Source organism: Massilia sp. BHUDP2, from assembly GCF_046236355.1.
In the GTDB taxonomy this organism is placed as follows: domain Bacteria; phylum Pseudomonadota; class Gammaproteobacteria; order Burkholderiales; family Burkholderiaceae_D; genus Telluria; species Telluria varians.
In genome coordinates this window covers 854011-1306218 of record NZ_JBJUVW010000002.1, presented here as the reverse complement: position 1 = coordinate 1306218, position 452208 = coordinate 854011, and the positions used below count along the sequence as shown (strand labels likewise).

406 protein-coding genes, 3 tRNA genes, 2 other RNA genes, 3 pseudogenes and 2 riboswitches (2 of these 416 cut by a window edge) are annotated in these 452208 nt (G+C 66.5%); of the genes and pseudogenes, 250 read left to right on the top strand and 164 right to left on the bottom strand.

Translation table 11 applies throughout. The features are described from left to right. The 7 genes from alaS to ACK6C6_RS16450 all read left to right on the top strand — a co-directional run. On the top strand, positions 1-2337 hold the 3' portion of the coding sequence (gene alaS, locus ACK6C6_RS16480) for an alanine--tRNA ligase (protein ID WP_409268217.1). It extends 273 nt beyond the left edge of the window; only the last 2337 of its 2610 coding nucleotides appear in the window; its start codon lies beyond the left edge, outside the window; its stop codon occupies positions 2335-2337. A gap of 325 nt (positions 2338-2662) precedes the next feature. After that, a complete protein-coding gene (locus ACK6C6_RS16475; RefSeq protein WP_036216507.1) occupies positions 2663-2890 on the top strand; it encodes a sulfurtransferase TusA family protein in 228 nt (75 codons plus the stop codon). A 203-nt stretch (positions 2891-3093) separates the two neighbouring features. Further along, the gene (locus ACK6C6_RS16470; RefSeq protein ID WP_209588142.1) at positions 3094-3843 is read left to right on the top strand and encodes an electron transfer flavoprotein subunit beta/FixA family protein; all 750 of its coding nucleotides are present in this window, start codon (positions 3094-3096) and stop codon (positions 3841-3843) included. A gap of 19 nt (positions 3844-3862) precedes the next feature. Then, entirely contained in the window at positions 3863-4792 is a 930-nt protein-coding gene (locus tag ACK6C6_RS16465) for an electron transfer flavoprotein subunit alpha/FixB family protein (protein WP_409268215.1), read from the top strand. Positions 4793-4872: 80 nt separating this feature from the next. Next, positions 4873-6663, top strand: coding sequence for an acyl-CoA dehydrogenase (locus ACK6C6_RS16460; RefSeq protein ID WP_409268213.1), 1791 nt, complete (start codon positions 4873-4875; stop codon positions 6661-6663). A gap of 298 nt (positions 6664-6961) precedes the next feature. After that, positions 6962-7624, top strand: coding sequence for a hypothetical protein (locus tag ACK6C6_RS16455; protein ID WP_409268212.1), 663 nt, complete (start codon positions 6962-6964; stop codon positions 7622-7624). A 279-nt stretch (positions 7625-7903) separates the two neighbouring features. Then, on the top strand, positions 7904-8320 hold the full coding sequence (locus ACK6C6_RS16450) for a hypothetical protein (RefSeq protein ID WP_409268211.1): 417 nt from the start codon (positions 7904-7906) through the stop codon (positions 8318-8320). 98 nt (positions 8321-8418) lie between these two features. On the opposite strand, the gene ACK6C6_RS16445 is transcribed toward ACK6C6_RS16450, so the two are convergent. Beyond that, the gene (locus ACK6C6_RS16445; protein ID WP_036216001.1) at positions 8419-8832 is read right to left on the bottom strand and encodes an NINE protein; all 414 of its coding nucleotides are present in this window, start codon (positions 8830-8832) and stop codon (positions 8419-8421) included. Between the two features lie 89 nt (positions 8833-8921). On the opposite strand from ACK6C6_RS16445, the gene ACK6C6_RS16440 reads away from it, so the two are divergent. The 11 genes from ACK6C6_RS16440 (at position 8922) to ACK6C6_RS16390 (ending at position 18510) form a co-directional block, all read left to right on the top strand. Continuing rightward, positions 8922-9674: an AAA family ATPase gene (locus ACK6C6_RS16440; protein WP_409268303.1), complete on the top strand. Its 753-nt coding sequence runs from the start codon at positions 8922-8924 to the stop codon at positions 9672-9674. A 166-nt stretch (positions 9675-9840) separates the two neighbouring features. Further along, the gene (rpsP, locus tag ACK6C6_RS16435; RefSeq protein ID WP_036216003.1) at positions 9841-10089 is read left to right on the top strand and encodes a 30S ribosomal protein S16; all 249 of its coding nucleotides are present in this window, start codon (positions 9841-9843) and stop codon (positions 10087-10089) included. A gap of 41 nt (positions 10090-10130) precedes the next feature. Beyond that, the gene (rimM, locus tag ACK6C6_RS16430) at positions 10131-10661 is read left to right on the top strand and encodes a ribosome maturation factor RimM (RefSeq protein ID WP_409268302.1); all 531 of its coding nucleotides are present in this window, start codon (positions 10131-10133) and stop codon (positions 10659-10661) included. A gap of 26 nt (positions 10662-10687) precedes the next feature. Next, positions 10688-11449, top strand: a complete 762-nt coding sequence (gene trmD / locus ACK6C6_RS16425) for a tRNA (guanosine(37)-N1)-methyltransferase TrmD (RefSeq protein ID WP_409268208.1) — start codon at positions 10688-10690, stop codon at positions 11447-11449. A gap of 109 nt (positions 11450-11558) precedes the next feature. Next, positions 11559-11945: a 50S ribosomal protein L19 gene (rplS, locus tag ACK6C6_RS16420; protein WP_027864878.1), complete on the top strand. Its 387-nt coding sequence runs from the start codon at positions 11559-11561 to the stop codon at positions 11943-11945. A 68-nt stretch (positions 11946-12013) separates the two neighbouring features. Next, the gene (locus ACK6C6_RS16415) at positions 12014-12682 is read left to right on the top strand and encodes a CoA pyrophosphatase (protein WP_209588148.1); all 669 of its coding nucleotides are present in this window, start codon (positions 12014-12016) and stop codon (positions 12680-12682) included. Between the two features lie 110 nt (positions 12683-12792). Continuing rightward, positions 12793-13752, top strand: a complete 960-nt coding sequence (locus ACK6C6_RS16410) for a CobD/CbiB family protein (protein ID WP_036216010.1) — start codon at positions 12793-12795, stop codon at positions 13750-13752. 114 nt (positions 13753-13866) lie between these two features. Beyond that, on the top strand, positions 13867-14217 hold the full coding sequence (locus ACK6C6_RS16405) for a DUF3579 domain-containing protein (protein ID WP_209588149.1): 351 nt from the start codon (positions 13867-13869) through the stop codon (positions 14215-14217). 83 nt (positions 14218-14300) lie between these two features. Next, positions 14301-14750, top strand: a complete 450-nt coding sequence (locus tag ACK6C6_RS16400) for a CBS domain-containing protein (protein ID WP_209588150.1) — start codon at positions 14301-14303, stop codon at positions 14748-14750. A 76-nt stretch (positions 14751-14826) separates the two neighbouring features. After that, complete coding sequence (locus ACK6C6_RS16395) at positions 14827-17622, top strand: M16 family metallopeptidase (protein WP_409268206.1); 2796 nt, start codon at positions 14827-14829, stop codon at positions 17620-17622. 96 nt (positions 17623-17718) lie between these two features. After that, a complete protein-coding gene (locus ACK6C6_RS16390; RefSeq protein WP_409268205.1) occupies positions 17719-18510 on the top strand; it encodes an SDR family oxidoreductase in 792 nt (263 codons plus the stop codon). 126 nt (positions 18511-18636) lie between these two features. On the opposite strand, the gene ACK6C6_RS16385 is transcribed toward ACK6C6_RS16390, so the two are convergent. The 8 genes from ACK6C6_RS16385 to ACK6C6_RS16350 form a co-directional block, all read right to left on the bottom strand. After that, complete coding sequence (locus ACK6C6_RS16385) at positions 18637-19377, bottom strand: GntR family transcriptional regulator (protein WP_209588153.1); 741 nt, start codon at positions 19375-19377, stop codon at positions 18637-18639. A 16-nt stretch (positions 19378-19393) separates the two neighbouring features. Then, positions 19394-20464 (bottom strand): flavodoxin family protein, encoded by a 1071-nt coding sequence (locus ACK6C6_RS16380; RefSeq protein WP_409268203.1) that lies wholly within the window; start codon positions 20462-20464, stop codon positions 19394-19396. Between the two features lie 157 nt (positions 20465-20621). Next, complete coding sequence (locus ACK6C6_RS16375; protein WP_409268202.1) at positions 20622-21914, bottom strand: tetratricopeptide repeat protein; 1293 nt, start codon at positions 21912-21914, stop codon at positions 20622-20624. 191 nt (positions 21915-22105) lie between these two features. Continuing rightward, positions 22106-23614 (bottom strand): beta-N-acetylhexosaminidase, encoded by a 1509-nt coding sequence (nagZ, locus tag ACK6C6_RS16370; RefSeq protein WP_409268200.1) that lies wholly within the window; start codon positions 23612-23614, stop codon positions 22106-22108. 10 nt (positions 23615-23624) lie between these two features. Next, positions 23625-24635, bottom strand: a complete 1011-nt coding sequence (locus tag ACK6C6_RS16365) for an SIS domain-containing protein (RefSeq protein ID WP_209588310.1) — start codon at positions 24633-24635, stop codon at positions 23625-23627. Positions 24636-24658: 23 nt separating this feature from the next. After that, positions 24659-25744: an N-acetylglucosamine-6-phosphate deacetylase gene (gene nagA / locus ACK6C6_RS16360; RefSeq protein WP_409268198.1), complete on the bottom strand. Its 1086-nt coding sequence runs from the start codon at positions 25742-25744 to the stop codon at positions 24659-24661. Next, complete coding sequence (locus tag ACK6C6_RS16355; RefSeq protein WP_409268196.1) at positions 25741-26634, bottom strand: BadF/BadG/BcrA/BcrD ATPase family protein; 894 nt, start codon at positions 26632-26634, stop codon at positions 25741-25743. The genes nagA and ACK6C6_RS16355 overlap by 4 nt, the downstream gene beginning before the upstream one ends. Before the next feature lie 254 nt (positions 26635-26888). Beyond that, entirely contained in the window at positions 26889-28241 is a 1353-nt protein-coding gene (locus tag ACK6C6_RS16350) for a GIN domain-containing protein (protein WP_409268195.1), read from the bottom strand. Between the two features lie 222 nt (positions 28242-28463). Here ACK6C6_RS16350 and ACK6C6_RS16345 point away from each other — a divergent pair. The 10 genes and pseudogenes from ACK6C6_RS16345 to ACK6C6_RS16300 form a co-directional block, all read left to right on the top strand. Then, positions 28464-29228 (top strand): annotated as a pseudogene (locus ACK6C6_RS16345) (PAS domain S-box protein); the annotation flags it as partial. 7 nt (positions 29229-29235) lie between these two features. Next, positions 29236-29571: pseudogene (locus tag ACK6C6_RS16340) on the top strand (response regulator); the annotation flags it as partial. Between the two features lie 148 nt (positions 29572-29719). After that, on the top strand, positions 29720-29905 hold the full coding sequence (locus ACK6C6_RS16335) for a hypothetical protein (RefSeq protein WP_027864862.1): 186 nt from the start codon (positions 29720-29722) through the stop codon (positions 29903-29905). A 6-nt stretch (positions 29906-29911) separates the two neighbouring features. Then, positions 29912-30388, top strand: coding sequence for a hypothetical protein (locus tag ACK6C6_RS16330; RefSeq protein ID WP_409268193.1), 477 nt, complete (start codon positions 29912-29914; stop codon positions 30386-30388). A gap of 28 nt (positions 30389-30416) precedes the next feature. Then, on the top strand, positions 30417-32006 hold the full coding sequence (locus ACK6C6_RS16325; protein WP_409268191.1) for an AAA family ATPase: 1590 nt from the start codon (positions 30417-30419) through the stop codon (positions 32004-32006). Positions 32007-32009: 3 nt separating this feature from the next. Next, entirely contained in the window at positions 32010-32717 is a 708-nt protein-coding gene (locus tag ACK6C6_RS16320; RefSeq protein ID WP_409268189.1) for a general secretion pathway protein GspB, read from the top strand. Beyond that, positions 32704-33219 (top strand): molybdopterin-guanine dinucleotide biosynthesis protein B, encoded by a 516-nt coding sequence (mobB, locus tag ACK6C6_RS16315; RefSeq protein ID WP_409268187.1) that lies wholly within the window; start codon positions 32704-32706, stop codon positions 33217-33219. Before ACK6C6_RS16320 ends, mobB begins: the two co-directional genes overlap by 14 nt. A gap of 61 nt (positions 33220-33280) precedes the next feature. Beyond that, entirely contained in the window at positions 33281-33478 is a 198-nt protein-coding gene (locus ACK6C6_RS16310; protein ID WP_027864857.1) for a YjfB family protein, read from the top strand. Between the two features lie 33 nt (positions 33479-33511). Next, positions 33512-33814 (top strand): DUF2282 domain-containing protein, encoded by a 303-nt coding sequence (locus ACK6C6_RS16305; protein ID WP_209588164.1) that lies wholly within the window; start codon positions 33512-33514, stop codon positions 33812-33814. A gap of 2 nt (positions 33815-33816) precedes the next feature. Next, positions 33817-35499 carry a DUF692 family multinuclear iron-containing protein gene (locus ACK6C6_RS16300; protein WP_409268185.1) on the top strand — a complete coding sequence of 561 codons (1683 nt, stop codon included), beginning with the start codon at positions 33817-33819 and terminating at the stop codon, positions 35497-35499. 3 nt (positions 35500-35502) lie between these two features. On the opposite strand, the gene ACK6C6_RS16295 is transcribed toward ACK6C6_RS16300, so the two are convergent. The 3 genes from ACK6C6_RS16295 to fumC form a co-directional block, all read right to left on the bottom strand. Further along, entirely contained in the window at positions 35503-35784 is a 282-nt protein-coding gene (locus ACK6C6_RS16295) for a DUF883 family protein (RefSeq protein WP_409268184.1), read from the bottom strand. 135 nt (positions 35785-35919) lie between these two features. After that, on the bottom strand, positions 35920-36132 hold the full coding sequence (locus ACK6C6_RS16290) for an RNA-binding S4 domain-containing protein (protein ID WP_409268183.1): 213 nt from the start codon (positions 36130-36132) through the stop codon (positions 35920-35922). Between the two features lie 48 nt (positions 36133-36180). After that, complete coding sequence (fumC, locus tag ACK6C6_RS16285; protein ID WP_409268182.1) at positions 36181-37578, bottom strand: class II fumarate hydratase; 1398 nt, start codon at positions 37576-37578, stop codon at positions 36181-36183. 108 nt (positions 37579-37686) lie between these two features. On the opposite strand from fumC, the gene ACK6C6_RS16280 reads away from it, so the two are divergent. Both ACK6C6_RS16280 and ACK6C6_RS16275 read left to right on the top strand, forming a co-directional pair. After that, positions 37687-38679: a hypothetical protein gene (locus tag ACK6C6_RS16280; RefSeq protein ID WP_409268180.1), complete on the top strand. Its 993-nt coding sequence runs from the start codon at positions 37687-37689 to the stop codon at positions 38677-38679. 356 nt (positions 38680-39035) lie between these two features. Beyond that, a complete protein-coding gene (locus ACK6C6_RS16275; protein ID WP_409268178.1) occupies positions 39036-39986 on the top strand; it encodes an HDOD domain-containing protein in 951 nt (316 codons plus the stop codon). A 51-nt stretch (positions 39987-40037) separates the two neighbouring features. Here ACK6C6_RS16275 and ACK6C6_RS16270 read toward each other — a convergent pair whose 3' ends face one another. Then, the gene (locus ACK6C6_RS16270; protein ID WP_036216062.1) at positions 40038-40319 is read right to left on the bottom strand and encodes a flagellar protein FliT; all 282 of its coding nucleotides are present in this window, start codon (positions 40317-40319) and stop codon (positions 40038-40040) included. A 272-nt stretch (positions 40320-40591) separates the two neighbouring features. Here ACK6C6_RS16270 and ACK6C6_RS16265 point away from each other — a divergent pair, with 272 nt between their 5' ends. The 4 genes from ACK6C6_RS16265 (at position 40592) to ACK6C6_RS16250 (ending at position 46247) form a co-directional block, all read left to right on the top strand. After that, positions 40592-43225 carry a M1 family metallopeptidase gene (locus ACK6C6_RS16265; RefSeq protein WP_409268176.1) on the top strand — a complete coding sequence of 878 codons (2634 nt, stop codon included), beginning with the start codon at positions 40592-40594 and terminating at the stop codon, positions 43223-43225. Positions 43226-43259: 34 nt separating this feature from the next. Then, complete coding sequence (locus tag ACK6C6_RS16260; protein WP_409268175.1) at positions 43260-45314, top strand: M13 family metallopeptidase; 2055 nt, start codon at positions 43260-43262, stop codon at positions 45312-45314. Positions 45315-45380: 66 nt separating this feature from the next. After that, positions 45381-45998 (top strand): class I SAM-dependent methyltransferase, encoded by a 618-nt coding sequence (locus tag ACK6C6_RS16255; protein WP_209588171.1) that lies wholly within the window; start codon positions 45381-45383, stop codon positions 45996-45998. Between the two features lie 72 nt (positions 45999-46070). Then, a complete protein-coding gene (locus ACK6C6_RS16250) occupies positions 46071-46247 on the top strand; it encodes a CsbD family protein (RefSeq protein ID WP_027864847.1) in 177 nt (58 codons plus the stop codon). 161 nt (positions 46248-46408) lie between these two features. Here the strand turns inward: ACK6C6_RS16250 and ACK6C6_RS16245 are convergent, their stop codons facing one another. Continuing rightward, a complete protein-coding gene (locus ACK6C6_RS16245) occupies positions 46409-47491 on the bottom strand; it encodes an AI-2E family transporter (RefSeq protein WP_409268174.1) in 1083 nt (360 codons plus the stop codon). Between the two features lie 179 nt (positions 47492-47670). On the opposite strand from ACK6C6_RS16245, the gene ACK6C6_RS16240 reads away from it, so the two are divergent. Continuing rightward, entirely contained in the window at positions 47671-47871 is a 201-nt protein-coding gene (locus tag ACK6C6_RS16240; RefSeq protein WP_307189251.1) for a CsbD family protein, read from the top strand. A 108-nt stretch (positions 47872-47979) separates the two neighbouring features. Here the strand turns inward: ACK6C6_RS16240 and ACK6C6_RS16235 are convergent, their stop codons facing one another. Together ACK6C6_RS16235 and ACK6C6_RS16230 are read right to left on the bottom strand one after the other, a co-directional pair. After that, positions 47980-50199 (bottom strand): alpha/beta fold hydrolase, encoded by a 2220-nt coding sequence (locus ACK6C6_RS16235; RefSeq protein WP_409268172.1) that lies wholly within the window; start codon positions 50197-50199, stop codon positions 47980-47982. Positions 50200-50272: 73 nt separating this feature from the next. Further along, a complete protein-coding gene (locus ACK6C6_RS16230; protein WP_409268171.1) occupies positions 50273-51694 on the bottom strand; it encodes an MATE family efflux transporter in 1422 nt (473 codons plus the stop codon). A 179-nt stretch (positions 51695-51873) separates the two neighbouring features. Here ACK6C6_RS16230 and tssF point away from each other — a divergent pair, with 179 nt between their 5' ends. From tssF to ACK6C6_RS16215, 3 genes are all read left to right on the top strand, one after another. After that, the gene (gene tssF, locus ACK6C6_RS16225; RefSeq protein ID WP_409268169.1) at positions 51874-53709 is read left to right on the top strand and encodes a type VI secretion system baseplate subunit TssF; all 1836 of its coding nucleotides are present in this window, start codon (positions 51874-51876) and stop codon (positions 53707-53709) included. A 7-nt stretch (positions 53710-53716) separates the two neighbouring features. After that, positions 53717-54697, top strand: a complete 981-nt coding sequence (tssG, locus tag ACK6C6_RS16220; RefSeq protein WP_409268168.1) for a type VI secretion system baseplate subunit TssG — start codon at positions 53717-53719, stop codon at positions 54695-54697. An 89-nt stretch (positions 54698-54786) separates the two neighbouring features. After that, positions 54787-55410 carry a type 1 glutamine amidotransferase domain-containing protein gene (locus ACK6C6_RS16215; RefSeq protein WP_409268167.1) on the top strand — a complete coding sequence of 208 codons (624 nt, stop codon included), beginning with the start codon at positions 54787-54789 and terminating at the stop codon, positions 55408-55410. A 74-nt stretch (positions 55411-55484) separates the two neighbouring features. On the opposite strand, the gene ACK6C6_RS16210 is transcribed toward ACK6C6_RS16215, so the two are convergent. Together ACK6C6_RS16210 and ssrA are read right to left on the bottom strand one after the other, a co-directional pair. Next, on the bottom strand, positions 55485-56438 hold the full coding sequence (locus ACK6C6_RS16210; protein ID WP_409268166.1) for a PolC-type DNA polymerase III: 954 nt from the start codon (positions 56436-56438) through the stop codon (positions 55485-55487). Between the two features lie 261 nt (positions 56439-56699). Continuing rightward, positions 56700-57058, bottom strand: a transfer-messenger RNA (tmRNA) gene (ssrA, locus tag ACK6C6_RS16205). Positions 57059-57255: 197 nt separating this feature from the next. Between ssrA and ACK6C6_RS16200 the strand changes: the two genes are divergently transcribed. Further along, entirely contained in the window at positions 57256-58083 is an 828-nt protein-coding gene (locus tag ACK6C6_RS16200; protein ID WP_409268164.1) for a class I SAM-dependent methyltransferase, read from the top strand. Between the two features lie 29 nt (positions 58084-58112). Here the strand turns inward: ACK6C6_RS16200 and ACK6C6_RS16195 are convergent, their stop codons facing one another. The 4 genes from ACK6C6_RS16195 to ompA form a co-directional block, all read right to left on the bottom strand. Then, positions 58113-58799, bottom strand: a complete 687-nt coding sequence (locus tag ACK6C6_RS16195) for a glycine zipper 2TM domain-containing protein (RefSeq protein WP_209588180.1) — start codon at positions 58797-58799, stop codon at positions 58113-58115. A 128-nt stretch (positions 58800-58927) separates the two neighbouring features. Continuing rightward, positions 58928-59635 carry an HAD family hydrolase gene (locus tag ACK6C6_RS16190; protein ID WP_292041558.1) on the bottom strand — a complete coding sequence of 236 codons (708 nt, stop codon included), beginning with the start codon at positions 59633-59635 and terminating at the stop codon, positions 58928-58930. 19 nt (positions 59636-59654) lie between these two features. Further along, positions 59655-60356: a bifunctional 2-polyprenyl-6-hydroxyphenol methylase/3-demethylubiquinol 3-O-methyltransferase UbiG gene (gene ubiG, locus ACK6C6_RS16185; RefSeq protein ID WP_281913467.1), complete on the bottom strand. Its 702-nt coding sequence runs from the start codon at positions 60354-60356 to the stop codon at positions 59655-59657. A 146-nt stretch (positions 60357-60502) separates the two neighbouring features. After that, on the bottom strand, positions 60503-61219 hold the full coding sequence (gene ompA, locus ACK6C6_RS16180) for an outer membrane protein OmpA (protein ID WP_036216086.1): 717 nt from the start codon (positions 61217-61219) through the stop codon (positions 60503-60505). A 350-nt stretch (positions 61220-61569) separates the two neighbouring features. Between ompA and gyrA the strand changes: the two genes are divergently transcribed. The 14 genes from gyrA to ACK6C6_RS16110 all read left to right on the top strand — a co-directional run bounded on the left by gyrA (position 61570) and on the right by ACK6C6_RS16110 (position 76643). Then, positions 61570-64185, top strand: coding sequence for a DNA gyrase subunit A (gyrA, locus tag ACK6C6_RS16175; RefSeq protein WP_209588184.1), 2616 nt, complete (start codon positions 61570-61572; stop codon positions 64183-64185). Between the two features lie 76 nt (positions 64186-64261). After that, a complete protein-coding gene (locus ACK6C6_RS16170; RefSeq protein WP_409268163.1) occupies positions 64262-64810 on the top strand; it encodes a DUF2059 domain-containing protein in 549 nt (182 codons plus the stop codon). Positions 64811-64831: 21 nt separating this feature from the next. Then, positions 64832-65929, top strand: a complete 1098-nt coding sequence (serC, locus tag ACK6C6_RS16165; RefSeq protein ID WP_409268161.1) for a 3-phosphoserine/phosphohydroxythreonine transaminase — start codon at positions 64832-64834, stop codon at positions 65927-65929. Between the two features lie 95 nt (positions 65930-66024). Then, positions 66025-67095, top strand: a complete 1071-nt coding sequence (pheA, locus tag ACK6C6_RS16160; protein ID WP_209588187.1) for a prephenate dehydratase — start codon at positions 66025-66027, stop codon at positions 67093-67095. A 24-nt stretch (positions 67096-67119) separates the two neighbouring features. Then, complete coding sequence (gene hisC, locus ACK6C6_RS16155) at positions 67120-68223, top strand: histidinol-phosphate transaminase (RefSeq protein ID WP_409268160.1); 1104 nt, start codon at positions 67120-67122, stop codon at positions 68221-68223. Next, positions 68223-69128: a prephenate dehydrogenase gene (locus tag ACK6C6_RS16150; protein WP_409268159.1), complete on the top strand. Its 906-nt coding sequence runs from the start codon at positions 68223-68225 to the stop codon at positions 69126-69128. Before hisC ends, ACK6C6_RS16150 begins: the two co-directional genes overlap by 1 nt. Beyond that, on the top strand, positions 69125-70456 hold the full coding sequence (gene aroA, locus ACK6C6_RS16145; protein WP_409268157.1) for a 3-phosphoshikimate 1-carboxyvinyltransferase: 1332 nt from the start codon (positions 69125-69127) through the stop codon (positions 70454-70456). Before ACK6C6_RS16150 ends, aroA begins: the two co-directional genes overlap by 4 nt. Positions 70457-70520: 64 nt before the next feature. Next, a complete protein-coding gene (cmk, locus tag ACK6C6_RS16140) occupies positions 70521-71183 on the top strand; it encodes a (d)CMP kinase (protein WP_409268156.1) in 663 nt (220 codons plus the stop codon). Positions 71184-71470: 287 nt separating this feature from the next. After that, positions 71471-73177, top strand: coding sequence for a 30S ribosomal protein S1 (rpsA, locus tag ACK6C6_RS16135; protein WP_209588191.1), 1707 nt, complete (start codon positions 71471-71473; stop codon positions 73175-73177). Continuing rightward, on the top strand, positions 73177-73503 hold the full coding sequence (locus ACK6C6_RS16130) for an integration host factor subunit beta (protein WP_285380181.1): 327 nt from the start codon (positions 73177-73179) through the stop codon (positions 73501-73503). Before rpsA ends, ACK6C6_RS16130 begins: the two co-directional genes overlap by 1 nt. Before the next feature lie 160 nt (positions 73504-73663). Beyond that, positions 73664-73981: a lipopolysaccharide assembly LapA domain-containing protein gene (locus ACK6C6_RS16125; RefSeq protein ID WP_409268155.1), complete on the top strand. Its 318-nt coding sequence runs from the start codon at positions 73664-73666 to the stop codon at positions 73979-73981. Between the two features lie 33 nt (positions 73982-74014). Beyond that, complete coding sequence (gene lapB, locus ACK6C6_RS16120; RefSeq protein WP_409268153.1) at positions 74015-75190, top strand: lipopolysaccharide assembly protein LapB; 1176 nt, start codon at positions 74015-74017, stop codon at positions 75188-75190. Between the two features lie 13 nt (positions 75191-75203). Next, on the top strand, positions 75204-76181 hold the full coding sequence (rfaE1, locus tag ACK6C6_RS16115) for a D-glycero-beta-D-manno-heptose-7-phosphate kinase (RefSeq protein ID WP_409268151.1): 978 nt from the start codon (positions 75204-75206) through the stop codon (positions 76179-76181). Positions 76182-76283: 102 nt separating this feature from the next. Further along, positions 76284-76643: a helix-hairpin-helix domain-containing protein gene (locus tag ACK6C6_RS16110; protein WP_292041591.1), complete on the top strand. Its 360-nt coding sequence runs from the start codon at positions 76284-76286 to the stop codon at positions 76641-76643. A 52-nt stretch (positions 76644-76695) separates the two neighbouring features. Here the strand turns inward: ACK6C6_RS16110 and ACK6C6_RS16105 are convergent, their stop codons facing one another. Further along, positions 76696-77055, bottom strand: coding sequence for a hypothetical protein (locus tag ACK6C6_RS16105; RefSeq protein WP_409268148.1), 360 nt, complete (start codon positions 77053-77055; stop codon positions 76696-76698). Between the two features lie 98 nt (positions 77056-77153). Further along, the gene (locus ACK6C6_RS16100; protein WP_409268146.1) at positions 77154-77513 is read right to left on the bottom strand and encodes a DUF2200 domain-containing protein; all 360 of its coding nucleotides are present in this window, start codon (positions 77511-77513) and stop codon (positions 77154-77156) included. A gap of 153 nt (positions 77514-77666) precedes the next feature. Here ACK6C6_RS16100 and ACK6C6_RS16095 point away from each other — a divergent pair, with 153 nt between their 5' ends. From ACK6C6_RS16095 to cysM, 3 genes are all read left to right on the top strand, one after another. Next, complete coding sequence (locus ACK6C6_RS16095) at positions 77667-79289, top strand: methyl-accepting chemotaxis protein (protein WP_409268144.1); 1623 nt, start codon at positions 77667-77669, stop codon at positions 79287-79289. Positions 79290-79404: 115 nt separating this feature from the next. Next, positions 79405-80787 (top strand): M28 family peptidase, encoded by a 1383-nt coding sequence (locus ACK6C6_RS16090; protein ID WP_409268143.1) that lies wholly within the window; start codon positions 79405-79407, stop codon positions 80785-80787. Between the two features lie 106 nt (positions 80788-80893). Next, complete coding sequence (gene cysM, locus ACK6C6_RS16085) at positions 80894-81796, top strand: cysteine synthase CysM (protein WP_036216122.1); 903 nt, start codon at positions 80894-80896, stop codon at positions 81794-81796. A gap of 171 nt (positions 81797-81967) precedes the next feature. Here cysM and ACK6C6_RS16080 read toward each other — a convergent pair whose 3' ends face one another. From ACK6C6_RS16080 to ACK6C6_RS16060, 5 genes are all read right to left on the bottom strand, one after another. Continuing rightward, on the bottom strand, positions 81968-82303 hold the full coding sequence (locus tag ACK6C6_RS16080) for a hypothetical protein (RefSeq protein ID WP_036216124.1): 336 nt from the start codon (positions 82301-82303) through the stop codon (positions 81968-81970). A 449-nt stretch (positions 82304-82752) separates the two neighbouring features. Beyond that, positions 82753-83961, bottom strand: coding sequence for a lytic murein transglycosylase B (mltB, locus tag ACK6C6_RS16075; protein ID WP_409268142.1), 1209 nt, complete (start codon positions 83959-83961; stop codon positions 82753-82755). Next, on the bottom strand, positions 83958-85967 hold the full coding sequence (locus tag ACK6C6_RS16070) for a DUF3488 and DUF4129 domain-containing transglutaminase family protein (protein ID WP_409268141.1): 2010 nt from the start codon (positions 85965-85967) through the stop codon (positions 83958-83960). The genes mltB and ACK6C6_RS16070 overlap by 4 nt, the downstream gene beginning before the upstream one ends. Next, positions 85964-86986 carry a DUF58 domain-containing protein gene (locus ACK6C6_RS16065; protein ID WP_409268140.1) on the bottom strand — a complete coding sequence of 341 codons (1023 nt, stop codon included), beginning with the start codon at positions 86984-86986 and terminating at the stop codon, positions 85964-85966. The genes ACK6C6_RS16070 and ACK6C6_RS16065 overlap by 4 nt, the downstream gene beginning before the upstream one ends. Next, positions 86987-87907, bottom strand: a complete 921-nt coding sequence (locus ACK6C6_RS16060) for an AAA family ATPase (RefSeq protein ID WP_409268139.1) — start codon at positions 87905-87907, stop codon at positions 86987-86989. It abuts the gene before it with no gap. Between the two features lie 158 nt (positions 87908-88065). On the opposite strand from ACK6C6_RS16060, the gene ACK6C6_RS16055 reads away from it, so the two are divergent. The 4 genes from ACK6C6_RS16055 to ACK6C6_RS16040 all read left to right on the top strand — a co-directional run bounded on the left by ACK6C6_RS16055 (position 88066) and on the right by ACK6C6_RS16040 (position 92280). Continuing rightward, on the top strand, positions 88066-88995 hold the full coding sequence (locus ACK6C6_RS16055; protein ID WP_409268138.1) for a histone deacetylase family protein: 930 nt from the start codon (positions 88066-88068) through the stop codon (positions 88993-88995). A gap of 95 nt (positions 88996-89090) precedes the next feature. After that, on the top strand, positions 89091-89972 hold the full coding sequence (locus tag ACK6C6_RS16050; RefSeq protein WP_409268137.1) for a hypothetical protein: 882 nt from the start codon (positions 89091-89093) through the stop codon (positions 89970-89972). Positions 89973-90179: 207 nt separating this feature from the next. Continuing rightward, positions 90180-91055, top strand: coding sequence for a hypothetical protein (locus ACK6C6_RS16045; protein ID WP_409268135.1), 876 nt, complete (start codon positions 90180-90182; stop codon positions 91053-91055). Further along, positions 91045-92280 (top strand): hypothetical protein, encoded by a 1236-nt coding sequence (locus tag ACK6C6_RS16040; protein ID WP_409268134.1) that lies wholly within the window; start codon positions 91045-91047, stop codon positions 92278-92280. Before ACK6C6_RS16045 ends, ACK6C6_RS16040 begins: the two co-directional genes overlap by 11 nt. A 13-nt stretch (positions 92281-92293) precedes the next feature. On the opposite strand, the gene ACK6C6_RS16035 is transcribed toward ACK6C6_RS16040, so the two are convergent. After that, positions 92294-92446 carry a hypothetical protein gene (locus tag ACK6C6_RS16035; protein ID WP_156923556.1) on the bottom strand — a complete coding sequence of 51 codons (153 nt, stop codon included), beginning with the start codon at positions 92444-92446 and terminating at the stop codon, positions 92294-92296. 166 nt (positions 92447-92612) lie between these two features. Here ACK6C6_RS16035 and ylqF point away from each other — a divergent pair, with 166 nt between their 5' ends. Beyond that, positions 92613-93560, top strand: coding sequence for a ribosome biogenesis GTPase YlqF (gene ylqF / locus ACK6C6_RS16030; RefSeq protein WP_409268132.1), 948 nt, complete (start codon positions 92613-92615; stop codon positions 93558-93560). A gap of 7 nt (positions 93561-93567) precedes the next feature. Here ylqF and ACK6C6_RS16025 read toward each other — a convergent pair whose 3' ends face one another. Both ACK6C6_RS16025 and ACK6C6_RS16020 read right to left on the bottom strand, forming a co-directional pair. Further along, positions 93568-94491, bottom strand: a complete 924-nt coding sequence (locus ACK6C6_RS16025; protein WP_409268131.1) for a hypothetical protein — start codon at positions 94489-94491, stop codon at positions 93568-93570. Beyond that, complete coding sequence (locus ACK6C6_RS16020; RefSeq protein WP_409268130.1) at positions 94488-96701, bottom strand: M1 family metallopeptidase; 2214 nt, start codon at positions 96699-96701, stop codon at positions 94488-94490. The genes ACK6C6_RS16025 and ACK6C6_RS16020 overlap by 4 nt, the downstream gene beginning before the upstream one ends. Before the next feature lie 126 nt (positions 96702-96827). Beyond that, a riboswitch (cobalamin riboswitch) is annotated at positions 96828-97067 on the top strand. Between the two features lie 85 nt (positions 97068-97152). Here ACK6C6_RS16020 and ACK6C6_RS16015 point away from each other — a divergent pair. The 4 genes from ACK6C6_RS16015 (at position 97153) to ACK6C6_RS16000 (ending at position 101176) form a co-directional block, all read left to right on the top strand. Further along, complete coding sequence (locus tag ACK6C6_RS16015; protein WP_409268128.1) at positions 97153-99141, top strand: TonB-dependent receptor; 1989 nt, start codon at positions 97153-97155, stop codon at positions 99139-99141. Next, on the top strand, positions 99141-100031 hold the full coding sequence (locus ACK6C6_RS16010; protein ID WP_409268127.1) for a cobalamin-binding protein: 891 nt from the start codon (positions 99141-99143) through the stop codon (positions 100029-100031). The genes ACK6C6_RS16015 and ACK6C6_RS16010 overlap by 1 nt, the downstream gene beginning before the upstream one ends. 126 nt (positions 100032-100157) lie before the next feature. Next, positions 100158-100820: a thiol:disulfide interchange protein DsbA/DsbL gene (locus ACK6C6_RS16005; protein ID WP_209588210.1), complete on the top strand. Its 663-nt coding sequence runs from the start codon at positions 100158-100160 to the stop codon at positions 100818-100820. Further along, positions 100817-101176, top strand: coding sequence for a hypothetical protein (locus ACK6C6_RS16000; RefSeq protein WP_409268126.1), 360 nt, complete (start codon positions 100817-100819; stop codon positions 101174-101176). Before ACK6C6_RS16005 ends, ACK6C6_RS16000 begins: the two co-directional genes overlap by 4 nt. Before the next feature lie 3 nt (positions 101177-101179). Here ACK6C6_RS16000 and ACK6C6_RS15995 read toward each other — a convergent pair whose 3' ends face one another. The 3 genes from ACK6C6_RS15995 to ACK6C6_RS15985 are packed head-to-tail and all read right to left on the bottom strand — an operon-like array spanning position 101180 to position 103716. Then, on the bottom strand, positions 101180-101764 hold the full coding sequence (locus ACK6C6_RS15995; RefSeq protein WP_409268125.1) for a DUF6151 family protein: 585 nt from the start codon (positions 101762-101764) through the stop codon (positions 101180-101182). Positions 101765-101807: 43 nt separating this feature from the next. Then, entirely contained in the window at positions 101808-102380 is a 573-nt protein-coding gene (locus tag ACK6C6_RS15990) for an LptA/OstA family protein (RefSeq protein WP_209588213.1), read from the bottom strand. 34 nt (positions 102381-102414) lie between these two features. Further along, positions 102415-103716 carry an ATP-binding protein gene (locus ACK6C6_RS15985; protein WP_409268124.1) on the bottom strand — a complete coding sequence of 434 codons (1302 nt, stop codon included), beginning with the start codon at positions 103714-103716 and terminating at the stop codon, positions 102415-102417. A gap of 386 nt (positions 103717-104102) precedes the next feature. Between ACK6C6_RS15985 and ACK6C6_RS15980 the strand changes: the two genes are divergently transcribed. The 3 genes from ACK6C6_RS15980 (at position 104103) to ACK6C6_RS15970 (ending at position 106846) form a co-directional block, all read left to right on the top strand. After that, on the top strand, positions 104103-105233 hold the full coding sequence (locus ACK6C6_RS15980) for a hypothetical protein (protein ID WP_409268123.1): 1131 nt from the start codon (positions 104103-104105) through the stop codon (positions 105231-105233). A 69-nt stretch (positions 105234-105302) separates the two neighbouring features. Beyond that, positions 105303-106148: a MipA/OmpV family protein gene (locus tag ACK6C6_RS15975; protein ID WP_409268122.1), complete on the top strand. Its 846-nt coding sequence runs from the start codon at positions 105303-105305 to the stop codon at positions 106146-106148. Then, positions 106148-106846 (top strand): hypothetical protein, encoded by a 699-nt coding sequence (locus ACK6C6_RS15970; RefSeq protein WP_409268121.1) that lies wholly within the window; start codon positions 106148-106150, stop codon positions 106844-106846. The genes ACK6C6_RS15975 and ACK6C6_RS15970 overlap by 1 nt, the downstream gene beginning before the upstream one ends. A 120-nt stretch (positions 106847-106966) precedes the next feature. On the opposite strand, the gene ACK6C6_RS15965 is transcribed toward ACK6C6_RS15970, so the two are convergent. Then, positions 106967-107656: a response regulator gene (locus tag ACK6C6_RS15965; protein WP_409268120.1), complete on the bottom strand. Its 690-nt coding sequence runs from the start codon at positions 107654-107656 to the stop codon at positions 106967-106969. Positions 107657-107824: 168 nt separating this feature from the next. Between ACK6C6_RS15965 and ACK6C6_RS15960 the strand changes: the two genes are divergently transcribed. Further along, positions 107825-109798 (top strand): alpha/beta fold hydrolase, encoded by a 1974-nt coding sequence (locus tag ACK6C6_RS15960; protein WP_409268117.1) that lies wholly within the window; start codon positions 107825-107827, stop codon positions 109796-109798. A 123-nt stretch (positions 109799-109921) separates the two neighbouring features. Here the strand turns inward: ACK6C6_RS15960 and ACK6C6_RS15955 are convergent, their stop codons facing one another. Further along, a complete protein-coding gene (locus ACK6C6_RS15955) occupies positions 109922-110992 on the bottom strand; it encodes a tartrate dehydrogenase (RefSeq protein ID WP_409268116.1) in 1071 nt (356 codons plus the stop codon). Positions 110993-111088: 96 nt separating this feature from the next. Here ACK6C6_RS15955 and ACK6C6_RS15950 point away from each other — a divergent pair, with 96 nt between their 5' ends. From ACK6C6_RS15950 to ACK6C6_RS15930, 5 genes are all read left to right on the top strand, one after another. Then, positions 111089-112018, top strand: coding sequence for a LysR substrate-binding domain-containing protein (locus tag ACK6C6_RS15950; RefSeq protein ID WP_409268115.1), 930 nt, complete (start codon positions 111089-111091; stop codon positions 112016-112018). A 40-nt stretch (positions 112019-112058) separates the two neighbouring features. After that, complete coding sequence (locus tag ACK6C6_RS15945; RefSeq protein ID WP_409268114.1) at positions 112059-113174, top strand: 2OG-Fe(II) oxygenase; 1116 nt, start codon at positions 112059-112061, stop codon at positions 113172-113174. Positions 113175-113296: 122 nt separating this feature from the next. Continuing rightward, a complete protein-coding gene (locus tag ACK6C6_RS15940; RefSeq protein ID WP_409268112.1) occupies positions 113297-114676 on the top strand; it encodes an alpha/beta hydrolase family protein in 1380 nt (459 codons plus the stop codon). Between the two features lie 25 nt (positions 114677-114701). Next, positions 114702-115931 carry a sensor histidine kinase gene (locus ACK6C6_RS15935; protein WP_409268110.1) on the top strand — a complete coding sequence of 410 codons (1230 nt, stop codon included), beginning with the start codon at positions 114702-114704 and terminating at the stop codon, positions 115929-115931. A 2-nt stretch (positions 115932-115933) separates the two neighbouring features. Then, positions 115934-116704 (top strand): LytR/AlgR family response regulator transcription factor, encoded by a 771-nt coding sequence (locus tag ACK6C6_RS15930; RefSeq protein ID WP_409268108.1) that lies wholly within the window; start codon positions 115934-115936, stop codon positions 116702-116704. A 4-nt stretch (positions 116705-116708) separates the two neighbouring features. Here ACK6C6_RS15930 and ACK6C6_RS15925 read toward each other — a convergent pair whose 3' ends face one another. Next, a complete protein-coding gene (locus ACK6C6_RS15925) occupies positions 116709-117308 on the bottom strand; it encodes a response regulator transcription factor (protein ID WP_209588226.1) in 600 nt (199 codons plus the stop codon). A gap of 18 nt (positions 117309-117326) precedes the next feature. Beyond that, positions 117327-119456 carry an ATP-binding protein gene (locus ACK6C6_RS15920; protein WP_409268107.1) on the bottom strand — a complete coding sequence of 710 codons (2130 nt, stop codon included), beginning with the start codon at positions 119454-119456 and terminating at the stop codon, positions 117327-117329. 182 nt (positions 119457-119638) lie between these two features. Here ACK6C6_RS15920 and ACK6C6_RS15915 point away from each other — a divergent pair, with 182 nt between their 5' ends. After that, entirely contained in the window at positions 119639-120976 is a 1338-nt protein-coding gene (locus tag ACK6C6_RS15915) for an MFS transporter (RefSeq protein ID WP_036216191.1), read from the top strand. A gap of 75 nt (positions 120977-121051) precedes the next feature. On the opposite strand, the gene ACK6C6_RS15910 is transcribed toward ACK6C6_RS15915, so the two are convergent. Next, positions 121052-121630, bottom strand: coding sequence for a superoxide dismutase (locus ACK6C6_RS15910; protein ID WP_027864788.1), 579 nt, complete (start codon positions 121628-121630; stop codon positions 121052-121054). Positions 121631-121715: 85 nt separating this feature from the next. Continuing rightward, on the bottom strand, positions 121716-123089 hold the full coding sequence (xseA, locus tag ACK6C6_RS15905) for an exodeoxyribonuclease VII large subunit (protein WP_409268105.1): 1374 nt from the start codon (positions 123087-123089) through the stop codon (positions 121716-121718). 1260 nt (positions 123090-124349) lie between these two features. Here xseA and ACK6C6_RS15900 point away from each other — a divergent pair. The 6 genes from ACK6C6_RS15900 (at position 124350) to adk (ending at position 128200) form a co-directional block, all read left to right on the top strand. Continuing rightward, positions 124350-124955: a MotA/TolQ/ExbB proton channel family protein gene (locus ACK6C6_RS15900; RefSeq protein ID WP_409268103.1), complete on the top strand. Its 606-nt coding sequence runs from the start codon at positions 124350-124352 to the stop codon at positions 124953-124955. Next, entirely contained in the window at positions 124955-125395 is a 441-nt protein-coding gene (locus ACK6C6_RS15895; RefSeq protein ID WP_027864785.1) for a biopolymer transporter ExbD, read from the top strand. The genes ACK6C6_RS15900 and ACK6C6_RS15895 overlap by 1 nt, the downstream gene beginning before the upstream one ends. 30 nt (positions 125396-125425) lie before the next feature. Further along, the gene (lpxK, locus tag ACK6C6_RS15890; protein WP_409268102.1) at positions 125426-126454 is read left to right on the top strand and encodes a tetraacyldisaccharide 4'-kinase; all 1029 of its coding nucleotides are present in this window, start codon (positions 125426-125428) and stop codon (positions 126452-126454) included. Then, positions 126435-126605 (top strand): Trm112 family protein, encoded by a 171-nt coding sequence (locus tag ACK6C6_RS15885; protein WP_081926130.1) that lies wholly within the window; start codon positions 126435-126437, stop codon positions 126603-126605. The genes lpxK and ACK6C6_RS15885 overlap by 20 nt, the downstream gene beginning before the upstream one ends. Before the next feature lie 4 nt (positions 126606-126609). Continuing rightward, a complete protein-coding gene (gene kdsB / locus ACK6C6_RS15880) occupies positions 126610-127362 on the top strand; it encodes a 3-deoxy-manno-octulosonate cytidylyltransferase (protein ID WP_409268100.1) in 753 nt (250 codons plus the stop codon). Positions 127363-127543: 181 nt separating this feature from the next. Then, the gene (gene adk / locus ACK6C6_RS15875) at positions 127544-128200 is read left to right on the top strand and encodes an adenylate kinase (protein ID WP_036216206.1); all 657 of its coding nucleotides are present in this window, start codon (positions 127544-127546) and stop codon (positions 128198-128200) included. 46 nt (positions 128201-128246) lie between these two features. Here the strand turns inward: adk and ACK6C6_RS15870 are convergent, their stop codons facing one another. Then, a complete protein-coding gene (locus ACK6C6_RS15870) occupies positions 128247-128759 on the bottom strand; it encodes a DsbA family protein (protein ID WP_409268098.1) in 513 nt (170 codons plus the stop codon). 163 nt (positions 128760-128922) lie between these two features. On the opposite strand from ACK6C6_RS15870, the gene ACK6C6_RS15865 reads away from it, so the two are divergent. The 4 genes from ACK6C6_RS15865 (at position 128923) to ACK6C6_RS15850 (ending at position 133004) form a co-directional block, all read left to right on the top strand. Then, on the top strand, positions 128923-129603 hold the full coding sequence (locus tag ACK6C6_RS15865; RefSeq protein ID WP_409268097.1) for a hypothetical protein: 681 nt from the start codon (positions 128923-128925) through the stop codon (positions 129601-129603). Between the two features lie 139 nt (positions 129604-129742). After that, complete coding sequence (locus ACK6C6_RS15860) at positions 129743-130501, top strand: 3-hydroxyacyl-CoA dehydrogenase (protein WP_209588235.1); 759 nt, start codon at positions 129743-129745, stop codon at positions 130499-130501. A 63-nt stretch (positions 130502-130564) separates the two neighbouring features. Beyond that, positions 130565-132379, top strand: coding sequence for a gamma-glutamyltransferase (ggt, locus tag ACK6C6_RS15855; RefSeq protein WP_409268095.1), 1815 nt, complete (start codon positions 130565-130567; stop codon positions 132377-132379). Further along, a complete protein-coding gene (locus ACK6C6_RS15850; protein ID WP_409268094.1) occupies positions 132315-133004 on the top strand; it encodes a class I SAM-dependent DNA methyltransferase in 690 nt (229 codons plus the stop codon). Before ggt ends, ACK6C6_RS15850 begins: the two co-directional genes overlap by 65 nt. 45 nt (positions 133005-133049) lie before the next feature. Here ACK6C6_RS15850 and ACK6C6_RS15845 read toward each other — a convergent pair whose 3' ends face one another. Then, on the bottom strand, positions 133050-133898 hold the full coding sequence (locus tag ACK6C6_RS15845) for a PEP-CTERM sorting domain-containing protein (protein WP_209588238.1): 849 nt from the start codon (positions 133896-133898) through the stop codon (positions 133050-133052). A 359-nt stretch (positions 133899-134257) separates the two neighbouring features. Here ACK6C6_RS15845 and ACK6C6_RS15840 point away from each other — a divergent pair, with 359 nt between their 5' ends. From ACK6C6_RS15840 to ACK6C6_RS15820, 5 genes are all read left to right on the top strand, one after another. Beyond that, the gene (locus ACK6C6_RS15840) at positions 134258-135415 is read left to right on the top strand and encodes a patatin-like phospholipase family protein (RefSeq protein WP_409268298.1); all 1158 of its coding nucleotides are present in this window, start codon (positions 134258-134260) and stop codon (positions 135413-135415) included. Then, on the top strand, positions 135412-139686 hold the full coding sequence (locus ACK6C6_RS15835) for a two-component regulator propeller domain-containing protein (RefSeq protein ID WP_409268093.1): 4275 nt from the start codon (positions 135412-135414) through the stop codon (positions 139684-139686). Before ACK6C6_RS15840 ends, ACK6C6_RS15835 begins: the two co-directional genes overlap by 4 nt. Before the next feature lie 49 nt (positions 139687-139735). Then, positions 139736-140413, top strand: a complete 678-nt coding sequence (locus tag ACK6C6_RS15830) for a response regulator transcription factor (RefSeq protein ID WP_409268092.1) — start codon at positions 139736-139738, stop codon at positions 140411-140413. Positions 140414-140496: 83 nt separating this feature from the next. Then, positions 140497-142125, top strand: a complete 1629-nt coding sequence (locus ACK6C6_RS15825) for an AMP-binding protein (RefSeq protein ID WP_409268091.1) — start codon at positions 140497-140499, stop codon at positions 142123-142125. Positions 142126-142132: 7 nt separating this feature from the next. Next, a complete protein-coding gene (locus tag ACK6C6_RS15820; protein ID WP_409268090.1) occupies positions 142133-142642 on the top strand; it encodes a MarR family winged helix-turn-helix transcriptional regulator in 510 nt (169 codons plus the stop codon). Between the two features lie 21 nt (positions 142643-142663). On the opposite strand, the gene ACK6C6_RS15815 is transcribed toward ACK6C6_RS15820, so the two are convergent. Further along, entirely contained in the window at positions 142664-143239 is a 576-nt protein-coding gene (locus ACK6C6_RS15815; protein ID WP_409268089.1) for a PEP-CTERM sorting domain-containing protein, read from the bottom strand. A gap of 313 nt (positions 143240-143552) precedes the next feature. Between ACK6C6_RS15815 and ACK6C6_RS15810 the strand changes: the two genes are divergently transcribed. The 33 genes from ACK6C6_RS15810 (at position 143553) to ACK6C6_RS15650 (ending at position 186592) form a co-directional block, all read left to right on the top strand. After that, positions 143553-143627, top strand: a tRNA-Arg gene (locus ACK6C6_RS15810). A 134-nt stretch (positions 143628-143761) separates the two neighbouring features. After that, on the top strand, positions 143762-146515 hold the full coding sequence (locus tag ACK6C6_RS15805) for a PAS domain-containing protein (RefSeq protein WP_409268088.1): 2754 nt from the start codon (positions 143762-143764) through the stop codon (positions 146513-146515). Between the two features lie 108 nt (positions 146516-146623). Further along, positions 146624-148582 carry an ATP-binding cassette domain-containing protein gene (locus tag ACK6C6_RS15800; RefSeq protein WP_409268087.1) on the top strand — a complete coding sequence of 653 codons (1959 nt, stop codon included), beginning with the start codon at positions 146624-146626 and terminating at the stop codon, positions 148580-148582. Positions 148583-148636: 54 nt separating this feature from the next. Further along, positions 148637-149365 carry a CAAX prenyl protease-related protein gene (locus ACK6C6_RS15795; protein ID WP_209588246.1) on the top strand — a complete coding sequence of 243 codons (729 nt, stop codon included), beginning with the start codon at positions 148637-148639 and terminating at the stop codon, positions 149363-149365. A gap of 55 nt (positions 149366-149420) precedes the next feature. Next, the gene (gene epsL / locus ACK6C6_RS15790; RefSeq protein ID WP_409268086.1) at positions 149421-150650 is read left to right on the top strand and encodes an XrtB/PEP-CTERM-associated polysaccharide biosynthesis outer membrane protein EpsL; all 1230 of its coding nucleotides are present in this window, start codon (positions 149421-149423) and stop codon (positions 150648-150650) included. Between the two features lie 26 nt (positions 150651-150676). Next, positions 150677-152059, top strand: a complete 1383-nt coding sequence (locus ACK6C6_RS15785; protein ID WP_292037829.1) for an undecaprenyl-phosphate glucose phosphotransferase — start codon at positions 150677-150679, stop codon at positions 152057-152059. A gap of 285 nt (positions 152060-152344) precedes the next feature. Beyond that, positions 152345-153460 carry a GDP-mannose 4,6-dehydratase gene (gene gmd, locus ACK6C6_RS15780; protein WP_209588248.1) on the top strand — a complete coding sequence of 372 codons (1116 nt, stop codon included), beginning with the start codon at positions 152345-152347 and terminating at the stop codon, positions 153458-153460. Between the two features lie 2 nt (positions 153461-153462). Next, complete coding sequence (locus ACK6C6_RS15775; protein WP_292037833.1) at positions 153463-154500, top strand: GDP-L-fucose synthase; 1038 nt, start codon at positions 153463-153465, stop codon at positions 154498-154500. A 169-nt stretch (positions 154501-154669) separates the two neighbouring features. Next, complete coding sequence (locus ACK6C6_RS15770) at positions 154670-155719, top strand: EpsD family peptidyl-prolyl cis-trans isomerase (RefSeq protein ID WP_209588249.1); 1050 nt, start codon at positions 154670-154672, stop codon at positions 155717-155719. Positions 155720-155758: 39 nt separating this feature from the next. Then, positions 155759-156547, top strand: coding sequence for a polysaccharide export protein EpsE (gene epsE, locus ACK6C6_RS15765; RefSeq protein WP_027864765.1), 789 nt, complete (start codon positions 155759-155761; stop codon positions 156545-156547). A 202-nt stretch (positions 156548-156749) separates the two neighbouring features. Continuing rightward, complete coding sequence (epsF, locus tag ACK6C6_RS15760; protein ID WP_036216231.1) at positions 156750-158156, top strand: chain length determinant protein EpsF; 1407 nt, start codon at positions 156750-156752, stop codon at positions 158154-158156. 48 nt (positions 158157-158204) lie between these two features. Then, positions 158205-159104 carry a chain length determinant protein tyrosine kinase EpsG gene (epsG, locus tag ACK6C6_RS15755; RefSeq protein WP_229413036.1) on the top strand — a complete coding sequence of 300 codons (900 nt, stop codon included), beginning with the start codon at positions 158205-158207 and terminating at the stop codon, positions 159102-159104. Between the two features lies 1 nt (position 159105). Continuing rightward, positions 159106-160101 (top strand): exosortase B, encoded by a 996-nt coding sequence (gene xrtB, locus ACK6C6_RS15750; RefSeq protein WP_409268084.1) that lies wholly within the window; start codon positions 159106-159108, stop codon positions 160099-160101. Continuing rightward, on the top strand, positions 160098-160850 hold the full coding sequence (epsI, locus tag ACK6C6_RS15745; RefSeq protein WP_027864761.1) for an exosortase-associated protein EpsI, B-type: 753 nt from the start codon (positions 160098-160100) through the stop codon (positions 160848-160850). Before xrtB ends, epsI begins: the two co-directional genes overlap by 4 nt. Before the next feature lie 25 nt (positions 160851-160875). Further along, on the top strand, positions 160876-162339 hold the full coding sequence (locus ACK6C6_RS15740; protein WP_409268083.1) for an O-antigen ligase family protein: 1464 nt from the start codon (positions 160876-160878) through the stop codon (positions 162337-162339). Further along, complete coding sequence (locus ACK6C6_RS15735) at positions 162339-163862, top strand: oligosaccharide flippase family protein (RefSeq protein ID WP_409268082.1); 1524 nt, start codon at positions 162339-162341, stop codon at positions 163860-163862. Before ACK6C6_RS15740 ends, ACK6C6_RS15735 begins: the two co-directional genes overlap by 1 nt. A gap of 14 nt (positions 163863-163876) precedes the next feature. Then, positions 163877-165085 (top strand): glycosyltransferase family 4 protein, encoded by a 1209-nt coding sequence (locus tag ACK6C6_RS15730; RefSeq protein ID WP_409268081.1) that lies wholly within the window; start codon positions 163877-163879, stop codon positions 165083-165085. Then, a complete protein-coding gene (locus tag ACK6C6_RS15725; protein WP_409268080.1) occupies positions 165075-165884 on the top strand; it encodes a glycosyltransferase family 2 protein in 810 nt (269 codons plus the stop codon). The genes ACK6C6_RS15730 and ACK6C6_RS15725 overlap by 11 nt, the downstream gene beginning before the upstream one ends. 286 nt (positions 165885-166170) lie before the next feature. Beyond that, a complete protein-coding gene (locus ACK6C6_RS15720; RefSeq protein ID WP_409268079.1) occupies positions 166171-168405 on the top strand; it encodes a DUF4962 domain-containing protein in 2235 nt (744 codons plus the stop codon). Positions 168406-168491: 86 nt separating this feature from the next. Beyond that, entirely contained in the window at positions 168492-169352 is an 861-nt protein-coding gene (locus ACK6C6_RS15715; RefSeq protein WP_409268077.1) for a beta-1,6-N-acetylglucosaminyltransferase, read from the top strand. Further along, positions 169339-170298, top strand: a complete 960-nt coding sequence (locus ACK6C6_RS15710) for a cation diffusion facilitator family transporter (RefSeq protein ID WP_409268075.1) — start codon at positions 169339-169341, stop codon at positions 170296-170298. Before ACK6C6_RS15715 ends, ACK6C6_RS15710 begins: the two co-directional genes overlap by 14 nt. Before the next feature lie 121 nt (positions 170299-170419). Next, positions 170420-171631, top strand: a complete 1212-nt coding sequence (locus ACK6C6_RS15705; protein ID WP_409268074.1) for a glycosyltransferase — start codon at positions 170420-170422, stop codon at positions 171629-171631. Between the two features lie 132 nt (positions 171632-171763). Continuing rightward, positions 171764-172867, top strand: a complete 1104-nt coding sequence (locus ACK6C6_RS15700; protein WP_409268073.1) for a glycosyltransferase — start codon at positions 171764-171766, stop codon at positions 172865-172867. Between the two features lie 39 nt (positions 172868-172906). Continuing rightward, positions 172907-174871 carry an alginate lyase family protein gene (locus ACK6C6_RS15695; RefSeq protein WP_409268072.1) on the top strand — a complete coding sequence of 655 codons (1965 nt, stop codon included), beginning with the start codon at positions 172907-172909 and terminating at the stop codon, positions 174869-174871. Positions 174872-174898: 27 nt separating this feature from the next. After that, on the top strand, positions 174899-176038 hold the full coding sequence (gene wecB, locus ACK6C6_RS15690) for a non-hydrolyzing UDP-N-acetylglucosamine 2-epimerase (RefSeq protein ID WP_209588261.1): 1140 nt from the start codon (positions 174899-174901) through the stop codon (positions 176036-176038). Then, entirely contained in the window at positions 176035-176817 is a 783-nt protein-coding gene (locus ACK6C6_RS15685) for a WecB/TagA/CpsF family glycosyltransferase (protein WP_409268071.1), read from the top strand. The genes wecB and ACK6C6_RS15685 overlap by 4 nt, the downstream gene beginning before the upstream one ends. A gap of 194 nt (positions 176818-177011) precedes the next feature. Next, a complete protein-coding gene (galE, locus tag ACK6C6_RS15680) occupies positions 177012-178010 on the top strand; it encodes a UDP-glucose 4-epimerase GalE (RefSeq protein WP_292038015.1) in 999 nt (332 codons plus the stop codon). A 35-nt stretch (positions 178011-178045) separates the two neighbouring features. Then, a complete protein-coding gene (locus ACK6C6_RS15675; protein WP_209588263.1) occupies positions 178046-179224 on the top strand; it encodes an NDP-sugar synthase in 1179 nt (392 codons plus the stop codon). Beyond that, entirely contained in the window at positions 179221-180639 is a 1419-nt protein-coding gene (locus tag ACK6C6_RS15670) for a mannose-1-phosphate guanylyltransferase/mannose-6-phosphate isomerase (protein WP_409268069.1), read from the top strand. The genes ACK6C6_RS15675 and ACK6C6_RS15670 overlap by 4 nt, the downstream gene beginning before the upstream one ends. Positions 180640-180851: 212 nt before the next feature. Next, entirely contained in the window at positions 180852-181592 is a 741-nt protein-coding gene (locus ACK6C6_RS15665) for a PEP_CTERM-anchored TLD domain-containing protein (protein ID WP_036216259.1), read from the top strand. A gap of 130 nt (positions 181593-181722) precedes the next feature. Beyond that, positions 181723-182763 (top strand): TIGR03790 family protein, encoded by a 1041-nt coding sequence (locus tag ACK6C6_RS15660; RefSeq protein WP_409268068.1) that lies wholly within the window; start codon positions 181723-181725, stop codon positions 182761-182763. 180 nt (positions 182764-182943) lie between these two features. After that, positions 182944-185949: an ExeM/NucH family extracellular endonuclease gene (locus ACK6C6_RS15655; RefSeq protein ID WP_409268066.1), complete on the top strand. Its 3006-nt coding sequence runs from the start codon at positions 182944-182946 to the stop codon at positions 185947-185949. 22 nt (positions 185950-185971) lie between these two features. Next, on the top strand, positions 185972-186592 hold the full coding sequence (locus ACK6C6_RS15650; protein ID WP_409268064.1) for an NF038129 family PEP-CTERM protein: 621 nt from the start codon (positions 185972-185974) through the stop codon (positions 186590-186592). Between the two features lie 100 nt (positions 186593-186692). Here the strand turns inward: ACK6C6_RS15650 and ACK6C6_RS15645 are convergent, their stop codons facing one another. Beyond that, positions 186693-187028 (bottom strand): hypothetical protein, encoded by a 336-nt coding sequence (locus ACK6C6_RS15645; RefSeq protein WP_409268063.1) that lies wholly within the window; start codon positions 187026-187028, stop codon positions 186693-186695. A gap of 320 nt (positions 187029-187348) precedes the next feature. Between ACK6C6_RS15645 and ACK6C6_RS15640 the strand changes: the two genes are divergently transcribed. Further along, complete coding sequence (locus ACK6C6_RS15640; RefSeq protein WP_409268061.1) at positions 187349-187765, top strand: hypothetical protein; 417 nt, start codon at positions 187349-187351, stop codon at positions 187763-187765. Between the two features lie 100 nt (positions 187766-187865). On the opposite strand, the gene ACK6C6_RS15635 is transcribed toward ACK6C6_RS15640, so the two are convergent. Further along, a complete protein-coding gene (locus ACK6C6_RS15635; protein ID WP_409268060.1) occupies positions 187866-191069 on the bottom strand; it encodes a S8 family serine peptidase in 3204 nt (1067 codons plus the stop codon). A 32-nt stretch (positions 191070-191101) separates the two neighbouring features. Further along, complete coding sequence (locus ACK6C6_RS15630) at positions 191102-191896, bottom strand: NF038120 family PEP-CTERM protein (RefSeq protein ID WP_409268058.1); 795 nt, start codon at positions 191894-191896, stop codon at positions 191102-191104. A 515-nt stretch (positions 191897-192411) separates the two neighbouring features. Between ACK6C6_RS15630 and gspG the strand changes: the two genes are divergently transcribed. Genes gspG through ACK6C6_RS15575 form a run of 11 tightly spaced genes read left to right on the top strand, consistent with a single transcriptional unit; the run spans position 192412 to position 201892 of the window. Further along, positions 192412-192843, top strand: a complete 432-nt coding sequence (gene gspG / locus ACK6C6_RS15625) for a type II secretion system major pseudopilin GspG (RefSeq protein ID WP_229446034.1) — start codon at positions 192412-192414, stop codon at positions 192841-192843. A 45-nt stretch (positions 192844-192888) separates the two neighbouring features. Next, positions 192889-194085, top strand: a complete 1197-nt coding sequence (locus ACK6C6_RS15620; protein ID WP_409268056.1) for a type II secretion system F family protein — start codon at positions 192889-192891, stop codon at positions 194083-194085. Continuing rightward, positions 194082-195782, top strand: a complete 1701-nt coding sequence (locus ACK6C6_RS15615; protein WP_409268055.1) for a GspE/PulE family protein — start codon at positions 194082-194084, stop codon at positions 195780-195782. Before ACK6C6_RS15620 ends, ACK6C6_RS15615 begins: the two co-directional genes overlap by 4 nt. Then, positions 195775-196581 (top strand): hypothetical protein, encoded by an 807-nt coding sequence (locus tag ACK6C6_RS15610; RefSeq protein ID WP_409268054.1) that lies wholly within the window; start codon positions 195775-195777, stop codon positions 196579-196581. The genes ACK6C6_RS15615 and ACK6C6_RS15610 overlap by 8 nt, the downstream gene beginning before the upstream one ends. Continuing rightward, positions 196578-197138, top strand: coding sequence for a PilN domain-containing protein (locus ACK6C6_RS15605; RefSeq protein ID WP_409268053.1), 561 nt, complete (start codon positions 196578-196580; stop codon positions 197136-197138). Before ACK6C6_RS15610 ends, ACK6C6_RS15605 begins: the two co-directional genes overlap by 4 nt. Continuing rightward, complete coding sequence (locus ACK6C6_RS15600; RefSeq protein WP_409268052.1) at positions 197135-197710, top strand: hypothetical protein; 576 nt, start codon at positions 197135-197137, stop codon at positions 197708-197710. The genes ACK6C6_RS15605 and ACK6C6_RS15600 overlap by 4 nt, the downstream gene beginning before the upstream one ends. Further along, on the top strand, positions 197707-198240 hold the full coding sequence (locus ACK6C6_RS15595; RefSeq protein WP_409268051.1) for a hypothetical protein: 534 nt from the start codon (positions 197707-197709) through the stop codon (positions 198238-198240). The genes ACK6C6_RS15600 and ACK6C6_RS15595 overlap by 4 nt, the downstream gene beginning before the upstream one ends. A 41-nt stretch (positions 198241-198281) precedes the next feature. Continuing rightward, positions 198282-200282, top strand: coding sequence for a secretin N-terminal domain-containing protein (locus ACK6C6_RS15590; protein WP_409268296.1), 2001 nt, complete (start codon positions 198282-198284; stop codon positions 200280-200282). Further along, a complete protein-coding gene (locus ACK6C6_RS15585; protein WP_409268050.1) occupies positions 200282-200752 on the top strand; it encodes a type II secretion system protein in 471 nt (156 codons plus the stop codon). The genes ACK6C6_RS15590 and ACK6C6_RS15585 overlap by 1 nt, the downstream gene beginning before the upstream one ends. A 5-nt stretch (positions 200753-200757) precedes the next feature. Beyond that, positions 200758-201141 (top strand): type II secretion system protein, encoded by a 384-nt coding sequence (locus ACK6C6_RS15580; RefSeq protein WP_209588278.1) that lies wholly within the window; start codon positions 200758-200760, stop codon positions 201139-201141. 1 nt (position 201142) lies between these two features. Then, complete coding sequence (locus tag ACK6C6_RS15575) at positions 201143-201892, top strand: type II secretion system protein (protein ID WP_409268049.1); 750 nt, start codon at positions 201143-201145, stop codon at positions 201890-201892. Between the two features lie 23 nt (positions 201893-201915). Here ACK6C6_RS15575 and murJ read toward each other — a convergent pair whose 3' ends face one another. Continuing rightward, the gene (gene murJ, locus ACK6C6_RS15570) at positions 201916-203466 is read right to left on the bottom strand and encodes a murein biosynthesis integral membrane protein MurJ (RefSeq protein WP_409268047.1); all 1551 of its coding nucleotides are present in this window, start codon (positions 203464-203466) and stop codon (positions 201916-201918) included. A 234-nt stretch (positions 203467-203700) separates the two neighbouring features. Between murJ and rpsT the strand changes: the two genes are divergently transcribed. Then, positions 203701-203967 carry a 30S ribosomal protein S20 gene (rpsT, locus tag ACK6C6_RS15565; protein ID WP_036216299.1) on the top strand — a complete coding sequence of 89 codons (267 nt, stop codon included), beginning with the start codon at positions 203701-203703 and terminating at the stop codon, positions 203965-203967. Positions 203968-204269: 302 nt separating this feature from the next. Further along, complete coding sequence (locus ACK6C6_RS15560; RefSeq protein ID WP_409268045.1) at positions 204270-206504, top strand: NADP-dependent isocitrate dehydrogenase; 2235 nt, start codon at positions 204270-204272, stop codon at positions 206502-206504. Positions 206505-206710: 206 nt separating this feature from the next. Here ACK6C6_RS15560 and ACK6C6_RS15555 read toward each other — a convergent pair whose 3' ends face one another. Then, positions 206711-207268 (bottom strand): pseudouridine synthase, encoded by a 558-nt coding sequence (locus ACK6C6_RS15555; RefSeq protein WP_409268043.1) that lies wholly within the window; start codon positions 207266-207268, stop codon positions 206711-206713. A gap of 181 nt (positions 207269-207449) precedes the next feature. Here ACK6C6_RS15555 and icd point away from each other — a divergent pair, with 181 nt between their 5' ends. Further along, the gene (gene icd / locus ACK6C6_RS15550) at positions 207450-208703 is read left to right on the top strand and encodes an NADP-dependent isocitrate dehydrogenase (protein WP_209588799.1); all 1254 of its coding nucleotides are present in this window, start codon (positions 207450-207452) and stop codon (positions 208701-208703) included. A 78-nt stretch (positions 208704-208781) separates the two neighbouring features. Beyond that, complete coding sequence (locus ACK6C6_RS15545) at positions 208782-209063, top strand: hypothetical protein (protein WP_409268041.1); 282 nt, start codon at positions 208782-208784, stop codon at positions 209061-209063. 88 nt (positions 209064-209151) lie between these two features. Here ACK6C6_RS15545 and ACK6C6_RS15540 read toward each other — a convergent pair whose 3' ends face one another. Then, on the bottom strand, positions 209152-209355 hold the full coding sequence (locus tag ACK6C6_RS15540; protein ID WP_020653506.1) for a cold-shock protein: 204 nt from the start codon (positions 209353-209355) through the stop codon (positions 209152-209154). 319 nt (positions 209356-209674) lie between these two features. On the opposite strand from ACK6C6_RS15540, the gene clpS reads away from it, so the two are divergent. From clpS to ACK6C6_RS15520, 4 genes are all read left to right on the top strand, one after another. Continuing rightward, positions 209675-209977 (top strand): ATP-dependent Clp protease adapter ClpS, encoded by a 303-nt coding sequence (gene clpS, locus ACK6C6_RS15535; RefSeq protein ID WP_027864722.1) that lies wholly within the window; start codon positions 209675-209677, stop codon positions 209975-209977. Continuing rightward, complete coding sequence (gene clpA / locus ACK6C6_RS15530) at positions 209974-212274, top strand: ATP-dependent Clp protease ATP-binding subunit ClpA (protein ID WP_209588756.1); 2301 nt, start codon at positions 209974-209976, stop codon at positions 212272-212274. Before clpS ends, clpA begins: the two co-directional genes overlap by 4 nt. 120 nt (positions 212275-212394) lie before the next feature. Beyond that, a complete protein-coding gene (locus tag ACK6C6_RS15525) occupies positions 212395-215811 on the top strand; it encodes a S41 family peptidase (RefSeq protein WP_409268040.1) in 3417 nt (1138 codons plus the stop codon). Positions 215812-215915: 104 nt separating this feature from the next. Continuing rightward, positions 215916-217526 (top strand): methyl-accepting chemotaxis protein, encoded by a 1611-nt coding sequence (locus ACK6C6_RS15520; protein ID WP_409268038.1) that lies wholly within the window; start codon positions 215916-215918, stop codon positions 217524-217526. Here the strand turns inward: ACK6C6_RS15520 and ACK6C6_RS15515 are convergent, their stop codons facing one another. The 3 genes from ACK6C6_RS15515 to ACK6C6_RS15505 form a co-directional block, all read right to left on the bottom strand. Next, positions 217527-218963 carry a PA domain-containing protein gene (locus ACK6C6_RS15515; protein WP_409268037.1) on the bottom strand — a complete coding sequence of 479 codons (1437 nt, stop codon included), beginning with the start codon at positions 218961-218963 and terminating at the stop codon, positions 217527-217529. It abuts the gene before it with no gap. Continuing rightward, the gene (locus ACK6C6_RS15510; protein ID WP_209588752.1) at positions 218950-219372 is read right to left on the bottom strand and encodes a post-PEP-CTERM-1 domain-containing protein; all 423 of its coding nucleotides are present in this window, start codon (positions 219370-219372) and stop codon (positions 218950-218952) included. Before ACK6C6_RS15510 ends, ACK6C6_RS15515 begins: the two co-directional genes overlap by 14 nt. Before the next feature lie 407 nt (positions 219373-219779). After that, entirely contained in the window at positions 219780-220220 is a 441-nt protein-coding gene (locus tag ACK6C6_RS15505; protein WP_409268036.1) for an FKBP-type peptidyl-prolyl cis-trans isomerase, read from the bottom strand. A 72-nt stretch (positions 220221-220292) separates the two neighbouring features. Here ACK6C6_RS15505 and ACK6C6_RS15500 point away from each other — a divergent pair, with 72 nt between their 5' ends. From ACK6C6_RS15500 to ACK6C6_RS15490, 3 genes are read left to right on the top strand one after another with little or no spacing between them, the layout of a single operon-like run. Beyond that, positions 220293-220757, top strand: a complete 465-nt coding sequence (locus tag ACK6C6_RS15500; protein ID WP_409268034.1) for a DUF2127 domain-containing protein — start codon at positions 220293-220295, stop codon at positions 220755-220757. Between the two features lie 28 nt (positions 220758-220785). After that, the gene (locus ACK6C6_RS15495; RefSeq protein ID WP_409268033.1) at positions 220786-222090 is read left to right on the top strand and encodes a family 1 glycosylhydrolase; all 1305 of its coding nucleotides are present in this window, start codon (positions 220786-220788) and stop codon (positions 222088-222090) included. Between the two features lie 8 nt (positions 222091-222098). After that, complete coding sequence (locus ACK6C6_RS15490) at positions 222099-222836, top strand: SDR family NAD(P)-dependent oxidoreductase (protein WP_409268031.1); 738 nt, start codon at positions 222099-222101, stop codon at positions 222834-222836. A gap of 15 nt (positions 222837-222851) precedes the next feature. Here the strand turns inward: ACK6C6_RS15490 and ACK6C6_RS15485 are convergent, their stop codons facing one another. From ACK6C6_RS15485 to prpR, 3 genes are all read right to left on the bottom strand, one after another. Next, positions 222852-224024, bottom strand: coding sequence for a PLP-dependent aspartate aminotransferase family protein (locus ACK6C6_RS15485; protein WP_209588748.1), 1173 nt, complete (start codon positions 224022-224024; stop codon positions 222852-222854). Continuing rightward, positions 224021-225400, bottom strand: coding sequence for a cystathionine beta-synthase (locus tag ACK6C6_RS15480; protein WP_209588747.1), 1380 nt, complete (start codon positions 225398-225400; stop codon positions 224021-224023). The genes ACK6C6_RS15485 and ACK6C6_RS15480 overlap by 4 nt, the downstream gene beginning before the upstream one ends. A 270-nt stretch (positions 225401-225670) precedes the next feature. Further along, positions 225671-227275, bottom strand: a complete 1605-nt coding sequence (gene prpR, locus ACK6C6_RS15475; RefSeq protein WP_409268030.1) for a propionate catabolism operon regulatory protein PrpR — start codon at positions 227273-227275, stop codon at positions 225671-225673. A 161-nt stretch (positions 227276-227436) separates the two neighbouring features. Between prpR and ACK6C6_RS15470 the strand changes: the two genes are divergently transcribed. The 7 genes from ACK6C6_RS15470 (at position 227437) to ACK6C6_RS15440 (ending at position 238423) form a co-directional block, all read left to right on the top strand. Continuing rightward, positions 227437-227781 (top strand): DUF485 domain-containing protein, encoded by a 345-nt coding sequence (locus tag ACK6C6_RS15470; protein WP_409268029.1) that lies wholly within the window; start codon positions 227437-227439, stop codon positions 227779-227781. Further along, a complete protein-coding gene (locus ACK6C6_RS15465; RefSeq protein ID WP_209588744.1) occupies positions 227778-229439 on the top strand; it encodes a cation acetate symporter in 1662 nt (553 codons plus the stop codon). The genes ACK6C6_RS15470 and ACK6C6_RS15465 overlap by 4 nt, the downstream gene beginning before the upstream one ends. Positions 229440-229646: 207 nt before the next feature. Next, complete coding sequence (prpB, locus tag ACK6C6_RS15460; protein WP_036216332.1) at positions 229647-230537, top strand: methylisocitrate lyase; 891 nt, start codon at positions 229647-229649, stop codon at positions 230535-230537. Between the two features lie 23 nt (positions 230538-230560). Beyond that, on the top strand, positions 230561-231721 hold the full coding sequence (gene prpC / locus ACK6C6_RS15455; protein WP_409268028.1) for a 2-methylcitrate synthase: 1161 nt from the start codon (positions 230561-230563) through the stop codon (positions 231719-231721). An 8-nt stretch (positions 231722-231729) separates the two neighbouring features. Further along, the gene (acnD, locus tag ACK6C6_RS15450; RefSeq protein WP_409268027.1) at positions 231730-234336 is read left to right on the top strand and encodes a Fe/S-dependent 2-methylisocitrate dehydratase AcnD; all 2607 of its coding nucleotides are present in this window, start codon (positions 231730-231732) and stop codon (positions 234334-234336) included. Positions 234337-234461: 125 nt separating this feature from the next. After that, positions 234462-235661 carry a 2-methylaconitate cis-trans isomerase PrpF gene (gene prpF / locus ACK6C6_RS15445; RefSeq protein ID WP_209588739.1) on the top strand — a complete coding sequence of 400 codons (1200 nt, stop codon included), beginning with the start codon at positions 234462-234464 and terminating at the stop codon, positions 235659-235661. 131 nt (positions 235662-235792) lie between these two features. Further along, positions 235793-238423, top strand: a complete 2631-nt coding sequence (locus ACK6C6_RS15440) for an EAL domain-containing protein (RefSeq protein WP_409268026.1) — start codon at positions 235793-235795, stop codon at positions 238421-238423. On the opposite strand, the gene xth is transcribed toward ACK6C6_RS15440, so the two are convergent. Continuing rightward, complete coding sequence (xth, locus tag ACK6C6_RS15435) at positions 238412-239179, bottom strand: exodeoxyribonuclease III (protein ID WP_209588737.1); 768 nt, start codon at positions 239177-239179, stop codon at positions 238412-238414. The two genes, ACK6C6_RS15440 and xth, sit on opposite strands and share 12 nt — an antisense overlap. Positions 239180-239443: 264 nt before the next feature. On the opposite strand from xth, the gene ACK6C6_RS15430 reads away from it, so the two are divergent. The 4 genes from ACK6C6_RS15430 (at position 239444) to ACK6C6_RS15415 (ending at position 241613) form a co-directional block, all read left to right on the top strand. After that, positions 239444-240076 (top strand): tetratricopeptide repeat protein, encoded by a 633-nt coding sequence (locus tag ACK6C6_RS15430; RefSeq protein ID WP_409268024.1) that lies wholly within the window; start codon positions 239444-239446, stop codon positions 240074-240076. 450 nt (positions 240077-240526) lie between these two features. Further along, positions 240527-240877 (top strand): hypothetical protein, encoded by a 351-nt coding sequence (locus ACK6C6_RS15425; protein WP_027866250.1) that lies wholly within the window; start codon positions 240527-240529, stop codon positions 240875-240877. A 1-nt stretch (position 240878) separates the two neighbouring features. Beyond that, a complete protein-coding gene (locus ACK6C6_RS15420; protein WP_409268023.1) occupies positions 240879-241085 on the top strand; it encodes a DUF1653 domain-containing protein in 207 nt (68 codons plus the stop codon). 69 nt (positions 241086-241154) lie between these two features. After that, the gene (locus ACK6C6_RS15415) at positions 241155-241613 is read left to right on the top strand and encodes a hypothetical protein (RefSeq protein ID WP_409268021.1); all 459 of its coding nucleotides are present in this window, start codon (positions 241155-241157) and stop codon (positions 241611-241613) included. 105 nt (positions 241614-241718) lie between these two features. Here the strand turns inward: ACK6C6_RS15415 and ACK6C6_RS15410 are convergent, their stop codons facing one another. After that, the gene (locus ACK6C6_RS15410; protein WP_409268019.1) at positions 241719-243221 is read right to left on the bottom strand and encodes a leucyl aminopeptidase; all 1503 of its coding nucleotides are present in this window, start codon (positions 243219-243221) and stop codon (positions 241719-241721) included. A 75-nt stretch (positions 243222-243296) separates the two neighbouring features. Here ACK6C6_RS15410 and lptF point away from each other — a divergent pair, with 75 nt between their 5' ends. The 4 genes from lptF (at position 243297) to ACK6C6_RS15390 (ending at position 248505) form a co-directional block, all read left to right on the top strand. Next, positions 243297-244463, top strand: coding sequence for an LPS export ABC transporter permease LptF (gene lptF / locus ACK6C6_RS15405; RefSeq protein WP_036216344.1), 1167 nt, complete (start codon positions 243297-243299; stop codon positions 244461-244463). Next, positions 244460-245644: an LPS export ABC transporter permease LptG gene (gene lptG, locus ACK6C6_RS15400; RefSeq protein ID WP_036216346.1), complete on the top strand. Its 1185-nt coding sequence runs from the start codon at positions 244460-244462 to the stop codon at positions 245642-245644. Before lptF ends, lptG begins: the two co-directional genes overlap by 4 nt. Continuing rightward, on the top strand, positions 245644-246012 hold the full coding sequence (locus ACK6C6_RS15395) for a sirohydrochlorin chelatase (RefSeq protein WP_409268016.1): 369 nt from the start codon (positions 245644-245646) through the stop codon (positions 246010-246012). The genes lptG and ACK6C6_RS15395 overlap by 1 nt, the downstream gene beginning before the upstream one ends. 201 nt (positions 246013-246213) lie before the next feature. Next, a complete protein-coding gene (locus ACK6C6_RS15390) occupies positions 246214-248505 on the top strand; it encodes a DUF4214 domain-containing protein (protein WP_409268015.1) in 2292 nt (763 codons plus the stop codon). Here the strand turns inward: ACK6C6_RS15390 and cobA are convergent. The 6 genes from cobA to ACK6C6_RS15360 are packed head-to-tail and all read right to left on the bottom strand — an operon-like array spanning position 248496 to position 254480. Further along, on the bottom strand, positions 248496-249212 hold the full coding sequence (cobA, locus tag ACK6C6_RS15385) for a uroporphyrinogen-III C-methyltransferase (RefSeq protein WP_209588729.1): 717 nt from the start codon (positions 249210-249212) through the stop codon (positions 248496-248498). The two genes, ACK6C6_RS15390 and cobA, sit on opposite strands and share 10 nt — an antisense overlap. A gap of 13 nt (positions 249213-249225) precedes the next feature. Beyond that, complete coding sequence (locus ACK6C6_RS15380) at positions 249226-250533, bottom strand: sulfate adenylyltransferase subunit 1 (protein ID WP_409268013.1); 1308 nt, start codon at positions 250531-250533, stop codon at positions 249226-249228. Next, entirely contained in the window at positions 250533-251471 is a 939-nt protein-coding gene (gene cysD, locus ACK6C6_RS15375; RefSeq protein WP_209588727.1) for a sulfate adenylyltransferase subunit CysD, read from the bottom strand. Before cysD ends, ACK6C6_RS15380 begins: the two co-directional genes overlap by 1 nt. Positions 251472-251497: 26 nt before the next feature. After that, on the bottom strand, positions 251498-252214 hold the full coding sequence (locus ACK6C6_RS15370) for a phosphoadenylyl-sulfate reductase (protein ID WP_409268012.1): 717 nt from the start codon (positions 252212-252214) through the stop codon (positions 251498-251500). Between the two features lie 21 nt (positions 252215-252235). Continuing rightward, entirely contained in the window at positions 252236-252799 is a 564-nt protein-coding gene (locus tag ACK6C6_RS15365) for a DUF934 domain-containing protein (RefSeq protein ID WP_409268011.1), read from the bottom strand. Next, a complete protein-coding gene (locus ACK6C6_RS15360) occupies positions 252792-254480 on the bottom strand; it encodes a nitrite/sulfite reductase (RefSeq protein WP_409268294.1) in 1689 nt (562 codons plus the stop codon). Before ACK6C6_RS15360 ends, ACK6C6_RS15365 begins: the two co-directional genes overlap by 8 nt. 188 nt (positions 254481-254668) lie before the next feature. Between ACK6C6_RS15360 and ACK6C6_RS15355 the strand changes: the two genes are divergently transcribed. Continuing rightward, positions 254669-255607: a CysB family HTH-type transcriptional regulator gene (locus ACK6C6_RS15355; RefSeq protein WP_036216366.1), complete on the top strand. Its 939-nt coding sequence runs from the start codon at positions 254669-254671 to the stop codon at positions 255605-255607. Between the two features lie 15 nt (positions 255608-255622). Further along, positions 255623-256282 (top strand): class I SAM-dependent methyltransferase, encoded by a 660-nt coding sequence (locus ACK6C6_RS15350; RefSeq protein ID WP_209588724.1) that lies wholly within the window; start codon positions 255623-255625, stop codon positions 256280-256282. Between the two features lie 11 nt (positions 256283-256293). Here the strand turns inward: ACK6C6_RS15350 and ACK6C6_RS15345 are convergent, their stop codons facing one another. Continuing rightward, positions 256294-256863 carry a hypothetical protein gene (locus tag ACK6C6_RS15345; RefSeq protein WP_409268010.1) on the bottom strand — a complete coding sequence of 190 codons (570 nt, stop codon included), beginning with the start codon at positions 256861-256863 and terminating at the stop codon, positions 256294-256296. A gap of 125 nt (positions 256864-256988) precedes the next feature. Beyond that, positions 256989-257855, bottom strand: coding sequence for a 4,5-DOPA dioxygenase extradiol (gene ygiD / locus ACK6C6_RS15340; protein WP_409268008.1), 867 nt, complete (start codon positions 257853-257855; stop codon positions 256989-256991). Positions 257856-258010: 155 nt separating this feature from the next. On the opposite strand from ygiD, the gene ACK6C6_RS15335 reads away from it, so the two are divergent. Further along, entirely contained in the window at positions 258011-258520 is a 510-nt protein-coding gene (locus ACK6C6_RS15335) for a hypothetical protein (protein ID WP_036216371.1), read from the top strand. A 12-nt stretch (positions 258521-258532) separates the two neighbouring features. Here ACK6C6_RS15335 and nhaA read toward each other — a convergent pair whose 3' ends face one another. The 3 genes from nhaA to ACK6C6_RS15320 all read right to left on the bottom strand — a co-directional run bounded on the left by nhaA (position 258533) and on the right by ACK6C6_RS15320 (position 262037). Next, positions 258533-259750 (bottom strand): Na+/H+ antiporter NhaA, encoded by a 1218-nt coding sequence (gene nhaA / locus ACK6C6_RS15330; protein ID WP_409268005.1) that lies wholly within the window; start codon positions 259748-259750, stop codon positions 258533-258535. Between the two features lie 186 nt (positions 259751-259936). Continuing rightward, positions 259937-261409 (bottom strand): sodium:alanine symporter family protein, encoded by a 1473-nt coding sequence (locus ACK6C6_RS15325; protein WP_209588719.1) that lies wholly within the window; start codon positions 261407-261409, stop codon positions 259937-259939. A 223-nt stretch (positions 261410-261632) separates the two neighbouring features. Then, positions 261633-262037 carry a DUF2141 domain-containing protein gene (locus ACK6C6_RS15320; protein ID WP_209588718.1) on the bottom strand — a complete coding sequence of 135 codons (405 nt, stop codon included), beginning with the start codon at positions 262035-262037 and terminating at the stop codon, positions 261633-261635. A 125-nt stretch (positions 262038-262162) separates the two neighbouring features. On the opposite strand from ACK6C6_RS15320, the gene ACK6C6_RS15315 reads away from it, so the two are divergent. Further along, the gene (locus tag ACK6C6_RS15315) at positions 262163-262690 is read left to right on the top strand and encodes a sterol desaturase family protein (RefSeq protein ID WP_209588717.1); all 528 of its coding nucleotides are present in this window, start codon (positions 262163-262165) and stop codon (positions 262688-262690) included. On the opposite strand, the gene crtB is transcribed toward ACK6C6_RS15315, so the two are convergent. The 10 genes from crtB to ACK6C6_RS15265 form a co-directional block, all read right to left on the bottom strand. After that, positions 262593-263567 (bottom strand): 15-cis-phytoene synthase CrtB, encoded by a 975-nt coding sequence (gene crtB, locus ACK6C6_RS15310; RefSeq protein WP_292043801.1) that lies wholly within the window; start codon positions 263565-263567, stop codon positions 262593-262595. The genes ACK6C6_RS15315 and crtB overlap by 98 nt on opposite strands. Beyond that, positions 263564-265117 carry a phytoene desaturase gene (locus tag ACK6C6_RS15305; RefSeq protein WP_409268003.1) on the bottom strand — a complete coding sequence of 518 codons (1554 nt, stop codon included), beginning with the start codon at positions 265115-265117 and terminating at the stop codon, positions 263564-263566. The genes crtB and ACK6C6_RS15305 overlap by 4 nt, the downstream gene beginning before the upstream one ends. Further along, positions 265114-266283, bottom strand: a complete 1170-nt coding sequence (gene crtY / locus ACK6C6_RS15300; protein WP_409268001.1) for a lycopene beta-cyclase CrtY — start codon at positions 266281-266283, stop codon at positions 265114-265116. Before crtY ends, ACK6C6_RS15305 begins: the two co-directional genes overlap by 4 nt. Positions 266284-266287: 4 nt before the next feature. Further along, positions 266288-267595, bottom strand: a complete 1308-nt coding sequence (locus ACK6C6_RS15295; RefSeq protein WP_409268000.1) for a glycosyltransferase — start codon at positions 267593-267595, stop codon at positions 266288-266290. A gap of 16 nt (positions 267596-267611) precedes the next feature. Further along, entirely contained in the window at positions 267612-268613 is a 1002-nt protein-coding gene (locus ACK6C6_RS15290) for a polyprenyl synthetase family protein (protein ID WP_409267999.1), read from the bottom strand. A gap of 361 nt (positions 268614-268974) precedes the next feature. After that, a complete protein-coding gene (locus tag ACK6C6_RS15285; protein ID WP_036216390.1) occupies positions 268975-269988 on the bottom strand; it encodes a porin in 1014 nt (337 codons plus the stop codon). A 140-nt stretch (positions 269989-270128) separates the two neighbouring features. Continuing rightward, positions 270129-271337, bottom strand: coding sequence for an ATP-binding protein (locus ACK6C6_RS15280; RefSeq protein ID WP_409267997.1), 1209 nt, complete (start codon positions 271335-271337; stop codon positions 270129-270131). Positions 271338-271425: 88 nt separating this feature from the next. Further along, on the bottom strand, positions 271426-272853 hold the full coding sequence (locus tag ACK6C6_RS15275) for a cytochrome P450 (RefSeq protein ID WP_409267996.1): 1428 nt from the start codon (positions 272851-272853) through the stop codon (positions 271426-271428). Positions 272854-272928: 75 nt separating this feature from the next. Continuing rightward, positions 272929-273705 carry a LytTR family DNA-binding domain-containing protein gene (locus tag ACK6C6_RS15270; protein WP_209588709.1) on the bottom strand — a complete coding sequence of 259 codons (777 nt, stop codon included), beginning with the start codon at positions 273703-273705 and terminating at the stop codon, positions 272929-272931. Between the two features lie 101 nt (positions 273706-273806). Then, positions 273807-275081: a sensor histidine kinase gene (locus ACK6C6_RS15265; protein WP_409267994.1), complete on the bottom strand. Its 1275-nt coding sequence runs from the start codon at positions 275079-275081 to the stop codon at positions 273807-273809. A 280-nt stretch (positions 275082-275361) separates the two neighbouring features. On the opposite strand from ACK6C6_RS15265, the gene ACK6C6_RS15260 reads away from it, so the two are divergent. Beyond that, positions 275362-276300, top strand: a complete 939-nt coding sequence (locus ACK6C6_RS15260; RefSeq protein WP_409267992.1) for an exopolyphosphatase — start codon at positions 275362-275364, stop codon at positions 276298-276300. Between the two features lie 19 nt (positions 276301-276319). Here ACK6C6_RS15260 and ACK6C6_RS15255 read toward each other — a convergent pair whose 3' ends face one another. The 5 genes from ACK6C6_RS15255 to ACK6C6_RS15235 form a co-directional block, all read right to left on the bottom strand. Continuing rightward, positions 276320-276724: a hypothetical protein gene (locus tag ACK6C6_RS15255; RefSeq protein WP_409267990.1), complete on the bottom strand. Its 405-nt coding sequence runs from the start codon at positions 276722-276724 to the stop codon at positions 276320-276322. 2 nt (positions 276725-276726) lie between these two features. Next, positions 276727-277029, bottom strand: a complete 303-nt coding sequence (locus ACK6C6_RS15250) for a metalloregulator ArsR/SmtB family transcription factor (protein WP_409267989.1) — start codon at positions 277027-277029, stop codon at positions 276727-276729. An 80-nt stretch (positions 277030-277109) separates the two neighbouring features. Beyond that, positions 277110-279494, bottom strand: coding sequence for an EAL domain-containing protein (locus ACK6C6_RS15245; protein WP_409267987.1), 2385 nt, complete (start codon positions 279492-279494; stop codon positions 277110-277112). 125 nt (positions 279495-279619) lie between these two features. Then, positions 279620-280888: a nitronate monooxygenase gene (locus tag ACK6C6_RS15240; protein WP_209588705.1), complete on the bottom strand. Its 1269-nt coding sequence runs from the start codon at positions 280886-280888 to the stop codon at positions 279620-279622. Positions 280889-281019: 131 nt separating this feature from the next. Further along, positions 281020-281505: a YajQ family cyclic di-GMP-binding protein gene (locus tag ACK6C6_RS15235; RefSeq protein WP_036216406.1), complete on the bottom strand. Its 486-nt coding sequence runs from the start codon at positions 281503-281505 to the stop codon at positions 281020-281022. A 147-nt stretch (positions 281506-281652) separates the two neighbouring features. Between ACK6C6_RS15235 and murB the strand changes: the two genes are divergently transcribed. Together murB and ACK6C6_RS15225 are read left to right on the top strand one after the other, a co-directional pair. Beyond that, positions 281653-282681 carry a UDP-N-acetylmuramate dehydrogenase gene (gene murB / locus ACK6C6_RS15230; RefSeq protein ID WP_409267986.1) on the top strand — a complete coding sequence of 343 codons (1029 nt, stop codon included), beginning with the start codon at positions 281653-281655 and terminating at the stop codon, positions 282679-282681. 22 nt (positions 282682-282703) lie between these two features. After that, the gene (locus ACK6C6_RS15225) at positions 282704-283420 is read left to right on the top strand and encodes an SDR family oxidoreductase (RefSeq protein WP_409267985.1); all 717 of its coding nucleotides are present in this window, start codon (positions 282704-282706) and stop codon (positions 283418-283420) included. Here ACK6C6_RS15225 and ACK6C6_RS15220 read toward each other — a convergent pair whose 3' ends face one another. From ACK6C6_RS15220 to ACK6C6_RS15190, 7 genes are all read right to left on the bottom strand, one after another. Beyond that, positions 283421-286048, bottom strand: coding sequence for an EAL domain-containing protein (locus ACK6C6_RS15220; protein WP_409267984.1), 2628 nt, complete (start codon positions 286046-286048; stop codon positions 283421-283423). Between the two features lie 66 nt (positions 286049-286114). Further along, positions 286115-286408, bottom strand: a complete 294-nt coding sequence (locus ACK6C6_RS15215; protein ID WP_409267983.1) for a GIY-YIG nuclease family protein — start codon at positions 286406-286408, stop codon at positions 286115-286117. Between the two features lie 241 nt (positions 286409-286649). Then, the gene (locus ACK6C6_RS15210) at positions 286650-287882 is read right to left on the bottom strand and encodes an argininosuccinate synthase (protein ID WP_027866212.1); all 1233 of its coding nucleotides are present in this window, start codon (positions 287880-287882) and stop codon (positions 286650-286652) included. A 92-nt stretch (positions 287883-287974) separates the two neighbouring features. Next, on the bottom strand, positions 287975-288901 hold the full coding sequence (argF, locus tag ACK6C6_RS15205; protein ID WP_027866211.1) for an ornithine carbamoyltransferase: 927 nt from the start codon (positions 288899-288901) through the stop codon (positions 287975-287977). An 82-nt stretch (positions 288902-288983) separates the two neighbouring features. Beyond that, the gene (gene rsgA / locus ACK6C6_RS15200) at positions 288984-289874 is read right to left on the bottom strand and encodes a ribosome small subunit-dependent GTPase A (RefSeq protein ID WP_209588700.1); all 891 of its coding nucleotides are present in this window, start codon (positions 289872-289874) and stop codon (positions 288984-288986) included. Next, a complete protein-coding gene (locus ACK6C6_RS15195) occupies positions 289871-290203 on the bottom strand; it encodes a 4a-hydroxytetrahydrobiopterin dehydratase (protein ID WP_209588699.1) in 333 nt (110 codons plus the stop codon). Before ACK6C6_RS15195 ends, rsgA begins: the two co-directional genes overlap by 4 nt. Beyond that, positions 290200-291462: a M48 family metallopeptidase gene (locus ACK6C6_RS15190; RefSeq protein ID WP_409267982.1), complete on the bottom strand. Its 1263-nt coding sequence runs from the start codon at positions 291460-291462 to the stop codon at positions 290200-290202. The genes ACK6C6_RS15195 and ACK6C6_RS15190 overlap by 4 nt, the downstream gene beginning before the upstream one ends. Before the next feature lie 69 nt (positions 291463-291531). Here ACK6C6_RS15190 and orn point away from each other — a divergent pair, with 69 nt between their 5' ends. Continuing rightward, complete coding sequence (orn, locus tag ACK6C6_RS15185) at positions 291532-292116, top strand: oligoribonuclease (RefSeq protein ID WP_027866207.1); 585 nt, start codon at positions 291532-291534, stop codon at positions 292114-292116. A 77-nt stretch (positions 292117-292193) separates the two neighbouring features. Further along, the gene (locus ACK6C6_RS15180) at positions 292194-294665 is read left to right on the top strand and encodes an ATP-binding protein (RefSeq protein WP_409267980.1); all 2472 of its coding nucleotides are present in this window, start codon (positions 292194-292196) and stop codon (positions 294663-294665) included. A 4-nt stretch (positions 294666-294669) separates the two neighbouring features. Here ACK6C6_RS15180 and ACK6C6_RS15175 read toward each other — a convergent pair whose 3' ends face one another. Next, entirely contained in the window at positions 294670-295062 is a 393-nt protein-coding gene (locus ACK6C6_RS15175; RefSeq protein WP_409267978.1) for a VOC family protein, read from the bottom strand. Positions 295063-295076: 14 nt separating this feature from the next. Continuing rightward, complete coding sequence (locus ACK6C6_RS15170) at positions 295077-296033, bottom strand: MBL fold metallo-hydrolase (RefSeq protein ID WP_409267976.1); 957 nt, start codon at positions 296031-296033, stop codon at positions 295077-295079. Positions 296034-296191: 158 nt separating this feature from the next. Here ACK6C6_RS15170 and ACK6C6_RS15165 point away from each other — a divergent pair, with 158 nt between their 5' ends. Continuing rightward, the gene (locus tag ACK6C6_RS15165; protein ID WP_409267975.1) at positions 296192-297331 is read left to right on the top strand and encodes an HPP family protein; all 1140 of its coding nucleotides are present in this window, start codon (positions 296192-296194) and stop codon (positions 297329-297331) included. A gap of 107 nt (positions 297332-297438) precedes the next feature. Here ACK6C6_RS15165 and ACK6C6_RS15160 read toward each other — a convergent pair whose 3' ends face one another. Together ACK6C6_RS15160 and ACK6C6_RS15155 are read right to left on the bottom strand one after the other, a co-directional pair. Then, a complete protein-coding gene (locus ACK6C6_RS15160) occupies positions 297439-298125 on the bottom strand; it encodes a UPF0149 family protein (RefSeq protein ID WP_409267974.1) in 687 nt (228 codons plus the stop codon). Positions 298126-298229: 104 nt separating this feature from the next. Beyond that, complete coding sequence (locus ACK6C6_RS15155) at positions 298230-299270, bottom strand: alpha/beta hydrolase (protein ID WP_409267973.1); 1041 nt, start codon at positions 299268-299270, stop codon at positions 298230-298232. Positions 299271-299436: 166 nt separating this feature from the next. On the opposite strand from ACK6C6_RS15155, the gene ACK6C6_RS15150 reads away from it, so the two are divergent. Next, positions 299437-300444 carry a serine/threonine protein kinase gene (locus tag ACK6C6_RS15150; protein WP_409267971.1) on the top strand — a complete coding sequence of 336 codons (1008 nt, stop codon included), beginning with the start codon at positions 299437-299439 and terminating at the stop codon, positions 300442-300444. Positions 300445-300543: 99 nt separating this feature from the next. Then, positions 300544-302904: a hypothetical protein gene (locus ACK6C6_RS15145; RefSeq protein WP_409267970.1), complete on the top strand. Its 2361-nt coding sequence runs from the start codon at positions 300544-300546 to the stop codon at positions 302902-302904. Between the two features lie 58 nt (positions 302905-302962). Here the strand turns inward: ACK6C6_RS15145 and ACK6C6_RS15140 are convergent, their stop codons facing one another. Together ACK6C6_RS15140 and ACK6C6_RS15135 are read right to left on the bottom strand one after the other, a co-directional pair. After that, positions 302963-303364: a hypothetical protein gene (locus ACK6C6_RS15140; protein WP_409267969.1), complete on the bottom strand. Its 402-nt coding sequence runs from the start codon at positions 303362-303364 to the stop codon at positions 302963-302965. 103 nt (positions 303365-303467) lie between these two features. Beyond that, entirely contained in the window at positions 303468-304517 is a 1050-nt protein-coding gene (locus ACK6C6_RS15135; RefSeq protein WP_209588688.1) for a DUF475 domain-containing protein, read from the bottom strand. Positions 304518-304696: 179 nt separating this feature from the next. On the opposite strand from ACK6C6_RS15135, the gene ACK6C6_RS15130 reads away from it, so the two are divergent. From ACK6C6_RS15130 to ACK6C6_RS15115, 4 genes are all read left to right on the top strand, one after another. After that, positions 304697-305116: a divergent PAP2 family protein gene (locus ACK6C6_RS15130; protein WP_209588687.1), complete on the top strand. Its 420-nt coding sequence runs from the start codon at positions 304697-304699 to the stop codon at positions 305114-305116. A gap of 257 nt (positions 305117-305373) precedes the next feature. Continuing rightward, the gene (locus ACK6C6_RS15125) at positions 305374-306558 is read left to right on the top strand and encodes an efflux RND transporter periplasmic adaptor subunit (RefSeq protein WP_036216430.1); all 1185 of its coding nucleotides are present in this window, start codon (positions 305374-305376) and stop codon (positions 306556-306558) included. Positions 306559-306588: 30 nt separating this feature from the next. Beyond that, positions 306589-309795: an efflux RND transporter permease subunit gene (locus ACK6C6_RS15120; protein ID WP_409267967.1), complete on the top strand. Its 3207-nt coding sequence runs from the start codon at positions 306589-306591 to the stop codon at positions 309793-309795. Between the two features lie 179 nt (positions 309796-309974). Then, entirely contained in the window at positions 309975-314216 is a 4242-nt protein-coding gene (locus tag ACK6C6_RS15115) for an ATP-binding protein (protein ID WP_409267965.1), read from the top strand. Positions 314217-314536: 320 nt separating this feature from the next. Here ACK6C6_RS15115 and ACK6C6_RS15110 read toward each other — a convergent pair whose 3' ends face one another. The 4 genes from ACK6C6_RS15110 to ACK6C6_RS15095 form a co-directional block, all read right to left on the bottom strand. Then, positions 314537-314950: a hypothetical protein gene (locus ACK6C6_RS15110; RefSeq protein ID WP_409267964.1), complete on the bottom strand. Its 414-nt coding sequence runs from the start codon at positions 314948-314950 to the stop codon at positions 314537-314539. 230 nt (positions 314951-315180) lie between these two features. Beyond that, positions 315181-316179 carry an NAD(P)H-hydrate dehydratase gene (locus ACK6C6_RS15105; protein ID WP_209588684.1) on the bottom strand — a complete coding sequence of 333 codons (999 nt, stop codon included), beginning with the start codon at positions 316177-316179 and terminating at the stop codon, positions 315181-315183. Between the two features lie 9 nt (positions 316180-316188). Next, on the bottom strand, positions 316189-316950 hold the full coding sequence (locus tag ACK6C6_RS15100) for a histidine phosphatase family protein (protein ID WP_409267963.1): 762 nt from the start codon (positions 316948-316950) through the stop codon (positions 316189-316191). Positions 316951-317060: 110 nt separating this feature from the next. Then, complete coding sequence (locus ACK6C6_RS15095) at positions 317061-318461, bottom strand: L-cystine transporter (RefSeq protein WP_209588682.1); 1401 nt, start codon at positions 318459-318461, stop codon at positions 317061-317063. Between the two features lie 284 nt (positions 318462-318745). On the opposite strand from ACK6C6_RS15095, the gene ACK6C6_RS15090 reads away from it, so the two are divergent. Beyond that, a complete protein-coding gene (locus ACK6C6_RS15090; RefSeq protein ID WP_409267961.1) occupies positions 318746-320464 on the top strand; it encodes a methyl-accepting chemotaxis protein in 1719 nt (572 codons plus the stop codon). A 114-nt stretch (positions 320465-320578) separates the two neighbouring features. Here ACK6C6_RS15090 and ACK6C6_RS15085 read toward each other — a convergent pair whose 3' ends face one another. Then, complete coding sequence (locus ACK6C6_RS15085; protein ID WP_027866191.1) at positions 320579-320761, bottom strand: hypothetical protein; 183 nt, start codon at positions 320759-320761, stop codon at positions 320579-320581. 634 nt (positions 320762-321395) lie between these two features. On the opposite strand from ACK6C6_RS15085, the gene ACK6C6_RS15080 reads away from it, so the two are divergent. Further along, the gene (locus ACK6C6_RS15080; protein ID WP_209588680.1) at positions 321396-321824 is read left to right on the top strand and encodes a hypothetical protein; all 429 of its coding nucleotides are present in this window, start codon (positions 321396-321398) and stop codon (positions 321822-321824) included. 127 nt (positions 321825-321951) lie between these two features. On the opposite strand, the gene ACK6C6_RS15075 is transcribed toward ACK6C6_RS15080, so the two are convergent. The 9 genes from ACK6C6_RS15075 to ACK6C6_RS15035 form a co-directional block, all read right to left on the bottom strand. Continuing rightward, positions 321952-322027 (bottom strand) — tRNA-Lys (locus tag ACK6C6_RS15075). A gap of 71 nt (positions 322028-322098) precedes the next feature. Beyond that, a complete protein-coding gene (ybgF, locus tag ACK6C6_RS15070; RefSeq protein ID WP_285378121.1) occupies positions 322099-322854 on the bottom strand; it encodes a tol-pal system protein YbgF in 756 nt (251 codons plus the stop codon). A gap of 114 nt (positions 322855-322968) precedes the next feature. Next, positions 322969-323493 carry a peptidoglycan-associated lipoprotein Pal gene (pal, locus tag ACK6C6_RS15065; RefSeq protein WP_209588678.1) on the bottom strand — a complete coding sequence of 175 codons (525 nt, stop codon included), beginning with the start codon at positions 323491-323493 and terminating at the stop codon, positions 322969-322971. Positions 323494-323530: 37 nt separating this feature from the next. Beyond that, positions 323531-324790: a Tol-Pal system beta propeller repeat protein TolB gene (gene tolB / locus ACK6C6_RS15060; protein ID WP_209588677.1), complete on the bottom strand. Its 1260-nt coding sequence runs from the start codon at positions 324788-324790 to the stop codon at positions 323531-323533. A 20-nt stretch (positions 324791-324810) separates the two neighbouring features. Continuing rightward, complete coding sequence (gene tolA / locus ACK6C6_RS15055; RefSeq protein ID WP_409267958.1) at positions 324811-325785, bottom strand: cell envelope integrity protein TolA; 975 nt, start codon at positions 325783-325785, stop codon at positions 324811-324813. Position 325786: 1 nt separating this feature from the next. Further along, positions 325787-326218, bottom strand: a complete 432-nt coding sequence (locus ACK6C6_RS15050; RefSeq protein WP_036216450.1) for a biopolymer transporter ExbD — start codon at positions 326216-326218, stop codon at positions 325787-325789. Between the two features lie 16 nt (positions 326219-326234). Then, the gene (tolQ, locus tag ACK6C6_RS15045; protein WP_036216452.1) at positions 326235-326918 is read right to left on the bottom strand and encodes a protein TolQ; all 684 of its coding nucleotides are present in this window, start codon (positions 326916-326918) and stop codon (positions 326235-326237) included. A gap of 45 nt (positions 326919-326963) precedes the next feature. After that, positions 326964-327368, bottom strand: coding sequence for a tol-pal system-associated acyl-CoA thioesterase (ybgC, locus tag ACK6C6_RS15040; protein WP_209588675.1), 405 nt, complete (start codon positions 327366-327368; stop codon positions 326964-326966). A 347-nt stretch (positions 327369-327715) separates the two neighbouring features. Then, positions 327716-328462: an SDR family oxidoreductase gene (locus ACK6C6_RS15035; RefSeq protein ID WP_409267956.1), complete on the bottom strand. Its 747-nt coding sequence runs from the start codon at positions 328460-328462 to the stop codon at positions 327716-327718. A gap of 134 nt (positions 328463-328596) precedes the next feature. Beyond that, positions 328597-328713: riboswitch (ZMP/ZTP riboswitch) on the top strand. 95 nt (positions 328714-328808) lie between these two features. On the opposite strand from ACK6C6_RS15035, the gene glyA reads away from it, so the two are divergent. From glyA to ACK6C6_RS14990, 9 genes are all read left to right on the top strand, one after another. After that, positions 328809-330056: a serine hydroxymethyltransferase gene (gene glyA, locus ACK6C6_RS15030; protein ID WP_409267955.1), complete on the top strand. Its 1248-nt coding sequence runs from the start codon at positions 328809-328811 to the stop codon at positions 330054-330056. 47 nt (positions 330057-330103) lie between these two features. Then, positions 330104-330562, top strand: a complete 459-nt coding sequence (nrdR, locus tag ACK6C6_RS15025; protein ID WP_027866181.1) for a transcriptional regulator NrdR — start codon at positions 330104-330106, stop codon at positions 330560-330562. A gap of 141 nt (positions 330563-330703) precedes the next feature. Next, positions 330704-331219 carry a type IV pilus modification protein PilV gene (pilV, locus tag ACK6C6_RS15020; protein WP_409267953.1) on the top strand — a complete coding sequence of 172 codons (516 nt, stop codon included), beginning with the start codon at positions 330704-330706 and terminating at the stop codon, positions 331217-331219. 26 nt (positions 331220-331245) lie between these two features. Continuing rightward, positions 331246-332148, top strand: a complete 903-nt coding sequence (locus ACK6C6_RS15015) for a PilW family protein (RefSeq protein ID WP_409267952.1) — start codon at positions 331246-331248, stop codon at positions 332146-332148. 5 nt (positions 332149-332153) lie between these two features. Further along, positions 332154-332870 (top strand): pilus assembly protein, encoded by a 717-nt coding sequence (locus tag ACK6C6_RS15010; protein ID WP_409267951.1) that lies wholly within the window; start codon positions 332154-332156, stop codon positions 332868-332870. Beyond that, the gene (locus tag ACK6C6_RS15005; RefSeq protein ID WP_409267950.1) at positions 332870-333319 is read left to right on the top strand and encodes a type IV pilin protein; all 450 of its coding nucleotides are present in this window, start codon (positions 332870-332872) and stop codon (positions 333317-333319) included. Before ACK6C6_RS15010 ends, ACK6C6_RS15005 begins: the two co-directional genes overlap by 1 nt. Then, a complete protein-coding gene (locus ACK6C6_RS15000; RefSeq protein ID WP_409267949.1) occupies positions 333316-333885 on the top strand; it encodes a GspH/FimT family protein in 570 nt (189 codons plus the stop codon). Before ACK6C6_RS15005 ends, ACK6C6_RS15000 begins: the two co-directional genes overlap by 4 nt. A 78-nt stretch (positions 333886-333963) precedes the next feature. Then, on the top strand, positions 333964-335052 hold the full coding sequence (gene ribD / locus ACK6C6_RS14995; RefSeq protein ID WP_409268293.1) for a bifunctional diaminohydroxyphosphoribosylaminopyrimidine deaminase/5-amino-6-(5-phosphoribosylamino)uracil reductase RibD: 1089 nt from the start codon (positions 333964-333966) through the stop codon (positions 335050-335052). Between the two features lie 5 nt (positions 335053-335057). Then, positions 335058-335684: a riboflavin synthase gene (locus ACK6C6_RS14990; protein ID WP_409267948.1), complete on the top strand. Its 627-nt coding sequence runs from the start codon at positions 335058-335060 to the stop codon at positions 335682-335684. Between the two features lies 1 nt (position 335685). Here the strand turns inward: ACK6C6_RS14990 and ACK6C6_RS14985 are convergent, their stop codons facing one another. Both ACK6C6_RS14985 and ACK6C6_RS14980 read right to left on the bottom strand, forming a co-directional pair. Further along, positions 335686-338601 carry a M16 family metallopeptidase gene (locus tag ACK6C6_RS14985; protein WP_409267947.1) on the bottom strand — a complete coding sequence of 972 codons (2916 nt, stop codon included), beginning with the start codon at positions 338599-338601 and terminating at the stop codon, positions 335686-335688. Between the two features lie 92 nt (positions 338602-338693). Next, positions 338694-341369: an EAL domain-containing protein gene (locus tag ACK6C6_RS14980; protein WP_409267946.1), complete on the bottom strand. Its 2676-nt coding sequence runs from the start codon at positions 341367-341369 to the stop codon at positions 338694-338696. Positions 341370-341723: 354 nt separating this feature from the next. On the opposite strand from ACK6C6_RS14980, the gene ribBA reads away from it, so the two are divergent. The 3 genes from ribBA (at position 341724) to nusB (ending at position 343864) form a co-directional block, all read left to right on the top strand. Next, complete coding sequence (gene ribBA / locus ACK6C6_RS14975; RefSeq protein ID WP_409267945.1) at positions 341724-342830, top strand: bifunctional 3,4-dihydroxy-2-butanone-4-phosphate synthase/GTP cyclohydrolase II; 1107 nt, start codon at positions 341724-341726, stop codon at positions 342828-342830. 65 nt (positions 342831-342895) lie between these two features. Next, positions 342896-343375: a 6,7-dimethyl-8-ribityllumazine synthase gene (gene ribH / locus ACK6C6_RS14970; RefSeq protein WP_036245112.1), complete on the top strand. Its 480-nt coding sequence runs from the start codon at positions 342896-342898 to the stop codon at positions 343373-343375. A gap of 18 nt (positions 343376-343393) precedes the next feature. Beyond that, positions 343394-343864 (top strand): transcription antitermination factor NusB, encoded by a 471-nt coding sequence (nusB, locus tag ACK6C6_RS14965; protein ID WP_036216485.1) that lies wholly within the window; start codon positions 343394-343396, stop codon positions 343862-343864. A 183-nt stretch (positions 343865-344047) separates the two neighbouring features. On the opposite strand, the gene ACK6C6_RS14960 is transcribed toward nusB, so the two are convergent. Next, positions 344048-344800: a transglycosylase SLT domain-containing protein gene (locus ACK6C6_RS14960; protein ID WP_307188130.1), complete on the bottom strand. Its 753-nt coding sequence runs from the start codon at positions 344798-344800 to the stop codon at positions 344048-344050. A gap of 632 nt (positions 344801-345432) precedes the next feature. Between ACK6C6_RS14960 and ubiD the strand changes: the two genes are divergently transcribed. The 8 genes from ubiD to ACK6C6_RS14920 all read left to right on the top strand — a co-directional run bounded on the left by ubiD (position 345433) and on the right by ACK6C6_RS14920 (position 353254). Continuing rightward, positions 345433-346917 (top strand): 4-hydroxy-3-polyprenylbenzoate decarboxylase, encoded by a 1485-nt coding sequence (ubiD, locus tag ACK6C6_RS14955; RefSeq protein ID WP_409267944.1) that lies wholly within the window; start codon positions 345433-345435, stop codon positions 346915-346917. Between the two features lie 78 nt (positions 346918-346995). After that, positions 346996-347682, top strand: a complete 687-nt coding sequence (locus tag ACK6C6_RS14950) for a type 1 glutamine amidotransferase domain-containing protein (RefSeq protein WP_409267942.1) — start codon at positions 346996-346998, stop codon at positions 347680-347682. A gap of 51 nt (positions 347683-347733) precedes the next feature. Beyond that, positions 347734-347832, top strand: an RNA gene (gene ffs / locus ACK6C6_RS14945) — signal recognition particle sRNA small type. A 148-nt stretch (positions 347833-347980) separates the two neighbouring features. After that, positions 347981-350134: a DNA polymerase III subunit gamma/tau gene (locus ACK6C6_RS14940; RefSeq protein WP_409267941.1), complete on the top strand. Its 2154-nt coding sequence runs from the start codon at positions 347981-347983 to the stop codon at positions 350132-350134. Positions 350135-350176: 42 nt separating this feature from the next. Next, positions 350177-350503: a YbaB/EbfC family nucleoid-associated protein gene (locus tag ACK6C6_RS14935; RefSeq protein WP_027866165.1), complete on the top strand. Its 327-nt coding sequence runs from the start codon at positions 350177-350179 to the stop codon at positions 350501-350503. Positions 350504-350521: 18 nt separating this feature from the next. Further along, complete coding sequence (recR, locus tag ACK6C6_RS14930) at positions 350522-351112, top strand: recombination mediator RecR (protein ID WP_285380713.1); 591 nt, start codon at positions 350522-350524, stop codon at positions 351110-351112. Between the two features lie 110 nt (positions 351113-351222). Continuing rightward, positions 351223-352356: a glycosyltransferase gene (locus tag ACK6C6_RS14925; protein ID WP_409267940.1), complete on the top strand. Its 1134-nt coding sequence runs from the start codon at positions 351223-351225 to the stop codon at positions 352354-352356. Beyond that, positions 352343-353254, top strand: coding sequence for a DUF2334 domain-containing protein (locus ACK6C6_RS14920; protein WP_409267938.1), 912 nt, complete (start codon positions 352343-352345; stop codon positions 353252-353254). Before ACK6C6_RS14925 ends, ACK6C6_RS14920 begins: the two co-directional genes overlap by 14 nt. Here ACK6C6_RS14920 and ACK6C6_RS14915 read toward each other — a convergent pair. Next, the gene (locus ACK6C6_RS14915) at positions 353157-353438 is read right to left on the bottom strand and encodes a hypothetical protein (RefSeq protein ID WP_229446049.1); all 282 of its coding nucleotides are present in this window, start codon (positions 353436-353438) and stop codon (positions 353157-353159) included. The genes ACK6C6_RS14920 and ACK6C6_RS14915 overlap by 98 nt on opposite strands. A gap of 167 nt (positions 353439-353605) precedes the next feature. Between ACK6C6_RS14915 and ACK6C6_RS14910 the strand changes: the two genes are divergently transcribed. After that, positions 353606-356005, top strand: a complete 2400-nt coding sequence (locus tag ACK6C6_RS14910; RefSeq protein WP_409267935.1) for a penicillin acylase family protein — start codon at positions 353606-353608, stop codon at positions 356003-356005. Positions 356006-356152: 147 nt separating this feature from the next. Here ACK6C6_RS14910 and ACK6C6_RS14905 read toward each other — a convergent pair whose 3' ends face one another. Both ACK6C6_RS14905 and ACK6C6_RS14900 read right to left on the bottom strand, forming a co-directional pair. Beyond that, positions 356153-358312, bottom strand: a complete 2160-nt coding sequence (locus tag ACK6C6_RS14905; protein ID WP_409267933.1) for a putative bifunctional diguanylate cyclase/phosphodiesterase — start codon at positions 358310-358312, stop codon at positions 356153-356155. A gap of 1 nt (position 358313) precedes the next feature. Next, positions 358314-361196: a response regulator gene (locus ACK6C6_RS14900; protein WP_409267932.1), complete on the bottom strand. Its 2883-nt coding sequence runs from the start codon at positions 361194-361196 to the stop codon at positions 358314-358316. 283 nt (positions 361197-361479) lie between these two features. Here ACK6C6_RS14900 and ACK6C6_RS14895 point away from each other — a divergent pair, with 283 nt between their 5' ends. Further along, a complete protein-coding gene (locus ACK6C6_RS14895) occupies positions 361480-362517 on the top strand; it encodes an FkbM family methyltransferase (protein WP_409267931.1) in 1038 nt (345 codons plus the stop codon). A gap of 44 nt (positions 362518-362561) precedes the next feature. Here ACK6C6_RS14895 and ACK6C6_RS14890 read toward each other — a convergent pair whose 3' ends face one another. Together ACK6C6_RS14890 and ACK6C6_RS14885 are read right to left on the bottom strand one after the other, a co-directional pair. Next, complete coding sequence (locus tag ACK6C6_RS14890; protein WP_152571087.1) at positions 362562-362768, bottom strand: YbdD/YjiX family protein; 207 nt, start codon at positions 362766-362768, stop codon at positions 362562-362564. Beyond that, entirely contained in the window at positions 362768-364834 is a 2067-nt protein-coding gene (locus tag ACK6C6_RS14885; protein ID WP_409267930.1) for a carbon starvation CstA family protein, read from the bottom strand. The genes ACK6C6_RS14890 and ACK6C6_RS14885 overlap by 1 nt, the downstream gene beginning before the upstream one ends. 329 nt (positions 364835-365163) lie before the next feature. Between ACK6C6_RS14885 and ACK6C6_RS14880 the strand changes: the two genes are divergently transcribed. The 5 genes from ACK6C6_RS14880 (at position 365164) to ACK6C6_RS14860 (ending at position 370641) form a co-directional block, all read left to right on the top strand. Beyond that, positions 365164-366528 carry a cache domain-containing protein gene (locus tag ACK6C6_RS14880; RefSeq protein ID WP_409267929.1) on the top strand — a complete coding sequence of 455 codons (1365 nt, stop codon included), beginning with the start codon at positions 365164-365166 and terminating at the stop codon, positions 366526-366528. Continuing rightward, entirely contained in the window at positions 366525-367163 is a 639-nt protein-coding gene (locus tag ACK6C6_RS14875; protein WP_209588653.1) for a response regulator transcription factor, read from the top strand. Before ACK6C6_RS14880 ends, ACK6C6_RS14875 begins: the two co-directional genes overlap by 4 nt. Positions 367164-367271: 108 nt before the next feature. Then, the gene (locus ACK6C6_RS14870; RefSeq protein ID WP_409267928.1) at positions 367272-368444 is read left to right on the top strand and encodes an EAL and HDOD domain-containing protein; all 1173 of its coding nucleotides are present in this window, start codon (positions 367272-367274) and stop codon (positions 368442-368444) included. Position 368445: 1 nt separating this feature from the next. Continuing rightward, complete coding sequence (locus ACK6C6_RS14865; protein WP_409267927.1) at positions 368446-370491, top strand: putative bifunctional diguanylate cyclase/phosphodiesterase; 2046 nt, start codon at positions 368446-368448, stop codon at positions 370489-370491. Positions 370492-370551: 60 nt separating this feature from the next. After that, positions 370552-370641: transfer RNA gene (locus ACK6C6_RS14860), tRNA-Ser, on the top strand. 57 nt (positions 370642-370698) lie between these two features. Here ACK6C6_RS14860 and ACK6C6_RS14855 read toward each other — a convergent pair. Genes ACK6C6_RS14855 through ACK6C6_RS14835 form a run of 5 tightly spaced genes read right to left on the bottom strand, consistent with a single transcriptional unit; the run spans position 370699 to position 373482 of the window. Further along, a complete protein-coding gene (locus tag ACK6C6_RS14855; RefSeq protein ID WP_409267926.1) occupies positions 370699-371400 on the bottom strand; it encodes an MBL fold metallo-hydrolase in 702 nt (233 codons plus the stop codon). A 24-nt stretch (positions 371401-371424) separates the two neighbouring features. Next, the gene (locus ACK6C6_RS14850; protein WP_409267925.1) at positions 371425-372219 is read right to left on the bottom strand and encodes a sulfite exporter TauE/SafE family protein; all 795 of its coding nucleotides are present in this window, start codon (positions 372217-372219) and stop codon (positions 371425-371427) included. Positions 372220-372272: 53 nt separating this feature from the next. Continuing rightward, positions 372273-372710 (bottom strand): YeeE/YedE family protein, encoded by a 438-nt coding sequence (locus tag ACK6C6_RS14845; RefSeq protein ID WP_209588649.1) that lies wholly within the window; start codon positions 372708-372710, stop codon positions 372273-372275. 11 nt (positions 372711-372721) lie between these two features. Next, positions 372722-373153, bottom strand: coding sequence for a YeeE/YedE family protein (locus ACK6C6_RS14840; RefSeq protein WP_409267924.1), 432 nt, complete (start codon positions 373151-373153; stop codon positions 372722-372724). Beyond that, positions 373150-373482: a metalloregulator ArsR/SmtB family transcription factor gene (locus ACK6C6_RS14835; RefSeq protein WP_209588647.1), complete on the bottom strand. Its 333-nt coding sequence runs from the start codon at positions 373480-373482 to the stop codon at positions 373150-373152. The genes ACK6C6_RS14840 and ACK6C6_RS14835 overlap by 4 nt, the downstream gene beginning before the upstream one ends. 99 nt (positions 373483-373581) lie before the next feature. Here ACK6C6_RS14835 and ACK6C6_RS14830 point away from each other — a divergent pair, with 99 nt between their 5' ends. Both ACK6C6_RS14830 and ACK6C6_RS14825 read left to right on the top strand, forming a co-directional pair. Then, positions 373582-373932, top strand: a complete 351-nt coding sequence (locus ACK6C6_RS14830) for a TIGR01244 family sulfur transferase (protein ID WP_409267923.1) — start codon at positions 373582-373584, stop codon at positions 373930-373932. A 69-nt stretch (positions 373933-374001) separates the two neighbouring features. Next, complete coding sequence (locus tag ACK6C6_RS14825; protein WP_409267922.1) at positions 374002-374751, top strand: MBL fold metallo-hydrolase; 750 nt, start codon at positions 374002-374004, stop codon at positions 374749-374751. Between the two features lie 24 nt (positions 374752-374775). On the opposite strand, the gene ACK6C6_RS14820 is transcribed toward ACK6C6_RS14825, so the two are convergent. Next, positions 374776-375957, bottom strand: a complete 1182-nt coding sequence (locus ACK6C6_RS14820) for an acyltransferase family protein (RefSeq protein ID WP_409267921.1) — start codon at positions 375955-375957, stop codon at positions 374776-374778. A 338-nt stretch (positions 375958-376295) separates the two neighbouring features. Here ACK6C6_RS14820 and ACK6C6_RS14815 point away from each other — a divergent pair, with 338 nt between their 5' ends. The 4 genes from ACK6C6_RS14815 (at position 376296) to ACK6C6_RS14800 (ending at position 381017) form a co-directional block, all read left to right on the top strand. Further along, positions 376296-377447 carry a TRAP transporter substrate-binding protein gene (locus ACK6C6_RS14815; protein ID WP_036216690.1) on the top strand — a complete coding sequence of 384 codons (1152 nt, stop codon included), beginning with the start codon at positions 376296-376298 and terminating at the stop codon, positions 377445-377447. Positions 377448-377522: 75 nt separating this feature from the next. Further along, complete coding sequence (locus ACK6C6_RS14810) at positions 377523-378107, top strand: TRAP transporter small permease subunit (RefSeq protein WP_409267919.1); 585 nt, start codon at positions 377523-377525, stop codon at positions 378105-378107. Then, positions 378104-380029: a TRAP transporter large permease subunit gene (locus tag ACK6C6_RS14805; RefSeq protein WP_409267918.1), complete on the top strand. Its 1926-nt coding sequence runs from the start codon at positions 378104-378106 to the stop codon at positions 380027-380029. Before ACK6C6_RS14810 ends, ACK6C6_RS14805 begins: the two co-directional genes overlap by 4 nt. A gap of 340 nt (positions 380030-380369) precedes the next feature. After that, positions 380370-381017, top strand: coding sequence for a YitT family protein (locus ACK6C6_RS14800; protein WP_209588641.1), 648 nt, complete (start codon positions 380370-380372; stop codon positions 381015-381017). Positions 381018-381035: 18 nt separating this feature from the next. On the opposite strand, the gene ACK6C6_RS14795 is transcribed toward ACK6C6_RS14800, so the two are convergent. Then, positions 381036-382151, bottom strand: coding sequence for a serine hydrolase domain-containing protein (locus tag ACK6C6_RS14795; protein WP_409267917.1), 1116 nt, complete (start codon positions 382149-382151; stop codon positions 381036-381038). A 213-nt stretch (positions 382152-382364) separates the two neighbouring features. Between ACK6C6_RS14795 and ACK6C6_RS14790 the strand changes: the two genes are divergently transcribed. Continuing rightward, positions 382365-384059 carry a diguanylate cyclase domain-containing protein gene (locus ACK6C6_RS14790; protein ID WP_409267916.1) on the top strand — a complete coding sequence of 565 codons (1695 nt, stop codon included), beginning with the start codon at positions 382365-382367 and terminating at the stop codon, positions 384057-384059. A 19-nt stretch (positions 384060-384078) separates the two neighbouring features. Continuing rightward, positions 384079-384810 carry a helix-turn-helix domain-containing protein gene (locus ACK6C6_RS14785; RefSeq protein WP_409267915.1) on the top strand — a complete coding sequence of 244 codons (732 nt, stop codon included), beginning with the start codon at positions 384079-384081 and terminating at the stop codon, positions 384808-384810. A 22-nt stretch (positions 384811-384832) separates the two neighbouring features. Here the strand turns inward: ACK6C6_RS14785 and ACK6C6_RS14780 are convergent, their stop codons facing one another. Then, on the bottom strand, positions 384833-386164 hold the full coding sequence (locus ACK6C6_RS14780) for an alpha-amylase family glycosyl hydrolase (protein WP_409267914.1): 1332 nt from the start codon (positions 386162-386164) through the stop codon (positions 384833-384835). Positions 386165-386343: 179 nt separating this feature from the next. Here ACK6C6_RS14780 and ACK6C6_RS14775 point away from each other — a divergent pair, with 179 nt between their 5' ends. Continuing rightward, positions 386344-387363 (top strand): porin, encoded by a 1020-nt coding sequence (locus ACK6C6_RS14775; RefSeq protein WP_409267913.1) that lies wholly within the window; start codon positions 386344-386346, stop codon positions 387361-387363. A gap of 73 nt (positions 387364-387436) precedes the next feature. Beyond that, on the top strand, positions 387437-387871 hold the full coding sequence (locus ACK6C6_RS14770) for a hypothetical protein (RefSeq protein ID WP_409267912.1): 435 nt from the start codon (positions 387437-387439) through the stop codon (positions 387869-387871). On the opposite strand, the gene ACK6C6_RS14765 is transcribed toward ACK6C6_RS14770, so the two are convergent. Continuing rightward, positions 387833-388855, bottom strand: coding sequence for an SDR family oxidoreductase (locus ACK6C6_RS14765; protein ID WP_409267910.1), 1023 nt, complete (start codon positions 388853-388855; stop codon positions 387833-387835). The genes ACK6C6_RS14770 and ACK6C6_RS14765 overlap by 39 nt on opposite strands. A 171-nt stretch (positions 388856-389026) precedes the next feature. On the opposite strand from ACK6C6_RS14765, the gene ACK6C6_RS14760 reads away from it, so the two are divergent. Beyond that, positions 389027-389572 carry a hypothetical protein gene (locus tag ACK6C6_RS14760; RefSeq protein ID WP_409267909.1) on the top strand — a complete coding sequence of 182 codons (546 nt, stop codon included), beginning with the start codon at positions 389027-389029 and terminating at the stop codon, positions 389570-389572. Positions 389573-389586: 14 nt separating this feature from the next. Here the strand turns inward: ACK6C6_RS14760 and ACK6C6_RS14755 are convergent, their stop codons facing one another. The 3 genes from ACK6C6_RS14755 to ACK6C6_RS14745 all read right to left on the bottom strand — a co-directional run bounded on the left by ACK6C6_RS14755 (position 389587) and on the right by ACK6C6_RS14745 (position 392007). Beyond that, positions 389587-390546, bottom strand: coding sequence for an IS1595 family transposase (locus ACK6C6_RS14755; protein WP_409267907.1), 960 nt, complete (start codon positions 390544-390546; stop codon positions 389587-389589). 138 nt (positions 390547-390684) lie between these two features. Beyond that, positions 390685-391701: a sulfate ABC transporter substrate-binding protein gene (locus tag ACK6C6_RS14750; RefSeq protein WP_409267906.1), complete on the bottom strand. Its 1017-nt coding sequence runs from the start codon at positions 391699-391701 to the stop codon at positions 390685-390687. A 93-nt stretch (positions 391702-391794) separates the two neighbouring features. Continuing rightward, a complete protein-coding gene (locus ACK6C6_RS14745) occupies positions 391795-392007 on the bottom strand; it encodes a hypothetical protein (RefSeq protein WP_409267905.1) in 213 nt (70 codons plus the stop codon). Between the two features lie 162 nt (positions 392008-392169). On the opposite strand from ACK6C6_RS14745, the gene ACK6C6_RS14740 reads away from it, so the two are divergent. Both ACK6C6_RS14740 and ACK6C6_RS14735 read left to right on the top strand, forming a co-directional pair. After that, positions 392170-392886: a phosphatase PAP2 family protein gene (locus tag ACK6C6_RS14740; protein ID WP_409267904.1), complete on the top strand. Its 717-nt coding sequence runs from the start codon at positions 392170-392172 to the stop codon at positions 392884-392886. A gap of 21 nt (positions 392887-392907) precedes the next feature. Beyond that, complete coding sequence (locus tag ACK6C6_RS14735) at positions 392908-393744, top strand: metallophosphoesterase family protein (RefSeq protein WP_409267903.1); 837 nt, start codon at positions 392908-392910, stop codon at positions 393742-393744. Positions 393745-393750: 6 nt separating this feature from the next. Here ACK6C6_RS14735 and cls read toward each other — a convergent pair whose 3' ends face one another. Together cls and ACK6C6_RS14725 are read right to left on the bottom strand one after the other, a co-directional pair. Beyond that, entirely contained in the window at positions 393751-395139 is a 1389-nt protein-coding gene (cls, locus tag ACK6C6_RS14730; RefSeq protein WP_209588630.1) for a cardiolipin synthase, read from the bottom strand. Continuing rightward, entirely contained in the window at positions 395136-397250 is a 2115-nt protein-coding gene (locus ACK6C6_RS14725) for a site-specific recombinase (protein WP_409267902.1), read from the bottom strand. Before ACK6C6_RS14725 ends, cls begins: the two co-directional genes overlap by 4 nt. Before the next feature lie 126 nt (positions 397251-397376). On the opposite strand from ACK6C6_RS14725, the gene ACK6C6_RS14720 reads away from it, so the two are divergent. Next, positions 397377-398213 (top strand): branched-chain amino acid aminotransferase, encoded by an 837-nt coding sequence (locus ACK6C6_RS14720; protein ID WP_036216665.1) that lies wholly within the window; start codon positions 397377-397379, stop codon positions 398211-398213. A gap of 120 nt (positions 398214-398333) precedes the next feature. Here the strand turns inward: ACK6C6_RS14720 and ACK6C6_RS14715 are convergent, their stop codons facing one another. The 6 genes from ACK6C6_RS14715 to ACK6C6_RS14690 form a co-directional block, all read right to left on the bottom strand. Further along, positions 398334-398933: an NUDIX domain-containing protein gene (locus tag ACK6C6_RS14715; RefSeq protein WP_409267901.1), complete on the bottom strand. Its 600-nt coding sequence runs from the start codon at positions 398931-398933 to the stop codon at positions 398334-398336. A 98-nt stretch (positions 398934-399031) separates the two neighbouring features. Then, on the bottom strand, positions 399032-401893 hold the full coding sequence (locus ACK6C6_RS14710; protein ID WP_209588627.1) for a TonB-dependent receptor domain-containing protein: 2862 nt from the start codon (positions 401891-401893) through the stop codon (positions 399032-399034). A 307-nt stretch (positions 401894-402200) separates the two neighbouring features. Beyond that, positions 402201-402869, bottom strand: coding sequence for an OmpA family protein (locus ACK6C6_RS14705; RefSeq protein ID WP_209588626.1), 669 nt, complete (start codon positions 402867-402869; stop codon positions 402201-402203). A gap of 113 nt (positions 402870-402982) precedes the next feature. Further along, the gene (locus ACK6C6_RS14700; protein WP_020652694.1) at positions 402983-403129 is read right to left on the bottom strand and encodes a lmo0937 family membrane protein; all 147 of its coding nucleotides are present in this window, start codon (positions 403127-403129) and stop codon (positions 402983-402985) included. A 116-nt stretch (positions 403130-403245) separates the two neighbouring features. Further along, complete coding sequence (locus tag ACK6C6_RS14695) at positions 403246-403473, bottom strand: hypothetical protein (RefSeq protein ID WP_036216660.1); 228 nt, start codon at positions 403471-403473, stop codon at positions 403246-403248. A gap of 181 nt (positions 403474-403654) precedes the next feature. Further along, positions 403655-404455 (bottom strand): glycine zipper 2TM domain-containing protein, encoded by an 801-nt coding sequence (locus ACK6C6_RS14690; RefSeq protein WP_409267899.1) that lies wholly within the window; start codon positions 404453-404455, stop codon positions 403655-403657. A 219-nt stretch (positions 404456-404674) separates the two neighbouring features. Between ACK6C6_RS14690 and ACK6C6_RS14685 the strand changes: the two genes are divergently transcribed. Further along, a complete protein-coding gene (locus ACK6C6_RS14685) occupies positions 404675-405403 on the top strand; it encodes a Crp/Fnr family transcriptional regulator (protein ID WP_409267898.1) in 729 nt (242 codons plus the stop codon). 68 nt (positions 405404-405471) lie between these two features. Here the strand turns inward: ACK6C6_RS14685 and ACK6C6_RS14680 are convergent, their stop codons facing one another. The 3 genes from ACK6C6_RS14680 to ACK6C6_RS14670 form a co-directional block, all read right to left on the bottom strand. Beyond that, entirely contained in the window at positions 405472-405693 is a 222-nt protein-coding gene (locus tag ACK6C6_RS14680) for a glycine zipper 2TM domain-containing protein (RefSeq protein ID WP_209588624.1), read from the bottom strand. Positions 405694-405714: 21 nt separating this feature from the next. After that, on the bottom strand, positions 405715-406026 hold the full coding sequence (locus tag ACK6C6_RS14675; protein WP_313032785.1) for a BON domain-containing protein: 312 nt from the start codon (positions 406024-406026) through the stop codon (positions 405715-405717). A gap of 92 nt (positions 406027-406118) precedes the next feature. Further along, complete coding sequence (locus ACK6C6_RS14670; RefSeq protein ID WP_409267896.1) at positions 406119-408206, bottom strand: AsmA family protein; 2088 nt, start codon at positions 408204-408206, stop codon at positions 406119-406121. 191 nt (positions 408207-408397) lie between these two features. Between ACK6C6_RS14670 and ACK6C6_RS14665 the strand changes: the two genes are divergently transcribed. The 6 genes from ACK6C6_RS14665 to ACK6C6_RS14640 all read left to right on the top strand — a co-directional run bounded on the left by ACK6C6_RS14665 (position 408398) and on the right by ACK6C6_RS14640 (position 411587). Next, complete coding sequence (locus ACK6C6_RS14665; RefSeq protein ID WP_409267895.1) at positions 408398-408808, top strand: DUF4398 domain-containing protein; 411 nt, start codon at positions 408398-408400, stop codon at positions 408806-408808. 74 nt (positions 408809-408882) lie between these two features. Continuing rightward, entirely contained in the window at positions 408883-409803 is a 921-nt protein-coding gene (locus tag ACK6C6_RS14660) for an OmpA family protein (protein ID WP_036216652.1), read from the top strand. A gap of 35 nt (positions 409804-409838) precedes the next feature. Beyond that, the gene (locus ACK6C6_RS14655; protein WP_409267894.1) at positions 409839-410372 is read left to right on the top strand and encodes a bacterioferritin; all 534 of its coding nucleotides are present in this window, start codon (positions 409839-409841) and stop codon (positions 410370-410372) included. A gap of 45 nt (positions 410373-410417) precedes the next feature. Next, positions 410418-410771: a YqjD family protein gene (locus ACK6C6_RS14650; RefSeq protein WP_036216648.1), complete on the top strand. Its 354-nt coding sequence runs from the start codon at positions 410418-410420 to the stop codon at positions 410769-410771. Positions 410772-410789: 18 nt separating this feature from the next. Then, positions 410790-411176, top strand: coding sequence for a phage holin family protein (locus ACK6C6_RS14645; RefSeq protein WP_036214457.1), 387 nt, complete (start codon positions 410790-410792; stop codon positions 411174-411176). A gap of 24 nt (positions 411177-411200) precedes the next feature. Next, entirely contained in the window at positions 411201-411587 is a 387-nt protein-coding gene (locus ACK6C6_RS14640) for a hypothetical protein (RefSeq protein WP_209588619.1), read from the top strand. 180 nt (positions 411588-411767) lie between these two features. Here the strand turns inward: ACK6C6_RS14640 and ACK6C6_RS14635 are convergent, their stop codons facing one another. Then, positions 411768-412148, bottom strand: coding sequence for a hypothetical protein (locus ACK6C6_RS14635; protein ID WP_409267893.1), 381 nt, complete (start codon positions 412146-412148; stop codon positions 411768-411770). 219 nt (positions 412149-412367) lie between these two features. Further along, complete coding sequence (locus tag ACK6C6_RS14630) at positions 412368-412832, bottom strand: glycine zipper 2TM domain-containing protein (protein WP_027866110.1); 465 nt, start codon at positions 412830-412832, stop codon at positions 412368-412370. A 238-nt stretch (positions 412833-413070) separates the two neighbouring features. Here ACK6C6_RS14630 and ACK6C6_RS14625 point away from each other — a divergent pair, with 238 nt between their 5' ends. From ACK6C6_RS14625 to ACK6C6_RS14615, 3 genes are all read left to right on the top strand, one after another. Beyond that, positions 413071-413619 (top strand): hypothetical protein, encoded by a 549-nt coding sequence (locus ACK6C6_RS14625; RefSeq protein ID WP_027866109.1) that lies wholly within the window; start codon positions 413071-413073, stop codon positions 413617-413619. Positions 413620-413683: 64 nt separating this feature from the next. Further along, the gene (locus ACK6C6_RS14620; RefSeq protein WP_027866108.1) at positions 413684-413998 is read left to right on the top strand and encodes a BON domain-containing protein; all 315 of its coding nucleotides are present in this window, start codon (positions 413684-413686) and stop codon (positions 413996-413998) included. Positions 413999-414043: 45 nt separating this feature from the next. Then, a complete protein-coding gene (locus ACK6C6_RS14615) occupies positions 414044-415309 on the top strand; it encodes an AI-2E family transporter (RefSeq protein ID WP_409267892.1) in 1266 nt (421 codons plus the stop codon). A gap of 155 nt (positions 415310-415464) precedes the next feature. Here ACK6C6_RS14615 and ACK6C6_RS14610 read toward each other — a convergent pair whose 3' ends face one another. Further along, positions 415465-416418 carry a YihY/virulence factor BrkB family protein gene (locus ACK6C6_RS14610; RefSeq protein ID WP_209588616.1) on the bottom strand — a complete coding sequence of 318 codons (954 nt, stop codon included), beginning with the start codon at positions 416416-416418 and terminating at the stop codon, positions 415465-415467. Between the two features lie 108 nt (positions 416419-416526). Further along, positions 416527-417555 carry an OmpA family protein gene (locus ACK6C6_RS14605; protein ID WP_409267891.1) on the bottom strand — a complete coding sequence of 343 codons (1029 nt, stop codon included), beginning with the start codon at positions 417553-417555 and terminating at the stop codon, positions 416527-416529. A 409-nt stretch (positions 417556-417964) separates the two neighbouring features. On the opposite strand from ACK6C6_RS14605, the gene ACK6C6_RS14600 reads away from it, so the two are divergent. The 5 genes and pseudogenes from ACK6C6_RS14600 to ACK6C6_RS14580 all read left to right on the top strand — a co-directional run bounded on the left by ACK6C6_RS14600 (position 417965) and on the right by ACK6C6_RS14580 (position 421954). Next, on the top strand, positions 417965-418579 hold the full coding sequence (locus ACK6C6_RS14600; protein ID WP_027866105.1) for a winged helix-turn-helix domain-containing protein: 615 nt from the start codon (positions 417965-417967) through the stop codon (positions 418577-418579). Positions 418580-418779: 200 nt separating this feature from the next. Then, a complete protein-coding gene (locus ACK6C6_RS14595) occupies positions 418780-419541 on the top strand; it encodes a glutathione peroxidase (RefSeq protein WP_036216641.1) in 762 nt (253 codons plus the stop codon). A gap of 1 nt (position 419542) precedes the next feature. After that, positions 419543-420430 carry a M90 family metallopeptidase gene (locus ACK6C6_RS14590; protein ID WP_209588613.1) on the top strand — a complete coding sequence of 296 codons (888 nt, stop codon included), beginning with the start codon at positions 419543-419545 and terminating at the stop codon, positions 420428-420430. Positions 420431-420520: 90 nt separating this feature from the next. Further along, positions 420521-421078, top strand: a complete 558-nt coding sequence (locus ACK6C6_RS14585; RefSeq protein ID WP_209588612.1) for a hypothetical protein — start codon at positions 420521-420523, stop codon at positions 421076-421078. Between the two features lie 103 nt (positions 421079-421181). Further along, a pseudogene (locus ACK6C6_RS14580) lies at positions 421182-421954 on the top strand (SDR family oxidoreductase). Between the two features lie 35 nt (positions 421955-421989). On the opposite strand, the gene ACK6C6_RS14575 reads toward ACK6C6_RS14580, so the two are convergent. The 7 genes from ACK6C6_RS14575 to ACK6C6_RS14545 form a co-directional block, all read right to left on the bottom strand. After that, positions 421990-422595: a hypothetical protein gene (locus tag ACK6C6_RS14575; protein ID WP_409267888.1), complete on the bottom strand. Its 606-nt coding sequence runs from the start codon at positions 422593-422595 to the stop codon at positions 421990-421992. Positions 422596-422623: 28 nt separating this feature from the next. Further along, the gene (locus ACK6C6_RS14570) at positions 422624-423493 is read right to left on the bottom strand and encodes a hypothetical protein (protein WP_409267887.1); all 870 of its coding nucleotides are present in this window, start codon (positions 423491-423493) and stop codon (positions 422624-422626) included. Between the two features lie 116 nt (positions 423494-423609). Next, complete coding sequence (locus ACK6C6_RS14565) at positions 423610-423975, bottom strand: VOC family protein (protein ID WP_209588610.1); 366 nt, start codon at positions 423973-423975, stop codon at positions 423610-423612. Between the two features lie 44 nt (positions 423976-424019). Continuing rightward, positions 424020-424826 carry a hydroxypyruvate isomerase gene (gene hyi, locus ACK6C6_RS14560; RefSeq protein ID WP_409267886.1) on the bottom strand — a complete coding sequence of 269 codons (807 nt, stop codon included), beginning with the start codon at positions 424824-424826 and terminating at the stop codon, positions 424020-424022. A 61-nt stretch (positions 424827-424887) separates the two neighbouring features. Continuing rightward, positions 424888-425355 (bottom strand): MarR family winged helix-turn-helix transcriptional regulator, encoded by a 468-nt coding sequence (locus ACK6C6_RS14555; RefSeq protein WP_409267885.1) that lies wholly within the window; start codon positions 425353-425355, stop codon positions 424888-424890. A gap of 176 nt (positions 425356-425531) precedes the next feature. Continuing rightward, a complete protein-coding gene (locus ACK6C6_RS14550) occupies positions 425532-426932 on the bottom strand; it encodes a DEAD/DEAH box helicase (RefSeq protein WP_209588607.1) in 1401 nt (466 codons plus the stop codon). A gap of 293 nt (positions 426933-427225) precedes the next feature. Beyond that, positions 427226-428005, bottom strand: coding sequence for an inositol monophosphatase family protein (locus tag ACK6C6_RS14545; RefSeq protein WP_027866095.1), 780 nt, complete (start codon positions 428003-428005; stop codon positions 427226-427228). 175 nt (positions 428006-428180) lie between these two features. Here ACK6C6_RS14545 and ACK6C6_RS14540 point away from each other — a divergent pair, with 175 nt between their 5' ends. From ACK6C6_RS14540 to ACK6C6_RS14490, 11 genes are all read left to right on the top strand, one after another. Then, the gene (locus ACK6C6_RS14540) at positions 428181-428942 is read left to right on the top strand and encodes an RNA methyltransferase (protein ID WP_409267884.1); all 762 of its coding nucleotides are present in this window, start codon (positions 428181-428183) and stop codon (positions 428940-428942) included. A gap of 177 nt (positions 428943-429119) precedes the next feature. Next, positions 429120-429830: a class I SAM-dependent methyltransferase gene (locus ACK6C6_RS14535; RefSeq protein WP_409267883.1), complete on the top strand. Its 711-nt coding sequence runs from the start codon at positions 429120-429122 to the stop codon at positions 429828-429830. Positions 429831-429943: 113 nt separating this feature from the next. Continuing rightward, complete coding sequence (locus ACK6C6_RS14530) at positions 429944-430462, top strand: hypothetical protein (protein ID WP_409267882.1); 519 nt, start codon at positions 429944-429946, stop codon at positions 430460-430462. Between the two features lie 8 nt (positions 430463-430470). Next, complete coding sequence (locus ACK6C6_RS14525; RefSeq protein WP_409268291.1) at positions 430471-432081, top strand: GMC family oxidoreductase N-terminal domain-containing protein; 1611 nt, start codon at positions 430471-430473, stop codon at positions 432079-432081. 10 nt (positions 432082-432091) lie between these two features. Beyond that, positions 432092-433045 (top strand): esterase/lipase family protein, encoded by a 954-nt coding sequence (locus ACK6C6_RS14520; protein WP_409267881.1) that lies wholly within the window; start codon positions 432092-432094, stop codon positions 433043-433045. Positions 433046-433117: 72 nt separating this feature from the next. Then, positions 433118-433945 (top strand): response regulator, encoded by an 828-nt coding sequence (locus ACK6C6_RS14515; RefSeq protein ID WP_409267879.1) that lies wholly within the window; start codon positions 433118-433120, stop codon positions 433943-433945. 57 nt (positions 433946-434002) lie between these two features. Next, positions 434003-434476, top strand: a complete 474-nt coding sequence (locus ACK6C6_RS14510) for a phasin family protein (protein ID WP_409267878.1) — start codon at positions 434003-434005, stop codon at positions 434474-434476. Positions 434477-434551: 75 nt separating this feature from the next. Next, positions 434552-435247: a TetR/AcrR family transcriptional regulator gene (locus ACK6C6_RS14505; protein WP_027866088.1), complete on the top strand. Its 696-nt coding sequence runs from the start codon at positions 434552-434554 to the stop codon at positions 435245-435247. A 19-nt stretch (positions 435248-435266) separates the two neighbouring features. Beyond that, the gene (locus tag ACK6C6_RS14500) at positions 435267-435821 is read left to right on the top strand and encodes a TIGR00730 family Rossman fold protein (protein WP_409268288.1); all 555 of its coding nucleotides are present in this window, start codon (positions 435267-435269) and stop codon (positions 435819-435821) included. A 90-nt stretch (positions 435822-435911) separates the two neighbouring features. Next, positions 435912-437282, top strand: a complete 1371-nt coding sequence (locus ACK6C6_RS14495) for a DUF1800 family protein (protein ID WP_409267877.1) — start codon at positions 435912-435914, stop codon at positions 437280-437282. A gap of 1 nt (position 437283) precedes the next feature. Continuing rightward, a complete protein-coding gene (locus ACK6C6_RS14490) occupies positions 437284-438435 on the top strand; it encodes a DUF1501 domain-containing protein (RefSeq protein ID WP_409267876.1) in 1152 nt (383 codons plus the stop codon). On the opposite strand, the gene ACK6C6_RS14485 is transcribed toward ACK6C6_RS14490, so the two are convergent. Then, positions 438412-439341, bottom strand: coding sequence for a carbohydrate kinase family protein (locus tag ACK6C6_RS14485; RefSeq protein ID WP_409267875.1), 930 nt, complete (start codon positions 439339-439341; stop codon positions 438412-438414). The genes ACK6C6_RS14490 and ACK6C6_RS14485 overlap by 24 nt on opposite strands. Beyond that, positions 439335-441182 (bottom strand): glycoside hydrolase family 13 protein, encoded by a 1848-nt coding sequence (locus tag ACK6C6_RS14480; protein ID WP_409267874.1) that lies wholly within the window; start codon positions 441180-441182, stop codon positions 439335-439337. The genes ACK6C6_RS14485 and ACK6C6_RS14480 overlap by 7 nt, the downstream gene beginning before the upstream one ends. 215 nt (positions 441183-441397) lie before the next feature. Between ACK6C6_RS14480 and ACK6C6_RS14475 the strand changes: the two genes are divergently transcribed. The 3 genes from ACK6C6_RS14475 to ACK6C6_RS14465 are packed head-to-tail and all read left to right on the top strand — an operon-like array spanning position 441398 to position 442950. Continuing rightward, the gene (locus tag ACK6C6_RS14475) at positions 441398-441931 is read left to right on the top strand and encodes a DUF4142 domain-containing protein (protein ID WP_409267873.1); all 534 of its coding nucleotides are present in this window, start codon (positions 441398-441400) and stop codon (positions 441929-441931) included. 9 nt (positions 441932-441940) lie between these two features. Further along, positions 441941-442276, top strand: coding sequence for a cupredoxin family copper-binding protein (locus tag ACK6C6_RS14470; protein WP_409267871.1), 336 nt, complete (start codon positions 441941-441943; stop codon positions 442274-442276). A gap of 11 nt (positions 442277-442287) precedes the next feature. Next, a complete protein-coding gene (locus ACK6C6_RS14465; protein WP_409267870.1) occupies positions 442288-442950 on the top strand; it encodes an RNA polymerase sigma factor in 663 nt (220 codons plus the stop codon). An 8-nt stretch (positions 442951-442958) separates the two neighbouring features. Here ACK6C6_RS14465 and ACK6C6_RS14460 read toward each other — a convergent pair whose 3' ends face one another. From ACK6C6_RS14460 to ACK6C6_RS14420, 9 genes are all read right to left on the bottom strand, one after another. After that, positions 442959-443342, bottom strand: coding sequence for a response regulator (locus ACK6C6_RS14460; RefSeq protein WP_409267869.1), 384 nt, complete (start codon positions 443340-443342; stop codon positions 442959-442961). A 64-nt stretch (positions 443343-443406) separates the two neighbouring features. Beyond that, on the bottom strand, positions 443407-444504 hold the full coding sequence (locus ACK6C6_RS14455; protein WP_409267867.1) for a diguanylate cyclase: 1098 nt from the start codon (positions 444502-444504) through the stop codon (positions 443407-443409). Beyond that, a complete protein-coding gene (locus ACK6C6_RS14450) occupies positions 444501-447221 on the bottom strand; it encodes an EAL domain-containing protein (protein ID WP_409267866.1) in 2721 nt (906 codons plus the stop codon). The genes ACK6C6_RS14455 and ACK6C6_RS14450 overlap by 4 nt, the downstream gene beginning before the upstream one ends. A 4-nt stretch (positions 447222-447225) precedes the next feature. After that, positions 447226-447657, bottom strand: a complete 432-nt coding sequence (locus tag ACK6C6_RS14445) for a phosphate ABC transporter substrate-binding protein (protein ID WP_409267865.1) — start codon at positions 447655-447657, stop codon at positions 447226-447228. 8 nt (positions 447658-447665) lie between these two features. Beyond that, the gene (locus ACK6C6_RS14440) at positions 447666-448958 is read right to left on the bottom strand and encodes a hypothetical protein (protein WP_409267864.1); all 1293 of its coding nucleotides are present in this window, start codon (positions 448956-448958) and stop codon (positions 447666-447668) included. Positions 448959-449072: 114 nt separating this feature from the next. Continuing rightward, positions 449073-449627, bottom strand: coding sequence for a M48 family metallopeptidase (locus ACK6C6_RS14435; RefSeq protein WP_209588590.1), 555 nt, complete (start codon positions 449625-449627; stop codon positions 449073-449075). A 133-nt stretch (positions 449628-449760) separates the two neighbouring features. Beyond that, a complete protein-coding gene (locus tag ACK6C6_RS14430; protein WP_051996526.1) occupies positions 449761-450099 on the bottom strand; it encodes a KGG domain-containing protein in 339 nt (112 codons plus the stop codon). A 146-nt stretch (positions 450100-450245) separates the two neighbouring features. Further along, complete coding sequence (locus ACK6C6_RS14425; protein ID WP_409267863.1) at positions 450246-450812, bottom strand: hemerythrin domain-containing protein; 567 nt, start codon at positions 450810-450812, stop codon at positions 450246-450248. A gap of 113 nt (positions 450813-450925) precedes the next feature. Further along, complete coding sequence (locus ACK6C6_RS14420; RefSeq protein WP_209588588.1) at positions 450926-451957, bottom strand: NADP-dependent oxidoreductase; 1032 nt, start codon at positions 451955-451957, stop codon at positions 450926-450928. Between the two features lie 137 nt (positions 451958-452094). Here ACK6C6_RS14420 and ACK6C6_RS14415 point away from each other — a divergent pair, with 137 nt between their 5' ends. Next, positions 452095-452208, top strand: partial view of a YaeQ family protein gene (locus ACK6C6_RS14415; RefSeq protein WP_036211422.1) — the 5' end (the start) only. Its footprint extends 429 nt past the window's final position; the window shows 114 of its 543 coding nt (coding positions 1-114); the start codon lies at positions 452095-452097; its stop codon lies beyond the right edge, outside the window.

Sequence of the window (452208 nt, the reverse complement as noted above, 5' to 3'; positions counted from 1 at the left end):
CTGGGTAACTTCAGCTTCGGCGACTACTTCAAGCGCGACGCGATCAACTACTGCTGGGAGCTGCTGACCAAGGTTTACATGCTGCCGGCCGAGAAGCTGACCGTCACCGTCTACTTCGAGGACGACGAGGCCTACGACATCTGGGCCAACGAGATCGGCGTGCCGAAAGAGCGCATCATCCGCATCGGCGACAACAAGGGCGCGCGCTACGCATCCGACAACTTCTGGCAGATGGCCGACACCGGCCCCTGCGGTCCATGCACCGAAGTGTTCTACGACCACGGCGCCGACATCTGGGGCGGTCCTCCGGGCTCGCCGGAAGAAGACGGCGACCGCTTCATCGAGATCTGGAACCTGGTGTTCATGCAGTTCAACCGCGACGAATCGGGCACCCTGACCCCGCTGCCGAAGCCGTCGATCGACACCGGCATGGGCATGGAGCGCCTGGCCGCCGTGCTGCAGCACGTGCACAGCAACTACGAGATCGACCTGTTCCAGGCGCTGATCAAGGCGGCTGCCCGCGAAACCGGCGCCACCGACCTCGAGAACAATTCGCTCAAGGTCATCGCCGACCACATCCGCGCCGCGTCCTTCCTGATCGTCGACGGCATCATCCCGAGCAGCGAAGGCCACGGCTACGTCCTGCGCCGCATCATCCGCCGCGCGCTGCGCCACGGCCACAAGCTGGGCCAGACCAAGCCCTTCTTCCACAAGCTGGTGGCGGACCTCGACATCGAGATGGGCGAAGCCTATCCGGAACTGCGCGAAGCAAAAGAGCGCGTGGCCCAGGTGCTCAAGACCGAGGAAGAGCGTTTCGGCGAAACCCTGGAAAACGGCATGAAGATCCTGGAAGCGCAGCTGGCGAAAGATGCGAAGAACCTGGACGGCGCCACCGCCTTCACCCTGTACGACACCTACGGCTTCCCGCTCGACCTCACCGCCGACATCTGCCGCGAGCGCGGCGTGACGCTGGACGAGGAGGGCTTCGCCGCCGCCATGGAGCAGCAGAAGAAGACCGCGCGCGCCGCCGGCAAGTTCAAGATGGCCGCCAAGGTCGAGTATGCGGGCGAGAAGACCAAGTTCGTCGGCTACGACTCGCTGGCCCACAACACCCACGTGCTGGCCCTGTACGCCGACGGCGTCTCGGTGCAGGAGCTGCAGGCCGGCCAGGAAGGCATCGTGGTGCTCGACACCACGCCGTTCTACGCGGAGTCGGGCGGCCAGGTGGGCGACCAGGGCGTGATCCGCGCGGACGGCAAGCTGTTCGAGGTCGAGGACACCCTGAAGATCCAGGCCGAAGTCTTCGGCCACCACGGCGTGCTGCGCGAAGGTTCGCTCAAAGTCGGCGACACGGTCGACGCGCAGGTCGACACCGTCAAGCGCGCGCGCACCATCCGCAACCACTCGGCGACCCACCTGATGCACAAGGCCCTGCGCGAAGTGCTGGGCAGCCACGTGCAGCAGAAAGGCTCGCTGGTCGATCCGGAGAAGACCCGTTTCGACTTCAGCCACGGCGCACCGCTGACCGCTGAGGAAATCGCCAAGGTCGAGATGATCGTCAACCGCGAGATCCTCGAGAACCACGCCACCCAGGCCCAGCACATGACGTTCGACGACGCCGTCAAGCACGGCGCGATGGCGCTGTTCGGCGAGAAGTACGGCGACACCGTGCGCGTGCTGGACATCGGCTCGTCGAAGGAACTGTGCGGCGGCGTGCACGTCACCCGTACCGGCGACATTGGCCTGTTCAAGATCGTGTCGGAAGGCGGCGTGGCCGCCGGCATCCGCCGCGTCGAGGCCGTGACCGGCGAAGGCGCGCTGGCGCTGGTGCAGTCGATCAACCGCAAGCTGCAGGAAGCCGCCGGCGCCCTGAAGACCAGCCCGGACGAGCTGCCCTCGCGCATCGCCCAGGTGCAGGACCAGGTCAAGTCGCTGGAGAAGGAAGTGGCCGCGCTCAAGTCGAAGCTGGCCGCGGGGCAGGGCGACGAGCTGGTGACCAAGGCCATCGACGTGAACGGCATCAAGGTGCTGGCCGCGACCATGGAAGGCGCCGACGTCACCGCGCTGCGCGAGACCATGGACAAGCTGAAGGACAAGCTGAAGACCGCCGCCATCGTGCTGGCCAGCGTGGCCGACGGCAAGGTCAGCCTGATCGCGGGCGTGACCAAGGATGCCACCGGCAAAGTGAAAGCCGGCGAGCTGGTGAACTTCGTCGCCCAGCAGGTGGGCGGCAAGGGCGGCGGCCGTCCGGACATGGCGCAGGCTGGCGGTACCGATCCGGCAGGCCTGCCGCAGGCACTGGCCGGCGTGGCCGGCTGGGTGGGCGAGCGCGCATAAGCATTTCCTGACCATCTGGTAAAAATAGCGCCGCCTTAGGGCGGCGTTTTTCATGTGCGGGTCGCAGCCAGTTCAATGCGCTTGCAATCCATCGGCGCAACCGCATTTACCATGTAGCGCACCATGGCGGTGCCGATCGGTTTCTTTGGTGACTTGCCATGGTGCGCAAGCATAGGTAATTTCACAATTGGTTGCAGTCCTGCAACAATGTGTGACTATTTTGGTGCGCTGCGTCATACTGCTGAAAAGGGAGTAGTATTCGACTTCCGAGCACCATCTACTTTGCAGGCATGCGATGAGCGACACCACTATCGACATTGATACCATGGAATTCCAGAGAGACCTGGATGCGCGCGGACTGAACTGTCCGCTGCCGATCCTTAAAGCCAAGAAGGCACTCGCCGAGATGGAAAGCGGACAGGTGCTGCGCATCGTGGCAACCGATACCGGTTCCGTGCGCGACTTCCAGGCGTTCGCCAAGCAGACCGGCAACGCCCTGCTGGCCCATACCGTCGAGAACGGCGAATTCACCTTCCTGATGCGCCGCAAGTAATCCTAGCCGGCGGCGCTACAATGACGGGGCAGGCCTGCGCCAGCCCCGCATCCCTCTACCCGACAGCCGTAAGATCGTACTTTAGTCGAAATCCTCTAACTAAAAATCGCACGATCGTGCTTTAATTTCGACCTGAAGCCGAATTTCTCTTATAATCTAGGCCATTTCCGTCTGTCACCCATTCCATTTTCTAAAGGCACCCTATGAAAGTCCTGGTACCCGTCAAACGCGTGGTCGACTACAACGTCAAGGTCCGCGTCAAATCCGACGGCAGCGGCGTGGATATCGCCAACGTCAAAATGTCGATGAACCCGTTCGACGAGATCGCGCTGGAAGAAGCCACGCGCCTGAAGGAAGCCGGCAAGGTCACCGAAGTGGTGGCGGTGTCGGTGGGGGTGGCCCAGTGCCAGGAAACCCTGCGTACCGGCATGGCGATCGGCGCCGACCGCGGCATCCTGGTCGAGACCAGCGTCGAGACCGAGCCGCTGGCCGTGGCCAAGATCATGAAGGCGCTGGCCGACAAGGAGCAGCCGCAGCTGATCATCCTTGGCAAGCAGGCGATCGACGACGATTCGAACCAGACCGGCCAGATGCTGGCTGCGCTGCTGGGCTGGCCGCAAGCCACCTTCGCATCGAAAGTGGTGCTGGAAGACGGCAAGGTTACCGTGACCCGTGAAGTCGACGGCGGCCTGGAAACTGTTGCTTTGACTCTTCCTGCCATCGTCACCACCGACCTGCGCCTGAACGAGCCGCGCTACGTGACGCTGCCGAACATCATGAAGGCCAAGAAGAAGCCGCTGGAAACCGTCAAGCCGGAAGACCTGGGCGTCGACGTGAGCCCGCGCCTGAAGACCCTGAAAGTCACCGAGCCGGCCAAGCGCTCGGCCGGCGTCAAGGTGCCGGACGTGGCGACCCTGGTGCAGAAGCTGCGCACCGAAGCCAAGGTTATCTAAACATACTTAGGAAAAGAACATGGTCGCACTCGTCATTGCAGAACACGACAACGGCTCCCTCAAGGGCGCTACCCACCACACCGTGACCGCGGCAGCCCAGTGCGGCGGCGAAGTCCACGTCCTGGTCGCCGGATCTAGCTGCGGCGCCGCCGCCGAAGCCGCCGCGCAAATCGCGGGCGTGAGCAAAGTGCTGGTCGCCGATGCGCCGCACTTCGCCGACGGCCTGGCCGAGAACGTCGCCGAGCAGATCCTGGCGATCGCCGGCGGCTACTCGCACATCCTGGCCCCGGCGACCGCCTACGGCAAGAACATCCTGCCGCGCGTCGCTGCCAAGCTGGACGTGGCCCAGATCTCGGAAATCACCAAGGTCGAGTCCCCGGACACCTTCGAGCGCCCGATCTACGCCGGTAACGCCATCGCCACCGTCCAGTCGGGCGACCCGGTGAAGGTCATCACGGTGCGCGGCACCGCGTTCGACGCCGCTGCAAGCGGTGGTTCGGCTGCCGTGGAGCAGATCGCCGCCGTCGGCGACGTGGGCAAGTCGGCTTTCGTCGGCCGTGAGCTGGCCAAGTCGGACCGTCCGGAACTGACCGCCGCCAAGATCATCGTGTCGGGCGGCCGCGGCATCGGCTCGGCCGAGAACTTCAAGCTGCTGGAGCCCCTGGCCGACAAGCTGGGCGCCGCCATGGGTGCCTCGCGCGCCGCGGTCGACGCCGGCTTCGTGCCGAACGACTGGCAGGTCGGCCAGACCGGCAAGATCGTCGCCCCGACCCTGTACATCGCGGTCGGCATCTCGGGCGCGATCCAGCACCTGGCCGGCATGAAGGACTCGAAGACCATCGTCGCCATCAACAAGGATCCGGAAGCGCCGATCTTCTCGGTGGCCGACTACGGCCTGGTGGGCGACCTGTTCGAGGTCGTGCCGCAGCTGGTCAAGGAACTGGGCTAATTACCCCCTAGCCGATTTACCGTCGTTCCCGTGCAGTCACAAGCTGCGCCGGAACGACGTTTTCACATCAGGAGACAAAGGTGAGCTATCAAGCCCCGCTGAAAGACATGCAGTTCGTGGTGAACGAACTGGCGAATCTGGCCGAGATCAACCAGCTGCCTGGCTGCGAGGACGCGACCCCGGACACCGTGGATGCCGTGCTCGAAGAAAGCGCGAAGTTCTGCGGCGAAGTCATCGCGCCGCTGAACCACGCCGGGGACAAGGAGCCGAGCTTCTGGAAGGATGGGTCGGTCACCACCTCGAAGGGCTTCCGCGACGCCTTCCGCGCCTTCGCCGAAGGCGGCTGGCAGGGCATCCAGCATCCGAGCGAATTCGGCGGCCAGGGCCTGCCGAAGCTGGTCGCGACGCCGTGCATGGAAATGCTGCACGCCGCCAACCTGTCCTTCGCGCTGGCGCCGCTGCTGACCGACGGCGCCATCGAGGCGCTGCTCACCGCAGGCTCCGACGAGCAGAAGAAGCTGTTCCTGGAGCCGCTCATCAGCGGCAAGTGGACCGGCACCATGAACCTCACCGAGCCGCAGGCCGGTTCGGACCTGGCCGCCGTGCGCACCCGCGCCGAGCCGCAGGGCGACGGTACCTTCAAGATCTTCGGCACCAAGATCTTCATCACCTACGGCGAGCACGACATGGCGGAGAACATCATCCACCTCGTGCTGGCGCGCACTCCGGACGCGCCGGCGGGCGTGAAGGGCATCTCGCTGTTCATCGTGCCGAAGTTCCTGGTGAATGCCGACGGCTCGCTGGGCGAGCGCAATGACGCGCACTGCGTCTCGATCGAACACAAGCTGGGCATCAAGGCCTCGCCGACCGCGGTGCTGCAGTTCGGCGACCACGGCGGCGCCATCGGCACCCTGGTGGGCGAAGAGAACCGCGGCCTCGAGTACATGTTCATCATGATGAACGCGGCCCGCTTCGGCGTCGGCATGCAGGGCGTCGGCCTGGCCGAACGCGCCTACCAGCAAGCCGTCGCGTTCGCCAAGGACCGCGTCCAGTCGCGCGAAGTGGCCGGTTCGCCAGGCCCGGTGGCCATCATCAACCACCCGGACGTGCGCCGCATGCTGATGTCGATGCGTTCCCAGACCGAGGCCGCGCGTGCGCTGGCCTACGTCGGCGCCGCCTTGTCCGATATCGCGCACAACCACCCTGACGAAGCGACCCGCAAGGCGAACCTGTCGGTCTACGAATACCTGGTCCCGATCATCAAGGGCTGGTCGACCGAGATGAGCGAGAACGTGGCGCGCGACGGCGTGCAGGTGCATGGCGGCATGGGCTTCATCGAAGAGACCGGCGCGGCCCAGCACTACCGCGACGCCAAGATCCTCACCATCTACGAAGGCACCACCGCGATCCAGGCCAACGACCTGGTGGGCCGCAAGACCGTGCGCGACGGCGGCGCCGTGGCCAAGTCGCTGATCGAACAGGTGCGCGCGGTCGAGGCGGAGCTGGGTGAAGTCCAGGGCGAGGAATTCGCCGCGATCCGCCGCCAGCTGGCGGAAGGTATCGCCGCGCTGGAGCAGGTGGTTGACTTCGTCGTGGCCAACGCCAAGTCGGACGTGCGCGCGGTGTTCGCCGGCAGCGTGCTGTACCTGAAGCTGGCCGGCATTGTGCTGGGCGGCTGGCAGATGGCGCGCGCCGCACTGGTCGCCCAGAAGAAGCTGGTGGCGGGCGAGGGCGATGCGTCCTTCCTGCGCGCCAAGATCGCCACCGCGCGCTTCTTCGCCGACCACGTGCTCTCGAGCGCCCCGGGCCTGCGCACCGCCATCGTCGAAGGCGCGCCGGGCGTGCTGGCACTGGAGGTCGATCAGTTCTGATCGTCTGGAGCATCGACACGGAGCGGCCTGCGGGCCGCTTTTTTTATTGTTTCTGCGGGGGTCAGGTCTGACATTCGGACACGGGCTGAGCAGTACGATAAACACATGCTTGAGTTCGTGTCTGAATGTCAGACCTGACCCCGCTGTTCTTTGTTGCCCGCCCGCTGAGTTTGATATTGGACAAACGAAGCGTGACGGCCGCGTCCGTAAGCTGGCTCTACCTATCATCACTACGGGAGCCGATATGCTGTCAACGCTAAGAAGCAAATGCCCTTACACAGCCCTGGCGGTTTCATCAATGTTGCTGCTGGCCGCCTGTGGCGGCGGCAACGATTCCGACGGCGGTGGCGCCACGGCGGCCGATCCGCCGCCGGTCGTGCCCAGTCCGCCGCAGGGACCGACGCCGCCGGCGCCGCCCGAGCCGCCGCCACCGCAGCCGAACCCGCCGGCGCCCGAGATCGTACTGGCCGACACCTACACCGAGCTCGTCGCCGGCACCATCAACAGCCCGCGCGGCTGGCCGGCCTGGACCGCACCGCCTACGCGCGACCCGGTGGGCGGCGTCGGCTGCCTGGGCACGATCCGCTACCACGTGCATTCGCTGCTCTCGGTCTACAAGGATGGCGTGCGCCAGGGCCTGCCCGACAATGTCGGCCGCAGCAATGGCTGTACCTACGAGCTGCACACCCATGATGTGACCGGCGTGCTGCACATCGAGACCGATGTCGCGAAACGCTTCACGCTGGGGCAGTTCTTCGCGCTGTGGCGCCAGCCCCTGGCGGCCGCGGGCATGGCCGGGCTGGCGGGGCCGGTCCGCTTCTACCTGATCGAGAACGAAAGACTCACGCCGTACACGGGCGATCCGGCCCAGATCGAGCTGGTAGGGGGAAGGGAGATCGTCGTCATCAGCGGTACCGCGCCGCGTGTGCTGCCGAAGTATCGCTGGCCAGCAGGCTTGTGAGCGCAGTGGAAGTGCTGGCGGTGTGCCAACACCGTCTTTGAAGCGGCCTGCGGGCCGCTTTTTTTATTGCCCTGCTGACGCTTACATCGTTTCAATTTATTGCGTCAAATAATATTTGTATTTAAGACATTATGTTCAAATGAAATTTGCATAAAAACATTTGTGGCGATATTTACTTTGGCTCAAAGCGGACTCATCCTTACGGAACTAACTTGTACCTAAGCCGCGCATGAGCCGCGCGGCCCATCCCACACTCAGCGGCTCGACGAGGAGAACATCATGGGTATCGAGAAATACGGCGACAACCACGATCACGACCACGACAAGGATTGCGGCCACGACCGCGACCGGGACAGGGATGACGGCAAGGATGACGACAAGGACCGCGACTACTGCAAGTGCAAGAAGGAGCGGGCCGAGTACAAGAAGGAGCGCGACGAGTACCGCAATGAACGCGACGAGTACAAGAAAGAGCGCGAGGAGTGGAAGAAGAAGGCTTACAAGTACAAGAAGGAGCTCTACGAGTACAAGGCCTTCGTGAAGGACGCGCTGGAGCGCCTCGGCATCTATGCCCGCAAGCTCGACCACCTGCAGCACGACCTGGTCGACGAAGCAAAGAAGCTCGGCAAGCATCATGATCACGACAAGGATCATGACAAGGACGACGACAAGGACCACGACAAGGATCACGACTAGTCGGTCGCCGCCGGCCCCTACGAGGGCCTCTAGTCCGCCTGTGAGCCCGGGGGAGCGATGCTGCCGGCATTGTTCCCCCGGGTTCCAGCAAGCCGCGATCAGCCGTAGGAGCCGCCGGTGTACAGCAGGTCGAACACCCGCGCGATCGTCCCGATCAGCACGATCGCTCCCACTCCCAGGATCAGCACCAGCACCAGCGCCAGCACCCAGTTCGAGCGCGAACGCTTGCCGCTGCCCTGGTTGTGCTGCGCATCCCAGGCCTCGTCCGGCGTCAGCCCGATGATGAGTCCCTCGACGAAGCCCACGATGTACGACAGCAATAGCGGCAGCAGCACGTAGAATGGGTGCGGCTTCACCGCGCCCCACAGGATGCCGGTCAGCGGCAGGCTGCACAGGTGCAGCAGCCCGAGACGGTCGGCGCCGCCTTTCAGGTAGAAGCGGTGCACGCCGAAGCCGCCCAGCAGCAGGGCGAGCAGGGCGGCGATGGTCTTGTTCTTGTGCTGGACAGCCATGAGCATTGCCAAAAGTTCAGGAAAACCGAAGTATGGTGCAAAATGGCAAGGAAGGCACGCATTGCGTGCACCCAGCCCATCATCCGACCATGCTCAAGACGCGCTCCTACTTGGCAGAAATCCAGCTCAAGCCCGCCGCGCCGCTCGAGCCCGCCGCGTTTCCCTTCACCCTGCCGGCGATCCGCTCCCTCGCGCGCCTGATCCTGCACCCGAACGTCACCTTCCTGGTGGGCGAGAACGGTTCCGGCAAGTCGACCCTGCTGGAGGCGATCGCAGTGGGCATGGGTTTCAATGCCGAAGGCGGCAGCCGCAACTTCCGCTTCGCGACCTGGGAGTCGCATTCGAGCCTGCACGAACACCTGCGTTTCGTGCGCGGCTTTGAAAAGCCGCGCGACGGCTTCTTCCTGCGCGCCGAGACCTTCTACAACCTCGGCAGCGAGATCGAGCGCCTCGACGAAGGGCCTGGCGGCCCACCGATCATCAACTCGTTCGGCGGCAAGTCCCTGCATGCGCAATCGCACGGCGAGTCATTCCTGAGCCTGTTCATGGAGCGTTTCCGCGGACAGAGCTTCTACATGCTCGACGAGCCCGAAGCCGCCCTGTCGCCCCAGCGCCAGCTGGTGCTGCTGAGCCGCCTGCACGACCTGGTCGGCCAGCGCTGCCAGTTCGTCATCGCCACCCATTCGCCCATCCTGATGGCCTATCCGAACGCCACCATCTACGCGTTCGGCGAACAAGGCATCCATGAGATCGCCTACGAGGATACGGAACACTACCGCGTCACCCGCGACTTCCTGGCCAATCCGGCCCGTATGTTGCGGGTTTTGATGGGCGAGGAGTAGGGAGGACCGCCAGCAGTGGCCTTGTCGCCAAAAATCGGCGATAATGCTCAATTCGCCGAACCTCACGTTGCGTGTCCGCCGTGTTGCTATAACCGCTTGCCCCTATCTAGGCTTACGCGCTATAATCGTCGGCTTTCTCCGTCCAATACAACTTTTTGGAAATATTATGGTCGTTATCCGTTTGGCTCGTGGCGGCGCAAAAAAGCGCCCGTTCTACAACATCGTTGCAACCGATTCGCGCAACCGTCGCGATGGCCGTTTCATCGAGCGCATCGGTTTCTACAACCCGATGGCTTCGGGCGCTGAAGTCGGCCTGCGTATCGCTGCTGACCGTCTGGCTCACTGGCAAGGCGTTGGCGCACAACTGTCGCCGACCGTTGCTCGCCTGGTTGCCAACCAGCAGCCTGCAGCCTAAGTAAAGCAGGTCAAGGCTTGACCGATTCGGCAGCATCCGGGGTGCAAGTCCCCGACGACCTGGTTCAGGTTGGATATGTATCCGGCGCATTCGGGATCGTGGGTGGACTTCGCGTCACCCCGTTCTCGGTCGACGCCGATGCGCTGCTGAAGGTCAAGACCTGGTGGCTCGACAAGCCGGCCCAGCGTTCCGTCTCCGTGCGGACCGCGAAGATGCATGGCGGCGACGTGGTCGCCACCCTGGTCGGCATGCGCGACCGCAACGAAGCCGAAGCGCTCAAGGGTGCGGGCGTGTTCGTGGCGCGCAGTGAGTTCCCGAAGCTCGAGGAAGACGAATTCTACTGGTCCGACCTGATCGGACTGGACGCGGTCAACCTGGAGGGCGAAGCCCTCGGCAAGGTGACCGACATGATGCACAACGGCGCGCAGTCGATCCTCAGGATCACGCCCGTCGAGGCCGGCGCCCCCGATGCGAAAGTATCGGAGCGCCTGGTGCCGTTTGTGGACCAATTCGTCCGGACCGTCGATCTCGAGGCAAAGAAGATTACCCTTGACTGGGGTCTGGATTATTGACCCTGGAAACGTGAAGCGAGGTCCCGATGCAGTTTGATGTCGTGAGCTTGTTTCCGGAAATGTTTACCGCGTTGACGCAGTCGGGCGTGACCCGCCGCGCCTTCGAACAGGGACGCTGGGGCCTGCAGATCTGGAATCCGCGCGATTTCACGCAGGACCGCCACCGCACCGTGGATGACCGCCCTTACGGCGGCGGCCCCGGGATGGTGATGCTGGCCAAGCCCCTCGAAGCCGCGATCGGCGCCGCCAAACAGCGCCAGGTCGAGCTCGGCCTGCCCGCGCCGCGCGTGGTGTTCATGTCGCCGCAGGGCAAGCCGCTGACGCACGAACGTGCGATGGCCTTGAAGAACGAGCCGGGACTGGTCGTGCTGTGCGGCCGCTACGAAGCGGTGGACCAGCGCTTGCTGGACCGCTGCGTCGACGAGGAAATCTCGATCGGCGACTTCGTGCTGTCGGGCGGCGAGTTGCCGGCGATGGCGCTGATGGATGCGGTGGTGCGGCTGCTGCCCGGCGTGCTGGGCGACGAAGCCTCGGCGGTCGAAGACAGTTTCGTCAACGGCCTGCTCGATTCGCCGCACTACACGCGCCCGGAAGTCTACGAAGGCGAGCCGGTGCCGCCGGTCCTGATGGGCGGTAACCACGCCGAGATCATGAAGTGGCGCCGCCAGCGCATGCTGGAGGCGACCTTCAGGAAGCGGCCGGACCAGCTGGAGCGTGCGCGTGCCAGCGGCCAGCTGAGCAAGGCCGACGAAAAGTTTCTGGCAGAGCTGGACAAGCCTGCCGAGTAAGAATGTACCTCGTGTGCATGTAACGGCGGGCATGTTGCCCGCATGTTCAACCCCATCCTCTACTGGGCAATCGTACAGCGCCAGCAAGATGGTTTATGGAGTAATAAAAATGGATCTGATCCAACAACTCGAGCAAGAAGAAATTGCGCGCCTCGGCCGCAAGATCCCTGATTTCGCACCGGGCGACACCGTGGTCGTCAGCGTCAACGTCGTCGAAGGCAACCGCAAGCGCGCCCAGGCATACGAAGGCGTCGTCATCTCGCGTCGTAACCGCGGCCTGAACTCGAACTTCATCGTTCGCAAGATCTCGTCGGGCGAAGGCGTCGAGCGTACCTTCCAGCTGTACTCGCCGCTGATCGCTTCGATCGAAGTGAAGCGCCGCGGTGACGTCCGTCGCGCCAAGCTGTACTACCTGCGTGAGCGTTCGGGCAAATCGGCACGTATCAAGGAAAAGCTGCCGCAGCGCAAAGCAGCTACCGTTGCTGCTGCTGAGTAATAGCGTCTGTGCACTGAAAAAGGCATCCGCAAGGATGCCTTTTTCTTTTCCGCCGAAGGAAATGTGATTTGCATAAGCCCGTGTTCGATCCCACCCTGATGCCGGTCGAGGGCCTGGCCGGCGAAGCGCCGCTCGCCCCGGAACTGCTGGATCCGGCGGCCGTGCGCGCGCGCTTCGCCCGCACCTTGCCATGGGAGCCCGAAACCTCCGACGAGTCGCTGGCCGCGCCTGCCCTGCGCCTGCGCCGCGCCGCCGTGCTGGTGCCGCTGGTGGAGCGGCCGGAAGGCCTCACCGTGCTCTTGACCCGCCGTACCGATCACCTGTCCAGCCACGCCGGGCAGATCAGCTTTCCGGGCGGCCGTGCCGAAGAGCTGGATTCCTCGCCGATCGAGACCGCCCTGCGCGAGGCCGAGGAGGAGATCGGCCTGCACCGCCGCCATGTCGAGATCATCGGCGTGCTGCCCGAACACGTCACCATCAGCGCCTACCGCGTGACGCCGGTCGTCGCCATGGTGCAGCCGCCGTTCGCGCTGCGCGCCGACCCGGGCGAAGTGGCCGAGATCTTCGAGGTACCGCTCGCCTTCCTGATGTCCGGCGCCCACCATGAACGCCGTTCGGTGGCCCTGCCGGACGGCAGCGGCAAGCGGCGCTTCTATGCCATGCCCTACAAGGATTACTTCATCTGGGGCGCGACGGCGGCCATGCTGCGCAACCTGTATCACTTCCTGCGCGCTTGACTGGTCCGACTTACCTGAAAGAATCCTCCACTCGCTGATTTGATTCCGGACGGCTTCTCCGCTATCGTAGCGGGCAGCATGGTATTGCCAGAACAAAAAAGGATTCCTGAATGACATTTTTCTCCATCCTCGTCGCGCTGATCATCGAACAGCTGAAGCCGCTGCGGGCCGATAACCAGGTCTACGGTGGCATCAAGGCGTTCGCGATGCGCATCGAGGGCTGGTTCAATGCGGGCGAGCAGAAGAATGGCCGCATGGGCTGGATCCTGATGATGCTGGCGCTGATGCTGCCGACCTGGCTCATCTACTGGGTCTTCATGCACTACAACCTGGTGCTGCTGGCCTTTGCCTGGAACGTCCTGATCGTCTACCTGACCCTGGGTTTCCGTCACTACAGCCATTATTTCACCTCGATCCAGCTGGCCCTGAACCAGGGCGACGAAGCGGGGGCGCGCCAGTTGCTGGCCGAGTGGACCCGCCTGGATACCGTCGGCATGGACGCCACCGAGATCGCCCGGGTCGCCGTCGAAAAATCCCTGATCACCACCCACCGCAACGTATTCGGCGTATTCTTCTGGTTCCTGATGCCGCTCGGACCGGCCGGGGCGGTGATGTACCGCGTGTCCGAATACCTGGCGCGCGCCTGGAACGAACCCGACCACATGCGCAACGAGGCCTTCGGCCTGTTCGCCGCCAAGGCGTTTTACTGGATCGACTGGATCCCGGTGCGCCTGACGGCGGTGGCCTTTGCCGTGGTCGGCAACTTCGAGGATGCGATCTATGCCTGGCGTAATTTTGCGCGCCGCTGGGCCGACGAATCGAAGGGCATCATCCTCGCCGCGGGCGGCGGCGCGATGGGCGTACGGCTGGGGACGCCGAACGAAAATGCCCCGCAGCTGTTGCCGGCGGATGCCGCCACGGTCGACCTGAGCGACAGCGATACCGAGGTGCTGCCGGGCGAGGAACCGAACCTGCGCGCGCTGCAGAGCACGGTCGGGCTGGTGTGGCGGGCGCTGATCCTGTGGATGATCCTGCTGCTCCTGCTGTCGAGCGTGGTGTGGCTCGGCTGAGCCTTATCGTGTATCAGCGTGTATCGGGTCTCGTCCGTGAGTCTTCTATAAGATATAATACTGAGCTGAGGTTGTTCTCATCCACGCAGTATTCTTGTATCAGCAAGCAGCACTATGGCCGAGTTACCGCACACCACGGATGAAAAACTGAAGGACGAGTTTTTCATCCTGGGCATTACGAGCAAAGGCAGGCAGTTCCGCCCCAGCGACTGGGCCGAGCGCCTGTGCGGCGTCATGTCCTGCTTCGCTCCCGGCGCCGCCGGCCGCGATTCCCACCTCCAGTTCTCGCCCTGGGTCCACCCGACCGTCGTCAACGGCGTGAAGGCCGTGGTGGTCAGCCGCGAGCTGCAGAAGATCGAGCCCCTGGCCTATCACTTCCTGCTGAATTTTGCCAAGGACAACGACCTGCAGGTGGCGGATGCATGTTTCGTACCGGCCCCGGACGAGAAGAAGCCGGCCGCCTGACACTTGCCGGTTTCACCTTCCAGATTCGAGAACTGGCGCTATGATAAAAGTCATAGCGCCATTTTTCATTGGGGGACACCGCCATGCACATCCGCGACATCTGCACCAGCGAAGCCGCCCACTGCACCCGTGACGAAACCGTGCAGGGCGCGGCCATCACGATGCGCCGCCTGCACGTGGGCGACGTGATCGTCGTCGACCAGTTCGACGGCGCCCGCGTCCCGGTCGGGATCGTGACCGACCGCGACATCGTCATTTCCGTGATCGCTCCCGGGCTCGACCCGGCCAGCCTGCAGGTGGGCGACATCATGACCGACGACCTGCTCACCGCGCGCGACACCGACGACGTCTACGAGACCATCGAACGCATGCGCCTGCGCGGCATCCGCCGCGTGCCGGTGATCGACGCCGGCGGCAGCCTGGCCGGCATCGTCAGCGCCGACGACCTGCTCGAATTCCTGGCCGAAGAGATGGGCGAATTGAGTCGTATTAGCCCATATCAACAAGCGCACGAGCGCAGGGCCCGCCAGTAGGGATTCCGTCTGTTACCATCCTGCATTGTTCAAGAACATGCAGGACAGCAGTGTCCTGCCAACATGACAGGACACCATGGACGGATTGACTTGCAAGCGCGGCCTCGCCGCGCAGGTGCTCAGCGGCAGCCTGTGCTTTTTCATGGCCGGCGGCGCCTGGAGCGCGCCGGCGCAGGATACTGCGCAGCAGCGCACAGCGCCGCAGCAGAAGAGTGCGCCCCTGCCCAAGGGCGTCACCCTCGGCCCTTCCGCCGAGGGCATCACCGAATACCGCCTGGCCAACGGCCTGAAGGTGCTGTTGTTTCCCGATAATTCGCGCCCGACCGTGACCGTCAACGTCACCTACCTGGTCGGCTCGCGCCACGAGAACTACGGCGAAACCGGCATGGCCCACCTGCTCGAGCACCTGCTGTTCAAGGGCACGAAGAAGAACCCCGACATCACCGGCCAGTTCGCGCGGCGCGGCATGGACTTCAACGGCACCACCTCGCTCGACCGTACCAACTACTATGAAGTCTTCCAGGCCTCGCCCGACAACCTGAACTGGGCGCTGCAGATGGAGGCCGACCGCATGGTCAACTCGCCGGTGGCGCAGAAAGACCTGGCCTCCGAGATGACGGTCGTGCGCAACGAGTTCGAAAGCGGCGAGAATTCGCCGGCCCAGGTGCTGTTCAAGCGCATGCAGAGCGTGGCCTACGACTGGCACAGCTACGGCCGCTCGACCATCGGCAACCGCAGCGACATCGAGAACGTCAAGATCGCCAACCTGCAGGCCTTCTACCGCACCTATTACCAGCCCGACAATGCGGTGCTGCTGGTGGCCGGCAAGTTCGAGCCGAACGCGACCCTGGCCCAGATCAACCGCCTGTTCGGCGCGATCCCGAAGCCGAAGCGCGCATTGCCGCAGTTCTGGACCGTCGAGCCGACCCAGGACGGCGAACGCAGCTTCGCCGTGCGGCGCCAGGGCGACATGCAGATCGTCGCGGTCGGCTACAAGATCCCGTCCGACCTGCAGCAGGAGTCGGAAGCCCTCGGCTTCGCCTCCGAGATCCTGGGCGACGCGCCGAACGGCCGCCTGCACAAGCTTTTGGTGGAAACCGGCAAGGCCAGCCAGGTGTTCAGCTTCGGCCAGACCGGCTACGCGCCCGGCCTGCAGTTCTACGGTGCGGTGGTGAAGAAGGGCGAGCCGATCGAGCCGGTGCGCGAGGCGCTGCTTGACGCCGTCGAAGGCTTCGCCAAGCGTCCGCCGAGCGAGGAAGAGATGGAGCGCGTGCGACGCTCCTGGCTCAACACGATCGAACGCAGCGTCAACGACGCCCAGGCCTTCGGCGTGGCGCTGTCCGAGGCCATCGCGCTGGGCGACTGGCGCCTGTATTTCCTGGGCCGCGAACGCATCAAGGAAGTCAAGGCGGAGCAGGTGGCGGCCAGCGCCGGCCGCTACTTCGTGCGCAGCAACCGCGTGACCGGCACCTTCATACCCGAGGACACGCCGGTGCGGGCGGTCATTCCGGCGGCGCCGAGCGTGGAAACGGTCATGAAGGACTACAAGCCGTCCGACTCCAGCCTGGTGTCCGAAGACTTCGACCCGAGCCAGGCCAACATCATGAAGCGCACCACGCTCACTACGCTGGGCGGCGTGAAGCTGGCGCTGCTGCCGAAGAAGAACCGCGGCGAGACCGTCACCGTGCACCTGTACCAGCACATGGGCGACGAGAAGAACCTGTTCGGCAAGGGCATGGTGTCGGCGCTGTCGTCCGCGATGCTGATGCGCGGCACCAGCCAATACACCCGCGCCCAGCTGGCCGACGCCTTCGACAAGCTCAAGATGAGCGGCGGCCCGACCAGCTTCCAGACCACGCGCGAACACCTGCCGGAGGCCTTGAAACTGGCCGCCCACGTGCTGCGCGAACCGGCCTTCCCGGCAGCCGAATTCGAGCAGCTGCGCAAGCAGATCCTGGTCGGCCTGGAAGCCAGCCGCGCCGAACCGCAGAGCGTGGCTTCGCGCGCGCTGTCCACCCACTTCGACCAGTACCCGCGCGGCGACATCCGCCACGCCAACACGCTCGAGGAAGACCTGGAGGATGTCAAGGCGGCGCGCCTGGAGGACATCCAGGCCTTCCACCGCGACTACTACAACACCAATCCGGCCCAGATGGCGATCGTCGGCGACTTCGACCAGAAGGAGATCGTGCCGCTGGTCGACAAGCTGTTCGGCAATTGGAAAGCGCCGGCCAACGTGGCGCCGGTGCTGCGCAAGCATGCCGAGGTGGCGCCGATCAGCAAGACGCTGGATACGCCGGACAAGGAAAACGGCTTCTACCTGGCGCGCATGAACCTCGACCTGAACCTCGAGGATGCGGACTACCCGGCCCTGATGCTGGCCAACTACGTGTTCGGGGAGGGCGGACTGAAGTCGCGCCTGATGGACCGCATCCGCCAGAAGGAAGGGCTGTCCTATGGCGGCGGTTCGGACCTGTCGCCGGGGGATCTCGACCGTGCGGGCAGCTTCTCGATCAGCGCCATCGCCGCCCCGCAGAACCTGCGCAAGCTCGATAGCGCGGTGCGCGACGAACTGGCGCGTGCCGTAAAAGGCGGCTTCACGGCCGAAGAACTGGCCGACGCCAAGTCGGGCCTGATGCAGCAGCGCATCCAGAACCGGACCAACGACGCCGCGCTGGCATCGGGCTGGACTTCCTACCTGTACCGCGGCCGCACCTACGACTGGTCGGCCCAGTTCGAGGCCAAGCTGATGGCGGTCACGCTGCCGCAGCTGAACGCGGCCTTCCGCAAGGCGATCGATCCTGCCAGGCTGTCGGTGGTGATGGCGGGCGACCAGAGCAAGGCGGGCGACAAGGGAAACAAGGCACTCTAGAAAGCAACAAGCGCACGCCCAATTATGACAAGGACCCTATTGCTGCGTTAAAATGTTGCCCTTGGGAAGCATTATTTGCACAGCATCAGGAGCATCATGAAAGGGATATCAAAAGCGCAAGTGCCGCCGGAACTGCCGTTCGCCGGCAAGGTGGCGCTGGTCACGGGCGCGGCCAGCGGCATCGGCCGCGCGATCGCGCTGGCCTTCGGCCGCGCCGGCGCGCAGGTCGTCGTCGCCGACACTGCCGTCGACGGCGGCCATGCGACCGCCGCGATGATCGTGGAAAACGGCGGCAAGGCGCTGTTCGTGCGCAGCGACGTGACCAGGGCGAGCGAGGTCGAGGCGCTGGTCGAGAAGGCCATCAACTACTACGGCCGCCTGGACATCGCCATCAACAACGCCGCCGTCGACGAAGAGTGCGCGACGCTGGCCGAGGGCAACGAGGAGCAGTTCGACCGCATCATGGGCGCCAACGTCAAGGGCGTGTGGCTGTGCATGAAGTACCAGCTGCGCCAGATGCTCAGCCAGGGCAGCGGGGCGATCGTCAACGTGTCCTGCGTGTCGGGCATGGTGGGCGCGCCGAATCGTGCGATCTACGCCGCCAGCAAGCACGCCGTGGTCGGCCTGACCAAGAGCGCGTCGGCCGAGTACGCGCGCGAGGGCATCCGCATCAACGCGCTGTGCCCGGGCGCGGTCAAGACGCCGATGCTGGTGCGCGCGGTCGAACGCGATCCGTCCAGCGAGAAGAAGCTCAAGTCGGCGCATCCGATGAAGCGCTTCGCCGAGACCGTCGAGATCGCGAATGCGGCCATGTGGCTGGCCTCGGAGCAGGCCTCCTACGTCAACGGCCACGAGCTGGTGGTGGACGGCGGCTTCACCGCGATCTGAAGTTAACTGTCGGGGTGGTAGGGTGGGCGGCTTGTCCGCCCACGCGGTGATCGTTACCGGCTCCGATATCGCGCCAAATGATCTTGCAGCAAACTATCACCGCGTGGGCGGGAAGACCCGCCCACCCTACGTTGCATTCAACTCCGCCACGAAGTCGTACATATCGCCCCTGAAGTAGGACCTGCAGAACTCCACCGCCCGCCCATCGCGGGCAAACCCCAGCCGCTCCACGCACAGCCCGGCGTCGCCTTCGCGCGTCCCGAGCTGGCGCGCCTGTTCGGCATTGAGCAGCAGCGCCGACAGGCGCTGCAGGGCGCGCACCGGCCGGTGGCCGGCGGCCTGCAGGGCCTCGTACATCGAATCGCCCACCGCGTCGAGCGAGGGCAGGGCAAAAGCGGCGATGGTCGCGTACTCGAGGCACATCGGCACTTCGTCGGCATAGCGGATGCGGTGGAAGCGGTAGACCGGCGCGCCCGGCGAGAGCCGCAGGCGCAGCGCCTCCTCGGGCGTCACCAGGCCTTCCGAACGCTTGATCCACTCGTTGCGCGGCACCCGCCCGCGCGCCCGCATGTCCTCGGAAAAGGAACTGAGCTTGGCGAAGTTCTTCTCGATGCGCGTGTTGATGAAGTTGCCCGCGCCGGCCCGGCGCACCAGCAGGCCTTCCTCGACCAGGGCGTCGATCGCCTTGCGCACCGTGATGCGCGAGATGCCGAGTTCCTGGGCCAGCTGGCGCTCGGCCGGGATGGCCGAGGCCGAACCCCAGGCGCCTTCGTCGATGGCGCGGCGCAGCGCCTGCTGCAGCTGCTGATACAGGGGAAGCTTGCCGCCGCCGGCGGCCGAATGCATGAATTCTGCGAGTACGTTCATCCCCGCATTCTAGCCGCTACTTGGGGCGCGGGTCCTTGAGTCGATGCTGGGAGACCGCGACCCGGCCCGCGCGGATCTCGCGCACCGCCTCCATCACCGCACGCGCCACGTTGCGCACCTCTTCCTGCACCGCCCAATCGCGGTCGAGCGTCGCGTGGCTTTCGGCATAGGATTCGTAGTAGCCGATGTAGCGGTCGAGCTGGGCGAAGCTGCCGGCGTCGACGAAGTCCATCCAGGCGAACCAGTCGGCCAGCGAACGGCGCGTGCCTTCGATGCCGGCGACGTCGCCGTGCACCACCAGCCCATAGGCGCGCCCGGCCAGGTGCTTGGGATAGTCCCAGCCCTTCAGCTCGAGTTCCTTGGCCTGCTCGGCCTTCTTGCCGTGGGTGGAGGAGGGATCGGGATTGCCGCCGTCGGCGCACACCAGGCGGTCGATCATCAGCTTGAGCACGGCGGGCGCCTGGTACCAGTAGACCGGGGTGACGATGATGACGCCGTGCGCCAGCACCCAGCGCTCGTAGATCTCGTTCATCCAGTCGCCCACCTGGCGCTCGGCGTGGTTCGGGTAGCAGCTGCAGGGCCAGTGGCACAGCGGCATGGCGGTCGAGACGCAGCCCTTGCAGGGATGGATGTGGCGGTCGTAGTCGGAATTGAGCAGGCTCAGGTCCAGCACGTCGGCCTCGAAACCCTCGGCCAGCAGGACTTCGCGCGCCAGCATGGTCAGGCGCCAGCTCTTGGAGACCTCGCCGGGGCAGGTGCCGTCGTTGCGGGCCGAGCCGTTGATCAGGAGGATGCGGTTGCGCGAGGACGGGTCCTTCTGATGCCGCTCGGCCGCCTGCAGGCGATCGTGGGTCTCTTTCCACTCCACCGAGAGGTCATAGCCGGGGTCGGCGAAGCCGGGCCCGGCTTTCACGGTGCGCGGCGCCTTGCGGCCTTCGTCATAGGCTTCCCAGGCCACCTGTTCGATGGCGTCCAGTTCCTGCGCCAGCTTGTCGTAGGCGGGATCGAAGAAGGCCTGGCGGAAGCGCAGATGGAATTCGTTGCGCCCCAGCTTGGCCGGTGCCTGTCCTTTGCGTACCTCTGTCATGCCGCCTCCGCCTGCGTTTGAATGGCAGAAATTATCGGCCCGGCGCGGCGGCGCTGATGTTCGCGCGCGCACATAGCATGGAGAAATCCCGGACAAAGCAGGGACGAAAAAAAACCGGGCAGAGCCCGGTTTCTCAGGTCGAGCGCTCGCTCGCGCTTCAAGCCTGCTGTTGCAGCAGGAGCACCCAGTACTTGGCCAGGTCGGCGGCGCCGCCCTTGCCGGTGATGCCCTGGAAGGTCTGGATCGCTTCGGCCTTCTTGCCGGCGCGGACCTGTGCCATGCCCAGGCGCAACTTGGCTTCGTCCGGGGACTTCAGGCCACCCTTGGCGATACCCTGCTGGATGAAGCCGATACCCTTGTCGGCCTGGTCCATCGTGGCGTAGGCCCAGCCCAGGTTGACGAGGCCGGCGCCGGTCTTGGCCTTGGCCGCGCTCGCTTCACCAGCGGCGATGGTCTTGGCGTCGTCGGCAGCCTGCTTGGTCGCCTTGGTGCGCATGGCGGTCTGGTTCTTGGCATCGCTGCCCTTGCCCAGCACGCCGGCGGCAAAGCCCGCATCCAGCACGCTCTTGGCTTCGGCCGGGAAGCCGTCGCGCAGGGCGACTTCAGCCAGGTACATGTAGTGCTCCGGCGGCATCTGCTTCACGGCAGCCATTTCCAGGCGCAGCATGGCAGGGCCATAGGTGGCTTCGTCGAAGCCGGCCTTGCGCGCCACGCCGCGGTTCAGCAGGTCGACCCAGAAGTCGTCGGTCGGATAGTACTGGACCAGGTTCTCGAGGGCGAACATGTAGGCTTCGGTGTCCTTGGCCTTGTTGGCTTCCTGGCCCAGCAGGCGCAGGTCGTTCTCGGCCGGCTTCTGGCCCGCCTTCTTGGCTGCCTCGATGTTGGCCATCAGGGTGCCCTTGGCGCCGCCGAAGTTGCCGCTGTTGACCTGGGCCAGCGTCAGCGCGCGCTGCACCTTGGCCGGGTCGCCGCCTTCCTTGGTGTAGCGGTTGTACCACTCGATCGCCTTGGCGTAGTTCTTGGTGTTGAAGTTGGCGTCGCCCAGTGCCTGGTAGTAGGTCAGGGATTCGGCCGGGGTCAGGCGGCCGGATGCCAGGATCGCTTCCATCACCGGCATTGCGCTAGCGTTGTCTTCCGAACCCAGGGCCAGGGACAGCTTCATGCGGTTGATGACGTAGTCTTCGTACGGGGTACGGTTCGGCATGGCTTCCGCCTGGGCGATGCGGTTCTTCACTTCGCCATAGTTCTTGGCGTCGATCAGCGGCTTGATGCCGGCGGGGTCGAGCAACTTGAACATTTCGGGACGGACGGTGTCCTTGGCCGCAGCCTGCGCGGCGGCAGCCGGCGCGTCGCTCTTCTCCTGCGCGTAGGCGCTGGATACCAGTGCCGGGGCGGAGACGCCGATCGCGGCGAGCATCAGGCAGAGGCGGGCAAGACGGAATTGGGCCATGAATAATCCTTCAATCAAGTCGATAATGGTGAGACATGCATACTCGGCAATATAGCGAGAATGCTATCCCGGCAAAATGTGCATTGTCCCATAAAACTGCCTTTTTCAGGCCCGGCAATTGTGCCCTAGCGTGCGCGAGCATGGGGGCGTCGTTACATCACGTTACCTCATTCATTTGGGCAATTGCCGCCCTACATGGCGATGGGCGCGCCGTCGAATCCCGGTACCGGACAGCGGCCCGGCGCCTCGATCTCGCCGGCCAGCCAGGCGACGACGGCATCCACGGCGGGCGCCGCGAAGCCATAGGTCATCAGGGCCGGGGCGGCGAAGTCGAGCGCCTGGTAGGGGTTCCACAGCGCCACGTGCAGGTCGGGCAGCCAGGTGGCGCGCGCATGCGGGCCGTAGCGGCGGCGCGAGGTCGAGGCCAGGATCGTGAAGCGGCTGTCCTGCGGCAGGGCGCTCCAGTCGAAGGATTCGGCGTCAAGAAAGGTGACCAGATCGACCTCGTACAGGCGGCCGAGCGCGGCGGCGATGGCGGCGGCCGGCACGCCCGATTCCGAGACGCCGTCGCTGACCACGTCGGCGCGCGCCACCAGGCGCACCCTGGCGCCGCGTTCCGGACGCCGGGGCTGGCCGAGGGTCGTCAAGCCGGCGCGCCAGGCGCGCGCCATCAGGCCGCGGTCATCCATGTCGGTCATGTAATTCACCGGGCCGGCCGGATGCGCAGCGGCCAGCTTCGACAGGCGCGCCAGGCGTGCTTCGACGTCCGCCAGCGGCAGCACGCCGCTGCGGATCGCTTCCGCGATCGCATGCACGGTTTCCACCTGCGACTCGCGCGAGCCGATCGCCATCACCATGTCGGCGCCGGCCACCAGCGCGTTCACGGCGGCTTCGCCGGCCCCGTAGCGGTGCGCGATCGCGTGCATGTCCATGCCATCGGTGATGATCACGCCATCGAAGCCGAAGCGCTCGCGCAGGATGCCGGTGAGGATGGGGCGCGACATCGTGGCCGGGTTGTGCGGATCGAGCGCCGGGTAGACGATGTGGGCGGTCATCACGGCCGAGGCCGCATTTGCACCGCGCGCGGCGATGCGGAAGGGCGCGAACTCGAAGCGCTCCAGTTCGGCCAGCGGCTTGTCGACCGTCGGCAGGTCGCGGTGCGAGTCGACGTGGGTGTCGCCGTGGCCGGGGAAGTGCTTGACGCAGCAGGCCACGCCTTCGCTTTCGCTGCCTTCCATCCAGGCCATCGCGATGCGGGTCGCGGTGTCGGGATCGGCGCCGAAGGAGCGCTCGGCGATCACCGGGTTGTGCGGGTTGTTGTTCAGGTCCAGCACCGGCGCGAAGTTCCAGTTGAAGCCGAGTGCGCGCACCGCGCGCGCCACCGCGGCGCCGACCTCGCGCGCCAGCTGCGGGTCGTTCGCCGCGCCCAGCGCCATCGCGCTCGGCGGCGCCGGTACCCAGGTCGAGCGCACCACGGCGCCGCCTTCCTGGTCGAGGGCGATCAAGGCTTCCGGGCCCATGGCGTCGCGCAAGGCGCCGGTGAAGCGCGTCAGTTGCGACGCATCCACCATGTTCTGGCGGAACAGGCAGGCGCCGCGCACCTTGTACTGGCGCAGGAAGGCGTCGGTGTCGGCATCGAGTTCGGTGCCGAACAGCCGCACCATGATCAGCTGGCCGGCGAGGTCGAGGTAGTCGTTCATGGGATGTCGCTCAGTTCGTCTTGGTGACCTTGCTCAGGTGGCGCGGCTTGTCCGGATCGAGCCCACGCGCTTCCGACAGGCGGGCCGCCATCATGTAGAAGGCCTGGATCGCCGCGATCGGGTCGAGGTCGGGCGTGGCGGCGGTCGGCAGCAGCAGGTCGCGGCTGGCGACATCCTCGGGGGCGGCGAGCAGCACGCGCGCACCGCGGCCGCGCATCTCCTCGGCCAGGGCCACCAGGCCGGCCTGGGTCGGGCCGCGGGTGGCGAAGATCAGGAGCGGGTAGCCTTCCTCGATCAGCGCCATCGGGCCGTGCTTGATCTCGGCGCCGCTGAAGGCTTCGGCCTGCAGCGCCGAGGTTTCCTTGAATTTCAGGCTCGATTCCAGCGCCACCGGGAAGCTGATGCCGCGGCCAACCACCATGATGTTGCGGGCCGGGGCCAGCACCTCGATTGCCGCCGACCAGTCGGCCTGGGACGCAAGCCGCAGGGCGTCGGGCAGGGCGGCGATGCCGTCCTTCAGTTCCGGGTCGTTCTGCCATTCGGCCACCAGGCGCGCGCCGGCCACCATGCTGGCGATGAAGCTCTTGGTGGCGGCCACGCTCTGTTCCTTGCCGGCGTGCAGGGGCATGGTCCATTCGGCGGCCCTGGCCAGCGGGGAGTCCGCGTCGTTGACCAGCGCCACGGTGGTGGCGCCGCCGTCGCGGAAGTACTGGATGGGCTCGACCACGTCCGGGCTCTGGCCCGACTGCGAGATCGACACCGCCAGGGTGTCGCGCGTCACCAGGGGCGATTTGTAGAGCGTGATCAGGGACATCGGCAGCGAGGTCACCAGGCGGCCCATGCGCGCCATGATCAGGTAGGCCAGGTAGTTCGAGGCGTGGTCGGAGCTGCCGCGTGCCACCGTCACCGCGCTGTGAAAGTTGGTCGAGCGCAGCGCGCGGCCCAGCTCGGCATAGCGGTCGGCGTCCTGCGCCAGCTGCCGGGCCACGCAGTCCCCTGCGGACAAGGCTTCCTGGTACATCAGCGAGGTGGGAACTGGGACGGTCACTGGGCTTCTCCTTCGATATAAACGGCTTTGATGTTGAGGTCGCGGTCGAGCACCACGAAGTCGGCATGGCAACCCGGCGCCAGGCGGCCGCGCTGGGTTTCGCCGAGGTAGTCGGCGGCGTTGGTCGAGACGCGGCGGCTGGCTTCGGCGAGCGGCAGGCCGATGCTCACCAGGTTGCGTAGCGCCTGGTCCATGGTGAGCGTGCTGCCGGCCAGGGTGCCATCAAGCAGGCGCACGCCGCCCATGCACTTGTGGACCACCTGGCGGCCCAGCATGTATTCGCCGTCCGGCATGCCGGCGGCGGCGGTCGAATCCGTCACGCAGAACAGCTTGGGGATGCAGCGCAGCGCGGTCTTGATCGCGCCCGGGTGCACGTGCAGCAGGTCGGGGATGATCTCGGCGTATTCGGCGTGCGCCAGCGCGGCGCCGACCATGCCGGGATCGCGGTGGTGCAGGCCGGGCATGGCGTTGAACAGGTGGGTGAAGCCGGCCGCGCCGTGCTCGAGGGCCTGCACGCCCACTTCATACGAACCGCTGGTGTGGCCGACCTGGACCCGGATGCCGGCATCGGCGATCGCGCGCACCAGTTCCATGTGGCCGTCGATCTCGGGCGCTACCGTGATCAGGCGCATCGGGGCCATGGCGTGGAAGCGCATTACTTCATCGAGGGTGGCTTCGCGCGCATACGGCGGCTGGGCGCCCAGCTTGCCGGAGTTGATGTAGGGACCTTCCAGGTGCACGCCGAGGATGCGCGCCTCGCCCTTGCCGCGCGACTTGCACGCGGCGCCGATGGCGCTCAAGGCGCGGTCGATGTCCTCGACCGGCGCGGTCATGGTGGTGGCCAGCAGGGCGGTGGTGCCGTGCTTCGCATGCAGGGCGGCGATCAGGTGCGGGGCGTCGCCGCCTTCCATCATGTCGCGGCCGGCGCCGCCGTGCACGTGCACGTCGATGAAGCCGGGGAGGATGTAGTCGTCGCCGTTCGCGGACGGGTCGACTTCATGGCCGTCGATGGTGTCGATGCGGACGCCGTGGCGCAGTTCGCCGTGGATCCAGCCGCTCGGTGTGAGGATGTTGCCTCTCATTGTGCTGCTCCTTGTTGTTCCAGGTGGCGTTCGATCATGCGCAGAGCGCCGGCGGCCGAGTCGCCTTGCGCCGGCACGCAGCGCGCCAGGGTATCAGGCGGCAGCCAGGGGCGCAGGGCTTCGCCCAGGCCGCCGCACAGGGCCAGCGGCAGGGTGTGCGAACGGTCGAGCGCATCGGCGATGCTGGCGACTTCGCGGCCCGCGTGTTCCAGGATGGCGCACGCCACCGGATCGCTCTCGCCGTGCGCGACCACGAAGCGCGCCAGGCCGGCATAGGCGGTCTGGTTGGCGCGACCGAGCCAGACCTGCACCGCGTCGCGCGAACCGCCGCAGAAATCGATGAGCTCGCGCGCAAAGGCGCGGCCTTCGACGCGGCCGTCGAGCACCTGTTCGATGTGGTTCAGTGCGCGCAGGCCCATCCAGGCGCCGCTTGCCTCGTCCCCGGCCGGGAAGCCCCAGCCGCCGACTTCGACCTTGCTGCCGTCGGCCAGCATGGCTTCGCCGACGCTGCCGGTGCCGATCGCGACGATCGCGCCGGGGCGGCCGCCGTGGGCGCCCATCAGGGTGGTGAAGCCGTCGGTGTCGAGGGCCAGCAGGGCGTAGCCCGGATTGGCGGCGATGAACTGGGCCGCCCATTCCTTGTTGTGCACCCCGGCCAGGCCGAGGCCGATGGCGCAGGAGGGCATGGGGATGTGCTGGACGTCGATGGCGGCGAAGGCCTGGGCGACGACGCCCTGGATGGTGGTCCAGGCATTGTCGATGCCGCGCGACAGGGCCGAGGGGCCGCCGGTCGCCTGCGCGATTTCCGTGAGGCCGGCGCTGGTGCGACGGGCCAGGCGCACGCGGGTGCCGGTGCCGCCGCCGTCGACGCCGATGAGATAGTCGATCATGGTATGGAAGGTTCTGCCGGAGAGTCAGCGCACTATAGGCAGGCGCTACAGCGATGTCAACAGGTATTTAACTGGTATGCAAATTTGCTCTGCAGATATGACTCCATCACCGTAGGTTATTTGCATAAGTCATTGATTCTGAAAATATTTTTATTGGTACGGGAACTGGTATTGTCGAGCGCGAGAAATCGGCTGGTATGCTTGACGGAAGAGGAGCTGGCGCCGCCAGGGCGGCGGGCGCCGAAAAGGAATGTTTATTCGGCGCGGCGGCTGCCGCTGCGGTCGACCAGCAGCTGGCCGCGGCCCGCGTTCCCGCGTTCGGCGCGGCGCTCGTCCTGGCCGGTGAGGTTCACCCTCGCATGGGCAGGGCCGGTGACGGCGATGTCGGCGCGCGCTGCAGTTAGCTCGCGGCCGTCGAGGCTGCCCGAACCGCTGAGCCGGGCCTTGACCAGCTCGACCTTGCCCTTGAGGTGGGCGGCGCCCGGGCCGGTCATCTTCAGCAGCAGGCGCTTGCCGTCCAGGTTCGCGTCCAGGCCGCCCGAACCGTGCAGCTCGGCGTCCAGGGTATCGGACACGCGGGCCAGTTCGATGCCGCCGGGACCGCGCGCCTTCACGGTCGCGCGTTTCACATCGAGTTCGCCGGCTTCCAGGTCGCCCGAGCCGCTCACTTCGGCGCTGAGTTCGCCGATGCTGCCGCTCAGCGTGGCGCTGCCGGGTCCGCCGAGGCGGATGACCGCGCTGGCCGCCTGCAGGCCGCTGGCCCGCAGGTCGCCCGAGCCGCTCACTTCGGCGTCGAAGCGGCGGATGTCGCCGGCCACGCAGGCGCTGCCCGGGCCGCGCTGGACGGTGGAGGCCGCGCCGGTCGCCAGCGAGCAGGCCTCGAAGTCGCCCGAGCCGCTGACCTCCGCACGCAGCTCGCGCGCGCTGCCCGACAGTTTCATGCCGCCCGGGCCGCGCATGCGCGCATCCAGGCGCGCCAGGCGCAGCTCGTCCGCCTCCAGGTCGCCGGACCCGCTCACGCTTGCCGTCAGCAGGTTGTCGACGCCGGACAGGCGCACGTCGCCCGGCCCCGACATGTCGAGGTCGACGTTGGCTGCCTTGAGCCGGTGCAGGTCGAGGTCGCCGCTGCCGCTGGCGCGCACCGTCAGCTCGCGCACCGCGCCCGCCGCCTGCAGGTCGCCGGGGCCGTCTACCTTGAGGCTGAAGCGCTCGCCCGCCAGCTGGGCCAGCTCGACGTCGCCGCTGCCGGACATCGCCAGGCTCTTGAGCTGGCTGGCCGTGATGTGGATGACGACCGGCGCGCGCCGCTTGCCCCAGCTGAAGTGGAAACCGTTGCGCTCGACCGGCCGCACCACCAGGGTGTCGCCACGCACGAAGGTCTCGATCCCCTCGAGCTGCTTGGGCTCGCCCGACAGCGTGAGCGCCTGGCGGCCCTGGGCGCGCACCACGACTTCGTAGGGTCCCGCGAGTTCGATCGCGCTGAAGGGCGCCACGGTGCGCTGCAGCGTCACCGGCGCCGCCGGCGCTTCGGCCCGGCTGGCCTGGGTGGCGAGGAAGCCGGCGGCGATAGCGGCGGCGAGGAGGGCGGGCTTGAGGACGGTGGTCATGTTCTTGTCGTCGGTGGCGGCATTCGGGAGCCTGAACGATAAGGCAAGGCGTCCCGGCTTGCCCCGGCAAAACGACGAAGCTGCGAAAACGGGGAACAGAGTGCAATTCCTGCGGATGAGCGGCATGGTGGCCTCTGGATTCCGAGCGGAACCCTGTTGGCATGGGGCGGGATTTTGGCATAGCCTGTCCGTCCCGCTTTTGACACGTAGTGATGTTAGCTGATGAGTTACCTCGCCCATGCGCAGGCAATGGCCGATCCCGACGCGCTGGCCTCGCGGCCCGCCTGCGCGCCGGATCATGCCGCCGAGAACCGGGCCCTGGCTGAGCTCGCGCAGGAACTGGCGCGCCATCCGGAAGCGGTGCCGGGCAGGGTGGAAGACCTGCTGCGTGCGCTGTGCCGCTGCGGCGCCGCCGGCACCGGCCTCCCGGACCAGCACCACGGCGGCGTCGACTGGCGCACGGCGGGCAGCGAGCCGGTGCTGCTGCGCGATCCGGCGCGCCTGTTCCCTTCGCTGCGCACGGCCGGACCGGCGCCGGCCGAGATGCTGCTGCTGCCATGGGCCGTCGACGGCGGACCGGCCGGCATGCTCTGGGTGGCCGATCCGGAACGCCGTTTCGACCTGGAGGATGCACGCCTGTTGCGCAGCCTGTCCGGCTTCGCCGCGGCGGCCCTGCGCCTTGCCGGCGAGACGGCAAGGCGCACCGCAGCCGAGCGCGAGCTGCATGCAAGCCATGCGATCCTGGACGCGGCCATACACACCGAAGCGGTAGGCCTGGCGTTCTACACACTCGACGGCAGCATCATCGACTGCAACGAGGCGCTCGAACGGATGAGCGGCTACAGCCGCGACGAGCTGCGCGGCACGGTCCCCTGGACCGAGCTGGGCACGCCGGAGTTTGCCGAGGCGACGCAGCGCGCGCTGGCCGAGCTGCGCGAGGGCGGACGCACCGCGCCCTACATGAAGCAGATGGTGCGCAAGGACGGCCGCCGAGTCGCTGGCCCTGCTGCTGCAGTCGGCCGGCGCCGAGGTGCACACCGCGAACGATGGCCCGGCCGGGCTGGCGGGGGCGCGCCGCTTCCTGCCGCATGCGGTCCTGCTCGACCTGGGCATGCCGGGCATGGACGGCTTCGAGGTGGCGCGGCACCTGCGCGCCGAGCCGGGACTGGCCGGGCTGGTGCTGGTCGCGCTGACCGGCTGGGGGCAGGAAGAGGACCGGAAACGGACCCGCGGCAGCGGCTTCGACCATCACCTGACCAAGCCGGTGGACGTGGACCGGCTGATGGACATCCTCGGAAAGATCAGCCCGGTCGCAGTCAAAGCGCCATAGGGTTGCGGGCGCGTCCCGATGTGGCTCGACCGCAACAGCGTGGCTGTCTGCGCGGGCGCAAGAGCGCACCTTGACGCCTGTCGTGCCTGCCGCGTGGCCGGGCCGGGGCCTGCGGTGTCATAATGCAGGCCATGGAAGGAGAACTCCCGTGATTCGCTATATGGGCACCCGCAAGAACGCCGAAGGGGCCGCCGTGTATGTGTTCCTCGTCAACGGCATGCAGAAGGAAGTGCGCGAGCACGCCCTCAAGCAGCATCCCGGCTGCTATGACGCGTTGCCGGCTGCGGTCAAGGCCCAGATCGCGGCCAACCGCGCCTGGCTGTCCAAGCTCTGAGTGGCCGTGCGACTTTTCCCATCGGCACTCGCTGCCGCGCTGCTGGGCGCGCTTTTGGCTGGACCCGTGGCCGCGCAGGCCATGCCCTCGACCTTCAGCCAGGTCGTCGGCAATGCGCTGCTGTGCCGCAGCCACCTCGACAACCGTTATTTCTACGACTACCTGAGCACGTCCTTCGGCCCGGCCTACAAGCGCGAGGGCGGGGCGTACTGGTTCAGGGTCGAGGCCACGCTGTGGGGCGCCGAGGTCAAGGAAGTCATGGTCAGCGACGACAGCAGCGACCTGGTCTTCATCGCCGCCCTGACCGAGAGCACGCCGGAGGAGCTGGAAGGGGCGATCCGCGCCGGCGCCGGCATCGCCTACCGGCCGCTCGACGCCTCGCCCTATCCTTTGCGCGTGTCCAACCCGGGCAGCACGATCGCTTACATGAATGACAAAAGCAAGATATATTGCAAGAAGTTCAAATCGCTGCCGGTCCGCTAGGACACCAACCGGACCCGCATGATCGCCGATGTATAACCACTACTTCCACCTGAAGGGCGCACCGTTCTCGATCGCCCCCGATCCGCGCTACCTGTTCATGAGCGAGCGCCACCGCGAAGCGCTCGCGCACCTGCTGTATGGCATCGGCAGCGGCGGCGGCTTCGTCCTGCTGACCGGCGAGATCGGCGCCGGCAAGACCACGGTGTGCCGCTGCTTCATCGAGCAGATTCCCGAGAACTGCCGGCTGGCCTACATCTTCAATCCGCGCCTGAGCGTCGAGGAATTGCTGCTGAGCGTATGCGACGAATTCCGCATCGAACTGCCGCCGGCCGGTACGCCGATCGGACTGAAAGGCTATGTCGATGCGATCAACCGCTACCTGCTGGAATCCCACGCCCAAGGGCTGAACAATGTGCTCGTCATCGACGAAGCCCAGAACCTGTCGGCCGAGGTGCTGGAGCAGCTGCGCCTGCTGACCAACCTCGAGACCAGCGAACGCAAGCTGCTGCAGATCATCCTGATCGGCCAGCCCGAGCTGCGCAGCATGCTGGCCCGTCCCGAGCTGGAGCAGCTGGCGCAGCGCGTGATCGCGCGCTACCACCTGGGACCGCTGTCCGAGGCGGAAACCGGCGCCTATGTCGCGCACCGGCTGGCGGTGGCCGGCGCCGGCGGATCGCCGTTCCCGCCCGCGCTCACGCCCCAGATCCACGCACTGACGCATGGGGTGCCGCGCCGCATCAACCTGCTGTGCGACCGCGCGCTGCTCGGCGCCTACGTCGAGAACAGTCCGCAGGTGACGCGCCAGATCCTGAAAAAAGCGGCTGCCGAGGTCTTTGCCGGCGAGCCGGCCGCAGCGCGCCGCCTGCGCATGCCCTTGATTGCCGGCGGCGTGCTGGCAGCGGCCGCCGTCAGTGCGGCGGCCTGGCAGGCCATGCCCGCGCGCAAGGCCGCGTCCGCGCCGCCTGCGCAGGCCGCGGCGCCCGCCAAGGCGGTGCCGGTGGCGCCGTCGAGCGTGCCGCCGGTGCAGGCAGATGAAAGCAATGCGCTGCGCGAGCTGGCGGCGCTGTGGGGGCAGCCGCTGGCAGGCGACAAGCCTTGCGAGGCGGCGCTCAAGGCCGACCTGCGCTGCCACCAGGGGCGCGGCGGCCTGTACGAACTGCGTATGCTCGACCGCCCGGCCGTCGTCACCCTGCATGACGGCCCGCGCACCGGCTACGCCGTGCTGTCCGCGCTGGACGGCAACAGCGTGACCCTGAGCGCCGGCGCGCGCCGCGAGAAGATCGACCTGGCCACCTTCGTGGCCCGCTTCGGCGGCGAGTTCACGACCTTCTGGCGCATGCCGCGCGCCTTCCGCGAGGAACTGGCCGAGGGCGCGCGCGGGCCGGACGTCGACTGGCTGGCCGGGCGCCTGGCAGGGTTGAACGGGGCCCAGGCGCCGCAGCCGGGCAGTGTGCTGGACGCCGGCATGCGCAAGCGGCTGCAGCATTTCCAGGCCGCGCAGCACCTGAAGGCGGACGGCCTGGCCGGTCCGCGCACCTACATGCGCCTGAACCAGCTCTCCGGCGTGCCCGAGCCGCGCCTGCTGGCCCAAGGCAGGCCGTCCAAGACCGCAAAATAAGCCATGTCCTACATCCTCGAAGCCCTCAAGAAGGCACAGGCGGAGCGCCAGCTCGGCAACGCGCCGACCATCCACGCGCCGCCGCCCAGCTACGCGAGCGCGGACACACGCAGCAGCCGCAAGCCGGTCATCATCGGCATCGCCGCCGGCGCCCTCGTCGTGGCGCTCGGCGCGCTGTTCCTGCTGCGCCAGCCGGCGCCCGCGCCGGCGGTGCAGGTGGCGAGCGCTCCGGTATCGGCGCCGGTCGCCGCTCCCGTTGCCGTGCCTGCGGCGCCGGTAGTCGCCGCATTGCCGGCGGCGCCCGAGCCGGCGGCCCCGGCCAAGCCGGAAGCACCCGTCAAGCCGAAGGCGCCGCCGGTGTCTGCGAAGCCTCCGGCGCCCGCGCCGAAGCCGGCGCCGCGCGCCGAGCCGGTCGAGGCCCTGCCGGAACCGGCGCGCCCGGTCCTGGTGGCCGCCGCGCCGGCCGCACCCTCCGCCGAGGACCATATCGGCCCGCTGCAGTCGCTGCCGGAATCGGTGCAGCGCGAAATCCCGAAAGTCAGCTTCGGCGGCTATATCTACTCGCCGAACCCGGCCGAGCGCCTGCTGCTGGTCGACAAGATGCTGCGCCGCGAGGGCGAGGAAGTCGCGCCCGGACTGGTGCTGGAACGCCTGCTGCCGAAGGCGGCGATCATGAATTACCGGGGCTCCCGCTATCGTGTCGCCTATTGACGTGGGACCGGTGCTGGGCGTGGTCGGCTGGTCCGGCAGCGGCAAGACATCGCTGCTGGAGGCGCTGATCGGCCGCCTGGCGGGGCGGGGACTGCGGGTCAACGTGGTCAAGCACAGCCACCACGACGTCGAGCTGGAGCCGCCGCGCAAGGACAGCGCGCGCCTGCGCATGGCGGGAGCGGCCGAGGTGATGCTGGCGTCTCCCTACCGCGTCGCCATCCTGCGCGAACTGCGCGGGGCCGACGAGCCGCCGCTGGCGGAACACCTGGCGCGGCTGGCGCCGGCCGACCTGACCCTGGTGGAAGGCTACAAGTGGGAGCGCATGCCCAAGCTGGAAGTGTTCCGCCCGAGCCTGGGCCGGCCGGCCCTGTATCCGGAGGATCCCGACATCCTGGCCGTGGCCTCGGACGCGCCGCCGCCGGGCGGAGAGGGTGGGCCGGCCTGGCTGGACCTGAATGATCCGGATGGAGTGCTGGCCTGGCTGCAGAAATGGATGCGCTGAAGGCCTAAAGTTCTTCCACGGGCTGCCGTAAATGGTGGATACGCCTTAATGGGAGAATGACATGGATGTGTCCAGCATCGCCAAGCTGTCCACCAGCATCGCCGAAACCGGCCAGCGCCAGGAAGTGAGCCTCGCCGTCTTCAAGAAGGCCCAGCAGATCCAGGAAGCGACCGCGACCCAGCTGCTCGCAGCGCTGCCGGCGGTGCAGTCGGCGAACCTGCCGCCGCATCTGGGGAACAAGATCAATACGACGGCGTAACTTGCTTCTTTACCCGCTATCCAGGAGTACCGCATGACCAACCGCCACGCCCTGATCGCCGCCGCCCTTGCCGGCGTCTGCGCCCACGCCGCCGCCCAGGACCAGATGGGCGTGCCGAAGGCCGACCAGGAAGCCTGCTACGGCGTCGCCAAGGCCGGCCAGAACGACTGCGGCACCGCCACCCACGGCTGCGCCGGTGTCGCCAAGGTCGACAATGACGCGAACGAGTGGAAGTTCGTCGCCAAGGGCACCTGCACGCAGCTCGGCGGCTCGCTCGAAGCCGGCAAGGCCAAGCAGGACAAGACCGAGCCGGCCAAGGCCGACGTCCAGAAGTAATCATGTCCGCCCCCGCTGCGGCCCCGGGCGGAGGCACTGCGGCCGGCGTGGGCCTGCGCACGCCGCATTACCGCGCCTTCCTCGACAGGCGCCCGCCGGTCGGCTTCCTCGAAGTCCATAGCGAGAACTACCTTGCCCGTGCTGGCTGGGACTGGCACGTGCTGAGCGAGCTGCGGCGCGACTATCCCGTCAGCCTGCACGGCGTCGGGCTCGGGCTCGGCTCGGCGCGCGGATTTTCCGATGCCCACCTGGAGCGCCTGCGTGGGCTGGTCGAGGCGGTCGATCCCTTCCTCGTCTCCGAACACCTGAGCTGGGGTGCGCTGGCCGACCGCCAGCTCAACGACCTGCTGCCATTGACCCTCGATAGCGCCGCCCTGGCGCTGCTGTGCCAGCGGGTCGATCGGGTGCAGGAACGCCTGGGCCGCCGCCTGCTGGTCGAGAACGTCTCGACCTATGTGCGCTTTCGCGCCGACACCATGAGCGAAGCCGAGTTCCTGGCCGCACTGGCGCGCCGCACCGGCTGCGGCATCCTGCTCGACGTGAACAACCTGTATGTCAACCAGCGCAACCACGGCGAAGACGCGCGCGCCGCCATCGCCGCGCTCCCCGTGGGTAGCGTCGGCGAAATCCACCTGGCCGGCCACCTGGAGACGCCGCTGGCCCTGGTCGACCACCACGGCGCCGCCGTGGCCGAACCGGTCTGGGACCTGTACCGCGCCGCGCTGGCGCGTTTCGGCCGGGTGCCGACCCTGGTGGAATGGGATGCCGAGCTGCCGCCGATCGGCATCCTGCTGGCGGAGGCGGCCAGGGCCGATGCGATCGCCCAGGACTACCCCGAGCCGGCCGCCCTTGCCCCGGTAATCCGGCCACCGGCGCCGCCGGCACCAAGGGGCGAGGCGCTCGCCACGCTCCAGCAGCGCTTTGGGGCGGCGCTGTTCGACCGCAGCCACGAAGCCGCCTTGCGGCCCTTCCTCAGCGAGGGCGGGGTGGAGCGGCTGGCGCTCTACCGCGGCAACCTGAGCGCCGGCTGGGAGCGCGCCCTGGGCGAGGCCTACCCGGTCCTGCGCCAGCTGGTGGGCGAGGAATTCTTCGCCGGCCTGGCGCGTGCCTACGGCAAGGCCGCGCCGTCGCAAGCCCCGGACCTGGCGAACTTCGGCGCGCGTTTCGCGGACTTCCTTGCCGGATTCGCGCCGACCGCGCCTTATCCCTACCTGCCCGACGTGGCGCGGCTCGAGTGGGCCGTCCACCGCGCCTATCTGGCGCCGGACGTGGCGCCGCTCGGCCTGGCCGCCCTGACTGCGATGTCGCCGCAGGCCCTGGACGGCGCCCGTTTCACCCTGCATCCATCGGTGAGCCTGCTGCGCAGCCAATGGGCCATCGCCGCGCTCTGGCAGGCGCACCAGCCGGGCGGTCCGCCATTGCCGGCGCACGCCGACGCGCCTTGCACGGTATTGGTGCTGCGGCGCGGCTGGCGGGTGGAGGTGGTGGAGGAAAGCGCAGCGGGAGTCGCGGCCCTGGTTCGGCTGGCGGCGGGCGCCAGCCTGGGTGCGGCGCTCGACGCCGCGCTGGCCGCCGTCGCGGCCGGTGAGGAGGCGCCGGACATCGGCGCCATGCTGCAGGGCTGGTTCAGTCTCGGCGTGGTGGCCGCGATTGCGGCAAACGACGCCGGCCAGAGCCGTCCGTAGGGTTCAGTGGAAGGCGCGCAGGATGCGCTGCTCGCCGGTACGGTCGCTGTAACGCTCATTGGCGGCGCGGGTGGCGGCCATCATGCGCTCGAGCTGGGCATCTTCGAAACGCGCCAGTTCCTCGTTGGCCGCTTCCAGCGCCAGCGCCAGCTTGGCGCGTGCGTTCTGGTACAGCGTACTGGTGTAGTGGTCGGTATTTTTCAGCAGCTCTTCCGCATTCTCGATGACGAGACGCAGGTCTCCGATGAGCTGCTCCTGGGACTGGGCGCGGTTCGGGGTTTCCATGGCTTCACCTGTGGCCGGTTATATAAGGCAATCCTGATGACTTAAAATATAAACAAGGAAGCCCCGCTCTGTTTGTTAGGGCGCAAACATAAGCCCGCTGTTTTCCGCCACCTTTCCGAAGCGTTTTTAGGTGATTTATTGCACCTGGATCTGCACGTCGCCCACGGTCACGGTCTGGCCGGCGCGGATCTTCGCGGTCTTGCGCAGTTCCTGCTTGCCGTCGACCGACACCGCGCCGCTGGCGACCATGTTCTTGCCGGCGCCGCCGCTGTCGACCAGGCCGACCAGCTTCATCAGCTGATTCAGCTCGACGAACTCGGCTGTCAAATCGAAATCTATTTTTTGCATGCTGTCCTCGGGAATTGAAAAGGGCACCTGCAGGTGCCCCGAAAAAGTTTACTCGACCGTATCCGGCCGGGTCATGTCGATCGGCACGATCCACTCGTCGAACTGCTGCTCGGTGACGAAGCCGGACTGCAGCGCGGCCTGGCGCAGGGTCAGGCCGTCGTGCGACGCGGTCTTGGCGATCTGTGCGGCGCGATCATACCCGATGTGCGGGGCCAGTGCGGTCACCAGCATCAGCGATTTTTCCATCAGCTCGGCGATGCGGGCGTGGTTGGGCTCGATGCCCTGGGCGCAGTGCTCGTCGAAGGAGCGCATGCCGTCGGCCAGCAGACGGGCGCTTTGCAGGAAGTTATGGGCGATCATGGGCTTGAACACGTTCAGCTCGAAGTTGCCCTGCGAGCCGCCGACCGTGATCGCGACGTCGTTGCCGAACACCTGGCAGCACAGCATGGTAAGCGCCTCGCACTGGGTCGGATTCACCTTGCCCGGCATGATCGAGCTGCCCGGTTCATTCTCGGGAATCGTGATCTCGCCCAGGCCCGAGCGCGGGCCCGAGGCCATCCAGCGCACGTCGTTGGCGATCTTCATCAGGGCCGCGGCCAGGGTCTTGAAGGCGCCGTGGCTCGAGACCATGGCTTCGTGGCCGGCCAGCGCCATGAACTTGTTGGGCGCGCTCTTGAAGGACAGGCCCGTGCGCGAGCTGAGCTCGGCCGCGATGCGCGGGGCGAAATCCGGATGCGCGTTCAGGCCGGTGCCGACCGCCGTGCCGCCGGCCGCTAGCGCCAAGAGGCCGGGCAGGGTGGCGCGGATCGCGCTTTCCGCGAATTCCAGCTGGGCGACGTAGCCCGAGAATTCCTGGCCGAGGGTGAGCGGGGTGGCGTCCTGCAGGTGAGTGCGGCCGATCTTGACGATGCTCTCGAAGTCGCGCGACTTGCGCAGCAGCGTGCCGCGCAGCTGGCCCAGTGCCGGCAGCAGGTTCTGGGCGACGGCAATGGCCGCCGCCACGTGCATGGCGGTGGGGAAGATGTCGTTCGAGGACTGGCCCATGTTGACGTGGTCGTTCGGGTGCAGCAGGCGCTTCTCGCCGCGCTCGCCGCCCATCAGCTCGGAACCGCGGTTGGCCAGCACCTCGTTCATGTTCATGTTGCTCTGGGTGCCGGAGCCGGTCTGCCAGACCGCCAGCGGGAATTCCTGCGGGTGGCGTCCTTCGAGGACCTCGTCGGCGGCGCGGATGATGGCCTCGGCCTTGTCGGCCGGGAGCTTGCCGAGCGAGCGGTTCACCGCGGCGGCGGCGCGCTTGACCTGGGCCAGGGCGGCGACCAGTTCCGGTGCTAATCTCTCGGTCGAGATGTGGAAATGGTGGAGCGAACGCTGGGTCTGGGCGCCCCAGAGGCGGTCCGCGGGGACCTCGATCGGGCCGAAACTGTCCTTCTCAATCCTGTTTTCCATGGCTGTCCTGTGGGTGAAGGGTTGTGATTAAAGAGTTTAGCCGATTGTCCGTTAACTACGCTCAGGCTCTACTACTTCCATCCTATGGCTTGCCGCCTTCCACTGATATTGACTTGCGCGCTGCTGGCCGGCGCTGCCCAGGCGGCCGAGCTCGGCGAACCGCGGGTGAGCTCCTTCCTCGGCCAGCCGCTGGTGGCCGACATCGAGCTCACCATGCTGGAAGACGCCGCCAACCCGGTCCAGGTGCGCCTGGCGCATCCGGACGTCTACCGCGGCGCCAATATCGGCCTGCCGGCGGTGCTGTCCACGCTCCGGATCTCGGTGATGCGGCGCGACGGGCGCCAGTTCCTGCATCTCACCTCGCTCGGCAAGGTGGAATCGGAACACCTGCACCTGTACCTGGAGCTGGCCGACGGCGCACAGCGCAGCGTGCGGCTGGCAACCCTGTGGCTCTCGCCGGATCCGAATCCGGCGCCGCCTCCGGTTCCGGTGGTGGCGCCTCCCATCCCTGCCAAAGCGGCGCAGCCCGCGCCGCCGCTGGAGGCGGTGCCGAAGCCCGCTCCGGCCAGGCCAAAGCCCGCGCCCATCAAGCCGAAGCCGGTCGTCGTGCCGCCGGAGCCGGCCAGGCCGGCGCGCTTGACGCCTGAACCGGCCCCGGCGGGCGGCGCCTGCGCCCCGCAGCCCAGGGCACAGGTGGACGCCTGCGTCGTGCTGGGGGCGAAGAATGCGATGTTGCGCGATCAGCTGGGCCAGCTCGAGGACAAGGTGAAGCTGCTGCAGGTGGCGGCGGGCGCCGCGCCGGCTTCAAGCCTGCAAACGCCGGTGGCGCCGCAGCAGCAGGTGCACCGGCTGAAGAAGAAAAAGCCGGAGCCGCCGGCGGAAGAGGGCTCGCCCTGGCTGCTGGCGGGCGCCGGCGTGCTGGCGCTGCTGGCGGGGCTGGTGTTTGTCCTGCGCGCCAGACGGGCGGCAGGGCGCGCGGAAGGGCCGCGCGTCGGCCTGGGCGCGCGCATCAAGGCGCGGCTGGGACGCAAGCCCCTGCCTGCCTCGACGCGCGAACCGATCCTGGACGAAGCCGCGCACAACTCGTCTACACAAGCTTAAAATTTTTGCTATACTCATTCCGTGGTCGAGAGATCACGAACGGCACAGCGGCCTGGCGCAGCCACCACCGATAGCGTGGCGCGGAAAGCAGGCAGACGTTGAAGAAACGCCTGTGTCCGGAAGCGGTTCGCGTGTCAACTGAGGCAGCGAACGCCGGATGCAACCGGCAAGAGGCGACGCCAGGAGATACCTGGTGATCGCTCTCCCCGATTCCGTGGCCGAGCCTTCTGTTCGGGCACATCTCAAAGCGCCTGCGGGCGCTTTTGTCTCTTCAGGACGTCCATTCGAGGTTCATGCGTTTTGCATGGTGGGCCCTTGGGCTACAATCCCACCTGCGGCACAGACCCTGGCGGACTATGAAGAACTGGATCAATCGTTTACTGAGCGGCGCGGAACCCCAGGCGGCCACGCCCGAGGAACCGGGCGGCGGCACGGACCATGTCGCGACCGACGCCCTGTATTACCTCTGGCTGGCTGGCCCGGCAAGGTTCGACGCGCCGCCCGAGACCGAGCGCCTGATCCTGGAGCAGGTGCGCACGCTGGCGCAGAACCCGGCCATCGCGGCCGAGCTGGTGCCGCGGGTCCCGGAACTGATCCCCAAGCTGCTGCGCAGCCTGCGCGACGAGAGCGTCAGCACGGGCGAGCTGGCCGCCCAGGTGGCCGAAGACGTGGTGCTGGTGGCCGAAGTGCTGCGCGAGGCCAACAGCGCCTACTACCGTCCCGTCACCCCGATCAAGACCCTGGACGCCGCCATCATGCTGCTCGGGCAGAACGGCTTGCGCATGCTGCTGGCGCGGGTCGCCTTCCGGCCCCTCATCAGGCTGCACGAGGCGGGCTTTGCCCGCCGTGCGGCGCCGCTGGTATGGAACCATTCCGAAAAATGCGCGGTGGCGGCGAGCCTGATGGCTTCGGCGGTGGCGGCCGACATCTTCGAATCCTGCCTGGCGGGGCTGATGCAGGACGTCGGGCTGATCGTCGCGTTCCGCCTTAGCGACCGCATCTGCCAGAACGGCAAGGTGCCGGCATCAAGCGCGTTCGGGGTGGAACTGCTGGCGCGCAGCCGGCAGCTGTCGGCGGTCATCGCCAGGCATTGGGATTTCCCGGATACGGTGGCCGAGGCAATCGCCCGGGCCGGCGAAGCGGATGGCCCGAACCTGGCGCAGGCGCTGGCGCAGGGGGATCACATCGCCAAGCTGCGGCTCTTGATCGATGCCGGGAAGCTGGCCGAGGACGATGCGCTCGTCACGGAGGGGCTCAACAGTTACCAGCGCCGCTGCCTGGGCAAGCTGAGCAAGCTGGAATCGTAGCCAAAAAACAAAAGGCACCCGCAGGTGCCTTCGATCGTCAATTCGTGCTGTTCAGTGCGCGCACATCGCGCGGTCCAGCTGCCCCATCCAGGGTTCGGTCACGTCGCGAATCGCGCGGTCGTTGGCCATCAGCTGCTTGAGCAGGTCGATCTTGCGCTGGCGCTTGGCGCCTTCCAGTGCCGGCACGCCGCCGATCGCGGCCCCAGCGGCCACCGCCGCCTGCACGTTCAGCTTGTCGAAACCGGTCCAGTCGCCAGCCTCGGCGGCGCCCTTCATCTGGCTGCTGAGGCCAGCGAGGTTTTCATACATCGAGAGGACGTCGTTCGAGGTCATGTTGGCACCAAGGCAATGAACGCCGGCCGGATTGCCGGGTATCTAAGGCATTTACGGATCGGCTTTCGGGAACTTTAGGGTAATTCGAAAGAAATTTCGGATTTTTTTCGAATGCCTCCGCCATTCCCCGGTTTTAGCAGTCTGGCCCCGTTTTTTGCAGTCTGTCGCAATCCGGGCGCAGGCGGCGCCCGGCTTTCCTACAGTGCGTGCTGGGTTCTTGCGCCAGCGCGCGCAGGAACCGTCAAATAAAAACAGATTCGAGAGAGAGACTTATGAGAGACATGCCAGTCGCCCGGGCTCGCAAAGCCACGGCCGCGCTTGCGTTGGCCCTGGGTGCCGCCACGGCGCAGGCCGAGGCGCCGTTTTCTTTCGCGGCAACGCCGGGCAAGCTGCCGAAGGACGTGGTGCCGCTGCAGTACGACGCCCACATCGTGCCGGACGTCGCCGCCAACAGCTTCCGCGGCACCCAGACGGTCGAGATCGACGTCCTGAAGCCGACCTCGACCATCATGCTGAACGCCGACAACATGCAGATCGATTCGGCCAGCCTGACGGGCAAGCACATCGGCACATTGAAACTCGACCCCATCCTCGACAAGAAGCAGCAGACCCTGCGCTTCGAGCTGTCCCAGCCGCTGGTGCCGGGCAAGTACGCGCTGGCGCTGGCCTTCCGCGGCCAGATCAACCGCGAAGGGCGCGGCCTGTTCTACGTGAACTACAAGGCGGGCGGCCAGGACAAGAAGCTGATCGCCACCACCATGGCGCCGACCGACGCCCGGCGCATGCTCCCGACCTGGGACGAGCCGGCCTTCCGCGCCCGCTTCAAGCTCACCGTCGACGTGCCGGGCAACTTCAAGGCCTACTCCACCACCCCGATCGACAAGCGCGAAGACCTCGGCGGCGGGATGCAGCGCATCAGCTTCGGCAACACCCCGAAGATGCCGAGCTACCTGGTGGTGCTGGTGGCCGGCGAGCTCGAGCGCTTATCAAGCAAGCAGGATGGCGTCGACATCGGCATCGTGACGACCGAAGGCAAGCTCGGCTCGGCCACCTTCGCCCTGGGGGCCACGCGCGACCTGCTGCGCTACTTCAACAACTACTTCGGCATCCCGTACCCGCTGCCCAAGCTGGACCAGATCGCGATCCCGGGCGGTTTCAACGGCGCCATGGAAAACTGGGGTGCGGTCGTCTACAACGAGCCGACCCTGCTGTACGACCCGAAGAGAAGCCCCGAGAAGGTCAAGAAGTTCACCTTCAACATCAATGCCCACGAGCTGGCGCACCAGTGGTTCGGCAACCTGGTGACGATGGCCTGGTGGGACAATCTGTGGCTCAACGAAGGCTTCGCCTCGTGGATGGCGACCAAGGCCACCCACCACTTCCATCCCGAATGGCGCCCCTACCTGGAAGGCATGGCCGAGCGCGAATACGTGATGAACCTGGACGCGCGCAAGACCACGCACCCGATCCAGACCCCGATCGAGACCGAGGAGCAGGCCGCGGCGGCTTTTGATGCCATCACCTACCTGAAGGGCGAGGCTTTCCTGCGCATGCTGGAAGCCTACCTGGGCGAATCGGCCTTCCGCAAGGGCATGCGCGCCTACATGGCGAAGCACCAGTATTCGAATACGACATCGAGCGACTTGTGGGCCGCGCTGGAAAAGGCCTCCGGCAAGCCGGTCGGGAAGCTGGCCTCGGACTGGACCCTGCAGCCGGGCTTCCCCTTGATCCGGGTCGAGCAGGCCTGCGAGGAGGGCAGGCGCAAGGTGACGCTGTCGCAGGAACAGTACCGCCTCGACGAGCCGCCCCGTGAAAAACGCCTGTGGAACGTGCCCTTGCAGGTCGGCACCGTCAACGGCAAGGCCTGGACCACGCTGCTGTCCGGCCCCAGCACGACCATCAACCAGGGCAGCTGCGACGGCACCCTGGTGGTCGACCCGCACAGCGTCGGCTACTTCCGCGTGCAGTACGACCCGGCCAGCTTCCACGCCCTGGCCGAGCAGGCGCCGCGCCTGCCGGACAGCACGCGCCTGAAGCTGCTGTCGGATACCTGGAGCTTTGCCTCGAACGGCCGCATGGGCCTGGAGGCCTACCTGGACCTGGTGCGCAAGTACGGGGACGAGCCGCGCGTGGCGGTCTGGGATGCGATCCTGTCGAACCTGCGCACGCTCGACTCGCTGGCGCGCGGCGAGCCGGAACAGGCCCTGATCCGCCGCTTCCTGGTCGATTTCGCGCGCCCGAAGTTCGACAAGCTGGGCTGGGAAGAAAAGCCGGGGGAGACCGCCGAGGACGCCCAGCTGCGCGGCATGCTGGCCACCGCGCTGGCGCGGGCCGGCGACCGCCAGGCCATCGACGAGGGCAAGGCCAGGTTTGCACGCTATGTGCAGGCCCCGTCCTCGGTGCCGCCCTCGATGATCGACTTCGTCACCGGCACCGCCGGCCGCTATGCGGACAAGGCCACCTACGAGCTTCTTGCCGCGCGCGCCGCGAACGCCCCCACCAGCGAAGAGCGCAACCGTTTTGGCCGCGCCCTCACCAGCGCCCAGGACCCGCAGCTGGCCGCGCGTACCCTGCAGTCGCTCCTGTCGCCGCACACCCCGCCGGACCTGGTGCCCTATATGATCGGCGGGGTCGCCGGCGAGCACCTCGACCAGACCTGGAAGTTCGCCATCGCCAACCGCGACGCGCTGCTGGCCAACATGGAAGCGCTGGGCCGCAACAGCCTGTTCGCCAGCATCGTCGCTTCCTCCAGCAATCCGGCGCATGCGGAGATGATGGAAGCGTACATGCGCAAGAACTTCGGTCCGGACGGCGTTGTCGAAGCCGAACGCGTCGGCAACGGCGTGCGCATCCGCGCCGACCAGAAAGCGCGCCTGTTACCGCAGGTCCGCGCCGCCCTGCAATAAAGAGCAAACACCACTTTCACAAGAAGGGAAGCGAATGAAAACCAGCTGGACCTTGAACAAGACTGCCATCACCCTGGCGCTGTGCGGCGCATTTGCCATGGCTCCATCCTATGCCGCAGAGCAAAACGCCGCCGCCGTGGCGCCTGCCAAGCCGGCCGGCGCCGTCATGCTGCCGGGCGACGATTTCTATGCCTACGCCAACGGCGAGTGGATGGCCAGGACCGAGATCCCGGCCGACCGTGGTTCCTGGGGCTCGATGGCCGTGCTGGCCGAAGACACCAATGCCCGCATCGTCAAGCTGATCGAGGACGCGGCGGCCAGCAAGTCCGCCAGTCCCGAGGCGCGCAAGGTGGCCGACTTCTACACCGCGTACATGAACGAGGCGGCGATCGAGTCGGCCGGCCTGGCCGCGCTCAAGCCGCGCCTGGATAGAATCGACGCGATGGAGGACCGCGCCGCGCTCTCGCGCGTGCTGGGCGAATTCCTGCGTGCCGACGTCGACCCGCTGAACGCGACCAACTTCAACACCCCGAACCTGTTCGGCGTGTGGTTCAACCAGGGGCTGACCGACCCGTCGCGCAACGTGCCTTACCTGCTGCAGGGCGGCATCGGCCTGCCGGACCGCGCCTACTACCTCGACAACAGCCCGAAGATGGCCGAGCTGCGCACCAAGTACCAGCAGTACATCGCTGCCATGCTGAAACTGGCCGGCTACGACCGGGCCGACGAGCGTGCGGCGAACATCTTCGCGCTGGAGTCAAGACTGGCCGAAAGCCACGCTTCGCGCGAAGAGTCGGCCGACATCCAGAAGGCCAACAATACCTGGACCATGAAGGACTTCGCCGCCAAGGCGCCGGGCATGGACTGGAACGCCTTCATGAAGGGCGCGCGCCTGGCTGGCCAGGACCGCTTCATCGCCTACCACCCGGGCGCGCTCAAGGGCGCCGCCGAGCAGGTGGCCGCCACCGACCTGGGCACCTGGAAGGACTACCTGGCCTTCCACAGCCTGAACCAGTTCGCCAGCACGCTGCCGAAAGCCTATTCCGACCTGCGCTTCGAGTTCTACGGCAAGGGCCTGACCGGCTCGCCGCAGCAGTCGCCGCGCTGGAAGCGCGCCCTGGCCGCCACCAATGGCGCGATGGACGAAGCCGTCGGCAAGATGTACGTCGCCAGGTACTTCCCGGCCGAGGACAAGGCGCGCATCCTGAAGATGGTCGCCGACATCAAGACCGCCTTCGAGCGCCGCATCGACAAGCTCGACTGGATGGCGCCCTCGACCCGCACCCAGGCCAAGGAAAAGGTGCGCACCATGTATGTGGGCGTCGGGTATCCGGATGCGTGGAAGTCCTACGACGGCCTGAAGGTCTCGCCGAACGACGCGCTCGGCAACGTGATGCGCGCGCAGGAATTCCACTACACCCAGCAGCTCGCCAAGCTCAAGCAGAAGCCCAGGAAGACCGAATGGGCGATGCCGCCGCAGCTGGTCAATGCCGTGAACCTGCCGCTGCAGAACGCGCTGAACTTCCCGGCCGCGATCCTGCAGCCGCCGTTCTATGATTCGAAGGCATCGGACGCGCACAACTACGGCGCGATCGGCTCGGTGATCGGCCACGAGATCAGCCACAGCTTCGACGACATGGGCGCCCAGTTCGACGCCCAGGGCCGCCTGCGCGACTGGTGGACCAAGGAAGACCTGGCCCACTTCAAGAAGGCCTCGCAGAAGCTGGTGGAGCAGTACAACGCCTACAAGCCCTTCGACGACCTGGCCATCAACGGCCAGCTGACGCTGAGCGAGAACCTGTCCGACCTGGCCGGCCTGGCCGCGGCCTACGACGCGTTCAAGGTCTCGCCGAGCGGCAAGGCGGCCGGGACGGAGGCGGACCGCGAGTTCTTCACCGGTTTTGCCCAGAGCTGGCGCACCAAGATGCGCGAAGCCTCGTTGCGCCGCAACGTGCTGACCGACGGCCACTCGCCGGGCCAGTACCGCACCTATACCGTGCGCAACCTGGATGCCTGGTACAAGGCCTTCGACGTGCAGCCGGGACAGAAGCTGTACCTGGCGCCGGAGCAGCGCGTGCGCGTCTGGTAAGGGCGTGAGCGGCGAGAACGGACGGATTCTGTTCGCTCGCGCCGCGCTCTGGCGGATAATGCTGTCATGAACGCAGACGACATCTCCCGCCGCACCCTGGCCCACTACGACCAGACCGCCGACGCCTTCTTCGCCGGCACCATCGACCACGACGTCAGCCAGAACATCGATGCCTTGCTGGGCGCGATCGAGGCCCCGGCGCCCTGGACGATCCTCGACCTCGGCTGCGGCCCGGGCCGCGACCTCAAGACCTTCACCAGCCTGGGCCACAAGGCCATCGGCCTGGACGGCAGCGCCCGTTTCGCCGAGATGGCGCGCAGCTTCAGCGGCTGCGAAGTCTGGCACCAGGATTTCCTGCACCTCGACCTGCCGCCGGCCATGTTCGACGGCATCTTTGCCAATGCCTCGCTGTTCCACGTCCCCAGCGCCGAACTGCCCGGTGTGCTGGCGCAGCTCTACGGCGCCTTGAAACCGGGCGGCGTCCTGTTCAGCTCGAACCCGCGCGGCGACAACCGGGAAGGCTGGAACGGCCCGCGCTACGGCAGCTACCACGACTACGACACCTGGGAGCGCTACCTGACTGTGGCAGGTTTCACGCCACTGCATCATTACTACCGCCCAGCCGGCTTGCCGCGCGAACAGCAGCCCTGGTTGGCCAGCGTGTGGCGCAAGCCGGTGTGTTAACTGGCGAACAGAACGCCCCGCGCATCGCGCCTATGGTGGGACCTCGCTTCACAACCGAAGAGGGTGACTGACATGAACGACGATCAAATCAAAGGCAAGGCCAAGGATATCGGCGGCAAGATCCAGGAGAAGGTCGGCGAAGCCGTCGGCAACCGCCAGGCCCAGCGCGAAGGCGTGTCCAACCAGGCCGAAGGCAAGGTGCAGGAAAAGGTGGGCGATGTGAAAGATATCGTCAAGGGCAACCGCTAAACCTTGCCGCCACCATGAAAAAGCCGCGCACCGCGCGGCTTTTTCTTTTCCGTCCCACAGACGGGGTCAGGTCTGACATTTAGACACGGGCTGAGCAATACAACAGCCTAATGCTTGAGTTCGTGTCCGAATGTCAGACCTGACCCCCGTGGGGTTTTGCGCTAACTTCGCTTCTGGGCCGGCCGGTCGCCCAGCACGTCCTCGATGTAGAGCATCTTGACCAGTACCGCCAGCCCGGCCGCCAGCGGGGTTGCCAGCGCCACCCCGGCAAAGCCGAACAGGGTGCCGAAGACCAATTGCATGACGACGACCAGGGCCGGCGGCAGGTCCACCGCCCGGGCTTCGATAAGCGGCTGCAGCACATAGCCTTCGACCAGCTGGATGCCGGTAAACAGTAGCACCGTGTACAGCGCCAGCTCCGGGCTGATCGACAGCGCCAGTAGCACCGCTGGTATGCCGGCCATGATCGGGCCCAGGTAGGGGATGAAGTCGAGCAGGCCGGCAATGATGCCGAGGATCAGCGCCAGCGGCACGCCCAGCATGGACAGGCCGATCGAGGTGGCGATGCCGACGATCAGCATCGAGGCGGCCTTGCCCAGCAGCCAGCTCGCCAGCGTCTGCCCGAGTTCCTGCTGCACTTCCCGGGCGCGCGGCCGTTTGCTTTGCGGCACCAGCCGGATGGCCCCGTTGGTATACAGTTGCGGCGACGCGGCGAAATAGATGCCGACGAAGATGATGATGATCACGTTGCCGATGGCGCCCAGGACGCCGCCGAAGAACAGCCCGGCGTTCGGCACCATGTTGCCCATCTGCTTGACGATCTGTTCCGGCGGCGGCAGTTCGCTGGCGACACGCTTGAGCAGCGGATGCTGCTGCACCGCGGTTTGCAGCCGCTCGACGGCCGCCGGGATTTCCTTGGCCAGCTTGCTCGACTGCTCGGAGATCTGCGGCGCCATGGCCCAGCTGCCGAGGCCGATAATGGCTGCCAGCGCCAGTACCACGATGGTCAGCGCCCACTTGCGTTTCATGTGCAAGCGGCGCGCCATGATTTCGCTTAGCTTGTAGAGCAGGATGGCGCACAGGATGCAGGCGAAGACCAGCAGCAGGGCATCGGCGGCCAGCACGATGGCGGCCGCGAGCGCGATGAACAGGATGGCCAGGCCATTGATGATCGTCACCCGCTTGGCGAGGCGGCGCTGGGTTTGCGGCGGGTCGGAAGCATGTTCTTGATGTTGTTCGGTCATGGCATCAGCCTTTCAAGCGGAAGGTCGTGTTGACAAAAGATTAGCATTGCCAGTGTCATGACGTCGCGCAACTGCTGACATTTGTGCAATGTGCGGACGCGAACAGAAGCGCTGCCGACGCTGCCGTATTCTGTACCCATGCATGGCCATCCGGACATGTTTTCTTAAAGGAGAAGACCATGATTAACGAAAACCAAGTCAAGGGCAAACTGAAAGAAATCGGTGGCAAGATCCAGGAAGAATTCGGTGATGCGATCGACAGCCCGACCCAGGAAGCCAAGGGCAAGGCGACCAAAGTTGAAGGCAAGGTCCAGAAGGCTGCTGGCGATACCCAGGAGCATGTGGAAGAGAAGCTGGACGACGCGGCACGCCGCCACTAATCTGTTTCACGCTTCTCAAACAGCCGCCCGAGGGCGGCTGTTGTTGTTCTGGAGCGCTGAAATGAAACAGCCGCCCTCGGGCGGCTGATTTACTTGGCGAAAGCCGGCTTACTTCGCCGCCGTCCCACCCAGGTTCTTCTTGAAGAAGGCCTCGATCATCCCATACACGTGGCGCTGGTTGACCTTGCCAGAAATGCCGTGCTTGGCGCCCGGATAGGTCATCAGATCGAACTGCACGTTACGCTTCACCAGCTCGTCGATCAGGCGCGTGGTGTTGGTGAACAGCACGTTATCGTCGGCCATGCCGTGGATCAGGAGCAGGGGCGACTTCATGCCGTCCAGGTGGGCGAACACGCCGCTGCGCTCGTAGGCCTTCGGATCCGATTTCGGGGTGCCGCCCACATAGCGCTCGGTGTAGTGGGTGTCGTACAGCGCCCAGTCGGTCACCGGGGCAACCGACACGCCCATCGCGATCTTGTCCGATGCCGCCGACAGCAGGCGCAGGGTCATGAAGCCGCCGTAGCTCCAGCCGAACACGCCGATGCGCTTCGGATCGACGAAGCTCTGCTGGGCCAGCCAATCGATTCCGGTCACCTGGTCTTCCACTTCGACCGAGCCGAGATTGCCATAGAGGGCGTCGGTGAAGACGCGCTCGCGGCGGCCCGAGCCGCGGTTATCCAGGCGGAACACCACGAATCCCTGCTGCGCCATGTACTGGTCAAAATAATTGCCCCAGGCGCGGGTCACGCGCTGCGAGTGCGGGCCGCCATAGGTGAACAGGAACACCGGGTAGCGCTTGCTCGCATCGAAATTGGCCGGCTTGATGATCGAATAGTGCAGGGTCTGGCCATCCTTGGCCTTCATCGTGCCGTATTCGGTCGGCAGGTGGTCCGGCATGTACTTGGCGTACGGGTGGTTCGCGTTCAGCTCGTTCTTTTCCAGCCATTCCACCATCGTGCCGTCGGCGCGGCGGATCGACACCTGCGGCGGCGTGGTCGGGTTCGAGTAGGTATCGACAAAGATCTTGCCGTTGCCTGCGAACGCCGCCTCATGCCAGCCGTCGCCGGCCGTGATGCGCACCGGGTTGGCGGCATTGCTGCCGTCCAGCTTGAGCGCGTAGGTCTGCTTGTCGATCATCGCGTCCTTGCTCGACGAGATGTAGACGCGGCCGCCGGCCTCGTCGACCGCCAGGACGCTGTCCACGCCCCATTCGCCTTTCGACAGCGGGACCTGCAGCTTGCCGTCCAGGCCGTACAGGTAGAGGTGCTTGCGGCCGCTGCGTTCCGAGGCCCAGATGAAGGCCTTCTTGTTCTTCAGGAAGCGCAGGTCGTTGTGGATCTCGACCCAGGTCTTCGAGGTTTCGGTGAGCAGCGGGCGCTGGGCCAGGGTGTCGACGTCGACGGCGACCAGGTCGAGGCGCTTCTGGTCGCGCGTCTGGCGCTGGTAGACCAGGGTCTTGGCGTCGGCGCTGAAGTCGGCGCGCACCAGGTAAATGTCTTTCTCGGCTCCCAAGTCCACCTTGCGCTGCTGGCCGGTGGCCGGGTTCACGATCATCAGCTCGATCAGCACGTTCGGGTCGCCCGCAGCAGGATAGTGCTGGTCGATCACTTCGGTGCGGTCGGCGAAGATCTCGAAGCGGCGCGCCACCGGCACCGGCGCTTCGTCGTAGCGGCGGTAGGCGATCGCGGAATCGTCCGGCGCCCAGTAGTAGCCGGTGTGCTGGTCCATCTCTTCCTGCGCGACGAATTCGGCTTCGCCGTTATGGATCGTGCCCTTGCCGTCGATCGTCAGCTGGCGCTCGGCGCCGGTCTGCAGGTCGATCACGACCAGGTTCTGGTTGCGCACGAAAGAAACGTAGCGGCCCTTCGGCGAGATCTTCGGATCGGTGACGTTGCCCGATGCGACCTTGCGCGGCGCGTCAGGCTTGGCGGCGTCGATCAGGAACAGGTCGCCGCCGATCGGCACCAAGAGCTGCTTGCCGTCCGGCGACCAGTAATAATTGATGATGCCCGACAGGCCCGCGGTACGGGCGCGCTCGCGGCGTGCCTTTTCCTCGAGCGAGAGCTCCTCGTTCGGCACCAGACGCTTGGAATCGACCAGGCGCTGGGTGCTCTTGGTCTTCATGTTGTATTCCCAGAGGTCCTGCTGGTACTGGTTGTCGGCACGGCCGCGCAGGAAGGTCACGCGTTCGCCGTCCGGCGAGACGCGCAGGGTCTTCACGCTGGCGCCGGCCAGGGCCGGATCGCCGTAGATGCGGTCCAGCGTCAGGCGTTCAGCCGAAGCGGGAGCGGCCGCGAGAGCGGCCATAAGGAGCAGGAGAGGGCGCATGTAAATGTCTCTGGTATAAGTTAATTTGCGACAACTGCGGAACGATACCAGAGTCGGCCTTCAAAAGCTGTAATTACATAGCGGCCAAAGGCTGTTTTGCCCCTTCCCGGATGCGCTGGCGCGCCAGCTTCTCGAAGGACCATGTCAGCAGCACGGCAGCCACCGTCAGCGCGACCACCAAGCCGATCCAGAAACCGGTGGTCGACATCGGTGCGGCCGGCGCCCACGGGAACCACCCCGGCGCCAGCCCCAAGATGCAGCCGAGCGGCAGCGACACGCCCCAGAAGGCCAGCAGCTGGATGATCATCGGCGGGCGCGTGACCTGGTAGCCGCGAATCGCCGAGGCGGTGGCGACCTGGGTCGCATCGGACAGCTGGAACAGGGCCGCAAACAGCAGCAGATGGGCGCAGGCGGCCTGCACCGCCGGATCGGAGGTATACGCGGCCGCGATCTCCCAGCGGAAGATGGCGATGCCCAGCGCCGACAGGGCGCCGAAGCTCACCGACATACCGACGCCGACCCAGCCGACGAAACGGGCGCGCTGCGGATTGCCTTCGCCCATGGCCTGGCCGACGCGGGTCATCATGCCGATCGCGAAGCTGAGCGGCACCATGAACACCAGCGAGGAGAAATTCAGCGCCACCTGGTGCGCGGACACCGCCACCACGCCGAAGCGCGCCACGAGCAGGCTAATCAGGCCGAAGGCGCTGACCTCGGCGAAATAGGTGACACCGATCGGCAGGCCGAGGCGTAGCATGGAACCGATGGCTTTCAAGTCCGGGCCTTCCCAGCCGGTAAATGGATACGTCATGCGATACGCCGGGGCATGCTTGATCCAGAGGATCATGGCGCCCAGCATCAACCAAATGCCTGCGGCGGTCGCAACCGCGCAGCCGACTGCTCCAAGCTGAGGGAAGCCCAGCTTGCCATACACCAGTACCCAGTTACCGAAGACGTTGAAGGTGAAACCAATGATGGCGATCCACATAATCGGCTTGGTCTGGTTGATGCTGGTGCTGTAGCCGTACAGGGCACGGAAACAGGCGAAGGCGGGCATGCCGATACTGACGACGTGCAAATACATGGCAGCGCGGTCTGCAACGTGCTGTTCGAGCCCGACATGATCGAACAGCAAGGTACACAGGTTGGCAAACAGCATGGCGACCAGGCCGACCAGCAAGCCCTTCCATAGCGCCTGGCGCACCGAATGCGGCACCTGGTCATAGCGCGCCGCACCGATCTCGTGGGCGACAACGGTATTGATCGCCATCATGGTGCCCATCACGGTAACCAGCACGATCGACCACACCGAGGTGCCGAGCGACACGGCGGCCAGTTCCTCGGCGCTGACGTGACCGGTCATCGCCACGTCGGCCACGCCCATGCCGACGGTGGCCAGCTGGCCGACCAGCATCGGCCAGGACAGGCGCCACAGGGTGGAAATCTCGGTGCGTACGGGCGAAGCGGTGCTGGATGGGGAGGTGGTGCTGGTCATGTCGGTCTGGCGATACTGGAAAGCCCTCCATTTTACTGATTAAGCTGCCTACTGAGCCACACTCGCCCCGCGCTCGCCATCCAATGCGTGCCGAATAGCTACTGCTCATCCGTTCTTGACCCGTCGCAAGGTCTCGTGCGCAAAACTGCACGACCTTTAACGCTTGAGAGGAGAGGGCCATGGAAGAACTGTTGCCGTACTACGAGCGTGAACTGGTCTACCTGAACACGGTCGGTCGCGAGCTGGCGCACCAGTATCCGCGGCTGGCGAGCGAACTGGGACTTGGCGCCGAAGACCTCGAAGACCCGCACATTCGCCGTCTGATCCAGGCCTGCGCCCTGCTCAATGCTCGCACCGCCCGCAAGCTCGACGACGACTATCCCGAGTTCACCGAAGCCCTGCTGGGCAGCCTCTATCCCTATTTCCTGCAGGGGATTCCCTCCTGTTCGATCGCGCGCATTGGCAGCGGCGCCGGGCCGCAGGTTCCCGGCAAGGTCGAGCAGGTGCAATCGGTGCCGCGCGGGACCGAGATGAGTGCGCTGCACGCCAAGGGCACGGTCTGCCGCTTCCGCACCGCCAGTTCCCTGATGCTGGCGCCGGTCGGCGTGGCGCGGGCGCGCTACGAGCCGGTGGTGCATGCGCCGGCCCATGTGCGGCTGCCGGCGCGCGCCACCGGGCAGGTGGCGGTGACGATCGAGAGCGCCGCGCCGGCGCGCCTGCTGCGCCAGCTCGGACTGCCGCGCCTGCGCCTCTACGTCGACGCCGATCCGCTGCTCGCAGCAAGCCTGATCGACACCCTGTTCATGCACGTCGGCGCCAGCTACCTGGAGATCGGCGATGGCGGACCGTGGCGCCAGCTCGAGCGCATGCCGCTGGCGCTGGGCGGCTTCGGTGACGACGATGCGCTGGTGCCGCTGCGTCCCAGCGAGCACGCCGCCTACCGGCTGCTGAGCGAGTACTTCGCCTTCCCCGACAAGTTCCACTTCATCGACATCGACCTGGGCAAGCTGGCGCCGATGCTGCCGGCGGCCGCGCACCGTTTCACCCTGCACCTGATCGTGGGCGGCCTGCACGGCGACAGCGGCGCCGCGCGCCTGCTCGGGACGCTGGAGGCGGCCCACCTGGTGCCAGGCTGCACGCCGGTGGTCAACCTGTTCCACCAGGCCGCGATGCCGGTGCGGATCACGCACCGCACGGCCATGTACGACGTGGTGCCGGGGCGCCATGAAGAGGACGTGGAGGTCTACAGCATCGACACCGTCAACGTGCTGCGCACGGCGGAGGGCAGGGTGCAGTCGACCGCCTACCGCCCCTACTACGGGCTGCGCCATGGCGAAGGAGGCGAGCTGCGCGAGCGCTACTGGTTCGCCCGCCGCGACGACCGCGGCATGCACCGCCAGCGCATGAAGATCGGCTTCACCGATGCCGGCTTCACCCTGGCGGCCGACGAGCAGTGCGTGGCCTCGATCGACCTGACCTGCACCAACGGCGCGCACGCCGCCAGCACAGGCTTCGGGGCCCCGGACGGCGACCTGACCAGCGAAACCGCCACGGGCGGCGTGCCGATCCACCTAATGCGCCGTCCGACGCTGCCGCACCGCTTTCCCTCCTCGGGCGGCGCGCACTGGCGTCTGGTGGCCCAGCTCGCGCTCAACCACCGCTCGCTCGGCGACCTCGATGCCTTCCGCGAGGTGCTGACCCTGTACGACGTGTCGCGCTCTGCGGCGACCCAGCGCCAGATCGCCGGCATCACGGCGATGGAGACCTTGCCGTCCACGGCCTGGATGCGCAACAAGAGCGGCGCCACGCTGGTCCACGGGCTGGAAGTGCGCATGACGGTGGACGAAGAGGCCTTCGCCGGCAGCAGCCTGTATGTGTTCGCGGAAGTGGTGAACCGCTTCTTCGGCCTGTACGTGCACATCAACAGCTTCACGCGGCTGGTGCTGCGCTCGGCGCAGACCGACAGGGAGCTCCTGCGATGCGAACCACGCAACGGCAACCTGACGCTGGTGTGATCGCGCTGTGATCACTGAGCTGCTGGCCGAACCCTGGCGCTACGAGTTCTTCCAGGCCATTCGCCTGCTGTCGCGCTGGCTGCGCCGCTACGGTGTCGCGCCGGAGACCGCGATCCGCTTCGAGAACAGCCTGTCGCTCGCCTTCCCGGCGAGCGACATCGATGCGCTGCAGCTCGAGCAGGGCCAGGGCGGCGCGAACGCGATGCGCCTCCGGGTGCGCACGGCGGTGATGGGCCTGCTCGGCCTGAACGGCGCGCTGCCGCTGCACTACACCGAGCGCATCGCCGCCTGGGAGCATGCCACGCGCGACGAAGGGCCGCGCGCTTTCTACGATGCCTTCTCCAGCCGCCAGGTGGCGCTGTTCTACCGCGCCTGGCGCAAGTACCGGGTGCGCGGCGGCGCGGACGAGCACAACCGCGACCGCTTCCTGGCCCAGCTCGTGGCGCTGGCCGGCGCGGGCTGGCAGGCGCCGGGGCAGGGCCAGCCCGGGGGCGGCCTGGCATTCGAGAACCTGGCCTACTTCGCCGCCCAGCTGCGCAGCCGGGCGGTGCCGGCGCACCTGATCGCGGGCGTGCTGTCCGAATACCTGCAGGTACCGGTGACGGTCGAGCAGTTCGCCGGCAAGTGGGATCCGCTCGGCACGAGCGACCGCAGCCGGCTGGGCGACAACAACTGCGACGTCGGCCTCGGCGCGACCCTCGGCGAGCGCCTGCTGCGTCCAGAGCTCGGCATCCGCATCAAGGTGGGGCCGGTGTCGTCGCGGATGTTCGAACGTTTCCTGCCGGGCGCGAGCGGGGCCCGTGCGCTGGCCGCACTGCTCGACCGTTTCGCGATCGAGCTGCCCTACCGCGAGCTGCAGGTCATCCTGCGCGGCGAGGAGGTCGACGGCGCCGGCCTGGACGGCACGGTCCGGCTCGGGCTGGACGGCTTCCTGTGCACGCGGCCGGATCGGCGCGACCGCGACGACGTCTGCTACCTGCTGCCCTGAGCCGTCTGCCGCCTGTCATCCGCGCGACGCCTGCCATGTGGGCGACCTACAATCGACCCGACTAGCGAAGCAACCAGACAGGAGGGCATATGGAAAATATTGTGAATGCGGGCGATCACCTGGACCTGGTGAGCGAGAAGGACCTGGTCGGCCGGCGCGTGGCGGTCCTGATGACCGACGGCGTCGAACAGGTCGAATATACCGAGCCGCGCAGTTTCCTGGAGGGGAAGGGCGTGCGCGTGACCCTCGTTTCGCCCAAGGGCGCGGGCGAGGACGTGCAGGGCATGAACCACGACCAGCCGGGCGACAAGTTCAAGGTGGAACTGAGCCTGGCGCAGGCCAAGGAAGCGGACTTCGATGCGCTGCTGCTGCCGGGCGGGGAAGAGAATCCGAAGAAGCTGCGCCAGTTGCCGGAGGCGATTGCCTTCATCAAGGCGTTTGACGACGCCGACAAGCCGATCGCAGCGATTTGCCATGGTCCGTGGCCGCTGATCGAGGCGGGGATTGCGGAATCGAAGCACCTGACCAGCTATCCGGCGATCCAGGAAGACCTGAAGGCTGCGGGGGCGGAGTGGACGGATGACGAGGTGGTGGTGGACGGCAAGCTGATCACGAGCCGCAAGCCGGATGATATTCCGGCGTTTAATGAGGCGCTGATGAAGGAGTTGATGGTGATTCAGCAGGCGGGGATGGATCCGGGGCCGACGTCGTAAGCAAAGCAAGTAAGCGATCGAAAAAGGGGACATGCCTGTCCCCTTTGCATTCGCTTTAACCTCTAGTGCAGCGCTTAGTCATCATCTTGAGGTATATCCAGCCACATCACATAGTTACCCTCGGCCGCATCATTCGTGATCCGACCGCCACGAATCTTGGCCGAGCACTCAAAGTGCGTGAATTCAGCCAAGTCGCCTGCAACCAACGCGCGTCGGAAGTCGATCGCAAGCCGCGGCGCCAAATTGCCGACCACATCTTCGTGCAACAGTACGCGCACGGCATTTGAACCCTTTTCGACACGCAGTTGCACCTGAATATCGAGAACTGCGCCTTTCACAGTCCGAGGACCACACACGGACTCGAATACCTCTTGATAGCGCCTTGTCCCTAGAACCTCAATCCTGAACTGACGAGGCCCAGTAATAGTCGGGATGATCGTGGGTGCGCCTGCTTCGATCGTCTTGGCTGTGCGTTTCGGTACTTCAGGCTTGTTACCGGTATGAAAAGACCGGAAGTAGACTTCCAGGGCCAATAGCGTATCGTCCAATGCCCGATGCGCCGTTCCGACCTTGAGATCGAGATGTTTTGCCATGTGCGCAAGCTTATGAGTCGGGAGCTCCGGCCACCCGATCCGTGCCCGCTCAAGTGCACAATGAGCCGCGTTTCGAACCGGTCTCCGTCCGTGACGCTCTACCGCAGCATGCAGGAAGCGCGCGTCAAAATTGATGTTGAATGAAACAACCGGATGATCGCCAATAAAGTCGATGAACTCGTCCAGTACGTCACCCATAGGCCGGCCATGGGTCTGCAGCATATCGTCACTGATCCCTGTTAGCTTCGTAATAAATTTCGGCACAGGGCGGTCAAGGGCGATCAGGTGCTGGATGTGCGGGTGCGAGTCCGAGCCAGGTATGTACTTGACTGCGGCGACTTCGATGATCGAGTCCTTCTTCGGACAAAGGCCTGTAGTTTCGAAGTCGAAGAAGACGATCGGGTCACCCGACTGTGGATAGTGTAGGTCGCGCATCTGGGCTCTCAGCGGTGATTCGGCATCTAGTGCGTGTCGTTGCACTTAAGAATAATACGCTGCCGTGATCAAAGAATTCTCTCTAACGATCACGGTTTTGCAACAACAGGCTTCGCCAATTTTTTGCGTAGCCTTACTAGCGCGAATGCAGCGGAGTAACAGTAGGGCGAAGGATGTTAAAACGGTGCTGGGCGCCTCAGCCAGAAACAGACCGCGGTAATAAAAAAGCCGCTGACGAATCAGCGGCTTTTTGGAAGAGGTTGGTGGAGGCGGCGGGAATCGAACCCGCGTCCGCAAGCACTCTACAGACAGTTCTACATACTTAGCACTATCAATTAATTTAACCTGGACAACGGGGATGTGCACCCTTTGGACAAGCGAGTCACCTATTATTTAACAGTCGACCAAGTGACCCGGCCTACTGCGAGCCCCTGTAAATGAGTCCACGAGTCTTGCGACACACCCCAGGGGCGAGGTGTTGTGGACCTAGCAGCAATTAAGCTGCGAGTGCGTACGAGTTATCGTTTGCAGTTATTGATTTCTGGATGTATTTACGAGGTAACCAGTCCTCGGTATGCCCTGCGCTGCTTTGCAACCCACGTCGAAACCAGGTCGCCCCCAACGAGAGAAGCTTCATTGTACTCCAATTCGTCACTACGTGCAGTCGGGTAGCTTAGACCTCGCTTAAGGTCAAGTAGGCCAAAAAATATCTGCATTCCATGACGAAAGTGCAATAACATCGCTTGTTACGTCGTCTGCTGCTTCGCGTTTCTACAAGGAAATGGAAATGGTCTGTATCGTCTGTGGCAACACCCAAATGGCTGGCCTCCTGTCATGGCATGCGACCTGCCCGGTATGCCACTACGAGAGTGCTGCCCTGTCCGTCGCCATCAACAAGCCTACCGACGTCCAGATCAACGAAGCCGAGCGTGAAGCAGCGCTCAAGGCCATCCGGCTTGAGAACTTCCGTGCGATTGTCCAGTACGCCAGGCGGCATGTCCGGCAGGGCAGATGCAGCCTGCTCGACGTGGGCAGTGCCCACGGCTGGTTCCTGGAGGCGGCGCGCGAGCATTTCGACGTGCTCGGCGTCGAGCCCGATGCGGCGGTCGGTGCGCGTGCCGCCGCTCGTGGCCTGCCGGTGCGTGCCGGTTTCTTCCCGGACGTGTTGAAGGATAGCGAGCGCTTCGACGCCATCGTGTTCAACGACGTCATCGAGCATATTCCGGATATCCGCAGCGCCCTGGACGCCTGCCGGCAGCACCTGAACAACGAAGGCATCCTGATCCTCAACCTGCCCAGCAGCCGCGGCTTCTTCTACCGTTTCTCGAAACTTGCCGTCCGCCTGGGATGGCGCATGCCATTCGAGCGGCTGTGGCAGAAAGACATGCCGTCGCCCCACGTGCATTACTTCAGCCCCGCCAACCTCGGCAGGCTAGTGGCGGGACAGGGCTTCGAGCTGGTCGATTGCGCCGAACTGCCGGCCCTGCGCGCCAAGGGTCTACGCGAGCGCCTGAGCTATGCCGGCAAGGTGTCCCCGCTGTCGCTCTGGCTGCAGTACATCGCGGTCATGTGCGCGATTCCGGTGCTGCGCGTGTTTCCGAGCGACATCATCGTCTGCATCTTCCGAAAAAAAGCCGCAGGCTGAACACTGCGGCTTTTCGAGGGGAGGGCTGCTTAGCGGTTGCGGTTGGCGATCTCGTTACCGAGCATGCCGCCGCCGATGATGCCGGCCACGGTAGCCAGCTTCTTGCCGTTGCCGCCGCCGATCTGGTTGCCGATCAGGCCGCCGATCACGGCGCCGGTGCCGATGCCGACGTAGTTCGGCTGGGCTGGGGCCGGGGCCTGCTGCGGGTAGTAGCGCGGCTCGCTCGGCTTGGCGTGGACCACACGGGTCTTCTCGACCACCTTCACCACCGGCTTTTCACGAATCACTTCCTTGACCACCACGCGCTCCGGCGCCGGGGCAGGCTGGGCGACCGGCTGTGCGTAAGCGATCGGCTGGGCTGCGGCGACCGGCATGGCCATCTGCGGCGCCGGGCCGGCTGCCAGCTGGGTTGCCAGCTGCGGCGTCACCGGGGTGGCCGACAGCGGCGCGGCGACCTGGCCCTGGACCGCGGCGGCCGGCACCATCACGACCTGGCCTTGGGCGGTAGTCACCGGGACCATGCCCGGCTGCTGCAGCGGCGCCTGGACGCCGTAGGGCGAGGCGGCTGCCAGCTGGTTTGCGGGCACGTCGGGTGCGCTGTTCGAATTCGGCAGCAGGCCGGTGATCGCGGCGGCGCCGGTCAGGCTGACAATCACGACCGACACGGCGGCAGCGGCCATCAGGGGATGAATGCGGTTGAGGCGGGTGGTTTCCATGTTCTGCTCCGTTAAACGTTGTGTTGTCGTATGGGAGTAGATTACCGGTGAGCCCGGCACAGAACTAGACAGAAGCCTGTATCAATCGTAAAGACTTGTAAGCGAGCCGGAGGGCTCGCTCTGGGAGATCAGGCCGCCGACGTGGCCGCACGTGCGGTTTCCACCACGGTGCGCAGGGTCTGCAGCAGGTCGGTCGGGGTGTCGAGCAGGTAGTCGGCGCCCCAGGTAGAGGGTTCGATGGCGCCGCAATAGCCCCAGTTGCAGGCCACCGTGACCATGCCGGCGGCGTGGCCGGCCTCGACGTCGCGCTTGTCGTCGCCGACGTACCAGCAGTGCTCCGGATCCACGCCGAGGCGGCGGGCGCCTTCGAGCAGCGGGGCAGGGTGGGGCTTCGGGAAGCCGGTGGTGTCGCCCGACACCACGCAGCCGGCGTGCGACAGGCCGATCTGCGGAAGCAGGGGATCGGTGAAGCGTGCCGGCTTGTTGGTGACGATGCCCCAGGCCATGCCGGCCTGCTCGATCCCGACCAGCAGTTCGGTCACGCCGCCGAACAGCGAGCTGTGCACGGCCATGGTTTCCTGGTAGCGGTCGAACCACTGCATGCGCAGTTCCTCGTAACCCTCGTCGCCCGGCGCCAGGCCGAAGGCGGCGCCGATCATGCCGCGCGCGCCGGCGGACGCGGTGGGACGCAGCACCGAATACGGGGTCGGCGGCAGGCCGCGTTCGGTGCGCAGCCAGTTGACGGCGGCCGCGAGGTCGGGCGCGGTGTCGGCGAGCGTGCCATCGAGGTCGAACAGAATGGCACGCGGTGCCGGCAGGACGGTCGGGAGAGTCATGTAAAAATCAGGGCGAGGTTCAGAGCGGCTTGCTGCACGCCACCATGTAGTTCACATCGGTGTCGTTGTTGAGCGAGTAGATCTTGGTGAGCGGATTGTAGGTCAGGCCTTTCAGGCCGTCGACCTGCAGGCCGGCCAGCCGGGCGAACTGCGACAGTTCTGCCGGCGTGATGAACTTGGCGTAGTCGTGGGTGCCGCGCGGCAGCATGCGCAGGATGTATTCCGCGCCGATGACGGCGAACAGGTAGGACTTCGGGTTGCGGTTGAGCGTCGAGAAGAACACGTGGCCGCCCGGTTTCACCAGGGTCGCCGCGGCCTGCACGATCGAGGCCGGGTCCGGCACGTGCTCGAGCATTTCCATGCAGGTGACCACGTCGAACTGGCCGGCTTCTTCAGCTGCCATTTCTTCTGCGGAGATGTGCTTGTAGCGCACTTCCACGCCCGATTCCAGGCTGTGCAGGTCGGCGACCTTCAGGGCCTTTTTCGACAGGTCGATGCCGGTCACCTTGGCGCCCTTGCGCGCCATGGCTTCGGACAGCACGCCGCCGCCGCAGCCGATGTCGATCACCTTCTTGCCCAGCAGCGGGGCGCGGGCATTGATCCACTCGAGGCGCAGCGGATTGATTTCGTGCAGCGGACGGAATTCGGACGTCGGGTCCCACCAGCGGTGGGCCAGTTCGCTGAATTTCTGGATTTCTAAGGGGTCTGCGTTCGTGTTCATACTCGGGATAATACTGGAAATGGTGAAGCTCACGGGGTGCCGCACGGAAAATATGTACGGGCGGTTTTCACGCCGCTGCCACGTGTTTGCCAAAAACGAAAAAAAACCCCGCCAGGGCGGGGTCTTCCTGAAGCAATCGACAGGGATTACTTGTTGACGGTACGGGTGCCGACGACTTCGATTTCCACGCGGCGGTTCTTGGCGCGTCCAGCCGAGGTCTTGTTGTCGGCTTCAGGCTGGCTCTCGCCCTTGCCTTCGGTGTAGATGCGGTTCTCTTCCACGCCCTTGCCCTTCAGGTAGGCCTTGACGGCTTCGGCGCGGCGGATCGACAGTTTCTGGTTGTAGGCATCGGTGCCGATCGAGTCGGTGTGGCCGACGGCAATGATGACTTCCAGGTTCATGTCGCCCAGCTTCGAGACCAGCTCGTCGAGCGATGCCTTGCCGGCCGGCTTGAGGACGGCCTTGTCGAAGTCGAAGAAGGCGTCAGCCGAGTAAGACACTTTTTCCGAGGTCGGGACCGGAACCGGCGCCGGCGTCGGTGCCGGGGCAGGTGCTTCGACCACTGGCGGCGGTGGCGGCGGCGGCGGAGCGACGCACTTGCCGTTTTCCAGCTTCTCCGGCGGCACGCACAGCGGCGCGTCGCAGCCCGGGACCGCGTCTGCCGGGGTCCAGTAACCGGTGCGCCAGCACAGGCCGAAAGGATTGCGGGCGATCACGCCGCGGCTGTCCTGCACATAGGCGCTATACGGGGTGCGCGCCTGGATGTCCGTGGTCAGCGGCGCATACGGCGCATCGCTTTGGGCGTAAACATTGCCCGCGATCGCAGCCGAAGCAGCGAGCATGAGGGTTGCCAGTTTATTCATGTTCTTTTTCCTTTCGGGGATAAATGCCTTGCGAAACTCAGCGGGGCGTTATGGTCAAGATACTAACACGTCCGGGGAAGGGGCCAGTTTCGCATTATGAAACAATCAATTAATTTCCTGTCCATTTTGCCACATGCACCAAAAACGCACGACTGCACCTAAATCAAACTTGATGCATATTTTTATCAACGTTGTTTAAGCGCAACATTTGGTCAAGCGTGCCGGGCCGGCCTCGACAATCGTTGAATTGTCATGGCGGGAAACCGGAATTGTGCTGACGCCAACCCTCGCATGGTAGAATCATCCGTTGCAGTCAATAACCATTAGCCTGAAAGCAGTCGACCCGCCCAATGGATCAATTCGCAAAAGAAACAGTTCCCATTTCCCTAGAAGAAGAAATGCGCAAGAGCTACCTCGATTACGCGATGAGCGTGATCGTGGGCCGTGCTCTGCCGGACGTGCGCGACGGCCTCAAGCCGGTGCACCGCCGCGTGCTGTACTCCATGCACGAGAGTAATTACGCGCACAACCGTCCGTACGTGAAATGCGCGCGCGTGGTCGGCGACACCATGGGTAAGTACCACCCGCACGGCGACGCGTCGATCTATGACACGCTGGTGCGCATGGCGCAGGACTTCTCGCTGCGCTACACCCTGGTCGACGGCCAGGGCAACTTCGGCTCGATCGACGGCGACTCCGCCGCGGCAATGCGTTACACCGAGTGCCGCCTCGACAAGATCGCCAGCGAACTGCTGGCCGACATCGACAAGGACACCGTCGACTATCAGCCGAACTACGACGGCAAGGAAAAAGAGCCGACCGTCCTGCCGACCAAGATCCCGAACCTGCTCATCAACGGTTCCTCGGGCATCGCGGTGGGCATGGCTACCAACATCCCGCCGCACAACCTGTCCGAAGTCATCAACGGCGCCCAGCACCTGCTGAAGAACCCGGACTGCAGCATCGACGAGCTGATCGAGCTGATCCCGGCGCCGGACTTCCCGACCGCCGGCATCATCTACGGCGTCTCGGGCGTGCGCGACGGTTATCGCACCGGCCGCGGCCGCGTGGTGATGCGCGCCAAGACCCACTTCGAGGAATACGGCAAGGACGGCGGCCGCGTCGCGATCATCATCGACGAGCTGCCCTACCAGGTAAATAAGAAGTCGCTGCTCGAGCGTATCGCCGAGAACGTGCGCGACAAGAAGCTGGAAGGCATCAGCGACATCCGCGACGAGTCCGACAAGTCGGGCATGCGCGTGGTCATCGAGCTGAAGCGCGGCGAAGTGCCGGAAGTGGTGCTGAACAACCTGTACAAGCAGACCCAGCTGCAGGACACCTTCGGCATGAACATGGTGGCGCTGGTCAACGGCCAGCCGAAGCTGCTGAACCTCAAGCAGATGCTCGAGTGCTTCCTGTCGCACCGCCGCGAAGTGGTCACCCGCCGCACCGTGTTCGAACTGCGCAAGGCGCGCGAGCGCGGCCACATGCTGGAAGGCCTGGCGGTCGCACTGGCGAACATCGACGACTTCATCGCGATCATCAAGGCCGCGCCGACGCCGCCGATCGCGAAAGTCGAGCTGATGGGCAAGGCCTGGGATTCGTCCCTGGTGCGCGAAATGCTGACCCGCACCGACCTCGGCGCGTCCGGCGGCATCGAGGCCTTCCGTCCGGAGCACCTGCCGAAGCACTACGGCATGCAGCAGGACGGCCTGTACAAGCTGTCCGACGAGCAGGCCCAGGAAATCCTGCAGATGCGCCTGCAGCGCCTGACCGGCCTGGAGCAGGACAAGATCGTCAACGAGTACAAGGAAGTGATGGCCCACATCGCCGACCTGCTCGACATCCTGGCCAAGCCGGAGCGCGTCACCACCATCATCAGCGACGAGATGGTGCAGATCAAGAGCGACTACGCCGACAACGGCAAGGACACCCGCCGCTCGGTCATCGAACACAATGCCAGCGACCTGGAAACCGAAGACCTGATCACCCCGCAGGACATGGTGGTCACGCTCTCGCACACCGGCTACATGAAGTCGCAGCCGATCGGCGAATACCGCGCCCAGAAGCGCGGCGGCCGCGGCAAGCAGGCGATGGCGACCAAGGACGAGGACTGGATCGACCAGCTGTTCATCGCCAACACCCACGACTACATGCTGTGCTTCTCGAACCGCGGCCGGATGTACTGGCTGAAGGTGTGGGAAGTGCCGCAGGGCTCGCGCAACTCGCGCGGTAAACCAATCGTCAACATGTTCCCGCTGCAGGACGGCGAGAAGATCACCGTGATCCTGCCGCTGTCGGGCGAGAACCGGACCTTCCCGGAAGACCACTACGTGTTCATGGCGACCTCGCTGGGCACCGTCAAGAAGACCCCGCTGAAGGACTTCAGCAACCCGCGCAAGGCCGGCATCATCGCGGTCGACCTCGACGACGGCGACGTGCTGGTGGGCGCGGCGCTTACCGACGGCCAGCACGACGTGATGCTGTTCTCGGACGGCGGCAAGGCGGTGCGCTTCGACGAGAACGACGTGCGTCCGATGGGCCGTACCGCGCGCGGCGTGCGCGGCATGAACCTGGAAGAGGGCCAGAACGTGATCGCCCTGCTGGTGGCCGAGAACGAGCAGCAGTCGGTGCTCACGGCCACCGAGAACGGCTATGGCAAGCGTACCCCGATCACCGAGTACACCCGCCATGGCCGCGGCACCAAGGGCATGATCGCGATCCAGCAGTCCGAGCGTAACGGCAAGGTGGTGGCGGCGACCCTGGTCGACGCCAACGACGAGATCATGCTGATCACGACCGGCGGCGTCCTGATCCGCACCCGCGTGGCCGAGATCCGCGAGATGGGCCGTGCTACCCAGGGCGTGACCCTGATCGCGGTCGAAGACGGCACCAAGCTGTCCGGCCTGCAGCGCGTCGTCGAAACCGACCTCGAAGAGGTCGAGCTCGAACAGGCGCCGCAATAAGCCGAAGGGCCGCGTCGACGCGGCCCTTTTTTTCGCGCCGGGCTGGCCGGCGCAGCAACTCGAGACACCTACAACAATGAAAAAACTCGTCCTTGCCCTGTCTGCTGCCGCCACGTTTGCGGCCTTTCCCTCGTTCGCGCTGGCTGCGCCAGGCGTCGATCCGCAGGCGGCCACCGCCGTCAAGGCCATGTTCAATGCCATGGAGATGCGCAAGAACATGAACGCCATGTACGCGCAGATGCAGCAGGCCATGCCGGCCATGATGCGCCAGCAGCTGGGCGGCATGATCCAGGCCGACCCCAAGCTCGACGCGCAGCAGAAGCAGGAAGCCATGGCCAAGGTCGAACAGTCGCTTCCGCACATGACCCAGTCGCTGGCGAAGATCTTCAACGATCCGGCCCTGGTCGACGCGATGATCGACGAAATGGTGCCGCTGTACGCCAACAACTACACGGTCGCCGAGATCAAGCAACTGACCGCGTTCTATCAGAGCCCGGTGGGCCGCAAGATGATGACGCTCACGCCGAAGCTGGCGACCGAGGGCATGGCAGCCGCGCAGCGCGTGATGATGCCGCGCGTCGCCAAGCTGATGCAGGACATGGCCCAGGACGTACAGAAACCGTAAGCGCATAGAAAGGACCGCCGGATGGAGCAACACACGCAGGTATTCAATTTTTCGGCCGGCCCGGCCGTCCTCCCGAAGGAAGTGCTGCAGCAGGCCGCGAGCGAGATGCTCGACTGGCACGGCAGCGGCATGTCGGTGATGGAGATGAGCCACCGCGGTCCGGAATTCATCTCCATCTACCAGCAGGCGGAAAGCGACCTGCGCGAGCTGCTGGCGGTGCCGGCCAACTACAAGATCCTGTTCATGCAGGGCGGGGGGCTGGCCCAGAACGCCATCATCCCGCTCAACATGGTCGGTTGCTGCCCGCAGCCGGCGACGATCGATTTCATCCATACCGGCTCCTGGTCGGGCAAGTCGATCAAGGAAGCCAAGCGCTACGCCCACGTCAACATCGCCGCATCGAGCGAGGCGAGCGGCTTCACCGGCGTGCCGCCGCAGGATACCTGGAACCTCACCTCGCACGCGGCCTACCTGCACATCTGCACCAACGAGACCATCGACGGCGTCGAATACAACTTCGTGCCCGACTCCATGCCGAAGGTGCCGATCGTGGCCGACATGTCCTCGCACATCCTGTCGCGGCAAATCGACGTGTCGAAGTACGGCGTAATCTTCGCCGGCGCCCAGAAGAACATCGGCCCGGCCGGCCTGACCCTGGTGATCGTGCGCGACGACCTGCTGGACGACGCCCTGCCGATCTGCCCCTCGGCCTTCCACTGGCGCACCGTGGCCGAGCACGACTCCATGTTCAACACGCCGCCTACCTACGCGATCTACATCGCAGGCCTGGTGTTCGCCCACCTGAAGCAGCAGGGTGGCGTCGCGGCGATGGAACAGCGTAATATCGAGAAAGCGCGCCTGCTGTACGAGGCGCTGGACGCCGACGACTTCTACCAGAACCGCGTCGCGCCCGAATACCGCTCGCGCATGAACGTACCCTTCTACCTGCGCGACGAATCCCTGAACGACAAATTCCTGGCCGGCGCGAAGGCGCGCGGGCTGCTGCAACTGAAGGGCCACAAGTCCGTCGGCGGCATGCGGGCATCGATCTACAACGCGATGCCGCTCGAGGGTGTGCAGGCCCTCGTCGATTATTTGAACGAATTCGCGGGGCGGTAACCTAAAGGCACCCGATGTTCGTAGGGTGGACGGCTTTGCCGTCCGCGCGTTCAACACGCCTGTGCCTATACGCGAATGAATAATACGAGCTTACGATGAATGACAAACTCCTCCCCCTGCGCGAGCAGATCGACGCGATCGACGCGCAAATCCTTGAACTCCTGAGCCGGCGCGGCAAGATCGCCCAGGAAGTCGGCCATGTGAAGGCCGAAACCAACGCCCCGGTGTTCCGTCCCGAACGCGAAGCCCAGGTGCTGCGCGGCGTGGCCGAGCGTAATCCCGGCCCGCTGAAGGACCGTGACGTCCAGACCATCTTCCGCGAGATCATGTCGTCCTGCCGCGCGCTGGAAAAGCGCGTGACGGTGGCCTACCTCGGGCCGTCGGGCACCTTCAGCGAGCAGGCCGTGTACCAGCAGTTCGGCAGCGCCATCGAGACGCTGCCCTGCGTGTCGATCGACGAGGTGTTCCGCGCCACCGAGGCCGGCACCGCCGACTTCGGCGTGGTGCCGGTGGAGAACTCGTCCGAGGGTGCGATCAACCGCACCCTCGACCTGATGCTGGCCACCACCACCGTCATCAGCGGCGAGATCTCGATCCCGGTCCACCACAGCCTGATGACCAGGACCGGTTCCATGGACGGCGTCACCGTCGTGTGCGCCCATTCGCAGGCGCTGGCCCAGTGCCAGGTGTGGCTCAACCTGCACCATCCCGGCATCGAGCGCCGCGCCGTGGCCTCCAACGCGGAAGCGGCGGTCCTGGCCAGCCAGGACCCGACCGTGGCGGCGATCGCCAGCGAGATGGCGGGCGAGCAGTACCAGCTCGGCGTGGTGCAGGCCCACATCCAGGACGATCCGCACAACCGCACCCGCTTCGCCGTCATCGGCAGCCTGGAGACCGGCCCGTCCGGCCGCGACCATACGGCCATCGTGCTGGCCGTGCCGAACAAGGCGGGCGCCGTCTACAACCTGCTGGCCCCGCTCGCCAAGCATGGCGTGTCGATGACGCGCTTTGAATCGCGCCCGGCGCGCATCGGCACCTGGGAGTACTACTTCTATGTCGACATCGAGGGCCACGTGCGCGACGCCGCCGTCGCCCGCGCCCTCGACGAGCTGAAGGACAACGCCGCCTTTTTCAAGGTGCTCGGCTCCTATCCGCAGAGTCTTTAATTTCCATTTTTATTCGAGAATCCCATGTCGCAATTCGGTCCAGATTACGTCCGCGCCATCGCCCCTTACCAGGCCGGCAAACCCATCGCTGAAGTCGCCCGCGAGTTCGGCCTTGACGAAGCCAAGATCGTCAAGCTCGCCTCCAACGAGAACCCCTTCGGCATCCCCGAATCGAGCCGCGCCGCGATGGCGCAGGCTGCCGCCGACCTCGGCCGTTATCCGGACGCCAACGGCTTCGAACTGAAGGCTGCCTTGTCCGCACGCTACGACGTCCCGGCCGACTGGATCACCCTGGGCAATGGCAGCAACGACATCCTGGAGATCGCCGCGCACGCCTTCGTGCAGAAGGGCGAGTCCGTGGTGTATGCGCAGTACTCGTTCGCCGTGTACGCGCTGGCCACGCAAGGCGTGGGCGGCCGCGCCATCGTGGTCGCGGCCAAGGACTACGGTCACGACCTGGATGCGATGGCGGCCGCCATCGAGCCCGATACCCGCCTGGTCTTTGTGGCCAACCCGAACAACCCGACCGGCACCTTCATCCCGGCAGCCGAGATCGAAGCCTTCCTGCAGAAAGTGCCGAGTAATGTGGTCGTGGTGCTGGACGAGGCTTACAACGAATACCTGGCGCCGGAGCACCAGTTCGAATCGAGCCAGTGGGTGCGCAAGTACCCGAACCTGATCGTCTCGCGCACCTTCTCCAAGGCCTACGGCCTGGCCGGCCTGCGCGTCGGCTTCGCCATCGCCCAGCCGGCGGTGACCGACCTGATGAACCGCATCCGCCAGCCTTTCAACGTCAATTCGCTGGCGCAGGCCGCCGCGATCGCCGCGCTGAACGACAAGGAATTCCTGGAGCAGGGGGCGAAGAACAATGCGGAAGGCTACAAGCAGTTGACCGCCGCTTTCGATGAACTCGGCCTGCAATATGTGCCCTCGTTCGGCAACTTCGTGCTGGTGAAGGTGGGCATTGATGACCAGGCCGGCGCCCGCGTCAACCTGGCGCTGCTCAAGCAGGGCGTGATCGTGCGCCCGGTCGGCAACTACGGCCTGCCCCAGTGGCTGCGCATCTCGATCGGCCTGCCGGAAGAGAATGCCGCCTTCGTCGCAGCGCTCAGGAAGGTTCTCGGCTAATGATCGACCGGCTCGTCGTCGTCGGCGTCGGCCTGATCGGCGGTTCCTTCGCGCTGGCGCTCAAGCAGGCTGGCGTGGTACGCAGCGTGGCCGGACTGGGCCGTGAGCCGGTCGCGATGGCGCGTGCGCTCGAACTGGGCATCGTCGACGAGGTCTGCGAGACCCCGCAACAGGCGATGCGCGGCGCCGACCTGGTGCTGCTGGCCGCGCCGGTCGGGCAGACCGGGGCGATCCTCGCTGCGCTGCTGCCGTATCTGGAGCCGCACACCGTCGTCACCGATGCCGGCAGCACCAAGTGCGACGTGGTGGCCAGCGCGCGCGCGGCGCTGGGCGAGCGCATCAGGCAGTTCGTGCCGGGCCACCCGATCGCGGGCAGCGAGTCCAACGGTCCGGATGCGGCGCGCGCGGAGCTCTACCGCGGCAAGAAGACCGTGCTCACGCCGCTGCCGGAAAACTCGGCAGGCGATGTCGAGCGCGTGGCCGGCGCCTGGCGCCACTGCGGTGCGCTCATCCATTCCCTGAGCCCGCAGGACCACGACCGCGTGTTCGCCGCCGTTAGCCACCTGCCGCACCTGCTGGCCTATGCGCTGGTGGACGACATCGCCGCCAAGCCGCACGCCAGCCTGCTGTTCCAATACGCCGCCAGTGGCTTTCGTGACTTCACGCGGATCGCCGGCTCCTCGCCCGAGATGTGGCGCGACATCAGCCTGGCCAACCGCGAGGCCTTGCTCACCGAGCTCGATGCATATCTGGCACAATTGACTTCATTGCGGGCGACGCTCGCCGCCGCCGACGGACGCGGCCTCGAAACCGTCTTCGCCAACGCGCAGCGCGCGCGGCGCGAATGGATCGAGGCGATCGAGGCCGGCTCGCCGCCGCCCCCGCAGAACCAGGACATAGAATGACGCAGTCTAAACACTACCCGCAGCACATCGACCTCGAACCCGTGATCCACGTGGCTGGAAGCGTACGCCTGCCGGGTTCCAAGAGCATCTCGAACCGCACCCTGCTGCTGGCGGCGCTGTCCGAGGGCACCACCCTAATTCACGACCTGCTGGCCTCGGACGACACCATGGTGATGCTGGGCGCGCTGCGCTCGCTGGGCATCCAGTGGGACGAAGTCGACGAGCGCACCGTGGTCGTGCACGGCCAGGCCGGCGTGCTGCCGGTCCACGAGGCCGACCTCTTCATGGGCAATGCCGGTACCGCGATCCGTCCGCTGACGGCCGCGCTGGCCGTAATCGGCGGCGACTACACCCTGCACGGCGTCTCGCGCATGCACGAGCGCCCGATCGGCGACCTGGTCGATGCGCTCAACGAGGTCGGCGCCCAGATCGAGTACACGGGCGAGCCGGGCTTTCCGCCGCTGCGCGTCAAGCGCGGCCGCATCGCGGCCAACCGCATGGCGGTGCGCGGCAACGTGTCGAGCCAGTTCCTGACCGCGCTCCTGATGGCCGCGCCCCTGATGGCGACCACCCATGCGGTGTCGATCGACGTGATCGGCGAGTTGATCTCCAAGCCCTACATCGAGATCACCCTGAACCTGATGCGCCGCTTCGGCGTGACGGTCGAGCAGAACGGCTGGGCCTCATTCACCGTGCACCCCGGCCAGCGCTACCAGTCGCCCGGCAGCATCCACGTCGAGGGCGATGCCTCCTCGGCCTCCTACTTCCTGGCGGCCGGCGCCATCGCCGGCGGCCCGGTGCGGGTCGAAGGCGTGGGCGAGAACAGCATCCAGGGCGACGTGCGCTTCGCCGACGCGCTCGAGCGCATGGGCGCCATCATCACGCGCGGCGAGAACTGGATCGAAGCCCGTTCGAACGGCGTGTTGAAAGCGATCGACGCCGACTTCAACCACATCCCGGATGCCGCCATGACCATCGCCGTGGCCGCGCTGTACGCCGACGGCCCGAGCACGCTGCGCAACATCGCCAGCTGGCGCGTGAAGGAGACCGACCGCCTGGCCGCGATGGCGACCGAGCTGCGCAAGGTGGGCGCCGAGGTGGAGGAGGGACCGGATTACATCCGCATCACCCCGCCGGAACAGCTCAAGCCGGCCACCATCGACACCTACGACGACCACCGGATGGCGATGTGCTTCTCGCTGGCCTCGCTCGACGGCAAGGCGCGGCGCGGCAACGCGATGCGCATCAACGACCCGAAATGCGTGGCCAAGACCTTCCCGGAATACTTCGAGGCCTTCGCCGGCATTGCGAAGAACGAGCTGTTTTGAACACGGTCGCGCGGGGGAGCCAGTAGAATAGCCAACTGGACCGTTTTACCCCCGCGATCATCACATGCCAAATAATCCCATTCCCGTCATCGCCATCGACGGCCCGACCGCTTCCGGCAAGGGCACCGTTGCCGCCAAGGTCGCCGAGCGCCTGGGCTTCCACCTGCTCGACTCGGGCGCCCTGTACCGCCTGACGGCGCTGCAGGCGATCCGCCGCGGCCTCGAGCTGCGCGACGAGCACGGCATCGCCAAGCTGGCCGAACACCTGCCGGCGCGCTTCGTCGGCGGCGACATCTTCCTGAACAACGAGAACGTCACCGGCGCGATCCGGGCGGAAGAGGTTGGCAACATGGCATCGAAGATCGCCGCGCTGCCGACCGTGCGCCAGGCCCTGTATGGCCTGCAATTGGGCTTTCGCGAGACGCCCGGCCTGGTGGCCGACGGGCGTGACATGGGTACGGTGATCTTTCCCGGCGCGAAATTAAAAGTGTTCTTGACCGCAAGCGTCGAGGCGCGTGCGCAACGCCGGTATAAGCAATTGATTGACAAAGGATTTTCTGCTAATATGGACGATCTGCTGAAGGATTTGAAGGAACGAGACGAGCGCGACACCAAGCGCGCCATCGCTCCCCTGGTCCCGGCAGAGGATGCCTACCAGCTCGATACCTCGAACATGTCGGCTGCGGAAGCGGTCGAACAGGTGTTGGCGTGGTATGCGCATGCATGAGTTTTGAAGGGTACTAATACCTTCGCAAATTGTCTTCACTGCCACTGGCAGTGAAGACTTCCCGCGCAGGCGGGAATCCAAGTTCGCTGCGTCTAGTTGGCTCGAGTCATCGCCGCGACAACGCAAACAAAATTGGGTCCCCGCCTTCGCGGGGACGACGTGCGAAAGCACGTTGTCCTTGTTGGTGCCTGCAACGGCAATCCTGTCGCTGCAGGTGTGTTTCAACCTAACCCCAGTTCAGTCCGCACCATCGCCGGCCTGCTGGGCTAACTCGAGTAATAACCTTTATGTCTACTGCAACCAATCAAGATACCGGCATGGAAAGCTTCGCCGCCCTTTTCGAAGAATCGCTGTCGCGTCAAGACATGCGTTCGGGCGAAGTCATCTCGGCTGAAGTCGTGCGCCTGGATCACAACTTCGTGATCGTCAACGCCGGCCTGAAGTCGGAAGCCTTCATTCCGGTCGAAGAATTCAAGAATGACCAGGGCGAACTGGAAGTCCAGATCGGCGACTTCGTTTCCGTGGCCATCGAATCGCTGGAGAACGGTTTCGGCGATACCATCCTGTCGCGCGACAAGGCCAAGCGCCTGGCATCGTGGCTGGCTCTGGAAAAAGCAATGGAGTCGGGCGAGATCGTCACCGGCACCGTCAACGGTAAAGTCAAGGGCGGCCTGACCGTCCTGACCAACGGCATCCGCGCATTCCTGCCGGGTTCGCTGGTCGACACCCGTCCGGTCAAGGACACCACCCCGTTCGAAGGCAAGACCCTGGAATTCAAGGTCATCAAGCTGGACCGCAAGCGTAACAACGTGGTCCTGTCGCGTCGCGCCGTCATCGAAGCATCGATGGGCGAAGAGCGCGCCAAGCTGATGGAAACCCTGAAAGAAGGCACCGTGGTCACCGGCGTCGTCAAGAACATCACCGACTACGGTGCGTTCGTCGACCTGGGCGGCATCGACGGCCTGCTGCACATCACCGACCTGGCATGGCGTCGCGTGCGTCACCCGTCGGAAGTGCTGTCGGTTGGCCAGGAAATCACCGCCAAGGTCCTCAAGTACGACCAGGAAAAGAACCGCGTCTCGCTGGGCGTCAAGCAGCTGGGCGACGATCCGTGGACCGGTCTGTCGCGTCGCTACCCGCAGGGCACCCGTCTGTTCGGCAAGGTCACCAACCTGACCGACTACGGCGCGTTCGTGGAAGTCGAGCAGGGCATCGAAGGCCTGGTGCACGTCTCGGAAATGGACTGGACCAACAAGAACGTGGCTCCGAACAAGGTTGTCCAGCTGGGCGACGAAGTCGAAGTCATGGTCCTGGAAATCGACGAAGAGCGTCGTCGTATCTCGCTGGGCATGAAGCAGTGCAAGGCGAATCCGTGGGACGACTTCGGCATGACCCACAAGAAGGGCGACAAGGTCAAGGGTTCGATCAAGTCGATCACCGACTTCGGCGTGTTCATCGGCCTGCCGGGCAACATCGACGGCCTGGTGCACCTGTCGGACCTGTCCTGGACCGAAGCCGGCGAAGAAGCCGTGCGCAAGTTCAAGAAGGGCGACGAGCTGGAAGCAGTCGTGCTGGCAATCGACGTCGAGCGCGAGCGTGTCTCGCTGGGCGTCAAGCAGCTGGAAGGCGACCCGTTCAACAACTTCGCTTCGCTGAACGACAAGGGCACCCTGGTCACCGGCACCGTGAAGTCGGTTGAGCCGAAAGGCGCCGTGATCGCGCTGAACGACGAAGTCGAAGGCTACCTGCGCGCTTCGGAAATCTCGCGTGACCGCGTGGAAGACGCCGGCACCCACCTGAAAGTGGGCGACAAGGTCGAAGCCCTGGTCATCAACATCGATCGCAAGGCTCGCAGCATCCAGCTGTCGATCAAGGCGAAAGATAGCGCTGACACCCAGGAAGCAATGAGCAAGCTGGCAGCCGACAACAGCGCCGCTTCGGGCACCACCAGCCTGGGCGCACTGCTGAAGGCCAAGTTCGACAACAAAGGTTAATTCCTTTCCGAGGCGACCAGATGACCAAGTCCGAGCTGATCAACCGCCTGGCTGAGCGCTATTCTCAGCTGGTGGCGAAAGATGCGGAGTTTGCCGTCAAGACCATCCTCGATGCGATGACCAACGCCCTGGCGACCGGGCAGCGCATCGAGATCCGTGGTTTCGGCAGCTTTGCGCTGAACAGCCGACCCCCGCGCATCGGCCGCAACCCGAAGTCCGGCGACAAGGTGATGGTGCCCGAAAAACGGGTACCCCACTTCAAGCCGGGCAAGCAGTTGCGCGAGCGGGTGGACGCGATGGTCGGGCAACCGATCATCGAGGATTGAGTCTCCCTGAAGTCGTCTGCTGGCTGGCAGACAAGAACGGCGTCCTTCGGGATGCCGTTTTTTTTCGTGCCTTGCCGGGGCAGCGCCAGCTCGGCTTTTGAAATATCATGTCGGATATGCGACACTTCGCCTTTGTGCACTCACCCAGCGGGCACTGCTGATGAAATTTGTCTCCTCCATTGTTGGCGTCATCCTGTTCGTCCTGTTCTTCGGCTTCGCCCTGAAGAACACGCAGGAAGTCGACCTGCATTTCTTCCTCAACTATGAACTGCGTGGCCCCCTCGTGTTGATGCTGCTGGCTTTCTTCGTCGCCGGCGCCGCCCTCGGCATCCTGGCGCTGACCCCGACCGTGTTCCGCCAGCGCCGCCAGACCTCGCAGCACAAGAACACCATCCAGGCCCTGCAGAGCGCCGCCGGCACCGGCACCGCCCAGCCGACCCCGGATGCCGTGAACCCGGCGCAGAAGCTGGCCCAATAAGCCGGCTCAAACGCCAACACAGAACAAGAACACATGGAATTCGAACTCTGGATGCTGCTCGGCATCCCATTCTTCTTCGGCCTCGGCTGGATCGCCGCCCGCGTCGACATCAGTTCGCTGGTCTTCGAATCGCGCACCCTGCCGCGCGGCTACTTCAAGGGCCTGAACCACCTGCTCAACGACCAGCCGGACAAGGCCATCGATTCCTTCATCGAGATCGTCAAGCTCGATCCCGAATCGGCCGACATGCACTTTGCCCTCGGCAACCTGTTCCGCCGCCGCGGCGAGACCGAGCGCGCCATCCGCGTCCACCAGAACCTGCTGGCGCGTCCCGACCTGCCGGGCGAGCAGAAGGCCCACGCCCAGTACGAACTCGGCATGGACTACCTGAAGGCCGGCCTGCTCGACCGCGCCGAGGAAACCTTCAACCTGCTGGTGGGCACCCCCTTCGAAGTGCAGGCGCGGCGCGCGCTTCTGGAAATCTACCAGCGCGAAAAGGAATGGCGCCGCGCGATCGACGTCGCCAACGGCCTGCAGGAGTCCGGCGCCGGCGCGCGCCAGAAGGAAATCGCGCAGTTCTACTGCGAGCTGGCCCAGGATGCCCTGGTGCACCTGCAGCCGAGCGACGCCATGCAGCTGCTCGACAAGGCCTTGCTGGCCGACCGCTCCAGCGTGCGCGCCACCATCCTGATCGGCGACGCCCAGCTGGCCCAGGGCGATACCGAGGCGGCCCTGCTCACCTGGCGCCGCGTCGAGCAGCAGAGCGTGCCGCACGTGGCCCTGGTGGCCCAACGCCTGATGGATGGCTACCGCAAAGTAGGTAGACCACAGGAAGGCGTCAACCTGCTGCGTTCCTACCTGGCCGAAGCATCGTCAATTGACCTGATCGAGGTGGTGTTCAAGGCCGTGATCGAACTCGACGGCGTGGAAGCGGCCAAACAGCTGGTGGTCGAGGAGCTGCGCCGCAACCCGACCCTGCTGGGCCTGGATAAACTGCTCGAGGCACACCTGATGGATGCCCGCACCGAAGTGTGGGAAGAGCTGTCGATGGTCAAGAACCTGGTGCAGCGCTACACCCAGAAGCTGGCGCGCTACCAGTGCAGCCACTGCGGCTTCAAGGCGCGCCAGTTCTACTGGCAGTGCCCGGGCTGCAGTCGCTGGGAAACCTATCCGCCGCGCCGCACCGAAGAACTCAATGTGATGAACTGACGCAGCCTTATCTATGACGCATCCGATCCCAAGCCGCCTGCTGGCGGCAGACAGCTTCCGCCGCGAGGCGGCCCCCGAACTTTCCAGCGTGCGCCTGCTCGTGGTGGGCGACGTCATGCTCGACCGCTACTGGTTCGGCGACGTCTCGCGCATCTCGCCGGAAGCGCCGGTGCCGGTGGTGCGCATCGAGCGCCGCGAGGAGCGCCTGGGCGGCGCCGCCAACGTGGCGCGCAATGCCGCCGCGCTGGGCGCGCATACGGGCCTGCTGGGCATTACCGGCAAGGACGAAGCAGGAGAAGAAGTCGAGAAGCTGCTGCGTGAAGCATCGATCCATAGCTACATGAAGCGCGACGACGCCATCTCGACCATCATCAAGCTGCGCGTCATCGGCCGCCAGCAGCAGATGGTGCGCATCGACTTCGAGGACGCGCCGACCGAGACCGTGCTGCGTGACAAGCTCGACCAGTTCCGCGCGCTGCTGCCCGACTACGACGTGGTGATCCTGTCCGACTACAACAAGGGCGCGCTGGTGAACGTGGCCGACATGGTGCGCGAGGCGCGCACGGCCGGCAAGATCGTGCTGGTCGACCCGAAGGGCGACGATTTCACCCCTTACCGCGGCGCGACCATCCTGACCCCGAACCGTTCGGAACTGCAGCGCGTGGTGGGCGCCTGGACGACCGAAGAACAATTGACCGAGAAGGCGCAGCGCCTGCGCGCCGAACTGGGCCTGACGGCATTGCTGGTGACCCGTTCCGAAGAGGGCATGAGCCTGTACAGCGAGAACGAGGTGCTGCACGTGCACGCCGACGCACGCGAGGTGTTCGACGTCTCGGGCGCGGGCGACACCGTCATCGCGACACTCGCCGCAATGCTGGGCGCTGGCGCGCAGCTGGACGAAGCCCTGGCCACCGCCAACCGCGCCGGCGGCATCGTAGTCGGCAAGCTGGGTACGGCGACCGTCACCCGCGAGGAACTCTTCCCGGGTTGAGTTCGCTCAAGGCCGGGCCGTCAACGGGAGCCCGGCAGCTCCGTTAGTGCGTGAATGGATGGCGCCGCCGTCCATCGTACGAGAACCTACGGAGAACATTCAATGATCAAGAAACTGGTATTCGCTGTTGCCGCGCTGGTCGCTTCGACCGGTATCGCCTTCGCCCAGGTCGACGTCAACAAGGCCGATGCGGCCGCGCTGGACGGCATCAAGGGCGTGGGTCCGAGCATGTCGAAGATGATCCTCGACGAACGCGCCAAGGGCGAGTTCAAGGACTGGGCGGACTTCCAGCAGCGCGTCAAGGGCGTGGGCGACAAGAAGGCCATGAAGCTGTCCGAGGCCGGGCTGACCGTGAACGGCAAGCAGATGGAAGCCGGCGCCGCCAAGCCGGCCAAGGCCGAGAAGACCTCGGCCAAGGCGGCCGGCAAGGACAAGCCGGCCGAGCAGAAGGCAGCAATGTAAGAAAGAAACCCGCGGCGACGCGGGTTTTTTTATCGCAGCCGGGGACGCCCGCTTACTGGCGGATGCGAATGTCGATGTTCACCTGCGGGTCGCGGCGCTCATGGCGGCCGTAGTCCGGGTAATAATGCGAGCTGGCCGGATAGTAGTGTTGCCGCACGACCGGTCGGCCATAGTAGCGGTCGTCGTAGCGGCGGTCGGCATAGTGGCGCTCCGGGCGCTTGCACTTGCGCTTTTCCTTATATTCACCCTTCTTCCACTTTTGCTCGACCTTGCAGTGTCCGTCCCAATACACCTGCTTGAATTCGCGGCCATGACGGCCTTTGCCGTTTTCATGTTTCCACGAGTCTGCCATGGCGGCGGACGATACCGATGCAAGTGCAAGCAACAACAGTGACATGGCCGGTTTCTTCATGATGGAACTCCTTATCTGGATGTTTCCATACTAGACGAGCCCGGCCGGTGTTCCGCTACGACTGTGTTATCGGATGTTACAAGGCCTGATGGCCAGGCTCAGGAGGGCGGATGGCGCAGGATCTTTTCCATCGGCTTTCCTTTAGCCAGCTCGTCGACCAGTTTGTCGAGGTAGCGGATCTTGCGCATCAGCGGGTCCTCGACCGTTTCGACGCGCACGCCGCAGACCAGTCCCGTGATCAGGGAACTGTGCGGATTGAGGGCAGGTGCTTCGGCAAAGAAAGCTTCGACGCTCTTCTGCTGTTCGATTTGGCGCTGCAGGCCGGCCGCATCGTAGCCGGTCAGCCAGCAAATCAGCTGGTCCACTTCTCCCCTGGTCCGGTTCTTCCTTTCCGCCTTCTGGACGTACATCGGATACAGCTTGGCGAAGGGCGTCGCGAAAATACGATGTTCAGGCATGGTGCTGTGTCCCACACGGGATTGACCCGCATCTTTACAACAAAATAAATGACGAATTTGAGCATGAAAAGCACGCTCATGCTATAGTTGTTGCGCTTAGGAAATTACTGTTGTTTTATTGTTAGTTTTTCGATCGTGACACCGAGATTCACCATGAAAAAGAAGTCTTTCACCATTGGTACCCGCCTGGCTGTCGGCTACGGCGCCGTGTTCTTCCTGATGATCGTCCTGACCGCGCTGGCCATCAGCCGCGTCGGCAACATCGACAGCATCCTCAACCACATCAACGACGTCAACAACGTCAAGCAGCGCTACGCGATCAATTTCCGCGGCAGCGTCCATGACCGCGCGATCGCCCTGCGCGACGTGGTGCTGGCAGCCGACCCGGCCGCCGCCGCCGCGCCCGTCAAGCTCATCCAGGTGCTGGACGAGAACTATACGCGCTCGGCCGAACCGATGGACAGGCTGTTCCGGGAGCTGAAAGATATCCTGCCGGCCGAGAAGGCGGCCTTGGCATCGATCAAGGAGCAGGAGCGCCGCACCAGGCCGCTGATCGAGCGCGTGATCGCGCTGCACGCGGCCGGCCAGGCGCAGGAAGCCGCCGCGCTGCTGTCGCAGGGGGCGGCGCCCGCCTTCGTGGATTGGCTGGCCAGCATCAACGCCTTCATCGACATGCAGGAGCAGCAGAACAACGTGGAAGCGGCTGGCGCCCGCAAGATGGCATCGGGCTTCTTCGGCTGGATGACCCTGCTGTGCCTGGGCGCGATCGCCGTCGGCGCGACGGGCGCCTGGATCATCACGCGCGGCCTGCTGCGCCAGCTCGGCGGCCAGCCGGACTACGCGGCATCGATCGTCAGGGCCATCGCCGCCGGTGACCTGGGCGTGAAGATCGAGACCGCCTCGGGCGACAGCAGAAGCCTGCTGTTCGCCATGAAGGGCATGCGCGACAGCCTGGTCGCCATCGTCGGACAGGTGCGGCACGGCACCCTGAACATGGCCAGCGTCTCGACCGAGATCGCGGACGGCAACCGCGACCTGTCGCACCGCACCGAACGCCAGGCCGGCACGCTGGAAGCGACCACCGCCTCGGTCGAGCAGCTCACCGCCACCGTGCGCCAGAACGCCGACAATGCACGCCAGGCCAATGCGCTGGCGGAATCGGCGTCCGAAGTCGCCCTGCGCGGCGGCATGGTGGTGTCCCAGGTGGTCGAGACCATGGCCTCGATCAACGATTCGTCGAAGCGGATCGTCGACATCATCGGCGTCATCGACGGCATCGCCTTCCAGACCAATATCCTGGCGCTGAACGCCGCCGTGGAAGCGGCGCGTGCCGGGGAGCAGGGCCGCGGCTTTGCCGTGGTGGCGACCGAAGTGCGTAACCTGGCGCAGCGCTCGGCGAGCGCTGCCAGGGAGATCAAGCTTCTCATCGGCAGCTCGGTCGAGCGGGTCGACGCGGGTGCGCGCCTGGTGGACGAAGCGGGCAGCACGATGAACGACATCGTGGCCTCGGTGCGCCGCGTGACCGACATCATGGCCGAGATCAGCCGCGCCAGCGCCGAGCAGAGCGCCGGCATCGGCCAGGTCAACGACGCCATTGGCCAGATGGACGAGGCCACCCGCCAGAATGCGGCGCTGGTGCAGCAGGCGACGGCGGCCGCGGCGGCGCTGGAAGAAGAGGCGGAGCGGCTGGCGCAGGTGGTGAGCGTGTTCCGCCTGGAGGCGGCCAACGACGGCGCGCTCGCGGCGCCTGCGCGGCTGGCGATCGCCGGGCGTTGATCGGAATGTGGATGGCATCTGACTAGCGCGCGTGTCAGATGTATTGACTGACACCGCTCGATCCGCATGAGAAGATGTGCACGTGATTTGCACTTCATAAACCAGAAAGGTACTCATGCCTCACGCCCGCATCTCTTCCTCCCTGCTGGCCGCACTGCTCGCCCTTGGCGCCGGTGCAGCAAGCGCCGCACCGGCCAGCCCGGCAGCGCCTGACTTCAAGCGCCAGCAGCCCCAGATCAACAAGATCCTCGCCGAGATCTCGCCCAAGCGCATGGAAGGCTATGTCGCCAAGCTGGTGAGCTTCGGCACCCGCCATACGATGTCGGAAACGGAATCCGACACCCGCGGCATCGGCGCCGCCCGCCGCTGGATCAAGGCGGAACTCGAGCGCTGCGGCGCCGGCACGCCGCTGCAGGTGTCGTTCGACAGCCACATCGCCCCGGTATCGGCACGCATCTCGCGTCCGACCGAGATCGTCAACGTGGTCGCCACGCTGCCGGGCACCCAGGAAGCCTCGAAGGACCGCATCTACGTGGTCAGCGGCCACTACGATTCGCGCGTCAGCGACGTGATGAACTACACCGCCGACGCCCCGGGCGCCAACGACGACGCTTCCGGCACTGCGGCCACCATGGAACTGGCCTGCGTGATGGCCAAGCACAAGTTCGACGCCACCATCGTCTTCATGGCGGTGGCCGCCGAGGAGCAGGGCCTGCTGGGCGCGCGCCACTGGGCCACCCAGGCGCGCCTGAAAAACCTGAACATCGCCGGCATGTACACCAACGACATCATCGGCAGCTCGCGCGCCGACAATGGCAAGGTGGACAACAAGCAGGTGCGCCTGTTCTCGCAGAGCATCCCGGCCACCAAGGAAATGAGCGAGACCGTGCGCCAGCTGGTCGCCACCGGCGGCGACAGCGATTCGCTCTCGCGCCAGCTGGGCCGCCACACCAAGGAGATGGGCGAGCGCTACGTGAAGGGCTTCAAGGTGTCGCTGATCCACCGCGCCGACCGCTACCTGCGCGGCGGCGACCACATGCCTTTCCTGGAGCAGGGCTACGCGGCGCTGCGCTTCACCGAACCGGCCGAGGACTTCGCGCACCAGCACCAGGACCTGCGTACCGAAAACGGCAAGGTCTACGGCGACCTGATCGAGTTTAATGATTACGACTACATCGCCAAGGTGACCAAGGTGAACGCCGCGGCACTGGCCTCGCTGGCGCTGGCCCCGGCCGCGCCGCAGAACGTCAAGCTGCGCACCGACAAGCTGACCAACGATTCGACCCTGGTGTGGCAGGCGAATGCCGAACCGGACCTGGCGGGCTACCGCATCGTCTGGCGCGACACCACCGCCAGCGAGTGGCAGGGTTCGAAGTGGGTCGGCAACGTGCTTGAAGCGACCATCGACCTGTCGAAGGACAACGTGTTCTTCGGCGTGCAGGCGGTCGACAAGGACGGCAACGTGAGCGTCGCCACCTATCCGCTGCCGCAGCGCTGATCCGGCGCGGATCGCAGCAAGGGGCCGGCCCGCCAAGGCCGGTCCAATACGCCACCTTGCCGTCCGGATTAAAATAGCGGTTTAGGAAATCGCGAGAGAGCAAGGAATGGCTTACAAGACCATCGAAGACACGATCGGCAACACCCCGCTGGTGCAGCTGGTGCGCCTGCCCGGCGCGGACGCGGCTGCCCGCAACAACATCATCCTCGGCAAGCTCGAAGGCAACAACCCGGCCGGCTCCGTGAAGGACCGCGCCGCCATGTCGATGCTGCGCGGCGCCGAGGAGCGCGGCCAGATCAAGCCGGGCGACACCCTGATCGAAGCGACCAGCGGCAACACCGGCATCGCGCTGGCCATGGCGGCCGCCATCCGCGGCTACAAGATGGTGCTCCTGATGCCGGACAACCTGTCGATCGAGCGCCGCCAGAGCATGGCGGCCTATGGCGCCAGGATCATCCTCACGCCGAAGTCGGGCGGCATGGAATACGCGCGCGACATGGCCGAGCAGATGCAGAAGAACGGCGAGGGCATCATCCTCGACCAGTTCGGCAACCAGGACAATCCGCGCGCCCATTACGACACCACCGGCCCGGAAATCTGGCGCGACACCGAAGGCCGCGTCACCCATTTCGTCAGCGCCATGGGCACCACCGGCACCATCATGGGCGTGTCGCGCTACCTGAAGGAACAGAACCAGGCGGTGCGCATCATCGGCGCCCAGCCGGAAGAAGGCTCCTCGATCCCGGGCATCCGTAAGTGGCCGGAAGCCTACCTGCCGAAGATCTACGACAAGGCGCGCATCGACCAGGTCGAGTCGGTGAGCCAGGCCGCGGCCGAGCAGATGGCGCGCCGGCTGGCGGCGGAAGAGGGCATCTTCTGCGGCATTTCGGCGGCGGGCGCCTGCGAAGTGGCGCTGCGCATCTCCCAGACGGTGGAAAACGCGACCATCGTGTTCGTCGTCTGCGACCGGGGCGACCGCTACCTGTCGACGGGCGTGTTCCCGGCCTGAACCGGCTGCCCATCCATGCGAAAAAGCCATCCTGACGGATGGCTTTTTATTTTCAGCAACTTCTTGCACGTCCGGATGACTCGCCCGCAGCGTTCCTGCGTTCGCTTCGTCCGGCAAGGCCTGCGCCGGCGTCGAGCGGCAGGCAGGGCCTGCCGCGACGCCGCAGCGCGCTTACGCCTCTTTCGGAGCGGCGCCTTCTTTCGGCTTGAACTGCTTGTCGCTGATGCGGAACTTGGCGCGGCGGTCGCCCATGAGGTAGCGCAGGTCGCGGATCGACAGGTCGCTCACTTCATGCATGCGGATCAGCAGCGAAGCGCCGACCGGCAGGCGGTGGTGGCGGATCTTCGAGATCACCGGCGGTGCAACTTCCAGCGCACGCGACAGCGCCGCGTCGTTCTTCAGGCGCAGGTTTTCGATCAGGGTGTCGAGCAGGCGGTTCGGGTTGTACTGCAGGAGCTCATCGGACTCCGAATCGCTATTCATATCAATGCCGACTTGGTTTGTCATGATTCAATATCCTATTTTGGGTTGGACGGAGCCCCATGCGGCGCTCGGCTCCAGGCTACGGTATTTCGTAATTTTCTATTCAATTGTACAACTAATTTCTAATCTGATACTCAGTAGCAATAACGATCAGATCGATTTATTCAGTATTGTTGTCTCACCGCAACAATAGCCGCAATGCAATTCTCTCACAAACTCACGGAAATAATAATTGTTTTTTGATTAATCCCCAGTGTATCGCCAACGGGTGTTTGATGCCGCACGGTATGAAAAGTACTGACAAAGTGCTAAGAAAAGCGGGAGTATGACAAGTAGAGGGGTGTTTCTGCAGAGAATCTGCAGAAAAGGAACGCATACCCCCGGGGAGTATAGGGGCGGAAGGGCGGTTCAGGAAGGAAGAAAAGGCGGGAAGCCCGTTACAAATCGATACAAAGTTTCCCGCCGGGCAATGCTCAGCCGCCGCGCGAGGCGCGGACGGCCCGGCCAAGTTCGATCACCGACATGGCATAGAAATAACTGCGGTTGTACTTGGTAATGGCAAAGAAGTTATCGTCGGCCACCCAGTATTCGGTTGCCTCGGCGCCGTTCTGCAGGTCGACCAGGCCGTACAGGCGCTCGGCCGGCAGCGCCGCCGCGGTGGTGACGCCGGCGGCGCGCAATTCTTCGGGCCGCAGGGTGGCCTTCAGGCCGCGCTCCAGCAGCGGCTCCCAGGCATGGTTCGGCGAGACGTCGGCCGGGGTCACCGGGCTGTTGCGATGTTCCGGGTTCCAGCCATGCTGGATCAGGAAATTGGCCACACTGCCGATCGCATCGTCCGACGACTGGCGCAGGTCGATCTGGCCGTCCTTGTTGAAGTCCACGCCATACTTCAGGATATTGCCCGGCATGAACTGCGGCATGCCGACCGCGCCGGCAAACGAGCCCAGCAGCGAGAAGGCTTCCACCTTGTGCTCGCGCGCAAACAACAGGGTATTCGCCAGCTCGCTACGGAAGAAGGCCATGCGCGCGGCGCGGTTCGGCGTTTCCGGATAGGCGAAAGCGAGCGTCGCCAGGGTGTCGAGCACGCGGAACTTGCCGGTGTCGCGGCCATAGATGGTCTCGACGCCGATGATGCCGACGATGATCTCGGCCGGCACGCCGTAGGCCGCTTCGGCGCGCGCCAGGGTCTCGGCATTCTCGTTCCAGAAGCGCACTCCGGCGGCAATGCGGATCGGCTCGATGAAGCGGTCGCGGTAGGCCTGCCAGTTCTTCGGCTTGCCCGGCGGGGCGGGCTTGACCAGCTGTACCGCCGAATCGATGAAGCGCGCCTGGCCGAACAGCGATTCGAGGTAGGCGCGCTCGAAGCCGTGCTGGGTTGCCATCTCGTCCATGAACTCGCGCACCGCCTGCCATTCCAGGAAGTTGTGGTGCTCGCCGTCGTAGTCGATCATGGCCGCGGCCGGAGCGGCCTTCAGCACCTTGCTCGAACGGGCGGAGACGCGCTTGCCTGCAGCCTTGTCTTTCTTGCTCTTGGCCTTGGCGGCTTTTGCTTTGGCGGCTTTTGCTTTGGCAGCCTTGGCGGCCTTGGTCTGGACTTGCGGATCCTTCGCGCCGGCTTGCGCCTGCCCGGTCGGGGCAAAGGCGATTGCCAGCGCGGCAAACAGGGGAACGATCGATTTCATCTGACTTGCGACAGTAATCTCTTCAAGGTAGCGGCCAGCTGGCGGTCAGGCGCGGGCTGGGGCGGCGCATAGCGCCAGGCGCTATAGCGGCGCAAGAATTCGGCGGCGGCGTGCAGTGATGGCGGCGCCAGCTGCTGCGAGGCCGCGATCCGGGCCGCGTAGGCGGTGGGCCCTTCGTCCGCTGCACGTGCCAGGCCCAGGTGGGCGAGACGCTTGCATAGGGAGGAGTATACCGCCTCGATCGGATTGTGTTCCCTGCGGAGGTACAAAATTCTTCCCAAGAGCAACACTCCGGCCCCCAGCATGATCAAGCCGGCAACACGCCAGCCCGCCAGGCTTTCGCCCACGCTTTGCAGCAGGCCGCGCTGGCGTTCCGGGGTGTAGTTCAGCACCCACTGGTTCCAGCTGTTGTTGACGGCGCCCAGCGCGTTGCGCAGGCGACCCAGCAGCGAATCGCCGTTGGCGCCGAACATCGACAGCCCGCGCAGCGCGTCGATGCCGAAGGGCGGCGGCGGGGTGACCGCGGCCGCCAGGTTGCGCCGCACCCGTTCCGGCGCCACGGCGGCGGTCGGGTCCACCCGCACCCAGCCGCGCCCGCGCAGCCAGACCTCGGCCCAGGCGTGGGCATCGGACTGGCGCACCGTCACGTAGCCGTCGATCGGATTGAGTTCGCCGCCCTGGTAGCCGGTGACCACGCGCGCCGGGATGCCGGCCGCGCGCATCAGGAACACGAAGGCGCCGGAATAATGTTCGCAAAAGCCGGCGCGGGTCCCGTACAGGAACTCGTCGACCGAATGGCGGCCCAGCAGCGGCGGCTCCAGCGTGTAGCTGTAGGGCTGCTCGCGGAAGCGCTGCAGCACCTGCTCGATGCGGCGCGCCGGCTCCGCTTCCTTGCGCAATGCGATGCCCGCGGCCAGCGCCTTCGGGTTGTAGCCGTAGGGGAGCAGCAGCCACTGGTTGGGGTCGTCGAGCGTATCGCGTCCATCCAGCGCATAGTCCGGGTAGGAGATCATCGGATAGCGCACCCGCCCGGCCAGCGGACGGTCGGTGCTCAGTTCGAGCTGGTGCGAGACCTGGGTCTGGTAGCCCGGCACTTCCGGCATGTGGCCGGCCATCTCGAGCGAGAACAGCCAGCGCGTGTCGGACGGCTCCAGCGTCACTTCGTAGCGCTGCGCCTGGCCGCGCACGCGCAGCGAGGTGCCGGAGCGGGTGGCGATCGAGCCGCCGCGGGTCCAGGCGGTGCCGTCGAATGCGTCCAGCACCAGGCCGCGCCAGTACAGCTGGGCCTTGGGCGGCACCGCGCCTTCGAAGCGCACCCGGAAGGCAGGTTCGTCCGACATCGCCAGGTTCGACATCTGCCCCGGCGCCATGCGTTCGGACAGGCCGGACTTGGCGCTGCCGTTGCCGCTGCCGCCCGGCATGCTCCACAGCGGGCCGCCCAGGCGCGGGAACACGAAGAACAGCAGCACCGCGATCGGCGCCGCGAATAGCAGCATCCTGGCCCCCATCGCCAGCCGCGTTCCCAGCTTCGGCACGCTGCCGGTGAACTGGAACGAGAGCTGGGTGGTGAGCAGGGCCAGCACCGCCGCCACCATCAAGACTGCGGTGCCGATGCCCTGGGCGTAGAAGAAGTTGGTCAGCACCAGGAAGAAGCACAGGAAGATCACGACGTACAGGTCGCGGCGCGCGTGCATCTCGAGCATCTTGAAGGCGACCAGCAGCACCAGCATGGCCACGCCGGCGTCGCGCCCGAGCAGGGTCTTGTAGCTGAACTGGATGCCGGCCATTGCGCCGACGGCGATGGGCAGGAGCACCATGGCCGAGGGCATGCGCTTGCCGCGCAGCGTGATCGCGCCGCGCCAGGCCAGCGTGGCGGCGCACAGCAACGACACCCACAGCGGCAGGTGCGCCGCATGCGGCGCCAGCACCAGGAGCGCGCTGCCGAGCAGCAGCAGGGTGTCGGCTTTATCCCTCGGCAGGCGCGGCAGGGATGCCAGGGCCTTCATGGCGCCTCCTGGCTGCCGTACAGCGCCAGCGCACGCAGGCAGGCCGCCTGGTGGGCGGCGCCGTTGCCGGCGTCGTAATGGATGGCGCCGAGCCGGAAGGCGTAGGGCAGGGCACGCTGTTCGGCGTCCAGCACCCAGCGCGTCATGCGCGACAGGCGCAGTTCGAGGTCGAGCTGGGGCGGCAGCTGCGCGAAGTCGAGCAGCAGCTCGTCGCCCACGCCGCCTTCGAAGTGCTTGGTGACGAGCTGGCCGCCGAGCGCCGGATCGAGCCGGGCGATCTGGCGCCAGGCCAGCTGGCGCGGGGAGTCGCCGGCCTGGTAGCTGCGCACGCCGGCGAAGTCGTCGCGCATTGTCAACGATATGCCGGCGCGGCCGCTGCCGACCGCGTTGCCGCTCACCGGCAGCGGCGGCGCGCCTTCTTCCGGGCGCGGGTAGACCAGGGCGCGGGCGGCGGGACGCCAGTAGCTCCAGGCGCGGAACAGGCCGAGCGGGAAGCGCGTGGACAGCACCACGCGCGCCGGCTGCAGCCAGCCGCGCGCGCCCGTCGGCACGCCCAGCAGCACGCTGGCGCTGCCGTGGGCGGCGATGTCGGTGACGTGGCGCGCTTCGCCCTTTCTGGAGGCATCGGAAAAATCGATCCAGACGCCGTAGCGCGCCAGCCCCGTGCGGTTGGCGACGTGCAGTTCGAACCGGGCCTCCTGGCCGGCGAAGACGGCGGGCACGCGGCCCTGCTGCAGGGCCAGGTGGGCCAGGTTACGGTAGGTGAAAACCATGTCCACGAGGGCGCAGGACAAGGCCAGGAAGGTCAGCGCGAAGCCCAGGCCGAGGGTGTAGTTGATCGAGCCGATCAGGAGCACCAGCAGCAGGACGGCGAAGCCGATGCCGGCGCGGGTCGGCAGGATGAACACGCGTCGCTGGCTCAGCACCACCTCGCCGGCATCCAGCGTGCCGCGGCGCGGCAGCCATTTGCCGGTGGTGCGCCGCATCCAGCCGCGCAGGCCTCCGGTTGCGACTTCCATCTACACCGGAACCGATTTCTGCAGCTGCAGCACGAGGTCGCGGCTGGCCAGCGCCTGGCCGTGCGCCGACCTCAAAGGGCGCAGGCGGTGCGCGCAGACCGGCACCAGCACGGCCTGGATGTCTTCGGGGATCACGTGGTCGCGTCCTTCGAGCGCTGCCCAGGCGCGGCCGGCCTGCAGCAGGGCGATGGCGGCGCGCGGCGACAGGCCCTCGGCGAACAGGCCGTTCTGGCGCGACGCCTGGGCCAGCGCCTGCACGTAGGTGACCAGCGCCGGCGAGGCATGGATCTCCTTCAGGGCGCGCTGGGCCTGGGCCAGCTGCTCGGGCTGCATCGCCGGCTGCAAGGCGCGCAGCATGGCGCGCCGTTCTTCGCCCATGAGCAGGGCGCGCTCGGCGGCCGCGTCCGGATAGCCCAGCGAAAGGCACATCAGGAAGCGGTCGAGCTGGGATTCGGGCAGCGGGAAGGTGCCGACCTGGTTGGCCGGGTTCTGGGTGGCGATCACGAAGAAGGGTTCGGGCAGGGCGCGGGTGACGCCGTCGGCGCTGACCTGGCGCTCTTCCATGGCTTCGAGCAGGCCGGACTGGGTCTTGGGGGTGGCGCGGTTGATCTCGTCGGCCAGCAGCACCTGGGTGAAGATCGGACCGGGGTGGAACACGAAGTCGTTCTTCTCGCGCTCGTACACCGAGATGCCGGCCACGTCGGCGGGCAGCAGGTCGCTGGTGAACTGGACCCGGTTAAATTTCAGGCCGAGCGAGATCGCCAGCGCATGCGCCAGCGTGGTCTTGCCGACGCCGGGCAGGTCTTCGAGCAGCAGGTGGCCGCCGGCCAGCAGGCAGGTCAGGGCCAGGCGTACCTGCTGGTCCTTGCCGACCACGACCTGGCCGACCTGGCGCGCCGCCGAGTGTAATTGATTGAACATGCTTGGGTTCCGGTGATCTGCTTGGAAGTGCGGAGCAGGACGCTTGCATGGTAGATTAGCGCCATTGGCAACCTTCATACTCCGTCGGCAACAAGCCTTTGGGTCGATTCTATGCGAAACCGGCCGCAAAGGTGCGCTATGGATGAGCATTCCCCACGATGAGCACAGCAATCTACAGCCACCCCGACTGCCTGCGGCATGACATGGGCGACTGGCACCCCGAAGCGCCGGCGCGGCTGCAGGCGATCGACGACCAGCTGATCCTGGCGCGCCTGGACGGACTGATCGAGCAGCGCAGCGCGCCGCTGGCCGACATCAAGGACGTCCTGCGCAACCACACGCCGGGCGCGCTGGCGCTGGTGCGCGACAACGTGCCGGCTGAGGGCGACCACTATCCGCTCGACGGCGACACCATCCTGTGCCACCACAGCTACCAGGCGGCGCTGCGCGCGGCCGGCGCCGCGGTGGCCGCGACCGATGCCGTGATCGCGGGCGAAGTGGACAATGCCTTCTGCTCGGTGCGCCCGCCGGGGCACCATGCGACGCCGAGCGAGCCGATGGGGTTTTGCTTCTTCAATAACGTCGCCATCGCGGCGCGCCATGCGATGGAGGTGCACGGGCTGGAGCGCGTGGCCATCGTCGACTTCGACGTCCACCACGGCAACGGCACCGTCGAGGCCTTCCGCAAGGACCCGCGGGTGCTGATGGTGAGCCTGTTCCAGCACCCGTTCTATCCCTACTGCGACCCGGAACCGATCACGGCCACCAGCGTCAATATCCCGGTGCCGGCGCTCAGCGACGGCGACACGGTGCGCAAGCTGGTGCAGGACTACTGGCTGCCGGCGCTGCACGCGCACAAGCCGCAAATGATCTTCGTGTCGGCCGGCTTCGACGGCCACCGCGAGGACGACATGGGCGGCATCGGGCTGGTCGAGGCCGACTATGCCTGGATCACGCGCCAGGTGATGGCCATCGCCAAGCAGTATGCGCAGGGGCGCATCGTCAGCTGCCTCGAGGGCGGCTATGCGCTCTCGGCGCTGGGACGGAGTGTGGTGGCCCACCTGAAGGTGCTCGCCGAGCTCGATTGACGGCGAGCTCTGCGCGGAACGTCCTTCCCGGTCCGCACATCTAAATCTCCACGACTTCGCCACCCATGCGCGAAGCGAACGACAAGGAGAAGAAGATGAGACCGATCCGTACCTTCTGCGCGCTGTTGCTGTTCCTTGCTTCAAGCATGGCCGCCGCGACCAACTACACGCTGTGGATCAACGGCCGCGCCGGCGGCGCCGTAGGCGCCATCGGCAACTACAACGACTTCAGCTACTGGGGCCCGGCCACCACGCCGGCCGGCGTCAACAAGAAGGCCGTCAACTGGGACGGCCGCAGCAGTATCGCTTCGCAGAGCGGCACGGTACGCAACGCGCTCGACTGCTTCTGCACCGGCAGCAACTGGTGCTACATCGTCACCTACAGCGCCGGCGACCTGATGATGGGCTACACGTTGGCCAACTACGGCGGCACGCCGCGCTACAAGAAGAACGCCAGCCCGAACGCAAGCGGAGTATGCGGCAACAGCGACGGCGGCATGCAGACCGGCTGGAACATCCGCTGGGTGCGCGCCGCGGCCGGTGCGGCCGGAGGATCCGAGCTGTCCGACGCCGGTTCCTGGACCACCTCGGAGCCGCTGGTGCAGGACCTCAAGACCGCCACCGCGCGCGCCATGTACAACCACAACGACACGCGCAACATCTGGTTCTACATGTACGCGGGCGCCAGGGGCACGCTCTATTCGGGCCTGCTGCCGGGCCAGGACGACGAGGTCATCGCCTACCACAGCAGCGGCGGCGTGGCCGGCAGCTCGGGCCGCTCCCTGTGCAATCCGGGCGACTGGTTCTGCAACGACCTCACGCTCGGCACCGCCAACAACCAGGGCGGCAGCGCCAAGTGGAGCCATCACTCGATGCTGTTCCGCGACGACGGCGAGAACTACAACCACTACATGGACGGCAATTGGGGCGGCGTGGTGAGCGTCGTGCGCAACGCCGTGGTGAACACGGCGCAGTAGCGTGTTGCGGTAGCGCGGGCCTGGGTCGATGCGATCGGCATTGACCCTGCGCGCGCGCATATTTCCTGCGAAAAATTCGCTTCCCGACCTGCCCGCAACACTCGCAATCGTGCAAATTGACACGTCTGTATGTCAAGCGTACTGTCGAACTCAGCCGTAGCCCTCGTGGTACAAGCTGCGGCCATCACTACCATAAAGGAGAAGACAGTGAGACAAATACGCATGTTGTGCGCGCTGTGCCTGATGTTGGTAACAAGCTGGGCGTCCGCCGCGAACTACACCCTCTGGATCAACGGCCGTACCGGCGGCGGGGCGATCGGCAACTACAACGATTTCACCTACTGGGGCCCGTCCTCTACCTCCGCCGGCGTCAACAAGAAGGCCGTCAACTGGGACGGCCGCAGCAGCATCGCTTCCCAGAGCGGCACGGTGCGCAATGCGCTCGACTGCTTCTGCACCGGCACCAACTGGTGCTACGTCGTCACCCATAGCGCCGGCGACCTGATGATGGGCTACACGCTGGCCAACTACGGCGGCTCGGCGCGCCTCAAGAAGAACGCCAGCCCTGCCAGCAACGGCGTGTGCGGCAACAGCGACGGCAGCACGCAGACCGGCTGGAACATCAAGTGGGTGCGCGCCGCCTCCGGCGCGGCCGGCGGCTCGGAGCTGTCGGACGCCGGCTCCTGGACCACCTCGGAACCGCTGGTGCAGGACCTCAAGACCACCACCGCGCGCGCCATGTACAACCACAACACCACCCGCAACGTCTGGTTCTACATGTACGCGGCCGCCAAGGGCACCGCCTACTCGGGCATCCTGCCGGGCCAGGACGACGAAGCCGTCGCCTACCACAGCACCGGCGGCGTGGCCGGCAGTTCCGGCGGTTCCTACTGCAATCCGAGCGACTGGTTCTGCAACGACCTGACGCTCGGCACCGCGGCCAACGAGGGCGGCAGCGCCAAGTGGAGCTACCATTCGGTGGTCTTCCGTGACGACAGCGAAGCCTACAACCACTACGCCAACGGCAACTGGGGCGGCATCGTGGGCGTGGTGCGCAGCGCCGTGGTGAACAGTGCCCTCTAGACCGACAAAACGGCTGATCGGGCTGGGCGTGGCGGTTGCGCTGTTGCTCACCATCGCGCTCGCCCTCTGGTTCGGGCGCGGGGAGCGGGAGGCGGCGCCGCAGGCCGCCGCCAGCCCGCCGCCGCCCGGCCGCCAGTTCTTCAGCCAGGTGCCGGAAGGTGGCCTGGCGGTCCCCAGCGAGCGCGCCGAGCGGCGCCGCCAGCTGGTCGAGCACGTCCAGCTGACCGACCACACCTATTGCAGCTACCTGGAGGGCAGCCAGTACCCGACGGACTCGCGCCCGGCCGCGCAGAACCCGGACCAGCTGCACCCGAACCAGCCCGTCACCGAGATGCACCCGATGCGCCACGAGGGCGGCGGCAACAGCGCCGGCGTGTTCCTGCAGACCTCGCAGTCGCGCGTCTACCTGGCCGCCGGCGAAGCGGCCGCCTTTTCGCTGCGCGCCGTGGATGCGCAGGGCGCCACCGTGCCGATCGTGATCACGCGCGCGCTGGCCCAGGGCATGACCTATGGTGGCAGCCGTCCGACGCCCCAGGTGGCGCTGTCCTTCGTCGACGATGGCAGCGGCGCCGACCCGGTGGCCGGCGACAACGCCTACGCGGGCGTCCTGGCCCCCGGCCAGACCGGCCTGGCGGGCTTCCACGGCACCATCCGCACCGAGGTGCGCTACACCGCTGGCGGGCGCAATGGCTTTGCCCTGTTCGACGTGATCTACACGCCGGTGCTGCCGGCCACCTGGACCGGCCAGGTGCGCGAAGCGGTCGAGAACGGTTCACTCAGCTTCTACCTCGGCCTGGACGTGCGCCAGCCGGGCCGCTACATCGTGTCCGGCCGCGTCGACGATGCGCGCGGCAATCCCTTCGCCCTGGCAAGCTTCAACGAGGTGCTCGGCGTGGGCGCGCGCGAAGTCAAGCTGACCGTGTTCGGCAAGCTGATGACGGACGAGCGGCCGGCGCTGCCCCTGCGCTTGCGCGACGTCGACGGCTACCTGCTGCGCGAAAACGTCGACCCCGACCGCCTCTTGCTGCCGCGCCTGGAAGGGCAGGTGTTCGCCAGCCGCACCCAGACCATGAAGGGCGTGTCGGACGCCGAGTGGCAAAGCGAGGAGCGCTCGCGCTACCTGGCCGAATACGCAAAGGACCGCAACGCGGCGCGGGAACAGCTGGCAGCCTTCGATCCGACAGCGCCGCTGCCGCCGAGTGCCTGTGTACCGGCCGTCAAGTGAGAGCGGGCCGGGATCAGCCCATCAGCAGCGGGAAGCGGTCGATGAAGCAGGCGACGCCGACCATGCCGCACAGGATGCCGAAAGCGAACCAGCGTCCCAGCGATTTTTTCGGTGGAAGCTCGATCGCGGCCCAGCGCGGTGGCGAAGACTTTGGCATATGACGCATGATGGTCTCAAGAATGCGGCCCAGCGGGCGGAAACTGGAGTGTGCGCCGGACCCCGGCAATTGCATTGCTAGGGATCAATGGATTGTTCAGTCAGGTGTGCTGTTTTTTCACAGACCGGCCGCCAGCGTAAAATAGCGTCCTGACTGAAGATTTGGAAAGTAGAGCATGTCGATACAATGGTTCCCGGGGCACATGAATGCGGCCAAGAAGGAAGCCGCCGAGCAGATGGAGAACACCGACCTGGTGATCGAAGTCCTCGACGCCCGCCTGCCCGAGGCGAGCTGCAACCCGCTGGTGGAGGAACTGCGCAAGTTCCGCCAGCGTCCTTGCCTCAAGATCTTGAACAAGATCGACCTGGCCGACCCGGCGGCCACGGCGGCCTGGAAGGCCTATTACGATGCCCAGGAGGGCGTGACCGCCTATCCGATGACGACCAAGCGCCCGGCCGACGTCGCCCGCATCCCGGAGATCTGCCAGTCGCTGGCGCCGCACCGCGGCGTACCGACCAAGCCGCTGCGCATCATGATCATGGGGATCCCGAACGTCGGCAAGTCGACCCTGATGAACGCGCTGCTCAAGAAGCGGGTGGCCAAGGTGGGCGACGAGCCGGCCGTCACCAAGACCCAGCAGAAGCTCTACCTCGGCAAGCACATCGTGCTGGTCGATACCCCGGGCATGCTGTGGCCGAAGATCGCGCTGGCGAGCGACGGCCTGATGCTGGCCGCGAGCCATGCGGTCGGCTCGAACGCGCTGATCGAGGAGGAGGTCGCGGAGTTCCTGGCCAACCTGCTGCTCGAGCGCTACCCGCAGCTGCTCACGGCCCGGTACGGCTTTAAGACCGAGGGGCTGGACGGCATCGCCGTGATCGAGGGCGTGGCCCAGCGCCGCGGTTTCCGCGTGCGCGGCGGCGAGTTCGACTACGAAAAGGCGGCGCACGTGCTGCTGCACGACTACCGCACCGGGGCGCTGGGACGCATCAGCCTCGAGACGCCGGAAACCCGCGCCGCGGCGCTGGCGCGCCATGCCGAGGAGATGGCGGAGAAGGCCCGCATCGCCGAGGAAAAGGCGGCGCTGAAGGCGGAAGAGGCGATGCGCGGCAAGCGCGGGACCTGATCGCTTCTCAGCGTGCGCCGGCGCCCCTGGCCAGTTCCATCAGCCCGAACAGGCGCGCGCAGCGCATCCAGGCCAGCGCCAGTACCGCCAGCTGGGCCAGCAGCAGCCCGCCGAGGAAGCTGCCCGCGCCCAGCGCCGGGACATTCAGGCGCGCCACCGCCAGCGCGCCGGCCAGGAGCAGCCCAAGCGCCGTGATCGCGGCATACACACCGACGACGGCAAACGGACGGCGCATGATCAGGCCCAGCCCGTCGCACCAGGCCAGCACCGCCGAGCTGCGGCGGCGGTCCAGCGCCAGCACCGCGCGGCCGGCGTCGAGCGTCGCATGGGCCAGCAGCACCAGCAGGGCGGCGATCAGCGAGCCCGCCAGGGCCGCATTGCTTGCGCTGGACTCGAGCACGGCGCCGGGCTGCTCGGCGACCGAGGCCGCCATGCCACCCAGGAAAACCGCCGCGCCGAGCGGCACGATGGCCCACAGCAGCATGCGCAGCAGGCGCCCGTACTCGCGCACGCCGCCGGCGGCCAGCGCCGCGAAGGCGAGCGGCGCCGGCGCGCGCGCGGCGCTGATGGCCGCGCCGGTCAGGAAGGGCGACAGCAGCAGCGTCATCGCGAGGGCCACGATGCCGCCCGCGCTCACGGCCGAGGCGTGCTGGCTGTGCAGGCCGACCAGGTCCGCAATGGCCACCCCGTCGAGGCGCTGGGCCAGGGCCGTGGCGTGCACCGAGCGGTCGAAGGCGGCGCCCAGCATGGTCCATAGCGGCAGGGCGGCAACCAGCGTGGGCAGCAGCAGGGCCAGCAGCCAGAGCAGCAGCAGGCGCCATTGCAGGGCAGGGCGCAGGGCGGCGCCCAGTGCCCGCAAGCCGGCATGGCCGCGTGACGCGGAAGTGTGCGGCGCCTGCGCGGGCGCCAGGGAAGCGGTCGTGGTCGTCATACGGTGGCGATGAAGGACAGGATGAGTTGGAAGAAGGCCGCCGCGTCGCTGGTCCAGCGGGTCGATGCGCTGCGCTTGGGGTCGATCGTGCGGCTGTCGTCGAGCTTGTTCACGTCGAGGTAGTGGCTGCGGCGCGGGTCGAGCTCGGCCGACACGGCGCGCGCCGGCCTGACCCAGGTGAATGTGCGCCATTTCTCGTCCGGCGAGGTGGCGTTCCAGGCCACGGTCTCGCTGCTGCCGTCGGCGAAGCGCACCACCAGGGTCTGCGGCACGCTGGCGCTGTCGCGGCGCACGGTCACCCGGGTACGCCAGGGGAAGGGGCCGCCCTGCCTGGCGTTCGGATTGGCCTTGCTCCAGTTCGCGCGCAGCCTGGCGATGCGCTCGTCCACCGCCGCCTGGCTCTCTTCGACGCGCTTGCCGTCCACCACGCGGGTGCCGGCCAACGGCAGCTCTTCTTCGCTCGACAGCCTGGCCACCTTGTCGTCGACGCGTGCGGTCGCATAGACCTGCTGCGCGAAGACCTCTTCGACAGCGGTGCGCTCGCCGCTGCCGTCCGCCAGCGCTTCGCGCAGGTCGGCAATGCTGGGGTGGCGGAACTTCCAGCGCCGGTAGTATTCCTTGAAGCCGCGCTCCATGGCCTCGCTGCCGATGCGCTGCTCCAGGTCGCGCATCACGGTGGCGCTGCGGGTGTAGACCGGATCGATGCCCTGCAGGCGCTGCCAGGCGTTCTGGCCGGGCGCATCCAGCGGCCGCTCACGCGGGGCGAACAGGCGCATGGCGTCGAAGCCCTCGAATCCCGGATCGAAGCCGATCCGCTTCAGGAAACCGGGGGCGGGATAGACCTGCTGTCCGCGGTCGCGCATCGCGCGGTTTTCCCAGTAGGCGGTCAGGCCTTCGTCGAGCATCGGCTCCTCGAACTCGTTGCTGGCCAGGATGCCCTGGAAGAAGTTGTGGCCGAGTTCGTGGATCGTCACGGCGTCCAGTTCATATTCTTGCAGCGATTTGGGCGGAACCTCGGCATGGCCGGACGCGGTGATGAAGGTCGGGTACTCCATGCCGCCGGCTTCCTGCGCGTTGTAGGGCGGGATCACGACGGTCAGCGTGCGGTAGGGGTAGGGGCCGAGCTTGCGCGAGAAATAGGCCAGCGAATCCTTGGCCGCCTTCATGACCGGCCTGGCGCTGGCCTCGTATTCCTGCGGGTACAGCACCTGCACGGTCACGATCGGGCTGCCGGGACCGGTCCAGGTCTCCACCAGCGGCGGGGCGCTGCGCTTGTCCGCGGTCCAGGCGAAGTCGTGCACGTCGTGCTGCACGTAGCGGTGCGTCAGCAAGCCGTTCTTCTCGACGGGCGCACCCTGCAGCGCGCCGGTCGCGCCCACCGTATAGCCCTTCGGCACGGTCAGGCTCACGTCATAGCTGCCGAAATCGGCGTAGAACTCGGACTCCATGTGGAATTCGTGCGCATTCCAGCGTGGCGCGGTGGCGCCGCGCTCGCCCGGCAGTTCGAGCACTGCGATCTTCGGGAACCACTGGGCCACCAGGTGGAAGCTGCCGTAGTAGCCGGTGCGCGCGATCACGCGCGGCAGCTGGGTGGTGAAGGCCATGTCGAGCGTGGTCGAGGCGCCGGGGGCGACCGCCTCGGGCAGGTCGAGGCGCGCCACCGTGTGGTCGGTGGCCGGGCCGCCGTCCGGCTGGACGAAGCGCCATGGCACGGCTGCGCCGCCTTGAGTCACGCTGCGCAGCGCGATGTGGCCCCATTCGCCGTCGCCGATCTCGGCGCCGCTGCGGAAACGTTCGCCGCGCTGGCGCTGCTCGGTGAAAAAGCTGCTGCCTTCGCCTTCGAAGGCGTTCATGTAGAGGTGAATGTAGACGCTGCGCGCCGGTACCGCGCTGCGGTTGCGCCAGGTGAGCTGCTGCTGGCCGGCGATCACGTGCTTGTCCGGGTCGAGCGTGGCGCTGATGCGGTAGCTGGCCACGCGCTCGGACAGGGTCGCGTGGTCGCCGCTGCGGATGCCGCCCCAGGCATCCGGGCTGCTCGGCGCCGTGACGGCGGCGGCGTTCGGCGCGGCCAGCGCGATGCCGTCGAGCGAAGGCGTGGCCGCGGGCGGGGGCGCGTCAGCCTGGGCCAGCCAGGCGCCGGCGCCGCCGAAGGCCAGCAGTGCGGCGCATGCCAGCGCGCGCAGGCCTTGTCGCTGTCTATAAATCTGCATGCAGGACTCCCAGTTGTCGATGTTGTATTTATATGAGCGCGACTATATCCAGAACATCGGCGAATTGCCATGCGCAGGGAATGGAAGCACAAAATACGACAACGAAATGCAGGAAAGCTTGTCAGGTTATAATCTCGCCGTTCTGGTGCCCGCGCATGCGCTCCGCATGTGCAGTTAAACGGGAAACACGAGGCAAAGGCGCTGCGCGCCCGAACCAAGATGTGCTGCCCCCGCAACGGTCAACAAGCACTGCTTCGCATACGCGAAGCGGTAGGCTGCTCCAAACACCACTGTGCCGACAGGCATAGGAAGGTGGCGCGGTCCGTCTTGCAAGCCCGGATACCGGCCAGACAGGTGGAAGCGACCGCATGCGAGCAGCGTGGCGGCGCCTTCCGTTGAACGCCGGGCTTGCGGGGACGCAGGCCGGTGCCATTACCGAGAACATCCGAACATGAACTTTGCTGTCGTACCACGCAGCGCGCCGGCGGTGAAGCCGCTCGCGCTGGCTTGCGCCCTGTCCCTGTCCATCCTTGCCGCCAAGGCCGCCGCCCAGGACAGCCTGCCTTCGATCGTCATCACCGGCGCGCGCTTCCCGGCGCAGCCTGCCAGCGCGCCGATCGGCGCCACCGTGATCACGGCTGATGACATCCGCCGTTCCGGCGCCGCCGACGTCAACGCGGCGATCCGCAAGGTCGGCGGGGTCTATGGACGCCAGAGCCTGGACGCCTCGCCGGACTTCGCGCTCGACCTGCGCGGCTTCGGCTCGAACAGCGCCCAGAACCTGGTGATCCTGGTGGACGGCGTGCGCCTGAACGAGAACGAACTGACCAACGCGGTGCTGTCGAGCATCCCGGTCGATACCGTCGAGCGCATCGAGATCCAGCGCGGCGGCAGCAGCGTGCTGTACGGCGAAGGCGCGACCGGCGGCGTGATCAACATCATCACGCGCCGCGCCGGCGCGAACGGCACCCACGGTTCGGTCTTCGCCGAAGCAGGGCGCTTCGACGCCCACGACCTGCGCGCCTCGATCACCCATGGCGCCGGCCCGCTTTCTTTTGATGTGGCGCTGGCCGACCGCGGCACCGACAACTACCGCGCCAACAGCGAGTTCAAGCAGAAGACCGCCAGTGGCGGCGTCCAGTACGCCTACGGCGCGGGCCGCGCCGGCCTGCGCTTCGAACATTCCGAGCAGGACGCGCGCTTCCCGGGTTCGCTCACGGAGGCCCAGTACCTGGCCAATCCGCGCCAGACCCTCACGCCGGACGATTTCGGCACCCTGGACACCGACCGCGTCAGCGCTTTCGTCGAGCACCGCGTCGGCAGCCTCGAGCTGGCCGCGGAACTCTCGCACCGCGAGCGCGAGGTCGCAGCCAGTTACTTCTACCCCGGCGGCGTCACCCGCGTCGCCTATGACGCCAGCCAGACCCAGTTCTCGCCGCGCCTGCGCCACACGGCCAGCCTGGGCGACAAGCGCAACGAGCTGGTGGCCGGCATCGACCTGGTGCGCTGGGAGCGCCGGACCGAGTCCGATTTCTCGCGCGGCGACGCCGAGCAGGATTCGAAGGCCATCTACCTGCGCAACGAAGTCCTGTGGAACGCTCCCCACAATGCCCGCCTGGCGATCGGCGGTCGCCACGAACGCTTCACCAAGGATTACTCCGACCCGCTGGCCTTCCCGCCGGTGCTGGGTGAGCACCGCAGGCAGTCGATCAATGCCTGGTCGCTGGAAGGCAGCGTCGACCCGATGCCGCAGCTGACCGTGTTCGCCAAGCTCGGCCGCAGCTACCGCATCGCCAACGTGGACGAGAACAGCCTGCGTTCGGGGCTTGAGGTGCTGGCGCCGCAGACCTCGCGCGACCTGGAGCTGGGCGTGACCGCCGGCGGCCCGGCGCGCCAACTGACTGCGCGCCTGTTCCGCCACCGCCTGAAGGACGAGATCTTCTACGACCCGACCATCGGCTGGGGCGCCAACACCAACCTGGATCCGACCCGTCGCCAGGGCTTCGAGCTCGAAGCGCAGCAGGCCCTGACCCAGGACCTGCGACTCTCCGCCAAGTGGCAGCGCGTGGACGCCGAGTTCACCGGCGGCCAAGGTGCTGAGTACCCCAATGCCGGCCGCGAGATGGTGCTGGTGCCGAAGAACGTCGTCACCGTGCGCGCCGCCTGGACCCCGGCCAGCGGCCACAGCGCCGACATCGGCGCCCAGTGGGTCGACAGCCAGCGCTACGGCAGCGACTTCACCAACAGCTGCGGCGCCCGCATCCCGTCGTACACCACCGTCGACGCGCGCTACGCCTACCGCATCAAGGGCTGGGAAGCGGCCGTCAGCGCGCTCAACCTGGCCGACCGCCAGTACTACAGCAATGCCTTCGGCTGCCGCTCGGGCATCTATCCGAGCGACGGCCGCCAGCTGAAGCTGTCGCTGCGCTACGACTTCTGATGCGCGCGCCCGGACGCTTGAGCGCTGCGCTGCTGCTGTTCGCGGCGGCAGCCGGCGCGCAGGCCGCGCTGAGCGTGGTCGACGATGCCGGCCGCCGCATCACCGTGCAGCAGCCGGCCCGGCGCGTCATCTCGATGGCGCCGCATGCCACCGAGCTGCTGTTCGCGGCCGGCGGCGGCGCGCGCGTGGTCGGGGCGATGAACTACAGCGATTACCCGGAAGCCGCGAAGAAGATCCCGCTGGTCGGCAGCAACAGCGTGATCGACATGGAGCGGGTGCTGGCCCTCAAACCCGAGCTGATCGTGGTCTGGCACACCGGGAACACGGCGCGCCAGATCGCCCAGCTCGAATCGCTGGGCGTGCCGGTCTTCCACAGCGAGCCGCGCACACTGGGGCAGGTGGCCGACAACATCGAGCGCCTGGGCCGGCTGCTGGGCACCGACGCGGCTGCCACGAGCGCGGCCGGGTCCTTGCGCGCCCGCCTGGCGGGGCTGGAAGCGCGCTACGCCCGGCGCCCGCCCGTGACGGTGTTCTACCAGATCTGGGACCAGCCGCTGTACACCCTCAACGACGCCCAGATCGCCAGCGACGCGATCAGGGTCTGCGGCGGACGCAACGTGTTCGGCGCGCTCAAGGCCGTGGCGCCGGAGGTCGGCATCGAAGCGGTGCTGCAGGCCGACCCGGAGGCGATCATGGCCGGCAGGCGTCATGATCCTGCCAATCCCGGCCTCAAGCTGTGGGGGCCGTACAAGAGCATGACGGCGGTAAAGCGGGGCAACCTGTTGACCGTGGATGGCGAATTGCTGACGCGGCCGGGGCCGCGGGTGATCGACGGCGCGGCCCGGCTGTGCGAAGCGCTGGAGGCGGTGCGGCAGCGCCGGTCGAAGTAAATCATTCCTCCGTTTCGCCTACGTTAATTCCGTAAGCAAATGCAAAATTCAGCCCTTCCTCAGAATGGCGGGCCGAAAAAGTGGTAATCTCCCGGCGTTTGCTCAATCTATTGTGGAAGGAAACCTATGCGTTCTCTGCGTTTTGCTCTCATCGCCGCCACCATGGTCGCCAGCACCGCGATCGCGTCGCCAGCCGACCCGAAGAACGGTGTCGACTACCAGACCCTGGCCGCGCCGCAACCGGTGCAGGCGACGGGCAAGAAGGTCGAGGTCATCGAATTCTTCGCGTACCATTGCCCGGCCTGCAACATGCTGGAACCGACGTTCAACCAGTGGATCAAGAAGCAGGGCGACAACATCGTCGCGCGCCGTATCCCGCTGCCTTTCCAGGGCCCGACCGATCCGGAAGCACGCCTGTTCCTGACCCTCGAAGCGATGGGCAAGCTCGACCAGTACCACCACCGCGTATTCCAGGCCGTGCACGTGCAGCGCCAGCGCCTGACGAAGGATGACCAGATCATCGAGTGGGCGGTCAAGAACGGCCTCGACAAGGCCAAGTTCATGGAAACCTGGAACTCCTTCGGCGTGACCACCAAGCTGCGCCGCCTGAGCCAGATCTCGAGCGCCTACAAGGTGACCGGCACCCCGACCATCATCATCGACGGCAAGTACGTGGTGTCGCCGGGCCAGATCCAGGAGGCGAACAAGATCCAGGACGTCAACCAGCTGATGCAGGCGACCGCCCAGGTCATGGACGCACTCGTCGCAAGGGCAGCCAAATCCAAATGAGCAATGACGTCGAACGCGAAGTCCTCAAGATGTACGATGGGTCCCGGCCCAACGAGGACGACCTGTTTGAGACCAGCTATGTGAACCACATCGCGTGGTCGGTGGCGGTGCTCTGCACGGGCATCGCCATCTGGCTCGGCATTGCCCTCGTCAATGCCGAGAACCAGCGCTACGCCCTGATGACCAACAAATGCCCCGATCCGCTCTTCAAGGGCGGCATCGACAAGGCATGTCTCGTGACCGTGCGTTCGCGCGACCACTGGTGGGAGCACCTGTGGTACGGCGTCACGCACGTGAGCGGACAGTACGACGAGCACGTCTCGCGTTATCCTTCCCGGCGCACGACCGAACGCTGAGCCCTAAGTGCTCAGCGCCTTTCTTTCTTCCAGCGACAGCACCTGCGGCGGCTTCAGCGGCTCGCTCGTGCCCGCGCGGAAGAAGGGATTCTCCCGGTAGCCGCCGCCCAGGCGCGCCTTCATCAGCATTGTCCCGATCTTGCACACGGCCCAGGCCGTGCCCAGGGCGCTCGACTGCACGGGCCCCTTGGCCGATCTCGTTTCGACCCGGCAGCGCAGGCCCCCGAGCTGCCGATCGAGTTCCGCATCCGGCGCATCCAGGCAGGCCCGCACCAGGCCCAGGTAGGAAGTACGCGGGTCGCGCGGCGTGTTGCCGATCGGCGTGCGGCAGCAGCTGGCGTACCAGCGGTACAGCCCCTTGGGGCTCAGCGACATGCAGGCCAGGTGCTCGAGGCCTTCGTCGAAGCGCACGGCGGCGGGCAGGGTGGCGGCCACCTCGGTGCCGCCGAGCGGATCGAGCACGGGGGTAGCCAGGAAGCGGCCATAGGCCTGGCAGTCCTTGCAGTAGCAGACGGCGCGCGCGGCCACGCGCCGGGCGTCGACCTGGCCGCGCAGCTTGCCGCAGCGGCAGCGTAATGCGAGCCTCATAAGGGGCCTCCCTGGACAATCATCGTGTCATGCCGAACAGTTATCATGGTTTGTCCATGGTGGCAAGCGCCGGCGCAGGCGGCGCCTTGCGTTTCGACTGCAGGACGATGGTGTTGCGCCCGCCGCCTGGACGGTCCTCGCCCGTGCTGGTATTGCGCAGGGTGAACTCCTCGGTGCGGCTGTCGTAGGAGATGAATTCGCCCTCGGCCTCTTCGGTCTGGACACCGTCCAGCGTGCGCCGCACCTTTGCCTTCGACATCAGTTTCACCATGGCCGAGCGATCGTCGTACTCGACGCGCTCGGCTTCGCCTTCCATCCAGCGTTCGCCGGGGCCGTCCGCCTTTTGCCGGAAGCGCACCTTGTTGCCGGGCTGCGCCTGCAGCAGGATGCGCTGGTAGCCGCCCGGCGACTCCTCGAAGCGCCCGCCGTCGGCACTGATCGTCAAGCTGCCGCGATTGACTTCGACCCCACCCGCCAGCGTGAACGTGCCGGTCAGGCTGTTGGCATCGCAGGAGCGGCAGGTGATCTGCGTCGGTTTGTAGGCATCGGCCTTTTCGGCCGCCGCCTGGCCTGTTGCAAGCAGCAGTAGCAGGGCGGGAAGAATGCATCGTTTCATGGCGTGTCCCGTGTGTTGTTGTCCTGTTCCCGCATCAAGCGGGCAGCTTGATCACGAAGCGCGCCCCGCCCAGCGGCGCGCTGTCCGCATGCAGGCTGCCGCCGTGCAGCGCCACCGCCTTGCGCGCGATCGACAGGCCGAGGCCGAAGCCGCCGGTCGCGCGGTCGCGGCTGCGGTCGAGACGGTAGAAGGGGTCGAACACCTTGTCGCGTTCCTCGACCGGGATGCCGGGCCCGTCGTCGTCGACCGTGATCTCGACGCCGCCCTCGGTGCGCGCCGCCGACAGCAGGATGCGGCCGGCCGCATATTTCTGGGCGTTGCGCAGCAGGTTGCAGACGGCGCGCGCCAGCAGGCGGCGGTCGAGCGCGAGCTCGCCCAGGTTCTCGGGAAGCAGGCAGTCGAGCGTATGCGGCGAAGGCGGCAGCATCTCGAGGCATTCGCGCAGCAGCGCGTCCAGCCGGACCGGCTCGATCTGCAGCTTGCGCGTGCTGTCGAGCTTGCTCATGTCGAGCAGTTCGTTCACCAGGGAATTCAGTTCGCGCAAGTCGCCTTCCATCGCCCTGACGCGCTTGCTCAGGTCGGGGTCCCTGGCGCGCGCGTCCAGCAGTTCGAGCGCGAATTCGAGCCGCGCGATCGGCGTGCGCAGTTCGTGCGACACGGAGTGCAGCAGGCTTTTCTGCGCTTCCAGCAGGTCTTCGATGCGGTCGGCCATGTGGTTGATGCGTTCGGCCAGCGGATAGATCGAGGCCGAGGGCTTCATCTGCGAACGCGCCGTCAGCTTGCCGCTGCCGAATTCGTCCGCCATGCGCGACAGCGACTGCAAGCCCTGCCAGTGCGAGCGCGACCACAGCGCGATCGGCACCAGCAGCGCGATCGCCACGATCACGTAGCGCAGCGCTTCCATCTTGAGCGCCTGCCCGATGTCCACCGGCAGGTCCTGCGCATGCAGCACTTCCTCGTGGCTGCCGATGTAGCGTTCGCCGTCGAGGTCGACGCGGCGGTAGAAGCTGCGATTGGCCGGATCGAGCACCAGTTCGCCGCGGTCGAGCAGCGCGCGCCGGCCGGCGGGCAGGGCGCTGCGTGCCTGCGCCAGCGGAATCAGGTCGTAGCGCACGTCCGACACGATGCGCACGTTGTTCAGGCGCGCCAGCCATTCGTCGCTTGGGGCCTGGTCGATATATTGTTCGAGCAGGAAGATCTGGGCAGCCGCCTGGCGGCGTGCGATGTCCTCGAGCGGATCCCCGAACAGCCGGCTGAAGGCGAAGTAAATCACGAAGGTGGCTGCCGTGATCGACAGCATGACCAGCACGAAGAAACGGAAGAATATCCGGTTCACGTGCCCATCCTGCATGACTCGCAGTTACGAATTGCTGCCAAACACATAGTATCTCCTTGGCAGCATTGTATAGGAGCAAACGTCTCTTAGGAATCTCCCTGCTGGCGCTTCCAAGCTTACAAATTGCAGACAATTCCTCGACAGTTCGAGGGGGAATGCGAGGCCGGGGATGCCTATGATGCTCAACATCAGGTCAAGGATTATCTGGTTTTCCGTTTGCCCGCCTGATATGCGAGTGTCGGCGGGTTTTTTTATTCTTAAGGTAACGATCGGTGGAGAAGAAGAAAATGAGGGAGTTGGGACGCACTCTGATCAACGCCGCCGCCGTTCTCGGCATGGGCGTGGCTTTGGCAGCCTGTGGCGGTGGCGGTGAAGGCACTGCCGTCATGAGGAACCAGACGGCAGGGCAGGGCATTGCCGTCGGCGAGCCGAATGGCGGCGTTCCGGTCGTTTCCGAGTACATCAAGATGGCCCAGGAAGCATCCTGCGCATCGACCCGCAACCAGCTGTACGTCGTCGACAGCAAGTACGTGCTGTGGGACCGTGCCGGCAACTGCGCCGACAATTCTCATAGCCAGACCCTGATGGGCGCCAATCCGCAGGCCGTGCTGTGCACTTCCGGCGACACGATTGCCGGTCCGCGTACCAGCTGCAGCGACGAGAGCGTGCGCGCCCTGTTCGACACCATGCTGAAGAACCTCGACAAGGCCGACCTGGGCCTGGGCTCCGGCCACAAGGTCGAGCCGGTCAGCTTCCTGCCCAAGTCGGGCACCCCGGTCGCCTTCAAGACCGTCGTCAGCGAGAGCTTCTCGAACATCGAGACGGCGCGCGAAGTCGTGATCAAGGACGCGGCCGCCTGGTCGGCATTGTGGGCCGAACACAGCAAGACCCGCATCGCGGCGCCGCAAGTCGATTTCTCGCGCAACATGCTGGTCGCTATATTCCATGGCAACAACCCACCTTGCGGGCGCTTCGACGTGGTGTACGCCGGCTCGAAGGACGGCAAGCTGCTGGTCGAATACGAAGTGCGCGACATGTCGCCGGTCGCGCTGTGCCTGGCGGTTGTCACCCAGCCGATGCGGGTGGTCGCGGTGCCGAAGGTCGATGCGCCGGTCGAGATCCGCAAGATCGTCAACGACTATGTCAACTTCACCACGGTCGAGCCGCATGTGCGCACCGCCATCCTCGAGCAGCGCAATGTCGTGGTGCGCGACGAGGCGGCCTGGGCCAGCCTGTGGGCCGAACATGCCGGTAGCGAGCACGCCTTGCCGAAGGTCGATTTCAAGGAGCAGATGGTGATCGGCGTGTTCCGCGGTCCCAAGCCGAGCACCTGCCACGGCGGCGGCGTCGGAAGCGTCTCCTTCCAGGACGGCAAGCTGCAGGTGGGCGTGGTCGACAGCGTCCCCGGCCCCGGCGTCTTCTGCGGCATGATGATCGTCCACCCGGCGCACCTGGTCATCGTCAAACGCAGCGAGGCCCCCGTGGAATTCGTGACAGAAACTCGTACCAACCAGTAACAATGCGTGAGAGTTCGGCTTGCCCGACGTAAAATGTTGGATTGCCGAACTCTCCCGATTGTGAAAGACATGAACAAGCTTTTCGCCCTGGTTCTGGCTGTCTCGGGCGGCGCCGCAAGCGCACAGACGCCGACCACCAACCCGATGCCCGACGGCAGCCGCGATATGTATGCGGGGCTGGGCGTCGTGTCGGCGCCGCGGTACGAGGGAGCGGACAGCAGGAAGCTCAGGGCATTGCCGGTGCTTCAGGTCCAATGGAGCAACGGCATCTTCATTTCCGGCATGAGCGCAGGGATGCACCTGTCCGCCAGCCCGGTCGTCGAATACGGCCCGCTGCTGGCCATCCATCCGCGCCGCACCGAATCGGGCACCGGCAGCAGCGTCGGCGGCGTCGATGCCTTTGCCACGATGCTGCCGTCGACGGAGCGCGCGATGAAAAGCGCCAATCCGCTCGCCGGCATGGACGAGGTCAAGGCGCGTCCCGAAGCGGGCGCTTTCTTCAATTATTACCTGTCGCCGCAATGGCGCCTGACCAGCAGCGTGCTGGCCGGCGCCGGCAACGACCGCAATGGCGTGCGCGGCGAGTTCGGCATCCAGCGCCTGGCAATGCAGCTGGCCCCGCACCACACGCTGTCGCTGTCGGCCGGCCTTGGCGTCGCCAACCGCGCCTACCAGCAGAGCTACTTCGGCGTCAGCGCTGCGCAGGCCATGCGCAGCGGCAATCCCTATTACCGCCCCGACGGCGGCCTGAAGGATGTGCGCATCGGCGCGCGCTGGAACTGGGCGCTGTCGCCTTCCTGGATGCTGACGTCAAGCGTGCAGGGAACGCGCCTGATGGGCGACGCCCGCCGCAGCCCGCTCGTCGAGCGGCCCAACAACGTGACGGTTTCGACCGCCTTCGCCTACCGGTTCTGATGATGCGATTCGCACACGCCACCGCATGCGCACTGCTCCTGAGCTCGGCCAGCCTGGCCGTGGCGCAGGCGCTCGCGCCCGCGTCGGAGTGGGCGAGCTATCGCGACGCCTACCGCAGTCTGGTCGTGTTCGAAAAATACGGCGGCCCCAAGAGCCTGCTGCAGAACCACCTGCAGCTGCTGCCGCGCGAGAAGGGCGTATTGGCGGAGGGCCTGCAGCTGGTCCTGGCGGGCAAGACCGTGCAGACCAGCCTGGCGCTCGACGCCCTCGGCCGCGGCGTCCTGCCGCTGGTAAAAGCCGCTTACGACGAAAACGCCGTGCTGGCGCCGAACCGCAAGATCGGCCCCTTCAGCCTGCGCGCGCGGGTGACGATCACGCCGCGGGCGGACAACGTCTACGACACCGACGAGCTGCGCGCCGCCTGCGCCCAGGCGCTGGGCTATGCCCGCCACGTCGATGCCTCGGCCCGCTCGCGCCAGTGCGTGGGCGTGCGCATGGTGTTCCCGAAGAAGGGCGTGGAGGCCTCGGTCAAGCTGCGCCGTCCGGAAGGGGAGCAGGCGCTGCCGCTCACGCCCGGCGCGGCCTTCAGCGGCGACCTCGATGCCGACTTCCCGGCGGTGAACTACCGCTTCGGCGCCGAGCGGGCGCAGCTGATTACCTATAGCGCGCCACTGGCGATCGTGCCTTTATTCGAATAACAGGTTTTCGTAGGGTGGGCGGGTTCCCCGCCCACGCGTTCAGCTAGAGCCGGCACTGTCGCGGCGTTTGCGCTGACAACTATCACCGCGTGGGCGGCAAAGCCGCCCACCCTACGAACATCAGTTCCAGGCAGACGGCGAGAACAGATAGCCTTCGCCCCACACCGTCTTGATCTTTTCCGAATCGGTATCCTCGAACTTGCGGCGCAGCTTGGAGATGCAGTTGTCGATGCTGCGATCCAGCCCGTCGAATTCGATCCCGCGCATTTTCTTGAGCAGGGCGTCGCGCGAGAGCACGCGGCCGGCGGCTTCGGCCAGCACCAGCAGCAGCTTGTATTCCGTATTCGACAGCACGCAGGGTTCGCCGCGCCAGACCACGCTGCGGTCGCTCGTGACGATGCGCAGCGCGCCGAACTGCAGCACACGCGAGTCCGCGCCGCCCTTGGCCTGGGCCGTGCGCCGCATCAGGGCGCGCAGGCGCGCCAGCAGCACGCGCGGCTGCACCGGCTTGTTGACGAAATCGTCGGCGCCCTGTTCCAGGCCCGAGACTTCGTCGTAGGAGTCCTCGCGCGCGGTCAGGATCAGGATCGGCACTTCGGACAGTTCGCGGATCTGGCGGCACACCACCATGCCGTCCAGGCCCGGCAGCATCAGGTCGAGCACGACGACGTCGGGCGAGAGTGCCTTGAAACGCTCCAGCGCCTGGTCGCCGCGCGTGACCAGGTCGACCGCGAACTCATAGCCGGACAGGTATTCGGTGACGAGCTCGGCCAGGCGTGCATCGTCTTCCACTAACATCACTCGGTACATGCTTGTTTCTCCTTGGTCCGAGATTGTATAGAACTAGTTGCCCGACAGCACAGCCCCTACAAAGGGGGGACATTTGCTTACAGTTCGGTGACAATGATGCGCCCGGTCCACCATCGTGTAAAGTTGAGGAGCAACAACACCAACAACCCATGCATCGGAGACCACCGGATGAGACTTGACCGCCGCCCGCTCGGGCTGACCCTGATCGCTACCTTGCTTCTGGCCGCCGGCGCAGCCGCGGCCCAGGAGACCGCCGTCGCCCCCCCGGCCGCGATGGTGCTGGAAAACGTCCCTCCCGTACGCGCCAGCCTGGCCAGCCAGGTGGCGAAGTACAACGACTTCAAGCCGACCTCCTACGCATCCTGGCACCCGACCAGGCTCGAGATGATCGTCTCGCGCCGCCACAACAACACGCCGCAGCTGTTCCGTGTGGCCAAGCCCGGCGCGCCGCTCGAATTGATGACCGATTACGCCGAGCCGGTGCGTACGGCCCAGTACGAGCCGCGCCACGGCAAGTTCTACGTGTTCGGCCGCGATGCCGGCGGCAACGAGGTGTTCCGCGCCTACCGCCGCGAGGTAGGGAAAACGGACGCGATTCCCGTCACGCCGGACAACCGCCGGGTGCAGGACACCGCCTGGGCCAGGAAAAGCGGCCGGCTGCTGTACGTGACGGTGCCGGTGGGCCGCCAGGGCTCGAACGACCAGGTCAACTCCACCGTCAGCATCGTCGACCCGACCCAGCCGGAACAGGCGCGCGTGCTGGCCGAGCTGCCGGGCGGCGGCTGGGGCTCCTTCGAGTTCTCGCACGACGACAAGCAGCTGGTGTACAGCGAGTACGTGTCGGCCAACGAGTCCTACCTGTGGCTGATGGACGTCGCCAGCGGCAAGAGCCGCCGCCTGACCGAAAAGGGTGAGGAGAAAGTCGCCTACGGCAATGCCACATTCTCGCGCGACGGCAAGGGCATCTACACGACCAGCGACCGCGGCTCGGAATTCCAGCGCCTGGTCTACATCGACATTGCCAGCGGCAAGGAGACCGTGCTGACGCCCGACATCAACTGGGACATCGACAGCTTCGACCTGACCGACGACGGCAAGCTGCTGGCCTTCGTGGCGAATGAAGACGGCAGCAGCGTGCTGCGCATGATGTCTACCCGTGACCGCAAGCTGGTGGCGCAGCCGAAGCTGCCGATGGGCGTCATCGGCCGCATCGAGTGGCACAACAACAGCCGCAACCTGGCGCTGTCGCTGTCCTCGGCGCGCAGCCCGTCGGAGGTCTACAGCATCGACGCCAAGACCGCGGCCGTGACGCGCTGGACCCGGCACGAGAAGATGGACGTCGACATGAACAAGTTCGTCGAACCCTCGCTGGTGCGCTGGAAGTCCTTCGACGGCCGCGAGATCTCGGGCTTCGTCTACCGTCCGGACGCCGCCAGATTCCCCGGCAAGCGCCCGGTGGTGATCAATATCCACGGCGGTCCGGAAGGGCAGTCGACGCCGGGCTTTTTGGGACGCAACAACTACTACACCGACGAGATGGGCCTGACGGTGATCTACCCGAACGTGCGCGGCTCGACCGGCTACGGCAAGAGCTTCCTGAAGCTGGACAACGGCAAGCTGCGTGAAGATTCGGTGAAGGACATCGGCGCGCTGCTCGACTGGATCGCGACCCAGCCCGACATGGATGCTTCGCGCGTGGCGGTGGTGGGCGGCTCCTACGGCGGCTACATGACCCTGGCGGTGTCGACCATGTACCCGGAGCGCATTGCCGCGGCGATCGACATCGTCGGTATCTCGAACTTCGTCACCTTCCTCGAGCGCACCGAAAGCTACCGCCGCGACCTGCGCCGCGTGGAGTACGGCGACGAGCGCGATCCCGAGATGCGCAAGTGGATGGAAGCGACGGCGCCGGCCAACAATGCGTCGAAAATCAAGAAGCCGCTGTTCGTGGTGCAGGGCAAGAACGACCCGCGCGTGCCATGGCAGGAGGCCGACCAGATCGTGGCCACGGTGAAGAAGAACGGCACGCCGGTGTGGTACATGACGGCGAACGACGAGGGGCATGGCTTCGGCAAGAAGGCGAACGCCGATTACCTGTTCTATTCGACGATCGACTTCTTTAACACCTACTTACTGAAATAAACCCGTGTTTTTCGTAGGGTGGGCGGGTCTCCCGCCCACGCGGTCAAGTGGTGCAAGATCTGCCGCTCCGGCTGTTTTAATCCTAACTATCACCGCGTGGGCGGCATAGCCGCCCACCCTACGTCAAACCGATGTCAGGTACTCGGCAATTGCTGTTCCGACCTCGGTCGTATTCGCCGTCCCGCCCATGTCCGGCGTGCGCGGCCCGTTCACCAGGCAATGCTCCATCGCCCGCACCAGCGCATCGTGCGCCTCGGTATAACCCAGGAAGTCCAGCATCATCGCGCCCGACCAGATCATGGCGATCGGGTTCGCGATGTTCTTGCCGTAGATGTCCGGCGCCGAACCGTGCACCGGCTCGAACAGCGAGGGGAAGCTCCGCTCTGGATTCAGGTTGGCCGAAGGGGCGATGCCGATCGTGCCGGTGCAGGCCGGCCCCAGGTCCGACAGGATGTCGCCGAACAGGTTCGAGGCCACCACCACGTCGAAGCGCTCGGGCGACAGCACGAAGCGCGCCGCCAGGATGTCGACGTGGTACTTGTCCCAGCGGACGTCCGGATAGGCCGCTCCAACGGCCGTCACGCGCTCGTCCCAGTAGGGCATCGAGATCGCGATGCCGTTCGACTTGGTGGCGGCGGTCAGGTGCTTCTTCGGACGGCGCTGCGCCAGGTCGAAGGCGTACTTGAGGATGCGGTCGGTGCCCTTGCGGGTGAAGATGGCTTCCTGTAGCACCAGCTCGCGCTCGGTGCCTTCGAACATGCGCCCGCCCACCGCCGAGTATTCGCCTTCGGTGTTTTCCCTCACCACGTAGAAGTCGATGTCGCCCGGTTGTTTATTGGCGAGCGGGCAGGGCACGCCCGGCATCAGGCGCACCGGGCGCAGGTTGACGTACTGGTCGAACTCGCGCCGGAACTTCAGCAGCGAACCCCACAGCGAGATGTGGTCGGGCACCGTGTCCGGCCAGCCGACCGCGCCGAAGAAGATGGCGTCCACGCCGTCGAGCTGCTGCTTCCAGTCGTCGGGCATCATCTTGCCGTGCTGGAGGTAGTAGTCGCAGCTGGCCCATTCGAAGCTGACGAACTCCAGCGGGATGTTGAACCGCTGCGCCGCCGCCTCGACGGCGCGCAGGCCCTCGGGCATGACTTCCTTGCCGATGCCGTCGCCGGCGATCACGGCGATCCTGTGCTTCTTCATTGCGCGCTCCTGTGCTGTTTGCATGTCGGTCGTCAGCTTAGCAAGAAAACGCTGCGTTTATAATCCCCGTTAGTGTGGCCTTATAGAGCACGAATCGTGAATAATCAAATCGAGAATGGCGACCTGCGGGTGTTCGTCGAGGTGGTACGCAGGGGCAGCTTCAGCGGCGCGGCGGAAAGCCTGGGCATGTTCGCGGCCTTTGTCAGCAAGCGCATCGGCGTGCTGGAGGCGCAGCTCGGGGTGCGGCTGTTCGAGCGCTCCACGCGGCGCGTGCTCATCACGGAAGAGGGCGAGCAGGTGTATAGCCGTGCCCAGCTGATCCTGGAACAGCTCGACGACATGCTCGACGACGTCTCGGAGCGGCGCCAGAAGCCGGCCGGGCGGCTGCGCATCTGCAGCAGCTTCGGTTTCGGGCGCAAGGTGGTGGCGCCGGTGATCGCCAGGCTGGCAGCAAGCCACCCGAAGCTGCAGATCCGCCTCGAGGTGTTCGACCGCCTGGTCGACACGGTGGCGGAAGGCTTCGACCTGGACGTGCGCATCGGCGATGACCTGCCGCCGCAGCTGGTGGCGCGCAAGCTGATGGACAACCACCGCATCCTGTGCGCCTCGCCAGGCTATATCGCGCGGCACGGCACGCCCAAGTCGCTGAAGGAACTCGCCAGCCACCAGTGCCTGGCGATCAAGGAACGCGACCACCCGTTCGGCACCTGGCGCCTGCGCGGCAAAGGCGGCGAGGAGACGGTGCGGGTGTCCGGCGCACTGTCGACCAACCACGGCGAGATCGCGATGCGCTGGGCGGTGGAAGGCGCCGGCATCGTGCTGCGCTCGCTGTGGGATGCGCGGGGCTACCTGGAGAGCGGCGCGCTGGTGCAGGTGCTGCCCGACTACACCCAGCCGGCCAGCGTGTGGGCCGTCTATCCGCAGCGCCTGAGCGGATCGGGCAGGGTGCGTGTCTGCGTGGAGTTCCTGCGCCGGCACCTGGCCCAGCCGGGCGCCGGGCTTGGCGCGGGCGACGCGCTTCGCTAAGATGCCTGTCTCAACCTTGTCAACTCATCCAGGACATATTGTGTGGCTACCCGGTGACCCGATACCTGAATTCGTGGCCAGCACGGCGCAGAATCCACGCTATACCTTCTATACGACCGGGGGCCGCTACGTCGTCCTGAGTTTCCTCGGCAGTGCCGGCATTGCTGCGGTGCGCGAGGTGGTCCGTTATGTCGAGCGGCGCCGCGCCCTGTTCGACGACGAGCAGCTGTGCTTCTTCGGAGTCTCGGTCGATCCGGACGACGAGGCCTGCGAGCGGGTGCGCACGATCCTGCCCGGCATTCGTTATTTCAGGGACTTCGACCGAAAGCTCAGCAGCCGGTTCGGCGCGATCGGGGACGGGTACCGGCCCTTCACGCTGGTGCTCGATCCGATGCTGCGCGTGCTCGCCCATATTCCGCTCCTGTCCGCCGAGCAGCACAATGCCGCGCTCGAGGAGACGATCGGCCGCCTGCCGCCGGTCGCCCAACATGCCGGAACCGAACTGCATGCGCCCGTGCTGATCCTGCCGCGGGTGTTCGAGGAAGACCTGTGCCGGGAGCTCATCGCGCTGTACGAGCGCCATGGCGGGATCGAATCCGGTTTCATGCGCGAGGTGAACGGCAAGACCGTGGAGGTCAAGGAGCGCAGCTTCAAGCAGCGCAAGGATGTCGAGTTCGATTCGCGCCCGGAATTCGCGGCCCTGAGGCAGGCAATCCATGCCCGCCTGCAGCGCCGCCTGCTGCCGGAGGTCCGGCGCGCCTTTCAGTTCAACATCACCCGGATCGAACGCCACCTGGTGGCGCGCTACGATGCCAGCGAGGGCGGATTCTTCCGTCCCCACAAGGACAACACCACGCTCGGCACCGCGCACCGCCGCTTCGCCTGCACGATCAACCTGAACGCCGGCGAGTACCAGGGCGGCGACCTGCGCTTTCCGGAATTCGGCCCGCGCTGCTACCGGGCGCCGACCGGCGGCGCCATCGTCTTTTCCTGTTCCCTGCTGCACGAGGCGACGCCGGTGGTGGCAGGGACGCGCTATGCATTCCTGCCCTTCTTCTACGACGAGCAGGCCGCCCAGCAGCGCGAGCGCAACCGCCATTCCCTGACCGGGCAGGTGTTCGACCGGGCCAAGGGGCAGGACGAGAACAGCGTGTAGCCGTGTTCATGTCAAGGCAGGCAGCGTCCATGTCATCAAAACCGGGGTTCGCCGCATTCCGCTGAGCCGGCACGCCCGCCCGGCTACAGTGGACTTCCCGAACCTGAAGAAAGAGACAGCGCATGAAATCGATCCTGCTCGGCCTCCTGGCCAGCCTCGCCCTGGCAGCCGGCCCCGCCCACGCCATCGACGCCACCGGCCACTGGAAAGGCCGCATCGCGGATTCCCTGAACCTGCACCTGGAGTTTGCCAAGACCGCCGACGGCAAGTGGGAAGGCAGGCTGGCGGTGCCCCAGCAGGGCTTCAAGACCAAGGTGGAGCAGCTGAGCGTCGAAGAGGAACAGCTCGGATTCAGGCTGTCGGCCCTGAACGCCGGGTTCACGGCGCGCTGGAGCGAGCAGGACCAGGCCTGGGTCGGCACCTGGAGCCAGAACGGCCAGGCCGTGCCGCTGCGCCTGGAGCGCACCGATGCCGCGGCGCTCAAGCCGAAACGTCCGCAGCTGGAAGCGATCGCCGCGCGCCAGCCGAGCTATGCCAGCGTCGAGGTCGGCTTCGCCAATCCGGCGGGCGGCCACGTTCTCGCCGGCACCTTGAGCGTCCCCCAGGGCAAGGGGCCGTTCCCGGCGGTCGTGCTGGTGCATGGTTCCGGTGCGGTCGATCGCGACGAGACCATCCGCGAGCACAAGCCCTTCCTGGTGCTGGCCGACCACCTGAGCCGCCAGGGTATCGCGGTCCTGCGCTACGACAAGCGCGGCGTTGGCAAGTCGGGCGGCGTGTACAAGGACGCGACCACCCGGGACTTCGCCACCGATGCCGAGGCCGCGGTCGCCTTCCTGCGCGGCCGACCCGAGGTCGATGCAAAACGGATTGGCGTCGTCGGCCACTCGGAAGGCGGCATGATCGCACCGATGGTGGCGGCGCGCGACCCGGGCCTGGCCTTCGTCGTGATGCTGGCGGGTCCCGGGGTGCGCGGCGAACTGCTGATGGTCGAACAGATCGCGCTTGGCACGAAAGCCGCGGGGATGCCGGAGGAAGCGGTGGCCAGGGAGCGTGAGCTGAACCGCGCGGTATTCGCGGCCATCGTGGCCGAGCCGCGCCCCGAGCTGGCCGGCGACAAGGCGCGCCAAATGATGGAAGAGGCCGAACGCAAGGGGATCCTGCCGGCCGGGACGGCCGCGGCGCGCGCCAGGGAATTCACCTCGCCCTGGTTCCATGCCTTCCTGCGGCACGAACCCGGCCCGGTCCTGCAGTCCGTGCGCCAGCCCATCCTGGTGCTGAACGGCGAGCGCGACCTGCAGGTGCCGGCCGCGATGAACCTGACGGCGATCCGCGGCGCGCTCAAGAGCAATTCGCGCGCCGTGGTGAAGGAACTGCCGGCGCTGAACCACCTGTTCCAGACCGCGCGCACCGGGGCCGGAACCGAATACGCCGAGATCGAGGAAAGCGTCGCGCCGCTCGCGCTCGATACCGTCAGCGACTGGATCCTGGCAACGGTTAAATAGCCGCGCAACAGCTTAAAATAGCCATATGGAAAAAATCGCGCCAGCCGACCACGAGTCGCCGCTCCCGTCCAGCCTCGCCACCCGGCTGGGAGGATGGTCGCATCGCGCCCAGCAGTATCCGGTGTTCGGCAAGACCTGGTACGGCTACCGCATGCGCTCCTTCCGCGCGCCGATGATCCTGTTCGCGCTGGTCCTGGCCGTGCTGGCCGCGCTGGTTCCCAAGCCGCCGCCGGAGGTGGACCCGCTGTCCTTCTGGTTCACCTTCCCGGCCATCTGGCTGGTGGTGGCCACCGCCCTGGCGCTGGGACGCGGCCTGGCGGTGCTGGTGCGCGCGCGCGGCTGGCGTCCGCGGCGCGAAGCGGCCGGCATCGTATGCGCATTGCTGCTGGGCGTGCTGCTGGCCTGGTCGCTGACCCCTTTCGTGAGGACCGGCGGCCAGCCGACGCAAGGGCAGGCGTCGGCCGAACTGCAGGCCGAACAGGCGCGCGACAACCGCCTGGTCAACCTGGTGATCTGGTTCCCGGTGCTGGTCTGGCTGGCCGGCCCCTTCGACCTGGCCGCCTACTTCCGCCAGCGCAGGCTGCTGCGCGAGGCCGCCCTGCAGGCGGAGGCGGAGCGTTACAAGCACCAGCGCAACGAAGTCGAGGTGAAGCTGGCGGTGCTGGCCAGCCAGGTCGAGCCGCACTTCCTGTTCAATACGCTGTCGGGCGTGCGCGCCGCCATGCTCTCCGATCCGGACCGCGGCATCGTCATGATCGACCACCTGATCGACTACCTGCGCTCGACCATCCCGCAACTGCGCGCCGACCGCGCCAGCACCTTCGTCACCCTCGGCTCGCAATGCGATTCGGTGCGGGCCTACCTGGGCGTGATCGCGGCGCGCATGCCGCGCCTGCGCACCGAGGTCAGCTGCGCGCCGGAGCTGCGCGCCGCCCTGATTCCACCCCTGATGCTGATCTCGCTGGTGGAGAACGCGGTCAAGCATGGCATCGAGCCCAGGAAAGGGCCGGCGCGGATCCAGGTGACGGCCGCCTCTCGCGAAGTGGATGGCGTCAGGATGCTGGAGCTGAGCGTGATCGACGACGGCATCGGCTTTTCCGCATCGAGCGGCAGCGGCATTGGCCTGGCGAATATCCGCGAGCGCCTGAAGCACCTGTACGGCGGCGCCGCCGCGCTCGAACTGCGCACCGGCGAGGAATGCGGCGTGGTGGCCAGCATCGTGCTGCCGCTGGTCGAGACCATGGAGGAAGATTGAGAATGCCGACCGCGATCATTGCCGACGACGAGGACCTGCAGCGCGCCGAGCTGCAACGCCTGCTCCTGCTTGCCTGGCCGGAGCTCGAGATCATCGCCTCGGTGGAAGACGGCAGCGAAGCGCTGGCCGCGATCGCCGAGCTGGAGCCAAGCGTGGCCTTCCTCGACATCCGCATGCCCGGCATCAGCGGGCTCGAGGTCGCGCGCGCCAGCGCGGGCAAAGCCTGCGTCGTCTTCACGACCGCCTACGACAGCCATGCGATCGACGCCTTCGACCTCGGCGCCGTCGACTACCTGCTCAAGCCGGTCAACGGGGCCAGGCTGGAACAGGCCTTGCAACGCGTGCGGACCCAGCTCGCGGCGGGCAAGGGCGACGTCGAGCGCGCCAAAAGCTGGATGGAACTCGACCAGCGCCTGCGGCCGAACGCCGCCCAGGAGCGGATCCGCTGGATCAGCTGCACGGCGGGCAACGTCATCAAGCTGTTCCCGATCGACGAGATCCTGTTCTTCGAATCGGACACGCGCTACACGCGGGTGGTCACCGCCCTGGATGAAGGCTTGATCCGGATGCCGATCAAGGACCTGGCGGCTGGCCTGGACCCCGACCAGTTCTGGCAGATCCGGCGCGGCACCCTGGTGTGCGCCCGCGCCATCGCGCGCATCCGCCGGGACGAGCTGGGCAGCTTCATCGTCGAGCTGCGCGAGCATCCGGCGCAGCTGAAGGTCGGCCAGACCTATGCCTGGCGCTTCCGCAACGAAGTGCTGCTCCGCTGAGCTTTCAGTCCAGCCAGGGATGGGCCGCCAGCCAGCGCCCAAGCTCGTTGTCATTGGCGCATTGGAGCTTGTTGAAGATGTTGGCGCGGTGTGTCTCCACCGAGCGGTGGCTGCAGGGCGGCACCAGCATGCGTGCGATCTCCTTGTTGGGCTGGCCCAGCCCGACCAGCCGCGCCACCTCGCGCTCGCGCGGCGTCAGCTCGGCCCACATGCGCAGCGCCTGGGCGCGGGCGCGGGCCAGGGCGGTGGCGGCGGGCAGCTTGTCGAGCAGCCGCTGGGTGTCCGGCTTTTCCACCCAGTCGTAGGCGCCGCGCCGCACCGCTTCCAGGGCGGTCGGGATGTCGCCGTGTGCCGACAGGAACAGGGTCACCAGCGGGCTGTGCGCGCCTAGCAGGCGCTCGAAGACTTCCAGGCCGCTCATGCCGCCCATGCGCAGGTCGAGGATCACGCAGCCCGGCTGGCGCAGGTCGACGGTGTCGAGAAAGGCCTCGCCGGAGTCAAAGGCCTGCACCGCCATTCCCTGCGAGAACAGCAGCAGGAGCAGGGAGCGGCGCAGGGCTTCGTCGTCGTCGACGACGTACAGGGTCAGTGGCGCTTCTTTCATGACTCTTTCATGGCTCTTTCATGGAACGATGGGCAGCGTGAACGAGAAGGCGGCGCCGCCGCCCGGCCGGTTCTCGACGCCGATGGCGCCGCCGTGGGCCTCGACGATGCTGCGGCAGATGTTCAGGCCCAGCCCGAGGCCATCGGGCTTGGTGGTGAAGAAGGGCGAGAACACCTGGTCGAGCTGCCCGGCCGGAATCCCCGGTCCCTGGTCGGCCACGCCGATGCGCAGGCCTCCCTCGCTGCGGCGGCAGGCCAGTTCGATCGTGCGGCGCTGACGCGGCTGGTCCTGCATGGCCTGCAGCGCATTATGGACCAGGTTGACGAGGACCTGCTCGAGCAGGACCCGATCGCCGCGCACCCGGGCGCCGGCGCCCTCGAGCAGCAGGCGCAGGGTGGCGCCCTGGGCTTTCAGCTCGGGCTCGAGCAGGGCTTGCGCATGGGTGAGCACGTCCACCATCGCCAGGATTTCGTACTGGCCCCGTTGCGGGTTGATGAAGGCGCGCACCCGCTTGACGATTTCGCTGGCGCGCTGCGACTGGCCGACGATCTCGTCGAGCGCACCCGGCAGCAGCTCGGACGGCCCCTGCGCGGCCAACGCGCGCGCCGCCACGGCGAAATTGGACAGGGCCATCAGCGGCTGGTTGAGTTCGTGCGCCAGCGTCGAGGCCATCTCGCCCACGCTGGCCAGGCGCGCGCTGCGCTGCAGGCGCAGTTCCTGGTCGCGCTGGCGGGCTTCGGCCTGCTTCTGCGCGGTGATGTCCACCACGGAGCTCATCCAGCCCCGGTGCACGCCCTGGGCGTCGACCAGCGGGGCGGCGTAGACCATCGTGATGACGTCGTGCCCGTCCTTGTGGCGGATGCGCGATTCGAAGCCGTGCGGCGCGGCGCGGCCCTGCAGGGCATCGTCGCTTTCGCGCGCCTGCTTTTCCAGGTCGTCCGGATGCCAGTAGGGGTAGGGCGGCCGGCAGCCGAGCAGTTCCTCGGCGCTGTAGCCGACCATGGCGCACAGCGCCGGGTTAACGTAGATGATCTTCCCGTCCGGGTCGCGGGCGCGCATGCCCACCAGCAGGGAATCTTCCATGGCCTTGCGGAAGGCGTGCGCTTCTTCCAGGTCGCGGGTGCGCTCGTCGACCCGGCGCTCCAGTTCCAGGCGCGCGGTGCGCTGTTCGACGAAGCGCCGCTCGCGCAGCCGCCAATACAGGGTGCCAAGCAGCAGCAGCGCCACGGCCAGCGCCGTGAGCGCGAGCGCGGAGCGGCGTGCCTGCGCCACTTCCTTCATATCCGAGGTGACGGTAAGGGTCCAGCCCAGTTCCGGCAGCGGAGTGTCGAGCGCGAGCAGGGTTCTTCGTTGTCCCTGCACCCCGGTGCGCAGGACGAAGCCGGCGCCGTCGGGTCGCGCCTCGATCTTCCACGGCAGGACGTCGAAGCGCGTGCGCTTGCCGTACTGGCCGTGTTCGGCGATCCAGCGGGCGTCTTGCGCGGACACCGGCCGGATAGCCTGGTACAGCCATTCGGGCACGCCGCTCAGGAAGACGATGCCGCGGCTGTCCCTGAGCACGACCGGTTCGAGCCCACCCATCCAGGTGGCCTGCAGCGCCTCCAGGCTGATCTTGACCACGGCCACGCCGAGGATGGCGCCGTCCACGCGCACGGGTTCCGCGATGAACAGGCCGGACTGGCCGGTGGTGAGCCCGAGGCCATAGAACAATCCGCGGCGGCCCCGCACGGCGTCCTCGAAGTAGGCCCGCTGCCGGTAGTTCTGACCGACGAAGCTCGAGGGCGTGTTCCAGTTGCTGGCCGCCAGCGTCAAGCCATCGCGGTCGACCAGGTAGAGCGCGGCGGCGCCGGTGGTCGCCTGCAGGTCGGCAAAGTAATCGTTGGCGCGCGCCCGCAGGGCGGCATCCTGCGGGGCGCGCAGCAAGTCCTGCACGCCCGGGTGGCGCGCCACGGCATGCGGCAGGAAGTCGTGCTTCTCGACCAGGCCGCGCAGGCCCAGCGCCTGCGCGGCGGCGGCCTGCTGCAGGGCCTGGGTCTTGGCCTGCAGTTCGCGCTGCTCGGCCCAGTGTCCCGCGGCCGCGATCAGGACCAGCGCGCCCACGGCGGCAAGGAGCCCGCGCCAGTAACGGGCGATGAACGGGCGGGCCATTCGGTTTCCTCAGGATCAGATCACGAGACGATAGCAGTTGCGCCGGCGCTTTGGAATGCTTCTGCGTAGTTTTACGGAGGCGCTCGCGCCGACATCCCGGATGCGCGCCGTACGGCCGCGCGGGATAGTAAGGGCCTGGAAACGGGAGGCGCGTCGATCTCCCGTGGATCACAGGAGACAACATGACTGCAGTCACAACGCGGCCGGCCGTCGAGGGCCGCGCCCAGGCCGGAGAACGGATTTCCGGCAAACGCTTGCGCGCCATCTTCGTCGGATCGTCCGGCAACCTGGTCGAGTGGTTCGATTTCTACTGCTATTCGGCGTTCGCGCTGTACTTCGCGAGTTCCTTCTTTCCGGCCCAGGACCCGACCGCGCAGATGATGTCCACGGCCGGCATCTTCGCCCTCGGCTTCTTCGTGCGCCCGATCGGCGGCATCCTGTTCGGCCGCCTGGCCGACCGGCGCGGCCGCAGGACGGCCCTGATGGCCTCGGTCCTCTTGATGTGCTTCGGCTCGCTCCTGATCGCATGCGCGCCGACCTACGCCACCGCCGGCATCCTGTCGCCCTGCATCCTGCTGCTGGCGCGCCTGCTGCAGGGCCTGAGCCTGGGCGGCGAATACGGCGCCAGCGCCACCTATCTGTCGGAAATGGCGGATTCCAAGCACCGCGGCTTCTACGCCAGCTTCCAGTACGTGACCCTGATCGGCGGCCAGCTGCTGGCGCTGCTGCTCCTGCTGGTGCTGCAGCGCTACCTGCTCTCGGACGAGCAACTGCGCGCCTGGGGCTGGCGGATTCCCTTCTTCATCGGCGCGACCCTGGCCGTGCTGGCCCTGACCATGCGCCACAACATGCCCGAGACCGACTCCTTCGAGGCGGCGCGCAAGAAGGCCAAGAAGATGGGCGGCCTGCAGCAGCTGATGCAGCACCCGCGCGAGGTCCTCCTGGTGATCGGCCTGACCATGGGCGGCACGCTGGCCTTCTACGTCTACACCACCTACATGCAGAAATTCCTGCGCCTGTCGGTGGGCCTCACCGACGCCCAGACCACGGCGGTCTCGGCGGCCTCGCTGCTGTTCGCCATGTGCCTGCAGCCCCTGTACGGCGCGCTGTCCGACCGCATCGGCCGCCGTCCGCTCCTGGTGGGCTTCGCGCTGCTCGGCACCCTGTTCACGGTGCCGCTGCTCACGGCCATCCGCAATGCGTCAGGACCGTGGGAAGCCTTCGCCCTGATCGCCTGCGCCTGGATCATCGTGTCCGGCTACACCTCGATCAACGCGCTGGTGAAGGCCGAGCTGTTCCCGGCCACCATCCGCGCCACCGGCGTCGGCGTGCCGTATGCCTTCGCGGTGTCGGTGTTCGGCGGGACGGCCGAGTACCTGGCCTTGTGGTTCAAGTCGATCAACCTGGAGAGCGGTTTTTACTGGTATGCCACGGGCGTGATCGCCTGTACCCTGGTGGTGTGCTGGTTCATGCGCGATACCGCGGCGAATTCGCGGATCGATGCGGAGGCGCGCGGCTAAGCTATCGCTTCTTCCCATCCTGGAAAGCAAACGGCCCGCGAAAGCGGGCCGTTTGCGTTCATGAACAAGAAGGGCTTAGGCCGCGTTCTGGTTCACGAAATCCCAGTTCACGACATTCCAGAACGCGTCCAGGAACTTGGCGCGCGCATTGCGGTAGTCGATGTAGTAGGCGTGCTCCCAGACGTCGGCGGTCAAGAGCGGCTTGTCCGAGGTGGTCAGCGGGGTGCCGGCGTTCGAGGTGTTGACGATGTCGACGCTGCCGTCGGCCTTCTGCACCAGCCAGGTCCAGCCCGAGCCGAAGTTGCCCAGTGCCGACTTGTTGAACTCTTCCTTGAACTTGTCGAACGAGCCCCACTTGGCGTTGATCGCGTCAGCAACCTTGCCGGTCGGTGCGCCGCCGCCGTTCGGGGTCATGCAGTTCCAGAAGAAGGTGTGGTTCCACACCTGGGCCGAGTTGTTGAACACACCACCGGTCGACTTCTGGATGATCTCTTCCAGGGACATGTTTTCGTACTCGGTCCCCTTGATCATGTTGTTCAGGTTGGTGACATAGGTCTGGTGGTGCTTGCCGTGGTGGTATTCCAGGGTCTCGGCCGAGATATGCGGCTGCAGGGCATCCTTAGCGTACGGCAGTGGCGGCAGGGTATGTTCCATGTTCAATTCCTTGTGCGTTGGTTGGACGGGTTTTGTTCCAAAACCGCGCTATTCTAAACCGGATAGCGCGATGTTGCATGCTTGGCTAGTCATTCGGATCACCCAGCGCGGCCTGCACGCTGGACACGACGATGTCGGCCGTGCCGCCGGCCAGCCGCAGGCTCAGCTTGTTGCGTGCCTTGACCTGCGCCGGGTCGCGCAGCACCTCGCCCTTGACGTTGCGGACGATGGCATAGCCGCGCTCGAGCGTGCGTTGCGGGTTCAGCAATTCTAGCTGCGCCGCCAGGGCCTCGAGGGCGTCGCGCCGACGTTTGACGGCGTTGCACAGGCTGGTGTTCAGGTGGCGCCCGTCGGCCAGCAATTGCGCGCGCATCGCCCGCATGTCGGGGCGGTGGCGCATCCAGCGCTGCTGCAGCTGGGCCAGCACCAGGTTCTGGCGGTTCACCGGGGTACGCACCGCATGGGTCAGGGCGGCCGCCATCGACAGCAGTTTGACGCGCTGGTGGCGGATCTGGGCCGAGGGGCTGAGCAGGCGCCGGCTATAGCCGTCCAGGCCCTGGCTGGCTTCCGACAGCGTGCGGCGCATGGCGCGGCGCAGGTCCTGGGCGTCGCCCGACAGCGAGGCCAGCCAGTCGGCGCGCGGCGTGACCGCCAGCTCGGCGGCGGCGGTCGGGGTGGCGGCGCGCACGTCGGCGGCGAAATCGGCGATGGTGACGTCGGTCTCGTGGCCCACGCCGGAGATCACCGGGACCTGGCAGGCGTCGATGGCGCGCGCCACGCATTCCTCGTTGAAGCTCCACAGGTCTTCGATCGAGCCGCCGCCGCGGCACACCAGCAGCACGTCGGCTTCCTGCCTGCGCGACGCCGTCATAATGGCTTCGGCGATCTTGTCGGCGGCGAACTGGCCCTGCACCGGGGCCGGGTAGAGGATCACGCGCACGTGCGGCGCGCGGCGGCGCAGGGCGGTGAGCACGTCGCGCAGGGCCGCGGCCTGGGGGCTGGTGACGATGCCGACGGTGCGCGGGAACAGCGGCAGCGCTCGCTTGCGGTCTTGATCGAACAGGCCCTGGGCCTGGAGCTTTTCCTTGAGCCGCAGGAAGGCTTCGTAGAGCTGGCCCACGCCGGCGCGGCGGATGGTCTCGACATTGATCTGGTAGTCGCCGCGCGCGCCGTACAGGGTGACCAGGGCGCGCACCTCGACCTTGTCGCCTTCGCGCGGATTGAACCCGGCGTATTGCGCGCGGCTGCGGAACATCACGGCGCGTACCTGGGCGGCATCGTCCTTCAGCGTGAAATACCAGTGGCCGGAACTGGCGCGCGTGAAGTTCGAAATCTCGCCGCCGATCCAGACCAGTGGAAAACTCCGTTCGAGCAGGCGGGCGACCTGCTGGTTCAGGGTCGTCACGGTCAATACGGGTGGCGCGGTGTAGGCGGGATCGGCGTCGCTTTGATAGTCCATGGAGGCTGCTTGGCTACTTTGGTAAAGCTGATGCTTATGTCATATCTTGAAGAAAACGACAAGGCTTGGCGGCAGTCGTGCGCGCCGTGTCCGGCATGAAGCGTTGTTGCCAGTTTTCAATGCATTCTATTGAAAGTCTTTGAAATCAAGAGCTTGCAAAGGGCTCTTCAGGTTTTAACGCGACTTTATCCACAAAATCTGTGGGCAACTCATCCATAAGACAGGCGCCTGCTCAAGAATGGAGCGTGGCGCACGCTTTCCTTATGCGTCAAGCACTTAGCGGCCCTATGCCTGGCTTGGACACATTGTTGTCCACAAAATATGTGCATATCATAAGGTCGACGACCCGGGCCCGTGGGCTGGCAACAAGGCCGACACGGCTGCCTAAAAATGACGCTAGGAAAGTTTATTGTTTTAGATCAACGACTTAGGGTATCGAAGAGCGCCTTGCGCACAATTTTGTCCACAAAAAGTGTGCACAAGGCGCTCAGCGCAGCCAGCCGAGGCCGGATTCCTTGCGCTGAACGCACTGGACAGGCCCACTCGTCAGCTTCGAACACGGCTTTTCAGCCATTCGCCAGCATTTGCATCTTTCGCAGGCAGTCCCATCCGATCCTTTACCAATCAATGACTTAGCTCGCTACATACAGCATTCATCACATCCTTATCCACAAAAAATGTGCAGATGTGAATTTTCTTAGCCGCAAGGTCTACAGCACAGAATAAGTCATGCATGAAAGGGCAGAGTTGCACACAATACCTCGCATTACTGCTGAGTGATGAAATTTTATGCAGTGATGTTTTCTTGTGTTAGATCAAGCACTTAGCTGTGGAAATCGGCCCTTGCTCACACTTTTGTCCACAAAAAATGTGAGGAACCGCACGGAGCCGGACATGTGAGGACAAGCCGCAACACTGCCTCTTTTTTGCGCTCCGGAAATTTTTCTAAATGAAACAATGACTTAGCTGCCGTCGGACGCCATTGCGCACAATTTTGTCCACAGAATTTGTTCGTAAGTGCAAACGGTTGAGATAGATCAACATCATCTCCAACAAGACACCTGAGCTGGAAGCATGCTCATCTGACACCTGCCGTTTTCTTGCGCAGGCGCAGAATGTCCTTTGAAATCAAGGCTCTTTGATCCAGAAGAGGGCCTTGCGCACATTTTTATCCACAGAAGCTGTGCAGAACCACACTTGCCGCACTGCTGGCAACTTGTTACATTGCTGAACTGATTTTCTTTCCCACAGGAGTTTCTTTTGCTCGCCATTTTTCAAGCTGCAGGCTGGCCCATCTGGTTCTTGCTGATTGCCTCGATCATTGCCGTCGCCCTGATCGTGGAACGCCTGATCTACCTGCGCCGCGAGAAGATCCTCCCGAAGGCATTGCTGGATGAAGTGATCCGCGTCTATCGCGCCGGCAAGGTCACGCCCGACGTGGTCAACAAGCTCGAACACAATTCGCCGCTCGGCACCGTGCTGGCCGCCGCGCTGCGCAACGTCGACGCTCCGCGCGACGTCATGAAGGAATCCATCGAGGAAGCCGGCCGCGGCGTCGCCCACGGCCTCGAGCGCTTCCTCACCACCCTCGGCACCATCGCCTCGCTGGCTCCGCTGCTGGGCCTGTTCGGCACGGTGGTCGGCATGATCGAGATCTTCGGCGCGCAAAGCCCGACCGGCAACAACCCGGCCCAGCTGGCGCACGGCATCTCGGTGGCGCTGTACAACACCGGCTTCGGCCTGGCCATCGCCATGCCGGCCCTGGTGTTCTACCGCCACTTCCGCTCCTCGGTCGACAGCTTCATCGTCGAGATGGAACTGCAGGCCGTGAAATTCGTCGACGTCGTGCACGGGACCCGCAAATGATGAACTTCCGCCGTGGCCGCCAGCGCGAGGAACCGGAGATCAACCTGATTCCGTTCATCGACGTGCTGCTGGTCGTCCTCATCTTCCTAATGGTCTCGACCACCTACAGCAAGTTCACCGAGCTGCAGATCACGCTGCCCACGGCCGACGCCGAGAAGGTGCAGGAGCGTCCCTTCGAGATCAACGTCACCATCGACGCCAAGGGCAACTACACGGTGAACAACGTGCCGGTGTCCTTCCACAGCGTGGCCGGCCTGGCAGAAGACTTGAAAACTGCTGCCCGCAATGCCCCGAGCGGTCAACCAGCGGTCGATCCGGTGGTCATCGTCAATGCCGACCAGTTCGCGATGCACCAGATGGTCATCAACGTGCTGGAAGCGGCGCGCGTGGCCGGCTATGACAAGCTGACCTTCGCCGCCCAGACCGGCACCAGGAAATAAGAACGCGGACGCCCCGGCGTCCGCTCCTCCATGGCTTCCAACCTAGAATCGACACTCACCCGTGCCTGGCTGCGCCGCGGCCCGCTGGCGCTGGCCTTGCTGCCGCTCGCACTGCTGTTCCGCGTCCTCGCCGGCGTGCGCACGTTGCTGTATCGGCTCGGCCTGAAGAAGAGCGAGCGCCTGCCGGTGCCGGTCATCGTGGTCGGCAACATCTTCATCGGCGGGACCGGCAAGACGCCGCTGACGATCTGGCTGGCGGACAACCTGCGCGGCGCCGGCCTGCGTCCGGGCGTGATTTCGCGCGGCCACGGCGGTGCGGCCGAGGTGCCGCGCGAGGTCACGCCGCAATCCGATCCCCGTGAAGTGGGCGACGAGCCGCTCCTGATCGCGGCGCGCGCCGGCTGCCCGGTCGTGGTGGGACGCCAGCGCGCCCAGGCGGGCAGGGCGCTGCTGGCAAGCCATCCGGAAGTGGACGTCCTGATCACCGACGACGGCCTGCAGCACTACGCACTGGCGCGCGACGTCGAGATCGTCCTGTTCGACGGCCGCGGCGTCGGCAATGGCTGGCTGCTGCCGGCCGGCCCGCTGCGCGAGCCGCCTTCGCGGCGCCGCGATTTCACGGTGGTGAACGCGCCCGAGATTACCCCGCAGCTGGCGCGCGCCGTCGGCGGCCAGCCGTTCCGGATGCAGCTGGCAGGCGACTTCGCCGAGCCCCTGATGCGCCCGGAAGATTGCCTGCCGCTCGCGCGCCTGAAGGGCAGGCGCATCGTGGCGGCCGCCGGCATCGGCAATCCGGGCCGTTTCTTCGCCATGCTGCGCGGCGCCGGCCTGGACTTCCGGGAACTGCCGCTGCCCGACCACCACGACTTCCTCGACCGTCCTTTCGACGGGCTCGACGCCGATGTCATCCTGATCACGGAGAAGGATGCAGTAAAATGTCGGCAACTTGATAACCTGAAGGACGACCCGCGCTTGTGGGTCGTGCCCGTGACGGCGCGGATCGATCCCGCGCTGGCCGAACAAATCGTGGAGAAATGTCGTGGACGCTCGACTGCTTGATATCCTGGTCTGCCCGCTGTGCAAGGGCCCGCTTGAATACGATAAGAAAGCGCAGGAACTGACCTGTCGCCCGGACCGCCTGGCATACCCGATCCGCGATGGTATCCCGATCATGTGGGCTGACCAGGCGCGCAAGATCGAACCGGTGTAAGTCGATGGGCTTTACCGTCATCATCCCGGCCCGCCTGGCCTCGACCCGCCTGCCGAACAAGCCGCTGGCCGACCTCGGCGGCAAGCCGATGGTGGTGCGCGTGGCCGAACGCGCGCGCGAATCGGGAGCGAGCCGCATCATTGTGGCCACCGATCACCCGGACATCCTGGCGGCCTGCGAGGCGCACGGCATCGAAGCCTGCATGACCCGCGCCGACCATCCGTCCGGCACCGACCGCATCGCCGAAGTCGCGCACAAGCTGGGCCTGGCTCCAGGCGAGGTGGTGGTCAACCTGCAGGGCGACGAACCGCTGATCGACCCGAGCCTGCTGGCCGCCTGCGCCGCGCGCATCGTCGAGGGCGTGCCGATGGCCACCGTGGCCCATCCGATCGTCGACGTGGCCGAGGTGTTCAACCCGAACGTGGTCAAGGTCGTGCTCGACAAGGCGGGCAGGGCGCTGTACTTCTCGCGCGCCACCATTCCCTGGCACCGCGACGCCTTCGCGGCCAGCAAGGAGTCGCTGCCGGCCGGCTACGCGCCGCTGCGCCACGTCGGCCTCTATGCCTACAGCAACGCCTTCCTCCAGGCCTATCCGGCGCTGGAGAGTTCCCCGCTCGAAACCATCGAGGCGCTGGAACAGCTGCGCGTGCTGTGGCACGGCTACCCGATCGCCGTGCACATCACGGACAGCGCGCCGCCCGCCGGCGTCGATACCCCGGACGACCTGGAGCGGGTGCGCCGCCACTACGCTGCCTGAACTTTCTTACGCCAATTTTACGTTGTCTGCGCTATGTCAAAACGAACTGGCGACAGGCCCGGGGATTGGCGTTAAAGCTGACTTTTGTGGTAACTTTCGTGTCAAGTAGCCAGATATGCATCAAACACAATCGTCTGCCAACATAAAAATTATCAACATCCTCTAAGAATCTAGGAAACTCATGCGTCTCATTCTGTTAGGAGCACCCGGCGCCGGCAAAGGCACCCAGGCCAACTTCATCAAGGAAAAGTTCAACATTCCGCAGATTTCCACCGGCGACATGCTGCGTGCCGCGATCAAGGCCGGAACCGAACTGGGCATGGCTGCCAAGAAGGTGATGGATGCTGGCCAGCTGGTGTCGGACGACATCATCATCGGCCTGGTGAAAGAGCGCCTGAAGGAGACCGATTGCGCCAACGGCTACCTGTTCGACGGCTTCCCGCGCACCATTGCGCAGGCCGACGCCATGAAGGACAGCGGCGTGCAGATCGACTACGTGCTGGAAATCGACGTGCCTGACGAACTGATCGTCGAGCGCATGTCGGGCCGCCGCACCCACCAGGCCTCGGGCCGCGTGTACCACACCAAGTTCAACCCGCCGAAGGTCGACGGCGTCGACGACGTCACCGGCGAGCCGCTGGTGCAGCGCGACGACGACAAGGAAGAAACCGTGCAGAAGCGCCTGGCCGTGTACCACAACCAGACCGAAGTGCTGCTCGGCTACTACAACAAGTGGGCCCAGTCGGGCCTGCCTGGTGCGCCGAAGTACCGCAAGATTTCGGGCGTCGGCCCGGTCGAGCAGGTGCGCGACGCAGCCTTCGCAGCGCTGTCGGAATAAACACTCAGCAAGTTGATCGAACGGCCCTGCGGGGCCGTTTTTTCATTTATAGGTAGCGCTCGACGGCCGCCGTCAGCGACTCCCGGTCTGAATCCCCCTGGTAGCGCTCGCCGTTGATGAAGAAGCTCGGCGTCCCGCTCGCTCCCAGCGACTTCGCTTCTTGCGCCTGCGACTGGATCCGCTCGCGGTGCCGGCGCTCGGCCATGTCGGCCTCGAAACGCGCCGCGTCCAGCCCCAGGCCCTGGGCCAGCAGCGGCAGCTGGGCCGGGGCCATCTGCGCCTGGTGCTCGAACAGGGTGTCGTGCATCTCCCAGAACTTGCCCTGGGCACCCGCCGCTTCCGCCGCCTCGGCCGCGCTTTCCGCATACGGGTGCATGCCGAGCGGCAGGTGGCGATAGACCAGCGCGATGCGCTCGCCGTACTGCTTCTGCAGCCCGCTCAGGGTCGGGTGGGCCCGCGCGCAGTAGGGGCACTGGAAATCCCCATATTCGATGATGACGATGTCGGCATCGGGATTGCCCCGTACGTGGTCGCCTTCCACGATCTCTACCTGCCTCATGCTCGCTCCTGTGAATGTGATGGAGCCGATCTTCGCATGCTCCTCCACAGCTGCGCCGCCCGTTACCGTTCAACAATCATGTGAGGAAGTGTTTCGCGTGCGCCGATCGCCCCGATGCGGGCAGATAATGGCCTGTCCAATATCCATTCGCTCGAGGTGCACCATGCGTCCCATCCAGTCCATGATTGCCGTGCTGTTCGCCCTGGGTTCGGCGGCAGCGCTGGCCCAGAACCAGGCGCCGGCCCAGCCGCCGACTGGCAAGCCGGTCGACGACAGCGCCACGTATGGCCCGGTGCTGAATCCGCAGCAGCCGACCCCGGCCACCACGCAACAGCCGACCCCGGCCAGCACGCAGGCGGCAGGCGAGGCCCGGCCGCAGGCGCAGGAAGAGCGCGCCGGCCAGCCGCCAGTCACCAGCAAGCAGAACGAAGTCGATCCTTCGGCCCGTCCGGCCCCCGGGACCGGGCAGCCGGCACCTCCAACATCGCCGCAGGCCCCGGCCCAGCCGCAAACGCAGCAGCCCAAGACCCAGCAGGAACTCCAGGGCAAGCCCGAGCGCCAGCAGCAAACGAAGAAACAGGCCCAGCGCCGTCCGGGTGCGGTCCAGCGCATCGAGCCCACGCCGCGTATCGCCGCGCCAAGCCCGGCGCCGGTCCCGCGCGCCGGGGTAGCGGCCGCGCCCAGCCCGGTCGGTCCGCAGTCGAGCCAGGTGGTGAGTTGCGTGGGCGGCACCTGCACCGACGTCAACGGCACGACCTATAACGCGAGCGGCCCGGGCAATGTCGCGGTCAGCAGCAGCGGCCGCGCCTGCACGACCAACGGCACCACGGTCCAGTGCCTTTGATCTGAAGAGGTAAGCGCTTCGCTGGATGGTTTTTTCAAGCAAAAGTTCGCTACAATGCCGGCTGTTTGACGTTTACGTTAACGTCATGTTCGCGTAAGCCGTCATCACAGCGGCACTAGAACTTTTAAAAGGGAAAACCATGCAAATTCAGAACAATGTGTTCATCGTGACCGGTGGCGCGTCGGGCCTGGGAGCAGCCACGGCGCGCATGATCACGGAAGCGGGCGGCAAGGTCGTCATCGCCGACGTGCAGGCGGAAGCAGGCGCCGCGCTGGCGGCTGAGCTGGGCGGCCAGTTCGTCAAGTGCGACGTCACGCAGGAAGCGGACGGCCTCGCGGTCGTGGACGCGGCCACCAAGCTGGGCAGCTTGCGCGGCCTGGTCAACTGCGCCGGCGTGGCACCGGCCGTCAAGACCGTCGGCAAGGACGGTCCGCACCCGCTGGACGCCTTCCAGCGCGCGGTGAACATCAACCTGGTCGGTACCTTCAACATGTGCCGCCTGGCGGCCGACGCCATGGGCAAGACCGAAGCAGGCGAGTACGGCGAGCGCGGCATCATCATCAACACCGCCTCGGTCGCGGCCTTCGACGGCCAGATCGGCCAGGCCGCCTACGGCTCCTCAAAGGCGGCCGTCGCCGGCATGACCCTGCCGATGGCGCGCGACCTGGCGCGCAGCGGCATCCGCGTGATGACCATCGCCCCGGGCATCTTCGAGACCCCGATGCTGATGGGCATGCCGCAGGAAGTGCGCGACTCGCTGGGCAAGATGGTCCCGTTCCCGCCCCGCCTCGGCATGCCGAAGGAGTACGCGCACCTGGCCAAGGCCATCATCGAAAACGTGATGCTCAACGGCGAAACGATCCGCCTCGACGGCGCGATCCGCATGCAGCCGAAGTAAGCTTCCTGAAGGCTCTTGCCAATTGTTGTAGGATTGGCAGATGTCGGGCGCATGGCGCAAGCCATGCGTCCGTTTTGCTTTTGGAGAAACGATTTGAACAATACGAAGTTGCGCGCTACCTCCCTGGCGCTGGCTCTGGCTTTCACTGTCCAGCCGCTGCTGGCGCAGGACACTCGCCAGGCGGCCCCGGAAGCCGCCACGGGCTACACCGCGAAGCCCGGCTGGCCCGCGAAAAAATACATGGTGGCCGCGGCCAATCCGCTGGCGGTGCAGGCCGGCTACCAGATCCTGCAGCAAGGCGGCAGCGCGATCGACGCGGCGATTGCCACCCAGCTGGTGCTGACCCTGGTCGAGCCGCAGTCGTCCGGCATCGGCGGCGGCGCCTTCCTGGTCCACTACGACGGCCGCAAGACCCAGGCCTTCGATGGCCGCGAGACCGCGCCCTCGAAAGCCGACGAGCGCCTGTTCCAGCGCCCCGACGGCACGCCGCTGTCGCGCACCGAAGGTATCGTCGGCGGCCGCTCGGTCGGCGCGCCGGGCGTGCTGCGCATGCTCGAGCTGGCGCACAAGGAGCACGGTCGACTGCCCTGGAAGGCCTTGTTCGCACCTGCCATCCGCTTGTCGGAAGAGGGCTTCGCGGTCAGCCCGCGCCTGCACGCGCTGTTGTCCGGCGACCGCTACCTGCGCAAGGACCCGGAAGCGGCGCGCTATTTCTACGGCAATGGCGGCCAGCCTTGGGCCGTCGGCCACATCCTGAAGAACCCGGCCCTGGCGAAGACGCTGCGCGAGATCGCCGAGGGCGGCGCCGACGCCTTCTACACGGGCCGCATCGCGCGCGACATCGGCGCCAAGGTGCAGGGCCACCCGACCAACCCGGGCCTGCTCAGCGCCGCCGACATTGCCGCCTACCAGCCGAAAGTGCGCACGCCGGTGTGCAGCGATTATCGTGCCTACACCGTGTGCGGCATGCCGCCGCCGTCCTCGGGCGGCATCGCCGTCGCCCAGATGCTGGGCATGTTCGAGACCTTCGACATGAAGGCGCTCGCGCCAAGCAATGGCGTGCCCGGGCCGGACGCGCTGCACGTGTTCAGCGAAGTGGGGCGCCTGGCCTATGCGGACCGCAACCGCTACGCCGCCGACGCCGACTTCGTGCCGCTGCCGGGACGCGGCGTGCCGAGCCTGATCGACAAGCACTACCTGGCCACGCGCGCCAGGCTGGTGGGGCCGCGCTCGATGGGCGAGGCCCCGGCCGGCAAGCCGCCCGGCATGGAGATGGCCTGGCACTGGGGCAAGGACAATGCGATCGAAACGCCGTCGACCTCGCACGTGTCGGTGGTCGACGCTTATGGCGCGGGCCTGGCGATGACCACGACCATCGAAGATGCGTTTGGATCGCGCCAGATGGTGGACGGCTTCATCCTCAACAACCAGCTGACCGATTTCTCCTTCGCCTCGCGTGACGCCGACGGCCCGATCGCCAACCGGGTGGAAGCCGGCAAGCGCCCGCGCAGCGCGATGTCGCCCACCGTCGTGTTCGACCGCAAGACCGGCAAGCTGGTGCTGACGGTCGGTTCGCCGGGCGGCCCGGCCATCATCAACTACGTCGCCAAGGTGCTGGTCGGGACGCTCGACTGGGGCCTCAACGTGCAGCAGGCAATCGCGATGCCGAACTTCGGCAGCCGCAACGGCCCGACCGAACTCGAAGTGGGACGCTTCCCGTCCACCACCATCGAGGCCTTGAACGCGCGCGGCCACAAGGTGCGCCTGGGCGAGCAGACCTCGGGCCTGCACGGCATCCAGCGCATCGAAGTGCATGGGGTGCCGCTGTGGTACGGCGGGGCCGATCCGCGCCGCGAAGGCGTGGCGCAAGGGGACTGAGGGGACCATCCGGATGCCGCGCCTGTCGACCGCCGCCGCTTACGACCAGCTGGCCGAACGCTGGCTGGACGGGGTATTCGACAGCAGCAACGGCCTGCGCCAGCACGAGCGGGCGCTCGCCTTTCTCGCGCCGGCAGCCGATGGCTGGGCGCTCAACGTCGGCTGCGGCTGCAACACCCGTTTCAATCCGCTGTTGCGCCAGCGTGGGCTGCGGATCGAGGCTGTCGACCTGTCGGCGCGCATGCTGGCACTGGCGCAGGTGGCCGACCCGGAGGTCGTCCTGCACCAGGCCGATATCCGTGATTGGCCGCTTCCGCGCGGCTACCGCTTCGTGGCGGCCTGGGACAGCATCTGGCACGTCTGCCTGCAAGACCAGCGCGCACTCATGCTCAAGCTGATGCGCGCGCTCGAGCCGGGTGGGGTCTTCCTCTTCACCGCGGGCGGGCTGGACCAGGCCCATGAACACGTCGATGCGGCGATGGGGCCCGAGGTCTACTACGGCACGCTCGGGATACCCGGCCTGCTCGCGGTGATCGAGGAGGCGGGCTGCCTGCTACGCCACCTCGAATTCGACCAGCATCCGGAACAGCACCTGGTCCTCATCGCGCAGCGCCCAAAAAAATAATGCCGCCCGCTGCAGATCGGGCGGCATGCCAGGTCGGGAACTCCCTTATGCCTTGCGGCGCCTGCGCTGCGAGACCAGCGCCGCCAGGCCCAGGCCGATCAGGACCGCGGACGCCGGTTCCGGAACTTCGCCAGTGGCGCCGCCTTCGCCCGAGCCGCCACCGATGGAACCACTATCAATCGAGCCGCCACCAGTGGAACCGCCGCCGGTGGAACCGCCACCATTCGAACCGCCTTCGGTCGAGCCACCCTCCGTAGAACCGCCGCCGCTCGAGCCGCCCTGGTTTCCATCGTTCTGCACTGGAGGCGGCGTATAAATACTGGCGGGAATGAGGCCTTGCACGCCGATGCCGCCGGTCTTGCCTCCTGCGTCGCCGATGTGGGCGGCGAAGCCGTAGCCGCCGGGTTGCCCCTTGTTCTTTGCAGTGCTCGGAGTGAATGCATCCAGGGAAAGGCCGGCCATGCTAAGGCTGAATTCGAGCGGACTGCCGACCTTGCTGGAAATGCCGCCGCTGTTCAGCTTGAAGCCATGCGTGAACATGCCGTCCGGGGTCAGGTTGAACGGTCCTCCGCTCAGCACTCTGAAGGCGCTCCCGGTGTAGTCGATGACCGCATTCTGGTAGGCGCTGGCCAGGCTGAAGCCGAAGCTTGGGCTGTCGCTGGGGCCCGTCCCGGCAAAATAATAATTGTCAGCCAGGCTTACCTTGACGTCGACACGGTCGGCCGATGCCTGGGTCAACTGGACCGTCACGGGGCTGCCAGTAAAGGTGGCGGACGTGGACAGGTTGTATGTATACGACGTGCCGACGGCAATGGGCGTGGCGTGGGCTGCAAGCGACACGCTGGCAAACAGTGTCACTGCAGCAATTTTCTTCAGGACTTGGATCTGGTTCATATAATAGTTATAACAAATATTAATTCTCTACATTTAAGCAAGTTGCGTGCCAATTATGTCAAGTGATTGAATTTACAGGTTTTATATTTATCTTCACGGTCAATGAAAACAAAGCTGTAAAATTTTCCGACAGTAAATTACTGTTGTTAAAATAGAATTTTTCCAGTTTTGGCTGTGCTCACTTCACTATCTTGCACAAAAGGCTCTTTCTATACGTAAATTCCCTCGCTGCTAGTAGGGCGCCTTTCCCGCTTCCTGTGGCTAAAAAGCCTGGACAGGCCAGGCTCGATCCATATATTTCCCAAGAGATACCCGACTTTTGCTAAGCTTCGCGGGTGGACAGTGGAGCAAAAACAGGCCTGGTCCTCACAGGCGGTGGAGCACGCGCCGCCTATCAGGCCGGCGTGATGCATGCGATCGCCCGCATCCTTGCCGACGCTGGCCGTCCGGCCCTGCGCTCTCCCTTCGACATCATCTGCGGCACCTCGGCCGGCGCGCTGAACGCCACCGCGCTCGCCTGCCGCGCCGACGACTTCAACAGCGCCGTACGCGGCCTGCTGAACGTCTGGGAGGGCGTCAGCGCCCACCAGGTCTACCGCGCCGATTCGCTGGCCGTGCTGCGCTCGGGTGCGCGCTGGCTGTCGCTGCTGTCCTTCGGCTGGCTGCTGCGCAAGTGGCACGCTTCGCCGCCCCAGTCCCTGCTCGACAACACCCCGCTGGCCGGCCTGCTGCACCGCGCCCTCGACCTGCCGCGCCTCGATGCCGCGCTGGCCGACGGCGTCCTGCATGCGCTCGCGATCACCGCTTCCTCGTATAGCAGCGGGCATCACATCACCTTCTACCAGGCCGCGCGCGAGATCGCGCCCTGGCTGCGCCACCAGCGCCTGGCGCTGTCGACCCAGATCAGCGTCGAGCACCTGCTGGCGTCGAGCGCCATTCCCTTCATCTTCCCGGCGGTGCCGCTGTACCTGGGCGGCCGGCGCGAATACTGCGGCGACGGTTCGATGCGCCAGCTGGCGCCGATCGCGCCGGCCATCCACCTGGGCGCGACGCGGGTGCTGGTGGTGGGAGCGGGGCGCATGTCGGAAACGGCGGCCGCCGCCCCGCCAGGTTCGGCGACCGGCGGCGGCTATCCGAGCCTGGCGCAGATCGCCGGCCATGCGCTGTCCTCGATCTTCCTCGACAGCCTGGCCGCCGACATCGAGCGCCTGCAGCGCGTCAATCAGACGCTTGAGCGCGTGCCGCCCGAGGCCCGCGCGGCGCTGCCGCTGCGCCGCGTGGAACTCCTGGTGATCGCGCCGTCCGAACGCCTCGACGACATCGCCCTGCGCCACGTGCACAGCCTGCCGTCGCCGGTGCGCACGCTGCTGGGCGGGATCGGCGCGCTTGAAACGCGCGGCGCGGCGCTGGCTTCCTACCTGCTGTTCGAAGGCAGCTATACGCGCGAGCTGATCCGCCTTGGCGAACACGATACCCTGGCCCGGCGCGACGACGTGCTGGCCTTCTTTCCCGAATGAACGCGCTGCTCCGATGGTGTGCGGCGGCGCTGCTGCTGTTGCTGAGCGTGGGTGCGCTGGCCGCGCCGCCGCGCCCGACCCTGCGCTTCGAGCACCTGTCGGTGTCCGAGGGCCTGGCGCAGGAGACCGTGCTGGCGGTGGTGCAGGACCGCGACGGCTTCATGTGGTTCGGCACCCAGAACGGCCTGTCGCGCTTCGACGGCTACCGCGTCATCAACTACCGCACCGTACCCGGCAAGCCGCGCTCGCTGTCGAACAGCTGGGTGCGCGTGCTGCACCTGGACCGCCACGGCCGCCTGTGGCTGGGCACCGACGGGGGCCTGAACCTGTACGACCCGGTCACCCAGTCCTTCACCCTGTTCGTGCCGGAAGAGACCGCGCGGCGCGGCAACGGCAACCGCCATATCAATGCCATCGTCGGCGACGGCCGCGACGGCCTGTGGATCGGCACCAACGACGGCCTGCAGCACTTCGACACCACGCTGCGCCGCTTCACCACCTGGCACCACGAGCGCGGCAACGAAGCGAGCCTGAGCGACGACAACGTCAACGCGCTGGCGCTGGACGCCGGCGGGAGGCTATGGATCGGCACCGGCGGGGGACTCGACAGCCTGGTCACCGGCAAGGACGCCGGGCGCGCGCGCATCGAGCACCACCCTGGCGGCCTGGGGCCGCGCGGCAACCCGGTGCATGCGCTGATGGTGGACGGCCAGCAACGCCTGTGGGTCGGGCGCCTGGGCGGGCTGGAACGGCGCGTGCTCGACGGGCCGGATGCGGGCAAGGTACGCCGCTTCGGTCCTGAAGACGGCATCGGCCCGTGGTGGATCACGACCCTGTACCGCGACGCCGGCAACGAAATCTGGGTCGGCACCCATGACGACGGCCTGCTGCGCTGGCGCGGGCCCGAGGACAAGTTCGAGAGCCACCGCCATGTGGTCAGCGACCGCCACAGCCTGGGCGACAACCAGGTGGCCTCGCTGTACCGCGACCGCCTCGGCACCTTCTGGGTCGGCACCTGGTATGCCGGCGTGTCGCGCGTGGACCTGGGCAGCGGCGGCTTCGCCCGCATGGTTCGCCGCAATAGTGAGCCTGGCCTGCCCGACACCCTGGCCGACAACAAGGCGCGCGCGCTGCTGGGCGACGGCAACAAGCTCTGGGTCGGCACCGCCACCGCGCTCAACCACGTCGACCCGGCCACCGGCGCGACCAGCGTCTACCGCCCCGATCCGCGCAATCCGAACAGCCTGGCCGACCTGCCGGCCAGCGCACTGGCGCGCGAGCGCAACGGCCGCCTGTGGATCGGCAGCCGCACCGGCCTGACCTCGTTCGACCCCGTCAGCGGCCGCTTCGAGCGCCTGGCGCTGTCCGGCGACGCCGACGCCAACAATGTGCGCGGCCTGTATGCCACGCCGGACGGCGGCATCTGGGTCGCCACCCGCGGCGGCCTGCACCGGCTCGACCCGGCCACGCGGAAAATCGAGCACTGGCGCCACGACCCGGGCAAGTCCACCAGCCTGGCCGACGACATCGTGCGGCCGATGCTGCTGGACCGGCGCGGCCGCATGTGGATAGGCACCTTCGACGGCCTGGACCTGATGGACCGCGCCAGCGGGCGCTTCCGCCACTTCCGCCACGATCCCTACGACGCGGCGAGCCTGAGCCACGACGAGGTGCACGCGCTGTTCGAGGACAGCCGCGGCGACGTCTGGGTCGGCACCGCGGTGGGCCTGAACCGCATGCTGACGGCCGCCGACGGCTCGGTGAGCTTCGTGCGCTACACCACCCGCGAAGGCCTGCTGGACGACGCGGTCGCGGCGATCCTGGAGGACGAGGACGGCCGCCTGTGGGTCAGCACCACCAGCGGCATTTCCCGTTTCGATCCGGAGAGCGGGCGCTGGCGCAACTACACGGCCGCCGACGGCCTCACCGAGGGCGCCTTCTTCGACTCGTCGGCGGTGCGCGGCCCCGACGGCATCCTGTACTTCGGCGGCTTCAACGGCATCACGGCCTTCGATCCGCGCGCGATCCGCGACAACCGGGTGGCGCCGCGCCCCGTCATCACCGGCCTGACGATCTTCAACAAACCGGTCGAGGAGGCGCTGCCGGGCGTGCTCAAGGGGCCGGTGGAGCACGCCGAGACGGTGACGCTGCCGGCCGGTGCCTCGGTGTTCTCGCTCGAGTTCTCGGCCCTGCACTTCGCCGCGCCCGGGCGCAACCGCTTCGCCTACCGCCTCGACGGCTTCGACCAGGACTGGGTCTACGAAGACGCTTCCAGGCGCTTTGCCACCTATACCAACCTGGATCCCGGCACCTACGTGTTCCGGCTGCGCGCGGCCAACAAGGACGGCGTCTGGAGCGAGCAGGCGGCGGCGCTGGCGATCACGATCGAACCGCCGCCCTGGGGCACGCCATGGTTCCGCGCCGTCGCCGTGCTGCTGCTGGCGGCCCTCGGCTACATGGGGGTGCGGATGCGCATGTCCGGCCTGCAGCGCCAGAAGGAACAGCTGGCGCGCCAGGTGGGCGCGCGCACCGAGCAGGTCGAGCAGCAGAACCGCATGCTCGAGCGCCAGACCGAGGAACTGCGCGACCAGGAGCAGCGCGTGCGCCAGCAGTCCAACGAGCTGGCGCGCGCCTACCGCGCGCTGCAGGAGAACGAGGAGTTCCTGCGCCAGGCCAAGCAGCGCGCCGAGGACGCGACGCGCCAGAAATCCGAGTTCCTGGCCAACATGAGCCACGAGATGCGCACCCCGCTGGCGGGCGTGATCGGCATGCTCGGCTTCGCGCTGCGCGATGCCTCGCTGCGCGAGACCACGCGCGAGCAGATCCAGCGCGGCCAGGGCAATGCCGAGGCACTGCTGGCGATCATCAACGACCTGCTCGACTTCTCCAAGATCGAGGCGGGCAAGCTGAGCATCGAGAACATCGACTTCGACCTGCACGCCGTCATTCGCAACGTGGCCAGTTTGTTCGAGGAGCAGGCCGCGGGAAAGAGCATCGGCTTCAAGGTGGCCTTCGACGACGCGCTGCCGCGCTTCGTGGTCGGCGACCCGACCCGCTTGCGCCAGGTGCTGGTCAACCTGGTCGGGAACGCCTTCAAGTTCACCCGGTCGGGTGCGGTCGACCTGCAGGTCGAGCTGCGCGCGGACGACCAGGTGCGCGGGGAGGGCTGGAACATGGTGCGCTTCACCGTGCGCGACACCGGCATCGGCATCCCGGCCGATGCGCTGCCGCGCCTGTTCCAGAAGTTCGAACAGGCCGACACCACCACCACGCGCCGCTACGGCGGCACCGGCCTGGGCCTGGCGATCTGCCGCCAGCTGGTGGCCCTGATGGGCGGATCGATCGCGGTCAACAGCATCGAGGGCAAGGGCAGCACCTTCAGCGTGCAGGTGCCGCTGGCCGACGGCGTCGAGCCGCCGCACGTGGAACAGGCGCCGCGCGCGCCGCACACCCACCGCCTGCGCATCCTGTGCGCCGAGGATTTCGCGACCAACCAGATCATCGCCCGCACCATGGTCGAGGACATGGGCCACCAGATCGACATCGCCGACAACGGCCTGCACGCGGTGGCCGCCTGCGCCCGCAACCGCTACGACCTGGTGCTGATGGACGGGCGCATGCCCGAGATGGACGGCGCCACCGCGACCCGCCTCATCCGCGCCGGCGGTACGCCGGATGCCCGGGTGCTGGATCCGCACCTGATGATCGTGGCCCTGACCGCCAACGCCAGCGGCGAAGACCGGGCGCGCTACCTTGCCTGCGGCATGGACGCCTTCCTGACCAAGCCGATCGACGAGGACGCGCTGCACCAGCAGATCTCGCGCGCCATCGAGCGCCAGCTGGGGCGCGGCATCGCGCTGCCGCCGATGCCTGCCGCCGGCGAGCCGCAGCAGGCGTCGCCGCTGGCCGCGCTGGACGCGATGTTCGGCGTCGCCCCGGCGCCGCAGGCGCCATCCCCGGATACGGCGGCAGCAGCCCCGCCCAACGCCGGCCGCCGCGCCGACGACCTGGCCGCGCGTCTGCGCGCCGCCTTCGCCGCCGACCTGCCGCGCCGCCGCGCCGAGCTGGCGCAAGCGGTCGATGCGGACGACCTGGAAGCGGCGGGCAGGGTGCTGCACGGCCTGCGCGGCAGCGCCGCCTACCTGGGCGAGACCGCGCTCGGCCAGCTGTGCGCCGAGCTGGAAGCGGCCGCCGATGCGGGCGACCGCACGCGCCTGCTGGCCGGGCTGGCGCGCCTGGGCGTGCAGCTGGCCGTCTTCCAGCCCACCTGAATCAGCTTTCACTATAATGGCGCACGACGGGGCAGGAGGACAGCAGAACATGATAGTGCTGGCGGTGGATGACGACGTGGTGTCGCGCATGATGCTGATGCATCTGGTCGACAGCTGCGGACAATACGAGATCGTGGAGGCGGAGGACGGCGAGGACGCCTGGCGGCGCCTGGAGGCCGGCCTGCGCCCCGGCATCGTGTTCTGCGACCTGCGCATGCCGAAGCTCGATGGCATGGCGCTGCTGGCGCGGGTGCGCGCCGCACGCGAGGATGCTGCCCTGCAGGCCGTGCCCTTCGTGCTGGTATCGGCGGCATCGGACGCCGACACGCTGGCCGAGGCAGGGCGCCTCGGCGCCGACGGCTACATCGTCAAGCCTTTCGCCGCGGGGCAGGTGCGGGCCCAGCTCGCGCGCCTGGCGCCGCAGGACGAAGAACCGGCCTGCGTGCAGCAGCGCCTCGGCATCACGTCCGAACGCCTGCTCGCCTATCTCGGCGGCCTGCAGCGCCAGCTCGAGGAAGCAGGCCTCGGCCTGGCGGCGCTGCCTCTGGACGGGGGCGAGCGCCTGCAGCGCCTGGCCGACGGCTGCGCCACGCTCGGACTGGCGGACAGCGCGGCGCGCCTGCGCGCCGCGCTCACGAGCGGCGATGCGCAGGCGCTCCAGGCAGCGCTGGCGCATGCACGCGGGGCGGTCGGCCGCCAGCAGCAGCGCGCGCAAGCCAGCTCATAAATACGCTTGCTGGCAGATTACTTTAGATTTAAAGTAAGTCGGGATCGCTGCATTATTGCCGGAATATCTACCAAAGGCCCGACATGACCGATGCTTCCGCAGCACTTGCGCCGTCCGGCTACGCCGACGGTTTCGCCCGCGCCCAGCTGCCGCCCCCGAGCGAGTGGCCTGAATTCCGCTTCGACCTGCCCGAGCTGCAGTATCCGCCGCGCCTGAACAGCGCGGCCGAGCTGCTCGATGGCGCCGGCGCGCGCGGCTGGGATGCGCGCACGGCCCTCATCGGCAGCCGCGAACGCCTCAGCTACGCCCAGCTGCGCGCGCGGGTCGACCGCATCGCCCACGTGCTGCGTCGAGACCTCCAGCTCGCGACCGGCAGCCGCGTGCTGCTGCGCGGCGCCAATTGCCCCATGATGGCGGCCTGCATCCTGGCCGTGATCAAGGCCGGCTGCATCGCGGTGCCGACCATGCCGCTGCTGCGCGCCCGCGAACTGGGCATCATTGCCGGCCGCGCCCGCGTCGATGCGGTGCTGTGCGCGGCCTCCCTGCGTGCGGAAGTCGATGCGATGGAGCCGGGCAGCCTGCCCCTGGTGCTGTTCGACGGGGATGCGCCCAATTCGCTGGAAGCGCGCATGGCGGCCCACGACGAGCCCTTCCATGCGCCCGATACCGCCGCCGACGACATCTGCCTGATCAGCTTTACCTCGGGCACCACCGGCGTGCCGAAGGGGACCATGCACTTCCACCGCGACCTGCTGGCGATCTGCGATTGCTTCCCGCGCCACACCCTGGGCGCGCGCATGGACGACGTGTTCATCGGCACGCCGCCGCTGGCCTTCACCTTCGGCCTGGGCGGGCTGCTGCTGTTTCCGCTGCGCGTGGGCGCCAGCGCCGTGCTGGTCGAGCGCTTGAGCCCGGAAAGCCTGCTGGCGTCGATCCAGGAACACCGCGCCACGGTGTGCTTCACCGCGCCCACCTTCTACCGCCAGATGGCGCAGCTGGCGCCGCGCTTCGATTTGCGCAGCCTGAGCCGCAGCGTGTCGGCCGGCGAGGCGCTGCCGGTCGCCACCCGCGAAGCCTGGAAGGCGGCAACAGGCCTGGACATGATCGACGGGATCGGCGCCACCGAGATGCTGCACATCTTCATCTCGGCCGCGGGCAGCGAGGCCAGAGCCGGCGCGACCGGCAAGCCGGTGCCGGGCTACCAGGCCTGCATCCTCGACGAGCACGGGCGGCCGGTGGGGCCGGGCGTGGTGGGCAGGCTGGCGGTGAAAGGCCCGACCGGCTGCCGTTACCTGGACGACCCGCGCCAGCGCAACTACGTGCAGGATGGCTGGAACATCACCGGCGACGCCTACGAGATGGACGCCGACGGCTATTTCTACTACCGCTCGCGGCTGGACGACATGATCATCTCGGCCGGCTACAACATCGCCGGCGCCGAGGTCGAGGAAGCGCTGCTGCACCATCCGGCGGTGGCCGAGTGCGGCGTGGTGGGGCGCCCCGACGAGGAGCGCGGGCAGGTGGTCGAGGCCCATGTCGTGCTCAAGCCGGGCGTGGCGCCAAGCGGCGAGCTGGCCGCGGCGCTGCAGGAATTCGTCAAGGCCCAGATTGCACCGTACAAGTATCCGCGCGTGCTGCGTTTTCGCGAACAGCTGCCGCGCACCGAAACCGGTAAACTGCAACGGTTTAAATTACGCATGGACGCGGTCTGAGGAAAACATGTCCGATCTCGAGGACTCGGGCCAGGCGGAGCGGGAGCTCGACCTGGCAAGTCGGCTGACGCAGGATCACCATCAGTCGCTCAAGCTGTGGCTGCGCATGCTGTCGTGCACCGTGCGCATCGAGAACGAGATCCGCTCGCGGCTGCGCGCCGGTTTCGGCATCACGCTGCCGCGCTTCGACCTGATGGCCCAGCTCGAGCGCCATCCCGACGGCCTGCGCATGGGCGAGCTGTCCCGGCGCATGATGGTCACCGGCGGCAACGTCACCGGCATCACCGACCAGCTCGAGCGCGAAGGACTGGTGCTGCGCGTTCCCGATCCGCACGACCGCCGTGCCTGGGCGGTGCGCCTGACCCCGGCCGGGCGCAGCGCTTTCGCCGAGATGGCGGCGGTGCACGAACGCTGGATCGACGAGATGCTGGCCGATATCCCGGCCGAGGACAAGGCCAGCCTGATCGCGCTGCTGGCGTCCATGAAGCAGCGCCTCAACACCGGCGACGAACGCTAGCCGGGCAGAGGCGCCCTGGGCCTAGGTTTTGCTGGTGCGGCGGCGGCTGCCGCAGACCGCCAGTGCCCCCACGGCCAGCAGCGCCAGGCTGGCCGGCTCCGGCACGTCGTGGTGTTCCTGGTTGCCGGCTTGCAGTCCGCCGCCGGTCAGGCCGCCATCGGCCTGTCCGCCCCCGGTCTGGGCGGCGCCGCCTTCGCCGGTCTCGTTCTGGCCCGTATCCTTGACCGGGATCTGGATCGACGGCGAGGTAATGTAATGGCTGAGGCGGCCGATATTGCACTTGTTCTGGTTGGCGGCGCAGGGCCCGCCGCTCAGGAACTGGACCTGGTCGTTGGTCCAGACGAGCTGGCTCAAATCGCCGATGTTCTGGAAGAAGAAGGTATCGGCAGTGACGTCGAGGTTACCGTGACCAAATTTCAGTGCGAAATAGCCAGGCTGGGCCGGATCGTTCAAGATCCATGCCGAGCCCAGGCTGATGGCCTGGGTGGCGCTATCGTTCTTGTTGACGTCGATTTTGCTGCCAAGTACCAGGCTGCCGATGCCCGTGATGGCCCGCAGTGCCGCCAGTTCGGTCTCGTCACCGGAATTGGACAGCATGGCTTCGCCGATCTTCAGGTCTACCGTGATGGGTGTCGCCAGCGCGGCAGGTGCGGCCAGGACGGAAAGGACAAACAGGAAGCTGCGGGAAAGGCGAGGAAGGCAAGCAGTCGACATGGAGCGGCGTGGTGGTGACGGCAATAAAAATTGCAAATTTTTAATTTATGTTGTCAGAATAGAATGCCGGCCTCCGCTTGTAAAGCTTTTCGTATTTATCGCAGGGAAGCGCGTAGCTGTTTTGCCACTGTTCTGATTTGGCAAGGGGACTGGTACAATACGGGACTGCACCTGCGCGCATGCGCGGCAGCGATGTGTCGCCATAGTACAATGGATAGTACAAGGTCCTCCTAAGACTTAGATGCAGGTTCGATTCCTGCTGGCGACACCATCTTCTCCTGCCCACCCGGGCGTAAATTCCATCGGCTCGGCTATACTTTCCGGCGCGCTGCCATTGCCGGCAGCGCCTCCCGCTTCCGTGGCCCGGCCCTGGCAGCGCCCTTGTCTCCCAACCGGATCCACACGATGTTCCTCACCGCTTCCTCCCCCGGCCAGCCTGGCGCCGTCGAAAACCTGATGGCCGAACACGACTGGAACGCCGCCGCTTGCGGCGATCCTGGCGGCTGGGAGCCGGCGCTCCAGCACGCAGTGCGCCAGATGCTCGACTCGGCCGTCGCGACTTTCATCGTCTGGGGAAACGAGGAAACCTTCCTGTACAACGATGCCTACGTGCCGGTGCTGGGCCGGCGCCATCCGGAGGCGCTGGGCCGGCCGTTTGCCGCTGTCTGGCCCGAATCCTATCCCGAGGTGGCGGAAGCGGTGGCGCAGGCGAGGGCGGGGCGTACGGCCAGCTTCAGCCATGCGCCCTTCATCGTCACCCGCAACGGGCACGAGGAGCAGGCCTGGTTCTCGTTCAGCTATTCGCCGCTGCGGCGCCTGGACGGCACGGTGCGCGGCTTCGTGTGCGCGGTCACCGAGACCACCGACCTCGACGCCATCAAGCGCAGCGAGGCGGCCCTGCGCGACGCCCAGATGCGGCTCGAAGGCGCGCTCGGCGCAGCCCAGGTCGCGACCTGGAACTGGAACGTGCGCGAGAACCGGCTGTATGCCGACGCCAACCTCGCGCGCCTGTACGGCGTGCCGCTCGGGGACATCGACGGCGGGCCGGTCGAGGCCTACCTGGCGGCGATCCATCCGGACGACGTGGCCCGGGTCCAGGCGCGCATTGCGCGCGCGCTCGAGACCGGCGAGACCTTTGGCGACAGCTACCGCGTGCGCGGCGCGGACGGCCTCTGGCGCCATGTGGAGGCGCGCGGCAAGGTGACCGCGAACGCCGACGGCCAGCCCGAGTGGCTGCCGGGCGTGGCGCTCGACGTCACGGCCCAGAAGGAGGCCGAAGCCGGCTTGCGGCGCAGCGAGGCGCGCTTCCGGCGCCTGGCCGAATCGAACGTGCTCGGCATCGTGCAGTACCGCTTCGACGGCAGCCTGATCGAGTCGAACGATGCCTTCCTCGACATCCTGCGGATGACGCGCGCCGACTTTGAACGCGGCCTGTCCTGGCGCGCGCTGACCCCGCCCGAATGGCGCGAGGCCGACGAACGCGGCTGGGAGCAGCTGCGCACCGTCGGCGTGATGGAGCCGTACGAAAAGGAGTACCTGCGCAGCGACGGCAGCCGCGCCGCGGTCTACCTCGGCGCCGCCAACGTCGACGGCAGCGCCGACGAGGGCATTGCCTACGTGCTCGACATTTCCGGCATCCGCAGCGCCGAGCGTGCCCTCAAGGAAAGCGAAGCGCGCTTCCGGGTGATCGCCAACGCCATGCCGCAGTCGGTGTGGTCGACCCGTGCGGACGGCTTCCACGACTACTACAACGACCAGTGGTATGCCTTCACCGGCATGCCCTACGGTTCGACCGACGGGGCCGGCTGGAATGCCCTGTTCCATCCGGACGACCAGCCGCTGGCCTGGGAACGATGGCGCCATTCGCTGCGCACCGGCGAACCCTACGAGATCGAATACCGGCTGCGCCACCACACCGGCAACTACCGCTGGGTACTGGGGCGCGCGCTGCCGGTGCGCGGCGAGGACGGCGCCATCGTGCGCTGGATGGGCACCTGCACCGACATCCACGAGCAGAAGCTGACCCAGGAAGCCCTGCAGGACGCCGACCGCCGCAAGGACGAGTTCCTGGCCATGCTGGCGCACGAGCTGCGCAATCCGCTGGCGCCGATCGCCACCGCCGCATCGCTGCTGGCGATGGCGGCGCAGGATCCGGCGCGGGTGCGCCAGGTGGGCGCGGTGATCTCGCGCCAGACCACCCACATGACCGGCCTGATCGACGACCTGATGGATGTCTCGCGCGTCACGCGCGGCCTGGTCAGCCTGGAGCGCGAAGACCTGCCGCTGTCGCAGGTCGTCGACGACGCCGTCGAACAGGTGCGTTCGCTGCTCGAGGGCAGGACGCACCGGCTCGAGGTGCGCCACGCCTGCGCCGGCGTGATCGTGAACGGCGACCGCAAGCGCCTGGTGCAGGTGCTGGCCAACATCCTCGGCAATGCCGCCCGGTATACGCCGGCGGGCGGCCACATCGTGCTCTCCAGCGGCATCGAGGATGGCTGCGCCGTGCTGGCGGTGCGCGACAACGGCATCGGCATGGCGCCGGAGCTGGTGGCCAGCGCCTTCGAGCTGTTCTACCAGGGCAAGCGCAGCCCCGACCGCTCGCAGGGCGGCCTCGGGATCGGGCTGGCGCTGGTGCGCAGCCTGGCCGAGCTGCACGGCGGCAGCGTGGAAGCGGCCAGCGAGGGCGAAGGGCGCGGCAGCACCTTCACGCTCAGGCTGCCGCTGCCGGAGCAGGGCGCCCGCAGCGCGGGCTTGGCGAGCAAGCACGCGCTGCAGCAGGCTCCTGCGGCGCTGCGCGTGCTGGTGGTGGACGACAATACCGATGCGGCGGAACTGGTGGCGATGTTCCTGGGCCTGCTCGGCTACGAGGTCAGCGTCGAATTCGGCGCGGCGGCGGCGCTCGAGCGCGCGCGCAGCCTGATGCCGCACGTCTGCCTGCTCGACATCGGGCTGCCCGGCATGGACGGCAAGGAACTGGCGCGCCGCCTGCGCCGGCTGCCCGGCCTGGAACGGGTCAGGCTGGCGGCCATGACCGGCTATGGCCAGCCGCACGACCGGCGCGACACCGAAGCGGCGGGCTTCGACGTCCATTTCGTCAAGCCGGTCGAGACCGCTGCGCTGGCGGCCTGGCTGGCCGAGGTGGAAACGCCCCTCGTCTGAGATCGCGGCGGCGGTACGCCGCCGAAACCCCGGCGCCAGTCGGTACAATGGCGTCTTCTTTCAACATTTTGCGCCCGCCGCCTTGCGCGTCGGGCAGGTTCACGGATCATGGCTGTCATTTCCCTCACTCAAGCGCAACTGGCCTTCGGCCACGTCGCACTGCTCGACCACGCTGACTTTTCCCTGGAGACCGGCGAGCGCGTCGGCCTGATCGGCCGCAACGGCACCGGCAAATCCTCGCTGCTGAAGATCATCTCCGGCCGCTCCAGGCTCGACGACGGCCTGCTGGTCATGCAGCAGGGCGTCAAGATCGCCTACGTCGAGCAGGAACCCGTGTTCGATCCGGAAGCGAGCGTATTCGATGCGGTGGCCGCCGGCATGGGCGACCAGCAGGCCATGCTGGCCGAGTACGAGTCGCTCACCGGGCAGTTCGGCGGCGACAACGACGATGCCTTGATGGAGCGCATGCACGAGATCCAGCTCAAGCTCGACGCCGTCGACGGCTGGAACCTGGCGCACAAGGTCGACACCACCCTCGATCGCCTGGGCCTGAACCGTGAAGCGAAGATGGGCACGCTGTCGGGCGGCATGCAGAAGCGCGTGGCCCTGGCTGTGGCGCTGGTCTCCGCACCCGACGTGCTGCTGCTGGACGAGCCGACCAACCACCTCGACTTCACCTCGATCAAGTGGCTGGAGGGCCTGCTGCGTGAGTTCCGCGGTTCGGTGCTGTTCATTACCCACGACCGCAGCTTCCTCGACAACGTCGCCACCCGCATCATCGAGCTCGACCGTGGCCGCCTGCTCTCGTTCCCGGGCAACTTCTCCACCTACCAGGAGCGCAAGCGCGAGCTGCTTGCCAACGAGGAAGTCGAGAACGCCAAATTCGACAAGTTCCTGGCCCAGGAAGAAGTCTGGATCCGCAAGGGCGTGCAGGCCCGCCGTACCCGCGACGAAGGCCGGGTGCGCCGCCTGGAAGCGCTGCGCCTGCAGCGCGCCGCGCGCCGCGAGCAGCAGGGCACGGTGCGCCTCGACGTCGGCGCCGGCGAGCGCTCGGGCAAGATCGTTGCCGAGCTGGAAAACATCTCCAAGTCGTACGGCGAGAAAGTCATCGTCAGCAACTTCACCGGCACGATCCTGCGCGGCGACAAGGTGGGGCTGATCGGGCCCAACGGCGCCGGCAAGACCACGCTGCTGAAGATCATCCTGGGCGACGAGACCCCCGACAGCGGCTCGGCCAAGCTGGGGACCAAGCTGAACGTCGCCTATTTCGACCAGATGCGCGCCCAGCTCAACGACGAGGCAAGCCTGGCCGACACCATCTCGCCGGGTAGCGATTGGGTCGAGATCAACGGCCAGAAGAAGCACGTGATGACCTATCTCAGCGACTTCCTGTTCGCACCGGAACGCGCCCGCTCGCCGGTGAAGTCGCTCTCGGGCGGCGAGCGCAACCGCCTGCTGCTGGCGCGCCTGTTCGCCAAGCCGGCCAACTGCCTGGTGCTGGACGAACCGACCAACGACCTCGACATCGAAACCCTCGAGCTGCTCGAGGAATTGCTCGAGGAATACACGGGCACCGTGTTCCTGGTCAGCCACGACCGTACCTTCCTCGACAACGTCGTGACCCAGGTGATCGTTGCTGAAGGGAATGGACTGTGGCGCGAATACGTCGGTGGCTACACCGATTGGGAACGCGCGCGCGCCAACGAACCCGCAGCTGCAACGAAGCCCGCCGCCACTCCTGCAAAGAGCGCTGCGGCCGCTCCGGCAACCCCGGTAGACTCGGCAGCCAAAGCTGGTGAAATGTCATCTACCGCACAGAGCGGGTCTGGTAAAAAGGTAAAGTTGAGCTACAAGGAGCAGCGCGAACTGGAAGAACTTCCCCAGCTGATCGCGACTCTTGAAGATGAGCAGTCGGCGATCACGGCCCAGCTGAATTCGCCCGACTTCTACAAGCAGAATCCCGGCGACGCGCGCCGCCTGAGCGAGCGCCACGCCGAGATCGACGAGCTGCTGCTCGACGCCCTCGAACGCTGGGAGCGCATCGAAGCCCGCGCAAGGGGCGAGTAGCGTAACAAACGGGGCAGGCCAGGCGCCTGCACAGACCAGGAGTAACATCCGGACATGACCGAGCACAACGAATCCCGTACCGCTCCATCCGCAGCCTCCGCGTTATCGGTCGACGCACCCCTCTTCAGCCGCGCCGCCTGGGCGCGGATCCTGCCTTTCGGCGCCTACATCTTCTTCATCATCCTCGGCGACATGCTCGAGCGCACCGGCCTGTCGCGCGCCGAGCTGCGCTGGCTCTACCCGGTGCAGATCGGCGTCGTGGCCGTCCTGCTGGCGGTGTTCTGGCGCCGCTACCACGAACTGCGCGCGCCGCTGCCCGGCGCGGCCCAGCTGCTGGTCTCGGTGCTCGCCGGTATCGTGGTGCTGGTGCTCTGGATCAACCTCGACGCCCCGTGGATGACGGTGGGGTCGAGCCCCGGCTACGACCCGCGCAGCAACGGCGAGCTCGACTGGCTCCTGATCGTCATCCGCATCGCCGGCGCCGCCCTGGTCGTGCCCGTCATGGAAGAATTGTTCTGGCGCTCCTTCGTCATGCGCTGGGTCGACGCCGCCGACTTCGAAGCCCTGGAGCCCGCACGGGTCGGCATCAAGGGTTTCCTGGTATCGGTCGTCCTGTTCGGTTTCGAACACAACCTGTGGCTGGCCGGCATCGTCGCCGGTGTGGCCTATAGCCTCCTTTACATGCGTCATCGCAACCTGTGGTCCGCGGTGATCGCCCACGCTGTCACCAACGGCCTGCTCGGCGCCTGGGTGGTCGCGACCGGCAGCTGGGCCTTCTGGTAATCCGCAGGCGAAGCTTCACCACCCCAAGCGCAATGAATCAGAAAAGACAAACAACATGATGCCTTTACGCCACCCATCCCTCCGCCCGATCGCCTTGTTCATCGGTGCGATGTTCATGTTCCCGGCCCACCAGGCGGCCGCCCAGCAGCAGCAAGAGCCGGAAGAGGGCTTGAAGCTCTACGGCGGCATCGGCTGGGGCTACGACGACAACCTGCTGCGCGTGCCCGACAACCGGCCCGCCTTCCAGGGCAAGCGCAGCGACCGCTGGCGCCAGGCCGAGGCCGGCGTCATCTACAACAAGCGCATCAGCCGCCAGCGGGTGGCGGTGGTAGCCAAGGCCTCGAAGGTCGACTTCGACTTCTTCAAGCAGCTCGACTACGACGGCCGCGACCTGCAGGCAACCTGGTTCTGGGAACTGGGCAACAAGTTCGAAGGGCAGGCCGGCACCCTGTACGACCGCTCGTTGTCCTCGTATACCGACTTCTTCAGCGACGAGCGCAACGTGCGCGAGCGCCGCCGCAAGTGGGTCGACGCCGGCTGGAAGATGCACCCGAGCTGGAAGCTGCGCACCGGCTTCACCCATGAGCGCTATGAATACGAGCTGGTGCGCCAGCGCTGGAACAACCGCACCGAGAAAGCCTCCGAGGTCGAGCTGCTGTACCGTCCGAAGAGCGGCAGCTCGGTGGGCCTGGTGGCGCGCCGCCTCAAGGGCGAGTACCCGTTCCGGCGCCCGACCACGACCGGCGTGCTGAACGACGACTTCACCCAGGACGAACTGAAAGTGCGCGTCAACTGGTACGCCACCGGTTCGACCACGCTGCAGGCGCTGGCCGGCTACGTGCGGCGCGAGCAGCCTTCGTTCGGCGAGGGCACGACGAAGGGCTTCAACGGCCGCGTGAACGCCTATTACCAGCCGCGCGGCAAGGTGACCTACAACGCCTCGCTGTGGCGCGAATTCGCCCCGATCGAGAGCACCATCGTCAGCTACACCCTGAACCGCGGCGCCAGCATCGGCGCCACCTGGCAGGCCACCGGCAAGATCAAGGTCGACGCCAACGCCGCCTACGAACAGCGCGCCTACAACCCGCGCTCGGTGGCGGCCGCAGGCCTCTCCGACCTGGACGACTCGCTAAAGACGGCCAGCCTGCGCGCCACCTGGCAGGTCAAGCGCAAGATCGCGGTCTCGGCCGGCTGGCAGCACCAGTCGCGCAGCGGTTCGCAGACGCTCAACCTGGGCAAATTCGACGCCAACACCGTGATGGTGAACGCGAACGTGCTGTTCTGAAGCACTGCGGTATCTCGAAGCAGCTTATGACGGTAAACGACATCCCGATCATCTCGTTTTTCCAGCGCGTGCTCGATCCCCTGATCATCATGGGGACCCTGTACCTGGCCACGCTGTATTACCAGGAGCCGTTTTCCGGGTATTCGCTGGTGCTGATGATCCTGGCGTTCTTCATCTCGTCCTCGGTCTACCAGCACGTCGATCCCTACCGTACCTGGCGCAGCGGCCGCATGCTGGCCTATGCGCGCGACACCGTGTTCGGCTGGTGCCTGACCATCGCGGTGCTGTACTTCCTGGGTTCGGCCAGCGGCCTGAAGTACTTCTACGACGAGCGCGTGCTGCTGGCCTGGTTCATCGCCACGCCGGTGACGATCCTGGCCAGCCACCTGGCGGTGCGCAAGGCTACCGGCAGCCGCGACCGCAAGCGCGAAGTGCGTTCGATCGTGGTGGTCGGCATCAACGACGTCGGCATCAAGTTCGCCAAGGTGTGCGAGCGCCACCCCAACCTGTTCATGGAAGTCTGCGGCTTCTTCGAAGACCGCAACGATGAGCGCCGTCCGAGCGAAATCGGGCATCCGGTGCTCGGCGGCATGGCCGACGTCTGCGCCTACGTGCGCCAGCACAACATCAAGATGATTTTCATCAGCCAGCCGATCTCGGCCCAGCCGCGCATCCGCAAGCTGATCGACGAGCTGAAGGACACCACCGCCTCGGTCTACTTCCTGCCGGACGTCTACGTGTTCGACCTGATGCAGGCCAGGTTCGACACCGTCGGCGGCATGCCCGTCATCGCGATCAGCGAGACCCCCTTCATGGGCTGGAACAGCGTGATCAAGCGCGGCAGCGACATCGTGATCGGCAGCATCATCCTGGTGCTGCTGGCGCCCCTGATGCTGGTGACCGCCATTGCCGTCAAGCTCAGTTCGCCCGGCCCCATCATCTTCCGCCAGCGCCGCTACGGCCTGTATGGCGAGGAGATCTTCGTCTACAAGTTCCGCTCGATGACCGTCACCGAGGATGGCCCGAACGTGGTGCAGGCCTCGAGGAACGACCAGCGCGTCACGAAGGTCGGCGGCTTCCTGCGCCGCACCTCGCTCGACGAGCTGCCGCAGTTCATCAATGTGCTGCAGGGGCGCATGAGCCTGGTCGGGCCGCGCCCGCACGCGGTCGCCCACAACGAGCAGTACCGCAAGCTGATCAAGGGCTACATGCTGCGCCACAAGGTGCGCCCGGGGATCACCGGCTGGGCCCAGGTGAACGGCCTGCGTGGCGAGACCGCCACGCTCGACAAGATGGAAGCACGCATCCAGTACGACCTCGATTACCTGCGCAACTGGTCGCTGTGGCTGGACCTCTGGATCATCGTCAAGACGGTGAAAGTCGTGCTGACCCGCGAGAACGCCCACTGAATACGCACACTGAGCGCGTATTGAACCCGGCGTTGCGGCGGGTATCGAATAGGATGATGGGTAAAACGAGGTCGGCGCGAAATGTAATTAAATGCTCGCAATATGTAGTTATTTACCAGTGAAAACACTTTAAATTCAAGTTGGCAATAATTCGCTTAAGGTCAACTTAAAAGCCGCGCGCACGATTGGTATCTTGCTTGCACGACCACACGAGCTGCGTAAAATCGTTGATGAGTTTGCAACTGTCGGGGCTGGTGTTTGCCTAGTTCCGCAAGGGAAAACGATATGAAGAAAGCACTGATTACCGGCGTCACCGGTCAGGATGGTTCCTACCTGGCGGAGCTGCTGCTCGAGAAGGGCTACGAGGTCCACGGCATCAAGCGCCGCGCCTCCCTGTTCAACACCGGGCGCATCGACCACATCTACCAGGACCCGCACGCCGACAATCCGCGCTTCTTCCTCCACTACGGCGACCTCACCGATACCTCCAACCTGACCCGCATCCTGCAGCAGGTACAGCCCGACGAGGTCTACAACCTGGGCGCGATGAGCCACGTGGCGGTGTCCTTCGAGTCGCCCGAGTACACCGCCGACGTCGACGGCATCGGCACCCTGCGCCTGCTGGAGGCGATCCGCTTCCTCGGGCTGGAAAAGAAAACCCGCTTCTACCAGGCCTCGACTTCCGAGCTGTACGGTCTGGTGCAGGAGACCCCGCAGCGCGAGAGCACGCCTTTCTATCCGCGCAGCCCGTATGCCGTGGCCAAGCTGTATGCCTACTGGATCACCGTGAACTACCGCGAGGCCTACGGCATGTACGCCTGCAACGGCATCCTGTTCAACCACGAATCGCCGCGCCGCGGCGAGACCTTCGTCACCCGCAAGATCACCCGCGCCCTGGCCAACATCGCCCAGGGCCTCGAGCCCCAGCTCTTCCTCGGCAACCTCGACGCGCTGCGCGACTGGGGCCATGCCCGCGACTACGTCCACATGCAGTGGCTGATGCTGCAGCAGGACAAGCCCGAAGACTTCGTGATCGCCACCGGGCGCCAGTATGCGGTGCGCGATTTCGTCGAGATCGCCGCACGCGAGCTGGGCATCGAGATCGCATGGCAGGGGCAGGGCGTCGAGGAGCGCGGCCTGGTGGCGTCCGTCCGCGGCGAGAAGGCGCCCGGCGTGGCGGTGGGCCAGCCGATCGTGGCGGTGGACCCGCAATATTTCCGGCCGACCGAGGTCGAGACCCTGCTGGGCGACCCGAGCCGTGCGCGCGAGCGCCTCGGCTGGGAACCGACAACCAGTTTCGAAGCGATGGTGCAGGAGATGGTGGCGCACGACCTAGACACGGCGCGCCGTCACAAGCTGCTCGCATCGCATGGCTACAACGTTGCACTTTCACTGGAGTAAGCGTGTCGAATAATCAGCCTCGTATCTATGTCGCCGGCCATCGTGGCCTGGTCGGCTCCGCCATCGTGCGCGCCCTGCGCGCGCAGGGACACACCGACATCGTCACCCGTACCCATGCCGAACTGGAACTCACCGACCAGGCACAGGTACGCGAATTCTTCCGTACCGAACACATCGACCAGGTCTACCTGGCCGCGGCCAAGGTGGGCGGCATCCATGCCAACAATACCTATCCGGCGGAATTTATCTACGACAACATGATGGTGCAGGCCAATGTCGTGCATGAAGCATGGCGCGCCGGCGTCCAGAAGCTGCTGTTCCTCGGTTCCTCCTGCATCTATCCGCGCCTGGCGGCCCAGCCGATCCGCGAGGAATACCTGATGAACGGCATCCTCGAGCCGACCAACGAACCCTATGCCATGGCCAAGATCGCCGGCATCAAGCTGTGCGAGAGCTACAACCGCCAGTACGGCACCGACTACCGCAGCGTGATGCCGACCAACCTGTACGGTCCCGGCGACAACTATCACCCGGAGAACAGCCACGTGATCCCGGCCCTGCTGCGCCGCTTCCACGAAGCGCGCGAAAGCAATGCGCCGGAAGTGGTGATCTGGGGCAGCGGCAAGCCGATGCGCGAGTTCCTGTACGTGGACGACATGGCCGCTGCCAGCGTCTACGTGATGAACCTGCCGATTGACGTGTATGCGGCCAACACCGACCCCATGCATTCGCACATCAACGTCGGCACCGGTCAGGACGTCACGATCGCCGAGCTGGCGCGGCTGGTGGGCGAGACCGTCGGCTACCGCGGCCGCATCGTGTTCGATGCCGGCAAGCCGGACGGTACGCCGCGCAAGCTGCTCGACGTGTCCAAGCTGGCCGCGCTCGGCTGGCGCGCCAGCACGCCGCTACACGAAGGCCTGCGCCGTGCCTACGAGGCTTTTGTGGCCGAGCAGGAAGCGGAAGAGGCCGGCCCGCAGGACGTGCCCGCGCAATTGCTGGGACGCCCGGCCGGCAGCGCGGCGCGGGCGCTGGCATGAAGCGCGGGACATGTCGCGGTAGCAGTTTGTTAATTGACGAACAGAGGGCGAATCGTGTGGAACCCAGAATGGATGAGTCCTGAATCTGCTCCGTGATGCGGGGCAGGTCACGAATAACAAAAGGAACACGCGGCGGGCTCGCCCGCTAACCAACGTCGAGGAAACTATCTTGAAAACCTTCCATTTGGCAGCCAAACCAACTTCCTTCCCAAGCCCCAGGCGCCTGCTGTCCGCGGCGGCGCTGGTGTTGTGCGCGACGACCCTGGCCGCTTGCAGCAAGGATGAAGCACCCAAGGAGTCGAAGCCGGGCCAGGCCCTGGCCAGCGTCAACGGCGAAGAGATCACCGTCTTGCAGCTGAACGAGGAACTGCAGCGCCTGGGCGTCGGCGCACAGCAGCAGCAGGTGGCCGGCAAGCAGGTCCTGCAGGCCCTGATCGACCGCGAACTGCTGGAAAGCGAGGCTGCCAAGGAAAAGCTCGACCGTGATCCGAAGGTGATGCAGGCCATCGAACGGGCGCGTTCGCTGATCATCGCCCAGGCCTACATGCAGAAGCGCCTGGGCGAACCGCAGCGTCCGTCGCAGGCCGAAGTGGAGGACTACTTCAACAAGAACCCGCAGTTCTTCAGCAACCGCAAGCAGTTCGCCATGAACGAGCTGATCCTCGCGGCCAGCGACCTGACCCCGGAAGTGCGCGCCGCGGCCGACAGCGCCAAGTCGCTGGAAGAAGTGGCCGTGTTCCTCGACGCGCGCAACATCAAGTACGGCCGCGCCCAGGTCACGCGCAGCACCGCCGACCTGAACGCGCAGCTGTCCGCCAAGCTGCTGTCGATGCAGAAGGGCCAGCTGTTCGCGGTCAAGGAAGGCGACCGCGCCATGCTGATCTCGATCGCCGAAGTGCGCGACGCGCCCGTCACGCTGGCCGTCGCCGCCCCGCAGATCACCCAGTACCTGACGAACAAGAAGAACAAGGAGCTGGCCGCCGCCGAGATCCAGCGCCTGCGCGGCACCGCCAAGATCGCTTACCTGAACAAGGAATACGAGCCGAGCCCGAACGCCCCGGCGGGCGGCGCACCGGCCGCGGCGCCGGCTGCGGGCGACCCGGCCGCGACCGCGGTGGCGACGGCGCCGGCCGGCCAGTCCTCGGTGGCGCCGCCGCCGGAAAGCGGCCCCACCACCGACAAGTCCGCGCTCGAACGCGGCGTCGCCGGACTGAAGTAATCGAACTCATCGACCCAAAAACAAATAGAAGGAGCAATCATGAAACGATTCGTCAAGTGGATGATGGCCACCGCGCTCGTCCTGAGCATGGGTGTCGCCGCTGCCGCCGAAGTCCTGCTGGGACCGGGCGACGTGGTCAAGCTGTCGGTCTACGGCAGCCCCGACCTCTCGCTCGAAACCCGCGTCAGCGAAAGCGGCAACATTACCTTCCCGCTGCTGGGCCAGGTTGCGGTGGGCGGCCTGTCGGTGGCCGCGGCCGAGAAGAAGATCGGCGACATGCTGGAGAAGGGCGGCTACCTCAAGAAGGCCCAGGTCAACATGCTGGTGACCACCCTGGCCAGCCAGCAGGTGTCGGTGCTGGGCTATGTGAACCGCCCGGGCCGCTACGCGGTGGAGGGGCGCCGCAAGGTGCTCGACCTGCTGGCCATGGCCGGCGGCATCCACGGCGACGGCGGCGACATCATCAACCTGGTGCGCACCCGCGACGGCAACACCACGCGCGAGACCATCGACGTGGTCGACATGGTCCGCAAGGGCGAGCTGAACAAGGACTACGAAGTGGCCGGCGGCGACATCATCTATGTCGAGCGCGCCCCGCGTGCCTACGTCACCGGCGAAGTCCAGCGCCCGGGACCGTTCCGCCTCGAGCGCGGCATGACGGTGCAGCAGGCCGTCTCGGCCGGCGGTGGCCTGAGCATGCGTGGCAGCAATAACGGCATGAAAGTCACCCGCAAGGATGCCAGCGGCAACCCGGTGACGATTGATGTCAAGGCACATGATCCAGTCCAGGTTGACGATGTCATCGTTGTCCGCGAGTCCTGGTTCTGAGACTTTGCTTGAACGTAGGGTGGGCGGGTCCTCCCGCCCACGCGGTGATAGTCGGATGATAAACAGCCGCGCAGGCTGCAAGAGCGTAATTTGAACGCGTGGGCGGGGAACCCGCCCACCCTACAGATCACGGTCCGTGTCATCGAATGAATGAAGTGTTTGTCCACCCCGCTGTCAAGGCATCTGATGCAAAGGTAAGGCCATGAACGTTCATCAATTCCTGCTGATCCTGCTTGCCAGGAAGAAGATCATCCTGGGAACCCTGCTGGTCACCGTCCTGCTCGCGCTGGGCTGGAGCCTGATCCAGCAGAAGACCTACAAGGCAACCGCATCCGTGCTCTTGAACTACAAGGGCGTGGACCCGGTGAGCGGGCTCACCATGCCCGGCAACCTGATGCCGGGCTATATGGCGACCCAGATGGACATCATCACCAGCAAGAACGTGGCCCTGCGCGTGGTCGATTCGCTGCGCCTCGCATCGAGCCCGGCCGTGCAGGCGCAGTGGCGCGAAGCCAGCGAAGGCAAGGGCTCGGTGCGCGACTGGCTGGCCGACCTGCTGCTGAAGAAACTCGAGATCATGCCCTCGCGCGAATCGAGCGTGGTCGAGATCAGCTTCAAGGGCGCCGACCCGGCCTTCGCCGCCGCCGTCGCGAATGCCTTCGCCGACGAATACCAGAAGATCAGCGTCCAGCTCAAGACCGAGCCGGCCAAGAAAGCCTCGTCCTACTTCAACGAACAGACCAAGCAGCTGCGCGACAACCTGGAAGCCGCGCAGGCGCGCCTGTCGAAATACCAGCAGGAGAAGGGCATCGTCAGCCTCGACAACAACCGGGTGGACGTCGAGCTGTCGCGCCTGAGCGACCTGTCGGCCCAGCTGGTCGCGGCCCAGACCCAGGCCATGGAAGCCAGCTCGCGCGAACGCATGGCCACCGGTGTCGGCTCGCCCGACGTCGCCAACAACGCCCTGGTGCAGAGCCTGCGCGTGAGCCTGGCGAGCGGCGAAGCCAAGCTGGCCGAAGCCGCATCGCGCTACGGCCGCAACCACCCGGCCTACCAGTCGGCCCAGGCCGAGGTGAGCAAGATGCGCGCCGAACTGAACGCCGCCCTGGGCAGCGTGTCGAAGAGCGTGGGCGCCAATGCCCAGGTCTACCGCCAGCGCGAGGCCGAGCTGCGCGCCGAACTGGCCGCCCAGAAGACCCGCGTGCTCGAGCTGAACCGCACCCGCGACGAACTCGGCGTGCTGCTGAAAGACCTCGACAGCGCCCAGCGCGCCTTCGACGCCGCCAGCAACCGCTTCTCGCAGACCCGCATCGAGGCCCAGGCCGAGCAGTCCGACATCTCGATCCTGAACCCGGCGGTGCCGCCGACCGAACCCGCCGGTCCGCGCGTGCTGCTCAACACCCTGGTATCGATCCTGCTGGGCACCATCCTCGGCGTCGGCCTGGCCCTGCTGCTGGAACTGATCAACCGTCCGGTCCGGTCGACCGGCGACGTCAAGGACATGCTGGGCATCCCGGTGCTCGGCACCATCGAATGGCGCATGAAGCGCCCGCGCAGCGGCGGTATCCGTGCGCTGATGACCCCGCGCCGCCTGCTGCGCTTGAACTGAGGCGCGCGGCGCTCGCGCATCCGAACCAGAAAAGAATAGGACACGACCATGAATTCATCCGTGCTATCCGCATTGCCGACCGGTGCACCCCACGAGGGCGCACTGCACAACGGGGCTCAGGCCGATTCGAGCATGGGCGCATTGCTGCTCGATTCCGGCAAGCTCACCCCCGAGAGTGCCGAGCGTGTCCTGCGCATGCAGAAAGACCTCGGGATCCGCTTCGGCGAAGCCGCGGTGCGCCTGGGCCTGGTGAGCGAGGAAGACATCCAGCAGGTGCTGGCGCGCCAGTTCTCCTATCCCTACCTGCAGAAGGGGCAGGCCAACCTGTCGCCCAAGCTGGTTGCCGCCTACGACCCGTTCTCGCCCCAGGTCGAGGCCCTGCGCGCGATTCGCAGCCAGCTGATGCTGCGCTGGTTCGCCCGCGGCCGGCGCGCCCTGGCGATCGCTGGCGTGACGCCGGAAGACGGTTCCAGCCTGTTCGCGGCCAACCTGGCGGTGGTGTTCTCCCAGCTGGGCGAGCAGACCCTGCTGGTGGACGCCAACCTGCGCAGCCCGCGCCAGCAGGAGATGTTCGGCGTCAAGCCGCGCCAGGGCCTGTCCGACCTGCTGGCCGGCCGCGCCGACCTCGACGTGATCCAGCGCGTTCCCGCTTTCGTCGACCTATCCCTGATGCCGGCCGGCACGCTGCCGCCGAACCCGCAGGAATTGCTGGCGCGCGAAGGCTTCCGCAACCTCAACACCCAGCTCGAGTCGCGCTACGACGTGGTGCTGTACGACCTGCCGCCGTTTGCCAGCGGGGCCGATGCGCTGGCGGTGGCCGGCCGCGCCGGCGGCGTGCTGCTGGTGGCCTGCAAGCACCGCACCCGTATCGCCAATATCAGCCGCATGGCCGAGCAGATGGCCGAATCCGGCGCGGAAGTGGTCGGCTCGGTGGTGGTGGAGTTCTGAGATGGCGACGGCGGTACCAGATCACGCAAGGGCGCAGGCGGAACTGCCGCCTCCGACCCTGGCCGGGACCCTCGATGGCCTGAAGGGCTCCGTCTCCGAATGGTGGCCGGTGTATGCCGGCCTGGCGATCCTGTTCGGCCCCACTTTCTACAGCCTGTTCACCGGCGCCTGGATCAGCGAAGAGCAGGGCCACGGGCCGATCATCTTCTTCCTGGCGCTCTGGCTCATCTGGCGCAAATGGCCCGAAGTCATGGCCGCGGTCGGTCCCAAGGTGGGGAACACTGCGGAGGGCAGCTGGACCGGCTGGCCGGTGCTGGCGATCGGCCTGATGTTCCACCTGCTGGGCCGCTCGCAGAAGATCCTGATGTTCGAGGTGGCCTCGATCGTGGTGGTGATGGCGGCCCTGGTGCTGCTCAAGTTCGGCAGCCGGGCGCTGCGCACCCTGTGGTTCCCGTTCTTCTTCATGCTGTTCCTGATCCCGCTGCCGAGCGAGCTGGTGGCGGCGGTAACGATGCCGATGAAGATGGCGGTGTCCTGGGTGACCGAGCACATCCTGTTCGCGCTGGGCTACCCGATCTCGCGCTCGGGCGTGGTGCTGCAGATGGGCCAGTACCAGTTGCTGGTGGCCGATGCCTGCGCCGGCCTGCAGACCCTCTTGACGCTGGAAGCGCTCGGCCTGTTCTACCTGAACCTGATGCGCCACCCCTCGGCCTTCCGCAACATCACGCTGGCGATCCTGATCGTCCCGATCTCGTTCACGGCCAACGTGATCCGCGTGATCGCGCTGACCCTGATCACCTATTACTTCGGCGACGCCGCCGGCCAGGGCTTCCTGCACGGCTTCGCCGGCATGGTGCTGTTCGTGACCGCGCTGCTGCTGATCCTGGCGGTCGACAACGGCCTGCAATGGTGGATCAAGCGCCGCGGCAATCGCGGCGGCGGCCCGGGCGCGGGCGGCGGCCGCCGCATGCCCGGCACTCTGAAGGAGGCAACATGAACCGCCGTTTCGCCATCAGCCTGGTGCTGGGCCTGGCCATGGCCGGCACTTCGGCCCTGACCGGGGCGCTCACCCCGAAGCCGCGGGTGCTGCAGCCGCATGAGCAGTTCAGCTTGGAACAGATGATCCCGCAGCGCTTTGCCGACTGGCGCATCGACCCTTCGGTGGTGCCGCTCGCGCCCGATCCGGAGCAGCAGAGCATGCTGGAAAAGATCTACGACCAGACCCTGTCGCGCACCTACATCAACAGCCAGGGACAGCGCGTGATGCTGTCGATCGCCTACGGCGGCGACCAGAGCAAGGCGCTGCAACTGCACCTGCCCGAGGTCTGCTACGTGGCACAGGGCTTCCAGATGCAGAAGGACGCCGAGGACAGCCTGACGACCCGCTTCGGCGAGCTGCCGGTCAAGCGCCTGGTGGCGCGCCTGCACGAGCGCAACGAGCCGATCACCTACTGGATCACGATCGGCGAGCACGCCTCGCGCGCCGGCATCCAGCAGAAGCTGCACCGCCTGGCCTACGGCCTGTCGGGCGAGATTCCGGACGGCATGCTGGTGCGCGTCTCGACCATCCAGTCCAACGAGACCCAGGCCTACGGGGTGCAGGACCGCTTCGTCGCCGAGATGCTGGGCGTCATGGCGCCGCGCGACCGTACGCGCCTGCTGGGCTCCGGCTTGGCAGGTGCACCGGAAGCGGCGCCGGAGGCGGCCGCCGCGGCGCCTGCGGCGCATGGCCCGGCGCATGGCTGAGACAGGGAGAAGGTAACAAGCGCCGATGAACACGATCCTCCCATACATTTATTACTCGCTGCCGTGGGCCTTCATCATCGGCCTGTCGATCGCAGCCGTCGCGGGGATCGGCATCGGCATCGCATGGCCGCGCTTCCTGGTCTACCCCTACCTGGCGGTCTACTTCTGCATGAACTCCACCAGCTACGGGAACATGGCGATCTTCGCCACCCGCAGCATCTACAGCCGCGGCTCCGGCCTGCTGCTGTTCGGCCTGGTGCTGTGGTACGTGCTGGGCGCCTGGGCCTGCGCGCGGGTGGCCGCCACCTTCCAGCGCTACCCGACCCCGGCCTGCAACCTGCGGCCCTGGTTCTGGGCCTGGTTCGTGCTGCTGCTCGGCCACCTCGCCGTGGGCCTGATGAACGGCGTCACGGTGGCCGAGGCGCTGACCCCGCAGGGCTTCTCGAACATCGTCTGGATGGCGCCGCTGATCTCGCTGATGCTGCTGTCCTTCCGCACCCGCGAGCACCTGATCGAGCTGACCCATTTCATCCTGATCGTGGGCCTGTGCCGCTCACTGTTCGGCCTGGTGCGCTGGGCCGCCTTCGGGGGCGACCCGAACAACGTGTACGCCAACCTGAACGCGATCAAGATCCGCCTGACCTTCTTCGACATCAACGACAGCCTGGTGTGCACCATCGCGTTCGCGATCGCCGCCGTCCACCTGTTCCAGACCGTCAAGACGGACCGCCCGAAGTTCTGGCGCAGCATCGAGTGGATGACATTGATTTCCACCGCGCTGTGCATCCTGCTGTCCTACCGCCGCAGCGCCTGGATCGGCTTCATGCTGGCCTTCCTGGTGATCATGATGCGCTTCCCGCTCAAGCGCCGCATGCAGCTGATGACGGCCGGACTGCCGGTGGTCGGGGCCGCGCTCACCTACGTCGCGGTGCAGCGCCTGTCGCAGACCAAGGGGGCGGGCACCGGCCTGTCCAGCCTGGTCTACGACATGCAGTCCAAGCGCTTCGGTCCCGAGAGCGAGCGGGTGCTGGAACTGAAGTTCGCGCTGGGCGACTTCCTGGCCAACCCGATCACCGGCATCGGCACCTGGGGCAGGTACACCGGCTACCAGTACATCTCGTGGCAGCAGAACCCGGACGGCGGCCTGTTCCTGCATAGCGGGGTGCTGCACATCGCGCTCAAGAGCGGCCTGATCGGCACCGTGCTGCTGTTCGGCACCCTGATCACCTTCGTGCTGTTCGCGCGCCGCGCACTCAAGCAACTGCCGCCGGAACTGCTCGGCCTGGCCACCGCCGGGGTGGCGGGGCTCGCCTTCATGATTCCCGATTTCCTGATCGGCACGCCGTTCCCGCAGGTGCGCACCAGCCAGATGCTGGCCGTCTGCATTGCCCTGCCTTACCTGGCGATGGCGGTGGCCAAGGCGGCGCCGGTGGCCAGGCCCGCAATGAAACCCTTCACGCCGCCGCGTCCCCACCTGGTGCCCGCCTGATGAACCTGCGCCTCGCCCGTAACGCCTGGTCGAACCTGCTCGGCGCGGCCATCCCCGCGCTGGTCATGCTCGGCACCGTACCGCTGGTCGTCAAGGGACTGGGCGACGCCGGCTACGGCCTGTATTCGCTGGTCACGGCCATCGTCGGCTATTTCGCGGTCATCGACATCAACGTCACCGCCGGTTCGGTCAAGTACATCGCCGAGCACAATGCGCGCAAGGACGACGAGCGCATCTTCGAGACCGTCTCCTTCGGCCTGGCCACCTACACCGGCATCGGCCTGCTGGGCGCGCTCGGCCTGTTCTTCAGCGCCGGCTGGCTGGTGGAAAGCGTGTTCGCGGTGCCGCAGCGCCTCGTTCCCGAAGCAGTCGCCACGCTGCAGTTGGCGGCGCTGGGCTTCCTGGCCGGGCAGCTGCAGAGCTACCTGAACAGCGTGCCGCAATCGCTGATGCGCTACGACATCTCGGCGCGCCTGGAAATGGTATTCGGCACCCTGGTGCCCCTGGCCACCGTCGGCGTGCTGCTGCTCGGCTACGGCCTGTTCGAGGTCATCCTGCTGCGCGTCGCCGCCAGTACCCTGCATTGCGCGATCCTGTGGGGCGCGATCCGGCGCCTGCTGCCCGGCCTGCGCTGGCGCTGGCCGGGAGCGCAATTCCGCAATGCGCTGCTGGGCTTCTCGGCCTATTCCTTCCTGTCTCGCTTCGCCACGCTGTCGTATGCGCATGCCGACAAGCTGATCATCGGCGCCCTGGTGGGCGTCACCGGGCTGGCCTATTTCACGGTGGCGGCCACGCTCGCCAATCGCGTGCTGAGCCTGACCTTCCGCCTGTCCGGCGTGTTCTTCCCGGCGGCCAGCGCGCTGGCGGCCAGCGGCGAATATGCGCGCTTGGACCGCGTCTACCTGAAGGCGACCCGCTACGTGGTCTTCCTGAACGCCGCGATCCTGGTGCTGGTGGCCGTGTTCGCGCACCAGATCCTCGGCTACTGGATGAACGAGGACTTTGCCCGTGCCGGTGCGCTGGTGCTGGCCGTGATGGCGCTGTCGCAGTTCGTCGATTCGCTCACCAGCCTGCCGTCGTTGGTCAACGACGGCATGGGCCACCCGCGCGTGTCCGGCCTGTTCGCGGTCACCCGCGCGCTGGCCGGCCTGGCCATCGTCTACACCGGCGTGGCAGGGTGGGGCATCGACGGCGCCGCCTGGGGCCACCTGGTGGCGTCGGTAGTGTTCACCAGCATCTTCCTGGTCTATGTCCATGGCCGCACGGTGCCGACCACCCTCGGGCGCCTGCTGGGCCAGGGCTATGCGCCGGGCCTGTTCGGCGTCGCCCTGGTGGCGGTCGCCGCTACCGCGGCCGAGCAGTTGTTCGACCGCGGGGCCTGGGATTTCGTGTTCATTCTCGGCGTGACCGTGCTGCTGCTGGGCGTACACGGTGCGCTGTTCGTCGTCGAGCGCGACGACCGGATGATGGCGTGGTCGCGCCTGAAGTCGGGCTGGTCGCGCTGGCAGGCGAAAGGAGCCTAGATTTGCGGATACTGATGGTCTCGGAAGATTTGCCGGGTGCCCAGCTCGGCGGCCTGGCCAAGCATGTCGTCACGCTGTCGAATGCCCTGCTCGAAGAAGGCCACCACGTGGACATCATGGGCCGCTCCGACCGGGCCCACCCCAGGAGCGCCGAGGAGATCGGCTTCCAGGGCCGGTTCATTCCCGGTTTCGACTTCCGCCGGGTCGGCTGGAAGGAAGCCCAGCTCGGCTTCTTCAATCCCGCCAAGCGGCCCTGGTTCGCCGCCAGGGTGGCGCGCGCGCTGTCCGAGCATGCCCGCAGGATCGGCAACTACGACGTGGTGCACTACCACGGCCACCTGCCGATGACCGGGTTGTACGTCGATTCCGGCCTGAATTTCGTCCAGACCCGCCACGACCAGGGCAGCGAATGCGTGACCCACCTGCGCTTCAGGAACGACGCGGTGTGCCTTGAAACCTCGCCGCGGGCCTGCGCCGGCTGCGCCCATGCGGCGCCGGGGCCGCTGCGCAGCATGCTCTCGGGCCACGCGGTGGCGCGCTACCGCGGCGAGACCGAACGCACGTTCGCGCAGCATAAAACCATCTTCGTGTCGGATTTCCTGCGCCGCCAGTTCCTGCGCACGCTGCCGCATGCCGACCTGTCGCGCTCGCGCGTGATCCACAACTTCATCAACTACCGCAAGCTGGCGCGCCTGGCCGCCAGCAGCGGCGCGCCAAGGCCGGGGCAGGTGCTGATGGCCGGGCGCATCGATACCGGCAAGGGCTTCGCCGAATTCCTGGCCGCGGCGCGCGGACGGCTGCCCGCCGGGGCGCAGCTGCTGGTGGTCGGCGACGGCCCGCTGCGCGCGCGCCTGGAAGCCGAGTATGCGAGCGAACAGATACGCTTCCTCGGCTGGCAGCCGAACCAGGACGTGGTGGCCCTGACTGCCACCAGCCATGCCTGCGTGGTGCCCTCGGTGTGGGAAGAACCCTGCGGCACCACCATACTCGAAGCGCTGGCTCTGGGCCGACCCTGCCTGGCGCTGGCGCGCGGCGGCAATCCCGAGCTTGCCGTCTACGAATCCTATTCCGGCCAGTTGCGCCTGGCCACGTCGATGGAGGAGCTGGTGGGGCTCCTGGTCGACGAACTGGCGCAGCCGGCCCAGGCGCGTCCATTGCCGGCAATCGCCGGGATGGACGTTTTCCAGGCCCTTCCCAAGATCGTGGACTTCTATGCACAATAATGCTTCGACCCCTGTCGCCGCCAAGCCGACTTTTTCCATTGTTACCTGCACCTGGAACAGTGCTGCAACCCTGGCCGACACCCTGGCCTCGGTCCAGGCCCAGACCTGCCAGAACTACGAGCACATTTTCGTGGACGGCGGCTCCACCGACGGCACCCTCGACATGATCGCGGCCTATCCGGGCAACAAGCGGGTGCTGCGCGACGTCGGCGGCGGCATCAGCCGCGCCATGAACCAGGGCATCGAAGCGGCGCAGGGCGAGTACATCGCCCATTTGCATTCGGACGATTATTACAACGGCCCCGACGTGCTGGCCACCGTCAAGCGCGCCTTCGACGAGGCCCAGGCGGCAGGCCGGCCGGTGGATTGGGTGTACGGGAACATCCAGGTGCTCAAGGATGGCAAGATGGTGCCGCCCTATGCGATGCCGGCCTTTTCCTACCGTTCCTTCGTGGCCGGGCGCAGCTCGATCCCGCACCCGGCCGTGTTCATCCGCAAGTCGGCCTTCGAGCGCGTCGGCGCCTTCGACGAGAAGCTCAAGTACGCGATGGACATCGACCTGTGGCTGCGCCTGGGCGCCGAGTCGCGGCCGGCCATGATCGACCAGCCCCTGACCGTGTTCCGCGACCATGCGGGCAGCGTGTCCTCGGCCAACCGCCTGAAGGCGCGCCAGGAGGAATTCAACGTGCGCCGGCGCCACATGGACAAGGCGCCGCTGGCCTTCGGTATTTACTGCCTGCGCTACCTGAAACGGGTGCGCGAACTGCAAGCCGAGGCGCGCGCGGTGCCGGCGCAATGAAAGCGTAGCTTTCTGACAGCTTTGCCGTTTTGTCTTTTCAGGCGGTTTACGACCATTAAAAGCCTGCAAATATTGTTCGGTAAAAGTTGAAATTCTGTCGTGGGATTTCTGCAAAGCAATCAAAAAATCTGTGATTTCTTTGGGGAATTTGCCTGTGCTCAACTTACTTTGGGGTAGCATAACTGCTGCCAAGTAAGTCGTTTCTTCAGAGCATCAAGCGTTCTCAAGCCCTGCCGGCAAGCCCGGCCTGGCGCACGGATTTCAAGATTTTTTTCGGAGTACCCACATGCAATTTCAACGGAAGAGCCTGGTCCTGATGGCCGCCGTCGCCTCGCTGTTCGCGAGCGTTTCCGCGCGTGCCGACTGGGTCCAGTCGACCGATCCCCTGGTCGTGCAGGCCAAGCCAGAAATGAACTCGGTGCAGGCGCAGAATCCTCCTGGCTTCACCTGGGCCCGCCACGCGACCGGTCCGGCCAGCTACGAGGTCGAGGTCACGCCGGTGGGCGGCACTCCGACCCGCGCCGTGGTCGACCGCAACTGGTACCTGCCGACCAAGGCGCTCGCCCTCGGCAACTACACCTGGCGCGTGCGCCCCGTGGGCAGCAACGAATGGTCGACCCCGCGCAACTTCTCGATCACCAGCAAGTCGACCAAGTTCGAAGTGCCGGACAACGCCACCCTGCGCAGCCGCATCCTGTCGAAAGCGCGTCCGCGTTCGCTGCCGAACTCGGTGACCCCGTTCTCGACCTGGAACTATGCCAAGCGCACCACGCTCGAACCCTACCTGAGCCGCCTGGGTAACGAAGTCAAGGCGCAAGTCAGCGCCGTGCCCAGCCTGACCGACTCGCGCTGGAACATCGTCATCAGCTCGCCGCTGACCGCCGCCATGGCCTCGCAGCAGACCGACGTGCGCCAGCGCATCAACGAAGCGACCCGCCAGATGGAAGCGGCGGCGCTGATGTACAAGCTGAAAGGCGAGACCGTCTACCTGACCGAAGCCCTGCGCCGCGGCGATGAACTGGCCGCGCTCAATCCGTCGGGTCCGACCAGCTACGCCAACCAGGACCAGGCCACCCGCCAGATCGCCTGGGGCCTGGCCAAGACCATCGACCTGCTGGGCGGCGCGCTGGACGGCACCCGCAAGGCGCGCTGGCTCGGTTCGATCAAGATCCGCACCACCGAGATCTACAACAACCTGGCGGGCGACAACGGCCGCCTCGACCAGTACCCGTTCGACTCGCACGGCAACACCAGCCTGGTGTTCCTGGTCCTGATCTCGACCCTGACCCTGGGCGACATCCCGGACGCCGAGAAGTGGTTCGACTTCTCCTTCCGCGCCTATGCCCTGAGCCCGAACCCGTGGAGCGGCCCGGAAGGCGGCTACGCCAACGGCACCGCCTATGCCGAGTACGCGGCCGGCTACCTGCTGGCCCTGTGGGATCCGCTCACCCACGCCAGCGGCGTGAACTTCTTCGGCAAGCCCTGGACCCTCGGCTTCCTCGACTTCGCGATGGAATTCACCCCGCCGGGCGCGCGCACCCACGCCTTCGGCGACGCCTCCGAGACCAAGCCGGACCCGCGCGTGTTCCGCGCCTTCGCCACCCGCATGTGGTCGCCGCGCGCCGCCTGGTACGTGAAGAACACCACCGGCATGGAAGACGCGATGTCGCTGCTGCAGGCCGAATACCCGCTGCCGGTGAGCTACACCACCTACCTGGAAGCGCCGCAGAATTCGGCCTATTACCCGAGCATCGGCTGGGTCGCCATGCACAGCGACCTCGGTTCGAACTCGCGCATCTCGACCTTCTTCAAGTCCAGCCCCTACGGCTCGTTCAACCACAGCCACGGCGACCAGAACGGCCTGCTGCTGTCGATCGCCGGCCAGCCGATGCTGGTCAAGGCCGGCTGGTACGACTGGTACGGCTCGCCGTACTGGACCGACTGGTACCACCAGACCCGCTCGCAGAACGCGATCACCTTCGACGGCGGCAAGGGCCAGATGGTGACCGGCTACCGCGAGCAGCTGCAGCGCAACGGCCGGATCACCGCCTTCACCGCCCAGCCGAGCTACGACTATGCCGAAGGCGACGCCACCCCGTCGTATGGCGGCCAGCTGACCATGGCCAAGCGCCAGGTCTGGCACCTGCGCAACGCCGGCAACGCCATCCTGGTGCGCGACCGCCTGTCCAGCACCGTGGCGCGCACCTACGAGTGGAACATCCACACGCCGGTGATCATGACGGTCGAGAACGGCCAGAACGTCAAGGTGGTGGCCGGCAACCAGTCGCTGTGCCTGCGTTCGCTGAACGGCAACGCCAATTTCGCCAAGTGGATCGGCCCGGGCGCCAAGACCAATGTGGTGGAAGACCACGGCGCCTTCTACCTGAAGGCCGATGCCAACGCCACCGCCGAGTACCTGGTGCTGCTCGACGTCGGCTGCAAGAAGCCGGCCGTGAACATCTCGACCTCGGGTTCGGTGCGTACCGTCACCGTGGGCGGGCAGTCGGTGACCATCAACTAACGAGCGCTGTCCGCTTCACGCAGCTGCTAGACTCGGGCTCCTCGCGGCATGCGCCGCGAGGAGCTTTTTTAATTGCGGAGTCGGCAATGAAGCAGGTGTTCCTGATCTGTGCGCACAAGGACATCGACCAGCTCAATGCGCTGGTCGAGGCCTTGTCCGACCCCGACTTCACGGTCTACGTCCACCTCGACCGAAAGAGCGCGCTCGACCCGGGCGCGCTGCATCGCGCGGCCCGCTTGGTATCGCCGCGCATCGACGTGCGCTGGGGCGGCTTCTCGCAGGTGCAGGCGACCCTGGTGTCGCTGCGCCAGATCCTGCGCGAGCAGCCCGACTTCGACAAGGTCGTCTTCCTTTCGGCCCAGGACTTCCCGCTGCTGCCCAATGCCCTGCTCAAGCGCGAGCTCCTTCGCTTGCGCGACCATGAGCTGCTGGAGACGGCGCCGATCCGCCCGGGCGGCTGGAACGTGGCGTTCCGCTACCAGTTCTACTACCGCGAAGGAGGGGGGCGGCTGGAGCGCCTGGCCTGCGGCCTGGCCAACCGCGTCCTGCGCGCCACCGGGCGCCGGCGCAGCATGCCGGACGGCTTCGCGCCGCACGGGGGATCGTCCTGGTGGGCCTTGTCGCGCGGCTGCGTGGCCGAGGTGCTGCGCCTGGCCGACGCCCATCCGCGCCTGATGCGCTTCCTGCGCACCGTGCAATGCCCCGACGAGATGCTGTTCCAGACCCTGGTGATGGGCTCGCGCTTTGCGGACCGGGTGCTGTCGGATAACTACCGCTACGTGCAGTGGCCGGAGCAGGGCGCGCGCAATCCCAAGGTGCTGGACGCCGGCGACTTCGAGCGCATCCGCGCCTCGAACGCGCATTTCTGCCGCAAGCTGGACAGCCAGACCAGCGCCGCCCTGCTGCCGCAACTGCTGCAGTGGAAGGAAAGCCGTGCCGCCGCCTGAGGAGTCCGGCCGCGCAGGCGAGACGCCGCGGCGCGGATCCCAGAAGGTCATCTATGCCGCGATCGTCGCCAACCTCGGGATCGCGACCGCCAAGTTCATCGTCGCCGGCGTCACCGGCAGCGCCGCCATGGTGGCCGAAGGCATCCACTCGGCCGTGGACACCGGCAACGAATTCCTGCTGCTGCTGGGCGAGCGGCGCAGCAGCCGCCCGGCCGACCGCAAGCATCCCTTCGGCTATGGCAAGTCGCTGTATTTCTGGGCGCTGATCGTGGCCCTGTCGGTGTTTTCGCTGGGCGGCGGGTTGTCGATCTACCACGGGCTCGATGCGCTGGAAAACCCGCCGCCGCTGGAAGACCCGCTGTGGAACTATGTCGTGCTGGGCGTCGCCGCGCTGTTCGAAGGCTATAGCTGGAACGTGTCGCGCAAGGCCCTGAATGCCGTGCGCAAGCCCGGCACCACGCTATGGCAGGCGGTCCGCGCGAGCAAGGATGCCTCGGTCTTCACGGTCTTCATCGAGGATTCGGCCGCGCTGCTGGGGCTGGCGATTGCCGCGCTCGGCATCGCGCTGGGGCATTATTTCGACAATCCGTACGCCGACCCGGTCGCCTCGATCCTGATCGGCGTCCTCCTGATCGGCGCGGCCATCATGCTGGCGCGCGAAACCGGCGCCCTGCTGGTCGGCGAAAGCATCGACCGCGACCAGCTGGCGGCGCTGTATGCGCTGTTCCGCCGCGAGCCGGCGCTGGACAGCGTGAGCAGCCTGCGCACCATGCAGATGGGCCCCGAGGAAGTGCTGCTGGCGGCGTCGGTGCAATTCCGGCGCGGCATGCGCATCGACGAAGTGGAGCAGGCGATCGCCCGGATCGAGACCGCGGTCGCCGGCGCGCATCCGGTGATCCGCCAGATCTATTTCGAGGCGTCGGCGCTGCGCACATCGATGCGCTAGGGGCGCGAAGCCGCCTTTTTGCGCGCCTGTGTGCTGTAGCGCACATATGCGTGCGGCACCCGACCCGTGCTCGCAAGAGCTTGCGCTAGAATCGGCTGGCCTCGCTCATCCTGAGAAACGTATGCGCAAGCCCCTGTCCATCGCCTTCATCGTCCGTGATCCCCTGCCGCCGCTGCGTGCCGACCTGGCCACCCTGTTCGGCGCCGAGATGCCGCGCTATGGGGTGACTACCCAACTGGTCGGGCAGGCCGGCAGCGAGGAAGGTAGCACGTGGCCGGCGGGCGGCATGCACACGGTGGGCAGCGTGAAGTCGCGCTTTGCCGCCGTCCTGTCACCCCTGTGGGACCTGCGCGGCCTGTTGCACGCCTGGCGGCGCGGGCGGCCCGACTGTATACAGGTGCGCGACAAGATCGCCTCCGGCCTGCTCGGGCGGATCGCCGCCGCCGTGCTGCGCGTGCCCTTTGTTTACTGGATGTCCTTCCCGATCGTCGAAGGCTTCGAGGTGCGGCGCGACGAGATCGGCCGCCGCGGCAAGGGGCTGCTGTGGTGCGGCCATGCCCTGCGCGCCTGGGCCTCGCGCTTCGTCATCTACCGCCTGGTGCTGCCGGGGGCGCGCCACATCTTCGTGCAGAGCGAGGCCATGGCCGACTGGATGGCGAGTCAGGGCTTCGAGCGCACCCGCATGACCGCCGTGCCGATGGGCGTCGACGCAAGCCTGTTCGACCGCGACCGGGTCGAGCCGGTCGTCGATCCGCGCCTGGATGGCCGCCGCGTCATCCTGTATCTCGGCCGCATCGCCCAGGCCCGCCGCTCGGACTTCCTGCTGGACGTGGCCGAGCGGCTCAAGGACGAGTTTCCCGACCTGCTCCTGGTGATGGCCGGCGACGCCGCCTCGAACGACGAAATGGCCTGGATGCGCGCCGAGATCGCGCGCCGCGGCATCGACGAGCACGTGCTGCTGACCGGCTGGTTGCCCCAGCGCACCGCGCTCGGCTATGCGGTGCGGGCCGAGGTCGGGCTGTCGCCGATTCCGCGCAGCACCCTGTTCGACGTCTCTTCGCCGACCAAGCTGGTCGAGTACCTGGCGCTGGGCATCCCCAGCGTTGCCAACGACATCCCGGACCAGCAACTGGTCATCGACGAGAGCGGGGCGGGCTTGTGCGCGCCGATGGAAGCCGGCCCCTTCGCAGCGGCGGTCAAGCGTCTGTTGCAGGACAAGGCGCTCGCCGCCGAGTTAGCGAAACGTGGTCCAGCGTACGTAAGAAGCCACCGGACCTATGCTATTCTGGGTCGGATTGTTGCAGAAACGTACACAAAAATCCTGCCCGGCTAGAAGTGAAAAAGCAACACTTCAGTCCGGCAGGCATCGTATCGTGCGCTTCCCGGAGTAAATACCGTTGTACTATCCAAAACAATTTCTAATTTGCAAATATCTTTGCAGGGACCTGAAGGAAGGGCGAATGGCATGAACCGGGCATCGGCACCAGCAGCGCCAGCGGCGACGCACGCATCGCCGAAAGTGCTCATGCTGGGTACCGAGCCTGGCGGCCGTGGCGGTGTCGCCACCGTGGTCTCGCTGCTGCGCCAGAACGGCTTGTTCGAACGCGAAGGCGTCTGCTATGTGCCGACCCACGCCGAAGGCAGCCGCGCCGCCAAGGTCGGCGCCGCCTTCAAGGGCCTGCTGCGCACCCTGGTGTGCCTGGCGCGCCGTCCCGAAGTCGTGCATGCGCACGCGGCCTCGAACGGCAGCTTCGTGCGCAAGTCGGTGCTGCTGGCCCTGTCGCGCGCGAGCGGCGCCAGCACCGTTTTTCACCTGCACGGCGCCTGCTTCGACCGTTTCATCGAAACTTCCGGCCCGCTCATGCAGCGCTGGATCCGCCACACGCTCGAGAAAAGCTCGGTCGTCATCGCGCTTTCCAGCCGCTGGGCCGGCTACCTGGAGGGCTTCGCGCCGCGCGCGCATGTCGTCGTGATCCCGAACTCCGTGCCGCTGCCGCCGCCGGCGCAAGAAGCACCCGAGCCGGGCCGCATCCTGTTCCTTGGCCAGGTCGAGCCGCGCAAGGGCATCCATGAATTGCTCGAGGCGCTGGCGCTGCTGCGCGAGCGTTTTCCGCATGCGCACCTGGCGATCGGCGGCCAGGGCGAACTGGACAAGGTGAAGCGCCGCGCCCGCGAGCTGGGCGTGGCAGACCGTATTACCGAGCTGGGCTGGGTCACGGCCCAGCGCAAGCAGGAGGAGCTGGCGCGTGCTTCCATCTTCTGCCTGCCGTCACATGCCGAGGGCTTGCCGATGGCCTTGCTGGAGGCGATGGCGGCCGGCAAGGCGGTAGTCAGCACCGGCGTCGGCGGCATTCCGGATGCGCTGCGCGACGGCGACAACGGCTTGATGGTCGAGCCCGGCAACGTGGCCGCGCTGGCGGCCGCCCTCGGACGGCTGCTCGGCGACGAGGAGGAGCGCAGGCGCCTGGGTGCGCGCGCCCGCGCCACCATCGAACAGGAATTCGAGTCCGGCGTCGTGATCGGACAACTATCAGCGGTGTACAAACAGCTGCGGCAAGGCCGCAGCTGAGTGCAGCATCGCGACAAATCGCAAGGCGAGGGGAGAGCTATGAACGCAACAGTTAGGTTGGGATGGCTGGTGAACCGGCTGCGCTGCATGTCGGTCGCCGAAGTCGGCTACCGTGTCCGCCAGGCGGCCGCCACCAAAATGGGCCGGCGCATGGCCGGCCGCACGGCGCCCGCACCGCTGCCGCGCGCGCGCACGCTGGCCGTGAGCGGCGCCCCCACCCTGGAGCGTGCCGAGATCGATGCGCTGCTGCTCGATGCCGACCGCATCTGCGCCGGCCACGTGGTGCTGTTCGCCGAGCGCCGCTTCGACGTCGGCGTGCCCACCGCCTGGAACCGCGATCCCGACACCGGCGTCGTGGGCCCCTCGGTCTATGCCGGTGACATCCCGATCACCAACCGCGAGCTGGTCGGCGACATCAAGCACGTGTGGGAGCTGAACCGCCACCTGCACCTGGTGCGCTTGGCTCAGGCCTGGGCAATCACGCGCGACCTGCGCTGGCTGCATGCGCTCGAGCAGCAGCTGCGCAGCTGGCTGGAGCAGTGCCCGCCGCTCACCGGTCCGAACTGGACCAGTTCGCTGGAACTGGGCATCCGCCTGATCAACTGGAGCCTGGTCTGGCAGCTCGTGGGCGGCGAGAACAGTCCGCTGTTCGAAGGCGAATCCGGGCAGAAGCTGCGCGAAGACTGGCAGGGCAGCATCCACGCCCACTGCCGCAGCATCGCGCGCCACCTGTCGCGTCATTCCTCGGCCAACAACCACCTGATCGGCGAGCTGGCCGGCCTGTATGTCGGCGCCAGCACCTGGCCGTGCTGGAAGGAGTCCGCCAACTGGCTGGAGCAGGCCCGCCGCGAGCTCGAGATTGAAGCCGTGCTGCAATTCTCGCGCGACGGCGTCAACCGCGAGCAGGCCTTCGCCTACCACATCTTCTCGAGCGAATTCCTGTTCGTCGCCGGCCTGATGGGCCAGGCCTGCGGCCAGCCCTTCCCGCGCCCGTACTGGGCGTCGCTGCAGCGCGCGCTGCGCTTCCTGCGCTCGGTGCGCGATGTCGGCGGCAACCTGCCGGCGGTGGGCGATGCCGACGACGGCTGCGTGTTCCGCCTCGACGCTTCCGGCATGGACCGCGCCGCCCAGCTGCTGGCGCTGGGCGACACCGTGTTCGGCGCCCATCCGGACAACCACCCGGGCGTACGCTGGCTGCTGCACGCGCTGCCCGGCCCGCGCCCGGACTGCGACCCGCACGAGGTCGACAGCGGTTGGGCCTTCCCTGACGGCGGTTACCTGCTGTTCGGCAACCATTTCGGCGAGCACCAGGAAGTCAAGGGCATGCTCGACTGCGGTCCGCTCGGCTACCTCGGCATCGCCGCCCACGGCCATGCCGACGCGCTGGCGATGACGCTCTCGGTGGCCGGCGAGGAATGCCTGATCGACCCCGGCACCTATTCCTACTGGCAGGAGCAGAAGTGGCGCGATTATTTCCGCGGCACGTCAAGCCACAACACGGTGCGCATCGACGGCCAGGACCAGTCCGTCAGCGGCGGGCGCTTCATGTGGCTGCGCAAGGCTCAGGCCCGGATCGAGCGCATGCCCAGCAGCCCGAACGACTTCGATTTCCGCGGCTCGCACGACGGCTACACCCGCCTGTCGGACCCGGTGCGCCACATGCGCAGCGTGCGCTTCGACGGCGCCAGCAATACCCTGACCGTGCGCGACGAAGTCTCGGCGCGCAAGCAGCACAAGGTCGAGCTGTTCTGGCATTTCGCGCCCGAGCTCGACGTGCGCCTGACCAGCCATGGCCTGTCGGTGCGCGGCAAGCGTTTCGTGCTGCAGATGCAGGCCAGCGGCGCCGATCTGCAGCTGGAACTGGTGCGCGGCGCCGAGAACCCGCCGCTCGGCTGGTGCTCGCGCACCTATGAGTCGAAGCGCCCCTGCGAAGTGCTTCGTATCACGACGGTATCGTCCGCCGTCCCCGTCGAATGCAGGTTTACAATAACGTTCCTGCATTAACAAAAATTTATCATTAGGAAATATCCGATGCTGATATATCTCGTTGCTGGTGCCCGTCCCAACTTCATGAAGATCGCACCGATCGTGCGTGCGCTGCAGGCGTCCCAGTCCGGGAGCGGCCTGTCCTTCAAGATCATCCACACCGGACAGCACTACGACCGCGAGATGAACGACGTCTTCTTCGAGGAACTCGGCATTCCGCAGCCGGACGTGTTCATGGCCGCCGGCGGCGGCAGCCACGCCCAGCAGACCGCCAAGATCATGGTGGCCTTCGAGGAGCTGTGCGAGAAGGAATTCCCGGCCGCGGTGCTGGTGGTGGGCGACGTCAACTCGACCCTGGCCTGCTCGATCGTGGCCAAGAAGCTGCAGATCCCGGTGGCCCACGTCGAGGCCGGCCTGCGCAGCGGCGACATGTCCATGCCCGAAGAAATCAACCGCCTCGTCACCGACAGCATCTCGGACTGGTTCTTCGCCACCGAGCCGGCCGCTTGCGAGCACCTGCGCCGCGAGGGCAAGGCCGAATCGAGCGTGCACTACGTTGGTCACGTGATGGTCGACAACGTGCTGTACCAGGCCGACAAGCTCACCCAGGCCGACACCTCCGGATTCGAGACCAGCGCCTTCAAGGCGCAGCACGGGCGCTACGGCGTTGTGACCCTGCACCGCCCCAGCAACGTCGACGAGCCGGACACCTTCGCCCGCATCGCCGGCGCGCTCAAGGAGATCGCGCGGGACCTGCCCCTGATCTTCCCGGTCCACCCGCGCACCCGCGCCAACATCGAGAAATTCGGCATCGACCTCGGCCCCAACATCACCCTGGCCGGTCCGCAGGCCTACATGGCCTTCCTCAACCTGTGGAAGGACGCGGCCGTGGTGCTCACCGACTCCGGCGGCCTGCAGGAAGAGACCACGGCGCTGGGCGTGCCCTGCATCACGATTCGCGAGAACACCGAACGTCCGGTGACGGTCGACGAAGGCACCAACGTGCTGGCCGGCACCGATCCCGAAGCCATCGTGCGCGAAGCCAGGAAGGTCTTGCGCGGCGAGGGCAAGCAGGGCCGCCGGCCGCACCTGTGGGATGGCCGGGCGGCCGAGCGCATCGTCGCGGTCCTGGCAAGGGAACTCGCGGCACGCGATGCCACCCCCATTGCAAAGGAAGCCGCATGAACGCACACACCACGCCACCCACCCACGACCGCATCACCCTGATGGGCTGCCAGGTCGACAACCTGACGATGGAAGAAACGCTGGGCAAGGTCGAGGGCTTCATTCAGTCCGGGCTGCCCCACCAGCACGTGGTGGTCAACGTGGACAAGCTGGTCAAGGCCAGCCGCGACCCGGAACTGCGGCAGATCATCAACGACTGCGCGCTGGTGAACGTGGACGGCATGCCGGTGGTGTGGGCCTCGCGCCTGCTCGGCAAGCCGCTCAAGGAGCGGGTTGCCGGCGTCGACCTGTTCGAGGCGCTGATGCGGCGCGCCGGCGAGAAGGGCTGGCGCGTGTTCCTGCTGGGCGCGCGCGAGGAAGTCGTCAGCAAGGTGGCCGAGACCTATACCCGCAAGTACCCGCGCCTGGTATTGGCGGGCTACCGCAACGGCTACTGGAAGGGCGAGGAGGAAGAGCGTGCGGTGGCGGAACAGGTCCGTCTAAGCAATGCCGACCTGCTGTTCGTGGCGATCAGCTCGCCCAAGAAAGAACAGTTCCTCGGTAAATACCAGGCCCATATGCGGATTCCCTTCGCGATGGGCGTCGGCGGCACCTTCGACGTCGCGATCGGCAAGGTGAAGCGGGCCCCGCTGTGGATGCAGAAATCCGGGCTCGAATGGTTCTACCGTTTCCTGCAGGAGCCGCGCCGCATGTTCCGGCGCTACTTCATCGAAGACATGGCCTTTATCGGATTGTTCTGCAAGGAAGCACTCAAGGGCAGGCAGGCCGGTCAGGGATAGGGCGGCCGCAGAAGCCGCCTACACAAGAATACAAAAAGCCCCAAGACAAGAATACGCGGAGACCGCATCATCGTGCCGGATCGCTTCAGGCGGCCGGCGCCGTTTTGTGCGTGGGTTTTCGCGGCAGGGGTGATATGCTACGCCATTGATTGCCACATTATTAATACATTTCATATATCACAGAGAGAAACACAATGAAGATCCTGGTTACTGGCGGTATGGGCTACATCGGCTCGCATACCGTCGTCGAGCTGCAGAACGCGGGCCACGAGGTGGTCGTGGTGGACAACCTGTCCAACGCGGTCTCGTCGGTGCAGGAGCGTGTGCAGCGCATCACCGGCAAGAACTTCGTCTTCGAGGAAGCCGACATCCGTGACCGCGCGGCGATGGAGCGCATCTTCGGCGCCCACAAGGTCGACGCCGTGATCCATTTCGCCGGCCTGAAGGCGGTGGGCGAATCGGTGGCGCAGCCGCTGCGCTACTACGACAACAACGTCAACGGCAGCGTGATCCTGTTCGAGACGATGGCCAAGTTCGGCGTGAAGACCATCGTGTTCTCGTCCTCGGCCACCGTGTACGGCGACCCGGCCTCGGTGCCGATCCGCGAAGACTTCCCGCTCTCGGCCACCAACCCCTACGGCCGCAGCAAGCTGATGATCGAAGACATCCTGCGCGACCTGGCCAAGGCCGAGCCCGACTGGCGCATCGCGCTGCTGCGCTATTTCAACCCGGTCGGCGCCCACGAGAGCGGCCTGATCGGCGAAGAGCCGAACGGCATCCCGAACAACCTCGTTCCCTACATCGCCCAGGTCGCCAACGGCCAGCGCGACAAGCTGTCCGTGTTCGGCGGCGACTACCCGACCCCGGACGGCACCGGCCTGCGCGACTATATCCACGTGGTGGACCTCGCGATCGGCCACGTGAAAACCCTCGACCGCCTGGCCAGGGAGCCGGGCATCGTCACCTACAACCTCGGCACCGGCCGCGGCAACAGCGTGCTGGAAATGGTGCGCGCTTTCGAGCAGGCCAGCGGCCGCAAGATCGCCTACCAGATCGTCGACCGCCGCCCCGGCGACGTGGCCCAGTGCTACGCCGACCCGGCCAAGGCGCGCGAAGAGCTGGGCTGGACTGCCGAGCGCGATGTCGCCCAGATGTGCGCCGACGTGTGGCGCTACCAAACCACTGCCAAGTAAGCACAGCCAAACAACCCAATGTAAAGGACGGTCTGATGAAAGCCATGATTCTCGCTGCAGGCAAGGGCACGCGTGTGCGCCCGCTTACCTATGACCTGCCAAAACCCATGATCCCCTTACTGGGCAAACCGGTAATGGCCTACCTCGTCGAACACCTGAAGAAGCATGGCGTGACCGAAATCATGGTCAACGTCAGCTGGCTGCACGAAAAGATCGAGGAATACTTCGGTGAAGGCCACCAGTTCGGCGTCCAGATCGGCTACTCCTTCGAAGGCTATATCAAGGACGACGGCGAAATCGTGCCGGAGCCGATCGGCTCGGCCGGCGGCATGAAGAAGATCCAGGAATTCGGCGGCTTCTTCGACGACACCACCATCGTGCTGTGCGGCGACGCCCTGATCGACCTCGACCTCAAGGCCGCGCTGCTCGAGCACCGCCGCAAGGGCGCGATGGCCACCGTCATCACCAAGGAAGTCCCGTGGGACAAGGTCTCGTCCTATGGCGTGGTGGTCACCGACGCCAACGGCCGCATCACCGAGTTCCAGGAGAAGCCGTCGGAAGCCGAGGCCAAGTCCAACTTCATCTCCACCGGCATCTACATCTTCGAGCCGGAAGTCATCGACATGATCCCGTCGGGCGTGCCCTTCGACATCGGTTCCGAACTGTTCCCGCTGCTGGCCGAGCGCGGCCTGCCGTTCTATGCCCAGGGCCGCCCCTTCAACTGGCTCGACATCGGCACCATGAGCGACTACTGGGAAGTGCTGCAGACCGTGCTGACCGGCGAGGTCAACCACATGGACGTGCCGGGCATCCAGATCGAGCCGGGCGTCTGGACCGGCCTGAACACCAGCATCGACTGGGAAGGCACCACCATCGAAGGCCCGGTCTACATCGGTTCCAACGTCAAGATCGAGGCCGGTACCCGCATCGTCGGCCCGACCTGGATCGGCCACGGCAGCCACATCTGCGAAGGCGCCGAGATCGTGCGCAGTGTGTTGTTCGAATACACACGGGTGTTGCATGATGTAACATTGCACGAAATGATCGTTTTCAAGGACTACAGTGTCGACCGCAAGGGCGAGATGAAGCATGCCTCCGAGTATTCTTCGCAGGAATGGCTGAATGCGCGCGACCGCCGCCGTTCGGTCCGCAAGGAAATCGATGGCGTAGCCCAGAACGCAATTCAAAAGATCAAAGAGAAAGTAAGCGCATGAAAATTTATCCAGTCATCCTCTCCGGCGGCGCCGGTACCCGTCTGTGGCCGTTGTCGCGCGCCGTGCTGCCCAAGCAGCTGCTGCCGCTGGTAGCGGACCGGACCATGCTGCAGGAAACTGCGCTGCGGGTGGCCGAATGGCCGGGAGTGATGGCGCCGCTGGTCGTGTGCGGCAACGACCACCGCTTCATGGTGGCTGAACAACTGCGCGAGACCGGCATCACCCCGCTCGGCATCCTGCTCGAGCCGGTCGGCCGCAACACCGCCCCGGCGGTGGCCGCGGCCGCCCACTACCTGAAGGCGATCGACCCGGAAGCCATCATGCTGGTGCTGCCGGCCGACCACGTCATCGAGGACGGCGCCGCCTTCCGCGATGCGGTCGAGCGCGCCGTCACGCTGGTGTCGCAGGGCGCCCTGGCCACCTTCGGCATCGTGCCGAAGACCCCGGAGACCGGCTACGGCTACATCCGCCGCGGCGAGCAGGTCCCCGGTTGCGGCGACTGCTACAAGGTGGCGCGCTTCGTCGAGAAGCCGGATGCCGCCACCGCGCAAGGCTTCCTGGACGAGGGCGGCTACTACTGGAACAGCGGCATGTTCATGTTCCATGCCGAGCGTTTCCTCAAGGAGCTGCAGGAGCACGCGCCGGCCATCGCCGACGCTGCCGAGAAAGCCGTCAGCACGGGCTACCGCGACCTCGACTTCTGCCGCCTGGAAGAAAAGGCCTTCTCGGACAGCCCGTCCGATTCGATCGACTATGCGGTGATGGAAAAGACCGTCGATGCCGCCGTGGTGCCGGCCGACATCGGCTGGAACGACGTCGGTTCCTGGTCGGCGCTGTGGGAAGTCCAGCCGAAGGATGCCAACGGCAATGCCCAGCGCGGCGACGTCTACCTGGACAACGTGAAGAACTCGCTGGTGCGCGCCGAATCGCGCATCGTGGCCGTGGTCGGCGTGGAAGACCTGGTCGTGGTCGAGACCCAGGACGCGGTGCTGGTCACCCACAAGGACCAGGTGCAGCGCGTCAAGCAGGTGGTCGACCACCTCAAGTCCAAGGCCCGTACCGAGCACCTGCACCACACGCGCGTCTACCGTCCGTGGGGCCACTACGAGGGCATCGATGCGGGCGACCGCTTCCAGGTCAAGCGCATCACCGTCAAGCCGGGCGAGAAGCTCTCGCTGCAGATGCACCACCATCGCGCCGAGCACTGGGTCGTGGTGTCGGGCACCGCGCGCGTGACCTGCGGCGAGAAGGTTTGCCTGCTGTCGGAAAACGAGTCGACCTACATCCCGATCGGCATCACCCACCGCCTGGAAAACCCGGGCAAGATGCCGCTGCACCTGATCGAAGTGCAATCGGGCAGCTACCTCGGCGAGGACGACATCGTCCGCTTCGAGGATATCTACCAGCGCGCCTGATCGTAGGGTGGGCGGGTTTCCCGCCCACGCGGTGATAAGTAAAGGCTCCGACTTCGTGCCGGATGATATTGCTGCCAACTATCACCGCGTGGGCGGCAGAGCCGCCCACCCTACGTTATAGCGCCGCGCCCGCTTGCATAGCGGAACCGTGTGAACCCCTTCCGGAACGCGGGCATACAATGCCCGCAACTGAACCGAGCGAGGGGGCATCCATGAAAACAATGCTTGCGGCATCGAGCCTGGCCATCAGCATGAGCCTGGGCCTGGCTGCGCCTGCGGCGCACGCCCAGAACGGCACGCCGCTGCTGGACCTGGCCCTGTACGGCCAGCTCGAGCGCTGGCTCGGCGCCGGTCCGCTGGACCTGCGCAACATCTACACGCGCGAGCAGGGCCACAATTCGCGCGACTTCCATGCGGCCGCCGATGGCGCCGGCATGAACTTCACGCTGCTGCAGGTGACCAACGATTTCGGCCAGAGCTGGATCGTCGGCGGCTACAACCCGCAGAGCTGGTCGTCGACCGACGGCTGGCACGAAACCCCGCGCGACTGGCAGCGCACCGCCTTCATCTTCAACTTCACCGACGCCAAGCTGTGGCGCCAGGTCCAGTCCGAAGACATCCTGCCGAACCGCGGCCTGCGCCAGACCTTCAACGAACCCAACCACGGACCGACCTTCGGCGCCGGGCCCGACCTGTTCGTCAACGACCGCCTGAACGCGGCGCTGTCCTGGCAGGTGAGCTATGGCGACGGGCTCTCCGAGGGCACCAGCATCATCGACGGCAGCACCGGTGGCCAGCTGTTCCGGGTCGACGCGCTCGAGGTGTATTCGATCTCGCTGGTGCCGGAACCCGGCAGCACGGCGATGTTCGTCGGCGGCCTGGGCGTGCTGGGCTGGGCGGCATGGCGGCGGCGCGCCGCTGCGGTCCCTGCCGGCAAGGCACGCAAGCACTGAAAAGCACCGAAGGGCAGGGTGCGGATCGTCGCTTGAGGGTTTGGCAAGCTGTGGCATGATGGCGGCGGAGCCCGGCTCCGCCATTCGTCCACCTTGCGACCGATCCATGCGACTGAACCTGCAAACTCGTTTGCGTGCGCCTTTGCGTGCCATCTTCTTCTGCTGCCTGGCGGCCTTGTGCCTTGCCGGCGTCCTCCATGCGCCGGACGCCCATGCCGCCAGTGCCTCCGCGCTCAAGCCCGAACAACTGGCCATCGTCATCAATGACGAAGACCCGCACAGCGTCGCGGTCGGCGCCTATTACCGCAAGCGCCGCGATATCCCGGCCGCGAACGTGGTGCACGTGCGCATTCCAGGCAAGCCGAAGTCGCTCAGCCCGGCCCAGTTCCGCCTGCTGAAGGAGGAGATCGACAGCCAGCTCGGTGCCGGGGTCCAGGCCGTGCTGATGGTCTGGACCGCGCCCTATGCGGTGGACTGCAATTCGATCACCGGCGCCTACACCCTCGGCTTCGACGGCGGCCAGTGCGCCAAAACCTGCGCGCCCGGACAGCCGAGTGCCTATTTCAACAGCAAATCGGCGAAACCCTTCAGCGAGCACGGGATGCGGATCTCGATGCTGCTGCCCACCGAGTCCGTGCAGGAGGCAAAAGCGCTGATCGACCGCGGCGTCGCGGCGGGTTTTCGCACCGTACCCGCCACCGCCTACTATCTTGCCACCTCGGAAAAGGCGCGTAACACCCGTGTCGGTTTCTTCCCGCGTCCCGGCCGTATCCCGGGCCGCCGCCTGGCTACCCGCGTCATGCAGGCCGACGTGCTGGAAGGGGTGAAGGACGTGCTGGTCTACCAGACCGGTATGGCGCAAGTTGCCAAGCTCGAGACCCTTGGCTTCGTGCCCGGCGCCCTGGCCGACCACCTGACCTCGCTGGGCGGCGACCTGCTCGGCAACAGCCAGATGAGCAGCCTGCGCTGGCTCGAGGCCGGCGCCACCGCCAGCTACGGCACCGTCAGCGAACCCTGCAACCACTGGCAGAAGTTCCCCAATCCCTCCGTCCTGCTGCGCCACTACCTGAGCGGCAACAGCGCCATTGAAGCCTACTGGAAGAGTGTTGCGTGGCCAACACAGGGCCTATTTATTGGCGAACCGCTTGCCGCACCGTATCGCGGACGTTAGCAGCAAGAAGCCATACATACACGGCAGTAACAGCTTCTCTTTCCGCCTGTAAATAAAAGGGCAGGTTTGCTCGCGCCTGTCTGTCATGAATTTGTCACTGTGTCGATTTACTATCAATTTTGCTAATGGTAAATTTCATTTTGCTAACGTTATCCACGTTCAACCTGACCAGGACTCTTCATGAACATGCATGTTGCACCGATTTGCCGACCCGGGCGACTCACCGTGCTGGCCGCGCTACTCGCCGGCCTCGCTATTCCTGCCTTCGCCGTGCCCAGCCCTGTCGTGATCAGCCAGGTGTACGGCGCAGGCGGCAATGCCAACGCCGCCTGGAACCGCGATTTCATTGAACTGTTCAACCGGAGCGACAAGGCGGTCAGCCTCGGTGGCTTGAGCCTGCAATACCAGGCTGCCGGTGCCAGCAGCAACTGGGCGTCGTTTACCGCATTGCCGAACGTAATGCTGGAACCCGGCCAGTACTTCCTGGTGGGCGCCGCATCCGGCGGCTCGGTGGGCGCTTCGATCGGTGACGTGGACCACAGCACTAACTCGATCAACATGTCCGGAACCACCGGCAAGATCGCGCTGGCCGAGTCCATCACCCTGCTCACTGTCGCCGACGGCGGCGGCAAGCTGGTCGACCTGGTCGGATTTGGCACTGCCAGCCGATACGAAGGCACCGCGGCCGCACCGGCGCCATCGAACACCACTTCCATCCAGCGCCTGGCGCTCGGCTGTACCGATACCGACCAGAACGCTGCCGACTTCGAGGCCAAGGCGGTCACCGGCCCGCGCCGGACCACGTCGGATCGCAATGTCTGCCTCGGGGGCGGGGATCCCACACCGCAGCCGAAGCCGATCGTGACCAGCTGCCCTGCCAGCGTCACCGGCCAGCAGGGGACTGCCTTCAGTGCAGCCCTGAGCGCCAGCGACGCCGACAGCATCGTCAACGCCGCCAGCATCAGTTCGGGCGCCGTTGCCGGTATCTCGCTGGCCAACTTCAGCGCGGCGGGCGCGAACGGCGCCAGCGCCAGCGTCAGCCTGGTGGCCGATGCCTCGGTCGCCAGCGGCGTCCACCAGGTCGCCGTCAAGTTCACCAATAACGACGCGCAGGAAGCCAGCTGCACCGTGAGCGTGAGCGTGAGCGGCACGCTGACGATCCCGCAGATCCAGGGCAGCGGCGCCACCAGCCAGTACCGGAACACGGTCCAGACCACGAGCGGTGTGATCACCCACAAACTCCCGGGCGGCGGCTTCTTCATCCAGGACGCCGGCGGCGACGGCAATCCGGAAACGTCCGACGGCCTGTTCGTGTTCGGCGCCACCACCGCTGCCGCCGTCGGCGACCTGGTGCGCGTGACCGGCACCGTCATCGAATACACGCCAAACGGCGCGACCCGCTCCTACACCGAACTGAGCAACGTTACGTCCGTGACCCGCGTCGGTGCCGGCGGCACCGTGGCCCCCACCAACATCGAGCTCCCCAACAGCGACCTGGCACGTTACGAAGGCATGCTGGTGCGCTTCGTGGGTGGCCTCACCGTCAACCAGACCGCCTACCTGGGCGAGCGCGGCGAACTGACGCTATCCAATGGCCGCCGCGAATTGCCGACCAACCGCTACGTGCCGGGCTCGAGCGATGCGATCGCGCTGGAAGCGGCGAATGCACGCAACATGGTCGTGCTCGACGACGGCATCTTCACCACCCCGGCCCAGGTTCCCTACCTGTTCGCCGACGGCACCGTGCGCGCCGGCGACACCGTCAGCGACCTGACCGGCGTGCTCGATTTCGGCGCCATCGGCGGCGGCGGCGCGGCGTTCAAGGTGCAGCCGACCGAAGCACCGGTGTTCTCGCGTACCAATCCGCGCACCGAAGCTCCGGTGCTCGCAGCCGGCAACGTCAAGGTGACGAACGCCAACGTGCTGAACTTCTTCACCACCTTCACCAACGGCGGCGATGCCTGGGGCGGCACAGGGAAGGGCTGCACGGTCGGGACGACTACCCGCGCCAGCAACTGCCGCGGCGCCGACAACATGGCCGAGTTCGAGCGCCAGCGCGACAAGATCGTCGCCTCGCTGAAGGCGATCGACGCCGATGTCGTGGGCCTCAACGAGATCCAGAACAACGGCGACGTCGCAGTCGGCTACCTGGTCGACCAGCTCAACGCGGCCTACGGCAAGCCGACCTATGCGGTGGTGCCCAAGCCGGCCGCCCTCGGGACCGACGCCATCCGCGTGGCGATGATCTACAAGCCGGCGGCGGTGTCGCTGGTCGGCGGCGCGCTGTCGGACGGCCACGAGGTCAACAACCGCCCGCCGATGGCCCAGACCTTCAAGGCCGCCAATGGCGCAAAGTTCTCGATGATCGTCAACCACCTGAAGTCGAAGGGTGGCTGCGGCGGCGCCCAGCCGGGCGACACCGATAGCGGCGATGGCCAGGGTTGCTGGAACAAGACCCGCATCGAGCAGGCGCAGCGCCTGGTCAGCTACTTCATCCCGCAAGTGCTTGCCGCTTCCGGCGACCCCGACGTGCTGGTGATGGGCGACCTGAACTCGTACGGTTTCGAAAACCCGATCACCTACCTGACCTCGAACGGCCTGGTCAACCAGATCGAACGCTTCGTGCGCCCGAAAGGCATCGCCTATTCGTACATCTTCGGTGGCCTCAGCGGCTACCTCGACCACGCATTGGCCAGCACCTCGCTCGACCCGCAGGTGGCCGATGTGGCCGAGTGGCACAACAATGCCGACGAGCCTGAAGCGATCGACTACAACCTGGGGGACAACGCCGTGGATCCGTACGTCAAGAACGCCTACCGCGCGTCGGACCATGACCCGGTGGTGGTCAGCCTGAACCTGACCCCCAGCTTCACCGACGTGAGCGCCTCGGTCAAGGTGGCGCAGAGCGGCCTGACGATGAACCGCGCCACCCTGAAGTACACCGGCAAGATCACTTTCACCAATACCGGGTCCACCCCGCTGGCCGGGCCCCTGCAGTTCGTGCTGCAGGGCCTGACCGATGGCGTGAGCCTCGACGGTGCGGATGGCTCGTTCAATGGCGCGCCCTATGTGACGCTGCCGGATGCGCTTGCGCCGGGCGCCAGCGTGACGCTGACCACGACATTCAGCAATCCCGCCAAGAAAGCGATCGGCTACACGCCGAAGCTGTTCTCGGGCACGTTCTAATCACTCCATCGGGAAATCAACCATGAACTTCAAGAATTTCTTCCTGCGCGCCGTGCTGGCGCTCTCCATCCTGGCAGCGGCCCCGGCCGCATTGGCGGGTCCGATCTACCGCGTCACGCTCAATACCGGGTGGGCCGGGCAGAGCGGATTCCTCGACCTGAGTTTCGGCGGCCTGATCGGCGCCGGGAGTTCGGTCGCGCGCGTTACCGGGTTCCAGGGCGACTTCGACACCACGGTCGACCCGTACTTCGAGCCGGACGACGGCAGCGGCCAGGGTAGCGAGCGCGCCAACGGCAGTCGCGCCGGGGGCTTTACCCTGGTGGCCGGCGATACGCTGGCGCTGGTCAGCCAGGCCGTGCGCTTCGGCGACAGCTTCAGCTTCGACCTGCAGTTCGACATCGCCGCCGCGGGACTGGCCTCGGACTTCGGCATCGGGCTGCTGGACGAAAACCTGAACCCGCTGACCTGGGGCGATACCGCGTTGAGGTTCACCGTCACGCCGGGCGGCGGCGTGGAATTCGTCGGTGCCGAACTGGCGTCGGTACAGATCATCAACGACGTGCCGGAACCCTCGGACTGGGCGCTGGTCCTGACCGGCCTGGTCCTGATCGGCAGCATGCGCCGCCTGCAATCGCGCAGCTGATCTGTTCTTGCGTGTCAAAGCACCTGCCTGAGGGCAGGTGTTTTTATTTGTAGAAGGGGAAGGGCAGCGGTGCAGGAGCACCGCGATGGAGCAGGAAAGATCAGGACTGGGCAGGACCGTTGCCTTCGGCAGCGGCGCGGCGCATCGCATCGATGCGGTAGGCTTCGGCATTGCCGTCGATGATGCGCAGGCTGCGGCAGCCTTCGGCGGCGCAGTCCGGAGTCGGGTTGTTCGGGCCGGCGGCGGCGGCGACGGCCGGGCCGGTCGACACGGCAGCGGACGAGGCTGCCGCGGTGGCGGTTGCGGCGACACCCAGGTCGCTCTGGACTGCCGAGCCGAGCGTCATCGGAGCCTGGGTCTCCTGCTGGCCTGCGCCGCAAGCGGTCAGGAGGGTGGTCAGGGCAATGGCGGCGAAAGTACGGAAGGAGATGTTCATGATCGTGCGGTTGAGCGAACTCGTCTGTAACGTAGTCTATTGTAGTGAGTAAATTTTTCCAGTGCTCAATTATTTTCGTTAGCGAACAGAAAATATTAACATTTAGAAATAAAAATGCGCGACGTTGGTGGCCGTTAAGCGCAGTTCGCGCGTCTGTTTTTAATGAAATAAAAAATTCTTCAAAGAAATTGATGTCCTAAGGCAACAGTTAAGTGTGACTGTACAACGGCGTTACCTCGGTTTTGCTGTCGTCCTGGCAAGCCCAGCCATGCATACGGGATTCGCTTGACCACATGTTGGCAAGAAGGGAAGATGGAGCCATGCGAAAACTCATCCTTGTCTTCCTGCTCGGCTGCGCCGCCTGCACCACCCAGGCCCAGGACCCGCTGCGTCAACGGGCGCCTTCCCCGAATGCACCATCGGCCACGGCCCCGTCGGATACCCTCGGCAGCCTGCGCGCACTGGCCGGCGACGCCGCCTGCAGCGACAGCGCCCAGTGCCGTACGCTCCCGCTCGGCGCGCGTGCCTGTGGCGGGCCGGAGGCCTACCTGGCGTATTCGACCGCAAAGGGATCCGAAGCCCAGTTGCGTAGCCTGGCCGAGCGTTACCAGGCCGAGCGCAGGGCAGCCAACAAGGCATCCGGAATGATGTCCACTTGCCAGTTCATGCCCGATCCGGGCGCGGTCTGCCAGGCCGGGCGCTGCCAGCTGGGCACCGGAGAGGCGCTGGCGCGCTAGGCGCGGACACGGCGACCCAACATGAAAAAACACCCTGCAAGCCGAAACTTGCAGGGTGTTTTCATTTGCGCGGGCCGGCCACGAGCCGGCCCTTGCCGACTCAGTCGGCTGCGGCGACCAGTGCCGAGCCTTCCTCCCTGACCTGCTTTCCGGCCGGGGCCGGGGTCGGGACCGGGTTGGTTGCGTCCACTTCCAGCAGCGAGGTGCCGAGCGTGGTGCTGCCGTCCAGGTAGCGGATCGCGCCGAGGTAGCGGGTGCCCGGGGTCAGGTCGGACCAGCTTGCCACTGCCGACGAGGTGCCGCCCACGAACACGCTGCTTGGCAGGGTGACCTTCAGGTTGCCGCCGGTGTCGGCGCTGCCGACCACCCACGATGCCAGGGTGTAGGTGGCGCTGCCGCCGCGTGGTGCGTAGCCTGCCACGCAGACACGGTAGGTGCCGGCTGCCGGCGCCATCAGCGTCACCATCTCGTTCGAGGTGGCGGTGCCGCTGTAGCCGACCTGGGTGTCCGCCGAGTTGAAAACGATCAGGTCGAGGTCATCCGCGCCGCCGGCCCTGAAGCCGCTGGTGTCGATGTCGCGCAGCGAGAAGCGGGCCACCATGGTGCCGGCCGGGATCGTGACGCTGGTTGCCGTCACGCCTGCCGAGCCGCCGGCCTTGCACTCGGCCACGCCGCCGTCTGCCGCCAGGGTGCGGCCGACCGACTGCTCCGCCAGGGTCGCCGGCTTCAAACCGCCCTTGAGCGAGGTCAGCTTGCCGGTGAAGCCGCTGCCGATGGTGAAGACCTGGTTGCCGGTCACCTGTTCGCTGTGCAGCAGTGCAGGGTTGGTGAAGGCCTGCGGACGGGCGGTCAGCGGGCTGCGCACCACGTGGACGCCATCACGCCATTCCAGCGCGCCGAAGCTGTACGCGTTCATCGGCGCGGTGGTGCGGGTCAGATTGACGCTGAAGGTGCCCTTGGCGCCCGGCGCCAGCGTCAGCGATGCCGGCACCACCGACACGGTGAAGCCCGGCAGCGATGCGGTGGCGTTGTAGGTCGAGGACTTGTCCGACACGTTGGTGACGGTACGGGTCAGCGTGATCTTGCCCAGCACGCTGCCCGCGGTCAGCGACGGCAGGTTCAGGTTGTAGGCCGGGATGCTGCCGAACGCGCTGCAGGTGGCAGCGGTGAACATGCCGCCGATGCCGCAGCCGAAACGCACATGGTCGGTCACGCCCGAGTCGTACACCAGGCCCGGATCGGTGGCCAGGTTCGGCACCACGTGGCCGGCGCCCTGGCCCCATGGCAGCTGGCCGGCGGATGCACCGGTGCGGCCGTCGGGGAAGGTCGCGGCGGCCGTGGTCATCAGCGCCGACTTGATGGCCGCCGGCGACCAGTCCGGGTGCAGCTGCTTGAGCAGCGCCGCGAGGCCGGCCACGTGCGGGCTCGACATCGAGGTGCCCTGGTAGGACGCCCAGGCGACGTTCGGCACTTCGCTGCCGTTGGCGATCGCGTCGCGTTCGGACTGGGTCTTGACCGGCGTGACGCCGGCGATCACGTCGACGCCCGGCGCGGTCAGGTCCGGCTTGAGGATGCTGGTGTAACCCTGGTTCGGGCCGCGCGACGAGAAGCTGGCGATGACCGGGGCCGGGGTGCTGCCGACCTGCGGGCTCCAGGCCGAGATCGCGACGGTGGCGCCGCTGTTGGCCTGCACGTAGCTGCGCAGTGCGGTGCCGTCGGCCAGGCTGATGTGGACCGCCGGCACCGCGTGCACTTCGGACACGAGGGCGTTGGCGGTATCGATCAGCACCATGCCGGCGCCGCCGAGTTGACCCACCACTTTGCTCTTGTCGATACGCGCGCTGTTGCCGCGTTCGCACAGGACGACCTTGCCCGCGACCAGGCTGGCGTCGAGCGCCGCGGCGGCGCCGCCGCCGTAGGTGCTGCGGTCGCTTGCGGAGTAGCACAGGCGGCGCGCTTCCTTGTCGGCGGCGTTCAGGCTGGCATACGGCACGAGGCCGGCATCGCGCGCCGAGATCGCCGGGGTGGCCGGCAGCGCAGTCGTGTTGAGCGACGCGCCCACGTACTTGATGTTGGCGCCGGTGGTGGCGGTGGCGCCGTTCAGGCGGTTGTGGGTCGAGGCGGCGACCGTGGTCACCCACGGGCTCAGGTGGGCCACGGCGTTGTTTGGACCGCTGTTGCCGGCCGACGCGGCGACGAACACGTTGGCGTTGGAGGCGCCGAAGAAGGCCAGTTCGACCGGGTCGGTGACGCTGGTCTGCGAGCCGCTGATCGAGAAGTTGATGACGTTGACGCCATCCTTGACGGCCTGGTCGATCGCCGCGACGCTGTCCGAGTTGTAGCAGGAGTTGCGGGTGCCGCTGCCGTCCGGGTTGGTGGGGTCGATGAAGGTCCAGCAGACCTTGTAGGCTGCGATGCGGGCGTGCGGGGCCATGCCGCTGGCGCGGCCCATCGCCACGCCGTTCAGCGTAACCGGGGCGCCGTGGTTGCCGCCCGCGGTGGTGGCGGTGTGGGTGCCGTGGCCGCCGTGGCCGGATGGGCCGTCCACCGAGTCGCGCGGCGAGGTGAAGTCGGACCAGTGCTGGACCCGGCCGCTCTGCTTGAAGGTGGTGTTGAAGTAGCGTGCGCCGATCAGCTTGTTGTTGCAGTTCGATGCACTGAAGCCTTCGCCGGTCTGGCAGATGCCTTTCCAGCTGCTCGGGGGCGCGCCAAAGGCCAGTTCCCCGGAAGCGTCGAAGGTCGGGTTGCCGTTGGCGTCGACGCGGTCGGCGAACGAAGGATGCTCCGGCCAGATGCCGCCGTCGACGATGCCGATGACGACGCCGTCGCCGGCCTTGCCTACGCCGCCCTGCTGCTGGTTCCACAGGCCTTGCGCCTTGTCCAGGCCCAGGAAGGTCGGGGTGAAGTTGGTGTCGAGGGTGCGCTCTTCGTCGGCGGTGATGGCGGCGACGGCCGGGTCGCGCTTCAGGGCCCGGACTTCGTCGTCGGTCATCAGGGCCGCAAAGCCGTTGAAGACCACGTTGTACTTGTGGGTGACGTTGGCCTGGTTGACGTTCGCCAGCACGGTGTTCTGCTTCTGGTCGAGGTAGCTGATGTAGGCCTGGACATCGCCGGCGTTGACATTGAGCTGCTGGCCGGCGGCCGGCTTGGTGGCCGGCAGGCCGGCGATGTCGCCGGTGTAGGTGGCGACCGGCTTGTCGGCCAGCTGGACGATATAGGAGCGGCGCACCTCATCGGCGGACGCCTGCATTGCCACGCTCGACAGCAGTGCGAGGACGGCGAGGGATACTGGACGCAGTTTCATTCTTGTTCCTTGTTCTATGTCGGGGGCGCGGTTTATTTGGCGCGGCGGCGCGAGGTGGCGGTCAGGCCGGCCATGCCGAGCAGCAGCAGGGCGATCGAACCCGGTTCGGGAACGTCGGCCAGGCGCAGGTTGTCGATGCCGAACTGGGCCTGGTTCTGGGTGAAGGCGCGCTCGCTGATGCAGTCGCCGTTACCGTCGAACAGGCAGGCACTGATGGTCAGGCTGCTCAGCACCGCCGAGCGGAAGGCGGCATCGACGTCGAAGCGGTCGAACACGAAACGGCCGGCGCTGTTCTGGCCGGAAAAATCGGCGCCGGTGACGATCGAACCGCCTGCGGCGATGGTGCCGCTCAGGATCAGCCGGCCATAGCTGAAGTTGGGCAGGCCGCCGATCGGGCCGACAAAGCCGAAGTCCAGGCCCTCGAACCGGAAGGTCTGCGTACCGGTGGTGTTGAAGATGCTCAGCCGCCCATCGTTGAGGCCGGCGTAATAATTGCCGTCTGCGCCGACTGGGCAGGACGTGATCAGGCAGGCGAAAACGTTTTCCGAATCGATCAGCGCGCCAACGCCACCCCATTCGTCAGGCTCCGCAGTGGCGCTGTTGCTGACCTCCAGGCGGTAGTTGTCGCTCATGAAGGCGTCGCCCGTGTTGTAGGCGGTATCGCCCGCGTTCAGCTGGTCTGACACGATGTTCTGCACGTCCTCGAACGTGATCACGCCGGCGTGCGCGGGAGCGAATGCGCCGAGCGCGCCGATGGCGGATGCGCACAGCAGTTTTTTCAGGGCGACGGGGAGGGAGGGCGCGGTGGATCGGATATCGCGTTTCATCAGTCGAGTTACCTTTATCGTTAGGGTTATGTGGTAATGCCGAAATGCTGTGCCGTTGTTGCTGGCTTGTTGTTAATTGAACATACATTGCCCACGTTTTCCGTTGCGGGTTGTCATGAAATATATCAACGGAAACAACAAAAAAGTAAAAAATTTTAACGTGGAAAATTTTTTACTTGAGCAACTTTGCAAAAGTAAATTCTGTTTCTCCTAATAAAGTTAGATGTGAAATAGATTGCGAACATGTAAGAAAATCGCGACAGCCCATGCGTGCATCACTGGCGCGCTTTTTTGTTTTATGGCAGAGCTTTTCGCACGTGACTGCCCTGTTTGACGTCGGGCTTGACGGGCATGAAAGAAAAGTTGTCTCAACTGATGGGCCCGTGGTAGCCTGCTCGGCGCAGCGCGTCGTGATACGCAGGCAGCAAGTACGCAGCACCGGCCGCGCACGGTGCGATCGGCGCGCAAGGTCTTATTGATGGGGCAATCGAGGAGTCAGTCAGATGTATGCAGCAATGAAAGATTTCCAGATCAAGGGCCGGCGCGCCCATGGTTTCACGCTGCTCGAACTCCTGGTGGTGATCGTCATCATCGGCCTGCTTGCCGCCTATGTCGGCCCCAAGTATTTCTCGCAGCTCGGCAAGTCCGAAGTCACGGTGGCCAAGGCCCAGATCGACGCCTTCGACAAGTCGCTCGACACCTATCGCCTTGACGTCGGCCGCTATCCCAGCACCGAAGAGGGCCTGAACGCGCTGATGGTGGCGCCGCCGAGCGCGGGCGCGAAGTGGAACGGTCCCTACCTGAAGAAGGGCGTGCCGCAGGACCCGTGGGGCCGTGCCTACCAGTACCGTTCGCCGGGCAGCAAGGCCGACTACGAGATCCTTTCGCTCGGCAAGGACGGCCAGCCGGGCGGCACCGGCGATAACGCCGACATCTCCTCGCAATAAACCATTCTTCGGTCTCTCGTCCCAGTACCAAGCAGGGCAGCCTCCATGCAGTTTGCCGTTCGTACCCTTGCGCCCGACATGTCGATCTCCAGCGTCGTCGTGGATGCCGCCGACGCGCTCGATGCCCGCCGCCAGGTCGAGGCGCGCGGCTTGTTCGTCAGCGCGGTCGAGCCGGCGCGTAGTTCGCTGTTCTCCGGCAGGGGGCGCAGGCCGGGCGGCAAGCTGTCCATCGTCCTGTTCAGCCAGGAACTGCTGGCCCTGCTCAACGCGGGCCTGGGCATCGTCGAAGGCCTGGAAGCACTGCTCGAGAAGGAGGCCAGTCCGGGCGCGCGCAGCGTGCTCGAACGCCTGCTGGGAGGACTGCGCGAAGGCAAGCGCTTCTCCAGCGTGCTGGCTGCCCAGCCCGATCTGTTCCCGCCGCTGTATGTCGGCATCGTGCGCGCCGCCGAGGGCACCAGCGACCTGCCGCGCGCACTGTCGCGCTACATCGACTACCAGCAGCGCATCGATACCGTGCGCAGCAAGATCGTCAGCGCCTCGATCTATCCGGTGATCCTGCTGCTGGTGGGCGGCGGCGTGAGCGCCTTCCTGATCGGCTACGTGGTGCCGAAGTTCGCCGAAGTCTACCAGGGGGCGGGGCGCTCGCTGCCATGGATGTCGCAGCTGCTGCTCGACTGGGGCCAGTTCGCATCGAAGCACGGCGGCGCCATCGGGGTGGCCGCACTGCTGGCCATCGTCGGCGCGGTGGCCGGGGTGCGCCATTTGCTGCGCAGCGGCGGCATCAACCGCCTGCTGGTGCGCCTGCCGGGCATCGGCGAGCGTGCCCGCATCTATGAACTGTCGCGCCTGTACCTGACGCTCGGCATGCTTACCGAAGGCGGCATCACCATCGTCGGCGCCATCGAGACCGTGCAGCCGATGGTGTCCGGCACCGTGCGCAAGGGCCTGCTGCATGCGCGCGCCGCGGTCGAATCGGGGCAGCCGCTGTCGACTGCCTTCGAAGCCAACGGGCTGACCACGCCGATTTCCTTGCGCATGCTGCGCGTGGGCGAGCGCACCGGCGACATGGGGCCGATGCTGACCCAGTCGGCCGCCTTCTATGACGGCGAGATCACGCGCTGGATCGACCGCTTCACCCGCACGTTCGAGCCGCTGCTGATGGCGGCCATCGGCCTGGTAGTTGGCGCCATCGTGGTGCTGCTCTACATGCCGATCTTCGACCTGGCCGGAGACATGGGATGAAAGACGATGCCGTGACCCAGGCCCCCCTCGATCCGGCGCTGCTGGCGCGCGCCCGGGCACTGGCACTGCAGTCGCGCCGCGGCCTGGTGGCCGAACTCGAAGGCCTGAGCGGCCTGGAGCCGCGCCGGATCATCCGCGAGCTGGCGGCCCCCTTCGGCTTGCCGGTGATGGAAACCGCCGCCATGCTCGCGCAGGCACCCGCATTCGACCTGCTGCCGCTGGCCGGCGCCATGTCGCGCCATTGCGTGCTGCTGCGCGATGCCTCCGGCCGGCTGACCGGCGTATTGTCCGATCCCTTCGACCTCGACCTGCAGACCTGGCTGGGCGCGCAGGCGCGCGCCACCGCCAGGCACCCGCTCGACCTGTGCCTGGCGCTGCAGTCCGACATCCAGGCCTACCTGTCCAAGCAGGAGGAATCGGCGCGCGCGGTGGACAGCCTGGTGGGCGCCGACGGGGAAGGGCGGCGCGACGGCAAGGCCAACCAGGTGCTCTCGTTTGCCTCGGTATCGGAAAGCGGCAGCCCGGCCGTCAAGCTGGTCAATTCGACCCTGTACGACGCCCTGAAAGCCGGCGCCTCCGACATCCACCTCGAGAGCACGGCCGGGGGGCTGGCGGTGAAGTACCGGGTGGACGGGGTGCTCGACCATGCGGCCACGGTGGGCGGCATCGAGCTGGCCGAGCACATCATCTCGCGCCTGAAGGTGCTGGCCGAACTCGACATCGCCGAACGCCGCATCCCGCAGGACGGCAGCTTCCGGGTCGAATCCGGCGGACGCGACATCGACCTGCGTGTGTCGATCATGCCCAGCATCCACGGGGAGGACGCGGTGATCCGTATCCTCGACAAGCGCGCCATGGTCGAGTCCTATGGCGCGCTCACGCTCGAAGCCCTGGGCTTCGACGCGCCCTCGCTGGCGACCCTGCGCACGCTTGCCAGGGAAGCCTACGGCATGCTCCTGGTGACCGGGCCGACCGGCTCGGGCAAGACCACGACCCTGTACGCGGCGCTCACCGAAATCCACAACGGCCGCGAAAAGATCATCACCATCGAGGACCCGGTCGAGTACCAGTTGCCGGGCATCCTGCAGATCCCGGTCAACGAAAAGAAGGGCCTGAGCTTTGCCAAGGGCCTGCGCTCGATCCTGCGCCACGACCCGGACAAGATCATGGTCGGCGAGATCCGCGACCGCGAGACCGCCGAGATCGCGGTGCAGTCGGCGCTGACCGGCCACCTGGTGCTCACGACCGTCCACGCCAACAATGTGTTCGACGTGTTCGGCCGTTTTACCCACATGGGCATCGATCCTTACGCCTTCGTGTCGGCGCTGAACGGCATCTGGGCCCAGCGCCTGATCCGCATGAACTGCCCGCACTGCGCGGCGCGCTACGAACCCGACGCGGCGGAACTGGCCTCGGTGCACCTGGCGCGCGAGGACGCCCAGGATTATGTCTTCATGCGCGGCAAGGGCTGCGGCGACTGCCGCGGCACCGGCTACCGCGGGCGCCGTTCGATCGCCGAGATCCTGACCCTGAACGACGAGATCCGCGAGCTGATCGTCGACAAGCAGCCGATCCGCCGGATCAAGGCCGCGGCCCACGCCAACGGCACCCGCAGCCTGCGCCTGGCCGCACTCGACCTGGTCAAGCGCGGCGCCACCACCATCGACGAGATCAAGCGGGTGACCCTCCATGCGTAGGAAGTTCGGACAGTCCCTGCGCCTGGGGGTGGCCGCCGACGGCCTGGCGCTGCTGCGCGTGGGCGGCTGGCCGCGCGCGGGCGCCGAGGTGCTGGCCTTGCAGGCGGTCGAAGCCGGCGCCCCGGATGCGCTGGGCAAGGGCCTGCGTGCGCTGCTGGATGCATGCGATCCGCGCGGCTGGCCGCTGACCGTGGTGCTGGCCGACGACCTGGTGCGCCTGTGGCAGGTGCCGCCGCCGCCGGGCGCGACGCGCCTGGCCGACCTGCAGGCCGCTTGCGCCCTGCGCCACCAGCACCTGTTCGGCGCGCCGCCGCTCGAGTGGCGCATCAGCGCCGACTGGGACGCGGCCCGTCCCTTCCTGGCGGCTGCCGCGCCTGAAGCGCTGCTGGCGCTGCTGGAGCTGCTCGCGCGCGAACACCGCTTCCACCTGGTCGAGGTGGCGCCGCAGTTCGTGGCCGCCATGAACGCCTGGCGCCGCCAGCGCCGCCCTGGCGCCTGGTTCGGGCTGGTGCATGGCGGCGTGCTGTCCATCGCCGCCTACGAAGGCGGTTCCCTGGCGGCGGTGCGTACCGCCGTGATCCCGCAAGGCGCCGACCGCGACTGGCTGGAAGCCCACGTCGCGCGCGAAGCGCTGCGGGTCGGGGTGGGGCGGCCGGAACGCCTGCAGCTGTGCGGGGCGGCGCCAGGCAGCTGGGCCAGCTCGGCCGGCCGCCTGAAATTCGCCTGCACCCTGCTGGAAGACGACAGCGCCGACTGGCCGCTGCATGTGCGCCTGGCGCGCACCGGGATCGCATCATGAAGCGCACCCATATCGATTTCGCACCGCGCGGCCTGCGGCGCGCCCTGTTCCGCATACCGCCGCGTTTTGCCGCTTTCCTGCTCCCCACCGCCATACTGTGCTTCGTGCTGGTATCGCAGCTGCGCCAGTACCAGGAAGAGCGCGAAGCGCTGGAAGCATTGCAGGCTGCCATTGCGGCGCGTTCGCAGGCCGTGCGTCCGCTGCCGGTGGCCGCGCAGCCGACGTTCACGGTGTCCGATGCGCAGGCCCAGGCCGTCAACGACGCCGTCATGCAGCTCAACCTGCCGTGGCGCGACCTGGTCGAGGCGGTGCGCGCGGCCACGCCGGGCAACGTCGCCTTGCTGGCGCTGGAGCCGGACGCCAAGCGCCGCACCCTGCGCATCACGGCCGAGGCGAAGAACAGCAACGACATGCTGGCCTACGTGACCAGGATGGAAGAGCAGGGCTGGTTCGCCTCCAGCGCCCTGGTGCGCCACGAGATCGCGGAGCAGGAGCCGAACCGGCCGCTGCGCTTCCAGATCAGCGCTCAATGGGGTGGAAGCGGGGGCGGCCAATGAAGGACATGAGCCTGTCCTCCTTGTGGCTGCGCCTGGTGCTGGTCCTGCGCCGCATGAATCCGGTGGTGGCCGGCGCCGTCGCGCTGTCGCTGGCGCTCGTGGTGGCTTTCTTCCTGGTGCTGCGGGCCCAGGTCGACCTCGACCAGCAATATGCCGAGGCGCGGCGCCAGGCCGCCTTGCCGCCGCCGGCGCCCGGCGCGATCGCGCCGCCCCCGCCGAGCGCGGACCAGAACCTGGCGCATTTCTATGCCTCGCTGGGTGAGCGCGGCAAGGTCGAGCGCCAGCTCAAGACCCTGTTCGGGCTGGCCGAGAAGAACGGCCTGGCCCTGCGCCAGGGCGAGTACCGCAGCAGCCAGGACCGGGCAGGGCGCTTCCTCACCTACCAGATCACGCTGCCGGTGACGGGCCGCTACGGCGCGATCTGGCAGTTCGCCTTCGACGCGCTGCGCGCACTGCCGCACGCCTCGCTCGACGACGTGGCGTTCCGGCGCGACACGATCGGCAGCGAGTCCGTCGAAGCACGCCTGCGCCTGACGCTCTACCTGTCCGCCGCCCCGGGAGTGCCGCGATGAAGCCGCGCCATGTCGCGATGGCCGTGGCCCTGGTGGCGGCCGCTTGTCTGGCGGTCTTCGGCGACAACACGCCCGAGGACGTGGTGGCCGAGCCGGTCGAGCGGGCGCAGGCGCCGGCGGCCGCGCCGGCCACGGAAACCCGGGCCGCCTCGGACAAGGACAAGAACGTGGCCATCCTGCGCCTGGTCCCGCGCGAAGTGCTGATCGGCGACAGCGACGATCGCTTCAACGGGGGCGAGAATGGCGTGTTCGCGCGCCAGGACTGGACCCCGCCGCCACCGCCGCCGGCGCCCGCGCCGCCGCCTCCGCCGCCGAGCGCGCCGCCACTGCCCTTCACCTTCATCGGCAAGTCGCTGCAGGACGGCGTCTGGGAGATCTACCTTGCCCGGGGCGAGCGCACCCATCTCGTGCGCGAGAACACGGTCATCGACGGCATGTACCGGGTCGACGCGATCAAGCCGCCGGTGCTGACCCTGACTTACCTGCCGCTGAACCAGGTTCAGCAGCTCAATATTGGAGTGTTCGACTGATGCTTCGCTTAGTTTCGCCCACGAAGACACGTGTGCTGGGTATGGCGCTGGCGGCCGTGCTGATCGGCGGCTGCGCCGGCCAGCGCGCCTTCCAGGAAGGCAATGCGCTGGTGGCGCAGGACCAGGTGGCGGCCGGGCTGGCGAAATACCAGGAGGCGGTCGCCGCCGATCCGGGCAATCCCCACTACCGCAGCGCCTACCTGCGCGCGCGCGACACGGCGGCCGACCGCCTGGTCAAGCAGGCGGAAAGCGCGCTTGCCAGCAACCAGACGGAAGCGGCGCTGCAGGATTACCGCCGGGTGCTGGCCTTCGACCCGGCCAACGAGCGCGCCAGAGCCGGCCTGCGCCAGGTCGAGGCCGACCGCCGCCACGCCGCCATGCTGCAGGAGGCGCGCGCCGCTTTTGAGAAGGGGGAACTCGATGGCGCGCGCCAGAAGCTGGCCGCGATCCTGACGGAGCGCCCGGCGCACGAGCCGGCGCGCCTCCTGATGCTGGACGTGGACGAGAAGGCGGCGGCAAGCCCTGCCGCCGAGGCGGCGCTGGCGGCGTCCTTCCGCAAGCCGATCAGCCTGGAATTCCGCGACGCGCCGCTGAAGCAGATTTTTGAAGTCATCTCGCGCCACGCGGGCCTGAACTTCGTGTTCGACAAGGACGTCAAGGCCGACCAGCGCAGCTCGATCTTCCTGAAGAACAGCACGGTCGAGGCGGCGGTCTACTACCTCCTGATGACCAACCAGCTCGAGCGCCAGGTCATGGACGGCAACACCATCCTGATCTACCCGAACGTGGCGGCCAAGCTGAAGGAATACCAGGAGATGACGGTCAAGACCTTCTTCCTGGCCAATGCCGAAGCCAAGAACATCGCCAACACCTTCAAGACCATCCTCAAGTCGCGCGACGTGGTGGTGGACGAGAAGCTCAACCTGGTGATCCTGCGCGACAGCCCGGAAGCGGTGCGCGTGGCGACCCAGCTGGTGGCGCTGCAGGACGTGCCCGAGCCGGAAGTCATGCTGGAAGTCGAGGTGCTGGAGATCAAGCGCAGCCGCCTGGTCGACCTCGGGATCTCCTGGCCGGGCTCGGTGTCCTTCGCGCCCCTGGCCTCGCTCGACGGCCCGGTCAGCATCGACCAGCTGCGCGGCCTGAACCGCGGCAACGTCGGCGTCATCAGCGACCTCTCCGCCACCGTCAACGCCAACAAGACCGACGGCGACTCCAACATCCTCGCCAACCCGCGCATCCGCGTGCGCAACAAGGAAAAGGCCAAGGTCGTCATCGGCGACAAGATCCCGAACATCTCGACCACGATCTCGTCGGGCGTGGGCGGCTTCGCTTCCGAATCGGTGAACTACATCGATGTCGGCCTGACCCTGAACGTGGAGCCGACCATCTACCTGAACAACGAGGTCGGCATCCGCATCTCGCTCGAGGTCAGCACCCTGGGCGACTCGGTCACGACCCGTTCCGGCACCGTGGCCTACCGCATCGGCACCCGCTCGGCGACGACCTTCCTGCAGCTCAAGGACGGCGAGAACCAGGTGCTGGCCGGCCTGATCAGCAATGAAGACCGCTCCAGCGGCAGCAAGCTGCCCGGCATCGGCGACCTGCCGATCGTCGGCCGCCTGTTCGGCAGCACGCGCGACACCAGCGACCGCACCGAGATCGTGCTGTCGATCACCCCGCGCCTGGTGCGCACGGTGCAGCGTCCGGCGGCAGCCAGCTCCGAGTTCGGCGCCGGCACCGAGGCCAGCTTCCGCCGCCGTCCGGACAGCACGGCGCGCGCGCCGGTGCAACTGCCGGTCAGTGCCGGCGCCGCCGCGGCCGCTGCCGCGCGTGCGGCAGGCACGGTGCAGGGCACGGCGCCGGTCGGCACCCCGGCCGCCGGATCGCCGGAGCGTCCGATATCCGTACCGCCGTCGCAGCTGCCGGTGACGCCGCAGACCGGCTCGCCGCAATCCGGCCAGCCGCCATCGAGCCCCGCTACCAACCTGCAGGTGGTCCCGGTCGCGCCGCCGCCACCCGCGGACCCGGCCACGCAACGCTGATGTCCACACGCGGCTTCACGCTCATCGAGCTCCTGGTCACGCTGGCGATCCTGGCCCTGCTGGGAACGCTCGCAGTGCCGGTGGCCCAGGTGACGGCGCAGCGCCGCGATGAAGCCGAGCTGCGCCGCGCCTTGCGCGAGATCCGCGCCGGTATCGATGCCTACAAGAAGGCGAGCGACGAAGGCCGCGTGGCCAAGGCCGCGGGCGCCACTGGGTATCCGCCGCGCCTGGAGATGCTGGTCGAGGGCGTGCGCGACCAGAAGAGTCCGAAGGGGGCGCAGGTCTATTTCATGCGCCGGCTGCCGCGCGATCCCTTCCATGCCAATCCCGATTCCTCGGATGCCGAGACCTGGGGCAAGCGCAGCTATGCCAGCGAACCGGACGAGCCCAGGGAGGGCGACGACGTCTACGACGTGTATTCCATGTCCGAGAAGCCGGGACTGAACGGCATCCCCTACAACAAGTGGTGAACCCGATGTCCAAGCTCACGCGCCTGCGCGCCTTCACCCTGATCGAACTGCTGGTGGTGCTGGGCATCGTGGCCCTGCTGTTGACGCTGGCAGTGCCGCGCTTCTTCCCGAGCATCGACGCTACCCGCGAAACCATCCTCGAGGAGAACCTGCGCAATACGCGCGCGATCATCGACCAGTACAAGGCCGACACCGGGCGCTATCCGGATTCGCTCGAGCAGCTGGTGGAGAAGAAGTACCTGCGCGAGCTGCCGATGGACCCGATCACCGAAAGCCGCGAGACCTGGATCGTGGAGCCGCCGCAGGAAGAAGAACAGGGCGAGGTCGGCAACATCAAGAGCGGCGCGCCGGGCAAGGGCCGCAAGGGCAAGCCCTACGCGGAGTGGTAGCATGCGTGCCCGACGCCAGGCCGGCTTCACCTACCTGGGCCTGATCATCCTCGTTTTCATTGTCGGCCTGGTCGGCGCCGCCACGCTGAAGGTCGGCGCGCTGCTGCAGCGCGCCCAGCTGGAAACCGAACTGCTGGAGACCGGCGCCCAGTTCAGCGCCGCGCTCAAGAGCTATGCCGACGCCACCCCGCGCGGCCAGCCGACCCAGCCCCTGACGCTGCAGGAGCTGCTGCGCGATACCCGCTTCCCGACCCCGCGCCGGCACCTGCGCAAGATGTTCGTCGACCCCATCACCGGACGGCCGGAGTGGGGGATCGTGTCGGCGACCCAGGGCGGCCGCATCCTGGGGGTGTACAGCCTGTCGCAGGCGAAGCCGCTCAAGCTCGCCGGCTTCGACGAACGCTTCCCCAATTTCGAGAACCGCGAGCACCACGCGGACTGGAAATTCATGGCGCTCGGGCAGGGCGCCGCCCCGCCGCCGCGCCGCGTGCCGGGCGCCTCCATGGAGCCGCCGATCACGATGGCGCCGCCGCCGGAGCAGCCGGCCGGGCCGGCCGCCGCACCGGTGGAGGCGCAGGCGCCGATGCGCGAGGTGGCCCCGCCCCCGCGCAACGAGCCGGAGCCCGAGGCGCCGCGCGAGGAAGCGCCGGAGCCGGCTGCCGACGACGACCAGGAACAAGACAAGGACGAGGGCAAGGACAAGGACGGCCCCCGGGAGCCGCCGCCCCCGGCCACGAATTCCGGGCGCTAGGGGGCGCTAGGGGGCGCTTGTCTCTACTTGGCGCGGCGCTTGAAGTCGCGCGGGCGGAAGCCCAGCGCCAGCAGCACCGCGAAGTAGGCACAAGCCGCCACCGCGATGATCGCCGCCAGCGCGCCGGCACGCAGCAGCGGCGTGGCGCGCAGCGCGATCCAGTCGAACTGCGCCTGGCCGAACCAGGACACGGCGCCCATCACGCTCACGGCGACCAGGAGCTTGAGGAAGAACTTGCCCCAGCCCGGCTGCGGCACGTAGATGTGGCGCCGGCGCAGGCCGGTGTACAGGAAGGCCGCGTTGATGCAGGCGCCCACGCCGATCGACAGGGCCAAACCGGCCACGCCGAACAGCGGCACGAACACGAGGTTGAGGAGCTGGGTCGCCACCATCACGCCGACCGCGATCTTGACCGGGGTGCGCACCTCCTGGCGCGCATAGAAGGCCGGCGCCAGGGTCTTGACCAGGATGAAGCCGAGCAGGCCGGCGCTGTAGGCCATCAGCGGCAGCGAGGAGTGGGCCACGTCCTGGGCGGTGAACACGCCGTAGTGGAACAGGGTGGCGATCATCGGCACCGCCAGCGTCGCCATGCCGACCGAGGAGGGGACCGCCAGCAGGAAGGTCAGGCGCAGGCCCCAGTCCAGCAGCGAGGAGTATTCCTGGGTGTCGCCTTCGGTGTTCGCCTTGGCCAGGCTGGGCAGCAGGATGGTGCCCAGCGCCACGCCCAGCAGGGCGGTGGGGAACTCCATCAGGCGGTCGGCGTACTGCAGGGCCGTCACCGCGCCCGCGGCCAGGCTGGCGGCGATGGTAGTGTTGATCAGGAGGCTGATCTGGGCCGCCGACACCGCGAACACGGCCGGCCCCATCTTGCCGAGCATGCGGCGCACGCCGCTGTCGCGCAGTCCGGTCATGGGATTGAGCGAGAGGCGCGGCAGCATGCCCAGCTTTACCAGCGAAGGAATCTGGATCGCCACCTGGGCCACGCCGCCCAGGCACACGCCCACCGCCATCGCATAGATCGGCTGCTCGAAATAATCGGCCAGCACCAGCGCCGAGACGATGAAGGAGATGTTCAGCAGCACCGGCGTGATGGCCGGGATCTTGAAGTGGCGCCAGGTATTGAGCACGCCGCTGGCCAGGGCTACGAAGGCCATGCAGGCGATGTAGGGGAACATCATGCGCGTCATGAGCACGGCGGCGTCGAAGGCTTCCGGTTCGCGCTGCAGGCCGCCGCCGATCAGGTAGATCAGCACCGGCGCGGCGAGGATGCCGACGATGCTGGTCAAGACCGTGGCCCAGACCAGCACGGTGGCCACGTGGTCGACCAGGGATTTCGTGGCTTCCTGCCCGTGCTTGGTCTTGTACTCGGTCAGGATCGGCACGAAGGCCTGCGAGAACGCGCCTTCCGCGAACAGCCGGCGCAGCAGATTGGGCAGGCGGAAGGCGATGTTGAAGGCGTCGGTGAAATTCGAGGCGCCGAAGGTGGCGGCAAACAGGCTGTCGCGCAGCAGACCGGTGACGCGGGACACCATGGTCATGCTGGAAATAGCGGCGAGGGTACGGAGCAGGTTCATGGCCCGGGATTATACTTGGGCAATAGTCCCGTAAGTGGCGGCGCACGTGCTCTCAGGCGACAATTATTGAATTATGAATTGCCCTAAGTGCTTTCGTTCGCTATAATCGTGGGCTGTACTGAATTCTGTTAGCAGACACGAATCGTTGGGCAGGCACTCGTCGGACATAAATGAGGCGCCAGTTTCACTCGCGAATGTTTGCAAACGCAACTTGACCCCGATTTAGGAAATTTCATGGCAAATACCGCACAAGCGCGCAAACGCGCTCGTCAAGCAGTTAAGCAAAACGCACACAACTCGGCACAGCGTTCGACCCTGCGTACCGCAATCAAGGCAGTTCGCAAGGCCATCCAGGCTGGCGACAAGGCCGCTGCAACCACCATCTTCCAGCAGTCCGTGTCGACCATCGACAGCATCGCTGACAAGAAGATCATCCACAAGAACAAGGCAGCCCGCCACAAGAGCCGCCTGGCTGCTGCCCTGAAGGCACTGTCCGCTTAATTAGCGAGGTGCGTGCGGCCTAGGCCGCGCAGGCAGTTCTGTGCAGAGCAAGACCCGCCCGACTTCGGTCCTGGCGGGTTTTGTCGTTTGCTGCTTATGCCTGGGCTCGCTACGAAATCCAGGTGGGCCGGCGGAGGGTCTTAAGTTTAAAACCCATGGCGCACAGTAAAATACTGGTGCATAATGTGAAACGCCGTCTTATGTCTTATAGAAGACTTCACGAAGTCCCGCCTTCAAGACCTGAGCGTTACCACCTGTTTTTTGACATCGTGCGACCCGCATGATCATCGAGGAAAAAGCGTATGAGCAGTGATCCGACCATCATCTACACCCTGACCGACGAGGCCCCGCTGCTGGCGACCCACGCCTTCCTGCCAGTCGTCAGCACCTTCACCAAGCCGGCCGGCATCAAGGTCGAGCAGGCCGACATCTCGGTTGCCGCCCGTATCCTGGCGCAGTTCCCGGAAAACCTGACTCCGGAACAGCGCGTCCCGGACGTGCTGACCGAACTGGGCAAGAAGACCCTGGAACCGGACGCGAACATCATCAAGCTGCCGAACATCTCGGCCTCGGTGGGCCAGCTGACCGCCGCCATCAAGGAACTGCAGGCCAAGGGCTACAATCTCCCCGACTACCCAGCTGATCCGAAGACCGACGAAGAGAAGGCCATCAAGGCCAAGTACGGCAAGTGCATCGGCTCGTCGGTGAACCCGGTCCTGCGCGAAGGTAACTCCGACCGCCGCGCACCGAAGGCCGTCAAGGAATACGCCCGCAAGAACCCGCACTCGATGGCTCCGTGGTCGCAGGCATCGCGCACCCACGTGTCGCACATGACCCATGGCGACTTCTACCACGGCGAAAAATCGATGACCCTGGACGCCGCCCGCGACGTCAAGATGGAACTGGTCACCAAGTCGGGCCAGACCATCGTGCTCAAGCCGAAGGTCGCGCTGCAGGCCGGCGAGATCATCGATTCGATGTTCATGAGCCGCAAGGCCCTGCTGGCCTTCTACGAGCAGCAGATCAACGACGCCAAGGACACCGGCGTGCTGTTCTCGCTGCACGTCAAGGCGACCATGATGAAGGTCTCGCACCCGATTGTGTTCGGCCACTGCGTACGCATGTTCTACAAGGAAGCCTTCGAGAAGCATGGCGCCCTGTTCGACAGCCTCGGCATCAACGTCAACAACGGCATGGCCGACCTGTACAACAAGATCGCCGCGCTGCCGGCCTCGCAACGCGAAGAGGTCGAGCGCGACCTGCATGCCTGCCAGGAAAACCGCCCGGCGCTGGCCATGGTCGACTCGACCAAGGGCATCACCAACTTCCACTCGCCGAACGACGTGATCGTCGATGCGTCGATGCCGGCCATGATCCGCGCCGGCGGCAAGATGTATGACGCCACCGGCTCCCTGAAGGAAGTCAAGGCGGTGATCCCGGAATCGACCTTTGCCCGCATCTACCAGGAGATCATCAACTTCTGCAAATGGCACGGCGCCTTCGATCCGAAGACCATGGGCACCGTCCCGAACGTGGGCCTGATGGCGCAGCAGGCCGAGGAATACGGCTCGCACGACAAGACCTTCGAGATCCCGGAAGACGGCGTGGCCAACATCACCGACCTGGCTACCGGCGAAGTCCTGATGAGCCAGAACGTGGAAACCGGCGACATCTGGCGCATGTGCCAGACCAAGGACGCCCCGATCCGCGACTGGGTCAAGCTGGCGGTCACCCGCGCGCGCAACTCGGGCATGCCGGCCGTGTTCTGGCTGGACCCGTACCGTCCGCACGAGAATGAACTGATCAAGAAGGTCAAGACCTACCTGAAGGATCACGACACCACCGGCCTGGACATCCAGATCATGTCGCAGGTCCGTGCGATGCGCTACACCCTGGAGCGCGTCTCGCGCGGCCTGGACACCATCTCGGTGACCGGCAACATCCTGCGTGACTACCTGACCGACCTGTTCCCGATCCTGGAACTGGGCACCTCGGCCAAGATGCTGTCGATCGTCCCGCTGATGGCCGGCGGCGGCATGTACGAAACCGGCGCGGGCGGCTCGGCGCCGAAACACGTGCAGCAGCTGACCGAAGAGAATCACCTGCGCTGGGATTCGCTGGGCGAGTTCCTGGCCCTGGCCGTGTCGCTGGAAGACCTGGGTATCAAGACCGGCAACGACAAGGCGAAGGTGCTGGCCAAGACCCTCGACGCCGCCACCGGCAAGCTGCTGGACAACCGCAAATCGCCGTCGCCGAAGACCGGTGAACTCGACAACCGCGGCAGCCAGTTCTACCTGTCGATGTACTGGGCCCAGGAACTGGCCGCGCAGACCGAGGATGCCGAACTGGCTGCTAAGTTCGCGCCGCTGGCCAAGCAGCTGGCAGAAAATGAACAGAAGATTGTTCAGGAACTGCTGGAAGTGCAGGGCAAGCCGGCGGACATCGGCGGCTACTACAAGGCCGACGACGCCAAGGTGAAAGCCGTGATGCGTCCAAGCGCAACCTTCAACGCTGCGCTGGAGTCGTTCGCGGCTTGAGCGTAGTTTGCTTTAAATGAAAACGCCGGCTTTCACGCCGGCGTTTTTTATTCACCTACCTTTAAAACCGTCGTTCCGGCGTAGGCCGGAACCCAATTTCGTCGCATCATGTTGGCAGGTGCACGCAAGCGTTTGTAGGACGCATAGGAATTGGATCCCGGCCTACGCCGGGATGACGACTCATAAGCTAGTAGGCCATATCCCTTTTATCGAAGCGCCGACGCTGGCACCTCAATAAACTCCCCCGGCATCAAGGGATGCGTCGCCAGCGAAAACGGCCCGATACTCGAGCGCACCAGCCGCAGGGTCGGCAATCCCACCGCCGCGGTCATCCTGCGCACCTGCCGGTTCTTCCCTTCTTCCAGCGTGATCGCGATCCAGCTGGTCGGCTTGTCCTGGCGCGCGCGGATCGGCGGATTGCGCGGCCACAGCCAGGCCGGCTCCGCGATGCGCACCGCCTTGCACGGCTTGGTGACGAAGTCGCCCAGGTCCAGCGGCGCCTGCAGCCGCGCCAGGGCGGCACTGTCCGCCACCCCGTCCACCTGCACCAGGTAGGTCTTGGCTTCCTTGTGGTCCGGATGGGCGATCTTGTGCTGCAGCTTGCCGTCGTCGGTCAGCAGCATCAGGCCTTCGCTGTCGGCGTCCAGGCGGCCGGCAGGGTAGATGTTCGGGATGTCCAGGTAGTTGGCCAGGGTCTCGCGGCCGTCCTGGCTGGAGAACTGGCACAGGACCTGGAATGGTTTATTGAAGAGGATCAGAGGCATGGAGTGCGAATCGGTACATAAAAGGTGCTGCGTAGCGCCTCGGAAAATACTGGTGCATAATGCAAGATGCTGGGAAGGTGTCTTATACAAGACTTGCAGCCGTATTCCACATTGTAGATGAAATGCGGGCCGGGCCCGACGCCGCGACGCGGCCTGCCACGCGACCACATGGGAGAGCATGATGTACCAACATATCAAGGTCCCGGCCGACGGCCAGAAAATCACCGTCAACGCCGACTTCTCGCTGAACGTGCCGGACAATCCGGTCATTCCATACATCGAGGGTGACGGCACCGGCGTCGACATCACCCCGGTCATGCTCAAGGTGGTCGACGCGGCCGTGGCCAAGGCCTATGGCGGCGCGCGCAAGATCAGCTGGATGGAAATCTACGCCGGCGAAAAGTCGACCCAGGTCTATGGTCCCGACGTGTGGCTGCCCACCGAAACCCTGGACGTGGTGAAGGACTACGTGGTCTCGATCAAGGGCCCGCTGACCACCCCGGTCGGCGGCGGCATCCGTTCGCTCAACGTCGCGCTGCGCCAGGAACTCGACCTCTACGTCTGCCTGCGCCCGGTGCGCTATTTTGCCGGCGTGCCTTCGCCGCTGAAGCAGCCGGAAAAGACCGACATGGTGATCTTCCGCGAGAACTCGGAGGATATCTACGCGGGCATCGAATGGGCCGAAGGCTCCGAAGGCGTCAAGAAAGTCATCAAGTTCCTGACCGAAGAGATGGGCGTCAAGAAGATCCGCTTCCCCGACACCTCGGGCCTGGGCATCAAGCCGGTCTCGCGCGAAGGCACCGAGCGCCTGGTGCGCAAGGCGATCCAGTACGCCATCGACAACGACAAGCCCTCGGTGACCCTGGTCCACAAGGGCAACATCATGAAGTACACCGAAGGCGGTTTCCGCGACTGGGGCTATGCGCTGGCCCAGAAGGAGTTCGGCGCCGAGCTGATCGACGGCGGCCCATGGTGCAAGTTCAAGAACCCGAAGAGCGGCCGCGAGATCACCATCAAGGATTCGATTGCCGACGCCTTCCTGCAGCAGATCCTGCTGCGCCCGGCCGAGTACAGCGTGATCGCAACCCTGAACCTGAACGGCGACTACATCTCCGACGCGCTGGCGGCCCAGGTTGGCGGCATCGGCATCGCACCGGGCGCCAACATGTCGGATTCGGTGGCCATGTTCGAGGCCACCCACGGCACCGCGCCGAAGTACGCCGGCAAGGACTACGTGAATCCGGGTTCGCTCATCCTTTCGGCGGAGATGATGCTCCGCCATATGGGATGGACGGAAGCGGCCGATCTCATCATCAGCGCGATGGAACGCGCGATCACCTCGAAAAAGGTCACGTATGACTTCGCGCGCCTGATGGAAGGCGCCACCCAGGTGTCCTGCTCGGGCTTCGGCGAGGTCATGATCGAGCAGATGTAATCGCATCGGCGCCGGCTCGGATGGGATAAAAGCCCCGTGCGTGTGCGCGCCGGGGCTTTTTTAATGTCGGAGACAGTAATGGCAGACTACGAGCGCATCGGCCGTTTCATTTATGGTTTCCACCGCATCGCCAATCCGGAAACGCTGCGCGACTTGCTCGCGTCGGGCCCGCTGCCGTCCGGGCTGGCCGACCGCGGCGCCGCGCTGGCGGAGCGCTTCGATGCCGTGCTGGCCGACTGGCAGGAGGACGCCCGGCTCGAACGCGGCGACTCCGTCAGCGACGAGCGCATCGCCGCACTGTTGAAAGACACCCGCGACTTCTCGGCGGAACTGGCTTATGCTCGTACCCAGGGTGCATGAAATGCGGGACGGCAGGCGAGGGGGGGAATGCCAGGGGTGAAAAAAAACCCCGCCGTGGCGGGGTTCTTCGCTTCCGGGAGGGGAATGATTACATGCCCTGGATGTTGGAAGCTTGCTTGCCTTTCGGGCCTTGCGTGACTTCGAATTGGACTTTTTGACCTTCTTTGAGGGTCTTAAAACCGTTCATATTGATCGCGGAGAAGTGTGCGAACAGATCCTCGCCGCCGTCATCAGGAGTGATGAAGCCAAAGCCTTTGGAATCATTGAACCACTTAACAGTACCAGTTGCCATAAAAGAACTTTCAAATTTTAACTAATCACACGAGCCATAAAAGCAAGAAGCTTCTTGCCCCCTCCTCAGCCTGCTCACTTCTTATCAACAAGTACATAAGTACAATGTCAATGACTGCATTGTTGGTGGAATAATCACTGAAGTCAAGCGGTTTTGGGGGGCTGTTGCCAAATTTTTCACGGCAGAGGTAACACGACTCTTGATTTCGTCAATTGGATCGCCATCTGCGCATTCATCGGAAAACCAGTAACATGGAAGCACATGAGAACGAGCTGATGTTTACGCTTGGCACAGACATTGAAAGCATTAAAATACGCCCATGGCTACGAAGCATGACACCGAACAGCTGCTGGAGCGGCAAACTGTAAAACCGCCACCCTTATATCAGGTGGCGTTGCTGAACGACGACTACACGCCGATGGAATTCGTGGTTGCGATCATCCAGGAGTATTTCAACAAGGATCGCGAAACGGCGACCCAGATCATGCTTTCCGTGCATCGGCACGGCAAGGGCGTCTGTGGGGTGTTTTCCAAAGATATAGCGTGTACCAAAGTGGAGTTTGTCTTAACGCATGCGCGTAAGGCAGGGCACCCCCTGCAGTGCGTGATGGAGGAAGTATGATTGCGCAGGAACTTGAAGTATCACTACACATGGCCTTTGTCGAAGCCCGTCAGGCCCGCCACGAGTTCATTACCGTGGAACACCTGCTGCTGGCCCTGCTCGACAACCCATCAGCCGCCGAAGTCCTGCGTGCGTGCGCGGTCAATATCGAAGACCTGCGCAAGACCTTGACTAATTTTATCGGTGATAACACCCCGACCGTGCCGGGCACGGGCGAGGTCGACACCCAGCCGACGCTCGGATTCCAGCGCGTGATCCAGCGCGCGATCATGCACGTCCAGTCGGCCTCGAACGGCAAGAAGGAAGTCACCGGCGCGAATGTGCTGGTGGCGATCTTCGGCGAGAAGGACTCGCACGCCGTCTACTACCTGCACCAGCAGGGCGTGACCCGTCTCGACGTGGTCAACTTCATCTCGCACGGCGTGCGCAAGGACCAGCAGCTCGACACCAGCAAGGCGTCGGAAGGCGTGGAAGAAGCGCAGGTCGAAGGCCAGGCCAAGGAAAGCCCGCTCGACCAGTTCACCCAGAACCTGAACAAGTCGGCCGCCGACGGCAAGATCGATCCGCTGATCGGCCGCGAGGAAGAAGTCGACCGCGTGATCCAGATTCTGTGCCGCCGCCGCAAGAACAATCCGCTGCTGGTGGGCGAGGCCGGTGTCGGCAAGACCGCCATCGCGGAAGGCCTGGCATGGCGCATCGTCCAGGAAGACGTGCCCGAGATCCTGCAGAACGCCGTCGTGTATTCGCTCGACATGGGCGCGCTGCTGGCCGGCACCAAGTACCGCGGCGACTTCGAGCAGCGCCTCAAGGCCGTGCTCAAGCAGCTCAAGGACACCCCGAACGGCATCCTGTTCATCGACGAGATCCACACCATCATCGGCGCCGGTTCCGCTTCGGGCGGCACGCTCGACGCATCCAACCTGCTCAAGCCGGCCCTGGCCAACGGCCAGCTCAAGTGCATCGGCGCGACCACGTTCACGGAGTTCCGCGGCGTGTTCGAGAAGGACCATGCCCTGAGCCGCCGCTTCCAGAAGGTCGACGTCAACGAACCGTCGGTCGAGCAGACCGTGGCGATCCTGCGCGGCCTGAAGTCGCGCTTCGAAGAGCACCATGGCGTGAAGTATTCGGCCTCGGCGCTGTCGACCGCGGCCGAGCTGGCGGCGCGCTTCATCAACGACCGCCACCTGCCGGACAAGGCCATCGACGTGATCGACGAAGCGGGCGCGGCACAGCGCATCCTGCCGAAGTCGAAGCAGAAGAAGACCATCGGCAAGACCGAGATCGAGGACATCATCGCGAAGATCGCGCGGATCCCTCCGCAGACCGTCAACCAGGACGACCGCAGCAAGCTGCAGACCATCGACCGCGACCTGCGCAACGTGGTGTTCGGCCAGGACCCGGCGATCGAAGCCCTGTCGGCCGCGATCAAGATGGCGCGTGCCGGCCTGGGCAAGACCGACAAGCCGATCGGCTCCTTCCTGTTCTCGGGCCCGACCGGCGTCGGCAAGACCGAGGTCGCCAAGCAGCTGGCCTTCATCCTGGGCATCGACCTGGTGCGCTTCGACATGTCCGAGTACATGGAGCGTCACGCGGTGTCGCGCCTGATCGGCGCGCCGCCAGGCTACGTCGGCTTCGACCAGGGTGGTCTCCTCACCGAGGCCATCACCAAGAAGCCGCACACCGTGCTGCTGCTGGACGAGATCGAGAAGGCCCATCCGGACATCTTCAACATCCTGCTGCAGGTGATGGACCACGGCACGCTGACCGACAACAACGGACGCAAGGCCGACTTCCGCAACGTGATCATCATCATGACCACCAACGCGGGCGCCGAGAGCCTGACCAAGCGCTCGGTGGGCTTCGTGGATTCGAAGGCGGCAGGCGACGAGATGGCCGACATCAAGCGCATGTTCACGCCGGAGTTCCGCAACCGCCTGGACGCCATCATCAGCTTCCGCGCGCTGGACGAGGACATCATCCTGCGCGTCGTGGACAAGTTCCTGATGCAGCTGGAAGAGCAGCTGCACGAGAAGAAGGTGGAAGCCGTCTTCACCGAGAAGCTGCGCAAGTTCCTCGGCAAGAAGGGCTTCGATCCGCTGATGGGCGCCCGTCCGATGTCGCGCCTGATCCAGGACATGATCCGCAAGGCGCTGGCCGACGAGCTGCTGTTCGGCCGCCTGGTCAACGGTGGCCGCGTGACGGTGGACCTGAACGAGAAGGACGACGTCGTCCTCGAGTTCCCGGAAGGCGACGCACTGCCGCCGCCGGCTCCGGCCGAGACGGTCGAGATCGAGTAATCCCCGGTCTCGCAATGAAAACCGCGCATCGAGCGCGGTTTTTTTTTGCACGTATGCACATCGCGCGCCCATCGGCATGTGGCAAACTCTTCCGCTTGAGTAACCCTTGCCATTGTGAACATGCAACTGTCCCGCACCATCCTCGCCCTTTCGCTGGCCCTGATCGGCAGCCAGGCCGCCGCCGCCGATCCCTACTTCCGTTTTCCCGCGATCCGCGGCGACAGCATCGTCTTCACCGCCGAGGGTGACCTGTGGCGCACGACGACCCAGGGCGGCAAGGCCACCCGCCTGACCACGCATCCTTCCAGCGAAACCCAGGCCGCGATCTCGCACGACGGCAAGCTGGTTGCCTTCGCCGCCTCGTATGAAGGCGCCCAGGAAGCCTACGTGATGCCGATCGAGGGCGGCCTGCCCAAGCGCATCACGTTCGAAAACGGCGGCGTGAACGTGCTGGGCTGGACCGCGCAGGGCGAAGTCCTGGTCAGTACCGAAAATTCGGTGGGACCGTCGAAACACCGTATCGTCGCCGCCCTCGACCCCGTCAAGATGACGCGCCGCGTGCTGCCGCTGGCCGACGCCAACGACGCCGTGCTGAGCGACGACGGCCGCACCGTGTTCTTCACGCGCATGGGCCTGTCGATGACCAACGATAACGTCAAGGCCTACCGCGGCGGCGCCCATGCCCAGCTGTGGCGCTACGAACTCGGCGCCAAGGGCGAAGCGACGCGCCTGTTCAAGGACGACGACGCCAACAACCGCCGCGCCATGTGGTGGCAGGGCCGCATCTACTTCATCAGCGACACGGGCGGCGCCGACAACATCTGGTCCGCGCTGCCCGACGGCAGCGACCGCAAGCAGCACACGGGGCACACCGAATGGGACGTGCGCACCGCCTCGCTGGGCGACGGCCGCATCGCCTACCAGCTGGGCGCCGACCTGCGCGTGTTCGACATCGCCGCCGGCACCGACACGCGGGTAGAGGCCAGCCTGGTCTCGGACTTCGACCAGCAGCGCACCCGCCGCGTGCGCTCGCCGCTCGACGCACTGACCAGTATCGACGTCGCCAACAAGGCCCAGCGCATCGTGCTGACGGCGCGCGGCAAGGTGACCATCGCCGGCACCGGCAGCTACCGCCGCGTCGAGATCGCGGTGCCGGACGGGGCGCGCGCCCGCGGCGCCGTGTTCAGCCACGACGACAAGTGGGTCTATGCATTCGTCGACACCACAGGCGAGAACGAGATCTGGCGCTACGCCGCCGACGGCTCCGGCAAGGGCGAGCGCCTGACCATCGACGGCGCCAGCCACCGTTCCGGCATCTATCCGTCGCCGGACGGCCGGTACCTGGCCCACACCGACAAGAAGGGCCGCACCTGGCTGCTCGACCTGCAGTCCAGGACCAACGTCATCATCGATGATGCGCAGCAGGTCGGCGCCGAGCGTCCGGACCAGGTCGTGTGGTCGCCGGACAGCCGCAACCTGGCCTTTGTCCGGGTCGGCAGCAGCGAGCAGCGCAACCAGATCGGCATGTACAACCTCGCCGGCAAGAGCATGGCCTTCGTCACTACCGACCGCTACACGGCCAACTCGCCGGTGTTCTCGCCGGACGGGAAGTGGCTGTACTTCCTGTCCGCGCGCCACTTCAATGTGGGTAACGCCGGTCCCTGGGGCGACCGCAACATGGGCCCGGTGTTCGACCGCCGCGTCGGCATCTATGCGCTGGCATTGCAGCCGGGCGTACGCTTCCCCTTCAAGCCCGAGGACGAGCTGACCACGCCGGAAGTGGCATCGCCCGAGGCCGCCGCGCGCGCCGCGGTCCAGACCCCGGGCAAGGAAGAGGCAGACAAGACCGCCGCCGTCGCTGCGGCCGCGGCCGCCACCGCGGCGGCGAATGCCGCGGATGCTGCCACAGGCGCGAAGGCCAAGGCGGCGCCGACCCCGGCGATCGACTACGCCGGCCTGCGCGAGCGCCTGTACGAAGTGCCGGTCGCGCCAGGCAACTACCGCGCCCTGGCCATCGACGAGAAGCGCCTGTACATCCTCGAGTCGGACAACGGCCGCAGCGGCGCGCTCAAGACCCTCGAGATCTCGCGCAGCAGCCCGCAGCTGGAAACCTTCGTGAACAACGTGCGCGAGTTCGGCCTGAGCACCGACCGCAAGCACGTGTTCTACCGCACCTTCCATGCCAGCGGACCGGGCGAGATGCTGATCGTCGCGGCCGGCGCCAAGGCCCCGGCCGACGTGTCGAAGGCGCGCATCAAGATCGACGACTGGGCGGTGAGCACCAACCCGCGCCTGGAGTGGAAGCAGATGTTCAACGACGCCTGGCGCATGCACCGTGACTTCCTGTACGACGCCAACATGCGCGGCATCGACTGGGCGGCCGTGCGCAAGCGCTACGCGCCGCTGGTCGAGCGCGTGACCGACCGCGCCGAGCTCAATGACGTGCTGGGCATGATGGTGGGCGAGCTCGGTGCGCTGCACTCGCAGATCATCCCGGGCGACGTGCGCCGCGCCGCCGGCGAGGGCGTTCCCTCGAGCCTGGGCGCCGTGCTGTCGCGCACGCCCGAGGGCTTCCGCGTCGACCGCGTCTACCGCAGCGAGCCCGAGCTGCCGCTTGAAGCCGGGCCGCTGGCGGCGCCGGACGTCGGCGTCAAGGAAGGCGACATCATCACTGCCGTCAACGGCAAGTCGCTGGCGGAAAGCCGGGACATCGCCGACCTGCTGCTCGACCAGGCCGACAAGCAGGTGCTGCTGCACGTGAAGAGCGGGGCAGCCAAGCCGCGTCCCGTGATCGTGACGCCGGTGTCGATGGCGCAGCACGCCAGCCTGCGCTACGCCGACTGGGAACAGGGCAGGGCGCAGCAGGTCGACCAGGCCTCGAAAGGCAGGATCGGCTACCTGCACCTGCGCGCCATGGTGGCGCGCGACATCAACGCCTTCGCCCGCGACTTCTACGCCAACATCAACAAGGAAGGCCTGATCATCGACGTGCGCCGCAATAACGGCGGCAACATCGACAGCTGGATCATCGAGAAGCTGCTGCGCCGCTCGTGGGCATTCTGGACCTCGAACGGCACCCTGCCGCAGTCGAACATGCAGAACACCTTCCGCGGCCACCTGGTGGTGCTGATGGACGAGCTGACCTACTCGGATGGCGAGACCTTCGCCGCCGGCGTCAAGGCCCTGAAACTGGGCCCGCTGGTGGGCAAGCGCACCGCCGGCGCCGGCGTCTGGCTCAGCGACGGCAACAGCCTGGCCGACAACGGCAGGGCGCGCGTGGCCGAGTTCGGCCAGTTCGCAGCCGACGGCGAATGGCTGATCGAAGGCGTGGGCGTGACGCCCGACGTCGAGGTCGACAACTTGCCGCACGAGACCTTCGAAGGCCGCGACCGCCAGCTGGAAGTGGCGATCGGACTGCTCGAGAAGAAGATGAAGGAGCAGCCGGTCATGCCGTGGAAGCCGGCCGCGATCCCGGCGCTCAAGCGCCAGTGGGAAGCCGGCGAGGCCGCCGGCAAGGCGCCGCCGACCAACAAGTAAGCGCCTCATCCCGTGACATTCGCAGGCGCGGATGTCACGGATTTTCATCGCCCTGTCACATTGCATTTTTAGACTGCAGGTATCCGATCAACTCGATACCTGCCATGCACCTCGCGAAGCTTCACACCGGCACCAAGATCCTCGGCGCCTTCGGCATCGTCTCCTTCCTCCTCCTGATCATCTCGGCCGTGGCGCTGTGGCGCATGCAGTCCAACGATGCCCTCACCACCGACCTGGTCTACGACAAGCTGGCCAGGCAGCAGCTGGCCTCCGACCTGCTCGGCGTCGAACGCCTGAACGGCTCGCGCACGGTCGCCATCGCGCGCAGCGACAGCCTGGAGCTGGCGGACTACTTCGGCGCCCAGCTGGCCCAGGGCAGGAAGGCGGCCGCCGAGCTCGAAGCGAAACTCGGCAAGCTGCCGCGTACGCAGGCTGAAGCCGCGCTGATGGCGCAAGCCGGCGGCCACAAGGCGGCGCTGGACAAGGTGCAGGCCGCGCTGTTCCAGGCCAAGGAGCTCGGCCAGACCGGCGTCGTCGAGCAGCTCGTCGGCGGCGACTGGGAAAAGGGCTACCAGGCCTACACGGGTGCGCTGGAAGCCCTGCTGGCCCACGAAACCGACGCGGCGCACCGCCTCGCCAGCGAATCGGCCTCGGCCTCGCTGTTCGGGAAATCGCTGGTGCTGGCGCTCGGCCTCGGCGCGCTCGGCATCGGCGCGCTGCTGGCCTGGATGCTGACCCGGAACATCGTCGGTCCGCTGCAGCAGGCCGTCAGCCTGGCCGAGCAGGTGGCGAAGGGCGACCTGCGTCCGGTCATCCGCCACGCGCGTGCGGACGAAATCGGCCGCCTGTTCGACGCCCTCAACGGCATGACCGGCGGCGTCGCGGCCACCGTATCCCAGGTGCTGGCCGGCGCCCGGGCGATCGATTCGGCGTCCGGCGAGATCGCGGACGGCAACCAGGACCTGTCGCGCCGCACCGAGCGCCAGGCAGCGAGCCTGCGCCAGACCGTCGGCGCGATGGAAGAACTGCGCGAAGCCATCGACCGCAACAATGCCAGCGCCCGCTCGGCGAATGCGTTGGCCCAGTCGGCCTCGAACGTCGCCACCCGCAGCGCCCAGGCGGTCGAGGAGGTGGTGGCGCGCATGGGCGCGATCAAGGCCTCGGCCGACAGGATCACCGACATCACCGGCATGATCGACAGCATCGCCTTCCAGACCAATATCCTGGCGCTGAACGCGGCGGTGGAGGCGGCGCGCGCCGGCGCCGAGGGACGCGGCTTCGCCGTGGTGGCGGCCGAGGTACGCAGCCTGGCCCAGCATTCGGCCTCGGCGGCGAAGGAGATCAAGAAGCTCATCAAGGATTCGAGCGCGGAGATCGCCGCCGGCACCGGCATCGCCGGCGCCGCGGGCGAGACCATGCGCGCTGTGCTGGCCCACGTGCACGACGTGGCCGGCCTGCTCGATACCATCTCCACCGCCAGCGGCGAGCAGGCCAGCGGCGTGGCCCAGGCCAGCCAGGCGATCGCCGAGATGGACGAGTCGACCCGGCAGAATGCCGCGATGGTCGAGCAGGCAGCCAGCGCGGCCGGGGCGATGCGCCGGCAGGCGGCCGAGCTGTCGGAACTGGTGGCGACCTTCAAGCTGCGCCATGGCACGCATATAGACGAAAAAAAGCCGCCTGCAGGCAGGCGGCTTTCGCTGGAAACGGCGGGGTGATTACCAGCCGATGTCCTTGAACAGTTCCATCGTCAGGTCGGTCGGCGCCGTCACCGAGTGGGTGAGGTCGGCATTGATCGACGGTTCCATCAGCTGGTTGCGGGTGGTCGCGGTGTTGTAGTGCGACACCGACGAGCCCTGCTGGAACGGGTTCGGCGTGAACATCGTGACGCGGCCCTGTGCATCGGCGCCCGAGAGCTGGGTCTTGGAACGTTCGAGCTTGCCCACGGTGCCGTTCGCGTTGCCGTTCGGCTTGGTCAGGCTGGCCAGGATCGTCGCGCCGTCGGCCTGCGACACGCGCACGGCCGGGATGGTGATCGACGGATCGGCGCCGCCCAGGCCGGTGACTACGCCCGGTGCGTTGTCGGCCACGATCACGCCGATCGCGCCGGCGTCCTGGGCGTTCTTGACCTTGACCGTGAAGCCGCAGGTGCCGCGGCTGACCAGGGCGATCTTGCGGCGCACCGCTTCGGCATTGGCCGCGTTGAATGGCGTGCAGGCCGAACCCGGGCTGTCAGGCTGCAGGGCCACCGCGGCGATCTGGCCGGTCAGCGGCGACTTGTCGATCTTCGGACCGAAATCGGCTTCGCCGACTGCGTACAGGTCGCCGGACGGCGAGTTGGCGCCGACGCCGATCACGCGCAGCTGGGCGGTCGGAGTCAACACCGATGGTGCGGCCGCGGTGACGCGGGCGCCGGTCCAGGACAGGCCGCCCGGCTTGAGCGCCGATGCGGCACGCTCGGCGTTGCTCATGTCGATCCACAGCTTGCCGGTCGTGTTATCGAGCAGGAAGGTATCCCAGACCGACGCGCGTCCGGCAAACGGAGCACCGGTCGCGCCGCTGGTGAAGGTCTGGAAGCCCAGACCGTGGCCCATTTCGTGCAGCAGGGTGGCGACGAAGTCGATGTCATTGCCTTCGTTCGCATCCAGGCCCAGGTAGAACGCGCTGCCTGCCAGGCAGTTCGACTTGCCGAGATTGGAATTGAAGCGAGCCGTGATCTGGCCGCCCGGCGAGGTCGAGATCTCGCTGCCGTACAGCTTGTTGGCCAGGGCATACGAATACCAGACGTCGGTCTTCGGCGCGCCCGGGAAGTTGGCGAACACCTGGGTGGCGCCGGCGCTGCCCAGCACCGCGCTGGTCGCGGTGCACGACAGCGGCTCGAAGGTCGCATTGATGACGATCGGGACGTCGCTGGTCAGGGTCTTGCCCCAGATATTGGCCGCGTGCGTGAACGCGATCAGGCGCTGCTGGCCGATGGTGGTGCCGGTATTGCCGCCGACGGGCGTCGCCGGGGTGGTCTCGTTGAAGCCGACGCCGGGGGCGTTCAGGTTGTTGATGACGATCTTTGCTGCTGCCTGGGCAGTGCCCATGCTGCCGCAGGCCAGGGCCAGGGCCGCGGCTACCAGAGTGAGGCTTGGACGCTTATTCGACTTCATTCTGGTGCTCCTTGGCGTGCGTGGACACTGGGGTGGACAGGGCGGAGTGGGCTGCATGCGAGCCGTGGGCGCACTCGGCTTCGAGCTTGCCGTCCGCGGTGCGGCGGACCACCGTGTGCATCATCGACTCCTCGTCGACGTGGGCGGCGAGGACGCCGTTCTGCTGCAGGCTGGCGACGCCGGCGACCGGGGCGCCGGAGGCTGCGCGGGCGGCCTTCTGGGCTTCGCGCTCCGCTTTGCGCAGCTCGTTCAGTTTCTGTACCTCAGCGGCAGTCGCATTACGCAGCTTGCCGGTGCGCGGGTCCTTGGCAACGGTCTGGCCTTCCTGTCCGGCAGCGAGCGCCGATCCGGCGAACGCCAGCGCCGCAATGGCGACAGCGCTACGCAGCATGGATACACGGATTTGCATGTTGTGTTTTCTCTCAGAAAAATATACGTCAATCGGTACAACTTTTCTTTCCCCGCCTCTAGAGCCGGTTGTCAACAACTATAGCTTTGGAAATAATGGAATTGCACGAAACTATTAAAAATTTTATATCTTTATTGTAGCCGATGTGCATATAAAATTCGGTTTTCTCTCTCAAAAGGCTGATGTAAATACAATCTTATCGCGCGTTGTTTTTTGTGCGCAAGGCACACTAGGCCGAAATAAGGTATTGACGGGCGCGCGGTCCTGCACTAGGACGCGGCAATATGGGAGAGGGCGTTGCCTGCAGGCAGGACTTCAGAGGGGGAGGGCGTGCTACGCGGGGACAGCCGGGAAGGCTGGAGAGGAACAGGCGCCGGGGGAGTTGCCGGCGCCATGAGGACCAGCGCTCAGCGCACGTCGAGCAGTTCGACGTCGAAGATCAGGTTGGCATTCGGCGGGATCGGACCTGCGCCCGAGCTTCCGTAACCCATGCTGGCGGGGATGATGAGGGTGCGCTTGCCGCCGACCTTCATGCCGGCCACGCCGGCATCCCAGCCGGGAATGACCTGGCCGCCGCCGAGGTGGAAGCTGAACGGCTCGCGTCCGCTCGAGGAGTCGAACTGGGTGCCGCGCTTCGATTCGGTATTCGGCTCGTACAGCCAGCCGGTGTAGTGGACGACCACGGTCGTACCGTCGGTCGCTTCCTTGCCGGTACCGGCCACGGTGTCGATCTTTTGCAGCGCCACGCTGTCGGCGGCTGCCGCGGGAGGGTTTTCGGCGCGCTTGCAGCCGGTGACGGCCAGCGTCATGCTCAAGCCAAGGATGCAGTAGGAGATCAGCTGTTTCAAGGTATTCTTTCGTAAAAGGGACAAGGGCGAAGGCAGCGGCAGTATACATGCGATCGCCCCACGGGAGAACGCATGCGCCTGTCGCAGGGACTTCGCGCCGTGGCCGCGCTCGAGGCGGCCAAGGGCATGGTGGTGCTGTTGACCGGCTTCGGCCTGTTCGCACTGCTGCACCGTGACGTCCAGCGCCTTGCCGAGCTGCTGGTGGCGCACGCGCACCTGAACCCCGCATCCCACACGCCCCGGGTGTTCGTCGAGCTGGCAGGGCGGCTCGACGATGCGCGCCTGCTGCAGCTTGCGGCGGCGGCCCTGGCGTATTCAGGCATGCGCATGGTCGAGGCCTACGGCCTGTGGCATGGCCGTGCATGGGCGGAAGGCCTGGCGGCGGCCAGCGGCGCCATCTACCTGCCGTTCGAGCTGGACGAACTGGCGCGCCGTCCCGGCCTGCTGAGCGCCGGCCTGCTGGCCGTTAACCTGGCCATTGTCGCTTTCATGGTCTACAGTTTGAAGAGGCGCCGCGCAGCGCGCCGATCCGATTGACACGGCGTGGCCCACGTACGGACCGCATATGGTATCGAACCAACCCGGATTCCTCTTTGCCACCGGCATCGAGAACAGCATTCCGACCATCGATGGCGGCCGGGTCCGCATGGACGAGATGGACAAATGCGGGCACTACCGCCATTGGCGGCGCGACTTCGACCTGGTGCAGGAAATCGGCATCCGCTTCCTGCGCTATGGCCCTCCCTTGCATACGACGCTGCTCGGTGCGCGCCGTTATGACTGGTCGTTCGCCGACGAGGTGTTTCCCGACCTGCGGCGCCGCGGCCTGGTGCCGATCGTCGACCTGTGCCATTTCGGCCTGCCCGATTTCCTGGGCGACTTCCAGAACCCGGATTTCTCCGCGGTCTTCGCCGACTATGCGCGCGCCTTTGCCCAGCGCTATCCCTGGGTCCAGCTGTACACGCCGGTCAACGAGATGTCGATCTGCGCGCTGTTCTCCGCCCTGTACGGCTGGTGGAACGAGCAGATGCGCGACGACCGGGCCTTCGTCACCGCGCTCAAGCACATCGTGAAGGCCAACCTGCTGGCCATGCGCGCCATCCTCGAGGTGCGCCCGGATGCGCTGTTCGTCCAGAGCGAATCGACCGAGTACTTCCATGCGCGCTCGCCCGCCGCGATCGGCCCGGCCGAGACCAGGAACGCGCGCCGCTTCCTGTCGCTGGACCTGAACTACGGCCGCCGCGTCGACTCCACCATGTACGAGTACCTGCTCGACAACGGCATGACGCGCGACGAGTACCACTTCTTCCTGAACAACAACCTCAAGCATCATTGCATCATGGGGAATGATTATTACCAGACCAACGAGCACCATGTGTCGGCGGACGGCTCGACCATGGCGTCGGGGGAGATCTTCGGCTACGCCGTGATCACGCACCAGTACTACAACCGCTACCGCCTGCCGGTGATGCATACCGAGACCAATCTGTGCCAGGGAGCGTGCGGGGACGAGGCCGTGAAGTGGCTGCGCAAGGAATGGGCCAACGTGCTGCGGGTACGTAACAACGGCGTGCCCCTGGTCGGCTTCACCTGGTACTCCCTGACCGACCAGGTCGACTGGGACACCGGCCTGCGCGAGAACAACGGCCACGTGAATGCCCTCGGCCTCGCCGACCTCGACCGCCAGCTGCGCCCGGTCGGGCTGGCCTACCGCGACCTGATCCGGGACTGGACCGAAGTGCTGCCCACCCAGAGCGTGTGCCTGCAGGTGCCGCTGGCGCTGGACAGCGACTACCCCGGCTTCGACTTTGCGGCGCCGCACACGGCGCCGGCCGAGGCGGCGACCGGCGCACCCAGGAACACGGAATAGGAGGGCGTATGCGCTTCGACGGCAAGCTCGTTCTCGTCACCGGCGCCGCCGGCGGCATCGGCCTCGCGGCGGCCAAGCGCTTTGCCGCCGAGGGCGCCAGCCTGGCCCTGGTCGACCGCGACGCGCACGCCCTGCCGGCGGCCGCCGCCGCGGTGGGCGGGTGCGGCCCCGGCGAGTTCATGGAGGTGGTGTGCGACGTGGGCGCGGAGCAGGAAGTCGGCGCCGCCGTCGGGCAGGTGATGCAGCGCTTCGGGCGGCTCGACGTGGTGGTCAACAACGCCGGCCTGATGGTCTTCAAGCCCATCGTGGAACTCGGCGCGGCCGACTGGACGAAGGTGCTGCAGGTCGACCTGCTCGGGGCCTTCTTCTTCATCAAGCAGGCCTTCCTGCACATGGGGCAGGGCGGCGCGGTCGTCAACGTCGCGAGCGTGCATGCCCTGGAGACCGAAGTCAAGGTGGCGCCCTATGCGGCCGCCAAGGCCGCCCTGCTGTCGCTGACGCGCTCGGCGGCGCTGGAAGGCGGCCCCAGGGGCATACGGGTCAATGCCGTGCTCCCCGGGGCGGTCGACACGCCGATGCTGTGGAATAACCCGGAGGTTCAGTCCGGGGTCGAACACATCGATGCGGCCGAGGTGGGCAAGCCCGCCGACATTGCCGCGGCGATCGCCTTCCTGGCGTCCGGCGACGCCGCCTTCATCCAGGGCGCCTCGCTGCTGGTGGACGGCGGGCGCCTGTGCCGCCTGTAGCCAGTCCGCACCGCGTCAGATCGCGGCCAGTGCCCGGCGCAGGTCCTCGCGCTGGTCTTCCAGGTGCTCGATGCCGACCGACAGGCGGATCAAGCCGTCGCCGATGCCAAGCTCGGCGCGCTGCTCGGCCGGGATGCTGGCGTGGGTCATCAGGGCAGGGTGCTCGATCAGGCTCTCGACGCCGCCCAGGCTCTCGGCCAGGGTGAACACCTCGCAGGCTTCCAGGAAGCGCCGGCTGCCGGCCAGGTCGGTGGCCAGGTCGATCGACACGATGCCCCCGAAGCCGTTCATCTGGCGCCGCGCCAGCGCGTGCTGCGGGTGCGATTCCAGGCCCGGATAGAACACCTTGCGGACCTTCGGCTCGTGCTCGAGCCACTGGGCCAGCGCCAGCGCGTTGGCGCTGCTGCGCTCCACCCGCAGGGCCAGGGTCTTGATCCCGCGCAGTACCAGGAAGCTGTCGAACGGACCCTGGATGGCGCCCACGGCGTTCTGGATGAAGCCGAGCCCCTCGGCCAGGGCCGCATGGCGCTCCTCCCTGCCGACCACCGCCACGCCGCCGATCACGTCGGAATGGCCGTTCATGTACTTGGTGGTCGAGTGCACCACGATGTCGAAGCCGAGTTCCAGCGGCCGCTGGACAATCGGGCTGGCGAAGGTGTTGTCGCACACGGTGATGATGCCGCGCGCGCGGCACAGGGCCGCGATGGCCGCCAGGTCGGCCAGCTTGAGCATCGGGTTGGTCGGCGTCTCCACCCACACCAGCCTGGTTTCGGGCGTGAGCGCCTTGCCGAGCGCGTCCGGATCGGTCAGGTCGGCGTAGGCGAAGCTGTGGCCGGCGCTCTTCCTGCGCACGCGCTCGAACAGGCGGAAGGTGCCGCCGTACATGTCGTCGCCGGCCACGATGTGCGAGTTCGCCGGCAGCAGTTCCAGCACCGCCGCGATCGCGGCCAGGCCGGAGGCGAAGGCGAAGGCCGCGCTGCCGCTTTCGATGTCGGCCACGCAGCGCTCCAGGGCCCAGCGCGTCGGGTTGTGCGAGCGGCCGTAGTCCAGGCCCTTGTGCACGCCCGGGCTCTCCTGGCGGAAGGTCGAGGTGGCGAAGATCGGCGGCATCACGGCGCCGGTAGCAGGCTCCGGCGCCTGGCCGCCGTGGATCACGCGGGTGGCAATGTGTTTTTTCTGGTCCGTCATGAAAGAGTCCTACGAAGGTGGTTGAGCAGGTCGTAGCGCGTGACCAGGCCGTAGAAGCGTTCGCCGTCGTGGATCACGGCGGTCAGCCCGCGGTCGAGGATCTCGCGCAGGTGGCCCATGCTGGCTGTCGGCAGCAGGGTCTGGAGCGAGGAGGTCATCGTGCTCGACACCGGTGCGCTGAAATGCTTGGGTTCGGCGCTGACGTGCAGCAGCAGGTCGGATTCGTCGATCAGGCCGGCCAGCCGGCCCTTGTCGTCGATCACGGGCAGCTGCTGCAGGTCGGCGTTGCGCATGCGGTTGAAGGCGGTAAGCAAGGTGTCGGAGGGCGATACCGTGACCACTTCGCCCTCGTCGTAGCGGCGGCCGATCAGGTCGCGCAGGTCGCCCGTCTTGGGGCGCGTGATCAAGCCCTGGTCGACCATCCAGCCGTCGCTGTACACCTTGCTCAGGTAGCGGGTGCCGGTGTCGCACACGAATGTAACGACGCGTTTCGGGCGGGTCTGCTCGCGGCAGTAGCGCAGGGCGGTGGCCAGCAGGGTGCCGGTGGACGAGCCGGCCAGGATGCCTTCCTGCTGCAGCAACAGGCGCGCGGTGCCGAAGCTTTCCTCGTCGGGGATGGTGTAGGCCTTCTTCACCCGCGACAGGTCGGCGATGCCGGGGATGAAGTCTTCGCCGATCCCCTCGACCGCCCAGGAACCGGCATCAGTGCGCAGCACGCCCGTGTTGACGTAGTCGGCCAGGATCGAGCCCTGCGGGTCGGCCAGCACGAATTCGAGGTTCGGCTGGGTCTTCTTGAAATAGCGCGACAGGCCGGTGAGGGTGCCGGAGGAGCCGACCCCGACCACGATGGCATCGAGCTTGTGGTTGACCTGGTCCCAGATCTCGGGACCGGTCGTGGTTTCGTGGGCGCGCGGGTTGGCCGGGTTGTTGAACTGGTCGGCGAACCAGGCGCCGGGGATCTCCCTGGCCAGGCGCGCCGCAACATCCTGGTAGTACTCGGGATGGCCCTTGCCGACGTCGGAGCGGGTCAGGTGGATCTCGGCGCCGAGCGCCTTCAGGTGCAGGATCTTCTCGGCCGCCATCTTGTCGGGGACGACCAGCACCACGCGGTAGCCCTTAATGCGCGCCACCAGGGCCAGCCCCAGGCCGGTATTGCCGGCGGTGGCCTCGACCACGGTGCCGCCTGGCTCCAGCAGCCCGTCGTGCTCGGCCTGCTCGATCATGGCGCGGCCGATGCGGTCCTTGATGGAGCCGCCGGGATTCTGGGATTCGAGTTTCAGGAACAGCTGGCAGGGACCGGTGTCGATCCGGGTCACTTCGATCAGGGGGGTATCGCCGATCAGGGAAAACAAAGCCGCTTGCGACGCATGTTGCATAGTGCCTCCGTCAGGCCGGGCAGGGCCCGGGCGGTGCGCCGCTTCATGGGCGGACGCTAGTCGAAGAGCTGGCGCTTGCTCGTATCAATGGGCGCCAGGCCATGTAAAAAAGTCATGATACGGCGATAATTTAACACGGTGTTGATCCAGCGCGGGGTGGGTCTTGTAGGGTGGACGGGTTTCCCGTCCGCGCGTTCAACTCCCCCTGGTATAGCTGCTTCGTCACTGTTCATGAGAAATTTGAACGCGCGGACGGCGAAGCCGTCCACCCTACGGGTTCTCACTTCTCAAGCGCCGCCACAGGGTCGTACGGCTGATGCCCAGATGCTTCGCTGCCGCATCGCGCTGGCCGTTGAAGCGCGCCAGCACCGCCGCAATGCTCTCGGTATCGGCCTCCGGCGTGGGCGCAGGCACCGTCGCCGCTTTGTTTAGTTCAGGGGCAATCGATACCAGGAAACTCGGCGTCAGCGCCTGCAGCGGCTCGGCCGCCAGGAACAGCGCCAGCCGCTCCATCAGGTTGCGCAGTTCGCGCACGTTGCCGGGCCAGCCGTAGGCTTCCAGCACGGAGGCGCAGGCCCGCATCTCGGCGTGCAGGTTCGGGTGCGGTCTGGCGCCCAGCGCCGCCAGTGCGTTCTTGAGCGACCATTCCCCCAGAGGCACGATATCCGCGACCCGTTCGCGCAGCGGCGGCAGGCTAAGTCGCAGCACCGCCAGCCGGTAGAACAGGTCGGCGCGGAAGCGTCCCTCGCGCACGCGCGCTTCCAGGTCGCAGTGGGTGGCGCTGATCACGCGCACCTCGATCGGCACCGGCCGCGTACCGCCCACGCGCATCACTTCGCGCTCTTCCAGCACGCGCAGCAGGCGCGTCTGCAGGCCAAGCGGCATCTCGCCGATCTCGTCGAGGAAGAGGGTGCCGCCGTTGGCCGCCTCGAACAGGCCGGCGTGGCCGCCGCGGCGCGCGCCGGTAAAAGCGCCTTCCTCGTGGCCGAACAGTTCGGATTCCAGCAGCGATTCGGCGATCGCGCCGCAGTTCACCGCCACGAAAGGACGGTTGGCGGCGCGCGCCGGGCCCTCGCGGTGGATGGCCTGCGCCACCAGTTCCTTGCCGCTGCCGGTCTCGCCCTGGATCAGCACCGTGGCCGGCGAGCGCGCGTACAGCACCACGGTCTGGCGCAGGCGTTCCATCGCGTTCGACTCTCCGCGCAGGTCGTGCAGGCCGCGCCGTGCACGGCGCGCATCGGCGCCCGCGATGCGGCGTCCGCGGCTCGCTTCCAGGTGGGTCAGGCGCGCCATCTCGAGTGCGTCGTCGAAGGCCTGGCGGATCGAGGCGGCCGAGTACAGGAACACCCCGGTCAGGCCCGCTTCCTCGGCCAGGTCGGTGATCAGGCCGGCGCCGACGATCACCTCGACCCCAAGCGCCTTCAGTTCGTTGAGGGAGGCGCGCGCATCCTCTTCGGTCACGTAGGTGCGCTGCGCGATCGCGATGCCGAAGGTGTCGGCGAACTCGGCCAGTTCGCGCAGCGGCGCCTGGTAGGTGATCACGCCGATGCGCCGGGACACGCGGCGGGCGCGCGCCAGGGCCTGCATCACGTCGAAGCCGCTGGCCTTGGCCACCACCACCGGCACCGAGATCCGGCCCTTGAGGTAGGCGGCGTTCGAACCGGCGGCGATCACCACGTCGCAACGCTCGGTCGCGAGGCGCTCGCGCAGCGTGCGCGCGGCTTCGTCGAAGCCGAGGTGGACCGGTTCGATCGTCGCCAGGTGGTCGTACTCGAGGGTAATGTCGCGGAACAGGTCGGACAGGCGCGATACCGATACGGTCCAGATGACCGGCTTGTCGCCGCCGTCGCTGTGGCTGCGTGTGGATGGACTCATGCGGCAAGTGTAGCCGATTCCATGCGCCTGTCTTGAACTTGCAGGGGCAGCCGCTGTCAGTTACGCGTAAGCCAGCGTAAGAATGAGGTAAGGGCGCACCCGTAGGATTGGATCCAGCCCTGAATACCAGGCATCACCAGAATAGATAACAGGAGACACAAGTGGATCAAGACATCGTTCGGCGGGTCAAAGCCGACCCCAACTATCGCAAGCTGGTCACGAAGCGTTCGCGCTTCGGCTGGATCCTCACCTGGAGCATGATGGTCGTGTACTACGGCTTCACCCTGCTCTGCGCCTTCGACAAGGAATTCATGGGTAGCCGCATCGGCGACGGCGTCATGACCTGGGGCATTCCCCTGGGCCTGTTCGTGATCCTGTTCACCATCGTGGTCACCGCCATCTACGTGCGCCGCGCCAACAGCGAGTACGACCAGCTGACCGACGCCATCAAGGCTAACGTGGCCGGCGGCAACGGCAGCGGCAGCGGAAAGAAGGTGGCGGCATGAAGGCCCTGAACCGTTCTTCCGTCGCAGCTGCGCTGCTGCTCGCCAGCGGCGCCGCCCTGGCCGCGCCCGACCTCGGCCAGGCCACCAAGCAGGCCACCAACTGGACCGCGATCAGCATGTTCGCGCTGTTCGTGGTGGCGACCCTGTTCATCACCAAGTGGGCCGCCGCCAAGACCCGCTCGGCCTCCGACTTCTACACCGCCGGCGGCGGCATTTCCGGCTTCCAGAACGGCCTGGCGATCGCCGGCGACTTCATGTCGGCGGCAAGCTTCCTCGGCATTTCTGCCGCCGTGTTCCTGGACGGCTTCGACGGCCTGATCTACGCGATCGGCTTCCTGGTCGGCTGGCCGGTCATCACCTTCCTGATGGCCGAGCGCCTGCGCAACCTGGGCCGCTACACCTTCGCCGACGTGGCCGCCTACCGCTTCCATCAGAAGCCGATCCGCGTGTTCGCGGCTTCCGGCACCCTGGTGGTGGTAGCTTTCTACCTGATCGCGCAGATGGTCGGCGCCGGCCAGCTGATCAAGCTGCTGTTCGGCCTGGAATACTGGATCGCCGTCGTCATCGTCGGCGTCCTGATGATGGTCTACGTGCTGTTCGGCGGCATGACCGCGACCACCTGGGTGCAGATCATCAAGGCGGTGCTGCTGCTGTCGGGCGCTTCCTACATGGCCTTCGCGGTGCTGGCGCAGTACAACTTCAGCCCGGAACAGCTGTTCTCGGCCGCCACCGAGGTGCACGCCAAGGGCGATTCCATCATGGGCCCGGGCACCTTCCTGAAAGACCCGATCTCGGCGATCTCCTTCGGCATGGCGCTGATGTTCGGCACCGCCGGCCTGCCGCACATCCTGATGCGCTTCTTTACCGTCCCGAGCGCGAAAGAGGCGCGCAAGTCGGTGCTGTGGGCCACCACCTGGATCGGCTACTTCTACATCCTCACCTTCATCATCGGTTTCGGCGCGATTGTGCTGGTCGGCACCAACCCGGCCTTCAAGGATGCGGCCGGCAAGCTCCTGGGCGGCAACAACATGGCGGCGGTGCACCTGGCCAATGCCGTGGGCGGCGACATCTTCCTGGGCTTCATCTCGGCGGTGGCCTTCGCGACCATCCTGGCGGTGGTGGCCGGCCTGACCCTGTCGGGCGCCTCGGCGGTGTCGCACGATCTGTACGCCACCGTGTTCAAGAAGGGCAAGGCCAACAGCGCCGACGAACTGAAGGTCTCGAAGATCACCACCATTGCGCTCGGCGTGATCGCGGTGCTGCTCGGGATCGCGTTCGAAAAGCAGAACGTCGCCTTCATGGTGTCGCTGGCCTTCGCCATCGCGGCCTCGGCCAACTTCCCGGTGCTGTTCATGTCGGTGCTATGGAAGGATTGCACCACCCGCGGCGCCACCGTGGGCGGCTTCCTGGGCCTGGCCACCGCGGTCGTGCTGACCCTGGTGTCGAAGTCGGTGTGGGTCGACGTGCTCGGCAACGCCACCGCGATCTTCCCCTACACCTCACCGGCGATCTTCTCGATGGCGGTCGGCTTCTTCGGCATCTGGTTCTTCTCGGTGACCGACAAGAGCCCGCGCGCCGCGATCGACAAGGCCGGCTTCGAAGCGCAGGAAGTGCGTTCGGAAACCGGGATTGGTGCGGCGGCGGCAAGCGCACACTAAGCGCCTGCGCCTGGACCAAACCCCGCTGCGGCGGGGTTTTTTTGTTGCTACAATGTTTCATTTTGCGTTTCATGTTTCGTTTCGTTGAAACAAATGAGCTGTGGAAGCTGCGCCAAGTCCTTGATCCATAAGGAATGTCGGACTGGCACGCCACTTGCATTGGCAAGTGGGTATTCGATCAACGCATCATTCGAAAGGTTTAAAGGCATGAGCCACCACTCCGCCGGCGCCGCGTTCCGCAAGGCCGTCCAGGAAGAATCCCCGCTGCAGGTCATCGGCGCCATCAACGCCAACCACGCGCTGCTGGCCAAGCGCGCCGGCTACCGCGCCATCTACCTGTCGGGCGGCGGCGTCGCCGCCGGCTCCCTGGGCCTGCCGGACCTCGGTATCTCGGGCCTGGAAGACGTCCTGATCGACGTGCGCCGCATCACCGACGTATGCGACCTGCCGCTGCTGGTCGACATCGACACCGGTTTCGGCGCCTCGGCCTTCAACGTCGCGCGCACCGTGCGCTCGCTCATCAAGGCCGGCGCCGCCGCCTGCCACATCGAGGACCAGGTCGGCGCCAAGCGCTGCGGCCACCGTCCGGGCAAGGAAATCGTCAGCAAGGACGAGATGGTCGACCGCGTCAAGGCCGCCGCCGACGCGCGTACCGATGAGGACTTCGTGATCATGGCGCGTACCGATGCGCTGGCCGTGGAAGGCCTGGACGCCGCCATCGAGCGCGCTATTGCCTGCGTGGAAGCCGGCGCCGACATGATCTTCCCCGAAGCCATGACCAGCCTGGAGATGTATAAACAGTTCGCCGATGCCGTGAAGGTGCCGGTGCTGGCCAACATCACCGAGTTCGGCGCGACCCCGCTGTTCACGCTGGACGAACTGCGCAGCGCGAATGTCAGCATCGCCCTGTACCCGCTGTCGGCTTTCCGCGCCATGAACAAGGCGGCCGAGAATGTCTACAACGCGATCCGCCGCGACGGCACCCAGCAGAACGTGCTGGACACGATGCAGACCCGCGCCGAACTGTACGACCGCATCGACTACCACAGCTACGAACAGAAACTGGACGCGCTGTTCGCCCAGAAGAAGACCAAATAATTCAGCCTCAGGAGATTCCACGCATGAGCACCCAGAACAACGAGACCCCAACGTTCAAGCCGAAGAAATCGGTGGCCCTGTCCGGCGTTGCCGCCGGCAATACCGCGCTGTGCTCGGTCGGCAAGACCGGCAACGACCTCCACTACCGCGGCTACGACATCCTGGACGTCGCCACCACCTGCGAATTCGAAGAGATTGCCTACCTGCTGGTGCACGGCAAGCTGCCGACCCAGGCGGAACTGAAGGGCTACAAGGCCAAGCTGAAGTCGTTGCGCGGCCTGCCGCAGGCGGTCAAGAGCGCGCTGGAAGCGCTGCCGGCCGGCGCCCATCCGATGGACGTGATGCGTACCGGCGTGTCGGTGCTGGGCTGCACGCTGCCGGAAAAGGACGACCACAACGTCCCGGGCGCGCGCGACATCGCCGACCGCCTGATGGCCTCCTTCGGCTCGATGCTGCTGTACTGGTACCACTTCAGCCATAGCGGCAAGCGCATCGACGTGGAAACCGACGACGATTCGATCGGCGGCCACTTCCTGCACCTGCTGCACGGCGAAAAGCCGCGTGACTCCTGGGTGCGCGCGATGCACACCTCGCTGATCCTGTACGCCGAGCACGAGTTCAACGCCTCGACCTTCACCTCGCGCGTGATCGCCGGCACCGGTTCCGACATCCACTCGGCCATCACCGGTGCGATCGGCGCCCTGCGCGGCCCGAAGCACGGCGGCGCCAACGAAGTCGCGCTGGAGATCCAGAAGCGCTACGAGAACGCCGACGAAGCCGAGGCCGACATCCGCAACCGCGTGGCCAACAAGGAAGTCGTGATCGGCTTCGGCCACCCGGTCTACACCATCAGCGACCCGCGCAACGTGGTGATCAAGGAAGTGGCGCGTACGCTGTCGCAGGAAGCCGGCTCGATGAAGATGTTCGATATCGCCGAGCGCCTGGAATCGGTGATGTGGGAAGTCAAGAAGATGTTCCCGAACCTGGACTGGTTCTCGGCTGTCTCGTACCACATGATGGGCGTGCCGACCGCCATGTTCACGCCGCTGTTCGTCATCTCGCGCACCTCCGGCTGGGCCGCGCACATCATCGAGCAGCGCATCGACAACAAGATCATCCGCCCGAGCGCGAATTACGTGGGTCCGGAAGACCTGCAGTTCGTGCCGATCGCGGATCGAAAGTAAGCTGGATCATGAACACCAATCACCGCAAACCCCTCCCGGGCACCTCGCTGGACTACTTCGACACGCGCGCCGCGGTCGAGGCCATCCAGCCCGGCGCCTATGACACGCTGCCCTACACCTCGCGCGTGCTGGCCGAAAACCTGGTCCGCCGCTGCGACCCGGCCAGCATGCTAGATGCCCTCAAGCAGATCATCGAACGCAAGCGCGACCTCGACTTCCCCTGGTTCCCGGCGCGCGTGGTCTGCCACGACATCCTGGGCCAGACTGCGCTGGTCGACCTGGCCGGCCTGCGCGACGCCATCGCGGAGCAGGGCGGCGACCCCGCCATGGTCAATCCGGTGGTCCCGACCCAGCTGGTCGTGGACCATTCGCTGGCCGTCGAGTGCGGCGGCTTCGACCCGGACGCCTTCGCCAAGAACCGCGCCATCGAGGACCGCCGCAACGAAGACCGCTTCCACTTCATCGAGTGGACCAAGAAGGCCTTCCAGAACGTCGACGTGATCCCGCCGGGTAACGGCATCCTGCACCAGATCAACCTCGAGCGCATGTCGCCGGTGATCCAGAGCGAAGCCGGCGTGGCCTATCCGGACACCCTGGTCGGCACCGACTCGCACACCCCGATGGTCGACGCCCTGGGCGTGATCGCCATCGGCGTGGGCGGCCTGGAAGCCGAGAGCGTCATGCTGGGCCGCGCCTCGTACATGCGCCTGCCCGACATCGTCGGCGTCGAGCTGACCGGCAAGCCGCAGCCCGGCATCACCGCCACCGACATCGTGCTGGCGCTGACCGAGTTCCTGCGCAAGTCGAAAGTGGTCTCGGCCTACCTCGAGTTCTATGGCGAAGGCGCGTCCAGCCTGACCCTGGGCGACCGCGCCACCATCTCGAACATGGCGCCGGAATTCGGCGCCACCGCCGCGATGTTCTACATCGACGAGCAGACCATCAAGTACCTGCGCCTGACCGGCCGCGAGGAAGAGACCGTGCAGCTGGTCGAGGCCTATGCGAAGGAAGCCGGCCTGTGGGCCGACAGCCTCAAGACCGCCCAGTACGAGCGCGTGCTGTCCTTCGATTTGTCGTCCGTGGTGCGCAACATCGCCGGTCCGTCGAACCCGCACAAGCGCGTGCCGACCTCGGAACTGGCCGAGCGCGGCATCGCCGCCAAGGTCGAGAACGAGCCGGGCCTGATGCCGGACGGCGCCGTGATCATCGCGGCGATCACCAGCTGCACCAACACCAACAACCCGCGCAACATGATCGCGGCCGGCCTGATCGCCCGCAACGCCAACCGCGCGGGATTGATGCGCAAGCCTTGGGTCAAGAGCTCGCTGGCGCCGGGTTCCAAGGCCGTGGCCCTGTACCTGGAAGAGGCCGGCCTGATGCCGGAGCTGGAAAAGCTGGGCTTCGGCGTGGTCGCCTTTGCCTGCACCACCTGCAACGGCATGAGCGGCGCGCTGGATCCGCTAATTCAGCAGGAGATCATCGAACGCGACCTGTATGCGACCGCCGTCCTGTCGGGTAACCGCAACTTCGACGGCCGTATCCACCCCTACGCCAAGCAGGCCTTCCTGGCTTCGCCGGCGCTGGTGGTGGCTTATGCGATCGCCGGCAGCATCCGCTTCGACATCGAGAAGGACGTGCTGGGCGTGGACGCTTCCGGCAAGGAAATCCGCCTGGCCGATTTGTGGCCGTCGGACGACGAGATCGACGCCGTGGTGGCGCAGGCCGTCAAGCCGGAGCAGTTCCGCAAGGTCTACACGCCGATGTTCGCGCGCGTCGTGGACGACGGCGAAAAGGTGAGCCCGCTGTACGACTGGCGCCCGCAGAGCACCTACATCCGCCGTCCGCCGTACTGGGAAGGCGCATTGGCCGGCGAGCGCAGCTTGGCCGGCATGCGTCCGCTGGCGGTCCTGGGCGACAACATCACCACCGACCACCTGTCGCCGTCGAACGCGATCCTGCTGGATTCGGCCGCCGGCGAATACCTGGCGAAGATGGGCCTGCCGGAAGAAGACTTCAATTCCTACGCCACCCACCGCGGCGACCACCTGACCGCGCAGCGCGCCACCTTCGCCAACCCGACGCTGAAGAACGAGATGGTCCGTGACGCAATGGGCAACGTGAAGGCCGGTTCGCTGGCGCGCATCGAGCCGGAAGGCACCGTGACGCGTATGTGGGAAGCGATCGAGACCTACATGGAGCGCAAGCAGCCCCTGATCGTGATCGCCGGCGCCGACTACGGCCAGGGCTCGTCGCGCGACTGGGCGGCCAAGGGCGTGCGCCTGGCGGGCGTGGAAGCGATCGTGGCCGAAGGCTTCGAGCGCATCCACCGCACCAACCTGGTCGGCATGGGCGTGCTGCCGCTCGAGTTCAAGCCGGGCGTGAACCGCCTGACGCTCGGCATCGACGGCACCGAGACCTTCGACGTGCTAGGTGCGCGTACCCCGCGCACCGACCTGACCTTGGTGATCCACCGCAAGAACGGCGAGCGCGTCGAGGTCCCGGTGACCTGCCGCCTCGACACCGCCGAGGAAGTGGCGATCTACGAGGCGGGCGGGGTGCTGCAGCGCTTCGCGCAGGATTTCCTGGAATCGTCTGCTCCAAAAGCAGCCGCATAACCGCAAACATGATTTGACCGCGTGGGCAGGGAACCTGCCCACCCTACGGGTATCGATTCTCGTAGGGTGGGCGGGTTTCCCGCCCACGCGGTCGACGATCATTTGAGCATCCGTTAAGGGTACCTATGCCACACACCCCCCAAATCAAAATCCCCGCCACTTATATGCGTGGCGGCACCAGCAAAGGCGTGTTCTTCCGCCTGCAAGACCTTCCCGAAGCCGCGCGCGTGCCCGGTCCGGCGCGCGACGCGCTGCTGTTGCGCGTGATCGGCAGCCCCGACCCCTACGGCAAGCAGATCGACGGCATGGGCGGCGCCACCTCCAGCACCAGCAAGGCCGTGATCGTCGCCAAGAGCGACAAGGCCGACCATGACGTCGACTACCTGTTCGGCCAGGTCTCGATCGACAAGCCTTTTGTGGACTGGAGTGGCAACTGCGGCAACTTGTCCTCGGCGGTCGGCTCGTTCGCCATCGCCAGCGGCCTGGTCGACCCGGAACGCGTGCCGCAGGACGGCATGGCGACTGTGCGCATCTGGCAGGCCAACATCGGCAAGACCATCATCGCCCACGTCCCGGTCACCAAGGGCGAGGTGCAGGAAACCGGCGACTTCGAACTCGACGGCGTGACCTTCCCGGCGGCCGAGGTGCAACTGGAGTTCCTCGACCCGGCGGCCGAGGAGGAGGGCGCCGGCGGGTCGATGTTCCCGACCGGGAACCTGGTCGACGAGCTGGACGTCCCGGGTGTCGGACGGCTGCAGGCGACCATGATCAACGCCGGCATCCCGACCATCTTCGTCAATGCCGAAGCGATCGGCTACACCGGTACCGAGCTGCAGGACGCCATCAACGGCGACCCGCGCGCGCTGGCCATGTTCGAGACCATCCGTGCCCATGGCGCCCTGCGCATGGGGCTGATCGACAGCATCGAGGAAGCGGCCAAGCGCCAGCACACGCCCAAGGTGGCCTTCGTGGCGAAACCGGCGAACTACGTCTCCTCGAGCGGCAAACAAGTGAACGCGGGCGACGTCGATCTCCTGGTGCGCGCGCTCTCGATGGGCAAGCTGCACCACGCGATGATGGGCACGGCCGCGGTGGCGATCGGCACCGCGGCCGCGATCCCCGGCACCCTGGTCAACCTGGCAGCCGGCGGCGGCGAGCGCAGCGCGGTGCGCTTCGGTCATCCGTCCGGAACCCTGCGGGTGGGGGCGGAGGCGGTGCAATCGAAGGGCGAATGGAGCGTCGCCAAAGCGATCATGAGCCGCAGCGCACGCGTGCTGATGGAAGGCTGGGTGCGCGTCCCGGGCGATTATTTCGAAGAAGCTTGAAGTAAATCGCCTACATGATTGATGGGCCGTAACAACACGGCCCATCTTTTGTGTCTCTTAGTTTTGGAACAAGAAGGCTTTGTGGTTTATGATTTCTAACTGGCAAGTTAGCCGAGAGACAATCACGAACCATGGACCGACACTCCGGCGAGCTCCAGCTCGGAGCAGGCGACGCCCCTGCTGACCAGGCCCTGCCGCCTGACGCCCGCGATCTTGAACACGAGATGCTGCGCATCGCCCTGCGCGACCAGCACGCCATCCTGGAAAACGCGCCGGTCGGCATCGTCTTCACGCTGCCCGGCCAGTTCAAGTCCTGCAATCCGCGCATCTGCGAGATGCTCGACTATTCCTACTCCGACATGTGCGGCCTGCGTCCGGCCGACATCTTCCTCACCCCCGACGATTACCAGGCGCTGGTGGCGGAAGCCTATCCGGTGCTGGCCGCCGGCGGCCTGTACGAAAAGGGCGAGCAAGCCTTCCGCCGGCGCGACGGCTCGATCATGTGGGCGCGCCTGCGCGGCCGCGCGGTCGACCCCGGCGCGCGCGAGGCCGGTACCATCTGGATCGCCGAGGATGTGACCGAGGTGCGCCAGACGCTGTTCGAGGTGCAGGCGATCATGCAGAACGCCACGATCGGCATCATGTACACGCGCAACCGCATCATCCAGCGCTACAACCCGGCTTTCGCCAGGATGTTCGGCTACCGCGACGGCGAGGCGCTGGGCCGCTCGACCCGCATCGTCTACCCGGACGACCAGTCCTGGCACGACTTCGGCGCGACCGCCTACCCGCAGCTGGCGCGCGGCATTCCCTACCGCGCCGAGACCGAGTTGGTGCGCAAGGACGGCTCGCGTATCTGGGGCCAGCTCAACGGCTACCTGTTCAATCCGGAAGACCCGGGACTGGGCACGATCTGGCTGTTCGAGGACCGCACCCGCGAGCGTCACGACGAGATCCAGCTGCGCAATGCACTGATGGAGAACCGCGCCATCCTCGACAACGCGGTGCTGGGCATCGCGGTGGTCGAGGACGGCGTCACCCTGCATTGCAACAGCAAGATGGAAGAGCTGTTCGGCAGCCCCGCCGGCGGCATGGACGGCGCCCCGGTGCGCGCCCTGTACCCGGACGAGGCCAGCTGGAAGCTGGCGCGCCTCGACACCGCGCGCAGCTTCGGCGCAGGGCAGGTGCACACGGCGGAATACCTGATGGCCCGGCGCGACGGCACGCGGTTCTGGGCGCGCCTGTCGGGCCGCCTGTTCGATGCCGAACAGAAGAGCGGGCGCAGCGTCTGGCTGATCGACGACGTCACCGCGCGGCGCGAGGCGGCCGACGCGATCCGGCGCGCGCGCGACGAGCTCGAGATCAGGGTAGCCGAGCGCACCGCCGAACTGGCCGGGGCCAACGCCTTGCTGCAGGAAGAAATCGCCGAACGGCGCCAGGCCGAGGCGCGGGTGCACCACATGGCCTACCACGACAGCCTGACCGGCCTGCCGAACCGCGCGCTGCTGTCCGACCGGCTCGAGTGCGCGCTGCGCGCGGCCCAGCGCAACGCCAAGGATGGCAAAGGGCGGCTGGCCGTGATGTTCCTCGACCTCGACCGCTTCAAGACCATCAACGACTCGCTCGGCCACGCCACTGGCGACCAGTTGCTGCGCGAGGTCGCGCGGCGCCTGGGCACGGCGGTGCGCGACAGCGACACCGTGGCGCGCCTGGGCGGCGACGAGTTCGTGGTGCTGCTGCCGGAGGTCGGCGGCGCGCGCGACTGCGCCCAGGTGGCAGACAAGATCATCGACCTGCTGGCAGCGCCGTTCCCGCTCGAAGGTCGCAGCCTGCACATCACGCCCTCGATCGGCATCTGCCTGTGCCCCGACGACGGCAAGGACGTCGACACCCTGATGCGCCATGCCGACGCGGCGATGTACCACGCCAAGGCGGCCGGCCGCAACAATTACCAGTTCTTCGACCAGCGCATGAACCAGGCGGCGGCGCGCCGCTTCGAGCTGGAATCGCAGCTGCGCGGGGCGCTCGCGCGCGAGGAATTCGAGCTGCACTACCAACCGATCGTCGACACCGGCACGCGCCGCCTGCACGCGCTGGAAGTGCTGCTGCGCTGGCGCCGCAACGGAGAGAATGTGGTGGGGCCTGACGAATTCATCCCGATCCTGGAAGAGAACGGAATGATCGTGCCGGTGGGGGAGTGGGTGGTCCAGAGCGCCTGCGAGCAGTGCATCGCCTGGCAGCGCCAGGGCTTGCTTGCGGTGCCGCTGGCGATCAACCTGTCGGCGCGCCAGTTCATGCACGACGCTCTGGTGTCCTCGATCCGCCGCATCGTCGGCGAGACCGGCATCGACCCCGCGCTGGTCGAATTCGAACTGACGGAGACCGCGCTGATGCAGCATGGCGGACAGACGCTCGACATCCTCCGCCAGATCAACGGCATGGGCATGCGCCTGTCGATCGACGATTTCGGCACCGGCTATTCGAGCCTGGCCTACCTGAAGCGCTTCCCGGTCCGCAAGATCAAGATCGACCGCGCCTTCGTGCGCGAGCTCGAAGCCAGTGCGGAAGACCGCGCCATCGTGGCAGCGGTGATGGCGCTGGCCAACAGCCTGGGGCTGTCGGTGGTGGCCGAAGGCGTCGAGACCGAAGGGCAGCTCGCGCTGCTGGCTGGCTACGGCTGCCAGTTCGCGCAGGGCTACCTGTTCGCGCGGCCGCTGCCGGCCCTGGAGGCGGCGCGGCTGCTGGACGGTTCAGTCGCCTAGGGTCGCCACGACGGGGGCATGGTCCGACGGCTGCTCCCACTTGCGCGTCTCGCGGTCGATGTGGCAGGCGGTGCAGCGTTTCGCCAGTGCCTCGGTGAGGAGGATATGGTCGATGCGCAGCCCGCGGTTGCGGCGGAAGGCCAGGTTGCGGTAGTCCCACCAGCTGTACTGCTTCTCCGGCTGTTCGAACAGGCGGAAGGCATCCGTCAGGCCGAGCGCCATGAGTTCCTGCAGCGCCGCGCGTTCCGGCGGGGTGAAGTGGATGTGATTTTCCCATTCGCTCGGATCGTGCACGTCGCGCGCTTCCGGGGCGATGTTGTAGTCGCCCAGCACGGCCAACTGCGAATGGCTGCGCATTTCCTCGGCCACCCAGGTGCGCAGGCCTTCCAGCCAGGCCATCTTGTAGGCGAATTTGTCGCTGCCAATTTCCTGTCCGTTCACCACATAGGCGCAGATGATGCGCATGCCGGCGATGGTCGCGGCGATCAGGCGCTGTTGCTCGTCCTCGAAATGGGGATTGCCCTTCTGGACGTCCTCGATCGGATGCTTCGACAGGATCGCCACGCCGTTATAGGTTTTCTGCCCGGCAAAAACGACCTGGTAGCCGGCGGCATTGATCTCGGCCAGCGGGAATTTGTCGTCGGTGAGCTTGGTCTCCTGGATGCACAGGACGTCGACCGGATTGGCTTCCAGCCAGGTGAGCAGGTGCTGGAGGCGGACTTTCAGCGAATTGACATTCCAGGTGGCTATTTTCATTTTGATTACAAGTCAGTATGCAGGCGGGTTTCGGAAGGTCGCAGGTAGCTGGGATTGCTCTACCCATAGTCATGGCGACAAGCTGCTGTTGAGCCAGGAAGCGACGAACATCGGGCCGCATCATACCTGATCAGCTCACCCTGCGGCCGCCGTCGACCGCCCGCAGCGAGAAGGCTCGCACGACGCAAGCCAAGGAAGTTGAATATATTGCGCCAAAGAAATTTAATTGGTAAATTGCTTATCTTTCTCAGCCTTTGACCCGATATGAAATTCTTGCTCTCTGCTACGCTCCTCTTGCCACTTTCTATGGCTTCCTTCAATGTGGCTGCCGACCCCGGTTCCTTCCCGAGACACGCTGGCAAAGTTGCCGCTGGTCCCATGAAAGAGTCGAATGAACTGCGCGACCTGAAGCGGCGCGCCTTGAGTGGAGACGTCAGCGCTAACCGGGCCCTGGGTCAGCGCTACCGTGACGGCGATGGCGTAGGCCAGGATCGGAAAGAGGCTGCCAAGTGGTTCACGGCTGCTGCCGAAAGCGATGATGCGTACTCTCAAAATGAACTGGGCTTCGCTCTGTTGAATGGGTTTGGTGTTGAGGCAAACCTGGGCCAGGCGTATAGGTGGTTCAGGACGTCGGCCCTTGCTGGAAATGCTGACGCCATGGAGAATCTTGCTTACATATATGGCAGCAGGAATCAGAGTGGTGTCATTCCCGCCAATGCACTGGCGTGCTATATGGCCGCCGCGCAGCTGGGTAGCGCAACCGCGAAGGATCAGATTGCGAAGTTGAGTGCCAGTGCTCTAAACCGGGTGAAGGCTGCTTACGCATCACATTTTCTCGAGCGCAAAGACCCGTTGAAAACATGCGTTGGAACTTACGACGACAAGCTCTTCGGCTAGCCGCAAGCAGCTAAAGGTGAATTTCCGGCGGAGCGGTGCCGTCGCCCTCGCAAGGGTCAAGACAAGCCGATGATATGACAGTTGTATTTATGCTGGTCACGCAGCAATTATTATAAAAGAGCCACTAATATTGTGTGTCGTGCAAGGCGCTATGCTAGAATAACTTAATATAATAATAAAGAAGTTGGCAAATACATGCCGTGCGGGCTGTAAAAATGTTCGCAAAAGAATTAAACTAGCGCCAAAGCATTTAACACTGTTTCTGTGTGGAATATAATAATTGCGTTACAGCAACTAACGCTGTACTATTTGCACACCTGGAAAACAAGTTCGGTTGCTACATGCACGCTCAATCGTGCGGGCATGTTGGCAAGGTGCAAAATGGTACTATTCGAAACCTTGTTTTTTCGATAGCAAATGAACCCGAACGCCGATTTACAAAGGACTGAAATGCGCAATGCATTCGAAGCGTGGGCCCAACGCGAAGGCCACATCACGCGCCGCCGCGAAGACAAGCCCGAGGAATACCTCGTCTATGAAACCCAGCGCCGCTGGGTGATCTGGCAGGCTGCCCTGACGCACGGCGCCAAGGCGGCGGCCGAGGCGCCGTCGAAGTTCGCCAAGGAAGGCGAGCAAAAGCCTGCGGTCACGCAGGACGAAGCCGCGGTGCGCAACCGCGTGCTCAACGAAGTGCTCGACGCCTTCAGCGAGCTGGATGAAGCCGCCGGCATGGAAGGCGTGCTGAAGGTCATCCAGGGCCTCAAGAAGAAGCAGAAGACGCTGGAAGAGACCAAGGCCTGAATTGGCGGCGGCACGGCGCTACCGCCATTACAAGGGCGGCATCTACGAGCTGGTCTGCGAAGCCGTCATGGAAGCGGACCACACGCCCGTGATGGTCTACCGCGGCAAGGACGGCGCCGTCTGGGTGCGTCCGCGCGCCGCCTTCTTCGAGACCGTCAGCGTCGAGGGCGTAGCCGTGCCGCGCTTTTCCGTCATCGGGGACGAATAGCGTCCTGCCCTTCAGGATACGCTCTTGCCTGCCGTTAATGGGGCATACAGTATTTCTGGCAGGCCCCCCATGTCGCGTTTTTCCCGCTTTTCCCTCCCATTCCTGTTCGCACCGCTCGTCCTGGGAGGCTGTGCCACCGTGTCCGATGCGCCCCTGCAGCAACAGGTCGAACTGCACGCCGTGCTCGATTACCAGGAAGTCGGCGGGGTGGGCTGCCTCCTAAGCAATAATCTCGGGCGCTGGTTCGTAGTGGCGCCCGGCCGCGTCACCATCTCACGCAGCGCCGAACCCCTGGTCGTCAGCTGCAAGAAGGCGGGCCTGGGGATGGGGCAGGAAGCGTTCGGATCGCGCCCCGATGCGATGAGCCTGATGGGCAATGTGGTGATCACTGCCGGCATGGGATTCGTGGTGGACAAGTATTCGGGCGCCAGCTGGTCGTATCCCGCCAACCTCACCGTGTTGATGACACCGGCGCAGCCGCCCGAGGAACTGGCGGCGGCCGAGCGGGTCCAGAGCGCCGTTTTTTAAGGTATAAAATGCAACAGCCCCGCATGCGGGGCTGTTTTTCTTGGTGAAATAATATTTCACCCTGGCGCCCTGATGAAAGAATATTTCATCGGAGCGCCCTGCGTTTTACACGCGGTTCATCAGGAAGGTGGTCAGCAGCGGCACCGGACGGCCGGTCGCGCCCTTGTTCGCACCCGACTTCCAGGCGGTGCCGGCGATGTCCAGGTGGGCCCAGGTGTACTTGCGGGTGAAGTTCTCCAGGAAGCAGGCCGCGGTGATCGAGGCCGCGCCCGGGGTGCCGATGTTGGCCAGGTCGGCGAAGTTCGACTTCAGCTGCTCGTTGTAGTTCTCGCCCAGCGGGAAGCGCCATGCCACGTCGCCGGCCTGCTTGCCGGCGTCCAGCAGTTCCTGGGCCAGCGCGTCGTGCGCGTCGTCGTGGCGGGTGAACAGGCCGCTGGTGTGGTGGCCCAGGGCCACGATGCAGGCGCCGGTCAGCGTCGCGACGTCGACCACGGCGGCCGGCTTGAAGCGCTCGGCGTAGGTGAGGGCGTCGCACAGGATCAGGCGGCCTTCGGCGTCGGTGTTCAGGATCTCGATGGTGAGGCCGTTCATCGAGGTCACGATGTCGCCCGGCTTGCTTGCGCGGCCCGACGGCATGTTTTCGCAGGCCGCCACGATGCCGATCACGTTCAGCTTGAGATTCATCTCGCCGATCGCGCGGAAGGTGCCCAGCACCGAGCCGGCGCCGCACATGTCGTACTTCATCTCGTCCATGCCCGGACCCGGCTTGAGCGAGATGCCGCCGGTGTCGAAGGTGATGCCCTTGCCGACCAGCACGGTCGGGGCATCCTTCTTGTTGCCGCCCATGTGCTTGAGCACGATGAACTTCGGCGCTTCGTCGCTGCCCTTGGCCACCGACAGGAAGCTGCCCATCTTCAGCGCCTCGAGCTGCTTGCGCTCCAGGACTTCGATCTCGAAGCCATACTCGTCCGCCAGCTGGCGCGCAGTGTTGGCCAGGTAGGTTGGGGTGCAGACGTTCGGCGACAGGTTGCCCAGTTCCTTGGTCAGGGCCATGCCGTTCGAGATGGCGACGGCCTGGGCCAGGGTGCCCTTGAGCTGGGTGGCGGCGTTGGCGGCGTCGGCGGCGATGACGATCTTGCGCACGCCTGCCAGGGCCGGATCCTTCTTGCTCTTCTGGGTATCAGTTCTGTGTTCGGTCTCATTGGCGGCGATCACCAGTGCACGCACCGCCCAGTTGACGTCGCGGTCTTTCACATCCGCCAGCGGGAATGCGATAATGGCATCCTGGCTGCCCAGGGTGGCGAATACCTTCAGGGCCGCGCCGATCGCGGTGCTGTAGTTCTTTTCGCTCAAGGCATCGGCCGTGCCCATGCCCACCAGCAGCACGCGTGCCGCGCCGACGCCTTTCACGCCGCGCAGCAGCAGGGTCGAACCGGCCTTGCCGCTGATGTCGCCGGACTTGAGCGCCGCGGTGATGTCGCCGCCGGCATCCAGGGCCTTGGCAGCCTGCGACAGGGTCTTGTTTTCGAACACGGCAACCGCCACCACGCCGGCTTTCGCGGCGGCCAGGGTGGTCTTGGTGTCGAATGCTTTTATGCTAAAGTCCATTTTTGGTTCTCCGGTTTGATTTCGCGGCGCATTTGCATACTCATGTGCCTAACCTGCAATTATAGCTATTATTGAATGATCTTTCGACGCGCCCTGCAACGTGAATTGGCCAGTTCGGCCGGCGCCACCTTTACGGTGCTGTTCACGATCCTTGTCACCTGGACGCTCATCAAAGTCCTCGGCACGGCCGCCGGCGGCAAGGTCGATCCAAGCGATGTCCTGGCCCTCATCGGTTTCGCCATCCTCAATTACCTTCCCACCATCCTGACCCTCACCGTCTTCATTTCGGTGCTGGCGGCGGTCACGCGCAGCTACCGCGATTCCGAGATGGTCGTCTGGTTCGCTTCCGGCACCTCGCTGATGCGCTGGATCCGCCCCGTGCTCACCTTCGGCCTGCCGATCGTGGCCGTGGTGGCCGCGCTGTCGCTGGTGGCGGCGCCATGGGCCGCGCTGAAGCGCGCCGAGTTCGTGGAGCGCTTCCAGAAGCGCGAAGACCTCAAGCGCGTGGCGCCCGGCCAGTTCCGCGAATCCTCGTCCGCCGACCGCGTGTTCTTCGTCGAACGCTCCACCACCGGCGCCACCGTGGTGCAGAATGTGTTCGTCAATTCGCAGGACAAGAACGGCAATACCTCGGTCGTCGTCGCCAAGGAAGGCGTGATCGAGTCGGATTCCAAGGGCGGCCAGTACCTGGTGCTGAGCAATGGCCGGCGCTATTCCGGCACCCCGGGGCAGGCCGACTTCCAGTCGATGGAGTTCGACCGCTACAAGATGCGCGTCGCCACCCGGGTGCCGGTGCTCGGCACCGACACGCCCACCAACGCCTTGCCCACCGCGGTGCTGCTGCAGGTCGAGAACCAGTACACCCGCGCCGAACTGCTGGCGCGCATCTCGGCGCCGGTCATCTGCCTGGTGCTGATGCTGCTGGCGATTCCGCTCGGCTTCGTCAACCCGCGCGCCGGCAGTTCGGCCAACATGATCCTGGCGCTGCTGATTTTCTTCACTTACCTGAACCTGAACAAGATGATGGAAAAGAGCGTCCAGCGCGGCAGGCTCGAATTCGACATGGCCTGGTGGCCGCTGCACCTGGCCGCCGCGCTCACCGTGGCGGTGCTGTTCGCCTGGCGCCTGAACGTCAACCACCGCTGGCATCCGCTGGCGCTGCTGGGCGCCTGGAAGCGCCGCCGACGCGGGCAGGGCAAGGCCCCGGCTCCCCAGCCGCTGGCGAAGGCGGAGGCCGAATGAGCATCCTGCAACGCTATTTCGCGGTCAACATCCTGCAGGCGGTCGCCTTCGTGGCGGTCGCCTTCCTCGCCCTGATCTCCTTCATGGACCTGACCGCCGAGCTGCCTTCGGTGGGCAAGGGCGGCTACGAATTCGAGCATGCGGTGATGTACGTGCTGCTGCTGGTGCCGGGCAACGTCTACCAGGTGATGCCGGTGGCGGCCCTGATCGGCACCATCTACACGATGGCGCAGTTCGCCTCGAGCTCCGAGTTCACCATCATGCGCGCCTCCTCGATGTCGACGCGCATGGCGGGCTGGATGCTGTTCAAGGTCGGCCTCGTGCTGGTCTTGATCACCTTCATCTTCGGCGAGCTGATCACGCCGCGCACGGCGCCGATGGCCGAGCGCGTGCGCCTGGCGGCGAAGGGCTCGACCATGTCGGCCGAGTTCCGCTCGGGCATGTGGACCAAGGACAGCATCCATGCCGAGGGCGTCAAGGGCCCGGTGATCGGCACGCGCTTCTTCAACGTGCGCCAGGTCCGTTCCGACGGCCAGCTGGTCGACGTGCGCCTGTACGAATTCGACGCCAACATGCGCATGCGCGCCCTGATCACCGCCAGCAGCGGCAGCTACCGCGGCAACAATACCTGGCGCCTGCTTGGTGTCACCGAGACCATGTTCTCCAACAGCCGCGTGCTGCCCGCGCCGGGTACGCCGGTGCCGCAGGGGCAGTCGATTGCCGCCACCTTCGGCCAGGACACCTCCGCCGTCGCCACCCGCAAGCTCGACAGCCTCGACCTGGCCTCGGAAATCACCCCCAAGATCCTGTCGGTGTCGCGTTCCGACCCCGAGCGCATGTCGGCCAACGAACTGGCCGTCTACACGCGCCACCTGGCGGAAAACCGCCAGGAGACCGGTCGCTTCAAGGTGGCGTTCTGGAAGAAGCTCATCGATCCGCTGTCGATCCTGGTGCTGATGGCGCTGGCGCTGCCCTTCGCCTACCTGCACACGCGCAGCGGCGGCGTGAGCCTCAAGATCTTTGTCGGCATCATGATCGGCGTCGGCTTCCTGCTGCTGAACGCCTTGTTCTCGAACCTGGGCGTCCTGACCGCGCTGCCGGCCTTCTTCACGGCGGCCGCACCGAGCCTGCTGTTCCTGTTGCTGGCGATCGGCGCCCTGATGTGGGTGGAAAGACATTGATGAAACGCGCACTCGTCCTGTTTGCACATGGCGCGCGTGCCCAATCCTGGGCCGCGCCCTTCGAGCGCCTGCGCGAGCAGTCGCAGGCCCGGCTGCCTGGCGTACCCGTGCGCCTGGCCTTCCTCGAACTGATGGAACCGCGCCTGCCCGCCGCCATCGACGCGCTGGTGGGCGAGGGCGTCGACGAGATCACGGTGGTGCCGGTGTTCCTGGGCCAGGGCGGCCACCTGCTGCGCGACCTGCCGCAGCTGGCGGACGGCATTCGCGCCGCGCATCCGGGCCTGCGCCTGGAGGTGGCCGGCGCGATCGGCGAAGATCCGCAGGTGCAGGCGGCCATGACCGACTATTGCATCCGCGCGCTTGGCTAAAGCATTTTTGTCGTCCTGTCCAGTTCGGTGCTGGCAAAGCACTAAGAGACTTGGCAAAACCGGCAATATTACGTTGGTTTTTAGTCGCATTGCCGCATGGAATTTAATTTCCGTCTTTAAATACTGGTTGCCGTAGGGCATCATCGTTTCTGTTCAGTGCCGCGCACGCCCGCGCGGCCAGCTTTCAGAAACCTGCCGCCCATGAGCACCGATACCACCGATTACGCCCCAGTCGGCATCCTCGACGACCGCGATGTCCTGTTCACCACCCTGCGCAGCGGCGAGCTCGCCGCCACGCTGACCCCGATCGACTGGGGCCTGCCGACCGGCGGGCGCTGGGTCATCGATGGCCAGTCGGTGCCTGGCTTGTTCTCGATTTCCTACAACCCGGCGACCGACACCACGGCGCGCCTGATCCTCAATGACGCGGCGCTGCTGCCGGCCGCCGGCAGCGGCGTGGCGGTCACCGTGCATTACTACGACCGCTACCAGATCGATGGCTACGGCAATCCGCTGCCGGGCAAGGGCATCGCCGAGACCCTGGTGTACAGCGTCGAAGCCGGCAGCTCGCGCGACCTGGCCGGGTTCGGCAGCGAGTTCGCCCTCGGTGCGGCGGCGCCTTCCGCCAATCCCGAACTGGCGACGCTGTCGACCGGCGCGTTCATCGCGGTCTGGCAGGCGCCGAACGGCAGCGTGGTCGGGCAGCTGCGCAGCGCCAGCGGCGCCGCACAAGGGCAGGTCATCGCCATCAGTTCGACCGGCGACGGCGCCGTGGAAGGCGCGCCCGCGGTGGCCGCGCTGGCGGACGGCCGTTCGGTGGTGGCCTACACCAGCACCGACGGCCTGGGCACCCGCATCGCCTACCGCGTCCTCGACGCCGGAGGCAATCCGGGCGCCGAAGTCGTCGTCGGCGCCGCCGGCCTTGACACGGCCATGCCCGACGTGACCGCATTGCGCGACGGCTCCTTTGCGATCGCCTGGCGCAGCGGCGGCCAGGTGCACGTGCGCAGCGCCGATGCCAACGGCAACCCGATTGGCGCGGAGCAGGTCTACGGCACGCTGGGGACGGCCTTCAGCCCGAGCATCGCCGCCGGCGCCGGCGGCTACGTCGTCGCCTGGGGCGAGCTGGGCGACGGCAACGTCTACGCCGCGCAGGCCGGCGGCGCGACGATCCTGGTGAGCGGCGACGGGCTGGCCGCCAGCATCGCCACGGCGGCGCCGCAGCCGAGCGTCACCGTGCTGGCCGGGGGCGGCTTCGTGGTGACCTGGGACAGCTATGCAAACTCTCCGTGGGGGTTCGCGAGCAGCGACATCTTCTTCCAGCGCTTCGACGCCGCCGGCAATCGCCTGGGCGACATGACGCAGGCCAACCTGGACGCCGGCGGCGGCCGCTTCGAGGCCAGCACGGTCGCGCTGGCCGACGGCGGCTTCCTGGTCGCATGGCAGAGCGGGAGCGGCGACTTCGACGGCAACGGCGTCTTCGGCCGGCGCTTCGCCGCCGACGGCAGCGCACTCGATGCGCGCGAATTCGGGATCAACGAAATGCGCCAGGGAGACCAGGCCAACCCGGTCCTGAGCGCACTCGCGGGTGGCGGATTCGCCGCCGCCTGGATCGATACCCAGGCCGATGGGACGGTGCAGGTCGAGGCCCGCGTGCTGGCCGGGATCGAGTCGCCGCCGATGGTCTCCGCGCCAGCGACGGGCACGGCGCCGGAGCCAGTCCCGGCTCCAGCGCCGGCCCCAGTTCCAGCGCCGGCCCCGGCCCCGGCCCCGGCCCCGGCCCCGGCTCCAGCTCCGGCTCCGGCTCCGGCCCCCACGCCATCCACGGGTTCGGGCAGCACCGGCACCACCACCGGCAGCGGCTCCTCCATCGTTCCCACGGTGAGCGGCAGCGATGGCGCCAACCTGATCAAGGCAATGGCGGGCAACCAGAGAATCGACGGCCTGGGCGGCATCGACACGATCGAGTATGGCAGCTACAAGAGCCTGTTCGACATCACGCGCACCGCGACCGGCACGACCGTCGTCGATCGCTTCGGCGCCGGCGGCACCGACACGCTGGTGAACGTCGAGCGCCTGAAGTTCGCCGACGTCTCGGTGGCGCTGGACATCGAGGGCACCGCCGGCCAGGCCTACCGCCTGTACCGGGCAGCCTTCGACCGCGCGCCGGACAAGGAGGGCGTGGGCTACTGGATCAAGATGATGGATGCGGGCGTGACGCTGGAGCAGGTGGCGGCAGGCTTCGCCGGCAGCGACGAATTCAAGAGCCTGTACGGCGCCAACGCGAGCGACGCGCAGTTCGTGGGACTCCTGTACAACAACGTGCTGCACCGGAGCGCCGAAGGCGCGGGCTACGATTACTGGATGAAGGCGCTGACCGAGCTGCACACCCCGCGCGAGCAGGTGCTGGCCTTCTTCAGCGAGAGCGCCGAGAACCAGGCGCAGGTGATCGGGGCGATCCAGAACGGGATCGAGTTCACGCCCTACGTCTGATGTTCGCGTTTGGCGAGCGCCTCGCCGAGCATCACCAGCACCGGCCCATGCCCCGGCTCCAGGCCGCGGGCCAGGTCAGATAAAGTCAGGCGCAAAATCCGTTCGTCCGAACGGCTGCAATTCTCCACCACCACCACCGGCAGGTCCGGCCGCCGCCCTTCCGCCAGCAGGCGCTCGGCGGTGGCCGCGGCTTCGCGCCCGCCCATGTACTGCACCAGGGTGTCGGTCTCGGGCAGGGCCGGGTGATCGGGCTGGTCCGGCGCGGTGCTGGACGTGAAGAAGGCGACGCTGCGCGCCACGCCGCGCTTGGTGAGCGGCTGCTTCGTCGCAGCCGCGGCGGCAACCGCGGTGGTGATGCCGGGGACGACTTCGACCTCGATGCCGGCCGCTTCCAGCGCGCGCAGTTCTTCGTCGGCGCGCCCGAACAGCATCGGATCGCCGCCTTTCAAGCGCACCACCTGCCGGAACTTGCCGGCGCATTCGACCAGCTGCTGGTTGATGATGGTTTGCGCGGTGGAGCGCTGGCCCGAGCGCTTGCCGACGGAAATCAGCTCCGCCTGGCGGCACAAAGCCAGCATCTCGGGCGTGACGAGGGCGTCGTAGAGCACGACGTCGGCCTGCTCCAGCAGGCGCGCGCCGCGTACGGTGATGAGGTCGGCGGCACCGGGTCCGGCTCCTACCAGATAGACTTTCCCCAGTGCCGCCATACGCTTCCTTCGCTTATTGATCCAGACGGATCATACCCGCTGCGACGGTCTGGTGGGTGACTTCGTCGATCAGGATGAAGGCGCCCGTTGCGCGGTTGTCGCAATAGGCGTCGGCCGCCAGCGGCTGCTGGACCGAGAGCTGCACGGTGGCGATGTCGTTCAGCTTCAGGCCTTCTGCCGCATGACGTTGCTGGGTGTTGACGTCCAGGATGCTGTCCAACTGCTTGACCTTGGCGGCGGTCTGGCGCGTGCCGTGCTTGATCCAGTACTTGCGGCGCGCATCGAGCGGCTCGTCCGACATCCAGCACACGTCCGCCACTACCTGCTTGAGCTGGGTTGCCGGCTGCTCGGCGCTGGCGAGCAGGTCGCCGCGCGAGATGTCCAGGTATTCGTTCAGCAGCAGGGTGACCGACTGGCCGGCCACGGCCGATTGCAGGGAAGCGTCGAAGGTGACGATCTCCTTGACGGTCGCCTGCTGGCCCGAAGGCTGCACCACCAGCTTGTCGCCGACCGAGACCTTGCCCGATTCGATGCGGCCCATGTAGCCGCGGAAGTCGTTGGCTTCGTGGCCGTTGTGGCGCGCCACCAGCTGTACCGGGAAGCGGAACGGGGCGGCGTGCGATTCGTCGTAGACCGACAGGCCTTCGAGCAGCTCGATCAGGGTCGGGCCCTGGTACCAGGGCATGCGCTCGGAGGCGAGCACCACGTTGTCGCCGCTGAGTGCCGACAGCGGGATCGCGGTCACGTCCTTCAGGCCCAGCGACCGGGCGAACTCGCCGTAGGCGGCGACGATGCGCTCGTACACGGTCTGGTCGTAGTTCACCAGGTCCATCTTGTTGACGGCCACGATCACGTGCTCGATCTGCAGCAGCTTGGCGATGGTCGAGTGGCGCTTGGTTTGCGTGAGCAGGGTCACGCTGCCGTCGTCGCCCAGCTTCACTTTCGAGACGTCCACCAGGATGATCACGGCGTCGGCGGTCGAGGCGCCGGTGACCATGTTACGGGTGTACTGCTCGTGGCCCGGGGTGTCGGCAATGATGAACTTGCGCTTCGGCGTGGCGAAGTAGCGGTAGGCCACGTCGATGGTGATGCCCTGTTCGCGCTCGGCTTCCAGGCCGTCGGTCAGCAGCGACAGGTCGATGGTGTCGCCCACGGTGCGCTTGTGCTTCGAGCGCGAGACGGCGGCCAGCTGGTCGGCGAAGATGCCCTTGCTGTCGTACAGCAGGCGCCCGATCAGGGTGCTTTTGCCGTCGTCGACGGAGCCGGCGGTGATGAAGCGGAGCATGCCGCTTTGATTGAGGTTATCGGTCATGGCGTTCATCAGAAATATCCTTGCTTCTTGCGCTTTTCCATCGAGGCTTCGGAGGTCTGGTCGTCCATCCGGGTCGCGCCGCGTTCGGTCACCTCGGTGACGGCGGTTTCGGCGATGATGTTCTCCACCGTGCTGGCGGTGGACGCCACCGGGCAGGTGCAGGAGATGTCGCCCACGGTGCGGAAGCGCACGGTGCGGGTCTCGACCTGCTCGCCTTCGCGGGCCGGGGTCAGCGGGGTGAGCGGCACCAGCAGGCCGTTGCGCGGGATGACCTGGCGCTCGTGCGCGAAGTAGATCGGGGGCAGGGCCAGCTTTTCGCGGGCGATGTACTGCCACACATCCAGCTCGGTCCAGTTCGAGATCGGGAATACGCGCATGTTCTCGCCCGGGTGGACGCGGGTGTTATACAGGTCCCACAGTTCCGGGCGCTGGGCCTTCGGGTCCCATTGGCCGAATTCGTCGCGGAAGGAGAAGATGCGCTCCTTGGCGCGCGCCTTTTCCTCGTCGCGGCGGGCGCCGCCGATGCAGGCGTCGAAACCGTGTTCGGCGATGGTCTCCAGCAGGGTCACGGCCTGGGCCGCGTTGCGCGAATCGGTCTGCGGATTACGCAGGCGCACGGTGCCGCGCCGGATCGACTCCTCGACCGAGCCGACGATCAGGCGCTCGCCCAGTTCCGCGACTCTAGCGTCGCGGAATTCGATCACTTCGTCGAAGTTGTGGCCGGTGTCGATGTGCACCAGCGGGAAGGGGAATTTACCCGGGCGGAAGGCCTTTTCGGCCAGGCGCAGCAGGACAACCGAATCCTTGCCGCCCGAGAACAGCAGGGCAGGGTTGCTGCATTCGGCGGCCACCTCGCGCAGGATGTGGATGGCCTCGGATTCGAGGGCGTCGAGGTGGCGCGCATTCACGTCGGTGAGCACGCCCGGGTTGTCGAATACTGTCGTCATGTTGTTTTGCCTTTGGGTGAGCTGCTTTACGCGGCCACGGATTTGATGCGAATGAGTTTGCCGTCGACCACGTGCAGGCCGCATTCCTTCGATTCGGGGTTTTCCCACCACCAGCGGCCGGCGCGCACGTCCTCGCCCGGCTGGATCGCGCGGGTGCAGGGCTCGCAGCCGATCGACGGATAGCCGCGGTCGTGCAGGGCGTTGTAGGGCACGTCGTTGGAACGCAGGTAGTCCCACACGTTTTCCTCGGACCAGTCGGCCAGCGGGTTGAACTTCTGCATGCCGTGGGCGGCATCGTCTTCCTGTACGGCCAGTTCGGCGCGGGTGGTCGACTGGGCGCGGCGCTGGCCGGTGATCCAGGCCTGCTTGCCGGCCAGGGCACGGCCCAAAGGCTCGACCTTGCGCACGCGGCAGCATTCCTTGCGCATCTCGACGCTGTCGTAGAAGGCGTTCAGGCCGTTCTGCGCCACGTAGGCTTCGACCGCTTCCGGCTGCGGCTTGAACAGGGCGATATCAATGCCGTAGGTCTCGCGTACGCGATTGAGCATGTCGAGGGTCTCGGCATGCAGGCGGCCGGTCTCGAGCGAGAAGATCCCGATCGGCAGCTTCGCTTTGAGGATCAGGTCGGTCAGGACCATGTCCTCGGCCGCCAGGCTCGATGCGAACACGGCGGGCGAGTAATCGCGGGCGATGCGCGCCAGGATGGCGTTCGTTTCTTCGACGCGGCGATGGAGGTCGCTCATGGTGGTTCCTTGAATGCTTCCTTAGATACCGGCGCCGACGTCGGTCAGTTCCGGCGGCGTGCCGCGCGGCGCGCGGCGGAACAGCGGCAGCGGCTGGTCGACCGAGGCCTGGTAGGTTTCCGAGAACACGCTCAGGCCCTTGAGCGCGTCATGGATGCTACGGTCCTGGCGGGTGGCGAAGGCATCGAAGCCGACGCGCGACAGGGGCCACAACTGGTCGCGCAGCACGTCGCCGATCGCGCGCAGCTCGCCGGTATAGGCCAGGCGCTTGCGCAGGTTGAAGGCGGTCGAGTAGCCGCGGCCGTCCGAGAACTTCGGGAAGTCGACGGCGATGACGCCAAAGCGGTCCAGGTCGTCCTTGATGGCGGCCGCCTGCTCGTCCGGCGCCAGCCAGACGCCGATCTCGCTGCGGCCGGAAAGCAGAGCGCGCTGCGCCTGCCACACGCCCAGCGGCACGATGAACTTGCCTTCCGGGACCTCGACGGTTTCCGGCGTTTCGCCCTCCAGTAGGCGCAGCACGCTCCAGTCGTCCTCGACCACTTCGCGATGTTTGATGATCTGCTTGTGCAGGACGAAATTAGGCATAGTGGTCTTCCCCAACCAGTTCGCCCGCCGCGATCGGCGTGGCATAGACATGTTCCTTGAACGGCGCGATGCCGAGGCGCTGCACGGTGTCGACGAAACGTTCGCCTTCATAGCGCTCGCGCACATAGACTTCCAGCAGGCGGCCGACCACTTCCGGCATCTGCAGCGCCGAGAAGGACGGGCCGATGATCTTGCCGATCGCCGAGTTGTTACCCTGCGAGCCGCCGATCGACACCTGGTACCATTCGCTGCCGTCCTTGTCGACGCCGAGGATGCCGATGGCGCCCACGTGGTGGTGGCCGCAGGCGTTGATGCAACCCGAGATGTTCAGTTCGATGTCGCCGATGTCGTGCTGGAAGTCGAGGTTGTCGAAACGCTCGGCAATCGCCGCCGCGATCGGGATCGACTTGGCATTCGCCAGCGAGCAGAAGTCGCCGCCCGGGCAGGCGATGATGTCGGTCAGCAGGCCGATGTTCGGCGTCGCCAGGCCCTTGGCCTTGGCCAGCTGCCACAGTTCGAACAGCTTCGATTGCTCGACGTCGGCCAGCACCAGGTTCTGCTCGTGGGTCACGCGCAGTTCGCCGAAGCTGTACTTGTCGGCCAGGTCGGCCACGAAGTCCATCTGCTCGGCGGTCGCGTCGCCCGGCGGCACGCCGGTTTTCTTGAGCGACAGCACCACGGCGGCATAGCCCGGCACCTTGTGCGGCTTGACGTTGCGGTTGAGCCAGTTGGCAAAGGCGCGGTTGTCCGGATGCTGGGCGGTCGGATCGGTGTCTTCGAGCGTGGCGTAGCCGTGCGGCTGGAACCACTGGGCGACGCGGTCGAATTCTTCCTGGGTCAGGGTTTCCGGACCGTCCTTCAGGTCGACCCATTCGGCCTCGACCTGGCGGGTGAATTCCTCGACGCCGAGGGCCTTCAGCAGGATCTTGATGCGGGCCTTGTACTTGTTGTCGCGGCGGCCGTGCTGGTTGTACACGCGCATCACGGCTTCGGTATAGGTCAGCAGGTGCTGCCAGGGCAGGAATTCGCGGATGACCGAGCCCAGGATCGGGGTACGGCCCATGCCGCCGCCGGCCATGAACTTGAAGCCGACTTCGCCAGCATCGTTCCTCACCAGGGTCAGGCCGATGTCGTGGATGGCGATCGCGGCGCGGTCTTCGACGGCGCCGTTGATCGCCACCTTGAACTTGCGCGGCAGGGCGATGAACTCGGGGTGGAAGGTGCTCCACTGGCGCAGGATCTCGGCGAACGGACGCGGATCGATGATCTCGTCGGCGGCGACGCCGGCAAATTCGTCGGTGGTGATGTTGCGGATGCAATTGCCCGAGGTCTGGATGGCGTGCATCTCGACCGAGGCCAGGTCTTCCAGGATCTGCGGAGTCTGCTCCAGCTCGATCCAGTTGTACTGGATGTTCTGGCGGGTGGTGAAGTGGCCGTAACCGCGGTCATACTTACGGGCAATATGAGCGAACATGCGCATCTGCTTCGACGCCAGCAGGCCATAGGGCACGGCCACGCGAAGCATGTAGGCGTGGCGTTGCATATACAGGCCGTTCTGGAGGCGCAGGGGGATGAATTCTTCTTCGGTCAGCTCATCGTTCAGGCGGCGTTCCACCTGGCTGCGGTACTGCGCGATGCGTTCGCGCACGATGAGATGGTCGTAGTGGTCGTAGCGGTACATGGTCTCGTCCAGTGAGGGCAGACCTTGCAAACATTGTCCACCCGTTAAATGTATGGCCAAGTGTACGGATGGGTGCTTATATTCCAAACTACGGAGAATTCATTTGCTTATATGCGTAACTTGAATAAGCATCTTAAAATGTCATCTGCTGACGCTTTAACAAGACCAATAGAACAACCGACCACCACATGAACCTTCACCAGCTGCGCTTCGTGCGCGAAGCCGTGCGCCAGAACTACAACCTGACCGATGCCGCCAAGGCGCTGTTCACCTCCCAGCCGGGAGTGTCGAAAGCGATCATCGAGCTCGAGGAAGAGCTCGGCGTCGACATCTTTACCCGCCACGGCAAGCGCATCCGCGGGCTGACCGAGCCGGGCCGGCTGGTCCTGCAGTCGGTCGAGCTGATCATGCAGGAGATCGACAGCCTCAAGCGCATCGGCAAGGAATACGCGGCCCACGACAGCGGCAGCTTCACCATCGCCACCACCCATACCCAGGCGCGTTACATGCTGCCCAAGGTGGTGCAGGGCTTCATGCAGAAGTACCCCAAGGTGCGCTTGTCATTATTGCAAGGGAACCCGAAGCAGATCGCCGACATGGTCAAGAACGACCAGGCCGACCTGGCCATCGCCACCGAGTCGATCGCCGCCATCGACGGCCTGATCACGCTGCCGTGCTACCAGTGGGAGCACGTGCTGGTGGTGCCGCAAGAACATCCGCTGCTGCGCTCGAAAGCGGTGTCGCTGGAGGAAATCGCCGGCTACCCGGTCATCACCTATGACGCCGCCTTTGCCGGCCGCAGCAAGATCGACCACGCCTTCGGCCTGCGCCACCTGAAGCCGGACGTGCTGCTGGAAGCGATCGACGCCGACGTCATCAAGACCTACGTCGAGCTGGGCATGGGCGTGGGCATCATCGCCGGCATGGCCTTCGACCCGGAACGCGACCGCAACCTGCGCGCCATCCCCGTCGGCCACCTGTTCGGCATGAACACCTCGCGCGTGGCGATCAAGCAGGGCGCCTACCTGCGCAGCTATATCTATACCTTCATCGAACTGCTCGCCCCGACCCTCAACCGCAAGATGGTCGAGTCCGCGATGCGCGGCGGCGAGAACTACGAACTGTAATTACAAGGAAACACCATGAGCACCAACCCAGTCGCCGACTTCTATACCGCGATCGCGGACCACTACGACGCCCAGTTCCACGACGAGAGCGACGAAGACCGCCAGGACGACCTCGACGACGTCGCCGAGCAGGTCGGCGAGCTGTTGCGCGGCCACACCGTGCTGGAACTCGGTTGCGGCACCGGCTACTTCACCGACGTGATCGCCGAAACGGCGCAATCGGTGCTGGCCACCGACATCAGCGAAGCGATGCTGAACGTGGCGCGCGAGCACGGCGAAGGGCTGGAGAACGTGCAGTACCGCGTGGTCGACGCACTGAATTTGCCCACCGACCTCGGCAAGTTCACGGCGGTATTCGCCGGCTTCCTGTGGTCGCATTTCAAGAAGGAAGAGCAGGACGCCTTCATCGCCGGACTGCGCGCCCGCATCGGCTCGAATGCGCTGCTGGTGCTGATCGACGACGAGTACGTCGAAGGCGCCAGCCCGACGGTCGCGCGCACCGACGCCCAGGGCAATACCTGGGCCCAGTTCGTCGATGCCGACGGCAAGCGCCACGAGCTGCCCAAGAACTACCCGACCGACAGCGCGCTGCGCAAGCGCCTCGGCACGGCGGTGCGCGAGATCAAGATCGGCCGCTGGGACAGCTGCTGGGCGCTGACCTGCCGCCTGAAATAAGTCCTGCCGGCTTAAAAACCGCGGCCCATCCCGATACTCATGTTGCCGCCGCCCGGTGCGCCGCCGCCAGGCATGCCGCCCGGCCCGCGGCCGCCGCGGCCGCCGCCCTCCGGCTTGCCGCCACCTTCCCTGCGGCCTTCGCCAGCGCCCGGTCCCGGCGGCTGGCGTTCCAGGATGCTCCTGACGCGCGCCAGCACCAGGCCTCGTTGACGGTCGTCGAGCGCATCGTTCATCGTGAACCAGATTTCGCGCAGCTCCTTGTCCTCGTCGTGAATCATGGCTGCATCGTCGGCGAGCGCGCCGGCCAGGCCGCGCAGTTCGGCGGACGGCTCGTTGGCGAGCTTCTTGGCGGCGGCATCGAGTTCGTCGCGCCGCTCCTTGCGCAGCCGCAGGATGGCGCGCGTCTTGCGCATGCTCTGTTCCCACAGCAGGTTCTGGTTGTCGGTCAGGCCGAGTTCCTTCTTGATGTCCGGCGCCTGCATGAGCAGGTCGTCGGCGCGCCAGTCGGTGACGGGGACCGCGTAGGCCAGCGTCTGGGTGCACAGGAAGGCGGCGGCGAGGGCGAAGGTAGCGAGCTTCATGGATGCATGGGGAAGGGAAGGGAAAGCCATTCTCTGTTGCCTGAGCGTTAAGCGCGGTTGCTCATCTGTAAGCAAATGTTGCGGGGGCCGCACTGGCCGTGGGTTCGCACTGAAGCCGATCCGGATCAAATATTCGTCTGCTCCGGCGGCACCCGCTCCGGCAACGTCTGCGAGTCGGCTGCGTCCCCGAGCTGGGACGGCGTCTGCATGCCGACCACATAGCTCGTCATGCTGAGCGAACCGAGCGCCCTTGCCTCGGCAAACGGGACGGCTGGCTCGCCGCTGGCCCGGCACAGGCCGGCAAGGTAGGCGAGGGGCAGGAAATGCTCTGGCGTCGGCACGGCGAGCGCGTAATCCGGCGAGGACTCGACCTCGGCCAGATCGCCCGGCGCGGTCGTCATCAGCGCGCGCACGCGCGCGTCGAAGCGGTCTGCCCAGTCGAAGCCCTGGCTTGCGCGCGCCCAGTCGACCAGCCGCAGATTGTGGACGACGTTGCCGCTTCCCAGGATCAGGACGCCGCGATCGCGCAGCGGCGCCAGGCGCGCACCGAGGTCCATGTGATAGGCGAGCGGGGCGGCGGCATGGATCGACAGTTGCACTACCGGGATGTCCGCCCCGGGGAAGACATGCGCAAGGACCGACCAGGTGCCGTGGTCGAGGCCCCAGCTGTCCATGTCCATGCCGATATAGGTGGGTTTCAGCAGTTCGGCGACTTCATGCGCGACATCGGGACTGCCTGGCGCGGGATAGTCGAAGGCAAACAGCTCCTTCGGAAACCCGTAGAAGTCGTGGATCACCTTGGGGCGCGGCATCGCGGTGACTGCGGTCCCCTGGATGAACCAGTGCGCCGAGATGGCCAGCACGGCGCGCGGGCGCGGCAGCAGGCGACCGAGCGAGCGCCAGGTCTCCGTAAACTCGTTGATTTCGAGCGTGTTCATGGGCGAACCGTGGCCGATGAACACGGCGGGCATGCGAGAGCCGCTGGTCGACATGTTGCTTGCTCCTTGGCCGCGCTGCGGCGAATCGGGTGTGGTCGATAGTACTACGGGACAGCCATGCGAGACGGCGCGCCAGGCCGGCGACATCATCTTGCAATATTGACTACATTTGAGTGACCGTTAAACGACTTGCACAGGAGCCCGTCCCAATGAACTTTCGCAGCCTGCTTTCCTCCGTACTGATCGGCGCCGTCGCCAGCGCACGCTCGATGACCCCGATGGCCACCATCGCCACCGCCCGCATGGCCAAGCGCGACACCCCCGGCGAGCTGTTCCTGCTCGACCGCCCGCTGTTCAAGTACGGCGCACTGGCGATGGGCGCGGGTGAGCTGATCGGCGACAAGATGAAAACCGCGCCCGACCGCACCGTGTTCCTGGGCCTGCTGGCGCGGGTCATGAGCGCCGGCATCGCCGGCGCCGCGCTGGCGCCCAAGGGCCGGGAAAAGGCCGGCGCGGCGGCCGCGGTTGCCACCGCCGTGCCGCTTGCCTACCTGACGCTGGCCGGCCGCAAGCAGGCCATGGCGCGCATCGGCCAGACCCGCAGCGGCCTGATCGAAGACGCGCTCATCGTTGCCGCCGGCAGCGCCATCGTGGCCTTGTCGACTCGCGGGCAGCACGAGCATGGGCGTACGCCGCTGCAGCGCGCCTACGCCCGCTGAGCGGCGCTGCTCTTAGCGGGGCGCCTCGTCCGCCTCGAAATCCAGCGTATCGGTATCGCGGTCCGTGGCCAGCGGACCGCCCAGCAGCTTGAGCCAGGTGAAGCCGGCAATGCCGGCCACCAGCGAGGCGACCAGGATCGCCATCTTGGATGCATTGATGGTGTCGCCCGCGCCGACGAATGCCAGGTTGGTGATGAAGATCGACATCGTGAAACCGATCCCGCCCAGCAGGCCGGCGCCCAGGATGTGGCGCCAGGCCAGGTCCAGCGGCAGCCGGCACAACCCGAGCGCGACCGCCGCAAAGCTGAACAGGAAGATGCCGACCGGCTTGCCGACCACCAGGCCGGCGATGATGCCCAGGCTGTTGCTGCTGAGGAGTTCGGTTTCCCAGCCGGCCCCGATGATGATGCCGGTATTGGCCAGCGCGAAGATCGGCAGGATCAGGAAGGTCACCGGCTTGTGCAGGACGTGTTCCAGCCGGTGCGAGGGCGACTCGGCATCGTCTTCCCTGCTTGAATACGGAATCGTGAAGGCCAGCAGGACACCCGCGATGGTCGCGTGCACGCCGGACTTGAGCATCAGGAACCACATCAGCGCGCCACCTGCCAGGTAGGGCAGCAGCGCCATCACGCGCAGCACGCGGTTCAGCGCCAGCAGGCCGGCGAACACGGCCAGTGCACCCAGCAGGTAGAGGAAGGACAGCTCGGCGGTATAGAACAGGGCGATGACGATGATCGCCCCCAGGTCGTCCATCACGGCCAGGGCGGTGAGGAAGATCTTGAGCGAAGCCGGCACCCGGCTGCCCAGCAGGGCCAGCACGCCGAGCGCAAAAGCGATGTCGGTTGCCATCGGGATGCCGACGCCGGCCTGGGTGGGCGTGCCGGCGTTCAGGCCGAAGTGGATCAGGGCCGGCACCGCGATGCCGCCCGCGGCGGCCAGCATCGGCAGCATGGCGTTCTTCAGGTCGGACAATTCGCCGTTGACCAGTTCGCGCTTGAGCTCGAGGCCGATCAGCAGGAAGAAGATCGCCATCAAGGCGTCGTTGACCCAGTGCTCGATGCTCAGGCCGGCGACGACCTGGTGCCAGAAGCCGAGCCAGGCGGGACCGAGCGTGGAGTTGGCGATCGCCAGCGAGAGGATCGTGCAGAGGATCAGGACGATGCCGCCGGCCTTGCTCGACTCGAAGAATTCCTTGAAGCTCAGCGAGAGGGGACGTTCGATGCGGATCATGCGGCCTCCATGGCGGCATGACGGGAAACGGACGTGGAGATGGAAACGGGATGGATGCTGTGCATGGGATGGTCGCGAATAAGCCGCGTGGCGGCCCGACCATCGCGCATCCTGTCGTGCCTTGCCCGGCACGATCACCCGCGACCATGATACCACGCCCGGGCTGCCGGGCGTGACTTGCCGCGCTTAGCGGACGGTTTCGGCGGCCTTGTCCTGCGCTGCCGCCTGGCTGTTACGCTGCACCCAGTAGTCGGCGTTCTTGATGCCCAGCGCCACCGGATCGAAGACCGGGTCCTTGCCCTGCGCCTTCTGCGCCTCGTAGTCGCGCAGGCACTTGAAGGCCACGTTGCGCATCAGGAGGATGGCGATGATGTTCAGCCAGGCCATCAGGCCCACGCCCAGGTCGCCCAGCGCCCATGCCGCATCGGCGGTCTTGATCGCGCCGTAGAAGGTCGCTGCGATCATGCACAGCTTCAGCACGAAGGCCATCCAGGGACGGCTGGTGGCGCGGTTGATGTAGGCGATGTTGGTTTCGGCGATGTAGTAGTAGGCCACGATCGTCGTGAAGGCGAAGAACAGCAGGGCGATGGCGACGAACAGCGCACCGAAGCCCGGCATGATGTTCTCCAGCGCGGTCTGGACATAGCCCGGTCCGGCCGCCACGCCCTGCACGCCGGTGAACATCGGGGTGCCGTCCGGCGCCTGCACGTTGTACTGGCCGGTAATCAGGAGCATGAAGGCGGTGGCCGAGCACACGAACAGGGTGTCGACGTAGACCGAGAAGCCCTGCACCAGGCCCTGCTTGGCCGGGTGGCTCACTTCCGCCGCCGACGAGGCGTGCGGGCCGGTGCCCTGGCCGGCTTCGTTCGAGTACACGCCGCGCTTGACGCCCCACTGGATCGCCATGCCGATGATGGCGCCGAAGCCGGCGTCCAGGCCGAAGGCCGAACTGAAGATCAGGCTCAGCACTCCAGGCAGCTGTTCGATGTGCAGGGCCACGATGATGCAGGCCACCACGATGTAGCCGAGCGCCATGAAGGGCACCACGTATTCGGCGAAGGTCGCGATGCGCTTGACGCCGCCGAAGATGATGAAGGCCAGCGCGATCGCCAGCAGCACGCCGGTGACGGTGGTATCGACGCCGGCAGCGGTCTTCAGGCTTTCGGCGATCGAGTTGGCCTGCACGCCCGGCAGCAGCACGCCGGTGGCGAGGATGGTCACGAACGCGAACAGCAGGGCGTACCACTTCACGCCCAGGCCCTTCTCGATGTAGAAGGCGGGGCCGCCGCGGTACTGCTTGTTGATCGATTCCTTGTACACCTGGCCGAGGGTGGACTCGACGAAGGCCGAGCTGGCGCCCAGGAAGGCCATCATCCACATCCAGAACACGGCGCCGGGACCACCGAAGGTGATGGCGGTGGCGACGCCGGCGATGTTGCCGGTGCCGACGCGGCCTGCCAGGGTCATTGTCAGCGCCTGGAAGGAGGAAACACCCTGGTCGGAGCTTTTCCCGTCCATCATCAGGCGGGTCATTTCCCGCAAATGACGCAATTGCAGGAAGCGCGATCGGACGGAGAAATACAGCCCGGTGCCCAGGCACAGCGCGATCAGCGCCGTGCTCCAGACATATTCGTTCAGGGTGTTGACCAACTCATTCATTTACTTTGTTTCCCGGTGGCAAGGAAATACGGGCTTTGTGGGCCCGTCTTCGTGTGATGGACACGGCCGGAAACGCTGCCCGGCCTCTCGTGGATAGCAAAGATACCTGAAGAGTTAATCGATTCCTATCGTTATTTTTGAGCTCGCCGGACATGCCTCAGAATCGTGCGCGGCAGGCAGCCGCGGGCGACGCCGCGGGGCACGCGGGCACGCTTTCGGTGCGTCAGTGCAGCTTGATCGGCGCCACCGTCGTCCCTTCGCGCACCTCGATGGCGGCGTCGCCGAAATCCGGCGGGCCGAAGCGGCCGACCGCGTCGCGGCTGAAGCCGTAGTTTTCCGTGGGGATGCCGAGGAAGTTGCGATCGAGCTGATTGTTTCCGTTCTCGTCCTGGTAGGCCAGCACTGCCCAGGTGCCGGGCGGGATGTCGCGGAAGGCGACCACGGTCTCACCGGCCTGGGCCGGCACCGAGGCGTGGTGGGCGCACTGCTTGAGGAAGCGCTCGCGGTCGCACACGGCGACATTGACCTTGCCCTTGCCGCCGGCGACCTTGGTCACCCGCACTTCGACCGTGGCGGCGGATGCGGGCAGCGCCAGCAGCAGGGCGCAGGAAAGCAGTAGGTGACGCATGGATGTCCTTTCATTGATGAAGAATGCTTGTACCGTCGCTGAACCGCAGCGGGGTGTGTGCGGCGCTTGTGCGGCGCGGCGCCTGTGGTAGGCTCGATGTATTCCGGTTAACTCATTTTTTCGCCATGCTGCTCAATGCCCTCATCGTCGTGCTCACCGTCGTGCTGATGGAAGTGTTTTCCATCGTCGCACACAAGTATGTGATGCATGGCTTCGGCTGGGGCTGGCACCGCTCGCACCACGAGCCGCGCAGCGGGTGGTTCGAGAAGAACGACCTGTATGCCGTGGTGTTCGCGGGCGTGGCGATCGCCCTGATCTGGTTCGGCACCGAAGGCGCCTGGCCGCTGCAGTGGATCGGGGCCGGCATGACCGCCTACGGCGCCCTGTACTTCGTCGCCCACGACGGCCTGGTGCACCAGCGCTGGCCGTTCCGCTACACGCCTAGACGCGGCTACCTCAAGCGCCTGTACCAGGCCCACCGCATGCACCATGCGGTCGAGGGCAAGGACGGCGCCGTCTCCTTCGGCTTCCTGTACGCGCCCCCGGTCCACAAGCTCAAGCAGGCCTTGCATGCGCGGCACGGGGGGCGTCCACCGCGGCGCCAGGACGCTGCCACAGCGCCGGATCGCGCGGCAGCGCCGCAGGACCACTGAAGCGCGAACCAAGGGCGCTCCCCGCGCCCTTGGCCAGCAGCCACAGCTTGGTCGCCTTGCCCGTGCCGGCGCGCTCGTCCCAGGCATGCGCGCCGCGCCGCTTGACCTCGATGCCGATCTGCCGGTAGACATTGCGCGCGCTGGCGATGGCCCAGGCCGAGCGCAGGGGCAGGGCGGCGATGCCCGCGCCGGCCGAGTGGTAGTAGGGTTCGGCGTGGTCCACCAGGCGCGCCGCCACCTTGGCCAGCTGCGCGCGGTAACGTGGATCGGCCAGCTCGCGGGGCGGAATGCCGGCTTCGCGCAGCCACTGCGCCGGCAGGTAGCAGCGCCCCATGCGGGCATCCTCGACGATGTCGCGCGCAATATTTGTCAGCTGGAAGGCGAGGCCCAGGTCGCAGGCGCGGTCCAGCACGCGCGGCTCCTGCGCGCCCATGATCGAGGCCATCATCAGGCCGACCACGCCGGCCACGTGGTAGCAATAGCGCAGCGTGTCCTCGATGGTTTCGTAGTGCGTCTCCTGGACGTCCATCGCGAAGCCGGCCAGGTGGTCGAGCGCGAAGCGCGGGTCGATGCGGTGGCGCAGCGCCACTTCCTGGAAGGCGGCAAAGGCCGGGTCGCGCATCGGTTCGCCAAGGTAGGCACGCCGGGTCTGGTCTTCCAGCACGGCCAGCTTGGCGGCGGCATCGCGCGGCGCGCCGCCCGGCAGGTTGAAACCGAGTTCCTGGCCGTCGACGACGTCGTCGCAGTGGCGGCACCAGGCATACAGCATCAGCACGCTGCGCCGCGTCGCCGGGTCGAACAGGCGCGCAGCCGCCGCAAAACTCTTGGACCCGACTTCGATGCTGCGGGTGGCGTGGTCCATCAGCGCTTCGCTCATGCCCGCAGCTCCTGCACGCGCGGCGCGGCGACCGGGGACTGCGCGGCTTCGCCGAGCATCAGGCCGGCCGTCGCCTTGGCCGAGCCGATCACGCCCGGCACGCCGGCGCCCGGATGGGTGCCGGCGCCCACCAGGTAGAGATTGGAGAGTTCACTGTCGCGGTTGTGCGGGCGGAACCAGGCGCTCTGGGTCAGGATCGGCTCGAGCGAGAAGGCCGAGCCCAGATGGGCATTGAGCTGGTCGCGGAAGTCGAGCGGGGTGAAGAAGCGGCTGGTGACGAGCTGGCTGCGCAGGCCCGGCATGTAGCGCTGTTCGAGGTAGTCGAAGATGCGGTCGCGGTAGCGCGGGCCTTCCACTGACCAGTCGATCGGCGCATTGCCCAGGTGCGGCACCGGCGCCAGCACGTAGTGGCTGCCGCAGCCGGGCGGCGCCAAGGAAGGGTCGGTGACGCAGGGCGCGTGCAGGTAGAGCGAGAAGTCCTCGGCCAGTTCCTGTCCCTGGAAGATGTCCTTGATCAGCTCGCGGTAGCGCGGGCCGAAGCAGACCGTATGGTGCTGCAGCTGCTCGTGGTGCTTGTCCAGGCCGAAGTAGAGCACGAACAGCGAATTGCTGAAGCGCTTCTTCTGCAGCGCCGCGCCTTCGGCCTTGCCGCGTGGGTGCTGGCCGAGCAGCCCGGCATAGGTGTGCACCACGTCGGCGTTCGAGGCCACCGCGTCGGCGCCAAACAGGCGGCCGTCCTCCACCCGCACCCCGGTGACCCGGTTGCCGGAGGCTTCGATCTGCGCCACCGGCGCATTCAGCTCGATGCGCCCGCCGATATCCTGGAACAGCTTGACCATGCCGCGCACCAGGGCGCCGGTGCCGCCGCGCGGGAACCACACGCCCCATTGCCGCTCCAGGGCGTGGATGAGCGTGTAGATCGAACTCGTGGCGAACGGGTTGCCGCCCACCAGCAGCGAGTGGAAGGAGAAGGCCTGGCGCAGCTGCTCGTCCTGGATGAACTTCGCCACCAGGCTGTACACGCTGCGCCAGGCCTGCAGACGCGCCAGCTGCGGGCCGGCCGCGATCATGTCGCGGAAGGAGAGGAAGGGCACGGCGCCGAGCTTCAGGTAGCCCTCGTCGAACACGGCCTTCGAATAGGCCAGGAAGCGGCGGTAGCCTTCCACGTCTTGCGGGTTGCGCGCGTGGATCTGGCGGTCGAGCGCCTCCTGGTCGTTGGCGTAGTCGAAGTGGCTGCCGTCTTCCCAGCACAGGCGGTAGAAGGGCGTTACCGGCAACAGTTCGACGTAGTCGGACAGGCGCTTGCCGGCCAGCGTGAACAGCTCCTCGATGCAGGAGGGATCGGTGATCACGGTCGGCCCGGCGTCGAACACGAAGCCTTCGTCCTCGTAGACATAGGCGCGGCCGCCCGGCTTGTCGCGCTTTTCCAGCAGCGTGACCTGCACGCCGCTGGCCTGCAGGCGGATGGCGAGCGCGAGGCCGCCGAAGCCGGCGCCGATCACCACGGCCTGTTTTCCTTGTTCGATGCGATCGCTTGTGAACTGAGTCATGCGGGTTTCCTGATCTGGTCGGGGTGAATCTTGCATGCCGCTACCAGGGCTTGCGCCACCGGCACCGGCGGTTTGCCGCTGAGGACCCGCGCCTTGTCGGCCAGGCGCGGCCGGCCGGCATAGAAGCGCGCGATCAGCGGCGCCGGCAGGCGGTAGAAGCGCTGCATCACACGCCAGCGCTGCTCCGGGCGGCCGGCGAGGAAGAGCATGCGGTTGAGCAGGCGGAAGAAGCGCTGGCCCTGCCATTCGCGCCGCGCTTCCATGCGGATCGCCGCGAACAGTTGCGGCGCTTCGAGCACGGGCAGGGCGGCGATGTGCTCCGCCAGGCGCACCGCGTGCGGCAGCGAGTAGCCGGTGGTCGGATGGAACAGGCCGGCGCGCAGGCCGCTGCTGGGCTGCCCGGCCAGCTCGTCCCAGAAGGCGTCGAAGTCGCCGGCCAGCACGATCGGCAGCGAGCCCTGTTCCTCGCGCAGCACGTCAAGCACCTGCCAGCCGCGCGCGGCCACGTAGGCCGCGATGTTGGCGCGCAGCCGCTCGGGCTGCCAGGCGGCGCTGTCGACGTAGTGGGTGTCCTCGACCAGCAGCCGGTCCGGGCCGAAGGGCAGCAGGTAGACGAAGCGGTAGCCGCCTTGCTGCTCGACCGCCGCGTCCATGATGACCGGATGGGCCAGGCCATGCGGCGCGGCCAGGCGCAGCTCCTGGCCCAGGAAGGTCTGGTAGCCGAGCGACAGATGGCCGCTGGGACGCATGCCGCGCCCGTCGATGACGGCGCGCGCCTGGATGGTCTGGCCGTCCGCCAGGCGCACGCTGGTCGGCGTGAGCGACGCGATGCGCACGCGGGTGAGCAGGGCGGCGCCCAGCGCCGGCTCGATGACGCGCGCGAAATCGCTGGAGGCGATGCTGGCGTAGCCGCCTTCGAGCGTGCGCGCCAGCTCGGGGAAGGCGACGTCGTAGCGCGGCCAGCGCTGCGTGACGAGCGGGGCGATCCAGGCGCGCTGGGCGGGCTGAAGGTCACTGTCGTGGAAGGACCAAGTGTGGTTGCCGCCGATGTGCTCGCCGCTTTCCAGCAGCAGGATGCGCAGCTCCGGGCGCAGGCTGCGCAGGCGCCAGGCCAGCAGGCCGTTGGCGAGTCCGCCGCCGGCCAGCACCAGGTCGTAGTCGGGCATGGGCTTATCCAAGGCTTGCCGCATCCATGGCAAGCGGCCGGCGCGCACCCTGCAGCGCGGCCTCGATGATGTCGGCCGCGCGCACCGTACCGCCGGCACTGGCCACGCTCTCGGCCATGGCGTCCAGGCGGGTGCGGAAGCCGTCTTCGTCGAGCAGGCGGCGCAGCAGGCGCGCCAGTTGCGCACTGCCGGTCAGGCGCGCCGAGGCTTTCAGGCCGATGCCGGTGTGGACCACGCGCGCCGCGGTGCCGGGCTGGTCGAAGGCGATCGGCAGGGCCAGGATCGGGGTGCGTGCGGCGATCGCGTCCATGATGGTGTTCGAACCCGCGTGCGAGACCACGGCGTCGGCGCGTTCGAGGACCGCCTGCTGGTTGGCGAAGCCGCAGACCCAGGTCGCGCCGGCCGCCTCCAGGGCGCGCTCCTGGTGCGCATCGAGGCCGCCGCAGTGGGCGACCAGCAGCTGCGCGTCGAGCGCGCGGCAGGCCCGCGCAATACGCTTGAACAGCGCCAGGCGTCCGCCCTGCATGGTGCCGAGCGAAGCGAATACGAAGGGCTTGCCGGCCGCGATCGCGGGCATGAAGTGCCGGTTCGCGCTGCCGGCGTGCGTGCCGGTGGGCCGCAGCGGCCCGACATGGTGGAAATGCGGCGGCAAGGCACGGCGCGGGAAGTCGAAGGCGGCCACCGTCTGGCTGACCTGGGCCAGGGGCGACAGGCAGTCGTGCAGCGCATCGCGGGCCGGCAGGCCGAGGCGGCGCGCATTGGCTTCGATGCTGCGGCGGTGCGGCGTCATCATCCAGTCGTAGACGCGGGTGCTGCCCTCGTAGATGGCGCGTGCGCGCTCGTCCTCGGCATAGTCGAAGGGCATGACGGGCAGCGGGATGCCGGGCTCGCGGTTGACCGGCAGCGCGCAGGCCACCGAGACGAAGGGCAGGCCGAGTCCCTCGGCCACCAGTGCGCCGGCCGCTTCCATCTGGTCGGCGATGAGGGCGTCGATCCCGAGCGCGTCGATGGCGCGCGGCAGTTCGCGGCACAGCATGTCGGTGCTGCCCGCCATGTCGAGGATGACGCGGCGCAGGCCCAGGGGACTGCCGGGGTTGGCGGCGCGGCGCAGCACGGCGTCCAGCGAGCCGGGCGGATGGGTGGCGGCGCCCACCGCATGGAAGCCGATGCGCGGATCGGCGACATAGGCGCGTGCATCCGGGCGGTGCACGAAGGTGACGCGGTGGCCACGTTGCACCAGCTCGCCGGCAAGCGCGCCCAGGGCGTTGAAATGGCTGTAGAACGCGGGTGCGACGACCCCGAAGTGCGCCATGTGATGTCTTTCGTCTTCAGTTCACCACGGCTTCGCGGCTGCGTGCGGCATCGACGCCGGCCGCGGGAGCTTCGGCGCCAAAATGCATGCGAGAACGGCCCGGTGCGAACAGGCTGTCGACGAACAGGCAGGTCGCCGCCTTGGGACCGAGGGCGGCCACCAGGTGCTGTTGCGCCTCGTGCAGGTGCCTGGCCAGGCGGCGCTGCGTTTCCTCGACGCCGAGCGAGGCCAGCACGGTGGCCTTGCCGAGGTCCTTGCCGGTGTCCTTGCCGCTCTCCATGCCGGTGAGGGCCAGGTCCTTGCCCGGCAGGTCGATCAGGTCGTCGCGGATCTGGAAGGCATGGCCCGCCGCCAGCGCGAAGGCGCGCAGCGAGGCCGCCACGCGCTCGTCGGCCTGGCAGATGATGGCCGCCATGTCGACGGCCACGCCAAGCAGCACCCCGGTCTTGAGTTCATTGGTGGTGGCGATCGCGTCGAGGGTGCGCGCGCCGCCGTGCAGGTCCTGGAACTGGCCGCGCACCAGTCCCTGGGTGCCGACGGTCTCGGCCAGCTTGGCGACCAGGCGGGCCCGCGTGACCGGCGGGATGTCGGCGGCGCCCGCCAGCACGCCGAAGGCGCGGCTCAGCAAGGCGACCGATGCCAGGATGGCGACGTCTTCACCGTACTGGACATGGACGGCCGGCTTGCCGCGCCGTAGCTGGGCATTGTCCATGCAGGGCAGGTCGTCGAGCACCAGCGATGCCGCATGCACCATTTCGACGGCGCAGGCGACGTCGGCCAGTGCCGGCGAATTGCAGCCGAGGTCGCGCGCCACCAGCATCACCAGCAGCGGACGCATGCGCTTGCCCGCGCCCAGGGCGCCCGCGCGCATGGCCGCGCCCAGCAGGTCGGCCTGGTCGCCGGACTCGGCCAGCAGGAAGGCCAGCCGCTCTTCGACGCGCTCGCGCAGCGCGAGCACGCCGTGTGGATCGGCTTGCGCGCCTGGGGCCAGGGCGAAGCCATTGATGGAAGCGTTCATGGCTCCGTTGAACCGCTGTGACTTTCGTGTCATTTGCTACCCCCTTATCGTCGAGAGCCAGAACAAGATTTGCGAAATTTGCCGACGATCATACCGGAAGCAATGTTGGGAATTCGATAATTTTTCAATTGTGTGCAGGGGTCTTGAGGTGCATGCGTGCTGCAGCCTGCGAACCACCGCATCGATGTAGCAAACGTATTAAACTTGAAAATTAGGCCAGATTCGCTTGCGCCACGCATGGTCAGCGGGTCAAGCACGGGACGAGGAGCGGTGCGCTCGGGCTCAGCGCCGGGACAAACATGAGAAAAGGCCGGCAAGGCCGGCCTTCCCGAGGCATGCGGCGCTGCGCCGCAAGCCTGGCTTAGAACGAGTGGCGGATACCCACGTTGAACACGCGCGGGTCGGCGCCCAGCGCGGTCGCCGGCGGCGCCACGGTCACCGACGACGAGGTGATGCCGAAGGCGGCGCGGCCGTTGTTGCGCAGCTGGGCATAGGTCGTGTAGATGTTGGTGCGCTTCGACAGCGCGTAGGTGTAACCCACCGACACGGTATTGCCCTTGGCGCCGTTTTCAAGCTTTTGCTGCTGGAAATTGACGAGGAACTTGCCCGGGCCGGCGGTGTAGGTGCCGCCCAGGTTGGCGTTCTTGTACTCGTTGTTGGCGCCGGTCGGGTTCGCGACCAGGTAGTTGCCCTTCACTTCGAAGGCGCCGAAGCTGTAGCCCGCGCCGAAGGCGTATTCCTTGTCGTCGCCGGTCGCCAGGCGCTCGAGCTGGTGGTAGCCGGCGCCCAGGTACAGGCCGCCGTTCTTGTATTCCAGCGACACGCCCATCAGGTCGCCCGACGGATCGACGCTCTTTTCGCCGGTCGAGTAGGCGGCGTTGACGGTGAAGCCGCCCGCTGCGTTGCTCTTGTAGTTGACCGAGTTGGCCAGGCGGCGGGTCAGGCGGCCGCTGGTGAAGGCCGACAGGTTGCTGCCGTACAGGCCCTGGCCCAGGGCGTCGGTGGCGGCGGCCACGGCGGCGATCGGGCTGTATTCGCGGCCCACGGTCAGGGTGCCGAAGCTGCCCTGCAGGCCGACCACGGCGCGGCGGCCGAACATGGTCGAATCGGCGGCGCCGGTATCGAGGGCAACGCCCGCTTCGATGTTGAACAGTGCTTTCAGGCCATTGCCCAGATCTTCGGTGCCACGGAAGCCGATCCGGCTGCTCGACTGGTTGCCCGAGTTGATCACGGTGCGGCTGTCTTCACCCGGTGCGTCGGTGTCTTCCACGCCGATTGCCGCATCCATCACGCCGTAGATCTGGACGTTGGTCTGGGCGTTGGCGAACAGCGGCAGGGAAGACAGCAGCGCAGCTGCCAGGTACTTGAACTTCATGAAGAGCTCCTTTGGTTTGGACAGGATGTCGAGTTCTCAATAAACTCAGATCGACGCGGATCTTACCTAGCGAATATGTCGACTTAATGACATGTTGCTATGTGACATCTTGTTATGCCAAAGGGGCAAGGCGGCTGGCGCTAGCTGGCGGCGTTCTCCCCGATGATGCGGCCGGCCAGCGGCAGCGCGATCTCGATGGTGGTGCCGGACATGCCTTCGCTGCTGATGGTGATCTCGCCGTGCATGGCCCAGACCCGTTCGCGCATGCCCACCAGGCCCAGCGATTCCTTCTTTTCCATGTCTTCGGAGCGGATGCCGCGGCCGTCGTCGCGGATGGTCAGGAGCAGTTCGCCATCAAGGCGGTCGAGCTTGAGCACGACCTGGGTCGCTCCCGCGTGGCGCGCGATGTTGGTGAGCGCCTCTTGCACGATGCGGAACACGGCGGTGCTGGCGGTATCGTCCAGGCGCAGTTCGGCTTCATCGGCCAGCAGGGCGCAGGCGATCCCGTGGCGTTCGACGAAGTCGTCGCGCAAGCCCTGCAGCGCGAAATACAGGCCGCCTTCGTCGAGTGCGCGCGGGCGCAGGTTGGTGGCGATGCGGCGCAGCGAGGCGATCGCCATCATCAGGTTGGTTTCCATGCCCTCGATCAGGCGCTGGCTCGGCTCGGGCAGCCTGGCGTTTCCCTGCAGCAGGGTCAGGTCCATGCGCAGCGAGGCCAGCAGTTGTCCGAGGTCGTCGTGCAGTTCGCGCGCGATGTGGGTGCGTTCTTCTTCGCGGATGGTCTGCAGCGCGGAGGAAAGCTGGCGCAGCTGGTCGTGCGAGCGCGCCAGCTTCTGTTGCACCAGGTGGCGCTCGGAGACGTCGCGCAGGATCACGGTGCAGACTTCGTGCCCGTCGTGCAGGGTGGTGGAGATCGAGCCCTCGATCGGGAACAGCTGGCCGTTGGCGCGGATGCCGGTGACGGCGTAGTCGGTGGCGCGCCGCCCCGCGCGCCCGCCGCCGGCCGGAAAGTAGTCGCAGGGGGCTTTGGCATTGCGCACCGGCGCCTGGATGAAGCGTGCCAGCGAGCTGCCCTGCATGGCGCCGACGCTGCTGGCGAACATCTGGGCCGCGGCCGGGTTGGCGAACAGGATCATGGCCTCTTCGTCGATCGAGAGGATGGCGTCGCTGGCGCTGTGCACGATGCGGCGGCCGTCGAAGGCGCGCACGGGCCGATGCACCTCGCGCGCACGGCGCAGCGCCGCGACGGCCCGGCCGGCGCAATACCCGCCCAGGAACGAGAACACGAGAACCGCCGTGCCCGGACCGCGCCGGCGCAGGCGCCGCTGTGGTGGCAGCTGAATGCTCATGCAGAAGCTGAAAGGAAAGGCCTGGAGGCCGGGAGCTCTACATTACGGTGCGGCGGCGCACAGCGAATTGAGGCCACACAAGGCCGTTCTAGCCTAGCCGGAAGCGCAGCGCAAAATTGTCCAGCGTTCCCGGCAGCCGCCGCGGATCGGGCGCCAGCCCCCCGGTCTGCGCCAGCGGGCGAGCGCCGAGCAGGGTGGCCAGCATGGCGCTGCTCAGCATCAGCACCAGGTGGCGCCCCGGGCACATCACCGGGCCGTCGCTGAAGGGGATCAGCGGCCAGTCCTGACCGGCGGTCCGGCCGTCCAGCCACAGCTCCGGCGTGAAGCGGTCGGCATGCTCCAGGCGGGTATCGTCGCGGTGGAAGAAGGGCGCGTGGATCAGGACGCCGGTGTCGGCCGGCATGCTGCCGTGCTCCCAGCGCGTCTCGGACGTGCTCTGGCGCAGCACCATGGGCGTGGTCGGCCACAGGCGCAGCGCTTCCAGCATGCAGGCGCGCAGGAAGGGCAGGGGCTGTCCGGCCTGGCGCGCCGCGATCTCCTCGCGGGCGCGCGCCAGCTGTCCGGGATGGCTGGCCAGCAGGGCCAGGGCGCGGAAACTCGCCATCACGGCGGCGTCGAAGGCAAACAGCCATTGCGGCACCTGCTGGCGCGGCGCGGTCGTGGCGCTGCGCGCGATCCCGGCCATGTAGCCGGCCAGGCTGCCCGGCTCGGCGCGTTCGAGGTAGATCTGGATGCGCGCCAGGAAACGCTCGCGCTTGGCAGGCATTTTCGGGTGGAAGCCGGCCCAGTTGGCGGCCCCGCGCAGGCGCACGATCAGGGCCTGCAGTTCCTGGTCATCGGCGGCGCTGTTGCCCAGTACCACGCGCCGGATCAGGCGGTACCAGCCTTCGGACCAGGTTGTCCAGTCGAGCGTGCCGCCGGCCTGCGCCAGCATGCGCGCCGCTTCTTCCTCGACGATGGGCAGGAAGCTGGCGGCCATCCGGTGCATCGGATGCGCGGTGTCGAGCGCGGCCTCGTTGAAGCGGCGCCGGTCGGCGCGCTCGCGACCGGTCGACAGCAGCACGCCCTTCGGTTCGAAGTGCGAGAGCGCGGCGCGCTTTTCGGTGCTGGCGGCGGAGAACGGAACCGGCGACTCGTCCAGCACGCGCTGGGCGTGGGCCGGATCCAGCACCACCGCCTGCTTGCGGATCGGCAGCGGCAGCATCAGGGGACCGGGGCCGTACTTGTCGCGCAGCTTCTGCATGCGCCGGATGGCGCGGCGGTGGGTGTCGAAGCGCTCGGCCAGGGCCATCATCGGCGGACGGCGGATGATCACGCCCTGCGCCACCACCGGGGCGAACACCTCGAGCCCGAGGGCGAGCGTGTCGAGCAGGCTGGCGCGCGGCAAGCCCTCATCGCGATTGGCGTGGGTAGCGGGAGCGGTCCGTGCGATGCGCCGGCCTGCGGCCAGTCCGGCGCCGAAGGCGCCGAGCACGCCGGCGGCCAGCAGCAGGGTGTCCTTGCGCGAATTCCTCATGGTTCATCCTGTCGAGTTCGTAAAACTTGACTGTACGACATTCGACAGGACGGGCGCGCACGGGCGCCGCCTGAATTACATCTGCTTGAACAGGTGCAGGAAGCTGCGGCTCACTTCCAGCTTCTCCGGACGCCCCTTGACCAGCACCAGGTGCCGTCCGCGGATGTCGCGCGTCACGCCTTCGATCGCATTGACGTTGACCAGGGTGGCGCGGTGGATCTGCCAGAACAGCGAGGGGTCGAGCTCTTCGGCCAGGTCGCGCACCGGCTTGCGGATCAGGGCCTCGAAGCCGGCGGTCTGCACGCAGGTGTATTTTTCGTCCGAGCGGAAGAACAGGATATCCTCCACCGGAATCATGCGCAGGTCCTGGCCGATGCTGGCCTGGATCCACTGCAAGTGCTTGGGCTTCGGGGCGGCGATCTTCTCGGCCAGCTGCGACAGCATGGCCTGCACGCTGTCGTTGACGCTGGCTTTTTCGTTCGGACGCTCCAGGCGCTGCTTCAGGCGGTCGACGGTGACCTTCAGGCGCTCCGGCTCGGTGGGCTTGAGCACGTAGTCGATGGCGCCGCGCTCGAAGGCTTCCACCGCATACTGGTCGTAGGCGGTGACGAACACGATCTGGCTGCGGTCGCCGATGTCGCGCGCCGCTTCCATGCCGGTCTTGCCCGGCATGCGGATGTCGAGGAAGGTCAGGTCCGGCTTGAGCTGCTCGACCAGTTCCACCGCTTCCTCGCCGTTCTTGGCTTCGCCAATGATGTCGAGCTCCGGCCAGGCCTCGGACAGGCGCAGGCGCAGCTGGTCGCGCATGAGTCGTTCGTCATCGGCGATGATCGCGGTAGGTGCGGTAGGCATGCTTGTCCCTGTAGCTATGTGATTATTTATTGATTATTCAATGAAACAGCGCGGCAGGCAAGCTCCTGGGCAGGCGCCGGCCCGCAGCCATGCACGGCGGGTCAGCCCGCCCTGGCGAGCTGGTAAGGCACCTCGATCATGGCGATCACGCCGCTCGGGCTGTTGGCCGCGATGTGCAGCTGGCCGGCGTCGCCGTGCAGCAGCTTGAGGCGGTCGCGGATGGTCTGCAGCCCGAGGCCGGTGCCGTCGCTCGGCACCACCCCGAAGCCGACACCGTCGTCGGTCACGGTGACGAGCAGCTTGCTGTCGACCACTTCGGCCTGGATCTTGAGGGTGCCGCCTTCCGGCTTGCATTCGAGGCCGTGCTTGATCGCGTTCTCGACCATCGACTGCAGCATCATCGGCGGGAAGGCCGCGCTGCGCAGGCCCTCCGGCACCTGCATCACCACCGTCAGGCGTTCTTCCATGCGCATCTTGAGCAGGGCCAGGTAGGCCGTGACCATGTCCACCTCGCGCCCGAGGCCGGTGACGACGGCGTTGTCGCGCATTTGCGGCAGCACCGCGCGCAGGTACTGGATCAGGCTGCGCTGCATGGCCGAGGCGCGCGGCGGGTCGACCTGGATCAGGTGCTCGACCGAGGCCAGGGTATTGAACAGGAAGTGCGGCTCGACCTGGGCCTGCATCATCTGCATCTTGGTTTCCGACAGCTGGCGCTGCATGGCTTCGCGCTCGGCCGCCGCGTTGGCCAGCTGGGATTGCGCTTCGGCGCGCTTCTTGCCGCCGACCAGGGCTTTGGTGCCGAACAGGGCCAGCACGAACAGCAGCACGAAGTTCATGAACCAGGTCGACGCCTGCTTGTGGTAGCGCGACACCTTCTGCTCGGCCGCGTCTTCCACGGCGGCGTCGATCGCGTTCGACAGTTCTTCGCTGATCTGCGGCGGCAGTTCGATGTGGACCGATTCGCCACTGCTGCCCGCGGCCGCGGCGGGCGGCGCGCTCGGCGCCGGCGGTGCCGACGGGGCCGGTGGCGCATCGGGCGCGTCGGGTGCGCCTTCGGGCTCCGGCGGCGCGGGCGGCTCCGGCGGCGTCGCGTTGCGCGGCCGGTTACGCGGATGGAAGCGGATGCCGCTCTCGTCGATCAGGATGGCGGCGTCGCCGCCGCGCCGCTCGCGTTCGGCGCGCGACACGTATTCTTCGGCCGGCCCGGAGAACAGTTCTTCCTGCAGGATGGCCCCGGCGGTCAGGGTCAGGATCGCAAACAGGAAAAACTTCCACCACGATAGCTGGGTAACCCAGGTCGCCACGGCGTCGAAGCCGCGGTAGAGCCACGACAGGACGCTCGAGAAATAATGCGGATTGGTGTTCCTGGCTTGCATATCGATCTTCGCTATTGGTGCAAGCGGCGAGTGTACCTCGCCGCCACCTGCGCGTGCCGGAAATACAACATCTTCGGCATCTACGACTGTTGGGATGATGCAACTTTACCCCTTGTCGTCCCTGACGGCCAGCGCCGTGCGACAGCCTGCACGATCCGGGGAATGGATTGCTTCCAGCCGAGCCAGAATGCGCCATCGCAAATGCTGACAGGCGGAAACGTTGCAAGGTATGATCTTTCGGACCGCAGTTTCGCTTTCCGACTCCAGAAAGGAAGTGCCGATGTCAGCCGACCAGAAAAAATTCCGACTCGTAACCCGCAGCGACTTCGATGGCCTGGTGTGCGCGGTGCTGCTCAAGCACCTCGACCTGATCGACGACATCCTGTTCGTGCATCCGAAAGACATGCAGGACGGCAAGATCGCGATCAGCGGACGCGACATCACGACCAACCTGCCGTATGTGCCGGCGGCCCACCTGGTATTCGACCACCACCTGTCCGAGACCATCCGCAACACGGGCAGGCGCGAGAACCACGTCATCCATCCCGAGGCGCCCTCGGCGGCGCGGGTGGTCTACGACCACTACGGCGGCGCCCGGACCTTCCCGGCCGCCTGGAACGAGATGATGGCGGCGGTCGACAAGGGCGACTCGGCCCGCTTCTCGCGCGAGGAGGTGCTGTTCCCGCAGGGCTGGAACCTGCTGAACTTCCTGATGGACGCGCGCACCGGCCTGGGACGCTTCCACGACTTCCGCATCTCCAATTACCAGCTGATGATGGCCCTGATCGATTACTGCGCGGAGCATCCGATCGAGAAAATCATGGAGCTGCCCGACGTACGCGAGCGCACCACGCTGTACTTCGAGCACAGCGAACGCTGCAAGGAGCAGATCCGGCGCTGCGCCCGCGTCCACCGGAACCTGGTGGTGCTCGACCTGCGCAGCGAAGAGGTGATCTATGCCGGGAACCGCTTCATCATCTACGCCCTGTACCCCGAGACGAATATCTCGATCCACGTGCTGTGGGGCGTCAGGCAGCAGAACACCGTATTCGCCACCGGGAAGTCGATCCTGAACCGGACCTCGAACACCAACATCGGCGCCCTGATGCTGGAATACGGCGGGGGCGGGCACGAGAACGCCGGCACCTGCCAGGTGGACAACGAGATGGCCGAGGACGTGCTCGGCGCCCTCGTCAACCGCATCAACAAGGACGGTTGAGCGGAACGCCCGGGCGCCCTTAATGGCCGGCGCGGCGTGCGCCGATCCGGATGCAACCGAGGGCGGCGCAGGTCACCGCGGCGCCGAGCGCCAGGCCGCCGACCATCCCGGCCACGCCGATCGGGGCGGCGAGCCAGGCCAGCATGTAGCCGAGTCCGCCCAGCACCAGCGCCCAGCCGGCGAAGCGGCGCGCGGCCTGGTCGGCGCTAGGGGAGGCGCAGCGCATGCGCGCCGCCAGCGCCTTCGGAATGGCGTTCGCATACACCACCACGGTTGCGCCCAGCAGGACGCCGGCAAGGCGCCGTGCCCATTCCGGATCGAGGTAGGCCGGCGCGGCCCAGGCCAGCAGGGCGGATGCACCAAGGATGCAGGCAGCCGCCAGCACGGCGCGGCACAGGTGGGAAAGGCGGGACGAGGGCTTCATGCTTACTCCTTTTCTGGTGGAACAGCGGGAGGCTCCGGCCGGGTGAGGTTCAGCCCGAAGGCTTGCGCGAATCCCAGCAGGGCGTCTTCCAGCACCGACAGCCTGAGGCGGTAGGTGATGGTGCGGCCGTGTTTTTCCGGCGCGATCAGCCCGGCCGCGACCAGCACGGCAAAGTGGGCCGACATCGTCGGTTTCGACACGTCGAACAGGTCGGCCAGTTCGCCGGCGCCCATCGGCCCCTTCTGGAGGTGCTCGAGGACAGCGCGGCGGGTCGGATCGGACAGGGCTTTGAAAACGGAAGTCATGATAGATTGTTAGCTAAATATCGAACTATTGCAAGAAGTTTTGATGCGGCCGTGCGCCGACTATGCGGAAAGGGTAGGCCTCAGGCCTGGTGGCGCTGGCCGAGCATCTCGCGCACCGCCTCGGGCAGCAATGGCTCGCTGAACCATTGCCCTTGCAACTGGTCGCAGCCGTGCGAGCGCAGGAATTCCACCTGGGCCTCGGTCTCGACCGCTTCGCCCACTACCGCCAGGTCGAGGTTGTGGCCGATGTCGATCAGGGTCTTGGCCAGCCGGCTGCCGCCGCTGTCGCCCTCACGGGCGATCTCGTGCACCGCCGCCTTCGACAGCTTGACCTGGCGCACCGCCAGCTGGCGCAGGAAGGACAGGTCGGAAATCCCCTTGCCGAACTCGTCGAGCGAGAGCGCCACGCCGACCTCGCGCAGCTGGGCCGACAGGTCGCGCCCCAGGCCCGGATTGCGGATCAGGTCGGCCTCGGGGATCTCGATTTCCAGGCTGCCGGGCGGCAGCGCGTAGCGCTCCATGCGCTGCGCCAGGCCGGCGATGAAGCCGTGCTGGCTGTACTCGCGGTGCGAGACGTTCACCGACACCGGCAGGCCCGTATAGCCGAGCTGGCGCAGTTCCTGCAGGAAGGCGCAGGCCTGGTCCAGCACCCAGCTGCCGATCTCGATCATCTTGCCCGATTCCTCGGCCTCCGCCAGGAAGGCGGCCGGCAGCATGATGCCGTTCTTCGGGTGGCGCCAGCGCAGCAGCGCCTCGAAGCCGCGCACCTTGCCGCTCCTGGCGTCCATGCGGGGCTGGAACAGCAGGAACAGCTCGTCGTGCTCGAGGGCGCTGCGGATGCTGTCGGCCAGCGCGGCGCGCTTCTGGCTTGCCACACGCATCTCGGGCGAGTAGAAGTGCACGCCGCCGCCATTGCCCTTGACGTGGTACATCGCCATGTCGGCCGCGCGCACCAGTTCGGCGGGCGTGGCGCCGTCCTGCGGGAACAGCGCCACGCCCAGGCTGGCGCCGACCGGGATTTCGTTGCCGCCGAAGGCCACCGGCATCGTCATCGCGCGCCGCAGACGCTCGGCCATGCGCAGCGTGAAGCGCACCGAGGGCTGGTCGACCAGCACCAGCACGAACTCGTCGCCCGACATGCGCGCCACCGTGTCGCTGTCGCGCACCGCCGACAGCAAGCGGCGCCCGACCACCTTGAGCACCACGTCGCCGGCCTCGTGGCCGAAAGTGTCGTTGATGGTCTTGAAGTTGTCCAGGTCGACCAGGATGGTCGCCACCATGGTCTTGTGGCGCTGGGCCAGGTGCACCGCGTGGTCGAGGCGGTCCCACAGCAGGTTGCGGTTGGCGAGGCCAGTGAGGTGGTCGTGGTTGATCTCGTGCTCGAGGAGTTCGGTGCGCTGCTTGGTGGCGGTGACGTCCTGCAGGATGCCGATGAAGTGGGTGACCTCGCCGTGCTCGTCGCGCACTGGGGTGATGCTCAGGTCGTTCCAGAAAATATCGCCGTTCTTGCGCATGTTGCGGAAGACCACGTTGACCGGGCGCCGCTCGGCCAGCGCCAGGCGCACCTGGCTGCGCTCGTGGGTGTCGAAGTTGGGCGCCTGCATGAAGCGGGCATCGCGCCCGATCGCTTCAATGGCGGAATAGCCGGCGATGCGCTCGAAGGCCGGGTTGACGTATTCGATGATGTTGTCGCGCCCGACGCAGCGGGTGATGACGATGCCGTTGCTGGCCGCGTGCAGCGCGCGCTCGCGCAGCAGCAGCTGGCGCTCCTTCTCGCGCCGCTTGGCGATGCTGAGGCCCATCCCGAACAGGTAGCTGTCGCCGTTGCAGCCCACGCGCGCGCCGCCGACGATGACCGGCGTCTCGCGCCCGCTGCGCGACACGTAGTTCATCTCCATCGACACCTCGGCGCCTTCGTCGAACACGCGGTGGAAGTTTTCCATGGCCTGCCTGCGTTCGCGCGGCTCGAACATCTCGAACACATGGGCGGCGGCGAGCTCGTCCGGCGTCATTTCGGTCATGCGCTCCAGGTTGTGGTTCCAGAGGATGAAGCGGCCCGCGCGATTGATCGCGTAGAAGGTGCCGGGCAGCAGGTCGACCACCTCGGACAGGGGAGTATTGCCGACCCGCTCGGATTCGGAGAGCGCGTCGGAAGGGGCGATGAGGACGGTGGCGCTCCAGCCTTGCGGCTGGTCGTGCGCGTCGTACTGGCGCAGCAGGCCCAGGGTGGCCAGGCCCTCGCGTCCGGCTGCGAAGCGCATCCGCAGCTTGGCCCCGCCGGCGGCCGCCAGGGCCGGCCAGCCGGGTTTGCCGTCGCCGCCGGCAAGGAGCTCGAGGAGCTCGCGCCCCCGCGCCTGCGCCGAGGTCCAGCCGAACAGCGCCGCGCAGGCGGGGTTCCAGGTCACGACCTTGCCCTCGTCATCGGTCAGGAAACAGACCTGCGCGGATGCTTCGATGGTGGACATGCCGGGCCCTTCGCGAAAAGCGCTGATGGGAGGTCCAGCTTACACGCCTTCGCAAGGGGAGGGCGCATAACAAACAAGCCACGGCGGGCCGTGGCTTGTGGGATACGGAACGGCGCTCGGCGCCGTCAGGCCGCGACGGTTTCCTGCTTCGGCGGCAGCGCGATCTGGTTGTCGACGCTGAACTGGTAATCCTCGAAGACGTGCTGGGCCGACAGGATCTGGTAGCTGCCGTCCGCCAGGCGGTGGGTGGTGTCCTTCAGGCGGTAGGTGGTGTGGCCGCAGGTCCAGCAGTTGAAGTTGCGCATGTGGGTGCACAGGCAGGTCTTGTCGAACACCGTGATGTTCTTGCCGTCCGGGCTGGCCTGCACTTCGCGGTTGTACGAGTTGATGTAGGCGCAGTTGCCGGTGGCGTCCAGCAGGTAGCCGTAGGACTCGCAGCCCGGGCGGATGCCGGAGCCGATCGCCGGCGTGCTCTTGAGCATACGCATCGGGTAGCCGGTCGGCGACACGCCGTTGACGATGATGTCTTCCTCGCTGGCGCGGAAGTATTCCTGCTTGACCGCATCCGGCATGCCGCACTCGTGGGTGACGGTGAAGCGGGTTGCCACCTGCACGCCGCCGGCGCCTTTTTCCAGGAAGCCGACCGCGTCCGAACCGGTGAAGATGCCGCCCGCGGCGATCACCGGGATGTCCAGCTGCTCGGCGCGCATGTAGGCATGGACTTCGTCCATGATGGTGTGCAGGTCGTACTGCTTCCAGTCGTCGATGCCGAAGCCCAGGTGGCCGCCGGCCAGCGGGCCTTCGACGATGACGTAGTCGGGCAGGCGGTTCAGGCGCGAGACCTTTTTCAGGAACAGCTGCAGCGCGCGCACCGAGGACACGATGATGCCCAGGTAGGTAGAGCGGAAGCGCGGGTGGTCCTTGATCAGCTCGAAGGAACCCAGGTGCAGGCCGGCCGACATGGTGATGCCGTCGATGCCGGCGTCCATCGCCGCCGACAGGCGGGTGCGCAGGGTTTCCTTGGGCGCGTTCATGGTCAGCTTTTCCATGCAGTTCACGAAGATCAGGCCATCGCCTCGCTTCGCTTCCATGGTCGAGCCCACGTGCAGGCGGGTCGCTTCGGCCAGGCGGTCGAGGTCGAACTGGACCACCGCCTTGTTCATGTTGTTGATGTTGAACTTGTAGAGCTTGGTCTTGTCCTTGACGAAGGTAGTGTCGAACTTGCGGTCCGACACGTCCTGCACCATCGCATCCGAGATGTGACCGATACCGCCGAGGCGGGCGGCCTCGAGGGCCAGTTCGGAGGTCGAGATGTCCACGCCCATCCCGCCGATCATGATGGGCACATATTCCTTGTTGCCCAGCTTCAGGCGGAAATCATCAACACGTTTCATTGCAATCCTTAAACCGCCGTAGTTCCCTACGCGTACATATGCATCGACAAGCCGCGCCCGTGCGCGGCCGTCATTCTACCCCAAGGCGGGGCGGGGTTTGCGCAGCCAATATGGCTGCGAAGAAGCTCGCGTCAATCGCGGAAGTTGTTGAACGCGAGCGGCAAGTCCTGCACGTCCTTGCGCAGCAGCGCCATGGCGGCCTGCAGGTCGTCGCGCTTGGCGCCGGTGACGCGCACCGATTCGCCCTGGATGCTGGCCTGCACCTTCATCTTGCTTTCCTTGATGAGCTTGGTAATCTTCTTCGCGTCTTCGGTCTCGATGCCGTTGCGCACCTTGATGACCTGCTTGACCTTGTCGCCGCCGATCTTCTCGACCTTGCCTTCGTCGAGGAAGCGCACGTCGACCTTGCGCTTGGCCATCTTGTTGATCAGGACGTCCTTCACCTGGCCGAGCTGGAAATCGGAATCGGCGAACAGGGTCAGTTCCTTTTCCTTTTGCTCGACATTGGCCGAGCTGCCCTTGAAGTCGAAGCGGGTGGTGATTTCCTTGTTCGATTGTTCGACGGCATTCTTCACTTCGACCATGTCTGCTTCGCAGACAACATCAAACGATGGCATGGCGGTTTCCTTTTTTCTTGGTACTGCTAAATAGATGAATCCCTCTATTTTAACGGACAACGCCTCCCGCAGGCCACCAGATTTGCCCGCACGGCAAGGGTTCCGGGCGGGCTTGCCCCTATAATGTCCAAAAAACACCCTGATGCCATGCAAGCCGACCTGCCCATCCTCGACGATTTTTCCCTCGCTTCCCTGAACACCTTCCGCATCCCGGCGCGCGCCCGTCATTACCTGCGGGTGAACGGCGCGGCGCAGCTCGAGGCCGTGCGGCGCGATCCGCTGCTTGCCGGCTTGCCGCGCCTGGTGCTGGGCGGCGGCAGCAACCTGCTGTTCACCCGCGACTTCGACGGGATCGTCCTGCACATGGCGGGCCAGGGCAAGGAGCTGCTGGGCGAGCAGGACGGCCGCATCCTGGTGCGGGCCCAGGCGGGCGAGAATTGGCACGCTTTCGTCCAGTGGACCCTGGCCCAGGGCCTGGGCGGACTGGAAAACCTGTCCCTGATCCCCGGCACGGTCGGGGCGGCGCCGATCCAGAACGTGGGGGCGTACGGGACGGAAACCAAGGACGTCTTCCATTCCCTGAGCGCCTACGACATGGCCAGCGGCGAACTGCGCACGCTGGACGCGGCCGCCTGCCGCTTCGCCTACCGCGACAGCATTTTCAAGCATCCGGAAGGGCGTGAACTGGTGGTGCTGGACGTCACCTTCGCCCTGCCGGCGGCCTGGACGCCGAACCTGCGCTATGCCGAGCTGGCCAGGGCGGTGGAAGAGGCCGGATTGACCGAGCCGACGCCGCAGGACATCGGACGCACGGTCGAGGCGATCCGGCGGCGCAAGCTGCCTGACCCTGCCGAGATCGGCAATGCGGGCAGCTTCTTCAAGAACCCGGTGGTGAGCGGCGAGCATTGCGCGCGGCTGCTGGCCGAATTTCCGCAGTTGGTGCACCATGCGCAGGCGGACGGCAGCGAAAAGCTGGCGGCCGGCTGGCTGATCGACCAGTGCGGCTGGAAGGGCCGGGCGCTGGGCGCGGCGGGCGTGTACCCGAAACAGGCGCTGGTGCTGGTCAACCTGGGCGGCGCCCAGGGCGAGGACGTGGTGCGGCTGGCGCGCGCGATCCAGGAGGACGTCAAGGCGAAATACGGCGTGGAACTGGAGCCGGAACCGGTATTCATCTAGGGAGCATCTAGCGGAGGCGGGCATGATCAAGGCAGTCGTGACGGGCCACAGCCGTGGCCTGGGCGCCGCGGTGGCGGCGGAACTGGTGGCGCGCGGCATCCCCGTACTGGGGCTGGCGCGCGGACATGCGGAAATCGGTGAAGGCATGGAGCAGGCCGTGGTCGACCTGGGCGACGCCCAGGCGCTGGCCGCCTGGCTGGGCGGGCACACGCTGCGCTCCTTCCTGGCCGGCTGCGACACGGCGTTGCTGGTCAACAATGCCGGCGTGGTGACGCCGGTGGGCCCGCTGGCCGAGCAGGACCCGGCGGCGGCGCTGCGCGCGGCCATCCTGAACGTCGGCGCGCCGCTGGCCTTGTCCGCGGCCTTCGTGCAGGCCGCGCCGCAGGCCGAGCGGCGCATCCTGCACATCTCGAGCGGGGCCGGGCGCAGCGCCTATCCGGGCTGGAGCGTCTACTGCGCCACCAAGGCCGCGCTCGACCAGCATGCGCGCGCGGTCGCGCTCGACGGCGACCCGCGGGTGCGCTGCGTCAGCCTGGCGCCGGGCGTGATCGACACCGACATGCAGGCCGAGATCCGCGCCACGCCGGATGAAAAATTCCCGCTCAAGCAGCGCTTCGTCGACATGAAGGAGGGCGGGGTGCTGGTCTCGCCGGGCGAATGCGCCGCGAAGCTGGTGGATTGCCTGCTGGCCAAACGCTTCGGGCACGAGCCGGTCGACGACCTGCGCAACAGCACTTAGTTACTGCCAGGCCAGCATCGTTTCGAACAGGTCGGCCGGCACCGGCCGCGAGAACAGATAGCCCTGGGCATAGTCGCAGCCGGCGCGGCTCAGGGCGAGGCACTGCTCCGGCGTCTCCACGCCCTCGGCGATGACCTTCAGTCCCAGCTTGTGGGCCATCACGATGATGGTCTCGGTGATCGTGCGGCTGAAGTTGTCGTGCACCAGTTCCTTCACAAAAGACTGGTCGATCTTCAGGTAGTCGATGTCGAGGCGCTTCAGGTAGCTCATCGAGGAGTAGCCGGTGCCGAAGTCGTCGATCGACACCTGCATGCCGCTCGACTGCAGCGCCGCCAGCTTGGCCAGCACCGTGTCCGACAGGTTCAGCAGCAAGCCTTCGGTGATCTCGACGTTGATGCAGCGCGGGCCCAGGCGGATCTCGTCCAGGTGGGCCACCCAGTCGGCGGCATCAAGCTGGGACTGGAACTGCACCGGCGACTTGTTGATGCTGACCTGGAAGTCGCGCGCCAGCATGTCCGACCAGCGCTTCGAATAGTGGGCCGCGGTGCGGAACACCCAGTCGCCGATCTCGTGGATCAGGCCGGATTCCTCGGCCACGCCGATGAAGGTATCCGGCGACAGCAGGGCGCCGGAAGCATGGCGCCAGCGCAGCAGGGCTTCGGCCTTGACGATCCGGTTCGACGACAGGTCGACGATCGGCTGGAAATACAGTTCCAGCTGCTTGCCGGGGACGGCATTGCGCAGTTCGGCGAGCAGCTTGAGGCGCCGGATCGCGGCCGCCTGCATGTTCGCCTCGAAGAAGGTCAGCTGGTTGCGCCCGGCGGACTTGGAGCGGTACATCGCGTGGTCGGCGTTGCGCATCAGTTCTTCGGGGTCGCGTGCGTCCTCAGGGTAGCGGGCGATGCCGATGCTGCCGGCGATGTACAGCAGCTCCTGCTGGATCGGAAAGGGTTGGGCGAGCGCATCCAGGATCGCCTGCGCGACCGCCTCGACATGGGCCAGTTCGCGCGTTTCGCTCAGGATCACCGTGAATTCATCGCCGCCGAGGCGCGCCACCGTGTCGCCCTTGCGCACGCAGGCCTGGATGCGCTGCGCCGCCTCGACCAGCAGCAGGTCGCCGGCGTCGTGGCCGAGCAGGTCGTTGACCTCCTTGAAGCGGTCGAGGTCGATGAACAGGAGGGCGACTTCGCCGAGCTCGTCCTCGGCGCGCCGGATCGCCTGCTCGAGGCGGTCGCGGAACAAGGCCCGGTTCGGCAGGCCGGTCAGGGTATCGTAGTGGGCGCGCCGTTCGAGCTTTTCGGTGAACTGGCGAATGGTTTCTTCGCTGTGCTTGCGGCTGCTGATGTCGTCGATGAAGCCATACCAGATGGTGCCGCCATCCAGGCCCGGGGACGGCGTGGCGATCACTTCGCGCCAGCAGTGCCCGTCGTCGGGCAGCTCGACCTGGAACTCGGCCCGCAGCGGCTGCATCCCGGCGGCCGAGCGCTCCAGGGCGCGGCGCAGGCGGACCCGGTGCTGCGGCACGATGCGCTCCGCCAGGCAGCCGAGGTCAGCCTGGATGGCGCTCGGCGCCAGTTCGAACAGGGTGTGCGCCATGTCGCTGATGAAGGGACAGGCGAAGCTGCCGTCGGCCCGGTGCTCCAGTTCGAACAGCGCGCCGGGGACCTGCTGCGCCAGCTGGGCGAGCCGCTCGTGGCTCTTCTCCAGCGCCTGGCGCATGCGGTAGGCCTCGGTGATGTCGGTGATGGTGCCGATCATGCGCAGCGGCTGCCCCTGCGCATCGCGCGCGACGATGCTGCCGCGCGAGCGCACCCGGATCCAGTCGCCGGTGAAGCGGCGGATCCGGTATTCGCAGGTGTAGAGCGGTTCGTTGCCGGCCAGGTAGCGCTCGATGCAGCGCCGCACGTGGGCATTGTCGTCGGGGTGGATGCGGCTGGTCCAGATCTTCGGCGTGGCGCCGTCCGGATTGCCGCTGGCGCCCATGATCTCTTTCCACTTGGCCGAGAAGGTGACGGAATTCTCGTCCATCCGCCAGTCCCAGACGCCTTCGCCGGTCCCGTTCAGGGCCAGCACCAGTCGCTCTTCCTCGCGCCGCAGCGATTCGGCCAGCCGCCCCTGGGTGGCGAAAGCTTCCTCCAGCGCACGGTGGGCCTGCTGCAGCTTTTCCTCGCGGTTGATAACGTCGGAAATGTCGTGCACGGTGCCGACCAGGTCAGTGCAGCCGCCCGCCGCGTCGAACACCGGCGTGATCGAGACCCGTCCCACCTTGCGGCCGGCCGGGTAGTCGCTGTGCTCTTCCCAGCGCTGGGTCTGGCCGGTGCGGATCGCGGCGCGGTAATGTTCGAGCACCATCGACAGCGAAGGTTCGGGGATGACTTCGTCGACGGTCTTGCCGATGACCTGTTCGGGCGTGAGCTGGGTGGCCTTATAGAAGGCCGGGTTGACGTAGGTAAAGCGAAAGGTATCCCTTCCCTCGACCGCGTACTGGTAGACGACGTCCTCGATGTTGCGGTAGATGATGGCGATCGCGTCGGCCTGGGGCGTGGCCGGCCGCGCGGCGGGCGGGCTTGTCCTTGGGCCGCCGCTGACATGCGCCTGGAAGCTGTCGGTGTCGTCGTCGGGGGACATGGGCGCTCGATGGTGGGCAGGACCGGATATTCTAGCGCGAAGGAGAGGAACGGGCTGTTCTGGTGTTCAGGCGGAAATAGTGGGGTAGAGATCCTGCCAGGTGGGGTTGGTGGATTGGATGAGGTTGATTTTGCAGTTGCGGCGCCATTTCTTGATCTGTTTCTCGCGGGTAATGGCGGCGATGATGTCGGTATGGATTTCGTACCAGACCAGCTGGTGTACGTGATGGGTCTTCGTGAAGCCCTCGATAAAGCCTTCTTTGTGCTCCCATACGCGGCGGATGAGGTCGGACGTGACGCCGATGTAGAGTGTGCCGTATCGACCGCTGGCGAGGATGTAGACGAAGGAGTGCTTTTCCATCGGCGTATTGTCGGCCGACCACTGTATTTGCCGCTGATGGTACGCAAACTAATTGGGCTCCCGCCTGCGCGGGAGCGACGGTCTTTGGGCTGGTGGTTCGTAGGACGACGGCATCCGATCAAATTGCTAGCTCATGCACGTCGTTCCCGCGTAGGCGGGAACCCAATTTCCACGCGTTCACATAGCCCCGCACCATGAAAAAAGCCGCCTGATGAGGCGGCTTTCGAGGGGGAAATAAAGCTTACTTGCCGCGGGCCGCGCGTGCCTTGGCGGCGATGCGCATGCGCAGTGCGTTCAGCTTGATGAAGCCGCCCGCGTCCGCCTGGTTGTAGGCGCCGCCGTCCTCATCAAACGTAGCGATGTTCATGTCGAACAGCGAATCGGTCTTCGAATCGCGGGACACCACGATCACGTTGCCCTTGTAGAGCTTTACGCGCACCCAGCCGTTCACGGTCTGCTGGGTGTGGTCGATCAGGGTCTGCAGCGCGACGCGCTCCGGGGCCCACCAGTAGCCGTTATAGATCAGCGACGCATAGCGCGGCATCAGGTCGTCCTTCAGGTGCGCCACTTCGCGGTCCAGGGTGATCGATTCGATCGCACGGTGGGCCTTGAGCATGATGGTGCCGCCCGGGGTCTCGTAGCAGCCGCGCGACTTCATGCCGACGTAGCGATTTTCCACCAGGTCGAGGCGGCCGATGCCGTGCTTGCCGCCCAGGCGGTTCAGCTCGGTCAGGACTTCGGCGGCGCTCATGCGCTTGCCGTTCAGGGCCACGATGTCGCCCTTTTCGTATTCGATGTCGAGGTACTCGGCTTCGTTCGGCGCCTGTTCCGGCGACACCGACCAGCGCCACATCGATTCCTCGGCTTCCGCGCTCGGGTTCTCCAGGTGGCGGCCTTCAAAACTGATGTGCAGCAGGTTGGCGTCCATCGAGTAGGGCGCGCCGCCGTTCTTGTGCTTCATGTCGATCTCGATGCCGGCATCTTCCGCGTACTTCAGCAGCTTCTCGCGCGACAGCAGGTCCCACTCGCGCCACGGGGCGATGATCTTGACGTCGGGTTTCAGCGCGTAGGCGCCCAGTTCGAAACGCACCTGGTCGTTGCCCTTGCCGGTCGCGCCGTGCGAGATGGCGTCGGCGCCGGTCTCGTTGGCGATCTCGATCAGGCGCTTGGCGATCAGCGGACGCGCGATCGAGGTGCCCAGCAGGTATTCGCCTTCGTACACGGTGTTCGCGCGGAACATCGGGAACACGAAGTCGCGCACGAATTCTTCGCGCACGTCGTCGATGTAGATGTTCTCCGGCTTGATGCCGAACTTGATCGCCTTGGCGCGCGCAGGCTCCAGTTCTTCGCCCTGGCCGAGGTCGGCGGTGAAGGTGACGATTTCGCAGTTGTAGTGATCCTGCAGCCATTTCAGGATGACCGAGGTGTCGAGGCCGCCGGAGTAGGCGAGGACTACTTTTTTAATGTCGCTCATGGAAGATTCCAGTGTGGAGGGGGAGGTGGGGTCGGGATGGTCAGCCGGCCCTTGCGGGCCGACGATCAAACTAAAGGTTGTGGGTGATGAAATTACTTGTCTTCAATACGGCCGAGCAGCAGGTACTCGATCAGGGCTTTCTGCACGTGCAGGCGGTTTTCCGCCTCGTCCCAGACCACCGACTGCGGGCCGTCGATGACGCCGGCCGATACTTCTTCGCCGCGGTGCGCCGGCAGGCAGTGCATGAACAGGGCGTCGGAGGCGGCGCGCGCCATCTTGGCTTCGTCCACGATGAAGCCGTCGAAGGCCTTCATGCGCTCGGCGTTTTCCTTTTCGTAGCCCATGCTGGTCCAGACGTCGGTGTTGACCAGGTGCGCGCCTTCGCAGGCGTCCGAGGGGTTGTCGAACAGGGTGTAGCGCTGGGTGGACACCAGCTTCGGGTCCAGGTCGTAGCCCTTCGGCGTGGAGACGTTCAGGTGGAAGCCGAACACCTCGGCCGCCTGCAGCCACGAGTACAGCATGTTGTTGGCGTCGCCGATCCAGGCCACCGTCTTGCCGGCGATCGGGCCGCGGTGCTCGTAGAAGGTGAAGATGTCGGCCAGCACCTGGCAGGGGTGGTGTTCGTTGGTCAGGCCGTTGATGACCGGGACGCGCGAGTTGGCGGCGAAGCGTTCGATGATCTCCTGGCCGAAGGTGCGCACCATGATGATGTCGCACATGCGCGACATGACCTGGCCCGCGTCTTCCACTGGCTCGCCGCGGCCCAGCTGGCTATCGCGGGTGTTCAGGTAGATCGCGGCGCCGCCCAGCTGGTGCATGCCGGCTTCAAAGGAAAGCCGGGTACGGGTCGAGCTCTTCTCGAACACCATCACCAGGGTGCGGTCGACCAGCGGGTGGTAAACCTCGTAGGCCTTGAACTTGCGCTTGATGACCTTCGCGCGCTCGATGACGTATTCGAATTCGTCCGCGCTGAAGTCGGAAAACTGCAGGAAGTGCTTGATGGGCTTTGCGACTGGCATATCGTCTGTGCGTCTTTACTTAACTGTTATCCCTTGAATTATAAGGGTTTTTGCTTTCCCTTAGGGAAAGCGGATGAAAAAGTCAATAGAGGGTCTGCGATGATTCGTGCAGCAGCTGCGCATACAGCTCGTGGCGCATCTTCGCTATCCTGCCTTCCTCGACCGCGCCCAGCACCGCGCATTGCGGCTCGGCCAGGTGGCGGCAATTGTAGTACTTGCAACCGCCGAGATAAGGCTTGAACTCGACGAAGGCGCGTTCCAGCATGCCTTCGGTCAGGTGGTACAGCCCGAATTCCTGGAAGCCCGGCGAATCGATGATCGAGGCGCCGCCCGGCAGCCAGTACAGGCGCGTGAAGGTGGTGGTGTGCTTGCCGGTGTCCAGGGCTTCCGAGATCTCGCGCACGGCGATGTCGGCGTCCGGCACCAGGAGGTTGATCAGGGACGACTTGCCCATGCCCGACTGGCCGATGAAAATCGACGACTGGCCGCTCAGCAGGGGCATCAGGGTCTCGACCGCGTGCTCGGGCCGTTCGCGGGCCGACAATTCGTGCACCGGATAGCCGAGCGAGGCATACAGGCCGGCGCGCTCGCGGGCGCGGGCCAGCGGCGGCTCCACGTCGACCTTGTTCAGGATGATGTGGGCCTCGATCCCGGCCGCCTCGGCCGCCACCAGCGAGCGCGAGACCAGGTCGTCGGCGAAACTCGGCTCGGTGGCGACGACGATGAACAGGCGCGAAATGTTCGCCGCCAGCAACTTCGACTTGTACTGGTCCGAGCGGTAGAGCAGGGTAGTGCGGTCGGCGATCTTCTCGATCACGGCCTGGTCGTTCGAGGTGCGCTTGAGGTGCACGACGTCGCCCACCGCCACATTGGTCTTCTTGCCGCGCGTGACGCACTGCAGCTTCTCGCCGTTCGCATCGGCCAGGTAATGGCGGCCGTGGGCCGCGATGATGGTGCCGGTCAACTCGCTCATGCGCTCGGGCCTTGCACGTAGATCGCGTCCGCCCGGGCGGCGCAAATAAAATCGTTGTCGCTCAGCGCGCCGCCGGCCGAGTGGGTGCTGTACGCCACCGTGCAGCGGCGGTAGCCGACCGTCATTTCGGGGTGATGGTTCTGCGCTTCGGCCATGGCTGCTATCGCGTTCACGAAATCGATGGTGGCGCGGTAGTTCGCAAACGTGAACGCGCGCGCAATCGTGCCGTCGATGGCCTGCCATTCGGGCACATCGCGCAGGCGCGTCTGAATCGTGGCCGGGTCCAGCGCCGGCGCGCCGTGAGTGCAGTGTTGGTCAATGAGCTTCATGCGGCCGCCATGTTCAGGTGTTTCACCCGCACCGATGCCGGCGGGTGAGAATCGTAGAAGCTTGAATACAGCGGGTCCGGCGTCAGGGTCGAGGCGTTGTCCTCGTACATCTTGACCAGGGCCGACACCAGGTGGCTGCTATCGGTGTGCTTGGCGGCGAAGGCGTCCGCCTCGAACTCGTGCTTGCGCGAGGTGATGGAGCTGAGCGGCGAGAGCACGAAGGTGAACACCGGCAGCACCAGCGCGAACAGGATCAGGGCCATGCCGTCGTTCGACGCGTTCATCATCGGCAGCACGCCCAGGCCGGTGTAGAACCAGGCCTGGTTCTTCAGGTAGCCCAGCAGCGCCAGGAATGCCAGCGACAGCGCGAACATCACCACGATGCGCTTGACGATGTGGCGCAGCTTGAAGTGGCCCAGTTCGTGCGCCAGCACGGCTTCGATCTCGTGCGGATCGAGGCGCGACAGCAGGGTGTCGAAGAAGACGATGCGCTTGTTGCTGCCAAAGCCGGAAAAATAGGCGTTGCCGTGCGCGCTGCGCTTGCTGCCGTCCATGACGAACAGGCCGTTCGAGGCGAAGCCGACGCGCGCCATTAGGCCTTCGATGCGCTCCTTCAGACTGGCATCCTCGAGCGGGGTGAACTTGTTGAACATCGGCGCGATTACGGTCGGGTAGAGCACCATCATCAGGAGCTGGAAGCCGCTCCACACGCACCAGGCCCACAGCCACCACAGGTCGCCGCTACGCTCCATCAGCGCCAGGATCACCCACAGCAGCGGCAGGCCGATCACGGCGCCGACCAGCAGGCCCTTGAACATGTCGGCGATCCACAGGCCGGGCGTCATCTTGTTGAAGCCGAAGCGCTGTTCCAGCACGAACTGGCGGTACCAGTCGAAGGGCAGGTCAAGCAGGCTTGACGCGATCGCGAACGCCACCACCAGGGCCGTCTGGTGCGTCATGCCGGGACCGGTGAGGCCCAGCAGCGAAACCGACAAGGCCTGCAATCCGCCCAGCAGGGTGAAGCCGATCAGCACCACGCCGCCCCACAGCATCGAGGCGATGCCGAGCCGGGTCCTGGCCACCGTATAGTCGGCCGCCTTCTGGTGCGCCGCGAGCGGCACCTTTGGCGCAAACTCGGCCGGTACGCTGGCGCGGTGACGCAGCACATGCCGGATGTGCCGGTTGGCCAGCCAGAAGCGCACGCCCAAGGTCAGCGCAAAGAAAACGACGAACAAAACCGAAAACCCGAGTGAAGACATGCTGTGCCTGTGAGAAAATGCAGGATTGCGCGAAAAACGAATGCAGTATCGCTAATCGAAGAGAGAATTATGTCACAAGCTACACAAACCGAAGGCGCTGCCGCGCCTGTGCGCCCGAACGAATTCAACCTGGTCTGGCTCGACATGGAAATGACCGGCCTGGACCCGGACAACGACCGCATCATCGAGGTGGCGGTGGTCGTCACCGATGCCGACCTGAACATCATTGCCGAAGGCCCGGTGTTCGCCATCCACCAGTCCGACGAAACCCTGGACAAGATGGACAACTGGAACAAGGGCACCCACGGCCGCTCGGGCCTGATCGACCGCGTCAAGGCTTCGACCGTGACCGAAGCCCAGGCCGAGCTGGAGCTGATCGCCTTCCTGAAGCAGTACGTCCCGGCCAACAAGTCGCCGATGTGCGGCAACTCGATCTGCCAGGACCGCCGCTTCATGGCGCGCGGCATGCCCAAGCTGGAAGCCTTCTTCCACTACCGTAACCTGGACGTGTCGACCCTGAAGGAGCTGTGCCGCCGCTGGAAGCCCGAACTCGCCTCCGGCTTCAAGAAGCACCAGAAGCATACCGCGCTGGCCGACATCGTCGAGTCGATCGAGGAGCTGCGCTACTACCGCGAGCATTTCATCAAGCTGTAAGCGCAACATGTGATGCATGCCTTGCCTGTTTTGCAGAAATGTATCGCAGGCAAGAAAAGCTGTGCGACAATCGGCCCATGTCCTCTCCCTCGCACACCATGGACGACGGCATGCGCATGCGCATCCGCCGTCATGACTGGCGCCAGACCCCGCTCGGTCCGCCGGAGGAATGGCCGCCAGCCCTGCGCACGGCCGTGGACATGGTGCTGCACTCGGCCTTCCCCATGTTCCTGGCCTGGGGCCCGGACCTGATCTTCCTCTACAACGACGCCTATGTGCCGCTGCTCGGGCAGAAGCACGGGCGCGCGCTCGGCGAACGCTTCTGCGACCTGTGGGCCGAGGTCTGGAAGGACATGGTGCCGCTGATCGACCGCGCCCTGTCGGGCAAGCCGGTCTACTTCGAAGACATGCCGATGACGGTGATGCGGCGCGGCTATCCGGAGCGCGCCACCTTCACTTTCTCGCATGCGCCCCTGATCGGCGACGACGGCCAGGTGGCGGGCCTGTTCTGCACCGTGATGGAAACCACGCGCCGCGTCGCCAGCGAGCGCCGCGCGGCCTTCGAGCTGACCGTGTCGGACGCGCTGCGTCCGCTCGCCTCGAGCGAGGAAGTGATCGCCACCGCCAGCGCGCTGCTGGGCGGCGAGCTGCACGCGGACCGGGTGGTGTACGCCGAGATGAACGAGGCGACGGGACGCTTCTCGGTGCCGCGCTGGTGGGCGCGCGACGACCGCAAATGGACACAGCCCAGTTTCAGCCTCGAGGAATTCGGTCCCGCGGTGGGCGCGGCGCTGCGCGCGGGCGACGTGGTGCGCATCCACGACAGCGCGCGCGACGTGCGCACCATGGGCTACCGCAGCGCCTACATCGCCGACCGCATCGGTGCGCTGCTGGTGGTGCCGCTGGTCAAATCCGGCCGGCTGACGGCCTGCCTCGGCATCGATTGCCTGCTTGCGCGCCACTGGAGCGACGACGACCTGCAGCTGGCGCGCGACGTTGCCGAGCGCACCTGGGCGGCGGCCGAGACCGCGCGCGCCCAGGCCGCGCTGCGCGCCGAACGCGACCGCAGCCGCAACATCTTCGACACCATCGCCGAGGGCTTCGCCGTGTTCGACGCCGACTGGAACATCGTCGAGATGAACGCCGAGGGCCTGCGGCTGTGCCGAGTGAAGGCGGAAGAGACCATCGGGCGCAGCCACTGGGACGTGTTCCCGCACACGGTCGACATGGAGCTTGGCCGCATGTACCGTGAAGTCATGCGCACCCGGGTGGCATCGGCCGCGATCTATTCGTATCCCTTCCCGGACGGCGAGCGCATCTGGACCGAGGTGCGCGCCTACCCGATGCCGGACGGCAGCATCGCCTCCTTCTTCCGCGACATCACCGACCGCAAGCTGGCCGAGGAAAAGCTGGTCGAGGCCGACCGCCGCAAGGACGAATTCCTGGCCATGCTCGCGCACGAGCTGCGCAACCCGCTGGCGCCGATCAGCGCCGCCGCCGAGCTGCTGCGCATCGGCACGCTGGGCGAGGAGCGGGTGCGCCAGAGCAGCAACATCATCGGGCGCCAGGTGCGCCACATGACGCGCCTGGTCGACGACCTGCTGGACGTTTCGCGCGTGACGCGCGGCCTGATCACGCTCGAGCGGGCCGAGGTCGGCATGCGCGGCGTGGTGCAGGAGGCGGTGGAGCAGGTCAGGCCCGCCATCGACGCCAGGCGCCAGCGCTTGTCGGTGCACCTGCCGCCCTCGTGGGCGCTGGTGGAAGGGGACAAGGCGCGCCTGGTGCAGGTGGTGGCCAACGTGCTCGGCAACGCCACCAAGTACACGCCGGAAGGCCGCGAGATCGACCTGCGCGCCGAGGTGCGCGGGGATGGCGCCAAAGGCGCGCTGGTGATCAGCGTGCGCGACGAAGGCATCGGCATGGACCGCGAGCTGAGCGCCAGGGTGTTCGACCTGTTTGCGCAGGGCGAGCGCTCGTCGGACCGTTCGCAGGGCGGCCTCGGTCTCGGCCTGGCGCTGGTGCGCAACCTGGTCGAGCTGCATGGCGGAATGGTCGGCTGTTCGAGCCCGGGACCGGGCAAGGGCAGCACCTTCGTCATCACGCTGCCGCTGTTGCGCGAGGCCGTACCCGCGCCGCTGCCGCAAGCGCCGGTGCCGGCGGGGAAGGCCGGCGCATTGAAAGTGCTGGTGGTGGACGACAACGTGGATGCCGCCGAGACGCTCGGCCTGCTGCTGGCGGCCCACGGACACGAGGTGGTGGTCGAGCACGAGCCGCTGCGGGCGCTGGAGCGCGCCAGGAAGGTGGCGCCCGATGTCTGCCTGCTCGACATCGGCCTGCCCGGGATCGACGGCCACGAACTGGCGCGCCGCCTGCGCGCCCAGCCGGAAACCGCGGCGAGCGTGCTGGTGGCCATTACCGGCTACGGCCAGCAGCAGGACCGCGACGAGGCCTTCGCCGCGGGCTTCCGCCATCACCTGGTCAAGCCGGTCGATGTCGACGCGCTGGTGCGCCTGCTGGATAGCGTGCAGGCGCCGCCGCACGACGGCTAGTCGCTTACTTTACCCGGTAGGCTGCGCACAGCTTGTTGCCGTCCGGGTCGCGCACGTAGGCCAGGTGCAGCGCACCCAGGCTGCCGTTGCGCAGGCCCGGCGGCTCCTCGATCGAGGTACCGCCGTGCGCCACCGCGACGTCGTGGAACTCCTTGACCTGCTCGGGCGAACTGCACTTGAAGCCGATGGTGCCGCCGTTGGCCGGCGTCGCCGCTTCTCCATTGATCGGCTCGCTGATGCCGAAGCTGCTGCCATCGTGGCGGTAGAACAGCCGCTTGTGGCCGCTCGGCGCCTCGGTGCGGAAAGCCTCGCCCGCACCCAGGACGCCCAGGACAGCATCGTAAAAACGTTTCGAGCGCTCGATATCGTTCGAGCCGACCATGACGTGATTCAGCATCCTTGCCCCCTTTCTCAGCGCATCTGGGTGTAGTTGACCGGGGTGAAGCGGTAGCCCTTGCCGGAGGTGGCAAGGTAGCCCAGGCCCGGGAACTGCAGGTGGGCGCCGCCGATCATGTAGCCGCCCTCGGCCGCGGCGTCGAATTCCTTCTTGCGGGTGGCGGCGGCGGCCTTCTGGTCGCCGTCGAACTGGATCGTCACGGCCGGGTTTTCCATCTGCACCGCCGCCACGTGGATCAGGTCGCCGATCACGAGCAGCTTCTGGCCGCCGCTTTCGACCAGGTAGCTGGTATGGCCCGGGGTATGGCCGCCGGTCGGATTCGCGCGGATGCCCGGCACCAGCTCAGCGCTGCCTTCGAAAGGCTTGAAGCGGCCGGCCTTCACGTAGGGGCCGAGCGCGGCCTGCGCGCCCTTGAAGGTGTCCTTGTCCTTGGCCTTGTCCATGTTCGCCTGGCTCAGCCAGTGGTCCGATTCCAGCTTGTTGGCGCGCACGATGGCCTTGCTGAACACGGCCGCCGAGTCCTTCACCAGTCCACCGGCGTGGTCGCCGTGGAAATGGGTCAGGTAGATCTCGTCGACCTGGTCCGGCGTGTAGCCGGCTGCCTTCATGTTCGCCACCAGCTTGCCCAGGGTCGGGCCGAAGAAGGAGCCGGCGCCGGTGTCGATCAGGACCAGCTTGTTGCCGGTGTTGATGAGGTAGGCATTGTCGGAGGTTTCCAGCATCGGCTTCAGGTGCACCCTGGCCAGGGTCTCCTGGGTCTTCTTGGGATCCTGGGCCAGCAGCTGGTCGACCGGCAGGTCCACGGTGCCGTCCGACAGCGGGGTGATCTCGAACTGGCCCAGCATCATGCGCGACCAGCCCGGGGCCGGGGTCTTCGCCATCGGGGCGGCGGCCAGGGCAGGGGTGGCAATGCAGATCGCCAGTGCGGCGGCGGCCAGCGTGGACAGGGTAGGTCGTGGGAAGGTTTTCATCGTGAAGTCCTCGTTGTTGGTTGCTGCGGCAAGCCGGCCGCAGTGCGTTGCTTATCCTACATGATTGCTTGTCGGAATGCTCACCGTCCGCGTGGGGGAATACGTGTTCGCGCAAGCTGTGGTGTAATGGCAGGCTCCCAATGTTGCAAAACGTATCCATGTTCTCGATGTTGTCGCAGTTGCTGTCGAGGCTGGGGCGCCTGCGCCCCGCCGGACCGACTTCCTTCACCCGGCAGGTGCCCGCCGCCCTCGGCGCCCTGCTGACCCTGCTCCTCACCGCCCTGGCCAGCCGCGCCGCGCTCGGCGCCGCGGCGGTGCATTCGCTGCCCTTCCTGATCGCCCCGATGGCCGCGTCCGCGGTGCTGCTGTTCTGCCTGCCGGCGGCGCCGCTGGCCCAGCCCTGGCCCGTCATCGGCGGCAACGTCGTCTCGGCCCTGGTCGGCGTGGCCTGCGCGCAGGCCGCCGACCCGCTGGTGGCGGCGCCGCTGGCCGGCGGCCTGGCGATCGCCGCGATGGCCACGCTGCGCTGCCTGCATCCGCCCGGCGGCGCGGTGGCCGTGACCGCCGTGCTGGGCGGGGCAGCGGTGAGCAAGGCCGGCTTCTGGTTCGTGCTGGCGCCGGTGGGCCTGAATTCGGTCCTGATGGTGCTCGGCGCAGTGGCCTGGAACCGGCTGTCCGGACACCATTATCCGCACGTGCAGCTGGCCGCGCGCCCGCCCGAGGAAAAGGCGGGCTTTGCGAAAGAAGACCTGGATGCGGCGCTGGACAGCTATGGCGAGACGCTCGACGTCAGCCGCGACGACCTGGCCACGATCTTCGCCGAGACCGAGCAGCGCGCCGCCGAGCGCCGCGCGCGCCGGCACAGCTGCGGCGAGCTGGCCCATCCCGTGCCGGCCAGCCTGAGCCCGGACATGCCGCTGGCGGCGGCGCGCGCGCTGCTGGTGCGGCATGGCGTGCCGGCGCTGCCGGTGGTGGACGCGGCGGGCTGTCCGATCGGGGTGCTCAGCATGGCGGGTCTGGTGGCGGCCGGCGGCAGCGCCAGCCGCCCCTTGCCGGCGCGCGCGCGGCGGGCCACGGCGCTGCTGTTCGGGCGCGATACGGCGCCGACGGTCGGCCAGCTGGTCGAGGCGGATTTCGTCGCCGTGCGCAACACGGCGCCGGTGACGGCGCTGCTCACCCGCTTCCATGAGGGAGCGAAGCAGGTGTTCGTGGTGGACGATGAGGGCAGGCTGGCCGGGATGGTGCAGCCCGGCGACCTGCTGGTGGGACTGGATCTTGGCTTGACGGAAGCTGCCTAGCTTGCCTCAGCGCCTAACAAAACCCCGAGGGCAAGGCGCATTGTCGAAGACAGTACGCTAGTACGGCGAGACAATGCAACGCAGCCATCGGGGGAATTGTTAGGCGCTTACTCGGCGCCGCAGCACTTCTTGTACTTCTTGCCGCTGTTGCAAGGGCAGTCGTCGTTGCGGCCGACCTTCGGCTCCTCGCGCTTCACGGTCTCGACCGCGCCATTGCGGCGCGGCGCCCAGTAGCGGTAGATGGCCGGGATGTTGGCTTCGATCTCCAGCGCCAGTTGGTGGGCCTTGCGCGGGTCTTCGACTTCCGGCAGTTCGGATTCCTCGATCTCGTCGGCGCCGAGCAGGTAGATCGGGCGCATCAGTTCGGCCACTTCCGAATCCCAGATGGCTTCCCAGGAGCCGGGGCGCAGTTCCATGCCTTCCCAGAAGCCCCAGCACCAGGCCTCGGCGTCGATCAGGGCCTCGCCCTCGAATTCATGCTCGACGAACAGCGGCTCGAACTCCTTTGGTGCGGCTTCGAAGGTGATCAGGACTTCGTTCATGAAGCGCATGATCAGGTTGATGATGCGCTGTTCCTCCTTCGGGTTCTTCCAGTTCGGCGCCTGCTTGCCATCCTCGCCCCAGACGCGCGGGAGCCATTCGGCCGGCATGATGGTTTCCGGGCCGATCGCGATCGCGGTCAGGTAGCCGTGCAGGGTGTCCATCGTCATCGCGTCCTCGGGGGAGCGGTCGGACAGCAGGAACTGGTCGAGTTCGTCGAATTCTTTATCGGTAAGGGGCTCGTCGAGATGCATGGGGTGCTCTTGTTGCGTTTTGAAGGCGCCAGTGTAACGCCTGCGCGGGACAAGGGCGTAAAAATCGTGCGCTCGCGGCGCACGACCGCCACGGCAGATGCGGCTTACTTCCTGGCAGCGAATGCCTTCATCAAGGCATCCGCTGCATACTGCTCAGCTTGCTTCGCCTTGGGCAGCACCGCTCCCATGCCGAAAAATTCGTGCGTCACGCCGCTCCATGCACGGTAATCGACCTGCACCCCATCCTTCTTCAGCCTGTCCGCATACTGCTTGCCCTCGGTGAGCAGCGGGTCGATCTCGGCCGCCACGATGGTGGCCGGCGGCAGGCCCTTGAGTGAGGCCGCCTTCATCGGCAGCGCGTACGGATTCTTCGGGTCGCCCCCGTAGTGCTTGAAGAACCAGCCCATCATCGCCTTGTTGAGCGGCTTGGCATGTGCGTTGCGCTTGTAGGAGGCGTTGTTCATGTCGTCGTTCACCACCGGATAGACCAGCAGCTGGTGCAGCGGCAACTGCGCCTTGCGGTCGCGCGCCATCATGGAGACCACGGTGGCCAGGTTGCCGCCCGCCGATTCGCCGCCGACCGCGACGCGGGCCGGATCGCCGCCCAACTCGCGCGCATGCTCGATCGTCCACAGGTAGGCCGCATAGGCGTCTTCCGGCGCGGTCGGGAAGCGGTGCTCGGGGGCCTGGCGGTAGTCGACCGACACCATGATGGCCTTGGCCAACTTTGCCAGCGCGCGCGGCGATGCTTCATAGACCTCGGTGTCGGCGATCACGAAGCCGCCGCCGTGGTAGTACACCATGACCGGGAAGGGGCCGCTGCCTTCGGGCGTGAAGATGTGGACCGGGATGCTGCCTCCCTTGACCGGGACCGTCATCGTCTTCTTTGTCACACCCGGTTCCGGCGCGCTGCTCTTGCCCATGTCGGTCAATACCTTCTTGACCGCATCGGCCGGAGTCGGCTGCTTGCGCGCCTCGGCCGGGGTCAGGGTGTCGATCGGCTTCGGGCCCAGGGATGCGTGGGCGTCCAGCACCTTCTGCATGTCGGCATCCGCCTTCGGCGGCTGCGGCGACTGGGCCTTGGCCGCGTTCCAGACGAGGGCGGCGGCTACGGCCGTCAGCGCCAGGGGAATCGCTTTCTTCATATTTTTTTCCTCGGTAAAGGCCGTATGCCACGCGAGTGCGCTCAGGTACGTGCCGAATCCGATAATTGCTCAGGCGGGTATGCGCGTTCTGTTCCGAATTTAACCAAATTCGTCAAATTTGAAAGGAGGTTTAGGCGGGACGGCAGCTGCCGCTTACAATGCGTGGATGGAGAATTCGACGACTGAAACAAGCGCCCAGGCCCATCCGTTCGCCCGGCTCGATCCGCAAACGGTGCTGGAGGCCGTCCAAAGCGTCGGCCTGTACGGCGACGGCCGCCTGCTGGCGCTCAACAGCTACGAGAACCGCGTCTATCAGGTCGGCCTGGAAGAGGGGGCGCCGGTGGTCGTCAAGTTCTACCGGCCGGGGCGATGGAGCGACGCCGCCATCCTCGAGGAACACGCCTTCGTGGAAGAGCTGGCGCAGCAGGAGATTCCTGTCGTGCCGTCGACCGGCATCGACGGGCGCACGCTGCACAGCTTCGCCGGCTACCGCTTTTCCGTGTTCCCGCGCCGCGGCGGACGCGCGCCGGAACTGGGCGACCCCGCCACCCTGGAATGGATCGGCCGCTTCATCGGCCGCATCCATGCGGTCGGCGCGGCGCGGCCCTACCAGCACCGGCCCGAGATCAACCCGCAGACCTTCGGGCGCGAACCTTTCGAGTTCCTGCGCGCCAAGGGCTTCATCCCGCCCGAGCTGGCCGCCACCTATGCCAGCGTGGTAGAGCAGGCGCTCGATGGCGTGGCGCGCTGCTACGACCGGGCCGGCGCGCTGCCTCTCCTGCGCCTGCACGGCGATTGCCACGGCGGCAACGTGCTGTGGACTCCGGATGGCCCGCACTTCGTCGACTTCGACGACAGCCGCATGGGACCGGCGGTGCAGGACCTGTGGATGCTGCTCTCGGGCGAGCGCCAGGAGATGGTAGGCCAGATGGCCGACGTGCTGGCCGGCTACGAGGACTTCTGCGACTTCCACCCGCGCCAGCTCTACCTGGTGGAGGCCTTGCGCACCTTGCGCCTCATTCATTACTCAAGCTGGCTGGCGATGCGCTGGGACGACCCGGCCTTCCCGGCGGCTTTCCCTTGGTTTAACACCCAGCGCTACTGGCAGGACCGCATCCTCGAGCTGCGCGAGCAGGTGGCGCTGATGGATGAGCCGCCGTTGTGGCCGGTATAGCCCGGTGCCGTGGTTTTGCCGTCCAGTTCGGCGTGACACGCGCGCGCGATTTCCCGGATAATCAGATGGACGCAAGCTGCGTCCTCACCGAAAACGACCATGGAACCCATCAAGCCCGAGCACGAGAAGTACGACGATAGCGACTTCACGATCGACCTGTCGCATGCCGGCAGCGTCGTTCCGCAGGCGCCGGCCGAGCCCGAGCCCGCGCCGGCCCCGGCTGCCGCCCGCGGCCCGATGGACATGCGCGAGATCCATGAGGCCATCGCCCGCGTCGAGGCCGAAGCCAAGGCCAATGTCGCCGCCGAGAGCCGCGCCCATGCCGAGGCGCGCGCCCGTTCGCTGGCCGAGGAGCGCGCCGCGCTGGACGCGGCCGCGACCGCCGCCGCGCTGGCCAATGCCCAGGCCTCCGAAGAGGCGATCGCCGCCGACCGCGACCGCCTGGAGTCGCTGCGCGCCGCCGCCCAGGCGTCCAGCGAGCGGCTGGAGGCGATCCGCCAGGAGACCGCCGAGCTGCGCGCCCGCGTGCAGCAGGAAACCGAGACCCGCATGGCGGCCGAGGCCCGCGCCCGTCTTGAAGAAGAAGCGCGCCGGCGCCACGCCGCCCAGGTCGAAGCCCAGGCCGAGATGGCCGCCCAGGCCGCGCGCGCCGCCGAGGAATTGCTGGCCCAGACCGAACAGGCGCGCCTGCAGGCGGCCGAGCGCATGGCGGCGGTGGAAGCGGCCAAGGAAGAAGTGCTGCACAACGCCAGCGCCGACGCGCGCGTGGCGATCCTGGCGCGCGAGCGCGAGCGCGCCGAGCGCGGCGCCCGCCAGACCGCCGAGAAGCTGGCCCAGGCCGAAGCCGAAGCCCTGGAGCTGACCCAGCAGCGCGAGCGCGCCGACCAGGTGGCCCTCGCATCGAGCTTTGCGCGCGCCGCGGCCGAGGCGCGTGCGCTGGAAGAGGCGCGCGCGCTGGCCCACATCGAACAGGAACGCGAGGCGATCGCGCTGGCCCAGGCCGAGTCCGAGCGCGTCGCGGCCCAGTCGCTGCGCATGCGCCTGCAGACCGAAAAGGAATTGCGCGACGCCGCCACCCACCGCGAACGCCTGGAGCAGATGGCTGCGGCCGCCGCGCAGGCGCGCCGCGACGCCGAAACCCGCATCCTGGCGGCGACCGAGGCGCGCATCGAGGCCGACCGCAGGCTGCGCGACGTGGCCGAGGAACGTGCGCGGGCCGAGGAAGAGGCGAGCCAGCAGGTGCAGGCGCGGCTGGAAGCCGAAGCCCTCGCCGCCGGCCACGCGCGCGAGCGTGCCGCGGCCGACGAGGCGGCAAGCCAGGCGGCGGCGCGCCAGCTCGAAGAAGAGCAGCGCCAGCGCGCGCTGGCGGAAGAACGCGCGGCCCTGGCGCTGGGCGCTGCCGAGGCCCAGGCACAGGAAAACGCGCTCGAGGATGCGGCGCTGGCCGCCGCGCGCCGGCAGGCCGAGGCGCAACAACAGGCGCTGGCAGCGGCCCAGGCTCGCGCCGAGCAGGCCGAGCGGCTGGCCCAGGCCGAGCGCGAGCGCGTCGCCGCCGAGGAAGCGGCGCTGGCGCGCGAGGGGGAACGCCTGCAGGCCGAACAGGAACTGACGCGGGCCGCCGAGGCGCGCGCCGCGGCAGAGCAGGCGGCAGCCGCACAACTAAGAGAACAGGGTGACGCCGAGCGGCGCGCGGAAAGCGCGCAGCAGGCGGCCCTGGACGCGCAGCGGGCGCAGGCGCGCGCCGCGATCGAGGAAGCCGAGCATGCCGAGGCGGCGGCCAGGGCCCAGCAGGCGCAGGCGCGCCGGGCGGCCGAGCTGGCCCAGGCGCAGGCCGAGCGTGCCGAGCTCGAGCGCCGCCAGCTGGAACTGGCCGAAGCAGCACTGTTTGAAGAACGCGCAGCCACCGAGGCCGCGCGCGAATCGCTGGCCCTGGTCGAGCGCAAGCTGGCCGCGCAGCGCCAGCAGGCGGCCTCCGACACGCGCGCCAACGAGGCGGCCAGCGCGCGGCTGGCCTCCGAGCAGGCGGCGGCCCAGGCCGCCCAGGCGCGCGCCGCGGCCGAGGAAGAGCAAGCCAGGCTGGCGCGCGAGCGCGAAGTAGCGGAGCAGGCCGCGCTGCAGGCCGCGGTCGAGAAGCGCGACGCCCAGCGCGCGCTCCTGGAACACGCCCAGCGCCACGCCGAGATGCAGCGCAAGGCGGCCGAGGCGACCCGGCGCATGGCGGACGCGCGCCGGCAGCTGGCCGAGCTGGAAGCGCAGCGCCATGAGGAGCAGACGGGGGAACTGGCGGCCCTCGATCGCGCCCTCGGCGAGCGCAAGGCCGAGGCCGAGCACCGGGTCGCCTCGGTGAACATCACGCGCGAGGTGCTGGGACGCTTCAAGAGCACACCGCCGGCCTCGGCCTCGCAGGCGGCAACGCGGCTGGCGGACGTGATCCTGAATCAGCGGAAGAACGAAGAGTGAATCTGGGTGGGTGATATGCAACGCATATCACTGGCACCCGATTGATACGGGGAACGTATTACTGCGCAGCGGTCTCGCTCGGCGCCACCGGATTCACCGGCCCGGTGCTGGCCCTGGTCGCGAAATACCCGGTCTCGCCGAAGCACGAGGTCGGCACGCCCACGTGCTGTTCATAGGTGATCTGCACCCGCTGTCCCATCGCATTCTGCAGCTGCTCCACCACCGCGTCGTCGCGCACGGTGAAGGCGAAGCGCTCCGGAATCGCGCCCGGCATGCTCGACAGCAGGATCTCGCCTTCCCAGGTCTTGCACAGCCAGCCCTTCTTGGAGAACTTCTGCAGGTAGCCCGCGCGTTCGCCTTCCGAATACGACCAGCTCAGGGTGAACCAGGTATACAGCGCGAACAGCACGATGATCGCGGCAAGGGCGGACAGGAGGAGGGCGGTAGCGCGTTTCGGCATGGTCTTCGGCATAGGATAGGTGAGTTGTCAGGTTGGCAGCAACGCGGCCGGGCACATTCTGCCACGGATGGACAAAATCACAAACTGCCTGCGGCGGCCCCCCTCAGGCCGCGTCCTTGGCGCCTTCATGCTCCATGCGCTTTCGGTAGCGCACCGAGGACCACAGCGACACCAGGATGAAGGCCAGCCCCGACAGCCCCGTGAACCACTCGGGAATGTGGTAGTGGACGCTGGCGAACATGATCAATGCCAGGATGCCGATCGCATAGTGGGCGCCGTGCTCCAGGAACACGAACTCTTCCAGCGTGCCCTTGTAGACCAGGAACACCGTCATCGAGCGCACGAACATGGCGCCGATGGCCAGGCCCAGCATGATGATGACGACGTCGTTGGTGATCGCGAAGGCTCCGATCACGCCGTCGAAGCTGAACGAGGCGTCCAGCACCTCGAGGTAGAGGAAGCCGCCGATGCTGCCCTGGGCGATCATCTTGCCCACCGTCGGGTCTTCTTCTTCCTTCTCCAGCAGGCCGCTCAGCCATTGCACGCCGATGTAGATCAGAACGCCCGTGACGCCGGCGACCAGGACCGGCAGCTTGCGCGCCGGCTCGATCAGGTACATGGCGCCGCATACCGCCAGCAGGGTGAGGGCGATGGCCAGGCCCTCGGTGCCGTATTTGCCGACCTTTTCCTCGATCCAGCCGAGCCAGTGCAGTTCCTTCTGCTCGTCGAACAGGAAATTCAGGAAGACCAGCATCAGGAAGGCGCCCCCGAAAGCCGCCACCTCGGCGTGCTTCTCGGTCAGGTGGCGCGAGTATTCGGTCGGATTGTCGATCGCCATGTGCCAGACCTCGACGAGGCCGAGCCCGGTTGCCGCCGACACAATGACGAGGGGGAACAGCAAGCGCATGCCGAACACCGCCACCAGGATGCCGACCGTGAGGAACAACTTGCGCCAGAACTCGTTCCAGCCGCGCAGGACGGAGGCGTTGACGACCGCATTGTCGAAGGAAAGCGACACTTCGAGCACGCCCAGCACGGCCGTGATCCAGAGCGCCTGCAACAGTCCCGGGATGCCGCGGTGCTCGTAGCCCCACCAGCCGGCCAGGCCCATCAGGATGACCGTCACCGCGATCGACAACCGGAAATGCCGCATACCGCCCCCTTGCCTGTCTAGTCTAGTTGGGAGAATATTACCGTCCCGGATGGTGCGGCGGCGCTACGGATGTCCTTGATTCGGCATCGTTTTTATATCGGTAAGAGCTTGCTTCTGAGATAATTCCGCCCGGCATTACTCAGCATCATTTATCTACCTCGTCGTACCTGGATTTGGACATGGATCTCGCATACCTCGTAACACCCGTGCTGACCTGGATGGTGGTCGGCCCGATCAAGTTCCTGATTACCAGCGCGCGCCAGCGCCGCTGGGCCTTCAACCTGGTGGGCAACGGCGGCTTCCCCAGCAACCATAGCTCCGTCGTCACAAGCATGGCTACCCTGATCGCATTGCGCGAGGGGATCGGCCATCCGGCCTTCGGGGTGGCGGTGACCCTGGCCTTCATCGTGATGATCGACGCCAACAGCCTGCGCCAGCACGTGGGCCGCCAGGCCGCGGCGATCAACAAGCTGGCCTGCGACACCGTGGGACACGTGGTGCTGCGCGAGCGCATGGGCCACACCCTGGTGGAGATCGGCGGCGGCATCGCCACCGGCATCGGGATGGGTTTCCTGATCCACGCGCTCTTCGGCGCTTGAGCGTATGAATATGGACAGGCGGACGGTTCCGGACGTCCGCCTGTCCGCGGATTTGTCCGCATGGTGTCCGGAATCGGCCACATTCCAGTCCGCCTGGAATGCAGCTCGTCGCGAAATATCGCATTTCATCCCTCGAATTCCGCAGTATGCAGAGTCCTCACTTGAAGTTGGCAGGGCACTACTCGATACTGCGCGCTGGCTGTTCATATACGCATTTTTACAAGAACACATACTGAGTCCTTCTCTGGAGAACCACAATGCTGCGCAAAACACTACTCGTCCTTGCCATCGCTTCGGCGCTCGCCGCCTGCAGCAAGGAGTCCAAGGAGCCTGCCAAGCCGGGCACGGAAACCGCCCAGGCCGGCGGCAAGTCCGATCCCAAGGACAAGCGTCCCTCGCAGCTGAAGGTCGCGTCGGAAGACGTGCTGACCATCCAGAACGACACCCTGTCCAGCGGCCCGGTTGTCACCGGCTCGATCCAGCCGGAGCGCAAGGCCGACCTGCGCGCCGAAGTCTCGGCCGTGGTCCTGCAGGTCCTGAAGGAGAACGGCGAGCCGGTCAAGCGCGGCGACGTGCTGGTGCGCCTGGATGAAACCGCGATCCGCGACACCGTCGCCTCCGCCGACGAAGCGGTGCGCGCCTCCAGCCAGGCCCTGGACCAGGCCAACCGCCAGCTGGAGCGCATGAAGACCCTGCGCGCCTCGGGCATGACCTCGGCCGTTGGCCTGGACGAAGCCGAAGTGCGCCGCAACAGCGCCCAAAGCGAGCTGTCGGCCGCCAGGAGCCGCGCCGCCACCGCGCGCCAGCAGCTGTCGCGCACCGTGGTGCGTGCTCCTTTTGATGGCATCGTTTCCGAGCGCAAGGTCTCGGCCGGCGACACCGCGACCATCGGCAAGGAACTGGTCAAGGTCATCGACCCGAACAGCATGCGCTTCCAGGCGCGTGTCTCGGCCGACGAGATCGCCAACGTGAAGCTCGGCCAGAAGGTCAATTTCCGCGTCAACGGCTACGGCGAGCAGCAGTTCGCCGGCATCGTCAAGCGCATCGACCCGGCCGCCAATGCCATCACCCGCCAGGTCGAGGTGGTGGTGGAGTTCGCCGACAAGGCCCAGCCGCGCGTGGCCGGCCTGTACGCCGAAGGCCGCATCGACGCCCAGAGCACCAACGCCCTGATGCTGCCGGAAGCCGCGCTGGTCAAGGCCGGCGACAGCGCCTTTACCTGGCGCATCAAGGACAAGACCCTGAACAAGGTCCCGCTGGTGGTCGGCGCGCGCGATCCGCGCACCGGCAACATCGAAGTCAAGCAGGGCCTGGTCGCCGGCGACATCGTGCTGCGCTCGCCGACCTCGAACCTGAAGGATGGCCAGAAGGTCGAGATGCCGGCCGCCGTGGTGGCCAGCGCGGCCAGCGCCGCCAACCAGGTCGCGGCGCAGGGCAAGTAAGGAACACAGGACAACCAAGGATAATTAAAAATGTTCCTCTCCAATTTTAGTGTCAAGAGACCCGTCGCGACGGTCGTCATGATCGTGGCGATGATGCTGATCGGCCTGCTCGCGCTGTCCAAGCTCAAGGTCAACCAGAACCCGGACGTCGAGCGTCCGGCCCTCTCGGTCAGCATCCCGTATCCGGGCGCCTCGCCCGAGACCGTCGAGCGCGAGATCACCAACCGCATCGAAAAGCAGCTGCTGGCGATCCAGGGCGTCAACGAGATCACCTCCAACTCCTACGAAGGCGGCGTGTCCTTCTTCATGGACTTCAATTTCGGCCGCAACGTCATCGAAGCCTCGGACGACGTGCGCAACGCGATCGCCGCGGTGCGCTACAAGCTGCCGGTCGAGATGCGCGAGCCGGTGCTGCGCCGCTGGGACATCAATGCCCAGCCGGTGATGCAGCTGTCGCTGTCCTCGAGCACCCAGTCGCACGCCGAGATCTCGCGCTATGCCGAGGACGTGCTGGCCGACAAGTTCCGCGCCATCCCGGGCGTCTCGACCGTGACCGTGAACGGCGCCCTGCGCCGCGAACTGTCGGTCCTGCTGCGCGCCGAGAAACTGCGTGAATACAATGTCTCGGTGTCGGAAGTCACCAATGCCCTGCGCACCCAGAATACCAATGCCCCGGTGGGCAAGCTGCGTAGCGAGCTGGACGAGAAGGGCATCCGCCTGGTCGGCCGCATCGAGCGTCCGGAAGACTTCTCGCAGATCGTGGTCAAGCGCAACGGCGACCAGATCGTGCGCCTGAACCAGGTGGCCGAGATCAAGGACGGCTTCGCCGACATCAACAGCCTGTCGATTCGCAGCGGCAAGCCGAACGTCGGCCTGCAGATCGCCCGTTCGCCCGACGCCTCGACCGTCTCGCTGGCCAAGAAGGTGCACGAGGTCGTCAAGGAAGCCAACAAGGAAATGCCGAAAGGCACCGCTATCGAAGTCGTGCAGGATGGCGGCGAAGACGCGCAGAGCAGCCTGGACAACGTGATCGAAGCCCTGGTGCTGGGCGCGATCCTGACCATCTTCGTGGTGTACGCTTTCCTGAATTCCTGGCGTTCGACCCTGATCACCGCGCTGGCGCTGCCGACCTCGGTGCTGGCCGCCTTCATCGCCGTGTGGCTGTGCGGCTTCACCCTGAACTTCATGACCCTGCTGGGCCTGTCCCTGGCGATCGGCGTGCTGATCGACGATGCGATCGTGGTGCGGGAAAACATCGTGCGCCACATGGAAATGGGCTCGGACCGCCGTACCGCCGCGCTCGAAGGCACGGCCGAGATCGGCCTGGCCGTGGCCGCGACCACCTTCTCGATCATGGCCGTGTTCGTGCCGGTGGCCTTCATGCCGGGCGTGTCCGGCGAATGGTTCCGTCCGTTCGCACTGACCGTGACCTGCTCGGTGATCGTCTCGCTCTTGATCTCCTTCACGCTCGACCCGATGCTGTCGGCCTACTGGGGCGACCCGCCTGACCACGCGCATGCGCCGAAGAAGGGCCTGAGCCTGGTGCTGCAGCGCTTCAACACCTGGTTCGACCACCAGGCCGACCGCTACGGCCGCGTGATCGCCTGGGCGCTGCACCACCGCAAGTGGATGGGTTTCATCGCCTTTGCCAGCTTCGCCGGCGCCATCCTCCTGCACAGCTTCTTCGGCGGCTCGAGCTTCATGCCGAAATCGGACTGGGGCACCATCATGGTCGAGATCCGCACCCCGGCCTCGTCGAGCCTGGAATATTCGCGCCGCAAGGTCGAGGCCGCGGCCGAGATCGCCCGTTCGATCCCGGAAACCGAGGATACCAACAGCTACGTCGACCTGAGCGGCGGCCGCGTCTACGTCGATATCGGCAAGCGCAGCAAGCGCGAGCGCAGCGGTTCCGAGATCGGCGCCGAACTGCGCGCCAAGATCGCCCCGCTGGTCGGCGCCGAGTACACCGTCATCGACGACCTGGGCGGCGGCGGCAAGCCGGTCCAGATCGAGTTCACCGGTCCGGATTCGCGCAAGCTGATGGAACTGACCTCGGCCTACATGGAAAAACTGCGCCAGGTGCCGGGCGCCGTCGACGTCACCCTGTCGGAGCAGGATCCGAAGAACGAACTGCAGATCGTGCTCGACCGCGGCCTGGCGAACGCCATGGGCATCTCGGTCAACGACGCCGCCCAGTCCCTGCGCGTGGCCTTCGCCGGCATCGAAGTGGGCGACTGGGTCGACCCGACCAACGAGACCCGCGACGTCGCCGTGCGCCTGCATCCGGAGGACCGCGTCAACACCGACAGCATCGAGCGCCTGCCGATCGCGGTGAGCGGCACCGGCATGATGGTCCCGCTCGAGCAGATCGCCAGCATCACCATGGGCAAGGGCCCGGCCGGCATCCGCCACAAGGATGGCGAGCGCCTGATCACCGTGTCCGCCAACGCCCAGGGCCGTTCGGCCGGTGAAGTGACCGCCGACGCCATGAAACTGGCCAAGAGCTTCGACTTCCCGCCAGGCTACGGCCTGGCGCTGGGCGGCCAGGGCGAGGACCAGCAGGAGCTGTTCCGTGAAATGATGATCGCGCTGTTCTCGGGCATCCTGCTGATGTACCTGATCCTGGTGATGCAGTTCGGTTCCTTCACCGCACCGATCGGCGTGATGCTGTCGCTGCCGCTGTCGCTGATCGGCGTGGTGCTGGCCCTGATCCTGACCAAGAACACGCTCAACCTGATGAGCATGATCGGCGTCCTGATGCTGATGGGCCTGGTGGCGAAGAATGCGATCCTGCTGATCGACGCCGCCCGCGCCCTGGAAAAGGAAGGCGTGGACCGCGAGGAAGCGCTGATGCAGGCCGGCCGCAAGCGCCTGCGTCCGATCCTGATGACGACCTTCGCACTGATCGCGGGTATGTTCCCGGTGGCGATGGCCTTCGGCGATGCCGGCCAGTTCTACCAGCCGCTGGCCATCGCGATCATCGGCGGCGTGATCACCTCCACGCTGCTGACCCTGCTGGTCGTGCCGACCTTCTACGACAGCATCGAGATCGCCCGTGACCGCATGTTCGCGAAGTTCAACCGCCGCGCCAAGCGCCACAACGTGGCCCTGGCCTTCCTGATGACCTTTGTCGAGGCCATCCTGACGCTGGTCTTCGTGCGCCTGATCTTCCGCGGCATCGTGCGCATCGGCCGCTTCGTGAGCGGCCGCGGCCGCGGCACGGCGCAGCCCGCATAAGCACCCCGACGGGTTCGCCCGCCGCAAGAGCCAGCCTTCGGGCTGGCTTTTTTATTGCCCGGCAAACGTGGTGGATACGCAAATTAATCAAATATTGTTGTGCGTCTAACAATTGGTGCCGGGTTTGTTGCCTTAAAATAGAGGAATTGTGTCTACTCCCAGTTCCTCCGAAAGCCCCCATGCGTGAAATGAGCACCGAGCCGGCCAGCGGCCTCCAGCCTGACCTCAACTGGCTTGCTGGGGGCGGCGACATGGGTGCTCTGATTCGGGCGATGGACTGGTCGGCTACGCCGCTGGGGCCGCTGGAAAGCTGGCCGCAAAGCCTGCGCACCACGGTGAGCCTGTGTCTGTCGTCGACCTTCCCGATCCTGGTGTGCTGGGGCGAGCAGGATATCCAGATCTACAACGATGCCTACCGGCCGATCTGCGGCGACCTGCACCCCGCCTCGATGGGCGCGCCGTTCAAGAAGGTCTGGGCCAGCGCGCTGCCCGTGGTGGGCGAGGCCTTCGACCGCGCCCATCAGGGGGAGGGCGCCTACATCCGCGACCAGCGCATGTTCCTCGACCGGCTCGGCTACCTGGAAGAAGCTTTCATGACCTTCTCGTTCTCGCCGATCCGCGACGAGTCGGGCGCGGTGGGAGGCGTGTTCCACCCGATTACCGAGACCACGGCCCAGGTGCTCGGTGCGCGCCGCACGCAGGGATTGCGCGAGTTGAGCGAAGGGTTAGCCGCAGCCCGTACGGCCGGCGACATCGGCCGGCAGCTCGAGGGGCACCACCAATCCCTGGCCCATGACCTGCCTTTCGTTCTGTTCTACCAGCGCGATGCCGCCAGCGGCCAGCTGCTGCTGCGCGGCCGCGCCGGCATCGAAGGGGATTGCGCGCTGGCGCCGCTCTCGGCGGCGCCGGATGATGCGCTCTGGCCGTTCGCAGCCGCTGCCTCGGCCCGCGCCGCCCAGCGCGTCGACGGGCTGGCGGCGCGCTTCGAGGGGCGCTGCGGTACCTATGACGAGCCGCCGGGGTCGGCAATGGTGCTGCCGGTGCTGGTGCCGGGCCAGCAGGAGCCCTATGCTTACCTGGTGGCCGGCGCCAGCATCCGGCGTGCCCTCGATGCCGACTACCTGAACTTCTTCGAGCTGCTCGGCGCCGCGGTGGGCACCGCCGTGGGCAACGTCACTGCCCACGAGCAGGAACAGCGCCGTGCCGAGGAACTGGCCAAGATCGACCGCGCCAAGACCGCCTTTTTCTCCAACGTGTCGCATGAATTCCGCACGCCGCTGACCCTGATCCTGGGACCGCTCGAGGATGCGCTCCGTGATGACGCAGAGCCGCTCCCGCCGGACCAGCGCCGCCGCATCGACCTGACCCTGCGCAATGCACTGCGCCTGCTCAAGCTGGTCAATTCCTTGCTCGACTTCTCGCGCATCGAGGCGGGGAGGGTCCGGGCCAGCTACCAGCCGGTGGACCTGGCGCGCCTGACGACCGACCTCGCGTCAGTGTTTGAGTCGGCCATGGCACGCGGCGGGCTTGCCTTCGAGGTCGCCACCGAAGACCTGGGCGAGCCGGTCTACGTCGACCGCGACATGTGGGAAAAGATCGTCTTCAACCTGCTGTCGAACGCCTTCAAGTTCACTCTCGCGGGCGGCGTGACGGTGCGCCTGGCGCGGCATGGCTCGGGTGCGTCGCAAGTTGCGCGCCTGTCGGTGCAGGATACCGGCATCGGCATCCCTGAGCAGGAGTTGCCGCGCGTGTTCGAGCGCTTCCACCGGGTCGAAGGCTCGGCCGGCCGCACCTACGAAGGTACCGGCATCGGGCTGGCCCTGATGCAGGAGCTGGTCTGGCTGCACGGCGGCAGCATCGCGGTGCAGAGCAGGGAAGGCGAAGGCACGCGCTTCGACGTCGACATCCCGTTCGGGCGCGGCCACCTGCCGGGCGACCGCGTCCTGATGGCGCCGACACCGGTGAGCGGCGATGCGGGGCGTATCGGCGCCGCCTTCGTCGAAGAGGCGCTGCGCTGGCTGCCCGACGGCGAAGGCGATGACGGCGGCCCCGATCGCGCCCTTGCCGATGAGCGGGCTGCAGCCGCCGCCGGCGCGGCATCCGTCGATGCGCATCCGGAAGCGCGCCCGCGCATCCTCGTCGCCGACGACAACAGCGACATGCGCGCCTACCTCAAGTCGCTGCTCGCGCCGCACGCGGACGTCACCGTATGCGCCGACGGCGAGGCCGCCTTCGCGCTGTTGGAGCGCGACCCGCCAGACCTGCTGCTGAGCGACGTGATGATGCCGCGCCTGGACGGCTTCGGGCTGATCGCGCGCATTCGCGCCAGCGAGCAGCTGAGCCACCTGCCGGTGATGCTGCTGTCGGCGCGCGCCGGCGAGGAAGCCAAGGTCGAGGGCCTGCAGGCCGGCGCCGACGACTACCTGGTCAAGCCCTTCGCCGCGAACGAACTGCTGGCGCGGGTGCGCGGGCAGGTGGCGCTGGCGCGCGAGCGCCGCCGCCTGCATGCGGAGGCGGCCCAGCGCGATGCTTATTTCCGCGCATTGGTGGATGCCTCGCCGGCCATGCTCTGGACCACCGACGCCAGCGAGCAGTGTACCTACCTGAGCCAGCGCTGGTATGACTTCACCGGACGCCGGGTCGAGCAGGACCTGGGACGCGGGTGGCTCGAGAACGTGCATCCCGACGACCTGCAGCGCACCGTGAGTGCCTATATCGAGGCGGCGCAGGCGCGGGTGCCGTTCGCGCTCGACTTCCGGCTGCGCCGCCGCGACGGCGTATACCGCTGGGTGATCGACTCGGGCGTACCGCGCGTGGACGAACAGGGGCGGCCGAACGGCTACGTCGGCACCGTGATCGACGTCCACGAGCGCAAGACCTTGCAGAAGCGTTTCGAACGGGTGGCGCAGGCCGGCAACATCGGCGTCTGGTATGCGGACCTGCCCTTCGAGCATTTCCGCCTGAACCGGGAGATGGCCGCGCAGTTCGGGCTGGAGGGGCAGGAGCAGGCCTCGGTGACGCAGCTGGCGGCTGCGGTCGATGCCGCCGACCGCAGCCACTTCGAGGTGCGCCTGCGGCACGCCCTGCGACACGGCAGTATGCTCGATATCGAATTCCGCGCCGGCCATGGGACAGCGGGTGCGCGCTGGATGCGCGCGGTGGGCTGGTGCGATGCCGGCGCAGACGGCCAGCCGCTGCGTTTCGACGGCGTCACCTTCGACGTCAGCCGCCACAAGCACGCGGAACAGGAGCTGCGCGAACTCGCCGACGAACTGGCGGCGAAGAACCGCCAGCAAAGCGAGTTCCTGTCGACGCTGGCGCATGAGCTGCGCAATCCGCTGGCGCCGATCCGCGCCGGTATCGACCTGATGCAGGCGCAACTGGGCAGCAGCGGCCGCGGCGGCAAGGCATCGGGCACGCGCGATGTGCAGGCCATAATGCGGCGCCAGGTCGACCATATGGTGCACCTGGTCGACGACCTGCTCGACATGGCCCGCCTTGCCGAAGGCAAGGTCACGCTGCGCCTCGATGCCGTGCTGCTCGGCGACGTGGTGCGCGACGCCGTCGAGATGGCCATGCCGCTGGTGACGTCGCGCGCCCACCGGCTGACGCTGCGGCTGCCGCAGGCCCAGGTCGTCCTGCATGCGGACCGCCACCGCCTGTCCCAGATCGTCAGCAACCTGGTGAACAACGCGGCCAAGTACACGCCGGCCGGTGGCGATATCGCGGTGGAGGCCCGGGTCGAAGGCCGCGAGGCGGTGATGGAGGTTTCCGACACCGGCATCGGCATTGCCGCCGATGCGCTGGAGCGGGTGTTCGACATGTACGCGCAGGAGCGGTCGAGCGCGGCGATGGGGGAGGGCGGGCTGGGCGTGGGACTGCACCTCGTCCAGCGCCTGGTGCGGCTGCATGGCGGCAGCGTGGCCGCGGAGAGCGCAGGCGAAGGCATGGGCAGCCGCTTCACGGTGCGCCTGCCGCTGCCGGATGCGCTGCCCGCGCCTGTGCCGGCGCCGGCGGACGAAGCGCCGGCGCCGGCCGGATCGCTGCGGGTACTGGTGGTGGATGACAACCTGGATGCCGCCGAGATGCTCGCTACCCTGCTCGAGATCGGCGGCCACCGTGTCCGCATGGCCCACGATGGCGCGGGCGCCATCGCGGTTGCAGGCGAGCTGTTGCCGGAAGTGGCCTTTCTCGACATCGGCCTGCCGGACATGAGCGGCTACGAGGCGGCCGGCGCATTGCGCGGCATCGCCGGCATGGAGGGCAGCATGCTGGTCGCGCTGACCGGCTGGGGCACGGAACAGGACCGGCAACGCGCCCGCGAGGCCGGTTTCGACCATCACCTGACGAAGCCTGCAGAATTCGATGCGGTCAATCGCCTGCTCGAGCAGGCGATACAGGCGCGTTCCATGCGCGACTGATCGTCACGTGGGAAAGGCATGGGACGCGGGAAAACCGGTACGCGCAAGGGCAGGACGACAGCCCGGCAGTACAAGTGGCGGAACACGCCGGCCATGATGGACGCGTGTCGAAGAGATGGCGCGGGCGAGCCGGGCATGATTGCCCAGTAACGGACTCAGCCTGCAGTCGGCGCGGTAAGGCACGACAAACCAACGACTCAGCCAGCCCTGCCGGGCTGGCAATCGTCGCCGCAATTACGGCACGAAACCCGCTTCCGGTGCTAACCGGAAGTCCCGGAGCCCGCGCCGCGGGCCCCGTTCGTTGCCAGGCGGATGGTCGATCAGCCGCCGGTGGTGCCGCCGGTGGTGCCGCCAGTGCCGCCGGTGCCGGTGGTACCGGTGGTGCCCGAGGTGCCCGAGGTGCCGGTGCCGGTGGTGCCGGTCGCGCCGGTGCCGGTGGCTGCCGGATCGGTCATGGTGCCGGTGGTGCCGGTTGCGCCGGTGCCGGTGGCCCCAGTGCCCATGTCGGTGCCGGTGGTGCCGGTGGTGCCGGTGGTGCCGGTGCCGGTTGCGCCGGTGCCGGTGTCACCCGTGGTGCCGGTGGCGCCCGAGGTGCTGCTCGGGGTGGTGGCCGAGGTGTCCGGCGTGGTGGTCGTGGTGTCGGTCGCCGGCTCGTTCTTGCGGCAAGCGCCCAGCAGGGAGGCCAACACAGCAGCAGTCAGCAGGATTTTTGGTGCTTTGGTCAGTGCTTTCATTGTTTAAACTCCTCGTTCACGTCTATCTTGTGCCGCAGCGTCCAGGTGAGGCCTTGGAACACTACGACGCCAGGTTAGGTCCTCTGAGGGTTCGGGAACCCAGCAGTGGAACCATCAGGGAACCGACGCAATACGCGGCCCCGGTCAGTGCACGATCCGACTCCGTTAGACTGGCAGCCCGGCCGCCGGTTCGGATCGTACACTGTCGTACTTGCTGGAGAGCGGACGTACTAGAACTCCGCTCCCCACCCCACCGGCGTGGGCCGGATGGTCTCGCTGTCGCGCGCATCCTTGCCCGCGATCTGTTCCAGGAGCGCGGGTATCTCCTGTGATATTTCCCGCGCTAGATATCCTAATGTGCCCATGCGCTCGGCGAGGCGTTCGCCGGCGCGCGCATGCAGCGCCACGCCCCAGCAGGTGGCCTGGTCCAGCGGCGCACCGCGGGCAGCCAGGCCGGCGATGACCCCGGCCAGCACATCGCCGGATCCGGAGATGGCCAGGCCAACATTGCCGCCTTCATGCTGGTACAACGTTCCATCGGGCGTTGCGATGACAGTGCGCGCACCTTTTAATGCGACCACCGCGTTCCAGGCCCGCGCCGCCTCGAGTGCGCGCGGGTCGGGCGCCGCATTGATGTCCTGCTTGGGCGTACCGGTCAGGTGCGCCATTTCGCCCGCGTGCGGAGTGAGGATCACCGGACGCTCGAAACGCCAGGGCATGCCGGGTGGCCAGCCGGCGGGCGGATGCAGCAGCGTGCCCATGGCGCAGGCGTCCAGCACCACCTGGGTGCCGGCAGCGTCCAGGCGCGGCAGCAGCGCATGCACCAGCGCGGCGGTGGCCGGTTCGTCGCGCATGCCCGGCCCGATCAGCACCGCGTCGACGCGTTCGGCCAGCGGGTCGAGGCAGGCGACGGCGTCCATGCTGAAACCCGCGCTGGCCTGTTCGGCCAGGCCGATCACGCGCGCCTCGGGCATGGCCAGGGCCACCAGCTGGGCCACGCTCTGGCCGGTGGCGATGGTGAGCTTGCCGGCGCCCGCGCGCAGGGCCGCGGTGGCGGCCAGGATGACCGCGCCCGGCATTTCGCAGGAACCGCCCAGCACCAGCACGTGGCCGCGGATTTCCTTGTCGCCTTCGACGGCCGGCATCGGCACCGGCCAGCCCTGCAGCAGGGCTGTGTCGACGTCGTGCACGGCAGTGGCGCGATCAAGCGTGTCGATGAGCGTTTCCATGGGATGGGCTTAGGCCTTCGGTGCGGCAGGCAGGTCCTTGCTGGCGGTGACGGGGGTGCCGGTCGATTCGAGCGGCGCCACGAAGTTCACGAGGCGCAGGGCCAGATGGCCGCCCTTGCCGAGATCGGGGTCGTATTCGTAGGAGGTGACCGAGCAGTTCGGCACATCGCCGGCGCGGTCGAACTCGAGGATGGTTTTCTCGTCGAGGCGCTCGAACAGGTAGCGGAAGCAATTGACCGTGACCTGGTGCGCGACGATCAGCACACGCTCGCGGCAGAACTCCCGGTTCAGGGTGTCGACCACGCTGCGCAGGCGCAGGATCACGTCGCACCAGCTCTCGCCGCCGGGCGGGCGGAAGTAGAACTTGCCGACGTGCTGGCGTTGTTCGTACAGCGCGGGATGGTGGTGCGCGATGCCGTAGATGGTGAGGCGGTCGAGGATGCCGAATTCCTTTTCGCGCAGGCGCTCGTCGGATTCGACGACCAGGCGCGAACGGTCGAGGCGCTGCATCAGGATGTTGGCGGTCTCGGCAGCGCGCACGTAGGGCGAGTGCAGCACCACGGTCGGCTGCTGCTCCGGCGGCAACGAGGCAAACCAGGAACCGAGCGCCTGCGACTGGCGCTCGCCCAGTTCCGACAGGGGCACGTCGACGTCGCGGTCCGCAATGTCGATGTGGTGTCCGGCGGCGGCTTCGGCAAGGTCACGCGCGACGTTGCCGGCGCTCTGTCCATGCCTGACCAGCCAGACTTCCTGTGGCCACTTTTGTTCCATTACCTGCCCGTCTTTGATATTGACATGACATCATCATAGACGGATTCTACGGGCCGAAAGCGCACGATTGCGGGCTTTCCGGACAGGCTCGCCGTAGCGTCGGAGCCCTCTTACACGGCTTGCGATTCGCTATCTAAATTGATTTCCGCATCGCTATGAAACACCCGCATGTCCGTCTCGCCGAGGATGCGGCTGGTCAAGGTGCCGGCGGTGATCGAACCGCTGACGTTGAGCGCCGTGCGGCCCATGTCGATCAAGGGTTCTACAGAAATCAAGAGGCCGGCCAGCGCCACCGGCAGGTCCATCGCCGACAGCACGATCAGCGCCGCGAAGGTGGCGCCGCCGCCCACGCCGGCCACGCCGATCGAACCGAAGGCGACGATCGCCAGCAGCGGCAGCAGGAAGGAGGCGGTGAAGGGATCGATGCCGACGGTCGGCGCGATCATCACCGCCAGCATGGCCGGATAGATGCCGGCGCAGCCGTTCTGGCCCATGGTGGCGCCAAACGAGGCGGCGAAGTTGGCGATGCCTTCGGGCGTGCCGAGGCGCGCGGTCTGGGTCGCCACGCTCATCGGGATCGAGCCCGCGCTGGTGCGCGAGGTGAAGGCGAAGGCCAGCACCGGGAAGATCTTGGCCACGTAGCGCAGCGGGTTCAGGCCGCTGCCGGCGACCAGCATCAGGTGCACCAGGAACATCAGCGCCAGCGCGCAGTAGGAGGCGGCAACGAAGCTGGCCAGGCTGAGGATGTCCTGCAGGCTCGATCCCGCCACCATCTTGGTCATCAGGGCGAACACGCCGAAGGGCGTCAGGCGCAGCACCAGCGTGACCATGCGCATCACGATCACGTGGGCCACGTGCACGAAGCCGCTGAAGGACTCGAACACTTCGGGCTTCTTGCCGGCGATACCGGTGGCCGAGATGCCGATGAAGATCGAGAACACCACCACCGCGATGGTCGAGGTGGTGCGCGCCCCGGTCATGTCGAGGAAGGGATTGGCCGGGATGAAGGAGAGCAGCATGGAGGGCAGCGAGATTTCCTGCGCCGCCGCCAGCTTGCCCTGCAGGTATTCGCCGCGCGCCACTTCGGCGGCGGAGCTGGTCAGGCCGACTGCGCTCAGGCCGAACAGCTTGGCCATCAGGATGCCGATCGCCGCCGCCACGATGGTCGTGGCGAGCAGGATGCCGATCGTCAGCGTGCTGATGGCGCCGAGCGAGGCGGCATTGCGCAGCTTGAGGATGGCCTGCACGATCGAGACCATGATCAGGGGGATGACGATCATCTGGAGCAGCTTCACGTAGCCGCTGCCGAGCACGTCCAGCCAGGCATTGGTGGCGGTGACCTCGGGCGAGCCGGCGCCGTAGACGGCCTGCAGGGCCGCACCCAGCACCACGCCGAGCCCGAGGCCGGTGAAGACGCGCTTGGTAAAGGACACGTGCTTTGCCTGCAGGCGATAGAGCAGCACGCACACGAGCAGTGCGAGGACCAGGTTGATCAGGACGGGAAAGTTCATTGGAGCCTTTGCGGGGCAGCTCATGCGCTGCGGAAATCAATCGCAGCATTTTATAGGCAAACCGGCATCGCCGCCGAGGGCGTCATGCCGTCTGTTCTTGTCGAGCTGGCCATGAAGGATGCCAGCTTGTCAAAATTCTGTGGCTGGACCGCGACGCTCCGCGCGGATTGGCGCAATGGGCGGCGCCGATATGCCCGATGGATGGGAAGTTGTTTCTATAATTCAATATGAACGTCAATGCCTTACGGCAATTTCAACCGGCCCACCCCATTTTCGAGCCCACCATGTTCAAACATCTCAGCATCAAGAGCCGCCTCGTCTTCGTGATCGCCTTCTTGGCCGCCGAACTCGTGGCCGGCGCCGTCATCGGTATCTATAACCTCGCTGTCGCCAACGCAGAACTGAAGAGCCTGCATGACGACCGGGTCGTCCCGATCGGCCAGCTCAGCCGCGTCATGCAGCTGATCACCACCAACCAGCTACTGGTCGGCAAGGCGGCAGCCACTACCGACAGCGCCCAGCGCGACGCGTTGCTGGCCGAGGTCGACGCCAATATTGCGGCGGCGACGGCAAGCTGGAAAGCCTACGAGCAGACCAGGCTGACGGACGAGGAAGCCGCGCTGGCCGCAACCTTCGTCGAAGCCCGCAAGGCCTTCCTGGCCCGCGGCCTGCTGCCGGCCGTCGCCGCGGTGCGCGCCGGCGACACGGCATTGGCCAACGGCCTGGTGGCGGGCGAGATGGCGCGCCTGTTCCAGCCGGTGGGCGCCAGCGGCGGCCAGCTGCTCGCGCTGCAGCAGCGCGTGGCCAAGGCCGAGTATGAAGCCTCGCAGCAGACCTACGAGACCGTGCGCCTGGTGTGCCTGGCCGGCCTGGTGTTCGGCCTCCTGATGGCGGCCGTGGTGGGCTGGATGCTGGTGCGCGCGATCGTGCGCCCGCTCGAGCAGGCGGTGCGGATCGCCGGCGCGGTGGCCGCAGGCGACCTGAGCCAGAAGATCGAGGTGAACGCGAACGACGAAACCGGACGCCTGCTGCAGGCCCTGAAGGACATGAACGCATCCCTGGTGGGGATCGTCACGCGCGTGCGCGCCGGCACCGACACCATCGCCACCGCTTCCGGCGAGATCGCCGCCGGCAACCTCGACCTGTCCGCGCGCACCGAGCAGCAGGCAGGCTCGCTGGAAGAAACCGCCTCGTCGATGGAAGAGCTGACCTCGACCGTCCAGCAGAACGCCGACAACGCGCGCCAGGCCAATGCGCTGGCGGCCTCGGCCCAGCAGGTGGCGGGCAAGGGCGGCGAAGTGGTGGAGCAGGTGGTGCGCACCATGGGTGCGATCAACAGTTCGGCCACGCGCATCGTGGACATCATCACGGTCATCGACGGCATCGCCTTCCAGACCAATATCCTGGCCCTGAACGCGGCGGTGGAAGCGGCGCGCGCCGGCGAGCAGGGCCGCGGTTTCGCCGTGGTGGCGGGGGAGGTGCGCAACCTGGCGCAGCGCAGCGCGGCCGCAGCCAAGGAAATCAAGGCGCTGATCGACGACTCGGTCGAGAAGGTGCACATCGGCTCCGAGCTGGTCGACCAGGCCGGGGCGACGATGGCGGAGATCGTGCAGAGCGTCGGCCGCGTGACCGACATCATGGCGGAGATCACCGCCGCCAGCCAGGAGCAGACCGCCGGCATCGAGCAGATCAACAGCGCCGTGACCCAGATGGACCAGGTGACGCAGCAGAACGCCGCGCTGGTCGAGGAAGCCTCGGCGGCGGCCCAGTCGCTGCAGCAGGAGGCGGCCGAGCTGGCGCAGGCGGTCGGCATCTTCCGGCTCGACGCGCAGGCGGCGCCGGCACGGTCGGCAGCAGCGGCGGCAGTCGTGGCGCGGGCGCCGGCCGTGCGTCCGGCCAGGGTCACCGCCCCGGTACGCGGCGAGGCGAAGGCGGCCACAGCGCAGCCGGCCCGCAAGGCCGCCAAGGCCGTGGAAGCGACCGAAGGCTGGGAAGAGTTCTGACGGCGATCAGCCGCGCCTCGTCAATCGAACAGCGGGCCGACGGCCCGCTGTTCTTTTATGGCGTGGGCGCATGCGCACGCCTGGGGCGTGCCGTGCTCCCGAGCTGATGCGCGCTTACTCGAGCGTGATGAAAAGGGCTGCCATGCCGAGGCACAGGCCGACCGCCACGCCGATGCGCTGGCGCAGGCGGCGGCTGTTCGACACGATGCCTTTTGCAAAGGTGCGCTTCGGTGCGCGCGGGTTGCTGCGGTCGACGGTGCCTGGGTGGATGCGTGGATGCGAGTGTTCGGTGTTCATTGTTATTCCTTTTGCCGTCTCCGCCGGAGACAGGCATGCAATAGGTTGACAGTAGGTGCTGGAGCGTTTGCTGACAGGAGAATTCGGTTGGCGCGCTTCGCGCGCCGGCCGTTCAGGCAAGCAGGGGAGTGCAGGCGTAGCGCGTACGCGTGTCCGAAGCGTGCAGATGAGAAGTGGTCGACATGCAATGCCAGTAACGCTTCACAATAAAATCCAGTCCGCGATGCGCCTGACGGGCAGGTGCATCTGATGTTGTTTATTTTACATGTGCGCCCGGCGAATACAAGAGCGCACACAATTGCTTACGACTTCAAGGTGTTGCTTCGAAAGAACAATATCTTCCTATCCCTCAGCAATGTCAAGCAATTGCAATCAAGCGTAGGAAGTAACCAACAGTAGGGGCTGCAGGCTCGGGAATCATATGACCGGCGAGGTCATCGAGAGTTCGGGAAGTGATACAAAAAACAGCGTTTCATTGTATTTTTTGTATCATTTTCGTGCGATCTGATTTTTCCTCTACCCAGACCGTTTCGTGATGTCGATCCTTTGCGCCTTGCAGGAGACGAACGCTGCCCTAGACTGGATTCAGCCCCTGCAAAGCGAGGGTCCCATCCCGATTTGTGAAGGAATAATCATGCGCTCCCCACATACTCTTGGTGTGGCAGTTGCCGTCTCCATGACCTTGTTCGTTGCCGATGCTGCTGCCCAGTCCCGGCCGCTTCCGCCGGGTAGCGAACCGATTTCCAGTGTGGAGGTAACGGCCCCTGCACGCAGCGTCCGGATCTACCAGAAAGACCTCGACGCAGTTAGCGGAACATATGCCATGTCGAATGGCTGGCGCCTGCAGGTCACTCCAGCACCTGGAGGCGTCTCTGCAAAGATCGGCCGGGACCGACCAATGCGCCTGGTTGCACTATCGCCAGACAAGTACGCTACGCGCGACGGTAACGTGACCATGGAATTCAACCGTGGTAGCAGCGGCGACGACATGGTGATGAGCTACGTGCCGGATCGACGTCTGGCTCAGGTTATTGTGGTGAAAGCAACGCTAGCCCAACGTTGAGAAATCAATCCGAAGTCCGTTGGCTTCCCGAGTGCGTCACGGGTCCGCCATGTCGAGAGAGGCTTCCATCCCATTGCTTTTAGAAAAACAAAAACGCCAGCCCGAAGGCTGGCGTTTCTGCTGATTCTGGTAGGCCGTGCTGGGCTCGAACCAGCGACCAACGGATTAAAAGTCCGCTGCTCTACCAACTGAGCTAACGACCCGAAGAAGCAAGATTATAGGGTGCGTCGCGCCCGCTGTCAAATGCCGCACAGCATCATGACGGGCGCACGCATCACTTCAGCGATGCCAAGCGGTCCTTGGCGGTGCGGGCCGCGCTCGACTCCGGATACTTCGACACCAGCTGCTGCAGCGCCTTCTTCGCGTTCTTGCTGTCCTTCAGCAGGGCATAGCTGCTGCCGATGTTCAGCATCGCGTCCGGCGCCTTGGGGCTGCCGGCATAGGTGGTGGTGACGACTTCCTGGGCCGCGATGGCCTTCTTGTAGTCGCCCAGCGCGTAGTAGGCGTTGCCCAGCCAGTACTGCGCGTTGGCGGCGTAGGCCGAATCCGGGTAGCGGCGCACGAAGTCCTGCAGGGCGGTGGTGGCGCCCTGGTAGTCGCCGGACTGGAACATGGCGGTCGCGCTGTCGTAGGCGGACTTTTCGGACGGCAGCACCGAGGCCACCTGGCCGTCGACGGTTTCCTGCTGCGGCTCGACCTTCTTCAGGCGCGCGTCGAGGTCGGCGTACAGCTGCTTCTGGCTTTCCTGGGCGCGGGTGATCTGGTTGGCCAGCACTTCGATCTGGCCGCGCAGGCGCGCGATTTCCTGCATGGTCTGCTCGTGCTGGTTCAGCATGTCGAGCTGCGCGGTCCTGTCCGACTTGTTGTCGATCTGGGCCTTCAGCTCGCGGGCCACGGCATCGACCTTGGCGCGCAGCTCGAGGATGGCCTTGCGCGCTTCGTTGTCGTCGAGCAGGCCGGCGGACGCCTGCAGTGGCATCCAGGCCATCACGGCCAGCAGGACCAGGCGGGACGGGGACAGTTTCATCATGGCGGAGTTCTTTCGGGTAGCAGAATAAAAACGGGGCGGATGCAGTCTGCACTGCTGTCCGCCCCGCTGTCAATCGGCTCAGGCTTAAGCCGTATCAGCCGATTCGATCAACTATTACTGGTAGACGATGTCGGCGCGGCGGTTTTCAGCCCATGCCTCTTCGTTGCTGCCGGTTGCCTTCGGCTTCTCTTCGCCCAGCGAGACGGCTTCCATCTGGTTGTCCGACACGCCCAGTGCGGCCATCGCGCGACGGACGGCTTCGGCACGCTTCTGGCCCAGGGCCAGGTTGTACTCGGTGCCGCCGCGTTCGTCGGTGTTGCCTTGGATCAGGATCTTGCGACCGGTGTTCTTGGTCAGGTATTGCGAGTGGTTGGCAACCACCGGCTTGCCGTCTTCACGCACGACGAAGCTGTCGTAGTCGAAGTAGATGCTGCGGTTGGCCAGCACGCCTTTCGGATCGTTCAGCGGGTCGACGCTGCCGGTTTCGACCGGACGGATTTCACGGGTCGGTTCGGCCGGCGCCGGTGCTGCCGGGGTCGGGGTCTTTTCGACGACCGGGGTTTCCTGCAGCTTGGTCGACGAGCAGGCGGTCAGCAGGACAGCCGAGGCGATGAGGGCCAATTTCTGGAAGTTGCGCATGGTTTTTCTCCTTGTCTATTAAAGTTTTACTGCTTTTTTACTTCATGAAGGGACCCCAGCTGGGCTCCCGAATGTTTCCCGCATTGGTGGTCAGGCGCTGCTTGACCCGTCCATCCACCGAGACCACGGCCAGCGAGGCACGCCCGCCGCCCTTGGTCGCATACATGATGTACTTGCCGTTAGGCGAAAAACTCGGTTCGGTGGCCCCATCGGCCAGGCGCAGTTCCTGGCCCGAGGCCAGGTCCATCGCATAAAGGGAGAAATTGCCGTTGCGCTGGGAAATCCAGGCGAGGGTCTTGCCGTCGGCAGACACGCGCGGGCTGATGTTGTAGTTGCCGTTGAACGTGACACGGGTGGCGTTGCCGCCCGAGACGCTCATCTTGTAGATCTGCGGACCGCCGCTGCGGTCGCTCATGAAGTAAATGGTCTGGCCGTCGGCCGAGAACTGCGGTTCGCTGTCGATGGCCGGATTATTGGTCAGGCGGCGATGGCCGGTGCCATCCGGGCGCACGGTGTAGATCTCGGTGTTGCCGTCCTTCGACAGGGCCACGGCCAGCAGGCTGCCGTCTGGCGACCAGGCCGGCGCCGAGTTGTTGCCCTTGACGTTGGAGATCACGTTGCGCCGGCCCGTCATCAGGTCCTGCAGGTAGACCACCGGCTTGCGGTCTTCCAGCGAGACGTAGGCAACCTTGGTGCCGTCCGGCGACCAGGCCGGCGAGATGATCGATTCGCGGCCGTGGGCGGCGACGATCTCGTTCTCGCCGTCGGCGTCGGCCACCACCAGGGCGCTGCCGCGGCCGGTGTTCTTGACGTAGGCGATGCGGGTCGAGAAGATACCGCGCACGCCGGTCAGCTTTTCGTAGATGTCGTCGGCGATGCGGTGGGCCTGCAGGCGGACGTACTTCGGCTGCACTTCGCCGCCCAGCTGCGAGATCGGCGCGCCCTTGACGGTGTCGTGCAGCTTGTAGCGGATCGCGAAGCGGCCGTCCGGGCTGCGGCTGACGCTGCCGACCACCAGCGCGTCGGCGCCGCTGGCGCGGAAAGCGGCCAGGTCGACGCTGGCGCTGTCGCTGATGGTCTGGCGCGCATCGATGACCTTGAAAATGCCGCTGCGCTCGAGGTCGGCGCGGATGATGTCGGAGACGTCGTCCTGCGCCAGATTTTCGTCGGCAAAGGCCGCGACCGCGACCGGGATCTGGTTGCTGCCGACACCGGCGATCTCGACCTTGATCTGGGCATGGGTCGCCGTCCCCATCAGGAGGGTGGCGCTAAACAGCAGGTAATGGAGTTTTTTCATAGTCTGTCGTTGAAACCGAATCAGTCGTAGTCTTTCATCGAGAAATTGACATCAAGTATGCGTTCCACCGTTCCGTCCTTCTTTTTCGGAAGCGGGGATGCCTTTTTGATACCATTTTCCACTGCTCTGTCAAACTCAGGCACACCGCTGCTTTTCACCAGGCGCACCGACATGATTTCGCCGGTCGGCAGCTGCTCGACCTTGAACACGGCTTTCGGATTGCCCGGCATCGTGGTGCTGCCGCCGTAGGCGGTGGCGCTCTTGATGGCGGCGGTGATCGCGGCCACGTAGCCCGAGTCGGCCTTCGGCGCGGTCGACTTCTCGGCCGTGCCGGTGCTGCCCATGGCGCCGGCCATGCGTTTCAGGTCTTCCTGGCGCAGCTTCTCGAGCTTGGCGGCTTCGGCCTTCTCGGCGGCGGCCTTCTGCTTCTTGGCCTCGGCCAGCTTGGCGGCTTCCTCTTTCTTCTTCTTCTCGGCTTCTTCCTTCTTCGCGAGTTCCTTCTTCTGGCGCTCGGCTTCTTCCTTCTTTTTCTTCTCGGCCTCTTCCTTCTTGGCGAGTTCCTTGCGTTCCGCTTCCTTGCGCAGTTCTTCCTTGCGCTCACGCTCCTTCTTCTCGGCCAGCTCGCGCTGTTCCTTCTCCTTGCGTTCCTTCTCGCGCTGCAGCTTGATGTCCGGCTCGACCGGCGCGGGACGTTCCACCGGCGGCGGTTCTACCGGGCGTGGCGGCGGCGCGGGAACCGGCGCGGGCTCGGGTTCGGGCTCCGGCTCAGGGGCGGGCGGAGGCGGGAGCTCCGGCGCGGCGGCGCTCTGGACCGACATGTCCCAGACTTCGGCCTCGACGGCGACCGGCTCGTTGCTCTGCCAGCTGATGCCGAAATACAGGAAACCGAGCAGGATGGCATGCACCGCCACTGCCAGCAGGAAGGCTGGCAGGCGGCTCGGTTCTGGCGGCACGCGGTAGGGCGCGCCGGCGGTGGCAGGCTTCATTGCAGACATGTCACTTGGTGGCCAATCCCACCCGGTTGATGCCCATCTTCTTCGCTTCGGAAATCAGCTGGATCACGTCGTCGTACTTGCTCTCGCGGTCGCCTTCGATCAGGACCGGGTAGTCCGGATTTTCTTCGTGCAGGGCGCGCAGGCGGGCGAGCAGGGCGGTGCGGTCGGCCACGTCTTCCATGGCGAGCTTCTGCTTGCCGCCGACGCCGATCGACAGCTTGTTGTCGGTCTGGACCGCGACGCGGATATAGGTGTCCGGCGGCAGCGCCGACTTCTCGGCGGCTGGCAGGTTCACCACGCTCGGCGCCTCGTTGGCCGGCACCGCCATGAAGATGATGAGCAGCACCAGCATCACGTCGATGTAGGGCACGACGTTGATCTCGGATTTGAAAGCGCGTTTGCGTCCGCTGCGCAGGCTGCTGTTAAAGGCCATCCCGGTCCTCCGTCGATCAGCGCGCCTGGCGCTGCAGGATGTTCGAGAATTCTTCGACGAAGCTCTCGAAGCGGATCGCCAGGCGATCGATGTCGTGGGTGAAGCGGTTGTACGCCACCACCGCCGGAATCGCGGCGAACAGGCCGATCGCGGTGGCGATCAGCGCTTCGGCGATGCCGGGGGCGACCACGGCCAGGGTGGCCTGCTGCACGTTGGCCAGGCCGCGGAAGGCGTTCATGATGCCCCACACGGTGCCGAGCAGGCCGATGTAGGGGGAGACCGAGCCGACCGAGGCCAGGAAGTTCAGGTGGATGTCGAGGGCGTCGAGTTCGCGCTGGAAGGCGGCGCGCATGGCGCGGCGCGAGCCGTCCAGTACCGGACCCATGTCGTTCATGTCGCGCGCGGCCTGCTTGCCCTTGATGAATTCGCCCATGCCCGACTCGAAGATGCGGGCCAGCGGACCGCTCTGGTCGCGCTGGGCGCTGGCGCTCTGGTGCAGGGTGTGCAGGTTGCCGCCGGCCCAGAAGCTGCGCTCGAACTGCTCGGTCTGGCTGCGCGCGGCGCGCAGGGCGAAAGTCTTGCGGAAGATATAAGTCCAGCTGACGATCGAGAGGATCAGCAACAGGGCCATGATCAGCTGCACCAGCACGTGGGCATTGGAGATCAGGGCGGTCAACGAAAGGTCTGGAGTCTCGGTCATCGGGTGGAAGTCTGTTGTCTAATATCTTGTCAAATGAACATGCGCCTACGCGGCGCGCATTTTATCAGCAGCCTGCTCGGGAAGCGAACGCGGGCGCATGGTGGCGGTGTCGACGCAGCCGACCTTGACGCTGGCGCTGGTGAGCAGCAGCTCGCCCTTCCAGGCCTGCTGGGCGAACTGGACCGATGCGCGGCCGAGCTTTTCGACCGTGGTGCGAATGGTCAGCACGTCGTCCAGGCGCGCCGGCGCATGGTAGTCTAGGGAAGCGCTTTTGACGACGAAGGCGGCGCCCTCGGCCTCCAGCAATTCCTGCTGGCCGACGCCTGCCGCGCGCAGCCATTCGGTGCGCGCACGTTCAAAGAACTTCAGGTAATTGGCGTAAAACACGATGCCACCGGCGTCGGTATCTTCGTAATAGACCCTGACTGTCCAGTCAAAAGCTGAAGGCATTTCCCCTGCCATTTAAATGAAAATAGGAAACATTTTACGCGATTTTTACCCTCCTTATGTACGTTTGCGAACATATAGGAAGGAAATGGTCGGGCGTGCCTATCGGTAAGGCAATGTCGGCGCGTAATAGTAGACGTGAAACATAGCCGAAAGGCCAATAACTGTAACACTTTCTCACAATTGCCGAGCGCCCGATACATACGAGCAATATCGAGCGTATCGATCGTAGCGTGGGCGGGTCTCCCGCCCACGCGGTGATTGTCGGCGGCGCCGTCGCCAATCGGTGTGGAAGGGTGGTGGTCCGCGTGGGCAAGAAACTTGCCCACCCTACGAAAACGAGACGCTACTTAAGTGCGCTTGATGGCGAAGGGCGAGAAGCCCTGGCAGGTCGGCATCAGTTCGATGCTGTTCACGTTCATGTGCGGCGGCAGGGTCGCGATCCAGTAGGCCGTGGCGGCGATGTCCTCGGCGCTCAGGGGCGTCGTGCCTTCGTACACCTTGGCCGCGGCCGCGTCGTCGCCCTTGAAGCGCACGTTCGAGAACTCGGTGCCGCCGCACAGTCCCGGCGCCAGGTTGGTGGCGCGCACGCCGGTGCCGACCAGGTCGGCCCGCAGGTTCAGGGTGAACTGTTCCACGAAGGCCTTGGTGGCGCCGTACACGTTGCCGCCCGGGTAGGGGTAGTGGCCCGCCACCGAGCCCAGGTTGATGACCAGGCCGCTGCCGCGCGCCACCATGCTGGGGAGCACGGCGCGGGTCATGGTCACCAGGCCCTGGCAGTTGGTGGCGATCATGGTGTCCCAGTCTTCCAGCGGCACCTCGTGCGCCGGCTTGGTGTTCAGCGCCAGGCCCGCATTGTTGATGAGCACGTCGATGTCGCGCCAGCCTTCCGGCAGGCTGCTCAAAGCGGCCTCGATCGAGGCGCGGCTGGTGACGTCCAGCGTGACCGCCAGGGCGCTGTCGCCCAGTTCGCGCGCCAGCTCTTCGACGCGCTCGGTGCGGCGCGCGGCGAGGATGGCGCGGTGGCCGTTCTGGACGAAAATGCGCGCCATCGCGGCGCCGAAGCCGGCCGAAGCGCCGGTGATAAAGACGATCATGGTAGGTCCTGAGGGCAAAGGAGCTGAAAATTGTAGCCGAAATGGCCAGCATCCCGCTGGCCGCCCCGAGCTTGTTAAGACGACAGCAGTTTCCTTGCCCTAAGAGGCCCGGATCACATACAATCAGCTGAATTCACGTCTCACGTAACTGGCGAAACACCGTGCGCCCGCATCCTGAAGCGGCCACGGCAAAGGTGGAGACCCACCGGGGAACCTGAGACGCCAACTCGCCGTTCGCCTGGGCAGCCACAACTGGTACGTGTCGTATCGGGCTGCCTTGCGCCGCTGGTCCCGCTGCCCGCACTGCGCTGCCGTTGTCTGGTATTTCTCTCGATTGGAGTTTTACATGTTTGCAAAAGATCATACGCTTGCCAATGTCGACCCGGAACTGTGGGATGCCATCCAGAAGGAAAACCTTCGCCAGCAAGACCACATCGAACTGATCGCTTCGGAGAACTACACCTCGCCGGCGGTGATGGAAGCGCAGGGCTCGCAGCTGACCAATAAATACGCCGAAGGCTATCCAGGCAAGCGCTACTACGGCGGCTGCGAATACGTCGACGTCGCCGAGCAGCTGGCAATCGACCGCCTGAAGCAGCTGTTCGGCGCCGAAGCCGCTAACGTGCAGCCGAACTCGGGCTCGCAGGCCAACCAGGGCGTGTTCTTCGCCATGCTCAAGCCAGGCGACACCATCATGGGCATGTCGCTGGCCGAAGGCGGCCACCTGACCCACGGCATGGCCCTGAACATGTCGGGCAAATGGTTCAACGTCGTTTCCTACGGCCTGACCGAGCAGGAAGACATCGACTACGAGGCCATGGAACGCCTGGCCCGCGAGCACAAGCCGAAGATGATCATCGCCGGCGCTTCCGCTTTCGCCCTGCGCATCGACTTCGAGCGCTTCGCCCGCATCGCCAAGGAAGTCGGCGCCTACTTCATGGTCGACATGGCCCACTACGCCGGCCTGATCGCCGCGGGCGAGTACCCGAACCCGGTGCCGCACGCCGACTTCGTCACCTCGACCACCCACAAATCGCTGCGCGGCCCGCGCGGCGGCATCATCCTGATGAAGGCCGAGTACGAAAAGCAGATCAACTCGGCGATTTTCCCGGGCATCCAGGGTGGTCCGCTGATGCACGTCATCGCCGGTAAAGCGGTCGCCTTCAAGGAAGCGCTGTCGCCGGAGTTCAAGGAATACCAGAAGCAGGTGGTCAAGAACGCCAGCGCCCTGGCCAATACCCTGACCGAGCGCGGCCTGCGCATCGTCTCGGGCCGCACCGAGTCGCACGTGATGCTGGTCGACCTGCGTTCGAAAGGCCTGACCGGCAAGGAAGCGGAAGCGATCCTGGGCCAGGCACACATGACCTGCAACAAGAACGGCATCCCGAACGACCCGCAGAAGCCTTTCGTCACCTCGGGCATCCGCCTGGGCAGCCCGGCTTTCACCACCCGCGGCTTCAAGGAAGAAGACGCGGTCAAGGTCGGCCACCTGATCGCCGACGTGCTGGACAACCCGCACGACGCGGCTACCATCGAGCGCGTCAAGGCGGAAGTGAAGCAGCTGACCGACAAGTATCCGGTCTACGCGAAGTAAGCAACCCAGGGCCGCTCGCTGCGGCCCTTTTTGAATCCCCGGCGCCCATGAAATGTCCGTTCTGCCAGCATGAAGATACCCAGGTCCTCGACACCCGCGTGTCCGAGGAGGGGGACGCCATCCGCCGGCGCCGGCGCTGCGCGAAGTGCGACAAGCGCTTCACCACCTACGAGCGCATCGAATTGTCGATGCCGATCATCGTCAAGAAGAACGGCAGCCGCACCGAGTTCTCGTCGAACAAGCTGCGCGGCAGCCTGATGCTGGCGCTACGCAAGCGCCCGGTCGCGGCCGAGGCCATCGACACCGCGGTCGCCACCATCGAGGAAAAGCTCCTGACCAGCGGCTTGCGCGAGGTGGACACCGGCTACGTCGGCGAGCTGGTGATGCAGGAACTCAAGCGCCTCGACAAGATCGCCTACATCCGCTTCGCCTCGGTGTACAAGAATTTCGAAGACCTGGCCGAGTTCCAGGAGGCGATCGCCGAAGTCGGCCAGCCCCGCAAATAAGCGCTGTAGCAAACGCCGCCACCTAAGCCCGGCAGTTCCCCAAACCCGATTGCGCCAGCTCACGGCTGGCCCCGCCACGCCTGATAACTTCGCAGCTCGCAAGCGCTGGCTGCTTGCGCAGGCTAACGAGGGGAGGGCGCCGTGCAGGGGAAGGCTCATGGTTTCACGCTGGCCGAGGTGCTGGTCGCATTGTTCGTGCTGGCGGTCGGCATCGTCGGCGCGGGCGCCACCCAGCTCAGCGCCGAACGCACCCGCCAGCAGTCGGCGCTGATGTCAGAGGCGGCCCAGCTGGCAGCCTCGCTGTCGGCGCGCATGCAGGTCAATCCCGCGCTGGCAAGCCTGCCCGACGGCGCCAATCCCTACCTGGCCTTGTCCTACGACGCAGGGAGCGGCCCGCCCGTGGCCGGCGCCAGCTGCTTCGACGCCGCCTGCACGCCGGCCCAGCTGGCCGAGTTCGACCTGCATGAAATCCGCCAGGCGGTGCATGCGCAATTCCCGCGCGGCCGCATCGCGGTGTGCCGCGACAGCTCGCCCTGGGACAGCGCCGATGGACGCCCGCGCTGGAGCTGCGACGGCAATGCGGACGCCCTGCCGGTCGTCAAGCTGGGCTGGCAGGGTAGCGGCGATGCGCCCGGCTACGTGGGGGTGCTCCGATGATGCGCCGCGCACACCGGGAGCGGGGGATGACGATGCCCGAACTGCTGGTCGCCATGGTCGTCGGCCTGGGCGTGCTGCTGGCCGCCGCCAGCCTGTTCATCTGGGCCAACCGCGCCTTCGCCGCGCAGGTGGAGACGGCTGCGATGGACGATGCCGGACGCTACGCGCTGGAGGCGGTCGCGCGCGCCGTGCGCCAGTCGGCGGCGGCCGACTGGGAGGAGCACAGCAGCGGACCGGAGCCGGACGCGCCGGCACGCCTGTCCGGGCTCGATGCCCGCCGGGTCAGCCAGACTGGCTTCGGCATCGACAATGCGCCGGTCGACGCCATCAACGGCAGCGACGTGCTGGCGATCCGCTTCCCCGGCACCGGTGCGCCGCCCAACGGCGACGGCACCAGCCTCGATTGCGCCGGCTTCGCCGTGCACCGCAACGAGGAAGGCTGGAGCATCTTCTACGTCGCCCGCAATGCCCAGGGCGACACCGAGCTGCGCTGCAAGTACCGCGGCGCCAGCGCCTGGTCGGCGGATGCGGTGGTGGGCGCCGTCGACAGCTTCCAGGTGCTGTACGGGCTCGATGGCGACGCCGACGGCACGCCCGAGCGCTACCTGAACGCCAGCGCGCTGGCCGGGCTGGACGCGGGCCTGGTATTGGTGGGCAGCACCCCCGCCGAGCGCGACGCCGACCTGCGCCGGCGCACCCACTGGAAGAAGATCGCCAGCGTGCGCGTGGCCCTGTTGCTGCGCGGGCCGGCCAGCCGGCTCGCCTCGGCACGCGAGCTGGTGTACGACTTGTTCGGGCGCGACTATGGCGCGCTCGCCGGCATGGATGCCGGCACGCGCCTGCACGAGACCGCCCTGTCCGAAGACGACGGGCCGCGCTACCGCAAGGTGTTCGGCACCACGATCGCCTTGCCTGCGCGGGTGCGCTGAGGCCGATGCGCACCTCCGTCCACCCGCCATGCCGCGCCGCCCAGCATGGCGTCGCGCTGCTCACGGCGCTGCTGCTGATGCTCGCCGTGCTGTTGAGCAGCATTGCGGCGGCGCGCACGGCGATCAGCGGCGCGCGCGCCGCCGGCCATGAGCGCGACCGGCTGCTGGCGCTGCAGGCCGCGATGGCCGCGCTGGCGGATGCCGAGCACGACATCGAAGGCGGCGCGGATCCGGGCTCGGCGCGCGCCGCCGCGCTGGCGCAGGCCACCCCGGCCGTGTTCGCCCCCGGCTGCGGCGGCGGCAGGCCCTATGACGGCCTGTGCGAGCACGCGCCGGACGCGCGCGCGGTATTCGCCCTGCTGGCGGACGACGACGGCCCGGCGGTCCCGCTCGGGACCTTCACCGGCGCGCTGCTTCCCGTGGGAGAGGGAGCGCTGCCAAGCCAGGCGCCGCGCTACCTGATCGAACGGATGCCGGCAGCGGGCGGCGCGCTGCTGTACCGGGTGAGTGCGCTCGGCTTCGGCAGCGTGGCGACCACCCAGGTGGCGCTGCAGGCCTATTACCGCAAGCTGCCGGCCGGTCCGGCAGAAGAATCAGACCCGCAAGCGCCGGCGCCCGCGCCGCCCGCCTTGCCGGGCACGGCGGGCGGACCCGGCATCCGGGTTGGCTGGCGCGAGATCGGCAACTGGCACGAGGCCGTGGCGGCGGGAACGGAGGGGTGATGAAGCGCTGTCGTGGGTTCACGCTGGTGGAGCTGCTGGTCGTGCTGGCGATCGTCTCGATCCTCGCCGCGATCGCCTACCCGGGGTATGCGCGCCACGTGGTCAAGGCGCGCCGGGTCGAGGCCCAGCTGGCGCTGGTCGATGCCATGCAGCGCCAGGAACAGTATCGCGCCCTGCACCATACCTATGTGGCGTTCTCGGTCGCCTCCACGGATGCGGACAGCCGCCAGTTCCGCTGGTGGCTGGGTTCGCGTCCGCAGGACAGCGCCTACGAGCTCGACGGGCGCGCCTGCGAAGGGCAGGCGATCAGTCAGTGCATCGCGCTGCGCGCCCGGCCGGGCACCGCGAACGTCGACACCGGCTTCAGCGATCCCGACTGCGGTGAGCTGCGTCTGGACAGCACCGGTGCACAGGGCGCGAGCGGCAGCGGGCCGCGCTGCTGGCCATGAGCGGCCCCGTCCAGAGCCGCGCCGCCGAGGGCGCCACCCTGGCCGAGCTCGCCGTGGTGCTGGCCATCGCCGCCGTGGCCTTCGCGGTCGCCGCGCCGGACTTGCACGCCTTGCTGGCTTCCCAGCAGATCAGGGCGGCGGCCGGCGAACTGCATGACGCCATCCTGCATACGCGGGCGCAGGCGATCGCCCGCAACGAACAGGTCAAGCTGGTGCCGCGCGACCCGGCCGGGGCCGACTGGACGCGCGGCTGGACCGTCTTCATCGACCGCGACGGCGACCGCCAGCCGGGAATCGGCGACGAGATACTGGCGGTCCACGGGCCGCTGCCGCAAGGGCTGAGGATCGACTTTTCCTTCACCCAGTCAGCGCCGCCCCAGTACATCGCCTACAATGGCGCCGGACGCAGCTGCAGCGACAGCAACGGCGGCGCGTCGCGGCTCGGCACGCTGTCCATGTTCCACGGTGGGCACACCCGGCGTATTAAAATCAACATGCTCGGACGCGTACGGCAGTGCAACCCGGCGCGCGACGATGGCTGCGACGGCGCCCAGGCGCCGCCCTAACTCCCGGCTGCGGGCTTGATAGCGGAACGGAATACCTTGGCAAACGATACGGCACAGATTCACAACGATACCGACGGCATGGCGCTGGCCCTGGCCTGGGCGGCGAAAGGCATGTTGATTACGGCGCCGAATCCCCGGGTCGGCTGCGTGATCGTGCGCGACGGCGTCGTGATCGGCGCCGGCCACACCCAGCCCGCCGGGCAGGCGCATGCCGAGATCGAGGCGATGCGCGACGCGCGCCAGCGCGGCCACGACGTGGCCGGCGCCACCGCCTACGTCACGCTGGAGCCCTGCAGCCATTACGGGCGCACGCCGCCGTGCTCGAACGCGCTGGTGCAGGCAGGAATCAAGCGCGTGGTGGCCGCCATGCTCGACCCGAATCCGCTGGTCGCCGGCCGCGGCCTGGCCCAGCTGGAGGCGGCCGGCATCGCCGTCACCTCGGGTATCCTGGCCGAACAGGCCCATGAGCTGAACATCGGCTTCTTCTCGCGCATGCGGCGCGGCCTGCCCTGGGTGCGCCTGAAGGTCGCCGCCAGCCTGGACGGCGCCACCGCGCTGGCCGATGGCGAAAGCCAGTGGATCACCGGCCCGGAAGCCCGCGCCGACGGCCACGCCTGGCGCGCCCGCGCGCAGGCGATCCTGACCGGCATCGGCACGGTCAAGGCCGACGACCCGCAGCTGACCGTGCGCGGCATCGACACCCCCTTGCCGCCGCGCCGCGTGATCGTCGACAGCCGGCTCGAGATCGACCTCGGCGCGCGCATCCTGCAGGGAGAGCCGTGCTGGATCGTCGCAGCCCTCGAGGCACCAGAAAAGGCGGCGCTGCTGCGCGCGGCCGGCCATGAAGTCATCCTGCTGCCGAATGCGACGGGCAAGGTCGACCTGCCGGCCCTGATGCGCGAGCTCGGCCGGCGCGAGATCAACGAAGTGCACGTGGAAGCCGGTTCGAAATTGAATGCGTCGATGGTGCGCGAAGGCTGCGTCGACGAACTGCTGGTTTACCTGGCCCCGAGCCTGATCGGGCCGGGGCAGGGCATGTTCGCGCTGTCGCCGCTGGCGAAGCTTAGCGACCAGCGCCGGCTGCGCTTCCACGACCTGGCGCGGGTCGGCGAGGACATCCGCATCCTGGCCCGCTTCGCCCAACCTGACATCACTACGAAGGAATAAACCGTATGTTTACTGGAATCGTCGCCGCCGTCGGCAACATCACGTCGGTCACCCCGTTGGAGGGCGGCTCGTTCGCGGGCGTGCGCCTGGAAGTCGATGCCGGCCCGCTGGGCCTGGCGGACGTCGCGCTGGGCGACTCGATCGCCATCAATGGCGCCTGCATGACCGTGGTCGCCAAGACCGACCAGGCCTTCACCGTGGACGTCTCGCGCGAAAGCCTGAGCAAGACCGTGGGCCTCGAAGCACCCGGCGAAGTCAACCTGGAAAAGGCGCTGACCCTGGCCGAGCGCCTGGGCGGCCACCTGGTTTCCGGCCACGTGGACGGGCTGGGCACGGTGCACAGCTTCGAGCCCGTGGGCGAGTCGCGCGAACTGGTGATCGACGCCCCGGCCGAGCTGGCCAAATTCCTGGCCTACAAGGGTTCGGTGGTGGTCAACGGCGTCTCGCTGACCGTCAACCGGGTCGAGGATGTCGAAGGCGAGGCGGGCAAGATGTGCCGCTTCTCGATCAACCTGATCCCCCACACGATCGAGGTCACCACCCTCAAGCACCTGAAGGCCGGGTCGAAGGTGAACCTCGAGATCGACCTGATCGCGCGCTACGTGGAGCGCATGCTGTCGGCCAGGGGCTGATTCAGCCGCCCGGCGCCGCGCTGTTGGCGCCGGAGGCCGCCACCGCCGTCGCGGCCTGTTGTTCGGGATTGAGCACCACCTGCACGTAGTTCTGCTGGTTGAAGTAGCGCCGCGCCGCAGCGCGGATCTCCTCGCCTGTAATCGCCTGCACCTGCTTCTCGACCTCCAGGATCGCGCCCGGGTCGGTGCCTTCGCTCAGCGCCGACTGCAGGTGCGACAGCCAGTAGCCGTTCTCGCGCAGCGAGCCGCGGTGGTTCTGGATCCAGTTGCGCTTCACCTTGTCGAGGTCGGCCATGTCCGGCCCCTCGGCCTGCAGGCGCGCGATTTCGGCGAAGGTCGTCGCGATCACCTTGTCCACATTCTCGGGCCCGGTCGGCAGCGTGACGCCGATCGAGTAATTCCCGTACGGGATCTTGCTCAGCACGCCTGAAGCGCCGCCGCCGTAGATCAGCGCCATCTTTTCGCGCAGCACGTCGATGATGCGCAGGTTGAGCACCTCGAGCAGCGCCGCCAGGCGCAGCTGTTCATCTTCGCTGAACTCGGCCTTGCCGGTGAAGGTCAGCGACACCGTGCTCTTCGGCTCGGAGCCGCTGCGCACCTCGCGCTTGACCACGCCCGTCGCCGGACGCAGGCCGACGTCGCGGTAGGCCACCGTGAGCTCGGGTGTCGGCAGGCTGCCGAGATAGGTCGCCAGCAGCGGCTTGAGGGCGGCCACGTCGAAGCTGCCGACCAGGATGAAGGTCAGGTCGCGGGCGCTGGAAAAGCGCTGGCGGAAGATGTCGATGCTGCGATCCAGGTCGATCTGCTCGTATTCCTCGGCCTTCAGGGTGCGCGGCGCGCGCGGGTGCATGTTGTACAGCGCCGCCATCACCGCGTCGCCGAAGCGCGCGCCGGGCTGCGCGGTCTGGTTGCGCGCCTGCTCGACCTGCTTGCCGACGTAGGAGCGGAACAGGTCTTCGTCGCGCCGCACCCCCTGGAACTTCAGCCAGGTCAGCTGCAGCATGGTCTCGATGTCGGTCGCGCCCGAGGCGCCCACCACCACGTCGGTGTAGTTGGCCAGGCCGACGTTCACCTGGGCCGCCTTGCCCGCCAGGATCTTGCGCATGTCGAGCGGGGTGAAGTCCTTCACGCCCATGCTGGCCACGATCGCATTCGCGAAACGCGCATTCAGGATGTCCTGGTCGCCGAACAGGCTCTGGCCGCCGAAGCGGGCGGCGCTCATCAAGACCTGGTCGTTGCGGAAATCGGTCGGCTTGAGGATCACCTTGACCCCGTTCGACAGGCTCAAGCGGGTCAGGCCGAGCGCCTTGTCATGCGACTCGGCCACGATGCTGCCGGGCTTGGGCGGGCGCTCCATCAGGCGCGCCGCCACCGCCTTCTCGTCGTGCGGAAGGAGCTCGGCGCGCTCGGCGCCGGCCACCGCCGCCAGCAGCTGCGCGCCTTTCGGGGTGTCGGGACGGGTCACGCCGGTGTACAGCACCAGCTTGCCCGAGTCGGCCGGAATGGTGCGCCGCGCGTAGGCATTGACCTCGTCGAGGGTGATCCCGGGCAGCAGCTCCTTGACGTAGCGGTATTCGGCGTCGATGCCGGGGATCGCTTCCTGCTGCAGGAAGTTGCGAATGTATTCGGCGGCATAGGTGCCGGAATCGCTCTTGGCGCGCTCGTTCCAGGCCTGCTCGTAGTTGCGCATCAGGCTCTTCTTGACCCGCTCCAGTTCCGCCGCGCCGAAACCGTAGCGGCGTGCGCGCTCGTTTTCCTCGACCAGGGCGGTGAGCGCGGCTTCGGCGCCGCGCGGTCCCAGTGCGGCCGAGGCGTTGTACGAGCGGTAGCGCGGCGTCAGCTTGCCGAGCGAGCTGCTGGCGCCCATGAAGGGCGGCTCCGGCAGCTGCGACAGTTCCTGCAGGCGCTGGTTGAGCATGGCGGAGAACAGCGATTGCACCAGGTCGTCGCGGTAGGCGCGGATGGTGCCGGCTTCGACCACCGGCTGGACCGGGTAGCGGATCAGCACCGCATTGCCGGTGGCCTCATTGTCGGTGACCACCAGGGCCTGGGTGGCCTGGCGCGCCGGGATCTCGGCATAGGCGCGCGGACGCGCCGGCACCGGGTTCTTCAAGTGGGCGAAATGCTTCTTCACCAGCTGTTCGGCCTGCAGCGGATCGATATCGCCGACCGCCACCACCGCCATCAGGTCGGGGCGGTACCAGTCGCGGTAGAAACGGGTCAGGGCGTCCGGCTTGAAGCTGCGCAGCACCTCTTCGGTGCCGATCGGCAGGCGCTCGGCATACTTCGAACCGTTGAAGATCGCCGGCATGATCTGCTTGCTCATCCGGTCCGAGGCGCCTTTGCCGAGGCGCAGCTCTTCCAGCACGATGCCGCGTTCCTTCTCGATCGCATCAAGGTCGAAGCGCAGGCCATGGGCCCAGTCTTCCAGCACCTGGAAGGCTTTCGCCACGTGCTCGGGCTTGTCGGTGGGGATCGGCAGGATGTAGACAGTCTCGTCGAACGAGGTATAGGCGTTCAGGTCGGCCCCGTAGCCGACGCCGATCGACTGCAGGTAGGACACCAGCTCATGCTTGTGGAAGTTGGTCGAGCCGTTGAAGGCCATGTGCTCCACGAAATGGGCCATGCCGCGCTGGTCCTCGTCTTCGAGGATGGAGCCGGCCTTGACCACCAGGCGCAGCTCGAGCTTGCGCTCGGGGCGGGCATTGCGCTGGATGTAATAGCTCAGGCCGTTGGCGAGCTTGCCCACCTTGACCTGCGGGCCGACCGGGATCGGGGCGTCCAGGCGCAGCGGCGCCGCTGCACCGGCACTGGCCTTGGCGGCGGGCTTCGCGGAAGCCGCGGCGGCATGGCCGGCCAGCGCCTGCGCACAGAGCAGCGCGGCCACGCACAGACCGCGCATGAAATTCTTGCTCATCGGGGATCCAGTTCTAGGGATGAGCACGCATTCTACCGCGCACACCCCCGGAAACTGTTGCACAGTCGTATATGCATATCAAACCGGGCATCTCACACCGCCACGCGCCCCTTGGCCAGCAGCGCGGCCATCTCGTGCGCCGGCACCGGGCGGCTGTACAGGTAGCCCTGCATCACGTCGCAGCCGATCAGGCCCAGGAAGTCGCGCTGCCCGATCGTCTCCACGCCCTCGGCCACGACCGACAGCGACAGGCCCTGGGCCAGCGCGATGGTGGCCTGGGCGATGGCCGCGCTGCGCTGCTCGCTGGTGATGTTGCGCACAAACGTCTGGTCGATCTTCAGCTTGTCGAGCGGGAAGCGCGACAGGTAGCCGAGCGAGGAGTAGCCGGTGCCGAAATCGTCCAGCGACAGCGACACGCCCAGGGCGCGCAGCTCGGCCATCTCGGTCTCGGCCACGCTGCTGTCCCCGAGCATCACGCTTTCGGTCAGCTCTACCTCCAGGTAGCGCGGCGCCAGGCCGCTCTCTGCCAGGGCCTTGCGCACGACCGTGCTCACCGAGCCGGACTTGAACTGGTTGGCCGAGACGTTGACGGCCACCCGCACCGGCGGCAGGCCGGCGTTTTGCCAGGCCTTGTTCTGGAGGCAGGCCTGGCGGATCACCCATTCGCCGATCGGGTGGATCAGGCCCGTGTCCTCGGCCAGCGGGATGAAGTCGGCCGGGGAGACCGTGCCGATCTCCTCGCTGCGCCAGCGCAGCAGGGCTTCCATGCCGACCACGCTGCCGTCGATGCGCGAGACCTGGGGCTGGTAGTGCAGGGCCAGTTCGTCGCGCTCGATCGCGCGCCGCAGGCGCGTCTCCAGCGCCAGCCAGCGCAGCGCCTGGGCGTTCATTTCGCCCTTGAAGAAACGGAAGCCGTTGCGTCCCGCGCCCTTCATCTCGGTGAGCGCGGCGTCGGCGGCCTTGAGCAGGTCGCCCGGCGCGTTGCCGTCGCGCGGGAAGATGCTGATGCCGACGCTGCCGGTGACCACCACGTCGTGCTCGCCCACCGCGTGCGGCTGGGCGATGGCCTCGATCAGGCGGCGCGCGGCCAGGATGATGTCGTCGTTGTCCTTGCAGTTGGTGAGCAGCAGGACGAATTCGTCGCCGGACAGGCGCGCCAGGGTGTCGGTCGGGCCGGCGATCTGGCCGACCCGGCGCGCCACCTCGCGCAGCACGGCGTCGCCCGCCGCATGGCCCAGGCTGTCGTTGATGCGCGAGAGGCGGTCGACGTTAAATAGCAGCACTGCGAGCTGGCCGTCGCCCAGGCGCGCGGCGGCCATTGCCTGCTGCAGGCGGTCATTGAACAGCGAGCGGTTCGGCAGCAGCGTGAGGGCGTCGTGGTTGGACAGGAAGTCGAGCTGGTGGTGCGCCGCCTTCAGCGCCGACAGGTCGGTGGAGACCGAGACGTAGGCGGTCAGCTTGCCGGATTCATCGCGCACGGCGCTGATGCTGAGGCGTTCCGGGTAGATCTCGCCGTTCTTGCGGCGGTTCCAGATTTCGCCGCGCCACTGGCCTTCCTGTTCCAGGCAGTGCCACATGTCGCGGTAGAAGGAGGCGTCGTGCCGGCCCGAGCGCAGGATGCGCGGGTTCCGGTCCAGTATCTCGGATTCGCGGTAACCGGTGATCTGCTCGAAAGCCGGGTTGATGGCGACGATGCGTGCCTCGGCATCGGTCATCAGGATTCCTTCCTGGGTGCTGTCGAAGACCTGGCGCGCCAGCTCGAGCCGGTGCTCGCTCTCGCGCAGGGCCTTGTCGGCGTCGGCGCGCGCCAGGGCTTCCAGCTGCAGCTGGGTGGCGTGGCGCTGCACCACGTCGTACAGGTTCAGGTTTTCATAGGCCACCGCGAGCTGGGCGGCCAGCGCGGTCGCCCAGCGCTCCTCCTCGTCGGTGAAGCTTGGGGCGCCCGGGCGGCGTGCGCAGTACAGCCAGCCGTGCGGATGCTGCAGGTCGTGCACCTGCAAGCCGAGGAAGCTGCCCATGGGAGGATGGCAGGACGGCATGCCGCCCAGCAGGGGATCGCCTTGCGCCAGTCGTAGCGGCGCCCTGGCACGCAGCAGCATGCCGGGCAGCCGGCCCTCGTCCAGCGCGTGCGAGGCGAGCAGTTCGGGCGCCAGCGACCAGGTGTCGAGGTGGCGCACGCCGCGTTCGCCCCGGTCGAGCAGGCACAGCGCGGCAAAATCGGCATGCAGCACGCGCCGTGCGGCGTCCAGGAAGGATGCGGCCAGGGTCTCGACGCGGCGTTCGCCGATCAGGGCCAGGCACATGCGCTCCAGCTCGGCCAGGCGCGCGCCCAGGTCGAAGGGCAGGGCGCGCTCGCGCTCCGGCGCCGGTTCCGGCAGCGGCAGCGGCGGGGCGCCTTCGACCACGCCCAGCTCGAGGTTGATGGCGTCGAGGATCTGCTGCGGGTCGGCCGGCTTGGGCAGGACGGTGGCGACGCCGCTGCGCGCCGCCATCGCCTTGGTCTCGCGCTCGGCATACACCGCGGAGAAGAAGATCACGCGGATGCCGCGCAGGTCGGGATCCTGGCGCAATTGCTGGACCAGCTCATAGCCGTCCATGACCGGCATCAGGATGTCGGTAATGATCAGGTCGGGACACTGGGTGCGCGCCAGCGCCAGCGCCTCGGCGCCGTCTTCCGCCTCCAGCAGGCGGTGGCCGGTGAAGCCGAGCAGGGCATTCAGGAAGGCGCGGTTGCTCGGCCGGTCGTCGACGATCAGGATCGTAGCCATTCAGTCCTGCCTTTCTTGCGAAAGCAGGCTGCAACTGAACGAATGCGGAACGACCGCCATGTCTACTCCAGGAGATGGCCGTGTGGCGCCGGGGAAAGGCCTCGGCGGCACATGCGGCCGCAATGTTTTTATCATAATCGAGTCGTGCTTGAACACGCTCTTTGTTGCGTGTCGGAAAATTAGCTTAGCAATTCTCACCGCATGAAAATACACACATTGTTGCATGTTGCTTGATGGCAACGTAAGTTGACGAACTCACAGTGTTGTGTTGAAGAGGATCGCCAGTGCTTCGGTTGAAAGGCGGTAAATCCTTTAAAATAGCGGATTGTGCAAAATCCGTTTCAAGGAATCCGTATGTCTATCTCCAGCACCGAGGAAATCGTTGCCGAATTGCGCGCCGGGCGCATGGTCATTCTTGTCGACGAAGAAGACCGCGAGAACGAGGGCGACCTGGTGCTTGCCGCCGATTTCGTCACTCCGGAAGCGATCAATTTCATGATCCGCCATGCGCGCGGCCTGGTCTGCCTGACCCTGACCGAAGAGCGCTGCGACGAACTGGCGCTGCCGATGATGACGTCGAAGAACGGGACCTCCTTCGGCACCAATTTCACGGTGTCGATCGAAGCGGCCGAGGGCGTGACCACCGGCATTTCCGCGGCCGACCGCGCGCGCACCATCCAGGTGGCCGTGAACAAGGGCACGACGCCGGACGACCTGGTCCAGCCGGGCCACATCTTCCCGCTGCGCGCCCAGAAGGGCGGCGTCCTGATGCGCGCCGGCCATACCGAGGCCGGCTGCGACCTGACCGAGATGGCCGGCCTGACCCCGGCCTCGGTGATCTGCGAGATCATCAAGGAAGACGGCACCATGGCGCGCCTGCCGGACCTGATCGAGTTCGCCCGGGAGCACAAGCTGAAGATCGGCACCATCGCCGACCTGATCCATTACCGTAGCCAGAACGAAAGCCTGGTCGAGCGCGTGGCCGAGCGCCCCTTGAGCACCCCGTACGGCGAGTTCAAGCTGGTCGCCTACCGCGACAAGCCGAGCGGCGCGGCCCACCTGGCGCTGGTGCACGGGATACTAGCGCGCGACAAGGAAGCGCTGGTGCGCGTGCACCAGCCGGTGTCGATCCTCGACGTACTGGGCGACTGCGCCTCGACCCACTCCTGGGACCTGGCCTCGGCCATGAAGGCGATCAAGGGCGGCGATTCGGGCGCCATCGTGCTGCTGAACTGCGGCGAGACCGCGGACCAGCTGTTCGCCCAGTTCGCCCCGCGCGACACCAGCGCCCGCAGCGCCCGCGCGGCCTCGATGGACCTGCGCACCTACGGCATCGGCGCCCAGATCCTGCGCAACCTCGGCGTCGGCAAGATGCAGCTGCTGGCCAACCCGCGCAAGATGCCGTCGATGACCGGCTTCGACCTGGAAGTCACCGGCTACCTGCCGCAGCCCAGCGCGTGATGCGGCGCGTCCGGACATAAAATCACACTACTATATACATACCAATCGAGAAGAAGAGGTCAGCCATGACGGTAGGAACTTTTGAAAGCAATCTGGCGGGTGAAGGCCTGCGCATCGGCATCGTGCAGGCACGATTCAACGCCGACATCGGCCACGGCCTGCTGTCGTCCTGCCTGGCCGAACTGAAGCGCCTGGGCGTGGCCGACGAGGATATCCTCCACATCACGGTGCCGGGTGCGCTGGAAGTGCCGCTGGCGCTGCAGAAGATGGCCGAGACCCAGCAGTTCGACGCGCTGATCGCGCTGGGCGCGGTGATCCGCGGCGAGACCTACCACTTCGAACTGGTATCGAACGAATCGGGCGCGGGCATCACCCGCATCGGCCTGGACTACGGCATGCCGATCGCCAACGCCATCCTCACCACCGAAAACGACGAGCAGGCCGAAGCCCGCATGGCCGAGAAGGGCGCCGATGCGGCGCGCGTCGCGGTCGAGATGTCGAACCTGCTGTTCGCACTCGAAGAGTTGCAGGCCGAGGAAGAGTAAGAATAAGGAAGGAAGTATATGACCGACAAGACCACGCACGCCAACCCGAGCAAGAACCGCACGCCGCGCCACCGCGCGCGCGAGTTCGCGCTGCAGGGCCTGTACCAATGGCTGCTCAACAATGAACCGGCCCGCACGGTCGTCACCAACATCCGCGGCGCCCACGGCTTCGACAAGGCCGACGGCGAATTCTTCAGCGAACTGCTGAACGGCACCATCGCCACCTCGGTCGAGCTGCGCGAAGTCATCGCACCGCTGATCGACCGCGGCGTGGCCGAGCTGTCGCCGATCGAGCACGGCGTGCTGCTGCTGGGCGCCTACGAGCTGAAGAACCATCCGGAAATCCCGTACCGCGTCGTCATCAACGAAGCGGTCGAGCTGACCAAGTCCTTCGGCGGCATCGATGGCCACAAGTACGTCAACGGCGTGCTGGACAAGCTGGCCTCGACCCTGCGTCCTGACGAGGTGGGAGCGGACGCGCGCCGCTGATCGCAGGTCTTCTATATATAGAAAGAGAAAGCCACCGTGGCGATGCCCGGTGGCTTTTTCTATTTGCGCTGTTTCGGGATAAGCACAATCCCATTCAAGCGCGCACGATCCTGGCCGATGTGCGCTACGACGCACAAAAAAGCCACCGCGAGCGGTGGCCGGTGAGGAGTGTCTTGCGCAGGATTACAGGGTCGCCAGCGCTTCCGAACCATGGTTCTCGGCCTTCGCCGGCGCCGCGGCCGGCGTTTCGGTCGGGGTGGCGGCGGGAGCCTGCTTGACCAGCGTGGTAGCCGGCAGCGGACGCGGATTGGTGGTCGGGACCTTGTGGCCCTTGGCAACCTGCTTGAGCTTCTTGTATTCGGCCAGCACCTTGGCGCCATAGCCGGAATCGGTTTCCAGGTCGGCCGCGCCGACGTAGGTCTTCAGGCCGCCTTCGACCGAACCGGTACGCTTGACGTAATCCTTCAGGATCAGGGCGCCCACCTTGATGTTGGCGACCGGATTCAGGGCCGCCTGCTGGCCGCCCACTTGTTCGAACTTGTCGTGATGGACCTTGGCCATGACCTGCATCAGGCCCTTGGCGCCCATCGGGCTCTCGGCGAACGGGTTCAGGCCCGATTCGATCGCCATCACGGCCAGGATCAGGAGCGGATCCAGCTTGACCTCGTGCGCCGTCATGTAGGCGGTCGAGACCAGCATGTTGGCGGCGTCGCTGGCGACGCGGTAGCGCTTGCTCAGCCAGGAGGTGACCCATTGCTGCTGCTTGCTGTTGCCGAGGTGCTGGGCACTGGCATGGGTGGTTTCGACGGCTTCGGCGACGTCGGCGACAACCGGCGCCGGTGCGGCCTTGGCCACGACCACGACTTCAGGTTCCGGATGCAGCATGTCCGAGACGCGCTTGGCGACGTCTTCGTTGGTATAGAGCAGCGCAAGCATTGCGATTGCCGAAAGACCAAAAACGGTCAGGGTGTTGCGTGCGGTATTCAGTACACCGCGTGCCGTTTTGCTCACGGAAGACCACGTGACTGGCTGGCTGGCCATGGTTTGCACGAGCCTTGCGCTCGTGATGAAACGATTGATCATCGAATTCCCCTTGTCGCGGCGAAAAGCAGCCCTGTCACAGCGTCTCTAGGGAGATGTGCGCTGCGTCGGGTTACTGAATGCCGTGCATCAGAAATATCGTAGGTCGCCGCCTTGCGGCCGACTAACGCCGTCATTGCTTTGCTACAGCTGGCTGCTTTGAAACCCGTGCGGGTGGAACCAGTGGCTCAACAACTGTCTCGGGGGATTGGGCAGACGCCCAGTGAAAACACTCCTCAAAATGTCATGTGGGGCCCCGACCCCGTGAATGCATGAGAACAGCTAAAATCATGTCAGAAAGACTGCCTGCCTCATCAAGTAGGACGGATTCTAGTGGCTCACTTATACCAAGTCAACCCTAGCACGAACCGCTCTTATTACTTTTAGTTCTGATTTCCAAGACGAAATTTTGAAAAGTCTTGCTAAATCAGCTACTTGGCATGGTGCCTTGAACCAGCTTCTATTGACGAGATTACGATCAAAACTTGATGAAATATTCAGATTTGCGGGACTTTATGGCGCAGCTCGAACGCATGGGCGAGCTGAAACACGTTGGCGCGCCGGTGTCGCCCCACCTCGAGATGACGGAGATCTGCGACCGTACCCTGCGCGCCGAAGGCCCCGCGCTGCTGTTCCAGAAACCGACTGGACACACTATTCCAGTACTGGGCAACCTGTTCGGCACCCCGCGCCGTGTGGCGCTGGGCATGGGCGCCGAGAGCCTCGCCGAACTGCGCAACATCGGACACGTGCTGTCGCGCCTGAAGGAACCTGAGCCGCCCAAGGGCTTCAAGGACGTCATGGGCCTGGGTTCGCTGGTCAAGGCGGTCTGGGACATGGCGCCGAAGGAGGTGAAGGGTGCCGCGTGCCACGAAGTCGTCTGGGAAGGGCAGGACGTCGACCTGGCCAGGTTGCCGATCCAGCACTGCTGGCCGGGGGATGTCGCACCCCTGATCACCTGGGGACTGGTGATTACCAAGGGGCCGCACAAGAAGCGCCAGAACCTGGGCATCTACCGCCAGCAGGTGCTGGGCCGGAACAAGGTGATCATGCGCTGGCTGGCGCACCGCGGCGGCGCCCTCGACTTCCGCGAACACGCCCTGGCCAACCCGGGCAAGCCGTATCCGGTGGCGGTGGCGCTGGGCGCGGATCCGGCCACCATCCTGGGCGCCGTCACCCCGGTGCCGGACAGCTTGTCCGAATACCAGTTCGCCGGCCTGCTGCGCGGTCAGCGCACCGTGCTGGCCAAAGCCATCGGCAGCGAATTGCGGGTGCCGGCGTCCGCCGAGATCGTGCTGGAAGGGCATATCTACCCGGACGCGAGCCACCCGTCCGGCTTTGAGCATGCGCTTGAAGGTCCGTATGGCGACCACACCGGCTATTACAACGAGCAGGACAGCTTCCCGGTGTTCACCATCGACCGCATCACGATGCGGCGCGATCCCGTTTACCATTCCACCTATACCGGCAAACCGCCCGACGAGCCGGCGGTGTTGGGCGTGGCCCTGAACGAGGTCTTCATCCCGCTGCTGCAGAAGCAGTTCAGCGAGATCACCGACTTCTATCTGCCGCCGGAAGGCTGCAGCTACCGGATGGCGGTGGTGCAGATGAAGAAGCAGTACGCGGGTCACGCCAAGCGCGTGATGTTCGGGGTCTGGAGTTTCCTGCGCCAGTTCATGTATACCAAGTTCATCGTGGTGGTCGACGAGGATGTGAACGTGCGCGACTGGAAGGAAGTCATCTGGGCCATCACCACCCGGGTCGATCCGACCCGCGACACGGTCATGGTCGACAATACCCCGATCGACTACCTCGACTTCGCCTCGCCGATCAGTGGCCTGGGCAGCAAGATGGGCATCGACGCCACCAACAAGTGGCCGGGCGAGACCAATCGCGAGTGGGGCACGCCGATCGCCATGACGCCGGAAGTCAAGGCGCGCGTGGACGATGTCTGGGGGACGCTGGGACTGTAGGGCGGCGGACTCCCGTGCGGCGCGTGGGGCGAGGGGCGGCTAGACTGCCGTTTTGACCACCACGCACATGGAGGCCCGATGAACATCCTGATGGTGCTGACCTCGCACGACCGCCTCGGCGACACCGGCAAGAAAACCGGTTTCTGGCTGGAGGAGTTCGCCGCTCCCTATTATGTATTCAAGGATGCCGGCGCAACCCTGACGCTGGCCTCGCCGCGGGGCGGACAACCGCCGCTCGACCCGAAGAGCGACGAGCCCGATGCCCAGACCGAGGCGACCCGGCGCTTCCGGGCCGATCCCCAGGCCCAGGAGGCGCTGGCGAATACCGTCACCCTGTCGGGCGTACGCGCGCAGGACTTCGACGCCGTGTTCTTTCCCGGCGGCCACGGCCCGCTATGGGACCTGGCCCAGGATGCCGATTCGATCCGCCTGATCGAGGCCATGATCGCCGCCGGCAAGCCGGTGGCCGCAGTGTGCCATGCCCCGGGCGTGCTGGCGCAGGTCAGGGGCGTGGACGGCGACCTCCTGGTCAAGGGCAAGCGCGTGACCGGTTTCACCAATACGGAAGAGGAGGCTGTCGGCCTCACCGAGGTGGTGCCTTTCCTGGTCGAGGACATGCTGGTGAAAAATGGTGGCCAGTACAGCAAGACGGATGACTGGCAGCCCTACGTCGTGACCGACGGCTTGCTCGTCACGGGGCAGAACCCGGCGTCCTCCGAAGCGGGCGCGCATGCCTTGCTGGCCTTGTTGAAGGATCGCGCATAGGCTTCGCAAGATCCGGCCCCAAAAACGGTGGGGTCGGGTATAATGCTTGCTGGCGGGCCCCTGCGCATTGTGGCATGGTTTACCTGGTCAGGTCGGGAACGAAGCAGCCAAAGCCGTTCACCGCAAGTGCCGCAGATCAGGCTCGCCTCTTTCCTTTCTCTTCCTGCCGTATCCATTCACCCTGTACCAAACGCACATGCCAGGCGCACGCGGCTTTGTCATGCCTGGCGGAATCATATTGTTGCCGGGCCGGCCAGGGAATGTTCGCCCCAAGCGCCAACTGCGGTAAAATCCCGGCATGTCCTATCAAGTCCTCGCCCGCAAATACCGTCCCAAGAACTTCGAAACGCTGGTCGGCCAGGAACACGTCGTCCGTGCCCTGACCCATGCGCTCAGGACCGGCCGCCTGCACCACGCCTACCTGTTCACGGGGACGCGCGGGGTCGGCAAGACGACGCTGTCGCGCATCCTGGCCAAGTCGCTCAACTGTGTCGGCCCGGACGGGCAGGGCGGGATCACGGCCGAGCCCTGCGGCGTGTGCGAAGCCTGCCGTGCGATCGATGCCGGGCGTTTCGTCGACTACATCGAGATGGATGCGGCGTCCAACCGCGGCGTGGACGAGATGGCCCAGCTGCTGGAGCAGGCGGTGTATGCGCCGAGCAACGCGCGCTTCAAGGTCTACATGATCGACGAGGTGCACATGCTCACCAACCACGCGTTCAACGCGATGCTGAAAACGCTCGAGGAACCGCCGCCGCACGTGAAATTCATCCTCGCGACCACCGACCCGCAGAAGATCCCGGTCACGGTGCTGTCGCGCTGCCTGCAGTTCAACCTCAAGCAGATGCCGCCCGGCCACATCGTCGGCCACCTGGAAAACATCCTCGGCCAGGAAGGCGTGGCCTTCGAGCAGCCGGCCCTGCGCCTGCTGGCGCAAGGCGCCCACGGCTCGATGCGCGACGCGCTGTCGCTGACCGACCAGGCGATCGCCTATGCCGCCGGCCAGGTTACCTTGGATGCGGTGCAGGGCATGCTGGGCGCGCTCGACCAGTCCTACCTGGTGCGCCTGCTGGACGCGCTGCTGGCGCAGGACGGTGCCGACCTGATGGCGGTGGCCGACGAGATGGCCAGCCGTAGCCTGTCGTATAACGGTGCGCTGCAGGACCTCGGCACCTTGCTGCACCGGATCGCGCTGGCGCAATCGGTGCCCTCGGCGGTGCCGCAGGACCTGCCGGAACTGAACGACATCCTGCGCCTGGCCCAGGCGTTCGACGCGCAGGAAGTGCAGCTGTATTACCAGATCGCCGTGCACGGCCGCAACGAGATCGGCCTGGCGCCGGACGAATACGCGGGCTTCACCATGACCCTGCTGCGCATGCTGGCCTTCCGTCCGGGGCAGGGCGGCGCCGAATTGCCACCAAGCGCACCCGCCGCCTCGGCGCCCGGTCACGCGCCGGCCGCGCGCGCCGCCGCGGTGGCCGCCGCCAGCCATGCGGCGGTGGCGCCAGCGCGTCCGGCCGCACCGCCCCCGGCGGCACACGCCGCGCCTGCGGCGGCCGCCCCGGCAGTGCCGGGGCCTGGCAGCCCAGCGCCGGCCATGACTTCCGCGCGCGCCGCGATCAATGCGGCACTGGAAGCGGCACGCGCCGCCTCCGGCCGCAACGGCGGCAGCGGCGCCAGGCCGCGTCCCGAGGCCGCACCGGCGCCGGCCCCCGCGCCGCAGGCGCCGGCTCCCGCCGCGCCGCCACCGGCGCCCGGGCCGTCGGCCGCCATGGGGGGCGCTCCGGCAGGCCGTCCGGGTCCGGCATCGGCGCCGCCGTGGGAACAGCCGCAGACCGCCCAGCCGCAGCAGCCGCCGCAAGCCGTCCAGCAGATGCAGCAGCCCCAGGCGCGCATGCAGGCCGCGGCAAGCGATGACGAGCCGCCTTCCTGGGTCACCGAATTTTCCGACGACACCGCGGTCGCCGCCGAAGCGCCGGCCGCCGTGACGGCGCCGGCCCTGGCGCGCGCGCCGGCCGCGCCGCCGCATCCCTACGTCATTACGCCAGTCCCGGCCATCGGCTGGGACGGCAACTGGCCGGCGCTGGCCGCCAGCCTGCCGCTGCGCGGCGTGTCCCAGCAACTGGCCCTGCAGACCGAACTGATCGAATGCGTGGCGCACGAACAGGCCGCGACCTTCCGCCTGCGCGTGCCGGTCGACACCCTGCGCGCCAGCGGCAACAGCGAGAAGCTGACGGCCGCGCTGCAGGAGCACTTCCCCTCGGTGCGCATCAGCCTCGATACCGAGATCGGCCCGACCTGGTACACCGCCGCGGCCGAAGCCAAGGCGGCGCGCGAGGAGCGCCAGCGCCAGGCCGAAGCCCTGGTCGCCGCCGATCCCTTCGTGCAGGCGATGGAGCGGACCTTCGGCGCCTTCGTCGTGCCCGGCTCGGTGAAGCCGGCCGCGGCCTGACCTATTGAATCAACCACTTGGCACTTTTTGGAGATACCGACCATGATGAAAAACCAGCTCGCAGGCCTGATGAAACAGGCGCAAGCCATGCAGGACAACATGAAGAAGGCGCAGGAGCAGCTGGCTCAGATCGAAGTCGAGGGCCAGTCGGGCGCCGGCCTGGTCAAGGTCGTCATGACCTGCAAGAACGACGTCAAGCGCGTCACCATCGATCCGTCGCTGCTGGGTGACGACCGCGACATGCTGGAAGACCTGGTCGCGGCCGCGTTCAACGACGCCGTGCGCAAGGCCGAAGCCACCTCCGCCGAGAAGATGAGCGGCCTGACCGCCGGCATGCCGCTGCCGCCGGGCTTCAAGATGCCGTTCTAAAGAGAAAGAAAAAACCTCATGTCCAGGTCGCTCGACTTCCTGACCGAGGCGCTGCGGCGCCTGCCCGGCATTGGTCCGAAGTCGGCGCAACGCATGGCCTTCCACCTGCTGCAGCATGACCGCGAAGGCGCGGCCATGCTGTCGCGCGCGCTGTACCAGGCGGTGGACACGGTCCACCACTGCGCCATGTGCAATACCTTCGCCGACACCGAAGTGTGCGATCTGTGCGCCGACGAGGCGCGCGACCGCGCGTTGCTGTGCGTCGTCGAAACCCCTGCCGACCAGATGATGATCGAGCAGACCATGACCTACAAGGGCCTGTACTTCGTGCTGATGGGGCGGCTTTCGCCGCTGGACGGCATCGGGCCGCGCGACCTGCACCTCGACAAGCTGGTCGGACGCGCCGCCGACGGCGTGGTCGACGAAGTGGTGCTCGCAACCAATTTCACCAACGAGGGCGAAGCGACCGCCCATTACATCAGCGAGATGCTGAAGGCGCGCGGGCTGAAGGTCAGCCGGCTGGCGCGCGGCGTGCCCGTCGGTGGCGAGCTCGAGTATGTCGATGCCGGCACGATTGCGCGCGCCATGCTGGATCGCCGCAGCGCATAATCCACTGTAAAGACTAAAGGCGACCGGTAGCGAGTTCCGCGGATGCCTGTGCGTGTGCGCAAGCCTCGTTGGCGGACCGCTGCTACCTTGGTACTTTCAGCGGACCCCACATGCATCTTGTCGACATCACGATGTTCTACGCTGCCGAGGGCGGCGGCGTCAGCACCTACCTGAACGCCAAGTCGCGCTGGCTTGCGCGTTACGGCTGGGCGCGGCATACCATTTTCAGTCCCAATGTCGGCGCGGACGAAGCGCCCAGCCTGGTGCGGGTGCCGGCGGTGGCGCTGCCCGGCATCCACGGCTACCGCATGCCGGTCTCGGTGACGGCCGCGGCGCGGCGCCTGCGTGCGGCCCGGCCCGACCTGATCGAGGCGGGCGATGCCGGTCACAGTGCCTGGGCGGCATTGCGCCTGCGCCAGCAGCTCGGCATCCCGGCGCTCGCCTTCTACCATTCCGACCTGCCGCGCCTGGTGCAGAACCGTTTTGGCGAAACCATTTCCCACGGCACCTGCAAGTACCTCGCCCACCTGTACGGCGAGTTCGATACCGTGCTGGCGCCAAGCCGGCTGATGGTGCACCAGCTGGCCGACATGGGCGTCACCCATGCCCTGCACCAGCCGCTCGGCATCGACAGCGACATCTTCCACCCGCGCCGCCGGCGCGACAGCCTGAGGGCCGAGCTCGGCCTGCCGGAAGACACGCGCCTGCTGGTCTATGCCGGCCGCTTCACGGCCGACAAGAAGCTGAGCTATCTGGTCGAGGCCGTGCGCAAGCTCGGCAAGCCCTACCACCTGCTGCTGGTCGGGGGCGGGGCGCCGCTGCCGCAGCATGCGCAGCTGAGCTTCCTGCCCTTCCAGCGCGACCAGTGCGCACTGGCCGGCCTGCTGGCCAGCTGCGACGTGCTGGTGCATCCGGGAGATTGCGAAACCTTCGGCCTGATCGTGCTGGAGGCGATGGCCTGCGGCCTGCCGGTGGTGGGCACCAGCGGGGGCGGGGTGGCCGAGCTGGTCGACGAGCAGACCGGCATCCTGGCGCGCCCGAACGATGCCGACAGCCTGGCCGGCGCCATCGAAGCCATCTATGCGCGCGACCTGGTGCGCCTCTCCACCAATGCACGGCGCAAGGCGCACGAGCACTATGACTGGAGCCAGGTCTTCCCGCAGCTGATGCACCGCTACGGCAGCCTGCTGGCGGCGCGCCCGGGAGCCTCGCGCGTGCTGGAGCGGGTCTTTGTCCCCGACTGAGATGGACCGGCAAGCGGACGGCGATTCCACGAAAACAGCCGGGGCGCAGCGGCCGGTCCTGTGCGTGTCGATCCACGACGTTGCCCCGGCCACCTGGGACGAGTGCAGCCGTCTGGCGCGGGCCATGCGCGAGGTGGCGCAGTTGCCGCTGACCTGGCTGGTGGTGCCCCAGTACCACCGTGCCGGCGGCGAACCGGCGCGCATGGAAGCAGGGCTCGAACGGGCCCTGGCGCAAGCGGACGAGCTCGCGCTGCACGGCTATACCCATCTGGATACCGCACCGCACGGTCCTGGCTTGAGCGAGCGTTTCTTGCGTACGAAATATAGCCACGAAGGCGAGTTCGCGGCCCTGCCGGCCGACGAGGCGGCGCGGCGCATCCAGTGCGGACTCGACTGGTTCGCCGAGCGTGGCTGGCCGGTGCGCGGCTTCGTGCCGCCGGCCTGGCTGATGGGCGAGGGCGCCTGGCAGGCCCTGCGCGCCTTCGATTTCGACTACACCACGACTTTCCTGCGCTTTCACCTGCTCGGCGCCGGCGCGGAAGGCGCAGGCAAGCCAGGCAGCGGCGGGGCGGTGCTGTCGCCCTCGCTGGTCTATGCGGCGCGCAACCGGACCGGCCGGCTGGCATCGCCGCTAATGGCGGACGCCTTGACGCTGGCGCTGGCGCGCCGTCCGCTCATCCGGCTGAGCCTGCATCCGCCGGACGTGCGCCATCCGCGGCTGCTGCGCCATGCGCAGGCCACGGTCGAGCGCTTGCTGGCGACCCACACGGCCATGACCAAGGCCGCGTTCGCGCACAGGCTTACCAGTACGGTCCCCAGTAGCCTCCACCCCGCCAGTGGCGCGCACCCCAGCCCCCATAATACGAGGGAGCCTGGCGCAGTTCCTCGCGCGTGCTGAGCTGCAGCACGCACTGGCGCCACTGGTCGCTGTTCTGTGCATAGCCGAGGCGCGAGCAGGCCGGACCGTAGATGGTCATCAGCTCGGTCATTTCCGCCTGCATGCGCTCGGCGCGCTGCTGCGGCGTGGAGCAGGCAGCCAGTCCCAGGGTCATTGCCAGTACCGCATACTTTGCCATTTGCATGATCGCCTCCTTCGTCCGCCGTCCTGGCGGTGCCGTTTCAGTATAGATGGGGATACGTCGTGCGTAAATCAATCGTGCGACTCCCCGCATGCATGGAACAAATCCGGTTCGCCGGAGAACCCTGTTTTCTGGCAAGATACGCCCCAAAAAACAAGGAGAAACACAGCATGCGTCAGCGCCGTTGGAAGACCTGGACCCTGCGCGGGGTAGCCGGACTGGTGGCGCTCATCGTGCTGGCGCTGGCCGCCGGCTGGCTGTACTTGCGCGCCAGCCTGGCGCAGCTCGACGGCGAGCGCAGGGCGCCCGGCGTGCAAGCCGCGGTGACGGTGGCGCGCGATGCCGCCGGCGTGCCCTTCATCAGCGGCGCCAGCCGCGCCGACGTGGCCTATGCGACCGGCTTCGTGCACGCCCAGGAACGCTTCTTCCAGATGGATCTGCTGCGCCGCACTGCCGCGGGCGAACTGGCCGAGCTGTTCGGCCCGCGCGCACTGCCGCTCGACCGCTCGCGCCGCCTGCACCGCTTCCGCGCCCGTGCGCAGCTGGCGCTGGCGCGCCTGCCGGCCAGCGAGCGCGCACTGCTGGAGCGCTACGTGGCCGGCGTCAACGACGGCCTTGGCGCACTGCGCGCCAAGCCATTCGAATACGCCTTGACCGGGACCGAGGCGCGCCCGTGGAGCGCCGCCGATTCGCTGCTGGTCATCTGGGCGATGTACATCGACCTGCAGGGCAGCCAGGAGCCGCGCGAGCTGGCGCGCGGCTGGCTGCGCGCCAACAGCGACCCGGCGCAGCTGGCCTTCCTGCTACCGGAGGCGAGCCGCTGGGATGCGACGCTGGATGCTGGCGCGGGCGCGGCGCCCCCTGGCGAGGCGCCGCTGCCGCCCAGGGCGCCGGCCTGGTGGGGCGCGGAGCCAAAGCCGCCGGCGCAGCTGGCCGGCGCCGCCTTCGTCGATTCGGTCGGCAGCAACAACTACGCGGTGGCGGGCAGCCGCAGCGCCAGTGGCGCGGCCATCGTCGCCGACGACATGCACCTGGGCCTGCAACTGCCGAACATCTGGTACCGCGTGGCGCTGCGCTTCCCCGACCCGAAGGGCGCGCAGCGGCGCCTGGCCGGCGTCAGCCTGCCCGGCGCGCCGCCGACCATCATCGCCGGCAGCAACGGGGAGGTGGCCTGGGCCTTCACCAACAGCTACGCCGACCTGGTCGACCTGGTGCCGCTCGGCCTGGATGCGGCGCGCCCCGGCCAGGTGCGCCTGCCCGGCGGCTGGGAGACCCCGGCCAGCCACGTCGAGATGATTGCCGTGAAGGGCGCGGATGCCGAGCGCGTCGTGGTGCGCGAGACCTCCCTGGGCCCGATCCGCGAAGCGGGCGGGCGCCAGTACGCGGTGCACTGGATCGCGCACGACCCGGCCGCGATCAACCTCAACCATCTGAAGCTGGAGACGGCGGGCAGCGTGGACGAGGCGCTGGCCATTGCCGCCATCGACGGCATTCCGGCCCAGAACTTCGTGGCGGGCGACGCCGCCGGCAACATCGGCTGGACCATCGCCGGCCTGCTGCCGCAGCGCACGACGGCGGCGCTGGCGACCACCTTCCCGCTGGAGGAGGGCGTGCCCACCTGGAGCGCGCCGCTGGCGCCGCAGCGCTATCCGCGCGTGCTCAATCCGGCCGACGGCCAGATCACCACGGCCAACAGCCGCCAGCTGATGGGCGAGGGCGCCGACCTGATCGGGGACGGCGGCTTCGACCTCGGCGCCCGCAACCGTCAACTGGCCGACGGCCTGCGCGCCCTCGGGCCGCAGCTCGACGTGCGCCGGGCCGCCAGTGCGGCGCTGGACGACCGCGCCCTCTTCATCGGGCGCTGGCGCGAACGCGCACTAAGGGCGCTCGACCCCCAGGCGCTCAGGGGCCAGCCGCAGCGCGCCGAGTTCCGCCACCTGCTCGAGACCAGCTGGGACGGCCATGCCAGCGTCGGTTCGGTCGGCTACCGGCTGGCGCGCAACTATATGTGGGCCCTGAACGAGCTGCTGTTCGGGCGCGTCAACAAGGAGCTGGCCGCGCTCGACCCGAAAGCCACGCTGGCCAGCGCCACCACCCGCTGGCCCGACGTGCTCGCGCGCCTGCTCGATGCCCGTCCCGCCGGCTGGCTGCCGCCGGGCTACCGCGACTGGCGCGCCGTGGAGCTGGCCGCGGTCGACCGCGTGATCCAGGACCTGACGCAAGACGGGCAGGCGCTGGCGCAGGCCAGCTGGGGCAAGCGCAATACGGCGGCGATCGCGCATCCGATCAGCATCGCGGTGCCGGCCCTGGCGCCGCTGCTGGGGGCGCCGCCCGACCAGCTGCCGGGCGACTCCAACATGCCGCGCGTGGCGGGACCGAAATTCGGGCAGTCGGAGCGCATGACGGTGTCGCCCGGGCGCGAAGAGGAGGGGCTGTACAACATGCCGGGCGGGCAGAGCGGACATCCGCTGTCGCCGTTCTTCCTGGCGGGGCACAAGGAGTGGGTGGAAGCCAAGCCGGTGCCGCTGTTGCCGGGGCCGGCCAAGTACACGCTGCGTTTCGTGCCGTAAAGAGCTTGCGATGATCGGGGTTCGTAGGGTGGGCGGGTTCCCCGCCCACGCGGTGATAGTTTGGGTGTGAACAGCCGTGGAAGATGATCTCGCTGCTGGTTGAACGCGTGGGCGGGAGACCCGCCCACCCTACAACGGCACCATCGCTTACTTTGCGGGCAGCAGCAGCGGCGCCTGCAGCATCCCGGTAATCGTTTCCGCGCTTGACGGATGTCCCAGGTAGTATCCCTGCACCATGTCGCAGCCATACTGCTCGAGCAGCAGCAGCTGTTCGCCGGTCTCGACGCCCTCGGCCACCACCACCATCTTGAGCCCGTGCGCCATCGCGATGATGGCGCGGGTGATGGCCGCGTTCTCCGAATCCTGCGGCAGGCCGTTGATGAAGCTGCGGTCGATCTTCAGCGCGCGCACGTCGAAACGCTTCAGGTAGTTCATCGACGAGTAGCCGGTGCCGAAGTCGTCGATCGACAGGTACACCCCGATGCCGCGCAGCTGCTCCAGCGTGACCAGGGTAGCGCGCGCGTCGTCCATCAGCGTGCCCTCGGTGAGCTCGAGCTCCAGCAGGCGCGGCTCTAGCCCGGCATCCAGCAGGGCCGAGTGCACCATCTGCGACAGGTTCTCGTCCTTGAACTGCTTGGCCGAGAGGTTGACCGCCATGCGGATCATGCGCTGGGCGTGGCGCTGCCAGGACCTGGCCTGGCGGCAGGCCGTGCGCAGCACCCATTCGCCGATCGGCACGATCAGGCCGGTCTCCTCGGCCAGGGGGATGAACTCGGTAGGCGGCACCAGCCCACGCTCCGGGTGGCGCCAGCGCACCAGCGCCTCGACCCCGACGATCTCGGAAGTGCGCACGTCGCGCTGCGGCTGGTACACCAGGTACAGCTCGTCGTTCTGCAGCGCCTTGCGCAGCCCGACCTCGAGCTTCACGTGGCTCATGATCTGCATGGTCAGCGAGGAGCTGTACAGCTTCGCGTTGTTCTTGCCGCAGTTCTTGGCATGGTACATCGCGGTGTCGGCGAACTTGAGCAGCGAGCCGCAATCGTCGCCGTCTTCCGGGAACAGCGAGATGCCGATACTGGCGGTCACGAAAATCTCGTTGCCCTCGATCAGGAAGGGCCGCCGCATCGCCTCCTTCACACGCGTAGCAACGTTCAGCGCATGCTCGACCCGCTCCAGGTCCGGGATCAGGATGGTGAACTCGTCGCCGCCCAAGCGCGCCAGGTTGGTCGTGTGGTCGGCCTTCTCGCCGGCCGCGCCGCTGCTCGAGCCATCCCCGCGCGACACCAGGTCGCTCGGCCGGGTGGTCTCGCGCAGGCGCTCGGACACCATCTTGAGCAGCTGGTCGCCAGCATTGTGGCCCAGCGTGTCGTTGATGCGCTTGAAGGCGTCGAGGTCCATGAACAGCACCGCGAACTTCTTGTTGCCGATCTTCGAGCGCTGCAGCTCGCGTTCCAGCGTCTCCAGGAAGGCCTGGCGGTTCGGGATGCCGGTCAGGCTGTCGCAGTAGGCGAGACGCCGGATCTGCTCTTCGGCGCGCTTGCGTTCGCTGATGTCGCGCACCAGGCCGAGCACCTGCGAGTCGCCGGTGGCGACCAGCCGCGCCTCGAAGTGCTGGGACTCGCCGCAGTGTTCGAGCTCGTACTCGACCGAGCGCACCTGCTGGATGGCCAGCACGGTGCGCATCTGTTCCAGCATGCGCGCGGCGATGGCGGGCGGCAGCACGTCGGTGATGTGCTTGCCGATGCAGGGCTGGGCGGTGGCGTGCCTGCGGTTCGGCCGGCCCCGGCCGGGACGCTCGTGGCCCGGCTCGTAGTCGAGGTAGAAGCCGTCGCGGTCGAGGCGAAAGAAGGTGTCGGGGATGGCGGCCAGCACCGCGCGGTTCTGGGCGTCGGCGATGCGCAGGCGCGCGATGGCGTCGCTGGCGCGCAGCACGTAGAGCACGCGGTGCCCGAGGATCGGCCAGTTGATCGGCTTGGAGACGAAGTCGGTGGCACCGGCCTCGTAGGCGCGCGTGACCGCCTCCAGGTCGTCGCCGCCGGTGACCATCACGATCGGCACGCTGGCGCCGTCGGCTTCCGCGTCGCGGATCGCTTCGCAGGCGGCGAAGCCGTCCATGCGCGGCATCTCGACGTCCATCAGGATCAGGTCGGGCGAACGCGAGCGCGCCAGCTCGACCGCTGCCGCGCCGTCGGCTGCCTCGATCGCGTCCAGCCCGACCTGGGCCAGCATCTCGAGCATCAGCATGCGCATGACCGGGTCGTCGTCGGCGACCAGGACCGTTCCGCGCTTCGGTGGAGAGGAAGGCATCTCAGGTTTCCTTTTCAAGCATGGCGTGGAGCGAATGGCGCACGGTCTGGAATTCGTGTTCCATGTCGGTGAGGATGCGGTCCGCGCCAACGACCGTGTCGGCGCGCCCGAGCTGTTCGAGTTCCCTGCACAGCGTCGCCAGGCGCGCGGCGCCGATGTTGGCGCTGGCCGATTTCAGGCTGTGGGCGACGCGCCGCACGCTGCCGGCATCCATGCCCTCGACCGCCTCGCGCAGCGTCGCCAGATGGCGCGGCGTGTCGCCCACGTAGGCGGCGATGACCTTGTGCACCAGCGCATCGCCGCCGTCGCGGCTGAGCGCCCGGATGTTGTCGAGCGCGACCCGGTTGACCGACTCGCGCTGGATCACCTCGACCGTCTCGGGCGGCAGGCGCGGCGGCGCGTCCAGGTGGTGGCTGGTGGCGGCCAGCGGTACCGCGACCCAGCGGCCGATCACCGCCGCCAGCTGCTGCTGGGTAAAGGGTTTCGAGAGGTAGTCGTCCATGCCGGCGGCCAGGCAGGCCTCGCGGTCGCCCTGCAGCGCGTTGGCGGTGATCGCGATGACCGGCAGGGTGCGTGCGCGGCCGGCCTCGCGTTCGTGGCGGCGGATCGCGGCGGTGGCCGCGAAGCCGTCCATCACCGGCATCTGGCAATCCATCAGCACCGCATCGAAGCTGCCGCTGCGCACCGCCTGCAGCGCTTCCTGGCCGTTGCGCGCGCAGGTGGCTTCGATGCCCAGGCTTTCCAGCATCGCCTTCGCGACTTCGACGTTGACCGGGTTGTCTTCCGCCAGCAGGACCCGGCGCGCGCGCGCGCGCGGCGCCGGACGCGGCGTGGCGGGGGCCGGTACGGCGAACCCGGCAGCCGGCGCCGGCGCAAGGCTTGCTGCGGCCGGCGCCGGGCCCGGCGCAGCGGCCCCGGGCGCATGCAGTCGCGCCGCGCAGGCGGCCAGGCAGGCATACATGTCGGCCGCGCGCGCCGGCTTGACCAGCTGGTAGGCGACCCCGGCGGCGCGCCGCTGGACCGGATCGGCCGCCAGGCGCTCGGGACTGACCAGCACCAGGTGGGTGGCGCGCGCGCCGGCATCGGCCTTGATCGATGCCGCCAGCGCCAGGCCGCTGGTGTGGGTCATTTCCATGTCGATGACGGCGGCGTCGTAGGGGCGGCCGCTCCTGGCCGCGCTCAGCAGGCGCTCGTAGCCGGCGGCCGCGCTGGCGGCGCAATCGGCGGACGCACGCCAGGCCCGCAGCTGCTGGGCCAGGTCTTCGCGGGGCTCCTCCTGTTCGTCCACGATCAGCACGCGCAGGCCCTCCAGCGTGTGCTCGCGGTGGCCGGGCGCATCGGGATCGACGCGGCGCTTGTCGAAGCTGACGGTGAACCAGAAGATCGAGCCGCGCGTGGGCGCGTTGTCGACGCCGATGGCGCCGCCCATCAGTTCCACCAGCTGCTTCGAGATCGCCAAACCGAGGCCGGTGCCGCCGTAGCGGCGCGTGGTCGAATCGTCGGCCTGCGAGAAGGCCTCGAACAGGCGCGCCCGCGCTTCGCGCGAGATGCCGATGCCGGTGTCGTGCACCTCGAAGCGCAGCATGACCGACTGGGTGTCCTCGCCGGCCACGCGCACCCGCGCCAGGATCCGGCCTTCATCGGTGAACTTGATGGCATTGCCGAGCAGGTTGGCCATGATCTGGCGCAGCCGGTTCGGGTCGCCGCAGATCGCCACCGGGATGTCGTTGGCGATGTCGAAGTCGAAGCCGATCCCCTTGCCGGCCGCCTGCGGGGTATACACGTTGTGGATGTCGTCCAGCAGGTCCCACAGGTTGAAATTGATGTACTCGATGGTCAGCTTGCCGGCCTCGATCTTGGAAAAATCGAGGATGTCGTTGATGATCACCAGGAGGTGCTCGCCGGAGCGCTTGACCAGGGTGGTGTAGTTGCGCTGGGCCTCGGTGAGCGGGGTCGCCAGCAGCATCTCGGTCATCCCGAGCACGCCGTTCATCGGGGTGCGGATCTCGTGGCTCATGGTGGCCAGGAAGGCGCTCTTGGCGCGGCTCGCGGCTTCGGCGGCATTCTTGGCCTTTTCCAGCTGCTCGGTGCGCACGCCGACCTGGCGTTCCAGCTCGTCGCGGTGGTGCAGCAGGGCGGCGCCGCGGTCCTCGATCTGGGCCATCATGGTGTTGAAGCTGTCGATCAGCTGCCCCAGCTCGTCGGTGCGCTGGTGGGCGATGCGCAGGCTGTAGTTCTGGCTGGTGGAGACTTTCTGCGCGGCCTGGATCAGCTTGGTCACCGGCTCGGCGATGCTGCGCTTGAAGCGGCCGGCCATGCCCACCGCGACCCCCAGCGACACCAGCATCGCCAGGCCCATCACCGCCAGCCCGGCGAGGATGTCGATCCAGGTCTCGACCAGGTCGGTCTCGATCATGACCACGCCCACCTGCAGTTCGCCCGCCATCACCGGCAGGTACAGGCGCATGCGGCGCGACAGCAGGACCTGGCCCCCGGCATTGGCGGTGCCCAGCGCCTCGGCATCGATGCCGTCCAGCGCCTCGGGCGGGACCAGGTCTTCGGTAGGGCTGTCGCTCGCGGACAGGTAGAGCGCAAAGGGCTTGCCGTTGCGGTCGTACAGGACGGCCGAGGCGATGTCGCTCTTGGCCGCCAGTGCGCCGAGCGCATTGCTGGCGCGGGCGCGGTCGCGCAGCAGCAGGTAGTCGGCGCTGCTGGCCGCGATGACCTGGGCGAAGGTCTGCAGCTGCATCGCCTCGTCCTTGCGATGGTTCGCCACCGAGGTCGCGACAAAGGCTGCGAACACGAACAGCAGTGCGGTCGCGGTCGAGAGCAGCGAGATGATGGTCAGCTTCTGGTTCAGGCTGGAGCGCTCGAAGTTCGGCATTCTGATCCCGCAGGCACGTCGGAGCGGCCCGACGCCGGACGACGCAGGGCTTCCTTTGCGGAATGCAAATTCCCGCAAGAAAAAAATATACGTTCAAGGGGGTGGGGTAGCGTTGACGGACGTCAATGTACGTAGGGCAAATTCGCACGCAGGGTGCGCGGACCGACCACGCTTTCATCGTGCACTTCTGATCTTCACTAAAACCGGCGCTGTCTTCGCGCCTAGACTCGGTGCGTTTGGACCGCTGCAGGACCGGTCCGCCACGACGACCAGGAGAACCGGCATGAACCTGACCACGCGCATCCTCGACAACCTGCAGCTTCCCCGCAAGCGGCAAGCCGACGAGCAGGGCGGTCCCGCCACGGCGCCGCAGGCCCTGGCGCCGGCGTCCCTGCCCTTGATCGACCAGATCAATATCGTTCATACGGCCCTGTTCGGCTGGCCGTGCGACGGGCTGACGCCGCTCGACGACTACCTGGCCTGCGACAATGTCCACCAGGTCGCGCTCAGGATGCTCGATTCGCCCCGGTTTCGCTGGGATATCCGCGACAAGCTCGGTTTGTGGCCCCATGAAAAATGGGTCATGACCGATTACCGCGGCCTGCAGATATGGGTGAACCTGTTCGACGGTTTCGTGTCGTTCGGCGTCCTGCACGGCAACTGGGAAAACGCCGAAGTCGACTTCATGCTGTCGTGGCTGGGCGAAGGCGACGGCGTCATCGATGCCGGCGCGAACATCGGCGTGTTCACGATCCAGGCCGCCAGGGCGGTGGGCGAGAGCGGCCGCGTATATGCCTTCGAGCCGATGCGCAATACCTTCGACATGCTGGCGCGCAGCGTGCGGGCCAATGGCTTCGAGACGCGCTGTTCCCTCCACAACGAAGGCCTGGGCGCAAGCGAGGGCAAGGGCTCCTTCCACCTGAGTTCCCATGCGACCAATCCCGGCAGTTCCTACATCTCGGCCGATGCGCGCGGCGAACGCATCCGCATACGGCCGCTCGATTCGGTCGACTACGAGCGCCGCATCCGCTTCCTCAAGATGGACGTCGAGGGCTTCGAGCCGCACATCATCCGGGGCGCGGCCAGGACGCTTGCCGAGCATACGCCGGTCATCCTGACCGAGTTCTTCCCGCGCTCGCTGCGCGAGATCGGCGGCATCTCCGGCCCCGGCTACGTGGCGATGCTGGAACAACTGGGCTATGCCATGACGGTCTTCACCGCCGACGGCAGCCCCGGCGACAAGGTGAGTTCTGCCGACGCCCACCGCTTCGACGACATCACGGCGCCCATCAACCTAGTCTGCCTTCCTGCCAGGCGATAAAAGCGAAGGGACCCTGTCGGGTCCCTTCGCCATTCATGCAGCCTTCAGCAGCAGGTGGCCCGCTTGCCGCCGTAGCGCGCTTCCTGGCGCTCCCGGAAGAACTCCTCGTAGGTCATCGGCGTCTGGTCCGGATGGGTACGTTCCATGTGCGCCAGGTAGGTGTCGTACTCGGGCAGGCCGACCATCAGGCGCATGCTCTGCCCGAGGTACTTGCCTGCTTCCTTGCCTGCCTCCAGCAGAGCGCCGAACATCATTGCACCTGCGGGTTGGCCATCGCGACGTACGGGGTCTCCTTGGCGGTCGGGGTGTTGCTTGCGCGCGCCGCCATGACGGTGCGCACACCGTAGACCAGCACCGCCAGCACCACGAACATGAAGAAGCCCGCCAGGGTCGCGTTGACGTAGTCGTTGAAGATGATGCGCTCCATCTGCTCGATGGTCTTGGCCGGGGCCAGCACCGTGCCGGCGTCGTGCGCGGCCTGGAACTTGTCGGCGTGGGCCAGGAAGCCGACCTTCGGATCGGCGGCGAAAATCTTCTGCCATCCGGCGGTCAGGGTGCAGGCCAGCAGCCACAGGGTCGGCACGACCGTGATCCAGGCGTACTGCGCGCGCTTCATCTTGTACAGCACGCAGGTGCCCAGCATCAGCGCGATACCGGCCAGCATCTGGTTGGCGATGCCGAACAGCGGCCACAGGGTATTGATGCCGCCCAGCGGATCGACCACGCCCTGGTACAGGAAGTAGCCCCAGGCGGCCACGCACAGGCCGGTGGCCAGCAGGTTGGCCGGCAGCGACTCGGTGCGCTTGAGCGACGGTGCAAAGGCGCCCAGCAGGTCCTGCAGCATGAAGCGGCCGGCGCGGGTGCCCGCGTCCACCGCGGTCAGGATGAACAGGGCCTCGAACAGGATCGCGAAGTGGTACCAGAAGGCCATCATGGCCTGGCCACCGACCACGTTCGACAGGATGTGCGCCATGCCCACGGCGAGAGTCGGGGCGCCGCCGGCGCGCGAGATGATGGTGTTCTCGCCGACGTCCTTCGCCATCTGCTCCAGCGTCTCAGGGGTGATCACGAAGCCCATCTGCGACACGGCGGCCGCAGCCGACTGCGCGGTGGTGCCCAGCACCGCGGCCGGGCTGTTCATCGCAAAATACACGCCCGGGTCGATGGTGGAGGCCGCCACTAGCGCCATGATCGCCACGAACGATTCCATCAGCATGCCGCCGTAGCCGATGAAGCGGGCGTGGGTCTCGTTCTCGATCATCTTCGGGGTGGTGCCCGAGGAGATCAGCGCGTGGAAGCCCGACACCGCGCCGCAGGCGATGGTGATGAACAGGAAGGGGAACAGGTTGCCCGACCAGACCGGGCCGCTGCCGTCGATGAACTTGGTCACGGCCGGCATGCGCAGGTCCGGGGCGACGATCAGGATGCCGATCGCCAGCGCCACGATGGTGCCGATCTTCAGGAAGGTGGACAGGTAGTCGCGCGGCGCCAGCAGCAGCCACACCGGAATGACCGAGGCGACGAAGCCGTAGCCGATCAGCATCCAGGTCAGCTGGGTGCCGGTGAAGTCGAACATCGGGCCCAGGGTCGGCGAATCGTGCACCCACTGGCCGCCGATGATGGCCAGCATCAGGAGCACGAAGCCGATGATCGACACTTCGCCGATGCGGCCGACGCGCACGTAGCGCGAATACAGGCCCATGAACAGCGCGATCGGGATGGTGGCCAGCACCGTGAAGCTGCCCCACGGCGAGTGGGTCAGCGCCTTCACGACGATCAGCGCCAGCACCGCCAGGATGATCACCATGATCATGAAGGTGCCCAGCAGCGCGATCAGGCCCGGGATCTCGCCCATTTCGGACTTGATCAGGTCGCCGAGCGAGCGGCCGTCGCGGCGGGTGGACATGAACAGCACGATGAAGTCCTGGACGGCGCCGGCGAAGACGACGCCTGCCAGGATCCACATCATGCCCGGCAGGTAGCCCATCTGGGCCGCCAGCACCGGACCCACCAGCGGGCCGGCGCCGGCGATCGCGGCGAAGTGGTGGCCGTACAGGACGTACTTGTTGGTCGGGACATAGTCCAGGCCGTCGTTGTACTTGTAGGCGGGGGTCTGGCGCTTGGGATCGAGTTGCAGCGCCTTGTAGGCGATGAACTTGCTGTAGAAACGGTAGGCGATCAGGTAGACGCAGACTGCTGCTGCGACGATCCAGATCGCGTTGATGGTCTCGCCTTGCTTGACGGCGATGAAACCGAGCGAAAATGCGCCCAGGACCGACAATGCGATCCAGCCGAGCGCGCTCGACATGCTTTTCATGGTGCTCCTCCGAGGTGGATTGACTACTTCTTGTGGCCGGTGGCGTACTGTGTCGACCGGCGGTTTTTTGGACAGCGTACCGGAGAGTATGTTGCACGAATATCAGCGCCACAAGCGCACCATTACGCAGTGCCTGCGTAGTACTACGTAGAAGGCGGCCCCGGCAGCCGTTTCGTTTCCCCCTTAAAATGTGTGCTGGAAATCAGTCAAGCGTAGGGTGGGCGGGTTCCCCGCCCACGCGGTGATAGTTAGCGGAGAAATGCCGCGGATGATGATTCCACCTGTTGACCGCGTGGGCGGCACAGCCGCCCACCCTACGAAAAACTCCGATGAAATTAAGGCAGAAGGTCATCGTGCTGGCGATCGGGCCGCTGATCGTGGCCCTGTGCGCCATCGCCCTGTTCGTGCGCCAGCAGGCCGCCGAGCTGGCCCGGCAGCAGCGCGCCACCATCCAGCAGGCCTACCTGGCCAGCAAGGAAGCCGAGTTGCGCCATTACGTGGCCCTGGCCACGCAGTCGATCGGCCACCTGGTGCGCTCCGGCCGCACCGATCCGGCCATCCAGGAAGAAGCCAAGCGCATCCTTGGTTCGCTGAGCTTCGGCGACGACGGCTATTTCTTCGTCTACGACATGCAGGGCCGCAGCCTGATGCACCCGCGCCAGCCCGAGCTGGTCGGCACCGACATGTGGAACTGGGTCGACGCCAACGGCGTGCCCACCATCCAGCGCCTGATCGAACGCGCCCGCGCCGGCGGCGGTTTCCACCGCTACACCTGGGCCAAGCCAACCTCAAGCCGGCAGGCGCCCAAGCTCGGCTACGTGGTGCCGGTGGCGCACTGGGGCTGGATGATGGGCACCGGCATCTACCTGGACGACGTCGAGGCCGCGCTGGCCCAGGTCGATGCCCAGCAGTCGCGCAACATCGGCGAGACGCTGCTGTGGATCGCCGGCCTGGCCGTGCTGGCCTCGCTGGCGGTGGCCAGCGGCGGCCTGGTGCTGAACCTGCGCGAGCTGCGCGTGGCCGACGCCAAGCTCAAGGCGCTGGCCCAGCGCGTGGTCGAGTCGCAGGAAGAAGAGCGGGCGCGCCTGTCGCGCGACCTGCACGACGGGATCAGCCAGGCACTGGTCTCGGTCAAGCTGCAGCTGGAAGCGGGCATCATCCGCCTGGACGGCGACGCGGCCCAGCAGCAGCAGGCGCGCGGCGCGCTCGAGCGCACCGTGGAGCAGGTGAAATCGGTGCTGGGCGAAGTGCGCCGCATCTCGCACGACCTGCGTCCAACGCTGCTGGACGACCTCGGCCTGGCGCCGGCGCTCGACTATCTCGCCAGCGAGTTCGGACGCCACAGCGGCACGCCGGTGCGCTTCCGCGCGGAAGGGCCGGTGGACGCGCTGCCCGAGATGGCCGGCACGGTGCTGTTCCGCATCGCCCAGGAGGCGCTCACCAACGTCGAGCGCCATGCCGGCGCGCGCCAGGTGGAGATGCGCCTGGTGCGGCGCGGCCGCTGCCTGAGCCTGGAGATCGCCGACGATGGCGGGGGCTTCGACGCCCACGACATCGCCCAGCACCCGCAGCGCGGCATCGGCCTGCGCAACATGATGGAAAGGATGGAAGCGATCGGCGGGCGGCTGGCGATCGATTCCTCGCCGCTCGGCACCCGTGTGGTGGCCAGCATCGATGTGGAAGAGCAGACATGAGTGACGCTTCGGAAATCAGGATCCTGCTGGTGGACGACCACCCCCTGGTGCGCGACGGCCTGCGCGCGCGCCTGGAAGCGGCGCCGCGCCTGCGCGTGGTGGGCGAGGCCGGATCAGGCCAGGAAGCCATCGAGCAGGCCGGCGCCTGCCAGCCCGACCTGGTGCTGATGGACATCAACATGAAGGGCGGCAGCGGCATCGAGGCCACCGCGCGCCTGCTCCAGCACTATCCCGGCGTGGCGGTGCTGGTGTTGTCGATGCACGACAAGCCGGAATACGTCACGCAGGCGATCCAGGCGGGCGCGCGCGGCTACGTGCTGAAGGATGCGCCGGGCAAGGACATCGTGCTGGCGATCGACACCGTGATCGGCGGCGGCATCTACTACAGCGCCGCGCTGGCGCGCCAGCTGGCCAGCCCGGCGGCGTCAAGCGACCTCCTGACCGCGCGCGAGCAGGAAGTCCTGGAACATATCGCCGGCGGCCAGTCGAACAAGCAGATCGCCCGCGCGCTCGAACTGTCGGTGCGCACCGTCGAAACCCATCGCCTGAATATCAAGCGCAAGCTCGGCATCGAAGGGCAGGCCGAACTGATCCGTTTCGCGGTCCAGCGCGCCGAAAACCGCGGTTACACATAAGTGGGAACATTAAGTATCCATAAAGAAATAAAAGATGTTGCTTTCTGATAATCCGTCGAATAAGATTGACCGAATATCACTCAGAGCCTGAGCATTGAAAGCATAAAGATGGCCGAGCCGGACCCCAACTCGTTTCCGCTGGTAGCAATCGACCCGGTCGCCAATGGGCAGAACGAGTGGGTAGCGCTTTGCCTGCGGGTCGAAGGTGGCGCGGATTTGCCGCAGCGACTGCAGGCCGTGTTCGGCACGCCCGACCTGCTGGCCGCGATCGCCCCGCTCGACGGCCTCCTGATGCTCGACCATCCGGCTGCCTTGAGCCCGCCCGTGCTGGCCACGATGCCGGCCAACCGCATCGGCTTCGTCATCGCCGCCCAGGCCCTGCTCGAGGATGGCGCCGCGCGCCGCCTCACCGAACTGCACGAACTCGGCTACCGCCTCTGGCTCGACGGCGCCCCGCCGGAAGGCGTCAAGGCACCGCCGGCGCTGCGCACCATCGCACGCGACTGCGCCCGCGACCCGGCGCCGGCAGGGCGGCTGGCCGCGCTGTTCGGCCCGCACCTGGCGCGCCGCGTCGACAGCGCCGCGAGTTTCACCCAGAGCGAGATGGCCGGCTTCGACTGGTTCAGCGGCGACTACCCCTACGATCCGCTGCTCGCCGGCGACGCCAGGCCGGACGGCAGTTCGCGCCGCCGCATCCTGACCCTGCTCGGCCTGTTGTCGCGCGATGCCGATTCGCGCGAACTCGAGCAGCAGCTCAAGCAGGACCCGACCCTGTCCTACCACCTGCTCAAGCTGGTCAACTCGGCCGCGTTTGCAGTGAGCACCCAGATCACCAGCTTCAACCAGGCCATCAACCTGCTCGGCCGGCGCCAACTGCAGCGCTGGCTCCAGCTGCTGCTGTACGCGCGCCAGCAGGCCGACGGCTTGCCGAACCTGCTGCTGCCGCTGGCGGCGCGCCGCGCTGCGCAACTGGAGGCATTGTGCAAGCAGGGCGGAGGAGAGCGCGACGCCTGCGACCTGGCCTTCATGACCGGTGTGTTCTCGCTGCTGGACCGGCTGCTGCACATGCCGATGGCGGACATCGTCGCCGACCTGAACCTGCCGGAACACGTATCCGGCGCCTTGCTCGAGCGCAGCGGGGAACTCGGCGCCTGGCTGCGCCTGACGGAAACCCACCCCACGCGGCAAGCCCTCGACGCGGCGGGCATCGACCCCGCCGGCTGGTGGAACAGCCAGTTGAACGCCTATCACTGGGCGATCCAGGTAGGACGGAATGTCTGACATGCAGGCGCTCGTCGCGATTGACGCATCACTCGATTTCGTCGGCGCCACGACCGCCGCCAGCGACGCCGTCCTGCGCCTGCGCGGCGCCGCCCTCCACGATGAACTGGGCCGCATTGCGGGCGCGCTGCTGGGCAGCCCGGTCGGGCGCTTCCTGCCCGGCGCCGGCGTCGGCGGCCTGCAGGGCAACTTCCAGGTGCTACGCCAGGTGGTAGCGGGGGCGTCGGAACAATTCGGCGTCTACGAAGTGGCGGGCCGCGACGCCTACACCAGCGACGATACGCGCCGGCTGGCCGGCCTGGCCCACCTGACCGCCTCGCTGCTGCAGGTGCATTCGCTGGCGGTGCGCTCGACCCATGCCTACGCGCAGATGGAAGCCCAGCTCGCGCACCAGTCGCAGATCCTGGACCAGATCCACGAGTCGGTGCTGACCATGGACCAGATGGGCTACATCACCAGCTGGAACCGCGGCGCCGAGGAACTGTTCGGCTATACCGCGCTGGAAGCGATCGGCCGCAACATCCTGTTCCTGTACGCCGACGAGGACGAAGGCTTCCACGACAGCTTCGCGGAGCAGGGCGGGCGCATGATGGAAGTGCGGCGCCGCAAGAAATCGGGCGAGGTGTTCTGGGCCAGCCTGTCGCTGTCGCCCTTGCGCGACCTGGCCGAGCGCCCGATCGGCCTGATCGCCTACCTCACCGACATCACGGAACGCAAGCAGGCCGAGGAGCAGCTGCATCACCTGGCCTACTACGACGAACTCACCGGCCTGCCGAACCGCACCCTGTTCGCGCGCCTGGTCGACCAGGCCCTGATGGTCGCGCAGCGCAACGAAGCCGCCGGCTGCGTGCTGTTCATCGACCTGAACCGCTTCAAGCGCATCAACGATACCCTGGGCCGCAAGATTGGCGACGAACTGCTGCGCCAGGCGGCCCAGCGCTTCCGCGCGACCCTGCGCGACGAAGACGTGGTGGCGCGCCTGTCCGGCGACGAATTCGCCGTGGGCCTGTTCGACATCCGCCAGCACTTCGAAGCCACCACGGTGGCGCAGAAGCTGCAGGCAGCCCTGGATGCACCCTTCCTGATCGGCGGCCACGACCTGCGCGTGGGCGCCAGCATAGGCATCAGCGTCTATCCGCAGGATGGCAGCGAGGCCGAGACCCTGCTCGGGCTGGCGGACATCGCGATGGAGCGTGCCAAGCAGCTGGAAGCCAATCCAGACCGCAGCGTCGCCTTCTACAGCCAGGACATGAACCAGGGCATGCAGGAACGCATGCGCATCGAATCCGGGCTGCGCCAGGCGTTGGGCAACGGCGAGCTGACCCTGTACTACCAGCCGAAGTTCGAGCTCGGCACCGACCGCATCGTCGGCGCCGAGGCGCTGGTGCGCTGGGTGCATCCGACCCGCGGCATCGTGCCCCCGGGCGAATTCATTCCGCTGGCCGAGAGCACCGGCTTGATCGTGCAGGTGGGCGAGTGGGTGCTGGAGCAGGCCTGTGCCCAGGCGGCGATCTGGCAGCGCGCGGGCGTGGCGCCGCTGCGCCTGGCGGTGAACGTGTCGGCGCGCGAATTCACGGCATCGCTCCCGGAGCGCGTGGCCGACACCCTGGCGCGCTACCAGCTCGATCCCTCGTGGCTGGAGCTGGAGATCACCGAGAGCACGCTGATGCACGACTTCGAGCGCGTGACGGCGATCATGGACCGCATCCACCAGCTGGGCGTAGCGCTGTCGCTGGACGATTTCGGCACCGGCTATTCGAGCCTGTCCTACCTGAAGCGCTTCCCGATCGATACCCTCAAGATCGACCGCTCGTTCACCTTCGGGATCCCGGATGATCCGAGCGATTGCGCGATCGCGGGCACCATCGTCAGCATGGCGCAGCAGCTCGGCCTGCGCGTGATCGCGGAGGGTGTGGAGACGCTGGAGCAACTGGCCTTCCTGCGTGCGTCGGGGTGTGACGAGGTGCAGGGTTACCTGTACAGCAAGCCGCTGCCGGCGGGGGAGTTCGAGCGCTGTTTGCGGGAGAACTGGCTGCTGGTGGCTTGAGCGAGTAAGCAGATTCGCTGCCCGGCATTGATGAATTATGTATAATGCCGGTTCTTCACAGGAAGCGTGGCCGAGTGGTTGAAGGCAGCAGTCTTGAAAACTGCCGACGGGGGAACCCGTTCGTGAGTTCGAATCTCACCGCTTCCGCCAAGCATTCCGAGGCAGAGCTCCATATCCTGGAGCTCTTTTTCGTTTACCGCATGGCGTTCACGCCCCATGCGGCAATCCCAGGTTCTGGTTGGCCGGCACCGCCACGTCGATCAGCGTCGGCTTGGGCAGGTTCAGTTCGCCCATGAGGCGCACGAAGTCCTCGCGGCTGCGGCCCGCCAGGCGCGCGTTATGCCGCTTTTCCCAGCGGATCGTCGATACCGACTGGCCCTTGTAGTCGTGACCGGGCCACATGCGGGTGTCGTCCGGCAGCGCGAACAGCTTGGCATGGACGCTGTCGTACAGCGCATCCGCGCTGCCGCTCTGGAAATCCGTCCGTCCGCAACCGTCGATCAGCAGGGTGTCGCCCGTGAACACGTTGCCGCGCCAGACGTAGCTCATGCTGCCGGCGGTATGGCCCGGCGTGTGCAGGACGCGGATCTCTTCTGCCTGGCCGAAGCGGATCAGTTCACCATCGTTCAGTTGCAGTTCAGCCGGCAGGATGCCGCAGCCGCTCGGCGCAGCGGCCAGCGCGCCGGTCTTCTCGCACAAGCGGCCGGCGGAAGTGACGTGGTCGGCGTGGGCGTGGGTTTCGAGCACGTAGCGCAGGCGCAGGCCCAGACGGTCGATGTGGCGCAGGTCGCGTTCCCAATGGCGCTCGACCGGATCGATGATCACCGCGTCGGACTCGCCGGGCGCGACCAGGATGTAGGTGAAGGTCGAGGATTCGGTATCGAACAGCTGGATGGGGTTGATGTTCATGACGTTCTCCTTACGGATAATGAATCAGATGAAAGCCTTGCCGATCATCCCGAGGGCGACCAGGGCCGAGAGCAGGGCAAAGCCCTTTTGCAGCCGGGGTCCGGCAATGCGCGCCGCCAGCGAGCGGCCGCCGAGCATGCCGGCCAGCGCGCCCGCCGCGAAGGGCGCCGCGGTCGGCCAGTCGATGGCGCCCTGGGCGGCCGCGGTGGCCACGCCGGCGCCGGAAATGATGGCGATCACGGCCAGCGAGGTGGCGACCGCCGACTTGATCGGCAGATCGGTATAGCGCTGAAGGGCGGGAACCATCACGAAGCCGCCACCGACGCCCAGCAGGCCCGACAGGAAGCCGGCGGCGGCGCCCGACAGGCCGAGGGCGCGCACGCACGGGCGGGTCCAGACGAAGCGGCCGTCCGCCGCGCTGCGCAGGCACGGAGCGTGGCCCCGGGCGCCGGCGCCGGATGCGGGCGCGGCAGCCTGGCGGTAGGTCCTGAAGGCCACATACAGCAGCGTCAGGGCGAACAGCACCCCCAGCCAGCGGGCGTCCGCCGCGCGCGCCGCCCACAGTCCGGCCGGCGCGAGCAGCATGCCGGCGGCGGCGATGAGCAGGGCGGCGCGGTAGCGTACGATGCCGGCGCGCAGGCCCAGCAGGGCGCCGAGCGCGGCCGCCATGCCCACCGCGAGCAGGCCGATCGGGCCGGCTTCGGCGACGCTGGCGCCAGTGCCGAAGACCAGCAGCGGAACCGCGAGGATGCCGCCGCCGGCGCCTGTCAGCGCCAGGATCAGGCCGACGACCAGACCGAGCGCGGCGGCGGTCAGCATGACGTCCTCCGCCGAACGCCTGTTGGCCGGATGGGGGCTGGCGCAGGCATGGCTCAGGCGCTCCGGGCGATGCGGCTGGCGCGGGCCCACTCGACCAGCTCGAAGATCGCCATGCCGGCCACCATGGCGATCGTGAACACGAGCGGCTTCGCGCCGCCGGTGGCGAGCGAGGCCAGTGCCGGACCCGGGCAATAGCCGGCCAGGCCCCAGCCGGCGCCGAAGGCGAGCGAGCCGAGCACGAGACGGCGGTCGATCCGGGTCGCGGTGGGCAGGCGCATGGGCGCGCCCAGCAGCGCGCGCTCGCGCTTGGCCGCGAACCAGAACGCCGGCGCGCTCACCAGGATGGCGCCGCCCATGACGAAGGCGAGCGAGGGATCCCAGTTGCCGGCGAGGTCGAGGAAGCCGAGGACCTTGGCGGGATCGCTCATGCCGCCTACGATCAGTCCGATGCCGAAGAGCAGTCCGATGAGCAGTGCTGTCAGGATGTGCATGGTAATTCTCCTTATCCGAGCAGATGGCGTACCACGAAGACGGTGGCGAAGCCGGCCAGCATGAAGGCCGCGGTGGCGGCCAGCGAACGCGGCGAGCGGCGCGACAGGCCGCATACGCCGTGGCCGCTGGTGCATCCGGCGCCGTAGCGCGTTCCTAGGCCGACCAGCAGGCCGGCGGCCACCAGGGTGAGTTCGCCGGCATCGACGGTCGGCACCGGCAGGGTGTGCACGGCGCCGTAGGCGAGCGGCGCGGCGATCAGGCCGAGCACGAAGGCGATGCGCCAGCCGACGTCGCCGGCGGATGGCCGTAGCAGGCCGCCGAGGATGCCGCTGATGCCGGCAATCCTGCCGTTGAGCAGGATGAAGGCCGCGGCGGCGGCGCCGATGGTCAAGCCGCCGGCGAGCGAACTCCAGGGGGTGAAATGGACCCAGTCGATGTTCATGGTTTGACTCCTTGGTTTGGCAGGCAGAACTGCTGGTAGAGCACCTGCATGAGCGCCAGCGCTGCCTCGCTGTCGATCCGGTAGAAAACCTGTTTTCCTTCGCGCCGGGTGCTGACCAGCTGTTCTTCGCGCAGCACGGCGAGCTGCTGGGATAGGGTGGGCTGCGTGATGCCCAGCAGGGTCTCGAGCTCGCCGACTGCATATTCGCCCTGGCTCAGCTGGCACAGCAGCAGGAGGCGGTCGGGATTGCCCAAAACCTTCAGGAGCGCGCACGCCTGTGCGGCGGCATGGCGCATCTGCTGCAAATCGAGTTGTTGCGTGTCTGGCATGGAAGCACCTCATTCAATCTACTGTTTTACATTATATCGACAGACAATCTATCTTTCAATATAATATGGTTTTCTTTTTTTGATTCCCTGGAGGACAGCATGAATATCCGTTATCTCTGCAAGGACTACGCCGTTGCCGCGCAGATCGCGCCTGCCGACGTCGCAGGGTTGAAGGAGCAGGGCTTCGCCACCCTGGTGTGCAACCGCCCGGACGGCGAGGCCGGCGACCAGCCGCCGTTCGCAGCGATCGCCGCCGAGGCGCGCCGTCACGGCGTAGAGGTCGTGCACTTGCCGGTGGTGCCGGGGCGGATCACGGACGCCGATCGCGCGGCCTTCGTCGCGCTGTACGCGGCCGCGCCCAAGCCGATCCTGGGTTTTTGCCGCACCGGCATGCGCGCCGAGACGCTGTTCAAGGACACGAAAAATGAACCCGGCGGCGCTTCGCGCTAGCGCAGCGCTGCGCCGGACAACGTGTCGGCGTCTTATACTTTGTCAGCCCTGCATGCCGAGGAGAAGCGCATGATCTTCCGTCAGCTTTTCGAACCCTTGTCGAGCACCTATACCTATCTGATCGGCTGTCCCGAAACCGGGCAGGCGGTCCTGGTCGATCCCGTGATCGTGACGGTGGAACGCGATCTGGAGGAGTTGAGCCGCCTGGGCCTGACGCTGGCGTACAGCATCGACACCCACGTCCATGCCGACCACATCACGGCTGCGCTGGAACTGAAGAAGCGGGTTGGGAGCAGGATCGCGGCGCCGGCCGCGGAGCGCGTCGATTGTGCGGACGTCCAGCTGGAGGACGGCGTGCCATTCAGGATCGGATCGATGCAATTCGAGCCCCTGCATACGCCGGGCCACACGTCGGGACATTTTGCCTACGTCCTGGGCGACCGTGTATTCACGGGCGACGCCTTGCTGATTGAGGGATGCGGGCGCACCGACTTCCAGCAGGGCGATTCCGATGCGCTCTACCACAGCGTGCGGGGAAAGCTGTTCGCGCTGCCTGACGAAACACTCGTTTACCCGGCGCACGACTACCAGAAAAGGCGGGTGTCTTCGGTGATGCAGGAAAAGCAGCGCAATCCCCGTCTGGGTGGGGACCGCTCGGTCGAAGAGTTCCGGCAGATCATGGCGGAACTCGAGCTGCCGTATCCCAAATTTATCGATTACGCGGTTCCCGGCAATAAGCAATGCGGGGTGTGCCCGACTGATCTGCCGGAAAACCTCGTCAAGTACTGCCAGCAAATGACCGAGAGTCCGCAAGGCTAACCGGCCGGCTCCTGCTTGCCCTTGTCACCTCTGGCTGTAGGAGGGTTCGGGCACAGGCGCCAGCACCATCCGTTTGACGAAGCGCCGCAGCCGGTAGGTACGTGCCTCGAACGGCAGGTGGAAGAGGTAGGCGAACACCACGATGGCGAAGAACAGCCCTGCGTAAACAAGCAGGGACGCCGGATCGCTGGTCGACAGGGTCTGCGTCCCGATCGGGTCATGCAGGAACTCGGCCAGGTAGATCAAGGGATAGTGGATCACATACAGCGTGAACGAAAACGGGGCCAGCAGTCCGGCAAAGTGCGCCAGCCGGTTCCCGATGCGCGCGCGATCCGCGGGAAACTGCAGGCTCGACAGCAGGCAAAGAAAGAGCACGCTGAACAGCAGGTCTTCGGCAAAGGTTGCCGCAACCAGGGTGCCGATACTGCCGCTCAGCCGGAAATGGACGGCCAGCCCAAGGATCACGACGATCAACAGGAAGCGCGCGACGCGGCCCAGTTCGATGCGGATCCGCGAGAACAGCACGCCCAGCAGCCAGATCACGAAATACGGCATCAGGTCGAACAGCAGCAGGTAACCGATGAGCGCACAGGCGGCCAGGCCGGCCGCTTTCGTTATGCCCCGCTGCCCGATGACCGGCAACAGCAGCAGTGGGAAGAGGGCGTAGTACCACATCTCGTTCGACAGGCTCCACAGGGAGAAATTGCCGCCGAAGCGAGGCACTGCCATCCCTTGTAAGCCGAACAGATTGCCCCAGAACGTGCTCCACGAATATTCATTGTCCGGCGCATAGCTGATCTGGCCCGGGTCGACCGTCTGCGTGATCGTGCCGATCGCCAGCGTGAGCACGAAGGCCGGCACCAGCACGATCCACATGCGCGTGAGCCGGTCGATCGCATACGACATCATGTAGTTGGGCTCCCCCAGCTTGTTCAGCAGACTGCCGCCGACGAGCCAGCAGCTCAGCAGGAAGAAGATCACGACGGCGATGTGGGAGAAGCCGGTGAAGAAAGCCAGGCCCTGGTACCAGAGCGATGGGTCGGCCACTGTTTTCAGGCTCGGGAACAGTTCGCCGCGGAGATGGGCGGCGACCACTTGAAGGGCGGCAATACTGCGCAGGGCCGATATCAGGACGGAATGCTGGTAGCTTTCGTTCAGGTTGGTCCTGTCCAGCAGGCATATGCGCATGGCGCATGCAGGATGCATCGTCTCCTCCTGTGGTAAGCCAAACGTCTGGATCGTAGCCCCTCATTTGCTTATTCGGTTTGAGAGTGCACAGGCGCGTCGCGCCTTGCACGCGCTTTGCAGGCAGCCGGTTCCGGAAGCCGCTGTTGCATCCGGACGGCGATCCGAAAACAGTGATGCTTGACAGAAAAATAAAACGGCCCGATCCTCGTAAGCCACATGTAAGAAATCCGTAAGGAAACAAGCCCATGCTGCGAGTCGGCATGCAGATATTTACAGAAGGAGAAGTCCACCCCCCCAAGCCAGCTGTTGTACGTGTAGCGATTCAATCGTGTAAAAAACCAACCAGGAGACAGACGATGAAGCAGCGTAACGACGATTCAAAGAAGCCAGCATCCACCCGCCGCAAGTTCCTCGGCACCGCAGCCGCCGGCACCGCCGGCGCCACCCTCGCGGTCCCGATGATCGCCACCGCCCAAACGCCGAAGCAGATGCGCTTCCAGAGTACCTGGCCCAGCAAGGACATCTTCCACGAATACGCGCTCGACTTCGCCAAGAAGGTCAACGACATGACCGGCGGCGAGCTGAAGATCGAGGTGCTGCCCGCCGGCGCCGTCGTTCCCGCCTTCGGCCTGCTCGACGCCGTCTCCAAGGGCACCCTCGACGGCGGCCACGGCGTCATGGGCTACAACTACGGCAAGCAGAGCGCCATCGCGCTGTGGACCTCGGGCCCGGCCTTCGGCATGGACGCCAACATGGTGCTGGCCTGGCACAAGTACGGCGGCGGCAAGGCGCTGCTGGCCGAGCTGTACAAGAGCATCGGTGCCAACGTCGTCTCCTTCCTCACCGGCCCGATGCCGACCCAGCCGCTGGGCTGGTTCAAGAAGCCGATCAGCAAGGTCGAAGACCTGAAGGGCTTGAAGTTCCGCACCAACGGCCTGGCGATCGACATGTTCACGGCCATGGGCGCGGCGGTGAACGCGCTGCCGGCCGGCGAGATCGTGCCGGCCATGGACCGCGGCCTGCTGGACGGCGCCGAGTTCAACAACGCCAGCTCCGACCGGGTGCTCGGCTTCCCGGACGTGTCCAAGGTCTGCATGCTGCAAAGCTTTCACCAGAGCTCCGAGCAGTTCGAGGTTACCTTCAACAAGACCAGGTACGACGCGCTGCCGGCCAAGATGAAAGCGATCATCGAGAACGCCGTCGAGGCAGCCTCCGCCGACATGTCCTGGAAGGCGGTCGACCGCTATTCCAAGGACTACGCCGGCATGCAGTCCCAGAACGGAGTCAAGTTCTACAAGACGCCGGACTCGGTGCTGCAGGCGCAGCTGGCCGTGTGGGACCAGGTGGTGGCCAAGAAGGGCGCCGACAATCCGCTGTTCAAGAAGGTCGAGGCCTCGATGCGCGCGTTTGCCGAGCGCGCGATGAAGTGGGACATGGACACCAACAACCCGCGCCGCATGGCCTACAACCACTACTTCGGCCGCAGGGCGCCGGCCAAGAAGGCGTAAACGCTACCCTAGCCAACCGTGTGCCCGCCCTTCATGACGAGGGGTGGGCCCTGTTCGTTCGACCGGAGCAGCTCCATGCAAAACGTCTTGTTTTTCGTCGACCGGGTCAGCAGCTGGGTCGGCCAGGCCTTCTCCTGGCTGATCGTCGCGCTCACCTTTCTCATCAGCTGGGAAGTCTTCGCGCGCTACGCCCTGAACACCCCCAACCCCTGGGCCTTCGACCTGATGATCATGATGTACGGCGCCGCCTTCATGATGGCCGGGGCCTACACGCTGGCCAAGAACGGCCACGTGCGCGGCGACGTGCTGTACAGCTTCTTCCCGCCGCGCCTGCAGGCCAGCCTCGACCTGGTCCTGTACTTCGTCTTCTTCATCCCCGGCGTGGTGGCCCTGGTCTGGGCCGGCTATACCTACGCGGCCGAGTCGCTCGCCATCCGCGAACACTCGACCCTCACCGCCAACGGCCCGCCGCTGTATCCCTTCAAGATGGTGATTCCCTTCGCCGGCGTCCTGCTCCTGCTGCAGGGCTTCGTCGAGATCGTGCGCTGCATCGTCTGCCTGCGCAGGGGCGAATGGCCAGCCCGCGAGGCCGACGTCGAGGAGGTCGACGTCGACAAGCTCAAGGCCACCGTGAACGCACCAGGGGAGCGCACGCCATGAGGAAGGAAATCTGGTTCGGCCTGTCGATCCTGGTAGCGATCGTCGTCGCCCTGTTCGTCCTGATGCCGGCACCCGCCGACATGACGAACGGCCACCTGGGCCTCCTGATGCTGGCGCTGGTGGTGGTGGCCATCATGCTCGGCTTCCCCACCGCCTTCACCCTGATGGGCATGGGGGTGATGTTCGCCTGGTTCGCCTACCACAGCCAGAACCCCGACCAGGCGGTGCAGCAGACGCTCGACCTGATGGTGCAGCGCGCCTATTCGGTGATGGCCAACGACGTGCTCATTTCGATCCCGCTGTTCATCTTCATGGGCTACCTGGTGGAGCGCGCCAACCTGATCGAGCGGCTGTTCAAGAGCCTGCACCTGGCGATGGCGCGCGTGCCCGGCTCCCTGGCCGTGGCCACCATCGTCACCTGCGCGGTGTTCGCCACCGCCACCGGCATCGTCGGCGCCGTGGTCACCCTCATGGGCCTGCTGGCGATGCCGGCCATGCTCAAGGCGGGCTACAGCACCCAGCTGACGGCAGGCTGCATCACGGCGGGCGGCTGCCTGGGCATCCTGATTCCGCCTTCGGTGCTCTTGATCGTCTACGGGGCGACGGCCGGGGTCTCGGTGGTCCAGCTGTATGCGGGCGCCTTCTTCCCGGGGATCATGCTGGCGGCGCTGTATGTCGGCTACGTGCTGATCATCGCCAAGCTCAAGCCCAGCATGGCGCCGCCGCTGCCGGCATCCGAGCGCGTCGTCGCGCTGCCGGCCTATACGCAGGCGATCCCCGGCGCCTACGGCAAGAGCGCGGTGCCGGCCCTGGTGCGTGCCTTCAAGGGCCGGCGCGGCGCCGATGTCCCGGGCCGCACCCTGGCGTCGAACCTAGCCGTCGCACTGCTGCCGGCACTGGCCTTTGCCGCCGTCATGGGCCTGAGCTACCGGATCGTCACCGCGCCGGATGCTCCCCGAACGGAGCTGGTCGAGATGGGCGCCCAGCAGGAATTCGACAGCGCGGCAAGCGTCGAGGAGGGCGGCTTGCAGGAGCCGCCCGCCGAGGGAGAACTGGCCGAGCCGCCGGTGGAAGGGGAGGCGACGCCGCTCCCGGCAGCCGGCGCAACGCCTGTCGCAGCGGCCGCCGACGTGGCGGTCCCCGCGGCCGCGCCGGAGCCGGTCGCCAAGCCGGCGTCCAGGGCCTACTGGATCACGTTTGCCGTGGTGGCTGCGGCGCTAGCCATCTTCTACGTGTTCTTCAGCTTCGCGCGCCTCGAGATCTTCAAGATGCTGCTCGGCTCCTTGTTCCCGCTGGTGATCCTGATCCTGGCGGTGCTGGGCAGCATCGTGTTCGGCCTGGCCACGCCGACCGAGGCGGCGGCGATGGGCGCCTTCGGTGGGCTGATCCTGGCGATCGCCTACCGCCGCTTCAACTTCAAGCTGCTGCGCGAGTCGGCCCACCTCACCACCAAGACCACGGCCATGGTGTGCTGGCTGTTCGTGGGTTCGAGCATCTTCTCGGCCGCGTTCGCGCTGCTGGGCGGGCAGGAGATCATCAATAACTGGGTGCTGGGCATGGACCTGACGCCGGTGCAGTTCATGATCCTGGCCCAGGTGGTGATCTTCCTGCTCGGCTGGCCGCTGGAATGGACCGAGATCATCGTGATCTTCATGCCGATCTTCGTGCCGCTGCTGCAGCATTTCAACATCGATCCGCTGTTCTTCGGCCTGCTGGTGGCGATGAACCTGCAGACCGCCTTCCTGTCGCCGCCGGTGGCGATGTCGGCGTTTTATCTGAAGGGCGTGTCGCCGCCGCATGTGACGCTGAACCAGATTTTCCTGGGGATGCTGCCCTTCATGGGACTGCAGGTGCTGGGGATTATCCTGCTCTACACCTTCCCGGCGATCGGCATGTGGCTGCCGGAAGTGCTGTACAAATAAGCCTGGCAAGAGGGCGCGGTTCGGCAGGCCGCGCCCCTCATGTGGAATTTCTCTTGCGCCTTCGTTAAGTTATGCGTCGCATGAATGGCTGACATGCGGAACGCGAAGTTTCATTGCGGTGCAACATCGGTAATAATGGCGGCCTCTACCCAGCCGTACCTTCCACGTTCCCGGATCTTGCCACCACAAGTGCCATCTTCCGGCAGCGCTGACTCCCCCGACTTTGTACACGCATAGTGAGGAAAATGAAGCATCATCTCCTGCCCGGCTCGACTTCCTACCGATTTGACGGATGCGCCCTGCATGCGTCGGCGCATGTGTCGGGTACTGAGGTGGCGCGATGATGCAGGGCGCCCTGCAAACGCAGGCGGCCCAGGGCAAGAACGTGGTCTCGATCAAGCCGCATACCCTGTTCGACGACGTCTACGGCATTCTGGTTGGCGTGCTGTTCGTCGCGATGGGCGTCCTGCTGCTGCAGGCCGCCGGCCTGATCACGGGCGGCGTGGCCGGCATCTCGCTGCTGACGTCCTACGTGTCCGGCTACTCGGTCGGCCTGCTGTTCATGCTCATCAACCTGCCGTTCTTCCTGTTCGGCTACCTGTTCATGGGCGCGCGCTTCACCATCAAGTCGCTGGCCGGCAGCATCCTGATCATGGCCATGCTCAAGCTGATGCCGAACGGCCTGGTGATCGGCCACATCCACCCTATGGTCGCGGCCCTGGGCGGCGGCACCTTCTGCGGCATGGGCATCCTGGCGCTGGCGCGCCATGGCGCCGGCGTGGGCGGCACCGGCATCGTCACGCTGTGGCTGCAGAAGCGCTACGGCATCAATGCCGGCCGCACCCAGGTGGCGATCGACGCCGTGATCCTGCTGGCGGCGCTGGCCATCGTGTCGCCCGAACTGGTGGGCTGGTCCTCGCTGAGCGCGATCGCCATGAGCAGCATGGTCATGGCATGGCACCGCCCGGGCCGTTATTTCGGCAACTAAAACCATCTACGGCTGGTATCAGCCGTATTCCCAGCGCCACGGCATGTCCGTCTCGCCCAGCACCCGCCGGGCGAGCTCGGGATAGATCCGCTCGGCGCGCACGTCGTTGGCCAGCATGACCACGCAGCGCTGGCCGCGCTCCAGGCACAGCACCATGTTGCCGGTGCTGTCGTTGTGCCCACCCTTGAACCACGCCGGCCCGCTGCGGTCGCGGAAGCTCACCACGCCCAGGCCCGCCGCCAGCGACTGCGGCCAGCTGGCCTGGGGCGCGGCGAGCGTCGGGAACTGGGCGGCGGAGCCGATCGGCAGCCAGGCCTGCACCAGCATGGCGCGCGCCGCCGCGCTCAACCCGTCTCCCCGTACGATACCTGCCCACAGGCGCGCCTGGTCCTCGATGGTGGTGTCCATCGAGCCCGCCGCGCTCGGTCGGCTGCGCTCGTCGTGCGCTTCCATCTTGCCGTCCAGGGTATAGCCGTCGGCCAGGTTGTCGGCAAAATCCGCGCGCCACTGCATGCTGGTATTGCGCATGCCGAAGCGGTCGAACACGCGGCGCTGCATTTCCCTGCCCGTGTCCAGGCCCAGGCCGCGCTCGACCACCAGCTGCAGGATGTAGAAGCCTTCGCCCGAATAGGCGTAGCGCTCGCCCGGATCGAAGTGGAAGCGCAGCTTGCGGTCCGGCTCCAGCCAGCGGAAGTTGGCGAAGCCGGACGAATGCGTGAGCAGGATGCGCGGCGTCAGCCTGCGCCAGCGTTCGTCGTGCGCGAGATCGGAGAAATCCCATGGCTGCCTGTCGTAGGCGGGCAGGGGCTGCGGCAGCAGGGTGGGCAAGGGCGCGTCGAGGTCGAGCTTTCCTTCGTCCACCAGCTGCAGCAGCATGTAGGCAAAGGCAGCCTTGGTGAGCGAGGCGCCATACATCACCGTCTGCGGCGTGAGCGGCAGGCCGCGTTCCACGTTGCGCTTGCCGTAGGCCTGCACGCTGACGACCCGGCCGCGGTCGATGGTCGCCAGCGCCAGTCCCTGCACGTTCTCGCGCGCCATCAGGCGGCGTACTTCGTCGTCGGAGATGGGAGAAATCGAAGGCGCAGCCGCGCATCCGGAGAGCAGGCAGGCCGACACGCACAGTGCTGTTTTCATCGATGTCCCGGAAATGGTCATGGCGTGGTCATGCTACACCGGCAGGGTCGACTGTGGCCGATAGGGCACAATTTCGAACTGAACGTGCTTTTTTGTTGCGTTGCCGCAAAAAATTGATGGGTCAGCAATAAATGATGCCGACAGTTATTTAATTATTGTTAGGAAACTAGTTAGAATAGTCGGCTATTTGAATTCCATCGCAATCATTCGTCCATGAGCGGCATCTTCGGAAAAATGCGCCTGTCCAGCCTGATGACCCTGGCCGTCTGTGCCACGGTCGCGCTGACGGTCGCGCTGCAACTGGCGCTGGTGAACCATTTCGCAGTGCGCCAGGCGCGCGAAGAGGCCCAGCTGCGCCTGCAGCAGCTCTCCTGGCAGATGCGCGATTCGCTCAACCGCGTGATCGAGCAGGCGACCCGCGACACCCGCCTGCTGGCCGAACTGCCGCAGGTGCGCTATTCGAGCGATGCCGACGCGACCCGGGCGGTACTCGAAAGCCTGCAGCGCAGCTTCCCCGACTACGCCTGGATCGGCATCGCCGACCTCGACGGCAAGGTGGTGGCCTCAACCGGCCGCATGCTGGAGGGCGCCAACGTCGGCAAGCGTCCCTGGTTCACCGCCGGCATGCGCGGCGTGGTCGCCACCGACTACCATCCTGCCTTGCTGCTCGAGAAGATCCTGCCGCGCAAGCCCGACCCCTGGCGCTTCGTCGACGCCTCCGGCCCGATCGTCGATGCCGGCGGCAAGCCGGTCGCCGTGCTCGGCCTGCACCTGAGCTGGGAATGGGCGCGCAGCCATGCGCGTACGCTGCTCACGCCGGCGCTGCGCGAGTACGGCGCCGAGATCTTCGTGATCCGTGACGACGGCACCGTCATGCTCGGTCCGGCGCCGCTGGTCGAAACGAAAGTGCACACCGCCAGCCTGCGCCTGGCGCAGCAGGGCCAGACCGGAGCGCTGCGCGAGGTCTGGCCGGACGGGCGCGCCTACCTCACCGGCTACAGCCAGACCGGCGACATGCGCGATCCGGCCGCGCCGCGCTGGACCGTGCTGGTGCGCCAGACCGAGGGCCGGGCGCTGGCCGGCGCGGAGGACCTGAAGCAGCGCATGCTCGGCTGGAGCGCGCTGCTGGCGCTGGCGCTGGCCGGCGCCGCGGCGCTGATGGCGCGCCACCTGGTGCGGCCGATGGCAAAGCTGCGCGAGGCGATCGAAGGGATCACCGCAGCCACGCGAAGCGGCAAGGAGCCGCCGCCGATCCCGCCGGTGGATGGCTTCCTCGAGACCCAGATCCTGTCGCGCACGATGCGCGAACTGGTGCACAGCGAGGTCGCGCACCGCAAGGCACTGCTGGCCATGAACGAGCGCCTCGAGCTGGCAGTGGCCGAGCGCACCGCCGAACTGCAGGCGCTCCTGCTGCGCGACGTGCTCACCGGCCTGCCGAACCGGCGCGCGCTGCTGGCGGCGCTGCCCGAGGCGATGAGCCGCGCGCGCCGCGTGGGCCGTCCGTGCGCGCTGCTGTTCCTCGACATGGACGGCTTCAAGGCGGTCAACGACAACCACGGACACGAAGAAGGCGACGAGCTGCTGCGCCAGTTCGGCGAGCGCCTGGCGCAGGGCGTGCGCAAGACCGACATGGTGGCGCGCCTGGCCGGCGACGAATTCGTCGTGGTGCTGGAGATGCTGACCGACGCGCTGCACGCCGAAGACACCGCGCACAAGCTGCTCGAACGCCTCAAGGAAGCGTACGTGCTGCGCAGCGCCACCGTGACGGTCGGCGCCAGCATCGGCATCGCGCTGCACCTGCCGGAAGACCCGGCGGACGTCGACGCCTGGCTGGCGCGCGCCGACCATGCGATGTACGCGGTCAAGCGCACCGGCAAGAACGGCATCGCGCTCGCGGCCGAGGTCTGATACTGCTACCATCGCCCGCATGTCCGAAATCACCCAACTCATCGCCACCCTCAAGCGCGAACTCAAACAGCAGGGCAAGACCTACCGCGACGTCGCCGAAGCCCTCGATCTGTCCGAGCCGAGCGTCAAGCGCCTGTTCGCCACCGAGCAGTTCACGCTCGAGCGCCTGGTCGAGATCTGCGGCTTGCTGGGCCTGACGCTGGCCGAGCTGGCGCAGGAAGCGGGGCAGGGCCATCAGCGGCTGCGTACCTTGAATCCGGCGCAGGAACGCGAGCTGGTCTCCGATGCGCGCCTGCTGCTGGTGGCGGTGTGCGCGCTGAACCACTGGACCATGGCCGAGATGCTGCAGGCCTACCGCCTGAGCGAAGCCGAATGCGTGCAGCTGCTGCTGCGCCTCGACCGCCTGGCGCTGATCACGCTCCTGCCGGGCAATCGCATCCGCCTGAACGTGGCGCGCGACTTCGACTGGCTGCCGGGCGGGCCGATCCGCCAGTACTTCCGCGAGCAGGGCATGCTTGAATTCATCGACAGCGCCTTCGGGCAGCCGGGCGACGCGCTCGACTTCGTGCACGGCATGCTCACCGAGAGTGCACGCGCCAAGCTGCAGGGCGAACTGCGGCAGCTGCGGGCGCGCTTCGCGCAGCTGCACGAGGAAAGCCTGGCGGCGCCGCTGCCGCAGCGCCGCGGCACCGGTTTGCTGCTGGCCTTGCGCGAGTGGGAGCCGGCAGCGTTCGCCGGCTTGCGGCGCTAGCCGCGACCGGCACCCGGGGCGCCTACTGCGCGGGCGCCGACACCCGGTACTCCCACGCGCCCAGCGTCGCCTTCTGCGTGGCGCCGGGGAGCGCATACTGCTGCTGCGCCCCGGACAGGTTCACCGTCACCGCCACCGCATTCCCATCCTTTTGCCGCCTGAACGCAAACACCTTGTCGTTCCCGGTCTCCAGCACCCGCATCGTCCCGCCATACTGTCCGTTCCACAGCGCCGGGTTGTCATGCTTGAGCTTGAGCAGCCAGGTGTACAGTGCCCCGTTGGGATGCTCGCGCCACGCGATCGGGTCCTTCTCGAAGAATTCCAGGCGCTTGTCCAGCCCGGCTTCCTGCCCGCCGTAGATCAGGGGCATGCCCGGCAGCGTCGCCGCCAGCACCGCCATCGCCTGGAAGGCCGGTCCGTAATGTTCCGGGTCGCTGCCGTGCCAGGAATTCTCGTCGTGGTTGCTGGTGAAGCGCATGCGGTAGGCGTGCTCCGGGTAGGCCACCGGCGGCTGCTCGAACAGGGTGCGCAGCGCCCGCGCATCGGCCTTGCCCTTGGCGATGTCCTTGAAGACACCCAGGGTATCCCAGCCATAGCTCATGTCGAATGCGCGCGTGTGCAGCTCCGGCTGCCAGGCCTCGGCCAGCATGAACACCGGCTTGATCCGTTCCAGCTCGACACGCAATTGTTCCCAGAAGGCGGTCGGCACCTTGGCCGCCACGTCGCAACGGAAGCCGTCGATGCCGGTCTCGCGCACCCAGAACGCCATTGCCTCTGTCATCCCTTTCCACAGGCCAGGCTGTTTCCAGTCGAGGCCGGTGACGTCGGTCCAGTACTCGGGTTCCGCACCCTCGGTGTAGGTCACCGGGAACAGTTCGCCCTTGGCATCCTTCAGGTACCAGTCCTTGTGCTGCACCGTCCACGGGTTGTCGAAGGCCGTGTGGTTGGCCACCCAGTCGATGATGACGCGCATGCCGAGCCCTTGCGCCTGCTTCACGAGGCGCTTGAAGTCGTCCATGCTGCCGAATTCCGGGTTCACGGCGGTGTAGTCGCGCACCGCGTAGTAGCTTCCGAGCGTGCCCTTGCGGTTCTTGGCGCCGATGGGGTGGACCGGCATCAGCCACAGGATGTCCACGCCCATCTTGCGCAGTCGCGGCAGGTGCTGCGCGAATGCATTGAACGTGCCTTCCTTCGTGTACTGCCGGATATTCACCTCATAGATGTTGGCGCTGCGCGACCACGTCACATGGCTCATCGGCGCCGCGGCCGGCTGCTGGGCCTGTACGGGAAGCGGGCTGAAGGCGGCGCTGAAGGCCACGGCAAGAATCGGCAGCGTGCGGACAACAAATGACATGGGTCTCCTCCGGTTTTGTGAAAGCCTCTTGTGCCCACTCATTCTACGGTGTAGAACCTTAAGCAAGCGGGAAAGTTCGGCTCAGAAGCACAGGTATGGACGACGCTGTTTTATGTGAGGTATTAGACAGATCAGTTCGTCAAAGAAGGCAATGATGGCATCAGAGAGGGAATGACGCCATGAAGATGTCAATCGTCGCATGCGCCGTGCTCGGAGCGAGCGCGGCGTGCGCCTCGGCCGAGAACGCGGCTGCTCCCGACGGGAGCACCGGTGCGCGCGAGGCGCTGAAGGAGGTCAGGGAAGCCGGCTGCGGCAAGGGCTGCGCGGCGCCGTCCGCGGACAGCGCCGGCAAGGCAGTGCCCGCCCAGGGCGGAGCCGGCACCGGCCGCACCGGCGAAGGGCCGGCAATTTTCACGTTGGAAACCGCACACGAGGCCCAGCAGCGGCGTACCAGCGAAGCCCAGCTGCTGAGCGCGGGCCGCCAGTACAACCTCGATTTCCGTACGCTGAGCGACGTCGGCGATCCGTTTCACGGCGGCCTGGCCGGCAGTGGCAGCGGCGCCGAGGACGCGCGCCGCAGCAGCGACAGCGTCATCTACCAGGGCCGCTTCAATGGCTTCACGGCCGGCTCGTCCTGGGGCAAAGGCGACATCGACGGCTCGCCCTCGGGCCGCGCCTGGGGCATGACGGTCGGTTTCAAGGCCGGCCCCTTCACGATCCGCGCGGCGCACCAGAACCGCAACGTGGCCAAGGTCACCCGCATCAATCCGGTCGACATCAGCATGGCCGCGAAGAATTCCATCATTGCCGCCAACATGCGCTTCGACTGGGGCACCGCCTACGCGGCCTACAGCGCCAACCGCGGCTGGGGCAGCTCGCCGCTGTTCAACCCGGACAATCCCTACGGCGCCGGCATCGCCGGCATCCCGTCCACCGACAGCCGCGACGTGCTGGCCGGGGTGGCGGTGCCGGTCAGCCATGCGACCACGCTGCTGGCTTCCTACATCCGCAAGAACGACCGCGACCCGGCCAACCGCGACGCGCGCCAGATCGCGGTCGGGGCGACCTATGCGATCTCGCGCAAGCTGGATTTCTACGCCGCGTATTCGCACATCCAGCAGCAGAGCGGCATCCGCAACGCCAACGTACGCCATGGCGGCGGCGGGGCGATCAACATGGGAATGCGGCGGGCATTTTAAGAGTGTACGCGGCGACGCGATGTTGCAAAAAACGTTAGCCTGTCTCCATGGCTAAACCACTTTTGGAGGCAACATGACAGGCGCAAGCACACTTGATCCGGACAACTTCCCGGAACGTCCGGACCGTAGTCTGGGCAAGGGACACGGCATCGACTCCCTCGGCCCGAGCGACATTTCCGACACCGGCAGCGACGTGGTCGGCGGCCCCGGCTTTGCCGACGCGCTCGACCCTGACCAGACGCTCGAATTCGACCACGGCACCACCTCGGACATGGAAGAAAGCCACGCCGGCGGCACCGCCGGTCCGGATGTCGGCGACGCCGACTTCTCGGGCGACAGCGACATGGGCGGCACCGGCGAGCGCGCCGCGGCCGGGCGCGACAACGTCGGGAAGGACGGCGCCGACATCGACACCGACCAGGTCGTGTCCATCCCCGACCTGCCGCTGACCGAGGAGGACACCGACTTCTTAACGACCAAACCGCCGCGAGAGGCTGAAGGCGGCTAACAGGGCACCGCCGCCCACCAGGGCGGTGGTCAAAGGCGAGGAGCGCAGGCTGGTCTTGGTGTACAGGCTGCGTTCATGGACGTTCTGCGGCATGCCCTGGCGCTGGCGCAGTTCGGTCGACTCATCCGGCTTGTAGAGGGCGTCGCGGCGGTTCGGCGCGGTCGGACGGTTCGATTTTTGCTGCTTGAACATGCTGGCGTTCATGTAGCGGTCGAACAGCGCCGGCATCAGCTTGGAGCCGGCCGCGATCATCTTCGAGGCGCCGCCCGCGTAGGCGTCGCGCTTCGGATTTTCTGCGCAGTACAGGATGGCGTCGGCCACCACTTCCGGCGCGTAGATCGGCGGCGGCAGGGCCGGTTCCTTGTCCATGTAGTTGCGCGCGTGGACCGCGAACATGGTGTCGATCGCGGCCGGGCGCACCAGCGTGACCGCCAGCGGAGCGCCTTCCTTTTCCACTTCCATGCGCAGCGCATCGGTGAAGCCCTTCACCGCATGCTTCGAGGCCGCGTACATGCCCTGCATCGGGATGGCGCGTTCCGACACCTCGCTGCCGACGTTGATGATGGCGCCGCCGCCGCGGTGTTTCATGCGCCGCACCGCTTCCAGCGAACCGTTGACGGTGCCCCAGAAGTTGGTCTGGAACAGGCGGTGGTGGTCTTCCGGCTTGACTTCTTCCAGCCGCCCGAACACCGAGATGCCGGCATTGTTGACCCAGGTGTCGATGCGGCCGAAGCGTGCAATGGCCTTCTCGCCGATCTTCTCGACGTCCGCGATGTTGCCGACGTCGGCCGCCACGGTCTCGACCATGGCGCCGCGGCTGCGCATCTCGTCCGCCAGTTCGTCGAGGGCGTCTTTGCTGCGCGCGGCCAGCACGAGGCGGGCGCCGCGTGCGGCGGCCATGCGGGCGGTGGTCAGGCCGATGCCGCTGGTGGCGCCGGTGATGACCATGACCTGATCGTGGAGTTTCCTGAGTCTGATTGCCATGACGTACGTCCTTTTCAAGTGGATGAAGGAGGACTGTCCGCGGCGCTCGGCCGCAGGGACAGGCCGTTGATGAACGGTCACCATGCTAGCCCGGCTGGATAATTCGGCGTTTTCGCTTGCCTTGCGGATATTTATTTCCTAGAGTGTGGGCGACTTTCGCGAACCACGATCATGACCGGCCATCCATCTCCTTCGACCCTTGAACCGCTGCACATCGTCTGCCCGCCGTCGAGGAAGCCGCCGATGATTGCCGTCTCCTGCGCCGGCCTGGCCGTCCTCGCGTTTATTGCGATCGAGCTGTTCAACGGTCCACCAGAACGTTTTTCCTGGTTCAAGGTGTGGGTGTTAGTGCTGATGGCGACCTTCTTGTATGCGATTCTGCACCGCAACCTGTTCGTGCGCGACGAGCTACTGGTCTATCGCGACAAGGCGGAAGCCTGGGCGCTGGAGGATGAGGACGTGCTGGCGCTGGTCGCAGGCAGCGTGCGCGCGGTGCGCGTCGCGCCAATGCCGGCGCTGGGCTCATACTCTGCCGAGGGTCAGAACATCGCGATGGGAATCGGGAACGGACTGATCGAGATCGAGACCCTTGACGGTACTTACCGCTTCGGCGCCGGGCTCGACGAGGATATCGCCAGGGTCACGGCCAGGCAGATTGCCGCCTATTGCGGCCTGCAGGAATCGGGTCCGATGTGGAAGGCGACCGCCCAGACTTGAAAGAGAAGGCGCTGTCACCGTTCGGTGTTGAACATACCTAAGGCTATTCGCAGCATCTTGTCGGCTGACCGGACTCGCCCGCCGTCGACGGCCCACTGCCAGCCGAGATAATTAGGCAGATACCGTGAGGCCACGCCATTGAAGCGCGCCAGCCATTGGCGGAAGCGCCGGTGGTAGGCATTGACGTTCTGGACATGGACGGCGCCGCGCACGCGTTCGCCGGCCCGCAGGTTCACTGCTTCGTGCGAGATGGCGGCCGTGCGAGCGAACGCCTTGTAGGCAGGATGGGAATCGGTAACCAGCAGCACATCCCTGTCCAGCACCGGAAGCAGGTAGCGGTGCAGCTGGGCCGTGGTGACGGCGCCCCGGCCGGTAATGAAATCGAAGGTGGCGCCGGTACGGTCGCGGGCGACCAGCACGCAGACGTGTTCACTGTTGATGCCGCGCCGGCTGGCAACGCCCCCGCGCTTGCGCGGCGGCCTGTCGAGCGTGCGCGAGCCCTTCCGGGATTCGAGCAGGAACAGTTCATCGGCCTCGGCGATGCCGTCCAGTGCCGCAGGGCGGTCATCCTTGGCCAGGTGCAGGAAACGGTGACGCCAGCGGAAGCTGGTGTTGCGGTGCACGCCGAGCCGGTCTGCCGTTTTCCGCACCGACTGGCCCTCGAGCATGCCGTCCAGGTAGTCCAGCCATTTGCCGCGGTGGCGCAGCCGTGCCAGCGGCGTACCCGTCAAGGCACTGAAGGTCTTGCCGCAGGCGCAGCAGCGATAGCGCTGTACCCCGCGGTCGTGCCCATGGCGATGCAGCCGCCGACCTTCACAGAACGGACATGACGATGGATTCCTGGCCTCCTCGATCGTCGCACAGACACGGTCCAGTCCAACTGCCGGACGCAAAAGCGCGAGCAATTGTTCGCGCTGGCGCCGCGTCAGCTGCGCGACACGCGCCAGCCACGGTTTGAAGCTTGCCGCCTGCATTGCCACCTCCACTGTCGATCGGACAGTGGTTTGACATCGGTTCAGCTCAACAGTTCAAGATCTCCAACACCTAACGGTGACAGCGCCAAAGAAAACGGGCGCCGTCACGTGGCGCCCGTCGGTAGAGCCAGGCCCTGCTTACTTGCCCGGCGCGTAGATCTGGTCGAACAGCCCGCCATCCGCGAAGTGCGCCTTCTGCGCCTGCGCCCAGCCACCCAGCTCGGTGATCGGGAACAGCTTTACGTTCGGGAACTGCGCGGCATACTTCTTGGCGAACTTGTCCACGGCCGGACGGTAGTAGTTCTTGGCGACGATATCCTGCGCCTCGTCGGTGTACAGGAACTCGAGGTAGGCCTGGGCCACCTTGCGGGTGCCTTTCTTGTCGACGTTCTTGTCGACCACGGCCACCGGCGGTTCGGCCAGGATGCTGATCGACGGCGCCACGATCTCGAACTTGTCCGGACCCAGCTCGCGCAGGGCCAGCAGGGCTTCGTTTTCCCAGGCCAGCAGCACGTCGCCGATGCCGCGTTCGACAAACGTGGTGGTAGCGCCGCGCGCGCCCGAGTCGAGCACCGGCACGTTCTTGTACAGCTTGGCCAGGTAATCCTTGGCGGTCGCCGGCGAGCCGCCCGGCTGGCGCAGCGCGTAGCCGTAGGCCGCCAGGTGGTTCCAGCGCGCGCCGCCCGAGGTCTTCGGATTCGGCGTGATCACCGCCACGCCCGGCTTGACGAGGTCGCCCCAGTCGCGGATCTTTTTCGGATTACCCTTGCGCACTAGGAACACGATGGTCGAGGTGTAGGGCGAGCTGCGGTAAGCCAGGCGCTTCTGCCAGTCGGGCGCAATCAAACCTTTTTCGCTGATAGCATCGATGTCGTAGGCCAGCGCCAGCGTGACGACGTCGGCCGACAGGCCGTCGATGACGGCGCGGGCCTGCTTGCCCGAACCGCCGTGCGATTGCTTGACCGTGACGTTGTCGCCGGTCTTCGCCTTCCATTGGCGGGCGAAGGCGGCATCGATGTCCTGGTAGAGCTCGCGGGTCGGGTCGTAGGACACGTTGAGCAGGGTGACGTCGGCAGCGAAAGCCGTCGCCGGGGTCACGAGCGGCGCCACCAGGGTGAGGGCAGCCAGCGAATGCAGGAAGGTTTTGCGAAGCATGTTGTTCTTTCAGAGGGCAGTTTGGAGCCTTCAGCTTACGGCTCAGTTCCCCCTGAAGGAACGAATTTATTCGCCTAACAATATGCGGTTTTTTTAGTGCGCCTTCGACAGGATGAGCAGCCAGCGCTTGAAGATCAGGATTTCCAGATGACCCGCCTCGATGCCGGTATCGCATTCGATGATCGGGTTCACCGCATAGAAACGCTTGCGGAAATCACGGGTGATCAGGAGTTCGCGACGGCCGAGACGGACCATAAAAGGGACAGGTGCATATTCCAGGCCGAAGTTGCTGTTCAGAGTGGTCATGGTGTTTCCTTTTATTAAAATCATTGAAGTGAGTAAAGAATATCACAACCACTGTATAAATCTACAGGTACTGGGTGGATATACAGTAAATTTTTATTGTTGTGGTTTTTTCGCCAAGACCCCACATATGGAGGCTCATCCGCGAAACCACCCGACCCAGGCATGACGAACCACATCCTTCCCCGACTCCACCGCTTCGCCGCCGCCCGTTTTTCCGCCGAAGGGCAGTACGGCCTGCACCTGACCGCCGGCGTGGCGATGCTCCTGCTGGCAACCGCAGTCTTTGCGCACATGGCCGGCGCCGTGGTCGCCGGCGCCCCGATCACCCAGCTCGATGTGGAAGTGGCCAACTGGCTGCATGCGCACGCGCGCGCCAACGAAGGCCTGCGCGCCTTCCTGATGCTCGTCACCCACATGCACAGCACGCCCGGCATCCTGGCCATGGCCCTGCTGGCCGGCATCTGGCTGTACCGGCGCGGGCACCGCTACTGGACGCTGGCCTTGGTCGCCAGCGTGCCCGGCGGCCAGATCCTCAATGTGCTGCTGAAGCACACCTTCGAGCGCGCGCGGCCGCATTTCGTCGAGCCCCTGCTGGAGCTGAGCACCTACAGCTTCCCCAGCGGCCACGCGATGGGCGCGACGGTGCTGTACGGCTTCCTCGCCTGCTACGTGGCGCGCCAGGCGCGCTCCTGGTGGGGCAGGGTGCTGCCCTTCGTGCTGGCGCTGGCCATGGTGGCGACGGTCGCGTTCTCGAGGATGTATCTTGGAGTCCATTATTTGTCCGACGTGCTGGCCGCGGTGGCCGAGGGTTGCGGCTGGCTGGCGATCTGCATCACCGGCGCCGCCACCTTCAACCGGCGCCGCAGGACAACTGCATAAAAGACCAACCCGGGGAAAAGGATGCGCACACTCGTACACCTGTCGGACCTGCATTTCGGCCGCGTCGACCACAGCCTGCTGGCGCCATTGCGTGAACTGATCGAACGGATCGCCCCGGACGTGCTGGTGGTCTCGGGCGACCTGACCCAGCGCGCCAGGCCGGAGCAGTTCGAAGAGGCGCGCGCCTTCCTCGACACGCTGCCGGGCCCGCAGATCATCGTGCCGGGCAACCATGACATCTCGCTGTACAACGTGTTCCGCCGCTTCGTGAAGCCGCTGGCGCGCTACCGGCGCTACATCACCGACGACCTGGATCCCTTCTACCTCGACGAGGAGATCGCCGTGGTGGGCGTCAACACGGCGCGTTCCTTCACCATCAAGGACGGCAAGGTCAGCCGCGACCAGCTGGCCGTGGTGCGCCAGCAGCTGGCGAACGTCCCGCCTGAGGTCACGCGCATCATCGTGGCCCACCATCCCTTCGACCTGCCCGATCACTTCGAGGAACGCGACCTGGTGAACCGGGCGCCGCGCGCCATGCAGGCCTTCTCCGAGTGCGGGGTGGACATCCTGATGGGCGGGCACATGCACGCCAGCCATGCGGGCAGCACGGCGGCGCGCTACCAGTTGAGCGAGTATGCGGCGCTGGTGGTGCAGGCCGGGACGGCCACCTCGACCCGGGGGCGGGGCGAGGTGAACTCGTTCAACGTGCTGCGGGTGGAGTCGCAGAAGGTCGAGATCGACCGCTACGGCTGGGACGTGGTGCACGGCCACTTCGAGGTGATGGCCACCGAGAAGTTCATGCGCACGGGCAGTGTGTGGACGCCGCACATCGATGGCCTAATGGCGGCGGGGCTGTAAGCAACATCAGATCCAGTACTCGGCCAGCCGCCCGATGAATTCGCGCAGGCGGTCCTTCCACGGCCGGTCGCGCCACTGGTCCAACGTCACTTCCTTGGAGCTGCGCAGGTCTTCGTTGAAGGCCGCTTCCATGTCCTTGCCGAAGGCCGGGTCCAGTACCACCACGTTCAGCTCGTAGTTGTGGATGAAGCTGCGGCGGTCGATGTTGGCCGAGCCGATGGTCGACCAGATCCCGTCGATCACCGCCGTCTTGGCGTGCAGCACCGCCACCTGCAGCTGGTAGATCTTGACGCCGCCCGCCAGCAGCTCGTCGTAGAAGGCCTGGCCGGCATACATGATCAGGTCGTGGTCGGACACGCCCGGCAGCACCAGCTTCACGTCCACGCCGCGCTTGGCCGCCGCGACCAGCGAATCGACGATCTGCCGGTCCGGCACGAAATAGGCCGAGGTGATGTGGATCGACTTCTTGGCCTCGTTCATGGCCACCATCAGCGACTTGTAGATCTCCGAATCGCGGTCCGGCGAGGTGGCCAGCACCCGCATCACCTTGTCGCCGGCCGGGGCCAGGCGCGGGAAGTACTCGGCCGGCGGCAGTTCGCCGGCATCCTGGTGCACCCAGTTGTCGATGAAGGCGTACTGCAGCGCGGCCACCGCCGGGCCCTCGATGCGGATGTGGGTGTCGCGCCAGCCGACCTGCTCGGCGTCGACCGTCTCGGGCTTCTTGCGCGAGCGGAACAGCGAGCTGTTGGCATAGGTTTCGCTGATGTTGATGCCGCCGGTGAAGCCGATGCGGCCGTCCACCACCATGATCTTGCGGTGGTCGCGGTTGTTCAGCTGCCAGGCGCCGGGACGCTGCAGCGGATTGACCGGATTGAAGATCACCACGTTGATGCCGGCGCCGCGCAGGCGCTCGAAGAATTCCTTGGGGGTGGCCAGGGTGCCGACGCCGTCGGCGATGATGTTGACGATCACGCCCTGGCGCCGCTTCTCCATCAACAGTTCGGCGAACTGCATGCCGATCGGGTCGCGATCGAAGATGTAGGTTTCCAGGTTGATCGAGGAGGTGGCGTCGCGCGCCGCGGCCATCATTTCGCGCATGGTGGCGGGGCCGTCGAACAGCAGCGTCACCTTGTTGCCGGGGATGAGCGGCGCGCCGGTGGCCTGTTCTTCCAGCACCGCCAGCTGCTTGAGGTCGGGCGAGGCGTTGGCCCAGCGCTTGCGCAGCAGCTGGGCTGCCTGCTTGTTGTCCAGCATGCCGCGTGGCGTGGCCACCGCCGGCGTCGCCTTGGCCGGATCCGCGGGCAGGGACTCGGCGTCGGGCAGCGACTTGCACGAGGCGACCACGCAGACGAAGGCCAGGAAGGCCAGGAAGGAAGTCAGGCGCTTGTTGTTCATTTCGTGTCCCTCATGATGAGTTCACTGCTGGAGTCGCGGCTGATCGGCTGCTGCTTGGGGCCGAGGAAGAAATCGATGGGCGCGGCGATCAGGTGGCGGCCCAGCGCCTGGATCAGCAGGATGCCGCGCTTGAAGCGGATCTTGCGGGCACGCATCGCCACCCACAGCGCCAGGCCGAAGCTGACCAGGAGGTTGACCGCGCCGATCAGGAGCACGCCGGAGGCGGCATTGACCACCACCTCGAGCGGCACGTGGTAGTCGAGGCCGACGAGGGCGGTGGCCAGGTTGGCGGTCGAGAAGGTGACGTGGCGGATGTCGAGGGGCAGGCCGAGCAGGAAGCCGATCGTGCCGGTCATCCCGAGCATCAAGCCGAAGAAGAAGTTACCCATCAGGCCTCCCAGGTTATCCTCGATATAGCCGGCGAAGCGGCCGAGCCGTTCTTCGCCCAGCAGGCGGCGCAGGCGCCGCAGCTGGCGCACGCGCTGGCCCATGCGGGTGTACAGCGCCTTGTTGTCGTAGTAGCCCGAGATCAGGCCCGCCAGGAACAGCCAGACGCCGGCGATCGCCGCATAGAACAGGGCCAGGCTGTGGACCGGATCGACGTCCATGAGCAGGTGGTGCGCCTTGACCGGGTCGACGATGTGGTTGCCGTTGATCGCCTTGTAGCCGATCGCGATCGCCCAGGCCACCGGGAAGGCCAGCAGCACGTTGCCGAGCACGGCTACTATCTGGGTACGGAAGACCTTGGTGACAAGGTCCGCCAGGCTGTCCACGTCCAGCCCGCGTCCGTTGTCGGCGCGCTGTAGCGAGGCGGCGATGTGTTGCGCGGTCATGGCCGGCTGCTTGGTCGCCACCGTGAAGTGCAGGACGTAGATGAGGATGAAGCCCAGCGAGTAGTTCATGCTGAACAGGAAGGCCTCGACCAGGGGCGCGGTGTGCAGGTAGCCCAGCATGATCTTGAACATGGCCATGAAGCCGACGATGAAGCCGGCGCCCGAGGCCGCCACGAACATGTGGCGCAGGTCGCGCCGGGTTTCGGCGATGTAGTGTTCGCCGGTGCGGCTGGCGTTTTCGGTGACGTTGCGGGCCAGCAGGTCGACGTTGTCGCGCAGCAGGCCGCGAATGCGGTACTTGGCGTTGTGCGCCGCGATCAGCTCTTCCGCCAGCGCCACGGCCGCCAGGCGGCGGCCGCTCGCTTCAGGCCGCTCCGGGTTGGCGGCGCGGCTGGCCACCGCCACCAGGTCCACGCTCGGCGCGCTCGGCAAGGAGCCGCTGAGGTCGACCAGGTAGAGCAGCTTGTGCAGCCGGTCTATACTCTGGTGCAAGGCCACCAGCAGGTAGGTCAGCGCCACGCTGGTGCCGGTGGACTGGGCGCCACGGCGGATCTTGAGCACCACCTCTTCGCACTGGTCGAGCATCACCAGGAGGTGGCGCGCGTCTTCCGGCTGTTCGATCTTGCCGTCCAGGTAGCGCGCGTACTCGTCGAGGTAGCGGTTGACCTCGATGTTCTGCATCAGGAAGGGCGAGTCGAAATCCTCGATCTCGCTGTAGCTGTGGATCAGGCGCGGCTCGAGGCCCAGGGCGCAGATGCGGCAGGACAGGGTGCGGATCGCATCCAGCAGGCCCATCAGGGTGACGTAGCGCGCCCGGTCGGGGGTGGCGTCCTGGGGCGGCGGGGCGTTGGCGATGACGTCGAACAGCTCCATCCAGTCGGCGGTCGGCACCATGCAGATCCACTGGTGGTCGTCCTCGTCGTACAGCACCTGGTCGAGCGCGTCCGACAGGTAGAGGTCGTTGAGCGCCGGCGGCAGGAAGCGGTAGGTGACGCGCCGCTTCAGCTCCGTGACGAAACCGTCGTTCGAGAGGATGCCGATATCGCTGTACAGGCTGGTATGGCGGCGCCGTTCCAGCATGGTCGTGAGGTAGCGCCGCAGCGCCCAGGCCTGCGACGGATTGCCCTTGAGCAGCTGGGTCAGCGTACGCACGTTTTGCGCCGGATCGTCCGCCTTTTGCCAGACCCAGCGATTACGCGGGCGCAGGCAATCGACCAGGTCGACCAGCAGGTCGATCTGGTCGCTGTCGGGGTTGATCCGTTCGAGAATGGCAAGCATGGGCAATGTTGATACTGGAAAGCCATAGTGTACGCGAGGCAAAGCCACTTCATGGTTCGCCACCGAACAATGAACCTGCTGAAAGCGTTACACTGACGGGCTGTATCAATGTAAAACGAGGGATGCATGTACCTGACTTATTTCAACGGACAGTGGACTGAAGGCAATGTGCCGCTGTACGGCGCGATGGACCACAGCCTGTGGCTGGGCTCCTCGGTCTTCGACGGCGCGCGCGCCATGCGCGGCAAGCTGCCCGACCTGCGCCCGCACCTGGAGCGCGTGATCGCCTCGAGCGAGAAGCTGGGCCTGCGCTGCCCGCTGAGCGTGGACGAGATGGAAACCCTGGTGCGCGAAGGCGTGGCCAAGTTTCCGCCCGACGCCGAGCTGTATATCCGCCCGCTGGTGTTCGGCACCGAGGGCTTCCTGATCCCGGTGGCCGAGGCCAGCCAGTTCGCCCTGACGATCTTCGACGCACCGCTGCCGCCGTTCACCGGCTTCTCGAGCTGCCTGTCGACCCTGCGCCGCCCGCAGCCGGACATGGCGCCGACCGACGCCAAGGCCTCGGCCCTGTATGCCAACTCGACCCGCGCCATGCGCGAGGCCAAGGCCCGCGGCTTCGACCAGGCGATCATGCTCGACGCCGACGGCAACGTGGCCGAGTTCGCGTCCTCGAACCTGTTCATCGTGGCCGAGGATGGCGCCGTGGTGACGCCGAAGCTGAACGGCACCTTCCTGGCCGGCATCACCCGCGCGCGCGTGATCGCGCTGTTGGCGTCGGAGGGCGTGCACGTGGAAGAGCGCAGCGTGGCGCCGGAGGAGCTGATGACGGCGCGCGAGATCTTCAGTACCGGCAACTACGGCAAGGTGACGCCGTGCACGCGCTACGAGGACCGCACGCTCGAGGCCGGCCCGGTGGCGCGCCGTGCGCGCGAGCTGTACCTGGCGTTTACCGAAACCACCTGACACCGCATTGTGCTTTTCGTAGGGTGGGCGGGTCTCCCGCCCACGCGGTCAACGGTCGCCAGCACTGCCGCGACATATCGCCCTTCAGCTATCACCGCGTGGGCGGGAGGACCCCCCACCCTACAAATGCGGTCCGTTTGATGACTGCAGTTCCTCGCGCAGGAACTGCAGCAGGATCACCGTCTTGCCGTCATTGATGCCGCCTTCCTTCACCTGGCGAAAAGCCTCGTCGACGTCCATCTCGAGGACTTCGATGTCCTCGCCTTCTTCTTTCTTGCCGCCCCCTGCACCCTTGCGGTCGCGCTCCCCGTATTCGCCCAGGAAGCAGTGCACCGTTTCGGTCAGCGAGGACGGGTTCGGCAAGAATTCGATCACCTTGCGCAGTCCATGGCCGCGAAAGCCGGTTTCCTCGCACAGTTCGGCGCGTACCCGCTCGCCCGGGTCGGTGTCGTCCAGGTTGCCGGCGGGGACTTCGATCACGAAGCCCTCATGGCCGGCCAGGTGCGCGCCGAGGCGGAACTGGCGGGTCAGCAGGACGGTGCGCCGCTCGGGGTTGTAGAGCAGCACGGCGGCCCCGCCGGCGTTCGCGTAGACCTCGCGGCTTTGTTCCTGCTCGCTGCCGTCGCGGCGGCGCTGCCTGAGGGTGACTTTCTTGAGTGCGCAGTAATCGTCGGACAGGGTTTCCTGTTTGAGGATGCGGATCGGGTCGTCGTCTTGCATGGAAGGCTCCGAATGCGGTGCAGACGACTATAGCGTATCGACGTAAAAAAAGCCGCCGGGCTCTCGCCGGGCGGCTTTCGTTCAGGCCAGTCGCTCGATCAGAACTTGTAGCTTGCGCTCACGCGGAAGTAACGGCCCATCGCATTGTGCAGCTGGGTGTTGAAACCTTCGGTCGGGTAACGCGGATCGTACGGAGCCGCGGTGTCGAAGATGTTCTTGATGTTGGCCGACAGGGTCCAGTTCTTGAAGCCGCTGTACGAGTAGGCGACGTTGAACGTGGTCCATTCCGGCACCTGGCAATCGTGCACCCAGTTGCTGAACTTCTCCAGGCCGCCCAGGCTGGTGGCGCCAGCCGGCTGGCCGGCGCCGTAGTGGCAATACGGCACCGGGTAGGTGACGTCGTTGTCGGTACGGCGCAGCAGCGAGATCGGCGAGACGAAGTCCACCGAGCCGGTCAGCGAGTGCGCGCCCTTCGACCAGTTGGTCGACAGGTGGGCACGGTGACGCGGGATGTCGCCCACGGTAATCGCCCAGTCCGAGTAGCCGCCGGCGGTGCCGACCACGTTGGCCTCCACTTCGCCCGGACGCTCCGAACGCTTGAAGGTCAGCGCGTAGGACCAGTCGAACTTGGTGGTCAGGCGGCCGTTGTCGCCCAAGTTCAGGCGGTGCGCCACTTCGAGGTCCAGGCCCGAAGTCTCGGTTGCGCCCTGGTTCACGTAGTAGCGGTTTACGGCGGTCAGCGGACCGGTGCCCGGGATCGGCTGGCCGTTGGCGCCGATCAGCTGGTTTGCCGGGTTGGTGTCACGGATGGCCAGGCCCGGGTACAGGTCCGGGTGATCCACCACGTAGCCGGCCGACAGCAGGGCGGTTTCGTCTTCCTTGCGGATCTTGTAGTAGTCCACCAGGATGTCGATGTTCCTGGTCGGGGCGATGATCGCGCCGAACGAGAAGCTCTTCGAGGTTTCCGGCTTCAGGTCCGGGTTGGCCTTCGAGCGCGACGAGATGCTGCGGCGGCAGTCCGACGCGTCGGCACCGTCCAGCGGGTTCTTGCCGTCCGGGCAGCGCACGGTGTCGACCAGGGTCGAGAACGACTGCACGCCGCCTTCGGCGATCTGCGACAGGGCAGGAGCGCGGAAGCCTTCGGCGTAGGACGAGCGGAAGGTCAGCTTGTCGTTGACGATGAACTTGGCGCCGACCTTCGGCACGAAGCTGGATTCAAGCGGGTACTTGTCGTAGCGGCCGGCGAAGTCCATTTCGAAGTTCTTCGTGAACGGGGTACGCAGTTCGACGAAGGCCGATTTCACCATGCGGCGGCCGTCGACCAGCGAGTTGGCCAGGCCGATGATGTTGCCGACCTGCGTCTGGTAGTCCGGGGTCAGCGCCAGCTTTTCCTGGCGGATCTCGCCGCCGAAGGCCAGGCCGATGTCGCCGCCGGCCAGGGTGCCCAGGGTGGTCGATGCCTTGGCGTCGAACTGGCTGACCTGGGCGTAGCCTTCGTTCACCACGTCGCGGTAGGCATTGCTGTCGGCTGCGGTCTGGGCCAGGGTGCGGCCTTCGCTGACGATGCGGTCGATGGTCGGGCGGTACAGCATGCCCTTCATGGTCTCGGTACGCTCGCTGCGGTTCAGCAGCAGGGCGGTTTCCCAGTCCCAGGCGCCGCTGGTGCCCTTCAGGCCGGCCAGCAGGCGGCCCGACTGGTTGACGTTCTTGGCGCCGCCGTCGATGCCGGAGAAGCGGTAGCCCACGGCTGCGCGCGAGGTGCTCCACGGGTTGTCCGGATGGCCGGCAGGCAGGATCAGCTGGTAGTCGCTGGCGGTGCCGTCGGCGCGGAACACGGTGGTCGGCGAGGTCGACACGATGGTCGAGGAATTGCTGGTGTATTCGCGCTCGGTGCGGGTGTAGCCGGCTTCGACGAAGGCGGTGATGTCCGGGGTCACCTGGTAGGTCAGCTTGCCCAGCAGGTTGGCGTCGTTGCCCTTCGACTGCGCTTCCTGGTTGCTCCAGGTGTCGTAGTTGCAGAAGGTGCGGCCGTTGAGCATCGAGGTCGCGGTGAGGTTGTGCTTGTCGCGGTTGCCGGTGACCTGCTGCGACGGATCGCAGCCGAGGCGGTTGACGATGTCGGCGCCGTTGGCCAGGGTGGTGGCGAAGTTGCGCGCGCCGGCGGTACGCTCGCGGAAGAAGAACGGTTGGCTGGAGACGTAGCTGCCGTATTCGTTCAGGCGCGCGTTGATGTCGGCGTACATGTGCTGCTTCACGTCGCGGGCGTCGCGGATGCCGGTGCGGTCGCGCGAAGCCAGGTCGAAGGTGAAGAAGGCGTTGTAGCGGTCTTCCTGCAGGTCGCCGAAGCCGAACACGCCTGCCACGTTGCGGCGTGCGAATTCGAGGTTGTCGTTGGCGCTGGTCGCGGCGGTGATTTCGCCACCCTGGTAGTTCGACTTGGTGATGAAGTTGATCACGCCCGCGATCGCGTCCGAGCCGTAGACGGCCGATGCACCGTCCTTGAAGATCTCGACGCGCTCGATCGCCGAGACCGGGATCGTGTTCAGGTCATACACGGCCGACTTGCCCTGGTTCGGGTCGGCGTAGGCCGACGCGGTGATGCGGCGGCCGTTGAGCAGGATGAGGGTCGACGACGAGCCGAGGCCGCGCAGCGACGCGGTCGAGGCGCCTTTGGAGAAGCTGCCGTCGGTGATGTCGTTCGAGGTACCCGAGCCGAAGGCCGGGATGGAATGCAGCAGTTCCGACACGGTGTTGGCGCCGGTCGCGGCGATCTGCTTGGCATTGATGGTGGCCACCGGCGAGGAACCTTCCTTGTCGGCGCGCTTGATGTTGGAACCGGTCACGTAGACTTTCTGGACCGAGGCCTCAGCGTTTTGCTGGGCAAACGCGGCGCTGGTGGAAGCCAGGGCCACAGCGACAGCGATGACGCTGCGCTTTACTACGAGTTGCTGCTTAGACAAAATTTCTCCGAAACTTCTGAAACACAGCCGCGGTCCGCGAGCGGGGCGGCGTCTTACGCTTGTTGATGACATCTCCGGCGAACGTGACAATGTGTGAACATTCACCTGAGCCCGCCATCAAAACATTCCGGGCAAACAAAAGTCAAATTTGTTTGGTAATTTGTTTATAAATTGCGACAGCCATAAGGAAGGCTCATGACATACCGTGGATTACTTTATGGTCGGGGTAGCCATGAATAAGAAAACTTTATTCATAAGGCAAAGAAAAAGGCCGGCAGAGCCGGCCCTTGTCTAGACAGGGTAAGAATTAACCCTGACCGCGCTCCGCGACGTAGATCTCGACACGGCGGTTGCGTGCGCGGCTCGACGCATCGCTGTTCGACGCGATCGGCTCGCGCGAACCGCGGCCTTCGATGGTGATGCGGCCCGGGTTGACGCCGCGGCCAGCCAGGTAGTCGCGGGTGCGGGCGGCGCGGTCGACCGACAGCGGCTGGTTGATCGCATCGGTGCCGGTGTTGTCGGTGTGGCCGATGATGACCACGGTGGTGCCCGGGTTTTCCTGCAGTGTAGAGGCGAAGCGGTCGAGCACCGGCTGGAAGTTCGACTTGATGTCGGAACGGCCGGTATCGAACGAGACGTCGCTCGGGATGTCGAGCTTCAGGCGGTTGTCGGCGGTCTGGCTGACCTGCACGCCGGTGCCCTGGGTGGCCTGCTCCATGGCCTGCTTTTGTGCTTCCATGCGCTTGGACCAGATGTTGCCGATCACCGCGCCGGCAGCGGCGCCGATCGCCGCGCCGCCCGCGGCGCGCTTGCCGCCGCCGCCGCTGGTGCTGGCGCCGACGATGCCGCCCAGGGCAGCGCCGATGCCGGCGCCCTGCGCGGTGCCGCGCTGGGTCGCGCTCATGTCGGCACAGCCGGTAGCGGTAAAGGCCACGAGGGAAGCGGCGATCACGGATTTAGTCAGTTTGTTTTGCATGGTGGTTCTCCTTAACAAAAAATCCGCTTCGCGGTCATGCTTGCCGAGGCAAGCCTGCAGGCATGACTGAGAAGCGGATTGGTCTTACAAAAATTTTTATCAACTACTAACAACTATATACCTCGTCCACTGATCAGGCGCACCAGGATCATGATCACGGCGACGACCAGCAGGATATGGATGAAGCCGCCGATGGTGTACGAAGTCACCAGTCCGAGCAGCCACAGGACAATCAGAATCACGGCAATTGTATACAACATGATGTTGCTCCTTCCAGAAATCACGCGCTTCGGCGTCGTGAATCCAGTATGCCGCCGCTTACTGCTGGCCTCTGTACGATGGCGTACTTACTGCGAAAATCGCAACTCCCGGGAAATCAGGCGTGGCCATTCTCCTTGCGCAAGCCAGGGATCCAGCCCATGAAACCGAGCAGGCCGGTGACCCCGATCAGGCAGGTGACCAGGCCGCCCGCCACCAGGAACAGCACGTCCTGCGGCTGCAGTCCGCCCGCCGCCGCTTCGGCCGGCGGATGTGCCGAGAACAGGCCAAACGCTGCCACGATCATTCCCCAAATGATAATGCCGATCCATGCCATGCTGTTCATGATGCTTCCCCCCTGGGTTGGTTATTTTTTTGCACCGCACGCAGTGATAGCGTCCTGCCATTGTCGAGTTAGCTCATCCATTGGTCCGTGCGCTGCCGCACATTGCTTTTAGAAAATTATTCTTACGAAATAAAAGCCGGGAGGCTTGCGCCATCCCGGCTTTTTCTGAAAAAAGACGAGCTCAGGCAACCGAGCGCAGGCGGCCCTTCACGATGCGCACGCGGTCGCCGCTGCGCCATGCCGGCGGGCTGCTCTGGCGGAAGGTGCGCAGGGTGCCGTCGTCGAGGCGCACGCGGATTTCGTAGCTGGTGCTGGCCTTCATATTGCCTTCGACCTGGTTGCCGACCACCGCGCCGCCGATGGCGCCCGCCGCAGTCGCGATGGTGCGGCCGGTGCCGCCGCCGATCTGGTTGCCGAGCAGGCCCCCGATGACGGCGCCGCCGGCGGCGCCCAATCCGCTACCTTCGGCGCGCTGCTTGATGGTGCGGACCGATTCGACGTTGCCGCAGTTCGAGCACCAGTTGCGGCCGGTGTCGGCGGCCGCCACCTGCACCGATTTCTTGGCCGACTCCCTGACCGGTTCCTCGACCACGCGTTCGACCACACGCTCCGGCGCCGGCGCCGCGGCGGCAGGCGCCGGGACATAGTTGCTTGCCGGCGCATAGGCCTGGGCCGGCTGGGTCGGGTAATCGGCCGGCACGGCGCTGGTCGGCGGCTGCACGTAGCCCGGCGCGAGCTGCTGGCCGGGCACGTTGCCGACCACGCCAGGCGCCGGCTGCGGGCTTCCCTGCGGCAGGGTCGAGGCCAGCGCCAGGCGCTCGGTTTCGCTCAGCTGGCGCTCCTTGTTGCCGCCCACGGAGGAGGGAATCCAGCCCAGGATCGCCGCGGTACCGACCAGGCAGAACAGCAGGACCGCCAGTGCGGCCAGGATCATCAGCGGATGCATGCGTCCGCGTGCGGACGGGGTGGGAGAGGTATTCATGCTGGTTCCTTTTCGGAAAAGTTCTTGTTGAGGCCATTCATGCCGGGGATGCGATGGGTCCGGCGGCCTGTGCATTGTCAGATTGTCCTCAGGAACAACAAGCGGTTCCGTGCGTCACCGTACATACCAGATCGGAGCGGGACGGTTACGCTGACCTAAATTGTTTGCAAATGTATCCGACAGACGGCTTGGCTTATGCATCCCCCACGCGAGAATCCGATGAATTTTGCCGTAGCGCCGCCGATTGCCGAACACAACAGCAATCTGCTGCTGGCCGCGCTGCCGCCGCAGGAACTGGCGCAGGTCTTGCCGCTGCTCGATCCGGTCACCGTCGCGGTCGGGGACGTGCTGTGCGAAGCCGGCGACCCGCTGCGCTACATCTATTTTCCCCACGACTGCCTGATCTCCCTGATGGGCGTAGCCGAAGGGCGCATGACGCTCGAAGTGGGCCTGGTGGGGCGCGAGGGCATGGTCGGCGCCACAGTGGCGCTCGGCCACGACACCACCCAGGTGCGCGCCATCGTCCAGCGGGCCGGCAGCGCCAGCCGCATGGACAGCGCCCGCTTTCGCGCCGAGGTGGCGCGCAATCCTGCGCTGCAGCGCGTGCTGTACCGCTACACCGACACCCAGCTGGCCCAGGCGATCCAGATCGCCGTATGCAGCCGCTTCCACGTGCTGGAGGCGCGCCTGGCGCGCTCGCTGCTGGTCACGCGCGACCGCCTGCAGTCGGACAAATTCCACCTGACCCACGAGTTCCTGGCGCATGCGCTCGGCGTGCGCCGCGTCGGCGTCACCAAGGCCGCCAGCGCGCTGCAGCAGCAGGGACTGATCGACTACAGCCGCGGCAACATCGAGATCCTCGATCCGGAAGGACTGGCGGCGGCCTCGTGCACCTGCTACGAGATCGTCAGGGAAGCTGGTATCCAGCCGGTCCGCGAGTTCGTGTAAACCCGGACGCCGAATACGAGAAAGCCTGGCAGCGCCAGGCTTTCTCGTATCGCTTGTCGAGCAATCGATCAGTTGGTCTTGCCAACCTGGTTGCCGACCACGCCGCCCACGGCTGCGCCGCCGACGGTGCCGACTGCGCTGCCGCCGGTCAGGGCGCCACCGATCACGGCGCCGGCACCTGCGCCGATCGCGGTGTTCTTGTCTTGCTGCGACATGCCGGCGCAGCCGGTCAGGCCCAGTGCAGCGGTGGCCAGGGTTGCGGTCACTACCAGTTGTTTGATGGTTTTCATGTTGATCTCCTTTACGGTGGGTTATTTCAAGCGCAGGTCATTCTTGACCGACTTCACGCCCTTCACGGTCCGGGCAACCGATGCCGCGGCCGCCACACTGTCCGCCGAGCTGACGAATCCGCTCAGCTGCACAACGCCTTGCACGGTCTCGACGTCGATGTCGAAGATGCTCAGCGTCGGTTCACGCACGATGGCAGCCTTGACGCCGGCGGTGATGGTGGCATCGTCCACATACTGCGCCACCGGTCCACCGCCGCCCGACGTGGCGCATCCTGCGACCTGGCCAAGTGCCAGCATGACCGCCAAGGCGGTCGTGATACCAAATCGCTTCATGCGGCAACGTTCGTCGAGTCCATGTGAGCAAGATACCGTTTTCCGTTTGTACTGATCTGTTCGACAACACACAATGCCATGTAAAAATTGTTTCAGCGGCGCTGGGTCTTGCCCGGCGGCGGCGCCTTCGGCTTCTCGCGCGCGTCGGACAGCAGGCGGGCGCAGTCGCTGTCCTGGCCCGGACCGGTATTGATTAGGGGTAGCAGGGCAGCGACCGGCGCCGCGATGGTGGCCAGCGCGATGGCGCTGCCGGCCTTCATCGCCAGCACGCCCTTGTCCACCGACACGTCCGGCTGGCTGAAGGGGCCGCGCACGTAGAAGGGCGAGCGCAAGGAAATCAGGCGCAGGCCCTTGGTTTTCGGATCGATGCGCAGGTCCAGCTGCTCGTTGGCCAGGTTGATGCTGCCCTCGATGTTGATCAGCGCTTCCTTGGTGTCCACCACGAAGTAGCGCGTGCGCGCCAGGCCGTTGGTGACGGCGAAATCGGTGGCCATGCAGTTGAGCTGCACCTGCTTGTCGCCGAACACCTTGGTGATGACGATATTGGCCACGTTCAGGCCCATCATCTCCAGCAGCATCTTGCTGACCTGGCCCTGGCTGATCAGGGTTTTCAGTTCGCCGTTCGAGCCGGCCAGCAGGCTGGACACGGAATTGCCTTGGGCGGTGAGGTTGGCGTCGCCGCTGATGCTGCCCACCGAGGCCTGCAGCTGTTCGATCTTCGGGAACAGCTTCTTGATCTCGATCTTGCGGGCCGTGACCTTGGCCTGGGCCTTGATCGCCTTCGGGCCCTGGCGGCCGCGGCCGTCAAGACGGATGTTGGAGCGCACCGTGCCCCCGGCCATGGCGAACTCGAGCGGTTCGAGGTTGAGCACGGCGTTATCCATCTTCAGGTGGGTCGACAGCTTGCTGATCGGGAAGGCCGTGTCGCGGATGATGCGGTCGGCGGCGAAGCGCACGTCGGCATCCAGTTTGTTCCAGCGCTCGGTCTTGAATTCCTCGACCGGCAATACCTTGCCGCCGGGCTGCACCGCGTCGGCATTGCGCTCCTTCTTGGCGGCGTTGGAGTCGGCGCCGATCAGCGGCGCCAGGTCGGCGAACACCAGGGTTTGCGAGTGGACCTTGCCCGACAGCTTGGGCCGGGCCCCGCCGGTGGCGTATTCGAGGCGTCCGCCGATGTCCGAGGACCCGACCTTGCCCTTGAAGCCGTCGTAGACCCAGCGCATGCTGCGCTTGCCGTCCTTGTTCTCTTCGCCCAGGGTGCCGGTCAGCCGGCCCGAGGTCGAGAACGGGCCGGTGGTCGGCAGCACCACGCCGGTGAAGTTGTACAGCTGGTCCATGCTGGGGCCGGCCAGCTCCAGCTTCAGGTCGATCGCCGCCAGTTTCGCGGGCCGGGTCGCCGTGCCCTCGATCGCGATCCGCGTTTTGCCCGAGCGCATCTCGGCCTGGATCGGGTAGGGCGTGCTCTGCTGCTTGAGCGAGAGCACCGCGCCGGCCTTGCCGCCGCCGGTGACCGGCGCGCCGTTATAGGTGCCGTCGAGGGTCCAGCCGACCCCGTAGCGCCCGCCGTTCTCGAGCGTGCGCACCTTCGCCGTCACGTCGGCCTTCGTCACCGCGTCCTTGATGTGCACGATGCCGTCGGTCAGCACGATGCGGTCGAGGTCGAGTGTCCATTTGGACTTTTCTTCCTTGCGCTTGAAGGTCCAGTTGTTGCGCTGCTCGTCGAGGCGCAGCAGGTCCACCCGCGGGCCGTCGAAACGCAGCAGCGGAATGTTGATGGTCTTCGACAGCAGGGCGAAGGGATTGACCGAGAACGAGAACTGGCGTGCGCTGCCGGAATCCTGCGCCGGCAGGCCGGCCGGGTTGCCGACGTGGGTGTCGTTGGCGATCAGGTGCGGCCACGGGATGTGGTCACGCCAGGTGCGTTCCGCCGGCGCCATGGTCTTGGCGGGGCGTTCCCATTCGACGTTCAGGTTGCCGCGGATTTCGAAGGGGCGTTCGATGGCCTCGCTCACCTTGGCATTGATCCAGGGGCGGGCGCGGTTCCAGTCGAAGGTGAGGATGAACACGATGGCGATCACCGGGATGGCGACCAGGACCCCAAGGATGCTCAACAGTATTTTGCTGCTCTTGCGGCGCGCCGGATGACGGCCCTGCGCCGCCTGTTTGTCGGTCTCGGCCATGGCGGACTCTCGGTGGTAGCTAGGTTCAGGCCAGCTTAGCGCAAGGCCTTTACGCCCAATGTGCGCTGCCTAACGCTCTCCTGTTGAGCAGATCGCTACGAGCCGGGCAATGTGCGGCAGCGAACCGAAGGCAAGAGATAACAGGTTTATAACGTTACCAAGGACATTTCCTCATCAAAAGGAGAAAAGCGATGGACCAAGAACATGCGATGCGCCGTCTCTTGACGCCGCTGGCTGCTTGCGCCGTGCTGGCGCTGGTGGGCTGTGCCAGCCCGCAGAAGGCGCCTGCCACCGCCGACGTGGCGGTGTCGCGCAATGCCGTCGAGAACGCCGTGTCGGCCGGCGCCGCCGAGCTGGCTCCGGCCGAGATCACCGCCGCGCGCGACAAGATGGTGCGCGCCAACGCGGCCCTGGCGGCCAAGGACTACAAGCTGGCCCGCGAGCTGGCGATCCAGGCCCAGGCCGACGCCAAGCTGGCGCAGAGCAAGGCCAACTCGGCCAAGGCCACCGCGGCGGCCAACGCGCTCGACGCCGACCTGCGCGTGCTGCGCGAGGAAGTCGAGCGTGCCAATGCGCCGTCGGCCACGACCTCGACGCAGTAAGCCGACGCCGTAATAAGAAGAAGTTCCCTTCATTGACCGCCGCGCCATGCGGCGCCCAGGAAAAAGGACAAGCCATGAAAACCCGTTCCACGATGTCGCTGCTGGCCGCCGCCGTGCTGGCCACGGCCTGCGCCACCGCCCCGATGACCACGCCGACGCTGGACCAGGCGCGCGCCGATTTCGTCTCCGCCAACAACAATCCACAGGTCGCCCAGTATGCGCCGCTCGAATTCAAGCAGGCCAGCGACGCCCTCGACCAGGCCAATGCCGCTGCCGCGCGCCGCGAAAGCCTGAACGACGTCGACCGCCTGGCCTACGTGGCCAAGCAGCGCGTCGCCACCGCGGTGGAGGTGGCCAGGGCAAAGGCGGCCGAAGCCGACATCGCGAACGCATCGCGCGAACGCGACCAGGTCCGCCTGGCGGCCCGCACCGCGGAGGCCGACCGCGCCAAGCGCGAGGCCGAGGCCGCCCAGGCCCAGGCCGCCCAGGCGCAGGCCCAGGCACAGGCTGCCCAGCAGCAGGCCGCCGACGCCCAGCAGCAGAACGCCGCGCTGGCCCAGCGCGCCGCCGTGCTGGAAGCGCTGCTGGTCGAGCTGCAGGCGGTCAAGACCGAGCGCGGCTATGTCGTGACGATCGGCGACGTGCTGTTCGCCACCAACCAGGCGACCCTGACACCGAACGGCATGTCGACCTTGCGCAAACTGGCCGACGTCATGGCGCAGAACCCGAACCGTACCGTGCTGGTCGAAGGGTTTACGGATAGTACCGGCAGCTCCTCTTACAACCAGGAACTGTCGCAGCGCCGTGCCGAAGCCGTGGCCTCGGCGCTGGGCTCGATGGGCGTGCCGCGCGATCGCATCGCCATGCGCGCCTACGGCGAGGCCTTCCCGGTGGCCCCGAACGATACGGCGTCCAACCGCCAGCTCAACCGCCGGGTCGAGATCGTGCTGTCGAACGAGAATGCACAGATCCCGCCACGTACGGCGGGACGTTGAGCTGATTCCTGCAACAAGGTTCACGAGGTAAGACTATGGAAGAAAAGAAACACCTGGCGCATGGCTTCGACGTCGGAGCCATCCGCCGCGCGGCGGCCAACCTCGACGACGGCGCCGTCACCGAGGGCTACCAGGCCGACCGCGAGGCGGTCATCGCGATGCTGAATGACGCGCTGGCCACCGAGCTGCTGTGCGTGCTTCGCTACAAGCGGCACTACTACACCGTGAGCGGCCCGAACACCGGCCACATCAAGGCCGAGTTCCTCGAGCACGCCCAGCAGGAGCAGGACCATGCCGACCGCATCGCCGAGCGCATCGTGCAACTGAACGGATCGCCGAACTTCAACCCGGCCACGCTGACCGCGCGCAGCCATGCCGAGTACGACGATTCCGACGACGTGCAGGCGATGATCCGCGCCGACCTGATCGCCGAGCGCGTGGCGATCGAATCCTATCGCCAGATGATCCAGGCGATCGGCGACCGCGACCCGACGACGACCAAGATGCTTACCGACATCATGGCCGTCGAAGAGGAGCATGCCGACGACATGCGCGACCTGCTGGCCTGAGGCCGGCTTTACATTCATTACCCATCGATAACAATGGAGCACACCATGCTAGACACCACCCGCAGCAACCTGAAATCCCACGCCCACGGCTACCAGTTCGACAGCAAAGCCGCCGACGCATCGTCGGACATGCAGGCACTGGTGCGCGACGCCCAGTCGATGCTGAGCGCCGCCGCCGCCCTGACCGGCGACAAGGCCGAGGAACTGCGCAGCCGCGGCATGGAGCTGCTCGACCGCGCACTGGGCCGCGCCAGCCACTACCAGGGCCAGGCGATGGAAAGGGGCAGGGAACTGGCCCACGAGGCCGATGTCTACGTGAAGGACAACCCATACCGTACGCTCGCGGTTGCCGCCGGTATCGGCGTGCTGCTCGGCGTCCTCCTGAGCCGTAAGCCGTAAGCGCCGCCGGGGACCGCCATGCAAAAAGACGACACCGTCGTGCATACCCCCGGCCTCATGGGCGGGATCTCCAGCCTCATGAAAAGCCTGTTCGGCCTGGTGGTATCGCGCGTGGAACTGGCCGCGCTCGAGCTGTCCGAGGTGCGCAACCACCTGATCGAACTCGTGGCCCTGTTCGGCGCGGCCATCCTGGCGATCTGGTTCGCCATCGCCTACGGCACCGCGACCATCGTCGCGCTGGCATGGGACGACATGGGCTGGAAGATCCTGCTGATCCTGTTCGTCGTGTTCCTGGTCATCACCGGCATCCTGGTGGCGAAAGGCCTGGCCCTGCTCAAGCAGGACAAGCTCTCGTTCCCGGCGACCATGAAGGAACTGAAGAACGACCGCGACATGCTGCTCTAAGCGGCGACACGAAGGAGGGGAAACATGCACAATCAAGATGGAACGACCGGACTGGCCGGCCACAAGCACAGCCTGGACCCGGTGGCGCGCAAGCAGGAGCTGCTGCGCGAGGGCGAGTTCTTCCGCAACAACGTGGCGCATGCGCGGGCGCAGATTCGCCACGCGGCGCGCCCCGAGGTGATGTTGCATAGCACGATCGACCACGCCACCTGGGCCCTGCGCGCACGCGCCGACGCCCTGTTGAAACCGACCGGCACCAGCGTGTCGGTGCTGATGCCTTACGGGCTGGCGCTGTTCAACTTCATCCGCCAGCGCAAGCTCGGCAAGCCTGCCGGTGCTGCCGCCATCCTGCTGGGTGTGGCAGGCTGGTACATGAACAAACGCCGTGTCCAGCAGAACGGGCTGAGCTGACACGGCAAGGAAGTCAAACCGATCCGAATATGGTGGGGCTTGAGCGGCGTCGCAATCATTGATTGCACGCCGTTTTTTTTTTCGCTCGTACGGACGAGTCAGGGAGCGCGTGCTTGTGGCAGCAGGGGGCTCGGTTCTACCGACCGCCCTGCACCAGGCTGCATCGGCGCTGCAGAGGGTTCAGGGCGTTTCTCCCTGCCCAGCCACCCGCGCCTTGGCCTGCGCCATGTCACGCTGGTAGACCGCGCGCGCTTCCTGCATGCATGCGTTGCGCTCGGCCCCCGGCGCTTTCTTGCAGGCGTTCCGTGCTTCCTGCAATGCCGCGCCGATTTCCTTCTGCAGCGTGCGCATCCGCGCCTGGCTGGTCGCGTCTTCGCGGTACCAGCGCGCCGGGTCGCCCTGGGCGATTTCACGCGCCTGCTTGCTGGCGGCGGCGGGATCGACGAGGGCGTCGCTGCTGGTCTGGGTCTGGGGCTGGATAGGGGTCTGGGCGTGGGCGAGCATGGTGCTGCCGAGCAGGCAGGCACAAGCCCCGCGCAGCACGGTCGATAGGATTCGCATGGTGTCCTCCAGGGTCGGAAGAAGTGCCGCGGCGAGGCCTGCCGCAGCACAAGGGAGGGCACCGGGCCGCTGAACAGCACGGCCAGCACGAGGACCGGCGCCCGTCGTTCCGGTCGGGTGATGCCGGTGCAGGGACGCACCGGCCGGGGAAAGGCGGCGCTGCCCGCTTCCCTCGGTCACGACCAACGGTGGCGATCTTTTCCTGATCGCCGATGCCGATCAATAGCGATAGACGCGGCCGTCGACGATGCGCACGCGGTTGCCCACGCGCAGGTCGTAGACGCTGTCCTGGTTCACGGCGCGGTATTCGCCGTTATCCATGCGCACGTTGATCTGGTACATCTCGGCGCCGCCGGCCTGGCGGTTGCGCTCGACGTTATTGCCGATCGCCGCGCCTGCAACGCCGCCGGCGACGGTCGCAGCGGTACGGCCGCTGCCGCTGCCGACCTGGTTGCCGGCCAGGGCGCCGACCACGCCGCCCAGGATCGCACCGGCGCCGCTGGTGCGGTTTTCGCCCTGGACGACCTGGATCGACTCGATCGTGCCATAGCCCATCGAGACGTTGTTATAGCCGCTGTTGTAGCCGTTGTTCGACGCGTAGGGGTTCGACGAGGTACTGGCGCAGCCGGTGAGGAGGGCGGTGGAAGCCAGCACGGCAACAGCGAGGGTACGGGTTGCTTTCATGTTGTTCTCCTGATAAGTGTATGGCTCCAGCTTAGCCACGGCCGCGCAAGGGGTCTGTGCGTTGCCTAACCGTCCTTGCCCAGCATATCTGGCTCCTTTTTCAGAGAGCTTCCACGCCAAATTTGATTCATATACAGATGACTTGTTGCAGGAAGCCTGCTGTGTTCGGCACCGAACAGAAACTGCGCCAACCGACGTGTAAAACGTCATTAGCGTGTTGACAAATGGAGAATAAAAAATGAAAACATCCCATGCATTCCTGCTCGTCGGCGCCGCGCTCGCCTGGGCTGGCGCGGTACGGGCACAAGCCGTGCCGGATGCGAAGACGGCCTACGAACAGGCCAAGGCCACCGCCGAAGCGAACTACAAGTCGGCGCGGGCGCGCTGCGACCAGATCGCCGGCAACCCGCACGACCTGTGCATGGCCGAGGCCAAGGCCGCACGCGTGCGTGTCGAGGAAGAAGCCGAGGCCGCCTACAAGAATACCCTGTCGGCCTATACCCAGGCCCGCATGCGCATCGCGTCCGCCAACTACGACCGCGACAAGGTACGCTGCGCCGCCGTCACCGGCAACGACCGCGACGTCTGCATGGAGCAGGCCAAGGCGACCCTGGTCGCCGCCCAGGCCGATGCCAAGGCCGACCGCAAGGCCATCGAAGCGCGCCAGGATGCGCGCGAAGACAAGCTGGCCGCCGAATACCGCGTCGCGATCCAGAAATGCGACGCCTACGCCGGCGCCGTCAAGGACCAGTGTGTCAACACTGCCAAGACCGCGTTCGGAAAATGATCCCACTTGCCCGCATGGGCTTTACTGTAGTTAGACCACCGCAGTTTTTAATCAAGGAGCTATTATGAAAATCGCACAACGCCTCGTCACCGCCGCTTTTACCGCCGCCGTCGCCATTACCGCCGTGGGCTGCTCGTCGAACCCGACCTCGAAGAGCGCCGGCGAGTACGTCGATGACGCCGTGATCACCACCAAGGTCAAGGCCGCCTTCGCCGCCGATCCGACCGTCAAGGCGACCGAAGTGAACGTGGAAACCTACAAGGGCGACGTCCAGCTGTCGGGCTTCGTGGCCGAGCCGCGCGACGCACAGCGCGCCGTGGAAATCGCGCGCGGCGTACAAGGTGTAACCTCTGTGAAGAACGACATCCGCGTCAAGTAATCCCCAGCGCCGGGGCGGCCCGGCTCCATTGTCAAGGCACGATCCATGCAGCTCGCACCACCCGAACCTGTCGAACCAGCTGCAAGCGCGCCCGACAATGCCGCCCCGGCGGCGCCAGCCTCCGCTTCCCCGGCGGCGGGACAAGGCGCCGAGCCCGGCCCTGCAGGCGACGAGCTCACGATGCACGTGGGCGGCCTGCGGCTGCCGATCCACGTCAACGCCCGCGGGCTCTCGCTGGGCATCCTCGCCACCATCGCCAGCCTGTTCGCGCTCCAGTGGGCGCAGAAATTCTTCGTGCCGCTCCTGCTCGGCATCTTCATCGCCTATACCCTCAATCCGGTCGTGCGCTGGCTCGAGCGCTGGCACGTCAAGCGCGTCATCGGCGCGACCCTGGTCACCGCCGTCATCATGGGCGCGCTGGGCGGCACCCTGTACCGGCTGCAGGACGAATTCTTCAACATCATCGACGAGCTGCCGACCCTGACGACCAAGGTCACCAGGATCCTGACCGACAGCACCGGCCAGCGCTCGACCATCCAGCAGGTGCAGGCCGCCGCCGCCGAGATCGAGCGCGCCGCCTCCAGCGCCACCGGCGGGGAAGAGCGCCGTGCGATCCAGAAGCGCACCCAGTCGGTCCCGCCGGCGCCCGCGGCCGGCAGCAGCATCCGCGTGATGGACTGGGTGCTGGCCGGCTCGATCGGCCTGGCCACCTTCCTGTCGCAGGCCACCATGGTGGTGTTCCTGGTGTTCTTCCTGCTGCTCGCGGGCGACACCTTCAAGCGCAAGCTGGTCAAGCTCACCGGGCCCTCGTTGACGCGCAAAAAAGTGACCGTCCACATCCTGGACGACATGAACAATGCGATCCAGATGTACATGTTCATGCTGCTGGTGACCAACGTGCTGCTGGCGCTGCTCACCTGGGCGGCACTGCGTGCGATCGGCCTCGAGAACGCCGGCGCCTGGGCCGCCTTCGCCGGCGTGGCCCACATCGTGCCTTACTTCGGCCCGCTCCTGATCACCATCGCCACCGGGGCGGTGGCCTTCTTCCAGTTCGAGTCGCTGCGCATGGTAATCCTGGTGGCCGGGTCCTCGCTCGGGATCGCGACCCTGGTCGGCATGGTCGTGACGACCTGGATGACCGGCAAGATCGCCAAGATGAACCCGGCGGCCGTCTTCGTGAGCCTGCTGTTCTGGGGCTGGCTGTGGGGGATGTGGGGCCTGCTGCTCGGCGTGCCGGTTGTGGTGGTGCTGAAGGTGGTGGCCGAGCGGGTCGAGGGGATGGAAGCGCTGGCGGAGTTGCTGGGGGAGTAATTTGGTCCAGTGGACCAAATTACGCTCGGGCGGCGGTGCCGCCCGGCTAGAAACACAGTGTGCAGACCGATAGCGCCAACCAACGCCGCCGCTTGGCTAGGAGCACAGTGTGCAGACCAATAGCGCCGACCAACGGCGCCGACCAACAGCGCGAATTACCCCGCGCGCCCGTTCTTCCAGGTGACAGTCGGCTCAGGCGGCGCATCCTCCTTCTTCTTGTCCCCGGTCTCATGCGCCGGCTTGTGCTTCAGGCTGCCCATCTTGAGCGCATACTGGCGGGCGAACTCGGCGCCCAGGAAGAAGATCTGCGCCGAGTAATACACCCAGAGCAGCAGGGCGATCAGCGAGCCGGCCGCGCCGAAGCTGTCCGTGGTGCCGCTGTTGCCGATGTAGAGGCCGATGCCGAACTTGCCGAGCGTGAACATCGCTGCCGTGCCCAGCGCACCGATGGTGACGTCGTGCCAGGACAGCTTGATGCGCGGCAGCAGCTTGTAGATTACGCCAAACAGGGTAGCGATCACCAGGAAGCTCACCGCCGAGGCGACCCAGCCCATGACCACGGCGGCTTCCTTCCACATGCCGCCGATGTAGGTCTCGACCACCGCCAGTGCCGCGCTGACAACCAGCGAGACCATCAGCAGGAAGCCCAGCACCAGGATCAGGCCGAAGGAAAGCAGGCGGGTGCGCACCAGGTTCCAGAAGCCGGACTCCTTCGGCGGCGGAACGTCCCAGATTTCGTCCAGGCTGTCCTTCAGTTCCGAGAATACGGTGGTGGCACCGACGAGCAGCAGCACGAAGGCGACGATGGTCGCGAACAGTCCGCTCTCCTTGTTCTGCGCGCCGGCCAGGATCGCCTGGATGGTTTCGGCCCCCTGCGGACCGACGAGGCCGCGCAGCTGGGCCAGCAGTTGTCCCTGGGCCGCTTCGGCGCCGTAGAAGAAGCCGGCGATGGCGATCACCAGCACCAGCACCGGCGCCAGCGAGAACAAGGTATAGAAGGCCAGTGCCGCCCCTTTGCTGGAGGCGCGATGATCGAGCCATTCCATTACCGCGCAGCGCATCACGTGGACCAGCTCACGCGAATACGGCAGCCATTTTTTGATAGCCATGACTCCTCCAATTGAAAAGGGGGCCGCAGCCCCCTTCGATCATGCGGTGATGCCCGGCCGTCTTGCCGTGCGGGACGGTAAGCGCGGCCGGGCAGGCATTGCCGCCTGTTACTGAACGCGCTTCTCGACGGTGATCTGCTCGACCTCGACGCGGCGGTTCGGCTCCAGGCAATCGATCAGTTCCTGGCGCTTGCGCTGGTTGCACTGGACCAGCGGGTTGGCTTCGCCCTTGCCGTAGGCCTTCAGGCGGTTGCCGTCCACGCCTTTGCTGACCAGGTAGTCGCGCACGGTGTTGGCGCGGCGCTCGGACAGCTTCAGGTTGTATTTTTCCGAACCCAGGCGGTCGGTGTAGCCGGTGATGTCGACGTCGGTGACGCTCGGGTCGGCCTGCAGGGCGGCGGCGATTTCGTCCAGCTTCGGCGACGGCATGATCAGGTCGGACTTGTCGAACTCGAACAGCTTGGTGGCTTCCAGGGTGACCTTCTCGAAGCGCGGCGGCGGCGGCGGAGCGACCGGTGCCGGAGCCGGAGCCGGGGCTTCCACGACCGGTGCCGGTGCCGGGGCCGGTGCCAGCGGCGCCGGCGGCGGGTTGAAGGCGTAGTTCAGGCCGATGCTCATGTACTTGTTGTTGATGCGGCGCGGGCCGAACTGCTCGTGGTCGCGCAGGAAGCCGCGCACGGCGCGCACGTCGAACTGCATCGACCACTGTGGGCTCAGCGTTGCCTGATAACCGATACCGGCGGTCAGGTAAGGCGAATTCTTGCCGACATTGCGCAGCGGGTTCTGCACCTTGTCGCGTTCGATACCGACACCGAGGAGCACGAAGGGACGGAAGCTCTTGCGCGAGAACATCAGCAGGGCGTCGGCGCCCAGCAGGGTCTGGCGGTAACGCGCCGGGCCGTCTTCGAAACGCACCTGGCTGCCGCCGAACTGGATGTCCCACATTTCGTTCACGGCCTTACCGAACTTCAACCCGCCGCCCCAGTCGCGGTCCGCCACGCCCATGCGTGCGTCCGGCTTCGCAAGGATGACGCTCGGCTGGATGTACCACGACGGGTTGATGACTTCTTGGGCCATGGAGCTGCCGGCCGCGCACAGGAGGGCGGCGGCCAGGGCGATCTTCTTCGTATTATTCACAGGTGACTCCCATAAGGTGAAGGGTTATTGACATCGCATGCCTCGACACAGATGTTGGATAAAGATTAACAGTGCAAGTTCCGCAATCTCGGTGCGGTAGCGCACCTAGCAGCGATGACCTGTGCAATTTTACAACAGTGGTAAAAATGTCACATGGCGCTGGCGTGCGCACCATTTTGGTGCTCGATTTTTTTCACGTGGAAACAAGCGCGGCTGCCGGCCTTCGACAAGCGGCCTTATCAAAAATGCTTGCAGGAATAATTCTGAATGTTGGATGGCGCACAGACCGGGATGTCTGACGCAGGCAATCTTGAGCCCAGTTAAGCGGAACCGAGGTGTTGTCAGGGTGTCATACGACACACAGCGACCCGGACCACACAGTCTCACTCTCTAAACGGAGCTCAAGAACATGCATGCAACGACCCATCACAACGCGGTGCAAGGCGACATCGGCGCGGTGCACACTTCCAGCAACTCTGCGCTGATCGAACGCGTCCCCCCGCAACCGACCGAGCGCGCGCCGATTTCGCTGGCGCCGATCGAACGCGTCCGTTCGACCTCGGCCACCCAGCGCCGGATCGAAAACATGCAGAAACTGATCAACGAACTGTCGACCCATGAAATGCTGGCCGACGAAATCGCATGGTTCCTCAAATTCTCGCCCTCGGGCGCACGCAAGTACATCCGTGACCTGCGCGAAGCCGGCGTCATCGAGCTGGCACGCTACATCGAAGGCACCGCCACCTACCTGGGCAAGGCCGTGTACCAGATCTGCCCGGACCAGGAGCGCGTCAAGGCCTTCCTGGCCGCGATCTGCCAGCCGAAGCGCGAAGGCGCCGCCCCGCGCAAGGAGCGTCCGGGCCTGCGCGAGCAGAACATGGCCGGCAGCGGCCGCCACTTCCACATCCTGGCGGACGACACCCATTACGCAATCCGCGTGAATCGCAGCCCGGTCACCCGCGATCCGCTGGTGGCAGCCCTGTTCGGCCCGGCCCCGAGCCAGACCGCCAAGGAACGCGCTTAATAAGCGCACCCGGCCGGCCGCGGTAGAGACCCGCGGCAGCCGCCGGTCCAGACGATCGCTGTCGTCATTCAAGCCGCGCACCGCGCGGCTTTTTGTTTTTCAAGTGAACAATTTTTAACGACTGTGTGTTGAAATCCGGTCAATAAGCCCTACCTCCCTCCCATCGCGGCCGCGCTGCCGCCACAAGGAAAGGAAGACCGATGCCAAGCACTTTACCGACCGCGGAGTCCCTGCAGGGCAGGCCGGTCCCGCGCGTGAGCTTCAAGGCGCGCCCCGACGACCAATGGCAGGACATCAGCACGGACGAGCTCTTCAAGGGCAAGACCGTGGTCGTGTTCTCGCTGCCCGGCGCCTTCACGCCCACCTGTTCCTCGACCCATCTGCCGCGCTACAACGAGCTGGCCCCGACCCTGCGCGAGAACGGCGTCGACGACATCGTCTGCATCGCCGTCAACGACGCTTTCGTGATGAACCAGTGGAAGTCGGGGCAGGATGCCGGCAACATCACCCTGATCCCGGACGGCAACGGCGACTTCACCGAGGGCATGGGCATGCTGGTCGACAAGCGCGACCTGGGTTTCGGCATGCGCTCCTGGCGCTACGCGATGCTGGTCAAGGACGGCATAATCGACAAAATCTTCATCGAGCCACAGCGCGAAGGCGACCCCTTCGAGGTTTCGGACGCCGATACGATGCTGAGCTATATCAACCCGAATGCGAAGATTCCCGAGCCGGTGGTGATGTTCTCGCGCCCCGGCTGCCCGCATTGTGCGCGCGCCAAGGCCGCCTTGCGCGAGAATGACATCGTGTTCACCGATATTTCGGAAGACCAGAAGATCACGACGAGCGTGCTGCGCGGCCTGACCGGCCGCCTGACCTGGCCGCAGGTATTCGTGGGCGGCAGGCTGATCGGCGGCGCCGACGACGTGCTGGCATGGGTTGCATCCTCACGGGAAGCCTGACATGGAAGGCATCATCGCCGGCCTCATCGGGGCCGGACTGCTGGCGGCATGGCTGTTGCCGAAGCTGCGTCTGCGCCGCGCACTGGCGCGTCCGCTCGCGCCGGAGCTGGTGGCCATCCTCGAGCGCAACCTGGCCCAGTACGCCCGCATGGACGAGGGGCAGCAGCGGCGCCTGCGGCGCCTGGTCCAGCAATTCCTGCACGAAAAAGCCTTTGTCGGCTGCGCCGGCCTCGAGGTGACGGACGAGATGCGCGTGACCATCGCCGCCCAGGCCTGCATGCTGGTGCTGGGACGGACCGGCGACGCCAGCCCGGCAAACCTGTACCCGTCGCTGCATGCGGTGCTGGTCTATCCGGGCGCCTTCCTGGTGCCGCGTCGCGAGGTCGATGCCGCCGGCGTCGTCACCGAGCAGCGCCAGGACCTGCTGGGCGAATCCTGGGGCGACGGCCGCGTGATCCTGTCCTGGGACCATGTGCGGCGCGCCGGGGCGGATGAACCCGAGAGTCACAATGTGGTGCTGCACGAGTTCGCCCACCAGCTCGACAGCGAATCGGGCAGCACCAACGGCGCGCCCTACCTGGGCAGCACCGAGCGCTACCGTAGCTGGTCCGAGGTCCTGTCGCGCAACTACGCGGCCTTGCGGCGCGATGCGATGTGGGGGCAGCGCGGCGTGCTCGACCATTACGGCGCGAGCAGCCCGGCCGAGTTCTTCGCGGTGGCGACCGAAAGCTTTTTCGAGCAGCCATGGGAACTGTCGGCGCGCCACCCGGACCTGTACGAGGAATTCCTGAAGTATTTCCGCGTCGATCCGCGCGACTGGGTGGCCGAACCGCAGCCGGTGTTCGACGATCCGTTCCAGCATGGTGTCGTCTACGGCCAATGGCGCTAGTCCTGCGCCTGAGCTGCGTGCGTGTCCGTACAGAGCAATACAGGCGCGGCGGAGCATAGTTGAGCTACCAACGATCCAGGAGAAATCGTCATGTCCACCATTATTGCAGGGCGTTTCCAGCTTCAGGATGAAGTCGACCGCGCGCGCCGCGCGCTGGCCGACGCAGGTTTCGACAACGGCCGCATCAGCGGGTTCTACCTGAGCCAGCCGGGCCAGCACGACCAGACCCCGATCGGGGGCGATCATCTGCAGTCTCCCGGCGCCAAGGAAACGCCGGAAGGCGTGGTGCAGGGTGTCGCTACCGGCGGCGCGGTCGGCGCGGTGATCGGTGCCGCCACCGCACCCGTTACCGGACCGCTGGGCCCGGTCGTCGGCGGCCTGGTCGGCGGTCACGTCGGCTCGCTGTTCAGCTTTTCCAAGATGAAGGAACGCGGCGAATCGGAAGAGGGCAGCGCCGAGAACCGGGTGCCGCCGCGCGAAGCCGGCATGCTGGTCGCGGTCGCTTTCGACGACGCCGGCATGGCGGATCGCGCGGTCGACGTGCTGCGCCAGCTCGGCGCCCACCACATCGAGCGTGCCGAGGGCAACATCGTCGACGGCGACTGGGCCGATTTCGACCCCAGTAGCCGCCCCGAGCTCATCGCTTGAGCTTCGGTCTTGCCTTGATCTTGGTCAACAAGGCTCGCAAGCCGCTTCCCTACATTCGGTAGATCGCATCCCGGGACAGTCCCGTCAGGCTTGTCCTTGAAGGATGCCGTATACCAAGTCCAAGGGATCCTTCATGAGCAAACGTGTCGCCCTCGTCACCGGGTGCATGAGCGGACTCGGCACGGCCTTGTGCCGCCGCCTGCATCTCGACGGTTTCACCGTCGCCGCCACCTTTTCGCCATCCAAGCACTACGGTCGCGAATGGCTGGCCAGCCAGCGCCGCGACGGCATGGAATTCATCGCGCTCGAGGCCGACGTGGCCGACTTCGAGTGCGCGGGCCGCGCGGTCCAGCGCCTGCTCGGGCATGCCGGCCGGATCGACGTGCTCGTCAATAATGCCGGCCTGGCGCGCGACCGCAGTATCTGCAGGATGGGCCTGGACGACTGGCATGCGGTGATGGGCGTCAACCTCGACGGCGCCTTCAACATGGCGCGCCATACCATCGACACGATGGTCGCGCAGCGCTGGGGACGCATCGTCAACATCGGCTCCGTCAACGGGCAGCAGGGAGCGCTGAACCAGGCGACACTGGTGCCGCCAAAGCCGGTCTGCACGGCCTGACCAAGGCGCTGGCGCTGGAGTCCGCGCACCACGGCGTCACCGTCAACACGGTGTCGCCGGGCTACCTCGACACCCGCTCGACGCACGACGTGTCGCCGCAGGTGCTGCACGAACGCATCCTGCCGCAGATCCCGGTCGGCCGCGTGGGTCAGCCCGGCGAAGTGGCGGCCATGGTGTCCTGGCTGGTGTCGGACGCGGCGGGCTTCGTCACCGGCGCCAACCTGGCGATCAACGGCGGACAGCACATGTGCTGACGGCGGCCGCAAGGCCGCGCGCCTTCATGCCGGACTCAGCTTGCCTTGGCCGGGGGCTTCGGCTTGAGCGCATCGAGGGCCTTGCCGTGCTTGTCGATCTTGTCGACGGCGGCCAGGATCAGCGCTGGCTGGCCGGTCGCGGCGGCGCCGGCCAGGGCCAGCAGGCCGCCCACCAGGCCGGCCGCCTCGCCGATGGCGCCGATCTTGCGGATCTTCTCGGCGGCGTCGGCGGTCAGCTTGACGAGCTGGGCCTGCTGCTTGCCCAGGCCCTTGACGATGAGGGTGGCGGCGTCGACGTGCAGGCCGTTGGCGCGCTGGCGCAGCAGCACTTCGTCCTCGAACAGGGCGCGGGCCTTGTCCTGCACGTGTTCGGGCACCGGCCGGCCGCCGTAGCTGCGGATCTCCTGCATCACGCGCTCGTGCAGCTGGTCGGCGCAGGCCGACAGGTGGTCGGCCAGCTCGACGATCTTCTCGGTGCTGGACAGGGCGGGGCCGGCGGTGGCGGCCGGGCCCTTGACGGCCGGTCCGGCGGGCGCCGCGGCATCCGCCGCGTCGAGGACGGCGGCGGCATCGACGTCGGCCTCGGCCGGGGACGCAAGGTCGGCGGATGCGCTGCCGGAACGGGTCGGGGTGGTAGCCATGTGTCCTCCTGTTTACCGCGCTAGGTTCTCAGCCGCCGGACAGCCCGTCGCGGATGGTGCGCAGGTCACGTCCGTAGTTGGCCAGCAGGCGCCGGATTTCCGCGTCCGACAGCTTGCCGAGGTTCTCGCGCATTTTCTGGTGCCCGAGCGCCACCTTGGTCAGGCCCTGCAGGGCCAGCTCGTAGCGGCGGTCGACCAGCTTGTACTCGGTGGCCTTGTTCAGGTAGTGCACCTTGGCCAGCGTTACCAGCATGCGGTCGGAATTGCGCGTCGAAAACGGGATCTCGACGTCGAAGATGCCGAGAATCGTCTTCTTCTCATTCTCGTTGGTCTTGTAGTAGAGGCGGGTGAGCGAGATCATGGCGTCCAGCAGCACCTGCACGTCGGCATCGCCATCGCGCACCATGGTTTCCACGCTGCGGTTCTGGTAGCCGGAGGCGATCACGCGCGTCAGCAGGCGGGTCAGGCCGGTATAGGCCGTGATGTGGCGCTGCTGCAGGCCGGACTCGGCATTGGCTTTCAGGCCGTTGCCGAGGTCGTCGATGCGCTCGGACAGGTCGTAGCGCGCATCGCCGGCGAGCAGGCTCAGGGTCTGCATGTAGAGCACCAGGGTCTTCTGGATGGCGATGAAGTCCTCGTGCACCGCCTTGCGCTTGGCGTCGTTCTCGCGCGCCAGCTTGTCGGCGGCGGGGGACAGGTAGGGTTGTTCGCGCTCGTAGGTGTCGCGGTAGCGGCGCGCCAGTTCGGCGTAGCCGCCCAGCCGCGCCGAGGCATCGGCGAATTCGCGCACTTCCTGCAGGCTGACCGGGCCGCCGGTGGTCGTCAAGCAGCCGCCCAGCAGCAGGCCGCACAGGATCGGAAGGACGACGAGCAGGCGGATCGAGAGATGTCGCAACATGGGGATCCTTTCTGGCCTAGGGGAGCGGCCCGAAAGTCCCCATTGTTTCAAACTCCGCGCGGCAAAGTCTTGCTGGCGGTCAAGTGCCTGAGCTTACACAAGCAGGTATGCACGCCTTATTCGACTTTGCTGCGGTCGAAATGCGGATTCTGGATCACGCCGAACAGGTTGCCGTAGGGATCGCGCACCGTCGCGACGCGGATGCCGCCGCCGACGTCGGTCACGGGCGCGTCCACTTCCGCACCCAGGCCCGCCAGGCGCGCGACCTCGGCCTCGATGTCTTGCGTGCCCCAGTAGGCGGTGGCGCCGGCGCTGCCCGGCTGGCCGTCGGGGATCAGGCCCAGTTCGAAGCCGCCCACTTCAAAGCCGACGTAGAAGACTTCGTTGAAATAGGGCGCCTTGCCGAGGACCTGCTCATACCAGGCGGTGGCCTCGGCCAGGTTGGTGACGGGGTAAATTACGGTGCGCAATCCCTGGATCATCGTGGCTCCTTCGGCCGGGTAAAGCATCGATGCTGCCCGAAGCTTCACGCCCTGTCCAGCCAGGATGCATGACGCTTGCGTTCTTCGTGCAGCCAGGCGAGCGAAGCCTGCGTGTCGCCCTGCGGCAGATATTCGCAGCCGACCCATCCTTCGTAGCCGAGTTCGTCCAGCAGGCCGAACAGGAAGGGGAAATTGATCTCGCCGGTGCCGGGCTGGTGGCGGCCCGGCACGTCGGCCAGCTGGACGTGGCGGATCAGGGAGAGGTGGCGGCGGATCGTTTCGGCCAGCTCGCCCTCCATCCGCTGCATGTGGTAGATGTCGTACTGCAGGCCCAGGTTGGGGGCGCCGACTTCCTCGATGACCGCCACCGCCTGGCGCGTGCCGGTGAGGAAATAGCCGGGCATGTCGCGGTCGTTGATCGGCTCGATCAAGAGGCTGATGCCGTGTTCCCGGCAGCGCGCCGCCGCATGGCGCAGGTTGGCGACGTAGGCGGCGTGGGCCCGTTCATGGCCGAGGTTCGGCGGCATCCTGCCGGCCAGGCAGTGCAGGCGGCGCACGCCCAGCTCGAGCGCATAGTCGAGGGCCAGGTCGACCCCGTCCTGGAATTCCGCGCTGCGGCGCGGATCGCAGGCCAGGCCGCGCTCGCCGGCGGCCCAGTCGCCGGCCGGCAGGTTGTGCAGCACCAGTTCCAGTCCGTAGCGCTGCAGGCGCGCGGCGATCTGCTCGGCCTCGAAGGCATACGGAAACAGGAACTCGACCGCATCGAAGCCGGCCGCGCGTGCGGCGGCAAAGCGGTCGAGGAAGGGGAGCTCGTTGAACAGCAGGCTCAGGTTGGCGGCGAATCTCGGCATGCGGCGCTTCGGTGGATGGGAATCCCGCTATCCTAGCCGATTCGGCCCCATGCTTCCCGGCTTACTGACTACCGCCCAGCTGGGCCAGCAGGGTCGAGGTCGACTCGATCTGCTCACGCGAGGGCGCGCCGAGCAGCATGCGGCTGACGTTGTGCACCACCACGGCGGCATTGAGCACTAGTTCGCTGCCGGTGGGCGTGATGATGGCGTAGCCGACGCGGGCATCGCGCGGATCGCTCTGGCGGCCGACCAGGCCGATCTTTTCCAGCGGCAGCAGCGAGCGGGTGACGCCGGAGGCCGTCAGGCCCAGCTTCTCGGCCAGGTCGACCCGGCGCAGCCGCCCGCCCGGGGCACGCTGCAGGCTCAGCAGCAACTGGTAGTCGGCAAAACTGATGCCGTGCAGGCTGCCCAATGAACTGTCGAGGCGCCGCGACAGCGCCGCCCAGGCACGGGCCATGCGCAGGCAGAACTCGCTGGTGGGGCTGTCAGGGGGAGTAGCGGTAGCGGGAGTGTGGTTCGTGTCGGTCATGGCGGGGTCCAATTGTTGAGATAAAGTTGATTGCTCAAATATATACCTCCTTGCGACACTTGGCAAGTGTTTGAGTAATCAACTATCACGTTCTGGCGAGAAAAAAGGCCGGCGTCGATGTCGTCGACGCCGGCCTTCATGCGAAGCGGGCAGGACAGCGAGCGCTGCCCGTGCGATCAGCGCTCGCGGCGTGGTGCGGAACCGCTGCGCGGACCGCGGCTGGCGCTGCTGCCATTGCGGTTGCCGCCGTTGGCGCCCGCAGGGCGGTTGCCTGCCGGACGGCCGCCATTACCGCCACCGTTGCCGGCACCGGCACTGCGCGGCTGGCCCTGGCCGCCGCGGTTGCCGCCTGGGCGACCGCCACCGCGGTTCGCATGGCCCGGGGCGCCGCTGCGCAGCTGGATCGGCTGTGCTTTCGCGGTCGGGTCCGGCTCGAAGCCCGGGATCACGTGGCGGGGCAGGGTCTGCTTGATCAGCTTCTCGATGTCCTTGAGCATCTGGTGCTCGTCCACGCACACCAGCGACACCGCTTCACCGGTGGCGCCGGCACGGCCGGTACGGCCGATCCGGTGCACATAATCTTCCGGCACGTTCGGCAGGTCGTAGTTGACCACGTGCGGCAGCTGGTCGATGTCGATGCCGCGTGCGGCGATGTCGGTGGCCACCAGCACCTGCAGGCTGCCGTCCTTGAACTCGGCCAGCGCCTTGGTGCGCGCCGACTGGCTCTTGTTGCCGTGGATCGCCATCGCGCCGATGCCGTCCTTGCCCAGCTGTTCCACCAGCTTGTTGGCGCCGTGCTTGGTGCGGGTGAACACCAGCACCTGGTGCCAGCTGTTTTCCTTGATCAGGTGCGACAGCATCGGGTGCTTCTTGTCGCGGTCGACCGGGTGGATTTTTTGTGCGATCACTTCCACGGTCGAGTTGCGGCGCGCCACTTCGATCGACTGCGGGTTGTTCAGCAGCTTGTCGGCCAGCGCCTTGATGTCGTCCGAGAAGGTGGCCGAGAACAGCAGGTTCTGGCGCTTCGGCGGCAGGATCGCCAGCACTTTCTTGATGTCGTGGATGAAGCCCATGTCCAGCATGCGGTCGGCTTCGTCCAGAATCAGGATCTCGATCTTGGACAGGTCGACGGTGCCCTGGCCGGCGTGGTCGAGCAGGCGGCCCGGGGTGGCGACCAGCACGTCGACGCCCTGCTTGAGCAGCTTGATCTGCGGGTTGATGCCGACGCCGCCGAAGATCACGGCCGAGTTCAGGTTGGTGTACTTGCCGTACAGGCGCACGCTTTCCTCGACCTGGGCCGCGAGTTCGCGGGTCGGGGTCAGCACCAGGGCGCGGATGGCGCGCGGGGCAGTCTTGTTCTTGAGCGCCTGGCCGGTCTTGTCCGACGAGAGCAGTTGCAGGATCGGCAGGGTGAAGCCGGCGGTCTTGCCGGTGCCGGTCTGTGCGCCGGCCAGCAGGTCGCCGCCGTTCAGGACGGCGGGGATGGCCTGGGCCTGGATCGGGGTCGGATTGGTATAGCCTTGTTCAGTTACCGCGCGGACGATCGCATCGGATAAACCGAGAGTAGAAAAGGACATAAATTCTCAATAAAGGTCGGCCCGCCGCCACTGTGGCGCCAGTCCTGGAAATCGGATTAGTCATTGCTGGCGGACGCGGTGGTGCCGCGGGGACGCCGGACGCTGTTGCCACGCGCAAGCACAGGCGGGACAGCCGGGATTATAGAGGAGTTTGTTTCTCTATGGAAAGTTTCTGACCGGGACTTTCCAGCCGGTGAAGCGGGCGTGTGGTTGATGAACCGGCACGCCCGGAAGCACGGAGAGTATTTTACGCGAAATCGCGCAAGCCGGCCTTGGCCAGCCTTAGGGGACGCTTAGGCGAAGGCCGCCAGCAGCGGAACCATGGCGCCGAACACCTTCGGGCCGGCGGCGATGATGTCGCCCTTGTGCAGGTAGTCCGATTCGCCGTTGAATTCGCCGACGATGCCGCCGGCTTCGGTCACGAGCAGGGCGCCCGCCGCGATGTCCCACACCTTCAGGCCCTTCTCGAAGTAACCGTCGATGCGGCCGGCGGCCACGTTGGCCAGTTCCAGCGCGGCCGAACCGCCGCTGCGCACGCCGTGGCAGCGCGAGGCGACCGTTTCGTACATGCGCAGGTATTCGGCCAGCGCGCGCGGATCCGGACCGTGGCCCGAGGCCAGCAAGGCCTTGCCGATGCGGTCCTTGCTGCTCACGCGGATGCGCTTGTCGTTCAGGTAGGCGCCGGCGCCCTTGGTGGCGGTGAACAGGTCGTTGCGCACCGGGTCGTAGACCAGGGCGTTGGTGATCACGCCTTTCTGTTGCAGGGCGATCGAGATGCAGAAGTTGGGGTAGCCGTGCAGGAAGTTGGTGGTGCCGTCGATCGGGTCGATGATCCACACGTTTTCGCTCTCGTCATTCAGGTTCTTCGACGCGCCCGATTCCTCCGCCAGGATGGCGTGGTCCGGGTAGGCCTTCAGCAGCGTTTCCACGATCGCCTGTTCCGACGCCTGGTCGATGTCGGTGACGAAATCGTTGTGATTTTTTTCAGAAATGGTGATGCGATCGAGGTCGAAGGACGCGCGGTTGATGACGGTGGCGGCGCGGCGGGCGGCCTTGACGGCCGTATTGAGCATTGGGTGCATGGGCTTTCCGTGGAAAAAACGCGAACGCCCACCACGCTGTCGAGCGCCGTGAACGGTCAGCTGAATAGAGAATGACAAAGAGCAAAGCGGTGCCGAACCCGTTACAATCCACGACTTTCCAGCCCCGGATGACAACAGCCCGCACCGCGCGATGGCGCTATTTTAAATGAACCCGACCGAAATCAACACATCTCTGTTCAAAAGGCTCCGTTTCGTGCTGGTCGAGACCAGCCGCGCGGGCAATGTCGGCTCGGTGGCGCGCGCCATGAAGACGATGGGATTCAGCGAACTGGTGCTGGTGTCGCCGCGCTGCGACGATCCGCTGAACGATGCCGAGGCGGTGGCGTTCGCGAGCGGCGCGGGCGACGTGCTGGCCAATGCCCGCATCGTCGGCAGCATCGGCGAAGCGCTGGAGGGCTGCAATTTCGCCGCCGCCGTGTCGGCACGCCTGCGCGAATTCTCGCCGCCGGTGTGGACGCCGCGCGCCTTCGCGGCCCACGCGGCGGGGCAGGGCGAGTTGCGGCCCGCACTGGTGTTGGGCAACGAGCGGGTCGGCCTGCCGAACGAGATCGTCCAGCAGTGCAACGTCTTGATCAACATCCCCTCGAACCCGGACTATTCCTCGCTCAACCTGTCGCAGGCGGCCCAGGTGCTGGCCTACGAATGCCGGCTTGCGGCGACCGGCGACACCGTCGAGGAACGCGGCGTGGGCTTCCACGGCGACGCCGCCAGCATGGCGCAGATCGACGGCATGTACGCCCACCTGGAAGAAGCGCTGGTGGCGATCGGCTTCCTCAACGCGAACAACCCGAAGAAGCTGATGCCGCGCCTGAAGCGCCTGTTCTCGCGCACCGGGCTCGAGACCGAGGAAGTCAACATCCTGCGCGGGATCGCCCGTGCGATCATCGAGCAGAAGCCCAAGAAATAGCGTGCAAAGAATATTTGCCTGCAGGGTCAGGGATGCAAATTTCCTTTGCACCCTGCTCGTCGTGTAAAGCTTTGTAAAGACGCCGTCCGATCGGCGTCAAGGCTGCTACTGCTCAAGTTTCGTGCCGCACCATTGCTGAAAATCGTGGACAAAGGCACCGACCGGTCGGGAGGCAGCATGAAAAACGAGCTCGAGCACGAACGCATCGTACGAACGTATCGGCAGTGGAGCGGCGGCGGCGCGCTGCCGCGCTACGAACGACTGCGCCCCGACATCCTGCGACAGAGCCTGGACTGTTCGACGGGCTTCGGCGCCATGCTGCGCAGAACCGTCGGGCGTGACCTGGCGGCGCTAAGGGTGCTGGATGTCGGTTGCGGCACCGGCGCTTTCCTGCGCCAGCTGATCGACTGGGGGGCAAGCCGGGCCAACCTGACCGGTACCGAGCTGTTGGCCGAACGATTGGATGCGGCGCGCCGCAACACGGCGCAGGGCGTGCACTGGCATCTCGGCGGACTCGAGTCCATGCCGGACGGCAGTGCAGACCTGATCAGCGCCCACACGGTGTTCTCGTCGGTCCTGGCCGACGACGCGCGCCAGGCACTTGCCGCGCACATGTGGCGTATCCTGCGGCCCGGCGGCTGGTGCATGATCTTCGACTTCCGCTATAACAATCCACGTAACCGCAATGTGCGCAGGCTCACCCGGGCCGAGCTCGACCGCCTGTGGCCGGCGCGCGAGCGCCACTACCGGACCTTGCTGCTGGCGCCGCCGCTGGCGCGCATGCTGGCCAAGGCCCCGCACCTGGTGCCGGAGACGCTCGCCACGCTGCTGCCGCTGTTGCGCTCGCACTTCGTCTTCATGGCGAAGAAGGACGATGCACCATCATGACCGGCTTGTCAGCTCGATGCGTCCTGGAGTTCACCCTCTAGTTTCCGGCTCCGAAGGCTGTTCCCTTTGGCGTACACTAGCCAAAACACAAGAGGCATTCCTGGGACAGATAGATGGGGACATCACGGCGGACTTTCCTGAAAGCCGGCGGCCTGGCCGCGCTCGCGCTGGCGGCCGGCGGCGCGTTCTACCGCGCCAGGTACAGCGGCACGCCACACCGCTTCGCACTGGACGGCGAAGCGCGCGCGGCCCTGCATGCGATCCTGCCGGCGATCCTGGCCGGCGCGCTGCCGCAGGATGCCGGCCGTGAGGCTGCGCTCACCAGGACCATCGACGGCGTCCACCAGGCCATCCTCGGCCTGCCTCCCGGCACCCAGAAGGAAGTCCAGGACCTGTTCGGCCTGCTCGCGCTGGCGCCCGCGCGCAGCCTGCTGACCGGCATCGCTGGCGGCTGGGAAGGAGCGCGTGTCGACGAGGTGAGCGCCTGCCTGGAAGACTGGCGCCTGCACCGCCTCGGCCTGCTGCGCAGCGCCTACCACGCGCTGCACGACCTGGTGCTCGGCGCCTGGTATGCGCAGCCGTCCAGCTGGGCCGCCATCGGCTATCCCGGCCCGCTGAAGGAGCTGGCGTGAACACGCCGATGGTCCCGGACCCGATCGCGGCCGGCATCGCCAAGGGCTGGAAGATCGTCGACGCCGCGACGCTGGCGCAGGACGGCAGCTTCGAGGCCGACGTCGTCATCGTCGGCAGCGGCGCCGGCGGCGGCGTCACGGCCGAGATCCTGGCGCGTTCGGGCCTGTCGGTCATCGTGGTGGAAGAGGGCGCACTGACATCCTCGCGCGACTTCAGGATGCGCGAAGCCGAGGCCTACCCTGCGCTGTACCAGGAATCGGCCGCGCGCAAGACCGTCGACAAGGGCATCAACATCCTGCAGGGCCGCACCGTGGGCGGCTCCACGGTGGTCAACTGGACCTCGAGCTTCCGCACCCCGCCCGCCACCCTCGACTGGTGGCGCCGCCACTACGCGCTGCCCGACAGCACGCCGGAAGCGCTGGCGCCCTGGTTCGCGATGATGGAGGCGCGCCTGCACATCGCCGACTGGCCGGGTGCGCCCAACGAGAACAACGCGGTCCTGCGCCGCGGCGCCGAGAAGCTCGGTATTCCCACAGGCCTGATCCGCCGTAACGTCAACGGCTGCTGGAACCTCGGCTACTGCGGCATGGGCTGCCCGACCAATGCCAAGCAGTCGATGCTGGTGACGACCATCCCGGCCGCGCTGGAGCAGGGCGCGCTGCTCGTCACGCGCGCCCGCGCACAGCAGCTCGTGATCAAGGGCGAGCGGATCGAGGAGCTCCTGTGCGAGGCCCTCGATGTGCCCGGCGTCCTGCCCACCGGCCGGCTGCTGCGCCTGCGCGCACGCCATTTCGTGGTGGCCGGCGGTGCGATCAATTCGCCCGCGCTGCTGCTGCGCTCGAAAGCTCCCGACCCCAGCGGCCAGCTGGGCCGGCGCACCTTCCTGCACCCGACCATCATCTCGGCCGCCTTTTTCCCGCAGCGCGTGGAAGCCTGGGCCGGCGCGCCGCAGACCGTGTATTCGGACCACTACCTGGCCGGCCCCATGGACGGCCCGATCGGCTACAAGCTGGAAGCGCCGCCGCTGCATCCGCTGCTGCTGGCCACCACCATGAACGGTTTCGGCGAGAGCCACGCCGCCATGATGCGCGACTTCCCGCACCTGGCGGGCATGCTGGCCCTGCTGCGCGACGGCTTCCACGAGGGCGCGCCGGGCGGCAGCGTGCGCCTGCGCGGCGACGGTAGCCCGGAACTCGACTATCCGATGAGCGGTTATCTGTGGGATGGCGCGCGCCGCGCGCTGCTCACGATGGCCGAGATCCAGTTCGCCGCCGGCGCCAGCGGCGTGCAGCCGGCCCACGAGATGGCGCGCCGCTACACCTCCTGGCGTGAGGCGAAGGCGGCGATTGCGGCCCTGCCGCAGGGGCTGCAGCTCACGCGCGTGGCCTCGGCCCATGTGATGGGCGGCTGCGCGATGTCGGGCGACGAGTGCCTTGGCGTCACCACGCCGGAGGGCCGCTATCGCGGCCTGGCCAACCTGTCGGTGCACGACGGCTCGCTGTTCCCGACCTCGCTCGGCGCCAATCCGCAACTGACCATCTACGGGCTCGCCGCTAGGCTGGCGAGCGGCCTTGCCGCGTCGCTCACCGGCAGGCCGGCGGCCCGGCTGGCCGCATGAGGGCAGGACCATGAGCGCGCGCCGCCTGCTCCAGCTGCTGCTCCTGATCCAGGCGCTCGCCGCGCTGGGCATCGGCCTGGCCGCCGTCGAGATCTTCGGCGCCAGCCGCTGGCAGGCCCTGGCCCTGGGGCTGGGCAGCGTGGTGCTGGTGCGTCTCTTCATCAACCTCAACAACTTCTTCATGAGCGCGCGCTTTGCCAGCCCCACGCCGGGCGAGTACCGGCTCGGCTTCACGGCGCGCGTGCGCATGTTCCTGGAAGAGTTCAGCGCCAGCATGCTGCAGTCCTCGTGGACCATGCCGCGCGCCAGCGCCCGCACCCGCATCCATCCGGGTTCACGCACGCCGCCGGTCCTGCTGCTGCACGGCTATGGCTGCAACAGCGGCTACTGGGCGCACCTGGCGCCGCGCCTCGACGCCGCCGGCATCAGCCACGCCTCGGTCGACCTCGAGCCGATTACCGGCGACATCGACGGCTACGCGCCGCTGGTCGAGCGCGCGGTCGAGGCACTCAGAACGGCGACCGGCGCGGACCAGGTGATCATCGTCGCGCACAGCATGGGCGGGCTGGTGGCGCGGGCCTGGATGCGCGCCTGCAGCACCCGGCGGGTGGCGCGCCTGATCACGCTCGGCACGCCGCACCACGGCACCTGCCTGGCCGCCTTCGGCCTCGGCCTGAACGCGGCCCAGATGCGACGGGCCGCGCGCGCCGAGCCGCCCGAATGCGCCTGGCTGCGCATGCTCGCCGCAAACGAGGACGCGGCGGCGCGCGCCCTGGTCACCTCGATCTACTCCCATCACGACAACATCATCGCGCCCCAGACCTCGAGCGAGCTGCCGGGCGCGCGCAACCTGGCCTTCGGCGGCGTCGGCCATGTCGCGCTGGGCCGCAATCCACGCGTGCTCGACGCCGTAATGGAGGAGATCGCCTGCCAGGGCCTGGCGGCGCAACGGGCAAGCCTCTAGCGCATCCGGGACTGGCTGTATTGACGGGCGCCGTGTTACAGTAAGCGCAACGCCGCAACTGGAGCGCCGAACTTGGCCCGCATCCTGATCATCGAAGACAATCCCGCCAACGTCGAGCTGATGGCGTTTCTGCTCACCGCCTATGGACACCATGCCGTCAGCGCCCCTGACGGCCCGCGCGGCATTGCTTGCGCCCGCGCCGCGCCGCCCGACCTGGTGGCCTGCGACGTCAACCTGCCCGGCATGGACGGCTTTTCGGTGCTGGCCGCGCTCAAGGCGGAACCCGCCCTCGCCAGGGCGCCGGTGCTGGCCGTGACGGCGCTGGCGATGGCCGGCGACCGCGAGAAGGTGTTGGCCGCCGGCTTCGACGGCTACATCAGCAAGCCGATCGAACCGGAGAGCTTCGTGGCGGAGCTCGAAGCCTTCCTGCCTGCCGCCGCGCCCGCGCATGGCGGGTCCGTTGCTCCGACCCAGGCGCCGGTCCCGGCGCCGGCGGCCGTCCCGCAGGCGCGGGCCGCCCAGCCGACCATCCTGCTGGTCGACGACGACCCCTTCATGCTGGCCGTGCTGGCCGACATGCTCGGCGACGAGCCGGTACGCGTGCTGAGCGCAGGCTCCGGCCCCGAGGCCCTGGCCCTGCTCGAGCGCGAGCCGGTCGAGGTCATCCTGTGCGACCAGGCCATGCCCGGCATGCGCGGCACCGAGGTGCTGGCCCAGGTCGCCGCGCGCCATCCGCGCACCGTGCGGCTGATGCTGACCGGGCAGCAGCACCTGGCCGAGATCGACGCGGCGCTGCGTTCCGGCGTGGCCGATGCCCACTACGCCAAGCCGGTTTCGGCAGGCAGCCTGCGCCAGCGCATGCGCGAGGCGCTGGCGCTGCAGCGCAGCCGCGCTCTTTAGAATCCTGTTTCTAGCGTGCGTGCCTAGAATGGACCGCACAGGATTCGCAAGGAAATCATGAGCAAGAAACTTCCCGTGGCCGACGACGACGAAGCGCTGGCGCGCGCCGTCCGCGCATCGGCCCAGCAGATCTGGCAGGCGGGCCTCGGGGCCTTCGCCAAGGCCCAGGAAGCGGGCGAGGGCGGGCGCTCGTTCACGCGCCTGGTGCGCGACGGCAGCGTGTTGGCCAAGCGCGCGCGCGAGGTCGAGCAAGCCTCCGGCACCGTGGCGCGCGCCGCCGAGCGGGCCACCCGCCGCAGCAGCGGCTCCTGGGGCAAGCTGGAGCAGGTGTTCGAGGAGCGCGTGGCGCGCGCCCTGGCCACCATCGGCGTGCCGGCCGCGAGCGAGGTCGAGGCCCTGCGCCGCCGCGTTGACGAGCTCGAGATGATGCTGGCGGAGCTCAGCGCGCGCCTGCCGGCGGCTGCGGCCCCGAAAAAACGTACGCGCCGTGCGCCCGGGCTCGACGAACCCGAGGAAGAAGAAGGCGCCTGAGAACGTATTCCAACGCTGTTTCATTGACACCATTTGGTGTTATCCTCGCGGCTGGAATCACAAACTTCGCCCTTCATGCAACAAAAAGCTCCGCGCCGGACCCGCGAACGCATCCTCGAGCTCTCGCTCAGGCTGTTCAACGAGTTCGGCGAGCCGAACATCACGACGACGGTCATTGCCGAGGAGATGAACATCTCGCCCGGCAACCTGTACTATCACTTCCGAAACAAGGACGACATCGTCAACTCGATCTTCGTCCAGTTCGAGGCGGAGATCGAACGCATCCTCACGGTGCCGGCCGGCCGCCGTTCGAACATGGAAGACGTGTGGCTCTACCTGCACCTGATGTTCGAGCTGATCTGGCGCTACCGCTTCTTCTACCGCGACCTGAACGACCTGCTGTCGCGTAACCGCAAGCTCGAGCTGCACTTCAAGGCGATCCTGGCCCACAAGATCAAGGTGGCGCGCCAGCTGTGCGAAGACCTGCGCAGCGAAGGCTCGCTGGAAGCGGGCGACCAGCAGATCGGCGCGATGGCCACCAACATGGTGGTGGTGGCGACCTACTGGCTGTCCTACGAGTACGTGCGCAACCCGCGCAAGTACAGCGAGCAGCAGGCGATCGCCGACGCGCTCGCGCGCGGCTGCTACCAGGTGCTGGCGATGCTCGGCCCCTACCTGCGCGGCGACACCCGCCTGCTGTTCGAGAAGCTGTCCGAGGAATACCTCAAGAAGCTGTCCGCCGAGGCCCGGCCTGGCGCCGATTTCCTGTAAATTTTTTAGCTCCATGACGATGAAAACCCTGGCCGTCTATTGCGGCGCCTCGCACGGCGCCAATCCGATCTACACCGATGCCGCGCGCGGCCTGGCGGCCGCGCTGGTCGAGCACAACATCGGCCTGGTCTACGGCGGCGGCAAGGTCGGCCTGATGGGCGTGATCGCCGACGAGGTACTGCGCCTGGGCGGCGAAGCCACCGGCGTGATTCCGAAAGCCCTGGTCGAGCGCGAAGTCGGCCACGCCGGCCTGACCCGCCTGTTCGTGGTCAAGGACATGCACGAACGGAAGGCCATGATGGCCGAGCTGTCCGAAGGCTTCATCGCCATGCCGGGCGGGATGGGCACGCTGGAAGAGCTGTTCGAGATGCTGACCTGGGCCCAGCTGGGCATCCACGCCAAGCCGATCGGCCTGCTCAACGCGAACGGCTTCTGGGACGGCCTAGTGGGCTTCGTGCAGCACCAGAGCGCGGAAGGCTTCGTGCGGCCCGAACACGTGGGCCTGATGCGGGTCGATGCCGACCCGGGCGCCTTGATCCGCAGCCTGCGCGCGGCCGCGGCTCCCGCCGCCTGAGGCGAGCCCCGCATGCGGGGCGGAAGAAAATAGCTGGAACTTTTTGCCCCGTCAGACGGAATACCAGTATCGTCCACCTTCCTTCGCCCCATGACGCCTGCATCGATCGCCCTCAACCGCTTCGGCCTCGGCGCCCGCCCGGATGAGGGGGCGCCGGCGGATCCGCGCCGCTGGCTGCTGTCCCAGGTGGATGCCTACGATCCCTTGCCGGCGCCCTGGCGCCGCTTGCCGCACAGCGCACAGGTCGCGGCCGATTGGGTCGCGCAAGAGCGCGCGCAGCGCCAGGCGCCGGCGGACCAGCGCGCCGGCCTGCGCGAAGCCTGGCGCCGCAAGGAGGGCGAGGCCTACCGCGCCGCCATCGGGGCGCGCGTTGCCAGCGCCCTGCAGACCCCCACGCCCTTCATCGAACGCCTGGTGCACTTCTGGTCGAATCACTTCGCCGTGTCGGTCGACAAGGGGCCCGTGACCGGACTGGCCGGCAGCTTCGAGCGCGACGCCATCCGTCCGCACGTCCTGGGACGCTTCGACGAGCTCCTGGTATCGGCGGTGCGCCATCCGGCCATGCTGGTCTACCTGGACCAGGCCCGCTCCACCGGCCCGGACAGTCCGGCCGGCCGGCGCGCCCGGCTCAGGCAGCGCAACAACGCGGGCCTGAACGAGAACCTGGCGCGCGAGATCCTCGAACTGCATACGCTCGGGGTGCGCGGCGGCTACACCCAGCGCGACGTCGGCGAATTCGCGCGCGCGCTCACCGGCTGGACCCTGCCCGAGGACGGCGGCGGGGCCGTGCCTGCGCAAGAGCGCGCGCCATTTCGCTTCGCCCAGGCCCTGCACGAACCGGGCGGCCGGCTGGTGGCGGGACGCAGCTATCCGCCCGGCGGCGAGGAGCAGGCGCGCGCCGTCCTGCGCGACCTGGCCGCGGCGCCGGCCACCGCCGACCACATCGCCCTCAAGCTGGCGCGCCACTTCGTGGCCGACGAGCCGCCGGCGAGCCTGGTGTTGCGCCTGGCCGCGGTCTTCCGCACGAGCGGCGGCGAGCTGTCCAGCGTCTACCGCGAACTGGCGATGGCGCCGGAAGCCTGGGCGCCGGGCCCCGGCAAGTTCAAGTCACCCTGGGACTGGGGCATCTCGAGCCTGCGCGCGCTGGAGCGGCGCGAGATTCCGGACCAGCAGGCGGCCGGCCTGATGAACCAGCTCGGGCAGCCGGTATGGCGTCCCGGTTCGCCGGCCGGCTACGGCGACACGGCCGCCGCCTGGGCCGCGCCGGACGCCTTGCTGCGCCGCGTCGAAGCCGCCCAGCGCTTCGGCGCGCAGGCCGGGGCCCGGCTCGATGCGCGCGCGCTGGCGCCGCGCGTGCTGCCCGGCCTGGCCGAAGGCACGCGCCAGGCGATCGCCCGTGCCGACAGCCCGGCCACGGCGCTGGCGCTGCTGCTGGCTTCCCCCGACTTCCTGAGGAGATGAGATGAGTCTCGACCGACGCGCCTTCCTGGCCGCCGCCGCGCTGCTGGCGGGGCCGCGCCTCAGCTTCGCCGGCGCCGCCATCCCGGGCGAGCGGCGCTTCGTCTTCATCATCCAGCGCGGCGCGGCCGACGGCCTGCATACCGTGATCCCGACCGCCGATCCGGGCTATGCGCGCCTGCGCGGCGCGCTGGCGATCGCGCCGGAAAGCGCGCTCCGGCTCGACGGCAGCTTCGCGCTGCATTCGTCGCTGGCCACGCTGCACGCGCTGTACGGCGCGGGCCAGGCCAGCTTCTTCCACGCCGTGGCCTCGCCCTACCGCGAGCGCTCGCACTTCGACGGCCAGAACATCCTCGAAACCGGCGGGCGCGCCGCCTACGCGCTCAAGGACGGCTGGATGAACCGCCTGGTGGCCCTGCTGTCGCAGCCCGGCAGGAGCGCCATCGCCTTCGCCCCGACCGTGCCGATGGCGCTGCGGGGAAGCCTGCCGGTGCCGTCCTATGCCCCGTCCGGCCTGCCGGACGCGAACGAGGACCTGATGCTGCGCGTGCAGCAGCTGTATGCGAACGATCCCCAGCTGCATGCGCTGTGGTCCGCCGCCATGGACGCGCGCGGCATGGCAGGCGCCATGGATGGCAAGGCCAGGCGCCAGGAGCCGGGCGAACTGGGACGCATGGCCGCCGCCTTTCTCGCGCGCGCGGACGGCCCGCGCATCGCGATGATCGAGACCGGCGGCTGGGACACCCACAGCGGCCAGGCCGGCCGGCTGGCGGCCCAGCTGCGCAACCTGGATACCCTGGTGGCCGGCCTGCGCCAGGGCCTGGGAGCCGCCTGGGACCATACCGTGGTGCTGGTGGCGACCGAGTTCGGCCGCACGGCGGCGGCCAACGGCACCGGCGGCACCGACCACGGCACCGGCGCGGCCGCCATGCTGCTGGGCGGCGCGGTGCAGGGCGGCCGGGTCGTGGCGGACTGGCCGGGCCTGGGCCCTGGGGACCTGTTCGAAGGACGCGACCTGCGCCCGACGCTGGGTCTCGACAGCCTGATTTCCCAGGCCTGCGCCGAGGCCTTCGGAATCGATCCGCAGCGCATGGCGCGCACCCTGTTCCCGGATGCGCCCGGCGGCAAGGCCTTAGCGCGCCTCCTGAAGGCCTGAGCCGGCGCGATACCGCGCCAGCTCGTCCAGCCCAAGGCTGCGCTCGGCCGTCCCGTGGAAGCGGCAGGCGAAGGCGCCGCCGATGGCCCCGGTGCGCATGCATTCGTCCACCGTGGCGCCCTCGAACCAGGCGTGCAGGAAGGCGGACGAGAAGGCGTCGCCGGCGCCGTTGCTGTCCACGACCGGCCCGTCCAGCATGGCGCAGGCGGTATGCCGGATCCGCTCCTGTCCCCGTTCCAGCACATGGCTGCCGGCCGCGCCGGCGGTCGCCACGACCAGCCGCGCCCGGCCCTCGCGCAGGATGGCGCGCATCGTGTCGAATACGCCCCCGCCCAGCGCCGCGGCGCTCAGGAAGACCAGGTCGGCGCGCCGTGCGAAGCCCAGGTGATGGGGATTGCCGCCGTCCCAGTCGTGCAGGTCGGTCGATACCGGCAGGCCGAGGGCGGTGGCGTCGTCGAACAGCGCGGCCGCCCAGGGCATGATGCTCAGGTGGACGTGTTCCGCCTCCTGCATGCGCGGCAGGTAAAAGGTGCGCGGCATGCGCACGCTGTCGGGGTGGCGGCCGTCGTACAGCGACAGGCGGCGCCCGTCGGGGGCGACCAGGTTGACGCTGCGCCGCGTCCCGCTCGGGTGGACCAGGTAGTCGAAGGGCAGGCCGCGCTCGCGGTAACGAGCGTGGATCAGCTGCGCCTGCGGGTCGTCGCCGATGAAGTCGATCAGCACCGGGTGATGGCCGAGCGCCAGCAGCCCGAGGGCGACGCCGTTGCCGGTGTGCGCCACATAGTCGACCACCGGCGGCACGTGGATCGAATCGGCCATCGCCAGCGGCAGCGCGGGCACCTGCACGATGGTGTCGATGCCGACGCCGCCGGCCACCAGCACCCGCCTGCCGCCGGCGCTTACCACGCCAGCACCACCGAGGTCATGGCCGGCAGCGCCAGCGGCGCGCCCAGGTCTACCCGGGCCCCGGTCAGGACATTGGTGGCGCTGCGCGCGCCCTTGGTCATGCCGGCGAAGCGCCCCAGATCGAGGTGGGTGTCGCCGGCATTCTTGTTCAGCACCACCATCACGGTCTGTTTGCCGTCATGGCGGAAGTAGACGTAGCTGCCGTCCTTAGGCAGGTAGTGGGTCAGCTTGCCCTGCGTGACCGCCGAGCTGGTCTTGCGCCAGTTGAACAGCGTGCGCACGAAGCCCTGCATGTCGCGCTGGGCCGGCGACAGGCCGGCGCCGGTGAAGGCATTCACCCGGTCGCCCGCCCAGCCGCCCGGCATGTCGGCGCGCAGCACGCCGTCGTCGCGCTGCTTCGGGCTGCTGATCAGGACCTCGGTGCCGTAGAACACCTGCGGGATGCCGCGCGTGGTCGCCATCAGGATCAGGTTGGACTTCGCCAGCTCGACCTTGTTGTCGACCGTGGCCAGCATGCGCGGCCGGTCGTGGTTGTCGGGGAAGACCATCAGGCGCATCGGGTCGGCATACAGGTAGTCGGCCGCGATGGTCTCGTAGATCCGGATCAGGCCCTTGTTGTACGACTCCGGCTCGGCCAACGCCTCGCTAGCCGTATCGGACAGCGGGAAGTCCATCACGGTCGGCAGTTCGGACGCATAGCCATCGCGGTTGACGACGCCCTTCTGCCAGTAGGCCACCATGTAGGGCCGCGCGTCCATCTCTTCGCCGACCACGTTCATGTGCGGGTACTCGGCGGCCACGGCGCGGTTCCACTCGTTCAGGAAATCCTTGTCGGAGTACGAATAAGTGTCCTCGCGAATGCCGGACAGGTCGGCGTACTCGATCCACCACAGCGTATTCTGGATCAGGTAGCGCGCCACCAGGCGGTTGCGCTGGTTCAGGTCGGGCATGGTCTCGACGAACCAGCCGTCGAAGAAGCGCGCCTTTTCTTCCGGCGCCACGTGGATGTCCTGGGCCACCGTGTGCTGGTTGTTGGTGGGCGTGAACGTGGTGCCATGGTTGATCCAGTCGCGCGCCGGCAGGTCGCGCATCCACCAGTGGCTGGTGCCGATGTGGTTGAGCACGATGTCGTGGATGACGCCCAGGCCCTTTGCCTTCGCGGCGGCGACGTAGTCGCGGAACTCCTCGTTGCTGCCGAAGCGCGGGTCGATCTTGTAATAATCGGTCAGCGCATAGCCGTGGTAGGAATAGGAGGGCTGGTTGTTTTCCAGCACCGGCGTCGGCCAGACCATGGTAAAGCCCAGGTCGCGGATGTAGTCGAGATGCGCGCGCATGCCGGCCAGGTCGCCGCCATGGCGCTTCACCGGATTGGCGCGCTCGGCCCCTTCGAGCATGCCGGCCTGGTCGTTCGCCGGGTTGCCGTTCGCGAAGCGGTCCGGCATGAGCAGGTAGATCGCATCGCCGGCGCCGAAGCTGCGGCGCTCGGCCGAACCCGGGCGGCGCGGCTCCAGCCGGTAAGCGTGGCTGCTAACTAGTTCCTTGCCGCGCCGGAATTGCAGCTGGAGTTCTCCCGGCCGGGCGTCCTTGCCGATGGCCAGGTTCACGAACAGGTAGTTCGGGTTGTCGGTACGCTCGACCCCGGTAACGCGCACGCCGGGGTAGGGACGGGCCAGGGCGGGCGCCAGTTCGGCGATCTTTTCGCCATGCACCATCAGCTGGAGATCCGGCTGTTTCATGCCGGCCCACCAGTTGGGCGGCTCGACGTGCTGGATCTGGTAAGGGGCCGCGCCGGCCCAGGCAGCCGGCAGGATGGCTGCAATCGCAAGGATGAACCGGTACACCAAACCCCCATCAAGAAGTTGTCGATGTAGTAAAGTAACAGAATAAATTGCCAGAAACAATCTTCAATGCGCTTATAAAGTAGTTTTATTTCTTCAGCATGCCGGTGCCAGCATCGGCAAGCGCAGGCGGGAACGCGACATGCAACGGCAGCGCATCACGTGGCATCTAATGTCGGGAAGGACGCAATACACGGACCTTGATCGAGGAGACCACCATGCATACCTTGCAACACAAGCTGATCGCCGGAGCGGCCGCTGCTGCGCTCGCGCTGGCCGGCGCCGCCGCCCTGGCCCAGTCCGTCCCGGACGACGCCCAGATTGCCGGCATCGTCGTCGCTGCCAACCAGGTCGACATCGACGCCGGCAAGCTGGCCGGGAAGATCAGCGGCAACGCCGAAGTGAAAGCCTTCGCCAGGCAGATGGTCACCGACCACAGCGGCGTCAACAAGCAGGCACTGGCCCTGGTGAAGAAACTGAAGCTGACGCCACGCGACAGTGAACTGGGCAAGAGCCTGAAGCAGGGCGGCAGCGACAACCTGGCCAGGCTCAAGGCGCTCGAGGGCAAGGCATTCGACCAGGCCTACGTGGCGCACGAAGTGCGCTACCACCAGGCGGTGATCGATGCGCTCGACAAGACCCTGATCCCGAACGCCAGGAACGCCGAGCTGAAGGACACGCTGGTCAAGGTGCGCCCGGCCTTCGTGGCGCACCTCGAGCATGCGAAGCAGCTCGACGCTTCGCTCAGGTAGGGGCGCGCCATGATCGCGCGTTCGATGGCCGCCTGGATGGCGGCGCTGACGCTGGCGATCGCCGTGCCTGGGGACGCGGCGCGCGGCGCCCCGGCGGTGCATACCGTCGTGATCGAAGGCATGCGCTTCATTCCCGAGACGCTGGAGCTGCGGGTGGGCGATACTGTGGTCTGGCGCAACCGCGATCCGTTCCCGCATACCGCCACCGCGGGCAGCAAGGGCGGGCCGGCTTCGCCCGCCATCGCGGCCGGCGCGAGCTGGAGCTTCAAGGCGGTGCAGCGCGGACGCTATCCCTACCTGTGCACGCTGCACCGCACGATGCGGGCAACGCTGGTGATCCGTTGAGGAGGCGAACGATGGGCAAGGCGGGCGTGGCCGCGGCGAGCGGGCCGGAACTGATGGCGCTGGTGGCGGCCGGCGCGCCGGGTGCGTTCGAGCTGCTCATGCGCACCCACAACCAGCGCCTGTACCGCACCGCGCGCAGCATCCTCAGGGACGATGCCGAGGCCGAGGACGTGGTGCAGGAAGCCTACCTGCTGGCCTACCGCAAGGCCGCGTCCTTCCGCGGCGAGGCCAGCGTCTCGACCTGGCTGACGCGCATCGTGGTGAACGAAGCTAACGCAAGGCTGCGCAGGCAGCAGCGCCGCGACGGCATCCTGCGGTTGGTGCCCGGCAGCGAGGAGGACGCCATGGACGATGCCCCGGGGGGCGCGACCGACCGGCCCGAGGAAGCCGCACTCCGCCTGGAAGCGCGCCGGCTGATCGAGGCGCGCATCGACGCGCTGCCCGAGCGGCTGCGCACCGTGTTCGTGCTGCGTGCGGTCGAGGACATGTCGGCCGGCGAGACGGCGGCGGTGCTCGGCATTCCGGAAGCGACGGTGCGCAGCTGCTTCTTCCGCGCACGCGCCATGCTGCGCACGGCGCTGGCGCGCGACTTCGACGAGGCGGCTGCCTCGGCCTTCGCCTTCGACGGCGCCCGCTGCGACCGCATCGTGGCGGCGGTGCTGGCCCGTGTCTGAGAGGGGCGTCAGCAGAAACCGTGCCGCCCGAGGGCGGCTTTCAGCGCGTGCCGGAATTCTCCATAGTCGAGCGCCTTGTGCACGTACTCGATCGCGCCCAGCGCATCGGCACGCGTACGGTCGGTCTCCAGCGCCGAGCCGGACAGGACGATGACCGGCAGGTGGCCGGCGGCGCGCCCGCGCAGGCGTTCCATCAGTTCGAAACCGTCGACGCGCGGCATCTTGATGTCGAGCAGCAGCAGGTCGAAGGAGGCCTCGCCCAGCAGCCGGTACGCCTCTTCGCCATCGCTGGCCACCACGATGCGGTGCGCGAGCTTGCAGTCTTCCATGGCGCGGCGCGTCAGGGCCACGTCCAGCAGCAGGTCATCTACCAAAAGTACCTTGATTGTCATGCCCGCATGCTAGCAAACGGCATGGACGAGCGCCGCACCGATCGTGCGCCCGGCGGACTGCGCCTCAGGCCAGCACGATGCGGTCGCGCCCGGCCTCCTTGGCCTGGTAGAGCGCCTTGTCGGCGCGATGGATGGCGTCGGCAAAGGGCTCGCCGGCGCGGCGCGTGGCTAGTCCCGCCGAGAAGCTGATGCGGCGGTCCGGCAGGCCGGCTACCTGCATGCCGTGGATGCGCTCGGCCATCCGCTCCAGCACGACGCGCGCGTCCTCGGGCGCGGCATCCGGCAACAGCAGCAGGAATTCCTCGCCGCCCCAGCGCGCCAGCACGTCGCCGCCGCGCAGGCAGGCGCGCGCCGTGCTCGAAAAGCTGCGCAGCACCGCGTCGCCGGTGGCGTGGCCGTACCGGTCGTTGACCTGCTTGAAGAAATCGATGTCGAGCAGGGCGATGCAGGTACTCCCGCCGTCGGACTGGCGGCGCTCCTCGGCCTCCAGCACCTCGTGCATGCGGCGGCGGTTGACCAGCGAGGTCAGCTCGTCCACGGTGGCCAGCACCCGGATGGTGTCCAGGGCCTCGCTCAGCTCGCGGCGCTGGCGCTTCAGGCGAGCGCGCAGCTTGCTCATCTCGCCGCTCAGCACCGCGGTGGAGAGCAGGGCGCCGGCCAGGTAGCCGAAGGTGATCAGTTCGGTCATCGGCGGGTAGCGCTGCGGGTCGCTGGCCTGCATCCAGTACATGGTGGCGCCCATGCCGGCGAGCGCGGCAATGGTGAGCAGGAGGGTCTGGCGCGGCTTGGCGGCGAACATGCAGAACACGATCACGACCACGGTCATGATCAGCATGGCGCCGCGCAGCGGCCCCGAGATCGCATAGGCGGCCATGCCGCAGGCCAGCGAGAACACCGCCTGCGACACCGCCAGCTGGTCGGGCGCCAGCTGGAGGCGCCCGCTGACGCGGATCAGGACGTAGAACAGGAGCGCGCCGCTGCCGCCGAAGGTGACGAGCTTGTCCGCAGCGGCCGGATCCGCCATGCCCTCGCTCACCTGCAGCAACAGGAGGGCAATGCAGGCCACGTAAAGCACGCAGGTCGCGGCCCAATATTGCAGCGTGCGGCGCAGTTTTGGATCGCTGCCGCACAGCAGAACCCCGAGACGCCGCAGCGCGTTCATGCCGGCACCAAGGGCATGGCGGCGCTTTCGGCCAGCAGTTCCGTAATCCGCTCGGGCGGCACCGGACGGCTGAACAGGTAGCCCTGCATCTCGTCGCAGTCGTTGGCGCGCAGGAAGTCGCGCTGCTGCTCAGTCTCCACGCCCTCGGCGATGACGCGCAGGTTCAGCTTGTGGCCCAGCGAGATCACGGCCATCGCGATGGCCTGGTCATCGAGGCTGTCGGCCAGGTCGCTGACAAAGCTCTTGTCGATCTTCAGGCGGCTGATCGGGAAGGATTTGAGCGCCGACAGGCTTGAGTAGCCGGTGCCGAAGTCGTCGATCGAGAGCGACACGCCCATGGCCTTCAGTTCGCGCATCTTGTCCACCGCGCGTCCAAGATCGCGCATGATCGAGCTCTCGGTCACCTCGACTTCCAGCGCTTCCGGCGGCAGCCTGGAGTCGCGCAGGGCGCCGGCGATGCGCTCGACCAGGCGCTTTTCCTCGAACTGGCGGGCCGACACGTTGACCGAGATGCTCAGGGGCGGCAGGCCGGCCGCGCGCCAGGCCACTCCCTGGGCGCAGGCGGTGCGCACCACCCATTCGCCCAGCGGCACGATCAGGCCGCTCTCTTCGGCCAGGCCGATGAAGCGCAGCGGCGAAATCATGCCCTGTTCCGGGTGTTTCCAGCGGATCAGGGCCTCGACCCCGAACAGGCGGCCGGTGCGCAGGTCGACCTTTGGCTGGTACAGCAGCTGGAACTGGCAGCGATCGCCCTTGCAGCCGGGGTCGAGACAGGCCTCGAGCGCGGCGCGCATGCCTTCGAGCAGCACCAGCTTCTCTTCCACGCTGGCGTTCATCTCGCTGGCGTAGAACTGGAAGCTGTCCTTGTGTTCCTTGGCGCGGTACATCGCCGCATCGGCGTTCATCATGAGGGTGTTGGCGTCCTCGCCGTCGCGCGGGTACAGCACCACGCCCATGCTGCAGCTGACCTGCACCTCCTGGCCCTCTACCTCGACCGGCTCGGTGACGGCCTCGCGCACCTTTTCCAGCAGCGGCGTGATCGCCATCGGGTCGCCCGAGATGTCGGGCAGCAGGATCACGAATTCGTCGCCGCCGAAGCGCGCCAGGGTGTCGTTGCGGCGCAGGCACTGTCCCATGCGTGCGCCCACCACCTTCAGCAGCTCGTCGCCGGCGTTGTGGCCGAGCCCGTCGTTGACCAGCTTGAAGCCGTCCAGGTCGATGAAGGCCAGGCCCACCGCGTGGCCCTTGCGCTCGGCGTCGCGGATGGCCTGGCCGAGGCGGTCGCGCAGCAGGCTGCGGTTCGGCAGGCCGGTGAGATCGTCGTGGTGCGCCAGGTGGCGGATGCGCTGCTCGGCGAGCTTGCGCTCGGTGATGTCGCGCACGATTGCCACCACGCCGCCTTCCACCGGCACCACCTGGCGGTGCAGCCAGCGGTCCTCCACGGGAATCATGTGGGCCAGCCATTCGGCCTCGCGCGCCACGCCATCGGTCGCCACCGCCGCGAGGTCGTCGAAGATGCCCAAGCCCATATGGGTCGGCAGCAGCACCGACATGCGCCTGCCCTGCATGCGTTCCTTGGCCAGCCCGGTGAGCTGCTCGGCGCGGGTATTGGTGGTCTCGATCAGGAAGTCCATGACGTCTCCGTGCGCGTCCGGAATGGTGCGCAGCACGAAGAAGGCGTCCAGGCTGGCCTCGGAGGCGGCGGCATAGGTTTCCTGGGCCAGCCGCTCGCGCCTGCGCGCCTTGGCCAACTGCCACGACCAGGCGCTGACCAGGGTGACGACGACCAGCAGCAGGGCGGTGCCGGCGCCGGCGCCGAGCAGCCAGGCGCGGCGCCGGGCGTGGAATGCGGCCATCTGCTCGGCTTCGGACAGGCCGACCACGGCCACCAGCGGGAAACCGACCAGGGCGCGGGTGCTGGCGTAGCGCCGTTCGCGGTCGATCCCGCCCTGGCCGAGCACGATGTCGTCGTCCTTGCCGATGGCCACCCGCTGGCCCCATGAGACCTGTTCGCCGACGCGTACCGCGCGCACGATGCCGTCGCTGCCGGCGACGCCGAGCAGGCCGCGCCCGCCCAGGCGCGAGTGTTCGTAGGAGCTGGTGAAGAATGCCGGGTCGACGGCGACGGTGGCGACGCCCGCGAAGCGGCCGTCGCTCGTGTTGATGCGGCGCGAGAACACCACGTGCGGCTCGCGCCGGCCGACGGTCGTGCTGACGTAAGGTGCAGGGCTGTCCTGGTCGCGGTGCCGGGCGAACCAGGGCGCGCGCGAGACGTCGCCGCCGGGGCGGCTGTGCGGATTGCTCGCCAGTACGCGGCCGCCGTCGCTGATGATCGCGACCTGGAACACCAGGCCCGGCGGCAGCAGGCCCTTGGCGCTCATCGCCCCCAGGGCGGCGTCCGGGCCGTTGGTCTCGACCGCGTACTGCAGCACGCGCAGGGTCTGGTCGATGCCGCTCAGGCTGCGCGCCATCTGGGCCTCGTAGGTGTCGACCAGTTCGCGCGTGGCTTCCCGGGCCGCCGCGTGCGCGGTGCGCTCCTCGGCGCGGATCATGTGGACGGCGGTGGTCCACAGGGCCGCCACCAGCAGCAGCGCGAACAGCGGCAGCGAGATGTGGGTTTCCAGTCCGCGCCCGAGCCAGCCCAGCAGCGCCGCGCGGCGCCCGTTCGGCCGCGCATGCGGCGCCGTAGGGGTGGCGGGCGGGACCATGTCGTTCATGGAATCAGCGCAGCACCAGCACCGGACGCACGCTGGCGTCCAGCTCGGCGCGGTCGATGTAGCCGATCATCGAAGGATTGTCGGCCACCTGACGGCGCACGCTGGCGCTGTCGTCGGCTTCGCGCGGCGGCTGGCCGCGGCCGGTGAAGACCATCTTCGACCAGTGCGCCTTGAGCAGGGCCGGGGTCTTGCCGGTGACCTGGGCGTAGAACTGCTCGCGTTCGTTCGAGCCGAGGCGCTGGTCGAGCGCCACCACTTCGCCCCCGCCGGGGAAGCGCCCGGCCTGGCCCAGGAAGATCGCGGCGACCTGGTCGGGCGACAGTGCCGGCAGCGGGTTGCGTGCCGAGACGATCACGACCAGTTCGGCCGAGGCATTGGCGCACGCCGCCAGCGCGAGCGCGGCGGCAGCCATCAGGTGTCGGAAGCGGATACCCATGCGCGGCCTCAGAAGACGAAGTCGAGGGCCACGCTCGCCACGTGCACGGTCTCGCCCGAGCGGAAGCTGGACCGCGTGTTGATCAGGGTGCCGCGCGAACCGTCGGTCGGCCGCAGGCGGTCGTACTGGAACTTGAGGGCGGCGCCCGTGGCCATGTCCCAGCGCAGGCCGGTGCTGAGCGTGGTCTGGATCGGGATCGTCCCCAGGTAGATGTTCAATCCGGCGTTGAGCGCGGCGGCCACCGCCTGCGCCCGCGCCGGCAGTCCGGGCAGCGCCAGGCCCGGGTCGCGGGTGGCGCCGTGCGCGCGCACCTTGGCAAAGCCGAGGTAGGGTGTCAGGCTGTCGAAACGGTAGCCGCCGCCGGCGTACATGGTGGTGGTCCGGCCGAGCAGCGAGTGGGTATGGGCGTGCCCGGCTTCGGCGTTCAGGAACCACCGCCCCGGATCGTAGCTGAAGCCGGCATTGACCATGCTGACGCGCTTGTGCTCGATCGCATAGCGCTCGGCCAGCGCCACCCCTTGCGGACCGAAGGCGCGCATGGCGGTAAACACCTCGGTGCCGATCCCGGTAGTCAGGTGGGCGGTCAGGGCCGACACGCGCGCGCTCAGCGGGCCGCGCTCGATGCTGTGGGACAGTCCGGCAATGCCGTGCGCCTCGACGCGGTGGTCTTCGTACAAGTGGGTGTCGGTGCGGCCGAAGAAGGCCTGGGTGGCATGGCGCGTGTCGCCCGCGCCCCAGCGCCAGGTCGCATCGATGCCGTCGCTGCTGGAGATCGGCAGCCCGCCGTACACTTCGACCGGCGGGCGCACCCAGGCCATGGTATAGCCGACCTTGCGGTAGTCGGCCGCGAGGAAGACGGGCAGCGCGATGCGCCCGATGCGCAGCGCCAGGTCCGGGGTGGCCTGGTACTTGACGTTGGCCCATTCGACGCGCGGGCGGTAGTTGCCTTCCAGGTTCTGCTCGCTCACCACCTGCAGCACGCCCGACCAGCGGCCCAAGGACAGGTCGAGCTGCGCGCCCAGGCGGCTGTCGACGTCCGGGCTCCAGGCTTCGCTGCGGCCGGCGCCATTGGCGCGCAGGACGGTGGAACTGAAGTCCGCGTCGCGCACGCTCGCGTAGACGGCGCCGAGGGTGCCGAAGCCGGAAAACTTCCATGCCGGCGCGCCAGCGGTATCGGCGGCTGCCGCTTCGCCGGTCGCCGCGAAGGCGCGGCCCACGGCGGCCATCAGGCCCAAGGCAAGCACGCCGCCACGCAGGGCAGCCGGCAGCGCGGTGCAGGGGAAAGAAAACTGGTACGTCATGGTTCGGGTTGCTGTGCGGCGGGGCGGAACTACCAGGCCCCGCGAGGGGGAAAACGACGACAGACTTTACCCAACGCGACAGGCAAAGTCGAGATGTTTGCACAACGCAACGAATTAATCTGACAAGCTTTGTTGTTCAATGGCAACGGGGTCCGCGCCGGCGCCCCACAGGCGCCGCCCGCCCAGGTCGAGCCAGGTCAGGTAGAGCCGCAGGTCGAACTCGAGCTGGTGGTAGTGCGGCTCCATCCAGCAGCACAGCTTGTAGAAAGCCTTATCGTGCTCCTTTTCCTTCAGGTGGGCCAGCTCGTGCACCGCGATCATGCGCAGGAAGGGCAGCGGAGCGTCGCGGAACACGCTGGCGATGCGGATCTCGCGCTTGGCCTTCAGGCGGTTTCCCTGGACGCGCGAGATCGCGGTGTGCAGCCCGAGCGCGTGCTGCACCACGTGGATCTTGCTGTCGAAGGCGACCTTGACCACCGGCTCGGCCTGGCGCAGGTAGTCGTCCTTCAGCTCCTGCACATAGGCGTAGAGCGCCTTGTCGGTGCGGATGCCATGGGCCTCGGGGTAGCGCTGCAGGAGCACCGCGCCGAGCTGGCCGGCATCGATCAGCTGGCCGACCTGGGCGCGCAGGGTGTCGGGATAGGCCGTGAGGTAGGGAAGCTTGTGCATAGGGCCGGCAATGTACCATGGCGCCGGCGCGCGGTGTCGGAAGGACCACGGCGCCGGCTGGCGCCGTGGTATGGATGCATCGTGGGGAAGTTTCAGCAGGATGGGTGAACTGGTCTAGTGGCCGGAAAGCTGGTCAGCTCTCCTTTTCGCCCTGGCGGTTGCCGGCGTTCTTGGCCGCGGCGGCGGCGCGCTGGGCCGACTGCCGGCTTTCGCCGCCCTTGCGCCCGATGTCGGCCATGTGGGCGCGGTTGCGGCTGACTGCCTCGCCGCCTTTCTGGCCGGCGCGGCGTGCTTCTTCGGAATCGAACTCGTGCGCGGTACCTTTCTGGTGTGCCGCCTGTCCGCCCTTGCTGGCGATTTCACGCTGCTGGTTCTGGTCCATTGCCGCGAAACCGCGCTTGGCCGGCGCCTGGCTGCTGCCCGCGCCGCCTTTCTGGGCATTGCCCTTGCCGTTCTCTTTGCTTGTCGCCATGTCGCTCTCCTTGTGTGCCCTGAGGTGTCAAAGTCCGATGTGGGAACCGCGAGCGCGTATGGATGCGCTCGTGCCGTTTAGAGAGAAGGCTGAAGCGTAAGTTCCTTCGCGCCGGGACCGGCATCGGCGCACCGGCCGGTCGCGCGTTAGCGCGGACGCGAACGCCGCTCGCGCATGCGCTTGGTCCCGCCGCGCAGCAGGCCGCGCGGCTCGATGCCGTCGATCGCAGGCGGCGCGCCGGCGAGGTCGGATTCGAGCTGGGCGCGGCGCGTGCGCAGGCGCAGGCCCAGGGCCTGCTGGTCGGCCCCGGCGCGCGTCAGCGCCGGGAACAGCAGGTTCTCTTCAAAGGCGACGTGGCGCTCCACTTCGTCGGCCAGCACCGCGACGCAGACGTCGAAGTACTCGTCGTCCGGGAACAGGGCGGCGAGCTGCAGGGCGAGCTCGCGCGTGCTGTCGTGTTCCAGCGCCGCGTCTTCGAGCAGGCCGTCGTCGACCGCGCCGCGCAGCGCCGGGTAGAAGAGTTCGTCCTCGAGCTGCGCGTGCATGGTCAGCGCATCGCACAGCTCGTCGACCACGCGCTCGCGCTGCGCTTCTTCTTCGCGGTCGAGCATGGCGAAGGCGTGGAACAGGGCGCGAACGTGCGCATGGTCGGCGCGCAGCTGGGCCAGGATGCCGCCAGGCGGCTCTGCGCTCGTTTGTGGAAACTGAGCCATGTTCACCTCGCAAGACAATGTGCGCACCAAATAGATATAGACGCGCCGCGAGGAGAGAAGTTCAGTCAATCATGGGGTGCTTTTCGCCTGGATCAAGAAGCACCCGGGATGGTTCAGACCTCCGCCACCTTGAGCACCAGCTTGCCGAGGTTCCTGCCTTCGAACAGCATCAGCAGGGCCTCGGGGAAGCGCTCGAAGCCTTCCACCACGTACTCGATGCTCTTGACGCTGCCTTCCTGCATCCAGCCGGCCAGCGTCGCCACGCCTTCGGCGTAGCGTGGCGCATAGTCGAACACGACCATGCCTTCCATGCGCGCGCGGTTCACCAGCAGCGACAGGTAGTTGGCCGGGCCCTTGACCTGGCTGGTGGCGTTGTACTGCGAGATCGCGCCGCAGATCACGATGCGCGCCTTCATGTTGATGCGGGTGAGGACGGCGTCCAGGATGTCGCCGCCGACGTTGTCGAAATAGACGTCCACGCCCTGCGGGCAGTGCTCCTTCAGGCCCGCATGCACGGAACCGGCCTTGTAGTCGATGCAGGCGTCGAAGCCGAGCTGCTCGACCACGAAGCGGCACTTCTCCTCGCCGCCGGCGATGCCGACCACGCGGCAGCCCATCTTCTTCGCCACCTGGCCGACCGTCATGCCGACCGCGCCGGCCGCGCCCGAGACCACCACGGTCTCGCCGGGCTTGGGCTGGCCCACCTCGCGCAGGCCGAAGAAGGCCGTCATGCCGGGCATGCCAAGGGCGTTGAGCCAGGCCGTCGGCGGGGCGATGCGCGGGTCGATCTTCGTGAACGCGGCGGTCTTGTCGTCGGCCTGGCCGGACCAGTAGCGCTGCACGCCGGTGCCGCCGGCCACGTAATCGCCCACCGCGAAGCGCGGCGAGCGCGACGCCACCACCACGCCCAGGCCGCCGGCGCGCATCACCTCGCCGATCGCCACCGGGCGGATATAGGATTTGCCCTCGTTCATCCAGCCGCGCATGGCCGGGTCGAGCGACAGGTAGAGCACCTTGACGACGATGCCGCCTTCCTCCGGCTCGGGCACGGCTTCTTCGTGGAACTGCCAGTCCTCGTTGCGCGGCATGCCGAGCGGACGGGCGGCGAGCAGGAACTGCTGGTTCGGGGGGAAGGCATTGGTCATGGGAGTCTCCGCTACAAGTTGGACAATATTGGCAACGTGACTATACCGCTTCCGGAGCGCCGCTCCTATACCGGTCCCGTGCGGCGCGTGCGACAATAGCGGGCTTTTCCACCCCCACGCAACCCGATCACACCCCTATGGCTCTCAAGGCAACCATCTACAAGGCCGACCTGTCGATCGCCGACATGGACCGCAACTACTACGGCGACCACACCCTGACCATCGCGCGCCATCCGTCCGAAACCGACGAG

Bases quoted from the DNA above. Each gene is read 5' to 3' on its own strand.
- ACK6C6_RS16475 (WP_036216507.1), top strand. From the start codon at position 2,663: ATGGAATTCCAGAGAGACCTGGATGCGCGCGGACTGAACTGTCCGCTG.
- ACK6C6_RS16470 (WP_209588142.1), top strand. From the start codon at position 3,094: ATGAAAGTCCTGGTACCCGTCAAACGCGTGGTCGACTACAACGTCAAG.
- ACK6C6_RS16465 (WP_409268215.1), top strand. From the start codon at position 3,863: ATGGTCGCACTCGTCATTGCAGAACACGACAACGGCTCCCTCAAGGGC.
- ACK6C6_RS16455 (WP_409268212.1), top strand. From the start codon at position 6,962: ATGTTGCTGCTGGCCGCCTGTGGCGGCGGCAACGATTCCGACGGCGGT.
- ACK6C6_RS16450 (WP_409268211.1), top strand. From the start codon at position 7,904: ATGGGTATCGAGAAATACGGCGACAACCACGATCACGACCACGACAAG.
- ACK6C6_RS16445 (WP_036216001.1), bottom strand. From the start codon at position 8,832: ATGGCTGTCCAGCACAAGAACAAGACCATCGCCGCCCTGCTCGCCCTG.
- ACK6C6_RS16440 (WP_409268303.1), top strand. From the start codon at position 8,922: ATGCTCAAGACGCGCTCCTACTTGGCAGAAATCCAGCTCAAGCCCGCC.
- rpsP (WP_036216003.1), top strand. From the start codon at position 9,841: ATGGTCGTTATCCGTTTGGCTCGTGGCGGCGCAAAAAAGCGCCCGTTC.
- trmD (WP_409268208.1), top strand. From the start codon at position 10,688: ATGCAGTTTGATGTCGTGAGCTTGTTTCCGGAAATGTTTACCGCGTTG.
- rplS (WP_027864878.1), top strand. From the start codon at position 11,559: ATGGATCTGATCCAACAACTCGAGCAAGAAGAAATTGCGCGCCTCGGC.
- ACK6C6_RS16410 (WP_036216010.1), top strand. From the start codon at position 12,793: ATGACATTTTTCTCCATCCTCGTCGCGCTGATCATCGAACAGCTGAAG.
- ACK6C6_RS16405 (WP_209588149.1), top strand. From the start codon at position 13,867: ATGGCCGAGTTACCGCACACCACGGATGAAAAACTGAAGGACGAGTTT.
- ACK6C6_RS16400 (WP_209588150.1), top strand. From the start codon at position 14,301: ATGCACATCCGCGACATCTGCACCAGCGAAGCCGCCCACTGCACCCGT.
- ACK6C6_RS16395 (WP_409268206.1), top strand. From the start codon at position 14,827: ATGGACGGATTGACTTGCAAGCGCGGCCTCGCCGCGCAGGTGCTCAGC.
- ACK6C6_RS16390 (WP_409268205.1), top strand. From the start codon at position 17,719: ATGAAAGGGATATCAAAAGCGCAAGTGCCGCCGGAACTGCCGTTCGCC.
- ACK6C6_RS16385 (WP_209588153.1), bottom strand. From the start codon at position 19,377: ATGAACGTACTCGCAGAATTCATGCATTCGGCCGCCGGCGGCGGCAAG.
- ACK6C6_RS16380 (WP_409268203.1), bottom strand. From the start codon at position 20,464: ATGACAGAGGTACGCAAAGGACAGGCACCGGCCAAGCTGGGGCGCAAC.
- ACK6C6_RS16375 (WP_409268202.1), bottom strand. From the start codon at position 21,914: ATGGCCCAATTCCGTCTTGCCCGCCTCTGCCTGATGCTCGCCGCGATC.
- nagZ (WP_409268200.1), bottom strand. From the start codon at position 23,614: ATGAACGACTACCTCGACCTCGCCGGCCAGCTGATCATGGTGCGGCTG.
- ACK6C6_RS16365 (WP_209588310.1), bottom strand. From the start codon at position 24,635: ATGTACCAGGAAGCCTTGTCCGCAGGGGACTGCGTGGCCCGGCAGCTG.
- nagA (WP_409268198.1), bottom strand. From the start codon at position 25,744: ATGAGAGGCAACATCCTCACACCGAGCGGCTGGATCCACGGCGAACTG.
- ACK6C6_RS16355 (WP_409268196.1), bottom strand. From the start codon at position 26,634: ATGATCGACTATCTCATCGGCGTCGACGGCGGCGGCACCGGCACCCGC.
- ACK6C6_RS16350 (WP_409268195.1), bottom strand. From the start codon at position 28,241: ATGACCACCGTCCTCAAGCCCGCCCTCCTCGCCGCCGCTATCGCCGCC.
- ACK6C6_RS16325 (WP_409268191.1), top strand. From the start codon at position 30,417: ATGTATAACCACTACTTCCACCTGAAGGGCGCACCGTTCTCGATCGCC.
- ACK6C6_RS16320 (WP_409268189.1), top strand. From the start codon at position 32,010: ATGTCCTACATCCTCGAAGCCCTCAAGAAGGCACAGGCGGAGCGCCAG.
- ACK6C6_RS16310 (WP_027864857.1), top strand. From the start codon at position 33,281: ATGGATGTGTCCAGCATCGCCAAGCTGTCCACCAGCATCGCCGAAACC.
- ACK6C6_RS16305 (WP_209588164.1), top strand. From the start codon at position 33,512: ATGACCAACCGCCACGCCCTGATCGCCGCCGCCCTTGCCGGCGTCTGC.
- ACK6C6_RS16300 (WP_409268185.1), top strand. From the start codon at position 33,817: ATGTCCGCCCCCGCTGCGGCCCCGGGCGGAGGCACTGCGGCCGGCGTG.
- ACK6C6_RS16295 (WP_409268184.1), bottom strand. From the start codon at position 35,784: ATGGAAACCCCGAACCGCGCCCAGTCCCAGGAGCAGCTCATCGGAGAC.
- ACK6C6_RS16290 (WP_409268183.1), bottom strand. From the start codon at position 36,132: ATGCAAAAAATAGATTTCGATTTGACAGCCGAGTTCGTCGAGCTGAAT.
- fumC (WP_409268182.1), bottom strand. From the start codon at position 37,578: ATGGAAAACAGGATTGAGAAGGACAGTTTCGGCCCGATCGAGGTCCCC.
- ACK6C6_RS16275 (WP_409268178.1), top strand. From the start codon at position 39,036: ATGAAGAACTGGATCAATCGTTTACTGAGCGGCGCGGAACCCCAGGCG.
- ACK6C6_RS16270 (WP_036216062.1), bottom strand. From the start codon at position 40,319: ATGACCTCGAACGACGTCCTCTCGATGTATGAAAACCTCGCTGGCCTC.
- ACK6C6_RS16265 (WP_409268176.1), top strand. From the start codon at position 40,592: ATGAGAGACATGCCAGTCGCCCGGGCTCGCAAAGCCACGGCCGCGCTT.
- ACK6C6_RS16260 (WP_409268175.1), top strand. From the start codon at position 43,260: ATGAAAACCAGCTGGACCTTGAACAAGACTGCCATCACCCTGGCGCTG.
- ACK6C6_RS16255 (WP_209588171.1), top strand. From the start codon at position 45,381: ATGAACGCAGACGACATCTCCCGCCGCACCCTGGCCCACTACGACCAG.
- ACK6C6_RS16250 (WP_027864847.1), top strand. From the start codon at position 46,071: ATGAACGACGATCAAATCAAAGGCAAGGCCAAGGATATCGGCGGCAAG.
- ACK6C6_RS16245 (WP_409268174.1), bottom strand. From the start codon at position 47,491: ATGACCGAACAACATCAAGAACATGCTTCCGACCCGCCGCAAACCCAG.
- ACK6C6_RS16240 (WP_307189251.1), top strand. From the start codon at position 47,671: ATGATTAACGAAAACCAAGTCAAGGGCAAACTGAAAGAAATCGGTGGC.
- ACK6C6_RS16235 (WP_409268172.1), bottom strand. From the start codon at position 50,199: ATGCGCCCTCTCCTGCTCCTTATGGCCGCTCTCGCGGCCGCTCCCGCT.
- ACK6C6_RS16230 (WP_409268171.1), bottom strand. From the start codon at position 51,694: ATGACCAGCACCACCTCCCCATCCAGCACCGCTTCGCCCGTACGCACC.
- tssF (WP_409268169.1), top strand. From the start codon at position 51,874: ATGGAAGAACTGTTGCCGTACTACGAGCGTGAACTGGTCTACCTGAAC.
- ACK6C6_RS16215 (WP_409268167.1), top strand. From the start codon at position 54,787: ATGGAAAATATTGTGAATGCGGGCGATCACCTGGACCTGGTGAGCGAG.
- ACK6C6_RS16210 (WP_409268166.1), bottom strand. From the start codon at position 56,438: ATGCGCGACCTACACTATCCACAGTCGGGTGACCCGATCGTCTTCTTC.
- ACK6C6_RS16200 (WP_409268164.1), top strand. From the start codon at position 57,256: ATGGCTGGCCTCCTGTCATGGCATGCGACCTGCCCGGTATGCCACTAC.
- ACK6C6_RS16195 (WP_209588180.1), bottom strand. From the start codon at position 58,799: ATGGAAACCACCCGCCTCAACCGCATTCATCCCCTGATGGCCGCTGCC.
- ACK6C6_RS16190 (WP_292041558.1), bottom strand. From the start codon at position 59,635: ATGACTCTCCCGACCGTCCTGCCGGCACCGCGTGCCATTCTGTTCGAC.
- ubiG (WP_281913467.1), bottom strand. From the start codon at position 60,356: ATGAACACGAACGCAGACCCCTTAGAAATCCAGAAATTCAGCGAACTG.
- ompA (WP_036216086.1), bottom strand. From the start codon at position 61,219: ATGAATAAACTGGCAACCCTCATGCTCGCTGCTTCGGCTGCGATCGCG.
- gyrA (WP_209588184.1), top strand. From the start codon at position 61,570: ATGGATCAATTCGCAAAAGAAACAGTTCCCATTTCCCTAGAAGAAGAA.
- ACK6C6_RS16170 (WP_409268163.1), top strand. From the start codon at position 64,262: ATGAAAAAACTCGTCCTTGCCCTGTCTGCTGCCGCCACGTTTGCGGCC.
- serC (WP_409268161.1), top strand. From the start codon at position 64,832: ATGGAGCAACACACGCAGGTATTCAATTTTTCGGCCGGCCCGGCCGTC.
- pheA (WP_209588187.1), top strand. From the start codon at position 66,025: ATGAATGACAAACTCCTCCCCCTGCGCGAGCAGATCGACGCGATCGAC.
- hisC (WP_409268160.1), top strand. From the start codon at position 67,120: ATGTCGCAATTCGGTCCAGATTACGTCCGCGCCATCGCCCCTTACCAG.
- ACK6C6_RS16150 (WP_409268159.1), top strand. From the start codon at position 68,223: ATGATCGACCGGCTCGTCGTCGTCGGCGTCGGCCTGATCGGCGGTTCC.
- aroA (WP_409268157.1), top strand. From the start codon at position 69,125: ATGACGCAGTCTAAACACTACCCGCAGCACATCGACCTCGAACCCGTG.
- cmk (WP_409268156.1), top strand. From the start codon at position 70,521: ATGCCAAATAATCCCATTCCCGTCATCGCCATCGACGGCCCGACCGCT.
- rpsA (WP_209588191.1), top strand. From the start codon at position 71,471: ATGTCTACTGCAACCAATCAAGATACCGGCATGGAAAGCTTCGCCGCC.
- ACK6C6_RS16125 (WP_409268155.1), top strand. From the start codon at position 73,664: ATGAAATTTGTCTCCTCCATTGTTGGCGTCATCCTGTTCGTCCTGTTC.
- lapB (WP_409268153.1), top strand. From the start codon at position 74,015: ATGGAATTCGAACTCTGGATGCTGCTCGGCATCCCATTCTTCTTCGGC.
- rfaE1 (WP_409268151.1), top strand. From the start codon at position 75,204: ATGACGCATCCGATCCCAAGCCGCCTGCTGGCGGCAGACAGCTTCCGC.
- ACK6C6_RS16110 (WP_292041591.1), top strand. From the start codon at position 76,284: ATGATCAAGAAACTGGTATTCGCTGTTGCCGCGCTGGTCGCTTCGACC.
- ACK6C6_RS16105 (WP_409268148.1), bottom strand. From the start codon at position 77,055: ATGAAGAAACCGGCCATGTCACTGTTGTTGCTTGCACTTGCATCGGTA.
- ACK6C6_RS16100 (WP_409268146.1), bottom strand. From the start codon at position 77,513: ATGCCTGAACATCGTATTTTCGCGACGCCCTTCGCCAAGCTGTATCCG.
- ACK6C6_RS16095 (WP_409268144.1), top strand. From the start codon at position 77,667: ATGAAAAAGAAGTCTTTCACCATTGGTACCCGCCTGGCTGTCGGCTAC.
- ACK6C6_RS16090 (WP_409268143.1), top strand. From the start codon at position 79,405: ATGCCTCACGCCCGCATCTCTTCCTCCCTGCTGGCCGCACTGCTCGCC.
- cysM (WP_036216122.1), top strand. From the start codon at position 80,894: ATGGCTTACAAGACCATCGAAGACACGATCGGCAACACCCCGCTGGTG.
- ACK6C6_RS16080 (WP_036216124.1), bottom strand. From the start codon at position 82,303: ATGACAAACCAAGTCGGCATTGATATGAATAGCGATTCGGAGTCCGAT.
- mltB (WP_409268142.1), bottom strand. From the start codon at position 83,961: ATGAAATCGATCGTTCCCCTGTTTGCCGCGCTGGCAATCGCCTTTGCC.
- ACK6C6_RS16070 (WP_409268141.1), bottom strand. From the start codon at position 85,967: ATGAAGGCCCTGGCATCCCTGCCGCGCCTGCCGAGGGATAAAGCCGAC.
- ACK6C6_RS16065 (WP_409268140.1), bottom strand. From the start codon at position 86,986: ATGGAAGTCGCAACCGGAGGCCTGCGCGGCTGGATGCGGCGCACCACC.
- ACK6C6_RS16060 (WP_409268139.1), bottom strand. From the start codon at position 87,907: ATGTTCAATCAATTACACTCGGCGGCGCGCCAGGTCGGCCAGGTCGTG.
- ACK6C6_RS16055 (WP_409268138.1), top strand. From the start codon at position 88,066: ATGAGCACAGCAATCTACAGCCACCCCGACTGCCTGCGGCATGACATG.
- ACK6C6_RS16050 (WP_409268137.1), top strand. From the start codon at position 89,091: ATGAGACCGATCCGTACCTTCTGCGCGCTGTTGCTGTTCCTTGCTTCA.
- ACK6C6_RS16035 (WP_156923556.1), bottom strand. From the start codon at position 92,446: ATGCGTCATATGCCAAAGTCTTCGCCACCGCGCTGGGCCGCGATCGAG.
- ylqF (WP_409268132.1), top strand. From the start codon at position 92,613: ATGTCGATACAATGGTTCCCGGGGCACATGAATGCGGCCAAGAAGGAA.
- ACK6C6_RS16025 (WP_409268131.1), bottom strand. From the start codon at position 94,491: ATGACGACCACGACCGCTTCCCTGGCGCCCGCGCAGGCGCCGCACACT.
- ACK6C6_RS16020 (WP_409268130.1), bottom strand. From the start codon at position 96,701: ATGCAGATTTATAGACAGCGACAAGGCCTGCGCGCGCTGGCATGCGCC.
- ACK6C6_RS16015 (WP_409268128.1), top strand. From the start codon at position 97,153: ATGAACTTTGCTGTCGTACCACGCAGCGCGCCGGCGGTGAAGCCGCTC.
- ACK6C6_RS16010 (WP_409268127.1), top strand. From the start codon at position 99,141: ATGCGCGCGCCCGGACGCTTGAGCGCTGCGCTGCTGCTGTTCGCGGCG.
- ACK6C6_RS16005 (WP_209588210.1), top strand. From the start codon at position 100,158: ATGCGTTCTCTGCGTTTTGCTCTCATCGCCGCCACCATGGTCGCCAGC.
- ACK6C6_RS16000 (WP_409268126.1), top strand. From the start codon at position 100,817: ATGAGCAATGACGTCGAACGCGAAGTCCTCAAGATGTACGATGGGTCC.
- ACK6C6_RS15995 (WP_409268125.1), bottom strand. From the start codon at position 101,764: ATGAGGCTCGCATTACGCTGCCGCTGCGGCAAGCTGCGCGGCCAGGTC.
- ACK6C6_RS15990 (WP_209588213.1), bottom strand. From the start codon at position 102,380: ATGAAACGATGCATTCTTCCCGCCCTGCTACTGCTGCTTGCAACAGGC.
- ACK6C6_RS15980 (WP_409268123.1), top strand. From the start codon at position 104,103: ATGAGGAACCAGACGGCAGGGCAGGGCATTGCCGTCGGCGAGCCGAAT.
- ACK6C6_RS15975 (WP_409268122.1), top strand. From the start codon at position 105,303: ATGAACAAGCTTTTCGCCCTGGTTCTGGCTGTCTCGGGCGGCGCCGCA.
- ACK6C6_RS15970 (WP_409268121.1), top strand. From the start codon at position 106,148: ATGATGCGATTCGCACACGCCACCGCATGCGCACTGCTCCTGAGCTCG.
- ACK6C6_RS15965 (WP_409268120.1), bottom strand. From the start codon at position 107,656: ATGTACCGAGTGATGTTAGTGGAAGACGATGCACGCCTGGCCGAGCTC.
- ACK6C6_RS15960 (WP_409268117.1), top strand. From the start codon at position 107,825: ATGAGACTTGACCGCCGCCCGCTCGGGCTGACCCTGATCGCTACCTTG.
- ACK6C6_RS15955 (WP_409268116.1), bottom strand. From the start codon at position 110,992: ATGAAGAAGCACAGGATCGCCGTGATCGCCGGCGACGGCATCGGCAAG.
- ACK6C6_RS15940 (WP_409268112.1), top strand. From the start codon at position 113,297: ATGAAATCGATCCTGCTCGGCCTCCTGGCCAGCCTCGCCCTGGCAGCC.
- ACK6C6_RS15935 (WP_409268110.1), top strand. From the start codon at position 114,702: ATGGAAAAAATCGCGCCAGCCGACCACGAGTCGCCGCTCCCGTCCAGC.
- ACK6C6_RS15930 (WP_409268108.1), top strand. From the start codon at position 115,934: ATGCCGACCGCGATCATTGCCGACGACGAGGACCTGCAGCGCGCCGAG.
- ACK6C6_RS15925 (WP_209588226.1), bottom strand. From the start codon at position 117,308: ATGAAAGAAGCGCCACTGACCCTGTACGTCGTCGACGACGACGAAGCC.
- ACK6C6_RS15920 (WP_409268107.1), bottom strand. From the start codon at position 119,456: ATGGCCCGCCCGTTCATCGCCCGTTACTGGCGCGGGCTCCTTGCCGCC.
- ACK6C6_RS15915 (WP_036216191.1), top strand. From the start codon at position 119,639: ATGACTGCAGTCACAACGCGGCCGGCCGTCGAGGGCCGCGCCCAGGCC.
- ACK6C6_RS15910 (WP_027864788.1), bottom strand. From the start codon at position 121,630: ATGGAACATACCCTGCCGCCACTGCCGTACGCTAAGGATGCCCTGCAG.
- xseA (WP_409268105.1), bottom strand. From the start codon at position 123,089: ATGGACTATCAAAGCGACGCCGATCCCGCCTACACCGCGCCACCCGTA.
- ACK6C6_RS15895 (WP_027864785.1), top strand. From the start codon at position 124,955: ATGAACTTCCGCCGTGGCCGCCAGCGCGAGGAACCGGAGATCAACCTG.
- lpxK (WP_409268102.1), top strand. From the start codon at position 125,426: ATGGCTTCCAACCTAGAATCGACACTCACCCGTGCCTGGCTGCGCCGC.
- kdsB (WP_409268100.1), top strand. From the start codon at position 126,610: ATGGGCTTTACCGTCATCATCCCGGCCCGCCTGGCCTCGACCCGCCTG.
- adk (WP_036216206.1), top strand. From the start codon at position 127,544: ATGCGTCTCATTCTGTTAGGAGCACCCGGCGCCGGCAAAGGCACCCAG.
- ACK6C6_RS15870 (WP_409268098.1), bottom strand. From the start codon at position 128,759: ATGAGGCAGGTAGAGATCGTGGAAGGCGACCACGTACGGGGCAATCCC.
- ACK6C6_RS15865 (WP_409268097.1), top strand. From the start codon at position 128,923: ATGCGTCCCATCCAGTCCATGATTGCCGTGCTGTTCGCCCTGGGTTCG.
- ACK6C6_RS15860 (WP_209588235.1), top strand. From the start codon at position 129,743: ATGCAAATTCAGAACAATGTGTTCATCGTGACCGGTGGCGCGTCGGGC.
- ggt (WP_409268095.1), top strand. From the start codon at position 130,565: ATGCGTCCGTTTTGCTTTTGGAGAAACGATTTGAACAATACGAAGTTG.
- ACK6C6_RS15850 (WP_409268094.1), top strand. From the start codon at position 132,315: ATGGGGTGCCGCTGTGGTACGGCGGGGCCGATCCGCGCCGCGAAGGCG.
- ACK6C6_RS15845 (WP_209588238.1), bottom strand. From the start codon at position 133,898: ATGAACCAGATCCAAGTCCTGAAGAAAATTGCTGCAGTGACACTGTTT.
- ACK6C6_RS15835 (WP_409268093.1), top strand. From the start codon at position 135,412: ATGAACGCGCTGCTCCGATGGTGTGCGGCGGCGCTGCTGCTGTTGCTG.
- ACK6C6_RS15830 (WP_409268092.1), top strand. From the start codon at position 139,736: ATGATAGTGCTGGCGGTGGATGACGACGTGGTGTCGCGCATGATGCTG.
- ACK6C6_RS15825 (WP_409268091.1), top strand. From the start codon at position 140,497: ATGACCGATGCTTCCGCAGCACTTGCGCCGTCCGGCTACGCCGACGGT.
- ACK6C6_RS15820 (WP_409268090.1), top strand. From the start codon at position 142,133: ATGTCCGATCTCGAGGACTCGGGCCAGGCGGAGCGGGAGCTCGACCTG.
- ACK6C6_RS15815 (WP_409268089.1), bottom strand. From the start codon at position 143,239: ATGCTGTCCAATTCCGGTGACGAGACCGAACTGGCGGCACTGCGGGCC.
- ACK6C6_RS15805 (WP_409268088.1), top strand. From the start codon at position 143,762: ATGTTCCTCACCGCTTCCTCCCCCGGCCAGCCTGGCGCCGTCGAAAAC.
- ACK6C6_RS15800 (WP_409268087.1), top strand. From the start codon at position 146,624: ATGGCTGTCATTTCCCTCACTCAAGCGCAACTGGCCTTCGGCCACGTC.
- ACK6C6_RS15795 (WP_209588246.1), top strand. From the start codon at position 148,637: ATGACCGAGCACAACGAATCCCGTACCGCTCCATCCGCAGCCTCCGCG.
- epsL (WP_409268086.1), top strand. From the start codon at position 149,421: ATGATGCCTTTACGCCACCCATCCCTCCGCCCGATCGCCTTGTTCATC.
- ACK6C6_RS15785 (WP_292037829.1), top strand. From the start codon at position 150,677: ATGACGGTAAACGACATCCCGATCATCTCGTTTTTCCAGCGCGTGCTC.
- gmd (WP_209588248.1), top strand. From the start codon at position 152,345: ATGAAGAAAGCACTGATTACCGGCGTCACCGGTCAGGATGGTTCCTAC.
- epsE (WP_027864765.1), top strand. From the start codon at position 155,759: ATGAAACGATTCGTCAAGTGGATGATGGCCACCGCGCTCGTCCTGAGC.
- epsF (WP_036216231.1), top strand. From the start codon at position 156,750: ATGAACGTTCATCAATTCCTGCTGATCCTGCTTGCCAGGAAGAAGATC.
- epsG (WP_229413036.1), top strand. From the start codon at position 158,205: ATGAATTCATCCGTGCTATCCGCATTGCCGACCGGTGCACCCCACGAG.
- xrtB (WP_409268084.1), top strand. From the start codon at position 159,106: ATGGCGACGGCGGTACCAGATCACGCAAGGGCGCAGGCGGAACTGCCG.
- epsI (WP_027864761.1), top strand. From the start codon at position 160,098: ATGAACCGCCGTTTCGCCATCAGCCTGGTGCTGGGCCTGGCCATGGCC.
- ACK6C6_RS15740 (WP_409268083.1), top strand. From the start codon at position 160,876: ATGAACACGATCCTCCCATACATTTATTACTCGCTGCCGTGGGCCTTC.
- ACK6C6_RS15735 (WP_409268082.1), top strand. From the start codon at position 162,339: ATGAACCTGCGCCTCGCCCGTAACGCCTGGTCGAACCTGCTCGGCGCG.
- ACK6C6_RS15730 (WP_409268081.1), top strand. From the start codon at position 163,877: ATGGTCTCGGAAGATTTGCCGGGTGCCCAGCTCGGCGGCCTGGCCAAG.
- ACK6C6_RS15725 (WP_409268080.1), top strand. From the start codon at position 165,075: ATGCACAATAATGCTTCGACCCCTGTCGCCGCCAAGCCGACTTTTTCC.
- ACK6C6_RS15720 (WP_409268079.1), top strand. From the start codon at position 166,171: ATGCAATTTCAACGGAAGAGCCTGGTCCTGATGGCCGCCGTCGCCTCG.
- ACK6C6_RS15715 (WP_409268077.1), top strand. From the start codon at position 168,492: ATGAAGCAGGTGTTCCTGATCTGTGCGCACAAGGACATCGACCAGCTC.
- ACK6C6_RS15705 (WP_409268074.1), top strand. From the start codon at position 170,420: ATGCGCAAGCCCCTGTCCATCGCCTTCATCGTCCGTGATCCCCTGCCG.
- ACK6C6_RS15700 (WP_409268073.1), top strand. From the start codon at position 171,764: ATGAACCGGGCATCGGCACCAGCAGCGCCAGCGGCGACGCACGCATCG.
- ACK6C6_RS15695 (WP_409268072.1), top strand. From the start codon at position 172,907: ATGAACGCAACAGTTAGGTTGGGATGGCTGGTGAACCGGCTGCGCTGC.
- wecB (WP_209588261.1), top strand. From the start codon at position 174,899: ATGCTGATATATCTCGTTGCTGGTGCCCGTCCCAACTTCATGAAGATC.
- ACK6C6_RS15685 (WP_409268071.1), top strand. From the start codon at position 176,035: ATGAACGCACACACCACGCCACCCACCCACGACCGCATCACCCTGATG.
- galE (WP_292038015.1), top strand. From the start codon at position 177,012: ATGAAGATCCTGGTTACTGGCGGTATGGGCTACATCGGCTCGCATACC.
- ACK6C6_RS15675 (WP_209588263.1), top strand. From the start codon at position 178,046: ATGAAAGCCATGATTCTCGCTGCAGGCAAGGGCACGCGTGTGCGCCCG.
- ACK6C6_RS15670 (WP_409268069.1), top strand. From the start codon at position 179,221: ATGAAAATTTATCCAGTCATCCTCTCCGGCGGCGCCGGTACCCGTCTG.
- ACK6C6_RS15665 (WP_036216259.1), top strand. From the start codon at position 180,852: ATGAAAACAATGCTTGCGGCATCGAGCCTGGCCATCAGCATGAGCCTG.
- ACK6C6_RS15655 (WP_409268066.1), top strand. From the start codon at position 182,944: ATGAACATGCATGTTGCACCGATTTGCCGACCCGGGCGACTCACCGTG.
- ACK6C6_RS15650 (WP_409268064.1), top strand. From the start codon at position 185,972: ATGAACTTCAAGAATTTCTTCCTGCGCGCCGTGCTGGCGCTCTCCATC.
- ACK6C6_RS15645 (WP_409268063.1), bottom strand. From the start codon at position 187,028: ATGAACATCTCCTTCCGTACTTTCGCCGCCATTGCCCTGACCACCCTC.
- ACK6C6_RS15640 (WP_409268061.1), top strand. From the start codon at position 187,349: ATGCGAAAACTCATCCTTGTCTTCCTGCTCGGCTGCGCCGCCTGCACC.
- ACK6C6_RS15635 (WP_409268060.1), bottom strand. From the start codon at position 191,069: ATGAAACTGCGTCCAGTATCCCTCGCCGTCCTCGCACTGCTGTCGAGC.
- ACK6C6_RS15630 (WP_409268058.1), bottom strand. From the start codon at position 191,896: ATGAAACGCGATATCCGATCCACCGCGCCCTCCCTCCCCGTCGCCCTG.
- gspG (WP_229446034.1), top strand. From the start codon at position 192,412: ATGAAAGATTTCCAGATCAAGGGCCGGCGCGCCCATGGTTTCACGCTG.
- ACK6C6_RS15620 (WP_409268056.1), top strand. From the start codon at position 192,889: ATGCAGTTTGCCGTTCGTACCCTTGCGCCCGACATGTCGATCTCCAGC.
- ACK6C6_RS15615 (WP_409268055.1), top strand. From the start codon at position 194,082: ATGAAAGACGATGCCGTGACCCAGGCCCCCCTCGATCCGGCGCTGCTG.
- ACK6C6_RS15610 (WP_409268054.1), top strand. From the start codon at position 195,775: ATGCGTAGGAAGTTCGGACAGTCCCTGCGCCTGGGGGTGGCCGCCGAC.
- ACK6C6_RS15605 (WP_409268053.1), top strand. From the start codon at position 196,578: ATGAAGCGCACCCATATCGATTTCGCACCGCGCGGCCTGCGGCGCGCC.
- ACK6C6_RS15600 (WP_409268052.1), top strand. From the start codon at position 197,135: ATGAAGGACATGAGCCTGTCCTCCTTGTGGCTGCGCCTGGTGCTGGTC.
- ACK6C6_RS15595 (WP_409268051.1), top strand. From the start codon at position 197,707: ATGAAGCCGCGCCATGTCGCGATGGCCGTGGCCCTGGTGGCGGCCGCT.
- ACK6C6_RS15590 (WP_409268296.1), top strand. From the start codon at position 198,282: ATGGCGCTGGCGGCCGTGCTGATCGGCGGCTGCGCCGGCCAGCGCGCC.
- ACK6C6_RS15585 (WP_409268050.1), top strand. From the start codon at position 200,282: ATGTCCACACGCGGCTTCACGCTCATCGAGCTCCTGGTCACGCTGGCG.
- ACK6C6_RS15580 (WP_209588278.1), top strand. From the start codon at position 200,758: ATGTCCAAGCTCACGCGCCTGCGCGCCTTCACCCTGATCGAACTGCTG.
- ACK6C6_RS15575 (WP_409268049.1), top strand. From the start codon at position 201,143: ATGCGTGCCCGACGCCAGGCCGGCTTCACCTACCTGGGCCTGATCATC.
- murJ (WP_409268047.1), bottom strand. From the start codon at position 203,466: ATGAACCTGCTCCGTACCCTCGCCGCTATTTCCAGCATGACCATGGTG.
- rpsT (WP_036216299.1), top strand. From the start codon at position 203,701: ATGGCAAATACCGCACAAGCGCGCAAACGCGCTCGTCAAGCAGTTAAG.
- ACK6C6_RS15560 (WP_409268045.1), top strand. From the start codon at position 204,270: ATGAGCAGTGATCCGACCATCATCTACACCCTGACCGACGAGGCCCCG.
- ACK6C6_RS15555 (WP_409268043.1), bottom strand. From the start codon at position 207,268: ATGCCTCTGATCCTCTTCAATAAACCATTCCAGGTCCTGTGCCAGTTC.
- icd (WP_209588799.1), top strand. From the start codon at position 207,450: ATGTACCAACATATCAAGGTCCCGGCCGACGGCCAGAAAATCACCGTC.
- ACK6C6_RS15545 (WP_409268041.1), top strand. From the start codon at position 208,782: ATGGCAGACTACGAGCGCATCGGCCGTTTCATTTATGGTTTCCACCGC.
- ACK6C6_RS15540 (WP_020653506.1), bottom strand. From the start codon at position 209,355: ATGGCAACTGGTACTGTTAAGTGGTTCAATGATTCCAAAGGCTTTGGC.
- clpS (WP_027864722.1), top strand. From the start codon at position 209,675: ATGGCTACGAAGCATGACACCGAACAGCTGCTGGAGCGGCAAACTGTA.
- clpA (WP_209588756.1), top strand. From the start codon at position 209,974: ATGATTGCGCAGGAACTTGAAGTATCACTACACATGGCCTTTGTCGAA.
- ACK6C6_RS15525 (WP_409268040.1), top strand. From the start codon at position 212,395: ATGCAACTGTCCCGCACCATCCTCGCCCTTTCGCTGGCCCTGATCGGC.
- ACK6C6_RS15520 (WP_409268038.1), top strand. From the start codon at position 215,916: ATGCACCTCGCGAAGCTTCACACCGGCACCAAGATCCTCGGCGCCTTC.
- ACK6C6_RS15515 (WP_409268037.1), bottom strand. From the start codon at position 218,963: ATGAAGTCGAATAAGCGTCCAAGCCTCACTCTGGTAGCCGCGGCCCTG.
- ACK6C6_RS15510 (WP_209588752.1), bottom strand. From the start codon at position 219,372: ATGCAAATCCGTGTATCCATGCTGCGTAGCGCTGTCGCCATTGCGGCG.
- ACK6C6_RS15500 (WP_409268034.1), top strand. From the start codon at position 220,293: ATGCGCCTGTCGCAGGGACTTCGCGCCGTGGCCGCGCTCGAGGCGGCC.
- ACK6C6_RS15495 (WP_409268033.1), top strand. From the start codon at position 220,786: ATGGTATCGAACCAACCCGGATTCCTCTTTGCCACCGGCATCGAGAAC.
- ACK6C6_RS15490 (WP_409268031.1), top strand. From the start codon at position 222,099: ATGCGCTTCGACGGCAAGCTCGTTCTCGTCACCGGCGCCGCCGGCGGC.
- ACK6C6_RS15485 (WP_209588748.1), bottom strand. From the start codon at position 224,024: ATGACGGACCAGAAAAAACACATTGCCACCCGCGTGATCCACGGCGGC.
- ACK6C6_RS15480 (WP_209588747.1), bottom strand. From the start codon at position 225,400: ATGCAACATGCGTCGCAAGCGGCTTTGTTTTCCCTGATCGGCGATACC.
- prpR (WP_409268030.1), bottom strand. From the start codon at position 227,275: ATGAGTCCATCCACACGCAGCCACAGCGACGGCGGCGACAAGCCGGTC.
- ACK6C6_RS15465 (WP_209588744.1), top strand. From the start codon at position 227,778: ATGAAGGCCCTGAACCGTTCTTCCGTCGCAGCTGCGCTGCTGCTCGCC.
- prpB (WP_036216332.1), top strand. From the start codon at position 229,647: ATGAGCCACCACTCCGCCGGCGCCGCGTTCCGCAAGGCCGTCCAGGAA.
- prpC (WP_409268028.1), top strand. From the start codon at position 230,561: ATGAGCACCCAGAACAACGAGACCCCAACGTTCAAGCCGAAGAAATCG.
- acnD (WP_409268027.1), top strand. From the start codon at position 231,730: ATGAACACCAATCACCGCAAACCCCTCCCGGGCACCTCGCTGGACTAC.
- prpF (WP_209588739.1), top strand. From the start codon at position 234,462: ATGCCACACACCCCCCAAATCAAAATCCCCGCCACTTATATGCGTGGC.
- ACK6C6_RS15440 (WP_409268026.1), top strand. From the start codon at position 235,793: ATGGACCGACACTCCGGCGAGCTCCAGCTCGGAGCAGGCGACGCCCCT.
- xth (WP_209588737.1), bottom strand. From the start codon at position 239,179: ATGAAAATAGCCACCTGGAATGTCAATTCGCTGAAAGTCCGCCTCCAG.
- ACK6C6_RS15430 (WP_409268024.1), top strand. From the start codon at position 239,444: ATGAAATTCTTGCTCTCTGCTACGCTCCTCTTGCCACTTTCTATGGCT.
- ACK6C6_RS15425 (WP_027866250.1), top strand. From the start codon at position 240,527: ATGCGCAATGCATTCGAAGCGTGGGCCCAACGCGAAGGCCACATCACG.
- ACK6C6_RS15415 (WP_409268021.1), top strand. From the start codon at position 241,155: ATGTCGCGTTTTTCCCGCTTTTCCCTCCCATTCCTGTTCGCACCGCTC.
- ACK6C6_RS15410 (WP_409268019.1), bottom strand. From the start codon at position 243,221: ATGGACTTTAGCATAAAAGCATTCGACACCAAGACCACCCTGGCCGCC.
- lptF (WP_036216344.1), top strand. From the start codon at position 243,297: ATGATCTTTCGACGCGCCCTGCAACGTGAATTGGCCAGTTCGGCCGGC.
- lptG (WP_036216346.1), top strand. From the start codon at position 244,460: ATGAGCATCCTGCAACGCTATTTCGCGGTCAACATCCTGCAGGCGGTC.
- ACK6C6_RS15395 (WP_409268016.1), top strand. From the start codon at position 245,644: ATGAAACGCGCACTCGTCCTGTTTGCACATGGCGCGCGTGCCCAATCC.
- ACK6C6_RS15390 (WP_409268015.1), top strand. From the start codon at position 246,214: ATGAGCACCGATACCACCGATTACGCCCCAGTCGGCATCCTCGACGAC.
- cobA (WP_209588729.1), bottom strand. From the start codon at position 249,212: ATGGCGGCACTGGGGAAAGTCTATCTGGTAGGAGCCGGACCCGGTGCC.
- ACK6C6_RS15380 (WP_409268013.1), bottom strand. From the start codon at position 250,533: ATGAACGCCATGACCGATAACCTCAATCAAAGCGGCATGCTCCGCTTC.
- cysD (WP_209588727.1), bottom strand. From the start codon at position 251,471: ATGACGACAGTATTCGACAACCCGGGCGTGCTCACCGACGTGAATGCG.
- ACK6C6_RS15370 (WP_409268012.1), bottom strand. From the start codon at position 252,214: ATGAGCGACCTCCATCGCCGCGTCGAAGAAACGAACGCCATCCTGGCG.
- ACK6C6_RS15365 (WP_409268011.1), bottom strand. From the start codon at position 252,799: ATGCCTAATTTCGTCCTGCACAAGCAGATCATCAAACATCGCGAAGTG.
- ACK6C6_RS15360 (WP_409268294.1), bottom strand. From the start codon at position 254,480: ATGTACCGCTACGACCACTACGACCATCTCATCGTGCGCGAACGCATC.
- ACK6C6_RS15355 (WP_036216366.1), top strand. From the start codon at position 254,669: ATGAACCTTCACCAGCTGCGCTTCGTGCGCGAAGCCGTGCGCCAGAAC.
- ACK6C6_RS15350 (WP_209588724.1), top strand. From the start codon at position 255,623: ATGAGCACCAACCCAGTCGCCGACTTCTATACCGCGATCGCGGACCAC.
- ACK6C6_RS15345 (WP_409268010.1), bottom strand. From the start codon at position 256,863: ATGAAGCTCGCTACCTTCGCCCTCGCCGCCGCCTTCCTGTGCACCCAG.
- ygiD (WP_409268008.1), bottom strand. From the start codon at position 257,855: ATGTCGACCAGCGGCTCTCGCATGCCCGCCGTGTTCATCGGCCACGGT.
- ACK6C6_RS15335 (WP_036216371.1), top strand. From the start codon at position 258,011: ATGAACTTTCGCAGCCTGCTTTCCTCCGTACTGATCGGCGCCGTCGCC.
- nhaA (WP_409268005.1), bottom strand. From the start codon at position 259,750: ATGATCCGCATCGAACGTCCCCTCTCGCTGAGCTTCAAGGAATTCTTC.
- ACK6C6_RS15325 (WP_209588719.1), bottom strand. From the start codon at position 261,409: ATGAATGAGTTGGTCAACACCCTGAACGAATATGTCTGGAGCACGGCG.
- ACK6C6_RS15320 (WP_209588718.1), bottom strand. From the start codon at position 262,037: ATGCGTCACCTACTGCTTTCCTGCGCCCTGCTGCTGGCGCTGCCCGCA.
- ACK6C6_RS15315 (WP_209588717.1), top strand. From the start codon at position 262,163: ATGCTGCTCAATGCCCTCATCGTCGTGCTCACCGTCGTGCTGATGGAA.
- crtB (WP_292043801.1), bottom strand. From the start codon at position 263,567: ATGAGCGAAGCGCTGATGGACCACGCCACCCGCAGCATCGAAGTCGGG.
- ACK6C6_RS15305 (WP_409268003.1), bottom strand. From the start codon at position 265,117: ATGACTCAGTTCACAAGCGATCGCATCGAACAAGGAAAACAGGCCGTG.
- crtY (WP_409268001.1), bottom strand. From the start codon at position 266,283: ATGCCCGACTACGACCTGGTGCTGGCCGGCGGCGGACTCGCCAACGGC.
- ACK6C6_RS15295 (WP_409268000.1), bottom strand. From the start codon at position 267,595: ATGGCGCACTTCGGGGTCGTCGCACCCGCGTTCTACAGCCATTTCAAC.
- ACK6C6_RS15290 (WP_409267999.1), bottom strand. From the start codon at position 268,613: ATGAACGCTTCCATCAATGGCTTCGCCCTGGCCCCAGGCGCGCAAGCC.
- ACK6C6_RS15285 (WP_036216390.1), bottom strand. From the start codon at position 269,988: ATGAAGTTCAAGTACCTGGCAGCTGCGCTGCTGTCTTCCCTGCCGCTG.
- ACK6C6_RS15280 (WP_409267997.1), bottom strand. From the start codon at position 271,337: ATGAGCATTCAGCTGCCACCACAGCGGCGCCTGCGCCGGCGCGGTCCG.
- ACK6C6_RS15275 (WP_409267996.1), bottom strand. From the start codon at position 272,853: ATGAGGAATTCGCGCAAGGACACCCTGCTGCTGGCCGCCGGCGTGCTC.
- ACK6C6_RS15270 (WP_209588709.1), bottom strand. From the start codon at position 273,705: ATGCCTACCGCACCTACCGCGATCATCGCCGATGACGAACGACTCATG.
- ACK6C6_RS15265 (WP_409267994.1), bottom strand. From the start codon at position 275,081: ATGCAAGCCAGGAACACCAATCCGCATTATTTCTCGAGCGTCCTGTCG.
- ACK6C6_RS15260 (WP_409267992.1), top strand. From the start codon at position 275,362: ATGTCAGCCGACCAGAAAAAATTCCGACTCGTAACCCGCAGCGACTTC.
- ACK6C6_RS15255 (WP_409267990.1), bottom strand. From the start codon at position 276,724: ATGAAGCCCTCGTCCCGCCTTTCCCACCTGTGCCGCGCCGTGCTGGCG.
- ACK6C6_RS15250 (WP_409267989.1), bottom strand. From the start codon at position 277,029: ATGACTTCCGTTTTCAAAGCCCTGTCCGATCCGACCCGCCGCGCTGTC.
- ACK6C6_RS15245 (WP_409267987.1), bottom strand. From the start codon at position 279,494: ATGTCCACCATCGAAGCATCCGCGCAGGTCTGTTTCCTGACCGATGAC.
- ACK6C6_RS15240 (WP_209588705.1), bottom strand. From the start codon at position 280,888: ATGAAACGTGTTGATGATTTCCGCCTGAAGCTGGGCAACAAGGAATAT.
- ACK6C6_RS15235 (WP_036216406.1), bottom strand. From the start codon at position 281,505: ATGCCATCGTTTGATGTTGTCTGCGAAGCAGACATGGTCGAAGTGAAG.
- murB (WP_409267986.1), top strand. From the start codon at position 281,653: ATGCAAGCCGACCTGCCCATCCTCGACGATTTTTCCCTCGCTTCCCTG.
- ACK6C6_RS15225 (WP_409267985.1), top strand. From the start codon at position 282,704: ATGATCAAGGCAGTCGTGACGGGCCACAGCCGTGGCCTGGGCGCCGCG.
- ACK6C6_RS15220 (WP_409267984.1), bottom strand. From the start codon at position 286,048: ATGTCCCCCGACGACGACACCGACAGCTTCCAGGCGCATGTCAGCGGC.
- ACK6C6_RS15215 (WP_409267983.1), bottom strand. From the start codon at position 286,408: ATGGAAAAGCACTCCTTCGTCTACATCCTCGCCAGCGGTCGATACGGC.
- ACK6C6_RS15210 (WP_027866212.1), bottom strand. From the start codon at position 287,882: ATGAGCGACATTAAAAAAGTAGTCCTCGCCTACTCCGGCGGCCTCGAC.
- argF (WP_027866211.1), bottom strand. From the start codon at position 288,901: ATGCCAGTCGCAAAGCCCATCAAGCACTTCCTGCAGTTTTCCGACTTC.
- rsgA (WP_209588700.1), bottom strand. From the start codon at position 289,874: ATGAGCGAGTTGACCGGCACCATCATCGCGGCCCACGGCCGCCATTAC.
- ACK6C6_RS15195 (WP_209588699.1), bottom strand. From the start codon at position 290,203: ATGAAGCTCATTGACCAACACTGCACTCACGGCGCGCCGGCGCTGGAC.
- ACK6C6_RS15190 (WP_409267982.1), bottom strand. From the start codon at position 291,462: ATGTCTTCACTCGGGTTTTCGGTTTTGTTCGTCGTTTTCTTTGCGCTG.
- orn (WP_027866207.1), top strand. From the start codon at position 291,532: ATGTCACAAGCTACACAAACCGAAGGCGCTGCCGCGCCTGTGCGCCCG.
- ACK6C6_RS15180 (WP_409267980.1), top strand. From the start codon at position 292,194: ATGTCCTCTCCCTCGCACACCATGGACGACGGCATGCGCATGCGCATC.
- ACK6C6_RS15175 (WP_409267978.1), bottom strand. From the start codon at position 295,062: ATGCTGAATCACGTCATGGTCGGCTCGAACGATATCGAGCGCTCGAAA.
- ACK6C6_RS15170 (WP_409267976.1), bottom strand. From the start codon at position 296,033: ATGAAAACCTTCCCACGACCTACCCTGTCCACGCTGGCCGCCGCCGCA.
- ACK6C6_RS15165 (WP_409267975.1), top strand. From the start codon at position 296,192: ATGTTCTCGATGTTGTCGCAGTTGCTGTCGAGGCTGGGGCGCCTGCGC.
- ACK6C6_RS15160 (WP_409267974.1), bottom strand. From the start codon at position 298,125: ATGCATCTCGACGAGCCCCTTACCGATAAAGAATTCGACGAACTCGAC.
- ACK6C6_RS15155 (WP_409267973.1), bottom strand. From the start codon at position 299,270: ATGAAGAAAGCGATTCCCCTGGCGCTGACGGCCGTAGCCGCCGCCCTC.
- ACK6C6_RS15150 (WP_409267971.1), top strand. From the start codon at position 299,437: ATGGAGAATTCGACGACTGAAACAAGCGCCCAGGCCCATCCGTTCGCC.
- ACK6C6_RS15145 (WP_409267970.1), top strand. From the start codon at position 300,544: ATGGAACCCATCAAGCCCGAGCACGAGAAGTACGACGATAGCGACTTC.
- ACK6C6_RS15140 (WP_409267969.1), bottom strand. From the start codon at position 303,364: ATGCCGAAACGCGCTACCGCCCTCCTCCTGTCCGCCCTTGCCGCGATC.
- ACK6C6_RS15135 (WP_209588688.1), bottom strand. From the start codon at position 304,517: ATGCGGCATTTCCGGTTGTCGATCGCGGTGACGGTCATCCTGATGGGC.
- ACK6C6_RS15130 (WP_209588687.1), top strand. From the start codon at position 304,697: ATGGATCTCGCATACCTCGTAACACCCGTGCTGACCTGGATGGTGGTC.
- ACK6C6_RS15125 (WP_036216430.1), top strand. From the start codon at position 305,374: ATGCTGCGCAAAACACTACTCGTCCTTGCCATCGCTTCGGCGCTCGCC.
- ACK6C6_RS15120 (WP_409267967.1), top strand. From the start codon at position 306,589: ATGTTCCTCTCCAATTTTAGTGTCAAGAGACCCGTCGCGACGGTCGTC.
- ACK6C6_RS15115 (WP_409267965.1), top strand. From the start codon at position 309,975: ATGCGTGAAATGAGCACCGAGCCGGCCAGCGGCCTCCAGCCTGACCTC.
- ACK6C6_RS15110 (WP_409267964.1), bottom strand. From the start codon at position 314,950: ATGAAAGCACTGACCAAAGCACCAAAAATCCTGCTGACTGCTGCTGTG.
- ACK6C6_RS15105 (WP_209588684.1), bottom strand. From the start codon at position 316,179: ATGGAAACGCTCATCGACACGCTTGATCGCGCCACTGCCGTGCACGAC.
- ACK6C6_RS15100 (WP_409267963.1), bottom strand. From the start codon at position 316,950: ATGGAACAAAAGTGGCCACAGGAAGTCTGGCTGGTCAGGCATGGACAG.
- ACK6C6_RS15095 (WP_209588682.1), bottom strand. From the start codon at position 318,461: ATGAACTTTCCCGTCCTGATCAACCTGGTCCTCGCACTGCTCGTGTGC.
- ACK6C6_RS15090 (WP_409267961.1), top strand. From the start codon at position 318,746: ATGTTCAAACATCTCAGCATCAAGAGCCGCCTCGTCTTCGTGATCGCC.
- ACK6C6_RS15085 (WP_027866191.1), bottom strand. From the start codon at position 320,761: ATGAACACCGAACACTCGCATCCACGCATCCACCCAGGCACCGTCGAC.
- ACK6C6_RS15080 (WP_209588680.1), top strand. From the start codon at position 321,396: ATGCGCTCCCCACATACTCTTGGTGTGGCAGTTGCCGTCTCCATGACC.
- ybgF (WP_285378121.1), bottom strand. From the start codon at position 322,854: ATGATGAAACTGTCCCCGTCCCGCCTGGTCCTGCTGGCCGTGATGGCC.
- pal (WP_209588678.1), bottom strand. From the start codon at position 323,493: ATGCGCAACTTCCAGAAATTGGCCCTCATCGCCTCGGCTGTCCTGCTG.
- tolB (WP_209588677.1), bottom strand. From the start codon at position 324,790: ATGAAAAAACTCCATTACCTGCTGTTTAGCGCCACCCTCCTGATGGGG.
- tolA (WP_409267958.1), bottom strand. From the start codon at position 325,785: ATGTCTGCAATGAAGCCTGCCACCGCCGGCGCGCCCTACCGCGTGCCG.
- ACK6C6_RS15050 (WP_036216450.1), bottom strand. From the start codon at position 326,218: ATGGCCTTTAACAGCAGCCTGCGCAGCGGACGCAAACGCGCTTTCAAA.
- tolQ (WP_036216452.1), bottom strand. From the start codon at position 326,918: ATGACCGAGACTCCAGACCTTTCGTTGACCGCCCTGATCTCCAATGCC.
- ybgC (WP_209588675.1), bottom strand. From the start codon at position 327,368: ATGCCTTCAGCTTTTGACTGGACAGTCAGGGTCTATTACGAAGATACC.
- ACK6C6_RS15035 (WP_409267956.1), bottom strand. From the start codon at position 328,462: ATGATCGTCTTTATCACCGGCGCTTCGGCCGGCTTCGGCGCCGCGATG.
- glyA (WP_409267955.1), top strand. From the start codon at position 328,809: ATGTTTGCAAAAGATCATACGCTTGCCAATGTCGACCCGGAACTGTGG.
- nrdR (WP_027866181.1), top strand. From the start codon at position 330,104: ATGAAATGTCCGTTCTGCCAGCATGAAGATACCCAGGTCCTCGACACC.
- ACK6C6_RS15015 (WP_409267952.1), top strand. From the start codon at position 331,246: ATGACGATGCCCGAACTGCTGGTCGCCATGGTCGTCGGCCTGGGCGTG.
- ACK6C6_RS15010 (WP_409267951.1), top strand. From the start codon at position 332,154: ATGCGCACCTCCGTCCACCCGCCATGCCGCGCCGCCCAGCATGGCGTC.
- ACK6C6_RS15005 (WP_409267950.1), top strand. From the start codon at position 332,870: ATGAAGCGCTGTCGTGGGTTCACGCTGGTGGAGCTGCTGGTCGTGCTG.
- ACK6C6_RS15000 (WP_409267949.1), top strand. From the start codon at position 333,316: ATGAGCGGCCCCGTCCAGAGCCGCGCCGCCGAGGGCGCCACCCTGGCC.
- ribD (WP_409268293.1), top strand. From the start codon at position 333,964: ATGGCGCTGGCCCTGGCCTGGGCGGCGAAAGGCATGTTGATTACGGCG.
- ACK6C6_RS14990 (WP_409267948.1), top strand. From the start codon at position 335,058: ATGTTTACTGGAATCGTCGCCGCCGTCGGCAACATCACGTCGGTCACC.
- ACK6C6_RS14985 (WP_409267947.1), bottom strand. From the start codon at position 338,601: ATGAGCAAGAATTTCATGCGCGGTCTGTGCGTGGCCGCGCTGCTCTGT.
- ACK6C6_RS14980 (WP_409267946.1), bottom strand. From the start codon at position 341,369: ATGGCTACGATCCTGATCGTCGACGACCGGCCGAGCAACCGCGCCTTC.
- ribBA (WP_409267945.1), top strand. From the start codon at position 341,724: ATGTCTATCTCCAGCACCGAGGAAATCGTTGCCGAATTGCGCGCCGGG.
- ribH (WP_036245112.1), top strand. From the start codon at position 342,896: ATGACGGTAGGAACTTTTGAAAGCAATCTGGCGGGTGAAGGCCTGCGC.
- nusB (WP_036216485.1), top strand. From the start codon at position 343,394: ATGACCGACAAGACCACGCACGCCAACCCGAGCAAGAACCGCACGCCG.
- ACK6C6_RS14960 (WP_307188130.1), bottom strand. From the start codon at position 344,800: ATGCTTGCGCTGCTCTATACCAACGAAGACGTCGCCAAGCGCGTCTCG.
- ubiD (WP_409267944.1), top strand. From the start codon at position 345,433: ATGAAATATTCAGATTTGCGGGACTTTATGGCGCAGCTCGAACGCATG.
- ACK6C6_RS14950 (WP_409267942.1), top strand. From the start codon at position 346,996: ATGAACATCCTGATGGTGCTGACCTCGCACGACCGCCTCGGCGACACC.
- ACK6C6_RS14940 (WP_409267941.1), top strand. From the start codon at position 347,981: ATGTCCTATCAAGTCCTCGCCCGCAAATACCGTCCCAAGAACTTCGAA.
- ACK6C6_RS14935 (WP_027866165.1), top strand. From the start codon at position 350,177: ATGATGAAAAACCAGCTCGCAGGCCTGATGAAACAGGCGCAAGCCATG.
- recR (WP_285380713.1), top strand. From the start codon at position 350,522: ATGTCCAGGTCGCTCGACTTCCTGACCGAGGCGCTGCGGCGCCTGCCC.
- ACK6C6_RS14925 (WP_409267940.1), top strand. From the start codon at position 351,223: ATGCATCTTGTCGACATCACGATGTTCTACGCTGCCGAGGGCGGCGGC.
- ACK6C6_RS14915 (WP_229446049.1), bottom strand. From the start codon at position 353,438: ATGCAAATGGCAAAGTATGCGGTACTGGCAATGACCCTGGGACTGGCT.
- ACK6C6_RS14910 (WP_409267935.1), top strand. From the start codon at position 353,606: ATGCGTCAGCGCCGTTGGAAGACCTGGACCCTGCGCGGGGTAGCCGGA.
- ACK6C6_RS14905 (WP_409267933.1), bottom strand. From the start codon at position 358,312: ATGCCTTCCTCTCCACCGAAGCGCGGAACGGTCCTGGTCGCCGACGAC.
- ACK6C6_RS14900 (WP_409267932.1), bottom strand. From the start codon at position 361,196: ATGCCGAACTTCGAGCGCTCCAGCCTGAACCAGAAGCTGACCATCATC.
- ACK6C6_RS14895 (WP_409267931.1), top strand. From the start codon at position 361,480: ATGAACCTGACCACGCGCATCCTCGACAACCTGCAGCTTCCCCGCAAG.
- ACK6C6_RS14890 (WP_152571087.1), bottom strand. From the start codon at position 362,768: ATGTTCGGCGCTCTGCTGGAGGCAGGCAAGGAAGCAGGCAAGTACCTC.
- ACK6C6_RS14885 (WP_409267930.1), bottom strand. From the start codon at position 364,834: ATGAAAAGCATGTCGAGCGCGCTCGGCTGGATCGCATTGTCGGTCCTG.
- ACK6C6_RS14880 (WP_409267929.1), top strand. From the start codon at position 365,164: ATGAAATTAAGGCAGAAGGTCATCGTGCTGGCGATCGGGCCGCTGATC.
- ACK6C6_RS14875 (WP_209588653.1), top strand. From the start codon at position 366,525: ATGAGTGACGCTTCGGAAATCAGGATCCTGCTGGTGGACGACCACCCC.
- ACK6C6_RS14870 (WP_409267928.1), top strand. From the start codon at position 367,272: ATGGCCGAGCCGGACCCCAACTCGTTTCCGCTGGTAGCAATCGACCCG.
- ACK6C6_RS14865 (WP_409267927.1), top strand. From the start codon at position 368,446: ATGCAGGCGCTCGTCGCGATTGACGCATCACTCGATTTCGTCGGCGCC.
- ACK6C6_RS14855 (WP_409267926.1), bottom strand. From the start codon at position 371,400: ATGAACATCAACCCCATCCAGCTGTTCGATACCGAATCCTCGACCTTC.
- ACK6C6_RS14850 (WP_409267925.1), bottom strand. From the start codon at position 372,219: ATGCTGACCGCCGCCGCGCTCGGTCTGGTCGTCGGCCTGATCCTGGCG.
- ACK6C6_RS14845 (WP_209588649.1), bottom strand. From the start codon at position 372,710: ATGCACATCCTGACAGCACTGCTCATCGGACTGCTCTTCGGCATCGGA.
- ACK6C6_RS14840 (WP_409267924.1), bottom strand. From the start codon at position 373,153: ATGAACATCGACTGGGTCCATTTCACCCCCTGGAGTTCGCTCGCCGGC.
- ACK6C6_RS14835 (WP_209588647.1), bottom strand. From the start codon at position 373,482: ATGCCAGACACGCAACAACTCGATTTGCAGCAGATGCGCCATGCCGCC.
- ACK6C6_RS14830 (WP_409267923.1), top strand. From the start codon at position 373,582: ATGAATATCCGTTATCTCTGCAAGGACTACGCCGTTGCCGCGCAGATC.
- ACK6C6_RS14825 (WP_409267922.1), top strand. From the start codon at position 374,002: ATGATCTTCCGTCAGCTTTTCGAACCCTTGTCGAGCACCTATACCTAT.
- ACK6C6_RS14820 (WP_409267921.1), bottom strand. From the start codon at position 375,957: ATGCATCCTGCATGCGCCATGCGCATATGCCTGCTGGACAGGACCAAC.
- ACK6C6_RS14815 (WP_036216690.1), top strand. From the start codon at position 376,296: ATGAAGCAGCGTAACGACGATTCAAAGAAGCCAGCATCCACCCGCCGC.
- ACK6C6_RS14810 (WP_409267919.1), top strand. From the start codon at position 377,523: ATGCAAAACGTCTTGTTTTTCGTCGACCGGGTCAGCAGCTGGGTCGGC.
- ACK6C6_RS14805 (WP_409267918.1), top strand. From the start codon at position 378,104: ATGAGGAAGGAAATCTGGTTCGGCCTGTCGATCCTGGTAGCGATCGTC.
- ACK6C6_RS14800 (WP_209588641.1), top strand. From the start codon at position 380,370: ATGATGCAGGGCGCCCTGCAAACGCAGGCGGCCCAGGGCAAGAACGTG.
- ACK6C6_RS14795 (WP_409267917.1), bottom strand. From the start codon at position 382,151: ATGAAAACAGCACTGTGCGTGTCGGCCTGCCTGCTCTCCGGATGCGCG.
- ACK6C6_RS14790 (WP_409267916.1), top strand. From the start codon at position 382,365: ATGAGCGGCATCTTCGGAAAAATGCGCCTGTCCAGCCTGATGACCCTG.
- ACK6C6_RS14785 (WP_409267915.1), top strand. From the start codon at position 384,079: ATGTCCGAAATCACCCAACTCATCGCCACCCTCAAGCGCGAACTCAAA.
- ACK6C6_RS14780 (WP_409267914.1), bottom strand. From the start codon at position 386,164: ATGTCATTTGTTGTCCGCACGCTGCCGATTCTTGCCGTGGCCTTCAGC.
- ACK6C6_RS14775 (WP_409267913.1), top strand. From the start codon at position 386,344: ATGAAGATGTCAATCGTCGCATGCGCCGTGCTCGGAGCGAGCGCGGCG.
- ACK6C6_RS14770 (WP_409267912.1), top strand. From the start codon at position 387,437: ATGACAGGCGCAAGCACACTTGATCCGGACAACTTCCCGGAACGTCCG.
- ACK6C6_RS14765 (WP_409267910.1), bottom strand. From the start codon at position 388,855: ATGGCAATCAGACTCAGGAAACTCCACGATCAGGTCATGGTCATCACC.
- ACK6C6_RS14760 (WP_409267909.1), top strand. From the start codon at position 389,027: ATGACCGGCCATCCATCTCCTTCGACCCTTGAACCGCTGCACATCGTC.
- ACK6C6_RS14755 (WP_409267907.1), bottom strand. From the start codon at position 390,546: ATGCAGGCGGCAAGCTTCAAACCGTGGCTGGCGCGTGTCGCGCAGCTG.
- ACK6C6_RS14750 (WP_409267906.1), bottom strand. From the start codon at position 391,701: ATGCTTCGCAAAACCTTCCTGCATTCGCTGGCTGCCCTCACCCTGGTG.
- ACK6C6_RS14745 (WP_409267905.1), bottom strand. From the start codon at position 392,007: ATGACCACTCTGAACAGCAACTTCGGCCTGGAATATGCACCTGTCCCT.
- ACK6C6_RS14740 (WP_409267904.1), top strand. From the start codon at position 392,170: ATGACGAACCACATCCTTCCCCGACTCCACCGCTTCGCCGCCGCCCGT.
- ACK6C6_RS14735 (WP_409267903.1), top strand. From the start codon at position 392,908: ATGCGCACACTCGTACACCTGTCGGACCTGCATTTCGGCCGCGTCGAC.
- cls (WP_209588630.1), bottom strand. From the start codon at position 395,139: ATGAACAACAAGCGCCTGACTTCCTTCCTGGCCTTCCTGGCCTTCGTC.
- ACK6C6_RS14725 (WP_409267902.1), bottom strand. From the start codon at position 397,250: ATGCTTGCCATTCTCGAACGGATCAACCCCGACAGCGACCAGATCGAC.
- ACK6C6_RS14720 (WP_036216665.1), top strand. From the start codon at position 397,377: ATGTACCTGACTTATTTCAACGGACAGTGGACTGAAGGCAATGTGCCG.
- ACK6C6_RS14715 (WP_409267901.1), bottom strand. From the start codon at position 398,933: ATGCAAGACGACGACCCGATCCGCATCCTCAAACAGGAAACCCTGTCC.
- ACK6C6_RS14705 (WP_209588626.1), bottom strand. From the start codon at position 402,869: ATGCAAAACAAACTGACTAAATCCGTGATCGCCGCTTCCCTCGTGGCC.
- ACK6C6_RS14700 (WP_020652694.1), bottom strand. From the start codon at position 403,129: ATGTTGTATACAATTGCCGTGATTCTGATTGTCCTGTGGCTGCTCGGA.
- ACK6C6_RS14695 (WP_036216660.1), bottom strand. From the start codon at position 403,473: ATGAACAGCATGGCATGGATCGGCATTATCATTTGGGGAATGATCGTG.
- ACK6C6_RS14690 (WP_409267899.1), bottom strand. From the start codon at position 404,455: ATGAATACCTCTCCCACCCCGTCCGCACGCGGACGCATGCATCCGCTG.
- ACK6C6_RS14685 (WP_409267898.1), top strand. From the start codon at position 404,675: ATGAATTTTGCCGTAGCGCCGCCGATTGCCGAACACAACAGCAATCTG.
- ACK6C6_RS14680 (WP_209588624.1), bottom strand. From the start codon at position 405,693: ATGAAAACCATCAAACAACTGGTAGTGACCGCAACCCTGGCCACCGCT.
- ACK6C6_RS14675 (WP_313032785.1), bottom strand. From the start codon at position 406,026: ATGAAGCGATTTGGTATCACGACCGCCTTGGCGGTCATGCTGGCACTT.
- ACK6C6_RS14670 (WP_409267896.1), bottom strand. From the start codon at position 408,206: ATGGCCGAGACCGACAAACAGGCGGCGCAGGGCCGTCATCCGGCGCGC.
- ACK6C6_RS14665 (WP_409267895.1), top strand. From the start codon at position 408,398: ATGGACCAAGAACATGCGATGCGCCGTCTCTTGACGCCGCTGGCTGCT.
- ACK6C6_RS14660 (WP_036216652.1), top strand. From the start codon at position 408,883: ATGAAAACCCGTTCCACGATGTCGCTGCTGGCCGCCGCCGTGCTGGCC.
- ACK6C6_RS14655 (WP_409267894.1), top strand. From the start codon at position 409,839: ATGGAAGAAAAGAAACACCTGGCGCATGGCTTCGACGTCGGAGCCATC.
- ACK6C6_RS14650 (WP_036216648.1), top strand. From the start codon at position 410,418: ATGCTAGACACCACCCGCAGCAACCTGAAATCCCACGCCCACGGCTAC.
- ACK6C6_RS14645 (WP_036214457.1), top strand. From the start codon at position 410,790: ATGCAAAAAGACGACACCGTCGTGCATACCCCCGGCCTCATGGGCGGG.
- ACK6C6_RS14640 (WP_209588619.1), top strand. From the start codon at position 411,201: ATGCACAATCAAGATGGAACGACCGGACTGGCCGGCCACAAGCACAGC.
- ACK6C6_RS14635 (WP_409267893.1), bottom strand. From the start codon at position 412,148: ATGCGAATCCTATCGACCGTGCTGCGCGGGGCTTGTGCCTGCCTGCTC.
- ACK6C6_RS14630 (WP_027866110.1), bottom strand. From the start codon at position 412,832: ATGAAAGCAACCCGTACCCTCGCTGTTGCCGTGCTGGCTTCCACCGCC.
- ACK6C6_RS14625 (WP_027866109.1), top strand. From the start codon at position 413,071: ATGAAAACATCCCATGCATTCCTGCTCGTCGGCGCCGCGCTCGCCTGG.
- ACK6C6_RS14620 (WP_027866108.1), top strand. From the start codon at position 413,684: ATGAAAATCGCACAACGCCTCGTCACCGCCGCTTTTACCGCCGCCGTC.
- ACK6C6_RS14615 (WP_409267892.1), top strand. From the start codon at position 414,044: ATGCAGCTCGCACCACCCGAACCTGTCGAACCAGCTGCAAGCGCGCCC.
- ACK6C6_RS14610 (WP_209588616.1), bottom strand. From the start codon at position 416,418: ATGGCTATCAAAAAATGGCTGCCGTATTCGCGTGAGCTGGTCCACGTG.
- ACK6C6_RS14600 (WP_027866105.1), top strand. From the start codon at position 417,965: ATGCATGCAACGACCCATCACAACGCGGTGCAAGGCGACATCGGCGCG.
- ACK6C6_RS14595 (WP_036216641.1), top strand. From the start codon at position 418,780: ATGCCAAGCACTTTACCGACCGCGGAGTCCCTGCAGGGCAGGCCGGTC.
- ACK6C6_RS14590 (WP_209588613.1), top strand. From the start codon at position 419,543: ATGGAAGGCATCATCGCCGGCCTCATCGGGGCCGGACTGCTGGCGGCA.
- ACK6C6_RS14585 (WP_209588612.1), top strand. From the start codon at position 420,521: ATGTCCACCATTATTGCAGGGCGTTTCCAGCTTCAGGATGAAGTCGAC.
- ACK6C6_RS14575 (WP_409267888.1), bottom strand. From the start codon at position 422,595: ATGGCTACCACCCCGACCCGTTCCGGCAGCGCATCCGCCGACCTTGCG.
- ACK6C6_RS14570 (WP_409267887.1), bottom strand. From the start codon at position 423,493: ATGTTGCGACATCTCTCGATCCGCCTGCTCGTCGTCCTTCCGATCCTG.
- ACK6C6_RS14565 (WP_209588610.1), bottom strand. From the start codon at position 423,975: ATGATCCAGGGATTGCGCACCGTAATTTACCCCGTCACCAACCTGGCC.
- hyi (WP_409267886.1), bottom strand. From the start codon at position 424,826: ATGCCGAGATTCGCCGCCAACCTGAGCCTGCTGTTCAACGAGCTCCCC.
- ACK6C6_RS14555 (WP_409267885.1), bottom strand. From the start codon at position 425,355: ATGACCGACACGAACCACACTCCCGCTACCGCTACTCCCCCTGACAGC.
- ACK6C6_RS14550 (WP_209588607.1), bottom strand. From the start codon at position 426,932: ATGTCCTTTTCTACTCTCGGTTTATCCGATGCGATCGTCCGCGCGGTA.
- ACK6C6_RS14545 (WP_027866095.1), bottom strand. From the start codon at position 428,005: ATGCTCAATACGGCCGTCAAGGCCGCCCGCCGCGCCGCCACCGTCATC.
- ACK6C6_RS14540 (WP_409267884.1), top strand. From the start codon at position 428,181: ATGAACCCGACCGAAATCAACACATCTCTGTTCAAAAGGCTCCGTTTC.
- ACK6C6_RS14535 (WP_409267883.1), top strand. From the start codon at position 429,120: ATGAAAAACGAGCTCGAGCACGAACGCATCGTACGAACGTATCGGCAG.
- ACK6C6_RS14530 (WP_409267882.1), top strand. From the start codon at position 429,944: ATGGGGACATCACGGCGGACTTTCCTGAAAGCCGGCGGCCTGGCCGCG.
- ACK6C6_RS14525 (WP_409268291.1), top strand. From the start codon at position 430,471: ATGGTCCCGGACCCGATCGCGGCCGGCATCGCCAAGGGCTGGAAGATC.
- ACK6C6_RS14520 (WP_409267881.1), top strand. From the start codon at position 432,092: ATGAGCGCGCGCCGCCTGCTCCAGCTGCTGCTCCTGATCCAGGCGCTC.
- ACK6C6_RS14510 (WP_409267878.1), top strand. From the start codon at position 434,003: ATGAGCAAGAAACTTCCCGTGGCCGACGACGACGAAGCGCTGGCGCGC.
- ACK6C6_RS14505 (WP_027866088.1), top strand. From the start codon at position 434,552: ATGCAACAAAAAGCTCCGCGCCGGACCCGCGAACGCATCCTCGAGCTC.
- ACK6C6_RS14500 (WP_409268288.1), top strand. From the start codon at position 435,267: ATGAAAACCCTGGCCGTCTATTGCGGCGCCTCGCACGGCGCCAATCCG.
- ACK6C6_RS14495 (WP_409267877.1), top strand. From the start codon at position 435,912: ATGACGCCTGCATCGATCGCCCTCAACCGCTTCGGCCTCGGCGCCCGC.
- ACK6C6_RS14490 (WP_409267876.1), top strand. From the start codon at position 437,284: ATGAGTCTCGACCGACGCGCCTTCCTGGCCGCCGCCGCGCTGCTGGCG.
- ACK6C6_RS14475 (WP_409267873.1), top strand. From the start codon at position 441,398: ATGCATACCTTGCAACACAAGCTGATCGCCGGAGCGGCCGCTGCTGCG.
- ACK6C6_RS14470 (WP_409267871.1), top strand. From the start codon at position 441,941: ATGATCGCGCGTTCGATGGCCGCCTGGATGGCGGCGCTGACGCTGGCG.
- ACK6C6_RS14465 (WP_409267870.1), top strand. From the start codon at position 442,288: ATGGGCAAGGCGGGCGTGGCCGCGGCGAGCGGGCCGGAACTGATGGCG.
- ACK6C6_RS14460 (WP_409267869.1), bottom strand. From the start codon at position 443,342: ATGACAATCAAGGTACTTTTGGTAGATGACCTGCTGCTGGACGTGGCC.
- ACK6C6_RS14455 (WP_409267867.1), bottom strand. From the start codon at position 444,504: ATGAACGCGCTGCGGCGTCTCGGGGTTCTGCTGTGCGGCAGCGATCCA.
- ACK6C6_RS14450 (WP_409267866.1), bottom strand. From the start codon at position 447,221: ATGAACGACATGGTCCCGCCCGCCACCCCTACGGCGCCGCATGCGCGG.
- ACK6C6_RS14445 (WP_409267865.1), bottom strand. From the start codon at position 447,657: ATGGGTATCCGCTTCCGACACCTGATGGCTGCCGCCGCGCTCGCGCTG.
- ACK6C6_RS14440 (WP_409267864.1), bottom strand. From the start codon at position 448,958: ATGACGTACCAGTTTTCTTTCCCCTGCACCGCGCTGCCGGCTGCCCTG.
- ACK6C6_RS14435 (WP_209588590.1), bottom strand. From the start codon at position 449,627: ATGCACAAGCTTCCCTACCTCACGGCCTATCCCGACACCCTGCGCGCC.
- ACK6C6_RS14430 (WP_051996526.1), bottom strand. From the start codon at position 450,099: ATGGCGACAAGCAAAGAGAACGGCAAGGGCAATGCCCAGAAAGGCGGC.
- ACK6C6_RS14425 (WP_409267863.1), bottom strand. From the start codon at position 450,812: ATGGCTCAGTTTCCACAAACGAGCGCAGAGCCGCCTGGCGGCATCCTG.
- ACK6C6_RS14420 (WP_209588588.1), bottom strand. From the start codon at position 451,957: ATGACCAATGCCTTCCCCCCGAACCAGCAGTTCCTGCTCGCCGCCCGT.